Genomic DNA, 436,624 nt, shown 5'->3' with positions numbered 1-436,624 from the left:
CCGAAGCTATGAATTGAAGCCCCAGTAAACGGCGGCCGTAACTATAACGGTCCTAAGGTAGCGAAATTCCTTGTCAGGTAAATTCTGACCCGCACGAATGGCGTAACGACTTGGGCGCTGTCTCAACGAGAGATCCGGTGAAATTTTAATACCTGTGAAGATGCAGGTTACCCGCGACAAGACGGAAAGACCCCATGGAGCTTTACTGCAGCTTGATATTGGACTTTGGTACGATCTGTACAGGATAGGTGGGAGCCTTTGAAGCGTGAGCGCAAGCTTGCGTGGAGGCGCCGTTGGGATACCACCCTGATCGTATCGGAGTTCTAACCTGGTACCGTGATCCGGTATGGGGACAGTGTCAGGTGGGCAGTTTGACTGGGGCGGTCGCCTCCTAAAATGTAACGGAGGCGTTTAAAGGTTCCCTCAGAATGGTTGGAAATCATTCGCAGAGTGCAAAGGCATAAGGGAGCTTGACTGCGAGACCTACAAGTCGAGCAGGGACGAAAGTCGGACTTAGTGATCCGGTGGTACCGAATGGAAGGGCCATCGCTCAACGGATAAAAGCTACCCTGGGGATAACAGGCTTATCTCCCCCAAGAGTCCACATCGACGGGGAGGTTTGGCACCTCGATGTCGGCTCATCGCATCCTGGGGCTGAAGTAGGTCCCAAGGGTTGGGCTGTTCGCCCATTAAAGCGGTACGCGAGCTGGGTTCAGAACGTCGTGAGACAGTTCGGTCCCTATCTGTCGCGGGCGTAGGAAATTTGAGAGGAGCTGTCCTTAGTACGAGAGGACCGGGATGGACGTACCGCTGGTGTACCAGTTGTCTCGCCAGAGGCATCGCTGGGTAGCTATGTACGGAGGGGATAAGCGCTGAAAGCATCTAAGCGCGAAGCCCCCCTCAAGATGAGATTTCCCAGTATGTAAGACCCCTTGTAGACGACGAGGTTGATAGGTTCGAGGTGGAAGTGCGGCAACGTATGCAGCTGACGAATACTAATCGGTCGAGGGCTTAACCAAATTCCTAATGTTCAACTTTACGCAAGTTTCGTATCTAGTTTTTAGGGAATAAATATTCCTACTGTGGCGATCGTGGCGAAGGGGTTAACGCACCGGTTTGTGGATCCGGCATTCGTGGGTTCAAGTCCCATCGGTCGCCCTTTTCCCTACTTAATGGGGATTAGCCAAGCGGTAAGGCAACGGACTTTGACTCCGTCATGCCTAGGTTCAAATCCTAGATCCCCAGTATACTTTCTTAAGCGGTCGTGGTGGAACGGCAGACACACCATCTTGAGGGGGTGGCGCTCACAAGGCGTGAGGGTTCAAATCCCTCCGACCGCATCCCAAAGAAAAACCCTTGATAATCAAGGGTTTTTCTTTTTGTTCTCTATAAATGAAGGCGTTACTGAAAAATCATGTAGCCACTTCCTGTTGCATGACTCTACTATTTTCTAGGAAGCATAGTCGTTCCACTTTGTACAAATCATAGATGAATTGACCTTGATTGATGGATGCATACTTGTGAGGGTGTGTATCGTTGGCTAACTGGGCGTAAGGGAGTTTTTCGACTGCCTTCTTGGATCGAATATTTTGTTTTCGTATCTTCAAGAACACGGTATCTATGTTATTTTCAAGAAATAATTCTGTGAAAAAGGATTCTTTGGCTTGTTGATTATACCCCTTACCGAAAAAGGGAGACCCAATCCATGTGGCTAGGAAGCCTGTTCGATTAACAATATCATAAAGCTCAATGGTACCAATGGGTTGTCCCATTTCATTAAGGATTGTTCTGGATATACATATGTCGTTTTCTTCCTCGACGATTATTTGTTTGGTTAGGAACAAATATGCTTCATAGCATAGGCATTTATTACGAACGTAAGGGAATACAGCGGGATCCATCATGAAGTTGTACAGGGAATGGCAATCGTGTAAGTCGCGTTTTTTTAGCATTCTATCTACCACCTTGCCTCTTATGATTCGTGCAATCAGACAATTTAAGTATATAAAAGGACTTGTGGATTTAGATGAACGCTACGTTTTGTTTGTGTAAATGTATCATAGAGATTGCAAGAAAGACCCCTCATTTACGTGAAGGGTCTTTCTTTATGGAACGAGATGATCTAGCTTTTTGCGTAACAGCAGCCGCAGCGCCAGCATGAGTAACGGTAAGCCGAAAGCGATGGGGAGCGCAATTATGGGCCAGTCGTGTTCCAAGTATTCAATTGCCCGGAAATGATCTCTAACGATCCAGGTGCCGAAAGGACCAAGCAGGAGACAGACAGGTAGAATCATGCTTTTGTTGCTTTGGAGACCGAGAATTTTGGACAGGGAGACAGATGTGCCATATATACAGAACATCACTTCAAACAGAACGGAGACAGAATATAGCGCGATCATGATCATTTCATACCGCTGGAGGAAGTTTCCGATATGCGCGTTTCGTGCTAGTTTCATACAGGAAATTGTATACTGGCTTGTCACTTCTGCGGATAAGACGCCACCTTCAAGAATCGCCCAAATGATAATGAGCATGCCGCTTGCCAGAATGCTGATTACACTGATCAGTCCGCCGCGTGAAGCTGTGCCGCTCATCATCGGCATAATAAGTGCAGCGAGCATAATAGCGAGGGCCCAATCGGCATCGAAGTGTATACTGGCCGCAGCGGTATGGGGAAAGCCATGCTCCAAAAGCGGAAGCAGATTTCGAATATCGAACTCATTGGTCGAACCGACCACAATCAGTATATTTAACAGGAAGATAAAAAGCAGACCGATCAAGGCAATGCGTGCCATGACTTCTAAACCGTAATAGCAACCAACTGCTCCTACGATAAGTGAAGAGGTCGTAAACAGCCAAACAGGCGCTTCAGGTAGAAAGTAATCTTTGAGGTGATACACGAAAGTGATCATAACAGGCCCGAAGGCTGCTAAATATAAGACAAATATGAGCAGCGCTACGATTTTGCCAAACCATTTGCCGAGCAGAACTTCGCCTAGTTCGATAAAATTGAGATGCGGCGTTCTGCGGATGACCAAATAAGTGATATACATCATGAACGCGCCTTGCAGCGTGCCAAGCAGCGTAGCGACCCACATATCTTGGCCGACCGTGCGAGCGAGAACCCCCTGAGTAACGCCGATCGCCTTGGCGAAGATCAGATTAACGACCATGGCGATGAACATGCCATTTGTAATTTGGATCTTTCTCATTTGACCCCCCGTTCGGCTGCTTTCAGGACGGTAGATTGAATCGTAGCCTTGACTTCTACGCTCGTCTCCGCCTTCGAGAACGTTGCATCCCAGTCTTTTCCCAGTGTCTGCCATTCTTGCGGAAATTTATTGCGAAACACATCGCCAAACTTCAAAAAGTCAGAATGGAAGTTCTGTTGAGCTGTGTTCACAACTTTTTCGATTTGGGAAGCGACCTTCGCTTCAAGCGCTTTCTCAGCATCTTCTCGGATATCAACGATCGAAGCCTCACAATTGTTCTCGACAACATCGGACTTGACCTTCAGTTGGATACGAAACCTAGGCAGCTGATTCACATAGGAGGGCTGTACGTTGAACTGAATTTCTTTGAATTCGACGGTAACAATCTGATCTTCCTGATGAGGACAGGTGACTACTTCGGTACGGCTTTTTATTTTTTGTAAAAAATACATCAAACCCTTGGTCTCCTTTAAGGTAAGCCAACCCATCATCTTATCTTCAAGAAATGCCGCTGCGCCTGCCAACTCGACTTGCTTGATGGAGCCGTGTTCTTCGGGCTTTTTATTGGAAATGCCTCTTGGCACAAGGCTTACCTGAGCAAGTACAGGTTGTACAGTTCGGCTTAAATAAGCCTCCTCCAAATTCATCATATTGGTTGCCGGTGCTAAACCAACGATCTGAATATTGCGGAACAGCCGATCCACGGCCTCGCCAGGTACCACTTCAAGCCCAGTAATCGTGGAGATCACCTCATCAGGTGAATCCTTCGTTACAGCGACCCAAGTGTTCATCCGGAGTTCATGATTGCGTGTGAAAAAATCAATCATATCCGCAATGCCCCTCTTCGCGTAGCTCTCTTGCATCACGATTAAAAAATTGTGCGCCCAGTACACGCGCCGCGAAGTGAATTGCCCTAGGTGGCGAATCGCATCGAAGATGCTTTTGCCTTCGGCGCTGATGGAATAAATCGGCTGTCCAGTGCCACCAGAAGGTGCACCCGTTTGCCCGCGTGCATCAGCGGGTCGAATGATTTGAACGGATACTTTGACGGAGCCCGGCTCTTTACCGACATCCAAGCCGACGGCGGTCACTAGAGCTAATTCGTTAATTTGGCGCAGGCCATAGCAAGCGGTTGTGAGCAGCAGTTGAGTGAGTACCAAGAACATACAAAGGACTCTCATCATCGTTGTCACTCCTTCTGCACAGGTTTTTGCTGATCGTGCATACGCTGCGTATCCTGGGCAAAAGCGGGTCGCTCATCCATCATCCAGAGTGGCATTCTGAGCATCATATCCCGTTGGTCTTCTTGGCGGAAAGGACTGGCAGGTGCCAAGTAAGGCTCGCCAAAGGAACGGATGGAAAGCGCATGGAGCAGCAGAATAAAGAAAGTGCCGGAGAATCCAAGCAATCCGAGGGTACCTGAAGCGATCAGGAGCGGAAAGCGGAATATGCGCAGTGCCAGTGAAGACGAATAGCTTGGAATGGCAAATGACGAAATTCCCGTGATGGCGATGACGATGACCATAAAAGGGGAGGCAAGTCCTGCTTGAACGGCTGCCTGCCCGATAATCAACGAGCCTACGATACTTACGGCTTGGCCGATAGGCTTCGGCATACGCAACCCGGCTTCACGCATTAATTCGAATGCAAGCTCCATTAGAACGGCTTCAAGCAGAACGGGAAAGGGAACAACTTCTCGTCCAGAAGCAATGGTAAGGGCGAGAGCGGTTGGAATCATCTCATGGTGAAAGGAAACCAGCATCACATAAATGGATGGCAGTATTAAAGAGATCATGAATGCAATGTAACGCACAATGCGAAAAAACGTCCCCGCCCAATAACGGTTATAATAATCATCCGGCGCTTGAATGAATTGCCAGAAGAATGTCGGCACGATCAAGGCAACTGGGGTATTATCTGTAAAAATTGCCACTCTGCCTTCCAGCAAAGCTGAAGCTACTTTATCCGGACGTTCCGTACTTTGAATCGTATTAAATGGGGATAATGGCGCATCTTCAATCATTTCCTCAATATAACCACTTTCGAGGATGGCATCGATCTGTATGCGGGATAACCTTTTCTTGACCTCGTCGACAAGTCCAACTTTGACTAAATCCTGGATATAAGCGATATTGATATCCGTTTTCGTTCTAGTCCCAATGACCATGCCGTCCATGCGCAGCATAGGATCTTTGATTCTTCTGCGAACGAGAGCTGTGTTCGTGCGGATGCTTTCAGTAAAGCCGTCACGTGGACCACGGACATTGTTCTCGGATGCAGGCTCTTCAACGCTGCGATCTTTCCATCCTTTAGAACTGACCAGCAAGGTTTGTTCAACACCATCGATCAGAACGAGTGTATCGCCGCAGAGGATGCCTTCAATGCCTGTGGCCAGTGATTTGCATATTTTGATCGATGCATTGAACATTAAGCTGCTGAGAATTTCCTCTGCTGTCGCCAGCAGAGCGGGTTCTTCCACTAACTCCGCACCGGAGACGACAAGAGCCTTTAATGCTTTATCAATTATAGCTGGATCGGCAAGTCCTTCTAAGTAATAGCAGCTTCCTGGATATTCAGGATTGCCGCAGAACATGAAGTCGCGTCTCTGCACATCGACACTTTGCCCCAATATTTCCTCGATGGCTGCCGTCTTGTTCGACCAATTCAACCTAAGGGCTTCTTGTCCTACTGCCTGCAAGACGTTCACCTCTAATCTCTGCCTATAGGAATAGCCTCCAAGCCGCTGGCTACACTAACAACAAACGAAAGGAGCGGCTGTGATGGTTTTTATCATTCGGTAATTTACCAGTCTGTTCTCAACACGGAGTGGTTCATGTGGATTGTGGTATATGGTGTTATGGGCATTAACATTTTGGCACCTGTTGTCGTGTGGTACCGACTTAAAGGGAAGCAAGCGATTCAGAAATATATAGCATTAAAACGACAGGGCAAGAACAACTGAATTGTGAATCTTAACTATTTTTCCAAAAAATCATCAGAATATTACGGAAAAAGAGGGGATTGGCTGCCGACCAACAAGAGAGGTCTTCTACTTCTTCGCACTGTTGTCACTTTGGGGATTGCGGTGGTAAGATAATAGAACTAAGTGATTATTTACCAATGTAATTTGTAAGCGTTTGCAATATAGGTAACCGGGATATCCATATCCCATAGGGGGAGAGCCGAATGGCCTTAAGCCAATTGATGGATCAGCAAAAAAGGTATTATCTCACCGGTGCCACGCGAGGACTGGATTTCCGGCTTGCCCAGCTTAAGAAGCTGAAGCAAGCGATTGTCGAACGTGAATCTGACATTATTCAGGCGCTTCGCACGGATTTGAATAAGGGAGAGAAGGAAGCGTACGCGTTTGAAATCAGCATTGTGTATCAAGAAATCGCACATGTCATGAAGCATTTGAAACGTTGGATGAAGCCCAAAAAGGTGAAAACACCCATGACGCATTCTGGAAGCCGAAGCTACATCATCCCTGAGCCGCTTGGTGCGGCGCTTATCATTGCGCCTTGGAATTATCCCTTTATGCTGGCATTTGATCCGTTAGTGGGAGCGATTGCCGCTGGCAATACGGTTGTGTTAAAGCCTTCCGAGCTAGCGCCTGCAGTATCTGCTGTGATGTCCTCGATATTGCGTGCTGCCTTCGAACCGCACTTTATCGCGGTTGTGGAAGGCGGTGTGGAAGAAAGTCATGCGTTGCTGGTGCTGCCGTTTGACAAAATCTTTTTTACGGGCAGTGTCGCCGTCGGGAAAATCGTGATGGAGGCGGCAGCGAAGCATCTCACACGAGTCACATTAGAGCTTGGCGGCAAGAGCCCCTGCATCGTACACGATGATGCGCAATTGAAGCTGGCGGCGCAGCGAATCGCTTTCGGGAAGTTCTCAAACGCAGGGCAGACTTGCGTGGCTCCCGACTATCTACTCGTGCATAGGAGCGTGAAATCGAAGCTATTGGCTTACTTGCAAGAAGCAATTGTTTCGTTTTATGGCAGCAAGCCGCTGCAAAGCCCCGATTATGGCAAAATCATATCCCGCCGTCATTATGAGCGGTTGCGTCATTTTATGAAACAGGGAAAGGTTGTTATAGGTGGGCTGGCTAACGATCTCTCGCTGCAAATTGAACCAACGGTGCTTGAAGATATTACCTGGGAAATGACCGTGATGCAAGAGGAGATTTTCGGCCCTATTCTTCCTGTACTTACTTATGACAGTCTTGAGGAAGTGATCGGGTTAATTCAAGCTCGGCCGAAGCCGCTTGCTTTGTATGTTTTTTCAGAGGATAAAAAGGTGCAAGATACCCTGCTGGAGCGAATATCATTCGGCGGCGGGTGTGTCAATGATACGCTGATGCACTTCGGCTCTACACATCTGCCTGTCGGCGGTGTCGGTGAGAGCGGCATGGGCAGCTATCATGGTGAGATGAGCTTTCAGATCTTTTCGCATATGAAAAGTATCTTAAAGCAGACGACGAAGTTCGATATTCCTTTTCGCTATCCTTCTAGTCAAATTGGCTTGAAAATCATTCGCAGGTTGACTAAGCCGTAACCAATCGCTCAATTAGGAAGAGGGAGTCTCATGACGACAGGATCCTACGCGTATTATAAACAGATTTTCAAGGATGTACCGAAGCCATTTGCTTTCGTTGATTTGGATTTGTTGGATGCGAACATTAAGGCGATTGCGAAGGAAGCTGGAGGGAAAAAAGTAAGGGTGGCGAGCAAGTCGATTCGCTGTCCGGAGGTGCTTCGCCGTATTTTGGCAGGGGACGATGCCTATCAGGGGATCATGTGTTATACGGCGGAGGAAGCTGCTTTTTTAGCGCGACAGGGGTTTGATGATCTATTGCTAGGTTATCCGCAGTGGCATGCGGAGGCATTACAAGATGTGATTTCGCTGATCCGCGAAGGGAAGAGGATAACATTCATGGTCGATTGTATCGAGCATGTTGAACATATTGGGCGGCTGGCGAGGGCAGAGCAGGTGATTGTGCCCCTTTGTATCGACATTGACATGTCGACGGATTATCCTGGGTTGCACTTCGGCGTATGGCGATCTCCGTTGACACGATGGGAACAGGTTCGCCCTGTGGCTGAGCGAATTGTAGGGGATCGTTGGCTACGGCTTGAAGGTATTATGGGGTACGAGGCGCAGATTGCAGGTGTTGGCGATCAGGTACCTGGGCAGGGGCTGAAAAATGCGCTAATCCGCCGGTTGAAAAAAAGCTCCATTCGCAAAGCTGCGCAGTGGAGAGCAGAAGTGACACGTGGACTTGAAGCGATGGGGGTGCAACTGCGATTCGTCAACGCGGGCGGCACAGGAAGTATGGATAGCTCGCGGAAAGAAGCGTGTGTGACCGAGATTACAGCAGGTTCAGGCTTTTACTCCCCCGGCTTATTCGACAACTACGCGTCCTTTCGCTATAAACCTTCAGCAGGGTATGCGATAGAAGTTGTAAGGCGGCCGCAGCCGAATATCGTGACCTGTATGGGCGGCGGTTATACGGCATCAGGGCCGACTGGTATAGACAAACGGCCTAAGCCATACTTACCCGAGGGGCTGGAGCTTTTTCCTTTGGAAGGCGCAGGAGAAGTGCAAACACCGCTGCGCGTACGTGGCGATGTCCAGCTGGAGCTGGGGGATCCGGTATTTTTCCGTCATGCGAAGGCAGGAGAGCTGTGCGAGCGATTCCTTATGCTATATGCCGTTTCGCAAGGCAGCATTGTAAGTACATATCCAACGTATCGTGGTATGGGGGCGTGTTTTCTATGATGAGCAAATCAGGGACATGGACCAATTGGTCAGGTATCGTGCAGGCAACCCCTCAGACCGTGCTTTTTCCGGAGGGCGTTGAAGCAGTGGTTGATGCGGTGCGGCTATGCAGGCGCGAAGGACGCAGGCTGCGGGTTGTCGGAACGGGGCATTCATTTACACCAATTGCAGCGCCCGATGATGTGCTCATCTCATTGGACCGTATGCAAGGCTTAATTGAGGTAAATGTTGAGTCGTGTACCGCAACGGTATGGGCAGGCACGAAGCTCAAATTTCTTGGCGAACTCTTGTTCTCACATGGGCTAGCGCAGGAGAATCTTGGCGATATCGATGTTCAGTCCATCGCTGGTGCGATTAGCACGGGGACGCATGGTACGGGGCAGCAGTTCGGCAACATTGCTACGCAGGTGGTTGGATTGACGATGGTGACTGGCGCTGGGGAGGTTATCACGTGTACACATGCAACCCACCCTGATTTGTTCAAAGCGATGCAGATCTCCATTGGGGCGTTGGGTATCATCGTGCAAGTGACGCTACGTCTCCAATCTACTTATAAAATGATGTATGAAAGCAAGCGCATGCCGCTGAAACAATGTTTGCAGGAGTTACCTGATATCTCGCGGGGGCATCGGCATTTTGAATTCTATTGGTTTCCTTATGCGGATCCCTGTCAGCTGAAATTCATGAATCCCACAGATCGTGCGGTGACAAGCCGCAAGGTACGCGATTACGTAGGGGATGTCCTACTCGAAAATACAGTTTTCGGTCTACTGTCTGAACTATGCCGGAAGGTCCCGAAGCTCAGTCGGATGGTGAGTCGGATATCCGCATCGCAAGTGCCCGTGGGGAGCAAAGTGGATTACAGTCATCGCTTGTTCGCGACGCAACGGCTTGTTCGTTTTAATGAGATGGAATACAATCTCCCAGCAGAAGCGTTGCCCACTGTCATAGAAGAAATGCGTGAGAAAATGCTGAAGGGCAACTACAACGTGCATTTTCCTATTGAGTGCCGTTATGCCAAAGGGGACGATATCTGGTTAAGCCCAGCTTTCGGGAGAGATTCTTCCTACATTGCGATTCACATGTATAAGGGGATGCCGCACGAGAGCTATTTTGAGGCGATGGAAGATATTTTTTTAAAGCATGGTGGCAGGCCGCATTGGGGTAAAATGCATTCTCTTCGTTCGGCAGACTTGGCAGAAAGGTATCCCATGTGGCAAGCATTTTGCCGATCACGAGAAAAATTGGATCCGGACGGTATTATGCTGAATGGGTATCTCGATAAGATTTTCGGTGTGACGGGGTAACATGGGCAAGAAAATAGGGAGGGTTCTGGATGATGGAGACAAGTGCAAGTACACCTCGATCTCGCTGGTCAGTTGTCACTGCTTATGCCGTGTTGGCGGCGGTGACTCAACTGCTATGGGTGACATTCACGCCAATTACGACGGCGGCTTCCAGCGAGTGGCATGTTTCTGTCGATGCCGTAGGCTGGTTATCTCTTGTATTTCCACTTGTCTATGTGCTGCTGTCTATCCCATTCGGCCAGGCTGCCGATCGTTGGTTTCGTGGATCGCTGCTGATCGGCGGTGCGTTGACGGCAATCGGAGCGCTTATTCGCATACTGCCTGGCTATGAATATGCTTTGATCGGGCAGCTTGTGATCGCCATTGGACAACCGCTTGTCCTTAATAGCGTGAACAAATTAGCTGTGCTCTATGTTCGTCCAGAGCAGCGCGCGATTGCGATTGCGGCAGGCACGGCTAGTCTGTTCGTCGGTATTCTTATCTCTACCGTTACGGTTCCTTTTCTACTGACATGGCAGGGGATGTCAGCTGTCTTGTGGACACAAGGCGCGATCGGTGTGATCGCCGCAGCAGCCATGGGGCTGGCGCTAAGGCGTGCGCCAGCTTTCGAGGTCGGTACGGCTGCTGCAACGAGCAGCACGTTCGGGTTCGGCGCAATTGCGACACTCTGGTCGCAGCGATGGGTACGGCTGTTCAGCCTGCTGCTATTCGCAGGCTTCGGCATTTTCATTACGCTGGCGACATGGCTCGAAGTGCTGGCCAGCGCGATCGGTTACAATGCCCAGCAAGTGGGCATTGGCATTGGGGTAATGACCGCAGCAGGTATCATCGGCGCTGCGGTTGTCCCGCCATGGGCGCTGCGCGGGCAGCGCGCGCGCGTGGTTGTATGCTTATCACTCATCGTGAGCGTGCTTCTTCTGATTGGACTTGCCGTGGGGATGCCGCAATGGGTGTTTATTTCCTTACTGGCGCTGTGCGGCTTCCTGCTGCTTGCGGATTTGCCCGTGATGCTCTCGTTGGCGGAAGCCAAATCCGAACCGCAGTCGGTCGGCGCTGTTACAGGCTTGTTGCTGCTGTTTGGTAATTTAGGGGGCATCGTGCTCTCCTTGATTGTTCAACTCTTGCTAGGGAACAGGATTGCAGCGATCGGCGTGTTGGCAGCTGTGGCAATTCTCATTTTACCTGCAGTTAGGTGGCTGCAGACGACACCATCGATGTTGCATCGTGATAATAACAAGATGATGTAAGAGGTTCGAACGGCTGAGAGAGGGGATCGGTGACAGGGTATGAGCTTTCATGCCTTGTTGCAGTAATTGGTTGAGTAATTACACGATAACGCTGGAAAGGGTATAGTGGCTAATAAAGATAACAATCCGGGGGGCTTATGCATATCATACATCGGGATGCTGATTTTACGAATGCGATGTTGTTTGGAACTTACATAATGGTGGTAAGGGATGGGAAAATGATTGGCGGCGGACTTGTTGAGGCGTTCGATGATATCGAGGTGAAAGTAGGACGGGGGCGGTATCGACGAGGGGAGTCAATCTTTGTAATAGCTCCACCTCCGCAATGCTCCATGGGCGGGTAAGAGGTGACAGTTACATGGCCATGAAGATCTAAGAGTGATACTGAGCTCGGTTTGTCGTATATAAATTCCACTTCTAGTGGGAAGATGTTACTTTCAATAGGCGTATGTGGTCAAAAATGCAAAAAGGCACTTATTTTCGTGGAAAACAGTTGAATAGGGATGAATAAGTGCAAATAGGCAACCTTTTGGACATAAAAGGTACTTAGCAGAGGGGGAACGCCAGAAATTGTTGCACTTTCGCACGCATTTCAAATCAAGATAGTTATTTGATGAAATAGGATGCCTTTTGCATCTTTCACTATTGATCACGATACATCGCAAACCGCAAACCATACGGACTTCATCTAAGTCCATGAACTCGCAAAAAAGAGGCTCCCCGCCACATACGTGGCTATTGGGACGCCTCTTTTACTTTTGCCTGCCTATTTATTTGCGGTAACCGTCTCTATTTCTTTCACACTTTGGTAGATGATTGTGAATAGCTCTTCCAAGTTACCCTCTTCGATGCAAGAGAAAGCTACACGAAGATCAGTCTCGCCAAGCGCGATTGTGCCTACCCCATGCTGATTCAACAAATGTACGCGCAATGCTTCAGCGTCAACGGTTTTGAGCTTCAAACACATGAAATAACCGGAGTTGAAAGGGTAGTAGCCCCAAGCATCGTCGAACTTGCCACTATCCAGAATGGATTTGGTGCGGTTCGCGCGGCCCTTCATGATCTCATATTTCTCTTGCTTCTGAACATTGAATTCTGGTGAGTTCAAGGCGTGAAGCACGAAAGTTTGGGAAGGATGCGGTCCACTGGAAATGGTGGCACGGATAATTCCCATTGTTTTTTGTTCGAGTGCACTAAGAAGTGCATCGCTTTGACCTGCATACGTAATGAACCCTACACGGAAGCCCCACACGTATTCTTCTTTGGTTGCTCCGTCAATTTTGACAGCAAGCACACGTGGGTGGAGGTCAGCCAATTGACCGAATAGCGATTCGTGTAACGAGTTTTCAAAGAAAAGACCAAAGTAGGCATCGTCTGTTAGAACAACTACGTTAATGCCAGCTTCTGCTGCTTCTTGGATCGCGGCAACAATGGCCTTACCGTCTTGAGCATCAGGTGTGTAACCTGTTGGATTGTTCGGGAAGTTCAGAACGACGATTGCTTTGCCTTTGGACTTCTGAGCAAGAAGCGCTTCACGCAAGCCTTCGGAATTAAACCGCTCCTGTTCATTATAGAGCGAATAGTTCACAATCTGAGCACCGCGGCGAATCTCGAATGTGAGCTCGTAATTCTCCCAGTTTTTATCCGGAATAATGACGGCATCACCTACGTCTGCAAAGAGATCAGCAGCGATACTTAGTCCATGTGTCAAAGCATTCGTGACAATGGGATTACCGATGAGCTTGTTGCCAATGCTCGGGTTTTCTTCGAGCATTTTCTTGCGCCAAGCTGTACGCAGCTCAGGCTTGCCAGCCGGTGGAGCATATTCATATATATCTTTAGGATTATAAGTGGAGAGTGTATCTTGAATGACCTTCAGATGCATAGGTTGACCATTCTCAATGGCAATACCGATGGTAGCATTGAATTTCTTAGCTTTGGCCTTCGCTTCAGCCGATTGGCTGAGAATGCCTTCTTTCGGGAAGTAAATCGATTTACCTAATGCGGAAAGCATGTCATGTACGTGAGAATTTTCACGTTGCAGGGTCTCGTTTAACTGACTTGCCAAAGGATTCATAAGATTGGGTCATTCCTTCCAATGAGCGATTCATTTTTTCCCAGTTATTATATCACTTTCACACCTGCACGTCACTGCGGTACATAAATTATTTGTAAATCTTATAGTAAAAAAACAAGCATCGTGGAGAAACGCATTCCCGACACTTGCTCCTAGGTTATTTGTTCAAAAAAGCTTCTAGTCGTTGCTTGACCTGCGGCCACTCCTTGTCAAGGATGCTGAACATCACTGTATCTCGTACATATCCGTCGTGAAGCACGCGATGCTGTCGAAGAATACCTTCCTTTTGAGCGCCTAAACGAGTAATAGCTGCTTGGGATCGTTCATTGCGAAGATCTGTTTTGAGTTGAACCCGCAGAAGATCCAATGTTTCAAAGCAGTAGCGAAGCAATAAATACTTGCATTCTGTATTCACGCGCGTTCTCCAAACACTCGAATTGTACCAGGTGTGCCCAATCTCCACATTCCGATGAGGAATGGAAATATCGAAAAGTCGTGTACTGCCAACGATGGTATCGGCCGTTCGATCATAGACACTGAAAGGAATTCCTTGACCCGCTTCTTGTTCATTAAGAGCTTGGTATATAAATTTGTGAACTTCAGGTGGACTAAGCAAGGGCGTCATAAAAGACCAAACAGCAGGGTCGTTCGCAGCTTCAATCAGTCCGGGAATATGTGATTCATGCAAGGGCAGCAAGGTGACGCGAGTCCCTTCTAGGGTTGGCGGTAGTAGATTCATAGGTTGATTTCTCCTTACTCGTGAATGTTTTTTGATGTGATAATAGTAAGCATACTGTATGATTGGATTCATAATAAGTACCAATATGACTCAATTTATATGTACCATTTTAAAAAGAATGAGGTGGGTGTATGGCATTTTATTTGCATTTCCAAACGTACTGTACACGATATCCTAGTAAATACGCCGCGTTGTATCATGCGCTTCGCGATGAAATCGTGGGAAATAAATTGCAGCCCCATACCAAGTTGCCTTCTAGCCGAGACTTGGCTAAACAACTGGGTATTTCTCGGGGAACGGTGAATCAAGTGTACGATATGTTGATCGCTGAGGGATATTTGCAGGGGGATGTTGGCAGAGGTACATTCGTCGTGTATGCGGACGGTCATGTGATGTATAAGGCCAAGGTGGGGAAGCATATAGAATTGTCAGCTTGGGGCGTCCGCGTGAGCGAAGGTGTGGATGATGTTGGGGGACGCGGGAAAGAGCGGGAATTCGTGCGTGTTCCAAAAGAACAGGAAATTGCGTTCGTCGTAGCACGTCCGCAAATGGATCTATTCCCGCGGGAGGCATGGAACCGCGGCATGTACGAGCAGGTGCGGCAAATGACGGAGTCGCCGCACGCGGATGCTCACATCGCAGAGGGGCACTACGCGCTTCGCGAAGCGATCGCAGTGCATCTGAGGCGGATGCGCGGCATCGATGCGCCCCCGGAGCGCATCGTGATCGTCAATGGGTCGATGCAGGCGATAGCCCTGCTGACCCAACTGCTCGTAAACCCGGGCGATCCCGTGGTGCTGGAGCGCCCCGGGTATCAGGGCGCCAGCCGCGCTGTGCTGGCGGCTGGCGGGGTGCCCGTCCACGCGGCGGTGGACGAGCATGGGCTCATCCCGCAGCCGTGGAACGCGCGGCTGCTGTTCGTCACGCCCAGCCGCCAATTCCCTACGGGGGCGGTGCTGGGCCTGGAGCGCCGCCAGCAGTTGCTGCGCTGGGCGGCGGAGCAAGGCGCTGTCATCGTCGAAGACGACTATGACAGCGAGTTCAGGCACCGCGGGCGGCCGATTGAGCCGCTTAAGGTGCTGGATCAGGAGGGCCGAGTGGTCTACATCGGCACCTTCTCCAAAACGATGCTGCAGGACCTGCGCATCGGCTATGTCGTGCTGCCGGAGGCGCTGCACGATGCTTTTGTAGCCGCGAAGCGGCTATACGAGCCGCACCCCACGGGGCTGCTCGAACAGCGCTCGCTCGCCGCCTTCATGGCGAGCGGCGGCTACGAGCGACACCTGCGCCGCATGCGGCGGGTGTACGCGAGTAAGTTCCTGCTCCTGCAGGCGCTGCTGCAGGAGCATCTGTCCACCCTCTTCGAGTGGGTGGACAGCGATAGCGGGCTGCATTTGTTCGGTTGGTGGCGCGGGGACCTGCGCACCTACACCGCTTATGCAGCCGCATGCCTTTCAGTCGGCGTGACCTGGACGGACGCCGGCAATTACGCACTCCCGCCAGGCAAAGCGGGAGTCTGCTTCGGATTTGCCCATCTAACAGAAGCTGAGATCAAGCAAGGCATCACCTTGCTTTGCTCCATTTCTGTGGACTTTTGATAACATGTTCGGCACTTCTATTCCGTACATTTACCAAATCCTCTTTTGCCTACCATAAAAAGTCTCTATCACAGTGCAAGATAAGTCTTCTTGGCGATAACTTTGTTTGTCATAAGTTGTATGTTATCATCTAACATGTGTTCAATTAAATTACAAATCGTAGGAGTGATCCTTTCATGGCTGGATTAAATGGTGGGGGCACAAGTGTCATCGTGCGACTGGAAATGCATAAAGAACTCGTAAACTTTGGACGAATTGCAACGGCCATTGGTGATGCAGGCGGCGATATTGTGGCGATTGACGTCACAAGAGCTAGCAAAACGACGACTACACGCGATATTACAGTCAAAGTAAGTGATCCCGAGCATACGGAAACAATAACGAAAGCACTGCAGGTTATTCCAGGTGTCCGCATCATTAACGTGTCTGATCAGACCTTCCTGCTTCATTTGGGTGGAAAAATCGAAGTCACCCCTAAAGTACCGATCAAAAACCGGGACGATTTATCCCGCGTATATACACCAGGAGTTGCCAGGGTTTGTATGGCGATCCATGAAGACCCGAGCAAGGCTCATTCCTTAACGATCAAAAGAAATACCGTTGCTGTCGTATCAGATGGAACAGCTGTCCTAGGACTTGGGAATATTGGACCTGAAGCGGCAATGCCCGTGATGGAAGGGAAAGCAATGTTATTTAAACAAATGGCAGGCGTAGATGCGTTCCCCATTTGTTTGGATACCCAAGATACCGAAGAAATCATTCGTACAGTGAAGGCGATTGCGCCAGGATTTGGCGGCATTAACTTGGAGGATATTTCTTCCCCGCGTTGTTTCGAAATCGAAGAACGCTTAATTAATGAGCTAGATATTCCCGTCTTTCATGATGATCAGCATGGAACAGCGGTAGTTATTTTAGCTGGACTGCTGAATGCGGTTAAGTTAGTAGGTAAGCAGTTGGAGTCTTGTAAGGTTGTTATCACAGGTATCGGGGCTGCAGGTATTGCATGTACCAAAATGCTGATCTCAGCAGGCGTTACCAATGTTATTGGTGTGGATCGTCAAGGGGCTATCGTGCGAGGTGATGATTTCACGAACAAAGCGTGGGAGTGGTACGCGGCCAACACGAATCCTGGACTAGAACGTGGTACATTGTCTGATGTCATTTCAGGAGCAGATATTTTCATCGGTCTTTCAGGACCAGGTGTGCTGAAGCAAGATGATGTGAAGCGTATGGCGGTAGACCCGATTGTCTTCGCAATGGCGAACCCTACACCGGAAATCACGCCAGAAGAAGCAGAGCCTTATGTTCGCGTCATGGCAACAGGACGCTCGGATTATCCGAATCAAATTAACAATGTGCTTTGTTTTCCAGGAATATTCCGCGGCGTGTTGGATTGCCGAGCATCCAAGATCACACAAGAGATGAAGTTGGCTGCTGCTAAAGCAATTGCTGCCGTCGTGAATGAGGACGAGCTGAATGAGTACTACATTATTCCGAGCGTGTTCAATCACGCTGTGGTTGAGAAGGTTAGAGAAGCCGTTATGGAAGCAGCCTTTGAATCAGGTGTTGCGCGTCGTCGCAGCGGGCGTGAGCTAAACGAAGCTCATCATGATTAATTGAAAAAAGCAGTTCGGTACGACGCTGATCCAGCGTACCGAACTGCTTTTTATGTTTAAGCTTGTTCTTCTGTCCATTCCTTCAACTTACGATCGGTCGGAAGCAAGAAAGTAAGGATGCCTAGCAATGGGAGAAATGCACATAATTCCATGACACGGCCAGTTCCGATGGCATCACATAGGTTGCCTAATACGACACTCCCGATCCCGCCAAGGCCAAAGGCTAATCCCGTAATAAGGCCGGATACCGTACCTACTTTGCCAGGAAAAAGCATTTGTGCATACACGACGGTCACAGAGAAGCTGGATAACAGAATAACACCGATAATAACGAGCAATACGTACGCCCAACCGACGGACACATGCGGTAGTAATAAGGCGAATGGTGCTGATCCTAACATGGAAAAGAAAATGACATTACGCTTACCGAAGCGGTCCGCAATCGGTCCCCCGAAGAACGTACCTACAGCTCCAGCTGCCAAGAATAAGAAGATGAAATTTTGTGCGCGGTCAATGGAGATCCCGTACGTATCTTGCAGGAAGAAGGCGAAATAGCCGCTCATCGCCGCGCCATACCAAGAACGAACAAACACAAGGAAGATCAATACAGAGATCGCGAACATGACTTGCTTGCGCCGCTGAGGACTAACAACACGTTTGACGACGGATTTGGCCTTCACGGGTGCGTCTTGCAGAACAACTTTGTACCAGCGAGCTATGTATAATTGGACAGCGATTGCGATAGCCGCGACACCGGTAAACCAGATGGATCCGAACAATCCTAGCGGAATGAAGATCCATTTGGTCATAATGGGAGCAAGCGACTGACCCGCATTACCGCCGACTTGGAAGATCGATTGGGCAAGACCTTTGCGGTTTCCGGCAGCCATATGCGAAACGCGCGAGCCTTCTGGATGGAAGGCAGCCGAACCAAGTCCGACAAAACAGACAGACAAAAGGACGACCCAATACGAATGAGCAAATGCTAGCAGCAGCATACCGATCAAGGTCGATGTCATCCCGATTGGCAACATGTAAGGGGAAGGCTTACGATCTGTATAAAGTCCTACGACAGGCTGCATAATCGAAGCGGTAAAATTAATCGCGAATTGCACCCAGCCGACTTGCGCGTAACTGAGCCCCATTTCATCTTTCAGAATGGGGAAAATAGCTGGAATCACGGATTGAATAGAATCGTTGAGCAAATGAACAAGCCCAATAGCCAATAAAATCCGATAAACAGTAGGTTTGATATCTCCCGTGCTTTGTATGCTCTTTGAGCTATGATTAGGAGATGGTGTTGAAATGGTTGCCATGATTTCTCCTCTCAGGTTCTGATTCCCGACTAGGTGTCTACTAGGTGTCTAAGAAACGTCCGAGGTCTTCGCCCATTTTCACTTTGGAGCCCAGCTTGAGATCAGGACGTGCTTCGAACATGCCATCTTCAAATAACAGAACGACCGTAGAGCCAAACTCGAAATAGGCGAGCTCTTGTCCACGTTCAAGTGTATTTGGAAGTGGTGTTACATATTGGATGGAGCTTACATTCAGAGCGCCGACTTTGACAACAGCTACTTCGCCAGTGGCATGCTGAATGAAAGTAATCAATCGCTCGTTGCGGCTAAGTACACGTTTCATATGACGTAGCCCGAATTCGTTAACGGGATATACTTTCCCAAGGACATGTTCTTTCTCTAGAATATCCCCAGAAATTGGTGAATGGATTCGGTGATAATCAGTTGGACTCAGATACAGAACGAAATAAAAGCCATTATTGTAATTGACTGTACGTGGAGAGCGATTTAGCAGCTCGTCGATCGTGTAGTCTTGACCTTTGACATTAACAATCAGGCCTTCTTTGATATCACCGATACCAGTGATCATGGCATCAACAGGACTTACAACTCGTGTTGTGTCTTCATGAATGGGGCGCAAACCTGGCTTCAATCTCCGAGTGAAGAAATCATTCAGGGATCTATACTCCTTGATATGCTTTTCAGCATCTTCGATACGAATGCCATATGTTTGGGCAAAACGAGGGATAAAGAGTCGGCTTACTTTGGAACGAGCAAGAGCACCTGTGAGCTGTGAGACCCATTTGCGTGAAGACAACTCGGTCAGTAATCGGAAAAAAGGCTTAGACATAGATCATAAACTCCTGTTCATTCGTTGGTTAGGAAGGACTTTGGACTAAGCACAAAGTTTCCTATTAGCGGTTCTTCGCTAATCTTGCCACAGAAAGATAAAAGAATCAATTGTCTATTGTTCAATTCCTTGGGATTAGCCACGTAAGTTTTTGTATTTTCGACAGCAAATTCGTCAATGCTGTTGATGAGGTGAACGCGACAATGTCGATAATAATCGTAATTTTTGTTATTCTGATTCCACTAGTCATGTTGGCTAGCGCTTGGTTACTACAATCCTTTAAATATGTATTCACAGGGGCAGCGGTGCTATGTGCATATATATTGGGTGCAATCAGTTCTATGAATGTGTACCAGATTCTTCGTGATGACACGGTTTTCATGACGAACATTCATGTTGTTTTTACGAACAAGCTGTTTCTGTTTGCAGGTGGATATTTAGGGGCATATGGCATATATATGTTGCTTCATTGTTTTTTAAGAGAACTTCGCAGCGAGTAAACGGGCAATTCAACGAATTCCATGCAGCGTGCGTCTATTTCATATAGTAACTGTGAAAGTAAAGGCAGGTGACAACATGAAACGAAATTTATCACACATCATTTGTAGAATTGGTGCTATCGGCGGGCTAATGCTCCTTATGTCGGGTTGCGCATCACGTCATGAAGCTGGGCCAAGTGGATCTCCCTCAACGAGTACGCCTTCAGCGACTGTTTCACCAACCGTTATACCAACGGATACACCAACCCCATCACTTGTTCCAACACCTACGCCAGCTCCTGCATCAACAGTGAATTTTCCAAAGATGACGCTTGACGAGAAGCTAGGGCAAATGATTATAGCGGGAATCGATGATTACGCAATAAATGAAGAATCACGCAAATTGATTGCAACCTATCATGTAGGTGGCATTATTCTGTATAAACCGAATGTGAAAGATACGAGTCAATTAGTGAACTTAGTGAATGATTTAAAGGAGACGAATGGGGTGAACAAGCTCCCACTTTGGCTTGGTGTTGATGAAGAAGGCGGCAGAGTAACGCGTCTGCCTGATGAAATTTCCAAGACACCAACAAGTCAGACGATTGGAAAATCGGGCAAAACCGAGTTGGCTCACGCAATCGGTCAATTGTTAGGTAAAGAGTTAAATGCCTATGGGCTTAATATGGATTTTGCCCCTGATTTGGATATCAACAGTAACCCTAAGAACCCGGTAATTGGTGATCGCTCGTTTGGTGCGAATGCAGCGCTTGTAAGTAGCTTCGGAATTCCAATGATGAATGGTATACAAGAGATGAAAGTCGTACCGGTTGTGAAACATTTTCCTGGCCACGGTGATACTTCAGTAGATTCACATATTGGGTTACCTGTTGTTCAAAATGACCTCGATCGCTTGCGAAAGCTGGAGCTGATTCCTTTTGCAGATGCCATTAAGCATCAGGCGGATGCGATTATGGTGGCTCATATTTTGCTGCCAAAAATAGATACGAAATATCCGGCTTCGATGTCGAAGACGATCATGACGGATCTTCTACGCAAGGAGCTTGGCTTCAAGGGGCTCATTATGACAGATGATATGACGATGGGCGCCATTGCGGAAAATTATGAAATGGGCGAAGCCGCTGTGAAGTCTGTGCTCGCAGGTTCCAATGTCGTGATGGTCGGTCACGATCCGCAGAAAGCGATAGCGGTGATTCAAGCCTTGCGCAGTGCTGTTCAAGAGGGGCGAATCCCCATGGACACGATCGATCAGAGTGTCGAACAGGTGTATAAGCTGAAGATGAAGTATAAGCTTCAGGATCAATCAGTGTCTGTACCGGATCCGAAGCTGCTGAATGCGGAAGTTCAGAGGGTGCTTGCGCCGCTTAATGCGAAGTAAGGGAGTGGGGGCACCGGTCACGGAGTTGCAGTGATGGTGATTCAGATAGTGCCCGCGGCACAGGAGAGCGGGGGTGTACATGCAAGGGCTCATGCAACCCCCACTAACCTAGCTACTTTACTACCACTATCCCATTAACTCAGTAGGTGAACGCGGCTCACTTTGCCTCTGACAAATTAGCTACTTTATAGCCACTATCCCCTCAACTTAGAAGCGGAACGCTACTCATGCAACCCCCACTAATCTAGCTACTCTACTACTACTATCCCATCAACTAGTAGGGGAACGCGACCACTCTGCCATTGACAAATTAGCTACTCTACAGCCACTATCCCATCAGCTCAGAATGGGAACGCTACTCATGGAACCCCCACCAACCTAGCTACTCTATTACCACTATCCCATCAACTAGTAGGAGAACGCGGCTCACTCTGCCACTGACAAATTAGCTACTCTAAAGCTACTATCCCATCAACTCAGAAGCGAAACGCTGCTCATGCAACCCCCATAACCTAGCTACTCTACTACCACTATCCCATTAACTCAGAAGGTGAATGCCGCTCATCTTGCCAATTGGGCTTACGGTAGCACAACGGTGGGACAACATGGAAGGAAAACTCAAATAACTGGAAAATGTACATTTAAATTTCTGGTTTTTGTCCAATATCATAATTTAAATGGAAAATATGTAGTTAATTTATGGTTTTTCTCCGTAAATGGGGGAAATGGCGGGAAATAGCTGTAGGTTTTACAGTTATTCTTCGCAGGGAGGATTTATCAGCGAGATTAGCTGTACTTTTTACAGTTAAACGCCTCGAAAGTTAGGTGGGCTCAGCCGTCAGGCGAGATACACTTTACCGGCAAGCCCCTGTTCACGCCAGGTCCCTGTATCCCACCAAGCCCCAGCACCTATACCTCCATCATCTGCAGACATACACCCTCGATCAAGCTGTAAATATTGCTTTTTCAAATTAACTCCAAAAAGCACCATACCCCGAGTAAACTCGGAGATACGGTGCTTTTTTCGCATATTTGCTAAGCTCATCTAGCTCGCTAGCAGGGCGGCGTGCCGCCGTTAATAATAAACTTGGCATAACCCATAGGGTTGAAGTAGGTGGCTTTCCAACAATCCTGCATCTCTGCCTCGCGAAAACTGTAACGTTGATCCTTGCTGTTGCATTCAATAAATAGCGGATAGCCATCAGCCGTCATGGCAATATCGAGTCCGAGGTCTGCTAAGTTTGGCAATTCGGTGCTCAGATGTTGGGCGACGAGGATAGCGAAATTCGTCAACTGAAGACAGACAGCTTCTCGATCGAGCTGTGGATAGTGGTTAGTCAATATATCGGCTAAGGAAGCTACTTTCCCACCTTGCGCAACATTCGTGAGGAAGTGCTGACGCGACGCAATCTTCGCAACTATACCTGTTACACCCCAAGCTCCGCTTGGACCACGCTGAACGGAAATGCGAAGATCAAAGGGGCAACCATTTACCGTAGCAAGAGGCAGGCATTGTTGAATCAAATAGTTGCCTTTGATAATCCTTCGACGAAGCAGGAGGGGCAATTGCTGACGGAACCTTAAGGTACGCCAACGCCGGTTGGTCAGCTTCAGATTGATGGGATAGGTGAGTTTCCATACTTTCCCTTGCTTTTCTAATTTCATCACACCGCGTCCAATGCTGGAGTTAGTTGGTTTGATAATGAGGGAATCGTAAGAATCCATCATGACTTTCATATTTTCAACGGTAGCGGGAAATGTACAGGGAAGATGGGGACGGATTTGCTCATTTTTCATGAGGAGTGTGTGGATGCGCATCTTGCTGTAACGGTTCCAATGATTGAAGAGCGTTACGCCTTGCTCTGTCCACTTTTGCAAAATTCTAGCTGAAGCGGCGTCCAAATAGATGGCACGATTATGAATAACTTTGGGGAGATCGGCCCATTTTCTTTGGAATTGGTGGCCTTCCTGTACATAGGCATATACTTTCATCGTTTTCAAATGAACATCTTGAATTCGAAAATAACAAGGCGTTAAGCCGAAGTGTTTGCCAGCATCCTCATAAAAGCGAATGGCTTCGTATTGTGTGTTCCCTAGAGGAATACCTGCAAACAAGGAATCGTTAACTAAAATACCCACATAGGGATTACTCATTGATTTCACTCCCTCTTTCGTCGGGCCTTCACATTCGATCAATAACGAAATCACTCTTAGTCTATGGAAAAGAAACTCATGTGGTTTGTACAATTGCCGATACTTTCTTGAAAAACCAAGACAGATGCCTATGCTTTACCACTATATCCGCATATGTATAGAAGGAAGAAGTGAAATGGGGTGGAGTTTCCCCTCATTCGTCTAGGAGGATCAGAAATTGAAAACTAAACGGAAGCCCCAATCGAATGTTCTCGTTATCGTTACACCTGGTTCCTTCCCTATACCATCAGGCTCTAGCAGCTCGGTCGAGCAGGTCGTTGAGAAGACTGCAGAGCAATTAGTGGGCCGTATGCCTGTGGTCGTACTTGGACGAAAAGCTTCCTATCAACCTTGGAAGGAAATCCGTCACGGTGTAACGTATCGAAGGGTGTCGTATCAGGGGCGATCCGCGTATATTTCACATATAAGCAAACAGATCTCGCAGCTTCATCCAGGCATTATTCAAGTGGAAAATCGCCCGCTCTTTCTTCCAGTTCTTCGCAAACGCTATCCTCAAGCCATATTAAGTCTCGTTCTCCATTCGACGAATTTTATAAGTTCGCCTTATATTTCGAAGCGCGCCTTGCGATTATGTTTGTTAGCTGCGGATGTCATTATCGTGAATAGCCATTTTCTGAAACGGTTTCTGCAAAGAAAGGTACCAAGCGCAGCCCACAAAATCATCACGCACTACTTAGGTGTAGATGTCTCTGCATTTACGTCCAAGTGGACGGGGGAAGGCCTTAGAGCTCGCACAGAAATGCGCAGACAGCTGAATATTGAGCATCGTAAAATCATTTTATTTGTGGGCAGATTAATTCCCCAGAAAGGGATACACCATCTCATTGAAGCGATGAAACAGGTGATAAAACGGGAACCCAGCGCGAAGCTGGTGATCGTCGGGAGTGCTTTTTACGGCTCTGCCAAGGTAACCAAGTATGTGAAGCAATTAACCCATGCAGCTAAGGCCATACCTGGTCATGTTAGTTTCATCCCTTATGTGCAGCATCAAGAAATGCCCAAATGGGTTCAAATTGCTGACGTTTTCGTCGTACCCTCGATCTGTAATGAAGCATTCGGACTAGTCAATGTAGAGGCGATGGCAACAGGTGTTCCCGTTGTGGCTTCAAAAATCGGTGGCATTCAAGAGGTTGTGGAAGATGGAAAAACGGGCTACTTAGTAGACCCGAAGGCAATTGAATCGGAGCTTTCCGAGAGAGTCATACGGTTGCTGCAAGATGAAAGTCTGCGGCGCAAGCTTGGAGAGAATGGAATGAAACGGGTTGATGAACTATTTACGTGGCAGAAAGCTGCTGAGGTGAGGGCTTCCTTGTACAGTCAAATGTTAAAGGAAACGGCTCTTGTCTAGGTTGGAGCACAATTTTTGGGGGCTAATGTACGTATTCAGATGAGAATGAATATGTTACCTATGATAAATCTTGGGAATGGAGAGGAGTCCAATGAACAAGCGGAAGAGCAGTACTGGCCAGAAGGCGAACGTGCATAAAGTGAACTCCAATATGAATGAATTGAAGTGGCTCGATGAATCACCGACGAAGTCAGACAAAGTGGGAGATTCTTCTAAATTAATAACGAAAGTCAATGCGGTTCCTGCGGAAAAGGAAAAGGAAAAGGAAAAGGTGGAAACAGAGAAAGTCCTGCAGGTATCGAAGGTGACCGAACAGATCACACCTGATTTATTACTCACTGAACGTAAAACAGGTAAATTCGTTGACCCGGTTGTGTATACAGACGACATTGTTGATGAAGCCGTGACGTGGAGCAAGATTGCAAGCAGGGCCATTGATGAGGTGAAAATTAAACCGTTCAGCATCGGTGCCAGATCCCTCAAGGATGGCGCGATTGAGCATACAAAGCTAGCCCCAGCAAGTGTTACCCGTCCCAAAATCGCCAATCATGCCATATATGATGAGCACGTTGCTCTAAACAGTATCGTGGGTGATAAAATTCAAGAAAACTCGCTGCCAGGCAACAAGCTGTTGGATACCAGCATCACCTCAGCCAAACTGGCCGATAAGTCAGTTGATGCGACCAAACTGGCTGATGGTGCTATTTTGCCACAACATCTATCTGAACTGATTATTACGAGTGATCTCATTGATCAACAAGCGATTACATCAGATAAAATTCTTAGTGGTGCTGTACAGACGAAGCACTTGGCTAATTACATCATTGATACTGCAAAGCTTATGGACGTGTCGATCACGACAGCCAAAATTAGAGATGGTGCCGTTACAGAAGATAAGTTAAGCTCGGGCAGTATTAGTTCAGTTCATATTAAGGGAGAGAGCATTTTAACCGAGCATCTGGGCAATCAAGCAATCACGAGCAGTTTACTAGCTGATCAAGCGGTCACAGGTCCCAAGTTAGCTCCACAAGCCGTTGATACGATGCATATCGCCCAATCCGCAGTGAGAGGGCTTCATATTGAAGGAGCGGAAGTAAACAGTTATCATATCGCGGATCAGGCTGTTCGAACGAAACATATTGGAGAAGGCGCCATTGAGTCGAAACTCATCCAAGATGGAGCGATTACTGCAGCCAAATTAGGGGACAAAATCGTTGCGAGCAAACATATCACGCTGTCTGCGATTGAGTCGAATCATCTAAATGATGGCGTTATTTCGAGTGGTAAATTGCAAGATGGAGCGGTTACTACGGATAAACTTGCGCAAGGTGCCATTACCGCCAAGCATATCGGTTCACACATTATTCGTCCTGATCACTTGGAGGACAATGTGGTATCCAGCGCTAAAATCGCTCCTGGATCTGTCATTACAGATAAATTGGCAGAGGGCAGTGTCGTAAATTCGAAACTGAAAGATGAGAGTGTTACGTCCAATAAAATTGCCTATCGTACGATACATGCCGCTCACTTGCAAGATGAGATTATTTCTACAGGCCATATCGTCAAAGGGGCGGTTGGAGAGAAACAAATCGATATGCATGCCATTCATCGCAACCATATTGCGGACGAAGCCATCACAACGAGACATATTCAAGAAGAAAGCATTACGACGAGTAAGCTTGCCGAAGAAGCGGTAACGACAGCGAAGATTGCTCCGATGTCGATTGAATCACGCCATTTGCAAGACGATATTATTGATGGGGTTCATATCCGAGAAGGGTCAATTACTTCTGCGCATCTAGCACAAGGTTCCATTACGCTGGATGTGTTCGCTGATCGAAGCTTGGTGGGCAGCAAATTGCAGGAGAATTCAATCTCCACGGAAACCTTGACCGATGGTGCAGTCACGAATGAGAAACTCGCGAACGGTGCGGTAGCTACACACCATCTTCAAGTTAACTCGGTGACAACGCAAATCATTAAAGATCAGGCAATCACGAATGAGAAGCTTGAAGATGAAGTGGTGACGTCAGATAAGCTTGCTAACAGCAGTGTAAATAGTGCCAAAATTTCGAACAAAGCCGTCAATGCGGAACATATTGTTGATGGTGCGATCACAGCGTCGAAATTAGCGAATGAAAGCGTACATGGCAGCAAACTGGCACCTGCAGCAGTGGTTTCCAGACATTTGGCGGATGGTTCTGTCGTAAGTTCCAAGATTGCCTATCGTTCCATTCATAGTGAACATTTGGCAGAGAGCGCTGTTGTGGGCAACAAACTGGCGAATCAGAGCATCGATGGCACGAAAATCGTTCCTGGTGTGATTAGTGATGAACATCTGTCACCTGGTGCCGTGAATGGAACGAAGATTGCCAATGGATCTGTGAGCAACCAACATCTCGTTGCAGGTGTTATTGATAGTGAGAAGTTAGCTGTGAATTCGGTGGACAGTACTAAAATAGTGTCAGGAGCGGTAAATAACTACCATCTGGCAGATCATGCTGTATTTGGAACTAAGTTAGCACCGGGTAGCGTAGATGGAAGTAAGCTGGCAGAGGGTGCCGTGAGCAGTGAGCATCTGACAGATCAAGCTGTAGGTGCCTCGAAGCTGGCGTCAGGCAGTGTAGATAGCAGCAAAATCGTCTATGGCGCGATTCAACGCGAGCATTTATCCGACTTCATCATAGATGGAAAAAAGCTGGCTTTAGGAACTGTCACGAGCAGTCATCTTGCCGCAGGTTCGATTGATGGCTCGAAACTGCTCGATGCCAGTGTGAGTAGCTCCAAGCTGACTTCAGAAGCGATTGGAAGCGAGCATTTGCAAGATGAGGCGGTCAGTCTTGCGAAATTAGCTTCAAATAGTGTAGACAGCAGTAAACTAGCGCTTGGTGCAGTAAATGAGAGCCACCTTGCGGATGAGGCGGTATCCCAATCGAAACTGGCTGCGAATAGCATTGATGGCAGCAAAATCGTGGATGGTGCAATTGACACAACGAAACTTGCAGATGGCAGTGTGGACAGTGATAAGCTGGCTGAAGGTGCGGTGACGGATGATCATCTAGCTGAAGGCTGTGTTGACGGAACGAAGATTCAAGCGGGTACGGTTACGAATCAACATATCGCAGACGCAACGCTCACTGTGGCGAAGCTCGCAGATGCTGTTGTTCGTTCTTCTTCCAAGCAACGACATGTACTGCAACAATTCGGTCTAGAGCCGTTTAGTATGAAGATCCAGGATGAGACCATTGAACTGACCCTCCATTTCGAAGAGGAATACGCGAATACCAATTATGTACTAACAGCGATTACAAATCATCCAGCATGTTATGTCATTGTGAGTCAAAAGTCGAAGGAGAGCGCGGTGCTGTCCATTATTCGAGCTAAGTTTTCTCACGATCAACAGGGGACTGTGAACTGGATTGCTATTGGAAATACGGATTAATGGAAGACGGTAGGAAGTCTTGCAAGAGGTGAATACGAAACGGTAGCTCGCAGACAATGCGAGACTACCGTTTTTTCTTATGATTACGATATTAGTAGATAGATGACCAATTTTCAATTTAGAGGTTTTCGTCCAATTTCCGTCTATCATCATAGCATATGATAGCAGAAATGGATGTAAACACGCACCATATGGAACATACGAACGATTGTGAAGGGGGATGACTTGTGAAAGGTGTCGTACTTGCAGGAGGAACGGGAAGTCGTTTACGTCCTTTAACTCAAATCATTAATAAACATTTGCTTCCAGTTGGTGATCTGCCCATGATTCAATATGCCATTGATAAGCTATGTCAGGGAGGCGTTCAGGATATTCTGGTCATCACAGGCAAACAATCTGCCGGCTTATATGTAGACTATCTCGGAAGCGGAGATGCGTTTGGCGTTAATTTGACTTACAAGATTCAAGAGAAACCAGGAGGTATTGCCCAAGCCTTGGCTTTGGCGGAGGGTTTCGTCGAGAAGGGTGAGAAGTTCGTGGTTATCTTGGGAGATAATTTATTCCAAGATCCCCTCCAACCCATCATCGATGTTTTTAACCAGCAAGCGGAAGGCGCCATGGTCCTTCTGAAAGAGGTAGAAGACCCACGCAGATATGGTGTAGCCATCATGATGAACGAACATATTGCGGTTATCGAAGAGAAGCCGGAGCATCCGAAATCTCCTTATGCGGTGACAGGCATTTATTTATATGACTCTACTGTCTTTGACATTATTAAATCACAGTCTCCTTCGGCAAGAGGCGAGATGGAAATCACAGATGTGAATAATGTATATGCCGCATCAGGCCAACTTTCTCATATGTTGCTACAAGGATGGTGGATTGATGCGGGGACCCATGAATCGCTCTTTCAAGCCACTCTTTTAGTTCGGAAGGAGTACAGCTAATGCAGTCGTTGCTTGTAACGGGAGGTATGGGATTTATTGGAAGTAACTTTATTCATTATTGGAAGAAACATCATCCAGACGATCATGTGATCAATGTCGATTTACTCACGTACGCAGGCAATCGGGATAACACTCGGATGTTCGAGGGGCAAGTTGGCTATCAATTTGTACAAGGTGATATTGCTCACGAGACGCTAATGAAGACATGGATGCAAGGGGTTGATGTGGTCGTTCATTTTGCAGCTGAATCGCATGTGGATCGAAGTATTCATGACCCTGGCAGTTTTGTGAGAACGAATGTCGTCGGCACTCAAATCTTACTGGAAGCAGCACGACAAGCGCAGGTTAAGAAGTTTATTCATATTTCTACAGATGAAGTGTACGGTACGCTTGGGGCTGAAGGAGCCTTCAGTGAAGAGACACCCCTAGCACCGAATTCTCCGTATTCTGCCAGTAAAGCGGGCTCTGATTTGCTCGTTAGAGCTTACTATGAAACATATGGATTTCCAGCCGTGATTACACGTTGCTCTAATAATTATGGTCCCCGTCAATTTCCCGAAAAGCTAATCCCACTCTTGATTACACGCGCGCTCCGTAATGAAACAATCCCCGTCTATGGGGATGGCTTACAAGTACGAGATTGGTTGTATGTGGATGATCACTGTTCCGCGATTGAACGAGTTATTGTTGCAGGTGTTCCTGGTCAAGTGTACAACATTGGTGGTCAGAATGAGCGAACCAATTTGGAAGTTGTCGAACGTATTCTGAATCTCCTTGGCAAACCGACATCGCTCATTCAATTTGTTCCAGACCGACTAGGGCATGATCGGCGCTACGCCATTGATAGCTCAAAGATACGTCGTGAATTAGGTTGGGTGCCAGCTTACCCATTTGAGCAGGGGCTTCCTATGACGTTGGCATGGTATGTACAGGAAACCGAATGGTGTGCCCGCATTGCCGACGGTTCGTACCGTGAGGAGAAAGAAGCTGATCCAACGTGAAAATAGTGATTACGGGAGCTGGCGGGCAGTTAGGCTATGACCTGAGTCGTGTACTAAGACCTGTATATGAAATTGTTGCCTGGACGAGAATGCAATTCGATGTAAGCAATGAGCGTGAAGTTACGGAGAAGCTTCGTCTAGAACGTCCCCACGTTGTCGTGCATGCCGCTGCTTATACGAACGTGGATAAGGCGGAAGCTGATAAGGAGAAGGCTTATCAGGTGAATGCGATGGGTGCTTTGCATCTGGCGCAGGTATGTGAAGAAATCGGTGCAAAGCTCGTCTACGTCAGTACGGATTATGTGTTTGACGGGAGGAAAGGCAGCGCTTATACAGAAGCTGATGCACCTAATCCTATCAATATATATGGTGAATCCAAACTGCTAGGCGAGAAATTCGTTAGCATGACATGCAGGAAACACTACATTGTGCGTACGTCATGGCTATATGGCAGTAAAGGGACGAATTTCGTAACCAAGGTTATTGAGAAAGCACGAAGCGGCGGTCCTCTGCACATTGTCGATGATCAAATCGGCTCACCAACGTATTGCTTAGATTTAGCGTTATTCATCAGAAGCCTCATCGAAACGGATCACTATGGTTTGTATCATGCTTCGAATCAAGGGGAGTGCTCGAGATATGAGTTTGCTCAGCACATTCTACAAGAAGCTGGATTGGCACAAGTAAGCTTGCTTCCTGTCCATACGGATGCTTTTCCGCCTCTGCCTGCGGCAAGGCCGTTGTATTCATCATTCCTGCATCATGCCATCACGATGAATGGTTTGACACCACTACGGGATTGGCGGTCTGCGTTACATTTTTTCCTGAAATTGGATTACATCGAATTTGTTGACCCTGCGAAAGAGAAGAAGGTGTGAATGAACAATGTCACGAGTAGTTAGTTCGAAGGAAGGTCGGAACAAGGGACTGCAACTGGGAATTGAGCATGGAAGAAGGATGGGACGATGCCAATTTGTACTGGATACAGTCAAACCAGCTGGTATCCCGCTCCGAGAGGTGAGTGTGTTATTTATTCCACAAGGTTTCGATGCCATTGATACAGGCATTATCGAAGGCTTGCAGCAGACTGTACGCGTGGTACACACCGCGACAGCGGCAGATATGCTTCGTTTGGCTGCAGAACTGCGGCCTAACCTTGTTCTTGTGATGAATGGTCTACATGTGTTCCCGGCAGATCATGCTGCTCACATTGATGCGATTAGAATGATGGGCATTCGTACGGCCATTTGGTTCGCAGATGACCCGTACTTTACGGACTACTCGACCCCGCTTGCGCCGCATTATGATTATGTATTTACGCATGAAATGTCATGCATTTCGTTATATCAAGGCGCCGGCTGCCAGCAAGTGCATTATCTGCCGTTAGCGGCAAGCCAATCCCTGTTTAAACCGATGCAGGTGGGCCATGAATATAGAAGCGATGTTTGCTTTATTGGGGTAGGCTTTCCCAATCGTATTGCTTTGTTCAATACGATTGCACCTTACTTAGTTGGTCGCAAGGTCATACTTGCGGGACCGCTATGGAATCAATTGCAACATTTTTCACAATTTAAGAATGGCATTCATCTTCACGGGGTTCCTATGAGGGAGTCAGTGAACTATTACAATGGTGCCAAAATCGTGCTCAACATGCACCGCCTTACTTATGATGCAACCTACAATAAAAATAGCAGAAATTTGCCTGGCCTCTCGATTAATCCTAGGACTTATGAGATATCAGGATGCGGCGCTTTGCAAATTACGGATCGGCGTTCAGACTTGGCGAACTATTATACACCAGGTCATGATATCGAGACGTTCGACCACCCGAACGAGCTGATCCACAAGATCAACCACTATCTGTTGCATGAGGAAGAGCGACTGCGTATTGCAACGAATGCGTTGCGAAGAACGATTTTGGAGCATACGTATGCTGCGCGTTTAGCCAAGCTTTTGGACATTATTTTTAACTAGAAGGGAGGGAATTCGATGCAATTTCGGAATTTGGATCAAGCAAGGAAACAAGGTCATGCGGATGGTTATCAATCGGGGTATCCGAATGGGTTTCGTTTAGGCTTATGTGAAGCAATTATGCAGAAAGCTATACGTGATCGTGCACCTAGGCCTGTATGGAACGTACGGGTTCTGTATGTAACATCGGGGAAAAGCTTTCCGTATAGTCCATTGGACAGGGCCATCATTGAAGCTTTGCGTCCCCTCGTACGTGAACTCATTGTTGGGAATATGGATAATGATCCGATTCGTGTCGGAAATGCGCGAGCTAGTGTTGAAAGGTTGGCTACGGTTCATAAACCAGACCTGATGCTTGTCCTTGATGGCATGAATTTACCGCTGCATACCGTGGCTCGTCTTCGCAGCATGGGGATTCGCACGGCGGTTTGGTTAACAGATGATCCGTATTATACGGATTTCACAGCTTCCTATGCGCCACATTACGATTATATGTTCACGTTAGAAATAAACTGTGTGGGGCTGTATCGGGATATGGGGTGTGCGCAAGTCCATTATTTGCCGCTTGGGTTTCAGCCGGAGATGTTCAAACCGAAGCCAGCTCCCGTCAGCTTGCATCGGGATGTGAGTTTCATTGGTTCTGCTTATTGGAATCGCGTAGCTGTATTTGATCAAATTGCGCCGCATTTAGCAACAAAACGTTTCCTGATCTCTGGCATTTGGTGGGAACGCCTACGCAATTTTAAGATGCTGGCTCCACAGATCCAGTTAAATACGTGGATGACGCCTGAACAAACGGCCGATGCCTACAATGGCGCCAAAATTGTCATCAATATGCACAGAGCCTTCGATGATCATTCGTATAATCATAATAGTCGCCGTATTCAAGGGGCTTCACCGAATCCAAGAACTTTCGAAATTTCCGGTTGTGGTGTGATGCAATTGACAGATATCCGGAGTGACCTCGTCAATTTCTATACCCCTGACTATGATATCGTCACGTATTCTTCACCCGAAGAGCTTGTTCACAAAATTAATCATTATTTAATCCATGAGGAAGAACGTAAGCAAATAGCCTTGCGTGGACTTTACCGAACGCTGCGCGACCATACCTACACGAATCGATTAATGACCATGTTGAGTATTGTGTTCGGTCCTAGGTAATGGCAACAAGAATAAAATGAGGTGAATGAAGCGTGATTACCAAAAAGAGGCCACGGAAGTTGGCCATCGTTAGAAGGAGTCGTAAGAAACGATCGCCGGTGCTCAAAAAGTACCGAGTTATCAAGAAATATCGTCCCAAGAGCCGATTAAGGGGTAAACGAAAAGGGCGCGTGATACGACAGCTGCGCAGATTTCCAAGGCGTCGTAAAGTCATTCGCGGTGTCCGCAGATCACCAAGAAGTAGACGAGCAATGGAAGCGTATCAGCATGCTTACAATGCAGCGTATAACGAAGGCTACAGCTTAGGATTTAATCAAGGATATGCATGGGAAATGGAGCATCCACTCATATAGTTTTTGCACTCAAAGTAGAAGCGAATAGGCTGGGATTCGCAATTGGGATCCGGCCTTATCCGCTCCAATAGGAGATGCCTGTCTATATGCTAAGAATACATAAATCATACAGAGTGATTGACAAAGGTGTACAAGGGAGTCAGCCTGTTTTACGAGACTACGGCTTCTGCCCTCCCTATTTTCAAAGAAGATCATAGAATAAGTAGTAAAATACTTCGCCAAGGACTGGAGATGAGAACGCATGAGCAAAACGCGAATTCCGCGTAAAACAAAGCAAATTGTGCAACAATTTCCCCGCAAAAGCTCCAGCCATCTCTCTAATAAATCCGCTAAGGCATCTACCCATCTCTCTCAGAAACCCCTTGTGTCAGTTATCATTCCTGTTTGCAATGAGGCTAATACACTAGGAAAGGTTATTCAAGAGGCGTTTCGTGTGCATCCACGTACGGAGGTTATTGTAATCGAGAACGGCTCGACGGATGGCAGTAAACTGATTGCGAAACAAGCGGGTGCCAAAGTGGTGTCTTATGACCAGCGTTTCGGACATGATGTTGGAAGAACGGTAGGAGCAAGAGAAGCGAAAGGCGATATTTTGTTATTCGTTGATGCGGATTTCGTTATTCCAGCAGCGGAAATGAGTCCGTTGATTGAAGCGATCCAACGAGGTGTAGATGTTGCATTGAATAAATATATTGGCGCTATTGCAACTACAGATGTGCACCGAGTTGTTGTAGCCAAATATGCTTTGAATGCGATTCTAAATCGCAGTGATTTGAAAGGGACTTCGATGACCACAATTCCTCATGCGATGAGTCGGAAAGCGCTGAATGTTATTGGGGCTGAGCATCTAGCTGTGCCTCCGCTTGCTCAAGCGATAGCGATTCAGCAAGGCTTGCGTGTGCAAGCTGTCAAGTATATTCAAGTCGGAAGTCGCAATAGAGTTCGATATAGCGTGGATGAAGGGGACCCCGTTGGAGATTTAATTGTCGGTGACCATCTGGAAGCTGTGCATTGGGTTATTGGGAAAACCGACGTTCGAGCTCTTCACGAAGATAACCTGCGAATTCGAGAGATGATTGAGGTGAACAGGTGAAAGCGATCAGTAAGAAAACAGTTCGTAGACATATGGCTGTTCGCGTGCATGTGAGCAGGAAAACAGTGACTAAACCAGTGCGACGTACGCGTGTTAGGAGACGAATTCGATCCCTGACGGATATGGAGCATACTTGGAGAAAGCAAGCGTATTTAGCTGGTCGGAAGGATGCGCTAGCCCAAGCGAAAGGGAAACGCGTGTACGGCAAGAAAGCAGTTAATCCACTCTGGGTCAAGTGGCTTCAGTCACAGTCTCAGCTAACGGGTGTATCCAATTATGCAGCCGCTTCGAATGGCTATTCAGCAGGCTACTATGAAGCCGTGGGCAGACAGGCACCTAACTGGATACTTCTTCCGACACTGTCCAAAGTCGGTGCAATTGTTACCGTACGCAATGCGGAGGGGACCATTGGCAAGGTGCTTGAAGAATTGAACCGCATGCCTCTGCATGAGATTATCGTTATTGTGTACGGAAGCACGGATCGCACGCTAGAGCGGATAAGAGGGAAATCGGATGCGCTAATTATCCACTATCCAGAGCGGATCGGACCGCATGTCGGGAGAGCGATTGGTGCCAAATTGTCCAAATCAGATATCTTGCTATTCCTAGAGGGTGAGGAAGTCATTCGAGCCCAACATGTGATTCCATTCCTACAAGAGATTGAACAGGGGGCACATATCGCCCTTAATAACCGTACCCCCCATTTACCTCCGTTCGCAGAATGGGATGCTTTGACCGTGATGAAACAATTCCTCAATATTTCGTTTAATCGGCCTGATTTACAAGCGAATTCACTGACCGACGTTCCACATGCCCTCTCCCGCCATGCTTTGAACCATGTAGATTATAACGAGCTAATGGTGCCGCCTAAAGCGCTTATCCATGCGATTCTAGCTGGTTTGCATATCACTTCACAAGCGAGTATTCCCACCATGGGATGGCAGAAAGAACCTGGGCCAGAGAAGTTGCAACAAGGTATTGGCGATCATGTAGAGGCACTTGAGTGCGCGATGAGGGAAAGAGGCGAGCGGATTGATTTTCCAGACTTGATACGAAAAAGGGAGATCATTAAGGAGGAATGAGCATGCAAGTAACAAGCATTATTATTCCTACCTATAATGGTTTGGCTTTATTGAAGGCTTGTGTGGCTTCGATTCGCAAACACACCTTGGTTCCCTATGAGATTATCGTCGTAGATAATGGATCAACGGATGGCACGGTCGCCTACTGTCGCAAGATGAGGCTGAAACTAGTGTCCCACCCCCATAATCTCGGGTTCCCAGCAGCATGTAATTATGGGCTTCGCTTTGCTTCCGGGGATCTACTCATGCTGCTTAATAACGATACGATCGTCACGCCCAACTGGCTTCCTCATCTCCAAAACTGCTTGAATAGCGCTGAGGATGTCGGTATGGTCGGTCCGATGACTAATTATGCGAATGGCAAGCAGAAGATTCGAGAGCGCTTTACAACGACACAGCGGATGGCTAGGAAATATAACCGAGTGAACCCATCCTTATGGAAGCCAACCGATCGGTTGGTAGGGGTTTGTTTACTTTTTAAAAGAGAAACGTTCGAGCGGGTCGGATTGTTGGATGAGCGGTTCTCACCTGGTTATTTCGAGGATGACGACTTCTGTTATCGGGTTCGATTAGCTGGTTATCGGCTGCTCATTACAGGAGATTGTTTCATTTATCATCGCGGCAGCGTGAGTTTCAGGAAAAATGGCAATGAAGCTCGTCGCAAGCTATTAAGACGTAATCGGCGAAAATTCATGGATAAATGGGGCGTGGATCCCTATCGGTTCATTTAGGCACCGATTTACAATAGACAGCATATCGTAGAGTGAAAAAGGTTGTAGGAGGCGTAGCCGTGGAGGAGCGGGTAACGAAGATTATTTCCCATATTACGGCTTCACATAGCCAGATGGCCCACATATTAGAAGCTCATCGGCATATTTCTACGCAGATGGCGGTCGTTGCGGGAGAACTGCCGGACTCTCACCCTGATTTTGCTGGATTAGAGATGCTGCAGAAGCGGGCGTTGCAATTAACTCAGAACGTAACGGCTTATTTAAATAGTCTTGCTGACTTAGAAGAAGCTATAGCCATGCAAACAGAAATACTGATGAAAGAAATACAGGTACCTGATGAAGAATAGAGGGAACGACGTTGGATAGAACAGATCTCTATATGCAAATGTTAGATGCGACAGCCAAGCTGCAATACGAAATAAGTTTGATGTTGGAAGCTAGAGTCATTGAAGCTACGAAGTCACAAAACTGGATTTGTCAGCATATGAATGGGGCCAATTTGGAAGGGCATGACCATAAAATGAAGGTTACTGGTGAAGTTCATGAGAGTGTTATTGATCTTATTGGCGGCTTAACCAAGTTGGAAAATGCGCTTAATCACCAAATGAAGGCGTTACTTGGGAAAAATCAAATAGGATCAGCTTTAGGGGCTGCGGATGACATGGAATTTGGCCAGTTACTACCGTTTGGTGAGGATGGAAAGCTGTGAAGGAATGGAATCGAGAACAGGTGGAGCTGCATATGTTAATCTCGCTGGCTAGGAGCCAGCGAGCGTTATGCAGAATCATTGAATCTGTAGCGGATCACATAGAGGGTTCTGAACATTTAGCAGATCATGTCGCAGCGAATCTTAAGTCAATAAGTGATTATCAGCATGTCATGATGATGAAATTATCGAAGCAGCCTGCTCGTAAGCGTGTTACGAGTAAACCAGGCAAGCCGTGGATGAATAAGCATGTATAGCTGCAGGAAGCACATGCAGCCGAACTTACCCCCAGCGCACGATTAGCCCTGCGTGAGTCAAGCCCCCGCCAAACCCGTAAAGTAATAGATTGTCGCCGACTTTCACTTTGCCCTCCCTGATCCCCAAATCCAGCGCAAGTGGGATGGAAGCGGCGGAAGTATTGCCGAAGTATTCAAGGCTGTACAGCGCTTTGTCCATCGGGATACCGCTCTTCTCACAGATGGAGTCAATCATTCGCAGGTTCGCGCTATGAGGGATGAACCAATCGATGGCCTCGAGCGGCAGTCCGCTCTTCTGCAGCAACATCTCGATGCCCACGGGGACGGTGGAAACAGCGAAACGGTACACTTCGCGTCCGTTCTGGACAAGCTTCCCTTCCCCTAGCAGTGCATCGCCATTCAGCTCTGTAGCTAGACCTGTTCGGTACACATGCTTGGCGCCTGTACCATCAGATCCCATGTGATAAGCGAGGAAGGCCGGCTTAGCTTCTTCCCGTTCAACGACCACTGCACCAGCACCGTCACCGAATAGGATGCAAGTGGATCGGTCTGTGTAATCTGTGATCTTAGATAACGCGTCGCTGCCGATCACGAGCACTTTGTGATGCCCTCCGGCTGCCACGAGCGCACTCGCGGTATGAAGTGCATAGGCGAAGCCCGCGCACGTCGCATTGAGATCATAGGCTCCCGCGGCCTGGAAGCCGAAGTGGGCTTGAACTTGACACGCAACAGGCGTCGACGATAAATCTGGTGTATGCGTGGATACGATGATGAGGTCTATCCCATCAAGGGAATTTGGGTATCGGTCGAGCAAATTCTGCACAGCTGCTATACATAAATGGCTAGTGAACTCATGCGCTTCAGCAATCCGGCGCTCTCGAATACCCGTGCGTTGCACAATCCATTCATCGTTGGTATCGACCCTATGGGAAAGCTCCTCGTTGGTTAAAATGCGTTGAGGCACATACGTGCCAATGGCAGAGATTCGCGCTTGCAAGGGATACGAGGAAGGCATGTGAGACACTCCTTTGGAATAGGCTTAGAATAGATTTGGCACTAGATATTAGTATCAGGTACTAAATTTATTCTAAGCTAAGGTGAGTGCCTTGTCAATGGGAGGATTATACGATGTTCTCCTGATTGTAAAGCTCGCTCGGTAGGATCTTATGCGTCTTTTCGCTAACGATCTGCGGCAAACGTCCGAAGCGAGCCGCCAACTTGGACAACGACTGCTCGTAGAAGTAAGCGAGACCTGTGTGGATGGTGTCCTGGAAGGGTGCGATCCAGCGTTCGCGGTCAAAGCCTTCGGGGCCGAACCAGGTACCGAGCAGGGAGCCGACGCTTGCACCGAAGCTGTCTGTATCGTTGCCTTGCGCGACTTGCTTGCATATCCCATCGCCAACATTCTCAGCGAACAGGAACGTGTTGATGAGCGTACCGATTTCCTGATGGATACCGCAATGCTGGAATTCACCGTATCGCGTGTGAATCGCGTCATAAGCTTCAAGCCAATCACCAGCTTGGATAACGATATCTCGACAAGTCGAGGCCGATTCGTAGAAGCGACTTCGCTGCGGGATGAACTGCAGAGCGGTGTTAATGACCGCTAGCCGGTCCTCCAACACCTGAGCCGCGGCAATCGCAGCAGCCAAGAACATGGTTGCATATACACCCGTACGGCGGTGCGTGAAGCTCGCGTCGCGCCAAGCAAGTTCAGCCGCGAGTGCAGGATTGCCCGGACAAGCGTAGCCGTAGGCGTCGGCGCGAATCGCAGCGCCGCATAGCTCGCTGTCCGGCGTGAGCACATCTGCCCAACGCTGAAGCTCTTCAAGCGGGATTGGCGATTTGTCATGCTCCAAATAACTCAGTCCAGATCGGATGATCATGACGCGCTCTGGCCCCCAAGTCGTGCTAATTGGGAGGTGATTGAGCCATAGATTTCGCAGGTCTAGTTGCGTGAAAGATGTTCCGAACTGTTCTAGTGCGAGCATGCCCATCAGCGTGTAGTTGATGTCATCGTCGGGAGCCACGAATTGGATGCGATCACGTGCTGTTTCGAACCAGGACCAGTGGCGTCTGCCGAGCGCACGAAGCATCTCATCCGATATGTAATCGCGAAGTGGCCATTCTCCGACTTTGGAGAAGGCTTCGCGCATTTCGTACAAATTCGGATTTACTTCCAGCGGCTTCCCGAGCATGGAGCCGCACACGGAGGAGAGAAAGGCCGTCTCCACGCGGCGTGAGCTCTCCTCAACATTCACCTCACGCATTAGGCCTAGAGGTCTTGCCGGATCGCATTCCTTCCAAATCTCTTCAATGGTATCGGGCTCATAGTAGGGCCAGTCGCGCCGCAGCGGCATTTCTACGAGAGTTTGTGCAAATGAGAAATAGGCGTCATAGCTTGTGGGTAAATTCTCAAGTCTATGCAAATAGCCAGATGTGTCATGTCCTTGGGCAAATTTATTGCGAAGAATGACGGAGAGCTGCTCTTTCAGGAAAGGAAGGGACAGTAGCATAGTTGGAATCGGCCTCCATTGTTGGTTTGCTCTCAGTATAGCGAATAGCAAGAGAGGCCCGCTTCTCAAAACGCACTGAAACCTTCTCGATCTCAACTGAAAATACCACTTAATAAGTTTCGGTAGTCGGAAGGCTTCATCCCTACTCCATCTTCAAATGCCCGATAGAAGGCAGCATGACTCTGGAAACCGCTTTGCTGGCAAATTTCTGTCACGGGTAGGGACGTACGAATGAGGAGATTCTTCGCGGCATGTACACGAACAGAACGTAGATACTGGGCGAAGCCCATGCCAACCGCTTCCCGGAAGAGGGCTTGCGTACGTGAAGGACTCAGATGCAGCAAAGATGACACATCGGTTACAGTCAGTGGGTCATGGTAGTTCTGTTCTAATAACTGAATAGCCGGCCGGAGTGTGCGGTATGCGCTAAGAACATTGCTCGCTTCTAGCCGGTCTGGTGACGGATCGTAGTAACGAAGGAGGGAGGCGCAGATGTTCATCAGGTGTCCCTTGAGCATATAGTAAAATCCGGGTTCTCTGCGGCAGTATTCGTCCCACATGATCAGAAGTGCTTCTTTCATGCCCGTTGCGGATTCCGCGGAAGCGGGTATACGATTCTCGAATCCTTCTGGGCGATATAGAAATGGAAGCAGCAGTTCTTTATCGGTGTGCAGCCAGATGGAAGGCTCGAAGAATGCGAACAGAAATTGCGCCGGTTGTTCCGGATCGGATTGGGCGCGGTGCGGTTCGACCGGATTCACGACATAAATATCACCTGGCTTGATCGGATAGCTTTTATGACCAAAATGAAATATGCCTTCTCCCTTCAAGCAGCAGCCGATTTCCAGCATACTATGCCGGTGGAACGGCTCGAGTCGATAATCGGGGACGTGCATCATCATATCGATGGGGATATTCGTACGATCCACAATGGGTCCACTCCTTTCTAAATTCGCTGGGCATTTCCTATATGTTAGCCTAATCGTTTTCGAAGGTTCATGCTCATTCAGCATAACATCGATGCTTGATGCTTTGACAGAGGAAGTATGAGAAAATTGTCGAATGTACTGTGCTACGTATAGTTACACAAGGAGTGAAACCATGTCGACTCAAATAAACGATCTATTTTCCATAACATTGTTTGATGTGAAAAAAGTACAATACTACTCCCGGATTATGTTTGATATTAGTCATTCCTACCTTACTGTATCTTACATCAAAAAAGGCGAGGTTATCACAACGGACGATGGCAAAGAGTATGTAGCCAAAACCGGAGATGTGATGATTAATCGCCCAAACACACCTTTTAATGTCATTTCACAGGAAGAAGGAATTCATTATCTCTTAAGTTTGAAATTACATGTCAGGGAGGGAGTCGATTTCTTGCAAGCATTTCCTCTCGATAAAGTTATAAAAGTGAGGGATACCGCTCTGTATGAGAAAAAGTTCGATGAACTTCAAGATTTATGGGGGCAAAAAGAAGGGGATCATTACTCGGTACAGTCTGCCTTCCTTGCGCTCTTTCTGTTACATGAAATTGTGGAAAGCTCCAAAATAGGAGAAAAGCGTAAGTCTAGAGAGACGTTTGAGATTACTCGTTTCAATTATGCGCTTCATTATATTGAGAAGGGGCTGGAACGCAATATTACACGCGAGGAATTAGCAGATATTTACCATATGAATCCTATTTATTTTAGCCGTGCATTCAAACAGGTCTATGATCTAACGCCGATGCAGATGCTTCAAAAAATGCGACTCATTAAAGCCAAAAGAATGTTGGAAAATCCAGAGAACACGATTGAGCTCATTTCTCAGCAATGCGGCTTTTATGACGCATCGCATTTTAACCGTATTTTTCAGAAATCGTTCGGGATGTCCCCAAGTAATTTTCGAAAAAGTATCAAAAGTACAAAAAGTGGAATCGTGCCTACATGGTCTGAGGATAAGTTGTAGGATAACATAATAGTTAACGTGAAGGGAAGGAGGTTCTAGTGGCGGTTCTCACTGGAGCTAATTGTCAGCAAGTGTTATCTATCAATATTGTTCAAAACAAAGGGGGATATACCATTGGTACAAAAACTGAAATATGCTGCCTTACTCATTGGATCGATATGTATTGTACAAAGTATAACAGCTTGTTCGGCTTCAAATTCGGATTCTACAAGCACGGCAACGCCAGCAGCCACAGGGACATCCGGAGAAAAGGTCACTTTGCGTGTGATGGACTGGGCAGATAGCGAGAAACCGTTCCGTGAGAAATTTATCAAAGATTTTGAAGCAAAATATCCAAATATCAAAATTGAATATACGCTAATGAGCGTTGATCAATTTCAGAATACAATTACAACAGCGATTAAATCGGGAGATGCCCCGGATTTATACCCAATTCCCAACAATGTATCCTTGAGCATGGCGGTTAAAGGGGAATGGTATCAGCCATTAGATCCTTATATCGATAACGAGTTTAAGAACCAGTTCGTTGACGGTGCGTTTGTTGAAGGGGCGACCATGTTAAATGGGAAGATCTACTCCATTCCTGCACTTGCGAGTGTGCCGAGCACACTTGTGTATTATAATAAGCAGCTTTTCCGAGATGCTGGGTTAGACCCTGAGAATCCGCCGAAGACATACACGGAATTCCGCCAAGCCGCTAAGAAAATTACCGATGCCAGCAAAGGCAAAGCCTACGGAATTATCGAGGGTGGGAAACAAATCGGACGCTGGAAACTAGCGGCAATGGACTGGTCTGCATTAGGTGGCAGCGGTTTCAATCAGCAATCACCGATCAGTTTGGTTACTCATACAGCAAGTTATGATAGCAAGGCTGTCGTTGATGTCATGAATTTGTACAAAGGGATGAAAGATGACGGAAGCTTCCATCCGAAGACGATGAGCATATCCGCACCTGAGGCTCGCGCTTTATTTGGGGAAGGGCAAGCAGGTTTTATTTTACAAGGCGAATGGTCCATTGGTGTATGGAAACGCGACAACCCTAACTTGGACTTCGGTGTCATGGCGCCACCTATTCCGGATGGAGGTCAGCAAGGCTTCTTGCCAAGATCGAGTTTCAGCCCATGGATCGGAATGTCCAAAACAACGAAGCATCCTAAAGAAGCTGCCCTATATTTAAAAGAGTATTTCAGTAAAGATTACCAGGCAGTGCTAGTTAAAGCGGGAGATCGCTTCTCCATTTTAAAAGAAATAAATGAAAGTTCCTCGGAGATTCCACAGTTCAAACAGTACTATGACATTGTTCAAAAGTTTTCACGATCCGTGCCTAATCCTCAAATCAGGAACCCAGAGCTTGCAAGTGTATACGGCAATTACAAGGATGTTCAACCAGGTGTAGGGGATATTATGCAAGCTGTCGTATCCGGGGCGATCCAAGATCCTACAGCAACGCTTAAACAGTTATCCGATAATATTAATAAGTCTTTGGATACAGCGATTTCGAAGGCTAAATCGGAAGGTGCCAAGGTAGACAAAAACGATTTCATTTTCTCTAATTGGAGTTCTGACAAGAACTACACCGTACAAGATTATAAGTCAATTCAATGATAGGGAGTTCACGCAACATGAAAACCAAGTGGAGAATTGAAATGTGGTGTTGGATATTCCTAATTCCTACTGGCGTCCTTTTCGTTCTGTTTCAAGGCTGGCCCATTGCGGCCAGCTTGTATTATGCGATGCTGGATTGGTCAGGTCTAACGACAGATTCAACCTTTGTCGGACTGAACAATTTTTATGATGTGGCTAAGGATCCCTATTTCTGGAACGCATATAAAAATAGTTTTAAATTTATGTTAGGTGTAGTTCCACTGCATCTGTTGATGCCGTTAGTGCTTGCTATTATTTTGAATCGTCCCAAGTTAAGGGGAGCCAGCATCTATCGAACGTTGATTTTTTTGCCAGTAGTTACAACGACTTCGATTATCGGTATTATCATGGTTTTCATATGGGGCAGCGATGGAGCAGTCAATGATGCGCTCTTGAAAATAGGCTTGCTAGATACACCAATTAATTGGTTAGGTGATGCCAAATGGTCGATGTTTACGGTCATCATTATTTCCGTGTGGAAAAATCTAGGGATTAACATGGTCTATTGGCTTGCTGGTCTACAGAATATTCCTAAGGATATTTATGAGGCAGCTGAAGTAGATGGCGCCAGAGGGATGAAATTATTTGTTCATATAACAGTGCCTCTGTTAGTGCCCATTGGAGCTGTCATTTTATTGCTAAATGTCGTCAATTCACTGAAAGTATTTGATTTGATTAAAACAATGACCAACGGGGGCCCTTTCTTCGCCACGGATGTTGTGTCCACATATATTTATCGTTACGCTTTCTCGAGTGAAATGGGACTGCCCCAACTAGGGTATGCTTCGGCGGCGGGCCTTTTCTTCGCAGTAACAATTATCGTATTAGCCATTATCCAATCTGTGCTGACTAAACGAATAAAAGGTCGTGCAAAATCATGAAGATCTTTCGACTATCCTTATTTCACATCGTGATGACTTCTTTTTGTCTAGTTTGGATTTATCCATTCTTATGGATGGTATCAGCAGCGTTCAAAACACAGAGTGAATTTTTTGCTAATGGCCTAAAGCTGATGCCGAATAACTTTCAAATGGGGAATCTCATTCGGGCTTGGAACGAAGCGAACTTTGAACGTTATTTTCTGAATAGTGTGGTCCTTTCCGTCAGTACCATTTTAATTGTACTTGTCGCAACGGCTACTTGTGGTTATGTACTTGGCAGGTATGTATTTAGAGGGAAAAAGTTCGTATTGGGATTATTGGTCTCTAGCATGTTCGTCCCTATGGAATTCGCGATTATCCCGATCTATGACTTAATCAAAAATTTGGGACTGATGAACAATTTACTAGGTGTTATTCTTGCTGAAGCTGGCGGGGCGCATATCATTTTTATCCTGCTCTTTTCCACCTTCTTTAGTCAGATTCCTAAGGAGTTGGAAGAGGCCTCCATTATGGATGGCAGTGGGTTTATGCGGACCTTTGCGACCATTATGCTTCCTTTATCCAAACCCATCGTTGGCAGCGTGATGATTATGCAGTTCATCTGGTCATGGAATTCTTTTATGATTCCTTTGATCCTAACGTTAAGCTCGCCTAATCTCCGACCTTTGGCCGTTGGCTTATACGCATTACGAGGAGAGAACGTGGTTGACTGGACGGGCATTGCAGCAGGTGGGACGATCGCGATACTCCCGATTATTGTTATATTCCTGTTCCTTCAGCGTTACTTTGTAGATGGGATTGCTGGGGCTGTTAAAGGCTAACGATTGTATAAATAGAACGATAATTAATATCAAAAGGTAGGATACAAATCGATGAGAATACTTTATTTGGATTTAGATTCTTTGCGCCCTGATCATCTTGGTTGTTATGGTTACCATCGAGCAACTTCGCCCCATATTGATCGTATAGCAGAAGAAAGCGTTCGATTTACCAATTACTACTGTTCCGATGCACCTTGTATGCCATCTAGAACAGCGTTAATGTCAGGAAGATTCGGGATTCATACCGGTGTCGTTGGACATGGGGGAACTGCTGCCGATATGAGGCGTGAAGGAGCAGAGCGAGGTTTTGGTGACCGATTGGCCACGGAAAGCCTTCCTGGTGTATTGCGAAAATTAGGCATGAAGACGGCGTCTATCAGCACATTTGCCGAAAGACATTCCGTATGGACCTTTAATGCAGGGTTTAATGAAGTACTTAATGTTGGTGGCAAAGGTGGCGAATCGGCTGAAGAAGTGCTGCCTGTCGCTCTTAAATGGTTAGAGGATAATGCAAAGGCTGAGGATTGGTTCTTGCATTTGAATTTTTGGGACCCTCATACCCCCTATCGGGCGCCGGAAGAGTTTGGTAATCCTTTCGCTAATGAACCTATGCCTGCATGGATCACGGAAAATGTTTTTCAGAACCATATGCTCAAAGAAGGACAGCACAGTATTCAAGATATGAATAAGCTTGCCCGTTCGCATTATTATAAACATCCGAGACATGACAAGATGATAGAGGAACACAACGATTTAAGAACCCTCATCGATAATTACGATTCCGCCATTCGGTATATGGATGAGCATATTGGAAAAGTCATTCAGACCCTTGATCGACTAGGCGTTCTAGAGGATACGGCCATTATTATTAGTGCGGATCACGGTGAGAACATGGGGGAACTAGGGATTTATTCCGAACACGGTACTGCGGATCAGGGAACCTGTCGCATTCCCATGATCATCCGATGGCCCGGTGGTCTCCAAGGAACCGTCGATGAGGGGCTGCATTACCAATTAGACCTCGCGCCTACTCTGGCTAATCTGTTACAAACAGATAAACCGGAAGCATGGGATGGAGAAAGCTATGCAGACAGTATTACGCAAGGAACCGATACAGGCAGGCCGTATTTGGTCGTATCGCAGTGCGCGCATGTTTGTCAGCGGAGTGTCAGATTCGAGAAATGGCTCTATATTCGAACTTATCATGACGGGCATCATGGATTTCCGAGAGACATGCTGTTTGATTTGGAGAATGATCCATATGAACAGTACAATTTGGCTGAAGAAAGAAGAGATATATGTAAGCAAGCTATTTATTTACTTAACGAATGGCATGATGGCATGATGCTTTCCATGAAAGAAGATACAGATCCTTTGTGGACAGTAATGAAAGAGGGCGGTCCTTATCATGCCAAGGAATATAAACACTAATTTCATAACTGTAAAATAGGATGAGGTGAGGGGGACGCTGTGGCGGGATCCCCTGCCTTTTTTTCGTTTTTATTAATGAGGTAATAATTGTAAAAATAATATATTAATTGGGATTTTCATGCGGCGTTTATCATAAAAAATCAGGATATTACTGTTTGAAAATGACAAATTGTTTAATTTTTTAGAAAAAGTTAAAAATTCATAATAGGATTATTTAATAAGCATATCTAAGTTGTGCAGCTTGTGATATTCTAAATAATAAAAAAATTTCTGGAGTGAAGAGAAATGCAAGTTACTGATGTTGAAAAAGTACCATCCTTGTTTTCTAGAACCAATCCGTTTCAAGCGAAAGTATTGAAAAATATTAATTTAAATGGAGCAAGCTCCAGTAAAGAAACACGCCATATCGAACTTTCGCTAGAAGGATCAGGACTGTCCTACGTGCCCGGCGATTGTTTAGGCGTAGTTCCAGACAACGATCCGGAGTTGGTTGCTTCGATCCTTGAGGTGATGAAGTGGGATGCGGACACGGCGGTTGTCATTAATAAACAGAACGAAACGCTTCCATTGAAAGAAGCGCTTTTGAAGCATTTCGAGCTGACGTTGTTATCCAGGAAAATCGTTCAGCAAGCAGTTGAATTCTCGGATAATGAAGCGTTGAAGCAGCTTGTTGCGGATGCGGAGCAGTTGAAAGCTTATACAGATGGCCGTGACTTGCTTGACTTACTGAGTGATTTTGGACCTTGGAAAGCTTCCCCACACGAAATTGTCGCTTTATTGAGAAAAATGCCGCCACGCTTGTATTCCATTGCAAGCAGTTTTGCAGCTAATCCAGGTGAAGTTCACCTTACGATCGGTGCTGTTCGCTACATGGCACACGGCCGCCAGCGCAAAGGCGTATGTTCAGTCATGTGCGCAGAGCGTTTGAACGAAGGGGAAACGGTTCCTGTCTTTGTTCAAGTAAACAAACATTTTAACCTTCCGGAGTCCTCGGAACAAGATATTATCATGGTTGGTCCTGGTACAGGTATTGCACCGTTCCGTTCCTTTATTCAAGAGCGTGCCGTGAGCAAAGCGACAGGAAAAGCATGGCTGTTCTTCGGCGACCAGCATTCTGCGACAGATTTCTTGTATCAGGAAGAGCTGGAGCAATATCAACAGTCAGGCGCACTGACCAAAATCGATGCAGCTTTCTCTCGCGATACAGCGCAGAAAGTGTATGTTCAGAATAAAATGCAGGACAATAGCCAAGAACTATTCGCTTGGTTAGAGGGCGGCGCATACTTCTACGTATGTGGCGATAAACAAAACATGGCGAAGGATGTTCACAACACCCTGATCGACATTATTGAAAAAGAAGGCAAGTTGAGCCGCGAAGACGCTGAAGCGTACTTGGCAGGTTTGCAAGAGCAAGGACGTTACCAACGCGACGTTTATTAGAATGGAAAAAGCGAGCAAGCTGATCATCAGCTTGCTCGCTTTTTTTGGTTGTGGCTGGCTGGCGGGGAAGAGAGCGGAAATAGCGCCCGTAAAGGGCGCTAAAGCGCGGGAACGCGCGCGCGCGCTGGTGCCGGCGGTCGGCAAGATAAGGCCCCAAATGGGCCTTATCTGAGCCCGAGGCCGCAGGGCTACCAAGTTAGCGCCCGAAAAGGGCGCTAACTCTAGGGAACGCGCACGCGAGTACCGACCGACTGCGCCGCTCACCCGCTCAGTGCCCGCACTCACCCGCCCGCACTCACCCGCTCAGTGCCCGCACTCACCCGCCCCGCTCACCCGCTCACCCGCTCACCCGCTCAGTGCCCCCACTGCCACACACCCGCCACCAGCCAACATTACCTACTACCTCCAAGCCGTCTTCGTTGGCGTTTTGCTTTTCTGGCATGGAGAAGCTCGTACACCGTCGGGACCATAATCAGCGTAAAAATCGTTGCTGAAGTCAGTCCTCCGATAACAACGACCGCCAAGCCGCGGGAAACGATGCTGCCTTCTTCGGCCTTGGCAAGGACCAGCGGTACCATTGCGCATATGGTTGCTACGGCTGTCATCAAGATGGGACGCATCCGAGTAGCCGCGGCTTCCAGCAAAGACTCACGGATGGTCATGTGCTCTTCGTTTTGCTTCACACGGTCAATCAACACGATGGCATTCGTCACGACGATACCGATCAGCATCAAGAATCCGAAGATCGAGGTTACGTCGAACGACGTTTTTGTAATCATCATCCCGACGATAGCGCCAACAGCTGCGAAAGGAAGGGAAACCAAACTCGCAATCGGAGCACGGAACGATTTGAACGTAACGATCATGATAAGAAGTACGATCCCAATGGAAATACCCATGGTCATGAACAAGTCGGCAAAATCACTGGATTGCTCAGCAGATGCTCCGCCAACCATTAAAGCAACATGGGTTGGCAGCTTCAAATCCTTCGTATTTTTCGTGATCTCTGTATTGATCTTGGATAGTTTAGTTGAGTCAACAAGCGCCGTCACACGCAAAAATTGTTGGCTATTCTTATGAAGAATCGTGTTAGATTCATTTGTCTTTTCGATTTTCGCAATAGAAGTCAAAGTTGCTGGACCCGTGGCTGTCATGATTTGAATATTGGATAGGTCGGAAACGGTTGATGGATTAATCAAAGCATCGAGTACAACAGGGATTTCTTTGTTTTCCAGCTTCATCGAACCAATCGGAGTTGGGTTCATGAGGGAGCGGATCGTGCCGGCGATTTCCTCAGGTTTCGCGAGTGTAGGATCAACGGTAATCAAGTAACCTGGTTTCGTTACATTTTGATTACTCGTCACTTTCTCGACGCCTTCAATTCCTTTGATGGCCGCAATGACATCCGCTGCAGCTTGGTCTAAGCTCTTGGCGGAATCTCCCGTCAAATCAACGGTAATCGCTGAACCGCTGCTGCCATCGAAGCTACCACCGCCTGCTTGCAAATCGGCGTCCGGATATTTTGATTTTTGAGTGAGAACCGCATCGATAAAATGCTGTGTGTCCGCATCTTTCTTCATGAATACTTGGAAGGTTGCGATTGTTGGGGGCGCTACGCTACCCCATTTGGCATTATCTTCGGTATTCCCCTGTTGCAGAATGAGATGATCAAGCTCACTTTGCCCAAGCATGAATTTCTCTAATTCCATGGCTTTGTCGCGCACAGTTGAAATTGGAGTTTCTGGTGAGTAGGAAAGTGTAACACTCAACTGGCTTGCTGTGGAACTTGCAACTGCGCCTTTTGGCATGACGAAGTAAAGAGCAATCGAACCCCCAAACAGAATAAGCGAAACCAATATGGAGATGAATTTATGGTTCAAACTCCAAGATAAAATGCGTCGTAGACCTTGCGACTCTTTATGCTCTTTTAGTTTCGTTTTGCGCAGCAGCCAAGCGCTCATCAATGGTACGACGGTTAATGCTACGAGCAAGGAGGACAGCAGGGAGTAGGTTACGGTTAGGGCAAATGGAAGCAGAAATGCTTGCAATGAGCCTTTCAAAAGTCCAAGCGGCAGGAAAACGGCTACGGTTGTTAAGGTAGAAGCGGTAATCGCTCTAGCCACCTCACGCGTGGCATCCATGATTAATTCCTTGGAGAACTCCGACTTTTGGGTTCTTCTGAAAATATTTTCGATAACAACAATACTGTCATCAACGAGTCGACCAACGGCTACCGCAACCCCGCCCAGCGTCAAAATATTCAGTGTCACATCGGATTGGGACAGCAGGAACAATGTTAATCCAAGTGAAAGAGGGATTGATACAATTGTAATGAATGTGGAACGAACATTTCTAAGGAAGATAAGAATTACGATAGTTGCAAACAAGGCGCCAAGCAACACTTCTCTCATCATACTGTTCACGGAAGTAACGACAGATTCAGCTGTGGAATATATCACTTCTGCAGTCGCACCCGGGTATTTCGTCGCGATTTCTTCTGAGATTTTATCTACTTCCTTGGAGATATCAACCGCATTGGAGCTAGCGTCCTTGGTTACAACCAACGTAAGGGAATCCTTGCCGTTAATACGAGTCAGTGTATCTTTGTTTGCGGCTACTTCCACCGTTGCAACATCTTTCAATTGGACGCCTGGTGCAACTGTCAAATTATTGAGTGTTTGGAGATCGTCGAGATTGCCAACGACTTTAATAGCACTCGTTTTGCCATCGATAGGTCTTTCTCCAACACTTATAGTGACATTCTGCCCTTGAAGAACGCCCATCAGCGCTTGAGCAGGTAATTTGGCATTGGCGAGCTTCCCTTGATCAGGGTGAATTATCACCTGGGATACGGATGTTCCACCAAGTGCTACGCTAGCAAGACCTCTGATTTTCTGAAACTCTGGCAAAATTTTCTCTTGAGCCAGCTCGACATTTTGTTTTGTGATGCCATCTTGGAAGTTAAGGGATACCCAGGAGAGCGGAATCATCGAAGTATTTAATCGAATAACGAACGGCTTCGACATACCCGCAGGGAGAACAATCGTGGAGAGTGCTTCTTGCACGCTGGCTTGAGCGTCCTTCATTGGAATATCCGAATCAAATGTCAAATCAACTTTCATGAAGCCATCGGAAGACGTGGAGAAGACTTCTTTCTTTCCTGGAACGCTAGCGAGCGCTTTCTCTATGGGGGTAGTTGCGCTATCTAGCATGGATTTGGCATCGAAACCTTGGCCGACAACCGTAACACTAATTTGCGGAAAATCTGCACTTGGCAAAAATTCCATTGGCAATTTGAAATAACTACCTATTCCCGTGCCTAAAATTAATAGCACCAAGAAAATGACCGCTGCCTTGTTGCTAAAGGCCCATTTCGTAAACCATGTCACACGACTCGCTCCCTTTCATGATCTATCTCTTTACTTCCTATTTATAAGTAGAAAAATAACGCGAATATGGCTAAGAGGTGGTTCCAACTCGCTATTGAGCTGGAGGGTTTCCCTTAGGTGTAGAATTCCATCTTCTGATTGATATATGTAAATGAGGAATGGGCTAGATAGAATTTTCATGAATTGGATAAAAGATTGCCATGGAGGAAATGCTACCCTTATCGTCCATCGTGTGACGAAGATACTGAAGACGACAGGAAGTGAACGTAACGCATGTTACAAGGCAAAAAGAGGTTGATCTGGATAGTCCTCATCTGTGTGGTCTTGTTCAGTGCTTCCACAACGACTGTATTTGCGTATGGCAAAGGTGCAAAAGGCCCTGATGTCTACGCCGTTCAAGGGATGTTGAAATCTCTAGGTTACTACTCGGGTCCGATTACAGGTTATTATGGCAATCAAACACAAGCCGGGGTTAAAGCATTTCAAAGTAGATATGGTTTGCCTGTAACGGGAAATGTTGACGATCAAACCTTACAATCCATACTTTGGGCTTATGGGAATTTGAAAATTCCCAAGAAGGCGACGCCAACGCCAGTACCAACACCGGCACCGAAGCAGGAAACACCGAGTCCAACGCCTGCACCAGAGGTTCCACCTACGTCAGGCCTAACGGTAGAAGAGCAGCAAATGCTGGATCTTGTAAATAAAGAGCGAACAGCTATGGGACTTGCCGCGCTTACTGCGGACCTGGAACTTACCAAGACAGCTCGTCTAAAGAGCCAAGATATGGTAGATAACAAATATTTCTCCCATGATTCACCAACGTACGGTTCACCCTTCGATATGATGGAGAAATTCGGAATTACGTATAATGCAGCAGGGGAGAATATTGCTTGTAACCAAAGTGTGGAGGCAGCGCATGAAGCGTTAATGAACTCACCGGGGCATAAGGCGAATATCCTTAGCAAAGATTACACGCATATTGGTATCGGCATTGTAGATGGCGGACCGTGCGGTAAAATGTTTACCCAACAGTTTATTGGCAAATAGAGAGAAGGAGCTAGCGCTTATGCGCTTAGCTCCTTTGTTTCGTGTATTGCAGCGGGGCGGCCAAAGATGCGAAAATGCACTTATTTTCGGGCGGACTGCCTAATAGGGAGGTCAAAAGTGCAAGAAGGCAACCTTTTAGGCGCCTGAGGGTATAAAATGGTCCAAAGAGGTAGAAATAGTTGCCTTTTTGCACGCATTTGCTAAAAATCCGCGATTTTCCTGCAAAAGGTTGCCTTTATGCACTTTTGCGAGGGGGGGGCTAGTTCGATCCCCTGATCTCCCCGGGCTTCCACACTAAAAAAGAGGATCCTCGCCACATAGGCTTTAGGATCCTCTTTCACTTTTAAGTCGTAGATACAGGTTTAATGGCTTCGGTCCACTCCGTATACTTGCGAAGTGCAGCCCCTTGCTCTATCGCGTGCCTAGCCATATAGATACCTTCTTCAATGGAGCCTGCCTTCTGGGAAACCCACAAACGCACAGCACTGTTGAGTAGAACTATGTTTAAGTAGGGAAGTGCAGCATCTCCTCGCAAAACAGACAATGTTGTTTCGGCTTGTAGCTCAGCTGTCCATTCCACTTCTGGCACTTCAACCATAAGCTCATAAATTTCAGGGTCAACGATGAATAGCTCGCTAGCCCCATCTTGAATGAGATACGTTCGAGTTCGTTTTTCAATGCTCAGATCTTCGGAACCTTCCATGCCTTGCACCACTATACCGCGGGAAACCCCGAGCTCGATCAATAAATTCGTGACCTTCTCAAAAACAGTGCCATGAAACACGCCAACAGCCATATAAGGAGCTTCCGTGAAACGAAGCAGCTTCTCCGCCGTGTTGAACACAGTTCTCAAACCGAGTTCTTTGCGGATTTCGCGCAGATCGCCAAGTGGCGCACACCAGCTTTCGGTCGGTGTAAACAAGAAGCCTGTTCGCGCTGCAGCAGAAACCAGTGCTTCGCGTGATGCTTCAAGTGCGTTTACTCCCATTGCCGCAAGGACATCGGACAAGGTGATGCCCCATTTCGGCGGCATGCTCGGGCTGCCGTGCAGCGTAGTAGGCAATCCGCAGGCTGCGAGTACGAATGCGGTTGGTAGCGTTGCGATAAATGTGCGCGAGCGGCCATCATAGGGCCCGGCGCAATCGATACTTCCTGCCATGGGATAAGTGCTAATCCGATTACGTAATGCATGAATAAAGGCTTTGATTTCATCCGGGGATTCCATTTTAATTCGCTCAGCGACAAGAAAAGCTCCGATTTGAGCTTGTGTAGCTGCACCGGTTAGAATGAGTTCGGCTGCTTGAGCGGCTTCTTCATAAGTAAGATCTCTAGCTCCGCGTTTACCGCGGCCTACTTCTTTTAATAAGGATATCATCGTTTGCGGCCCCCTTTGTTCTGATCCTGTAGTATCTGATATACCTTGACGATGGAGGTTGCGACGTCAACCATACGTTTACGTTCATTCATCGCTTGTTTGCGGAGGAAATCATAAGCTTCAGCTTCTGAGATGCCTTTGATTTCGCATAGGATTCGCTTGGCTTGATCAACCCATTTACGTTCTTCGAGCTTGGATAGCAGTTGTTCGCGCTCCTGATGCCACTCTGTTCGTTGGAAATAATGGTTCACACCTAGTATCAACGCGCAATGAATTTCCAGTGGGCTCATCGTCGGACCAATCAAACCATCTATGCCCCCATCCATCTTACATTCATTAGAAGGAAAAGTTTGTGTATCGCACCACCAGAAGATGGGAAGACTCCGCTGCGCCAGCAAGCGTATTCGCCAATCTGTGACTTGTTCGGGACCTACGGATAATAATACAGCATCGATCTTAGGGATGATAAAGGAAATTTCTTTCATATTAGATGAAGTATAAATACGAAACCCCAAATCCTTCAAGATTTCATCAGGTAAACATTCTTTTCCTTGAGTGTCTTCCGTTCGAAGGGCAAGTGAGGGCTCAGAGGAGGTAGCTGAGCGAGTTGTCTTGAACTCGTCGATCAGAATGAATGATTGTAACATGGGAATACCTCCATCTTGAATAACGTTATCTCATGATAAGTACATGTTAGGTTTAAGGCTTATTTGGTATTATTATACGGCAATACTATAGCATATGCACCTAAAATTTGTCGATATCCTATCCATACTCTCTATAACAAAATTATTGTGTTATGTTTATTGACATACGATTAAACACGTCGTATAATCAAGTTAAGAAATCGGCACAATGATGTGCCACCTAACGAAGGCAACGGTGCCTATCCCCTTACAAATACGTAACTGGATAGGCTTTTTATGTTCACTGTAATGAAAAAACTACATCTATCATGCTGTTCACGAGGAAGTGGAAGCAGTGGCAATGAGGCCGATAAACATCCTATGATTTGATAGGGGGATGTTTGTCGGCCTTTTCTGTCAATGTATAATCAAACAAGGTAGGATAGGACAAAAAGAAGGCGAAAAGCCTCACAAAAGGAGAGGGATTGCATGGTAGATCGGAAAAGTTTTATGCAAGTGGGGCACAAGGGGTCTTTGTTCAGTTCATTCTTGTATTTTGACATGAGCTTCATGGTTTGGGTACTTCTTGGACCGCTAGCTGTTATCCTTGCCAAAGATTTCGGGTTGGATGCCGCACAGAAAGCCAATTTGGTTGCTTTACCAACATTGGGTGGGGCGGTCCTACGACTAGTACTTGGTGTACTAACGGATAAAATTGGTCCCAAACTAACTGGACAGATTGGACTTTCGCTAACTTTAGTTCCGCTGTTCTGGGGATGGCAGTTCGCGAACACGATGGGTGATATGTACTTTGTAGCTCTGATGCTTGGTATCGCAGGCGCAAGCTTTGCTGCAGCATTACCGCTCGCGAGCTCTTGGTATCCACCGCAGTATCAAGGATTAGCGATGGGGATTGCAGGGGCAGGAAACAGCGGAACGATCTTCGCTACCTTGTTTGCCAATCGTTTAGCGCAACATTATGGCGACTGGCACGTTGTTTTCGGAATTGCCATGATTCCAATCGCGATAACGCTGGTCATTTTTAGTATTTTGGCCAAGGATAGTCCCAATAAACCAGCTCCAAAAACGATTGCAGAGTACGGTAAAGTGTTGAAACAAAAGGATTCTTGGTTGTTCTGTATTTTCTATAGTGTTACTTTCGGTGGTTTTGTAGGAATGGCCTCGTATCTTACGATTTTCTTTAATACACAGTATGGGCTTTCACCTGTACGTGCTGCAGATTTTACAACACTTTGTGTCATCGGCGGCAGCTTCTTCCGTCCTGTTGGTGGATGGCTCGCAGATAAGATTGGCGGCATTCGCATGTTAATGGTGCTCTACGGAGTTGTTGGTTTGATGATGGCCGGTATCTCTACGCTTCCTGCCCTTTCATTAACAACGGTTATGCTCTTCGTTGCTATGATGGCTTTCGGGATGGGGAATGGTTCAGTATTCCAACTTGTGCCACAGCGCTTCAAATCGGAAATCGGCGTGATGACGGGGATTGTTGGAGCCGCAGGAGGTTTAGGTGGTTATTTCTTGCCCAAAATTCTTGGAAACCTGAAACTATCCACGGGTTCTTTCACACCAGGGTTCCTTATTCTTAGTGGCATTGCAATTAGCTGTATCATCATTATTGCCATTGTGCAAGGGCAATGGAAACGTACTTGGATCGGTGAAGGCGGCAAAGTAAAAGTAACGCCTTCCAATATAGACACAGTCCAAGCTTAACTTAGGCAAGGTACGCCGCTGACTCTGCTCGGTCAGCGGCACATCCGGTAAAGTTTTTGCTCATGCAGCCTGCACATCAGGCTGTATGGGCAAAGACGTTACGACTAGCGTCTTTGCAGTTCAACCCAACAATCGAGCTGCTCAAGCTCCATATCCCACCTTTGTCATTTGGGAGCCCCGCTCCTAAATGACCCTTTTCGACAACAATCTAAATCTAATTGAATGCCATAGTACATGGATGGAAGGATGATCACAATGACAGTCAAGAAAGAGAAGCTAGTCCTGGTCGGAAACGGAATGGCAGGTGTTAATGCCGTTGAGCATTTGCTCAAACTAGCACCAGATAAATATGAAGTGACGATCTTCGGCAGTGAACCGCATCCCAACTACAATCGAATTCTGTTGTCCTATGTGCTCTCCGGCGACTCCAAAGTGGAGGATATCGTCATCCACCCTTATGAATGGTATACGAACAATCATATTACGTTATATACGAATCAAACCATCACGGGAATCGACACAATGCTCCAAACCGTAACGAGCGATAAAGGCATGACGGTTTCCTATGATAAATTGATTTTGGCAACAGGCTCTAACCCATTCATGATTCCTATGCCTGGTGCAGACAAAGAAGGTGTCATGGCCTATAGAACGATCCGCGATTGTGAAATTATGATGGAGTCGGCTAAAAAGTATAAGAAAGCGATTGTCATCGGCGGTGGTTTGCTAGGCTTAGAAGCAGCGCGTGGTTTCCTCAATCTCGGTATGAAAGTCGACGTCGTTCATATCGGAGATACGATTATGGAACGGCAACTGGATCGCACCGCTTCCAAAATGCTGCAAGGGGCACTCGAAGAGCAAGGGATCAACTTCTTGCTTGAGAAGCAATCAGTCGAAATTATTGGCGGCAAACGCGTAACAGGCCTGAAATTTAAGGATGGCACGATTGCTGAAGCTGATCTAATCGTCATGGCGGTAGGTATTCGTCCAAATGTAGCCCTTGGGAAGGAATCTGGCATCGAATGCAATCCAGGAATCATCGTCAATGATTACTTGCAAACAAATGTTCCGAATGTGTACGCCGTTGGCGAATGTGCGATGCACAGAGGCATCGCGTATGGTCTAGTAGCACCGCTCTACGAGCAAGGTGCCGTACTCGCGAAGCATTTGGCCGGTGTAGAAACGGGGCCGTATGAAGGTTCTATTTTGTACACGAAGCTCAAAGTATCTGGTGTTGATGTATTCTCAGGCGGTCAATTCGTTGAGGCGGAAGGAACCAAAGCGATTCGTATTCACGATGAATTCTCCGGTGTCTATAAGAAAGTCGTGATTAAGGATAATAAAATTATCGGTGCCGTACTTTTTGGTGATACAGCTGATGGTACGCGACTTATGCAAATGATTCGGGAAGAAACAGATATTAGTGGCATGGGCAAAACGGCGATTCTAACGGATGGTTCGAGCGGCGGTGGCGGTGCGGCTTCTGGTGTAGCTGAGATGAAGGATGACGCGATTATCTGCGGTTGTAACGGTGTAACGAAAGGGACGATCTGTTCGGCCATTAAAGAGCAAGGCTTGACGACGGTCGATGAAGTGAAGAACTGTACAACAGCATCTCGTTCTTGTGGAGGGTGTAAGCCACTAGTCAGTGATCTATTAGCTTTCACGCTAGGAGCTTCCTACGATAAAAATGCTGCCAAAGAAACCATCTGTGGCTGTACAACGCACACGCGCGATGAAGTCGTTACGGCGATTCGGGAAAAAGGATTATCCCACGTGCGCGAAGTGATGAACGTCCTTGAATGGAAAAATGAAGAAGGCTGCTCCAAATGCCGCCCAGCACTGAATTATTATTTGGGCATGATTCGCCCTGAATCTTATAAAGATGACAGCACGTCCCGATTCGTCAATGAGCGTATGCATGCCAATATTCAAAAAGATGGTACGTACTCCGTTGTTCCACGGATCTATGGCGGTGTTACGAATCCGACGGAGCTTAAGCGCATTGCAGAGGTTGCTGAACAGTTCAATGTACCCACAGTGAAATTTACTGGCGGACAGCGTCTTGACTTGCTAGGTGTGAAAAAAGAAGATTTGACCGCGATGTGGGAAGCCTTGGATATGCCATCAGGGTATGCCTACGGGAAAGCGCTAAGGACCGTGAAAACATGTGTCGGCGAAACGTTCTGCCGTTTTGGTACGGGGGATGCGATGGGTGTTGGTATTGAGCTCGAGAAGCGTTTTGAACGCTTGAATACACCGGCGAAAGTGAAGCTTGCTGTATCGGGATGCCCGCGAAACTGTGCGGAATCAGGAATTAAAGATCTAGGTGTCGTATCTGTTGATGGCGGATGGGAGCTGTATGCAGGTGGCAACGGCGGTGTGAAAGTCCGCGTAGGTGATTTGATGAGCACGGTGAAAACCGAAGAAGAGATCATCGAATATACCGAGGCGTATCTGCAATACTACCGCGAAACAGGGAAATACGGCGAGCGTACGAGCGAATGGGTGCACCGTCTGGGCATTGAGCATATTCGTGAGGTTGTTGAGAACGAGGCAGAGCGTAAACAATTGTGCGAACGTATGGATTTGGCTTTATCCGTGACGCAAGATCCATGGAGGCAAGCGATTGATAGTAAGAAAATCCAACGTGATCTCTATGAAGTGGTTGAGTTGAAGTAGAAATAGAGAGATAAACAGGGAGGAGCCGAGAAGATGATTACACATAATGAGCAAATGATCTGGGTGCAAGCCGTTTCCTATGAGGATTTAGCTTTTAATACAGGGAGGACGATTCGTTATCAAGGGGAAGAGGTTGCCTTATTCAAATTGAAAAGTGGTAAACTTCAAGCGATTCAAAATCGTTGTCCACATAAAGAGGGCGTTCTAGCCGAAGGCATCGTCTGTGATGACCACGTATTCTGCCCTATGCATGATCGCAAAATCCATCTGCCTTCTGGTCTTGTGCAAGCACCAGATACAGGCTGCGTGAAAACGTACCAGACCAAAGTAGATGAGGCAGGAGATGTCTATATCGGATTTCCCAATCATAATGAGATGGCTAGTTAGCACTTATAGAACCCTATATATCTAATTATACCTATAAAGAGAGATTGATCTGCGGGGGTGGGAGCGTTGAAATCAGCATTGGTTACATTAACGGATGAACAGCCCTCCTCCCATTGTTGCTTTTGCAGTATGCAGTGTGGATTGGAGATACTACCTAGTGAGAAGACAGAAGGTTTAACGATTAAGCCGAGCGCGAAATTCCCAGTTGCAACAGGCCGTTTATGTCAAAAGGGCTTGAACGCTTTGGAGCATGTCGTTCATTCGGAACGAATTCTTGAGCCGCTTCATAGGGAGAAGGCTAGGGTAGGTCAATGGCGTCAAGTAGCTTGGGAATCGGCTTACGAGGATATTGCGCAGCGAATTCACGCGTTGCAAGCGGAACATGGGCGTGATGCGATCGGTGTCTATGGCGGCGGATCTCTAACGAACGAAGTAAGTTACTTACTGGGGAAGTTTACGCGTGTGGCGCTTAGGTCCAAATACATTGATTATAACGGTCGCTATTGCATGTCATCGGCTGCAGCTGCGAGTAATAAAGCTTTCGGTATTGATCGCGGGATGACGATGCCCCTATCGGAAATTCCGAACGCGAAGTATATCATTCTAGCGGGCACGAATATTGCCGAATGTCAGCCGACGATGATGCCTTATCTATTGGAAGCCAAGAAAAAAGGCGCCGTAATCGTAACCATTGATCCGCGTAATACCATGACCTCCAAGACGGCAGATATTCATGTGAGGATGCAACCTGGTTTCGATTCCGTGTTCATTAATGGACTCCTGCATGTCATGATTGAAGAGAATCTCGTTGATCACAAGTTCATTCAATCACGTACGTCCGGTTTCGAACAAGTGAAAGAAGCTGTCAAATCTTTTACACCAGCTCGCGTTGAGTATCTAACGGGTATCCTTGAAGCTGTAGTACGTACAATCGCTCGTGGTTTTGCTAAGGCTGAGACGGGCATCGTGCTAACAGCGAGAGGGTTGGAGCAGCAAGTGAATGGGGTTGAGAATACACTCAATTACATTAATCTAACACTGCTCACGGGTAAAATAGGGCGTTCAGGCTGCGGATATGGCGCTGTGACGGGGCAAGCCAACGGCCAAGGTGGTCGTGAGCATGGGCAGAAAGCCGACCAACTCCCAGGTTATCGCCTGATCGAAGATCCCGTTGCGCGTGAGCATGTGGCGAAGGTGTGGGGCATCGATCCGCAGGAGTTGCCGGGTAAAGGCGTCTCGGCTTACGAGCTGTTGCAGAAAATCGACGAAGGCGAGATTAAAGCCTTAATTGTGCTAGGATCGAATCCGCTCGTCTCCAGTCCGAATAATCGGATGGTCGAGCGAGCCTTGCAAAAGCTGGATTTACTCGTGGTCGTAGATATGTTCGAGACCGAAACAGCACGATATGCCCATTACTTGCTGCCTGGTTCATCCTTCGCTGAAGCAGAAGGGACCATGACCAACTTAGAGGGGCGCGTATTCCATCGGCGCAAAGCTATGGAGCTTCCGGGCAATTGCAAGCTCGATTATCACATTATCAGCGAACTGGCTGATGTACTAGGACGAGGCGCTTACTTTCAATATGCGGGTATTGAAGACGTGTTTCGTGAACTAGCCGCAGCTAGCGCGGGTGGCAAAGCAGATTATAGCGGTATCACGTACGAACGTTTGCAAAAGGAGAAAGGGATCTTCTGGCCTTGCGGGTCAGTTGATCATCCGGGAACACCGCAATTATTCCAAGATCATTTCCATCATGCGGATGGTAAAGCCCTATTGTTCGGCATACAGCCGAAAATGCCTGCGGAGCCCATAGACAGCGATTTTCCCTTCGTGCTCACTACGGGCCGTCTGGCCAACCACTATTTAAGCGGTGCGCAAACGCGCCGCACCGAAGCTCTTCATAAGAAGGCACCTGTACCTGTTGCCGAAATACATCCATCTTTGGCCAAACGAATCGGCCTAAGCGTGGAACAAAAAATCCGGATCACCAGCCGGCGTGGCTCCTTGGTCTTCCAAGTCAAGGTCACCGAGGGGATCCAGCCTCGCACCGTCTTCGTGCCTTTCCATTGGGGCGACGAGCATTCGATCAACGTGTTGACGAACGACGCCTTGGATCCAACGAGCCGGATGCCGGAGTTCAAGATTTGTGCGGTGAGGGTTGAGGGAGTGAATTGAAATAGAGCACCCTAGCTGGGAAATCCAGCTGGGGTGCTTGGTTAGATTATCTTGCCGTTGCCCCGGCTCCGGGCCTTAACAACCACGAAACCACCAAACACCAAACACCAACATCAACATCAACACCAACACCAAAAACCAAGTACAACCACCAAACACAAATACAACCACCAAACACAAATACAAACACCAAACACAAATACAAACACCAAACACCAATCACAAACCACAAATCACAAACCACAAACCACAAACCACAAACCAACACGAAAAACCAAGTACAACCACAAACCACAAACCACAAACCGCCATTCAATATCCAGCTCGGCTAACCTTAACTTGGATTCCTCTGGCAACTCGAGTCATCTCCACTAACGTCGTTTTATACTTTAACTGGATTTTATACAGTTATTTCGGCGGAATCACGCTAAATATTCCATTTAGATGGAAAATGTACAGTTAATTTATCCCATTTACCTCGATTCTACTAAAATGAGCGAATATAACTACATAAAATCCATCTAAATTTAATTTCAATGGATTTTAAGCGATTTTAGATGTACAAAATCCAGTTAATTTGCTCGTGCCTCGGTAATTGGGTAGATAATTGGCATTGTGACTGCTACATAGGTCAATGTAGTAATGGAATAGAGTAGTTGAGTAGAATCTAAAGACAAACATAAAAGCCCCCGTTCCCCTCCGAAGGAGGGTGGGTGGCTTGCATGGATCCCTTTGCTGGTGACGGAATCAGATCTTTAATTCCCCAAGCTTAATCAGTTCTACAACCGCTTGTGAACGACCCTTTACGTTCAGCTTTTGCATGACGTTCGATATATGATTCCTCACAGTCTTTTCACTTATGAAAAGCTGCTGTGCGATATCCTTTGTCGTTTTGTCCTGCACTAAGAGTTCGAATACTTCGCGTTCGCGGTTCGTAAGTAAAAATTTGTTTTTGTGGTCGCTGCCCATGGATGTGTGTCACCCCTCCTTGCTCGGGTATTGGGAATTACAAGGTTAAGGGATACAGTCAAAATTAGTTTATGAAGGGCTGCTGTCAATGGTGCGGTATCTGGAGAAAAATAGGCGGAATGTATTTTTGAGTTTCAGCGCTAGGCATGGTAAGCTGAAATAAGTGTATTTGTAACCGAAAGGGGCTGCTTCGGATGTTCAGGCGTGATTATTTGATGCGACAGATTGAACAATTGACGGTGGTGCTGCATCGGATTCTTTTTAACAAGGAACATATCCCGATTGAAGATGCGCAAAGACAGTTAGATGAAGTCAGCCGTCATTTGTTGGGTTTGAATATTCGTTCCCTCCAGTCACTATCCAGTAAGGATATTCTGGAATTGCTATCCTACCAAGGGAGCATTGATACGGCGAAGGCGTTAGTCATTAGTGATATGTTCGTGGGGCAAGGTAACCTGCTGCTTCAGCATGAAGAAGATGGGGAGGCCTATTGGGCCTATTTGAAATCGTTGGATCTACTCTTGCATGTATCGCTTTCAGATGAAGTCCAGCCAGAGGATGAGGTCAATCAGGAAATTGCCTCGCGGTTGGTACAGAGTTTGGAGCTTTTGAAGGGCTGGAGAATCCCAGAAGAGATACAGAAGCTGCTATTTTTACATTATGAGAAACAAGGTAATTATGCGAAGGTTGAAGATGTTTTGTTTCATTATATGGAGGATCATCCGGAGAAGTCAGAGATCTTGGAGCAAGGCCTTATTTTTTATGAAAAACTGCTTCGTGCCCAGGACGAGCAATTGAAGGCTGGAAATTTTACCAGGGAAGAAGCGCTAGAAGGTTTAACGATCATGAAACAGAAGCTGCTCTTATAACATTGTAATCGTAGAATTATTATTATAAAGCTGAAGGTGTTGAAAAGATGGCATGGTACCAAGAAAGTTTTGGCGATGATTATTTACTTGTGTACAAACATAGAGACATGCAAGGCGCTTACCATGAAGTGAAGAAAATGGTGGACTGGCTGGAGCTTGAGCAAGGAGCTCGACTTTTGGATCTTTGTTGTGGGATGGGGCGGCATTCGCTGGCGCTTGCGGAGTTCGGTTATACCGTTACGGGCGTGGATTTGTCGAAAGTGTTGTTACAGGAAGCTATTAAGCAGAGTGGAGAAGAGCAAGTAACTTGGATTAACGGTGATATGCGGGATGTGCCGCTCTGTGAGCCGTTTGATGCGGTTGTGAATTTGTTCACGTCTTTTGGTTATTTTGATGAAGATGAGCAGAATGAAAAAGTGCTTCATGAGATGCATCGACTGTTAAAAAAGGAAGGCCGTTTCATTATTGATTTTTTAAATCCTGTCTATGTCAAGGAGAACTTGGTTCCCCAGTCGGAACGGGAGGTAGATGATTTGACCATTCGTGAAATGAGAACGATCGAAAATGGCTGCGTGCGCAAACGGATCATGATTTCACAAGCGGGGTCACCAGATCGGCATTATTTGGAGCAAGTAAAGTTGTATGAACGTCCGGAGTTCGAGGTGATGTTGGCCAAAGCTGGATTACATATTGATCATGTATATGGTGACTATGAAGGTCAGGCGTATTCGCCGGAAGTTTCGAGTCGGATGATTTTTGTTGGACATAAGGAAGGATGACTACCGGGATATGAACGTCGTGACTGTACATACAGAAGAAATTACACAAGTGAAAGTGCCGTTGCCATTCCCTCTGCGTTGGGTGAATGCTTACCTCATTCGTGGCAGCAACGGTTACACAGTAATCGATCCGGGACTACACACGCCGGAAGCAGAAGCGCTCTGGGAGCAAGTGCTCAAGGAGCAAGGGATAGGGTATGAGCACGTGGAACAAATCGTGCTCACCCACCACCATCCCGACCACTATGGGATGGCCGGTTGGTTCCAGGAGCGCACGGGCGCCCCGGTTCTCCTATCGGAGACCGGATACGCGCAGGTGCAGCTCCTGTGGGGCCCGGAGCAGCCGATGTCTCCGCTGCTGCTCGAGCTGTTTGCCCGGCATGGCTTCCCTGAAGCCGGGCTGATTGAGATGACGAAGCACATGGTGAGCTTCGTCGATCTGGTCTCCCCGCAGCCGCAGGTCACCCTGCTGCGTGAAGGGCCTGTGCGCCTCGGCGACCGCGTCTATGAAGCCATCGAGACCCCCGGCCATGCCGCGGGGCATCTCGTCTTCTACGACGCGGAGGCGCAGGTGATGTTTTGCGGCGACCACGTCCTGCCGCAAATATCGCCGAACGTTTCCTTCCTCCCGCAGGTGGAAGAAAACCCGCTCGGCGCGTACTTGAGCAGCCTGCAGGAGATCGGCAGGCTGCCGGTGGTAATGGCTTACCCGGGGCACCGGGAGCCATGGCAGGGCTTTGGCGCGCGCGCAGAGGAGCTCGTGCGCCATCACCATGAGCGGCTCGCGCTCATGGAAGGGCAGCTAAGCGCGCCGCAGAGCGCTTATGACGTGTGCCGGGCGACGTTCGGCGACCGGCTGAGCATTCACCAGATGCGATTCGCGCTATCGGAGACGATCGCACACTTGATCCTGCTGGAGGCCGAAGGCCGCATCCAGCAGGTGGACCCGCAAGCAGATCGCGTGTACTACGTCGCGATATCGAAATAAGTAAGAGTCTGTCCTACCGCCGCCGCACAATTAGATGTAAAAACTACAGCTAATGTGCTCGAAATTGAGGTGTTTTCGTGATTAGATGGAAAAACTACAGGTAAATTCTATGAAATTTGAAAAATGGATACAATTAGAGGAATTTAACTACAAGAAATACAGTTAATCATCCGAATTCGCTCTATCCGTTTCAAATAGATGGAGAAAATCCAGTTAAATCGCGGGAATTTATTATATTATGTATGGGTCAATAACGAAGAGGCGTTTCAATAAGTCTACATAGACTTATTGAAACGCCTCTTCTAGCTTCTATCTATAACATAGATCCGCTATTATGCAATTGATTATTACATTCAACCCCCGCACAACCCTATTTCAACGGCTTGCTATACGTCGGCGTATGATTATGCGCTAACCGGCCACAAGCGGCTGCCACAATTCCACAGACCATATCGTCAATAAAGGTATTGCATTTGCCGTCAGTGTGATCACTGTCGAGTTGCTCGATAATACCGAGTTTGGCTTTATCGAGATAGCCGAAATTCGTGAGTGCAATCGTCCCATACATGAGAGGGACAGCAGTTGCGATGCTTTCATCTACGCCGAAAAGTCCTTCGTCCATCCCCACAATATGATTGTATTGCGGATTGAATTCTTTGGCCTCAACCGCTGTATCAATCTTGATGGCGAGTTGGAGGGCGTGGAAGGTTTGCTGTTTGCGAAGGACCGCAAGAATATGCTCCTCACAGAGGCTTCGCGGCATATCTGGATTGTAAGGACGCTGCAATTGATCAAGAATCTCGACCATATCATCGAGCAGCACGCCTCGAGCCTCGAGCATTTGCAGATTGCGTTTGGCGTAATCCTCCTTCACGTTATCCGAAATAATGACACTGGCGGTTGAAGCGACAATCGCGCAAATCCCCTTGGAGATGAAGGATTTAGGTCTTTTCGTCGGGAAAAAGAAACGGAATTTACAGTCGATGAAACCGAATAGTGATATCGCACCGCTCCCATATAAACCGCAAATGGACATCGCAATGGTGCGATGAACGTTATAGGCAGGGTCTTTCATGCTAGCTAGCAATTCAGCATCATGCTTCACCTTTTTTTGAAGTTCCATGAGGGTGGACATGACGTTGAACGTTTCCGTTTTACTTAATACCCCAAGCAATGTGGTTGTAATTAATTCGGTTGGAATTTTCTTAATGCCTTTTATTTCAACGAGCAATCTAGCGACCGCTTCCTCAATAACAGCTTGTGGATAGTGACTGAAAACCTCTTCTCGAAATTCATTGAAAATGAGGGTCTTTTCCTTCAAAAATGTTCTCATAGTAAGACCTCCTTGATCCTATATCACAAAGTAGTTAGTACGAATAATAGTGGCAGCGTATGACGGTTTCACGCTGGTATTTAGTATAGCATATGAGTTCGAAATGACGAAGATGGGTGTTAATTCCGTTCATCCCCAAGTTTTTTGATGAATCATAGAAAGGTGGACAAAAAGTAGTTATAAATCGGACAAAGCCCCGTATACATAATAATACGAAAAAGCATCGTACAGGCCATGCGAATAGCAGAAATCGAAGGAGGAAATAAGCAAATGAAACATCAACATTGGATTCGTTCAGCCGCTTTAGCGGGGGTGATTGTTCTACTGACCACAGGATGTTCAATTTTGGGCAGTGGAAAGAAGAGTGACATCGATGCTCCTCCTGGGGCAGGTACAGACGTAGATGCAAAGACAACTTCAGCTGCCGTTACCGTCGACATGACGGGAGATATTACGTCACAAATGACGGTGTATGTAAAAGATGCCAAGGGCTTCGTGACTCCGCTCAGTCTAGCGTTGCCGAAAACAGTCTCTGTTGCTAAGACGACATTAGAGCATATGGTGGATGGCGGACCAGAGATGAGTCAACTGCCTTCAGGGTTCCAAGCGCTTCTGCCAAAAGGGACTAAGGTTATTAGTTTGAATGTAAAATCAGACAAGAGTGCTACCGTTGATTTCTCGAAAGAGTTCCTCAATTACGATGTGAAGGATGAGCGTAAGCTCCTTGAAGCTATTACGTGGAACTTAACGAATTTCCCTACGATCGATAAAGTTCAGCTGCGTGTAGATGGCAAGGATTTGAAAGAAATGCCTAAAGGGAAAACGCCACTCGATGCACCGTTAGCGCGTACGATGGGTATCAATCTGGAGAAATCGGAAGATACCGAATTTGGCCAAGCTACGCCAGTTACGCTCTATTTCCTCAATCAAAATGATCAAAATTACAAATATTATGTCCCTGTGACTCGCTTAATTAAGAGAACGGATGATGTTGCGAAGGCTGTTGTCGAGCAATTAATTAAAGGTCCAGATCAGAAGAAGGGACTTGGGGCAGTCCTCAATGCAACAACAGAGCTCAAGAGCATTAAGCCAGGCGAAGGTTTAATCACCGTGGATTTCTCCAACAAATTGCTGGGTACAGATCAGAAAGCTTCTGCGGATGCATTACAATCCGTCATCTTGTCTTTGACAGAGAACACCACATTCAAACAAGTACAGATTAAAGTGGATGGTGCTGTGAAAATTACTTCTACAGATAATCAAAACTACAGCAAGCCTGTTCTGAGACCAACGCATATTAATCCTGCGATCAAGCTGTAATCCTATCGCTAAACTCTTGTTCCACCAGGTGAATCCAACGTTCATAAACGGAGGAATGCCTGGTGGTTTTCCTGTTTTTATCGGATTCATGGCGTTAGGATGCTTTTCCTTGATGAGTTTGTTACAATGGGGCGTAAGGCTTTATGCATGAGATGTAGCTACAGGAGGAGAAAGACATTTATGAGAATTGGTGGAAGAACGGATCAAGACCTGCGACCTATGCAAATAACCCCTCATTATATAAAACACGCAGAAGGCTCGGTCCTCATTGAGGTTGGGGATACGAAAGTCATTTGTACAGCAACAGTTGAGGAACGTGTTCCTCCGTTTATGAAAGGGCAAGGGAAAGGCTGGGTTACTGCGGAATACTCGATGCTGCCGCGGGCAACTCAAGTTCGAAATCAGCGTGAAGCGGCAAAAGGTAAACTTGGTGGACGGACGATGGAAATTCAACGTCTGATCGGTCGAGCACTACGTTCGGTTGTCAGCTTAGAAGCGCTTGGCGAAAGATCCATTACGCTGGACTGCGATGTGATCCAGGCCGATGGCGGTACACGTACAGCATCCATTACGGGTGCTTTCGTAGCGATGGCTTTTGCAATTAATAAGCTTGCTACTGATAAAAACCTAGCCAAGTTCCCCATCAACGATTTCCTCGCAGCAGTGAGTGTTGGTGTTATTGGAGAAACTCCGAAGCTGGATTTGAATTACGAAGAGGACTCCAAAGCCAAAGTGGATATGAATGTCGTGATGACGGGCCGAGGTCAATTCGTTGAAGTTCAAGGGACGGGCGAAGATGCGCCGTTTTCCCGTAAAGAGCTTGATGAGTTGTTGGCTCTGGCTGAAGCGGGAATTAACGCTATGATTGAAGTGCAATCCGGTGTGTTAGGGCCGATTGCAGATCGTATTCGAGGTGCTGGGCATGCGGCTACAAAGTAATTTTGTTGTTATTGCAACGCGTAATGAAGGTAAAGTGAAGGAGTTCGCTGAGCTTTTCGGAGCGAAAGGTTATAAGGTTCGAAGCTTAGCGGATTACTCGGATTTACCTGAAATTGTCGAGAGCGGGAAGACCTTTGCAGAGAATGCGCGCATCAAGGCACAGATCATCTCGGCGCATCTTCATGTGCCTGTATTGGCTGATGATTCAGGATTGTGTGTGAGGGCACTAGGTGGTGATCCAGGTGTATATTCAGCTCGCTACGCGGGCGAAGATGCTACGGATGCTGACAATAATGCCAGACTGCTTCAGGCTTTGCACGAGTTGGAAGATCGGATCGAGCCTAGTGCTGGGGATGGTCATCCGCCATTGCTTAGTGAGGCTTCCTTCGTTTGTGCACTCAGTTTAATTGACCCCGTGGCGAATGAAGTGATCGAAGCGGAAGATGTCTGTCAAGGTTTTATCATTCACGAGAAGCGTGGCGAAGGCGGATTTGGTTATGATCCATTATTCTACATCCCATCACTGGGCCGGACGATGGCTGAGTTGACGATGGAAGAGAAGAATGAGATGAGTCATCGGGCCAAAGCTTTACGTATGTTTTTGGATCAACTTCCTGATCAAACGAACTAACGACAGAAAGACCTGCAACCACGTGAATATGTGGGTGCAGGTCTTTTCCTTTTCGCTACAATCATCTGTAAGCTTATTTATCGGATCGAAATTTTATAAGTTCGCAGCCACAGATCCACTTGAGCTAGGTAAGCGAATAGCTGCGGCCCTGTCATTAACTGACCGAACCAAGGGAGGTTGAAATCATTGGACTCGGAGCTGGCGAGTGCGCGAATCTTTTTGACATCGATAAAAGGCAAGATGGGGGACGAAGGATCATCCAAAATTTCCAAAACCCATTTTCTCACCGCAGTTAAGTAATTCGGATTGTGGGTCTTCGGATATGGACTTTTCTTCCTTGTCAGCACATCTTCAGGCAGTACACCTCGCAAGGCTTGACGAAGTATACCTTTTTCCCGATCGCCAGACGTTTTAATTTCCCAAGGAATGTTCCACACATATTCAACCAAACGATGATCACAGAAGGGGACGCGTACCTCGAGGCCTACGGCCATACTCATGCGGTCTTTACGATCAAGCAATGTAGGCATGAAGCGGGTGATATTCAGATAGGACATTTCTCGCATCCGATTCTGCTCTTTAGTTTCTCCAGCTAAACGAGGCACCTCGCTTAAGGCTTGCTGGTATCGATTGCTGACATATTCAATAGGCTTAATCCAGTCGATGAAATCTGAGGCGAGCAGGTCGACCCGATTCGCTAACTTCAGTGACCAAGGGAACGTGTTCGCTTCCAAAGCCTCTGCATTGTGGAACCAGGGGTATCCCCCGAATATTTCGTCAGCAGCTTCGCCGGATATGGCAACCGTAGCTTCTTTCTTAATTTCTCGGCAAAATAAATAGAGAGACCCGTCAACATCGGCCATCCCCGGTGTATCGCGTGCGATCACGGCTGTCTTCAGAGATTCCACAAGCTCTGGTGTATCAAATTCAATGTAATGATGCTCTGTGCCTAAATGATCGGTCATCCTTTTGATCCAAGGTGCATCTGAGTTCGGTTGGAACAGGTTTGCTTTAAAATGTTTATCGTTATCCTTGTAGTCCACGGAGAAAGTATGCAGCGGTCCTTTCCCGCTTTCTTGGTAATGCGTCGCAGCGAGCGCTGTAAGGGCGCTAGAATCAAGTCCCCCTGAGAGGAGTGTGCAGATCGGAACATCAGAGACGAGTTGGCGCTCCGACGTATCCCGAAGCAATTGCTGTACTTGCGCGGCGGTACCTGCGATATCATCAGGATGGGGATGGCTTTCGAGCTTCCAGTACGTTCGAATGGATAACCCATTCCGATCAAAAATAGCAAATTGACCTGGCTTCAGCTCCGACATGTTGCGATAAATCCCATGTCCAGGCGTTCTAGCCGGTCCGACAGCGAATATTTCAGCAAAGCCTTCTGCGCCAACTTCTGCTTTGAAATCAGGGTGGGCTAGTATGGCTTTCGGCTCTGAGCCGAATAATAGAACACTATCCTGATGGGAATAAAAAAGAGGCTTAACGCCAAGTCTATCCCGTACGAGGGTCAGTGACTGCTCTTGGTCATTCCAAGCCGCGAAAGCAAAGATACCGTTTAGGCGGTCAATACAAGCTTTTCCCCACTCGATAAAGGCAACAAGGAGGACTTCGGTATCACACGTTGTTCGAAATTGATGGCCGCGAAGCTCGAGCTCCTTTTTTAACTCTGGGGCATTATAGAGTTCGCCATTATATACGATGGTATACGTATAGTCGCCTTGTTTACGGACCATAGGCTGAGCGCCATTCTGCGGATCCATAACACTTAGACGTCGATGTCCGAGGGCACAATGCTGTGTAATCCAGGTACCTGATGCATCAGGTCCGCGCAGTTGGAGCGTTTCCGTCATATTTTCTAGAATGGACGGGTACCCGGTCAAGTCTTTCCGCCAATCTATCCAACCCGTTATTCCGCACATAGACGTTCCTTCCTTTCTATTGAGGAGCACATAATGATAAAGGGTATGCGAATGGAAGGTATTAAATGTCTGTCCCGAACATGACAAAAGGAAGATGAGCCGTGGTTTTTGTGTTTTGTTGACAAGGCTGTTACAATCAATCCAAGTACTGCCATTATATAAACGAAGGTGATGACAATGGGAATCAAATATTCAAGAGCTCAAGTTGATTACTTAGCATCGAAAGAGCACTTTTTGCAAATTAGCGCGCAAGCGGATATTCGAATTGAGAATGCCAAACAAGATGGCGTGGAGTTGGGCCAAGCAGAAATGGAAGAAGTGATTGAGAAAGTTGGCTTGCACCGTGCTTACAATGAACTGATACAGGCTGAGAATGTATTGATCAATTGGACGCAAACGGCGATTAAATCAGAACCTGAATTTATTCAAAATCGTGCAACATTCGAATCTTTATATGAAAAAGCACAATCCGATGTTGAATTCAGAGGCGCCATAATTAATTTAGCTATGCGATTAAATACTGAGCTTGTGTGACATTCTATAAGAGTAATGCCATTCTTTATTCAGGAGGCGAGTGCTCATGGATAGTCATTTCATTAGCAAGCTGCATGAGAAGCAGAGGAAAGCCGAGAAGAATAAAAGGACACAAGGTGACGGTCATACAGGCAAGAATTTGCCTCACAAGATGCACTAACGTCGTTTGGCATGAGCAAGAGCCTGTAGGGAATCCTACAGGCTCTTTGTTGCGCTCTTAGCACATGAATTCTCACTGTAGTGATGCCGAACCGTAGGAAACGATAACCAGCATACTCAGAACGGAAACCCTCCATACTAAGATGGCGTTCATTCTATAAATAGAAGGAGTTGCTTACTATGGGCAAGAAGAAAAGTATGATGCAGAAGACGCAAAGTGCAATCGATCACTCGAAGCAATCATCTCGTGTTCAATCGAATCTGGATTCAACGGAGCCAGGGCATCACCAGCCGAACAGGCCGTCCGTGTAATAATCTATAAGCACCCTTGCTGCACTTGCAGCGGGGTGTTTTTTCATTCATACGTGGCTTGGGTTATGTATATCAGTTAAATAGAGGATGCCAAATGTTCCGTAGTCGATGCGATATGATCATAGTCTTTTTTTAATTGTTCAATAGAATGGGAGTTGATGGAAATTTGTTTCGTAATATCCTCAATGCTTTGAATCATCGAGGATACTGAAGTTGATATATTCGTTAACTGATCGGATATGTCTTCAGCGGATTGTTTGCTGGAACCTGCCATTTTCCTAATTTCATTGGCAACCACCTCGAACCCTCGTCCAAGTTCGCCGGCACGCGCAGCTTCAAGTGCAGCATTCAAGCCCAATAGATGAGATTGAGATGCAATTTCTTTGACAATCGTAGTTACGGATTGGATGCTTTTGACTTGCTTCTCGACTGTAGAAGATTCTCGGCTCATCTCTGACATATGCGTAACGATTACTTTAGAAGCTTCTAATACTTCGTCTGTATTCGCCGTAATCTTCACTACCATAGATTTCAAATCGGTCGTACTCTGCTTTATGACGGTTTCACGACTCGTAACATCTGTGGCGACCTTGATGATCGCGTCCACGACGCCTTCGTTATAAACCGGCATGTAAGTTGCTTCCAAAGTAAGTCTTTCGCCACCGCGAGCAATCCGGATAATTTTATCTTGAAAGGCCTTGCCTTTTCGCAAATCCCTCCAGAGATTCTCATAAGCTGAACTGGACGCGAATTCAGGTAAACAAAACTTGCTATGATGCAAGCCAATAATTTCTTCTACCGTATATCCCATGGCAGAAGTGAAGTGTGAGTTAGCCCATGTGACATAACCGCTTGTGTCAAACATAATCAAAGCGAGATGCCTTTGTATAGAAGATAAAATTTCTAGTTGTTGTTTCGTCGTGTCTTGCATCCGGTTCTCTCCTCTAAGTTTATAAGTAACTTAGCTAATTCTGAGTTGTTAATATGTGCTATCACATATTTTAGCCTAAAAAAGGAGAGGATTCGACAAAATTTGCGGCGGAATTACAACATATTATAAACAATTGATGTTAAAGATTATTGGAGTCTACAATCAATACAAAAAGACCGCGCAATTGCGCGGCCTTTTATATTGAAAATGACGTCCCAGGAGGGATTCGAACCCCCGACCGCACGCTTAGAAGGCGTGTGCTCTATCCAGCTGAGCTACTGAGACCTATACCACTTCTTACCGCCTGGACGTGATCCGTTTGGCGAAGCAAGAGTTAATATATCATAACGTATAATGCGAGTCAACTTCATTTTTTAATTATTTTTGCAATCCCTGAGATGATAGAGTAAACTGGCACAAGCGAGACCCACGAACAGAGGTGATCCCCTATGTCAGATCCTACTTTGGACAATGTCATCCTTTTTCCTAAAACAGAGAGGTTCTATGAAGATGAATTAACGAAGCTCTTGCAATCCGAACAGTATAAAAAAGCACTAGAGATACTTACCTATTTGCTGCAATTTCATAATGTCGATGCGAATAAATCTAGTCAATGGGAAGCTTTGCGTCATTGGCTGCTCACCATGTTTCCCGAAACGATGTTCTCGTCATCCATGATCGAAGAAGAGGACTCAGAGGAAGAATCAGACCTGTTGCGTCAATATATCTATGAGAAATCAGCTTCGGATGACGGTGCTTTTGTGAGGAAGCTTCAATCCATGCTGCAAGAAGGTTCGCTTGAAGAACAGGTAAGTGCATTGGAACAACTTGCTTTTATCGAGCAGACGGAGGTTAGTCAGTTCGTAAAGACATGGCTTTGTGAAAGACCAAGACATCCGCATCTTCAATTCAAAGCGCTGCAGACGCTTAAGCAAATGGGAGAGCACGGGTTAATTGAGTTTCCTAAGAATGGTCGAACCGTTCTCGTTGAAATCGATGAGACGCCGCTAACGGCGGAGGATTTTCCATTACGAATTCGTGATATGATTCGCAGAGTCGGGGACATTAGTGAAATAAGCCAACCTGACTTTGTTTATTTTGCAACACAGACTTGGCAGGAATTTCTAGCCTATGCTTATGGGACCTCGATTTACACTGAACTGCTAAGGGCTGAAGAAAGCGCGGTAGACGTGTGGGCCTCTGCGCTGCATGCGATTTTGCAAGACAAATTGTTCGGTACGGTGGATCGTGAAGACTTATTAGAGACGTATGGTATCGTGGATGCGATGACGTTGCAGTGGAAGCGTGCACACAATGTGCTAACCGCTTTTGTAAAGCAATTTAGCCCAGATCCAGGTTAAGAACCAGCTCTGTACAATGCTCGCTTGAAATGAAAATGTTATATGGTATAATAGAATGGTTATAATGAGCATAACGTGAAAAATATATGTCATGGTACATTTTTGGAGGGGAAGGCATAAAATGAAAGCAAGTTGGGAAAAAATAGAGAAGAACGTTGGCGTTCTTGAAGTTGAAGTTGGGGCAGAACGTGTAGCAGATGCTTTGGATAAGGCATTTAAAAAGGTATCAGCGAAAGTGAATGTTCCAGGTTTCCGTAAAGGGAAAGTGCCTCGTTCCATCTTTGAAGCTAAATTCGGTGTGGAAAGCTTGTATCAAGATGCACTCGATATCATTTTGCCAGAAGTTTACGTTGAAGCGATTGAAGAGGTTAAAATCGAGCCTGTAGATCGTCCAGAAGTAGATGTTGAGCAATTTGGTAAAGGTCAAATCTTGAAATTCAAAGCTAAAGTAACAGTTAAGCCTGAAGTAGCACTTGGTGACTACAAAGGTATCGAAGTAGAAGCGGTTAATGCTTCTGTGTCTGAAGAAGAATTGAATGAAGAGCTTGCACGTTTGCAACAACGTCATGCTGAATTGGTTGTTCTTGAAGAAGGACAAGCTGCTAACGGCGATGTCGTTATCATCGATTTCGAAGGATTCGTTGATGAAGTAGCATTCGAAGGCGGTAAAGCGGAGAAGTATTCCCTTGAGCTTGGATCCAATTCGTTCATCCCAGGCTTCGAAGAGCAACTTGTTGGACTTGGTAAGGACGAAGAGAAAGACGTTAACGTCAGTTTCCCTGAGAACTACCACTCCGAAGAGCTGAAAGGCAAAGCAGCTGTGTTTAAAGTGAAACTTCACGATATCAAACGCAAAAACCTGCCTGAGCTTGATGATGAGTTTGCTAAAGACGTTAGTGAGTTCGATACGCTTGTTGAGTACAAAGAAGAACTTCAAAAACGTTTGCAAGAGCGCAAGGAGAAAGATTCCGAAGCTGCACTTGAAACTGCAGTTGTTGAGAAAGCTGCTGCTAACGCAGATGTTGAAATTCCAGGTGCGATGGTAGAAGCTGAGCTTGATATCATGGTAAAAGAATTCGAAAGACGTCTTCGCTCCCAAGGCATGACGCTTGAGATCTACTACCAGTTCTCCGGCCAAAACGAGAGCGCATTGAAAGAACAAATGAAAGAAGATGCTGAGAAGCGTGTTCGCAACAACCTTGTTCTTGAAGCTATCGCAGCTGCAGAAAAAATCACAGTTTCTGACGAAGAAGTTGACGCAGAACTTGAGAAGTATGCACCTTCTTACCAAAAAACAACAGCTGAACTTCGTGAGCTGTTTGCTTCCAACGGATCTCTTGAAGGTCTTAGCAATGATCTAGTTATCAGAAAAACGGTTGATTTCTTGCTTCAAAATAGCAAGCATGTTTCCGCAGCCGTGTAAATAAGGTAAGTAAAGGCACGTACGCAAGCAACGTGCCTTTCTTTTACCCTAATTTACGTCTAAAAGCTTTAGTACATACGTATTACCGCTTACATAGCTGATTTCAGAAAAATGACATTGTTGCCCAATCGTGTTAAACTGTAAATGAATCTCTATACGCAATTGAGATAACATGGCGCTAGCCGCAAAAGGAGTTGGTACAATGAGTCTTATTCCTATGGTTGTAGAACAAGAGGCTCGTGGGGAGCGTTCCTACGATATCTACTCGCGTTTACTTAAGGACCGCATAATCTTCATCGGGACGGCTATTGATGACGATGTGGCTAATTTGGTCATTGCCCAGCTGCTCTTTTTATCCGCCCAGGACCCTGAAAAAGATATTCACCTATATATCAACTCACCTGGTGGGTCTGTTACGGCTGGAATGGGTATCTTCGATACCATGCAGTTTATTAAACCGGATGTATCTACGATTTGTGTAGGTATGGCCGCAAGTATGGGTTCTTTGCTGTTGACAGCGGGAGCCAAAGGTAAGCGATACGCGCTGCCAAACGCAGAAGTAATGATTCACCAACCGCTCGGCGGTGTTAGAGGTCAAGCAACGGATATCAAAATCCATGCGGATTGGATTATCAAGACCAAGCATAAACTCAACCAGATTTACGTGGAGCGAACGGGACAGCCGCTTGAAAAGATCGAAAGAGACACCGACCGAGATAACTTTATGAGCGCTGAAGAAGCGAAGGCATATGGGTTAATCGACGAGGTTATCACTCGAAACGACTTGAAATAAAGGAGTGATCCCATGTTTAAATTTAACGATGAAAAAGGCCAACTCAAATGTTCCTTTTGTGGAAAATCCCAGGACCAAGTTCGTAAACTTGTTGCCGGACCGGGGGTTTACATTTGTGATGAATGTATAGAGCTTTGTACGGAGATTGTGGAAGAAGAATTAGGGCATGAAGAAGAGCTTGATCTGAAAGATGTTCCGAAACCAAAGGAAATTCGCAATATTTTGGACCAATACGTAATTGGTCAAGAACAAGCGAAGAAATCCTTGGCTGTTGCCGTGTATAACCACTACAAACGGATCAATTCCCAGAACAAGCTTGAAGATGTTGAGCTTCAAAAAAGTAACATCGTCCTTCTAGGACCAACAGGTAGTGGTAAAACACTTCTTGCGCAAACACTTGCTAAAATCTTGAATGTGCCATTTGCGATTGCGGACGCAACTTCTTTAACAGAAGCTGGTTATGTAGGGGAAGATGTTGAGAACATCTTGCTCAAACTAATTCAAGCGGCTGACTACGATGTTGAAAAAGCAGAGCGCGGCATTATCTATATCGATGAGATTGATAAAGTTGCCCGCAAATCCGAGAATCCATCCATTACACGTGATGTTTCTGGTGAAGGTGTACAACAAGCTCTTCTCAAAATTCTTGAAGGCACAGTTGCTTCCGTACCTCCACAAGGTGGACGTAAGCATCCGCATCAAGAATTCATTCAAATCGACACGACGAATATACTCTTTATTTGTGGTGGAGCTTTCGATGGTTTAGAGCAAATTATCAAACGCAGAATCGGTAAAAAAGTGATTGGCTTTAGCACAGATGGCATGAAAGTTGATTTGAAACCAGGCGAATACCTATCGATGGTCCTTCCTGAGGATCTATTAAGATTCGGATTAATTCCGGAGTTCGTAGGCCGTTTACCGGTTATTTCAACACTAGAGCCGCTTGATGAAGCAGCGCTTGTGCGTATTCTTTCCGAGCCTAAGAATGCACTCGTGAAACAATACCAGAAGATGCTCGAGATGGATAACGTTTCGCTTGAATTTGATGCAGAAGCACTTGATGCGATTGCCAAAGAAGCGATTAAACGGAATACCGGTGCTCGTGGTCTAAGAGCCATCATTGAGAGCATTATGCTTGATGTGATGTTTGAAGTTCCTTCGAGAACGGATGTAACTTCTTGTGTCGTTTCAAAAGAAACGGTTCAGAACAAGATTACGCCTGTTTTGACAAGCAAAGAAGGCGCACAGCCGTCCGGTAAGAAGAAGGAAGAAAGTGCGTAACCTAATCTTATATAAATGAACAAACAGCCTCCAATCTGATTTCCATTTCTGGGAATTGGAGCGGAGGATGTTTGGTGTCATGGGGAGAGAAACCAAAATGTTCCATAGACGAGATACCAGAGCCGTTCGGGTAGGCGATTTAACGATCGGTGGCAGTAATGAAGTCATCATGCAAAGCATGTGTACAACCAAAACAGCTGATGTCAAAGCGACGGTTGCTGAGATTCTTCGTCTTGAAGAAGCAGGTTGTCAGCTTGTTCGTGTAACGGTTAACAATAAGGAAGCTGCTGAAGCTATCAAGGAAATTAAGAAGCAAATTCATATTCCCTTGGTATCTGATATTCATTTTGATCACCGTTTGGCACTGGCTGCGATTGAGAACGGCATTGATAAAGTCCGTATTAATCCAGGCAATATCGGTCGTCGTGAGAAAGTCGAAGCCGTCGTGAAAGCATGCAAAGAGCGCGGTATTCCGATTCGTATCGGGGTAAATGCAGGCTCCTTAGAGAATCATCTTCTTGAAAAGTATGGCTACCCAACGCCTGAAGCGATGGTAGAAAGCGCATTGTTCCACATTAACATTTTGGAAGAACTCGATTTCCATGATATCATCGTTTCTTTGAAGGCTTCTGATGTCCCTATGGCGATTGCGGCGTATTCGCAGGCTGCGAAGGCGTTTAACTATCCACTCCACCTTGGGATTACAGAGGCAGGTACGCTCTTTACAGGTGCGGTGAAAAGTGCTGCGGGTATCGGGACTTTGCTTAACATGGGTATCGGCAACACACTGCGTATTTCCTTGAGTGCTGACCCAGTTGAAGAAATTAAAGTGGCTAGAGAGCTTCTCAAAACGTTTGGGTTAATTACGAACGCCGCTACGCTGGTTTCTTGCCCGACATGTGGTCGTTTGGATATTGACTTATTCTCGATTGCTAATGAGGTTGAAGACTATATTGCCAAAATCAAAGTGCCGATCAAAGTTTCTGTATTGGGCTGCGCCGTGAACGGTCCTGGTGAAGCGAGAGAAGCGGATATTGGTATCGCAGGGGCTCGTGGTGAAGGGATGCTGTTCCGTTACGGAGAAATGATTCGTAAAGTGCCTGAGGCTGAATTGCTTGCTGAATTGAAAAAAGAAATTGATATTATTGTGGCTTCCTACGAACAAACTGGGGTCATCCCTGGGCGCAAGCAGCACTAAGTAGATTTCATATGAAAAGAAATAACAAACCGTTAAAGAACTCGATAAAGAGTCTTTAACGGTTTTTTTGCATGTCTACGCCAAGGCGCATATTTGCCTAAGAAGTGAAGCATAATGAGTAAAACTGGAAAGCATGCTCAATTGTAGTAAGACTTTCAGATGAAACATTCTAGGAGGAGAAAAGGATGAAGTTATTTCCAACGTTTGCCTTATGCCGGCAGATGGCGTTTACCCTGCTCACAGGGGCTGTCTTAATAGCGAATCCAGGGTTTACACATGCTGAGCCTAATATGATCCCCCAGCAGCCGACAGGGGCGATTACGAAGAAAGTAGCCATCGTCATTGACGATTTCGGCAATAACATGGAGGGGACAGCGGAAATGCTGAAGCTGCCCATCCCATTTACCGTAGCAGTCATGCCTTTCTTGCCTTCCACGAAACAAGATGCACAGTTAGCTCATGACCGGGGGCTTGAAGTCATTCTACACCTTCCTATGGAGCCTGTGAGAGGGAAGAAGAGCTGGCTAGGTCCAGGAGCCATCACAACAGATTTGTCCAACGAAGAAATCCATAAACGGATCGTTGCAGCGATTGACGATGTTCCTTATGCCATTGGCATTAATAACCATATGGGTTCTAAGGCGACTGCGGACGAAAGGGTCATGAAGATTCTTATCGAGATTTGCAAAGAGCGAAATTTGATACTGCTGGACAGTCGGACCACGCCGAAGAGCCTGATTGGCAAGATTGCAGATTCGCGCGGCGTGCCGCATGCAGAGAATTTGTTATTCTTCGATGATCTGTATACGTACAGTCATATTAATAAGCAAATGGTTAAGCTTAGAAAATTAATTCATGACAAGGATGAAGTGATTGCTATTGGTCACGTAGGGCCCCCAGGAAAGAAGACCGCTCATGTCATCCATGAAGCCATTCCAAGTATTCAGAAGGAAGCGACATTTGTTCCTATTTCACAAATGGTCAAATAGATTATTTCGATTGTGTCATGGTGAAATATTGATCAACGGCATGCGTAATAGCTTTGGCAAGCTTGGCTTGATGATGACTCTCATTCAGAAGCTTGCGATCTGATTTATTTGATAGAAATCCAAGTTCAACAATGACGGAAGGGCATTTTGTATACTTGAGTACATGATATTTCTTACCAAGAACAGGAAGCTCTTCCGTACCATATACTTGATTCAATGCATCTTGTAAAAGGTTAGCTAACAGAATACTGTCAGATTGATTTTGGTAGATAACGAGAGGACCTCGAGTCCCTGCATTTTTGGACCAATTGATATGAAGGCTGAGCATCATGCTCGGCTTAATCGTATTGGCAAGACCCGAGCGTTGTGCAAGATCTTTGCGATGCCTGCCGCCCCAAGACCAAGTGTTATCATCACTTAACGCATAATCCTCTGTTCGGTTAATGATGACGCGATACCCCTGTTTTACAAGTGATTTATACGTCTTCTTTGCGATAGCCAGATTCATATCTTTTTCTTCATATTTGCCAACCATGGTCCCGCTATCGATGCCACCATGTCCAACATCGAGAATGATGTCCGCGGACGGGAGAAGAGGATCGGTACGAGCAGCTGAAGCTATCTGTGAATGAGGAACGCTAAGTAATAGTGCAAGTAGGATAATCAACCTATATTTCTTCAAATCCCGCCACATCCTTTTGCAAGAATAACTACCCTTATCCTTCTTCCGCAAGGGGGCTATCATACGTGATGCAAAAGTTTGCATGGATTGGATTAACCTTCTTTTACACGGGAATAATGGAAATTAGCAGTGACAGATAGGATAGACATATAACGTAACTAATCGAAGATAACGTGTTTAAGGAGGTTCAACACATGAGTTTAAGTATCATTTTAATGGTAATTCAAGTGTTTTTTGCAGTTGTAATCGGGTTGTATTTCTGGAATTTACTGCGAAATCAACAGACGAACAAGTCTGCAGTGGATAGAGAGTCTAGGAAAGAACTGGAAAAGCTTCGCAAGTTGAGATCCATTTCGTTAACTAAACCTCTGTCTGAGAAAACGAGACCTTCTTCTGTGCAAGATATTGTTGGCCAAATCGAGGGGTTGAAAGCATTGAAAGCAGCATTATGTGGCCCGAATCCACAGCATGTGCTCATTTACGGTCCTCCAGGTGTGGGGAAAACGGCTGCAGCGCGCGTTATTTTAGAAGAAGCGAAGAAAAATCAAGAATCTCCTTTTCGGCCGGATTCCAAATTTACTGAGATAGATGCTACAACAGCTCGTTTTGACGAGCGTGGTATTGCCGACCCATTGATTGGTTCCGTTCATGATCCCATTTATCAAGGTGCAGGTGCGATGGGGGTTGCTGGGATTCCTCAGCCGAAACCTGGTGCCGTAACGAAGGCACATGGGGGAATTTTGTTCATCGACGAAATTGGTGAATTGCATGCAACCCAAATGAACAAATTATTAAAGGTGTTAGAAGATCGTAAGGTGTTCTTAGAGAGTGCCTATTACAGCTCTGAGGATGCGAATATTCCAGGGTATATACATGATATATTTCAAAATGGGCTACCGGCAGACTTCCGTTTGGTTGGAGCGACAACGCGGACACCGAGTGAGATTCCTCCAGCGATCCGTTCACGTTGTTTGGAAATTTTCTTCCGACCACTTTTGCCAGGTGAAGTTGGCGAAATTGCGAGAAAAGCGCTTGATAAAATTGGCTTCAAGAAATGTGAAGATGCGATTGAGGTTGTAACGAAATATGCAACGAATGGCCGTGAGGCCGTCAATGTGATTCAATTAGCCGCAGGTATTGCTCTGACCGATAAAAGGGATTCGATCACGGCAGCAGATATTGAGTGGGTCGTGAATTCATCCCAAATTCCCCCTAGACCAGAGCGCAAAGTGCCAACTCAGCCACAAATTGGCTTCGTTAATGGTTTGGCGGTTTATGGACCTAATTTGGGCACGCTATTAGAGATTGAAGTTTCGGCGATACCAACTGCGATTGCGGGAACAGGGAAATTCAATATTACAGGCGTTGTAGATGAGGAGGAAATGGGTGGCGGCTCCCGAACCATTCGTCGGAAAAGCATGGCTAGAGGCTCTGTTGAAAATGTGTTGACGGTGCTGCGCAAGCTAGGTTTTAATACGTCGGATTATGATTTGCATATCAATTTCCCTGGTGGTGTGCCGATTGATGGACCATCCGCAGGTATTTCAATGGCTACTGCAATCGCCTCAGCCATACATAAAATACCTGTAGATAACAAACTGGCCATGACGGGAGAGATGAGCATACATGGGAAAGTGAAGCCTGTTGGCGGGGTTGTGGCCAAAGTAGAGGCTGCATTCCAAGCAGGTGCTACTCGTGTCATTATTCCGAAGGAAAATTGGCAAGCTTTGTTTGTTGACTTGCCTGGCGTTGAAGTTGTCGCGGCGGAAACCATCGAAGAAGTACTTGCAGCGGCTCTCGGCATTGAGCTTCACGATCATGTGATGCCACTTCCTTTCTCTATGGAAAGAACGATTCCAACGACAACGTTGCCGATTCTACATGCCAATTCACAGCATACAATTGACTCTTAAGGGAGGCTTTTTGCTACCTTACATGGCGCGTTAGGCATCAATTGGTGTTTTGTTTAGAGTTTTGTTAAAATGTAAAGGGCAACGTAGGGAGAAAATTCCACATTGATGTAATAAGCGGCTACGCGTCCTCGGACGGGTGCGTTTATCCCACAATAAAGCCGATCTATCATGTGAAGCTTATTATTATTTTTTATTTCAAGGTGAGACTTTGAACCCAAGAAGTTCAAGGATCCCTATTATTGGAGGTGCAGAGGATGGGGCCTGGAAAAATGAAAGTGCGCAGATTGCCGTTATTGCCACTTAGGGGACTGCTGGTCTATCCGAGCATGGTTCTACACCTGGATGTAGGACGAGAGAAATCGGTGAAAGCACTCGAGCGGGCGATGGTAGATGATAGCATGATTCTCCTCTGCTCTCAATCAGAGATCAACATAGAAGAACCAACGAAAGAGGATATTTATCGCATCGGAACCATTGCGAAAGTGCGACAAATGCTCAAATTGCCGAATGGTACGATTCGTGTTCTAGTTGAAGGTGTTTTACGTGCTGAAATCGTAGAGTACTTAACGAATGACGAATATTACGAGGTCACTGTAAAAGAGTTGCCTGAGCAAGAAATTTCAGATCCTGAGATTGATGCTTTGATGAGAAGTGTACTCAGTCAATTCGAGCATTACATCAATCTTTCCAAGAAAGTCACGCCTGAAACATTAGCCGCGGTATCCGATATTGATGAGCCTGGCCGATTGGCAGACGTGATTTGTAGTCATTTATCGCTTAAAATTAAAGATAAACAGGATATTCTCGAGACCGTTGACGTTCGTGAACGGCTCGAGAAGATGCTTAATATTTTGAATAATGAGCGGGAAGTGCTTGAACTCGAACGCAAAATCAGTCAGCGCGTTAAGAAGCAAATGGAAAAAACGCAGAAGGAATACTATCTCCGTGAGCAGATGAAAGCCATTCAGAAAGAACTTGGTGATAAAGAAGGGCGCGCCGGCGAAGTTGATGAGCTCCGTAATCAGCTTGCGGAAGCCGAGCTTCCGGATAAAGTTCGTGAGAAGGTTGAGAAAGAAATTGATCGATTGGAGAAAATGCCTGCAACTTCTGCAGAAGGCGGCATCATTCGCAATTATATCGATTGGCTGCTAGGTCTGCCTTGGCACAAACAAACCGAGGATGATTTGGATTTAGATAAGGCAGAAGAGATACTGAACGAGGATCACTTTGGTCTTGAGAAGCCCAAAGAGCGCGTGTTGGAGTATCTAGCCGTACAGAAGTTAGTCAAGAAGCTCAAAGGGCCGATACTTTGTTTAGTTGGTCCTCCTGGGGTCGGTAAAACGTCGATTGCACGCTCCATAGCGAGATCGATGGGAAGACAGTTCATCCGCATTTCGCTAGGCGGCGTGAGAGATGAGGCTGAGATTCGCGGTCATCGTCGTACTTACGTTGGTGCCATGCCAGGACGAATCATTCAAGGCATGAAGAACGCAGGTGCGAATAACCCTGTTTTCTTATTAGATGAAATTGACAAGATGGCGATGGATTTCCGTGGAGATCCTGCCTCGGCCTTACTTGAAGTATTGGATCCGGAACAAAATAGCACTTTTAGTGATCATTTCATTGAAGTACCCTTTGATTTATCCAACGTGATGTTCGTGACTACGGCCAATGCTGTGCACAATATTCCTCGTCCTCTGTTAGATCGGATGGAGGTTCTATATATTCCAGGTTATACGGAGATTGAGAAGCTCCAAATTGCCAAGAAATATTTACTTCCTAAGCAGAAACGTGACCACGGTCTGGAAGAAGAGCAACTTGTCGTTGATGAGGCTGCTCTCATGAAGATCGTGCGTGAATATACGAGAGAAGCAGGCGTGCGTAATCTTGAACAGCAAGTTGCAGGCATGAATCGTAAAGCAGCGAAGAAAATCGTCTCGGATCCGGAAACTCCTGTTCATGTAACAGTTGATAACTTAACTGACTATTTAGGTCCTATTAAGTTTAAATACAATGTTGCTGAAGAGAAGGATCAGATCGGTGCTGTGACAGGTCTAGCTTGGACGGAAGTCGGAGGAGATACACTTGTCATCGAAGTATCTGTGCTGCCTGGTACTGGCAAATTAACCTTGACGGGTAAGCTTGGTGATGTGATGAAGGAATCTGCGCAAGCAGCATTCAGTTATACGCGTTCGCGTGCTGAAGTCTTGGGGATTGCGCCAGATTTCCATGAGAAGAATGACGTACACATTCACATCCCTGAAGGTGCTATTCCGAAGGATGGTCCATCAGCGGGGATTACAATGGCTACTGCATTGATCTCTGCTTTGACGAATATGCCGGTCTCACGCTTAGTTGCGATGACAGGCGAGGTCACTCTTCGCGGCCGCGTACTTCCAATCGGTGGCTTGAAGGAAAAGGCACTAGCGGCACATCGTGCAGGGATTCGTACGATCCTTTTACCTCAAGATAACGAAAAAGATATTATCGAAATACCAGAAAGCGTTCGTACAGAGATGACGTTCATCCCTGTCAGCCACATGGATCAAGTGCTGGAACATGCGCTGATCACAAATAAGCCGACGGCTAACGTCGGATCGACTTAGAAAGTAGTTGAACATTCATGAAAGTCAATCAAGCTGAATTTATTATCAGCGCGGTTGGACCTAGCCAATATCCAGAGGATGCCTTGCCAGAGATTGCGCTGGCAGGGCGTTCGAATGTGGGGAAATCGTCACTTATCAACTGTCTGATTTCTCGCAAAAACTTAGCTAGAACCAGTTCTCAACCGGGCAAAACACAAACGCTTAACTATTATAAAGTAAATCAGGACTTATATTTCGTCGATCTTCCTGGATACGGCTACGCGAAAGTTTCCAAAACCAAACGCGAGCAGTGGGGTAAATTTATTGAGAGCTATTTATTGAATCGTGAACCTTTGCGGCTTGTGATGCAGCTAGTTGATCTAAGACATCCGCCTTCCAAAGATGATCAGGCGATGTATGAATGGCTTCGCCATATGGATGTACCTGTGCTTGTCGTAGCGACCAAAGCGGACAAGATTCCTAAGAGCAGATGGCCGAAACATTTGAAGATTGTGCGTGAAACACTAGGGATGGATAAAGGAGTTCAACCACTCATGTTCTCATCTGAGCTAGGTCTCGGCAAAGATGAACTGTGGGGAATTCTAGAGGGAGCGATTGCTTATGGCGAGCCGGAGCCTCAAACCGAAGAAGTTCTTACTAGCTCTGTAACCGATCCGCAACCGTCCTAATCGTAGGGCGGTTTTTTGCGTATTACCCAGCATACTGTTCAAAGATAGAGGAAATCAAAAAGAAGTATACGGGAAAGTGAGGTATACTGGGGGAAATTTAACGGCATTCCAGTTTATCAAGGATTTTTCAGAATATTTGGCTGATTATCATGATTTGCAGGCAGGAATATTAAGGACTCTTGTAGTATAATAATAAGCAAGGTAATAGTTAATGGCTTGAAAACAAAGAATCGAGGGATTTTTATGGCACAAAGGTTAGCGACTGAATATGTCAAAACCTGCCTCCAGTTAACAGAAGCCGATATGTTGAAGTTTTTTCAAATGTTTGTTGACCAAGGCGTGACGCTGCAAGTCAAAGTTTTGGAGAACGGGAATCAGGAAGTTGTTTTTCAAGATGGCGAAGGTCAAGAAATCGTCCTTTCATTTGAGAAGAAATCGGGCCTATATGAATGCACAGGATCCTGCAGATTAAGTAATACCTTATTAGCTAATTTAATGCGTAAAGCAGTATCGGAATTCAAAGGCAGCGCGAAAGTCAATCGGATTTATCCAAGCTACACCATGGTTTATTATTATGAACGCGGAACCGTTGTGAAGATTGAGGAAATCAAAGGTCAACTTTTAACAATTGTCTATGAACACAAAGATACCATTGGTCTTATGCAGATGATGTTCCAGAAGAAAGAAGTTGAGCAAGAGATCGAAATGATCTACGATCAAATCAATCACCTTCTTGATATGCGAAACATGCTGCAGGCTAGGGATGAACACCAACAGATCGACATTCGCCTTAATGAACTGACACATCGTTTGTTCGTATTGGAGGCATAATCACCCATACATGCTGTATTTATGGAGACCCATTTTTGGGTCTCTCTTTGTTTTCAGGCACATGCAATGGCCTTGCGACATAATTTAGATATGGCGTCGATGTGACAGTTGGCCTTTAACAAAAAAAACTATTGCATTTCTCGTCGATAGATGTTATTTTTATTCTCGTTGAAACAATATAGGAACCAGGATTCACTCAGGACATTGAATGTTGCGAGAGATTATACCCTCGGGAAGTGAATGACGTAGGTCCTAGCGGATGAAATTTTTACACACATTTTATTCCTAGGAAGGGGGAACCGAAAGATGGAAACTGAATACTCAACTTTCGGAAGACACGTTGCTGTTGATACTTGGGGGGTAGATTTTGAACTTCTGAACAATGCAGAATGGCTGCAAGCTCAGATGGTCGAAGCTGCCGAAGTATGTGGAGCAACTGTTTTATCTGTACAATCCAAGCAATTTGAACCACAAGGAGCAACAGTGCTTGTTATGTTGTCCGAGAGTCATCTCTCCATTCATACTTATCCTGAGAGAGGTTTTGCTGCACTTGATTGTTATACATGTGGCGAGACAGTCGACCCTCAATTAGCAATCGACTTTATGGTATCCGTACTAAAACCAGAAACGTTCTATGCGAAGAAACTTGTTCGCGGAATGGGTGAACTACAAGTAGAAACTCCTGAAATAAAGCAAGCAGAGCTTGTTAAATAAAATTCTGCAAATTGATAATAACGATGACCACGGAGAAATCCGTGGTTATTTGTTTGTTCGGAGCCCCATACAATGATATTGGTGATACATGTCCAATTCAATTGGAGTGGGGGAAGAAATTTGAAACAAAAGTTAATTCGAAAAACGGTGCTGTACATCGTCGTTCTCTCCTTAATTATTTGGCCAATTTACCAACTCGTCCAGTTGTTAGGTCATCAGAAGGAAGACCACGATGCCACACATTTGCTGTTCCAAGTCTCCTTATTCCAAATGGAAATATTGAAGAGCTCCTTAGATGAAGCCTCGCAGAGTAAGAGTACCGATGATCTTGATCCAGTGAGGCGAGCGCTATACTCAGCGGAATACACGCATGAGCGGCTGATTTTGGCAGCAGGGGGGAAAGAGGAGTTGGATTCCCTTGGTTTTATGAACCAATTAACCCAATACATACAGAGGTTGCAGTTGGGTGGAGCCAGAGCTTTGAAAGCGGATGAGACAGCAACATTGAAGGAAGCACAGAAGAAATTCGGGCATATGTATGAGGTCTATGAGAAAATGATGGCTTCCAATGGCGATATTATTTCATCGCAGAATTCGGAGTTATCGAAACTAGATCGCGAATTGGCTTCCTTTTTACGAAAAAAAGGGCTGCAATAGGGGATTCTGCACTTAAGAGGTATAGAGGAGCACAGAGCTGTTAAAACTAACGATCAGAACCCAAGCATTCATAATTTATTCAAATATTTTGTCGGAATGTCTGAATTGCTGTGCTATAATGATTCTAAATAGAAGGAAAGGCAGGTGGTACCCATGCATATTATCGCAGTTGGTTTGAATTATCGGACAGCCCCGGTAGAAATTCGCGAGAAGTTTGCTTTCTCAGATCAAGATTTACCTAGGGCAATTGCGGAACTGAAAGAAACAAAAAGCATCTTGGAATGTGTCATTGTGGCCACCTGCAATCGCACCGAAATTTATGCCGTCGTGGATCGTCCTCAGCTGTGCAGTCATTACTTGACGCATTTTCTTGAGCGTTGGTTTCATGTGACGAAGGATCAGTTCCAGAAGCATTTATATAACTATGAGAATGAAAAAGCAATTGACCATTTGTTCCATGTAACAACTGGACTTGATTCGATGGTCATCGGGGAAACTCAGATTCTCGGACAAGTGAGAGATGCTTTTTTAGCGTCTCAACAATTGAAAGCAACAGGTTCTTATTTCAACACGTTGTTCAAACAAGCGATCACCCTTGCGAAGAAAGCACATTCGGAAACGGGCATTAGTAATAACCCGGTTTCCATCAGCTATGCTGCTGTAGAACTCGGTAAACGGATTTTCGGAAGCTATGTGAACAAGACGATCATGATTATTGGTGCGGGCAAGATGAGCGAGTTGACCGTGAAGCATCTGTACTCAAATGGTGCCAATAAAGTTATCGTTGTGAATCGCACGTTGGAAAGAGCTAAGGAATTAGCAGGCAAATTCAGTGGTGTGGCTTGCACACTTGAGGAAATGCCGAAATATTTACCTGAAGTTGATATTATCATTAGCTCGACAGGAGCTCCTGGATACGTTCTGACGAAGAAGGATATTCAAACGTATGTGCAAAAAAGAAAATCTCGTCCGCTCTTCATGATGGATATCGCGGTTCCTCGGGACCTAGATCCAGAGATTAGCGGCTTGCCGAATGTGTTCCTATACGATATTGATGATTTGGAGCATATTGTCGATAAACATTTGCAGGAGAGAAAGAAAGAAGCGGCTAAGATTGAAGTCATGATCACATCGGAGATTACTGCCTTTGATCAATGGACGAAGACACTTGGCGTCAGTCCGCTGATTAGTGCCCTGCAAACGAAAGCGAACCAAATTCACGAAGAAACCATGGAGAACATGCTGAATAAGCTGACGGACTTGGATGAACGTGAAATTAAAGTGATACGCAAATTAACGAAGAGTATTGTGAATCAAGTGTTGCGTGATCCGATTCTCAGAATCAAAGAAATGGCGGGAGAGCGCCATGGTGACGATGCATTAGAAATTTTCACGAAACTATTCGCATTAGAAGATACGCTTAAACAACAAGAACAGGCAGATCAAATAGCACAAGAGCTAGAGTCAGGCTTTAATAAAGCGGAAAGTAAACAAACAATGGATGAAAAGTTGTCCGTTCGTGGTTTGCAGAACGCGGATATTCTAGCCCCATCTTGATTAAAAGGCGCTAACCGCCTAGGAGAGGTGCCATGGTTACACGTAGCTGGTTGTTTGATGCGATGATTTATATGTATGCCCTGAGCCTACTGTTTTACTTTTCGGATTTCGCGAATGCGAACCGAAGTGCGAAACGGATGGGGACGGGGCTGCTTTTGTTTGTATGGGTTTTGCAAACTGCTTACTTGGCCATTAGTTTATATGGTCATTTGACAGAATGGGCTTTCGTTCGATCCGATGTTATTTTTATGTTTTCGTGGCTGATTGTCACGATATCGTTGATCATCAACCGTTTTTTCCGAATTGAATTGTTCGTGTTTTTTGTGAATGTACTTGGTTTTGCAATCCTTGCACTGAATATATTCGGGAATCCGCATGTCGTGCCGATCAAATCCGATTGGGACATTAATGATGAGCTATTATTCATTCATATTTCGCTTGCGATTGGCAGTTATGCCGCGTTTTCAATTGCTGCTATTTTTTCGGGGATGTACATATTTCTACATGCAAGGTTAAAAAGTAAAAATTTCTCTCAAGCGGTAATGAGACTGCCTTCACTTGAGAAAATTGAACACTATACGTATTTGTCGGTCATTATCGGGGGGCCACTCCTACTAATGGCATTAAGTCTTGGTGTGGTATGGGTCGTGTTGGAAGGAAATCGGAATCTGCTTTATGATCCCAAAGTCATTAATTCTTTCTTTGTCTTGGCAGCATATGCGTTTTACTTATTTCAACACAAATCCATGCGGATTTCAGGGAATAGGCTAGCGGCGTGGAATCTTGCAGCTTTCTGTATCGTCGTATTGAATTTCGTTGTTTCCAATCTTGTTTCTGATTTTCACGGGTGGATATGGAGTTAACGAGCTGGCAGTATCCGTACCCCATTATGATGAATTTAGCCAAGACCAAGTGTCTGATCATCGGCGGTGGGCCGATTGCTGAACGGAAGCTTCGCTCGTTATTGCAAGCTGGGTCCACAGTAACTATAGTCAGCCCTGATTTCACCTCGGGTATACTAGAGCTTGCGCACCAACCGAATGTGATTGTACACAGGCAATTCTATGATCCGTCACTTTGGACATTACAGGGTGAGGGATGCTTTGCATTAGTCATCGCGGCAACCAATAATGCGCAAGTGAATAAGCAGATCGCACTGGATGCGAATCGATTTGGCTGCCTCGTCAATATTGTGGATCAACCTGAGCTTAGTTCCTTTATTTTACCTTCTGTTGTGCGCAGGGGTAAGTTGGTGATTACGGTGTCAACAGGCGGAGCAAGTCCTTCAGCGGCTCGCAAAATTGCCAAGGAAATCGACAATGCTTATGGTGATGAGTATGAAATTTATTTGGATTTTCTTACCGATACGCGCCTGTTGATTCAGACTCGTGTGAAAGATAAAGCAGCTCGACAACGTTTATTTAAAGAAATGCTGGCCTGGGATCTCATGAGCTACATTCGCGAAGGGACCTTTGAAGCTTGGAAAGAGCAGTTTACTACTGCATTACATAGTACCGCTTGGATGCAATCGCAAGAGCAGGGAGAGAGTGAACTGCCTTCTTGGTCTTTCATCAGTGAGATTAGGCAGCACGTATAGGAGGCGGAGACGTATGAGAACGATTATTGTAGGGACAAGACAGAGTGCTTTGGCACTGACGCAAACAGGACAAGCTGTTGATCTCTTGAAGCAGCTTGCTTCTGAACATGGCATCGAATGTCAATTTGAAATTAAGAAAATTGTAACCAAAGGCGATCGTATTCTGGACGTTACGTTATCCAAAGTCGGAGGCAAGGGCTTGTTCGTGAAGGAAATCGAACAAGCGCTGACAGACGGCGAGATTGACATCGCCGTTCATAGCATGAAGGACATGCCTTTCGAGCTTCCGGAAGGCCTTATTGTAGGCGCGATCCCGAAGCGCGAAGATCCGCGCGATGCGCTGATCACGCGCGGGGCTGGATCGCTGGACGAGCTGCCGCAGGGCGCGCTCGTCGGCACAAGCTCGCTGCGCCGGGCTAGCCAGCTGCAGCATCACCGACCAGACCTCCGGATCGAGTCGATCCGGGGCAATATTGATTCGAGGCTGCGCAAGCTCGAAGAAGAGAACTTCGATGCGATTATGCTTGCCGCCGCCGGTCTGCACCGGATCGGCTGGCAAGATCGCATCAGCGCGTACTTGCCGCCCGAGCTATGCCTCCCTGCCGTAGGGCAGGGAGCGCTGTGCATCGAGTGCCGCGGCAACGACGCTTTCGTGCTGGACTTGCTGGGCAAGTTCCAGCATGAGCCAACGGCGCTCGCGGTGCGAGCGGAGCGGGCTTTCCTCGGCAGACTCAATGGAGGCTGCCAGGTGCCGCTCGGCGCTTACGCGAGCGTCGAGAACGGCAGCGGGGAGGACGCACCGCTGCTGACCCTCACTGGCATGGTTGGGACGCCTGATGGCGTGACCATGCTCAAGGAAACAGCTTCCGGGAGCGATCCGGAAGCGCTAGGCATGCTTGTTGCAGAGAAGCTCATCGAGCAGGGAGCCGAGAAGATTCTAGCTGAGGTGAGGGAGTGATTGCTGTGAGCAAAGGAAGAGTTTTTCTTGTTGGAGCAGGTCCAGGTGATCCTAAGCTCATCTCGGTTCGCGGGGTAGAAGCGATCCAAAGAGCTGATGTTATCGTATATGATCGATTGGCGAATCCGCGGTTATTGAAGCATCGTAGACCAGAAGCAGAACTCATCTTTGTTGGCAAACTGCCAGATAAACATATTTTAAAACAAGAAGAAATCAATCAATTGCTCGTAGACCTGGCTTTACAAGGCAAGATCGTAACACGTCTCAAAGGTGGAGATCCGAGTGTATTCGGACGCGTCGGGGAAGAAGCGGAGCTTCTAGTAGATAACGGGATAACCTATGATATTATCCCAGGAATCACTTCTTCGATTGCTGTTCCTGCTTACGCAGGTATTCCGGTTACGCATCGCGATTTCACTTCGTCCGTTGCCATTGTAACGGGCCATGAGTATCCGAATAAAACGTATTCCAGCTTGGATTGGGAACATCTGGCCAAAGCAATTGGCACGATGGTGTTCCTGATGGGCGTTGCCAATTTGGAACAAATATGCCGGGAATTGATTCGTTGCGGCAAGCCCCCAGAAATGCCCGTTGCCTTAGTTCGTTGGGGAACTTGGGCAGATCAAGCGACGATTACAGGTACGCTTGCAGATATCACAGATAAGGTCCGAGAAGCGAACTTCAAATCGCCAGCCGTCATTATCGTCGGTGAGGTTGTTAAGCTTCGTGAGAAGCTGGCATGGATGGAGAAGAAGCCGCTGTTTGGCAAGCGAGTGCTCGTCACGAGAGCTCGGAGTCAAGCGAGTGAACTAGTCGATCTGATTGATGATTTGGGTGGAGAACCTGTTGAATTCCCTGTGATTCGATTACAGCCGCCAAGTCGTCCAGAAGCACAGCAAGCCCTAGATCTAGCACTTGAAAGACTACAGGAATTTGACTGGATTGTACTAACGAGTGTGAATGGCGTTGAATTCTTTTTCCGCAGAATGCGCGAGCTGCGTATTGATGTTCGCAAAATGGGAAATGCACGAATTGCTGCCGTAGGTCCTAAGACAGCTGAAGCGCTTGCTGAGCGTGGTATCATCGCAGATGTCCTACCAGCCAAGTTCCAGGGAGAAGGCATCCTAGATGCGATTCAAGGGGATTTGAACGCTGGTCAGAAGGTGTTATTGCCGACAGCGGATTTGGCTCGTGATTATTTACCTTCCAAACTGACGGAGTTAGGTCTTGAAGTGACGGAAGTGGATGTCTACGAGAATGTGCTGACCACGGATGACGGGGACGAGATTATTCACCTTTTGCAAAATCAAAGCATTCATATTATTACTTTTACAAGCTCATCAACTGTTACAAATTTACTGGAAGCATTGAAGCAGCTCGGCACGGAAGATCCGTTATCGCTGTTGCAGGGTGTTGAGATCGCAGTAATTGGTCCCAAAACGGCAGAAACCGTCCTACAAGCTGGTCTGTCGATTACATATACGGCTAAGGAAGCAACTGTAGCTTCTTTGGTACAAAGTATGATTCAAGGAGGCGGAAATCCATCATGAGTTTTCCAATCGTTCGTAACCGCCGCTTGCGCGGTAATGCAGCTATTCGTAATCTTGTTCGTGAAAATCAAGTAACGGTCAACGATGTCGTTCAACCGATCTTTGTTACTCACGGTACAAATGTGAAGTCAGAAATTGCCTCGATGCCTGGTGTGTATCATTTCTCATTAGACCGTGTCAAAGAAGAAATCGATGAAATCACGCAATTAGGCATTCAAGCGATTCTCTTATTCGGAGTACCTGATCATAAAGATGCTACAGGCACGTCCGCATTCATGGATGATGGTATCGTGCAACAAGCAACACGCTTTATCAAAGAGATCAATCCTAACTTGTTAATTATCGCTGATACCTGTTTATGTCAATTTACGGATACAGGTCATTGCGGCGTCATTCATCATCACCCGATTACAGGGCAAGCGGATGTCGCGAATGATCCTTCTTTGGAACTACTCGTTCGCACGGCTGTCTCGCAAGCCAAAGCGGGTGCAGATATTATCGCTCCTTCCAATATGATGGATGGTTATGTGCAAGCTATTCGTACTGGACTAGATGAAGCTGGTTATGAGAACACGCCAATCATGGCTTATTCCGTTAAGTACGCATCAGCTTACTACGGTCCTTTCCGTGATGCGGCGCATTCCACACCGCAATTCGGTGACCGGAAGACGTATCAAATGGATCCTGCTAATGGCCGTGAGGCGCTTCGCGAAGCATCAAGCGACGTCATTGAGGGAGCGGACTTCCTGATGGTGAAGCCAGCGCTTGCCTATATGGACATTATCCGCATGCTGAAAGATAACTTCGATTTACCTGTTGTCGCCTATAATGTGAGCGCAGAGTATGCCATGGTGAAGGCTGCTGCGCAGCAAGGCTGGGTGAATGAAGAAGCGATTGTCATGGAAACAATGACGAGCTTCAAACGTGCTGGAGCCGACATTATCCTTACCTATTTCGCCAAAGATATCGCGCGTTACTTGCAAAAATAATGTGTTCATGAACCATTTGTCCACTGTGATCTTAAGCAGAAGGAGGGTGGTTCTTTTGTCATACTTTTGTCGCAATAGGGAAGCTTACGTTGGTTGTGAGAGGGGTATAATTAGGGCATAATGGATGAGAATAGATGGAAACAAGAGGAAGGTGCCTCGTGAGTTATAACGATAATTTTATTAAAGCATGCCGGAAAGAAAAAGTTGATACACTGCCCGTTTGGTATATGCGTCAAGCAGGTCGCTACGACCCGGACTACCGTAAGATCAAGGAGAAGTACTCCTTGCTTGAAATTTGCCAGCAACCAGAGCTTGCAGCTGAAGTAACTATGATGCCGATCAAAAAACTTGGCGTAGATGCCGCGATTTTGTACTCGGATATTATGAACCCAGTGGCTTCGCTTGGTGTTGACTTCGATATTGTGAAAGATATCGGTCCTGTCATTCATACACCGGTTCGTACGGCACAAGATGTGGAACGGCTTCGTCCAATTGATGTGGAGAAGGACTTGTCCCATATTCTTCAAACGATTCGTATTTTAGATAAAGAATTAGAAGTACCGTTGATTTCGTTCGCAGGTGCGCCATTTACGATCGCCAGCTATTTAATTGAGGGCAGACCCTCCAAGAGTTATATTCGCACGAAGCAAATGATGTATTCTGAACCAGCAGTCTGGTTTGCTTTAATGGATAAGCTCGGAGACATGGTTATTACGTATCTGCGAGCACATATTGCTAATGGGGCGAAAGCCGTTCAAGTATTCGATAGCTGGGTGGGGGCGCTCTCTCCAGCCGATTTCGACGTCTATGTACGTCCTACGATGATGCGGATTTTCAAAGAGCTATCGGACTTGAAAGAACCAAAAATTTATTTCCCAGGCGTTAGCTCAGGTGAGTTGCTCCCGTATTTGACGACGATTCAAGCAGATGTGATTGGCCTAGATTGGCGAGTGCCGATTTCCGTAGGTCGTGAAAGACTTCAGAATCGATATGCCGTACAGGGCAATCTAGATCCTTATATTTTAACAGCGCCGATGTCTGTGATTGAAGCGCAAGCGAAGGCGATTATGGATGAGGGAATGAAGCAGCCAGGATTTATTTTCAACCTAGGACATGGCTTGTTCCCGGAAGCATCGCTTGAGAAACTGAAAGAATTAACGACGTTTGTTCATTCTTACTCGCATTCCGTTTTAACCCAGCAAGCTGGAAAGAGTGGTGTTTAACATGGCTCAAAAACGCATTGGTGTCCTAGTGATGTCTTACGGTACGCCGGAAAGTTTAGATCAAGTCGAAGCGTACTATACACACATACGTCGTGGTCATCCGCCTACGCCTGAGCAATTGCATGAATTAACAACGCGTTATGAGGCTATTGTGGGTGGCTTCTTCCCGTTGCGCGAAAATACGAATAAACAAGTCAAGGGGCTCGAAGCAACGCTTCGTCAGGAGCATCCTGAGCTTGAATTTGTCTGTTATCAGGGCCTGAAGCATGCTCAGCCGTATGTTGAAGATGGTGTAGAGCAGATGGTTAAAGACGGCATCACAGAGGCCGTAGGGATTGTTCTAGCGCCTCATTATTCGACAATGAGTGTTGGCGGCTATGTGAAGAGAGCGAAGGATAAGGCGGAAGCGCTAGGCCTTAACATAACGTTCGTGCTGGATTATCACCTTCATGGGAAGCTGCTAGATGCGCTGCAAACTCGGGTAGAGAAAGCTTTGGGCAAATTTGCTGAAGCGGATCGGGATAACGTGAGGGTCATCTTTACTGCGCATAGCTTGCCAGAGAAAATTCTGGAAATGAAGGATCCGTACCCGGATCAATTGCTCGCTACTTCCAAAGCGCTCGCTGACCGGGTTGGTCTTACGAATTGGCAATTCGGTTGGCAGAGTGCAGGTCAGACCGCAATGCCTTGGTTGGGTCCAGACATTATGGATGTCATGCGTACGATTAAGCTGGAAGAAGGCGTCGATAAGATTCTCCTCTGTCCAATCGGTTTCGTTTCCGACCATTTAGAAGTTCTTTATGATATTGATATCGAAGCGCAAGCATTGGCCCAAGAGTTAGGTATTCATTTGGAACGCACAGAGTCACTCAATACCGATCCGCTATACATGGAAACATTAAGTGATGTTGTCTACAAGAAATGGCAAGAGGCAGCTGGTTCGCAATGAGTAACAACGTGCCTCATTATATGATTATTGGCGGGGGTATTACGGGGCTGAGTGCTGCCTTTTATTTGAAAAAACAGATGACGGAGCATGAAGCCGGCGGAGGTGGCCCCTTTCGTATATCTGTCGTTGAGAAATCGCCGTCATTTGGCGGGAAAATTCATACGATTGCGCGTGACGGCTTTGTGATTGAAAAGGGACCAGATTCCTTCCTAGCTCGCAAGCGTCCCATTATTGATTTGGCTTATGATTTAGGCATGGAAAATGAGCTGACCGGCACGAATCCGAAAGCGAAGAAAACGTATATCGTTCGTGGGAGAAAACTCCATAGGATGCCTCCTGGCTTGGTTCTTGGAATCCCGACGCAAATGACGCCCTTCATGAAGACAGGTCTTATCTCACCAATTGGCAAGCTGCGCGCCGCGATGGACTTGATTTTGCCTAAGAGAGAGGTAACCGAGGATGAGTCACTTGGACATTTTCTGGAGCGCCGACTGGGTAAGGAAGTGCTTGAGCGTATTGTTGAGCCGCTGCTTGCCGGGATTTACGCCGGGGATACGTTTAAGCTGAGCTTGAAATCCACCTTCCCGCAATTTCGGGCGATGGAGCAGAAGAATCGCAGTCTAATTTTTGGGATGATGGCAAGCCGGAAGAATGTGACGGAGGAAAGCGCGCATTTGCCTGCTGCTGTTCGTCATTCGGTATTTGTTACGTTCAAACGAGGGCTGCAATCGTTAGTAGAAGGTCTAGTAGATGCGTTAAGTACGGTGGATTTACGTGCGGGTGTTGGCGTTGTGTCAGTACGTCGTGTAGAAGATGGACAAACAGAAGTCCTCTTCGAGGACGGCCATCGTGAAGTCGTTCAAGGAGTCATTGTGACGACGCCCACGTATCAAGCGGCGAAGCTGCTTTCGGAACTCCCGGCGGCAAGCAAGCTAGCGAAAATTGATTATATATCAGTAGCCAATGTAATTATGGCGTTCGATCGTAAAGATATCCCATTTGAACTAGATGCCTCTGGTTTCCTTGTTCCTAAGCATGAGGGGTATACCATTACAGCCTGTACGTTAACCTCTGCCAAGTGGCTGCATGCTGCTCCAGAAGGCAAGGTGCTGCTTCGTTGTTACATTGGTCGCGCTGGCGAGCAGGAATGGCCGGCATGGTCTGATGAACAATTGATTAGTAAAGCACGTCGTGATATCGATGATCTGCTTGGGATTACGGCTGAACCTAGTTTTGTTGAAGTGACAAGATTGATGCACTCCATGCCGCAATACCCTGTAGGCCATTTAGAGGCGATCGCGGACTTCAATAAAGAATTGGCTGCAGCCATGCCGAGCGTGCTGGTCACGGGTGCAGGGTTTCATGGCGTCGGACTGCCTGATTGTATAAGACAAGGCAAAGAAGCTGCAAAGCAACTTGGTGATCTTGTTCTGACACGTACATGATCATCAATAAGCAAGTGATTGTGTGTTAACGGAGCTTGGTCAACTCCAAAGTGAATTCGCTCGGAGAGATCGTTAGGATTTTTTTCTCTTCGAGATCACGAATGACTTGCATGAGCGTGGATTTCTGTACACCAGCGAGTTGCGAAATTTCATCATAATTCAGAACAAGCTTAATGACGATTGAGGTACCTTTGCGCAAGCCATGCGAGTTCGCCATTTTGATTAAGCTTTTGATAACTCGCGTTCTTGCATCGACGAAGGTTAAATCATAGACTTGTTGATTTGTATCTCTTAACCGGTTGCTGAGTTCTTGCATGATGCCTAGGCTAATGTCAAAATGATTACGAAGCAAATCAAGGAAGCTTTGGCCTGTGATTGTGAGCAGTGTGCAATCTTCCAAGGTTTGAGCTGAGGCAGAACGCGGTTTGCCATCGATAAGCGAAAGCTCACCGAAGCTTTCTGTGCTTTTGCAGATTGTCAGTATTTTCTCCTCGCCAGAGGTACTTGTTGTGTAGATCTTCACGGAACCGCTAAGAACCATATAGAAAACCGAACCGAGCTCTTTTTCCTGAAACAGGATCGTACCTGTTTTGTAAGTACGTCTAGTACAAATTTCAATAAGGGCCTTCAATTGATTCTCGCTTAATTGGGCGAATAATGGAACTTTCTTGATTAGCTCTAGCATAGGTTGTACCGCCTTCATTTGGTAGTTATGGGTAGGATATGACCTCATTTTATCACAAGATTACGATATTGGGGGCTAAATAATGGTAAATTCGAGCAGAATCGACAAACAGTCAGCGGCTGCTTTTCAAGAAGCAAGGGGGCTGATTCCTGGTGGAGTGAACAGTCCAGTCCGTGCTTTTAAATCGGTGGGCTTAACGCCTTTGTTCATGGAGAGTGGGTCGGGCTCGCGTGTAACGGATATCGATGGGAACACTTTTATTGATTATGTTGGCTCATGGGGGCCGCTGATTGTAGGACATGCTCATCCGAAGGTACTCGAAGCTATTCAAGCGACAGCAATGAAAGGCACAAGCTTTGGTGCTCCTACATTGCTTGAAACTGAGATGGCGAAGCTTGTCATTGAACGCGTACCCTCGATTGAAATGGTTCGCATGGTTAATTCAGGGACAGAGGCTACGATGAGTGCGTTGCGACTGGCTCGTGGATTCACGAAGCGTGACAAGATCGTCAAATTCGAAGGAAGCTACCATGGGCACGCAGATGCGTTGTTGATCAAGGCAGGGTCTGGAGTTGCTACTCTTGGTTTGCCAGACAGTCCTGGTGTCCCAAGCAGCGTGGCATCCAATACAATAACGGTACCTTATAATGATTTGGATTCTGTGAAGCTTGTATTTGAAAAGTTCGGAGAAGAAATTGCCGCGCTTATCGTAGAACCCATTGCAGGCAATATGGGGGTTGTTCCTCCAGCAGATGGCTTCTTGCAAGGTCTTCGTGACATCACCAAACAATATGGTTCCTTGTTGATTTTTGATGAAGTAATGACTGGTTTCCGCGTGCACAAGAACTGTGCACAGGGGTTGTACGGTGTAACTCCAGATTTAACTTGCCTAGGTAAAGTGATCGGTGGTGGGCTTCCTGTAGGCGCCTATGGCGGCCGCTTAGACATCATGGAACAGATTGCTCCTGCAGGTCCGATTTATCAAGCGGGCACGTTATCAGGTAATCCACTTGCCATGGCAGCGGGTTTCGCGACATTGTCCTTGCTAGGCGAACCGAATGTTTACGAGGAATTAGAACGCAAATCAGCTAGACTAGAAGCGGGCTTTGCTGCCAATGCTGCCGAGTTCGGGATTGCGAGTTCGATCAATCGCGTAGGTTCGATGGTTTGTCCGTTTTTTACAGAGGTAGCTGTCACCAACTATGACACGGCCAAAACATCCGATCTTAGTCGATTTAATGCCTACTTCGGCAACTTGTTAGATCTAGGCGTTTCCGTGGCACCTTCCCAGTTTGAGGGGATGTTCGTGTCTACCGTTCACTCTGATGAAGATATTGAAACGACGATCGAGGCTCATCGTGAAGCGTTGAAACGATTATAAGAAAGGTGCAGCCCTCCGTAGGATATTCTGCGTGAGGGCTGTTCTTTATTTTATGGGATGGATGATGTCGTTAAGCTTCATATCACTCATGTTCCTCAGAAGAATAGATGGATTATCTCCCGTTAAATTTGGCGTTTTCTAATCAAATGGAGAGAAAGATGGAAAATCTACAGCTAATTACTCCTAATTTACGTGATCTGTACAGTTGAGGGATTATTAACAACATTTTTTCCAGTTATATCGATTTTTGAATGAAATTCCCCGCAAATAGCTGTAGTTTTTCCAGTTAAAACAAACTTGCTCCCGCTGAAACGCTCCGTTCCCGCCTACCGCCCGCTGCGTACTCACTCAAAAGGATTCCCCCGCAGTACAAAAAAAGTTAGCACCCGTAGAAACGGTTGCTAACTTCATTAAATAAATCGCTGCTGCTTATCCAGTTCTCTTACTAGTTAGGTTTAACTGTTGGTGCAGTAGACGTAGATGTGTTCGGTACTGTCTCTGTTCCATTCGTTGCTGGTTTCGGTGTAGCACTAGGCGCAGGAGACGGTGTTGTCGTCGTCGTTGGCTTCGTACTACCGGTGTTTGCACCACCCGTATTTGTAGTCCCACTACTTGGCGTCGGCGTAGGTGTAGGAGTTGATGTAGGGGTGCCTGTATTTGTTGGTGTAGGGTTAGGGTTTGTTGTTGTATCCGTTGGTGTTCCAGTAGATGGCTTATCCGTCGAGTTCGGTTTCGTCGAGTTAGTGCTTGAAGGTGACGATGACCCGCCAGCTTTGACGGACTCTGCTGTGTTTTCTGGTTTCGCTGATGGTGTTGGTGTTGCTTTCGGTGTTGGTGTAGGTAATTTACCTTGTGCTTTCAGTTCTGCTTGTTCTTTCAAGAATTCAGGATGAGTGGAAGCACCACCTGCATCAATCGATGTCAAGCCAGCCCAGATGTTCTTCACTTGGACTTTCTCAGGATGATCGAATACTAAGAAAGCTGAAGGTAAGCGACGCTCGCCATAACGGCTCGACGGTTTGGTAATAAGTTCATTATTATAAACCATCTCAGATGATGCTCCGCCATCTAGGAATCCAGCATTGATTACGTCGTCTTCTAAGAATAGATCCTGAACTTCTTTCAGTGTAGCGCCAACACTTGATGTTTGACGACCATCAATAACGATAAAGATAACGGTACCGTCTGCTTTTTGACCAACTGCTGTACGCGGTGCACGTCCCCATCCGCCATCGCCACTTGTAATTAGCGGTTTACCGTTCGCGATTACACGCGGGTAGAAGGAAACAGCTTCCGTGACACCGAGCTCTAATAAGGCATTAATGGTATACTTACCAATAATAAGTGTACCTTCCTTGGTAAATCCGACAATTTGTTGCGGGTTACTTCCTTCTTGGTCGGTATAAAGGATTTCACCACCGGACATAATAGCACCGATTGGGGCAAATCCGTTTCCTAGGCCGTCAGGATCATTGAAGCCGCCGCCATTGACACCGGCAACAGCACCTGTCCGTTGAACCATAGCTGTGATTCGTTCACCCTCACCTTGTTTGGACGGAACGACAACGCGGATTGAACGTGGATCATATACATACATGCGCTTACCCTTCCAGAGGGTGCCGGAAATATCTTCTACTTTAACGAGACTCTCAATAGGTCGATTGGTATTAAATTGTACTGCCTCTATATCTTGCTTCTCGATCGAGTTAACTTCCGTTAGATTCTGCATTTCAAGAACCATCTGGTCTCGGCGCTGTGCGCCTACGAAGATCCAAGCCCAATCACGATGCTGCGTTGTGATAACGGTTTTGGCCAGATACTCTCGAATGAATGTTCCCGGTGGGGTTAGAAATAGAAAGCTAGAACTTAGAAATGTACAAGCTGCAAGGATAAGTAAAGTCCGCTTCAGCCAACTATAATTTCGAAAATGATTTGCAATTGAACTACCCAAGGTAAACCTCTCCTGCTCTATTAATAAAATGGTAGAAAATGTCGAAAAAAAACAATACAAGTATAATAGTATCATATTTTTGCATGCAAATGGTAATGGTAATTGTTAAAATAAAGTGTACATAATCCCTCTTCCTTAAGGAGCTCGTTCTACTTATGAAACGTTATTACTTTTTTGATTTCCCGATCGACCTGATGGCGATTGTTTTTGTATTTCTACTCATTTTGCTAGCAATCTTCCTATCATTTCGTAAAGGTATGAAATCATGATCACTTGGTCGCGCGATGGAGAGTGGCTGGAGTTACCGCTTCCGAATGAACAGTGGAAACCATTGAAACCTGGCGCTGTGGAACAATTGGCGGCATACTTGCCTGTGCCTCGCAAATACTTCTTGCGTTTAGCCTCTCAGGGGCTTATTCGCACAGACAATCATAAGATTCGGCTAAAGGTGTTTCCTCAGGAAAAAGCTGTGTTTAAACCGGAATCTTATCAATTAGACGTTTTATTTGAAGATGAGTTCACTCTCGTTGTGAATAAACCGGCTGGTAAGTCTGTCCACCCAGCTGAAGCCTCACAAGGGGGGACGCTGGCTAATGCAGTAGCTTACTATTATGAAGCGACAGGACAGGCATGCGGCGTTCGCCATATTCATCGTCTAGATAAAGATACGACTGGCGTTGTACTTTATGCCAAAAATGAATGGGCGCATGTCCTATTAGATGAAGCCATGCGAGAGAAGCAAATTGATAGACGCTATATTGCGTTGGCTCACGGGATTTTCAAAGAGAAGGGAGGATGGATTGATGAACCGATTGGCAAGGACCGTCATGAGCCAGGGAAACGAAGGGTAACCCCCAACGGGGATCAAGCGCTTACGCATTATCGTGTTATTCAGCAAATGAAAGCCGGAGCGCTCGTGGAAGTGGAGCTGGAAACGGGCCGGACGCATCAGATCCGGGTTCATCTCAGTCATGCAGGACATCCACTAATCGGAGATACCCTATATGGGGGATCTTCGCGATCGTTTGAGCGGCAAGCCCTTCACGGCGAAAGGCTTATTTTTAATCATCCCATTACACAAAATGAGGTCGTTGTACATGCCCCTTATCCACTAGATTTCAAGACGTTGTTGGATCAAATGTCAATGAATTAAAAATGTAGTCATGCCTGGCCTTATCCACCCATATACTTAAAGAGACAATCAAGTATATTACCCAACAATTCGGAGCTGCATCATGTTTCGAATTAACGGAAGGGAGGAACATTTCGGTGTCTGAACAACAACCAGGGTTACGCTTTGATATTTATGAACGTGTGCATTTGCAGGATAATTTGGCGGCAATACAAGAATTGAATGAGGTAGAATTACTACCGCATATTCAAGTAATAACGCTGGATGATCAAGCAATCCTAAAGGGGAATCTACTGCTTACAGGTAACTATTTTAGTGAAGAAGGCGGGAGCCCTCGCACGCTTGAGCATTTGATCCCTGTCGAAATTACACTGCCCTTGAACCGAATTCATCGTGTAGAAGATATTCAGGTGGAAATTGAGAATTTTGATATCGACCTTTTATCGGCACGAAGCCTTAATGTAACTGGTGTTCTTTCCTTGCAAGGTGTAGAGATGGTTTCTGTGCCCCAAGAAAGCTGGAGGGAAGATGAAGAGGTTACATTTGTCCATCAAATTGAGTACCCACGCTCCGAGCCTATCATGCCTTATGTAGCAGAACCTGCACCAACACCAACACCAGCACCATATGTTCAAGAGCCACAGATTTCACAAGCGCCACAAGTCGAACAAGCGCCACAAGTTCAACAGGTGATTCAACCACCACCAGCGCCAACGCCAGTTCTTCCTACACCTTTGCCTACGCCAACGCCAACGTTGATCGCAGCTACACCAGAACCAACCGTTGCTGCGGCTCAACCTGAACCCATTTCGGGGGATGGCTCGATCGGTGTGGATTTTGAACAAATCGAGTTAAAAGTGACCCCACAGGGAGATAGTACCGTCGTTACGGAGGAAAAAAAGGAACTGAAAGTTGCCTTTGGCAAGAAGGCAGCGGACGCCGTGGAGGTTAACCCGTATGGCATCAAATCGCTATTATCTAAGGCAGGCACGTATCTTTCCGACAAGCGGATTGCGGAAGCTGAGGCGCAAGCGGCTCTTGAGGCGGAATCGCGGATAGATCCGGTTGAGTGGCGGCGATTATTCCTTCAGAGGGGATCGGAGTCGCAAGAATTCAGGAAGCTCAAACTATGTATCGTTCAGAAAGACGACACCTTAGAAACAATCGCGAAGCGCTATCAGCTGACAACGCGTGAGCTTCAATTGATGAATCGTCTAGGCGATGAGGATATCGTGGTGGGTCAAGTTATTTATTTGCCCAAATAAATATCTATACATAGGCAAGAGCCTTTGGCTGCGGATAGCAGCTGGGGGCTCTTTATGTTGTGGCTTTGTATAAATTCTACCGTTTCGCCCAATACTAGAAAATAATCCTTAGAAGTGGCTTCGTAATTATTGACTATATGTCGATAATTCGATATCATATAGTGTAAATCATTTTCAAACCAACATATGGAATTGCAAGGATAGGGAGTAGTAGTCGGAACGCCCTTCAGAGAGTGGAACTGCAGCGCTGAGAGGTTCCTCAGGATACATCCGATCGAAGTCGCCCTGGAGCAGTAAATGTGAGTGTAATTGTGAGAAGAATTTCTCGCAGGCATTAGCATTTTCCGGTCGCAGCCGTTATCTGTTTAAGTGTCATGTTATTTGCTATTTGGGCAAGTTGCATGAAATGAAGGTGGTACCACGGAAGCTATACCTTTCGTCCTTTTTGGGGCGAAAGGTTTTTTTGTGTTTATAACAACTAGCCAGATATGGAGGTACTATGATGACCGAAACTAAATTACAAACGGAAATGCCTACCACGTATGACCCGAAAGAAGCGGAGCGCAAGTGGTACGACTACTGGATCAAAAATGAATTCTTTAAAGCAGGCAACCGCCCTGATGCTGAAACCTACACCATCGTGATACCGCCCCCGAACGTAACGGGGATGCTGCACATTGGGCATGCACTTGATTTTACTCTGCAAGATATTCTTATTCGTACGAAGCGCATGCAAGGTTTTGACACGCTGTGGTTACCAGGTTCCGACCATGCAGGGATTGCAACGCAAACCAAAGTTGAACAAAAACTTCGTGAACAAGGACAAACGCGTTATGATCTTGGGCGCGAGAAATTCTTGGAGAAAGTATGGGAGTGGAAAGAATTATATGCGGATACGATTCGTGAGCAGTGGGCCAAAATGGGCTTCTCTCTGGATTATTCGCGTGAACGCTTCACATTGGATGAAGGACTTTCGCAAGCGGTTCGTGAAGTTTTCGTAAGTTTGTTTGAAAAAGGCCTCATCTATCGCGGCAACTATATTATTAACTGGGATCCGGCGGCACGCACGGCGCTTTCGGATATTGAAGTAGAATACAAAGAAGTACAGGGTGCACTGTACCATTTGAAATATGAAACAACAGACGGTTCAGGATCCATTGTAGTGGCTACGACACGTCCTGAAACGATGCTTGGTGATACTGCGGTTGCTGTTCATCCGAAAGATGATCGTTATAAGCATTTGATTGGTAAGTCTTTGCTGCTTCCGATTGTAAACCGTGAAATTCCGATTATTGCAGACGATTATGTTGAAAAAGAGTTCGGAAGCGGCGCGGTTAAAATTACGCCTGCACATGATCCGAACGATTTCGAAGTAGGCAAGCGTCACAATCTGCCGCAAATCCTCGTTATGGACGAAACGGGAACGATGAACGCGAATGCTGGCCCTTACCAAGGCAAAGATCGTTTCGAGTGCCGTAAGCAAATCGTTGCCGATTTGAAAGAGCAAGGTGTTCTGATCAAAATCGAAGAGCACGTTCATCAAGTTGGGCATAGCGAGCGCAGTGGCGCAGTTATTGAGCCTTATTTGTCCACACAATGGTTCGTGAAAATGCAGCCGCTGGCTGATCAAGCGATTGAAGCGCAAAAATCAGGCAATGGTGTTAATTTTGTGCCTGACCGCTTCGAGAAAACATATTTGAACTGGATTGAAAATGTGCGTGACTGGTGTATTTCCCGTCAACTATGGTGGGGGCACCGAATTCCTGCTTGGCACTGTGCGGATTGCGGTCAAGTTACCGTAACTCGTGAGGATGCGACAGTCTGTTCCCATTGTCAAAGTGCGAATCTCAACCAAGATAACGATGTTCTAGATACTTGGTTCAGCTCAGCGCTATGGCCGTTCTCCACTTTAGGGTGGCCGAATGATTCCGAAGATATGAAACGTTTCTACCCGACGAGTGTGCTCGTTACAGGTTACGATATCATTTACTTCTGGGTTGCTCGGATGATTTTCCAAGGACTTGAATTTACGGATCAAATTCCATTTAAAGATGTGCTCATGCATGGTCTTGTTCGTGATTCCGAAGGACGTAAAATGTCCAAATCGCTCGGAAACGGCGTTGATCCATTAGAAGTGATCGAGAAATACGGCGCAGATGCGATGCGTTATATGATTTCTACGAGCTCCACACCTGGTCAAGATTTACGCTTCCGTTGGGAACGGGTTGAGCAAGCTCGTAATTTTGCCAATAAGATTTGGAATGCTTCCCGATTCGCTCTAATGAATCTGGAAGGCGTTACTGCAGCAGATATCGATTTGACGGGTAAACTGGGCACTGCAGATCGTTGGATTCTACATCGTTTGAATGAAACTGTTCGTGATGTAACCCGACTAATCGACAGCTATGAATTCGGCGAAACAGGCCGTCTACTTTATAACTTCATCTGGGATGATCTCTGCGACTGGTACATTGAGTTCAGTAAACTGAGCTTGTATGGTACAGATGCAGCAGCGAAGAAACAGACACAATCGGTTCTAGCTTATGTGCTCGATCAAACGCAACGTTTGATTCATCCGTTCATGCCGTTCATTTCAGAGGAAATTTGGCAGCATCTGCCGCATGTTGGAGATACGATTACGCTCGCGGCTTGGCCGACGGAGAATGCGGCTTTCGAAGCGCCAGATGCGATTCGTGAGATGGAGCTTCTGATGGAAGCGATTCGTTCCGTTCGTAATATCCGGGCAGAAGTGAATGTGCCGATGAGCAAGAAGGTTGAGCTTCTAATCAAACCAGCAAGTGCAGAGACACAGGACATTCTTAGCCAAAATGAAGAATACCTCAAACGCTTCTGTAACACATCCTTGCTTGAAATTGACCTTGCAATGGCCGCACCTGACAAAGCAATGACGGCTATTATCACGGGTGCTGAGTTGTACTTGCCATTAGCAGGGTTGATCGATATCGCACAAGAGCTAACACGCTTGGACAAAGAATTGCAATCCTTGCACGGTGAGGTTGAGCGCATTGAGAAGAAGCTGGGTAATGAAGGCTTTGTAGCTAAAGCGCCAGCGAAAGTCATCGAAGAAGAGAAAGCCAAGCTTGCTGATTATGCAGACAAACGGGACAAAGTTATCGCGCGATTAGCGGAGTTAAAGGCTTAAGAACGTAAATTATACGATTGCCTAGGTTCGTCTACCTGGTGATTCATATAGTAAAAGAGGATGAGAACAATGGATGAAATCAAGAATACGGCGGGTGAATTCCAATCCGCACAAGAAGCCATTGATTGGATCGTTGGACGTATGGAGAAGCTCGGTATGAAGCCGGGCCTCCAGCGTATGGAACTTTTGATGGAGAAGCTAGGTCATCCTGAACGCAGGTTGAAATTTATTCATGTGGCAGGAACGAACGGTAAGGGCTCAACTTGCGCTTACCTAGCTTCCGTACTTCAAGCTTGCGGCTATGATGTAGGTACGTTTACTTCCCCTTACTTGGTGAGGTATACGAACCGTATACAAGTCAATGGCGCCGATATTGAGGACGACGTACTACTCCGTTTAGTGAATGAAATGAAGCCGATCGTGGATGAGATTGCAGCTACAGAGGTCGGTTCGCCAACGATGTTTGAGATTTCAACGGCACTGGCGATTCTATACTTTGGAAAAGTAGCTTATCCCGACTATGTCGTATGGGAAACTGGACTCGGGGGAAGGCTGGATAGCACGAATATCGTGAATCCAATTGCGACCGTAATTACGAATGTTGGTCATGATCATATGGACATTCTCGGGGATACCTTAGAGCTTGTAGCAGCTGAAAAAGCAGGAATTATTAAAGCCGGTGTTCCGATTATCACAGCAGTAGAACCTGAAGCTGTATGGCGCGTAATTGAACATACGGCGAAGGCGAAGAAAGCGACGCTCTACTCCCTTGGCGATCAATTTTCGTTGACGAATGTGACGAGTGAGCTTGACCGTCAAACCTTTCAGTTTAACGGACCATTCCGACCGATTCCGGAGTTAGCTATTACATTGAATGGGGAGCACCAATTGAAAAATGCCGCTGTCGCGGTCATGACACTTGAGGTTCTACGTCAATATTACGCAACTATCGTGGATGACGAGGATTTGCAGAAGGGTCTTTCTGGCACCAAATGGCCAGGCAGATTGGAAATGGTTTCACATGAGCCGCGCATTCTCATTGACGGCGCTCATAACCCTGAGGGGGCTGCGACGCTGGCTGCAGCACTTCAGAACGTGTATAGTTATAAGAAGCTTCATATGATGATCGGAATGCTAGCCACGAAGAATCATACAGGCTACTTAAGGCATATACTACCATTGGTGGATACGCTCATTATTACGGAAGCCAATTTTCATAAAAAAGGGGATGCGTACCTTCTCGCTGAAATTGCAAACGGTCTGCTTCGAGAGATGAATCTAGAAGTAGATGTAGTTGTAGAACGCGATTGGAAGCAAGCGCTAACCTTATTAACAAATAGAACTGAGCAGGATGATCTGGCGGTCGTATCCGGCACGCTGTATTTAATCTCTGATGTTCGTTCTTGGATAACCTATCAAACCGATTCTGAAAAAGGATGGTGAGAACAGCGTGAATCAAGCAGAACACGTACATTTTATTGGAATCGGCGGATACGGCATGAGTGCCATTGCCAAAGTCATGCTCGAGATGGGATACCGTGTCTCAGGGTCAGATATTGCTCAGCAAGAGTTAACTGAGAAATTGAAAGCCAAGGGCGCTCAAGTCTTTATCGGTCATCAGGCAACGAACGTATCTGGTGCTGATCTTGTTGTATATTCAACTGCAATAGCCAAAGATGATGTCGAATTGCAAGCTGCCGAGCAACTGAACATACCAATCATTCATCGTTCGCAAATGCTGGGAAGGCTGATGAATGAACGCAAAGGAATTGCTGTAGCAGGTGCCCACGGGAAGACAACAACTTCTTCCATGATTGCTTTGGTGATGGAGATTTGCGGCACGGATCCAACGTATATTATCGGTGGAGAAATTATGAATGTGGGCAGCAATGCCAAAGCTGGTAAAGGGGAGTATGTGGTAGCGGAGGCGGATGAGAGCGATGGAACCTTCCTGCAATATCACCCAACTCTTGCGTTAGTGAACAATATTGAAGCAGACCATTTGGAAAATTATAATGGCGATTTCGAAAACTTGAAGAAAGCTTACAAACAATTCTTGAGCCAAGTAAGACCTGGCGGCAAAGCGATTGTCTGTCAGGACGATGAATTCCTGCGTGAGATGATTCCAGAAATTCAAAGTCAAGTAATTACGTACGGGATCGAAACGGAAGCGGATTATATCGCACGTGACATCTCACTAGGTGATCGCAAGGTAACCTTTACGGTAGAGTCTAAAGGGGCATCCTTAGGCCAAATCAGCTTGTCTGTGCCTGGTAAACATAATGTGTACAATGCGCTTGCGACATTGATTACTTGCTTAGAAGCAGGACTCTCTTTCGAGAGCATTGCGGAAGCGATTCAAGAGTTTCGCGGTGCAAAGCGTAGATTCCAAGTGCTGGGTGAAGTTGAAAACATCTTGGTCATTGATGATTATGCGCATCACCCTACAGAGATTCAAGCAACGATTTCCGCGGCGAAAGCAACAAGAAAGCGTATCATCGCCGTGTTCCAGCCGCAGCGCTATACACGAACTTACTATTTGTTTGAGCAGTTTAGCCGCTCCTTCCTAGAAGCGGATGAAGTGATCATAACGGATATCTATTCACCTGCTGGCGAACAACGGATTGAAGGTGTCGACTCTGCTAAACTCGTGGAGTTGATACGGGGCAACAGCAACCCGAATGTTCAGCATATTGCCACGCGTGAAGAAGTACTGACCTATTTGATCGACCATGTTCAACCAGGCGATCTTGTACTCACGATGGGCGCAGGAGACATTTGGAAGGCAGCGGATGGGTTAGCGAAATCACTGCGCAAGAAATACGAATCACATACCTAGAGAGAAGATCGCTTGAGCCGATGGGCTGGGGGCGGTCTTTTTTTCTTAAAGGAATCATAATATGCTTCTCTCTCTCATACTCTAGTAACAGAAGATTGGGACAAGATCACATGCATTGTACCCGTTTCGGGCCATATATATGATGAGGAGTGAGAGAAGAGAATGAAAAAAGCTAGAATTACATATCGCTTCGACCCCAAGGAAGGAACAGAATCGACGCGCAGAGCAGCCAGGGTGCATGATCAAGAGGAGAATATCATTCCGCTTTATCAAGAAGAGTTTAAAGTGATAGAGCCGAAGATAGATCGCAGTACGAAGGAAGTAACACCTTATGAGCAAGGGGAAAGAGAGCAAGTAGAATCATTATTTGAACCGCATGCACTGAATACGTTTACTACTGATTTTGGAAGCTGGCATAGTCAGTTTGAATCCGAAGGAGAGCGTGTGGAACGAATCATTCGGGAAACCCAAGTATCTCGTGAGGTGCAGAATTCCCCCCTTCCACCAACGGTTACTCGACCGGAGAGAGAGCCTGAACCTACAGATCATCGAGAAGAATGGTCCAATTGGACACCTAAGGAGCCCTACCGGGACTCGGGGAATGAAGCGCGCTATGCAAAATCGTCCGGTGCGTCGTGGATTCGCATAGCTACATCGGTGGCGGGTGCAGTGGTAACGGGAATTGCATTTGGTTTCTTCGTGCTCTCAATGTTCTCTTCGGAACGAGATACAAGCACGAGTGTAGCAACGACAATTCCAAGTAAAGTTACGGTGGCATCTCCGAATACACAAGGCGTTGCCTCCACGACCAAAACACAAACGGGTACAGGCGATGTCGCGCTGCCTGCAACGACTGCAGCTGTCACTGCCGTGCAAATTCCAGCTAAATCCTATACCTTCTTGCAAAATGGGGTATTCAGTTCGGTTCAAGGCGCTCAAGCTGTACAAGACACGCTCAATAAGAAGGGGCTTGCTTCTGCGTTAGATAATTCCGATAAGCTTACTGTGTTTGTGGGCTTTGCGAAGACGAAGGACGATGCCATCATTTTGAGGCAAGGTGTGCAGGCGACGGATAAAACGATTGAGGTCTTTATGAAAAATGTGGATTTTCCAGCAGTAACGGGTATTCGTTGGTCTGGGGCAAAACCGGAGTCCTTGCCGAATTATATTGCAGAGGGCGACAAGCTTGTGACCGCAATGAGTGGTCTCACACTTATCCATTTGGCTGAGACGAAGCCGACGGCGCTTACGGATGTCTCTTTACAATCGATTCGAACTTCCCATCAGACACTAATTACGCTCGGTACAACACTGACTAACGGAGCGGGTGATGATGTTAAGCCGTTGCTGACGAAGATGTCAACTGCGCTCAATAGTGCCGTTCAATCCATGGAAGAATATAAGAAAACACCATCTCAAGCTTTGATGTGGCAAGCGCAATCCGCTTTAATGCAATACATTATTGCTCAGAAGAATCTCTTGAAGACAGTTAGCGTAGCATAAACAGAAAGAGGCAGTCCCAAAAGTCCGATTTGTAGACTTTTGAAACTGCCTCTTTTCGTTGTTGGCAGCTATTGACCCATAAATAATACGACTTCCTGTAATTTAACTGGATTTTCTCCATCTATTTTACATGGATTTAGCAAATTGGGATGATTAACTGTATTTCCTGTAGTTAAATTCCTTCAATTATATCGATTTTTCAAATTTCATTGAATTTACCTGTACATTTTCCATCTAATCACGAAAATACCTCATATTCGAGCACATTAGCTGTAGTTTTTACATCTAAATGTGATGCGGCGGTGGGACATCCTCTTTCTTTTGCTATTTCGTAAGGTATCGATCGAGCATAGCAGCAATCTCAGCCCTTGTCATGGTGCGATCAGGCTTAAAGGAAGTATCCGATATGCCATTAATGATGCCTTTATCCTTTAAGGTGAGGATGGCTGAAGCGCTCCACAAGGACTTCGGTACATCATCGAATGCGGCGGTATACGTTGGTTGTGGCGTTGGTGAAGTGGCTTGTAGAAGCTGATTGAATAAATAAGCAACTTCTCCGCGTGTAATCGCTTGATTCGGACGAATCGTACCGTCGGCATACCCTTGCAGTAAGTTTAGTTTAGCCGCTTTGGCAAACACGCCGGAAGCCCAATGGGTAGCCGATAAATCCGAATAGCCTTTCGATGGGGTAGCCCCGCAGCCGTACACATTGGCTGTTACACTGCCGGTTGTGCCACAGACAGCTGGCAGCTTGTCCAAATTAAACACGCGATCCATTAATGTGAGAAACTCTGCTCTCGTAAGCGCGCGATCTGGTTCGTAATTGTTGCCGACCCCTTCGATAATCCCTTTATTCTTCATGCGAAGAACTGATGACCTGGACCAATGTACAAGCATGTCGGTGAAAAGAGGCGGTTCATAGCTGCTGATTCCATTGGCGATGCCGATCGCCATCTTAGAGCGCATAGCACTGCTAGCAAGCAAGGCTGCATCACCTGAATTCGTGAGAAAAGCCGTTTCTACTAGAATACTCGGAATAGTTCCCATTCGGGCCACGTAGACAGCACTTGGCGTCAGCCCTAAGTCCTTGGTACCGGATTGCGCGAGTAATCCATCCTGTACACGTTGTGCCAAATCTTTACTATAGGGCGTTAACTGCGTCATTTCATTGCTTGCTGGGTAATCTTCCTGAGGGTACGCATTATCATAGTAAAGTACCATAGTTCCGTTAGCTTTGGGGCTCGAATGCGCGTTGGCATGAATGGATACGAATAAGTCAGCTTGCTGTTCATTCGTGAAGGCGACCCTTTGTGCGAGTGATAGGAAGGTGTCATTGGTACGTGTCATGACGACTTCATAACCGCGATCAAGTAGAGCTTGTCGCACCTGTAAAGTGATGTCCAGATTGACATCTGTTTCACGGAGTCCACCAACACCGATTGCGCCAGGGTCACTTCCGCCATGCCCCGGATCAAGTACGACCTTGTAAGCGAATGCATGATAAGGGAAAGAAAATGTGAGTAATAAAGTGAACAGCATAAATCTTTTGAGAAGAGTCATAGTTGAATTTACCTCCGGTAATTATCATACTAGGATTGGTCTAAGCTGTAAGCAGGTAAGAATCACCAAGGATGATTTCACGCATCAGCTGTTTATTTGACATGGAAAAAAGAGGTCAATCCTCGTATAATAGGCTTGTACTTATACGGAGAGGATGACAGGAATGAAAAAAAACACGTTTACTCTAATCATTTTTCTAATCGTCGGGTTAATTACCGGGATTATTATCGGTCAGCTGCTGGCGCCTGTTCCTGCTCTCTCATTTCTAACCAAATCAGTTGAAATTTCTTGGGAACCGAAAGCGGATCTACAAGTTGTGAAATATCAATTCGACCTTTTGGTGAAGCTAAACCTGTGCAGTATTATTGGATTAGTAGGAGCTTATCTCCTATATCGGAAACTCTAGTGAAATTGTGAACGTTATAAACGTAGGATTATTTAGGAGGTAGTGTACGTGCAAACCAAAGAGCATCAAAGACTTATTCTTGCTTCATCGTCGCCGCGGAGGCAGGAGCTTATTCAATCATTTGGATTACCCTATATTATTCGTGTAAGTGACGCGGATGAGACCGTCGAACAAAAAATAACGCCAGCGGAGCTCGTTGAGCTGCTTTCTTTACGCAAAGCGGGGACGGTCAGAGATATGTTAGAAATCCAAGAGCAGCATGGGATTATCATTGGATCCGACACGGTTGTCGTGTATAACGAGGCAATTCTAGGCAAACCGATCGATGAGCAAGACGCGTTCCGCATGCTGAAGGGTCTGCAAGGGAATACACACCAGGTGTATAGTGGTGTTGCTTGCGTTGATGCAGCGACAGGTCAAGAAGTTGTTTCGCATAGTGTAACTCATGTACATATGAAGCCCATGACGGATGAACAAATTCTACGTTATATCGCTACTGGGGAACCCAAGGACAAAGCGGGCTCATACGCGATTCAAGGCATAGGCGCGACGCTGATCAGCGGGATTGAGGGAGATTATTTCACCGTTGTGGGACTTCCACTTTCTTTGCTCAGTGATTTACTGCTGACGTTCGATATTCAAGTGCTGTAACCCATTTCCAACTCTATCCATTCTAGTCCAAAATAGGGTAATAAGATTGACTGTGCAATCTGTAACGGTTACAATGACAGTAAGCGACATGACTTCGCATTCTTCTGGGAGGTACCTGCCATGAACAGCGAATTTACAATTGCCGTCCACAGTCTTGTTCTATTAGCACACTTACCTGATCATATGGCAACTAGTGAAGAAATTGCAGCTAATGTATCAACGCATTCTGCCCGTATTCGTAAAGTTATGGGCTTTCTTCGTAAAGCAGGGTACGTGTCGACGAAAGAAGGCATCGGTGGCGGATTTATACTGAGTTGTAAGCCTGAGGAAGTCACACTCGGGGAGATTTACCGTTTGACATGTCAAGGTACTTTGAAGCCGAGTTGGTGCTCTGGTGATGAGTCCAAGCCTTGTATGATATCCTCCAAAATGGATCGACTGATGGGTAAAGTTTTCAACGATGCTGAGAAGCAGATGGAACATTACTTTGAAGGCCATACAATTGGAAGTATGCTAGAACAAATCAGGGCATTTGAATGTCCGCAATCGAATACAGAATCTCTATCCTAGAAGCCCTCGGATCTCACAATCCGGGGGTTTTATGTTGTTTTTGAGGCTTATACACCTATGCATGGGATAGCAAGAAGTAACATAACCTACAGTACGGAAGAGGGGAAAAGATGGAAAGCTCAAGTTTGATGCTGCGAGAAGTTCCGTTTGAAGAGAGACCGCGGGAACGAATGCTTCAACTGGGGGCAGGGGCATTAAGTCATGCCGAACTGCTTGCCATTTTATTAAGGACAGGTACGGTAGCGGAATCTGCCATTCATTTGGCAAGCCGGATTCTAAGTGAAAGTGGGGGGCTGCGTAGTCTTGTTGATATGAGCAAGGATCAGTTAACGCAGATCAAGGGAATTGGCGATGCCAAAGCTCTTCAAATTCTTGCGGGTATTGAGCTAGGTCGCAGACTGGCGAAGAGTTCATATGAGGAGCGGATAACGATCCGTTCGCCCAAGGATATCGCTAATTTAATGAGCGAGGATCTTCGTTACTTACAGAAAGAGCATTTTGTTTGCTTGTTCCTCAATACCAAGAATCATGTCATCGCACAAGAAACGTTATCGATGGGAAGTTTGAATGCGTCCATTGTTCACCCAAGAGAAGTTTTTCGCGCAGCGATTAAAAGAAGCAGTGCTTCCATCATTTGTGTACATAACCATCCTAGTGGAGATCCCACCCCAAGTCCGGAAGATATTAGTCTGACAAGTCGATTAGTAGAAGCTGGTGCAATAATTGGTATTGAAGTGTTGGATCATGTTATCATTGGAGATCAGAGATTTATAAGTTTGAAGGAACAAGGCTTTATGTAATATAATAGAACACGCAACAGGAAAGGAGCTCTTTGTATGTTTGGTGGTTTTACGAAAGATCTGGGGATTGATTTAGGCACCGCGAACACATTGGTTTATGTAAAAGGCAGAGGAATTATCGTTAGGGAGCCTTCCGTGGTCGCCCTTCGTACAGATACTAAAACAATTGAAGCAGTCGGTGAATCAGCCAAAAAGATGATTGGTCGTACACCTGGGAATATCCGTGCCGTGCGCCCGATGAAGGATGGCGTTATTGCCGATTTCGACACGACCGCAACGATGATTCGATACTTTATTCGGCAAGCTCAGAAGCAACGTTGGTTGTTTCCGCGCCATCCGAATGTCATGGTATGTGTACCATCCGGGATTACAGCTGTAGAAAAGCGTGCCGTTGAAGATGCAACCAAACAAGCTGGTGCAAGAGAAGCTTACACGATCGAGGAGCCATTCGCAGCTGCGATTGGAGCGGATCTTCCAGTGTGGGAACCGACGGGGAGTATGGTTGTTGATATTGGCGGAGGTACGACAGAGGTTGCTGTCATCTCACTTGGCGGTATTGTAACCAGTCGCTCCATTCGTATTGCTGGTGATGAAATGGATGAAGCCATTATTCAATATATTAAACGAACATATAACCTCATGATTGGGGAACGCACCGCAGAAACGCTCAAGATCGAAATTGGCTCTGCACTTAACACAGATAAGGCAGATTCGCTAGAAATTCGCGGTCGTGATCTCGTTAGCGGATTACCCAAAACGATTAGCGTAACGTCTGTGGAGATTACAGAATCGTTGTCTGACACGGTCAGCGCTATCGTTGATGCCGTAAAGGTCACGCTTGAGAAATGTCCACCAGAACTATCGGCAGATATTATGGATCGTGGGATTGTGCTGACTGGTGGAGGTGGATTGCTTCGGAATTTGGACCGACTATTGGCTGGAGAAACGGGGATGCCTGTTATGGTTGCCGAGAATCCGCTCGATTGTGTTGCAATTGGTACGGGACGGGCCTTAGAGAACATTCACTTATTCAAAAATAAATCAGGATCGGGTTCCAGATATAAGGGTTAATTTTCGTTAGAAGGTGCTAATTTGTTTAAATTCATGGGAAATAAACGACTTATTTTTCTTATGTCAGGTTTAGTCTGCTTTTTTATTTTGATGGGACTAACACTAGGGAATCGTGGGCCGATGACATGGCCTGAGAAATTCGTTAAAGACTCCATATCATGGACGCAAGGACTCTTGTATAAGCCCGCTGCGCAGGTAGCGGGCTTCTTCGAAGACATTAGACAACTGCGTGTCATTTATGAAGAAAACAAGACATTAAAGCTAACGCTAACACAATATGCACGAGATACGCAGCGTTTGAACGAGCTTGAATCGCAGAACAAACGACTGATGGAATCACTTGGCTTTACGGAGCGTCAGCGACAAGCTAACAACTATACATACCGAATCGCTGAGGTCGTCACCATTGATCCAGATCCGTACAACAGCACCGTAACGATTAATCTAGGTGATAAAGATGGGATCAAGGAGAACATGGCGGTTATGACTGTCGATGGCTTAGTGGGAAGAGTGAGTAAAGTGTTTGGCTTTCACTCCAACGTGCAGCTGTTATCCGAGACGAATGATACTGACAACAATTCCAAAGCAATCGCTGTCACAGTCAAAGGGAATGATTCGCAGCCTTTCGGGATGATCGAATCCTATGATCCCAAGGTTGGAGAGCTTGTAATGAATAAAGTCGAACATGCTGACGACATGAAAGTCGGCGATACGATTATAACTTCAGGTTTGGGGCAAGTATTTCCCAAAGGGATCGAAGTGGGGACGATTTCTTCGATTGGACCTGGGGAATTCGGCATTACCTATAAGGTAATGGTGAAGCCTAAAGCATCCTTTAATCGGATACGTGAAGTGTTCGTTGTTGAAGTTCCGGAAGTGAAATGAGGTGAGCAGGCAAATGAATAGACATGTGTTATGGCTCATCCTGCTCGGCTTGTTTATCCTTCAAGGCAGTTTAGTCGTATGGTTGCTGCCAGCCTCATGGCAAGCCATCGTGTATGTAACACCTCATTTACCTTTGGTATTTATTATCTTTATTGGACTTTTTCATCATCGTCATGCTGCGTTGCTATACGGGCTTCTGTTTGGGCTGTTACACGATTTCACTTACTATGGAGCGATGTTGGGCGTGTACTCTTTCAGCATGGGGCTCGTAGGCTATTTGGCTGGTCTTGTGCAGCGCAAGCAGCCCAATCTCATTTTTTACAATTTGCTTATTACCAGTTTAGGATTATTGCTTTTTGAATTTCTCAACTATGGGATCAACCGCTTATTCAAACTGATTGCCATTGATTTGAATTGGGCTCTCACCCATTACATGCTCCCAAGTGTTCTATTCAATTTACTTGCGGCCTTAATATGTTACGTTCCCATCCGCAAACTGCTTGAAGGCAAACGGCTTGCAGCATCAGCGAAGGAAGATTAATTTTCCAGGGAATAAGCAGGAGAATTTGGAACAAGGGCCGAAATGTATAGGTTGGGAGGTCGTCATGCCATTATGTCTGTAGCGAAGCACCACGTGATGATTAAAGGGGTCAAAGATGGCCTAGTATTTTTACTAAATGACGCATGCGATTGGCAAGAGTTGTTGCAAGAACTGCAGCATAAGCTCGAGAAAACGCATCAACAAATATTAACGGGTCCCATCATTCATGTGAATGTCAGACTGGGCAGCCGTGAGGCCACCGATGAGCAGAAAGAAGAGATCCGCGCTGTGATTAAGCAGAAGGGTAATCTCTTAATTCAATCCATTGAAAGCGATCCGCCTAAAGTGGAAGTTCCACCGGAACCCAAGGTGTCCATGACAACGCTAAGAGGGATGATTCGTTCAGGACAGACCCTTCATAACGAAGGAGATTTGCTTTATCTAGGTGATGTGAACCCAGGCGGAATCATTACATCTACAGGGAATATCTACATCATGGGTTCGCTTCGCGGAATGGCTCATGCAGGGTCTGATGGAGATGAGAAAGCTATCATTGCTGCGTCTCATATGCGGCCTACACAATTACGAATTGCTGGGGTCATTAGTCGTTCGCCAGATGAGTGGGGAATCGAAGAGGCTTTCATGGAATTTGCTTATGTCAAAGACGGTAAAATGGAAATCGATAAGCTGCATCAGCTTCATCGGGTTTGGCCGGATGCGCCACTTAAATAAATACTTTTAACATATAAACTGTGTCTGGGGTGAGGAATATGGGAGAGGCTATCGTTGTCACCTCAGGTAAAGGTGGCGTTGGTAAAACGACGACTTCCGCTAATCTGGGGACTGCACTTGCACTTCTTGGGAAGAAAGTATGCATGGTGGATACGGATATTGGTTTGCGTAATCTAGATGTTGTGATGGGATTGGAAAATCGAATAATCTATGATCTTGTAGACGTTGCGGAAGGTCGTTGCCGTTTGCCGCAGGCGCTGATTAAGGATAAACGTTTTGATGAGTTGTATTTATTACCTGCCGCTCAAACGAAGGACAAACATGCTGTAACGCCGGATCAGGTGCGAACCATTATTATGGAGCTCAAGAATGACTTCGAATATGTCATTATTGACTGTCCAGCGGGTATTGAGCAAGGCTTCAAGAACGCGGTTGCAGGCGCAGATAAAGCCATTGTCGTCACAACTCCAGAAAATGCTGCTGTACGTGATGCGGACCGGATTATTGGCCTTTTGGAAAATGAGAAAATAGCTTCGCCTAAGCTTGTCATTAATCGGATTCGTCCTCAAATGGTGAAAAAAGGCGAAATGCTGGATATCGATGAAATTTGCTCGGTACTTGCGATCGATTTGTTGGGTATTGTGCCCGACGATGAGCATGTGATTAAGGCGGCTAATCTAGGTGAGCCAACGGTAATGAACCCTTCATCTCGTGCCGCCATTGCCTATCGGAATATTGCAAGACGCATTGTTGGCGATACCGTGCCGCTCATGCAGCTTGAGGACAAAACTGGTTGGGTAAAACGAATGAAAAAGTTTATTGGAATAGGATGATTGTTCTGTGTTTGCCAAACTGAAAAACATTGATATTCCAATTGTAGTCATTCTGATTGCCTTCATGGTGATAAGTACAATGATGGTCTACAGTGCTTCTGTCGATCATCCGACCATTAACATCAGCATTACGAAAATTCTGATTTTATATGGAGTAGGACTTGTCGCTTTTCTAGCCTGCAGTTTATTTGATTATCGTGTACTTATACGAATTGCCCCTTACTTGTATGGGATTGGAATTGTCTCATTGGTTGCTGTCTACTTCTTTGGTAAAAAGATTCATGGTGCCCGCGGCTGGTTTGAGCTTCCGGGAGGATTAACATTCCAACCAGCAGAGCTAGTCAAGCTAATCTTGATTGTTTGTATTACAGCACTGCTTGCTAGACGCGGCGGGGATTTACTTCAGGTGAAGAATGATATCATTCCTGTTGGCTTGGCTGTTTTAATCCCTTTCGCACTTGTGCTCATACAGCCCGATTTAGGGAATGCGATTATTTTTGTCATTATTCTGATTGGCATGTTATGGATTGGAAATATCAAATACTCACAGGTGTTGATAGCGATCCTCCTCGTAGCTGGAGTTGGCTTCCTGACACTTACCTTATATAAACACTTTCATGATACTTTGTTTGACATGCTTAAAGGATTTGGTTTTAGTCATTGGATGGACCGAATTGATACGTATTTGTACCCACATGATGTATCCGAGGATGATAGTTGGCAAGTACGAAATGCAGTAAGGGCCATTGGTTCTGGTGGGCTTGAGGGAGAAGGGTACTTGCTTGGTACTTCCGTGCATAGTAATTTTATTCCTTACGCCTATTCCGATTCGATCTTTGTTGTAGTCGGTGAAGAATTCGGATTCCGTGGTTCTGCTGTTCTGCTGCTTATTTATTTCATGCTGATTTATCGAATGATTTTAATTTCGATTCAAAGTTCGAATATTGGCGGAGCTTACATTGTTGTCGGTGTCGTGTCGATGTTCGTTTTTCAAATATTCGAAAATGTGGGAATGTTAATCGGTATCATGCCTTTGACGGGGATTACGCTTCCTTTTGTAAGCTATGGAGGTACTTCCCTTCTGATCAATATGCTCTCAATAGGTCTTGTCATGAGTGTGAAGTTACACCAGGAGCGTGCGCCTGAATTATTCCAATAATTGATTATGCTAAGCCCGTGGCCCTATTGTGGTTGCGGGCTTATTTCAATACCTGTAAACCGTCCAAGAACGGTACTTTTCACATAATCTTGTCCATTTGCTCATAGGCTGTACTAATGAATGTTTATGAGGAGGGGATTCTATGGTTATAAAAGATAAAGTTAAGCAACGCCGACTAGAGCGACTTCGCCATTTGCGAGAATCGTCAGAAGTATCACAAGGAAATGGAAGCTCTCACAGATCCTCTCCGTCGCTTGATTTCCTAATACCCAATCGACAGGTAGAGGAAATGCCCTTATATGCTGATCCTGATTGGAGAAGGCGAATGGAGGACCCTGAGTTTGCTTGGAGACAGAAGCTTATGATGGATATGTCGAATGATCCAGAAAGAGGGTTGCTCACTCCACCATCCCCTCGGAGAATTGTTTTTAAGTTGCTTATTAGTGGTGCCTTATTTGCTTCTATTTACGGTATGTTTCATGTAGACAAGCCATGGGCTAATCAAGGGAAGCGCTATATAACAGCGGCACTAACGCAATCCTATGACTTTACAGCAGTGTCCGCGTGGTATGCCGATAAATTCGGAGGCGCTCCTTCCTTTATTCCTAGTTTTAACCGCGCAGGCAATGAAGCTGTAATAGTAAGTACTTCTAAGCGTACATTATTCGCTCCAGCCAAAGGAAGTGTGCTAATCAGGTACGATGGGACCCTTCATAAGGGGGTCAAACTGAACACAGCTGAGTTTGCGCCAGTGTATGCGATGGACACAGGACAAGTCATTTTTGCTGGTACGACTACGGATACGGGAGTAACCGTTATGATTCGCCATCCTGGCGGACTGGAATCACTATACGGTGGACTAAGTGAAGCTACGGTAGCCGTAGGGGATTGGATGAAGGTAGGGGAGCCGATAGGAAAGGCTTCTGCCAAAGATTCAACAAAGGGGAATCTGTACTTCTCCGTCATGAAAGAGGGCGTGACGATCAATCCGGCGGATGTGATCACATTTGATTAAATGGGCAGGAACCAAATATCGTTTCCATCCCCTTTTTACGCTAATAATGATTGGCTGTGCCATAACGGGGTATTTCCTAGAGGCAATCACACTATTCGGCATCGTATTCATACATGAACTTGGACATTTAACCGCGGCGAAAGGATTCGGCTGGAGGGTCCAAGAAGTGCAATTACTTCCCTTTGGCGGTGTCTTAATTGTTGATGAGCTTGGCAGTACGTCTACGCGTGAAGAGCTGATCGTCGCTATAGCGGGACCGCTTCAACATGTATGGATGATAGGTTTGGCGTTGATCATGCAATCATTTGATATCGGAAGTGGGAACTGGTGGGACTACTTCATTGAAGCGAACCTCATGATCGGTTTATTCAATCTGATTCCCGTGATGCCGCTCGATGGCGGGCGAATTATGCAAGGCTTGTTAGGTTATATCATGTCGTTTCATAACACAATCGTCTATTCGGTTTGGATCAGTATGATTATTAGCTTCTCGATCATTGTTATGTCGATCATTCAGCTTGTACACGGGCAGCTGCCGATCAATTTCCTCGTTATCGGTCTGTTTCTACTTATATCGAATTGGTACGCTTACCGGCAGATTCCGTATCACTTTCTGCGTTTTCTCATGGGGCGCGGCTTACGTGTAGGACAACTGCTTGGCCGAGGTACAAGAGCGCAGCCTATTGTCATTACGAAGCAGCTTACGATGGCGGAGACGCTGAAGCTTTTTATGCGGGAAAGATACCACTTAATTTATGTCGTGAATGAGGCAGGGCGCATCCAAGCTGTTCTTCCTGAACAGCAAATCGTTGGCGGTTATTTAGATGGGAAAAAACCGGGGAGTGCAGTTTCCGATCTTTTCATGTAAAATAACTGGTGAGGTGAACATGTATGAAGCAACTGATAATTCACTGCGCACCAGAGCTTACACAGGCGGCATTGCTAGAGGATGGGCGTCTCGTAGAGTATGATACGCAGTATCCGCTTGAATCTCAACGGGCAGGCAGCATCTACATGGGCCGCATCGTGAACGTACTTCCTGGCATGCAAGCGGCATTCGTCGATATTGGACTTGCGAAGAATGCCTTTCTTTATATAGACGATCTCCTTCCCGTTCATGTGGACAAGCAGCCTAAGATTAAGCCTTCCATTGCAGATATTGCCCAAGTTGGGCAAATGCTAATGGTTCAAGTGAGCAAGGACCCCCAAGGTACCAAAGGAGCACGAGTGACTACGCACGTTTCCATTCCGGGCCGTTGGATTGTTTATATGCCAGATGCTGATTATATTGCCATATCTCGCAAAATTGACCTAGAAGCAGAACGACAGCGACTGAAGCAGTTAGCAGAGGGTAATTTGATGCCTGGTGAAGGCGTTATTATCCGAACAGGTGCAATTGGTCAAAGTGAAGAAGCCATCCGAGATGATCTGCAAAATTTACGCGATGTATGGAGTAGCATTCTAGCGAAGCGCGAAGAAACGCATGCTCCCGCACAGCTGTACCAGGACTTGGATTTACTACCCAAACTAGCGCGAGATGTGATATCGGATGAAGTTCAAGAAGTGTGGATGAGCAACAACAAAGTTTTTGAAGAAATGAGAACTTTGCTGCGCAAACAGCAGCCGGGTTGGCGTGGCCGCATCGCTTTCTACGACCGTAGGACACCTATGTTCGATCATTTCGGCGTCACAGAAGAGTTGAATCAGAGCTTTCGTCGCAAAATCTGGCTTCCTAGCGGCGGGTATCTAATTATCGATCAAACCGAGGCACTGACTGTTATTGATGTCAATACGGGTCGATACACGGGTTCTGTTGACTTAGAGCAAACCGTTACAGATATTAATCGTGAAGCAGCTGTCGAGATCCCTAGGCTTCTGCGGCTTCGTAACCTAAGAGGCATCATTATTGTTGATTTTATTGATATGCATGGGGAAGACAATCGTGCGAAGGTCATGGCGAATATGACGGATGCTGTGCGCAAGGATCGTTCTAAGACGACAATTGTAGGTTGGACCAAGTTAGGATTGTTAGAAATGACGCGGAAACGCAAATAAAAGGTTTGCATATCAAAATATAACTGTGATATAATATTCGGAGTGTGTTGTTTAGGCATGCTGTAACCGCACGAAACAGGTCGAAGTACGCGAGTGGATTAGATTCCGTTCCGTCACCTGCACAAGGCGAGTCTGAGACATGAGGAGGTAAGTGAAAATGTACGCAATTATTGAAACAGGTGGTAAACAGTACAAAGTTCAAGAAGGCGATGTTCTTTACATCGAGAAATTGAACGCTGCTGAGGGTGAGGTTGTATCTTTTGATCGTGTGTTCTTGGTTTCCAAAGAGGATGGCCTAGTAGTAGGTGCTCCATTGGTTGCTGGTGCTTCCGTTTCCGCGAAAGTAGAGAAACACGGCAAAGGCGCAAAAGTCATCGTTTATAAGTACAAACCGAAAAAGAACTATCACAAAAAGCAAGGTCATCGTCAACCGTACACAAGAGTAGTAGTTGAGAAAATCCAAGCGTAAGAGACAAGCCCTATGATCTATGTGACCATAGAACGTCTTGAACCGGAATCACCTCAAATTCTTTCTTTTGTCGTGGAAGGCCATGCTGAATATGACGTACCTGGCAAGGACTTAGTCTGCGCCGCTGTATCGGCGGTAACGTTCGGTACATTTAATTCGATAGAGTCACTAACAGGAGTAGTTCCTATTCATGAGATAGAACGTGGCTTGATGGATGTTACAATTCCAGAGAGTACGCGGTCTGAACCAGAGATTTGGAATAAAATTCAAGTGATTCTTGCATCGATGGTTGTCATGTTACAAACGATTGAACTCACGTACGGTGACTATATAACGATTGAAACAATCTATCACAAAGGAGGATAACACCATGTTTTTGAAATTGGATCTCCAGTTTTTCGCTTCCAAAAAAGGGGTAGGTTCCACAAAGAACGGTCGTGACTCACACTCTAAGCGCCTTGGCGCTAAACGTGCTGACGGTCAAACTGTTACTGCGGGAAGCATTCTTTACCGTCAACGCGGTACGAAAATTCACCCAGGAACGAACGTAGGTATCGGTTCGGATGATACACTTTTCGCTTTGGTACAAGGCGTAGTGAAATTCGAGCGTTTGGGCCGCGATCGCAAAAAAGTGAGCGTATACCCAGTTGATGTAGCTCCTGTAGCTGCAGCTCTAGAAGCGTAATTAGAATCCCTGGTGAGCGAGAGTTCATCCAGGGATTTTTTCTCAATATGAAAGGGAAGAACCTCTAACCGTGATCACTCATTTCGGATGGTCCGGGGCAGGGGTTTTCTCGTTTGTTTGGTGAAGTTTTCCAGGCAGCATGATATACTGGATGAACGGTTACAAAGCGGGAGAACGGGGCGAGCGGATAATGAAGCAATTGGGCAGCGCGCAGGTCTATGTATTAGCACTTGTGCTCATAGGATTGACTGGCTTGTTGGTTACAGAACCGTGGATTATTCGGGTGGCATTTCTACTAATTATTCTCGTAAGTGGGTATACAGCTTGGAGACTACAAGTAAGTAGAATGGAAGAAAAGTGGCGTTCTACGCTAAAGCAGCAAGAGCAAGAGGAACATCTGAAGCTGATTGCCGTTGTCAATCGGCTGCGGCATGATTGGATGAATGATACCCAGATCTTATTTGGTTACATTCAAATGAAGAAGTTTGATAATTTGCGGCCATATATGGAAAAAATAAAAATGACTATGCAGCAGGAAAGCAATCTCTCCAAACTGGGAATCCCCTCTTTTATTGCTTACTTGCTTCAGTTCCGTGTGCAGTCGAAGACGTTAGAGCTGAATGTGGAAGTTGAGCAAGAAGTTAACCTTGGACAACTCCCTATTAGCCACGGATTGATTGAACGATTAGTTCGGCAAATGGTGGCCTGCATTCAGGAACATACGGCATTCGAAGAGGGGGAAAGTGGCACACTCAGCTTGGAGTTTGATGTGGGGGAAGATGGCTTACTGCTTGATTTTGTATATCAAGGCTCCTATAATCGGGAACAACTTGAGCAATCGGTTTTGGCACTTTTTTCGTCGAAGGGTTCACAGTATTTGCTTGAAAATGATGATTGGCATGAAGAAGAAGCAAGTGTCACGCTACGATTGCCGTTTCATATATAAAGTCGAGGTGTAGAAATGTTTGTTGATAAGGCGAAGATTTTTGTAAAAGGCGGTGACGGTGGCGACGGTTTAGTTGCTTTCCGTCGGGAGAAGTATGTACCGGAAGGTGGTCCGGCCGGTGGTGACGGAGGCAATGGCGGCGATGTTGTTTTCCGTGTAGACGAAGGATTACGGACATTGATGGATTTCCGTTATCAGAAGCACTTTAAAGCAGATCGCGGCGAGAAGGGCCGTAACAAATCGATGCATGGCGCCAATGCAGAGGATATGATCGTTCGTATTCCTCCGGGGACGACTATCATAGATGACGACACGCAAGAAGTGATCGCGGACTTGACGCGTCATGGGCAAGAAGTCGTCGTTGCGAAGGGTGGCCGAGGCGGAAGAGGTAACACTCGCTTCGCAACTGCACGCGTGACAGCTCCTGAGATCGCGGAGAACGGTGAAGAAGGCGTTGAACGTTGGGTTATCTTAGAAATGAAAGTCATGGCGGATGTAGGGCTTGTAGGCTTCCCAAGCGTGGGTAAATCAACCTTGCTGTCTGTCGTTTCAGCCGCGAAGCCTAAGATAGCAGCGTATCATTTCACAACGTTAACTCCAAACCTAGGTGTAGTTGATGTTGGGGATGGCAGAAGCTTCGTGATGGCCGATTTGCCAGGTCTGATCGAAGGCGCTCACGAAGGTGTAGGTTTGGGTCATGAGTTTCTACGTCACGTAGAACGGACGCGGGTTATTGTACATGTCGTGGATATGTCGGCTGCAGACGGACGTGATCCGTATGAAGATTTCATCAAAATTAATGAAGAAATCAAGCTCTATAATGCGAAGTTAGAGCAGCGTCCTCAAATCGTTGTTGCGAACAAAATGGACATGCCAGACTCGGAAGACAACTTGGCGTTGTTCAAAGAACAGCTAGCTGCTGATGGTAAAGAGTTTGAAGTTTATCCGATTTCGGCACTAACGCGCGGCGGCGTACAAGAATTGCTGTATAAGATTTCTGACATCGTGGAAAGCATCCCGAATGCCCCTGAGGTTGAGGGCGTAGCTGAGGCACAAGAGCGTAAGGTGTATCGCTTTGAGAAACGCGAAGAGAATGATTATACGATACGTCGTGATAATGATGTATTCGTTATCGAGAGTCCATCGATTGATAAATTAATTAAACGGACGAATTTTACGACTCAAGATGGCATCGCGCGTTTTGCTCGTATTTTGCGTAACATGGGCATAGATGATGAGTTGCGTAGACGGGGCGCTGTCCATGGACAGACGATCCAGATTGGTGATTTTGATTTCGAGTTCGACGAGAACAATTTGTAATAAGAGGCACTTATCCTAATGGGGTAAGTGCTTTTTTCTTTGTGTCAGATTATATGTCATAATACTTGACATAAAGTTTTAAATTGATTACCATTTTGATAATAACAATAAATTATGTAAGTAAATATAACATTAGTGTATGGAGGAAGGAGGAGTATGATGAAGAGATGGATTCAAGCGATGGGATCGAAGCAGACACGTTTGCGGAATTTAACCTATGAGGAAGCTGTAGAAGCGGCTGATGAAATGGCGAAAGGAGATTCAACAGATGCGCAATGCGCGGCGTTTTTAATGGCGCTCTGTATGAAAGGGGAAGCGGACGACGAGTTGATGGCCTTTATTGATGTCTATCGCAGCTATTCCTTGAACTATCATCCTCAACCTTACTCGCTCTATTCTATCGGACTCACGGAAGAGAGGAAGCGATTTCCGGTTACGCTGCCTGTCTCGCTGCTGCTTGCGTCAGTGGGGTTCACTCAGGTTATGCAAGGTGGTGATGCGCTTCCGTCCCGCCAAGGGACCCCACTGAAGGAGATTGTAGAAAGCTTCGGTGTTTCCTTGCAACTGTCTGTGAAGGCATGGCAAACGATGTTAGTTCATTTGCATATCGGATTTCTACCTACAGAGCAACTGTGTCCACCAATTGGACGACTGAAACAAGTGCGGGAACAATTGGGGATACGAACGGTCATCGATACGATAGAGAAAGTGTTAAATCCCTTGCTTTCGTCCAATTTAGTTATTGGCGTGCAACAGCGAAATGCCATGGAATCTCTGATTCCGATTGTGATGCGGTCGGGGTTTCAACAAGCGTATATGATCTGTGGCATTGATGGTTCGGAGGATTTGCCCCTCTATGAGAACAGTTCAATCCGGATTGTGACACCCTGGGGAGATGAGTCCCGCAGTGTGGAGCCGCAGAAATTTGGTTTCACGAGTACGCCATTACCCAATCTTGCAAAAGAAGAACAAATTGCCATGGTAAAACGTATCATTTCAGGCGAGAATGGGACCGAAGTTAAGCGTGAGCGTGATCATGTCATTTTTAATGCGGGGCTAAGATTGAAATGGTTTGATAAGGTAGACAGCTACGAAGAGGGCTTTCAGCTTGCGGAAGCTTTACTACAGCGGAAAGAAGCGCATAAAACTATGCAGCGCTGGATTGAACAGAGTCAGTATTTGAAATTGCAGGATCTTGCCGACAGCGATGATTCCTCTACGAAAATAGGTTGAAGGCCTTTCTGGAAGCTGTGAGTAGACAGCGAAAGAGGGCTTTTTTTTGTGGGGGTAGGCGAATTGGTAGATGTTACAGCTAAAACTTAATCAATGGATATGTTACCATTTACTAGTGTCATAGTGATTCGTAAGTACAAAACGCTAGGAGGCCTACAAGATTGAAAAAACAACTACTCGCTTTTGCCCTTATCCCATCATTACTATTTGGTGCTGTTACAGTCCCATTCCCTAAAGCAGCTTCGGCTGCAACTACTGGTAAAGTTATTAGCAGTGTGAGCTTTCGCCAAAGTCCAGATGAGAATTCACCGCGGATTCGCTATTTAAAAGCCGGTGAGCCTGTCTCCATTATTGAGAAAGTGAATGCCTACTGGTATAGAGTTCAAGTGACCAATGGCCAAATTGGCTATGTCTCGACGAATTCGAAATACATACAAGCAAGCGGTCAAACTACAACACCTGCAACGGGTACAGGACGTATCGTCGCAAGCGTGAGTTTCCGTACTGCTGCTAATGAGAATTCAACACGAATCCGATATCTCAAGGCAGGGGAAACCGTTCAAATCTTGCAGAAAGTAAATGCCTATTGGTACAAAGTCAAAGCATCAGATGGTCGTGAAGGATACATAAGCACAAGTCCTACTTACATATCGACATCAGGTGGTGGAAGCACATCACCAGATACGAACACAGGTGGCGGGACAACAAGTGAAAAGATTCAAAAAGTAATAGCGGCAGGAAAAAAATACTTAGGAACTCCTTATGAATATGGGTCCAGTCGTGATAACACGGCTACGTTTGATTGTTCCGATTTTGTACGTCAGGCATTCTTGGATGGAATTGGACTGAAATTACCATCCGATTCGAGAGGGCAAGGCGCGTACGTGAAGTCACTTGGACACCATGTAACGGACTGGCATAACCTCAAAGTAGGCGATCTGATGTTCTTTATGTCTTATAAAGGGACAGCGGCATCCAACTATTCAGGAATTAACAAATCTACACAAACGATTACACATGTTGCTATTTATTTAGGTAATGGTCAAATTCTCTCGACGTACTCCAAAGAAAGTGGCGGCGTGCGTATTGATTCCATCGCGAATCGGCATTGGGAGTATCGTTTCCTATACGGAGGCAGTGCACTATAAGGGTCCAATATAAAGAGCAGGCAACGAGAAATCGTTGTCTGCTCTTTTCCAAGTCAGGGGTTAGCTTAAATTTGCATCGGATCCAATAAGGGGTTCCAATGAATCGTTGGCGTGTCTGTCCCTAGTTGAATGCCGGCTGAGCCAATCCAAGGATGGGAAGTTCGGCCTACACTGAAATAATGTTCGAGTAAACAGCGGAAAATATAAGGCATCGGGCGATCGAAGACAGCTGATTTGTGAATCCAGTGCAGATCACCTTCCGAAGTAACGATACGTGGAGTCACATCCGTTGTACCGACATAGAAAAATTGCTGGCGTATTTCTTGTCCATTGAGCCGAAGCAAGACATATTGCAGATGTAAATCTTGAATCTCGTCTTGCTCGATGCCGGTTTCTTCCCAAATTTCACGAAAGCAAGCTGTTCTTGGTTGGTTGATTTCATGGGGTTCTAGATGACCGCCAATTGCCGCCCATAAGCCGGGAGAGAGCGTGCGGTTCAACGCACGTTTCATCATCAGGAGCTCGTCATGCTGGTTCCATAAAAGTGCTGTAGACATCATTCGTAATGTAATCATGGAGAGACCCCTCTCTTCGTTCGTTCCGTTTCAGCTTAGCATACAAAAGGAAGAGGCTGCAAAGGCGAATGCTTGGATGCATTTTGCCTATTGCTTCATGGGGCATGTTTCGATATAATGTCCTCTATAGGGAAACATTAGTCTTTTTGGAGAGGACGGTAGTTAGGTGCCGGAGAGCAAAGAGTTTCTTCCAACCATGAAGCACATCGGACCTGAGAGGTACTACTTAGTCCGTGAGGACATTCTTCCAGAAGGTGTTCTGAAGACAGCCCAGGCCAAAGAACTGCTTGCACGGGGTGAAGTGAAGACGATTCACGATGCTGTTGAACAAGTTGGGCTGAGCAGAAGCGCCTTCTATAAGTATAAAGATGGCATTCATCCACTTAGCAAGCTAGAGCGCGAACGAATCATTACGATTTCAATGGATTTGGAGCATAGATCCGGAATATTGTCCCGCGTACTCGCACTTATCGCTAATATGGATGGCAATGTATTGACCATCCACCAGACAATACCATTACAAGGTATGGCGAATGTCGTTATATCTTTGGAAATTTCATCGATGGGCGAGGAGATCCGGGAAATTGTGGATCGCTTAGGAGCGCAAGACGGAGTCAAGCGTGCTATGGTCATCGGCCAAGGCAGTTAAGATTAGCATACAATTCAGGAGGTAATGAAATGAAACCCATCAAGGTTGGTTTATTAGGATTAGGTACTGTAGGAACAGGTGTAGTGCGTATTGTTGAAGGTCATCAAGAAGATTTGCAACGACAAACGGGTTCTGTTATTGAAATTGCAAAAATTCTTGTACAAGATAAATCTAAGCATCGTAACATTTCTGTTGATGGGGATAAGTTGACAGAGAACGTATGGGACGTAATTGGCGATAGCGACATTGATATCGTTGTAGAGGTTATGGGTGGCGTTGAAGCAACCAAAGCCCACATTCTAACAGCACTTGGGAATGGCAAGCACGTCATTACTGCGAATAAGGATCTAATGGCCATGCATGGTGCCGAAATTTTAGCCAAAGCAGCCGAGAATAATTGCGATGTTTTTTATGAAGCGAGTGTTGCAGGCGGAATTCCGATTATTCGTGCACTTGTGGAAGGCTTCTCCTCCGATCGCATCACGAAGATCATGGGGATCGTGAACGGCACGACGAACTATATTTTGACTAAAATGAGTCAAGAAGGCGCTGCTTATGCCGATGTGTTGAAAGAAGCACAAGAGTTAGGTTATGCAGAAGCAGACCCTACTTCAGATGTTGAGGGCTTAGATGCGGCTCGCAAAATGACTATCCTATCGACGCTTGGTTTTCATGCCAATGTCGCTTTGAGCGATGTGGCAGCAAAAGGGATTTCCAAGGTAACTAAGGAAGATATCCAGTACGGTAAGAAATTAGGGTATGAAGTCAAATTACTTGGTATCGCTGAAAATCATGACGGCCATATCTCTGTCAGTGTTCAACCAACGATGGTCAAACATTCGCATCCACTAGCTTCTGTAAATGGGGTTTTCAACGCCGTTTATGTGACTGGTGAAGCCGTTGGTGAAACGATGTTCTACGGTGCGGGCGCAGGTGAGCTTCCGACAGCAACTTCCGTTGTTGCTGACTTAGTGGCTGTTGTACGCAATTTGAAATTAGGTATTAATGGACGTACGGTACAAGCTCCTTACAAAGAGAAGAAGCTTAAAACAGACGAGCAAATCGCGTCCAAAAACTTCATCTTACTTCATGTTGAAGACAAAGCAGGTGTGCTTGCGCAAATTACACAAATTTTCGCGGAGCATGAGGTTAGCTTGGAATCCGTCTTCCAACATCCGAACCAATCGAATCCGAAAGCAGAAATCATCATTATTACGCATGATGCCAATCAAGCGAGTATGAAAAATGTATTGAATCAATTCGAATCCATGGATGTTATCCATGCGATTAAGAGCGTATATCGTGTAGAAGGTTAGCAATCGGTAACGCACTCGTCCTAGGGGGAGTGCGTTAGACGTTTATTTTAAGGTGAAGAGAGGCGCAATTTCGAAATGAGCTACAAGACAGAACAAAAGGTAAGGGTGAAAGTACCGGCAAGCACAGCGAATCTAGGTCCCGGCTTTGACTCCTTGGGGATGGCCTTGAACTTATATGCTTGGATTGATATGGCGATCTCTGATCAGACAAGAATTCAATTGATCGGCGATCAGATGAGCGGAATTCCTACGGATAAATCCAATTTGATCTATAAAGTAGCTCAAATGGTATTTGATAAAGCTGGCGTTTCGCATCCAGAGCTTGAGATCTCCATGTATAGTGAAATTCCACTTACGCGCGGTCTAGGAAGCAGTGCTTCAGCGATCGTAGGAGCACTTGCAGGTGCGAATGCGCTAATTGGGAACCGATTCTCAACCTATGAACTGTTCCAGATTGCTTCGCGTCTAGAGAAGCACCCTGATAATGTGGGCGCAAGCCTATATGGTGGCATTGTCGTAGCGTTCTGGGATGAAGTGAGGGCAGAGTCCATACGGATTGAGCCTCATCAGAATTTGGAGGTGCTGGTGGCAATTCCAGCCTTCCAATTGTCGACTGAAAAGGCGAGGGGCGTTATGCCGCAGCATGTAACGATGAAGGATGCAGTATTCAATCTTAGTCACTCCTCGCTGCTTGTTGCTGCGTTAAGTACGGGCAATCTCGAGATGATTCGTCTTGCCATGAAGGACAGATTGCATCAGCCATACCGTGCGGCGCTTATCCCTGGAATGAAGACATTATTAAGCGAATGTGAAGACCATGGCGCGCTTGGTGTTGCTTTGAGCGGGGCGGGACCAACCATGTTAGCGCTGGTTGATGCACGCAGTGAGAAGAAGTCCCAGCTAGAGCAGTTCCTTCATGACACGTTGGCTAAGGAAGGTATTGATGCGCAGCTACTTTGGCTAAAGCCGAGCCAAGAGGGTGTGACGACCACGCTTCTTCGAAGCGAAGATGCGAGTCTTCTTTCTTTAGTGGAGAATGAGGTGCTGGCATGAAGCGAGTTGCCATACTTGGACCCAGCACGTTCTCGGAGGAAGCGACACGTCACTTTTTAGGTGAGAATTTCACGTATGTTTCCTATAAGCTGATCTCAGAGGTATTCAATGCAACAGCTTCTGGTGAAACTGATCTAAGTGTGATTCCCATTGAGAATACGCTAGAAGGCTCTGTACATCTCCATGTGGATTGGCTCGTTCATGAAGTTGATCTTCCCATTCGAGCAGAATTTGTGTTCCCCATCGATATGAATCTGATCGGTTACCCGAGTCCAAATACAGAAGTTGATCCAGCGAATCCATACCGTCATATTCGTAAGGTGTTGTCGCATCAAGTTGTTCCTGCACAGTGCAACCAATTCATGAAGCAATATTTGCGTGGGGCCGAGTTTGAACAAGTAAGCTCCACAGCTGAAGGAGTTCGCATTGTGTCTGAACTTCAGGATCCGACGGTTGCTGCGATTGGGACGGCGATTGCCTCCGCGAACTATGACGTACCGATGTTGCAACGCGAGATTCAAGATCATAAGGATAACATGACTCGCTTCTTGCTTGTTGGTAAAGAGGCATCGGAATTGATGCCGTCGGAAGAAATGAAGACAACGATTCTGGTGACACTGCCGGATGATTATCCTGGTGCTTTGCACCAAGTGCTATCAGCTTTTGCTTGGCGGAGAATTAATCTTTCGAAGATTGAATCGAAACCGACGAAGAAGAAACTTGGCATTTATTATTTCTATATCGATATTGTGGGTACGATGGACTCCATTCTTCTTCCTGCAGCTATTCAAGAGATCGAAGCGATTGGATGTCAGGTTCGCATTCTAGGCTGTTATCCAAGCTATCCGTTTATTGGATCTTAAGAGAAATCCCTTGCGTTTATGACGTGAGGGATTTTTTTTGTTCGAAAGGGGCAAAAGCCTAGGAACGTGCATAAACTGTACTATCATGATTGTAAATAAGCGATGCTGACGCGGCCAAGTTTCTAGCGATTGGATGAGAAACGCGAAGGAAATGCTTACAAAGTCAGTTTTCAGATGAAAACTTAAAGGAGGTAGGGTTTTGAAAATCCATATTGTCAAAAAAGGCGATACCCTGTACGAGCTCGGGAAGAAATACAACACTACGCTTGACCAGATTATTGCACTTAATCCGCAAATAGCTGATCCGAATCAGATTGATATCGGGATGAAAGTGAAAATTCCATCTGCGGCGGTCAAACCGGTTGAACCAGCTCCATCTGATTTTGTTTATAAGCATGTTGTACAACAAGGTGATAGTTTGTGGAAACTGGGGAAAGCCTGGGATGTGCCACTGCAAGCGATGATTAAAGCGAATGCACACTTAAAGAATCCAAATGTACTTATGACGGGTGACGTTGTTTACGTGCCCAAAATGCAGCATGGACATACGCATAACAACCAGCATCATACACCTCATCACCCTTCCAAACTTAGTACAGAACCGTTTGCTCCTATGCCTATAACACAACCAATGCCGCCAGCCGATGCGTACCAACAACCAATTATCCCGAGCCCACAACAACCTATCGTTGAGGCACCTCCGTTATCAACGGGTGAAACGGTTCCCGCCGCACCACAAGTCACGCAGCCGATGCCGGTTATTCCAGCTCCTGTCATGGAAGATCATGGACTTGATCAACCCTACGGGCAAGCGGTGCATCCATTCCAGCAATTTCATATTACAGCCACGGAGGTCTTTGCTTACCCTGAGCAGCAGCATGAAGCTGCGACGCTTCCGGTGTATCCTCCTTACCAAGAAGAGCCTTGTGAACAGCTTCCTACGATGGCAGCTCCAGTTACGATCGTGGATGAAGGCTGCGGGTGTGGCGGACCATCGATGAATGAGCAGCCGTGGATGAACTATCCAGCCCATTATAGCAATGTTCCTATGGGGAACCCTTGGGATCATACGCCACAGGAGATGCATGCAATGCCTGCCTTTTATCCGCCTCCGATGCCGTATGATCACCCGATGGCGCAACACTATGCGTTCCAACATGATCCCTATGGCATTCCTTATGCGGGTGGAGGTCAGCCTACTCAACACGCTCCTTATGAAGAATCCTCACTGTTGCCGCAAGTTCATACGCATGAACTGAAAAAGGTGACGGATACCGTTGCGGAGATTGACATCGACATTCGGGATAAGCAGAAGTCAGCAAAACCCAAAACAAGTAGCACACGAACAGCGCGAAAAGTTAAATTATCAGGAGCTTCAGCGTTGAGTGCGTTCTTGCAACAACAGCAACGGGGTATTGAAAGGCAGGAAGCTAGCAAACCGAACGGACCTTGGATTAATTTCTAGGAACCAAAAAAATAAGCCTCAAATCACGAATACATCGTGGTCTGAGGCTTTTTCCTATTTAACTGATTAAGCTATCATGCCTAAAGTGAAGAAGGTCATTAAACCAATAACGAAATTCATTCCCCATTTCTTCCGAAGAAGCTCACGGCCCCGGTGCAAACGAGTTTTCACAGTCGTAATCGGCAGGTTCAGACGCTCACTAATTTCTTGAAGAGAAAGTTCTTCTAGATAATATAGCGTAATAATGCCTTTATATTTGTCCCCTAATTTGTTGATGGATGCGTGCATGTGCTCTTGGATTTCGGTTTGGAGAACGGCATGTTCCGGCGATTGATCTTGACTGGCAAGCTTACTGTAGTAGCTGTAATCATCATCAAAATCATTTAGCTCCGCATCAAGGGATTGAACAGGTCTCTTTTTACGCAGCAAATCGATGGCAACATTTTTTCCGATCCGATAAATCCAGGTTGAGAAATTCTGGCTTTCATCAAAGTGGTTTAAATTCAAATAGACGCGGATAAAAGTTTCTTGCACAATATCCTCGGAATCAGGACGGTTATGCAGCATCCGAAACGCAAGCTTTTGAATTTTGTTACGATAGAGTTCGACTAACTCCACGAAAGCGTTGCGATCGCCTCGTCTGGATAATTGAATTAATTGAAGTTCTGCCACATTCATGATGTTTCCCTCCTTAGAGTTGTCGTTTGAAAAAGGTGTAAACCAATCTCTTTTGCTTATAACATATATATCGTCATTCCTGTATGCCTATGAGAGTTTTTATCCTATCTTTGACTATATCATTTCTGTGGCTACAGTCAAATTCAAATGAGCCCGAGAGCTCAATTATAACCAATTGTTACCGAAATCTTGTAAGTTTCGTGACAATTTATAGGGATCTTTGACGAAGTCAAAGTCTATCTGCTAGCTACGGGGACTTGGATTTGAATGAGAGACAGTGGTTGTATTCGTATTCGAGGTGCCTGTTCCAATCTTATGAACTTCATTCCATAAGGCTACACTTCCCCACAAGATAACGACGCCGATAATCAGGAGGGTTGTGCGTTTAATTGGTTTTCTTCCATTCATGGTTAATTCACCATCCGTCTTGATTGGTTGCATACGCTTCATTCACTTCTATGGTAAATGATGTATAGTGCTTCTTGCAAATGGAAACAATACGAAAAAACAAGAAGAAGGGGATATCGTGATTGTACATCGGTTCTTGAAGCATTTGAAGAAGAGACTACGCTGGAAGCGAAGTTGGTTGACCTTAGGAATATTCGTTCTAGTTGCTACGGTTACCTGGTCCGTATTTGGTGATCATGCACCTTACAATCCGAAAGTGGCCACTCGCGCGACCCTTGCAGGTTTGACACCAGAGATGGACGAGCGTCTTCAGGAAGCAACGAAATTGCTGCAAACCATTTCGGATCGCAGAGAAAGCTATTTGCTCAAGTCCTATGTTTGTGGCGAAGAACGAAGTCAATTGGGTTCGCATACGTCACAAGAATTACTTTCACTGCAGCAACAACACCCGAATTGGCAGTTAAGTATACAAGAGACTGGCGAGGTTGTGTTTACGGAAAATATTGAAGATTTATCTCCAGACTGCAAGGAAAAGGCAGTGTTCGGGATAGACGGCAGCAGCAATTTGTCGTTATTCAATGGAACTCCTGCAAACAATCACATTATTCGTACCTTTTTCCAACTCAATATTCAGCAGTTAGAAAGCAGTTTGCCAAGAGATACGGTGGCACAACTCCATGAAGGAATTCGAGTTACGGATATAGAGGAGTATAATAGCGTATTATCTACGTTCAGCGATTATGCCATAGAAGTTACGGAAGGTGCTATGTCGCGTCCTTAGTTCAAACAATACCATAGATAATGATCAAGAGATAGTTCCGGGGGTTCCCGAGTCTATCTCTTTTTTTCATTCTCTGCTATAATGGAAATGACTACATATGTTCGCTTTTTTAAAGATGGGAGAGAAATTTTTTGCGTATTCTAGGGATTGATCCAGGGATCGCGATCGTAGGCTTTGGCTTTATTGATAAAATCGGTAGTAAACTAGTTCCGGTACAATATGGTTCGATTCAAACGGAAGCACATACGGATCCAGGTATCCGACTGAAAGATGTCTATGACGCTACAGTACAATTGATAGAGAAATATAAACCAGATGTGATGTCCATTGAGAAACTGTTCTTTAATCGAAATGTAACCACGGCATTCACCGTAGGTCAGGCACGAGGTGTGATGATCCTAGCAGGCGTGCAGGCTGGATTGCCGATTGCTGAATATACACCGCTTCAAGTCAAGCAAGCCGTTGTAGGGTATGGAAATGCAGAGAAGAAACAAGTACAGGAAATGGTCAAGATTTTGTTGAAATTATCCCAAGTACCGAAACCAGATGATGTAGCTGATGCTCTCGCCATCGCTATTTGTCATGCTCATTCTTCATCACTTCAATCTAGGATAAATGAGGTTAGAAAAAGATGATAGATTTCTTACGAGGTAAAGTTGCACACCGTGAAAGTGAGTATGCGGTTCTCGATGTGAATGGGGTGGGCTATCGTGTGTTCTGCCCGAACCCCTATGCGCTTTCGCATAAAGAGAATGAAGACGTCACGATGTTCATCCACTATCATGTGCGGGAAGATGCGCATCTTCTGTTTGGCTTTATAACGCGCGATGAACAGTCCTTATTCCGCTTATTGCTGGATGTTAGCGGTATTGGCCCCAAAGTTGCGCTAGGTATTCTAGCAGCTGGTGGCAGACCTGAAGCAGTGATTCTAGCCATCAGCCAAGAGAATTTGGCATTTCTAACGAAGCTGCCTGGTATTGGCAAGAAAACAGCGCAGCGCATTGTCTTAGATCTGAAAGATAAACTAGGCTCTGTGAGCTTCTCTAGCCCTGAGGCTGCTGTTGCATTAAGTGTCGTTGGATCGGCACAGTTAACGGAAGGCGGACTGCCTTGGAGCGAAGCGAAGGAAGCCTTGATGACACTTGGCTATACGGAAGCGGAAGTTGATCGTGCTTGGCTGCAAGTGAAACCGAAAGCGGGACCATCGGATTCTGTAGATGTGCTGGTGAAGCTTGCTCTGCAAGTGTTATTCACCATGTGAGGAACTGAACGTGCATAGAAAGGAGGGACACCATGGACAATGAACGGATCATATCGGCTAATTTCATGATGGAAGACAATGTGGTCGAGTATAGTCTGCGTCCACGGTTTTTGGCTGAATACATCGGCCAGAAACAGGCGAAGGAGAACCTCAAGATCTATATTGAAGCTGCCAAAATGAGGAAAGAAGCTCTGGATCATGTACTTCTGTATGGACCGCCTGGACTCGGGAAGACAACGCTGTCCAACATTATCGCCAATGAACTTGGCGTGAATATTCGTACAACCTCTGGGCCAGCGATTGAGCGGCCTGGCGATCTGGCTGCCATCCTGACGAATCTGCAGGAGGGGGATGTGCTCTTCATCGATGAGATTCACCGACTCCACCGAACGGTGGAAGAGGTGCTGTACCCAGCGATGGAGGACTTTGCCCTTGATATTATTATCGGCAAGGGACCAAGCGCACGCTCTGTGCGTCTCGACTTGCCGCCGTTTACCTTGATCGGCGCCACGACACGCGTTGGGCTGCTCTCTGCGCCGCTGCGCGACCGTTTCGGAGTCGTCAGTCGGTTGGAGTTCTACACGGTCGATGAGCTGAGCTACATCGTCAGCCGGACAGCCGACATCTTGCAGGTCGGCATCGTTGGTGATGCTGCGCGCGAGATCGGCATGCGTTCACGCGGGACTCCGCGTATCGCGAATCGATTGCTGAAGCGGGTGCGTGATTTTGCCCAGGTGAGAGGCGACGGCATCATCACCATGGAGCTTGCTAAGGAGTCGCTGAGACTTCTGCAAGTGGATGATTTGGGATTAGATGAAATCGACCATAAGATGTTGCGGGCGATTATTCAGAGCTTCCAAGGGGGCCCTGTAGGGCTTGAAACCATTGCCGCTACCATCGGTGAGGAAAGCCAAACCATTGAAGATGTATACGAGCCGTATTTGCTTCAAATCGGTTTTATGCAGCGTACACCAAGAGGACGGATCGTGACGCCGCAAGCGTACCACCATCTAGGGTTACCGGTACCGGAACAGCGATAAATCATGACGCATACAGCTTACATGAATTGACGATTTGAGAAGCTTTTGCCGCTGCTGGAAGGGCGGGCAAGAGCTTTTTTTGTCTTTTTTCAACGAATAAACAAAACTTCTGTCTCTTACTAGAGTCTACATTACTAGATGATAGCGTAAGAAAGGATACGATACCTTTATGTTTGGAAGACATCAGCTAGTTAACCCCAAGCGAATTGCCATCATAACGGCAGCGGCATTAACATTTACAGCTAGTTTATATGGGGGATCTGAAGCGAATGCCGATGGCATTAAGCACTTGGATCAGATTCGTGTTGCCCTTGTTATTAATGCGGTCAAATATAAGAAGATAGAACCTCTAGTTTCGCTCACATCCCCAGGTGGATTCGAAATTGGTGTGCGTGGTTCAGCGAACACGGAACCGAAGACATGGGCTTCCATTTCGGATGCGACGATTCGGATGTCACTCGATCAATACAGTATGATGATGCTAGAAACACCAGACTACACGACAGCTAGGACCTTGAACGGTAAACTCGCAGTAATGGCTGAAGAAAGTTTCGTGTTGAGTCGTATGAAGTTGGGTAAAATGGTCTACCAAGTGTATTACGGGAATTTGCCTACGCAGGGGGAAGCCGAAAGCGCAGCAGCGGGTGCCTTAAAGGACCCGACGGTAGCGGCATTGACGAAATTAGCCCCTCCTGTGCCTAGCGGTCCCCTCCACTTGAGTGCGGGAACCTATGACTCGGAGGGGGCAGCCCAACAGCAAATCGCCGTGTACACGGGGGCTGGTATCCAAGCTGATTTGGTTTTACAGGAGAATGGGGCTGGCAACGTGGCCTACAGTGTTTGGTTAGGAAGCGAAGCAACGTCTGCCAAGCTTGAGCTCGTAAAGCAAGCTGCTTTGAAGGCTGCACCTAATGTGCCTATCCAACCTGCGAATACGAAATCCGCCTATTTGATTCGCAGATCAGATGTAACAAGCTCGGCCAGTCCAACAATTGCTGTAGCCCATTATGTGACAGCTGTAGGAGAGCAGAAAACCGTGATACATCCTAAGAAACAGGGTATCGCTGTGAAAGAACGGATGGACCGCAAATTCCGTGGCGACATGGAAGTGAGCACATATCACGATCGACTGGCGCTGGTCAATGAACTTCCTATGGATCAATATTTATATGGAGTTATCGGTGCAGAGCTTAACTCGCAATGGCCAGCAGAAGCCCTGAAGGCACAAGCTGTAGCGGCGCGTACGTATGCCATCGTTCAAGGAAACAAGTATGAGATTGCACAAGTTACGGATACAACGCTTGAACAGGCCTATTATGGTTTGGACAAAGAATTTACTGCAGGCAACCAAGCGGTTGATGCGACAAAAGACGAAGTGATTACGAATGCGCGAGGCTTGATAACACCGGTATTTGCATCTAATGCGGGTGGCATCACAGCAGATTCTACAGAGGCTTGGGGCAACTCGGTTGACTATTTGCGAAGTGTTGCTAGCCCAGATGAAGGCGCTGAGCAGGGCAAAGCGATCTGGTACCAGATTCAGCTAACAGACGGCCGAATTGGTTTTGTACATAGTATGTATGTGAAGGATAGTGGACAGAAGGATAAGGCAGGTAAAGCCATCTACGAAGCAACAGAATCAGATGTCAACGTGCGGTTAGCACCTTATGTGGATAACGTTGCGAATCCTGGCATAGCTAAACTGGCAGCCAAGGAGAAAGTCGTCGTGCTCGGCCAAGAAAGAGAATCCAATGCCTACTCATGGATCCGAGGCCCATATACCTTAAGTGAAATTAAGAGTAAGCTCGAAGCCGCTAAGATAAATATCAACGGGGAGCTAACCTCACTAGAAGTTTCCAAGAGAGGTCCTTCGGGTCGAGCGATTGAGCTGAAAGCGAACGGTGTTGTCGTCAAAGTGGACAATCCCGACGCCATCCGAGGTTTACTTGGCGGATTGCCGAGTACGCTGTTTGAAATAGAAGGAGCAGGCAGTTATACTGGTACTAGCTCATCTGCTACAAGCACTGCCAACATTGCGATTTTGAGCGGCTCTGGGGTCGTTACGAGCAGTTCATCTTCAGATAGCGTCTATGTGTTAGCCGGGAAACAAACGCAGCCAACAGCTGTGAAGACAACCGAATTAATGACGCTAAGCAGTACAGGCTTAAGCAAGCCCGCGGTGACGGGAACAACGGCATCTAGCATCCCACCTAAGGGGTCAACTGCCCTACAAGGAAATCAGATTATTTTCCGCGGAAAAGGATTTGGCCATGGTGTAGGCATGTCGCAATGGGGTGCAAAAGGTTTTGCAGAGAAGGGCTACGATTACAAAAAAATACTTCAGACGTACTTTGCTGGGGTCAACATAACGAAGGAATGAATAACTAACATGGAAGTACAAGCATTTGATTTTGAATTACCTGAATCATTGATTGCCCAGACGCCGCTGCTAGAACGCACGGCGTCTAGATTGCTTACCTTAAACAAGGAGACAGGCGAAACTGCTCATCGCACATTCGAAGATCTAATCGCTTATGTAGAAGCCGGGGACTTACTCGTGATGAACGATACACGAGTCATTCCAGCACGGCTTTTTGGCATGAAGAAAGACACCGGCGCCAAAGTGGAGATATTGCTATTAAAGCCACTAGGCGAGGATCGATGGGAAGCGCTGGTCAAACCAGGGAAACGCATGCAGCTCGGCGCTGTTGCGGTATTCGGTACGGCTACTGATGAGGGTGGCGAGCCGCTATTAACTGCTGAGGTCGTTGAAGTAGGAGATATGGGAGCTCGTATTCTGCAGTTCCGGTACACGGGTATTTTCAATGAGATCCTAGATCGATTAGGCGAGATGCCGCTTCCGCCTTACATCAAGGAGCAGCTATCCGAACGGGAACGATATCAAACGGTGTATGCCAAGCATGAAGGCTCATCTGCCGCGCCAACGGCAGGGTTGCATTTTACGGCAGAATATTTGGAAAGATTGAAGGAGAAGGGTGTCCGGCTAGCCTTCGTAACATTGCATGTAGGTCTAGGTACGTTCCGGCCTGTATCCGTAGATAAGATCGAAGATCACCAGATGCACGCTGAATTTTACATTTTGTCTGAAGAAACAGCGGCCTTAATCAATGAAACGAAATCAGCGGGGAAACGGGTTATTGCTGTCGGTACGACGTCTGCACGGACGTTGGAGACAGCAGCAGGATTGAGCCGAGAGCAATCTGGGTACCAAGAAGGTCAACCTTTGCTTATTCAGCCTTCCCAAGGCTGGACCTCGATTTTCATTTATCCAGGCTATTCATTTGGTGTTGTAGACGCGTTGTTAACGAATTTTCACCTCCCCAAGTCAACATTGCTTATGCTCATTAGTGCATTGGCTGGTAAGGCCAATATTATGCGAGCCTACGAGGAAGCTGTGAAGGAAGAGTATCGATTCTTCAGCTTCGGCGATGCCATGTTGATTTATTAAAAACATTCAATGAACCAAGAAGAGCAAGTTTAGAATAGGAAGTGGATATCATGACAGCAGCAGTAACATATGAACCGATTAAAACTTGTAAACAATCCGGCGCACGCTTAGGCCGCGTTCACACACCGCACGGCGTGATTGAAACACCAGCGTTTATGCCTGTGGGCACGCAGGCTACTGTAAAAACGATGAGTCCGGAAGAATTGAAAACGATGGACGCGCAAATTATTTTAAGCAACACCTACCATTTGTTCATTCGTCCTGGACATGAGATTGTGAAGGAAGCTGGCGGACTGCATAAGTTCATGAATTGGGATCGCCCCATCCTGACCGATAGCGGTGGCTTTCAAGTGTTTAGCTTAAGCAATATGCGTAAGATTACGGAGGAAGGCGTCACATTCAAATCGCATTTGAACGGTGATAAGTTGTTCCTATCCCCTGAGAAAGCAATGGAAATCCAGAATGCACTTGGTTCTGATATCATGATGGCTTTCGATGAATGTCCGCCGTTTCCAGCGGAGTACGAATACGTGAAGAAATCACTGGAACGGACGACGCGGTGGGCGGAGCGCTGTCTGCAAAGCCATGCTAGACCTCAGGATCAAGGCTTGTTTGCGATCATCCAAGGTGGCATGCATGAGGATCTACGTAAGCTAAGTGCGGAGCAGTTGACTTCCATGGATTTCCCGGGGTATGCTATTGGTGGACTGAGTGTAGGTGAGCCTAAGCACTTGATGTATGAAGTGTTAGATTACACGACACCACTTATGCCTGCGAATAAACCTCGTTATTTGATGGGGGTTGGTTCGCCGGACGCTTTGATTGAAGGCGCTATCCGAGGCATTGATATGTTTGATTGTGTGTTACCGACGCGGATCGCTAGAAACGGAACTTGTATGACAAGCTCAGGCCGTCTAGTTATTCGTAATGCGAAATATGCAAAGGACTTCGGGCCGCTGGATGCCAAATGTTCGTGTTACACGTGTACGAATTACAGTCGCGCTTATATTCGACATCTCATCAAAGCGGATGAAACGTTCGGTATTCGTTTGACGACAATTCATAACCTTCACTTTCTACTACAGCTTATGCGTGAAGTTAGAGAAGCCATTAAGGAAGATCGCTTACTTGATTTCCGAGATACCTTCTTTGCCGCTTACGGGCTGAATGATAATGAAAGAGGATTTTAAGAGAGGAGGATACCTATGTTTCTATTGGCAGAAGATGCTGCAAGCACAGGTGCAGTAGGGTATTTGTATACATACGGGCCGTTAGTGCTCATGTTCGTAGTTTTGTACTTCTTACTTATTCGTCCACAGCAAAAAAGACAGAAAACACGTAGTCAAATGCTCGGAGGATTGAAAAAAGGGGATAAGGTTGTTACGATTGGCGGGCTTCACGGCACGATTGTAGAAATCACAGATGACATTTGCGTACTTCGTGTAAACGATGCGACGAAAATGACTTTTGATCGCTCAGCAGTCAATGCAGTTTCACAAACACAAGCGACTAAGGAATAAACAAAAAGCGAGGTCCTATAATAGGCTCTCGCTTTTTATTTGCATATATACTTGAAATTAATATTCGTTATTCTTTACGGGGCGCTTAAGGAGTGCACGCTCACCAAGGATAAGTCGACCTTCAGCAATACGTAGACCCATTCGAGCAGCGACAACACCGAGTACAACACCAGCACACATATCGGACAACCAGTGAATACCTAGGTAGAAGATTGTGAAAATAATAAAGGCTGCTGAGCAGGGAACGAAAATTTTCCAAAACATGTTCCGGCTTTTGACAGCGATGACCGCCATTGACACGGAGATGGATGTGTGCAAACTTGGGAAACAATTGTCCAGTCCAGATAAAGGTCTGTAATCTTGCTCGAAAGTAGGGAACACATCTAAGATGAGTAGGTCTACTTTGGGGTGGAAGAACCAAACTTCATTAACTGGGAAAAAGAGATAGAACGGGATGGCTATCATATAATTGAACATCAGCGCATAACAGACGGCATAGAAAAGTTTATGATTCTTCTGATAGGTGTAAATAGCAATAGAAGTAATCATAATCGATGGGAAAATAATAACATAGAAATAACTACATACGATTGTAAGGATATCATTATGGAAAAAGTTCTGGATCGTTGCTACAAAGTCTCCTTCGATGCCGTAGATCGATTTCGTGAAATCAGCTTTGTATTGCATGCCTTTCTCAATGGCCATTTCCATCTTGTTAAACATGAGAATCATTAGCAATGCGATGAAGTGAAAAAGGAATTTACGTGAAGTAAAAATTTCATGAACTAAGGAGCTAGCTATGGTGTATGGGCTCTTTCGCGTTGCGATAATTACAAAAGCGAAAATTGTTAGTACAATATAAACTGTCGCATGCGTCATAGATTGAAAAGGGCTCAAGTTGTATCCCCCTATATATTGGAAGTTTTGTGCGGCAATAACTATGACATTATACCACATTCAACGGGGGGGAAGTGCAATCTTCACGGAAAAGACTTATTTCTGAGTATTTACACCAAGTATGCCGCCGAGCGCCCCAGATGCGAATAAAATGCCAAGCAATTGGAGGGACTGAAGATTCAACCCTGCATCGAATGCCAGAAAACCGACTAAGAAAATGAGAATGAAGTAGAAGATGCCGACCATGCCCCCGTGGTACCAGCCGCGGTTACCGGCCCGTTTGCCTGAAACCCATCCTCCAATAAATAAGGAGACTGCATGGATAATGGTTGTTAATGTGTGTAAGGAGCTTTCTTGTGTGCTGGTTAAAAGCAAAAACAAGGAGGTCACAATGGTTCCAATGGTCATCATGCTAAATGAGTAGACAAGTCCTGAAAATAAAGGCGATGTTATTCGAACCTGACTGACCGTTTTCATAGGGTTCACAGGCATCATTCCTTTCCTATATTCGAACGCTTCATTAACATCATTGTATGGCCAAGCACATAGAATTAGTACAAACTATAGATCAAGGAGTGTGAATATTTATGACTGAATTCTCTCAAGGTCCAGTATTGTGGCAAGCCATAGCTGCCCTGCTTATTTTTGCAGTTGCTTACGTTTGCATATTGATAGAAAAATGGGATCGTATGTATACCGCGCTTGGTGGGGCTAGTTTAATGTTGATATTAGGCATTGTGCCGTTCCCCAAAGCATTTACAACTTACGCGAACTGGCCAGTGTTAATCTATCTCGTGAGTCTTTTCATTATTTCTAGCATTTTTCAGAAAACAGGCATTATTACATATGTTGTAAGTGCTATTGTTCGAAAATACCGCATGCGAGCTTTGACACTTATTATTAGCCTTTCCCTGATCGCAGCGCTCATCTCTGCACTCTTGGATAGTTTAATGGCGGTCATAGTCATCGTTCCTTTCATCGTTATTGCGTCCAAAAAAATGAGGTTACTGCCAGCGCCATTTCTAATCTCAGTGTTGTTATCTGTACATATTGGCGGTGCAGCGACGATTATGGGGAATATACCTAGTCGTATGCTTGGGGCGTCAGGACACCTTACATCAGGGACCATGTTTATGAAGTTGTTTCCACTGATTTGCTTGCTGTTAGCTGTCGTTTATCTCATTATGTGGCTGATCTATCGAAAGCGTTTAGTGGCAGCAGAAGCAAATATGCGTGAGCTGCTAAGCTTACAGCCAAGCTCCTATTTATCTCCCCATAGAGAATTCGTAGTAGGAAGCAGTATTATTACGGGGCTAACCGTACTTACATTATGTCTACATGGTGTACTAGGTTGGAGTCCGGCTTACATCGCAGCTTCGGGGGCAATTGCTTTGCTTATCATGAACTACAAAGATATGAAAGAGCTAATAAAAACGAAGGATTATGGTGCCGTCTGGCATCACGTAAGAGAAACACAATGGCTCTTTTTCTTGGGACTGTTCATCATGGTCGGGGGCTTAACGTATGCGGGATTTTCAGGATTCATTGCAAATCGAGGTCTTGAGCTAAGCCAAGGGAGTATCTCATTTCTTTCCATTCTATTGCTATGGTTGAATACGTTTGGGACAGCCATGATGGATAATGTTCCTTTCATTGCTGCGATGATTCCCATTGTTGATGGGATGGACCCGCTCGTAGAGATTCCTGTACAGCCGATGTGGTGGGCGTTGATCGTTGGAAGCGGGATCGGAAGCGGTGTGACACTCATAAGTTCGATAGCTAGCTTATACGCGGCATCTTTTACCTATCAAGATGGTGTGAAGTTGAAACAAAGTGAGTATGTCGTCGTAGCTGCTCCGATCTGTTTCGTACTGCTATTGATTTCTACGTTATATTTCAAATTATTCTTGTTGTAATTGCCAACAATTGAATACGTAATATCTGCATGATGAGGTGCCTACACGGTCAGAATACCAGTGAACTCCAAGAACAAGCTAGAGCTTGAGAATCAGGGAGGAAAGCGATGGATATTCTGACCATTTTTTTGCGTACGGTGCTTATCTATTTTGTGGTATTTCTCATGCTGCGTATCATGGGGAAAAGGGAGATCGGCAAGCTGTCGCTATTCGATCTTGTCATTTCGATTATGATTGCGGAGATTGCCGTGTTTGTGCTCGAGGACGTTAAGAAGCCGCTGATGTCTGGCATTTTACCCATGGGGACGTTGGTGCTTATTCAAGTTGCCATCGCCTACATCACGTTAAAGAGTCGTACGATTCGTGTGCTTTTTGACGGGAAACCGAGTGTGCTTATCAACAAGGGAATGATTAATCGAAACGAAATGAAGAAGCATCGTTATAATTTGGATGATCTGATGCTGCAATTGAGACAAAATAAAGTTATGAACGTGGCTGACGTGGAATTTGCGATACTGGAACCTTCGGGGAAGTTAAGTGTGGTTGAGAAAGACAAAAATGACAAAGAGACAGAGACGGAAGTAACGAAATCTAAGAATGCGATACGTTACGAAGGCTTGCCGCTGCCTCTCATTATGGATGGTAAAGTACAAGACGATAATCTAGAAAAGATCGGTCAAACGAGGTTTTGGTTGAAAAATCAGCTCCAAGAAAAAGGGGCAAAGGATTTTAAAGAAATTTTCTACTGTTCGATTGATCATCGCGGACGAATGTTTCTTGATCGCAAGAGATGAATAAGCGCTGATTCAACGAATTATTTTTTTGCCCATCGTCACCAGTCGACTGATATCTTTGAGACTGATGAGTCGGAAAACCGTGATGAAAAAGATGTAAGAAACCAGCCCTAACAACAAGGAGGACAGGAACCGTATCCAAGTTGCAGACACCCAAGGTGTGTACATGATGAGATAACATACAACACCAGATAGCAGCATGGATGCGCCAATTTTCCCGAAACTACTCCCTTCCATCCGGAATTTGAGCAGCCGAACGACACTATTCCAGTGTAAAAGTGTAACTAAAACGATATTCACATTGATGGCGAACACAGCACCTTGTATGCCCATTTCAGGCTTGCTTGCCAACCAATAGATTAAGAATAACTTAACTGTTGAGCCAATTAGCGTGTTGATTAGAGCAGCTCCGGGCTTGTTCAAAGCTTGTAGGGCAGATTGCAACGGTGCTTGAAAATAAATAAATATTGCAATTGGTGCCATCATCTTCAGCATGACGCTGACTTCAGGTTGATTGTAGAGGTACTTGCAAATCGGCTCAGCGAGTACAAACATTAAGACTGAGAAAGGGGCACCTGTCACTAAAGCGAGCTTTAGCGATTGATGCAGACGCATATGGATGGTCTTAAGGTCTTTGCGGGCGGCAGCTTCACTTAATGATGGAATGAGAGAAACAGATAATGACATGGTGAGTGCACTGGGCAGGAGGATGATGGGAATAATCATACCTTGTAATGCTCCGTACTGGGCAGTTGCAAGTGATGTCGTGATGCCTGCGATCGCCAAGCTTTGGGCAATTAAAATCGACTCCAGTAAGTAAGAACCAGCTCCGATGAGTTTGCTTCCTGTGATGGGGATGGAAATGCGTAATATTCTTCGAAGATTGGTAAGACGGCCTGTCGTTTTCTTTGTCCCGATTTGAGCAAGTGGGGTCTTGGATGAATCTTTCTTATCCCATCGGAAATGAATAGCCAGGACAGCTAGTCCACCAATTTCACCTGCTAAGACGCCAATCATCGCGCCTGCTGCCGCATATTCGATGCCATAGGGAATCATCATATACGAGCATACGAGAACCATGACAATGCGAATCAACGTTTCCACAATTTGAGAGGTGGCGGTTGGGATCATATTTTGTCTGCCTTGAAAGTAACCGCGGTATACGGCAGAGACGCCAATAATGGGGATCATGGGACTCATACATAGAAAAGTGTAATAAACACGAGAGTCCGTCAGTAAATGTGACGTAATCCATGAGGCTCCTATAAGACAGATCCCTGTAAATACGAAACTAAGAGATAGGGTGATGGCTAGGGAAATGCGTAGAATGCTGCGAATTCGCGTTTCATTTTTCTCTGCCTCTGCTTCAGCGATCAGCTTGGAGATGGCAACGGGAATACCTCCGGTAATGATGGTTAAAATAACGGATAGGAATGGCCAGCCCATCTGATAAATGCCGATGCCTTCCGCCCCGATCACACGCGGTAATGTCATTCGGGGTATGAAGCCAAGTATGCGATTCAAAATGCCTGCGGCGAGCAGGATCATTGTACCTCTTATAAACGACTGCTTGGTCACTGCCATACCCTCTTCCGATAATGTCATACCTATGACTATGCGAGAGATGGCCAAGCTCATGCTAAGATTTTGTGTGATACGTACGCATTTGGCAGGAAATTCCGTTGTGGGTATCGAATTGTACATGATACAGATAAAAACGAATGCCCTAGCTATGCTTACGTAGATAGTTTTGCTCCAGCAAAACTTTTAGGAGGATCCCCCATGAGTGAACCACTACAGGATAATGGAAGTGAAGAAGAGAATCCAGGTATGTCGGATCAAGAACTAAATGAAATTATCGAAAGCTTGTGTTTAAGCAAAGTTGAAGAGTTTATTCTGCTCGGGTATGAGCACGTTACCGGCAAGGATATATGGGATTGTGTCAGCGATAAATATCGCAAAACAGGGTTGCCTTCTATCCATCAAATCGTAAATGACATTTTATCCCTCAAATCTACAGCGTTTATGAACTGGATGACGATTAGTATGTATAGAGGAGCCCAATTCTAAGAATGGGCTTATTTTTTACGTGAAACGACTTAAATTGACTCGTTTTTCAGACCTGAGTATAATAGGCATATTGAGTATTGAAGGGAGACTAGCAACAGATGCTGGATTGGAAAAGAATTTCGTTCTTTTTTCTAACGGTCGTCATTGTTCTGGGTGCAGTTGGAGTTACGAGCCCTGGATTAGTAGACCGTATTAAGCTTGGATTGGATTTAAAAGGCGGGTTTGAAATCTTGTACACCGCTGAGCCGCTAACGGCTGGACAGCCCCTAACGAAGGAAACGCTTACGGAAGCGGCCAAAAGTCTTGCGAAACGTGCCGATACCCTTGGTGTCGCTGAACCAGAGGTGTATCCAGAAGGATCAGATCGTATCCGTGTTCGTCTAGCAGGTGTTGAGAACGAAGAAGAAGTTCGTACGTTGATGTCCAAGCCTTCTGTATTAACGTTCAGAGGTCCTGATGGCACCGTGTACATGAACGGTACAGATTTCGTTGAGAACGCTGCGAAATTAAGCTACGATCCGAACACGAAGCAACCGATTGTTGAAATTAAAATGAAGAGCAGAGAGAAATTCAAGGAAGTTACAACGAAACTTACTGGAAGTACGCTCTCCATTTATTTGGATGATGATTTGCAATCGACTGCATCCGTTAATTTCCCTATCGATAGCGACTCCGCCATCATTACACAAACGAATGTTGCTGAAGCGACAAAAGTAGCGAAAATGATTAACTTAGGCGCAATGCCGCTTAAATTAACAGAGAAATACATACAACGTGTTGATGCTACATTAGGGAAAGCTTCCTTACACGAAACAGCTAGAGCAGGGTTGATTGCTTCGGTCCTAATCTTCTTGTTCATGGTGCTTTACTATCGTGTACCAGGCTTAGTAGCAGCTTTCACTTTGATCACTTATGTTTGGGTACTACTCGCGATCTTTGACTTTATGAATGCCACATTGACATTGCCAGGTATTGCTGCCTTAGTCTTAGGCGCAGGGATGGCTGTCGATGCGAACATTATCACCTACGAGCGTATTCGCGAAGAAATCCGTGCAGGCAAGAGTATTCTTTCATCCTTGAAAGCAGGGACGAAGCATTCCTTCCGTACGATTATGGATGCGAACGTAACCAATCTAATCGCAGGTATCGTGCTTTATTATGTAGGTAACGGTGCGATTCGCGGTTTCGCAGTTATTACGATGATGAGTATTATTATCTCCATCGTAACGAACGTCTTGTTCTCCAGATGGCTGCTACATCTTATTATCCGAGGTAATTTGCTGAAAAAGCCAAGTTATTTCGGTGTGAAGGAGGCAGACATCCGTGGACTCTAAGAAAAAGTACGATTTTGTAAAAAATCGCAATATCTATTTCATCATTTCGGCTGTTATTCTGATCGCAGGGTTAATCGTTATCCTAACCTCGAGCATGAATTTCGGAGTCGATTTCAAAGCAGGAACGAATATTGACCTTGTTGTCGGCAAACAGTTGGATAGCGCGAAGGTTGAAGAAATTTTACATGGTTTGAACACAAGCGGCGATGTGAAATCGAAATATGCAGATCCTACAATTGGTGGTAATAATAGTGATCGTGTGTCGATCCGTTTCGATGACGTATTAGACGATGCGACAGTGAACAAAATCCAAACCGCCTTTGCAACGGCTTATAGCGCAGAGGTGTCGAAGGAAATTAATACAGTTGATCCACAGCTTGCGAAAGAGTTATTGTTGAAAGCCGTGTATGCTGTTGCCCTTTCAAGCGTATTGATCTGTTTGTACGTGAGTATCCGATTCGAATGGCGTTTCGCCTTGGCTGCGATTATCGCAATTCTGCATGATGCGTTCATCGTTATCGCGATGTTTGCGATTTTCCGCTTCGAAGTGAACCTACCGTTCCTTGCGGCAGTATTAACCACGATTGGTTATTCCATTAATGATAAGATCGTTATCTTTGACCGGATACGTGAGAATCTGCGGTTTGCTAAATTGAAGACAGATGCAGATTTAGTTGCTCTCGTTAACGATAGTATCTGGCAAACGATGGCACGTAACATTAATACCGTTCTCGTTGTATTAATCGCTGCTGGTTGTTTGTATTTATTCGGAAGCGAGTCCATTAAGTTGTTCGCTTTGGCTAAGTTAATCGGTTTGACAAGCGGTGCCTACTCTTCCGTCTTCATTGCATGTTCCTTATGGTATTTGTTCAAAAGAAATTCGTTAACGCGTTCTAAAAAGAAAGCTGCAGCGTAATAACCATAATATCCGGCCGCGTGAACTGTTGCGCGGCCTTTGTATCCGTTCAGGGGGAATGTCCACGTGAATGAAGAGGGGCTTCGTAAGACAGAATATGCGCTTTGGTCAGCCATACTTGTACTTACTGTGTTGGCTTGTGTGATGGGGATAGTGGGCTTTGATGTACATAGTAACGCTATGATCGCAGCTGGGGCACAGTCGGCAGCTGGAATATGTATAGTGGCTGCTGCCATCGCCAGAGTTAGAACGATGCGTGCGCAGTTGGCTAGAGCATCTTTCCGGGGATTGGATCCACAAATATCTGTTGGTTCGATTTTATTGATTGTCCTGATCTTACTCATTGGGGCGGAATTAGGTGTCATAGCGGTTAAATTCTTGATTAACCATGTCAAATATGAGGCCGCCATGATGAATGTTGCCCTTCTCGTTCTAGCACTGCTTGCGAGGGAAGGGATGTTCCAATTCCTAAGAAGGCTTGGTAATCAATTGGGGACTGAGGAATTTATTGCCAATGCACGAAGACGCCGTTCCGATATATACTCTTCTTTTGTGGTCATTGTAGGTGTTCTCTCGACCATGTTGGCTCAAGTAATCGGCTTTACTGGATTTTCTTATATGGATTCAATTGCTGGACTCATCGTTGCACTCTTTATAGGTAAAATGGGATTCTCATTAGTCAGCCAAACGATACCTACACCAACTGAGAACGTACGTCACCAGGAAGAGGCAGCTGATTATGTGAATGCTGTTCAAAAGATTCATGGTGTGATTACAGTAGACGACCTGAACGCGAGAGAACATGGGCATTACGTCGTCATCGATATGACAATCAGTGTCAATCCTAGGCTTTCTGTTTGGGAAGGGCATGAGGTGTCTAAGAAGATTAAACAACAGCTGATGAAGCAATTTCATCATATCTCGCATGTCTATATCCATGTGAATCCGTACGATGCAGGTTATCCCTATAAACAAGGGGATGCGGAAGCAAGTGAGCTGCCGTCAGTTCTACACTAAATCATTGTTTTCGAAGATTACGTACCCTGAGATTTTCATCGGAAAACACCAAGGAGGAGCTATCAAGTGCTAGCACCGAAGGCAAGATGGAACATTGGAAATGCCGATGAGGCGCTTGTTGAAGAATTGGTTCGTGAGCTGCAGTTGGATCCCTTGGTAGCCCGTATTCTAGTGCTCCGAGATATTCGCAGTGTGTCTGAGGCTGAGCAATTTATGCAAGGTGGCGTCGACCATTTCCATGATCCCTATTTATTAGATGGGATGTTGCCAGCTGTGGAGCGCATTCGCAAAGCTTTGCACAATAACGAATTCATTCGTGTTTACGGCGATTACGATGCAGATGGTGTAAGCAGTACCTCTTTAATGGCGCATTTGTTAACCGGGCTAGGAGCGCATTTCGATACCTACATCCCGCATCGAATTCGAGAAGGTTATGGATTAAATCGTGCAGCGATGGACTTGGCCAAGGAACAAGGTGTTCAGTTGCTTATTACTGTGGATACGGGAATAAGTGCCGTTCAAGAAATTGCCTATTGCCAAGAAATTGGGTTGGATGTCATTGTGACGGATCATCATGAACCGCCAGAAATATTGCCCGATGCCTTGGCTGTGATCAATCCTAAGAAGCCAGGCTGTCCGTATCCCTACAAGCTCTTAGCAGGTGTTGGTGTGGCTTTTAAGCTTGCACATGCGCTGCTGGAGCGTTTCCCCGAGGAACTTCTTGAATTCGCTGCGCTTGGAACTGTGGCCGACTTGATGCCGCTCACAGGTGAGAATCGATTGCTTGTGAAAATGGGTCTCGCGCGTATGCAGGATTCTAGCTATGTTGGATTTCGTTCACTGATTGGCGTGTCCGGGATTGAACGGAAAGAGATTACTGCGGGGCACATCGGTTTCTCGCTTGCTCCGAAGATTAATGCGAGTGGTCGCTTAGAAGCAGCTGATATTGCCGTCAAGCTGCTAACGACATCGGATGAAAAAGAAGCGGAGCAAATTGCCTTCGAATTGGATATGCTGAATAAAGAGCGACAACAAATTGTTGAGGATATGGTCCAAGAAGCATTTGCGATGGCTGAGGAACAGCGAGCGAAGGGCTTGGATAAAGTCATTGTCGTAGCGAAAGAAAATTGGAATGTTGGTGTCGTTGGAATCGTGGCCTCCAAGATCGTGGAGAAATTCTATCGACCTACGCTTGTGTTAAGTATTGATCCACAGAAGGGCATGGCCAAAGGCTCTGCACGTTCGATTGCAGGCTTTGATTTGCATAAGGCGCTGACAGCTTGTAAGGATCTACTGGATCACTACGGTGGTCATCAAGCAGCAGCAGGGATGAGCTTGGAGACTGGTCATCTAGAAGTTTTCGCACTTCGATTGAATGAGCTTGCGGCAGCAACGTTGACGGAGCAGGACTACGTTCCTGTCTTGCGAGTAGATAATGCGTGCAACTTAGCTGATGTTCCAATTGCAAGCATTGAGGGGCTAGAGTTGCTGGCACCATTCGGTATGGGCAATCCATCGCCTAAGTTCATGTTTACGGACTTAGGTCTTGAAGATATTCGGACCATGGGCAAAGAAAAGCAGCATCTCAAGCTGGGGCTATCTCAAGCGAAAGATGAAGTGAGCTGTACAGTTGAAGCCGTAGGCTTCGGCAAAGGGGGGTTAGCGGCGTTAATCGCCCCCTCAGCGAAGGTGGATGTCTTGGGAGAGCTTTCCATTAATGAGTGGAATGGGGTTAGGAAGCCTCAGATTATCATGCAGGATTTGCGAATCCCACACACGCAGGTATTTGATTGGCGTGGAACGGGACAATTGCAAGGGAAGCTCGCTACACTAATGAGCAATCTCTCCGCAGGACCAGCGGCGCCTTTGCGCTCGCCAGGAATCGTGCTTTTTGATGAAGCGGATGCCGTGTTGTATCAAGGAATGGCTGCTGGAATCGGGCATCATGTGCCGTATTGGATCGTACAGGATACGGGCCAGCTAAAGCCAGCGAATGAAGCAGCGAACGGCGTGGCGTTCGACGAGTTGCAAGATGTTATTTTATACACCATGCCTCGACGACTTGATAGTTTGAAATCGGTCCTTCAGCAGGCCACTGGGATGATGAGGTGCTACCCTGTATTTGCCGAGTTAGGACAGGATAGCGGCAACACGTTGCCTTCTAGGGATATGTTCAAAATGCTGTATGGCACCTTGCAGAAGGAGAAATCACTTCAACTGCAGGATACCAGGATGATGACATCTTTCAGTAAACGTTCGGGATTATCACTTGGCATGATACATTTTATTTTATCTGTCTTTGAAGAATTAGAATTTGTCGTAAAACATGATAATATGGTTACATTAAGTGCCACACCTGCCAAAAGAGATTTAACAACATCACGGTTGTACCAGCATCGATTGCATCGTCAAGAAGTTGAAGCCATTGTTATGTATTCTTCAGCGAAAGAGCTGGAGCAATGGATCGCTGATAACATAAAATAAACAGAGTTTATATTGGAGGAAATCATATGAATTTCAAAGATTATATTCGCGTTATCCCGGATTTTCCGCAGCCAGGCATTCGATTCAAAGATATTACAACACTGCTGCAGAATGGGCCTGTGTACAAAGAAGCCATCGAGCAAATGAAACAACTCATTAAAGACAAAGAAATTGACGTCATTGCAGGCCCGGAAGCGCGCGGATTCGTTATTGGTGCCCCTCTGGCAACAGCACTCGGCGTGGGTTTTATTCCTATTCGCAAAAGCGGTAAACTGCCTGGCGAAACGATTGAAGCGGATTATGCGCTTGAGTATGGCAAAGACAAGTTAGCTATGCACAAGGATGCCATTAAACCTGGACAGAAAGTGCTAATTGCAGATGACTTGCTTGCAACAGGCGGAACGATTCAAACGTCCGTTGATTTGATCAAACAGCTTGGTGGAGAAATCGTCGGCGCTGCTTTCTTAATCGAGCTTACGTATTTGGATGGCCGCAGTAAATTCGAAGGTTTTGATGTTGTTTCACTCGTTCAATACTAAAACAGGGTTAGAGAATCGAATGTTTTTTATTCGATTCTCTTTTTCATAGCCATTCTATGGCGTGAATGTGGCAGGATCACGGCAGTTATGATGCTTTTTGTCGAAGCCTGTACGTGAATAGTTGACGAGGGGCCTGACTTGCAGGCATAATGAATAAAAATCGACTAAAGGAATGGGTAGATGCATGGGTATAGAGCAGCTGCTGGAAAAGGCCGCCACCTATCTGAAAGAGAATGATTTGCAGAGGATTCGGGAGGCCTATGAATTCGCGGATGAAGCCCATCATGGCCAAGTGCGCAAATCAGGTGAGCCCTATATTCTGCATCCACTCGCTGTTGCAGATATATTGGTGAATATGCAGATGGATGTCACTTCGGTGATTGCTGCGCTTCTGCATGATGTGGTTGAAGACACAACAGTTTCACTCGAAACTGTTCTAGATAAATTTGGCAAAACTTGTGCAATGCTCGTTGATGGTTTGACGAAGCTGGAGCGCATTAAGTTCAAATCCAAAGAAGAACAACAGAATGAGAATTACCGCAAAATGTTCGTTGCGATGGCGCAAGATATTCGGGTTATTCTGATTAAGCTAGCGGATCGCCTGCATAATATGCGGACCCTCAAATATCAATCGGAAGAAAGCCAGCGCCGCATCGCGGAAGAAACGCTGGAGATTTTCTGCCCAATTGCGCATCGACTTGGTATTTCTACGATCAAATGGGAGATGGAGGACATTGCCCTCCGTTATTTGAATCCGCAGCAATACTACCGGATTGTGAATCTCATGCAGAAGAAACGGACCGAGCGCGAGCAATATATTGAAGATGTTATTCACAGCATCAAAGAGAAATTGGATGAGATGGGGATTCAAGGGGATATTTCGGGTAGACCCAAACATCTCTACAGCATTTACAAGAAAATGAGCTCCCGCGGCAAGCAATTTAACGAGATCTACGATCTTATGGCCTTGCGCGTCATTGTTGACGGGATCAAAGATTGCTATGCTTCTTTGGGTATCATCCATACGCTATGGAAACCGATGCCTGGCCGCTTCAAGGATTATATTGCAATGCCGAAGCCGAATATGTATCAATCCTTGCACACGACCGTTATCGGGCCGAAGGGCGAGCCGCTGGAGGTTCAGATTCGGACGTGGGAAATGCATCGCACCTCCGAATTCGGGATCGCTGCGCATTGGGCGTACAAGGAAGGCGGCACTGTTGTCCCATCAGGTACTTTCGAGGATAAGATGAGTTGGTTCCGCGAGATTCTTGAGCTTCAGCATGAAACGAACGATGCGTCCGAGTTCATGGAATCCATGAAGATGGATTTCTTCTCTGATCTTGTTTTCGTATTTACGCCAAAAGGGGAAGTCATCGAGCTTCCTGCAGGCGCGGTTCCGTTGGATTTTGCCTACCGGATTCATACAGAAATCGGCAACCGTACCATTGGAGCCAAAGTCAATTCGCGGATCGTTCCGCTCGATCATAAGCTCAAAACTGGCGATATTATTGAAATCTTAACATCTAAGCATTCCTATGGGCCAAGTCAAGATTGGGTCAAGATCGCGCAATCCTCTCACGCACGCAGTAAAATTAAGCAATGGTTTAAGAAAGAGAAGCGTGAAGAGAACGTTGAAAAAGGTAAGGATATGATTGAGCGCGAGCTTAAACGCTTAGCCATCGATCCTCCAACCTTAATGAGCGATGATAAGATGCTGGAAGCAGCGAAAAAGTTTAATTTTAGCGATATTGAAGACATGCTCTCGGCGGTTGGTTTTGGCGGCATTACGGCTGCCCAAATATGTACCAAGTTAACAGAGAAGATGCGCAAGGAAGCGGAAGAAGCTCAGCTTATTAAACTGAGTAGCGAAGTGAAAGAGGTCAAAGCCCCTGCTTCTTCGGAACGTAAAAGCCGTCCTACGAATGGCGTTCGCGTTAAAGGTGTAGACAACTTGCTAGTTCGATTTGCGCGATGCTGTAATCCAGTACCTGGTGATTTCATTATTGGCTATATTACGCGTGGACGCGGTGTTTCTGTCCATCGATCGGATTGCACGAACATTCCGACGAGTATGGGCGAGGAAGAACGGGTTATTGAAGTGGATTGGGCAGAAACAGTTGAATCCAATTTCAATGTTGAAATTGAGATCACCGGCCACGATCGCCGCGGCTTCTTAAACGAAGTGCTGCAAGCTGTTTCCGAAAGTAAGACGATGATTTCAGCGGTATCTGGCCGCTCCGATAAGAATAAAATGGCAACGATTCATATGACCATTTTGATTAAAAATATTGATCATCTGCAGTCGGTTGTAGAGAAAATAAAACGTGTCAAAGATATATACTCCGTTCAACGGATTATGCAGACCTAGCTAGATTAAGGGGATTTCGGAACGATGAGAGTAGTTGTTCAACGTTGTAAACATGCGGAAGTAACCGTCAATGAGCAAACTGTCGGTCGTATTGGGCAGGGGCTTATGCTGTTGGTTGGTATCACCCATGAAGATACCGAACACGATGCGAAGTATCTCGCAGATAAAGTGGCCGGGCTTCGTATTTTTGAAGATGAAGGGGGTAAAATGAATTTGTCTGTCCTCGAGACAGGCGGAGCCATTTTATCTGTGTCTCAATTTACACTGTATGGGGATTGTCGTAAAGGCAAGCGCCCGAATTTCATGTCAGCTGCAAGACCTGAACAAGCGGAACCGTTGTACCAGGAGTTCAACAGATTGCTCAGAGAGCAGGGATTGCAAGTTGAAACAGGAGCATTCGGTGAAATGATGGATGTTTCCTTGACGAATTGGGGACCTGTTACCTTAATGATCGATAGTAAATAAGTTGTTTGGGTGAAGGGTTCGGATAGGCAGCTTAGACGCTGGTTATACTATACATGTATAAACTAGCGGTTAGGAGCCTACAGATGCGCCAATCCATCAAAGAAAAGATGATAACTGCCCCGATACAGCAACTGTTCCATACCTCCATGGCGGAGCGAATGAGTCAGGCTAATGCTTTTGCGGATGTAGAAATCAGTGCAGAATTCACTTCAAATCAAGAAAAAATGAAAAGCATTCCTAAGAAATCGTTCCGGTAATGCATAAAACCACGTCTGTGCTGTTCGTCAGCCTTGCGTGGTTTTATTTGTATCCGAGGCAGAATTTCTCTCCTCCATCAAATTGTGGTAAACTAGCCTATGGAATTATTGTAAGACATGCAGGAGATAAGGTGGGTGCTTAAAGTCGTAATGGCAAATTCGAATCGCAACAAATCGACATCCAGAGGTTGGCTATGGTTAATGGTAGTATTGATTGTACTTACGTTGGTTGCAGCAACAGCCGCGATGTATTTTCAATATAATCACCACAAGAACGCCAAAGGACACAGTGATCAGCAACAAGCTCTTGAAGAGGTAAAATCGGTTAAGAAGGCCAAAGAGGTCTATGATGTCATTGTCATTGGTACGGATCCAGAAGGTGTAGCCGCTGCGGTTTCATCAGCACGGAATGGATTAAGTACATTGCTTATTGATGGCCGAGATCGTGAAATTCTAGGTGGATTGATGACGCTCGGTTGGATCAACTCGCTGGATAACAATTATTCCACGAACAAAACCTTGTTGGGCAAGGATGACGTATGGAACAAAGGGTATTTCTCGGAATGGTATGCCAAAACAGAAGGTGATTCTTTCGATGTCAATACAGCGGCTAATGCCTTCTACGAAGCCGTAAAGAACGAGAAGAATATTGATGTCCTGATGAAAACGAAGAAGATTGAACCGGTGCTGACGGCCAATAAAAATGCGGTTCAAGGTGCAACAATCACACTAGAAAATGGCAGCACTCAGGTTGTCAAAGCCCTATCCGTCATCGATGCGACTCAAGATGGTGATTTCGCAGCTGCTGCGGGTGTTCCTTTTACAATGGGGCATGAGGATATTGGGGATCCTAAGTCCAAAATGGCTGTCACTTTAGCATTTCGTTTGAAGAATGTTACGCCTGAAGTCTGGAAGTTGATGGCCAACCGATTGAATGGCGATGACAATTCTGGTACGGGTGTTACGGATGTGAGTGTATTTGGATATAGTGAAATGAGTAATTATCCCGCACTTAACAAAGAAAGAGCCAAGATGAGAGGCCTCAATATGGGGAGGCAAAATAACAATACGGTGCTTATTAATGCCTTGCAGATTTTTGGCGTAGATACCTTCGATCCGAAGTCGGTGCAAGAGGCATTTGATATCGGGAAAAAAGAACTGCCGAATATCGTAGCTTATATGCAGAAAACGTTCCCGGAATTCTCATCAGTTGAGCTCGATGGTTCCGCACCAGAGCTTTATGTGAGAGAGACCAGACATATGCAGGGTGAATACCGATTGACGATCGTCGATGTATGTACGAATGCGGATCAATGGGATCGCATCGGTTTCGGATCGTACCCCGTCGATATCCAACGTATTTCCCCTACCGACTCAGGTAATGTCGTCTGTAAGCCGAAACAATACGCGATTCCTTTCCGCAGCATCGTGCCACAGAAGATCGATGGTTTACTTGTTGTAGGCAGAGCGGCAAGTTATGACACACTTCCACATGGAAGTGCGCGTGTGATGCCGACCGGTATGGCAGAAGGGGAGGCAGCTGGTGCGGCAGTGAGCTTGGCGAAAGCGGAGAACATGACGTTCCGTCAAATTTCAGCATCCAAAGACATGATCGCTAAGTTGCAGGCTCAGCTGAATAAGCAAGGTATGGAAATTCAGCCGATGACCATTAAACCTCAGCCTTTTATGGAGCATAAGTCATTCGAAGGCTTGAAATCAGCCATGATGCTTGGATTGGCATCAGGTGCTTATGATAATAACTTCCGATTAGATGACGTGGCCAATCCGAAGCGAATGGTTAATTTGGTTGGTAGTGCTAGGAAGATGAAACCAGGTGCTTTTGCGGGGGATGTCAACCAAGCCATTGTTAAAGTAGAGAATGCGGACAAGGTTCCGTTGACGCTTGAGCAAGCTAGCTACACGTTTACGCAAGCATTAGGTATTCAAGCTACAGCGGCTGAAGCGCAAGCGAAGCTCGTAGAGGGGAAATTGCTAACTGCCGCAACGATCAATGGTATTGCGGATAAGCAAAAATTGACCAATGGGGACACGTACATGATGATTCGTGACGTTAAAATTGGTTTGACAGGGAAGCCGTAGCATACATCAATAAAGAGCCTTATTGCCGCAGGAGATGTGGCTGTAAGGCTCTTTGTTTGTAAGAGGCTGTGGAAAAATGTGTGAATGCGATTACATTTCTTAGTCTTCGTCAGCAGCTTCTTCGTCCGCTTCTGCTTCAGCGGATTCCTCTGCTTCTTCCTCATCGGCAGCCTCTGGCTCCTCGTCAGCGGATTCCTCACTTTCAGCTTCTTCTGATTCCTCAGCGTCTACTTCTTCCTCATCCGACGCTTCTTCTTCAGCCTCTTCAGCTTCTTCTGCTTCAGGATCCGACTCTTCAATGGCCTCTTCGTCGGCTGCTTCTTCGTCAGCAGTTACTTCGTCAGCAATTTCGGCTTCGGATTCTTCCGAGAAAAGCACCACGAGATCTTGACGTTCCTCTTGAAACTCGTTTTGTAGTGTCATTGTTACAGCCTCCAGAAGTTATATTCAAGGCCATCTGCCTTGTTGTACATGTATATGTGAAATTAGGATGAATATACGAATGAAACGAAATGAAAATACTTGAAAGTAAACGCGATTCTGGTGTCATCAAATTGTAATATTAGCTTCATGTTCCATTAATCTTGGGGGGATATACTAATAGTCGACCCCCTTTAAAATATAAACTTTTGAAAGCCTGCTGCCCCGTGCTGCAGGCTATTTTCTTTGTATGACGTAAGTCGATGAAATCGACTTACGGGATCTGCGAGGCGCCGGCCTCCCGCCGAAAGCCATTTTTTCGACTTTTTATAAATGAATCCGCGGCCCTGCGGCTATTGTATACAAAAAACCGCCACAGCCTAAGCTGGACGGTTTGGAAATTCATTTATTGTAGCAGCGCATCTATGGAATAGTCACCAGCGCCGATTAATGCAACGCCAAGTGCAATGACAAGTAAAGCTAGATTATATTCATACCCATTCGAGGTTACCCAGTAACCGTTTTTGCCATGTACTTTAATAATCGCCATAATCATTGTAATAATAATAAGAGCTGCGCCAACTTCTGTCCATAAACCAGCGGCGAAGAGCAATCCGCCTCCTAATTCTACTAAACCAGCTAAGACCGCCATCGTGACACCAGGTTTGATACCGATGGAATCGAAGAACCCGCCTGTACCTTTAGGTCCGTAACCGCCGAACCAACCAAACAATTTCTGTGTACCATGTGCCGCCATCGTCAAACCAATCACCAAACGAATAATAAGAAGTCCTAACGCCATACTAACATCTCCTCTTTAAATATATTTTGTTTAACAACTTACTTTATGTTAGTATATTATTACGAAGCACTTACTTTTGTCAAGCGACTATGTTAAAATAGTTCATACAGAAGTGTTTGATGCCGTTTATCGGCAAGAACTCGAAGGAGATGATTAAGATGGAAAATGATCAACTATGTCCCAAATTCGAGCACGCATTCGAACTTCTGGGAAAACGTTGGACAGGACTTATCGTGAATGTGTTGCTATCTGGACCTAAGCGGTTCAAAGATATCTCCGTATTGATCCCAAGTATGAGTGATCGCATGCTATCGGAACGATTCAAGGAGCTCGAAGCTGCAGATATTATTATTCGACATGTTTATCCAGAAACACCGGTTCGTATTGAATATGAATTAACATCCAAAGGGAAGGGACTTCAACCCGTCATGGACGAAGTACAGAAATGGGCGGATTCCTTTAACTAAATATAGGTGGAGAACGTAAGTAAGGATGGTTATCTCTTGACTTTGCTCTTACCAATGTTTACAATAGCCATAATGTAATCTCATAAGAATGTGATCCATTGAAGGGACACAGTAATTCGCCCCCACATGTACAGAGAAGGAAGCCTAGGCTGCAAGCTTCCCATGATGAGTGAATGAACAGACCTCCCTGAGGACCAACTGGGAACAGCCATGAGTTCGTGTGCTAAGTAGTAGTTGTGCGAATAGCGGGCGTTAACCGCAAAGAGCAAGTTGTGTTTGTTTGCGCAAGCAAGCAACATCGCTGTGCTGAATGTGGGTGGTACCACGGGTGAATTTGTTAATCAGATCTCTCGTCCCTGACGTCAAGTCGGGGATGGGGGATTTTTTGCTTTTAGAAATGTACGTATGTAGAGAAAAAGGGAGGTTACCAAGATGAGTATTCAGAAGCCAAAGGGTACACAAGATCTGCTTCCAGGTGAGGTGGAGAAGTGGCAGTACCTGGAGAGCAAAGCGAGAGACTTGTGTCAACGTTTTAATTACAAAGAAATCCGTTCACCTATTTTCGAGAGTACAGAGCTTTTCTCGCGCGGAGTTGGAGAGACGACAGATATCGTAGAGAAAGAAATGTACACATTTCTAGATAAAGGCGACCGGAGCATGACGCTTCGACCGGAAGGTACGGCGGGTGTTGTTAGAGCTTATGTAGAAAATAAACTGTATGGCATTCCTGATCTGACAAAACTGTTCTACGTGGGACCGATGTTCCGCTATGAGCAACCGCAAGCGGGAAGATACCGCCAGTTCCATCAGTTCGGTATTGAAGCTTTCGGATCGGTGGATCCAAGTATAGATGCTGAAGTCATTGCGCTTGGTTACACGTTCTATAAAGAGATTGGGCTCAAAGAAGTAACCGTGGAAGTGAATTCCGTGGGAACACCAGCAGTTAGGACGGTTTACCGCGAGCAGCTGCAAGCTTTCTTTGCCCCAGTGAAGGATCAGCTATGTAAGGATTGTCAGTCGCGTTATGACCGCAACCCTATGCGTATTCTCGATTGCAAAATCGATCAAAAGCATGGTGTAGGAGCACCTGACATTCTTGAGTTCCTAGATGAAGAATGCAGCACACACTTCGCACAGGTTCAAGAGCACTTAACAGCGATGGAGATCCCATTCCGAATTAACCCACGCCTTGTACGTGGACTTGATTACTACACGCACACGGCTTTTGAGTATAAAGCTGCTGGGATAGGCGCGATTGACACGATAGGTGGAGGCGGACGCTATAATGGTCTCGTTGAACAGATCGGTGGACATGGTACAGATCAACCGGGAGTTGGTTTGGGACTTGGTCTTGAGCGTATTCTGTTAGTCCTGCAAGCGCAAGGCGTTGAAATTCCGAAACCTGAGCCGCTTGATGTGTACTTAATTGGACTTGGTGAAGCCGCGGAGAAAGAAGTTACGAAGCTTCTGCACCAGCTCAGGGTTCAAGGTTTAAAAGCAGAGAAGGATTATCAGGGCCGCAAGATGAAGGCGCAAATGAAGTCTGCCGATCGCTTCCAAGCTACTTATGTCGCGATTCTTGGTGATGATGAGTTAGCACGCGGCGAAATTACGCTGAAGAAGATGGAAACAGGAAATCAAATCACGGTAAGTTTAGTGGATCTGGCCTCACAAGCTGCAAAGACACTATTCGAATAGATAGCAACATCATTCATAAAACTTCGAGGAGGCAACAACAATTATGATGCTCAAAACACATCATTGCGGGCAGCTAACGAAAGCCCATGTAGGTGAAACAGTAATACTTAACGGGTGGGTGCAGGTAAGACGCGACTTTGGCGGACTTCTTTTCATCGACCTGCGCGATCGCAGTGGCTTAATTCAAACGGTATTTAACCCGGATTTCTCTGGCGACGCATTGAAGATAGCGGACCGTGCGCGTAACGAGTATGTGCTTGCTGTAAAAGGGAAAGTCGTTGAACGTGACGCTGAAACAGTTAACAAAAACATTCCAACAGGTGAAATCGAAGTTCAAGTTACAGAAATCGAAATCATGAACGCAGCGAAAACACCTCCTTTCTTCATCGAAGATGGCGTGGAAGTGGATGAAGCTGTTCGTTTGAAATATCGTTACCTAGACCTGCGTCGTCCGGAAATGCAACGTACGTTGATGCTGCGTTCCAAAGCGTCCAACATCTTCCGCAATTTCTTGGATTCCCAAGGTTTTATCGATGTAGAAACACCGATCTTGACGAAAAGTACACCAGAAGGCGCACGTGACTACTTGGTACCAAGCCGCGTGCATCCAGGCGAGTTTTTCGCGCTTCCGCAATCTCCACAAATCTTCAAACAACTGTTGATGGTTAGTGGTCTTGAGCGTTACTACCAAATCGCTCGTTGCTTCCGCGACGAAGATCTTCGTGCTGACCGTCAGCCTGAGTTCACACAAGTCGACATCGAGACTTCATTCCTATCGCAAGATCAACTTCTTGAGATTCTTGAAGAGCTTGTAGTGAAATTGATGCAAGAAACAGCGAATGTTGAAATTGCTCGTCCATTCCAACGTATCACGCATGCTGAAGCGATGGCGAAATACGGTTCAGATAAGCCAGATCTTCGTTTCGGTCTTGAGCTTCAGGATGTTTCCGATATCGTTTCTACTTCTGGTGTTCAAGTGTTCGCGAGCGTAGTTAACGGCGGAGGCCAAGTGAAAGCGCTGAACGCCAAAGGCTGCGGTACTTGGAGCCGTAAAGAAATTGACGATCTTCTTCCATTTGCAGCACGTTATGGCGCGAAAGGTCTTGCTTGGATTCAAGTGAAAGACGGCGAATTCAAAGGGCCAATCGTGAAATTCTTCAACCAGGATGAAATCGCAGCGTTGACAGAGCGTCTGGGTGCAGAAGAGGGAGATCTACTTCTATTCTCAGCGGATAAAAAGAAAGTCGTTGCTGATGTACTTGGTAATCTTCGTCTGAAAATCGGTCGTCAACTTGGTCTGATCGATGACTCCGTATTCAAATATGCATGGGTTGTAGACTTCCCACTTCTTGGGTACGACGAAGATGCGAAACGTTATGTAGCAGAACATCATCCGTTCACTCGTCCGAACGAAGACGATATTCATTTCTTCGACACAGATCCAGGTCAAATTCGTGCGCAAGCCTACGATCTAGTCTTGAACGGTTACGAAGTAGGCGGCGGATCCATGCGGATTTACCAACGTGATGTACAAGAGAAAATGTTCGCAGCACTCGGATTCTCCAAAGAAGAAGCTTACGAGCAATTCGGCTTCTTGTTGGAAGCATTTGAATACGGAACGCCTCCACACGGTGGTTTCGCTTTCGGATTTGACCGTTTGGTGATGTTGATCACGGGCCGTACCAACCTAAGAGAAACGATTGCATTCCCGAAAACAGCTAACGCAACAGACTTGTTGATGGATGCTCCAGGAACTGTTGACGATAAACAACTAGAACAACTATCGATTCGCTTAGCGCTTAAGCAGCCTGCTGCGAAAGCCTAAGAACTTTGAAGAGGAAGTGTTCCCATGCTTCATCAATTTTCGCGAACTGAATTAGCGATTGGACCTGAGGGTCTAGGAATTTTGAAGAATAGTACAGTTGTTGTACTCGGTATCGGCGGTGTCGGTGGCATTGCGGCGGAAGCTTTGGCGCGCTCAGGCGTGGGACGTTTGATCCTTATTGACAAGGATGTCGTCGATATTACGAACGTCAACCGACAGATCCATGCGCTTACGACGACAGTTGGTCAGCCGAAGGCTGATCTAATGCGAGACCGTATTCTTTTAATAAACCCGGAGTGCGATGTCATCTCCCTCCGGATGTTCTATACAGAGGAAACGTATGAGCAAGTATTCGCGTATCCGATCGATTATGTGTTGGATGCGAGTGATACAATTGAGTACAAAATTCATTTGATCAAACAATGTCTCGAACGTAAAATCCCAATGATTTCTTGCATGGGTGCAGCGAATAAAATGGATCCAACGCAATTTAAAATTGCGGATATTTCCAAAACAAGTATGGACCCGATCGCACGTGTCATTCGCCAGAGATTACGTAAAGAGGGCGTTAAGAAGGGCGTTAAGGTCGTTTTCTCGATGGAAGAACCAATGAAGCCGCGAGAAGACGTGACTGAGCAAATCGTGCCTGCGGATGCGCCTGATAGACGTAAAGCGAAACAACCGCCTGCGAGTAATTCTTTTGTACCTCCTGTAGCGGGACTTATCATGGTGAGTGCGGCTGTGAAGGATCTGCTTGAGATTGGTGCGAAGAAAAAATCATAGCGTTAAGGGATGCCCACGAGAGTGGGTGTCCTTTTTTTTACGCTTTTACATATATCGATTTAATATATATTGACTCGATATATGTATTCTGATAAATTGGGAATTGTAAGGAGATGCATTTCATCTGAGTGGAGGATTTACAACATGAATAGTCAAGATGTGATTTTGGGTTTACTCATGCACCACAGCTTATCCGGCTATGACATCAAGCATAAGATGGAGACGATTCTATCCTATTTTAATTACGCAAGCTTTGGCACGATTTATCCGACACTTAGCAAGATGGAGAAGGATGGCTTGATTACCAAGGAAAGCGTCATTCAAGAAGGCAGACCGAATAAGAATCTTTATTCCATCACAGAGGAGGGACAGCTCCAATTTAAGACGTATATGTATAGTCCAATCGAAGACAATGAGTTCAAATCAGATGCGATGACACGGTTGTTTTTTGGCGAGTTTGTAGAGGCGGCTATTATGGTTGGCGTGTTAGAAGAGTACCTCATTCGAACGAAAGTAAATATGGAGCGTTTACGCAAGCTGTACGTGGATTGTCAGCCAGATATGTCGCCTACACAGGAAATTTGCATTCAGATTGGTATAAACAATTCAGAAAGCCAAATCCTTACCCTGACAGAAGGAATAGCACGATTGAAAAATGTAAAATAGAAGTGAGGTAGATTTCGACATGGCGAATAGGAAAACAGGTTTGATTATTTTGGCAATGGCGCTTGGACTTCTCATGTCTGCACTCGATAACACTGTGACATCAGCGGCGATTTCACACATCATTAGCGATATTAATGGTTTTGATAAAATAAGCTGGGTATTCACCGCCTATATGCTTGCTTCTACAAGCACGATGCTTGTATTCGGAAAGTTGTCGGATATGTTCGGACGAAAATTGTTTTATATGATTGGGATTTCAATTTTCCTTATTGGGTCGGCACTGTGCGGTATGGCTCAGGATATGACTCAACTGATTGTATTCCGTGCCATTCAAGGTATCGGATCTGGGGCGATTTTCCCGATTTCATTTACGATCATCTATACGATATTTGCTGACCCGAAGCAGGCGGCGAAGTTGTCAGGCGTATTTGCAGGGATATTTGGACTTTCTTCGGTTGCAGGACCGCAAATCGGTACGCTTTTGGCTGAATCATGGGGCTGGCGATGGTGTTTCTACGTGAATCTGCCATTGGGAGTATTGTCATTCCTCGTCTTATTTTTTGCGCTAAAAGAATCACGTTCCGATCGTCGTCCCAAAATCGATTATTTGGGTACACTGTTTCTCATTGTCACGACCGTTTCACTGATGCTCGCGCTTGAATTCGGTGGTAAAGATTACGCTTGGGGCTCTTGGCAAATCATAGGCTTGCTAGCCGTAGCGGTTGTCGTTGGTTACTTCTTTATTGGCGTGGAGCGCCGAGCGCATGAACCGATTCTTCCGCTCCCCCTATTCAAAAACCGGATGGTCTTAGCGACAGTCTTAGCTTGTCTATGTCAAGGTGCGATTATGTTTTCGGCGATTGCTTATTTGCCTATTTTCTCAACAGCAGTACTGGGCAATGCGAATTCCAATAGCCTGCTGACGCCTATGATGTTTTCCTTAATGGTTGGTGCAGTTGGTTTTGGGTTCCTGCAGCGCTACTTCAGCTTCCGTGCTGTGTTCGCTTTCAGTATGACAGCGGGGATTGTTGTTAGTTACCTACTAAGCGTAGTCAGTCATGATGCCAGTAAATTCTATATGATCTTGCTTATGGTCATTCTTGGGGTTGGTGCGATCGGACCGTTAATGAGTGTGGCTCAAAATGCTGTTGCTCAAAGTGTTGACCGCAAATACATTGGTGTCAGCTCCTCCATCGTTGGGTTCTGGCGTAATATCGGTGGTGTACTAGGTGCGTCGATCATGGCGACTATTGTGAACAATAACTATAGCAGCCTCATTCAGGAAGGTGCTGCCGCACATCAAATGCCGCTTGATAAACTGGCTACGTTGGGGAACCCCGAGCAATTGATCCGTGCAGGTTCAGCGCTGCCACCAGATACAATGAACTTCCTGCGCGATTCACTAGGAACTGCGATCAATCATGGTTTTATCCTTAGTATTGCCTTTGGCGTTGTCGGGTTAGGCGCAGCATTTATTGCGGGACCACTGCGTTTTGCAGCACCGGCACCTCGTCAGGACGCTCAACAGGAGCCTGTTGTTTCTCATTAAATGATGTCTCCTCCATGCGTGGTCTCCGCGCGTTGGAGGAGTTTTTTTATTTGGATAGACATGACATGCCTTTCTATGCAAGGTATAATGGACAGACCCACTTTTATAACAAGTAAAGGAAAACTTATCATGGATTTGTTTACATATGCGTCATCACAAGACCCTGCAGGCAAGCTGCTCGCGGACCGGATGCGGCCTACGACATTGGATGAATACATCGGACAAGAGCAAATTGTTGGCAAAGGCAAGCTCTTACGTCGGGCGATTGAGGCGGATCAAGTGACGTCGATTCTCCTTTATGGACCTCCAGGGACAGGGAAGACGACGCTCGCGAACATTATTGCGAATCGGACCCAAGGCGAATTTATGAAGCTTAATGCGGTTGATGCTTCGGTGAAGGACGTCCGTGAAATCATTGAATTGGCCAAAAGCACCAAAGCGATGTACGGTCGTAAAACGACGTTGTTTCTGGACGAAGTCCATCGCTTCAATACCTCGCGGCAGGATGCACTGCTTCCTGCGGTAGAGCAGGGCATCCTCATCTTCATCGGGGCGACCACCGAAAACCCGTTTCACCATGTGAACGGGGCCCTCTTGTCGCGCTCGACGCTGTTTCAGCTAGAGCCGCTCACGGCGGAGCATGCGCTCATCGCCATGCGAAGAGCGATCGCCGATCCCGTGAAGGGGCTCGGCTTCATGCGCCTCCACGTGGACGAGGAGGCGCTTCTCCACATCGCGCAGATGGCCAATGGGGACATCCGCAGATCCCTGAACGCGCTGGAGCTCGCAGCGCTGACGACCTCACCTGAACCGGATGGTACGGTTCATATCACGCGCGAGGTGGCGGAGGAGTCGATCCGCCGCCCCATCGTGAAAGCGGACGAGTCGACGCAGTATGACGTCTTGTCCGCCTTTCACAAGAGCGTGCGCGGGTCTAGCGACGCCGCGCTGTTCTGGTTCCTCTATGCCGTCGAGAAGCTCGGCATGGATCCTATGACCTTCCTGCGGCGTCTCATCGTCGCTTGCAGCGAAGACATCGGGCTCGCCAATCCGCAGGCGATGGTTCAGTCTGTCACGGCGATGGACGCCTACCATAAGATCGGCTGGCCGGAATCGAAGTACATCATTTCCCAGGCAATTTTATTCGCTGTGGAAAGTCCGAAGTCCAACTCGATCCCGATCGCCATCATGCGTGCACAGGAGTTGATGGAGCGGGTGAAGTCAGCGGAAGTTCCGTTGCACCTCCGCGATACACACTACAAAGGTGCAGAGAAGCTCGGTCATAAAGGCTACATGTATCCGCATAATTACCCTGGGCATTTTGTGCGTCAGCAGTACTTGCCTGATGAGATTCAGCATGAAGTGATTTTTGCCGCAAGCAATCAAGGCACAGAAGAGAAAATGAAGCAAAATCAACACAAAAGAAGAGGGACGCCTACAGATTCATAGAATCCGTTAGAGTCCCTCTATTTTCTTGCTCCATCAAAATGGTAAACACCTTTTCTGTAACGGGATCATACCGAATGGACACCATAAGTGGGAATTCGGTGCCATTTTTTTTGACCCAGAAGCGGAACTGCTGTTGGACAACACCAGGTGCCACGGTGGACTTTCCGATATACCTATAATCCAGCAACGTATACACCTTTCCAGCTTCTTGAAAAGCAAGCCGGCTCCACTTGGCATAAGAGGGGTCATGAATAGGCGCTCTTACGGTATGACCACTGTTTCTTTGTTGTGTGGTGCCCACTGCCAGTACAGGTAAAGATTCAACCCAGCTCAAGCCAAACATGAGTAAAATAGCTATGATTTTGCTCAGTATCGCTCACACCTTTCGTTAGTAGCGTGTGCGAGAGGGAGAGCAGACATACGCCATCATGAACGGTAAATAACAGCAAAAACATCGTCTTCTAACAAATTACTAGGAAAGTTCGATGCGGTGTTTGCGACATGCTGGAGAGAGCATTATTGACCACTGTATGGATGGAGCGTGTTGTATGTTGTTGGTGACGGGGTGTGATGTGTCTGATTGTTTGAGTAGAGGGGGACGTGGAATTGCGGACGTTGTATGTTATGGATGACGATTCGTGTGATGCGCTATATAGTTTGATTACTGGAGGGTCGTGATTGGGAGCACATAGAGTTACTTGGAGTTGCTTAAGTTACCTATCGGCTATCGATTAGATGTATTTTCTACAGGTAATTCTTGAGAAAATTCCTTGAAAAATAGAATAACTGGATTTTCTACAGGTAATTCTGAGCTTTTGAGCCCATATTGTGAAATAAGTCCTAATTAACTACATATTTTCCATCTAAATCCATTTTTCGAATGAAATTCTTCAAAATAGCTGTACTTTTTCCAGTTAAACAAAACTTCCTGCGAAAAATCTCACCCGCCCAACAATCACCGCGCCAACAATCCAATCTCACCAGCCCCACCCCCGCCACCAGGCTACACAATAATCAAACCTAACAAAAAAGAAGCACCGAAGTGCTTCTCCACATTACAGCTTAAAAATCTTCCCCAAATACTTACCAGCAGCCTCGCTGTACTTCTCCTGCAGCAGCGTGCGCAGCTGAGCTTTGGCTTCAGGTGTTGGCAGGGTGTTCGGTGCTATGCCATGCAGCTCCATCCAATGCGAAGCCGTCATATAACAGGTGCTGTTCCAGCCGTTTTTCGTACCATTGGCGTTCAGCCGCTCACTAATCCCAGCGATCACGATATCGGTTTTACTCTGCAAGTCGATGAGAGCACGGTCGAACTCGGCCTTCGATTCTTTCGATTTCAAATCGGTTGCAGCGCGCAGCGCCTTTACGTCGATCCCCTCACTAGCCTCAATGGCGTGATACACATCGACAGCCGCTTTGGACAACTCGCCATCCGAATAACGCTCGTCTACCGTATAGGGATCTTCCAGTAAGTTTTTGATCAACGGAAATAGATCGGAAGAGATTAATAAGGGCTTCTTAGCAAAAAATCGGCCATAAGCTGCAAGACCGTCACCCGGCAGGCGATCGCGCCATAGCCAAGGATCTGTTTCGAGCCCAGTATGCCATTGTTCAGGGACTGTTAAGGACTCAAGAGAAGGATGCCCTGGCATAAACGAAGAGAGGGGAAGAATACCGATCTCTTTAACAAGCCTTTTTACATCTTCATACGTATCAGCTTTTAACGTTACCTCTTTCATAGCCATACACATTCTCCTCCACACAAGTCTATTCCACTAATTTCTTGCCCTTTTGTTTGCCTTGCTCTAATCTCTACTCTTTGCACTATTAACACCAAGCTCACTTATGAACCTTATCAATCACACCGCCGCCTAAACAGATATCCCCATTATAAAAGACGACAGATTGGCCAGGTGTGACTGCTTTTTGCGGCTTATCGAAGACAACTTCGCAGGTACCATCGGATTGCAAAGTAAGTACGACTCCTTGATCCGCTTGGCGATAACGGAATTTCGCTGTACATGTGAAAGCACCCTCAGGTTTCTTAGTAGAAATCCAGTTCACATCCGTTGCCGTAAGACCCTTAGAGTAAAGTCCAGGATGCCCCTCACCTTGCACAACGAGCAACTCATTGGTCTCCAATTTCTTGTCCACAACGAACCATGGCTCACCAGAGCCGGATCCGCCAATCCCGAGGCCCTGTCTTTGGCCTAACGTGTAATACATTAACCCATCATGACGCCCTTTGATCTCACCGTTACGAACATCAACCATATTGCCTGGGCGAGCAGGGAGGTATTGGCTGAGGAACGTTTTGAAGTCGCGCTCGCCAATGAAGCAAATACCCGTGCTATCTTTCTTCTTCGCCGTTGCTAGTCCAGCCCCTTCAGCGATTTCGCGTACTTTGGATTTCGGCAAGTGACCGATCGGGAACATGGCTTTGGCAAGTTGACTTTGATTAAGGACGTTAAGGAAATAAGTTTGATCCTTGTTCGAATCATTCCCGCGCATCAACACGAACTCGCCGTCTTGCTCCTTCACTTGCGCGTAATGTCCAGTGGCGATATAGTCGCCGCCAAGATCGAGAACCTTTTGCAACAATTCCCCAAACTTGATTTCACGGTTGCACATGACGTCTGGATTTGGCGTGCGGCCCTTGGTATACTCGTCCAAAAAGTAGGCAAAAACTTTGTCGTAATACTGCTTCTCAAAATTTACTGTATAGAAAGGAATGTCGAGCTGGTCACAGACCCGTCTGACATCCTCTGCATCTTCTTCTGCCGTACAATGACCAAATTCGTCAGTATCGTCCCAGTTTTTCATGAAAATGCCAATGACTTCATAACCTTGCTCTTTGAGCAGCAGCGCGGCAACCGAAGAATCGACACCTCCGGACATCCCTAAGATGACACGTTTTTTTGTTTCCATCGCGTAAACCTCTTTTCCATCTGGCATGACTTTGGTGGTGCTGTTCATTTTGAACACTACTATTATACATGCCAATTGCTCAAATTTAAAATATTTCATGAGAATGTCATTGTTTTTCCCCCACATTACTAGGGTTTTGTGATAACATAGATACGATATACGGATGTTTTGGAATGTTTTTGCGAAAAATGGAAACGCTGTTTACCTAGATAGGGACGACCCTGGTGTTAAAGCGTGGGTAGCAGATTTGGTAAGCATCTCAAGTTTTAGCGATATATACAGATTCCTTGATGGCATAACATGTTGAATGAGGTGTTAATTTTGAAAATTTCCACTAAAGGTCGTTATGGATTAACGATCATGATGGAATTAGCCAACCGAGTGGGTGAAGGACCGACTTCACTGAAAAGCATTGCTGAGAGACATCAGCTTTCTGAACATTATCTTGAGCAACTTGTAGCTCCTTTGCGGAATGCGGGTTTAGTCAAAAGTATACGTGGAGCATACGGTGGTTATATTCTTTCTAAATCTGCCGAGCAGGTAACTGCAGGTGAAGTTATTCGCGTACTAGAAGGGCCAATATCCCCTGTAGATTTTACAGAAGAAGATGATCCAGCCAAACGGGACTTGTGGATTCGGATTCGTGATAGCATTGCAGATGTGCTGGATTCCACTACGTTGGCGAACCTGATTTCTTTTGAGGATAAAGGTAAAAACGATAATTACATGTTTTACATTTAAGGTGACACATGGAGCCAATTTATCTTGATCATGCTGCAACAACGCCTGTACACGCCGATGTATGGGATGCGATGTTGCCTTTCTATACAACAAATTATGGTAATCCTTCTAGCACTCACAGTTTTGGTCGTGCAGCAAGAACTGCGTTGAATCGCTTCCGTGATGGGATGGCGAACTCCTTAGGTTGCATGCCAAGTGAGCTTATCTTTACAAGCGGCGGAACAGAAAGTAATAACATGGCCATATTTGGGATCATGCATGGGGATCAAGCAGGCAGAAAGCATATCGTAACGAGTGCGATTGAGCATCATGCCGTGCTTCATCCCTGTGAACGATTAGAAAACCTAGGCTTTGAAGTTACATACGTGCCGGTAGGTTCAGATGGACTTATTCAAGTAGAAGATGTGGAAGCAGCTATTCGTCCCGACACAGCTCTCATCTCTATGATGTATGTGAATAATGAAGTGGGAACTATTCAACCTATTGAGCAAATAGGTCGTCTAGCTCACAGCAATGGCATTACCTTTCATGTCGATGCGGTGCAAGCTTTAGGGAAGATTGCCTTGAATCTTGCAGAACTGCCGGTCGATCTCGTGAGCCTGTCTGCCCACAAAATTTATGGCCCCAAAGGCGCAGGTGCCCTCTACGTTTCAAAGCATACGAAGCTGCTTCCTCACGTATTCGGTGGTTCACAAGAACGCAAGCGCAGGGCCGGGACTGAGAATATTCCCGCGATCGCTGGCTTTGCTAAAGCAGTTGAAACCATTCTTCCGCTCCAAGAACACAACTACACACAGGCAAGTGAGCTTCGCGAACTGATGATTTCCGTCTTAGAACAGCAATTGGGCTGTGAAGGATTTACAATTAACGGGCATCGAGCATGGCATGTTCCGCACATCCTTAACATTTCTTTTCCTGGTGTTTCAACAGAAACACTTTTAATGAACCTTGATTTAGCAGGGGTAGCTGCTGCAAGCGGCTCCGCATGCACGTCTGGCTCACTGGAAGTCTCACATGTCTTGCAAGCCATGAATCTTCCAGAAAATGTAACTCACTCCGCTGTACGATTTAGCTTTGGAATGGGGAATTCTAAAGAACAAATCGAAACGGCCGCCCATAAAGTTGCAACCATTATCCAGCGGTTGCGTAATAAGTAGTACTGGGTGGTTCTAGGAGGCGTCACTTTTGCGCAGAGCGCATGATTTAATTGGACTTCCCGTTGTAACCGTTGAGTCGGGTAAGCAAGTTGGCGAAGTGAAAGATTTATTGATTGACCCAACGTGGAACATAAGCGGCATTATACTCGAAGCGAAGACATGGTTCTCGTCCTTACGATACATTTCATGGGAAGGGATCGTGTCTACCGGAGAGGATGCTATAACCATACCGAACGATAGTGTCATTTGCGAATTTGGGCAGAAGAATGAGTGCCATGCTTTCCTTGAGGGAAGCGACAAGATTAAGGGACTCCCGGTCTTAACTGTGGGAGGGCACGAATTAGGCATGGTAGAAGATGTTTATTTAGACCAGAATTGGGGTAAACAAATAGTAGGTTATGAATTGTCCGAAGGGTTTATTTCTGATTTAAAAGAAGGGCGAAAGTGGCTTCCCATGCCAGAATCGGCAACGATGGGGGAAGATGCGATCATCGTGCCTGGACATTGCGCTCAGGAAGTAGAAGAACTCTTCATATCCAAAGAAGAATAGGGTGAGCATGATGCGTTGTCCAAACTGTAACTCCAAAGATATTGGAAAGATCGGTTCCCATCAATTTTACTGTTGGGGTTGTTTCATCGAATTAAGTGTAAACGGAGATAAGATGTCCGTGTATCAAGTTGAGGAAGATGGTACGCTAAGTTCTCTGGATGATTTGTTTTTTGAGGAAGAAGTTTCTCATATCCACGAGCACGTGAACTAAAGTTAACTATGAAGCGTTATTGATTAGGCGAGGAATCGCTTGACCAATAACGCTTTTTTTGTTGTTTGGTGCCAAGTCAGGATTAATTTGGTGGGCTAGTACACATACTGTATGAACGTCACGTCGAATTCAAATGACAGAGGTGGAGGCAGTATGGAACGATTTTGGAGTAATAAATGGTTTGTTGGAATGATATATGCCTTACTAATCTTAGTCGGGCTGTATTTGCTTGTGCTGATTAAACCGATCCTGTTTCACTTGTTTACATTCATCAAAGCCATCGTGATGCCGTTTTTCATAGCGATAATCATCTCGTATATATTAAATCCTGTCGTCACGATCTTGAATAAACGCAAAGTGCCGAGAACAATCGCCGTACTGTTGATCTATAGTGTATTTATCACATCCGTGACGGTCATTATTATGAATATGACGCCGATGTTTGTGGAGCAGGCCGCGGAATTAAATGAACATATGCCGCAAATGGCGATGAAGGCACAGTCCCTTGTAGATGGCTTTAATCAGAATCAACTGCTGCCGGATAGTGTTCGAAATGGATTCAATCATTCGATTGGGAAGCTGGAGTCGAAGATATCCATGGCGGTCGCGAATTACATGAATCAAATTGGATCAACCATCAATATGCTCTTTATTGCTTTCATCGTGCCATTTCTGGCGTTCTATATCTTGAAGGATTTCCAGATTATCGAGAAGACTGCGCTAGCGGTTGTACCCATCAAGCATCGCAAAAAAACCGTCTCACTGCTCATGGACATTGATTCGGCGCTCGGTAATTATATACGAGGGCAGCTCCTCGTGTGCTTGATTATCGGTGTGCTCGCTTATATAGGCTATTGGCTGATCGGCATGCCGTACCCGCTATTGCTTGCTAGTGTTGTTGCGATCTTTAATATCATTCCGTATATGGGGCCTTTCTTTGGCGCGGCACCGGCTGTTATTATGGCTTCGACCGTCTCATTGAAAATGGTGCTGTTCGTTGCACTTGTCAATTTGACGGTGCAAATTCTCGAGGGAAATGTGATTTCACCACAAGTTGTAGGCAAAACGCTGCATATGCATCCGCTGTTTATCATTTTCGCGTTACTTGTTGGTGGAGAAGTAGCGGGGGTAGTGGGATTGATCTTGGCGGTACCCTTCTTCGCAGTATTGAAAGTCATCATCCAACATGTCTTCATTCACTTCGTTCATAAGCCAACAGTCTAGGTTTATTTCACTGGGAAAGGCAGAAGACGCACAAAACCCCTTGAGCCATGACTTGCGGGATCATGGTTCAAAGGGTTTTGCACGAGGGTTGAGGAGTTAGAAAAGGTTGTGGCCCATACGTAAACCAAGAAATGGACTACGGAATAAGTGAGTAATAAGCAAGCTGTAAATTTCCATTCGATAATGAAAATCATTATCAATAAACTCAGTATACTTCTATTGAGAATCATTGTCAATGGGGTGTTAGCTATTAATTTAATCACAATGAAATGACTACTTCAGATGTTTGTCTTTATCATCTCCTTGGCCATCTTCTTCCTCTTTCTGTTCCTTCTGTTCTTGAAATTCCACATGTGATTGCCCCGTAATGTAATCAAATGGATTGTAGCGGCTATCTGGAATTTGCTTCCTTATAATTGTTTTCGCCATAATGTAAATGATTAAGACGAAGATGGGGAAAATGAGTCCGAGCAAAGTAAGTGTCGACATGTCCATGAGAAGCACCTCCATATGACTATATTCTACCTTATAATGCCCTCATATTGACAGGCAACCCCCAGAAAGTTATAATTTGCCTTATCTATATGTGAAAAAAGCGTTGATGAAACTTAGTAAGCCATAGCTCATCGTCAGAGAAGAGGTTCCGCTTGGCAGCGATAGCTGCGAAGATCGGCTGGAAGAACCTTTCGGTGCTAGGATGGCCCAAAGCTCGTTTCGGAGTGTGGATGAACTCCACCGGTTGGATCCGTTACAAATCCGCACAAGGAGATTGGATTCACTCTATGCCGCAGGCACAGGAGCACGAAGCCAATAACCAGGGTGGTACCGCGATGATTCGTCCCTGTTAACAGCAGGGGCGTTTTTTGTTTTTTCTTAACTTATCCAATAAATGGAGGCTCACAGAGATGAAAGCAAGTGAAATTCGTTCGAAATGGTTGAAATTTTTCGCAAGTAAAGGGCATAAGGTTGAGCCGAGCTCCTCATTAGTACCGCATAACGACCCATCCCTTTTGTGGATTAACGCAGGGATTGCACCTTTGAAGCCTTACCTAGATGGGCGTGAAATCCCAGAGAACCCAAGGATTACGAATGCTCAGAAATGTATCCGTACCAATGATATTGAGAATGTAGGTAAAACGCGTCGTCACCATACTTTCTTTGAAATGTTAGGGAATTTCTCAATCGGAGATTATTTCAAGCAAGAAGTTATTCCTTGGGCGTGGGAGTTCCTAACAGATCCGCAATGGATCGGGTTTGATCCGAATCGGATCTCGGTAACGGTTCACGAAGATGATGAGGAAGCTTTCGACATCTGGAACAAGCAAATAGGCATTCCTGAGGAACGTATCTATAAGCTCAAAGAAGATAATTTCTGGGATATTGGTGAAGGTCCATGCGGCCCTTGTACGGAGATTTTCTACGATCGCGGCGATAAATATGGTGACCTGTCGGATCCGGAATGCTGGCCAGGCGGGGAAAATGAGCGCTTCCTAGAAGTGTGGAACTTGGTATTCACACAGTTCAATCATAATTCCGATGGCAGCTATACACCGCTTCCTAACAAGAATATTGATACAGGCGCAGGCTTGGAGCGTTTCGCTTCCATTCTGCAAGATGTTGATTCTAACTTTGATACCGACCTGTTCTTGCCGATTATTGAGAAAACGTGTGAGCTAACAGGTGTAGCCTACCACGTGAATGAAGAGCATGATGTAGCGCTTAAAGTCATCGCGGATCATATCCGTACCGTAGCTTTCTCCGTTGGAGATGGCGTTCTTCCTTCTAATGAAGGTCGTGGCTATATCATCCGTCGTTTGCTGCGTCGGGCAGTGCGCTATGGGAAAGTCCTTGGCTTGGATAAGCCATTCTTATTCAAGTTAGTGCCAACAGTTGGCGATATTATGGGTGTTTACTATCCAGAGGTTGTAGATAAGCGTGAGTTCATCGAAAAGGTAATCCGCACCGAAGAGGAGCGTTTCCATGAGACGTTGAGCGACGGGTTGATCATTCTTGCCGAGATGGTTCAGAAAACACAGCAAGCTGGCACGAACCAAATTAGCGGGCCTGATGCATTTAAACTGTATGATACGTATGGTTTCCCATTTGATTTGACAGAGGACTTTGCGTCGGAGAAGGGGTTAACGGTTGATCGTGCAGGTTTTGATGCTTCTATGAAGGAACAGCGTGATCGCGCCCGTGCAGCGAGCAACAAAGAAGGCGGAATGAAGGTTCAAGGTGGACCACTGTCCGAACTAACGATTAAAAGCGAATTTGTTGGATATAATGAGTTGGTAGTAAGTAGCAATATTGAAGCCATTGTGCATGAGAATGAACTCGTGGAGCTGGTTGGTGTTGGTGAGACTTGCCAGGTCGTTCTAGATCGTACGCCTTTCTATGCAGAGAGCGGTGGTCAAGTTGGCGATAAAGGTACGATTCGCAATGATCAAGTGGTCTTGCAGGTTATTGACGTCATGAAAGCGCCGCATGGCCAACATGTACACAAAGTTATTGTTGAGTCTGGCGTACTTCGTAAAGGTGACGCTGTACAAGCGATTGTTGCTTCTGCTCCTCGGACAGATATTATCAAGAACCATACTGCAACACATTTGCTGCACAAAGCGTTAAAGGAAGTATTAGGCACGCATGTCAATCAAGCAGGTTCCTTGGTAGAGCCGGATCGCCTACGTTTTGACTTCTCTCATTTTGGTTCCATTACTAGTGAAGAGCTGCAAGATGTAGAACAACGTGTAAATCAACAAATTTGGAATAGTACGAACGTGGACATTTCCCTCAAAGCGATTGCGGAAGCGAAAGCTATGGGCGCAATGGCGCTGTTCGGCGAGAAGTATGGCGATATCGTTCGTGTTGTACAAGTTGGTGACTACTCTTTGGAGCTTTGTGGAGGTTGTCACGTTCAAAATACAGGTCAGATTGGCTTGTTTAAAATTGTAAGTGAATCAGGTATTGGTTCAGGCGTACGCCGGATTGAAGCGGTATCTGGCCGTAGTGCTTATGAATATTTAGATGGGCAATTACAACTGTTGAAGGAAGCAGCCGGCTTACTGAAATCGAACATCACGGATGTGCCTAAACGTGTAGATGCAACTTTGCAGCAATTGAAAGAGCTGGGGCGCGAGAATGAGTCACTGCGCGGTAAGCTAGGTCGTATTGAGGCAGGTTCGCTTACGGATCAAGTGAAACAAGTAGCTGGTGTTTCCGTTCTAGCTGCGCAAGTCAATGCGGCTGATATGGATTCGCTTCGCAACATCGTTGATGAGATGAAGGGCAAGTTAGGTTCGGCTGTAATCGTTCTAGGAGCTGCTGCTGAAGATAAAGTCAACTTGGTTGCGGCGGTAACGCCTGATCTCGTTTCTAAAGGTTATCACGCGGGTAAAATTATTAAAGAAGTCGCTGTGGCAGTTGGCGGCAGTGGTGGCGGTCGTCCAGACATGGCACAAGCAGGCGGTAAGGATGCATCCAAATTGCAAGCAGCATTAGCTAGCGTAGAGGAGCTACTTTCACAATTTGCATAATTATTTTTTGAATGGACAGGAATTTTTAAAACCATAGAGAATATATCACATGTATAACGCAAGTTTTTTCAATTATTTTACAAAGGTCACAAGGAAGTGGGGTGCTCCTGATGAGTTCCATGGACAAAACGATGAAGTTCAATGTGAAGGCGGAAGAGATCGAAACTTCGCCGAAGGATGTATTGCTGGCGGTGTATGATGCTCTTCAGGAAAAAGGGTATAATCCGATTAACCAGATTGTTGGTTACTTGCTTTCGGGGGATCCTGCCTACATTCCGCGTCACAATAATGCGAGAAGCCTCATTCGTAAACGGGAACGGGATGAACTGATTGAAGAATTAGTTCGTGCTTATCTGGGTCAACACAAATAGTAGAAAAGAGAAACAACATGAGATGGATGGGCTTGGATTATGGGGATAAAACCATTGGCGTCGCATTAAGCGATGAGCTTGGATGGACAGCCCAAGGGCTTGAAGTGATTCGCCGTAATAAGCCGGGAGAAGACATTGAACGGCTTATCCAGATTGTAAATGAATATGGCGTATCGCAAGTGGTTGTCGGGTTACCCAAGAACATGAATAATACGATTGGGCCTCGCGGCGAGATTGCAATTGCTTTTTCAGAAGAATTAAAACAAAAGATTAGTGTACCAGTACACCTATGGGATGAGCGATTAACAACCGTAGCCGCGACACGAACGCTTCTTGAAGCGGATGTAAGCCGGAAGAAACGGAAGCAAGTCATTGATAAGATGGCTGCACAGCTTATTTTACAAGGGTACATGGATGCCAATATGAAGAGGTGAATGAACGTGTCCAAAGAAGAATTGCGTGAAGAAGAACCAGAAATCATTTACATCCCGGACGATGAAGGCAACGAAGAAGAGTTCGAGGTTATCATGAAATTCGAAGTGGACGGTTCAGATAAGAAATATATGATGGTTGTGCCAACAGACGGCGGAGATGAAGAATCCGACGAAGTGTATGCATTCCGTTACGAAGAAGACGATGATGGCGAGGATTTGAAACTATTCACCATCGACGACGAAGAAGAGTGGAACATTGTGGAAGAAACGTTCAACACCTTAATGGCGGAGTTCGATGAGGAAGAAGAAGCATGAGTTCGACAACACCTTCTGATGTATTGCGCAAAACTTACGGGGATGATATCCTGTTGTCTGACGACCAAAGTGAGTCAACGGTTTATCAACTTCTGAAAGAATTCGTCTATGAGAACCAAACGTATGCTGTTATGCAATCGGAAGCGTTGAAGAAGGAAGATGAAGTTGCCCTTTTTCGTGTCGTTTCAGGTGCGGATGGTGAATATGAATTAGTTACCATTGACGATGACGATGAGTGGGAAACGGTTTCGGAGTTATACGATGAAATGGTTTTCCCTGAGCAGAATGACTTTTAAGAAGTAGATAACCGAGCGGATGATATCCGCTCGGTTTTGTTGTGCATATGGTTAATGCTAGTTAGGGAAGCTACAGCCAAAGACTTGATGAGGGACATTCTAGGAGGAATCGAACCGTTGTGAATATGGATGATCAGCTAGAAGAATTACAAAAGCCTAAGCGCAAAGTGCTGAAATGGGTATTGCTTAGCTTTGGTATCGTTGTTTTACTTGTTCTCGGCACAGCCGCCGGCATTGGCTTGTTTATTGCAAGTGCGCTGCAGCCTGTTGACGCATCTGACCAAGAGGTCCGAGTATCGATCCCGCAAGGGGCAAGTTCAATTAAGATCGCAGATGAACTAGAAACGAAGGGACTCATTAAGAATTCTTCCATTTTCACGTACTATTTAAAGTTTAAAAAGCAGGGTTCCAAATTCCAAGCTGGGGAATACACGATGAAGCCTGGCATGACATTTGAAGCGATGATTGATAAACTCAACAAAGGGGATGTCGTGAAGGAAGAAATGATCCGCATCACGATTCCTGAAGGTTATACCATCGAACAAATTGCGACCAAAGTGAGTGAACAGAGTACTTGGAAGAAAGAGACGTTCCTGGGGCTAGTCGATGACCCTGCCGGCTTTCCGAATGAGTCAACAGCATCTATTCCAGATACGAAAAATATTAGACACCGACTCGAGGGATATATTTTTCCTGAAACGTACGAATTTAAGAAAGGTTCTACCGAAAAGGAATTCGTTGAACGTTCATTGGAGCAACTAGAGAAGATGCTTGCTACGCTTCCGCCAGATTGGAAGGACAAGTTGAAGGCTCGCAATCTCTCCATCCATCAGATGCTTACAATTGCTTCGTTAATTGAGCGCGAGGTTGTTGTGGATACTGAGCGTGCTACGGTTTCTGGAGTCATTGTGAACCGCTTGAAAATGAATATGCCGCTACAGATCGATGCAACGGTTCAGTATTTATTCGAGAAGTCGAAGGATCGTTTGTTGGAAAAGGATCTTCAGATCCAAAGTCCATATAATACGTATTTGAATACAGGATTGCCGCCTGGTCCGATTGCAAGCCCAAGCCTAGCTTCAATCAAAGCGGCGATTTATCCAGAAGAAACGAAATATCTCTTCTATGTGACGAAGAAGGATGGAACCATGGGTCATTTGTTTGCGGAAACCTTTGATGAGCACAAGAAGAATATTGCCAATAGTAAAAAGGCTACGAATTAAGTTGACAGAAGGTAGGTAAGCACGTGAATAAACCAGAATTAGTCATCAGCTGCAGTTCAATTGCTGATTTGAAACAAATGATACGCGCAGGTGCGGACGCTGTAATTATAGGAGAAGATCGCTATGGGCTTCGTTTGCCAGGCGAAGTAAAGCTGAATGAGATCGGGGAATCCGTCACATGGGCTCACGAACGGAATGCGAAAGTATATGTCGCAGTTAACAATATCCTGGATAACCAAACACTCGATGGTTTACAAGAGTACTTAGCGGCTCTTCAAGCTTATGGCGTTGATGCTATCATTTTCGGAGATCCAGCAGTCGTCATGACGGTTCGTCAATTACCAGAGCCATTACCTCTTCATTGGAATGCGGAAATGACCTCGACGAATTATGCTACAGCGAATTATTGGGGCAGGCAAGGCGCCGTTCGTGTAGTTCTCGCGAGAGAGTTGAACATGGAACAGGTGCTTGATTTTAAAGCTAAGTCAGAGATTGCTGTTGAAGTTCAAGTGCATGGGATTACGAATATTTATCATTCCAAGCGTGAGCTAGTCAAAAATTATATGGCACATCAAGGGACGAAGACGGAAGAGGACCGTTCCAAAGGACGAGGACTATTCCTTATTGAACATGAAAGACGTGACCAACGGTATCCTGTATATGAGGATTGCAATGGTACGCACATTATGAGTTCTGAGGACTTCTGTATGTTGGAAAATTTGCCGGAGCTTATCGATGGTCATGTCGATAGTTTGAAAATTGAAGGCTTGCTCAAATCATCGCAGTATAATGAAACGGTCGTGAAAAGCTATCGCGCTGCAATTGATGCTTACGTTGCGAACCCTGAAGGCTACGAATTTCAGCAAGAATGGTTGGATGCGATTGTGGAGCTTCAGGATCCAGAGCGTGAGCTTAGTTTCGGATTTTTCTATAAAGAACAGGTATATTGATCAAAGAAAGAAGGTGCTCTCCTAGATGACTACAGCCGTAGAAGCACGAGCCAGAGGTAAGCGTGTAAGATTAGATAAGCCAGAGCTTCTAGCTCCAGCAGGTAATTTGGAAAAGTTGAAATTTGCGATCCATTATGGCGCAGATGCTGTATATATCGGTGGACAGAAGTATGGTTTGCGTTCGAACGCGGATAATTTCTCCAAAGAGGAAATGCGTGAAGGCGTCGAATTTGCGAAGCAATACGGGGCGAAAGTATTCGTGGCAACGAATATCTACGCACATAATGAGGATATTGAAGGCTTAGATGAGTACTTACGTGGACTACAGGAGGTCGGTATTTCGGCTATTATCGCCGCAGATCCGATCATTATGGAAACGTGTCGCCGCGTTGCACCTGAGCTAGAAGTTCATGTTAGTACGCAGCAGTCCGTAATGAACTGGCAAACCGTACAGTTCTGGAAAGATCAAGGCATCGAGCGTGTCGTATTGGCGCGTGAGGTCAGCATGCAGGAAATTGATGAAATTAAAGCGCATGTCGATGTCGAAATTGAAGCTTTTATTCATGGTGCCATGTGCAGTTCATATTCGGGGCGTTGTGTGTTGTCGAATCACTTTACGGATCGCGATTCGAACCGCGGTGGCTGCTCGCAATCATGCCGCTGGAAGTATGATCTATTCACCAAGGATCAACCGCTGGATGAACCACTAGCAACGGATTTCCCTATGTTTGCTGAGGATGATGATGCTTTCACGATGGGATCCAAGGATTTAAGCATGATTGATTATATCGCGGACATGATTGAATCGGGTGTGGATAGCTTCAAGATCGAAGGCAGAATGAAGAGCATACATTATGTGGCAACAGTCGTGAATGCTTATCGCCAGGCGATCGATGCGTATTTCGAAGATCCCGAGCATTTCAAGCTCAATCCGGTTTGGCAGGATGAGATTCATAAAGCGGCGAATCGACCTTTGAACGATGGATTCTTTTATGAGGCGCCAGGTCATGAAGACCACATTTTTGAACCGGAAGATAAGGTTGTTGGTTTTGATTTCGTTGGTTTAGTTATGGACTATAACGCAGATACAGGCGTTGCTCTGATCCAGCAAAGAAATCATTTCAAGCCAGGTCAAGAGATTGAGTTCTTCGGCCCTGAAGGGACGCATTTTAAACAAACGGTTGGAATGATCCAAGATGAAGCGGGTCAAGAATTAAATGCTGCTCGACATCCGCTGCAATTGGTGCAGATAAAGACTGTATTACCTGTAAAAAAATGGGATATGATGCGTAAAAAAACAGGAAAATAGTACCATGGAAGCTTTCTCCAGTCTGAGTTATAGTGGAGAAAGCTTTTTTTATTCTTTGTATCGTTTTATAGAGGATAATGGAAATGAATGTCGAAATTTAGGTATAACGACGCATGTAAACCTTTTCATTGAGTAGGCATTCAAAGAAGGTTAATTAGAAACTAATGGTGGTGAACGAAATGACAAAAAAACTCCAAGGTATCCGCTCTATTGTAAACAAAGTAGTTCAAGCAACAGGTCAAGTTCGAAGGGGTCGAAACGTTGACACTGCAGGTGGTGGATCTTCTTCACCGAATGGTACATACGCTTTCAAAGGTCCAGGCAGCATTAAGCTCGAAAACCCTGTGAAATCTGTGGGTATGAAGTTATTTTTGATGTTTTTTATTAGTATTTTGTTTTTCGTTCTTGTTGTAGGGATGATTTCGTATTCCGTCTCCAAAAGTGTTATTAAGAATAAAGTGTCCGAATCCAGTTTACAAACGGTCACGCAAGCAGGTCAGAAATTAGATTTCCTGTATCAGACTTTTGATGATGTATCGTTACAAATTATGCTCAATAAGGAATTACAAGATTTACTTGATAAGGTTCCCAAATTAGAAGCATCTTCTTATGAAGCACTGGATGTTACACGTCAATTAACTGAGAAATTAAACGTCGTCACCTTCTCTAATAAATCAATTAAAACACTTCATTTATACCGTCCAGATGGGAAGTTGATTGTGATCACGGGTGCTGGCGGTGCTCCAACGGCTGAGAATTCAGCTTCGACAGACTGGTTTAAAGCAACTGTAGAAAATGCAGGTAAAGTCACATGGTTGGATAGTCAAACCAAAGGATATTCCAGCAGCTCCAACAACACATTTGCGATCAGCCGTCTGATGCGTAATACGTTAACGAATTCGTCAACTGCTGTACTCGTTCTAGAACTCGGTACAGAAATTTTAACGAAAGAGCTTAGCGGCATGTCATTAGGGGATGACAGTAATGTCATTATTACGAATGCAGCGAACAAGAACATCGCAGCTAAAGACATGACAACGATTGGCAAAGAATCATCCGTTCAACTCACGAAAGAGCAGCTTGTAGAGGAACATGGTTCCTTTATCACGAAAGATGATCACTTGGTTGCTTACTATAAGTCAGCCGTATCAGGCTGGAACTTGGTTGGTGACATCCCCGTTAGTGCGTTGGTGAAAGATGCGAAGAAGATTTACAACTATACGCTCCTAATTGCCTTACTTGCAGCGATTGCAGCGGTTATCATCGGTATCATTGTAGCTAGAATGATTGGCAGCCCACTCATTAATCTTCGTAACTTGATGCAGCAAGGTGCCAAAGGTAAACTGACTGTTCGTGCCAATTACAAGTCCAAGGATGAGATTGGCCAATTAGGTGCAAGCTTTGACGTTATGATGCAGCAAATCACGACATTGGTACAACAAACAAGTACTTCTGCACAAGCCGTATTTGAAACTGCGCAAGAATTGACGAACTCCTCCAAAGTAACGGCAACAGCGGCAAGAGAAATTGCTGTGGCGACGGATGAAATTTCGAATGGCGCAGGCGGTTTAGCAACGGAGTCTGAGAAAGGCAACGAGCTAACACACCATATTGGTATTCAAATGAAGCAAGTAATTGAAGCCAATCTTGAAATGGGAACTGCGGCAGCGGATGTACAAACGTCCAGTGAACTTGGAACGAAGTATATGTCAGAGTTGATTGCCAAAACGAACCTAACGGAAGAAATGATCCGTTCCATGGTTGATAAAGTGGATAAACTGAAAGAAAGCACACGTTCGATCCGTAAAATTTTGGATCTCTTGAATAACATTTCGAAGCAAACGAATATCTTATCTTTAAATGCTACAATTGAAGCGGCACGTGCAGGTACAGCAGGCAAAGGCTTCATGGTCGTTGCGGATGAAATTCGTAAACTTGCTGATCAGTCCAAACAATCGATCGATGTTGTTGGGCAAATTACTGAAACAATTCAAGGTGAAATCGATGAAACGGTTAAAGTTCTTTCAACAGCAACCCCAATCTTCCAAGAGCAGATCATGGCTGTTAAAGAAGCAGATACGATTTTCAAACAAGTAACGAATCACATGGGCGGCTTTATTGTTCAATTGAGCACGGTTAGTGATTCCATTTCTACACTGGAACAATCACAAGTGGTACTGTCTGATGCGATGACGAATGTCAGTGCAGTTGCTGAGGAATCGTTGGCCACTTCCGAGGAAGTTGCTTCCTTAAGTTCTGAACAACTGAGCATTAGTGATGGTTTGGTGAAATTGTCAGACAAGCTGGATCAACTGTCGCAATCATTGACCGATACTTTATCCAAATTCGAAGTATAAGAGCAAGAAGATGAGTCCACTCTCCAATAGGAGGGTGGATTTTTCTTGTTTTTACGTGGTAGATCCGGTTTGCCTAGAAGTCAGAATGCCGATACTGGGAGTATTAAGGTCATTTTGAACCATACCAAAGGGGATCGTACTATGCGTGAGAATCAATTATCATCGATGGAGAAGAGACGTATGTTTTTGATGCTCTTTTTGATTCTGCTTATATTTGCATGCCTATTCGGCAAGTTGTTCTGGATCCAAATCGCGGCAACGGAAAGCTATTCATCGCGAGGGATCAATTTGGTGAAAAACTCGGTGATACAAAGGCAACGCGCACTTGTCTTAGAGAGTGGAAGAGGCGAGATACTGGATCGCCATTTACAGCCAATGACTGGTAAAATTATGAAAGCGTTAGTCGCCTTCCCGATCAACAATGAATTTGCAATGAATGGGGGCGAAGTGAGCCAATTAGCGCGTGTTTTGAAAACGAATAAGGAAAGCTGGCTTGTATTTGCACATAATTTGAAAGAGCCGCAAGTATGGGGAACGCAAGATGGGGGGAAGGCCGTCTCCTTAAGTTCTCAACAGGTGAAAGAAATAGATGCGTTAGGACTCGCTAGTATTAAGGTAGTAGAAATGGAAGATCGTTATCCTACGGGGATGACTGCTCGTCAGTTAGTTGGTTTTATCGGTCAAAATCCAGATCGCGTGATGCAGATTTACGGTTCTGATTTGGAAAAAGGGCGAGTTGCCCTAACTTCCAAAATTGGTGGAGCCGGCCTTGAGAAGTCTTTCGATTCGTGGCTGCGCGGTGTGGGTGAAACTTCAATCTCATATTTCACAGATGCGGGGAAGAGGCCTCTTGCGGGTTTGGATGCACGGATGATCGCTCCGGATAACTCGTACTACCCTGTGAAGCTGATAACAACGTTAGACAGCGACGTACAGCAGCAAATTGAAGCTCTCATGGACAAGCTGCATATTCGTGAGGGAGCGGCCGTTGTACAGGAAGCATCAGATGGCGATGTGATCGCCATGGCGAGCAGGCCGAATTATAATCCATTACAAGTGGACCTAGCCAGTAATAATTGGAGTAATTATGCAATCAAGGCAACGGCGCCTGGTTCGATTTTCAAAACCATTGTAGCCGCGGCAGCGTTGGATGAGAAGGTTGTGAAGCCTACGGAAACGTTCAACTGTGAAGGTGCGCTTGGGAAGTATGGTTTTACTTGCTGGAGGAGGGATGGGCATGGCCCTTTAACCCTAGAAGAAGGATTCGCCCAGTCGTGTAATATCGTGTTTGCGAACGTGATGCAGCGTCTAACGGCCGCTCAACTAGAGACATATGCCAATAAACTAGGCGTGCTTAATGAGGTAGGCTGGACAGGGAAGACGGATATGAGAGATGTTTTTGAACAATTTGACTCGGAGGAGAAAGGGCAATTATTTGCTGCGCATACCCCAGAGACGGATGAGGGGGTTCTGATGCAAACAGCGATTGGTCAAAGGGATGTTAGAATGACGCCACTACAGGCATCGAATATGGTTGTGACTTTGTTGAATGATGGCAAGGGCTTCACCCCTCGGGTTGTGCAAGAAATCCAGTATCAAACGGGGCGTAAGATGGAGGCATTTCCTGTGAAAAGCTTGAATTCTGACGCTGGCAAAATTTCAGCGACAACGAGCCGCACGTTGCTCAATTGGATGCGGGAAGTCGTCACAGAAGGAACAGGGCAAAGTCTGCAAGGTGCGAAGTGGAAGTTGGCAGGGAAGTCAGGGACAGCACAGATTCAAAATGGCAAGCAAGAAAAGGTGAATCAATGGTTCATTGGCTATGGTCCTGTGGAGACGCCACAATATGCCGTATCTGTCGTAATCAAAAATACAGACCCAACCGAAAGTAATAAGGCAATTCCTTTATTTAAGGGGATCATGGACATTTTGGCGAGTCAAGGGTTGTCAAACAGCAAATAACAGGTATGATGGATGTTAGGTCCATTTGGCTATCCATGCTGATGACACATACTACACTCAGGAGATCTAACTTTATGCTTACCCAATTGCCTTCAACTTTACGAGTACTTGATCGTTCAAATAACATGGAATCCCAATCGATTTTATATGCTTTTGCTCTAGAAGAGCTCTTATGCCGTGCAATAGGGCAAGGAACATCCCCTCTCTTACATATTTGGCGGCACCCACGCGCTTTCGTTATGGGATTAAGAGACAGCAGATTGTCAGGCGCCGCTCAGGCAGATGAATGGCTGCGAAGTCAAGGTTATGATACCGCCGTACGCAATTCAGGTGGAGCGGCAGTCCCATTAGATCGGGGAGTCGTCAATCTATCTTTGCTGCTCCCGAAGGGTTCAGGAGATATGGAGCACCGTAAAGATTTTGAGGGGATGGTCGGCTTAATTCGAGATGTGATGGCTTCCATTACAGATCAAATTGACCAAGGGGAAATTATCGGTTCCTTTTGCCCGGGAGAATTCGATCTGAGCATTGGTGGGCGTAAATTCTGCGGGATAGCTCAGCGTAGGCAGCAGCTTGCCATTTCGGTACAAGCTTTCCTAATCGTCGAAGGCCGCGGCGAGGAGAAGGCTGCATTAGCCCGTGGATTTTATGAGAGGGCTGCAATCTCGGCTACCAAGCAAGATTACCCAACGGTTGTACAGGAAAGCATGTCGAGTTTAGCGGAGTGCTTGCAGCTGCCGTTAACAGCGGAGATGTTCGTAGAGCAGCTACGACAGGTGATGAGCACCGCAGGGATCCAGTTTACCCAAGCCGAAGAAATCACGGGGTATCCCACTGAATCCCAAGTGCATGAGATGATTGCTTTAATGAAAGATCGTTATGGACTTTCAACCTAGAAAGTAATGCAACGCCGCTGGCATCTCGACTTGCCAGAAGCCCCATATATGCTTGCCAGGTTTCTCTATATAGTGAAGCGTGGCATTTTTGTCTTGCAGAAATGTGTGCGTCAGTCTGTTTTCTCGGACGAAATCGAAAGTGCCGCGTTCCGTTGTAACGTCGGTTTCATCTGTGCCAATCAACATGTACATCTCTAACCAAGATAAGTCGTCCTCTTGTTTGATTCTTTCGCGTGTTATGTCGAAAAATGCGCCTGACAAGGATATAACTCGGCAAAAAAGGCTAGGATAATCTAAGGCGAGATGCAAGGAAACTGTCCCACCAAGAGAATCTCCTGCAAGAATGCGTTCTGATCTCTCCGTACGGACGGGATAACGACTTTCTACATAAGGGAGAAGCTCCTCTGCGAAGAATTGACAGTAAGCATCATGGCGCTCTCCTTCCGGTGCATATTCGGATGTCCGGTTAGCGTTATTCACATCGACTCCGACAACAATGGCAGGTTCTAGATCCTCATCGAGGATTAATCGTGTAAGGGTTGTAGCAATTCTGCCGAAATTAAAGAACTGTTCACCATCTTGACAGTAAATAACAGGATAAGAGAGCAGTTCGTTATAACCAGGGGGGAGATAGATCCGCAGGGGGCGATTTTCTCCGAGCAGGTTCGAGGTGACTTCATCTTTGACAATAGTACGCTTATACAAACGGGAGTCGTCTGACATCGTTTATCTCCTTCTCATTTGGGGTAGGTGTATTATAGCAGTTGTTGTTTCCTTCTAAACTGTATTATATATTTTGTTAAACTGTACTATTCACTAACGGTAAAAAAGGTGAGATACCCCGCCACTACTGGTGTACAATTCACCAAAACAGGATTATAATAATACTATAACAGAAGTTCAGATAGTAGGCACCAAAATCATATAAGAGGTGAAATGGTATGAGTAAGCCACTTGTCAGCCAAGCAAATTATGAAGTGACCACAGAAAAGGTTGAGCCATTGCAGGTTCTTGCTCCAGACGGCACAGTCGTAAATCCCGACAAAATGCCGAAGCTTAGCGATGAACAATTGAAAGAATTAATGAGAAGAATGGTATTTACACGAGTTTGGGATGAAAGAGCAGTTAATCTAGGTCGTCAAGGCCGTCTTGGTTTCTATGCACCGGTTTCTGGTCAAGAAGCATCCATGATCGGTAGTGAATTTGCCCTAAATAAAGACGATTTCATCTGCCCGGGTTACCGCGATATGCCGCAATTGGTATGGCACGGTCTTCCGCTGTATCAAGCATTCTTGTATTCCCGCGGTCATCAACATGGCGGACAAATTCCGCAAGATGTTCACGTACTTATGCCGCAAATTATTATCGGCGCACAAATTCTTCACGCAACAGGCGTAGCGATGGCGTTCAAGAAGCGCAACCAACCGCGTGTAGCAATCACTTATACAGGTGACGGCGGAAGTTCTGAAGGTGATTTCTACGAAGGCATGAACTTTGCAGGCGCATTTAAATTGCCTGTCATTTACTTTGTACAAAACAATGGTTACGCGATTACAACACCATATTCGAAACAAACAGGAGCTCTTTCTGTTGCACATAAATCCGTTGCTGCGGGTATCAAAGGCGTGCAAGTAGACGGCATGGACGTTCTAGCTGTTGTTCAAGCTGTTACAGAAGCTGCTGAAAGAGGACGCAGAGGCGAAGGCGCTACGTTAATCGAAGCATTGACATACCGTTTCCGTCCACATTCCTTGGCCGATGATACTACGAAATATCGTACCAAAGACGAAGAGTCCGATTGGGAACCAAGAGATCCGCTTACACGTATGCGTTTGTTCTTGACGAAGAAAGGTCTTTGGAGCGAAGAAGAAGAAGCTCAAGTGAAGGAAGAAGCGAAAGCTACTGTTGCTGAGCACATCAAGAAAGCGGAAGAAACAGAGAAAATGACAGTCGCTGGTTTGATCGACTCCATGTTCGAAGTTACGCCTTCCCATTTGGAAGAACAAAAAGAATTGTATAAATAAATAGAGTAAACGTTCGAAACAAGTTTTAACTTTAGGAGGCACAGAGTAGTCATGGCACAAATGACAATGATTCAAGCGATAAAAGACGCGATGCGCGTAGAATTAGAAAGAGATCCTAATGTTATTTTGTTCGGTGAAGACGTTGGTAATGTTGGTGGCGTGTTCCGTGCAACAGAAGGTTTACAAAAAGAATTCGGCGAAGAGCGTGTATTCGATACGCCGCTTGCTGAGTCCGCAATCGGTGGACTTGCGGTTGGTTTAGGCGTTCAAGGCTTCCGCCCAATCGCTGAAATTCAATTCGTTGGATTCATTTACGAAGCACTTGACCAAATTTGCGTGCAAGCTGCTCGTATGCGTTACCGTTCCGGCGGTCGTTATAACTCTCCAATCGTATTCCGTACGCCTTTTGGCGGCGGGGTGAAAGCAGCTGAGCTTCATACAGACGCACTTGAAGGTCTTCTTGTTCAAACACCAGGGATCAAAGTTGTTGTTCCTTCCAATCCTTACGATGCCAAAGGTCTTCTAATTGCAGCGATTCGTGATAATGACCCTGTTTTCTTCATGGAGCATTTGAACTTATACCGTGCATTCCGCGGCGAAGTACCAGAAGGCGAATATACAGTTGAGCTTGGCAAAGCGAATGTTGTTAAAGAAGGTTCTGATGTTACAATCATTACTTACGGCGCTATGGTTCACACTTCCATGAAAGCTGCTGAAGAAATCGAAAAAACAGAAGGCGTGAAAGTCGAAGTTATCGACCTTCGTACACTTCTTCCATTGGATATAGATACCATTGTAGCTTCGATTAAGAAAACGAACCGTGCGATCATCGTGCAAGAAGCACAAAAAACTTCTGGTGTAGCCGCTGAGGTTATTGCTCAAATTAATGAAAAAGCGATTCTACATTTGGAAGCACCAGTTCTACGTATTTCTCCGCCAGATACGGTGTATCCATTTGCACAAATCGAAGATGCTTGGTTGCCAAGTCCAGCAAGTGTTATTGCCGGAATTAAGAAAGTTCTTGAATTTTAATTCACCTAGTCGAAGGTAACAGGAGGTCATACACGTGGCATTGTTTGAATACAAGTTCCCAGAGCTTGGTGAAGGCATACATGAAGGCGAGATCGTGAAAATGTTAGTTAAAGCGGGTGATACCGTAACTGACGAAACGATTCTGATGGAAGTACAGAACGATAAAGCAGTCGTTGAAGTTCCTTGTCCAGTTGAAGGCAAGATCGTCAGCGTTGCTGTCAAAGATGGACAAGTTTGTACAATCGGAGAGCTTGTGATGACGATTGAAGTGACTGGCGAGATGCCTGCGGCTTCGATGCATCACGGTTCAAGCCACGCGGCACCAGCCGTGGCGGTTGCAACTCCACCTGCTGCTGCGCCAGCAGCAGTAGCGGCACCTGCAGCAGCGCCATCAGTGGCGGCTGCACCAGCACCTACCGCGCCTACAGGCAGCGCGGGCCGCGAAGTGCTTGCGACGCCTAGCGTGCGCAAGTTCGCAAGAGAGAAAGGCATCACACTCGCAGAGGTGACGCCTACAGGGAAGCACGGCCGCGTAACACGCGAGGACGTGCTGGGCTTCACAGGAGCTGGCTCTGCAGCAGCTCCGGCAGCAACAGAAGCGGCGTCGGCAGCTTCTGAATCAGCAGCACCTGCTGTAGCAGCGCAGGTTGTTACTGCTGGCGATCGCGTCGAAGAACGGATTCCGTTCAAAGGCATCCGCAAAATCATCGCGAACGCGATGGTGAAATCCGTGTACACGGCTCCGCACGTGACATTGATGGATGAGATCGACGTATCGGCACTAGTCGCTCTTCGTACGCGTACGAAGCCACTAGCTGAGAAAAAAGGCGTGAAACTGACGTACCTTCCTTTCATCGTGAAAGCATTGGTAGCAGCTTGCCGTCAATTCCCGGTCATGAACGCAATGATCGACGAAGAGAAGCAAGAAATCGTCTACAAAAAATACTACAACATCGGGATTGCAACAGATACAGACAACGGCTTGCTCGTTCCTGTTATCCATGATGCTGATCGTAAAAACGTATGGTCCGTCGCAGCAGCGATCAAAGATTTGGCTGTTCGCGGTCGCGAAGGTAAATTGTCTCCGAACGAGATGAAGGGCGGCACGATTTCCATCACGAACATCGGTTCTGTTGGCGGCATGTTCTTCACACCGGTTATCAACTTCCCAGAAGTTGCGATTCTAGGTGCAGGTCGTATCACGGAGAAGCCAGTTGTGAAAAACGGTGAAATCGCGGTTGGACACGTTATGGCGCTTTCCTTGAGTTTCGATCACCGTATCGTTGACGGAGCGACAGCACAAAGCTTCTTGAACTACATCAAACAGCTTCTGGCTGATCCAGAGCTTCTCGTCTTGGAGGTGTAACATCATGGTTGTAGGAGATGCTTCTTTAGATATAGATTTGTTGGTTATCGGTGCGGGTCCTGGCGGTTACGTGGCTGCGATTCGCGCAGCACAGCTTGGTCAAAGTGTTCTTATTGTTGATAAGGATGCTTGGGGCGGCGTGTGTTTGAACCGTGGATGTATCCCATCCAAAGCTTTGATTTCTGCAGCGCACACTTATGAGCACGCACAGCATGCTGACAGCATCGGGATCTCCGTAGAGAACGTGAAAGTGGACTTTGCGAAGGTACAAGCTTGGAAGAACAGCATCGTTGCCAAACAAACTGGCGGCGTAAGCGGTTTGCTTAAAGGCAACAAGATCCAAACGTTCCAAGGTGAAGCGATGTTCATCAATGAGCACGAAGCACGTGTGTTTAATGATGCAGAAGCGCCGCGTTACCGTTTCAAGAACTGCATTATCGCAACAGGCTCCCGTCCGATCGAGTTGAAAGCTTTCCCTTATGGCGGAAGAATCATCTCCTCGACAGAAGCATTGAACTTGCCTGAAATTCCGAAAAGCATGATCGTTATCGGCGGTGGCTATATCGGAATCGAGCTTGGTCAAACGTATGCGAAATTCGGTACGAAAGTGACTGTGTTGGAAGGCTCCGATCATGTGCTTCCAGGCTTTGAGAAAGAATTGACGAAGCTGGTTGCTAAGAGTCTAGATAAAGTTGGCGTAGAGGTTCATACGGAAGCGTTGGCGCAATCTTGTACGAAAACAGACAACGATGTTACGGTTACTTTCACAGTGAAAGGTGAAGAGAAACAAGTTACGGCTGATTACGTTCTAGTAACAGTTGGTCGTCGTCCGAACACGGATGGTGAGCTTGGTCTCGACCTCATTAACTTGAAAATGACGGATCGCGGTTTGATCGAAGTCGATAACCAAGGTCGCACAAGCATTCCTCATATTTTTGCAATCGGTGATGTGGTCCCTGGTCTATCCTTGGCACACAAAGCTTCCTATGAGGCAAAAGTGGCGGCTGAAGCGATTGCAGGTCAAGCAAGCATCGTTGATTACAAAGCAATGCCTGCTGTCGTGTTCTCCGATCCGGAGATTGCTGGCGTAGGTCTAAGCGAAACAGAAGCGAAAGCACAAGGAATTAATGTTACCATTGGTAAATTCCCTTATGCAGCTAACGGACGTGCTAACTCTTTGAACGCAGCGCAAGGCTTCGTGAAGCTTGTCGGCGACAAAGAAACAGGCCAGTTGCTTGGTGGACAAATCGTAGGACCAGAAGCTTCCAACTTGATCGGTGAGCTTGCGCTAGCGGTTGAGATGGGCGCTAATCTAGAAGATATCGCACTTACGATTCATGCACATCCAACATTGACAGAAATGATTATGGATGCTGCTGAAGGTGCATTAGGACATCCAATTCATCAACTTGGTAAGTAAGTTATAGGTGTTTCCACGGTTATTTCTATACCTTTAGATAAAAGTCCCGAGAGTCTGGCTGAAAAGCCACTCTACGGGACTATTTTGTTTTTACTAAAACTTGAATTGACGCCCTGAATCGGCTGCTTATATAATTTGTAGATGGATTCCTGATAGCCAAAATGTAAGGAGCGTTGAAGATGCATACACCAAAACCGATTATCATTGGTCACCGCGGAGCAGCGGGCGAAGCTCCAGAGAATACACTAGCTTCATTCGAATTAGCCCTAGAGCAAGGCGCACAAGCGATCGAACTGGATGTACATATCACGAAAGATGGCGAAATCGTCGTTTGCCATGATGGAACATTGAATCGTACAACGAATGGTTCAGGACTTATTTGTCAACAACAATGGGCAGATATCCAAAAGTTAGATGCTGGAGCTTGGTTTTCGGACAAGTTTGCAGGGGAGCGCATTCCTCTGCTAAGCGAGATATTTGAACTGGTGCCGAAAGGGACACTTATCAATGTGGAAGTGAAACATGCCTACGAAGGACGTATGGAGAGTGCACTTCTGGCATTTTTGCGAGAGATAGATCGGTACGAAGATGTCGTTGTTTCTTCTTTTGACCATAAAGTGATTCAGCGCTTAAAGCGGGCCGAACCCGCGTTGAAGGTAGGCTTGCTGTATGCAGCCAATCTTATTGACCATGCGGCGTATGCCAAATTGCTCGAGGTTGAAGTCTATTCCTTGCATCCACATCATCACTCTTTTGAAGGAGCGGATATCGCTTTGGCCACCGCAGATGGGCTAGCTGTCTATCCCTACACAGTAAACGAACTTTCAGACTACCAACGGATGATGGATGCAGGTGTCACGGGTATTATTACAGATTTTCCTGGCAGGTTGAAAGCCTATTTAAATTCGAATTCATAGTTCGATTACATAACCAAGAATAAATAGACCAAGGCATACACATGCCGAGGTCTTATTTCTTTTTTCCGCATACAATGAACTATTGACAGACTCGAATGAGATACCAATAGGGGGAATTTCCATGTTGAAATGGATGTTCGTTACGCTAGTAAGGCTTTTACTTCCGTGCTTGCGTCTGTTTGTGTTGCTTGCTTTTAAAGTGAGAGTGACCGGCATGGAGAAACTCAATCTATCGGGAAAGACAGTCCTTATTCCGAACCACGTATCGTTATTAGATGCTGTCGTGCTGGCACTACTTTTACCTACAGATGTAGCATTCGTAGTGAATACGAACATTGCGAAGCGGTTTGCGTGGGTACTCCATTTCAGGAGGCATATTACGGTAGATACTTCGAATCCTTATGCCGTTCGTACGATGTTAAAAACGATTCAAAGCGGCATACCTCTCGTCATTTTTCCAGAAGGAAGAATTACGACGACAGGTGGCATGATGAAAATATATAGCGGAATCGGGTATCTTGCCCTTCGTTCACAAGCCCATATTGTGCCAATTTCTATTGAGGGTTTGGAATATTCGAAGCTATCCTATTTGCGGGGGAAAATAAAACAACGCTGGTTCCCGCGAGTGAACATTGCGTTTGGTGAGGCTTTTCAAGTTCCGCCAGGCGATCAGCGATTGGCGAGAAAAGTCCAAAAGGAGCAAGCGACAGAGGCGATCCGTGCTAAGCTGTTGTGTCATTTGCTGGATAGTCGGTTGCAGCCCGAGGTTAATTTATTCAATGAACTGCTGGCAGCGGCTCAGAGGCACGGACAATCAAGGGTCATTTGCGAAGATGTGGTGAGTCATTCGGCATTGACGTATCGGAAGCTACAGTTGAGCAGCTATACACTGGCAGTACGTTTGGAGAAGCTTTTGGCTGGACAAAAGCGGGTTGGGTTGTTGCTGCCGAATACCGCGGGGCATGTGGTGACATTGTTTGCGCTGTTCCGATTAGGCGTTACGCCGGCTATCTTGAATTATTCGGCTGGCAAGCAGGTAATGCTGGATGCGTGTGAGACCGCTGAAGTTCGGATCGTGCTGACATCTCGCGTGTTTATCGAGAAGGCGGGGCTATCGGATTTTATCCAGAGCGCTAGTGATTTATTCACGGTTATTTATTTGGAGGATGTGAAGGAAGCGCTAACTTTGCAAGATAAGGTGCATGGTTTGCTTCATTTTGTGCAGCGGAAGAAAGGGCCAGTTGGTGTTGGGCAGAATGAAGCTGTACTATTCACTTCAGGCAGCGAGAGTAAACCGAAAGGTGTCGTTCTAACTCATCGTAATATTAGCGCGAATATTCAACAAGCAAGACTTGTTATTGCATTTAATTCTTCGGATTGTGTGCTTGGCAGTATGCCGATGTTTCACTCTTTCGGTCTGACCGCGGGGACGATGCTGCCGATTCTCTCGGGGATGAAGCTGGTGTTATATCCCAATCCCTTGCATTACAAAGTTATTCCAGAGCTCGTTTATGATCGGAATATTACGATATTATTTGGTACGTCCACGTTTCTAGGAGCTTACGCGAGAACGGCGCATCCTTATGATTTTGCCCATTCCTTACGCTATGTTGTGGCTGGTGCAGAAAGGCTGAAGGAGGAAGTGCGTCAACTTTGGCAGGACAAATTCGGGATTCGCATTCTGGAGGGCTATGGAACGACGGAGACGACGCCGGTTATTTCACTGAACACACCGATGCATGCGAAGAAAGGGTCTGTCGGTCAATTGCTGCCAGGTATCGAAGCTGTCGTAGAAGCGGTGGATGGGATTCCTTCAGGTGGGCATTTGCTCGTGAGAGGTTCGAACGTGATGAAGGGGTATTTGATTCATAGTCGAGGGTTCGTACCTGCTGCGGAGTGGTATGCTACCGGGGATATTGTGACATTGGATGAGCAAGGATACTTGTTCATTCAAGCGCGTTTGCAGTCTTTTGCTAAAATTGGTGGCGAAAAAGTATCGCTTCTCATGGTGGAGGAGCTTGTATCTAGGTGTTTGGCGGCACCTGCGGTGTGCGCTGCAGTTCATGTGCCTGATCGGCGAAAAGGTGAGCGAATCATTGCCTATCACACGAGTAAAGTGAGTCCGCTTGAAGCGCTTCGCGAGTTGATGAAGCAGGAGGGGCAACCGGCGATTTATATGCCTTCCGAATTTCGTTATATGGAGAAGCTGCCGCTACTTGGGAGTGGGAAGGTTGATTATGTGACGATGAAACAATGGGCATTGATGAGCGATGGTGGAAGTAAACCCACAGCTTAGGCTGTGGGTTTTGCGCGGATGACGGTAATGGCGGCGGGGATGAGTTCGATTTGAAGGGGCGTGGAGCCTGCGAACTCTCCATCTGCTTGCACAAGCAATGGCTGCTCTGTTTGAATCGAAATCGATTTTCCCTTATAAAAAGATACGGCAGGGTGCTGGGTGTGTTTGCCTTGATACACGGTGAAAAGAACGGGCAGGAGGCGAAAGCGGCTATGGCTCTGAATAACGACAACATCAGCCATACCATCTGTTGGACTAGCTGTGGGGCAGATTTGAATAGCGCCTCCATAGAAAGGAATATTCGCTACGGCTGCCAGCCACATGTTCGGTAATTTCGTTAGCACGCCATCTACTTCTAGCCATGCGGTGGAAGGTTGATATGTTGCGAACACACGAAGTATTGAAATGAAATAGGATAGCTTGCCTAGCCCTAGACGGTTGAGGAGCTTTTTGTAGCTGGCTTCATTCGTGATCTTGGCAACCATCCCATCAAAGCCTGCACCAATGCTATTCACCGCAACTTGTTGAATCTGACTGGCGTGAAGAAGGTCAATTTGCAAGGTATCGGCGGCATGTAGGGCAATGTGTAGTGCTTCAAGTGGATGATTGGGGATGCCGTACGCTTTGGCAAAATCATTCCCTGTTCCTGCTGGAATCACGGCTAGAGCGCAGACTGGGGAGGTGTCGTTGCTATTCTGGTGCTTCTGATGCTGCCAGACTCCGCCTGCTACTTCATGAACGGTGCCATCTCCACCAATGATGATGATGCGTTGTACATGATGAGTTTGAATCAGTGTGATGGCGAGTTGCGTTGCTTCACCAGCCTGGGTTGTTAATTTGGCTAGATAAGCGATGTGATTCTCTTGGAGATAAGTCTGGACTTCTCCCCAGATGTGAGATCCTCTGCCATTACCTGAAAGCGGGTTCACAATGATTCCGATGGTTTCCATGTTTATTTGCCCCTTATCGTTTCGTTGAGGTGGTAGTATTTGGCAGGTGAAATGCTTGTTGTAGTAAGGTTTATACGAATTTTTCTTTACATAAGGGAGTCTGTTTTGTAAAATAAACCATGGGTAAATTAATTTTCACTTGTGTTAGATTTAGTGCCATAAGAAAGATTGATTGTTGATTTGATGTACACTCGGGGGGAGAATGGGTAACTTTGAAATCCAAAACAAATTTGAACAGCATGCAAAGCACAGGAAAGCTCAACGTCAACCTGTCCATCCTTCGTAATCTGAAACTTCGTTTTAAATTGCTGTTGATGAATGCGATTGCCATTTTATTTTTATTAATTGTAGGGATTACGGGCTATCATTATATGGACAAGATGTCTAGTAACTCTACTAGAATGTACGAGGAAAGTCTGCTATCTGTCAAATGGATTAATCAACTTCAAACAAATTTGAAAGAAACCCAATCTAATTTGCTAGAGATGATGCTCTCCACGGATGTTAAGTATAAGGCTAAGCTCAAAGCCAAGTTGGATGTGAACGCAAGTACGAATAAAGAATTAGTTGCGAAAATCGCAGGTGTTGCGCTAAATGAGGAAGAAATTGGTGCATTCACAAGCTTCGAGGAAATGAATCTGAAGTATCGTGATGTTGTTACGAAAACAATTGATCAAGCGACGCAAAATAATCAAGTTGCTTATCAGGTATACAATAATGAAGTATCTCCGCAAGGTGATAAAACGGTAGAAGCATTGGTAAAGCTCGTAGGACTTAAAGAATCCGCGGCTGAACAATTCCAGAAATCCAGTAGCTCGGATTCCGCAACATCGCATTGGGTCATTATACTGACGATACTTATTGCGGTTATTGTGATGACTTTGGGCGCATTGACGCTCGATATGATCATTTCTACACCGATTCGCAAACTGCAAGAAAATATGGAAAAGGCAGCCGGTGGAGACCTGTCCGTTAAAGGGGACTACCCTTATGAGGATGAGGTAGGTAAAGTAACGAATTCTTTTAATGTGATGACAAGTAGCTTGCGTGGGCTTGTTATGCAAATTTCAGATAATGCGCTTACGCTTTCAGCGAGTTCGGAAGAGCTTCTTGCCAGCTCAGAACAAAGCTCTCTAGCCGCAAGACAGGTTGCTTCTTCTAGTCAGCAGCTGTCGGAAGATTTTGAGAAGCAATTTGTTGGTGTGACGCAAGCGAATGAGGCGGTTGGCCTTATGTTGAGGAGCACGAAGCAGATTGATGAGTCGGCGCAAGTGGTTGCTGGGCTTGTAAATCAAGCGACGCAGGCCGCTCAGCATGGTAAGCAATCGGTCGCTTCGATCGCGGGCCAGATGTCTGAGATTTCAGACGCGGTTCGTGAGGTTAATGGCGTTATTGAAGCATTGGGTAAAAATGCACACAAAATTGGTGAAATCGTTAATGTGATTAACGAGATTTCGACGCAGACGAATCTGCTTTCGCTGAATGCAGCGATTGAAGCAGCACGTGCTGGGGAAGCTGGACGCGGCTTCGCTGTCGTTGCTGGTGAAGTGCGTAAACTTGCGGAGCAATCGTCCACGTCAGCGCGAAATATTACGAATCTGGTGTCGACGATCCAGCGGCAGATCAATCATGCTGTTAGCTCCATGCATGCAGGAGCAGGGAAAGTGCAAGAGGGCTTGACGATTTCGGAGGAAGCGCAGGAATCGTTCGTACATATCGAGACTTCCGTCGAGAAGGTGAATACGAAAGTGGAAGATGTGAACCGGAACATCCACCAGCTTGTCGATGCGAACTTGCGCATCGAGCAGGTGATGCGCATTGTGAGCGGCGTGTCGGAGACGGGAATCTCCGTCAGCCAGGAGACATCCGCTGCGAGTCAGCAGCAAATGTCGACGACGGAGGAAATCGAGAATTCCGCGAAGTCGTTGGCTGGACTCGCGGAAGAATTGCAAATTTCGCTGCAGAAATTTAAGGTGTAGAGGATGACCCGCGGGCGAGTGCCGCGGGTTTTCTTGTTTGGCGCGGCGGTGGTGGACGCGTCCAAGGTATACGCTGCAGTTAGTGATGAAAAACATCACTAACGGAGGTGGAACGGGACGCGTCCAAGATATACGCTGCAGTTAGTGATGAAAAACATCACTAACGGAGGTGAAACGGGGTGAGTCCAAGGTATGCGCTGCAGTTAGTGATGAAAAACATCACTAACGGAGGTGAAACGGGGCGAGTCAGTGTAATCTCTCCGAACTAACCCATCATTTGCTGAAGTATTTCAGCTGTTGGGCGGTAGTATCTGATCCGTTGAGTCCCTTTTCCTACGGGTTCAAGCATGTTTTTCGCATGCATGACCTTGAGTAGTTGGCGTGCTTTTTGAGCTTCGATAGCTAATACCTGACATACATCATGAGTTGTCAGGAGTTTCTTGCTGTTTAACGCAAAACGCAAAATTTCTTTCTCCACGTAGCTCATGGATTTGACTGGAACGTCGTTCATACCCAGATAGCGGCCCATAAACTGTTGTAGGATTTGTTGGCACATGCGGGGGCGATCTTTGATATCCTCGTAGGAGAAGCGGAGGATTCGCCAGCCATCGATGATGAGGTGGTTCTGACGAATGAGGTGATCCGAGAATTGGGAGCGGCTAATTTGTGAGGCGTGTGTGGTGAAACCGTCGATTTCGATGGCAAGTTTGAGTGTATGTTTGATAAAAGCAAAATCAAGGAATCGCGTTCCATCGCGAAAGTCTTTCACTTCATATTCAGGATGAAGATCGTTGAAATGATGAAAAGCAGGCCACCAAACATGCAAAAGAAATAGTTTCTCAGCATGACTGTGACCCTCCAATAGTCTGCGAAGAGAGTCACCTTTTCGAGTAGATGCGTGGTACGCAATATAGATGCTATGTGCAACTTCAAATTCAATTTTCATATGGATGCCTCCTTAAAATAAACAAAGCCGCTTCTCTCGATCAGCCCTGGCTGAAAGTAGAAAAGCGGCGTATGCTTTACGACCAACTATTTCTATATTGTAGCACACACGCGCTGTATATCACCATCGTATTGACAAACTTGTACTACCGTTATATAATACTGGAGTTGATTGAAATGAAACCATATAAACACTTCATATTTAGCCTCATTTACCCCACACGAACGATTAGCGAGTAGAAAGTAACCCCCTCTCCTTGTTTATTTTTCTCCCAATGCGCAGTCCATCAGCTCATTTATGGTAAACCCGAGGCAACGTAAGTGTTTCGGCAGTAAGTGTTTGTAACGCAATTCGCACTGGCGCGGTCATTGGAGCCGCAAGGATGGAAGAGAGGTAGGGCTTTCATTGTTTTGATATTCCAACACATGAATTACGCAATTTCATAGAGATCAATTGAAGTTAAATAAATCGTTTTCGTGCTGATTAGGTGCGGGAACGATTTTTTGTGTTGATTTCGGCTGGTGAATCATAGGTACTTCATTTACAATAAAAGCAAATCAACCAACGGTCTGAAAAGTGTATGTATGGTGTGCGAGTTATGAATGGTATAAACTTCTGAATCTACATAGAAAGAAGGTTCCTCCCTTGACAGAACAAATATTTGAACTTAAGGCTACATGGACAGGCGGTCTGGATGGGAAGGGCGAGCTCCAAGCAGATGGCTTTCAGACATCGATTTCTGTACCAAGTAAATTTGATGGTCCCGGTGTGGGAACGAATCCAGAAGAAATGCTGCTTGGTGCTGCGGCAACCTGTTACATCATCACACTGGGCACGCTGCTAGCAAGAGAAGGCATTGTATCGCTAGAGCTCGAATCCCAAATTTATGTGCAGAACCGTCCAACGATGAAAGTCAATGCGATTGTCCATCGTCCTCATATTTGTGTACCGCCACATACGACCGAAGCTCAACTGGATAAAATAAGCAAAGCCGCATTCCGTGCGGAACAAACTTGCATGATTAGCAAAGCCTTGCGAGGCCAAGTACATATAAGTGTCGAGCCTGAGATTCGAATCTGGGATGTGTAAGTAACTTAACTGAGAAGGAGCGCAGTGCAGCGATGAATCTGAATAAGAAGGTTTTTATCGGTTTTTTGCTATTCATCATCATTCCCTTATTCGTCCTAGGGTCTGCGGTGTATACGGTTTCTCAGCAGCTAATTGAGAAGAAATATGGGGATTTAACGGAAGTCACGCTGCAAGCGATTTCCCGTAATATTTACTACATGTTCAAGGAAGCGAACTATTTCTCCGATTTCTGGATGGTCAAAGACAGCATTCAAGGCATCTATCGTACGATTGACGCGGCGAAACCGAACGAGGATCCGCTTTCCTCGTATGATCTGAACACATTCGATACGCTGCTCCGCGGCTCGATTCTTACCTATTCGCCTATTCAATCTGTCGTTATTTACAACAATAGCGGTAAATCTTTTAGCGCTGGGCGAACGAGCGGAAGTTCGATTCCATGGCCAACGATTCAGCAAAGCATGGCCTTCCAGCACATTCAGGAACTCAATGGCAGTCCACTCTGGATTGGACCCTCGGAGTTCAAGGAGTTCGGGTCAGGCCGCGGCGAATTCTATCAAGCGCGCATGGTGAAAGATTTTTGGACGATGGATAATCTAGGTTATATGCTGTTGAAATTTAAATTTAATGAGCTGGACCTCATATTCAAATCTTTCAATACGAGCGAGCAAAACTCCAAAAGGTATCTGTTGATCAACAAAACCGGACTTATTTTCTACGATAATAAACAAAGCTTAGAAGGGGCTAATGTCCTGCAACTGACGCAAGGGAAATTGGATCTAGGATACAACAATTACAGTTTCAAGGCAGATTTCCAAAATGAAAAAAGCCTCATATCTCTCTATCATTTGAATATTAATGGGATGGGCGTTCAGGACTGGAGCGTCGTGTCGATCACGTCATGGAAATATGTCGCTGGTGAAATCGAGACGATTATGAAGCTGGTTGCAGGCATTACGTTCGTATGTTTGTTCTTTGCCCTGGTGTATAACCTCGTCTTCGTCAGACGTATTATTCAACTGATTCTCCGCATGCTCTCCTCGATGAAAAAGGTGGAGCGTGGAGATCTGACTACCCGCATGGAAGTGAGTGGCAAGGATGAAACCACAGCATTAGCAAGAGGTTTTAACTCTTTGGTTGTCAGGGTCGAGGATCTGCTCGAAGAGGTGAAGCGTCAGCAGGACCGCAAGAACAAGGCCGAGCTTATGCTGCTGCAAGCGCAGATTAAGCCTCATTTTCTTTTTAATACACTGGAGTCGATCAATGTCCTAGCCATCCAGAACCAAGGGAAGAAAGTCAGTCAGATGGTGATTCGTCTTGGGAATTTGCTGAGAATAGGGATGGAAAACCGGGAAGAAATTTCGTTGAAGCAGGAGCTGGAGCATCTGCGCAGCTATTTGGAAATTCAGGAGTTCCGCTTCGAGGATCAATTCCAATACACCATAGAAGCGCCGCCAGAGCTGCATAATGAGCAAATATTAAAGTTAACGCTTCAACCACTCGTCGAGAACAGCTTACAGCATGGCTTTGAACCGATTGATTATATGGGATTGATTTCGGTGAAGGTCATGGATGAATGGGATCGCATCGGGCTATATGTGACGGATAACGGTGTTGGTATTAGTAACGACAAGCTAGCGAAATTCCACTATAAAACCGAGCTGGAGACGCCATTTCATGAAATTCTGGAATCGAATGAAGAGCGAAGAGGCCTTGGTGTAAGTAATGTTGCGGATCGTGTTCGAATTCAATATGGTGAGCACTATGGGATGTTTATTTGTTCCCAAGAGGGTCAAGGTACGACGATGAAAGTGATTATTCCGAAAAGGAAGAGGGATGAAGAGTGAGGTTAAAAGCGATTTTGGCAGATGATGAGCCTAATATTCTACGTAATTTGCAGGCGGTCATTCCTTGGGAAGAGCTCGAGATTGATATTGTAGGCACAGCCAAGAATGGGCTTGAAGCCTTGGAACTGTGCATCGGGCATATTCCTGACATCGTGATGAGTGATATTCGAATGCCGCAAATGGACGGAATTACGTTTATCCATAAGCTCCGAGAAATCAACGAGAACTGCACGGTGCTGATGGTGACGGGATATCAGGATTTCGACTATGTGCGCTCGCTCCTGCGCGTTGGCGTTAGTGATTATATATTAAAGCCGATTAATTATGAAGAGCTTGAGAGTTCGATTCGTAAGCTTGCTGGCGAAATTCGCGCGAAGAAACAGAACCATCAGGAAGAACTCTTGAAGTGGGAAAAGATCAGAAGCTTGGCTTACGAGAAGATTTTGCAGGATATTATGATGGACTATACGGATATTACGGCGAGTACACAGCTTCCGATTGATCAAGGGGATTTGGAGACGCTGCGCTATATGTTTGCCATTATTGATGTGGATAATTATTCACAGAAATCCATGCTATGGACCGAGCAAGAACGTAAGCTGTGGAATTTCGCTGTGCGGAATGTGCTGCAGGACTCCTTGGCAGACGAGATATCCAACCACACCGTGCTTCAGATGCGAGAAGGGGAATGGTCACTGCTCATGGCGTGGGAGGGGGCAGAACCTGCTGCCATTGGTACACAACTATGTGAGCTAGCCGCTAAATTGCAACGCAATGTTAGTCAATCTGTGAAACTAGGGATTAGCGTGGGTTATTACCCAGGGCCAGTAGGCCTGCAACAGCTAGCGGATACATATCGAAAGCTGCAGAGATTCATGCAGTTGAATCTAGATAAGCAGCAATCCGTGCTGCCATATAGAGAGGCCAAAGAATCTTCGGACGCAAATAGTTCACTTTGGCTTTTGGTAGAGGAAATTGTGACAGGCATGAAGCAGTTGAATCGTTCAAAGACCGAGGATGCGCTGGATCGTCTTAAGTTATTGCTGGAAGGTTTGTCGGAGGGATCATTCGCTCGGGCTTATCAGATGCTGCACTATTTGATCCTGCATGTGCTGCGAGAATTGCGTGAAATGAATGCCCTCGATAGTCAGGAAGAAGAAGAGATCTGGCGTGAGCTAGATAAAAGTGAAAGTATCCCGCATTTGCTGCAGGTTATGGTACAACTTGTATCAAACGGGCTCGAAGGTACGAATAAGAAAAAAAATAGTGAGCTTCTTATGGCTGCCGCCAAGGATTATATCCGAACGCATTATTCAACGGATTTTGGCATCGAGGATATAGCCAGCTCCTTAGGGATTAGTTCGAGCTATTTCAGTTTGTTATTTAAACAACACTTTGGGGAAACCTTTGTGGAGCATGTCACGAAGCATCGGATGGAGCAGGCGAAATCCTTGTTGCTTCATAGCGATAAAAGCATTACGGATATAGGAAAATGCGTAGGCTATATTGAAAGGCGCTATTTTACTAAGGTATTTCAGAAGTTCACTGGTGAAATTCCTTCGGAGTATCGTGATAAGCGAAAGGAAGGGAACTAGAGGAATTTGCCCCTAGATTAGGAATTTATCTGTCTTTAGTACGTACAGGGGTTCAATTATACTTAGATGGTAAGCTTAAAGGAGAACTAAGTGGATGAGAAAACGAACACTGATTTGGAGCTCAGGTGCGATAGCTCTCACGTTCATGTTGTCGGCATGCAGTATATTTTCGGATAAATCAGATCCCGGGCGAGATGCGTCTAATGGAAAAGGTGTCCAGAATGCGCCAATCTTGCTGACCATCCGGCATACACAGGTAAAGGATACGCAGAAGAAACGACTGGTCATGCTGCAGGAAGTAGTCAAAGCGACTGAAGCCAAGGTGCCCGGATTGACGATTACGTTGGATGGCGTGGAGGATAAGGTGAATCGCTTCGAGAAGCTGCGAGCAGAAATGGCTGCTGGTAATCCACCGGAGGTATTCGACTTGTTCGGAGGCACGGATACGAAAGATTATGTGAAGGCGAATCGGCTGCTGGACCTCACCCCTATCCTGCAAGAGCTCGGGTTAACAGATAAGTTCTATAGCTTCGAAGAGTTCACGGTGAATGGCCGAATCTATGGGATCCCGATGGCCGGCTACGTGGAGGGCCTGTACTATAACAAAAAGATTTTGGCCCAAAAGGGAATCAAGCTGCCCGAAACTTGGGAAGAGCTTGTAGCCGCAGCGGCGAAGCTGAAGGCTGCCAAAATCACCCCTTTTGCCATGGCCGCGAAAGACTCCTGGGTTATTAATATGATGATTAATACGATGTGGGTGCGCACGGCAGGTACGGATTCCATCGAGGGCTTTCTGAACGGGAGCCAGCATTGGACGGACCCAGAGGTATTGAAAGCTTTTGAACAGTATCGAACCCTCATTCAGAAAGACTATTTCCAAGAAGGCAGCCTAGCGCTTGCCTATGCCGAACAGCAGAATACATTCAGCAGCGGGAACGCCGCTTTCATGTTTGATGGCAGCTGGGCGAACACGCCGCTTCTCGATCCTGAGAAATCCGTCATTGCCCGTGATGTCGGCTTCATGAACTTTCCTGCCATGGGCGGGCCAGGTGACGGGTATATCAATGGAGGATGGTCTAACGCCTATGGCTTTTCCAAAAAAGTAACCCCCGAACAATTGCTGGCGATCAAAGAATTCATTAAGCAAATGTATACGGAATCGATGCAGAAGCGGCAGCTCGTTGAAGAAGGAATGCCACCGGCGATGAAGCTTCAGGATACGAGTCAAGTAAACCCCCTGATTACGGAAATCTTGCATGTGTTTGCGAATAGTAAAGGATCTTTCCCAGCCTTCGATTCTCGTATTCAAACGAAAGTGCGCGAGAAGCTTGAGCGCGGGATGCAGGAGCTGCTTGGCGGAAGAACAGATCCAGCTTCGCTGATGAACGAATTACAGAAGCAGCAAGAGGCTTCGAATAAAGAAGAAACCCATGCCAAATAGTAGTAGGATGACATATGAACCGAATGGGAAGACATGCATGGGCCTATACGGTCTTTACTTTGCCGACGTTGCTCATATTTGCGATATTTTTCATCTATCCCATGCTGATGTCGCTGCGGTACGGTTTTACAACGTGGAACGGCATCTCCCCAGCAACATATAATGGGCTGGACAATTTCGTTGCTGCTTTTCAAGATCCGTATTTCTGGATTGCTGTGCGAAATAATATGTACTTTATTAGCTTCGCTATGGGGATTCAAATTCCGATAATCCTAGGTATCGCGCTCCTAGTGAGTAAACTAAAGCGTTGGATCGCGATGTACAAATCGTTGATTTTCCTGCCAACCATTCTATCGACTGCGGTCGTTGGTGTGCTATGGGAATTTATTTATCATCCACAAGCGGGGCTGCTAAACCAAGTCTTAGATGCTATAGGTTTAACCAGATGGCAGCATGCTTGGTTGGCAGATGGAGCGACAGCGATGCTCGCTATTTTGATCACCAATGCTTGGCAATGGATGGGGTTCTATGTGGTGCTCGTGGTATCAGCCATCTACGCTATTCCGAAGCATCTCGTGGAAGCTGCCCAAATGGACGGTGCAGGCAGTCTGAGACAAGCCTGGTTTGTTATTCTGCCACTGCTAAGACCGGTCATTGTGGTTATGATGCTCTTATCCATTACTGGCGGCATGAAAGCCATGGACATTGTGGTTGTCATGACGGGCGGGAATCCGTATGGAAGTACGGAAGTGATGGCTTCGTATATGATCAAAAAAGCCTATCGGATCGGTGAGTATGGCTACGCGAACAGTATCGCGGTACTGATCCTCCTTTTTACAGCAATCTTGACGTCCACCTTCGGCTGGTTCACTAGTAAACAGGAGGAGGTGCGATTATGAGAGGAAGCCTCCTGCGACGTGTTATCCCACATACCGTGTTATTTATTTACATAGGGTTCATTCTATTCCCACTGGGTTGGACACTGAATTCATCCTTCAAGACCAACAAAGAAATCATCACAGCCCCCTGGTCCTTTCCAACTGAGCTCTTATTAACGAATTATTGGAATGCTTGGACGGGGGCGCGTGTGGGTCATTATTTTATGAATAGTGTGATCAATTCGACGGTTTCAGCTATTGTTTCACTAGCGCTAGGGACTGCGACCGCTTACGCGTTGACTCGGATGTCTTTTCCAAAGCTAAGTCTTGTTCTGAAAAGGATTCTAATTCTGGCCCTTCTGGTGCCTGCGGCTTCGTTGCTTGTCCCTTTGTATATGCTGCTTAGGAGCTTGCATCTGTATAACACATCCTTCGCTTTGATTTTGCCTTATGTGACATTGGGGCTGCCTTGGACCGTATTCATGGTAAGCAGCTTCCTGACCTCGATACCGAATGAACTGGAAGAAGCGGGTATCATGGATGGACTCTCCATCTACGGATTGTTATGTCGGATCATCGTTCCCATCTCACTGCCTTCCCTGTTTAGTGTGTTCATGTTGAACTTTCTCACAAGTTGGAACGAATTCATCATGGCTAATTTATTTCTGACCAAAGAAAAGCTGAGGACGCTACCTGTAAGTATGGTGGCCTTCTATGACCAATTGAATATGAACTATGGTTCGCTATGCGCGGCGATTATGATCAGCATCATTCCGGTGGTTGTGATGTATCTTCTGCTTCAGAGACGTATCATCGAAAATATCAAAGCCTAAATAATCCCTCAAGGAGCGTGTGCTTACATGTCATCAGCAGGAAACTCGAACAACAAGCCACTCACGTTACGTCAAAAGGTAGGACAACTATTCGCTTGTGGGTTTGATGCACTGGAACCGAATCCTCACATTACGCGATTGATCGAGGAGTACGGCATTGGCGGCGTTATTTATTTCCGTCGGAATGTGAAGGATGCCCACCAACTTGCTCAGTTGTCTGCCGATTTGCAAGCTATTTCGTTAAGAAGCGGTGGCCAACCGTTGTTTATCTCTGTAGATCAAGAAGGCGGAATGGTTTCACGCGTGGAAAAAGGGGCGACGTTGCTGCCGGGGAATATGGCATTAGGGGCTGCTTTTGCACCTTCTGGCGTCTACGCCAGCGCGAAAGTGATGGGCAAAGAACTTCGTCAAATGGGCGTGAACATGAACTTAGCCCCTTGCTTGGATATTAATAATAACCCGCTTAATCCGGTTATTGGGGTTCGTTCTTATGGTGAAACAGCTGCGATTGTCTCTGATATGGGTACCCACGCGGTCAAAGGCCTGCAAGACATGGGCGTAATCGCGACCGTGAAGCATTTCCCTGGTCATGGGGATACCACAGCGGATTCGCATCATGATTTACCTGTGGTTCCGCATAGCATGGAGCGATTGATGGAACTGGAGCTGGCTCCGTTCATCAAAGCGATTGAAGGCGGCGTTGATGCGATTATGTCAGCACATGTGGTCTTTGAAGCTCTAGAAGACAGTAGTGTACCCTCGACGCTATCCCATAAAATACTGACGGAATTGTTGCGCGGTCAGCTAGGTTTCAAGGGGCTGATTGTAACAGATTGCTTAGAGATGAAGGCGATCTCCGAGGGGGTTGGCGTAGCGGAAGGGGCCGTTCGTGCACTCGAAGCGGGTGCGGATATTTTGCTAGTCAGCCATGAGTTGGAGCGTCAAATCGCAGCGATGGAAGCGGTTGTAGCTGCAGTGGAAAGCGGGCGTGTTTCGGAAGCACGCATTGATGAGTCTATACTGCGCATTATGACGTACAAATACAAGCGTGATATTCGTTTTGATACAGGAACGCAAGTTCCGGATGGGCCCATCTCGACACCTGAGCATCAGGCGCTGGCGAAAGAACTGAGTCGTAAAAGCATAACGAAGGTCAAGGACGAAGTCGATAATAACCTTCAAATGAATGATAAAACGCTGGTGATCTGGACCGAAGTCCAATCAGGGACGGAAATCGATGAGGTTGTTGATCGAGAGGGAACGCTGGGGGGCATATTGTCTGAGATGACCGGGGAGCCAGTCCGTGAAGTTTACATAGGGCTTCAACCGAGCGATGCGGATATAGCTGCGATGATTAAGATATGTGAAAGCGTAAAGCAAGTCGTGATCGTGACGTATAATGCGACGTTCTCGGCAGGTCAAACGGCATTGGTTAAAGCGTTAGCCAAACTGGATGGACTGCATCTGATTGTAGCAGCAGGACGTAATCCGTATGATTTGCTTCAATTTCCTGAAGTGAAAACGTATTATGCTTGTTATGAGAATCGTCCCCTGGCGATGGCTTCACTAGCCAATGTGTTGCTTGGTCGTGAAGCTGCTGTCGGGCGGTTACCTGTAACGCTATCCGAGCAATATCCGATTGGTTGGAGACAGGACTAGGGGAAAATAACTATATAGAATTTATCACTAGCAACTTATATTATCTCCTAGTAGAATCAGAAAGGCTTGTGAAACTTTTCCTTACCTATTACGTAGGAACAATGCGCATTTTTCGGGCATTTCACTAGCGATCTAATTTCAAAGGGGTGTTTTTTCCAAATGAGCCAAGCAAGCGCTCAATCTGAGCCAACGATGCGATCCTTCTTTAGCAATCGATTCGTTCAAACGATTATGCTTTCAGGCATTTTGCTTCAAATCGGTATCTGGATACGTAACTTTGCGATTCTGCTCTATGTGACGGACATGACGAATAATGATCCATACTCGCTTTCTTTAATCTCCGTAGCGGAGTTTGCGCCGATATTTATCTTCTCCTTCATTGGCGGGGCATTCGCTGATCGTTGGAGGCCGAAGCTGACGATGGTGTGGTGTGATTTACTTAGCGCGGCGTCTGTTTTTGTTATTTTGATCACCTTGTATATGGGGTCTTGGAAAGCGATCTTCTTTGCTACGTTGGTATCCTCGATTCTCTCGCAATTCTCCCAACCGTCTAACATGAAGCTCTTCAAGGTACATGTCCCTGCCTCACAAATGCAACTAGGCATGTCGATGTTTCAATCGATGATGGCGATTTTCATGATATTGGGACCTATGCTTGGCTCTTTCATCTATTATCGTTTCGGCATCGAAACAGCCGTAGCGATCATGGGAGCATGTTTCTTGTTATCAGCTCTTGTTCTTACGTTCCTGCCTAAGGATCTTAGAGAAGATTCCTCAGAGCCGCGCACTACGCATATCTTCACGGAAATGGGTCAAGGCTTCCGTTATGTGTTGAGGAATCGTATGTTGGTTATCCTCGGTGGGTGTTTTGCCGTTGCGGGTCTAGCGCTTGGTTTGATCAGTCCACTTGGTATTTTCCTAGTTACGGAGCACTTGGGACTCGAGAAGTCGAACTTACAGTGGTTCATGGTGGCGAACGGTGCTGCGATGATAGTAGGCGGAGGCGTAACGATGGCCTTTGCTAAGAAAATATCCCCACAAGCGATGCTCACGGTCGGTATGGCGGTTAGCGCAGTTACGTTTGCGATGATCGGTATGACGCATTTGGTGTGGTTGGCACTTCTGATGCAGTTTATCTCAGGTCTTGTGATGCCAGCTATTCAGATCGGAATTAGTACGTTAATTCTTGGGAATACCGAAGAATCTTTCGTTGGGCGCGTGAATGGTATCCTAACACCGCTCTTCATGGGATCCATGGTCATTACGATGAGTCTGGCGGGTTCGATTAAAGCGTCATTCTCCCTTGAATCCATCTATATAACATCCGCGTTACTGTTTGTTATCGGTGTCATGATTATGGTGCCGTCTTTGAAAATGAAGTCAGCCCCAATTCCACAGCCGAGCAGTGAACTGAAATCATAGTCCAACAAAAAGCGATATCTCTAGGCCAGGTGGCCAGCGATATCGCTTTTCACATTTTAAAGAAACGGTGTTCCTGATTCCTTAAAAGCCAGCTTCATTTCAGGCGTAATGGAGGAGTCGCTTATGATACCGATGGCTTCCTGTACCTCGCCAATCACAAACAAGGAGCTCCGGCTAAACTTGGAATGATCGGCCACGAGATACGTTTCCATGGATTGCTTCATCATCCGGCGATTCGTCTCGGCTTCAAGCTCATTGTAGATCATGATGCCGCGGGAGAGGGAAATTCCATCGCAGCCCAAGAACGTTTTGCGGATGCTAAGATTCTCGAGTGTCGCATTAGCCAGCGGTCCGGATAGTTCAAAGGTTTGTGTGCGAATCACACCACCCGTTAAAATCAGCTGCAAGCTAGGCGTGCCGATGAGTTCGTAGGCAATATTCACGGCATTCGTAATGACGGTCAAATTTTTGAATTGGTTTAATTTTTTGGCGATGAAGGTCGTTGTTGTACCACCCGTCAGCCCGATAATATCGCCATCTTCGATGTAACGAAGGGCTTTGTCGGCGATCTCTTTCTTTTCATCTGTGTAAAGGTCCATTTTATTAAAGAAGGGGACTTCCACTTTCAAGCTTTCAAGTACGGCCCCGCCAAAGGTGCGGATGCAGCGTTTCTCTCCTTCGAGAATTTCTAAATCTCGTCGTGCTGTTGCTTCAGAGACATTGAATTGCTTCACAATATCTGTCAAAGCGATGGAGCCTTTATCTTTAATCGCAAGCATAATGGCATCTCGGCGAACATCGGTCTTTCCCATGGTGTACCCCCTAAAGCTCCCGATCTGGGAAGCTTGCTACTTCTTTTTATTTTATCATGGTCAATGATACTCGTCCATCTAGGGATGCTTATATCGACCGTTTTTATGTATGTTTTTGCTTGAAGTGTGCAATTTCGAAAAAATCTTGAAGGGCATCAAACCGAACTAAATCTAGGTTCGTTACCTTAAGAGGAAAAGCATTCCAACAGTAATGAGATTGCTTCATCCCATCGAAGGAGGCGTATAGCCAGAATGAGAAATTTTAAAAAAGTAGTACTTTCAGTTTTTGTGCTCTTAGGCGTTGTCTTAGGTTTGACGGCTTTGACAGCTCTTGCAGCAGAGCAAGTGCAAGTCAAATCGGAAACCGATATTGCTGGTGATCTCGGCATTCTGCAAGGTGAGGGAAGCGGGCTCACGCCTGAATATTTGGGGAAATCAACAACGAGATATCAAGCAGCCATTATGTATCTTCGTCTAAAAGGGCTGGAAGCGGAGGCGCTGGCTTATCGTGGTACGGATAATTTCAAAGATGCGAGCCTTGTGTACAAGGAAGGGCAGGCCGTACTTGGTTATTTGAAAGCGCATCCTGAGCTCGGTTGGCAAGGAACAGGCGGCGATCTATTCGATCCAACAGCTGGTATTACAGCGCAGGCGTATTACAAGGTATTGCTCGAAGCCCTAGGTTACAAACAAGGTGTGGATTTCGAGTTTGCTCAAGCGATTGATTTTGCAGGGAAGAAGGGTTTATCTAAAATCGCAAGCGTCCAACATGTCGTGAACATGAACATAGCAACTGCAACGATCGAAGGCTTGCACGGGACGTTGAAGGATGGCGGCAAAACGTTAGCAACCTTTTTATCAGAAAAAGGGATCGTTGCTGCGGATAAGCTAAGCGTGCTGAGCCATACATCTCTGCAATTGAAGCAAAACGAGGCATTAGGGAGCTACCTGAGTGATTCCAAAGGCATGACGCTTTATTACTTCACGAAGGATTTCGCAGATGTGAATTCTTGTGGGGATGCTTGTTTGGCGAAATGGCCGATTTATTACAGTGATACGTTGATTGTGCCTGCTGGTTTTAGCGCTGCTGATTTTGGCGCATTTGTACGTGCAGACGGCAAGAAGCAGCTGACATTCAAAGGTTGGCCGCTATACTATTTCGCAGGTGATTTGGCTGCAGGCGATGTGTTAGGTGATGCGGTAGGCAAGGTTTGGTATGTCATTAAGCCTTCGGCGGGAATCGCTTTGGGGACCAAAGCGGATCTCGGTAACTTTTTGACGGATACGAAGGGCATGACGCTGTATTATTACGATAAAGATACGAAGGGCGTAAGCAATTGTGCTGGAAAATGTTTGGAAAAATGGCCGTTGTTCTATGCCGATCATGTGGCTGCACCAACGGGAGTGAACTCGGCTGATTTCGGAACAATCGTGCGTGCTGACGGAAAGAAACAAACGACGTATAAAGGTTTCCCATTGTATTACTGGGTAGATGATAAGAAGATGGGCGATACGTTGGGGCAAAATGTAGGAGATGTCTGGTTTGTCGTCGATCCCGTGAAATTCAGCGGTACGAAGGCGGTTAACAGTTCGGTGAAAACGAGCAAATCCGATGAACTCGGCACGTATCTCGTTGATCGTAATGGCATGGCCCTCTATCTATTCACGAAGGATAAAGGAGATGTCAATTCATGCGTGGGTCAATGTTTGGTCAATTGGCCGATCTACTATGATGAACATTTGACCGTGTCGAGTGATTTGAACGAGAGTGATTTTGGCGTGTTCACGCGTAACGATGGCAAGATGCAGAATACGTACAAAGGCTGGCCGTTATATTACTGGATTAAGGATACGAACCCTGGCGAGACAACGGGGCAAAATGTGGGGAAAGTATGGTTCGTGCTAGATCCCGTTCAAACGGAAAGCAGATAAACGTGAAGAATTGAAGATGAGAAATGATATTGCACTTCAACTGACTGCTTCGGCAGAAAGGTTGGAGTGTTTTGTCCATTGTAGCCAAAAATATGATATGGTTGATAGAGTGAATTTGTCTTCTATTTCGACTCGGGGAGTGCACGTTATGCGAAATCGAACAGATGGGGAGCTCATGAAGCTGGTTATGGCCAAAGAGCATCCTGCCTTAGAAGAGCTCTACGATCGTTATGCCAAGCTCGTGTATTCGTTTGCCATGAAATCTATGAAGAATGAGCAGGAAGCCAGGGAAATCGTGCAATTGGTATTTATGCGGCTCTGGACTACCGAAACAGGCTATGATGCCAGTAAAGGCGGATTCGTCAACTGGATGATTACAGTCACCCGTAATATTACGATTGATTATGTCCGCAAGAATCGTAAACAGAACCAAATTGTTCGATTCGAGCCTAGGGAGTGGGAGCAATCACTCGTATCCGGGGAACCAGATCCAGAGTCGGTGGTGTCCAGCAAATGGGTGGTCGAGCAGATTCAAGAAGCGTATGTGCACTTATCTACGAATCAAATTGAATTGATAGAGATGATGTATTGGGAAGGCTACTCGCTAAGCGAAATTGCTTCCAAAAAGAATGAACCGGTAGGAACTGTGAAAAGCAGGCTTCATCAATGTTTAAAAATACTTCGCAAACATCTGACAGCAGTGAGGGGGGGATGACACATGAAAGAGCAGCAACCTGTTGACTGCAGCTATCTGATCAATTATTTAACAGGCGAATGCACGGAATGGGAGCGCGCGGCTTTCGAACGGCATCTGCGCACTTGTGTCTCTTGCCGTGAAGAACTGCCTGACTTACAGGCGGTCTGGCAATCACTCCCTTACCAAATGGAAGAAGTGGAAGTACCGCCCGATTTGAAGGGGCAAGTGATGGAGGCCATTCGTCGAGAGGAGATTCATAAAGAACCGACCTATAAAGAGCAGATTCATAAAGACCCGATCTATAAAGCGGAGATTGTCAAAAACGAGACACGTACAAATGCAACACCTAAGCGGCGTTCCTATGTATGGTTGTATGGTGCGACTGCCGTAGTGATGCTTGGTATCGTGGTAGGTGCTGTATGGAACTCTGATGTTTTTCACACCAAGGAAACAGCAAGTGAAATGAGTGAGCCTTCCAAGGTTGTGAATACCTTCAATTTGAAATCAGCGGATACGTCCATGCCCACAGCCTCGGGAACAGCCTGGGTCGTGCAGTACGGCGATGTTCATAAAGTTGTCGTGAACTTGTCGGGTCTGAATGAAACGAGTGGGGATTGGACCTATCAGGTATGGTTGAATCATAACGGGAAGAAATACAACTGCGGAACACTGCGTGTGGATAACCAAGGGGTAGGCGTACTTTCTTATGATGTGCATGCCAAAAGTTTGAATATCGATTCCATCGGCGTTACGTTGGAACCGGATCCTAATGGCAGCCAGCCACGAGGGAAGAAAGTTTTGGGGTCGGTTTAAGCAGAGAAGAAAAGCGGGCATTCCTCTTCGGTTCAAGAGGGGATGCCCGCTTTTTGGTGCGCTTGCCAGCGCAGGACGGAGCGGCCGTCGAATAACTGGATTTTCTACAGCTAATTCACCTGAAATACCGTGATTTCGTGAAATAACTGGATTTCCTCCCGTTATTTAATAGGGAAATCGGCAAACGGGTAATTTAGAGCAAAAATAGATGTAGGAAATCCATCAAAACGCCTATTAAGCTAGTTTTCCTCGAAAATAGATGTAGAAAATCCAGTTAATCTCCCTCCTAGAGCTAACGAGACCATTTCTTATTTCATAGCTGCCAGCCAAACCGCTAAGGCTTCGACTTCGTCCGCTTTCAAGGTATCTTTGAAAGGGGGCATCTCGACCTTACCGTTCATAATTTGCGCGGTAATTTGTTCTTTCGTCCTACGGGCACCGACCTTCGTCAGATTCGGTCCGTAATCCCCTTTGAGGCCTGCGCCATGGCAGGACAGGCAGTTGCTTTTGTACAGCTGCTGGGCTTTCTCGCTGGAATCAGCGGCACTTACTGTTGCCTGCGGCTTGGCAGTAGGCGAAGGTGAAGGTGTTGCCGCTGGAGCAGGCGTAGGCGTAGGCGCAGGTGTCGCGACAGCTGGTGTTGCTGTAGCTACTGGCGAAGGCGTGGCAGGTGTCACCGAAGCTTGAGGCTTCGGCGCTTCGCTGGCTGAAGCCGTTGGGCCCACCGACGCCGCAGGTGTTGCGGTCGCCACTGGAGTCGGCGTAGCTGGAGCTACTGTCGCTGAGGGCGCCGGTGTTGGTGAGCTCGCGACAGTTACAGCCGTAGGGGATGGTGAGCTGACGGCGGGTTCAACTTCTTGTTTGCTGCATCCTGTAGCAGCGAGAATGACGATCATGAAGATGCTTGCATACATCCATTTGTTCAAAGCGTCCAACTCCTTCATAGTTACTCTAATAAAGGTAACGAAGGAGAGGGGAAAACGGTTTTTCATTGTGAGGGAAGTTGAGAAAAATTACTCTTCCTTTGTTTCGTTCACACCATTCAATTGTTCAGCATAGGCTCGCATCAGATCGTAATCGTGATTAAACTCAAGCTCAGTTACGTGTGCAGACTCTTGTTCCTGAGGTAAATTGGTCTCATCGTTCACACTGCCCACCCCTTTCTTAGTAGGGATTAGGATTTCCTATATCTGACTTGATATCCATTTATTGACATGAGGCGCTTTGACTCTTTATCAATGAATGCAGTGCGATCGGCAATTATTCCTCTTCATATATCATTTTAACGCTCATGCCACCATCGATTGTCAAGTTCTGACCTGTAAGGAATCCTGCCTTTTCGCTAGCCAAATAAAGACATGCCTCGGCAATATCTGCTGGTCTGCCTACTCGGCCTACGGGGTGCTGGTTGCGGTCCGCTTCCGAATGTGAATAGCTGCCATCGTCCCTTACTTCAATCCATCCTGGAGATATCGCGTTGACGCGAATGCCGTATCCCCCTAAACTAATGGCCATCGCATGGGTTAGCGCAGAGATCCCACCTTTGGAAGCTGAGTAAGCCTCGGTATTAGGTTCCGACATGACGGCTCGGGTCGACGAGATATTAATGATGGCACCGCCGCGCGCTTGCGCTTTCATAATGCGGGCTGCAGCTTGCGAGCAGTGAAAAGTACCTCCCAAGTTGACGGAAATAACCCGCATAAATTGATCAGAACGAAGGTCCAACACATCCGTATTATGCATGATTCCTGCATTATTCACTAGGACATCAATGCTACCCAACACTTGAGAAGTATGTTCGAGCCATTGCTCGACTTCCTCTGTGCGAGAGACATCCACTTGCATAAAGAGTGCATCGTTTGTAAAGGGACGTAGGAGTTCAAGGGTCTCCAGACCTTTGTCCTGATGAATATCCGCGATAGAAATGCCGTAACCTTCTTGGGCAAAAGAAAGAGCAATGGTTCGTCCAATACCTTGCCCTCCGCCCGTAATGACTGCGATTTTGCGCATAGGAATCACCTCTAACACTATTTTCCAACCAGTGTAACACACTTGCTGTTCAAATCAGAAAAGCTATTCGAGCTTAGGATCATCTTCACCACCATATAGTCTAAACGTAGACGGTGACATCCCTGTCATGGATTTGAAATGCCGACTGAAGTAATGAATTGACGTATAGCCTAGCTGAGTAGCAACAACTTCTACTTTTTCTTCTTTTAGCAGCAGTTTTTTAGCCAATTGTATGCGTTTATGTATCATATAAGGCTTCGGAGAGAGGCCCATGACCTCCTTAAATAACTGGGAAAAATAGATATGATGGTAACCACAGCTCTCGGCTAATTCTGTAACACTCCATGCGCGTTCAGGGTGCTCCACGATCATCTGCAGGGCATTGCGAATCATGCTTCGTTTGGAGTTGTGTGTGGTTGATACATCTAATTCACGACGTATGATGTCAGATAAAACTTGTATGAGTAGGCCTCTTAATACGAACGAGTAGCCATATTCCTCTTCTTTGTATTCCTGGACAATCTGCTGAAGCTTTCGTTCACCCTCTATGAATCTGAAATGAACAGGGATGGCGACGCTGCCATAACCATCAACTTCAACTATATCGCTGTGCGTGCGATCAAATGGGGGGCTCTCGTTGAGGTTTATTATCTTAGGTCCTGGATGAATAGGCACAGGAGACAGTCGATGCCAATCAAAGTGCAGAGAGATAAAAGTAGCTGATTTATCCGCATGAACAGTAAGCTTGTGCGGTGTGTCTGCTCCGAGATAAACGCATTCACCTGGAAGTATCGCGTATTGGTCAGAGCCGATAAACAAATCCATGCGTCCAGAGACAACATATACAAGCTGATAATCCGGAATGGTTCGAGGCCCGTAAACGATACGTGCTGGAACGTTCTGTATGTTCGCATAATTCACTGCAGGAAGTAATAAGGCCATCGGCCCGAGCGAGCGACAATGTTCCATTCGTGGCGTTCTCCTTATTGATTTTGATAGTTAAATAGTTCGCTGCCTCTGGTTAAAAACCTTTGAAAAGTGCAACGAATTCTACCCTTTCCTGCAACGACTTTAAGAGGGTGGCCTGTTAGACTTACACCTGTAAGGAGCATTAACGGCTAGCAACACATTGTGGATGGGGGATATAGCATGCTGACAGTAGAACAAGTGGAGGCTTATGAACGTGATGGGTTTGTAAAAGGTGATGTCGTGCTAAACGACGAGGAGGTTGAGCGATTGCGCCATGAGCTGGATCTCGTATTGGAAGGGGGAACAGCGAAGAAGCCAGTGCTAAGTCGCAATTTAGTAGATAAAAGTGAATATGGAATGAGCATGGAAGCGAATGAATCCATCGTTCAAATTGTTAACATTTGGATGGCTAGCGATCTTTATTTGCAGCATGCAGCGAATCGCACTTTATGTGAAGATGTTGCACAACTCGCGGGTACAGACACTTTACGCATTTGGCATGATCAAATTCAGTATAAGCCGCCTGTCACAGGTGGACCAACGAAGTGGCATCAAGATCATCCCTTATGGCCGATTATTAAACCTGCGGATCTGATTAGCGCCTGGGTAGCGTTGGATGATGCAGTTATTGAGAACGGTTGTATGTGGATGGTGCCTGGTTCTCATAGATGGGGAGATCATCAAAGGCACTTGCTTCATGGCCAAGACCATATGCCGCAGCATAAGCGTCCTGAATTGCTGCCCCAAGGTGTGGAGATCAAACCAGTCCCCTTCGAGATTAAGAAAGGCCAAGTAGGCTACCATCACTGTATGACCTGGCACGGTTCTTTGCCTAACTACTCCCAGATGAAACGGCGTGCGATTGCGGTTCATTATATGCCGGGAAACATTCGTTATGAGCCTGTCGGCAACCATCCTATGAGTAAACATATCCATGTTCAGCCTGGTGAACTTTTGACTGGAGCTGATTTCCCAGTTGTTTATAGTAAATAGTTGTGATTAGTGGGATGAAGGATAAGGAATGTAAAAAAGTTGCGGAATTATGTTCCGCAACTTTTTCATTTGCCATATCGACCTCATCTACCACATCAACCATTGCTAGGTTTCTCAATGTGACTAACGAGGCTTAATGCCGCAAGCGTTACACCGTAGCGCCAGTCAAATCAAGCCAAGCAAGTTCTTGCGGCGACAGAACAAGCTCTGCTCCGTCGCGGCAGGAGACCATTTCGGCCTCGGTGCGAGGTCCGATCAGCGCGCACGCAGGAAGCGGCTGACTTATGACATAGGCGAGCGCGATCTGGATGGCGCTCACGCCTTTTTCTTGTGCGAGCTGCTGCGCACGCTGCAACCGCGTCCAGTTCTCGTCGCTGTAGAATACGCGAACGAGATCAGCGTTATCGCGGATTTCTGGCGAGAACCGGCCAGTGAAGAAACCGCGCGCTTGCGAAGACCAAGACAGCAGTGGGAACTGCTGCTCTTCGTACCAGCGCAAGGCCTCGTTATCTACGGACACGCAGCCAGCCCAGAACGGCTCATTCGGTTTAGCGAGACTAAGGTTAGGCGAGCTGAAGCTAAAGCCAACAAGGCCATGCTTCGCGGCATACTCATTTGCTTCTTGCAAACGCTGGTGCGTCCAGTTGGATCCGCCGAAAGCACGAATGCGGCCAGCTTCCAAATGTTCATTCAATGCTTCAACAATGACGCCAACAGGTGTTGCCGGGTCATCTCGGTGTAAACCGTACAAATCGATGTAGTCGGTACGCATCCGATCTAAACTTGTCTGCAAGTCCTGACGAATAGCTTCCGGATTCACGCGAGGGCCGTTGCTATCATGATGAGCACCTTTGGTGAATATCACCATCTCGTCCCTTTTGCCCGTTTCTTCTAACCAAATACCAATGGCTTGTTCGCTTTGCCCACCACAATAAACATGAGCAGTATCAATCGTGTTTCCACCAATAGCCAAATAATGATGGAGGATTTCGCTGACTTCATGCGGGTTGTCTAATCGGAAAAAGTCAGATCCCATCACCAATTTGGATACGGGTTTATCTAATCCTTTTATTTGAATATGCTTCATAGTTAATCCCCAGCCTCTCGTTATGAATGATTACAGCTGAACGCGCGCGCGTTCTGTTGCGGATTGCAAGCAAGCGTCGATGACTTTCAAATTCAGAATCGCATCACGCGCAGGGAAGCGTTGCGGTTTCTCACCCCAAGCCGCATAGGCCATATCGTCAACTTGCAGAGCGTATTGGTTAAGGTAAGGAACTTTTTCTTCCCGTTGCTCGTTGCCAACAAAAACTTGGAAATGACCGGATTCCTCAGTTGGTGTAACAAATGCCGATGGGATCACGATCCGTCCTTTGGAACCTAGAATCTCAAGTGTATTCCGGAACGATGCCCACATCCCACAATCGAATGTGAGGGCTACATTGCCACTGAATTCAACAAGTCCGGACATCATCATATCGACGTTATCATGTTCTGGTGAGAAGAAAGCATGCGTGGTAACAGCCTCTGGTTCACGTTCTAGCAGGAATCTAGCAGCACTTAGCGGGTAACAGCCCACGTCATAGACCGAGCCGCCGCCCCATTCTCGGACGAAACGAACATTTTTGCTATCATTTGGATTACTGAATGTAAATGTCCCGTGAATACCCCGAATATCTCCGATTTCGCCCGATAGCATGATTTCCTTCACACGCTCGTAGCGTGGGTGATGGCGGTACATGAAAGCTTCAGCGAACAGTACGCCAGCTTCTTCACTAACGGTAACCATTTCTTCAACTTCAGCTGCTGTCAGTGCAGCCGGCTTCTCGCAGAGGACATGCTTTCCTGCTTGCGCTGCGCGAATCGTCCACTCTTTATGCAAATGGTTCGGAAGCGGGATGTAGATCGCATCAATATTCGGATCCGCAATCAATTCTTCATAGCTGCCATAGGCTGTCGGAATATTGAGCTTAGCGGCTACTTCTTGTGATTTTTCCAAATTGCGACTTGCGATTGCGCTTACAACACCTGTTTGCGATTGCTGAATCCCCGGGATACAGGCACGGATTGCAATACCCGCACAGCCCAGAATTCCCCAACGTAGTTTAGTCATATTCGTAGTTCTCCTTTTTCATAGCGGAATGTGTAACGTTATATTGCTATTATAAATTGAGTTATTTAAAATGAATATAACAATATATTGAATCAACTATCGTAATATTGTCATTAGGGATGGAGGTCGTTCGATGCGCCGACATGTTATGTTACCTAAATTACAGCAATCTATGTATTTCTTATTCCCTGAATCCGTTGGCTGGTATAACGAAGAGCCCCATCACGACGTTGAACGGCCAGAGGGTTTATGGTCAACGTATAGTTTGCATTTTGTCATCGCGGGCAAAGGGTATGTGGAGATTGAGGGCCAACTGCACACCTTGCAAAAGGGGGATGCCTTCTTATTTCCGCCCTATCAAGAGCAGCGTTATTATAGTTCGAAAGATGATCCATGGGATGTTCGTTGGGTACATTTCTATGGGGATCAGATCAAGGAGTTCCTATTGGAGAAGGGATTTCTACGCAATCTATGGACGTTAAAAAGAAGCGCTGAGCTTGAGAAAGCATTCAATGAACTGCTCCTAGAAGCGGAAGCACATCAAATACTTCGACCGACGCATCTAAGCACGCTGATGTATATGATTTTGTGCGAATTCATGAGCTATGCCTCACCTTTAACGGTCAATCGAGGGACGGAATCCGTAGATCGGATTCTAGCCTTGCTTCCAGAGATGCAGCGAAGAGCCTGCGAGCCGTTTAATCTGGAGGAGTGGGCGGAGCAGACGGGGGTCAGTACGTATTATTTTTGCAAAATATTTCGAAAAGCCACATCGATGACACCGCTGTCGTTCATCACACTTTGCCGAATCCAATTCGCTAAGCAACGGTTAATTGAGAAAGAAAATTGGCCGATCAAGGATATCGCAAGTGTTGCGGGTTATACGTCTGCCAGCTATTTCAATCAGCGTTTTCACGAACATGAAGGCATGACACCGAGCGAGTTTCGCAGTCTGTATATGAAAGGCCCCTTATAGTTAAGGAGGGGGTTGGACGCGCGTTGAGTTAGTTGGTACTAGAGAAAGTTAGTACTTTTGGAAGTCAGGCTTGAACGGTACCCTTAGTCTATCAAGGCGATAAGGGGGCTGCGTAGATGTATAGTCAAGCCGGTAAGAAATCTTTTCAAACCAATCGGGTATTGCATATGATCTTGGCGGTGTGGCTTGCTGTGTGGGGATGGTTGGCGATTGCGCCGCATAGTCGTGGGGATTGGGTGCTAGAAAATCTGTTGACATGGGCAGCATTGCTTGGATTTATCGCGACGTATAGGGTCTTTGCATTTTCAAATCTAACATATGGCTTATTGGCAAGTTTCCTGTTGTTGCATAGCGTAGGGGCACACTTTTCATATAACGGGACATGGTTGGATCCCTGGTTGCGCAGTCTATTCGGGTCTGAGCGGGATCACTTCGATCGGCTTGTTCATTTCAGTTTCGGATTGTTGTGCGCCTATCCCATCTATGAAGGTTTAAGATGCCTGACAACACTTGGAAGAAGATGGATTTATGTGATGACGTGTGTTATCGTTTTGGCTATGGGCGCGTTCTATGAGCTTATCGAAATGTGGGTTGCCATGATCGTAGCACCTGAGCTCGGCACGTTATTCGTTGGTGCGCAAGGCGACCCGTGGGATGCACAGCATGATATGGAGCTTGCCCTATATGGAGCGATTATTGCGATGTGTGTGACGGCTTTTGGCAAGCGAAGGCATGTGGAAGATAACTGATAGGGGAAAATGGGAGGTAGGATGGGTAATGGTAAACACAATGGCACAGGCATATGTGTATGTTGGTTCATATACGGATGATCAGCATCCGGTGGGCATTTCTTTATATAGTTTTAATAGGCAAAATGGTGAGTTGACGCTGGTTGAAACGTATAGCGATTTGCCGAATGCCTCGTTTCTAGCGGTGAACAAGGATAAAACCGTCTTGTACGCTGTAAGTGAAACGGATTCATACGAAGGACGATTTGGAGGCTCTGCAGCAGCCTATGCGATTGAAGCGGGTACGGGGAGGTTGAGCAAAATCAACCAACAGCCTGCAGATGGCTCTGCCCCTTGCTACATTAGCTTGGACGCGACAGGCCGCAAGGTGTATGTTGCGAATTACCTAAGCGGCGATGTAACGGTGTTTCCCGTTGAGGCTGGCGGCGGTTTGGGTGAGCATACGCAACTGATCAAGCATGAAGGCGAGCTTGGACCGCAAGCGGATCGCCAAGAGGCGCCGCATGCGCACTCGATTGTCCTGTCTCCGGACAATCGGTTTGCTGTGTCGGCCGATCTCGGCCTTGATCGGCTGGTCGTTAGCCGCATTGATGCGGAGAGCGGCGACCTGCTGCCGCATGGCGGAGCGGGAGTCAAGCCGGGCGCGGGCCCGCGCCATGTGGTGTTTAACGCGGACAGTACGTACGTGTACGCGATCAATGAGCTGGACAACACGGTCACCGTGTTGTCTTATGAGGCGGACGCGGGCCGCATGGCCGCGGTCCAAAGCTTGTTGACACTGCCGGAGGACTTCGGCGGTGTCAGCTATTGCGCGGACATCCACCTCGCAGAGGATGGCCGCTTCTTGTACGCATCGAATCGCGGACACGACAGTGTCGCGGTTTATGCGGTCGACCGAGACAGCGGCACGCTGTCGGTCGTGGGTTGGCAGTCGACGCGGGGCCAATGGCCGCGGAACTTCGCGCTGTCGCCGCAGGATGAATTCCTGCTTGCGGCGAACCAGAACTCCAACAGCATCGTTGTCTTCCGCAGGGATGCGGAGACAGGGATGCTGCAAGAAACAGAGCGAACCGTAGCGGTATCGCGACCGGTTTGCGTGCAATTTCTCTAAAAGCGCTGAACGCGCAGCGTTAGGCGAAAGAAGGGGCAAGTTTCGACTTGCCCCTTCTTTTTGTTGGCTGTGCGCTGTAACGATGAAAAACGCGCTTACAGCAGAAGAAAAAGCCCGCCACCGCTGAGCGAGTCGCTGTAACGTTGAAAAACACGCTTACAGTAGAAAAGAGAGTCTCGCTCCAACTTACTGATGAAAATCATCGCTAAGCCAGCCAAATCCCCGCCCTCCGCCAGCCACGCTCCAACTTAGTGATGAAAAACATCACTAAGCAAGCCAAATCCCCGCCCTCCGCCAGCTACGCTCCAACTTAGTGATGAAAAACATCACTAAGCAAGCCAAATCCCCGCCCTCCGCCAGCCACGCTCCAACTTAGTGATGAAAATCATCACTAAGCAAGCGAAATCGCCGCCCTCATCAGCCACGCTCCAAGTTAGTGATGAAAATCATCACTAAGCAAGCCAAATCGCTCGCCAGCTGTCATCGTCCCCCGCCACACTCCGCCGGACAAATATATCCGCCAAAAATTAGTTGCGGATGCAACGTTTTCGGCGTACACTGAATTAGTGGCAAGTGCAACGATTCGGCGGTAAGAGTGTTATCAGGTTTAGTTAGTGTAATCCGTTTATCAAATATTAGCTAAGTCGTAGCCAGTTTAACAGTTTAGTTAATTTGAAGTTAGTTAATTTGAGGTTGAGGTCAGTTAAGTAGCATTTAGTTAAGTAGAAGTCAGTTAAATAGTTAGTTAAGAGGTAGTTAAGGAGTAGTTATATAGATAGTTAAGGAGTAGTTACTTAAGTAATAATTAGTTTTATTATAGCCATACATTCAGAACAAGGAGGGGCTGTTGCGATGATTGAAACGAGGAATTCGATTCCGAGGTGGGTCTCGTTGATTTACCGGTACGGGCAGATGTATATCGGTGACCACTTGAAGCAGTTCGAGATCGGTAGAGGTCAGCATATTTTCCTCAATGCGTTATACAAAGAGGATGGCTTGACGCAAGAGGAATTGTCGGACTATTTGAAAATCGATAAAGGCACGACGGCGAAAGCGCTGAAAAAGCTAGAAGAGCAAGGTTACATCACCCGTACGGTCAGCCAAAAAGATAAACGGTGCTACGAGGTTTTATTGACAGACAAAGCACGTGGAATTAAAGAAGATGTGCGCAAAGTACTCACGGATTGGCGTGAGCGTTTAACATTCGGCATGTCGGAGGAAGAGAAGGGGATGGCCCTTACGATTTTGGAGAAAATGGGTCACAATGCCGCTCACTTCGCACAAGATGAGGTAGAAGAATGAATATGAGGGCTGCGGGGGCTGTGTTCATTGATCGCCATTTCCATGCGTTGACACACAAGAATTATCGCTATATGTGGTTAGGACAATGTGTATCACTAATTGGAACATGGATGCAAAACATCGGGCAATCCTGGCTTGTTCTCACGCTGACGGGATCGTCGCTTAAACTGGGGATTGTTGCTGCGTGCCAGTTTCTGCCTATTCTATTGTTTTCGCTGTTTGCCGGCATTATCGTGGATAAATTTCCTAAGAAGAATATCCTTATCGCGACTCAAACAGTATCGATGATCCTTGCATTCGCTCTGGCCACTTTGGTACTGACGGATACGGTTCGGTATGAATATATCCTGGTCTTAGCCTTGCTACTTGGCTTAAATAATACGCTGGATATGCCTACAAGGCAGGCTTTTAATGTGGAAATCGTGGGTAAAGAAGATCTGATGAATGCGATTGCTCTTAACTCAACGACGTTTAATATGGCGAGGATTGTAGGTCCTTCGATTGGCGCAGTCATGATGGCTTGGTTAGGCGCAGGGTGGTGCTTTCTACTCAACGGGATCAGCTTTATAGCTGTGCTTTATGGTCTCATTCATATTGAGGCAGCGCCTTACGTACGTAAGTTGAGAGCGAAGGAAGGGATTCTGAAGGAAATTAAGGATGGTATCATTTATATTGCCAAGGATCCGATTCTCTCGCCAACTGTTATGCTAGTAACCGTTATTGGTACCCTCGCTTTTAACTTTAATATTCTCATTCCTGTGTTTACCAAAAATGTCCTGCACATGGGAGAGACGACTTATGGTACGTTGATGTCTTGTTTGGGCGTAGGTTCACTTGCAGGGGCTCTGACAATGTCGTTTCGCAGTAAGCGCGGGCCGAAGCTGAAGTTGAGTATGGCAGCGAGCTGCATGGTTGCCGTATGTTTAATTCTTAATGGACTGAGCGGTTCCGTTTGGGTTTGTGGCACGCTTCTTGCGTGTACGGGATTTTTTAATATTTTATTCGCAACCAATAGTAACTCGGCGCTTCAAATGTATGCGAAGGATGAGTATCGTGCGCGTGTCATGAGTGTGTATTCCCTTGTATTTGCGGGTTCTACGCCAATTGGCAGTCTGTTCTCGGGGTTCATAGCGGATCGATTTGGGGCAAATGGTGCATTCGTTACTTGTGGCGTTCTAACGGGATTGCTGTGCTTGTTCATTACTTGGAAGTATAAATCGTCACTAGTCATGCAGTCTTTGAAGGAGCAGGAAGTGGCATAAAAAGAGTGGATTTAACCTTTTATATGATAAAGTTTCTATCATTTGGGTTGTCAATTAACTAGGGATTCGCTACAATATGAGATAAGTTCATGTGTGAGGAGGGATCTTGTGCTGGGAATATTGAAGAAGTGGATGCAGAAACCAATGCAGGAACCGAAGCACACGGTGGATTATAAAACGATGGAAATCGACGTTGTCATTAAATGTTTTGTTTCGGATAAGGAAAAGCCGTTTCGAGTTATCTTTAAGGTAGAGAAACAAGGTTCTTTCTTTTCGAAAGATATTTTTGTGAAAAATGTGGATTCGAAAACATCCTATGAGCTCATTCATAACTTTTCCACGCTTGGCATGAACAATGAAGAGTTGAACAAGTATGAAAGCACGGATTATGCTGAATACAGTTTTGCTACGTTGGAAGAAGCCAAAAAAGTGAAAGATACAACCGTCGATTACATACGCTTTCTGATCCGTGAGCATCAGCAAGAGGCACTAAGCAAAATTTCATAATGCGGTAAGGCAAGAAAGGAGCTAGCGATGCATTCGCTTGGCTCCTTTTTTGGCACTGCACTTATATTCGGTTGGGCTTAGGCTTCAGCCTTTTGTTGCATAACAATTTCTTTCAGTCGGTGCTGGCGAAGTTTGGTAATTGTCGTGTACTTGGAATCGGATCCTCTCACTTCGAAGTATACTTTGCCGTCCCCAATATGTTGAATTTTACGAGTGTTCACATAACAATCGGTGTTTACTTTAAAAAAACTGCTATTTGAGGTCATTTTTTGGATCTCTTCTGTAGTAAGGCGTTTCTTAATATGGTAGTTCTTCCCATGAAAGGAGACTAGGCCATGTTCACCAACGCGGAAATACATGATGTCCTTTTCTAATATAAAGTCCTCATAGGTATTCTTTACTTCGAGCGCTACACTCATTTTATCTGCCCCCTTCTTAAAATGATAACGCTTACATAACGTGAGACGGTTTTATCTTACCATAATATGCGGGGCATGGGAAGGCTTTTTTCATGGAGAAAAACCAACATAATTCTCTTCAGGGAGTAGAAAATGTTGGTTTTTCACTGATTATGACGAACGAACAATTATTTCCTCGGAAATAACTTACAGTGGAATGTTACGAGCAACCCATACACCAGCGGCACCTGCTTGTGCTAAGCCACGGGTAATACCTGCGCCGTCACCGCCACAGAAGAGACCTTTGATTTCTGTCTCAAAGTTCTCACTCAATTTAGGACGAGCCGAGTAAAATTTCGCTTCAACTCCGTAAAAAAGCGTATGCTCGGAGGCGATACCTGGGGTCACCTTTTCGAGTGCGTGGATCATTTCGATTAAGCTTTTCATTGTATTGTAGGGAAGAACTAAACCTAAATCACCTGGAACTGCTTCAGAAAGTGTTGGTTCTAAGAAGCCTTCGCGAATCCGCTCTGCTGTAGATCTTCGTCCACGCATAATATCTCCGAACTTCTGAACGATGACGCCGCCGCTAGATAAGTCATTTGCATGCTTACATATTTCTCTAGCATATTCATTCGGTTTGTCGAATGGCTCTGTAAATTTATGAGAAACAAGTAACGCAAAATTCGTGTTGCTCGACCCAAGTGCAGGATCCTTATAAGAATGTCCATTAGCGGCCATGATGCCGCTATGATTCTCAACAACAACATGTCCTGATGGATTGCTGCAGAAAGTCCTAACGCGAGTTCCAACCGAAGTGTTGTACACAAATTTACCTTCATATAAATGTTCGTTAATTTCTCGCATGACGACATCCGAGGTTTCTACACGTACACCAACATCGACTTGATTGTTGGACATTTTGAGACGGCGCTTCTTGAGGACTTGCGTTAACCAAGCCGAACCGTCACGACCTGGAGCGAGCATAACATAGTTGCTTAGAAGCTCCGTTCCATCTTTTAAACGTATGCCTTGAATGATATGTTTATCTTCTTTTTTCACTGTGATGATATCTTCGACTTCTGTTTTGAACTGCATATCAACGCGTGTTTTCAAATATTCATAGATGGATTTAAGAATCATAAGGTTTTGCTCTGTACCCAGATGACGAACCTGAGCGCGAAGCAGTTTCAAGCCAGCAGCATAGGAGCGTTGCTCAATATCCTTCACAGCTTCTGTAGTTGGATCGGTAATGTTTTCTGTAGCACCGTGCTGAAGATTGATACCATCTACATATCGGATCAGTTCCATGACTTTACTAGGGGCCAAATAATCAGTCATCCAGCCACCGAATTCCGTTGTGATATTGAATTTACCATCGCTGTAGGCTCCAGCACCTCCGAAACCGGAGGTAATGGAACACGCCGGCAGACACCCGGAGAAGTCCTTTTTACCAGCGGGCGGAGGGCAAAGTTTGATTTTATTCTCAAGAATTGGACAACTGCGCTTGTAAATATCGTGGCCTTTGTCAACGAGTAGAATGTTCGCGTTAGGGTGAAGCAATGTCATCTCATAACAAGCAAAAATACCTGCAGGTCCTGCACCAACAACGATAAAATCATAAGCTTTCATAGCAGAATTCTCCTCTGGAACAGTCATTTTGGACGCAAAAAAACCTAGCCACACGGGTATGCGAAAAAGAGCACCCGTCGTAGCTAGGAAGTTATGGCTTCCTCTAGAGACCCCCAAGCCAATTCTTGAGGATATACGAACGATTCATAGTTATGTGGCTGATTGTCATTGCCTTGACTATCATAATACGAACATTATTCGTTGTCAATTAATAAATGTTCGTGAAATTTCGTGAAAATTGTAGGAGGAAAAATAGATGTATGTCTTATGGCTTTACATTGAGCATTCGAACAATGGCGGCAACGGCCTCTGCTCTAGTAGCCAACATAGATGAGGCAAAGTTATTTCCTAGGGTACCGCCGAGTAGATTGTTTTTGCTAGAAATGACGGCCGCTGGTTTAGCCCAATCTGGAATGTCGGCATCATCAGCATAACCTGTTGGAATTCCCGCTATTAGAGGGAGACCCAGTGCTTTTACGACCATGGAAATCATTTCAGCATGGGTAATGTTGGCTGTCGGTCGGAATGTGCCATCGGGATATCCGCTGACGAGGCCAAGCTGAACGGCTTGTTTGACAGAATGTACTGCCCAATCTTCTACCAAGTTCGTATCAGTGAAAGTGAGAGGTACACCAACTAAATTGGGCTTCAGCCCATTCATTAACATAACCGTAAATTCAGAACGCGTGATGCTAGCATTCGGTTTAAAAGAAAAATCTGGATAGCCGCTCGCGATTTTACGTTCGTAGGCTATGCTAATCTCAGGAGTTGCCCAATGTCCTTTCGTGTCAGTAAAGGGACTTGTATCTGCAGTTGTAGTCGTTGTAGAGCCTGTTCCTTCTGTAACAGTGACTTTGCTCTGCGCAGATAAGCCATCTCCCGAAGTAGCAGTAATGGTTACTGTTCCAGGGATGATTGCACTGACTTGCCCGTTGGCGTCCACGGCTGCAATGTTTGGATTACTGCTCTTCCAAGTTATCATGTGATTGGATGCGTAACTGGGTGTAATCGCGGCGCTGAGTGAGACCCGTTCTCCTTCTTGAAGATGGAGTGTGGTTTGACTCATTGTTAGAGATGTTACAGGTACTTTGAGCGCATACATGTACAAAACAAACAGGTCTAATAAGCCCTGAGACTTAATTTCGTCCGGTTCAGCAAATATAGTGGATACTTCATAGAGGGTCCCATCATGTCCTATGAATAAAGGCATAATCTCATTAGTGGCAATTTTGTATTGCCATTGAATGGTACCAGCAGGGCTAAGGGCATATATGGCTTTATTTGCTGACGAGTTGGTATAAATAAGACCATTAGGCCCGACAACTGGCGGGGTCATCGTACCGCCTGCATCGAATTGCCATTTTAGAACGCCACTTGGTCGTAATGCGTTGAGTTTTCCATCCTGCGATCCGAAATAAACAGTTCCGTCGTGGCCGACAGATGGCGAGTATAGGATACTGCCTTGATTAAATTCCCATTCTTTTGTTCCATTAGGTGAAACGGCATAAAGGTTATGATCATCAGATCCGACATAAATGGCCCCATCTAACCCAATCGTAGGTGCTGATGTTGCTAAACCGCCTACTGGAAATGTCCATTTCTTCGTCCCATTTGGCTTGATCGCATAAAGGGATTTCGTGCCCATTGTTGCATAGATGGTGCTATCAAGACCAAGAGCCAGCTTCGCCTGGGCTTTAACCTCCATATCGAGCCACCAGATTTCCGTGCCATCCACAGAATTTAGAGCATGTAGAATGCCATCTTTCGATGCGACATAAATCGTGCCGTCCGTTCCAAAAATTGGAGATGACGCCACTTGATCACCTGTTGTAAATGACCATTTTAATGTTCCGTCTGATCGAAATGCCATCAACTTGCCTGGGCTGCCTGCTCGGCCAGTACCGACATAAATGTTGCCTTCTCTATCGATAGCAGGCGATGTCAGGATTTGTTCATCGACAGCAATCCGCCACTTTTTCGTCCCGTCAGGGAAATGTGCTGCAATTCCGTTTCCAGCTAGAATGTTAAATGAGAAGTAAATGGTATTATCGGCCGCGACGGTAGGAGTGCCAATATACGAAATTGCGATTGTTGGAGCTTTCCATTTTAATTGTACGAAGCTAGAATTCTGGAAAATGGTGAGGTCCTTCATGTTTGGATTTAGGTTTGGAATCGGCGAAATCGTCTGCACAGGATCTAGCGCGATTTGAGCTGTAACAGGTAAGGCAGTCGACGTGACACTCATGAGTACTACGAGTAAGCAACCTATGAAACGTACATTTTTCAACTGAACACTCTCCCTTTATTTTACAGATATTATGTTGATTATTTCATGAGGGAAGAGATTATTCAATATAAAATCCGCACACCCGAGGGGCTGGATTGCTAGAAATTTGCAGTGAGATTTACCTAAACGCTATGGAATAACAATAATTGATACATTTATTGTAGTTTTTATGTATACAGCACTTCATCCGTTGAACCATATAATAAAAGAAACAGGGGAAAGAGGTGATAGAACAACAGCTGACAGAAGGGAGAGATGTTTTGTCTTTTTTTTTTTTTTTTGAAAACGCTTTCTGAAGTATGTGCTCATGCTGCCATTGAAAATGATTAAAAAGATGTTCAAAAGTAATTCGACAGAAAAAGGAGCGTAGATGATGTTGACAAAGAACATGAAAAAAAGGGCTTCATTCGTCTTTTCTGTAATTCTTATAACTGTGGTTGGGCTGATTGTTGCTGGAATCGTCAGTCAGACGGAGGTTGAGGCTGCTGGTACGACTTATTATGTTGCCACTACAGGTAATAACACGTATCCAGGTACATCGAGCCAGCCCTTTGCTACCATTCAAAAGGGAATTGACATGGCGGGAGCTGCTGGTCCGGGCTCTACTGTTATTGTAAGGGGAGGGACGTACAATATAACATCACCGATCACGATGGCGACTTCTGGTACAAGTGGCAACCCGATCACGCTCATGGCATACCCAGGGGAAACACCGGTCATTTCCGGTCAGAATACGTACCCGAATCACCCTCTTAGTCTTGAAACAATGACTTATATGGGGCCGCCTGTTACTAATGATGGAGTGACATATAATACGGGGCAGCAGTTCACTTTTTCCTGGAATGCTTTGTTGAGAATTACGGCAAATTATATCGACATTGACGGACTTGAAATAAAGGAGTCTTATGGTGAGGGGATTTATGCTGGCAGTTCAAGCAGCCCCGGATATCAACATATTAACATCACAAATAGTAAGATTCATGACAACCGCAATTTGGCTGTGTTAGTAGAAAATGTTGATAATTTTACCCTGGATGGCAATGAATTGTGGGAAAATGCCAATTATGGGCGTTTCAGCAGGTTATCAAGCCAAATGGATTGGCCTTTAATTCTCATGATCAAGAATAGCTCCAATGGCACAATCAAGAACAGCAAAGTATATAACAATTGGGGGGAGGGCATTGGTTTCTGGAATGATACCCATGATGTAGTGTTAGAGGATAGCGCTATCTATGATAATTATGCACTGGGGGTCTATGTAGACAAGGCTAGTTATATCACCATCCAGCGCAATATGATCTATAATACGGGGAATCCGATTTATTTGAGAGGTACCGGCTCTTCGATGGGGATTGCCATAGCGGATGAGCCTTATCTCAGTTATCCAGCAGGACATAACAGGAAAATTATAAACAATTTTCTGAAAGGGAACGGCCAAAATTTTGCTTACTGGAATACGGGATTAGCCACAGGTACCTCATTGAATAACGATCTTATTGCTGGCAATACGTTTATTGATGCAACAAATACGAATATATCGATTACCGGTGGTGCCAATCATGTCAACACAAGGATAGAAAATAATATTTTCAAATCAAGTTCGGGTACCTTACAAAATGTAGATCAGAAATCAGGATTGGTCTTCTCCAATAACTGTTGGTCCAGCGCTGTCACCGGAGTTGCCTCGAAAGGGAATGATGTTATTGGGGATCCTCTGCTTGTCGGCGGCACATTCGGACCTGACTATTTCAAGCTACAGACCCATTCTCCATGTATTGCTAAGGGCAAGAATAATGTAACGGATGTTTCAGAAGATTTTTATAAAAACGCAAGGAACAATCCGCCAAGCATAGGAGGATATGAGCATCCTACAATTCTAATCGATAACAGTGATTCGACTAAAGTGACGAAGACAGGAACCTGGACGGCAAGTTCTTTTAGCCCCCAAAAATATGGCACTGACTATCTGCATGACGGCAATGCAGGGAAAGGCTCAATGAGCGTGACGTTCACGCCTGCTATTGTCACTTCAAATACATATGATGTGTATATGTGGTGGAATGCCGATACGAACAGAGCCAATAACGTACCGGTCACGGTAAACCATGCTGGCGGAACAACCAGTACGACAGTTAATCAGCAGGCAAACGGGGGACAGTGGAACTTCATAGGAAGTTACACCTTCCATGCAGGAACCTCGGGGAATGTTGTTATTAGCAATTCGTCAACATCGGGATTCGTAATTGCGGATGCTGTTAAATTTGTTGCACATTAAATAAAGAGAGGGTGAATGAGCGAAAGCTGATTCACCCTTTTTGTCTCCTCGTATTGAATTGGAAATATAATGCTGCAGAAGAACAAGAATTGGTACATTTATTGAAAGGTTTGTGTATACCGAAGTGGTTTTATCAGGTGATAAAATAAGTGAAGAATACGCCTGCCTAACGGCAATAGGCGAGTATTGAAACCATTTGACAGGGCTGTTTGAAAGCGATTTCAGTCTAATTCACAGGGTTGATTTGATTATAGCTAACAGCAGCAATTTAGTTTTATGGAGAGGGGTGATTGATTTTCGAGGCGTTAGAAACGATGAACCGATCCTAAGGGGAATTTGAATAAGGAGGCTGTATAAATGAGCAAGTCTATATTGAAAGTCATTTCAGGGTTCATGATCTTTATATTCGCTGTAAATGCGGTGTTATTCAGCGGTGCCACGCCTGCAAAGGCAGAGGTGACGCCACGTGTAAGCGTGTATTACGTTGATGCTACGCTTGGAAATGACGCTAATGATGGTTTGAAAACGGAAACGCCGTGGCGGTCATTGGACCGGGTGAATAGTCAAATTCTGGCCCCTGGTGATAAGGTGCTGTTCAAAAGAGGAGAGACTTGGTTGGGCTCGGCTTTAAAACCTTCAAGCTCTGGTACGAGTTCAAATCATATCGTTTTTGACGCATACGGTGCTTCTTCACTTCCAAAACCGAAAATTTCTGGTGCAAATCCAGTAACGGTATGGCTGGGGCCGAATGCAAATGGCGAATATTATACGACGCTGCCGGGGTCAGCTGCTTCCCCAACGATACTTTTAGAAAATGGCAGACGATTAAAGGGTAAAATGCAGGACTCCCTCCTACCAGGCCCTGTGAAAGGAACTCTCGTTAACGGATCATGGGCGTTAGATGTAGCAAATCATTACATTTACTATAAACCGTCAAAGGGGATACCTAGCCAGAATGTAACGGAAATTGTGTCAGGACCAGCAAGAGCATTTGATTCCAATTCCCAGAGTTATGTGGAGGTAAACAACCTTGAATTAACTGGAGGCATGGAGGAAGTAACCTACATCGCCCCTGGCAGTACGAATGTGATTGTAAAAGGTAACGATATCCATGCCGCAGATGGTGCGGGTGTTAGGGTAAACGGATCCTCGGCGATCACGATAAGTTACAACAATGTATACGATATGAATTCAAGAGGCATCTGGATTGAAAGCGGTTCCATTGGAGGTACTGTATCGTATAACAAAGTAAGTGCCATCGGGAAGTTAAGCTCGGATGATGGGGAACTTACAGGAATTGAGGTTGGAGGGACCAATACCCTTTCAAAGCCTTCAATGAATACCGTTGATTACAATACAGTGACCGACATCGGCAGGGACTTCTATAAAGGGAAGAACGGAACCAACGCCAGAGGAAGTATGAAGAGCACGGGAATTGTGGTTAATTCCTCTAATTCAAACATCATCAGATATAATAAACTGTCCAGTATTTGGCGGACGGGTATACAGCTCAAGACTGATTATGGCGATGCTGCTTCCAATCAGATCCATGAGAATTTAATTTTTGATACGGGGAAAATGTATACGCTTGATGCAGGAAGCCATGGTATTCTGCTGGAGAACTCGAACGGCAGTATCAGCGGCTCGAAAATCATGAATAATACGATCGCCAATTCCAAATTTACTAGCAGTGCGGGGAAAGAAGCTGCCCTTGGACTCAAGGTAGTTGGTGGTGTCACGGTAGATAACTTACAGGTGAAAAATAATATCCTTGCATTGAATTCGGCAGATTATGCAGTTGCCATCGATCTAGACAGTGGGTCTGCACTTACCAACTACGTGTCAGATTACAATCTTATGTACCAAACTTCGGGTAATGCGATCTATTGGAAGCAAAATGGAGCTTCCCACGTCTATGATTTCGGGCATATTGTGGGTAATGCTGCAGGGTATTATTCTTTTGACAAGTCGCAAGAAAGCCATTCTATCGCCAGTGATCCCCAATTTGTTTCGGTGGAGAAATCGGATTTTCATTTGCTTGCCACGTCCCCAGCTGTGAATGCAGGGATCGATGCCGGTTTGAATAAAGATTTGGATAGTCTTCCCGTACCGAATAACGGTGGATTTGACATGGGGAGCTACGAAAGCGCGTGGAGCAAGGTTGATACGACGGCAGCCATTGTACCCGGAAGTGCGCTTGACCTATCGGGGATGAATAATGGCCCAGCAGGACAATACGGGTTTATCCAAATGGATGCAGAGGGAGATCTGCATTTTGAAGGGAAGCCTGAAGAAACCGTTCGTTTCTTCGGACCCAATGTCAATTGGAACATGTCGTTTCCAACACCTGCTGAAGCCGTAATTATTGCGGACAGACTGGCTGGGATGGGATATAACATTGTAAGAATCCATGGCCAGGATTCCATGGAAACGTGGGCACCGGGTATGTTTAAGACACCAACTTCAGGGGCGGTTGAGCTTGATTTGGAGAAGGTTAAACTGCTTGACAATTTTATTTTTGAATTGAAGAAGAGAGGCATTTATTTACAGCTTGACGTTTTCCATTTGTATGATTTCAAAAACGTGCCTGGGCTCGGCAACTATGCGGAAGGACAGAGCTCCAAGTATCTTCTTCCGTTTTTTCCGCAAGCTTATGATATGTGGAAGCAGGCAGTCGACTTGTGGTTATCCCATGTGAATGAAAAAACGGGACTGGCGCTTAAGGACGATCCTGCTGTGATTGGCATAAGCCCATGGAATGAGCAGCTTTTGACGAACCTAGTTCCTTCCAAACCGGATTTTAAAAAGTTCTTACTGGATGACTTCAATGCCTTCCTGCTATCGAAGGGCCAATTGCCTATAGCCAGTTATCCGGCATCCTTTTGGAATACCTTCGGACCGATCAAGGGCTATATGATGGACTATTATACGGGTAAAACATTAGCAGTCTACAACAATATGAAGGACCATCTCAAAAATACGCTCGGCGTGAAGGCTGTTATCGGCGGTATGAATCATATTATGAATCCGATGGTGGATTATTGGAGAAGCGAGGCGTCTGATATTCAAGAGACGCATCTGTACTATCAGCCGTTATTTAGCGGGTACCAATACGATCCGTCGTCAATGAGGAGATTAAGTAAAGCATTTGACGTAATTGATGGCAGTTTTGAAAACTACTATCCAGCATTATCTTTGAAACAGCTATATGCCAAGCCTCTCTTTCTAACAGAGTATCAGGACAACTATCCGATGAAGGGCAGAGATGAAACGGATATCTTCACTGGAGCCGTCGGCGCCTATCAGGGCTGGGACATGCTGAACAGGTTTGACTTTGGATATAACCCTGCACATGCTATCGACAATCTTGGGATAGGGGAATTAGGGAGTTTCGAGATCCTCGGTGATCCTCTGCAAATCATGTCTGAATATGCAGGAACACTGTTATTCCGAAATGGCTTCATTGAAAAAGCAGATCCACGATTTATATTTGTAAGAGATAAAACATATAGCACCACGGATGAGAAGGGCGCACAGCCGCAAATTGGGCTTGAAAACCTCTATTATGTCTCTCATTTATATAATACGCAGACGGTTTATGCCGACAAACCAGGAGAACCGCTTACCATCTATAAGGTGACCCCTGATCTGACGCCAGCTCAAATTGCCAGTGGGAATATGCCAGCGCAAAATAAACTGAATATCACTTCCACGATGACGTTGAAAGAAGCGGCTCAGGTTTTCATCGGCTCGCTTGGAAACGAAGATACGGATATTAAAAATAGGCAGCTTGCCTATTTAGAGCAGAACAAACTAATTTCCGATACCGGTGAGCTGATCTTCGACATCGGGACAGATGTATATACCGTGAATACACCTTATTTGGTGGCAGCAGCGGGAACGCTCAATGATCACAATTACACGTTTGATAAAGCGTCAGCCTCCTTCCAAGGCAGCGTGGACAAAGGCACGTTTATGGCATCATCGCTTGAAAGTAAACGATTAGATCAGAGCAGTAGAATTCTAATAACGCATACGACTGACGCGGCAAGTACGGGGGAAAGCCTTACCCAATTAACGAATGGTGAAGTCCTATTCAGCAAAGGGAGCAGACCCACATTAACCAAATTTGGTACAGCCCAGTTCGGTATGACAACAACGCTGGATCCTACGCAATTCAAGGCTTACAAGCTGGCGACGAACGGAGCAAGACTGGAAGAAATTCCTGTCCAGGTGAACGGTCAGCATATTTCTATTAACCTAGATACGGCGAAAGGGTTTGCTTTTGAACTTGTTGCGTATCCGATTGATCTTCCCATTGTTGTACCTCCAACAACGCCACCTCCAGTTGTTCCGCCTGCACCTGTGAAGCCGGCAATGGAGATCATTGTCGATAATGGAAATGCGGAATTCACGGGAACCTGGAGCACAGCTTCGATCAATGCCAACAAATATGGCGCGGATTATGCCATTGTGGCCGGAGGCGGAGCAGGTGCCAATAAGATGAGATGGAGGCCGAATATTCAGGCATCCGGCGAATATGAGGCATACTACTGGCTGCCTGATGGCAATAGCAGTATGGCCAAGAACGTTGCGTTTACGGTTAATAATGGCTTGGCGAGTAAAGCCATAACAGTGGACGAGAGTAAACCTGGCGGACAGTGGGTTTCGCTTGGCACGTATGCATTTACGCGCGGCACCACAGGGTATGTTGAAATTTCTGACAACGTGACAGGCAACATCGTTGGTGACGCTGTCAAATTCGTCATGCGAAGCATGATCATGGATGATAGTGATGCGGTAGCCACTGGGAAATGGACGCAATCCAGCTTTAACCCCAAATATTACTCGACTGGTTATGTGAATGCCACGAACGGAGCAGGCGTCAATAAATTAACCTGGAGGCCGTATATCCCGGTGAGCGGCAATTACGACGTCTATTATTGGCTCCCTGACGGCAGCAGCAACAGAGCGAATGCTGCACCGTTTACCATTAATTATAGTGGTGACAACCAAGTATTTTATGTGGATCAAACTGTACCTGGGGGCAAGTGGGTAGAATTCGGCAGCTTCTTCTTTGATGAAGGGACGAGCGGCTATGTGGAACTGAATGATAATGCCAGCGGTTATGTGATCGGCGACGCGATTAAATTTGCTCTTCCTAACAGCACACCGCCAGTGATACCAGAGATACCGACGACGCCATCTGTCACCGAACCCGTGGAAATTATCGTGGACAATGTGAATGCGGTATCTACGGGAACAGGAACATGGAATCTTGGAACAGCCCAACCTAACAAATACGGAGCTAACTATAGCACCATTTCGGGGGATGGCACTGGCACACATAAATTCAAATGGACACCAACAATTACTACGGAGGGCGATTATGAAGTGTATTACTGGCTTCCAGATGGCACCAGCAATCGTCCGAGTGCAGCCCAATTTACGGTTTTCTATAGTGGAGGCAGCAAGCTGTACACAGTTGATCAAAGGGTTGTTCCAGGAGGCAACTGGATCTTGCTTGGCAAGCATCACCTCGTTCCGGGTACTTCAGGGTATGTGGAATTAACCGATAAAGCAAGCTATGGGAATATCATTGCCGATGCGATTCGATTTTATTTGCCGGCAACCCCGCAAGTAGATATGCAGCCGCCTACATGGACGGGAGGAGGCCATGTAACTGTCAGCAATGCTACCTACAATAGCGCTACTTTGAACTGGTTGCCTGCGACCGATCTTGTTGGTGTAACCAATTATAAAATCTATCAAGATGGGGCTTTGCTGCAAACCGTTGGAGGCAATGTATATCAGCTTGATGTAACAGGCCTTTCAGCGAATACTTCCTACAAATTTAAGGTTACAGCTGGAGACGCAGCTGGCAATTGGTCAACGGAGAGCTTGACAACAACAACGAAGTTGAATGTGAGTGCAGCGAATTCGTTGTATACCTCTTTTGACAATAAAGCCAAGATGATGGAAGCAGGGGAAGAAACAACAGTAAGTTTGATGTCATCGGCAGCTGTATGGGGCGGGAATTTCAGCATCTCCTACGATAATAACTTGCTTGACGTTGGGACAGCTGACATTATGCTGAGCAGTCAGTTGGCTAATCTTGGCGTAACAGCGTCGGTCTATACCAACGTTTATAGTTCGAGCGGTGTTATTTCCATTCAATTTCACTTGAATGAACAGATCAACCCGCAGCCTGGCATCTCCGTCGAACTCCTGAAGATTAAATTTAAAGGAAAACATGCAGCAGGCAAGGTGCCATTTAAAGTTCGTAAGGAAAGTTTGATATCGAATAAAGACGGCAGCTTTACGTTCGCTCAAAATGATTATCAAGACAACATGATAGTGGCCAATTCCAATATTGACGGCGTTGCTATGATGAACGAACAAGCTTATGAAAAGGTGCTAAACTATATCGCCAATCATTCGAGACTGACTAGCAGCGATAACAATTTTGACCCAAGACTGGACATGAACATGGACGGCAAGATCGACATCGTGGATATGGTCTATGTGTATAAAAAGCTTAACCTGCTGAGAAGTCATCCGTAACCAAAAGGGGAGAGAGCACGATGCGGAATGTACGAACGATACTTCTGTCGGTACTATGTTTATTCGTTGTGGCATCTGCGATGGATACACATAAAGCCCATGCTTTGAGTAGTAGTACAATCGTAGCAACGACAGACCAAACAAGCTATTACGTAGGCGATACCATAAAAGTCATCATCAAGGGAGAGAATATTATCGACTTGAATGGCGTTGGATTTACACTGAATTATGATCCAAGCCAGTTAAGTTTACAGGGAGATGGTCTTGTGCTATCTCCCTCGTACGAAACTTTTGGCGGGGCGTTTATAGATACAATCAATGGCAGTCTGACCTTTGACATATTAAATAAGACTCCTGTTCAAAGTACCATAACCGAAGCGATGGGTCAGATCCATTTTAAAGCACTGAAGAGCGGAACAGGGATGATACAACTACGTGGCATTACAGCTGTAAACGGTAATTTGGAGCAGATTCAGTCTAGTAGTCAGATGCAGACTGCATTTAGTATCGGCGTACGAATACCGGTGATTGATCCGACGTATCCTTCACCGTCGAGTCCAACTTCAAGCACACCATCAACAACGCCTAAACCATCGACAACTCAGATTATTCTAGAAAATGATTTGCCTGCTGCCGTTAAGGGGAAGATAACCATCCAAATGGAAGAAGGTAAGAATACGGTCTTGCTGCCAAGCCGTCTTACTGACCTGATTGGAGAAAACAGCCTTCACATTGTGCAGAAAGATTTTACAATTGAAATTCCCAAGGAAGCGCTCAAACATATGCAGGGAGCTCTTGCTGGCAAACAAGTTGACGGTGCGCAACTTAGCTTCTCGGCAATCATTGCCACTCCGGATGAAATTGCTAAATTTGTTCAAGGAGCAACAAACGGTTCTACCCGTGTTGTTACGGCAAGTCAAGTGTATGATTTTAGCTTACATGTTGTAACAACAGATGGAACTCGTATACCTATCACAACGTTTAAGGAGCCGTTGGTGCTTTCATTTCAAGTGAATTCGAATGCGGACACTCATCTGTTAGGCATGTATTATATTGCGCCTGACGGAACGATTCAACATATGGGTGGCACTTGGGTAAATGGTAGTATGACCGCTAAACTCACCCATTTCAGTCCATATGCCGTGCTGGTTTACGACAAAACATTCTCAGATGTTACTTCCTCCTTATGGGCTAGCCGTGTAATTAAGGAAATGGCAGCCAAACATATTATTGAAGGTGTCACAGATACGGAGTTCAACCCTGGGGGTAATGTGACACGGGCGCAATTTGCAGCTATGCTTGCACGAGCTTTAGGTTTGAAGGCGGTTGGAAGTGCCCACTTTAAGGATGTAAATCCGGGTGATTGGCATGCACAGGTGATCGCAGCCGTTAGTGAAGCGGGTATCGTACTTGGACGCAGTTCAGATACATTTGCACCCGACGATGCCATCACGCGTGAAGAAATGGCCGTTATGGTCGTTCGCGCTTATGAACATGTGAAGGGTGAACAAGTTACGTTGTCAAACACCGACTCGTTTAGTGATCAAGCTCAAGTTCACGAGTGGGCGCAGAACGCAGTGCGTGCTACACAACAAGTTGGTTTGATTCAAGGGCGCAGCAGCAATCAATTCGCGCCGCAAGAGCTGATGACGCGTGCGGAAAGCGCGCAAGTGATTTCGAATCTATTGTCTGGTATGCAAAAATGATCTCGTTATTGCACCGACCGTAGGCAGGTTCTATAATTAAAGAATAACCATTGTAGTGAGAAAGCCCCAAAATCTTTTGGGGCTTTCTCCAATTAACACGCTGAATGGAGACCCTTACATGGACGATCAGGTTTTAAGCGTACTTATTGTGGATGATGAAATTCTCATTCGCCAAGAACTACAAATGTTTGACTGGGAATCTCGCGGATCCGTACTTGTAGGCGAAGCTAGCAATGGTGAAGAGGCGCTCGCCTTCTGCAGAAAGTATGTACCCGATGTGATCATAACGGACATTACGATGCCAGTTATGAATGGGCTGGCCTTAATTCGAACCTTGAAGAACGAATTCCCTCAGATTCAGGTTGTTATCCTTAGCTGCCACAGTGACTTCGAGTACGCAAGAGAAGCTTTAAAGTTAGGGGCTATTGGTTATGTTGTCAAAGTCATGATGGATGACAGCGAATTAGAACAAGCACTTGTCGAGGCAAGAAGGTCGATTGAAAAAGAAAAATCGTACAGTACCAAGAAAAAAGAAGAAAACAGGTGGAACCAATCCAAGCTGCTCGGACAACTGCTGAATCTCAATCCCCATGATTCCACGACGCTCCTATATAAAGGCTTAGCGGATAATGGGCTTCCGCTTGCTTTTCCTCTCCAAATCGTACGGTTTTATGTGAATGCTAATCATGGTGATTGGCTATTTGTTGACCGTGAGGTTCGGCACGTATTGGGGAGCTATGACCATGATTTTGCCTGGGTGCCGGTAGATATTGGAGAGCATTTTGCATACTTTGGTCTACCAAGTAAGGATAGCATTTCCATCATGAAAACGATTGAAGCGGTCATTTCTGATATGCATCACAGACTGAAAACGATACACTTGCATAAGCCTGAATGTATCCATATCTATGCATCCATTAGTGATAATGTGGAAAATCCTGAGCAATTTAATCAATCATTCCAAGAAATGAACTTGTGGAAGAATGATTATTTTTACAACAGCAGCAACCGTGTGTTCCTGGGGAAACCAGAAGGTACACAGGCCATTGAATCAAAGGCCCTTGCAGTGATTGAGGAGAAGATGAAAAAGGTGATCTGGAATCAGGCGGGATTATCGACTTTTATAAAAGGAGATTTTCTCAATTGGGCGAGGGAACATCGCATTTTACCGAATGAGCTCAAAAAATTGGTTCATAAATGGCACGTCATATGGAATGAAGAGCTTGGTGATTCGAATGATGATGTTATATTGTCTCAGCACACCTACCAGACGGTAACCCTTCATGAAATGATTGCAGCGTTAATTCATGATATCCACATCAATTTTGGTAAAGAAAATAGGTATCGGCCGGAGATTCGCCTTGTCATGAAGATCATACGAGAGAAGATCAGTCAGCCGCTCAGTCTATCCTCTGTAGCTGAAGAAGTCGGCTTCAGTTCCCCTTATCTAAGTCGTTTATTTAGCGAAGAGGTCGGTGAAACATTTAATGATTATGTGACTCGGCTTCGCATGGAAAAAGCAGCATTTCTCCTGAAAAATATGAATCTAAAAGTATATGAAGTAGCTGAACAGGTTGGGATTCCAAGCTATAGATATTTCTCTATCGTCTTCCGCAACTGGATGGGGGTTACGCCATTGGAGTTTAAAAAGGGATGAGACAAATGCTGAACAAGAAGTATTTTGTGAAAAGTTACAGAAACTATGGCATAGCAACCAAACAGTTTTTATTGCTTTTTGTGCTGACGGTCACGATATTTATGATGATTTCTTGGAACAACATTGGGATATCGAAGAAAAGCTTTGAAACCAAGATGATGGAAGATTCGAAGTTAATGATTATGCGGACAAATACCTTTTTGGATATGTATTTAGAAAACATTACGAATATCTTACTGCTTATTTCGGCACAGAAAGAATTGTTTGAAAATGGTATCAGCACAGAGGGACAAAATGTGCTACTGCATTACGGAGAAACAAATAGTCAACTTATTAAGACGCTGTATGTTGTGCGAGCAGACGGACAGGTTTTTAGCAGCAAGCAAGTCCTGTATGATATCTACGGAAATCGAATGCTGCCCAAATTAAATGAGATGGGAAGTCAGGGCGTTAACGGATTGAAGTGGAGTGAACCGTACGAAACAGCATTATCGGATCGAACAGTGGCCTTCGTTTTTCCCGTCAGGAGTAAGGCTAACAAGTATTTAGGGGCGGCGATAGCTGAGATTAGCCTAGAGTATTTGAATCAGAAAATCATTCCCATGGTTTCAAGCCGTGGTCAGACGATTACATTGGGCTCTTTAGCGAACGAGCCTATCGTTTATGATCCTCAGAGCGATCTGCTGCCGTATGAAAAGGGGATTTTTCCACCCAAGATTCAAGGTGATTTTATTACGACTCTCGAACAGATGAGCGATGGTATCAACAGAATGGAATTTGGCGCACAGAGCTTTATCGTTGCGAATTCGAAAGGAAATAATTTAGGCTGGCGAGCATCTTTTATTATGAATGAAAACATTTTGAACATAAACGTTTCTAAGCTGTATCACAATTTTGAAGTGACGGCTATGCTCTGGGTTATCGTGTTCTTGTTTGGATCTTTTCTGATCTCCTATTATTTTACAAATCCAATTCGCAAGCTTGTTCTTAAAATGAATGCGGTTACGAAATACGGGAGATTATCCCATATTGAAATGAATCGTGAAGATGAAATCGGGCAGCTTGCCAGGAGCTATAACTCCATGATGGATCGGATTCATATTCTAATTTATGAGATGAAAGAAGTTGAAGTGCAGAAAAAAGAATATGAGCTAAAGATGCTGCAAAGCCAGATTGGCCCACACTTTTTGTATAATACATTAGCTGGGATCGGAAGTTTGGCTAAACAGGGGCGGAATACGGAAGTCCGGGATACGATTCGCTCACTTGTTAATCTGTTGTCGTACAGCTTTGACAAAAAGTATGAGTATATTGCGCTTGAGGAAGAAATCGCTGCTTTGAACAGCTATATGAATATTCAAAAAATCCGCTATGGCGATACCTTTACTTGTCATTTTGAGATCAGCCCGGATATCATGACATGCAAAGTTCTCAAGCTGACCCTGCAGCCTATCGTGGAAAATGCGATATTTCATGGTCTGCTCTCGAAGAAAGGCACCGGCAGAATTGAGATACGAGGGCGAAGGGTCAATAATACAGTGCGATTGTATGTGTGTGATAACGGTATCGGTATGGAGAAAGAGCAGTACAGTAAGCTGTTGATCTCTAGCAGAGACAGGAAGCTGCAGGACAGGTTTAACAGTATTGGCATCATCAATGTGCATGAACGGATTCAAATCTACTTTGGCAAACCATATGGCCTGCATATTGTAAGCCGCCCGAATAGGGGGACGATCATTCGAATCGATGTGCCTATTATGGAAGATGATCATGAGGAAGAAAAGTCTGCAATACGCAGGATATAAAGGGAACGTCAGCGCATTTTATGCCTGGCGGTCTTTCCGTTTGATCAAGACAAAATCTAGAACATAATTGAAGGTTTTGTGTATATCTGTGTGTATGGCAGGGGCGATATAATAGGTATAGAAATTGAATGAAAGCGGTTTATTAGAAGGTCAGAGGCTCGAAAGTAGTTATATGGAGGGAACGGGAGATGCAGAAAGACTTAGCGATAAAACGATCTAATGAGGTGGAACGGAAACTTGTAGGCAAACAATTCTTGGTCAAAATATGGAAGTATAGAGCTTTATATGCCATGCTTTTCCCTGGTATTCTTTATTACTTGATATTTAAGTATTTGCCCATGTTTGGGATTATCGTGGCATTCAAAGATTACAACATTACGAAAGGTATTCTGAGTAGTCCTTGGGCAGATCCCTGGTATAAGTATTTTGAGGTTTTTGTAAGTTCACCCTATTTTTCACAACTATTGACGAATACGATTGTAATTAGTTTTTATAAACTCATATTTGGCATGATTCCACCGATTATTTTGGCCATAGTTCTGAACGAATGTAGGGTCTCGTGGTTTAAAAGAATCATACAAACTTTGAGTTATATGCCGCACTTTCTATCGTGGGTCATTATTTATGGGATTCTAATCGCATTGTTATCGCAGGATAGCGGACTTTTCAATCGGTGGATTGTTGAAGCCGGCGGCAAAGCCATTCCATTTCTGACATCGGAAAGTTGGTTTAGAAGCATTCTGGTTAGCTCGGACATATGGCAAAACATGGGGTGGGGGGCGATCATTTATTTGGCCGCAATCGCAGGGATCGATCCCTCCCTATATGAAGCAGCAACGATGGACGGGTGCAAACGGATTCGCCTCATTTGGCATGTGACGCTTCCTAATTTACGCTCGATCATCACGATCCTTTTAATCTTAAGACTCGGGAGTATTATGGATGCAGGATTTGAACAAATCTATGTCCTGTACAACAGTTATGTGTATTCCGTAGGAGATATTATTGATACATGGGTGTTCCGTACTGGTCTTGAACAGTTGAATTTTAGTTTGGCCGCAGCTGTTGGTTTATTTAAATCTATTATTGGCTGTATGTTGGTCTTGCTTTCTAATCGAATCGCTAAAAGATGGGGTGAAGGTATATGGTAAGGGGGAAAGGGGATCGGATTTTTGACGGGTTTATTTTTACTTTTCTGATAGCGGTCGGCATTGCTGCTTTATTCCCGTTATTGTATGTGTTTTCGGTTTCACTCACCCCTTTCTCTGAGTTATTGAAAAATGGCGGGTTTGTCATTATACCGAAATCAATTACTTTCGGAGCTTATAAAGAACTATTCGCGATGCCACGTATACCGGATGCGTTTCAAGTAACACTTTTTATTACCTTCGTAGGCACGATTGTTAATATGATACTAACGATACTGCTGGCTTATCCATTAAGTAGAAAAAAGCTTCCTGGTCGTAGTTTCTTCTTGTTAATGATTGTGTTCACTATGCTGTTTAGCGGAGGGATCATTCCGTCCTACTTGACTGTTAAATATTTGGGGCTGCTGAATAGCGTATGGGCTATGATCATCCCAGGAGCGATCTGGAGTTTTAATGTATTGATCGTAAAAAGCTTTATCGAAAGCTTGCCAGAGGAGCTTATTGAGTCCGCTAATATAGATGGAGCTAAAGAGTTACGGATTCTAATGCAAATTATCGTCCCATTGTCCATGCCTGTCATCATGACCGTGAGCCTCTTTTATATGGTCGGACATTGGAATGAATTTTTCCAGGCGATATTGTATGTGACATCGATTAAGCTTCAACCGCTACAGATCGTTGTCAGATCCATCCTTTTGCAGTCCAATCAGGCTTTTGAGAATCCGGAGGCTACATTGCCTTCCGCTACGCTTCAGATGGCGGTGGTCATATTTGCAAGTGCACCGATGATTATCGTGTACCCATTTATTCAGAAATATTTTACAAAAGGCATGATGCTTGGAGCGATTAAGGGTTGATATTTTGACAAGGTATTGGGTTGTTCGTTACCGATACTTGTCAAATTCAATAAATAAGAAAAAATAGAAGGGTTGATTACTATGAAGAAATTAAGGAGCTTAACAACGTTTCTAGCTATGTCGATTCCAGTTGCTGTCATCATGGCCGGCTGCTCTAATGGCGCAGAAACCAACCAAACAGCTGCAACCAATGCACCAGCAGCAAGCAAAGCGCCAGCAGCGCCAGTCAAAATTGAATGGATGCAAGTAGGATGGGGCACGAATGTGCCTTCTAGTGATGACTTTGTTAAGACGGAATTGGATAAAAAATTAGGAACAAACCTTATTTTAACCTCTCCAGCTACAAATGAAGATTATCAGAATCAATTGAATGTGCGTTTGGCTGGCGGGACGGCACCAGATGTGTATCAAATTTTGAACAGAGACAGCTTGCTGAAAAGCATTGCTACGGATAGTTTGATAGATCTAACCCCCTACTTGAAAACCAAGTTGAAACCATTTGCTGACTTTGTTGGCGAAGAGACACTGAATAACGATAAGGTAGACGGAAAGTTATACACCATTACGAAGAAACCTGGTGTTGGTTCCAACAGTTATTGGCTCCGCAAAGATTGGCTGGATAATTTAAACTTGAAAGCACCTGTTACGTTGGATGATTTGTATGCGGTTGCGAAAGCCTTTACAAATGATGACCCGGATAAAAATGGTAAGAAGGATACCTATGCGATTACAGGAGCAGGATTTGATGCTTTCTCTGTTATTTATGGCGCATTTGGTGTTGGCGCTCCAACTGCGAACAACAGTTTGCCGGAAATTTATATTAAAGATAATAAAATGGTAAGTTCCCTTTATGATCCTAATATGAAAAACGCGCTAGCTTTCATTAAGAAAATGATTGATGAAGGACTTGTAGACCCTGAATTGCTTGCGTCCACGGGGCAGCAACATGTTCAGAAGGCCATTCAAGGTAAGGCTGGAATGGGTAACTTCTCATGGACAGACCTAGCGAAGGATGCACCTGCGAAACAAATTAAAGAGGTCAATCCTAAGGCAGAGTGGATGCAGATTGCACCTCCCAAAGGGCCAGGTGGCCAGTATGATGTTTCAACAGGAAAAGGAACGTCTTTTACATTGTTTGGAATTCCGAAAGCCTTAGAGAAGGATACGGCTAAATTAGATAAAATTTTTGAATATGTGAATTATATATCCACCAAAGAGGGCAATCGTCTGGTTAGTTATGGTGTGGAAGGCCGGCATTATACGTTAAATGGCGAGAAAGTAGTTCCTACAGATCTATTAGCTAAAGAAGGAGCTTATACGTGGCTCTACCAAGTGACTGGTCGTCCTGAAGCGGAATACTTGCAAACGAAATTTCCAACGCAAGCCCCATTAATTGACTTTGTGCAAAAGCAGCCGAGAATGACAGCGTACAATGGTCTACTAAACCCGCCAGCGGACTTTATGACTGCGGATGCCACGCGATTTATTAAAGAAGAATTGTCCAAGTTTATTTACGGTAAAACTTCGTTGGACAAATATGATGAATTCTTGAAGAATTTGGAAACGAAATTCAAATATAATCTGTATTTGGATGGGGCACAAAAACGCTTAAAAGAACTTGGTTATATAAACTAATCCAACGATTGCCAAACGGAGGGAAGAACCTTGTTTCTTCTCTCCGTACTCGTTCATTGTATACAGAAATTGGAGAGTGGAGAGAGTGACAGTTAAAAAACAGGAGCAATATGATGTAGTTGTCTGCGGCGGTGGTTTGGCTGGTTTTTGTGCAGCTGTATCGGCAGCTAGGCACGGAGCTCAAACTTGCATTATTCAGGACCGTCCTGTATTTGGTGGCAACAGTTCCTCGGAGGTGTGCGTGACACCGCATGGAGCGGCTGCTTTTCATGCTTATGCGCGAGAAACCGGCATCATTTCGGAACTGCTCATTGAAGAGCGTGCGCGCAACCACGCACCTATTCTCGAGAACGGCTGGACGAATAGCGTGTGGGATATGACGATGTATGATATGGCGATGAGTACGCCGAATTTGTCGTTTCACTTAAATACGTCTATCGTCTCCGTAGAGAAAAGTAGTGACCGTACCATCAGCGCAATTGTGGCACGAGTTGCGAATGCAGAAACGGAAATTACGATTGAAGGCAAAATTTTCGTTGATTGTACGGGCGACGGCATTGTTGCCGATCAGGCTGGCTGCGAATGGCGGTGGGGTTCTGAGGGCTTTGAAGAATTTAACGAACCACATGCTCCGCTCAAGGCAAGCAAGGATACAATGGGTAATTCCATTCATTTCAGGGCCAAGGATATGGGACGTCCAGTTCCGTTTCAAGCGCCTGAATGGGCGGTTAAGCATGAAGATCCAGATTACTTTTACAAGCAGGGAAGGCCTTTTCAAAGTTTGCATGGTGGATACTGGTGGATCGAGATCGGTGTTCCGTGGAATACCATCTACGATTCTGAGGATATTCGACACGAATTGACACGCCATGTCCTTGGCATTTGGGACTGGATTAAAAATAAGGATCCAGAAATGAAAGATAAAGCAGCCAATTTTGCACTGGACTGGATCGGACAGGTGCCAGGTAAGAGGGAGAGCCGCCGTATAATGGGGCAATATTTCATGACGGAGCACGATCCGGCCAACAAAACAGTATTTCCAGATGAGATCGCCTTCGGTGGTTGGTTCATTGACTTGCATACACCAGGAGGGTTACTTGCTCCGACAGCAGAACCCGCGAGTGCAGAGGGATACTCGGAAACGAGTGAATATGCGATTAAAAGCTATTGCGGGCCGTATGGTATTCCACTTCGGATCATGATTGCGAAGGATATCGATAACCTGATGATGGCTGGGCGCAACGTAAGTGTGACGCATGCCGCGTTGGGGACTGTCCGTGTCATGTCGACGACGGCACTGATGGGTCAGGCTGTTGGTATAGCCGCTGTGACTTCGTTGAGAGAGGGGATTCCGTTATCGGAGATTCCGACACGCGGCATCAAGGAGGTACAACAAATACTGCTTCGAGACGGGTGTTTCTTGCCGAACGTCTGTAATGAGGATCCACAGGACTTGGCGCGCCTGGCTGCAGTTACGTCAAGCAGCGAGGCCAAATTAGTTGGCGTCGGGCCGGAAAGCCTTGGAGTGTCCGGTCTGAAAGAGCGGAGTAAACTACCAAATGCTAGAAGGGCAGAACCGTTAAATCACCGCAGAGGACAGCTTATTGCGATTGGTGAGGAGGGAGTGGATACTGTCTTCATTTGCCTTAGTAATTCGACTGACCAGATACAGTTGGTGGAAGCAGCCATTCATCCAGTAGATCATATATGGGACTACCGGGTTGAGACGGGAACACCGCTAGCGAAAACCGTCTTGCAAGTACCTCCAGGCGTAGACCAATGGATCGAATGGCCAGTTCAGCTCGATCATGACGCAGGTTGGATTACAGGAAAGTATGTCCGTCTGGATTTGATGGCGAATCCGAATGTGCATTGGTATACAGCTGGTACATTCGAACCCGGACATGTCTCTTCTTTTGAGATGGGCAAAGGTAAGATGCGCAGATACGGCGGCACGCTCAGTTTTCGTGTCGAACCTGCCCAATCTTGCTATGGCCCGATGAATGTAATTAATGGGGTTACTCGACCGAGCAAATACACGAACCTATGGAGATCCGATCCCCAATTGCCAAATGCGCAGTGGATACAGTTAAGTTGGCCGGAGGAGCAGACGATTAGATGCGTTGAATTGACGTTCCCCGGTCATTTGTTGCACGAGTATCACGTGTATGAGCCTTTCTACAGGGATCCCCAATGCCCGAGAGACTATAGCATCAATGCCTGGGTAGACGGGGAATGGGTCGAACTGGAACGGATTCAGGACAATTATCAAAGGCATCGCAAACACCAGTTGCATTCACAGGTAAGAACCGCTCAGTTAAGAATTGTCATTCACGCGACGAACGGCGACCCTAGCGCCGCTATTTATGAGATTAGATGTTATGAAAGGGTTTTTGTTTGATAAGGACCTGAAAACGGATACTGGTCGTATTAATTATTTTGAATTATGTGTCCAGTTTACTATAAAACAGGGAGCAGATCACAGCCGTGTGATATGCTCCCTGTTTTTAGTTTTTTACTTTAGCTTGGTCACGCCTGAATTGGGTAGGAGGCACACCAAGGTGCTTTTTAAATGCTTTAGAAAAACTAAATATATCAGGATAACCAACAGAGTTTGCTATTTCCGTTAGCGAGAAGTCTGTGTTGGTTAAGAGATGTTTAGCCTCATTCATTTTCAAATCTTGCATGTATTGTATAGGTGACAACCCATAAACCTTGCTGAACTGTTTCGTGAAATGCGTCCGTTCCACGCCGACATAGGCCGAAACTCGCTCGACTGTAATTCCTTCAGCATAGTGAATTTGAATATAGTCAAGACCTTGCTGCAACCAGGAAAGTGAACGGTTTTCCTGCTTAGTAGGGGATTTATAAGAATTAGAGAGTTTATTGAAAATCTGATAAAAATGCGCTAACCGTGCCAAATCATTCGCTTGTCGGTCACTTTCTCTAACCAGATTCAGGAATTCTAACATGAGTTTTTTTACTTCTTCAGTAAGTCCGCCATTTCGATAGGGAGTTTGGGGACTTAACCCAATGCGCTCTAGAAGATGAAGGGCTTGCTTGCCGTCAAAAGCAACGAACAATTTCTGAAGCAGATGATTTTCATCTGTGAAGTAATCGTGCGTTACTCCTGGCAGAAGGCAAAATATATCATTTTTACTGAGCGAATAAGTGACATTATTTTGTGTGAAAGTCCCTGTGCCCTCAAGCACAAATAACAAATAATAATAGGGAGATGTACGTGGACCGATATGGTAATTGGGCTTGGCGATATTATATCCGAGTCGAATCGGCCAGATGTTGCCTGTTTTTTCAAAATTAGAAGGAGTGAAAAAGTGGATTTCTAAGAACTCATGATAGTCTTCACGCATATCTTTCATCAAAGGAAACAACTCATTTTCACATCCTTTTTTCTTTTTATAGTAATAGGGAATGCGAGTAATGACAATTACTAAATTAATAACCCACAAATTGATAAATGTAAAACAACACGAAATGACATTGACCCTAGTCAGCAACCGCTGTTATGATACTAATACATTCTATTCCTACCTTTTTTGTTGGATATAGGCCAATCTACCGGATAACTGGAGAAGGCAATGAGCGCTCATTGCACGTACATAATCGAAGTGGACATTACTCACACAGCAGTATACACAAACAATTTAAGTCGACAGGAGAGCCTGAGATGACAAAACAATATAATGAAGTTGAATTTGGTTGGTTCCTGCCAACCTCAGGTGATGGCAAGTATGTAGGCGTTGCGCCTGAAAGAGAAGCAACGCTGGACTATTTGATTCAGGTTGCACAATCAGCCGAGAAATCGGGATTTGAATTTGTTCTCATTCCAACTGGCGGAGCCTGCTTGGATGCTTGGGTCGTAGGATCCGCCATCATGAGTCACACGAAGACATTACGACCGCTAGTTGCGGTTCGACCGGGACTCGTAGCTCCGGTTTTGGCTGCACGAATGGGAGCAGCATTAGACGTTCTGTCTGGGGGCCGTGCGATGATCAACGTGGTGACCGGCAGCTCTGTTCAAGACTTGGAAGAATTAGGCGATCCGCTAGCTCATGCTCATGATGAGCGATACGAACGAGCAAGAGAATATGTGGAGGTCATGCAGCAGGCATGGATGGAAACGGACGTGTTGTCAGCCTCCGAGTTTGCGGACACAACTCGTCCTGTATCTGGCAAAGAGCAAAAGCTTTACCAAGGGAAGTATTATCAGTTCAATCGACCTGTAAGCTCCCCGCTTCCCGTGCAGAAACCGCATCCGCCTTTTTATTTAGGAGGAAGTTCACCCGTTGCCAAAAGGCTGGCAGTGGAATGCGCGGACACCTACCTGATGTGGGGAGAACCCCACGATTGGATTCGTGAGCAGATTGTTGAAATCGAAAACGTACGTGCCGATTATCGCGAAGAAACAGGGATAGACAGACCACTTCGGTATGGGCTGCGTGCACAAGTTCTAGTGCGGGATACCGAAGAAGAAGCGTGGGCTGCCGCATGGGAATGCATTTCTAAGGTATCGCCAGAGGCGATTGAGCAAGCGCAGCGAGCATTTGTCAAAACAGATGCAACCAACCAGCAGCGTCAGAACGAACTACGAGAGCTCTCTAAGGAACAGCAATTTATTGTAGGTCCGAATTTATGGACAGGGTTATCCCTAGTTCGATCAGGCGGCGCGATTCTTATTGTTGGAACGGCTGATCAAGTCGCGGATCGACTGGTTGAATATGCAGACCTAGGCATTTCCTCCTTTATTCTGTCAGGGTATCCACATTTAGAAGAGGCAGAAACTTTCGGTCAAGGGGCACTTCCGCTTTTCAGAAGTAAATGGGAGCAAAAGCTTGCATCTCAAAGCGAACAATCCACTACATCATCTTAATTATTTAGGAGGTCTTTATTCATGCATAAATCGAAATTAAAATATAGTTTTCTCATCGCTTCACTATCTATCGTTTCTTTCTTGACTGCGTGCAGCACATCTTCCACTACAGGATCTAGCCCGGCGCCATCAGCTGCTGCTGCAAGCACGGCTGCGGCAACAACATCCGCAAAACCAGTAACGTTGAGTTTCCTGCACTGGCGCGGGGAAGATGTGAACTCTCTTAATGGCATTATTGCAAAATTTCAAGCTGAGAATCCGAATATCAAAGTGGAAATGCAGACGATGCCCTCAGAACAATATCAATCTACTGCTCAAGCGAAACTAGCGGACGGATCTGTCGGTGATGTGTTCACATCGTTCCCAGGTGCACAGTTTGAAGCCTTGGCGAAAGCAGGCATTTTCTCTGATTTATCCAGCGAGAAATTTCTTGGTAATTTTAATGACACGCTCATTCAGGTAGGGAAAAAGGATGGCAAACAAGTAGCTGTTCCTTATCAGCTCGTTTACAATGATCCCATTTACAATGTGAAACTATTTCAAAAATATAATCTAACCCCACCCAAAGACTGGGCTGGATTCCTAGCACTTTGCGAAACATTGAAAAAGAACGGCATCATCCCGATCGCATTTGCTGGAGCAGATATTGGACCAGGTCAATTTATGAACACCATGGTGATGAACAATCAACCGAGTACAGATATTTTCACGAAAGTTGAAGCGGGTCAAGCGAAATTGACAGATGAGTTCTGGGTGAAGACATTGACACAGTTTAAAGAATTAAATGACAAAGGTTATCTGCAGCCAGATGCCTTAGGCACAAAGGATGCAGCTGCAGGCGCTTTATTTATTCAAGAAAAAGCAGCCATTCTAGCGAGCGGCTCCTATCAACTGGCACAAAATAAAAAGCAAAATCCAAATCTAGAGCAAAAGCTCCTGGCTCCTATTACTGTTGGAGCTGATCAAGCGAAATTCGAAGGTGTTCATACAAGTACGTTCATGTTAGCCGTGAACAGTAAGTCGAAGCATCCTGCGGAAGCGAAGAAATTGATTGAATTTTTGAGTAAAAAAGAGATCGCAGCGACCTATGCCAATGAGACTGGTCAGAACGTAACGGTCAAAGATGTCCAATACACGACACCTGAATTGCAAGTGGCCACAGAATGGTCGACGAAGAAAACGGTGTTCCAACCGCGTTTTAGCATCACCAATGCCGATAATCAAAAAGCTGTTACGAACTCCATTCAAGCTGTGCTAAGCGGTAAATCACCTCAGGATGCAGCGAAAGAAGCGCAAGCGATTATCGATCAGCATCTCGTGAAGTAAGATGAGCCATAATCGATCTGTCTTATGGTTATTCCTGCTACCAGGTACACTACTTTATCTGGCTTTGTTCGTGGTACCAACACTTTACGGATTGTTTTATTCCTTCACTGATTGGGACGGCATCTCGCCGTCCTATCAGCTTGTTGGTCTAAACAATTACGCCAAAACCTTACATAGTATCGTATTTCAAAAAGCGTTATGGAATAACACGAAGTTTATGCTTGCGGTTGTTATCGCTCAAACGGTAATATCCCTCGCGTTAGCACTGTTATTAGTCCGAAATACGAAGATTCACGTATTCCTGCGAGCGCTTTACTTTTTCCCAACGATTCTATCCTCAGTTGCCGTAGGTTTAATCTGGTCGTTTATGTATGATCCTTCATTGGGACTAATTAATACCTTATTGAAGGAAGCAGGACTTGGCGCTTTCAGTCAGAACTGGACGGGCGGGGTGAAAATTGCGCTCTTTTCTATTGCAGGCGTGCAGGTTTGGGCCCATGCAGGGCAAATGATGATCGTGTTTATAGCGGGGCTGCATGCCATTCCAGAAGAACTGTATGAAGCTGCTAGGATGGATGGAGGCAATAAAATTCAGGTGTTCCGTAAGGTAACTTGGCCGCTTTTGGCACCTTCAGCGACAATTGTAGTGGCCTATACCACGATTCAATCGTTCAAAGCGTTTGACCTCATCTTTACGATGACAGACGGCGGCCCCAATTATGCTACTGAAATATTGACTACTTATATTTATCACACCGCTTTTGCGAACTACTCATTCGGTATGGCTTCTGCGGGCTCTGTTTTATTTCTGATCTTGTTATCTGTCTTAACGATTCTGCAGTTTAAAGCGCTGCGAGCGGATCGCGTTACCTACTAAGCCAAATGAGGTACATGGAAATATGGGAATGAAATGGTTCGGTCGACTGATCTTACTGCTTTACGCAGTGTTGATCACAGCACCTATATATTTTGTGGTCGTCTCTTCCTTCAAAACGACACAGCGCTTCTTCGCCTCGCCGCTCGGCCTTCCGAAGCCCTTCACATTCGGAAACTATGGGGCAATTTTCAAAGGGCAAATGATGTGGAAATACTTCTTCAATAGCGTGGAAGTGACCCTGGGTACTGTGGTCCTTGTTCTTGTGTTAGGCAGCTTGATTTCTTACGCGTTATTACGCTTTGGCGGGGTCACTGCCTCAATCATCTTCGGCTTGTTTATTGCTGGACTTATTGTGCCTTCACAAGTGAACATGCTGCCCATTTATTCTTTAACACACAAGCTAGGATGGTCCGATCATTTGTATGGATTAGTGCTCGTCTCTGTGGCGATGCTCATGCCTCTGACCGTATTCATGATTAAGGGCTTTATGCAGGTACTGAATAAAGAAATTTTGGAAGCAGGCAGCATAGATGGAGCAAGTGAATGGCAACTATACTCACGCATCGCTTTGCCGTTGTCTGCCCCTTCTTTAGCGGCTACGGCTACGTTTCTGTTCGTCATGGTGTGGAATGATTTGTTAATCCCAATGTTGCTTCTCAATAGTAAATCCAAATTAACACTTCCCCTGGCCATGCTGCAATTCCGGGGTGAATATGTGACGGATTATCCTATGCTGCTTGTAGGAGTTGTCATTACAGCCATTCCGATGGTGGTGATGTTCCTTTTCTTACAGCGATATTTCGTTGCTGGTGTTATGGCAGGGTCTTTGAAGGGGTAACGGCGGGCATGATCTGTGAGGAGGAGAGAAAGGTATGAAAAAGATTTTTGCCATTTTTTTGATGCTGACAATTATTATAGGATCATCAGTTCTCACATCTCCTAAACAAGTGTCAGCTGCTAATGATGATGCTAGCAAGTATGTTGAGTTAAAAGGGGATTGGAACTTTAAGCTCTACAGGACCTATAATAGAATGTTTCAGAATTTCCTGAATGACACGGTAAGAGTTACATGGGAAGATAGTGAGTTGGCGAAACAACCATCATCGGATACCTGGCATTCATGGGAAAAAGTAGCGATACCAAGTGACGATATATCAACTGGTGGATTATTGCCTTTAAAACGCATTGACGCTACTAATTTCTTTCCCAGTTGGTCAGAAGCTTGGATGGTAAGAAACTTTGATTTGCCAACTGACTTCACGGTTAATGATAATGTTACGTTACTGTTAGGTATCATCGACGACCTTGATGTTGTTTATATCAACGGACAACTCGTTCAATCTAGCGGGTTTATTGATGGTACTGGAAAGAAAACAAATCCATCCGAATTAGGTGGATTTGATTATAAGAATGCTGACGTAACGAAGCAAGTAAAGTTTGAGAAATCGTATTGGGAAGTACAAAGGGAATATACAATTCCAGCAAGTTTACTAAAGCAGGGACAAACTAATGAAATTGCAATCCGTGTATATAATAACAACAGTTACGGCGGTTTCTACTCTGGAAAACCAATCGTCATAGCCGGAAACGATTTGGCCGTACGTGCAGTTAAAGGTTTACCGACTGCAAAGGTTACTTCACCTGAAGTGGATGCTACAATTGAAAAACAGATTCAATCACTCCAGACAAACAATATCAATCAATATGTGGAAACAATAGCCGATAATTATTCAAATAATGGCGACAATAAACAAGCAAAACTAGCTGAAATCCAGTCTTACTTTGATAAGTACACGGACATCGTTATAACTGATACTAATGTAGGTTATTTTCGAGATATTTACAATAATATTTGGTATTCAGCCAAACGTACAATGCAAGGTACCAACAAAGCTACTAATAAGCCGGAAACCATCTTAAACAATGCAGCAATAGAAGTAAGTTATGCAATTATAAATGGTGTAGCACTCGAATTTGGTAACTGGAGCAGAAGTTACTCTACTTCATACGATTCTAAGTTATTTAATAAGAAATTAACGTATAGTATCTATCTTCCTGAAGGTTACTGGCAGAATACAGAAAGAAAGTATCCTATAGTTTATTTACTGCATGGAATTAATTCTAGCAGCAGTTCATTCTTGAATGTAGACCATATTGGAGCATTTATGGATGAGGAAATTGCTAGCGGCGATATAACGAAGATGATCGTTGTTATGCCGGACAGCGGTAAAAATGCTTTCTATAAAGATACTACACTTAATCCAAATGCTATTGATACTACAGGACCATGGGCAACGCAGTTAACTGACGAATTAAGAAATGTAGTTGAAGCTAAATACAGAACGATTAATGATGCAAGTTTTAGAGGAATAACGGGTATATCCATGGGTGGTTACGGTGCTATGACACTTGGCACAACACATCCAGAGTTGTACTCATCCGTTGCCAGCCATATGGGTTTCTTACCTACGGATGCACTAAATTCATTAAAGACTTTAACAAAAGAACAACTTGATCTTTATGACTTCTATGTCGATTGCGGATTGCAGGATACGATGGTTGATTATCATGGTACAATTGCTATCCACGATTATCTAGATTCGATGCAGATTCCAAACGGCTTTGACATCAGAAATGGCGGACATAACAGCGCGTTCTATATGAGTGGTATGCCTGCTTCAATGAAAATGCACAGCGACCATTTTATACAAAATGGTTTATATGATGCAGAACATGGTGCAAACATTTTCCAAGGGGCGCCAACTGGCTTACTTAGCGTAGCGGAAGCGACGTATCAAGGTAACGATGGGAAAATTACGGCAAATAACGGAATTTCGGTTACAGGACTTGTTTATAAACATTCGGAAGCGACTACGTATAGTTCAGTAACTAGTTTTCCAATCTCGGATTTAGCGCCGGGTACGTACACATTCAAATATGAAGCCCAATTAGGGCTCGAGGAGAGTGCTACGACGTCGGTTATTGTAGCAGGATACAGTGAATTGCTGCCTCCGTCCCATCTAACAGCAGTCGATACGTCTTTACTGAACACAGACGGCAAAATCCAGGGATGGAAAGACGGAGAGGAATACCATGAAGGCTATATCATCGAATACAAATTGAAGCCTAGCAGCGGTGCGTATCTGCAATTGCCAGAAGCCGCTTCCTCGATCGACAATTTGGTTCCAGGCGTTTACAGCGTCAGATATGCGGTTTATGGCCAGTTGGGTGCAAGTCAACCCATTGAAATCAAGGTCAAAGGACAGCAAACTAAGCCGATTGGGCTTACTGCAACTGCACCTATGTTCGAAAATGGGTCGAATGGTACGATTATAGGAACAGTAGTGGGCTTGGAGTTCAAGAAAGCAGGAGATACGAGCTATATAGACGCTACGTATCCGACGATAACGGGTTTAACGGCAGGTGAGTATCAGATTCGTTACAAAGCGAAAGAGCTTTTCCATGAGAGTGATGCAACCGTAGTCGTCGTACCTGCATATGTGGCCCCGTCTTCTTACGATCCGGCGCCAACGCCAACTACGACTTCGAATCCCCCGATCACTCCGGTCGACACGGGTGTTGTGAAGTCGCCAGTTACTGGGAACGCGGATAAGGTGACCGTTATTGTTCCATCCAAGACCGATCCGATAACCGGCGATACTCTGGCAACCGTAGGTAAGGATACGGTTACAAGTCTCGTAGATAGTGCCAAGAGATCGGAGACGGAAGGAAAGTCTGCCGTCGTCGAATTGAAGGTTGAATCGACCGAGCAAACGAAGACAGCTCAGCTGTCGATTCCAAGATCTTCGTTTAACGAGGTAGCGACTGGAACGAACGCAGAAGTAAAAGTCGATTACGGTAATGTTGGAGTTGTTACCTTCGATGCTAAAGCGATCGATACGATTAACGCAGCAACCGCGACTGGTGATATCAACATCGTCATCTCGAAGACGGAGCTGACTGCTGATCAGAAGGAATTGCTAGGCGATCGTCCTGTATACGATTTCTCCGTATTCGCAGGCGATAGCAAAGTGTCATCTTTCGGTGGAGGTATCGTTCACATTAGTCTTCCTTATGTTCTTAGAGCAGGAGAATCACCTGAATCGGTTATTGTGTATTATATCAGCGACCAAGGCGTGCTATCGACAATTCGAGGGCAATTTAACGCGACAACGGGAACAGTCGATTTCACGACGACCCACTTCTCCGAATATGTCATAGGTTATAACAAGGTTTCGTTCACAGATGTACAGGATTCAGCCTGGTACAATCAAGCGGTTAGTTACCTTGCGGCCCGAAACATTACAGGTGGTACGGACGACACCCGCTTTAGCCCGAGTCAAGCAGTAACCAGAGGGCAATTCATCGTCCTTCTCTTGAAAGCCTACGGCATCGATGCTTTAACGAGCGGCGGCACGGCAAACTTCATCGACGCAGGAAACACGTACTATACAGGCTACTTGGCAGCTGCCAAGAATCTCGGCATAGCGACTGGAACTGGTAATAACCAATTCTCACCAGATCAAGTCATTACGCGTCAAGATCTGTTCACGCTTCTATATCGCTCGCTTGAGAAGTTGGGAGAGCTTCCTGAAGGTAAAACAGGAGCTTCTGTAACAGACTTTAACGATGCTGGAGAAATAACTGATTACGCACGTACAGCTTTCCGCACATTCGTGGAGAGTGGTATCATCGTGGGAAGCAATAACCAGCTCGATCCGCAAGGCGAAGCGACGAGAGCGCAAGTCGCGCAAGTTCTATATAGCCTGTTATCCAAATAAGGAAAAATCGGGAAATGTAATCTTAAACGGCATGGGAAAAATCCCTGTGCCGTTTGTTTTTTTGTAAGTAAGTAAATGGATCGAAAGATGACTTCTTCATCTAAGTTAGAAGGTACAGGCACTTCTAGGCACACACCCACATACACTAATAGTAATCTGCAAAGCGGAGCTTCAGAGTCAGCTACGATCCGCAAACACTCAGGGGGTGCTGGAATGCCAGGATTTTTTAGTGCGATCGCCATCTTAATCAAGCAGCTCACATTGCTTGTATCTTATGTCAAGAATAACGCGTTTCCACAACCACTTACCGAGGCAGAAGAAGAATTACATCTTAGACAAATGGCAGAAGGCAATGATCACTCTAGGAATAAGTTGATTGAACACAATTTGAGATTGGTTGCCCATATCGTGAAAAAATTCGATAATACGGGGGAAGATTTGGAGGATTTAATTAGTATAGGCACTATTGGACTCATCAAAGCAATCGAATCCTTCTCCCCGAACAAAGGAACGAAACTGGCCACATTCGCAGCACGTTGTATCGAGAACGAGATCTTAATGCATCTGCGTTCCTTAAAGAAAACACGGAAAGACGTATCCTTGCATGATCCGATCGGAACGGACAAAGAGGGGAATGAGATTACGTTAATCGATATCCTCGGCAGCGAAGCGGATGATGTAGTGGATGCGGTGCAGCTGAAGATTGAGAAGTCGAAGATCTATCGCAATCTGGAGATATTGGACGACCGGGAGAAAGAAGTCGTAGTCGGTAGGTTTGGGTTGGAGCTCGGTGGCGAGGAGCGGACGCAGCGGGAGATCGCGAAGGAGCTAGGGATTTCGCGTTCGTATGTGTCCCGGATTGAGAAGCGGGCGTTGATGAAGCTTTATCATGAGTTTTATAAGGCGAAGCGGTAAGATGGTCGCGTCATGACCACCATTTTAACACGTTTTGAATAAGTCGCATTCTTCATTGCTAGGGATCTTGGGATCGCAAAATGGAGGCGAACAGTATGAGCTTAATTCAGATTGAGCGTGTCTGTAAGCAATATGTGATGGGCGGAGAAACGATTCGCGCGTTGGATGATGTATTTTTGGAAATTGAGCAAGGGGAGTTTGTCGCGATCATGGGGCCGTCAGGCTCGGGGAAGTCGACACTGATGAACATCATCGGGTGTTTGGATGTGTCGGACACTGGAACGTATGTTCTTGACGGCAAGGCGATTAATCAGATGAAGGATTGGCAGTTAGCGGAGATTCGGAATCGGAAGATTGGGTTCGTTTTTCAAAACTTTCACCTGCTTTCTCGATTGAGTGCCTATGAAAATGTGGAATTGCCGTTGATTTATCGGGGGATGAAGCGGAAAGAACGAGAGCCACTTGTATTGAAAGCTTTGGAAGCCGTGGATTTGGTGGATCGCAGGAAGCATCTGCCTTCGGAATTATCTGGCGGGCAGCAACAGCGGGTGGCGATTGCGCGAACGTTGGCGGGTGATCCAACGATCATTTTGGCGGATGAGCCTACGGGAGCGTTAGATTCGAAGACAGGTATTGAGATTATGGATATATTCACGAAACTGAATGATCAGGGTAGGACAATTATTGTGATTACGCATGATAATGCGGTAGCGCAGCAGGCGAAGCGGGTTGTGCGGTTTCGGGATGGGCGGTTGTTATAGTATGTTTAAAATAAATGGGTTAAGACCAGAACTCCAAGGGATATATGTGGGGTTCTTTTTTTATGCTGGAAAAACTGGCATTATTCTTTTTGCTCTTTAGTAAGAGAAGCCTTATATATTTGAAATAAGGAAATGATGACTTCGTTCGAACAAGTAATCTTTTGTGAACTTTCACTTTTTATATTTCTAGGGAGTTCATTGAATGTATATTAATGCATACAAAGTTAATAACCTAAATTATTTCTAAAATGAATTCTGCAACAATAAAAACGGAGAACCGCAGGTTTGCAGGCTCCGTTTTCTAATATTAGACATCTCCGGTTTTGTTGGCTTCGACAAACCAAGTGTTGACATGGTAAAGCCCTTTGTAAACCAACCAGTCGTATGGGAGATGGATTTTAAATCATTGATAGCCGAAAGAGTACGCTTATACGATAGAATTCATATTGAACGGAATCTGAAATTCCACAGTTGTTCCCCGATCAGACACCTTGGAGAAATGCATCAGGACCGAGTCGCCGTAGGAAAGTACTAGTCGTTGGTAAAAATTGGATACACCGGTGTGCTGATGAAAATAAGGATCATCGCTGTCAAACTCTCCACGAGTCAGCTTGTTGACTTTCTCCAAGTCAGTGTCCATTATGGAGGTACCTGTGTTTTCAATACGGAAGAAAAGCCAGGCGTCCTGCCTATGAATACGAACGGTTAGAGTAAAATCGTCCGCCTTCATTGCAGGAGTCCATCCATATTTAAGGGCATTCTCGATAAACGGTTGGATCACGAGCTTCATGACCGGCACATCCATCAACTCTGGACTGACCTCCCACTTGCACGTAACCTCAATACCATTTCGGTAGCGGTGAATTCTTAAAAAATGGGTAACAAACGCGATTTCTTCGCGCACTGTGGACCAGCCATGATCACTCCTTGCGTTATATCTCATCATTCGTGATACACTCTGGACCAAGTCGCGAACCGCTTCGCCATTCAGCTTCATGGCCAAGGATTCAATCGTTTCCAAGGTGTTAAACAGAAAATGTGGATTGATCTGCGCTTGGAGCAGCAACAGTTGTTTCTCTTTTTCCTTCACCTTGGATTCGTACAATTGATGTTCAACTCGTCGTAACCCGGAAATCAATGGGAATGAGATGAAACAAGCAGCTATGATGCTTAGGAAGGCAATGAGCAGGGTCCATATCCTGGATTCCTTAACCCCCTGCGTTATAGCATCGAATGGGGTCAACAGCACGATTTGCCAGCCTTTTGGAATAATTTCTTGGGCAATTGCCTCGTAGTGTTCCCCTTCCGATTCGAATAGAAGCTCTTCGCCTGGAATTTGCTTTTTTTTAAGAGCAAGATCGAGAGCTTCATGAAGTTCTCTAGAAAGAGGCTGTTTGGATATGACGTTAGAGCTAGCAGGGTGATATAATAGGATTTGACCGTCGTCAGCTTTGAAGGTTCCCTTCATAAGAGCTCGGAAATGCTCGGATTTTATGTCGACGATTAGCCACGCGTCAATTTCTCCACTGATCAAGTAAGTGACCGGCCTTATAAGCGAGATGCTTTCCTGCGGGTTTCCTAATGTATAAAGTGTAAGGTGCAGCTGGCTTAGCACGGATTTGTTAACGGATGCTACTTTGTTAAAAAGCGGATCTGAAGCAAAGTCATAATCATAATTCATACTTTTCTGATTGGAATTATAAAGTATTTTGCCTTCCTTGTCATAATAAGTGATGCCCTCAATTTCTTGATGGGATTGAAGCAAGGGGTCCAACTTGGGTCGAAATGTAAGGATGCTACCAGCTTGACTGACGATGTCGTCTTTAGGAATCTTGATGTATTTCTGAAAGCTCGAATCAATAAGTAGTGGATCTAGTGCTTGGTTAATTTCTTGAACCGATTGCGAGAACTCTCTGGCGGCATAGCTGGCGAACTGAGAAGATACTGCCGATGAATGAAGCAGGCTGGAGCGAACCATCTGATAGTGCCAGCTTAGACTGGCGAGTAGGACGGGTACAATCGTGATAATAAGCACAATCACTAAAATTTTGTATTTGAGTGAAAGCGGCATGGCTCGGAGTGAGCTGCGCACAAAGCATTCTCCTTCCGGAGGCGTATTTGTATTTTGACGTCAGATACTTTTGTTATTTTACACTAAAAATAGTGGGTGGGGTGAGATCATATGAAAATATGCGTAGCAGATGATGAGAAGGAAGTTCGGCACAGCATCGTTTTGAAATTAATGGAATCACATCCCTATGCGAACGTCTTTGATGTAGGCTACGGATTTGAGGCGTTGGAGCAAATTAAGCTTATACGTCCCGAGCTCGTCTTTCTTGATATCCGAATGCCTGAATTGGATGGCCTTGATATGTTGGAGAAGGTAATGGACGCTCTGCCCAAGACCAAAGTCGTCATGTTGACAGGCTACAGTCACTTTGAGTATGCGAAGAAAGCGGTACATTTTGGTGCTTCCGATTATTTGCTTAAACCTGCCGATATCGATGAATTAAAGCAGATCGTACATACGACCTATGATCGATTGACCGAACGCTTGGGAATGGAGTTGAGCGGGGCGTTGCAAGGTGTAGCGGCGAAGGAAACGAAAATTCAACGTATATACTATAGGAACGTTTCTCATTGGTTTGACGATCGCGTGCTGAAGTCACTTATATTCGAAAACGGATCGGTTCATGGCGAAACTGATTCTAACGCGATATGTGGATTTGAATACCAAGGGCAGAGACTCCAGATTGTGGCAGCGGAGCCCGCTTACATTGGGGGAGGCTTTCGAGATTCTGGTGAGCTGACCCGTATATGGCCAGCGGCGTGGAAAGCATGGGAAACGAAATGTTTTTTTGGAAACGGAGCTGTTCATAGTGGACGCTACAAGCAGAGTGCGGACTCGGCAGGCGGATTTAAGCTGAGTATTGTTCGAGCAGTGAAGACAGCGGACCGGGAGAAGTTGGGTGAAGATCTGTCTACATGGATCCAGGAGCTGCTACGACTGCATGCCGATGTGGTCCGGGAGGAATGCGCGAAACTCGTTTCTCTATTGGATTCGGACTTAAGCGAAGGACAAACCTTTAGCATATTGGAACATGGGCCAAAGGAGATTTGGCTGCGAGAGGTTGAGCGCTATCAAAGCTGGCAGGAGCTGAAGACCTGGTTGCAGGAGTGGCTGATGAAGCGTGTTGAACAACTGCATCCTCCCACTGTTCTTAAAGGTTCCAGCGATTGGTTTGAAAAAGCACTGAGTCTTCTGGAACTGCGTACCGACATGGACATCACCTTGGAATCGCTGGCTGCAGAGGTCGGTGTGCATCCAGTCACGCTTAGTCGAATGTTCAAGCAGCAAACTGGGCTAAACTTTGTCAGATACCTGACGCGGAAGAGGATGGAAAAGGCGAAGCGGTTGCTGATATCCGGCGAGATGTCGATTGCGAAACTTGCCGAAAGCTTAGGCTATCAGGATCATCGATATTTTGCCTTGTTATTTAAAAACGAGTGGGGAATGACGCCGGGAGATTATCGGAAACAATATGGATCGAGCATCGGAGAAAAATAAATGGCTAAAAAATTCACCTAGAGGCTAAATTTTTCTCGCTGTTAATAGCCTTCAAATACCGTAATATTTAGTTACATTAAAACCTAGTAAACCAATGTGTTTTTAATGGATGTCTACCGGAAGACCGGCGATGCGAAAATTTCTTGTCGGAGGGGTTAGGATTTATGAAAAGAAAAGGGTTAACTAGTTTAGCATTGCTGCTGGCTACAGGGATTGTCATCAGCGGCTGCTCGGATAATGGATCGAGTGGAGCCGAGCAGAAGATAGAAGCTGAAACCAAGGAGCAGGTTACAATCAAGTTTTGGCACCGCTGGCCAGAGTCACAGCAAGCGTTAGAGCAGGCGATCAAAGAATTCTCGGCAAAATACCCTAATATTAAGGTGGAGCTGCCCGCAATCGCGTCCTCTCAATATGGTGCCCAGCTGCAGGCCGCTGTCGCAAGCAACGACTTACCGGATATTTTTGCCAACACCAATGCAGTTCCTGTAGATCAATTGAACCGTCTTGGTCTCATTCGTGATATTGACGATGTAGTACAAGGTAACAAGGATAAATTTTACGAAGGAACCTGGACCGAGGGCTTTACAACGTTGAGTGGAAAAGTGTATGCGTTACCTCATTTCACGCCGCGCCGTTACGCTCACGTACTCTATTATAACAAAAATGTGTTGAAAAACGCAGGCTTATCGGAAAATGACGTGCCCAAGAGTTGGGACGATCTCGTTGCAGTCGGGGCCAAAATTAAACAGAGCAGCAGCGATGTATATCCATTAATTCTGGGCGTAAAAACGGATTGGCTGGCAAGCGGTTATTTGGGCCAGATGGCCTCGGCCATTAAATCAGAGGTCGTGCCCAACGACGGTTTTAATCTGAAAACAGGACAGTATGAATTCGATTCTCCAGGGTATGTGGAGAGCATCGAGTTTATTAAAAAACTTCAGGACGATAAGCTGCTTCATCCAAACAGTCTGGTGATCGATTATAGGGAAGCATCTAGTTTATTTGCAGGAGGCAAGGCGGCTTTCGTCATCGACGGCACATTTTTGTCCTCAGAGCTTCAGCAAAATAACAAGTTTAACGAATTTGGCGTTGCGCCATTGCCGACGAAGGACGGTAAGCCTCAATATTATGCGTTCCAGGGGGAAACGAAAGCGACACTGCATGTAAGCAAAAATACGAAGCACTATGAGGAAGTCAAGCTGTTCCTGCAGTTCTACATGGATCGTTACTATACCAAACAGCTGGAACTTGGCATCGAGGGGTCACCGATTATCGACCAGAATAAAACAGTGAAGATCGAGAATCCTCAATTCGTTGAAGCCCAGAAAATTCAGGATAAAACGTTTATACTTTCGCCTCATCCGTATACACGCAACCGTGCAGCGGTTCAAGTGAATACGGAACTGAATGGGAAAAAGCCGAAGGAAACGGTCGGTAAAATTTTGGAGGGGTATTTAGCAGGTCAAGTCAAGGATGTGAAAGCCCAGCTTTCGCAGTTGACATCAGGTTATAACAAAGCGTTGCAGGAATCGATAGACAAAGTAAACAAGTCCGGGACATCCGTGCAGCTGACGGATTATCAATTCCCTAACTGGGTCCCTCAGCAACCTTATTCGACAGATAAGTATAACGATTTGAAAAAATAAGCTCGTGCGACAAGAAACAGGGCAGTGGAGGACCTATACCTGAAACTGCCTGAGTTTTGCAGTGAGCCGCAGCCCAGAAGGAGGAACATCCTTGAGACGCACTGCTTCCATCATTCGATGGCCGGCTTCCCGCCGGACGCGAATTCGTTACTTGTGGGCTTACGCCTTGATTGGACCGCAAGTTCTGTTTTTCCTCGCATTTACCGTATATCCTATCGTGATGAGCTACGTGTATTCCTTTTACGAATGGAGTGGATTCGGTCCCCTCGAAAATTTTATTGTGTGGGATAATTTTATTAAGCTAGTCCATGAACATGCGTTTTGGAATGCTTTTCGCAATAGTCTTATCTATATGACTGCTAAGACCTTAATTCTAATGCCGACTTCGCTCATGCTCGCTCTCATTTTGAACCAAGCGCTTTTTAAAGGAAAGGTATTTTACCGAACGGTGTATTTCTTACCAGTTGTAACAACCACATCGACAGTGGGTATCGTCATGAAATTCATTTTCGGGAACGAAAATGCGTTGGTCAACGAGGCACTGATGGGGTTGGGTGTTCTTTCTAATCCGATTCCGTGGCTCGGTCAGGCCGATACCGCAATGCTCGTACTAATCCTAATCGGTTCGTGGAAATTTTTCGGCATGGTGCTGGTGTATTGGCTGGCTGGCCTTCAATCACTGCCGAAAGACGTTTACGAAGCGGCAAAAACGGATGGAGCGAATACACTGCAAACGCTGCGGTACATTACGCTTCCGCTGCTGACACCGGTAGCTGCTGTGATTCTTTTGCTGACGGTGGTCAACAGCATGCACGTATTCGATTTAGTCAAAACCTTAACGGGCGGAGGCCCCTTCTACGCAACCGAGACGGTGGATCTGTACATTTATAATTTCGCCTTCAGCACAAGCGGTTTCCCTCAGATTGGGTATGCGTCGGCGGCGGGTATTGTCTTTGGTGTTGCTATCTTTATATTAACTGCACTTCTTGGTCTCCTTGCGAAGTTGCTGCAGCGGGCAGGAGGCAGAGGATGATGATAAGAAAAAAAAGTCATCTAGCGGATGGATTGTTTCATATCCTGCTGACAGTTTTCGGTATCATCTGGATTTATCCTTTTATTTGGATGATCTTTTCTTCTCTGAAAACGAATCAGGAGTACATCACTTCGGGTTTGAAGCTCCTTCCTGAATCCTTGCAGTGGACGAACTATGTGCGCGCTTGGAAAGTAGGCCACTTTTCGGACTATTTCATAAACTCGGTGATCGTGACGGTATCGACGGTCGTTATCGTTACATTGCTGTGCATATTGACTGGCTACGCGCTTGGACGTGTTCAGTTCCCGGGGAGAAAGCTGCTCGTAATTGTTTTCAGCGCTACGATGTTTATACCGAAGGGATACACGATTATCCCGGTTTATTTGATTGTGAAACAGCTGGGACTCCTTAATACGATGCCCGGTGTCATTTTAGCGGAATCCTCCGGTGCTCATGTGTTGTTCATCCTGCTGTTCATGGCTTATTTCCATGGCTTGCCCAAGGAGCTGGAGGAGTCCGCGGAGATGGACGGGAGTGGTTATCTCCGGATCTTTTGGCAGATCATGCTTCCTCTATCAAAGCCGATTATCGCGACCACGGTCATTATGCAGTTCATTTGGACATGGAATTCGTTTTTTGTTCCGCTGATCTTTACACTGAATAAACCTGAGCTGCGTACGCTTGCGGTCGGCATGTTTTCATTTGCCGGCGAGCATACGATAGACTGGTCTGGTATGGCGGCGGGCGCAACCATATCGCTGTTGCCCGTTATTCTCGTATTTATTGCATTCCAAAAATATTTCATTGAAGGTATTTCAGGTTCGGTTAAAGGATAACCATTTAAGCTAAGAAGGAGGCTGATCTTAATGGAGAAAAAACCGCATATCGTTATTTTCAATCCTGATCAATGGAGGGGGGATGTTCTCGGACATGTCGGAAATGAGGCGGCAGTAACGCCGGTGCTCGACCGACTGGTTGAAACTGAGGCCGTTTCGTTCAGCAGTGCTTTTTGTCAAAATCCGGTGTGTACGCCGAGCCGATGCTCGTTTATGAGCGGCTGGTATCCACATGTACGAGGTCATCGCACGATGTTCCATATGATGCAACCGGATGAGCCTGTTCTTCTCCGCACGTTAAAGGAGCAGGGCTACGCCGTATGGTGGGGCGGCAAGAACGACTTAGTTCCTGCGGAGAATGGCTATGACGCTTACTGTGACACCAAATACAAACCGGACAAACAACCAAGACCAGAGACAAACCTGCACGGATATGATCAGTGGAGGGGTGAGCCCGATGGAGACAATTATTACTCCTTCTACGCGGGGAAGCTTGAAAAAGACCCGGCTGAGGAGGCTTATTATGACAACGATTGGGCGAATGTGTTAGGAGCTATCGAGTTTATCAAGAACGCTCCCGAGGACCAGCCGATTTGCCTCTACTTGCCCTTGCTTTACCCACATCCGCCTTACGGTGTAGAGGAGCCTTGGTTTAGCTTAATTGATAGGGAGAAGTTGCCGTCAAGAATTCCGGCCCCTGACAATTGGGAAGGCAAGCCAAGTCTGCTAAAGGGGATTTACGAAAGGCAAAATCTGCAGACATGGACAGAGGAACGCTGGGACGAGCTACGGGCAACCTATTACGGTATGTGCGCCAGGGTGGATCATCAGTTCGGATTGCTTCTCGATGCCTTGAAAGAAGCTGGCATTTATGATGATACAGCGGTGTTCTTTTTCTCCGATCACGGCGACTTTACGGGAGACTACGGGCTAGTGGAGAAAACTCAAAATACGTTCGAGGATACGTTAACCCGGGTACCCTTTGTCATTAAGCCGCCGAAACACATTCCCATTGTACCGAGAGTCAGCGATGCTTTGGTGGAGTTGATCGATTTCCCCGCTACGGTTGAAGCGTTGCTTCATTTGAAGCCGGAGCACACCCATTTCGGAAACTCGCTTCTACCGCTTCTGGCGGGGGAAACGGATGAGCATCGCGATGCCGTCTTCTGTGAGGGCGGCAGAATCCATGGCGAAACTCATTGCATGGAGAGGGACAGTGTCGCCCAAACGACGTCAAACGGTTTATATTGGCCACGCGTAGGCTTACAGCAGAGTGAAGAAGCGGAGCATACGAAGGCCGTTATGTGCCGCACCAAAACACATAAGTATGTGAGGCGCTTATATGAGTCGGATGAGCTTTACGATCTGCAAAGCGATCCTGGTGAAACAGTTAACGTGATAGAGGATCCTACGTTAGCCGGCGTGCTCGCTGAACTAAAGGACCGATTGCTCACATTTTATCAGGAAACGGCGGATGTGGTCCCGCATAAGACCAATCAACGCTTTTAGCAGGCCGTTTTGTAAGAGCCTATACAAATTGAAGATGAAGGGCACCATGAGTTTAGTAATGCACAATTGAATGAATGATGATAGTTTAATTCCAAAGGGCTGCTAAAGAAGCAGCTCTTTATTTTTTATAATTATAGTTGGCTACAATTACCTTGCTTCGTGTTCACAACCTCAAAAAATTCGACAACACCGGCGAGGATCTCGAGGATTTAATTAGTATAGGCACAATTGGACTCATCAAAGCAATCGAATCCTTCTCCCCGAATAAAGGAACGAAACTGGCCACATTCGCAGCACGTTGTATCGAGAACGAGATCTTAATGCATCTGCGTTCCTTGAAGAAAACACGGAAAGACGTATCCTTGCATGATCCAATCGGAACGGACAAAGAGGGGAACGAGATTACGTTAATCGATATCCTCGGCAGTGAAGCGGATGATGTAGTGGATGCGGTGCAGCTGAAGATTGAGAAGTCGAAGATCTATCGCAATCTGGAGATTTTGGATGACCGTGAGAAGGAAGTCGTCATCGGAAGGTTTGGGTTGGAGCTTGGTGGCGAGGAGCGGACGCAGCGGGAGATCGCGAAGGAGCTAGGTATTTCGCGGTCGTATGTGTCGCGGATTGAGAAGCGGGCTTTAATGAAGCTTTATCATGAGTTTTATAAGGCGAAGCGGTAAAAGAATTGATTATAAAAGCATTGAATTCATTGTAATGGAATCGCAATCTTCATTTATTTGGCATCAAATAATGGAGGCGAAGACAATGACAGCCTTAATTCAAATTAAGCAGGTGAGTAAATTTTACTATATGGGCAGCGAAATGATTTGCGCGTTAGATGACATCACGTTAGACATCGCGCAAGGCGAATTTGTCGCTATTATGGGGCCATCAGGCTCTGGAAAGTCCACGCTGATGAATATCATCGGCTGTTTGGACGTTTCGGATGAAGGCTTATATGTGCTCGACGGGAAGCAGATTCATTCGCTTAAGGATTCACAGCTGGCGGAGATTCGGAATCGGAAAATCGGATTTGACTTTCAGAATTTTAACCTATTGCCGAGATTAAATGCTTATGAGAACGTGGAATTGCCGTTGATTTATCGGGGCTTGTCGAGGCAACAGCGAGAGCCGCTGATACTACAAGCATTGGAATCGGTTGATCTGTTGGATCGCCGGAAGCATTTTCCATCGGAGTTGTCAGGTGGGCAACAGCAACGAGTTGCGATTGCGCGCACATTGGCTGGCGATCCTCCTATCCTATTGGCGGATGAGCCGACCGGAGCTTTGGATTCAAAGACTGGCACGGAGATCATGGATATTTTCAGGCGGCTGAATGATCAGGGACGGACAATTATTGTGATTACACATGACCGGCAGGTAGCGGAGCAGGCGAAGCGGGTTGTAAGGTTTCGGGATGAGCGGTTGGTGCATTAATTGGTTTAATGAATTGTGATAGAACATATATGCAACAGATTAGGGCTATACGAGACTATTTGATTAATCAAGTTAAATGAAAGGGGTTGTGTCAGGTTTTGGTTAAATAACTTAACCACCTTGTGAATATCCATCGAAAAAACCTTTTATCACACTTATTGGCGATTTTGACCTAGGGTGATTCAGCTGCCTCAGCCGGGGGGACCTCAAACAGTTCTAGTGTCTTTGTCAATAGCAATGAGTTTTCGGCAGAAAACATCACGATTCGCAATACCGCTGGGGCAAACAGCAGGGCAGGCAGTATATATAGAGGGAACCGTCGATTGTGTTTTCGGAGCAGCAACAGCAGTTTTCAATCCGGAGCTATTAATACACAATCTGTTGTAGCTGGAAGCGATGGATGGGATCCGATACATTAGAATCCGGAGTTAAGATCAGGAAGTGTTGGACAGTTTGCTGCAGTGGTCCACATCGCAACGTAGAACTTGTCGTGTATTTAAACCTGAATAAAAATATAGATCAGCCCTCATCTCGAAAACAAGTTGGGGGCTGTTTGACGATTGCGTTTACAGCAAGTAGATAATTGAAGATATCGGAGTTCAATAAAATTAGGAAGATTACTGATATCCAAAGAAAATACTTTTTGATAACGCTAGAAAAAGAGCGAAGTAAACGAATGCATTTGCACAACAAAAAAATGATTATTTAAATTTAGTCTATAACGAGGAGGGGGATCTACCAATATGACCATTTAAGTCTCATGTCTAAGCTTCATCTTTAAGTCTCGTACTCATTTTCAACGTTTAAAGCGCTTATACGGTACTCATTGCGATATTCAGTGGGTGAGATGCCTTCGACATTTTTAAAAGAGCGGATAAACGAGTTACGATTGTTGAATCCAATGGAAGCCCAGATATCTTGGATAAAGAGATCGGAATGCGCTAGCAGATCCTTGGCTTTATGGATGCGCAGCTCTTGCAGATATTGCTGAAACGGCATGCCGAGTTCCTTTTTGAGCAGCCGGGACATGTATTTAGGAGAGGTATTATATTTATCTGCTAATAGCTCCAGGTTAATATCTTCATGGTAGTGCTCGTCGATGAAAGGCTTGAAGGCAGTGGTTTCTAAGTTGATCTTGCCCTCTTGGATGATTTGAATGATTTTCTCAAAATAGGTCGAGATAAACTCAGTCATTCCATCAACGGATGCGGTTTCCTCCGACAATACCATGCGGATATAGGCCCGGTAGGTTGCTTCGGGAAGTGTCTTGTCTTTATATTTCAATACTTGCGTTCCTATGTTATAAAAATGCATATATAACTCTTTGATCATCACATCTGAGATGCCGAGCGCAATGTTTTTCTGAATGACGGAATGGAGAAATTCAAAAAAATCTGTCTGTTTGATCGACAACAATAAATTAAATAACTTTTTCTCATCACTGCTGCTAAGAAGATAATGGATGGATTCTTGGTCCTTCTCGCTGTACAGATGGATGCGCTTGTTATCGAATGAGGATAATCGCCACAACGACTTCATCGCTTCCTGATAGGACTGCTGCATACCGATGTAGCCTTCATGGATTTCACCCATGCCCACAAAAAAGTCATTAAAATTCTCATCATGTTGAAATAAACGAAGAACTTCCTCGAAATACGTTGTATATAGGTCCAGCTTCGCATCGGCGGAAAGGTTGATTAAAAGACAAAATACATTGGCTTCGATTTCAAGAAAATAGCTGGGATATTCCGTTGGTACAAGCTCTTTCCAAGCATTAACCATTTTTTGATGCAGGGTGTTTTGTTCAAGCTTCGTATAGTTCACGTAAAATAATTTGGAGAATTTAACTTGGATTAAGCCTATTGCATAATAATCGTGCTCCAAAGAGAGATCGCTTTTGTTGAAAAATGCATTGAGACTGCGATCATCTGGGACACGGTTGAATTTAAGCATCCGCATAAACCATTGCTCAATCGCTAAAGGAAATGCAGAGGAAAGCTTATGATTCAAAGTGTCCATGTTATTCAAAATCCGGTGAATTTCCGTATCCAGCAGCTTATACTCATTGACGGGAGGGGGTGAAGCGGGTGAAAACTTCCCAATCAAGGAACGAATAGGCGCGTATAGATTTTTACTAAACACGATGGAAAGCAGAATGGAAAGAACAAGCGTTACCAAAGACATGAGTATGCCCCAGTTCCTCACATTCTTCATGCTATTAAGGATATCTTCTTCTGGTACAAAAGCGATCATATCCATATTTTTAAAGTAAAAATCATTATGCATCTGAATGGCCAGCATGTTCCGGTTATGGATTTTGAATTTCAGTGTTGGAGAAGTTTGTGACAGGACTTGGTTTATTCCTTTAGTAAGCTCGGGATCCAGCTTGTCGCTGAAATCGGTAGATGCAAGGAGCTGCTTATTCTCGTCAACTACAAAGAGCCTGCTGTTTGGGGTTAGCTTATAATTGTTTAACAATTTTTGGAGGGGCTCGATATTTAAATTAATGACATACAGATCATTCGATCTGTACTCGGCAATGGCTGTTTGTACAATTGGAATAATAAAGGCATCGCCATTGGTTCTCTTGGAGCGTGAGGGCGGAAGAATTTGGAATAGGTTAAGTTTCCCGTCATAGGCTCGCCAATAGGGCTCCGGATACTTGTCCAAAGGGGCAATCGATTTGAAAAAAGAAGCTGCTGGGTATGTCCCTTGATCACTAACAATCAGGCTATCCTTTCTTTTGTAGATAAACACGCTGTCCACAAAATCGTTCATCGAATTAATCCGGTTTAATGAGCGAATGCTTTGCGATACAATAGCATATTTGGCAATACTGTCGACGTTATAGTCCGAAGAAAATAGTTCGACAATATTGGCGTCCAACGAAAGTAAAAAATTAGATTGATAAATACCATTAAACACATTATTGAGAGATGAAGCCACATTGGAAAGAGATTTATTGTAGTTGTGTTCAAGCGCTGTTTCAAAATATTGCAGATTCACGCGATTCGTAATTAAATTAACAGTCTGAATCAATAAAGAGATAACTAGAAAGAAAAAAAAGAAACGATAGAGCAAGCTGCGGAAGCCACCGTTCTTGAAATTCCGTATCTTCGCTAGCATAGCAGAATCCCCCCCTTCAGACGCTATGTTAACAAATTATATTTTTATGTTCATCTTGTGTCAAGTGTATGTAAGATAAAGTTCCATTAAAGTAGAAAAATGATACAAGTTAAAGAAATGTCCTACGGGGAAAGCTTAGAAATAGGCGATTTTTATTGCGTTTACTCCAGATTGTACGTTTCGGAGCGGAATGGAATGTGATTATATTAAGTTTAGGAACCAACCCAAACAAGGAAAGCTGGAAGGAGGGGGAAAAATGAGAAATGATGTAATGAATTCTAACATCGAGAAGCGTGTTGTTTTGAATAAAAAGAAAGGAGCGTATCGGGGGCGTTCGTATTTTAAAAGAAATAAGCATTACTATATTTTGCTTCTTCTGCCGATTGCTTATTTTATTGTTTTTCGTTATGGACCGATTATCGGAAACGTGTTGGCATTTCGCAAGTTTGTTCCGGGTGGTTCCATGTATGGCGTTAAATGGGTGGGTTTTACTTATTTCAAGTTGTTTCTACATGATATTAATTTTTGGGTAGCTTTTAAAAACACATTGCTTTTAAGCATATATCATTTGGTCTTAACATTTCCCATCCCTATTATATTTGCCTTATTGGTCAATGAAATCAAAGCGGGCAAAATCAGAAATGTGATTCAAACCATCTCTTATTTTCCGAATTTTGTATCCACGGTTGTTGTTATCGGGTTGATGAAGGAACTGCTTTCACCTACAAACGGGCTCATCAATAAACTTTTGAGCGGTCTGGGCGTGCAACCGATCTTTTTTATGAACGAGCCTGGATGGTTCAGGACGTTGTATATCACATCGGATGTATGGCAGTTTATGGGGTGGAATGCGATTATTTTTGTAGCAGCCTTAACAGCGGTTGATTCTCAATTGTACGAAGCTGCAGAAATAGACGGCGCAGGGCGATTGAAGCAGATTATTCATGTGACGATCCCGCAAATCATGCCTACGATTTCTGTTGTGTTCATTCTGTCATTAGGCCAATTGCTGAGCTTGGGATTCGAGAAGGTTTTGCTTATGTATACCCCAAGCAATTCGCAAACCAGTGATATCATCGATACTTTCGTGTTTCGCATGGGTATTCAAAGTCACAATTACAGCTACGCCACAGCAGTCGGGCTGTTTGGAGGACTTATTGGGCTTATATTGGTTGTTTCTTCCAACTATTTGTCCAGAAAGCTGTCGGGATATTCTTTATATTGAGTACAGAGGTGAGCATGCGTGTCTTATAGAAGAACAGTTAGCTACAAAATATTCATGTGCATCAATGCTCTTCTCATGCTTCTGGTGGTCGGATCGATTCTGCTGCCTTTTCTGCATCTTCTTGCGGTATCCTTAAGCGATTCGGCCGCTATTTTGGGCGGGCATGTCACTCTTGTTCCAAGCGGATGGAATGTGGGGTCGTACCAAAGGATTTTTCAGAACCCCAGCATTTTTATCGGCTTTAAGAATGGCATCATTCAAACGGTTGTCGGCACAGCTATTGGTGTTTTTATGCTGACCATATGTGCTTATCCCTTATCCAAGCCTATAAAAGGGAGAAAAATATTAATATTGTTCATCATGTTTACAATGTTTTTCAGCGGAGGATTAATACCTACATATATGCTTGTCAAATCTTTGGGGATGATTGATACCATATGGGCTCTGGTGATACCATTCTGTATTATGCCTTATTATTTAATGATTATGATTACATTTTTTCAGGGTATTCCCGAAAGTCTTGAGGAATCTGCGATGATTGACGGCTTAAACCCCATGCAGATTTTGTATTACATTATACTGCCGCTTTCCAAGGCTATTATCACTACCATGAGTCTATTTCTAGCGGTTTATTATTGGAACAATTGGTTTAATGCGATGATTTATTTGAACAGTTCAAACAACTACCCGATCATGATGATCGTTCGCAACATCGTAGCTGGTGCTGACATAGCTTCCAACAATTCCGGAGTAACGGACAGTACAACTTCCGCTTCGCTCAAAGCAGCTGCCATCATGGCTACAACGCTGCCAATTATGTTGATATTTCCATTTGTACAAAAGTATTTTGCCAAAGGTGTTATGTTAGGTGCGGTTAAAGGATAATTCGAGGAGGAATGAGTATGTATAAACCATTTGCCATTAAAAAAACCAGAAAGTCTACGTTAATTGCCACCGCTCTAATGGTCGCAGCGGTTTCATTAGCAGCTTGCACTAAAACGGATTCTGCTACAAGTTCGGATTCTCCTGTCGCCACACAACAAGCGGATACAAACGGCAAGACTGTGAAATTAAGCATGCTATATGATGATAACCCGTCCTATCCCTTCAATAAGGATTGGAAGGTTTTGAAGGAACTGCAGGATAAAACCAATGTTAGCCTTGATGTTCAGGCAGTTCCAGACTCCGATTTTCAGAATAAAGTGAAAATTGTACTTAGCTCAGGAACAATACCCGATATGGTCACGAGCGTGGAGCAGTCGACTTTAATGGAATTTGCAGAAAGCGGTGTTTTACTGCCCATTAGCGATTACTTGGATAAATTGCCGCACTTGAAGCAAAAAATTGAGCAATACAAAATAGCTGACGAGCTTGATAACTGGAAGTCCTCGGACGGGAAGTTATATGTTCTCCCTTTCATGAACGAGGCAGCACTTTATAACAGAGCTCCTATGATAAGAACAGATTTACTCAAGAAATATGGGCTGCAAACACCTACCAATATGGAAGAGTTGTATAACGTTCTGAAAATAATGAAGGAAAAAGACACGACAGGATTTCCGTTTGTTAACACGGTGGCCGACTCCCTGCTCTCAATTGCCGGAGCCTCATGGGGAATTGATCCGAGCTATAACGGATTTATCTACAACGCCGGTAGCAAAAAATATGAATATGCCTATACGAGCGATAACTACAAGAAGTATGTAACTTATTTGCACCGCTTGGTAAGCGAAGGACTTGCTGATCCGGAAATTTTCACTTCCAGCCTGGATCAATGGAAGCAGAAGCTGGCAAGCGGCAAAAGTGTATTTACTTATTATTGGATTAGTGAACTGGGACAAATTAATGCAGATGGTAAAAAGAATGTTAGCCCGGATTTCGAGCTGGCGCCTTTAGCGCCGATTGCCGGACCAGGCGGTACAAAAGCAGCTTACTCCAACCGCATCTACCATGGTACCGTGATTCCGGCCAGTGCGGCGAAGAAGCCCTATTTTGAACAACTATTGAAGTTTGTGGATTTTTTATACAGTGATGAAGGAAACGGTATGGCCACCTGGGGGTTTGATGGACAGACATTTATGACGAAGGATGGGAAGAAAGATTTCACTGACACTGTAAAAAAAGCGCCTAGCATTCAAAAGTCTTTATGGGAAATTGGAGCTTCCAACAATAACTACACGTTGCTGTTCCCGTACGATTGGTTTATTAAAGTGCTGAATAATAAGGAAGTAGGCACATTAACGGAGGAAGCAGTTAAGAAAGGCTGGTTCCCTGCAATTGTCAAGGTTCCCAAGCTCAACGCGGATAAGAAGGAAGAAGAGAATTTCGCGCTTACAGGAGTTAACGATTACTTCGCCAAAATGCAAGAGCAATTTGTATACGGAAAAGCATCCATTGATAAAGAATGGGACAACTATGTGAAAGAGATGAATACCAAGGGAGTAGACAAGCTACTCAAGATTTATAATGATTCTCTAACGAAATGAGGTGCTCCCATTGAAACTTGGCATTGATATGCATCATGGCTTTCTGCAACAGCCCCTGTCTGTTGAAAAGGCATTGGAAAAAGCTAAATTCGAAGGATATGAAGGCGTTTATTATAAGTCTCCCTTAAACATCTCCGAGAACCTGGATGCTGGAGCGCTGAAAGCTGCAAGCGAATGCGCCAAGGATTTGGGGCTATATATCGATTTGGGCATTGGCCGCGTAAATCCGTTTAATACGAATGAAACACAAGAAGTGTGGCTGCTTGGTGGAGGAGATTATCGTTTGGCTATGGAAAAAATGATTGCCGCTTCGGCCAGTATGGGGGTTAAAGAGCTGATCGGGGTGACGGCCGGGTGGAAAGGTGGATATTCAGGCTACCATGTATATGACCGTTTTCGGACTGATGTCACTTGGGAAGAACAGCTGAGAGCGACGGCATCATTCTTGAAGCGTTTGGCCCCTGCGTTAAGAGATTCGGGTACGCGCATTAATCTGGAAACGCATGAAGAAATCACCTCTTTTGAAATACTCAGACTTATTGAAGAGGTTGGCGAGGATGTGCTGGGTGTAGCTCTGGATACAGCTAATGTAGTGGCGCGCGGTGAAGATCCATTGCAAGTTGCCAAGCGGGCCGCACCCTACATTCATCAAATGCATGCCAAAGATTGCATTCTGTACTTTTCTAAGAATGGATTGATTCGTCAGGTAAAACCAGCTGGCCAAGGAATCGTAGATTTTGCTGCGATCTTCAAGGAAATAGCGCCTTTTGAACCTGATTTGCATATCCAGATAGAAGACCATAAAGGGTTGATGCATTGTGACCTGTTTCTGGAAGAATGGCGCAACAGCCATCCCGATTTAAACATGGCGGATGTTACAACGCTTATCAAGTTGGCTCGCCAGTGCGAGGAACGTATCGTCACAGGAGAAATTATGGCTCCTGCAGAATATGAGCTGCCTTTATATGAACAGCAAAGAGACGAACGCCTGGATTATGCTCGAACTCATCTAAAAGCGATGCTGAGTGCTGCGCTTTACGCATGATGAATTGGATGCAATCCAATTCAATTAAACCATTTAATCACAAAGGAGGAGTGACAACTATGATGCAAGAACAACAACCCATTCGAGTTATCGTTATTGGGGCACATCCGGATGAGCCGGATATTTATGCAGGGGGTACGGCAGCTTTATTCGCAGCCCAGGGTCATAAGGTTAAGTTTTTATCACTAACCGATGGATGTTGCGGTCATTATGAGCAAGAAGCTTCGGAACTGGTCAAGAGACGTACAATGGAAGCCAGGGAAGCAGCCAAACGGTTGGGAATCGAGGAATATGAAGTGCTTCTGGATACACATGATGGAGAATTGCTACCTGATCTTCAGACAAGAAAAGAAGTCATTAGGCAAATTAGGGCGTGGCAGGCTGATGTGGTTATTGCTTTTCATCCAGAAGGAGGAAGCCATTCGGACAATCGTTATGCCGGTAAGGTAGTAAGTGATGCCGCACCATTTGTTGCCCAGCTGCCCAATGCAGTTCCAGAAATGCCAACTCTGAGTAAATCGCCATTATTTCTTCTTATGCCCGACTATTCCATGAAAGCACACTATTCGGCAGATATTGTTATAGACATTACAGCGACTTTGGATAAAAAACTTTTGGCTTGTGATGCGCATGCCTCACAATTTTATGAATTTACACCATGGTGTATAGGTACGCTCGATAAAGTTCCAACCGATTGGGAAGGGAAGCGACAATTTTTATTACAAGGCTGGGCACCCTTCTTCGATGTATCAGAAGAAATGCTGCCAAGCTTGAAAAAATGGTATGGGCCGGACCGAGCCTCACAAATCCGTTATGCCGAGCCTTTTGAAATCGCTAGCTACAGCCGCAAGCCAGATGAAGCAGAAATTTACAGGTTATTTCCTATGCTGGCTCAAGCCTAAATGAACATTCTGAAGGAGGGTTTGAATGGAACAGAAACAGTCTATTCGAGTACTTGTGATCGGAGCTCATCCGGATGAAGCTGATATGTATGCCGGAGGTACTGCTGCCTTATTTGCAGAGCGGGGAGACAAGGTTAAATTCCTTTCGTTAACGAATGGCGAATGCGGACATTATCTGGAGCGAGGTCAACAGGTAGCTGAAAGGAGAAAAAAGGAAGCAAAAGAAGCGGCTTTGTGTTTGGGTATCGAAGAGTATGAAGTGTTGGACACGCCTGACGGAACATTGGAGCCAAATATAACTTTCAGAAATGTAGTAATTAGGCAGCTTCGTCATTGGCAGCCGGATATTGTTATCACCTTTCATCCGGAGGGGGGAATCAGCCCTGATAATCGATACACAGGCAAACTGGTAAGCGATGCTCTGCCATATGCAGGTGTAGCGGGTTATTTACCGGAAGTGCCCTGTTTAAAAAACAGGCCTTTAGTTCTATTGATGCCCGATTTAACTATGATTAACGATTACATCCCGGACATTGCCATTAATGTAGGAACTACCATCGAGAAGAAATTGTTAGCTTGTGATGCACATGCGACGATGTTTTATGAATCGATTCCATGGTCCAAAGGGATTCTGGACAAAGTGCCTGTAAAGTGGGAGGATAAGCGGCAATACTTGTTGGATGGCTGGTCTACGTTTCATGTTTCTCCAAGGATGATGCCGGGGTTGAAGAAATGGTATGGGGATGAAAAAGCGGAAAATATCCGTTATGCCGAGCCCTTTGAAATCGCTCGATATGGCAGTCAACCAACCTTGGAGAAATTGAGAGAGCTGCTGCCATTTGGTGAGTCAGAATAAGTGAAACTGGATACGGAGGTAATCTTGTGCCGAATATAGCATTCCTTAGTTGTTGGAATCCTTATCATGCCAGAAGCTTTGCGCGTGAATTGGCAGATTTTCCAGAGGTGCGTATAGTTGCGCTTTGGGATGACGATCCCGTACGCGGGAAAGCTTTTGCCGAAGAGTTTGGAACTGTGTTCGAGCAGAATTTGCCAGAGCTTTTGTCAGATTCTAGTCTTGATGGCGTCATTATCGATAGCTCGCCGGAGCAAGCTGCTTCTCTGATTGATCAAGTCGCGCGAGCCGGTAAACATATTTTGGTGGATCAGGTGCTGGCGTTGACATTAAAAGAAGCAAATATGCTATCTTCCATTATCCTGACTTCTGGTATCCACTTCGTTATTGACATGTCGTTGAAGCATTGGCCAGTGAATCTTGGAGCCAAGCGAATCGCTGAATCCGGAGTTATAGGAGATATAACAAGCATTAGAATCCGCAATGCCCATAACCTTGCAGGCGAAGGAGCGCTGCCTTCCCAGTTCTATGAATCATCTTTGGGTGTATTTACGGACTTGGGCGCTCACACTCTCTATCTCATGCTCTGGATATTGGGAAAGCCGGCTGCTGTAATGGCCATGACTTCCCATTATAAAGGCAGAGTACCTGAAGATAATGCAGTCGCCATTTTCGAATTTGACAACGGAGCCATCGCAATCTGCGATACCAGCCACGTAGCGGAACAATCCCCTTTCTCCATTGAGCTTTATGGATCCCGAGGAAGCTATTTAGGCGGAGGTGCAACGGGTGAGCATCGAAAGCTTATGCAATCATCTATTACCACCGTTCGCGTTTTTACCGCTAATCACCATGATGCCCTGCCGCTTCCGGAGGCATCCGAGTCCTCGCTGTCGTTATGGATAAAAGCAATTCAAGGCGGAAGTGCGCTTCCTAACGGCATAAACGAAGCAGTGGAACTGTCTGAAATCCTTGAAGCGCTGTATTGGTCGGCGCAGAGCGGTAGAAGAGTTTCACTGAACGAGCTGAACCGTGAATAAACTATAGTACAGGCTTAAAACAAAAAAAGACTGATTTAATGATCTGGAATTGAGGTCTATAAGTTCATACCATGAGGATGGATTGGGGATAGGGTATGGGAGAGCCATATGATTTAGTAATCAAAAACGGCAGTGTGGTTATGAAAGACGATATCCGTAGACTGGATATTGGCATTCGAAATGGGGTTATTGTAAGGATTGGCAGCAGATTAGAAGAAGAAACAAAGCATGAATTAGATGTCGAGGGCAATGTTGTTATGGCAGGTATGATTGATGTACATGTGCATCTTAATGAGCCTGGATTAGTAGATTGGGAAGGTTTTATAACAGGTTCAGCGGCGTTAGCGTCAGGTGGATGCACAACCTATTTTGATATGCCGCTTAACAGTATACCGCCAACGGTTACTCTAGATGCGATGAATCGCAAACTTGCAGCTGGACATAGCCAATCTTATATTGATTATGCACTATGGGGTGGATTGGTTCCTAATCATCTGGATGATCTGGAAGAATTAGTTGCAGCCGGAGTCATCGGATTCAAGGCTTTTATGTCATCGCCTGGCGATTCAAGCGAGAATGCTTTTCGTGAGGTGGACGATCTTACGCTTTATGAAGGCATGAAGCGGATAGCGAAGCTGAATAAAGTATTGGCTCTCCATGCAGAGAGCGAGTCGATCGTTTCGAGTTTAGCAAAAACAGCTCAAATCAATGGGCGTTTCACTCCGACAGATTATACAGCATCGCGACCGATTATTGCGGAGCTGGAGGCGGTAAGTCGCGCTATATTTTATGCGGAGCAGACGGGCTGTCCCTTGCATTTTGTTCATATCAGCTGTGAAGCATCCGTTCAAATGATTACGAAAGCGAAACGTCAGGGATTAGATATCACGCTAGAGACTTGTCCGCATTATTTAATATTTACGGATGAAGATCTCGAAACTCAAGGTACTATTGCTAAATGTGCACCACCGTTACGCAGCAGCTTGGAGCGAGAACGAATGTGGGGGGCGTTAAAGCAAGGTTTAATCGATATAATTGCATCGGATCATTCGCCATGTCCTACTTCTATGAAAATATCAGACAATATCTTTGAAGCATGGGGAGGTATTGCCGGAGCTCAGAGCTCTTTAGAATCTATGCTGGATGAAGGTCATGTGAAACGTGGCATTCCTTTAACGGAACTAAGCCGGATGTTGTCATTAGCTCCTGCACAGCGGTTTGGGCTTCATCCCCGCAAAGGGGAAATTCGAGTTGGGGCAGATGCGGATCTGGTTATAGTAAATTTGAATAAAGGATATACTCTGGACTCAAATCAATTATTGCAGAAGCATAAGCATAGTCCCTATCTAGGTAAATATTTTTCTTGTAAAATCACATCGACTCTCAACAGAGGAATTATTGTTTACGATGAAATCAAAGGGATGAATGAAAGCAAACAAGGCATCTGGTTGCGCTAAAAGGGGATTATCTTATGAAGTGAAATGTAAGTTATGCTCTGCAAATCACTGAGCTACTTTGAGGGCGTGCACCCAATCCCTGCACAACAGAATTAAAGACTAAAAATACAGTCATGAGGTGAGGAGTGTTAACGATGACGAATAGCGAAGTGGGTAGAAGAATTTCGATCCTTCAATCCAAGCTTGCAAAAGACGGCATAAGCGCCTTGGTTGCGTTTGCGAACGGAGCGGGAGAAAGCGCTGGTACAGTAAGGTACTTGACGGGTTGGATGCCGCAGTATTCTATCGCGTTTCTTGTCGTGCCGGTTGCCGGAACACCTGTATTGATCTCGAACGACAAAAACAGAGCACGTGCTTTTCAGATGCGCTTCGGCGGAGAGGGGCAGATCATCAGAGCAGCCAGTCTTACGGAGTCGCTGCAGGAAGTCCTTATGACTACGGCTCCTCTAGGGACAGCGATTGCGCTGACGGGAGAATTCGATTTTACTTCGAATCAAGCCGCCGAGTTTCTTCCTCTCTTTACTCCTTATGAGCTCGTGGATGGCACTCGGATTGTTAACAAGCAGCGCTTGGAGCGTACGCCGTTTGAGGTCGAGAAACATCTGAAAGCGACTGAAATGGCAGACAAGCTCGTGGCTCATGCGATGAATATCGCTTCGGTCAAAGGAATCACCGGGGCGGATATTATGGCAGAGGTGGAGTACCTTGGACGCCGTTTAGGCGCAGATTCGGCCGGGTGCTGGCTAGCTATCGGAGAACGTCCCGCCGAGACGTATTTCGAGTTGTTCGAACTTACGCAATCATTCACTCCTGATTCGCGTCTACAGATCGGGGCTACCGTGTGCCTTGATGGGTATTTTTCTCAAGTGCTCCGCATCGGTACATTTAAAGAGCCATCGAACCAGCTCACAGAGACAATTGACGCTATTATTGCCATGCAGGACGCTGCGCTTGCAAAAATGGTGCCTGGCACTCCGATCCATCACATAAGCGATGTCCTGGAGTCCATGATTGACGACCACTGCCCATACACGCGCAGGACTGACCCTTTCCGCTTCCAAGCTTGTCATGCGATGAGCAATAGCTACGTTGATCCTGGGATTGCGCCGTTTCTTAACGCCAATCGGGATAAATCACTAGACTCGGAATCGCCGGTTGTGATCGAAAATCAAATCTATGAAGTGCACCCTAATTTCACTATGCCTGAACTTGGTCACGTATGTTCGGGTGATGTGGCGGTAGTAGGGAGCAACGGGGCGAAATGGATTTCGAAGTTCCCACGGGGGATATACCGGCTCTCCTAAGGAAAGGACATAGTGAAAGGTAGTGCAGAGCGATGCGTATTGGGATCGACGGCAGAAAGATCATAGGACTGGATGAGTTTTGATATTATTTTGTAATTTTTTGGGATTGTAGAGTTGTACTAAGAAGAGCTAGGGCTGGTGCCTTGGCTCTTTATTGCTGTTATAATTCTAAAAAAAGAAGTCATATTAAGACCTTTAATTTAGAGGGGGAAGACCTTTACTTTAATTGTAAGCGCAATCCAAGTAGATGCTGAAGATTGAGAAGTCGAAGATATATAAGAATTTAGAGATATTGGATGATAGGGAGAAGGAAGTTGTGGTCGAAAGGTTTGGACTTGAATTAGGCGGCGAAGAGCGGAATGTGGAATTGCCATTGATCTATCGCGGATTATATAAGGAAACAGCGAGAGCTGCTTGTACTCCAGGCGCTAGAAGCGGTGGATTTGCTCGACCGAAGGAATCACTTTCCTTCGGAGCTGTCTGGCGGAAAACAACATTGTGGATCGCAAGATTGCCGATTCATGAAGAAAATCACAAAAACAAATCGTTAATTCTTACAAAGCATGAGAGATATTTCGGGAAATCGGCATATTTCTAAGTGATGTACGCTTTATAATTAGTCAATATAGATAAAAAGGCGAACGATTTGCTTGATTAATTCAGTAATCCTATGTATTATTAAGATAGATTTGAAAGCATAAAAGTCAATAATCGTTCTTGAAGGTGATTTCAATGTCCCAATCAGATTCTAATGAGTACAAGAAGAAGCTGTGTCACCTATATAACGAAATTTCTAAAGAATTGTTCGGCTTTGGAACCACTTTACTGAAGGTATCGTTGGATCAGAACATCATTACTTTTCATGCAAAGCATCGTCGTTCCCCCCGTTCTACCGCGCTTGAAGGCGAGGCGCCGACTTTGAAACACGAAGTGGATTTCTATATGTCTTCGATATATAAGAAAAGAATCCGTGAGAAGTTGGAACAAGAGATGGGATTATCGATGGATGCGGTATTAAGAGATTATGATCCGCCAACGCAATGGGCAATTACGAACATCATTCTTAAACAAACCGAATAGCTTAGACCACGGTGTTTCACTTTTGATCTATCTTAAGTGGAAACCGCATGTATATCCGTAGATGTCTCTTTACATTGTTTACGATGAAAAGTGCTCTTGATTAGAAGATTTCTTCTATCAAGGGCACTTTTTTGTTTATTATTGCTTTTGCGCATAGATATTATGAAGTCGAGGGTAGCATACTAGTAAAAATTGACAAGGGTTTGACGCTTCAAAATATAGATATACAAACTTGGGAGGTTATTCACGATGAAAAAAAGAATGCTTCATAGCCTTATTTCGCTGTCCGTGGTGGGACTAGCTCTTACAGGATGCGGCGCAGCTCCGTCCAAAGATCAGGGGACTGCAAACACAAATCCAGCTTCAACGGCACCGTCGGCAACAGCCAAAGGAGCGCCTACCGAATTAGTCATTTCGACATGGGGCTTCTCGGATGACTTCTTCAAGAAAGAAGTATATGCGCCATTTGAGAAAGAGCACAACGTCAAGATCGTACTGGAGATTGGCAACAACTCGGAGCGTCTGAACAAAGTGAAGCAAGGCAGCAGTTCCAAAGTGGATCTTATCTATTTATCCGATTACTATGCACAGCAAGGTATTGAAGCTGGACTCTTTGAAAAGATCGATCGCACCCGTATTCCGAATCTGAAAGACATCTACGATTTGGCTAAGGCTCCGCTTGGTGAAGACTATGGTCCTGCCTATACGATTGGTCGGTTGGGAATCGCCTATAATCCGAAGGCGACAAGTAAAGAAATCAAGTCGTGGAGCGACTTATGGAGTCCTGAGCTTGCGAAGAAACTGACATTGCCAAGCATCACGTCGACAACAGGTCCAATGATCCTTGATGCGGCATCGGTCGTTGCAGGCAACACAACGTTCAATGCGGATCAAGCATTCGCCAAGGTGAAAGAACTAAATAAAGGCGTCGTCAAATACTACGGCCAAACTTCCGAATTCGTGAACATGTTCGCGCAAGGGGAAATTGCCGCTGGGCCAATCATGGAAATGTATGTGAAGGATCTGAAAACGGCTGTACCGGAAACGAAGTTTGTTTCCCCGACTGAAGGGGCATACGCTGTCATGAATACGGTTAACGTGATCAAAGGAAGTAAAAATAAGCAGTTGGCTGAAGATTTTATCAACTGGCATTTGAGCAAAGAAGTCCAAGAAAAATCAGCAAAGTCCAAAATCGATTCACCAGTGAATACGACACTTCAGCTCTCGGCTGATGAAGCGCAAGGTATTACTTATGGAACAGAAGTCGTAAGCAAGCTTCGCAAATTGGACATGAAATTCGTGAATCAAAACCTTAAAGGTTGGATTGACCGCTGGAATAAAGAAGTCACGCAATAGTTGAAATTGAACAAGGGTATATGATTGTGAATATACCCTTGTCTGTATGAAATGGAAGGGGGTTTATCATGAAGAAGGTCATCCTTGATGTGGATACAGGCGTAGACGACGCGCTGGGCATTTTGCTGGCTGTTGGCAGCGGGGAAATGGACGTGCTTGGTATCACTACGGTGAACGGCAACGTGTCACTTGACCAAGCGACCCTGAATACCTGCAAAGTCTTGCAGCTGCTGGGAATGGAGCAGCAGATACCAGTCATTAAAGGGGCGAATAAGCCTCTGCTGCGCACGACTTATTTTGAACATCGCGTTCACGGCAAGGACGGACTTGGCGGAGCTTTAAGCGATATGCAGGTTCACATGTGCGCGGCTGAGGGACATGCAGTCGATTTCATCATTGAGCAAGTGAAGCAGCACATAGGTGAAGTCACGCTTATTATGACCGCGCCGCTGACGAATCTGGCCATGGCTGTTATGAAATATCCGGACTTGGTTCATCAGGTCAGCGAAGTAGTTGTAATGGGCGGCGTTGTCCAAGGTTTCGGGAATGTGACGCCGACAGCGGAGTATAACATGTACGTCGATCCGGAAGCAGCGAAGATCGTGCTGCATGCGGGATTCCCGGCCATAACGCTCGTAGGCTTGGATGTGACCCGGAAGGCGCTGCTGACAGAAGAACATATCCGCTCGCTCGGAGATACGCCGATTGGCCGCTATGTCAAGGAAAGTACAGCAGATTACATGCAACGTTATCAAGAGCGCAACGGTGTACGGGCTTGCGCCCTGCACGACCCGCTCGCAGTCGGGGTGGCGCTGAATAAAGAACTGGTGACCACTCGCCATTATTACGTAGATGTAGAAACCCGTAGTGAGCTGTGCGACGGGCAAACGGTCTGTGATTTCCAAAGCCGATTGGCTAAGCCTGCTAATGTCCATGTGTGTATGGAAGTGTCCGCCGAAGCATTTTTAGACCAATTTATCCGCGCATTGCGCGCCTAGCGAACCCAGGAACAGGAGTAAAGCTACATGAAAAAAACGTATTTATATTTACTATTGCTGCCGGGATTACTGTTCCTGACGGTTTTCATGGTGGTTCCGATCCTTCTTACGATAGGTTCAACCTTTTTCAATAAAGGCAGCTTCACATTAGCCGGTTACTGGAGTTTCTTCAAGGACCCCTACTTTCTGAAAATTTTATGGACGACCCTGCGCGTTAGTGTGGTCACAACCCTGATATGCATCGTAGTGGGCTTTCCTGTTGCCTATTTCATCTCCAAGCAAAGCCCAAGGCAGAAGGCGATTCTGCTTGCCTTAGCGATTTTTCCGCTGCTCACCAGTTCTGTTGTCAGGTCGTTCAGTTGGATGATTATTTTGGGCAAAAAGGGGCTGCTGAATAACGCGCTGATCGCTATTGGCTTGATCAAGGAGCCGCTCGATATCTTGTACACGCCTGCTGCGATGATGATCGGTCTGGTCCATTTATTCCTGCCGCTCATTATTATTACCTTGGTCGGTGTTCTTGAGAATATAGATCCGGATCTGCTGAAAGCGGCGGAAAGCTTGGGAGCGGGTCGCTTCAAAGCTTTCGTCAAAGTCATCGTGCCGCTTAGCGTACCCGGATTAATCATAGGAAGTATTCTAGTCTTCGTGGGCAGTCTGACGGCCTATACGACACCGGCTTTGCTCGGAGGCAAGCAGCGGGTTATCTCCACATTCCTATATCAAAACGCGATTACGCTGAATGATTGGTATCTCGCCTCCGTTATTGCGGTAATTATGATTGTGATTACTTTTGTGGTCATCGCGCTGATGAACAAACTGGCTGTTAAATTAAATCCGAAGGGGTAGAAATATGCGGGAGAAGAACCGAGGGCTGGCCGTATTTACGCTTCTTGTCTATCTATTTTTGCTCGGGCCGCTCGTCATCATTGCATTTGCATCTTTTGAGCCAGGGAGTATCTTGAAATTCCCGCCGACAGGCTTCTCATTAAAATGGTACCGTAACATCCTGGACGTCAAGATGTTCATGTCGACGTTCAGCACTTCCATCATCGTATCGCTGCTGGGTAATTTATTTGCGCTGCTGCTGGGAATTCCTGCCGCTTACGCATTAAGCCGATTTACGTTCAAAGGGAAGGAAGCGCTCAATGCGATCTTCATTTCCCCTGTGCTAATTCCTGGTATTGTGCTTGGTTTTACGATGCTCAAGTACCTGATCGTGGTATACCATCTACCGATATATGCGGCGCTGCTGGTTGGACATACAGTCATCATGCTGCCTTTTATCATTCGAGTAATTGCTTCAAGCTTATCGAATTTCGATTTTGCGATTGAAGAAGCCGCGTTAAGCTTAGGGAGCAGCCACTTGAAGACGTTCTTTAAAGTCGTACTGCCAAATATCAAATCCGGGATTATTGCGGCAATTTTGATTGCATTCTTGGAATCTTTTAATAATGTGGACATTTCAGTCTTTATGACGGGGCCTGGGGTCAGTACACTGCCTATCCAGATGCTGACTTATGTGGAGAATCATTTTGATCCGACAATTGCTGCTATTTCTGTACTGCTGATGCTGTTCACAGCTGTACTTATGTTCATCATTGAACGGTTGATGGGTTTATCCTATTTCACCAAACGATAACGGAGGCTTGTATTCATGGCATTGCTATCACTGGAAAAAATTTCGGTTGCCTATGACCAGCACTATATTCTGCAGGATTTTAACCTAAGTGTTGAAAAAGGAAGCTTGATCTCGCTGCTTGGTCCTAGCGGATGCGGGAAAACGACGACCTTGCGCCTTATCGCAGGATTCATCGAGGCGAAATCAGGCACTTTCTCTTTGAATGGAAAAGATTATACGCGTGTTCCTGTGAATAAACGCAATTTTGGCTTCGTTTTCCAGAGCTATGCGTTATTCCCGCATTTGTCGATTTACGATAATGTGGCTTTCGGCCTGCGCTTGCGCAAAGTGAGTGGGGCAGAGCTGGATCGCCGCGTGCGTCACATTCTCGATGTCGTCAGCTTATCCGGCTTCGAGAAGCGTTACCCTAAAGAGCTGTCGGGCGGTCAAAGACAGCGCGTCGCGATTGCGCGGGCACTCGTCATAGAGCCGGAACTGCTGCTCTTCGACGAGCCGCTGAGCAACTTGGATGCGAATCTGCGCGTTAACATGCGGGTGGAGATCCGCCGTATCCAGCAGGAGCTGGGCATTACGACGGTATATGTATCGCATGATCAGGAAGAGTGCTTCTCAATCTCCGATAAAGTAGCGATCATGAATAAAGGGATTATCGAGCAGCTAGGTGCCCCGGCGACGATATTCAAATATCCGAAGACGGAGTTCGTGGCGCGGTTTATCGGGTTTACGAATTTTATCACCTTCGAGTCACGATTTGATAGCAGTGAAGAGATTGCCCTCAAGGTGAACGATTATGTGTTCGCTGTAACCAAGCATGCGAGTAAAGGCGAACAGCAAGGCAAGCAAGGAGCTATTCGTCCGGACGATGTCGTGATGGGAACCCTGGATGAGCTGGAGGCAGGGGCCAATCGCGTGAGCGGCCGCGTCAAGGTTAGCACGTTCCTCGGGCGAAGCTATCAGTATGTGATTGAAACGGAAATAGGTTCCTTCACCGTGAATAAAGAGATGGAGCTTCCTTACGCAAATGGGCAAGAGGTTCGGCTTCATTTTCCAGGTGAGAAATTAGTAATCGTTGAGTAGTGGACTTGGAGGTGAAGACAGATGCGCATTGATGTACTGATTGAAAATGTTCATATTTATAACAGTTATTTTAAAACATTTATCCATGGCAATGCAGCCATACTGGACGGTAAATTTTTATATATTGGCCAAAGAGGATCGGAAAGTTTCGAAGCCGCGGAACGTTTGGACGGAAACGGCCGTTACATGATTCCAGGTCTTATCGATATCCATTTGCATATTGAAAGCACGATGGTGACACCGGAGACGTTCTCCTACGGACTCATTCGTAATGGGGTCACAACCATTGTGCCCGAACCTCACGAGATTGCCAACGTCTTCGGACTGGATGGAGTCAAGCAGTTTATGAAAGCAAGTCAGGATACTGTCGCGGACATGTTCTATGCGATCCCGAGCTCGGTTCCAGCGACATCGATGGAAACGACAGGAGGAGAGATTCATATCGCCGATTTGGACGAGCTGTTACGTACGGAACGGATCATCTGTCTGGGTGAAATCATGAATTTCGTTGATGTTATTACAGACCCCGATTGCAAAACAAATCAAATCATCAACCATGTCCGTGCCAACTATCCGCATCTCATTATTGAAGGGCATGTGCCTAAGCTGTTGGATTTGGACCTGCACAGGATGATTTACAGCGGGGTCGATTCGGATCATACGCATCAGTCGATTGAGGGCATGGAAGCCCGGATCGCTGCGGGCATGTTCATCGAAATTCAAGAGAAATCAATGACGGATGAGGTTATGGCTTATTTAATCCAGCATGATGTATCCGAGCATTACTGCTTTGTTACCGATGATGTGATGGCTGACTCCTTCCAGCGCCGCGGGCACTTGAATCATATTGTGCGCAAAGCAATCGGCATGGGTATGAAGCCCGAGCAGGCCATTTATGCCAGCACACTCTCTCCAGCCAAGCGGATGCGGATGTATGACCGCGGGGTAATCGCCCCTGGCAAGATAGGCGATTTCCTGCTGCTTTCCAATCTAGAACAGCTAACGATTGAGCAGGTTTTCAAGGCGGGGCGTAAAGTTTACGATGTGGAAGAGGCTTATACGCCAATCATCAAGCCTCCGGCTTTCCCAGCGCATTATTATCAAAGCGTACAGATGGCGCCTTTAAAGGAAGCGGATTTTGAAGTCAGTATAGAAGAAGCTGACGCTGTTTATATGTGCCGCAAGATGATGGTGAAGGATGGTTCTACATTCACAGAAGAACAGCACGCTCAGGTTGAAGTTCAGCAAGGGAAGCTGCTATGGCAGGAAAGCGGCAGCGCGCTCATTGCTACGTTCGAACGCTACGGGAAGAATGGCAATCGCGCCTACGGGTTGATTGGCGGCGATACGATCAAGCGGGGAGCCATCGCGACGACGTACTCCCACGACAATCATAACTTGCTGGTTGTCGGGCTTAATCCCACTGACATGATGCTCGCTGCCAACGAAGTGATTAACAATCAAGGCGGCTTCAGCGTGGTGGAAGACGGCAAAGTGATCGCGAACCTGAGGCTGCCAGTGGGCGGCATCTTAACGGAAGAGCCGCTGGAGCAGGTAGCCATGGAAGTTGAACAGCTCCGCAAAGCTATGGAATCGCTGGGCTACAAGCATTATAATCCCATCATGTCCATCAGTACGCACTCGCTACCGGTAAGTCCGGCTTTGAAAATTACGGACTTCGGTTTAATCGATGTGAATCAGGGCAAGGTAGTCCCACTTATTATTCAATAGCGCAAATGATCAAGGAAAATAAAAATCGTTAGTGGATGTTTACTTTTGTGAACATTCACTTTTTTAATTTCTACGGGGTTATTTAATTAGTATTGAATTTATATCGTGTGGTAATGTCTTCTAGTCGATGATTGCAACGGATTTTTCTTATCTTCATTTCCCTACTCAGATATCCCCAAAAAGTTAGAGACTCCTATAAGTTGCAAGAAATTCGACAACACAGTAATCCATGAGAAATCGATGCCCGCAAAGCCGTTTTTCCCAGCCCGTGCGCCCAGCGCCCGGGCTTTTATCATGAAAAGAATAGGAGCGCAAAAATTGTGTAGCCCTCAAAGCATGAGAAGCGGGGAACCTCAAAAAGTGAGACTTTCTATATAAAACTACGGTTGGTATGGTGGGTTCAAGCCGAATCACAACAGGCTAACAACAGAAAGGAAGGTGACCATACATGATTTCACAACCAATCGTCAAAGCCGGAATCAGTGGAAGCGCTGAAGGGAAAGCTTCACGAAGATCGTTATGGAAGGATCTGAAGCGCAGGCCGTTTCTGTATTTGCTGCTTGTCCCCGTTATCGCTTACTTCATTGTATTTAAGTACTTCCCCTTATACGGGGAAATCATTGCATTTAAGGAGTTTCGGCTAGCTGACGGCATTTGGGGCAGCAAATGGGTGGGATTGGAGCAGTTCAATCGGTTGCTGCACAGCAGTGATTTGTTCAAGATTGTTCGCAACACGCTCCTATTAAATCTATACGGACTGTGCATTGGCTTCCCAGTGCCGATCGTGCTCGCCATCATGCTTAACGAGGTGCGAGTGGAGTGGTATAAGCGAGTTGTGCAGAATCTCCTGTATTTACCTCATTTTTTATCGTGGATTATTCTTGGTACGATCGTCATCGGATTACTTTCCCCTGGCAGTGGTTTTATCAATTATATCCTGAAGGCGTTCGGGATTGAGCCGATCTATTTCATGGGAAACACCTTTTGGTGGCCCCTTGTCTATGTGTTTTCCGGCATATGGCGGGATGCAGGTTTCAGTACCATTCTTTATTTGGCGGCCATGTCGAGTATAGATCCGCATCTGTATGAAGCAGCACGTATAGACGGCGGCGGCAAGTTGCGACAAATATGGCATGTGACGCTTCCTGGCATCCGAAGTACAATTGCACTCATGCTTGTTCTGCAAATGGGCCGTATGTTCGACGTTGGCTTCGAGCACGTCTGGGTGCTGACTAATCCAATGGTGACCAGCGTTTCCGACGTAATGAGTACGTACATTTACAGACTCGGCCTCATCAACCTGCAATATAGCTACACAACCGCGATTGGATTGGTTCAATCCCTCGTCGGCTTGGTACTCGTGCTATCGGTGAACCGCATCATTCGGTCGATGGGAGAGCGTGCGTTATGGTAGTAAAGGATGCGGCTAGTGGCAAATTCAATTATCGAAAGGAGGGGCTGCGGATGGCCGTTTGGAGAGAGCGCGTGCCCCGCTTAATACTCTATCTCTTCTTAGCAATATGCACGTTCTCGACATTATTTCCGTTTCTGAATGTACTGGCTGTTTCCCTTAGCTCGGGCGAAGCCATACGTGCCGGTAATGTTTCGATATGGCCACGACAGTTTACATGGGATGCCTATCGCAATTTGATCGATGACGGGCAGTTATTCGTAGCGATGAAAAACACGGTAGTGATGACCGTTGTCGGCACCACGCTGAACATGCTGGTTACGATCATGGCAGCTTATCCGTTGTCCAAAATGGATTTGCGCGGACGAGGAGCAGTCCTTGGCATGATAATTTTTACAATGCTTTTCAGTGGAGGGCTAATCCCTCAGTTTCTACTCATCAAAAGCTTGGGACTAATGAATACGTATTGGTCGCTTTGGCTGCCAGGCCTTCTCAGTACGTACAATTTCTTCGTCCTCAAAACCTTCTTCGAAGGTTTGCCGAGTGAGCTTGAAGAGTCGGCATCCATCGATGGGGCGAAGGACTGGGTCGTGCTTGTGCGTATCGTTCTTCCGCTGGCACTTCCTGTTATCGCAGCATTGACTCTTTTCTACGCGGTGGGATGGTGGAATGCTTATTACAACGTACTTATCTTTATTAAAAGCTCAACGGAAATGTCTCTGATGGTGAAGCTCTATCAGATGATTGACAACCTCGATCCAGCGCTATTGATCGGGGACTCGACAGACGAGAACAATGCGCTGCCGCCGGAAGGTGTGCGTGCGGGAGCCGCTATGCTGGCTTCGCTGCCGATTCTGATCATTTATCCGTTTCTGCAAAAATATTTTGTGAAAGGCGTTTTAATGGGCTCTGTTAAAGGCTAGCTTGTTTAACGTCAAACGTCAGTTATTGGTTCCGTTCATAATGGCGCTAGCGCCTTGTGATATAATTATTCCATGTGGGAGGTCATCGTATGAAGAGAACAAAAAGATGGGTGTTAGGTTCAACGATTTTGGCAATGACGCTGGGAGCGGCTTTAACCGGCTGTGCGAAAACCGAGGAAGGAGCGAGCGGCAGTCCAGCACCGTCAGCATCAGGTAAGGTGGAAGACAAATACGATAAGTTGCCGAAGGCTGTTAGTGTTACGATGTATGACCGCGGTGCCGTAGCAGCAGAAGAGGGCTCCTACGAACAGAATCGCTGGACCAAGTGGATTCAGGAACAATCGGGCGTCCAGGTCAAATATGTGCCGGTTCCCCGCAACCAGGCGCAGGATAAGCTGAATACGCTGATTGCTTCCGGCGAAGCACCGGATCTGATCTGGGATTTTGACCGTAATTATATCGGTACGCTCGTCACACAAGGCGTCATTCAGCCTATTGATGATTACATAGAGAAATACAGCACGGTACTAAAGAAATATATTAACGAGAATCCCGATTTGAAGCCGTTGATGACGTTCGATGGCAAAATATACGGGATAACGACAAAACGGCCGCTGAACAACTTGGCTAACGCTGGCATGTGGATTAGGCAGGATTGGCTGGACAAGGTTGGCATGAAGGCTCCAACTACAGAGGAAGAGTTTTTTGCAGTGACGAAAGCCTTCAAGGAGAAAGGTTTATCCGGGAATACGAACGCACCTGTCGTTTCCATGTATGTTTGGCCTAATGTGATCTCCGGCCTGTATGCGACGCATAGCACGCAATGGTATCTCGAAGGGGGCAAAATGACCAATGCCAGATTCGTGGATCGCAACGTTGGAGCTATTTCATTCGAAAGAAAGCTGTATGAGAATGGGTATATCGATAAGGAGTACTTGACGGATAAGAACAGTCAGAAGATGATGACGGACTGGGCGCAAGGCAAGTCGGGCATCTTGATCGGCACTGTTGGCAACGGTATTGACAGCTACATGAAGGATCTGATGAAGAACGTTCCCGATGCGAATCCGGTCCCGCTGGCTGCTTTTTCAACAAAGTACGGGAAATTTGGCGTATACCAGGAAACTGATGCTAATATTTTCGTAGCTTTCAATAAGGATATGAAAAATCCGAAAGCAGCGATTCAATATCTCGACTGGTTGCTCGATAAAGGCTGGTACGCACTGAAAAACGGTGTGGAGAACACGCATTACAAATTGGTAAGCGGCGTCCCTCAGGTGATAGACGCGGACAAATTTAAGAAAGAAGTCGCCTACGCAAGTGAGTATGCGATTGTAAAAGACGATGCCAAGACGTTCAAGCCGGAGGATTTGATTATAAAAGCCGCTCAGGATCCGCTTTCGCAGCGTTGGGCGAAATTGAATGTTCAAGCAATTACTACAGCGCTTAGCGTGCCGTTCCGACGTGATATGCCTTATGTGCCGAGTCTGCCGGAAATCAATAATGTGTTTGCGAGCATTGGGCCTAAGCTGGATGAGATCCGCACGAGAGCAATCATCAAAGGTGACATTACGCCAGAGCAGGCGCTTGATATGATGCGTAAAGAGTACAAGAGCGCTGGCGGAGACAAGACAGATCAAGGCGCGCAAGAATGGTACGAAAAGAATAAAAAGAATTTCAAATAACTTGATGTGGGAATAAATGGGGCTTTTAAAGTCCCGTTATTTCCCCGTTTATCGATAATTAAAGGGGGCAGAGACATGTTCTGGCGACAAAAGAGAAGCCGTTCGAAGCGGGCAATGTCGATGATTTTGCTATTTTTGAGCCTATGCATTGTTTCGACAGCAGGCCTGTCATATTTCATCACGACCGATCATCTTCAGGCAGAAGTCGAGCAAACGAACATGTCGCTGCTCCACGAGGTAAACGGTAAACTGCTGTTGGTGCTGAAGGCGATCGACTCGGAGGCGATGCAATTTTTGCGCAGCCGTGATATGAGGACGTTTATGGAGGACGATGCTGCTGACCAGCAGGACACGATCAATATCAACAACCGAATCGGCGATATGCTGCTGAGCAATGACACCATTTTTTCAATAGATCTGTATTCCTATGCGAAGAAGCGTTGGTCGCAAACGAACCCGTTTCAGACGCCGGAGCCAGGCCCCGATTATCAATGGATTAGTGCGTTCGAACGTTACAAAGGCTTTTATCAGTGGATAGGCACACGAAAGCTGTCCATCGATGAGTCTGGTAAGATTCGGCACAACGTCATGACGCTTATTCGCTCCTATCCGCTTACACATGGGGAAGGTTACAGGAAAGGAGCGGTTGCTTTCAATGTCGATGAGCGTTCCATTTATAATTTGATTAAAAATGCGATTGATCCTTCTCTCGGCTATTTATTTCTGGCTGATGCGGAAGGAACGATTCTCAGTCATGCAGATAAATCGTTGATCGGCACGCAAACAGGAGAATTGCTTGGGTCGAAACAAATGAACGAGCGGGATGAAGGGCAGTTCCGTTCGAAAATAAACGGGATCAACAGAACCATTTTTTATATGAAGAGTCCGTATACGGGCTGGGAAATCATAAGTGTCGTGTCCGATTCTGAGCTCAGCAAGCCTCTGGTCCAGGTGCGAAATACCTTGTTTGGAATTTCGGTCATTCTTCTGCTTCTAGCAAGCGGCATGGCGGTGATATTAAACAGCTGGATGTTCCGGCCGGTGAATCGGGTCCTCTCGAATGTGACGAAACAACTTCAAGCGTATGGCGGATATGAAAGAAAAAGTGTGCATATGGCAGACGACGAATTCAGCAGCATCGAAGTATCCTTATCGTACATTTTGGCAGACAGCAATCGCATGTACAGGCAAATGAGGGAAACACAACCGGTTATCAAATGGCGACTTGTGATGGATGCGCTGATCGGCGCGCGCAAAAATCCGGGCGAGCTGTTGCCTAGTCTTGCAGCGATCGGATTTCCGCTGCATGCGATGCAATATATCGTGATGGCAGCCGAGTTCGATGGAAAATCGGGGATTGCGACTCCGCAGGATCTTCATTTATATAGCTACGCGCTCTGCAATGTGGCGGAGGAGATCATCAACACCGAGTACCGAGGGATCGCCATTGAAGCGCGGGATGGCATGGTCGTTATCGTGCTCAGCTTTGACGATGGGGACGGGGAAGCGAATCTACTGCGTGCGCTGGCGGTTGCTGAGTTGATCAAGAGCTATGTGGAAGAACAATTCAAACAGACGATTTCAATTGGACTAGGCCGCATGACGCAAGATTTGGGCGCGCTTCAGCATTCGTATCACGACGCGATGTCGGCACTGTCGTACAAAATGATTCTCGGCGGCAACACGATTATCTCCAGCGAAGATATTCGCGAGCCCGCGAGCGGGGAGTTTATGCGCTTGCTTGGCATGGCGGATGGGATCGTTGACTCGCTGCGGCTGACAGATAGCGAGAAGATGACGAAGCAGACGGACCGTTGGTTCGGTGAGATGGCTGGCAGCGGCGCTGCCCCGGATATGATTCGGCAGCTTGTTGTGCATTTTATGATGAAGGCAGCCAAAGCCGTAGGCGAGATCGATCCGGCACTGCTCGAGGAGGCGCCTTCACATCGGCTATTCGATCTGCTGAGTCAGTACGAAAGTATCCATGAGTTGTCGGAATACGTCATCGAGCAGCTTGGCCAATATGCAGAGCTAATTGAGGAGAGACGAAGCAATCGAGAGCGAAACGACGTTGTCGAGCGCATGACCGCTTTTATTGACGCGCACTATATGCACAGCGATTTATCATTGAATTATTTGGCAAGCGAATTCAAGCTGAGCGCGTCGCATGTTAGTCGTATTTTCAAGGAGCAAACGGAAAGGAATTTCATCGATTATCTAATGGATATTCGTATGAGGAAGGCAAAGGAACTGCTAGTTGGTACCGATATGTTGATCCGTGATGTATCGGGGGCGGTTGGCTACTCGAACGTCAACAGCTTCGTACGGATTTTCAAGAAAAGTACTGGCTTTATCCCGGGTGAATATCGGGAGCGGGAGCAAGCGTCCCTAAGAGAAGCCGATGGTGCTGATGATACCGACGAAGCTGACGAAGCCGAATAAGAATGCAACAGGAGGTATGGACGATGCTGACGCGTACATCGTTTACAGATACAAAAACAGGGCTGCCGATCCTAGTGATTGGTTCCGATAAAGGCGATACGGGACATCATTATTATACGGCGATGTCGTGGTTGTCGAACAGCCGCCATGTGATCGTACACACGGAAATGGACCGGGAGACGTGGATAGGTAACATCGTGCGTTTCGATACGGAAACGGGTGATGTGCAGTTGCTGGAGGAAAGCCTGAAATGGGGACGCGGGGTCGTTTCGTGTGATGATATCTTGTATCTATTCGACAAGAATGAGTTGTATGCAATTGATGCGTGGACAGGGGAACGGCGTACGATTTGCAAGCTGGAAGAGCATTGCGCGTTCTATGGGCCCCTATCGATTACGAATGATGGCAAGGTGCTTGGCGTCTACTGGAAGGAGCAGCTTCGTCCATCCGAGGATGCTGCATCTCGGGAGGCAGATTGGGTGATCGGCACTGTCCATGCGGCGAGCGGGGAGGTGCGCGAAGTAGCCCGTCCGCGTTTTGACGAGCCTTATCCGGTGGCGAATCATGCCATGATCAATCCTGTTGATCCGAATCAAGTGTTCTTTTCCCATGAGGGCGCTACGGAGCAAATTCCGGATCGGCTCTGGGCGGTCGATACTCGAACCGGAGGTATGCGCAACCTTTTTTCACAGAAGAAAGAGGAGAGCGGATTGCCAGTCGAATATGTTGGGCACGAAATGTGGGCGTTCGACGGCAGTGGCCTGTACTTCGTGAAGTATCCGCATAGTCCGGATAAACCGACAGGTGTATATTTCGTGGATCAACGGGGCGAGCGGCACGAGTTCATTAACGGAGATTACAGATATTGGCATGTCGGCATCAGTCCTGACGGTCGATATGCGGTTGCGGATACGCAGGAACCCGGTATTTCCAAAATCGTTCTCATCAACATGACTACGAAACAGTCAGAGCTGCTCTGCGAGCTTCCTTGCCGTGGGATGCATCCTGGACACCCGCATCCATCGTTTAGTCCGGACAGCTGTAAGGTCACCTTTACATTTTCGGATGAGCATGATCGGCTCCATGTCGGGATTATGGATATTGGCGACCGATTGTAGCTAGGTGAGGATTCGCGAGTGGCGGTTACGTTAAAGCGCAAGGATATCCTGCATGATCAAGCATCATGCAGGATTGGGGATGGAATAAGCAAGCAAAGTTTGGCAGCCATGTTGGCCTTTTAATGAAAACGCTTTCAAATTAGTGAACCAATATTTGAGAACGAATACAACATTACTTGCGTTTGAATTCAGATCAGGAAAAGGGAGTGAACGTGATGTTCGTGAAAAAGTGGATGATCCGTTTGATGCTTGTTTTACTTTTGTCAGTTAGCATTCTTGGGGAGGTGGCGCCCTGGGCTTTTGCTGCCCAGCTACAGGCCGGTGTAACTTTGAGTTCGCCCCCAATTTACAGCGGTATAACCAAGGCTTGGCCCGGCGATGCGGACAAAGATCCGACTCACGCCGCGACAGCCATAAACGGCACGGCGTGCTGGGCGACGTCACAAAATCCGCTTAACCCCTACGTCTACGTTGATGTCGCGAGCTCCGCGAAACCTGCGGGCGCAACGTACGCGATTGTGTCCGTTGATTACTTTGACGCAGTGGCGACGACCATGGCCATCGAGTATGACGGCCAGAACAACGCATACCAGGCCACCCCGTGGATGCCCATGAGTGGCAGTCAGACCTGGAAGAACCAGATCTTTGAGCTGGGCGGAATCAAGTTCGCCAACGGCACAAACGGCGCAGATTTCCGCCTGCGCGTTCATAGTCTGGGCGGCGTCATGCCGGCAATCTGTTTCGCACGAGTCCGGGTGACCTTTGCAACGACTCCAGCGCTGTCATTGATGAACCCGAGCCTGCTCTTCACAACCAATTCCGCAAACTTGGATTTCGGCACGGTGGGTGATTCAGTTTCCTATGATATTTCAGATGATCAGGGTGTGAGTCTTCGTGCGGGATCTGTTCCCGTAGGCACCAACGGACATGCTCCGCTATCCGTGATGGATCTCGGGCCGGGGTTCTACAACCTCACTTTCTCCAGCGTGATTGATGACCAAACGGTAACGCGCTCCACAACGTTTGGCATTGTGACCCCGACGCCAGCGGGCGCCTTGAGTCCAGACTCCTTTTTCGGAATCGACTCACATTTTGGTCACTACAAATCCCTCGAAGATGGACTCATGAACGCATTGGCGACAATCGGTTACGGCCACATTCGAAGCGACATTAACTGGTCGCTAATTGAAAAGCAGCCTGGCGTTTACAATTGGGCTGGGTATGCCTTTGAAGCTAAGTCACAACAGTCTCTTGACCTTGGCATGACTCCCCAGGGGGTCGTAGCATACAACAACGCAAATTATGACAACGGGAAAACACCGAGCTCCACGGCTGGTCTGGCTGCATTTGGTCAGTTTGGGAAAGCTGCCGCCGAGCACTATAAGGGCAAGGTCAGCGATTTCAACATCTACAATGAGTTCAACGGCACCGGCTTCAACAACGGCGCTTGCGGTATTACTGCAGCCTGCTATGTGCAGATGCTTCAGGCCATGTATGGGCCGATTCACGAAGGAAACCCAGACGCGAACGTCATAGGCCCCATTACATCCACCATTGATGATAACTGGAATAGTGCCTTTTTCGCGGCCGGCGGTATCAACTACATGGATACATTCTCGACGAATGTCTACGGCTATGCTCTGGAGGGGGCAAACACCCCGCCCGAGCGCACACTGTTAGTATCGAAGCTCCCTGCGTTGGTGCAGCAGGTGAAGCAGGCGGCTGGAAATCGGCACGTCCCCGTGTGGATTACGGAGAACGGTTGGCCGACGTATGCCGCCGCCTCCACGGAACCCCAGCAAGCAGACGACCTGGTGCGTGCTCAGGTGCTAGCGAAGGCAGCTGGCGTGGACGTCTTCAACTGGTACTCGGCTATGGATGACGGTACTGATCCCAATAATAGGGAACATCACTTTGGGTTGTTCAGGCAGCCCGTCGATGGCGTACTTGGCGTAGCTCCGAAACCGGGAGCTGTCGCAAACGCCGTGCTCATCCGCGCGGTGACCGGAAAGACCTTTGGTGCTCGCGATGACCTCGGCTCCGTCACCGCCTACTCGTATCCGTACACGGGAGGAGGTTCGACGACTCGGGTGATGTGGTCCACAGGCTCCGAGAACATTGCTTTGCATACTACCCAACCTCTTATCATCACTGATCAGTATGGGGCAACGCAGACGGTGAATCCGACAGACGGCACGGTCGTTCTGACGCTCAACGGCAGCCCGATCTACGTTACGGGCAACGTTGACAGCTTGGGCGTGACGCAGTCTGTGATCACGATGAAAGTCGCCGACCAGTCAATCAAAGGAGATACGGTCACTGTTACGGTGACTGCAGACCGATCGAACCCCGATATGGACCTACCCAATGAGTTGACAATCGCTGCGAACGGGGCGCAGCCTGTCAGCCTTCTCACTTCACCGGGTAAGGTAACAAGCGCCACCATCAGCGTTCCTGCAAGCACGCTCCTAGGCCCGCGGACTGTGTCCGTAGACGTGACGAGGGGCGACGACACGTACCAGCCGAGTCTTGTTGCTGGATTGAGGGCAACGACAAATGTCGTCAAGCCGTTCGAGATCAGCGTTCAGCCGACTATCACATCGGATGCGACGTCCCGAAGTTACTTTCTCGACATCGCGCTGAAGAACAATCGAGCCAGCGACTTCACGCCGACCAAAGTTGCCTACCAAGTAGGGTCGGCATCAGGGAATGTGTCGGATATGGCGAATGTCCCTGCAAGTGGAACCGTGTCGATACGCGTCCCGCTCTCCGACATTCCATTGTTCGACTCCCTGAGTTATAACGTGGCCGTCGACAGCACCAGCGATTCGGATGTTTCATCGGGCTCGATTTCCTACGCTCCCATCGAACCCGCGAACCACCAAACCTTGCCTGCAATGGACCTAGCGACGCAAGCGACATGGGTATCGATTTTAGGGACGCGCAGTAGTAACAGTGACCTAAGTGGTCAGCTGCATATCAACTATAACAACGATGCGCTTGTGATCGACGCCACGATCACAGACGACAAACACTTCGGTGCGCGCACACCAAACACGATGTGGCAGACCGATTCCATCCAGTTCAGCATCTACGACCGAGTGCCGGGGCAGACTGGTGGCCAGCGCGTTGAATTCGGTGCAGCACTTCTCGACAGCGGACCGTCGGTTTACACCTTCGCAGCGCCGACTGGCCAGCAGGCGGGACCAACCCCTGGCGCCCAAGCGAATATCACGCAAAGTGGCAGCATCATGCACTATGTCATCTCTGTGCCGTGGGTCTCGCTTGGATTTAGCGGGCCACCGACGCAGACTATCGGAATGTCGTTCCTGGTGAATGACGATGATAAGGGCTCCACGGGCGATTCCCGCGATGGTTTTTTGCAGTGGGGATCAGGAGTCGGTACAACGCCGAAAGACCCTTCACTGTTTCGCGATGTCCAACTAGTAAATGTGCTGCCAGCGCCAATGATGCCTCAGTCTACTTTGGCAGGTTTACAGCAGGTGAACGCAGGCCAAACCTTTGATGTAACGATGGGAGTGACTGGCGTTACGCAAGGTGTATACCAGCAAGTGTATGCGCAAGATTTCATGCTTCATTATGATTCGGCGAATTTGCAACTTGTTTCGGTTACTTCATTGAAAGATGGTTTTCAAGTTATCGATCAAAAGGAGGCCGTGCCAGGGCATGTCCGGATTTTGGTTGCCAGTGTTGCCGCGAACCAAGGGGTACAGGCTCAAGGCGACTTGTTGACAATCAAATTTGTGGCGAAACCTGTCAATCAGGCAACCACTACGACAATCTCTGTAGGTAATGTCATTATTGCCAATGGACAGGGGAGTGAACTGCAAGTAGGCGGAGCCTCTCGCGAGATACAAATAAGTATTCCTAGTATACCTATTGATAAGTCGCTGTTGAATGCGTTGATCACAAGTGCACAGGCCAAATACAATACTGCAGTGGAAGGCAATGGGGACGGGCTGTATGCGATTGGCTCCAAAGCGCAATTGCAGTCTGCAATCGATGCAGCCACTGCGACAGCAAACAATCCGAATGCCGCACAGCAGCAGGTAGATAGTGCGAAAGCCGGATTGGAAGCTGCCATTCATGTGTTTAACACGAAGAGAATAACGGCAGATGTCAATGGAGATGGAAATATTTCTATTGGAGATTTGGCTATTGTTGCAGGGGTTTATGGCAAGCAGCAAGGTCAAGCGGGCTGGAATGAGAAAGCGGATGTCAATCATGACGGTAAGGTTGATATTGAAGACCTAGCAATCGTAGCCAGAACGATCTTACAATAAAAAACCACGCATATTGTTTACTGGAGCGGATTCTTACTCGCATTAGCGAAGATAGGAGTGTGGAGGGAGGGCTGTATACGCTCTCCCTCCAATTATTCAGAAATATGTACCGAAAGGGCGAACTCCATCGATGGTGAAAAAACTGCTCGAATTCAGTCTGACGTTACTTTTGACTATGCTATTACTTCCTCAAATCGTTATACATGCAAACTCCGAACCAACCGTTTTACTTTCCATCACGAACCAAAGTATTTCTGAAGGAAATGACTTCCAAGTGACGGTAAATGGCAAACAATTAAGTGATATGTACGCGTATGAGGTCAATTTAACCTTTGATACCAGCCATTTGAAGTTTGTAAAGAGTGTTAGCGAAAGTAAAGGCTATACGGTTAATCCGATTGTAAACGGGAATAAGATTCAAATCGCACATACGCAAATAGGCAATAAATCAGGAGAGTCAGGGGATGTAACACTAGTTACATTGACATTTCATGCGGTTAATCAGGGGGCGGCCGATATTGAACTGGATAGTGTGAAACTAATGAATTCGCAATTAGTGCCTAATATTGTTTCGATTAAAGGCATGGTATCGGTTCTTGTAAAGGCATCGGGTAACAGCGGAAAACCTGTAGTGGATGTATTCAATAGAGATATTGTCAATGTAGTAAACTTAGTTCATGCTATCGAGTCCAAAATAACGGAAGCCAACAAATCTGTTGCCAAGATTGAACTGGCTGACATTAAAGGGCACTGGGCTGAAAAGACCATCGATATGTTCGTGAAACTGCACGTTATCGATGGGTATGAAAATGGAACTTTCCAACCGGATGGCAAAATTACACGCGCCGAATTTGCAATGATGATCTCGCGCGTATTCGATATCAGTGGCGACACGAATCATTTACTTGTTCTGAACGATATTGACAACCATTGGGCTAAAAGCGCTATTGAGAAACTTGCTAGCGCAGGGGTGATTGCCGGTTACGGAGACGGAACCTTCAAGCCTGACATAACAATTAGCCGAGAAGAAATGGTCATTATTTTGTCCCGAATCATCAACTTGAGTAATGCGAACAAGGATACTTCCAAGGGCAACTTTGCCGATATGGCAAGTGCAAGCTCCTATGCAATGAATCCAATCAAAGATGCAGCAGAGGCAGGCATCATCAGCGGGAAGAATGACGGGATATTCGATCCGCAAGGAAACTCCACTCGCGCAGAGGCACTTACAATCATTCTGAATGCATTGAACCTTGATACTCAAATGAAAACGCTTTTGGACAGCTTGAATTAATCCAAGCCAATTTCGGAAAAAATTCTTTTTATGTTCTTTTGGCATAGATGAAAAAAGGTAGATGCTGCTAGAACGCAGTAACTACCTTTTTTATTGTGATTGTTGGAATTCTATTGCAAGCTTTGCACATCTGCTGCACTTAATGGATAATTGTATATTCTTACCTCGTCAATCAGGCCGTTCATCGTATTTGCGGAGTTAACGCCTACAGTCAAAGGAAATGCATTAGATATATTCCCACCCGTAAGTGTAGTATTCTGGCCGACCAAAACAGAATCGACGTATAGCTTTAGCCCCAAAACCCTATCGGCAACAGCTACAACATGGTGCCACTGCCCATCTGCAAAGGTTGCTGTCGATTGGACCGCATCACTGGTACTACCATAATCCAACAGAAACTTAATCGTATTATTTGTTTCAAATCGTAACCAATATGCGGCATTTGAATCTCCTTTATTCAATATATATTTGATTGTACCCGGGACGCTCGTCTTCACCCATGCGGAAACGGAGAAGTTCCCTGTGCTACCGAAATCGAAATCATTGCTGAAGGGATCTCCCAAAGATACATAATCACCATTTCCGTCAAAGCTTAAAGCACCGCCAAACATACCGCTCGCACTCCGAACAGCATTTGTAATTGTTCCATGATAACCATTGTAGGTAGAATCCAGCACCGTACTTCCTGTGGTCTCATCAAACTTCCAATATCCGCTCAACCCGTATAAATGTCCCACTTCCGATGCATTCAAAGCATAGTTGTATAGTCTCACTTCATCAATGAAACCATTCATTGTGCTTGTAGAATTGCTTCCAATGGTTAATGGAAGGGAGTTGGAGATGGTCCCGCTTGTAGGGCTGGTATCTTGCCCAACTAATATCCCGTCGACGTATAGTTTAAGTCCCGCTGATCGGTCAGCGACACCAACAACATGATGCCATAGCCCATCTGTATAGGTGGCTGTCGATTGAGCGGCGTCAAAGGTGCTGCCATAGTCGAGTAGGAATTTAATGGTATTGTTCGCTTCGAATCGTAACCAGTATGAAGCGTTCGTTTCTCCTTTATTTAAAATATATTTGGTTGTACCCGTTATGCTGGTTTTCACCCAAGCGGAGACCGAGAAGTTTTGTGTGGTTCCGAAATCAAACGCACCGCTGGAAGGATTGCCTAAGTTTACATAATCGCCGCTGCCGTCAAAGTATAAAGCTCTTCCAAATTTACCGTTCGTGTCACGCGTCGCGTTCACAATGGTTCCGGGATTAAGGCCGCCAGCGGAATCCACAACTGTCGTTCCTGAGGTTTCATCTAAGCTCCAAGTACCGATGTTAGATTTATTCCACCAAATTCTCGAAACAATGGCTCGATTAGGAACGAGGGAGTTCCATTCGTTGCTTGTTACAATGCTCAAATCAGGTGTAACCGCAGTGGTTCCGAAATTGCCCAATTGCGCCCGGTTGTCCGTTATCGACATCACGATTTGCTCTGTGTCTTTCTTGACGCGAAGCGTGACCGGATCGACTTCAGCCATCCATAAGGGAGCCCGATATCTGAGGATATCCGTGTTAGAAGCGTCCTGTCGTGTATAGACCAAGTATAGTGCATTCGGTTGTGTCACCCAATGCATCTGCGTATTCATACTTCCGGTTACAGCCGTTCCGTCCTCCCATTGCAAACTCACTGCGGACTGCCAGGTTAAACCATCGCTGCTTTTGGCCAATCTGTTCTGGATATCATCGCGAATGGTCATAAAATATTCGTTATTGTACTTGGTAAGGGAGGTTTCAATACCGGAACGGTTCCCGTTGCCTCCTGAATTGGGTACTGATGTACCTTGGCTGATGTAGGAAAGCGCAGTCCCGTTAAATGATGCTTTAACAACCGCTACATTGCCCGTTCCGTCCAATAAATTAATAGGCCAGAGCATGTCTCCGGTACCATCGTCTACTTCATAAGGATAAACACTGCCGGTATGGCCGAATCCATTAGGCCAGTCGAATAAATACCAATCGCTGCTCCAAGTTGAAGTGGCGGGATCGTATATCGCATAAGCGGGGTAGTTATGTTTCTTGGTAAAAGTAGGACTGTATGATTGTGCCATGCCGAACAGGATGATCTTTCCTGTTTTTTTGTGATACACGGGGACGGGATCAATTAGCATACCTTGGTAACCATCCGGCAGTGTCTTCCATTGAAATTGAGGAATGATTGTCAGCGATGACCAAGTCTCACCTAAATCCATGCTGGATGTATAAGCGATATCATAAAAGACATCCGATAAATTGGTAGGGCTTTCATTTTTATCTTTGGAAACGGTACACATAATTTGGGGACTTGCACCGCCAGGAATGGTCGCGCATCGCATGTGCGTCCACCAAAAGTTATTGGAACCATCATTTTGATAAGCTACCTTTTCATCAAGCATGTAAGAAGATGGTGAAGACGCATGAGCAACAGATGAATTACTAAGTATGAAGTACCCAAGTGTCAGGGTAAAGATGAAAGTGAAACAGAGGCTAAAAAGAAGTGTTTTTTGATTTTCTTTCATAATAAAGTTTCCTCCTAACATATCAATTGCCATGAATCATAGTTTATTTGAAGCGCATTCATAAATAGATACTAGCTACCGTATCCCCTCCATTATTATTTAGATTCCTCTAAGCGCGGTCGCTCATCTTCGAAAGTCCTCAATAGAGGTTTCTCTCATATTATCACTAGGAACACTATGCGATAACGGGATGAAATTTAGATTTGGTGGATTTATTCAAGCACTATTAGGCTGATTAAACATCCGACCATCCGATGGAAGAAAGTGTCTCCAAATCAGTGAAAATTGTACTATAAACCTCTAAGGATTGTGTTACGGCGTTCACGTGCTTCCTCTATATAATAAATAGCGGAGTAAACGAGTTATTGGGTGAAATTGAACATCGAGGGGGTATAAATGGAATGAAAATCACAGCTGTTAAATGCATCCTTGTCAGCGCTCCGTACGCCAATATAGGGGATGCGGAGCGGGAAATATGTCTGAAAACAGGGTACCGTCCAACGGCCTTTCTGAAAGTGGAAACCGATGAAGGCATCTATGGTTTGGGTGAAACCTACGCGGGCACTTATGCACCTGAAGCAGTCAGAGGAATAGCTGAACAAATGGAGCACGATCTTATCGGGCAAAACCCCATGTCCGTTCTTGAGATGTCCGATCGAATGAGGGTCGCTAATTATTACCTAGGTCGAATGGGGCTAACGCAATGCGTGATTGGCGGCATCGAAATGGCACTTTGGGATCTAAAAGGCAAGGCACTTGGCGTTCCAGTGTACGAATTACTTGGTGGCAAGGTGCATAATGAAATTAAGGCTTATGCGAGCGGTGGTAATAATAAGCCGATTGACGAGCTTAAACAAGAAATGCGTGACTATGTGACGCAAGGCTTCCGGGCGGTGAAAATTCGTATAAACCTGCTGCCGGATATCGACGCGATTGAAGAGAAGGTAGCCGTGTGCCGTGAAGCACTTGGCCCGGATATCGGACTGGCTGTCGATGCCGCGCAAGGCTTAGCGAAGTACCCATGGTCCGTCAAACAGGCAATTGAGATCGCAAAACGCATTGAGAAATACAACCTCCTTTGGATCGAAGAACCCGCAGAGGTAACTAACTATGAAGGATTTGCGGAAATTCGCCGGCACGTCAACATCCCGGTTGCAGGAGGCGAGACGGTTACAAGTCTTGTAGAAGCTGAATCGTATTTGAAAGCGAATTCGCTCGACCTGTTCCAACCTGATGCTGCTGTTATCGGGGGATTGAGCGTGTTCCGCCAAGTAGCGCAAATGTGCGAACGTAAGTCCATTCCGATCGCCGTTCATGCATGGTGCGGAGGAGTTGGCATCATGGGGAATTTCCACGCTGCGTTCGCTTCTAGGAACTGCACGATTCTGGAGCTTTCCAATGTACCGAATCCTCTGCGTGAGGAAATGATGGTTGAACCCTTGAAAATGGTGAACGGATGTATACAGGTTCCGTCAATCCCTGGATTGGGCGTACATTGGCCCGAAGGACTGGAAGAGAAATACCCATACATGCCAGGTTCTGTATATAGGGTTCCGCTGACGGTTTCCTAATAGGAAGGTGGGAGAAATAAACCATGAAACCTCATGTCTTGATTGCAGTTAATGGTTTTACGGAACAACACATGGAACGTATCCGGCAGGCTTTGTCCGGTTGGGCGTCAATGGAACGAATAGACGAAGAAACTTCTGAGTCTGTTTTCCGTGAGAAGATAAGCAGGTCTCATATTGTGGTTGGTTGGCCCAAAGCGGAATGGCTTGCAGGAAGCCCGGTTCGGCTTGTCCAATTAGGAAGCGTTGGTTATGACGCTTTCTTGGGCAACACACATCAAGACAATCCCTCTTTTACACTTTGTAATGCTAGCGGTGTCATGTCAGTTGCTGTAGCAGAGCATTTAATTGCTATGATGTTCGCATTGACGCGCCGTATTTCGCATCACATACGCGATATGAGTAAGCATAACTGGAGTCGTCAATCAGAATATGAAGAGGTGTATGGCAGTACGGCATGCATCGTCGGAGTGGGCGGCATCGGCACAGAAATCGCGCGACGTCTGCGCCTATTAGGCGTTCGTACCATTGGGGTACGTCGTGAAATCGAGGAATCACATCCTTACATGGATGAAATATACCCAAGCTCCCGAATGAAGGAAGCTGTAGCGAAAGCTGATCATGTGATCCTGATCTTGCCCGGCAACGCACAGACCGAGAAATTGTTTGATTATAAAATGTTCGCTTCTATGAAGAATGGGGCCTATTTCTATAATCTGGCTCGCGGAAGTATCGTCGATGAAAATGTCCTGCATGCGGCATTGATTAGCGGTAGGCTGAAGGGCGCGGGGCTTGATGTCTTCGAGGTAGAACCGCTTCCAAAGGAAAGTCCGTTATGGGAAATGGATAATGTGATCATTACACCTCATTCGGGAGGACGGTCGATCAAAGAATTCGATCGTTTCTGTCACTTGCTTTTGAACAATCTGATGAACTATCGTGAGGGGAAACCATTTCTAAATCAAGTGAATGTATAAAAAATGACTACATGACCATTTACGAGGTGAAATGACATGATGAATACAATAAAATACGCGACAATTGCGAAATCCGCTAGAAATAACCCAAGGAATGATACGGCTTCCATCGCTGAGTTGGAGGATGGCACATTGTTAGCCGTTTGGCACAAGTATGACGGTTCTTTTGGAAGCGATTTCGATTTATGCCGGATTTATGCCAAAACTTCTACGGACGGCGGAATGACCTGGAAACGCGAGCGGATGCTGATCGATGTCAATCCGGAAGATCATAATGTGCAGGCCCCTGGTCTGTGTCTTCTTCCCAATGGAACGTTAATTCTCCATTGCTTAAGAGGTCATCAGGGGGGATCCAGCTCGACTATGGAAACCTATGTCTCGAAGGATGGAGGCGAAACCTGGGAATTTCTTGCGCACATTTGGGAACGTACAAAAGGTCAGTGGCTGCAAGGCGGTGCGAACCATATCAACCTATTGTCCAGCGGTCGATTGTTACTTCCATTCCACTTCGGCACAGGCCATCAAGGTGGTCAACACAATGAGATAGGATGCTACTTTAGCGATGATGACGGATTTACATGGACGCGTGCAGCTGGTACCGTAGATTTGCCTATGCGTGGCGCCATGGAATCCTCCGTTGCTGAAATGAGCGACGGACGTCTTCTCATGTCCATCAGGTCTCAATTGGGCGCGGTGTTTATGTGTACTTCAATGGACGGCGGCAACACGTGGAGCTTACCACAAACAAGCGGTTTGAAATCGCCGGAATCATGCACTTGTTTACGACGAGTTCCCGGCACCGATGTACTCCTTCTGTTATGGAACGATAGTCACTACGAACCCGGCAAGCATCATTTCGGACGGCGTACACCTTTAAGCGCAGCAGTTTCTACAGATAGTGGGGAATCATGGAAAAGAGTGGGGAATATTGCGGAGGGACCGAATGAATATACCAATCTGAATTGTATGTTCACAAAATCCGGTAAAGCCATCATTACTTATATGCAGGTTGAGGATCCGGCATTCGAAACGCCGGAATTAGATCCACCGTTTAAACGGACTGGAATCGATTTAATGGCGGCAGTGTTAGACACCACAATAATGGTTTAGGCAAGGCAACTACCGTCTATAGACGGTAGTTGTTTTTTCAATCTTATCAAGGTAACATCTAATTATAAGGAGAAACAATCTTCTCTATTTGTAAGCGCTTATAACAGGGGGGGAGGGATCCGATGTACAAAGTATTGATTGCTGATGATGAGGAGTTTATTCGCGAAAGGGTAATCAATAACATGCCATGGGCTGAGATTGGATTTGAAGTGGCAGGGTGTGCTTCAGATGGAGAATTAGCTCTGCAAATGGTACGCGAATGTCATCCGGATGTCATTTTGACGGATATTTTAATGCCGAATATGACGGGATTAGAACTTGCACAGTGCGTGAAAAGTGAATTTCCACACATCAAGGTTGCACTTATGAGTGCGTATGATGATTTTCAATATGCGAAAGAGGCGATACGTTTTGGGGTGAAAGGTTACCTGCTTAAGCCAATTATTCGCGATGAATTCATCGAGTTGTTCCGAGATGTCGCTAGTAATTTAAAGAACGAAGCTGGGCAACCCGTTAATTCCGTTAAACATATGGTCGTAAAGACGAATGGAGATCGCAATTCGTATGTTGCTGTTGCGAAGCAATATATTACTGAAAACTATCCAGAACGAATCAAGCTTGAAGACGTTTCGGAACGGCTGCACGTCAATCCGAACTATTTCAGCACATTATTCAAGCGGGAAACGGGAAAGAATTTTATTGATTATCTGAACGAGGTTAGAATCAACGAGTCCATGAAATTATTGTTGCATACCGATTACAAAGTTTTTGAAATTTCGATGAGTGTCGGTTATGGCAATTTTTCGTATTTCAATAAAATATTCAAACGCATAAGCGGTGTTACGCCGCAAACCTATAGAGAATCTGGTGGATCGGTCTTCCAGTCCAAGGAAGGCGTGTAATGAAGCGAAAAGAGATAAAGCTGAATCGTTTTTTGTTGCTTTTCTCGCTTTCGATTGTCTCGCTAATGCTCATCATTATCGGCTATGTGCTCTATGTGAAAACCGTCCGTTACATTGATGAGAAAACCGATATGATGCAAGCCATGAAATTGAATCAAACAACCGCGGATGTGCGCAAACAATTCGAAGATATTTACCAAACCATAGATAGTTTGCGGAATAACACCATATTAATCCAATCGTTGGACAAATTAGAGCGACAAGATGCAACCTCGTATGAAAAGGTGAGTCTGTCGCAAAATGTAGAGTCCTCCCTATTTAATTTGAATAAAGGAAATGAGTTCATCAGTGGCATCACGGTTTGGACAAGGGGTGGCCAGTACAGTTCGAATGCCAAGTATTCCTCTTATTATTTTGAAGGCAATCAATTGTCACTTTCCAACCGGGACAATCAGATCAGGTTCGTCTCTATAAACCAGACGTATCAAGCATTTGGCTTAAACTCCTTGGAAATCAAAGATGACGCGCTGCAAAATCTACTGGATGCATGGAATAAATCGAGTTACTTTATGTGTCCTCTTAAAGGTCCAGAAGGTTCACTCGGAATACTTACGATCAATTTAAATGCAGGTGCGTTCAATCGTATTATTCCATACGGTGAATCTCTGGCCGTCTTAGATGCAATGGACCAAGTATTATTTAAGGGGAGCGCAGTTACGCCAGAAATCAATGAACTGCTGAAAAGTACGGAGAATACGCAGCAAATGGACGGAATTCCACTCTTGGGGAAACGTTATTTTTTTCGGGATATCGGATTTCATGATATCCGCATCGCTTTGGCTGAAAACGAATCTGGGTTTCATAAAAGGCAGCTTCTTACGCTTGGGGGATATTCGCTCATCATACTAGGCGGCAGCGCATTGCTTACTTTTTTTCTATCGCATTTAATTGGCCGTAAAATCTTGTTCCCCTTGCACAGCCTGATTAGTTGGATAGGCAGGCAGCGCAGCTTGGAGGAACGATGGGAACCTGTAGAAGATGGACGGAATCGATATAATAGGTTCACGATGAGGGACCGATTTTTTGTCTATTTTTTAATTACGATACTACTTCCTATCTGTCTTTTCGTTACGGTTTTTTATGTACAATCATCAAAAATTATTACGCAGGAATTGGAAGAAACCTTTTATACGCTGTTTGATAAGACAGCTCATAGGGTCGAGTTATTTGCCGATCAAAAAGAGTCTGCCATGACCCGCTTGGCTTACGATGCGTTTGTTGTAACCTACGTAGATCAACCGAGCAATAACCTGCAACAGCATATGGATCAACTCATTTATGATAGTTTTTTGCCAATTCTCAGTGAGGATACCATTGGCATCTATTCGATAAATAATCAATTGATCTACAGCAATCGGTATAAGCATGCGACTCAAATTGATCCAGCTTTTTTCGAACAAATGCGTAATAGCCGTAAACCTATTCTTTACTGGCTTCCACCGACGGATACGGCCTCCTCTACGGTAAGTTTAAGTATAGGCATCGTAGATATTAATCGCTATTCAAGCCCAATTGCCTATATGAAAACGGATATAAACGGTGTATTCTTCACCAATCTGTATGCCGATCTGAACGGGAACGGGAGTGAAGCGTTTATCATTGATGAAAATGGACGTATAATCTCCCATCCGGATACGGGAAGAATTGGGCAGAAAGCCGACATTCCGTTTCAATTGAATCAATCGGAGGGGACCCTATTCCGCACGGATAACGCCATATATTTTTCCAAGAAAATCGCTTCTTTACCCTGGTATGTGATTACAAGGTACGATGCATCGGCAATTAGGGATCAAGTGATACGTCTCTTTTTCGATGATATTTATTTGCTGGTCATTCTTTTTTTATTGATTCTCCTATTTTCCTATTTGATGTCACAGTATTTAGTGCAGCCGTTAGCTTCCATTCAAAACCGTTATCTGAGCATTGATCTTGATCGTGTTAATCAATTAACTCTCCATAGAAGTTTTGCGATTGATGAAGTTGAACAGCTAAGAATTTCCTTTAACCACATGCTGGAGAGGATTCATAGGTTGGTACAGGATACATTGGATGCGAATCAGGAAAAGCTAACCCTTGAATTTGAGAAAAGGGAACTGCACATGGAGGCGCTGCAGGCACAAATTAATCCCCATTTCCTTTACAATACACTTGAAAATATCATGTATATGATCGAAAAGGGAGAGCGCCATTTAGCTGTAGATATGATTGGACTATTGAGTCGTCTGTTTCGATATGCCATGGGGAAAGACAGCCCATTGACCACGCTTAGAGAAGAGATCGTTTACTGCCAGTCCTATTCGAAGATCATGAGCTACCGCTATAAGGATAGGATTTATATTGAATGGCATATGGACGAATCGCTGAACGATAGTGTCGTTAATAAGATGATCCTACAGCCCATTATTGAGAATTCAATAAGACATACGCTTAAGATGAATAACAGCGAGATTAGGATTAGGGTCAGCTGTATGAAAAAGGAAAATCATATCGAAGTGGTCGTCAAGGATAACGGGCCCGGCATAGAACAAAATAAGCTAGATGAAATTCGTCTTCGTTTGGAGAATAGAGAACGGGGAAATGTAGGATTATATAATGTGAATAGTAGAATTAAGCTCCATTTTGGTGATGCGTACGGCTTGTCGATTCATAATGCTGGTGTTGGAACGACTGTGACAATCCGGCTTCCGTACCAGAGCGTCAACTCGATGGAAGCGTCCTCAAATGTATGAGATTCGTATTATAAACCCCTGATGATTGTGTTACAGATCTCAGGGGCTTCTTATTTATAATGAAGAGGTAAGGCAAGCGATAAGAGTAGGGGGATGGATATGAATAGTAAAACTGTAAGCGTAGCCTCACTAAGCTTGGCAGTGGTCTTGATGGCTACGGGATGCTCGGGGGGAAAAACAACGGAACCGAACGTTACCAGTGCATCAGACAAGCCTGCCGAAACCACAAAAACGCTGGAAATCAGTTGGGTTGGCCAAGGGGCAAGAGGTAAGATTGAAGACAACAACCAGGTTCAGCAAATGATTGAAAAGAAATTCAATGTGAAATTGAAGAATCGAAAACTGGACGTAAACAACAAGGAACAAAAAAATCTGATGGTAGCTTCGGGAGAGTTGCCTGATATCGCCTTCATGGATGCACCGGATAAACTATATTCGGATGCTGTCACTCGGAGCATATCCAAGGATATGATCATGAAATACGCACCTAATTACGCAAAAGTGTTAAGCGATCAGCCGACAGGGTGGAAAGTGAATCAGGTCCCAGGCAAGAATGGCGAATATTATGCCCTTACGGGTTATAAACAAGATTGGGATAATCTCACATGGGGTCAAGTTTATCGTTTGGATTGGATGGAAAAACTCGGATTTAAACCTAAAGGGGAAATCGTACCCGTAGGTACTTCCGGTGGTGCCGAAAGAATTTTCTTCTCAAAGCAAGCGTTTACACTCGATGAAGAGCAGAAAATGTTCGAAGCGTTTGCCAATAATGATCCTGACGGGAACGGTAAAAAAGATACGTATGGTTTGCTTCTGAACAATAGCGATGCATCTTGGGCTTTAAATACGGAAGCTGGGGCGTTTGGCTTTGGTTGGGATTATAATCTGGAGGAAAATGGGAAAGTGGTTGGTTATGCGATCAGCCAAAACTATAAAGAGTTTCTGACATATATGGCTTCTCTAAATAAAAAGGGGTATATCGATCCGGAATTCACCACATTAAACCGTGCTAAAAGCTGGGAAAAGTTTGCTGCCGGGAAATACGGCGCTGCGCAGGTGCAGGTTCAAGCGGCAGGCATGGTGCCCTTTACGTTCAATCGCCCGCCTGGAAATCTCGTTTTGAAGGATCCCAATGCAAGATTTCTTTTTACCCCGCCGCCAATCGGTTCTAAAGGTCAACAGGGCTCGGCCGCATATACGCCTGTAGATGGATTTGGCTATGCAATGGTCATCAAAAAGGATGTCTCGGATGAAAAGTTAGCTCGTATTCTCCAGATCTTTGACTATATTAATTTGGACAAAGATGGGCTCATGCTCTCAGCGTTCGGTGAAGAAGGAAAAGATTATTCGTGGGAAGCTGAGCCCTATAAGTCAGCTGTCATTCCTAAACAGGCAGCGGAAGCTGATCGTGAAAAAGATGGTATAGGTTACTACAGTTTGCCGATCCAGTTAGGGAATGTCAATGCGTACTATAGTAATGCTGCCGTTTCCAAATTGACAGATCTGTATTTTGGTGCCGAAGCAGGCAGGAAAATTGCTTATCGTCCCTTCAAGTGGGATTATTTCAATCAAACGAAATACAATGAGTTGAATACCAAATACGCTGCAAAATTAAAAACAATAACGGATGAATTCTTGTTTAAGTCCATTACAGGAGAGCTGAATGTCGATTCTGCTTGGGATGCTTACGTGAAAAATTGGCGCAGCAGTGGTGGAGATGAACTTCTATCCGAACTGGAAAAAGCGCCTAAGGTCGCCGATCTCCGTAAGAAGTAATTCTAAATAGAGATAAACAGATAAGCTAGGAGCATGGGAGATTTGTCATTGACAAATCTCCCCACTTTTTAGAAAGGCGGAGGAAGCATGGCTATCTCAGTTGAGGCATCACACATTAAATCGCAATCTACCCGAGCACTCAAGTGGAAAAAAGTAAAAAAAATGAAAATGTTGTACGTTCTATTGCTTCTGCCTGTTATACATCTTGCTATCTTTCATTATGCGCCGATGTATGGTGTGATCATTGCTTTTAAGGATTTTAAAGCCGGGCTTGGCATTTGGGATAGCCCTTGGAATAATTTTGAACACTTTAAGAATATGTTTCATGATTTCGTATTTATAAGAGCACTACGCAATACGATCATTATCAGCATACTGCGATTGGTGGTTGGCTTTACATTCCCGATCATCTTTGCCCTGCTTATCAACGAAATCATGCACAAGACATTTAAGAGAACCGTACAAAGCATTTCGTATTTACCGCACTTTATGTCCTGGGTCATTATTGCCAGCATGGTTGTTGAGGTCTTGTCCCCGCAGCGGGGAGTTGTCAATTATATCATTTCGTTATTTGGCGGAAATCCGATCAACTTTCTATCTAGTAAAGCTTATTTTGTCCCACTTCTGCTTATTTCCGATGCCTGGAAGGAAGTAGGCTGGGCATCGATACTCTATTTGGCCTCGATATCCTCGATTTCACCGGAAATCTATGAAGCGGCAGAATCAGACGGTGCTAACCGTTTTCACAAGATGATTTATATTACATTGCCTTCGCTTATACCGGTAATTACAATTTTATTTTTACTTCGTTTAGGTCATATACTATCTGGCGGGTTTGATCAAATCCTTAATTTGTATAGCCCGTTAGTCTATGAAGTTGGGGATATTATTGATACCTATGTGTACCGCGCTGGTCTCGTCGAATTTAGATTAGATTATTCTGCAGCAGTCGGATTGTTCAAAAACCTGGTGGGGGTTGTTCTACTCGTCACGGTGAATCAGATAGTGCGCAAATTCAACGACTATGGGGTGTGGTGAAAATGAGGCAAATGCAGCAAAGAGCAGGCGGAATCGGCGTCAGACTTCAACCCGGTTGGTGGTTTGTTGGTTTAAACAGCATGTTTATGGTTATTTTTTCATTGGTAATTCTCTATCCATTCTGGCAGGTGGTGGTGTTATCCTTCTCAGACGGAAGAGAAGCAACTACACTCGGTTTCCACTTTTGGCCGAGTACCTGGTCCTTTGAAGCCTATCGGTTTCTGCTCTCTTCTGGGGAGATCGTTCGGCCCTACATGAACTCGATTTTACGTACCGCCTTAGGGACTGTACTGGAGGTTTTATTTACCATCCTGGCCGCCTATCCGCTTGCCAAGAAAGAACTTCCATTTCGCGGGGGGATTACCACTTATTTCATCATCCCGATGTTTTTCAGTGGAGGGTTAATTCCGACTTATCTGATCATTCGCAGTTTGGGACTGCTCGACAATTTTCTAGTTCTCATTATTCCCGGGGCTGTAGCCATATTCAGCATCATCATTATGCGGAACTATTTTATGTCACTGGATACAGCTATTGAGGAATCCGCTGTTATCGACGGTGCCGGTTATTTGACACTCTTGTTTAGAATTATTTTGCCGGTGTCGACGCCTGTACTGGCAACTATAGCACTTTGGGCTGCCGTTGAGCATTGGAATGCATGGTTTGATGCTATGATTTATATTCGCAACCGCAATTTGACGGTTATCCAAGTGATTATGCGTGAAATGTTGGCATCTGTAAGCGAACAAAGCAATGATTTGATGTTCAATAATAATGCGCAGCAAGCGCAGCTTGCGATGAGCAATGTTCGCTCTGGGATTGCGCTGCTTTCGATAGGGCCAATCATATTGATATATCCATGGATGCAAAAATATTTCATTAAGGGAGCAATGATAGGTTCCGTAAAAGGTTGAATATGGAGGGATTGTATGCGTATTCGTTTCGATCTATTTCCTGGTGGAAGGTGTAAAGCTCTGACGCTAAGTTACGATGACGGACGGGAATTTGACCGGAGAATGGTGAGTATTTTAAATGAATTCGACATCCGGGGGACGTTTCACTTAAATTCCGGACTCTTGGGGAAACCAGGTTATTTGGAGCGTTCGGAGGTGAAAGAATTATTTAGCGGGCATGAGGTGTCAGCTCATACGGTCAGCCATCCATTTCTGAGTTTGTCTCCAAAGGAAAGAATTGTCGATGAGATCTTGCAAGATCGCAAAGAGTTGGAGCATCTTGCAGAATATCCCGTCAAGGGGTTGTCATACCCTCACGGCGCTTGGAACAAGGAGGTTGTGTCGCTGCTTCCTGCACTGGGAGTGGAATATGCTCGAACCACAAATAATCATGGAGGCTTTGAAATACCAGACGATTTATTGTTGTGGTCCCCTACTTGCCATCATCGCGATATGCTGGAATTCGGTCAAAAGTTTATTGATGATCGACCTCGTCATCCTCGCATGTCACTGCTATATGTATGGGGGCACAGCTATGAATTTAATAACAATCAAAACTGGGAGCAGCTTGAGCGATTTGGCGAATTGATCGGTCGCCATCCTGATATTTGGTATGCGACGAATATTGAAATCGTGCTGTATATGAAAGCATTGCGCCAATTGCGGTTTGCCGTTTCAGGAGAGTGGGTTCATAATCCTTCCGCCATGTCCATATGGTTGAGTTTGGAAGGACAAGCTATTGAAATAGAGCCTGGAGAAACTAAAAAACTGGTCGTGTGAAATAAAGAATGCAATGAAAATGGTTGATATAGAAATGTTAAAACGAGTGTTAAAGGTTACAACCTTTTTAACACTCGTTATTGTATAGAAATTATCCTTTAACACTTCCGGCGGTTAAACCTTCAATGAGAAATTTCTGAATGATAGCAAAGATCAGAATTATTGGAAGGATGATAATCACACCACTGGCTAGAATACCTCCCCAATTGGTCGAGCCCATGCTCTCCATCACCTCGGCGATACCGACCTGGACCGTTTTTGCAGAAAGGGAGTTTGTTAAAATAAGCGAGTATTGGTAATCGTTCCAACCAAGAATAAAGGAGTAGAGGCTAATGGCGACTAACCCGGGCAAAGCAAGGGGAATCACAACAACAAACAATGTTTTTAGTTTCGAGGCACCATCCATGTAGGCCGCTTCTTCCAAATCGATCGGGATTGTTTTGAAAAAACCGCTCATGATCCAAACGCCAACAGGAATTGTCATTGTACAGTAAATCATCACAAGAATGGTTTTGGTATTCAAAAGCGACATCGAGGATGCAAACTTATACCATGGAATCATAATCATCGGTCCCTGAATCATCTGAGCTAATACGAGCAGTACGAATATGAATTGGATCCCTGGAACTTTATATCTAGCTAAACCATAACCGCTTATACAAGCTATTAAACCCGTTATCAGTGCGGTAATCGCGCATGTGATCAGAGAGTTGGACAACAGTTTTCCGAGCTGGATCCCTTTTTTCCCGAGAGCCCATGTATAACTATCCAAAGTAAAAGGTGATATCCACCATGTCGGTTTAGAGGCAAATATGGCTTCATCGCTCTTGAATGAAGTATCCAAAAGCCAGAGAAAAGGTACCAAGGTAAAAACTAATAATAGAAACAAAATCGTGTATTTCCATATTCTCATCAAGTAAGTTTCTCTCATGTTCTCGCCCCTTAGCTATTATCTTTACCAAACAATTTGGCATAAACAAATACCATAATTAACACAATCAGCATCGAAATAGTTCCAATAGCAGCGCCTTTACCTAAATCCAAATAAACGAATGCATGGGTGTATAAATAGGTCGGCAAGATACTGGTTGTATAACCAGGTCCACCATTGGTCAAAGCCCAGATCATTTCGAACTTCGTCCAAGAAGCGATGAGTGAAACCATACCGGTGACATACATGATTGGTTTTAACGAAGGCAGTGTGACATAAAGAAATCTCTGCCAATTGGTCGCTCCGTCAATTTCTGCTGCTTCCTTCATCTCACTGGAAATTCCCTGCAGTGCGGATAGCAGCATTAAAGTAACATAGGGGAACCCTTTCCAAGTGGAAGTAAGCAGCAATGATGGCCACACCCAAAAATCGTTCCCAAGCCAAACGATGTTGTCTTGAAGCAGATGCAGCAGCTTTAAATAGTAATTGAGCAACCCATATTGTCCGTCATAAATCCATTTCCAAATGATGCCGATCACAACAACTGGAGAAACCCATGGAACCATAACTAATCCACGCCAAAGGCCCCTGAGGCGAAGCTTCTGATTTAGGATAAGTGCAGCTGGAACGGCTATAAGAAATTGGAGCAATGTTGAACCAATAACCCAAACAAGGCTATTTCTAAGAATAAACCAGAAATGATCATCATCCATAATCAACTCTTTATAGTTGTTCAAGCCCGTAAATTGCGTGCCAGCGCCATGAAGCAGTGAGTATTTGAAGAAGCTGAGACGGATGGTGTCGAACAAAGGATAAAATTGAAACAAGGCCACATATAATACGACTGGCGCAAGCAGCAAATAGCCGAAAGCATACCGTTTGATAAGGGAACGGAGATGTTTATTTCTTAACGCAATAGAAGAAGCAGGTTGTTTGATTGGCGTGTCCATATGTGAACTACCTCCTTAATAAGAGTAAAAAAACGGGGAACAGCGACTTTAACTTCCTGTCGGTTCCCCGATGCATGCTTACAAACGTTATTTGAACTTATCTTTTATTTTATTGATCCCATCTTTGATAGCCGTATACGTTTCTTCCGTACTCGTTTTTCCCGTGAGAAGCTTCGTCATATTATCTTGCACAAGCGTCTCTATCTCGGGTTGACCTACGATGGTAGCCATGGGTACACCATTGTTGACAAGAATTTGATTAAAGTCTTGTAAAATTCGCTTGTGACCATCAATGGCTTTTGGGTAAACTTTTTCAGCCTTCTTAACGATCTCATCCAAATTTGCAGTTTTCATAGCGGTGACGTTTACTACAGCAGCTTCTGACGTATTGAACTCGGAAGAGGACCACTCTTCGATTAGCTTCCATGCAACATCTTTATTTTTGCTGCCTTTGAACATGCCAACTCCAACGCTCGATACCGGTGCTTGTGCCTTGTCCCCGGAAGGCCCTTTCGGATAAGGAATCGCTCTGGTTACCTTAATGATGTCCGGATTGATGCTGTACACATTAGCAGAAAAGTAGGTTCCTGCAGCAACCATGCCCACTTCTCCGTTGCTAAACGATCGCCACATTTCCGGATAGCCCCAAGTGAAATGTGCTTTAGGCTCATAAGCTTCTAGTTTTTTAAAGTGATCCAGTGTCTCGATATATTTTTTCTTTGATGCTTCCGATGTATCACTGAGCAGAAGCCCATTGCTATATGCGGCGGTGAAAGGAACTCTGAAAGCAAACCGTGCTACACCCATAGGATATCCAAAGCCGTACTTATCGCCTTTGGTCATGAGTTGTGCTGCTTTCTCCACGTTTTCCCATGTTTTTAATTCTTCAACTTTCATGCCGGCTTCGTTCAGCATTTGTTCATTTACCATGAGGGTAAAGGAGTTGGCAAGATTCGGAACGGAATAGATTTTATCTCCTCTGGACGCATATTCCAGTGTGCCTGGTAGAAAATCATCTTTCTTCAATGCTGCGCCTTTTTTATTCAAATAAGGAGAAATATCCTCCAACCCGTCCAACTGCACAAGGCTGGTGACGTCTTGGGTCATCGTCATATCCGGATAATCGGCGGATGATAGCATAATGGGTAATTTCTTCTCCATATCCTGCCAGGATAAAAACATGTACTCAATATTGACGTTAGGATACTTTTCTTTCATTTTTGTTTTAAATTGATCGGCTAACTCTTTTTCTGCCTCTGATGTCCCCGGATAGACGAAACGTATATCCGCTTTCACGGTTTTCCAATCGATTTCTTTCGTTGATACTGCCGGCGTTGTGTTCGATGCACTCTTTTCCTCTTTGTTAGAACTACAGCCTGTCAACGCTGCACTTGCCAGTACTACGAGGCTGATTAGGATCGTTGCAGGCTTTTTTAACTGTTTCATGTTTACCCCTCCTTGATGATTTGGATACAAATTTATCGTAAATGTTCTCGGATTTTAATACAATGTGACGATTTTAAGGATTAGTGGACTTATTCAAGTAAGTGAGGAAAGGCTATACCTTAGACGTTTGCAAAGCTTTATAATGCTAGTAATTAACATAAGTGAGGAGAAAACAGGATGCTTCAATTCAAAACATTGCAAACCAAAATGCTTGTTTCCTTCATTTTGCTCGTGCTAATTCCCGTCATTGGCCTTGGCAGCTTTTCATACTACATAGCAACTCGTTTTTTGGAAAAACAGACAATGCAGAATCAAGTGCAAATCATCGGGCTTATTGCCGACAACATTAAACATATGCTGGATGATGCCACTGACCTTTCTTCCTTTATTGTGGGGAACGAAACCATTCAATTGCTGTTAAGCCAAACTTCTCCTTCTTATATCGGAGATCCACAAAAGACAATTTTCAATTATTTATCCAATTTAAAACAAGCTAAAAAGTATATATCATTTATTGTTTTGTATGGAGAAAATGATTTTATGTTTAAGGATTTTTCGGAATTTTTCAGGCAGGTGGTACCCTATGAAGAATTTAAAGAATCACCATTATATATGGCTACGGCAGCGCGTAACGGCCAGTCTCACTTGGATTATTCGGGCTCTTCCCTGTTTATATACGCACATAATTACAATGATATCGTACTAGGCAGACGTATTTTAAGCTTGTATGATGCAGACAAAAAGTTGGGCATGTTTTTTCTTGGAATTAATCGGGATGCCATAAGAGATGCCATCCAAGACGTGCAGATCAGTCGGACGACCAATCTGCTTCTCTTCGACGACAATTATCGACTTGTTGCAAGTAAGTTGGATGATAATGAAATGAGCAAGCATTTTAAAGATAATGTGAGCGGAATTAAAAACCTGCTTCAGCCCAATCAAACCTGGATCTATGAAATTGGAAATAAAAAATATTTAGCTGCGAACACATCTATTGAGTTATATCGATGGCATATTGTGAGCCTTACTCCGATGGAAGACATCCAAAAGCAATATGGCATTGTGCTCAGCAGCACGATCATATTGTCGTTCTCTCTCCTTCTAGTTGCGATTGTGATGTCTATATTGCTTTCCAAAGGCATTACACTGCCAATTAAGCAATTGCTTCGGTCTATGAACAATTTTAAACGAGGGGACTTTAATCAAAAGGTTCCTGTGGAGTCGAAAGATGAAATCGGGCTGCTCACGCAAAAGTATAATGAAATGGTCGCCCAATTGAATGAGCTAATTCAGAAAGTTTATATCAGTCAAACGAATCAGAAAATGATTGAATTGAAAACACTTCAAGCACAGATTGAGCCACATTTCCTGTACAATACGTTGGATTACATTTTCTTTAGTTCAAAAATAAATGGAGATAACCAAACGGCTAAAGTCGTTCAATCGTTGAGTGAATTGTTTCGGCTTTCGCTGAATAAGGGTGAAGATTACTACAAAATAGAAAATGAAATGAATCAAATCAAAGCCTATATCAATATTCAACATGCACGTTTCCCTAGTCGATTCACTCCCATTTTTCATATCGATTCCACCATTGGCCATTTTATTACGTTGAAGCTTCTTCTCCAACCTATTGTGGAAAATGCCATCCTACACGCGTTCGAACCGCCAACGGATCGCCAAGGAGTTCTAATAATTCGTTCTTATGTTCAAGAAAGTGATATTGTTTGGATCGTTCAAGACAATGGTAATGGAATGAATCCGGATCAAGTGGAACAACTGTTATACATACCAGTACGAAGTAAAGGCGGTTATGGCTTGCGAAATGTGAACGAACGGTTGCAGATGATGTTTGGTCCTGAATATGCCCTGCAAATCAACAGTATTCCTGATATCGGCACCACTGTGATTGTAAGAATTCCAATCATCGAAAATGAAACACAATGGGGGAAACTATATGAAAGTCATGGTCATTGATGATGAAGCGATTGTTATCAAAGGATTGAGCATGTTAATTCCATGGGAGGAATACGGCTTCGAATGGCTTCCGCCGGCTGAAAATGGGAGGAAGGCTTTGGAGCAAATGGCATGCATAATGCCCCATTTGATTATAGTGGATTGTCAGATGCCAATCATGGGGGGCGTGGAATTGCTTACAGAAATTCGCAATCGGAAATGGTCAATGAAATCCATTATTCTCAGCGGCCACGATGAATTTGACTATGTCAGACAAGCACTTCAGCTTGGAGCTTCGGATTACCTTCTTAAGCCGCCGGACACGGAAATGATGTTAGAAGTGCTCATAAAAATAAAAAAAGAATGGGAGGAAGAAAACCAACGCAACCACCAACTACAGGAAAATATGCCTCTAATCCGTGATAGGTTTTTAAGAAGCTTACTGGAAGGAGCTCGACTTAACGAGAAGTTGTTTAGGGAGAAGACTGCCCACCTGAAGGTTCCATTGACCGTGGAGCCTTTCCGAATAGTCCTGCTGCAAATCGAGCAGGATCCCGAAACCCTCAGAATTTATAATTATGAAGATCAACAACTGATGAATTTCGCTATCCAGAATATTACTGAGGAAACGTTGCAACGATGGGAAAATAAATGCATCTTTCTGAAGAAATCCGGACAGTTTGTGATGATTATTAATATGTCATTTACGATGGAGGAACTTCGCCGTGACCTGCAGCATTTGGTGATAAATATTAAGCAAACATTAAAATACTTTGTTACCGTTGGGAGCTCAGCCCATAATGAACAATTGGTTCTCGAAGGGAAGATGGCCTATGAACAGGCTCAAATGGCCTTGGAGTATAAATATTACACTGGACCGAACGAAGTCATTTTTATTGATGACTTAGACTGGGAAATATCAAAGAGCAAGAGAAAGAACGATGGACGGGAGTCTTTAATAACTGAAGCGTCTACAACTGAAGAAATATCAACTGCTTATGAACGGCTGCGAATGGCACTTAAGATAGGCAATCTTCAGGAATTAGAGGATTGGATGCACTCATTTTTCAATGAACTGCAAGAGAAGGAGATTACAATTCCATTAACGAAAACGGAGAGTCTGCAAGCCATGATATATGGCGCCAGCGTTATTTCCGAATTGCATCCCAAGATGCAATTGGATCATCTATTGACGGCAGAGCAAATTCAATACGTTGTAGCCGCTGCTACCTTGCAGGAACTTAGTCACATCTGCAAAACGTTTCTTCGTCATTTGCTCAAGTTAACCGTTGATTTGCGAAAATCCGGCAAGAATAACGTTGTGGAAGCTGCTAAAACGATGTTAGAAACCAAATATGCAAGCAACCTTTCTTTGGATACCATTGCCAAGGAAGTTTTTGTGTCGCCAGTCTATCTAAGCTTTTTGTTTAAACAGGTCGAAGGCATAAATTTAACTGACTATGTAACCCAGGTTAGGATGGATAAAGCTAAGGAACTGCTGCTCGGCTCTAATCTCAAAACCTATGAAATCGCCAATCAAGTGGGGTACCAAGACGAAAAATATTTTAGTCGGCTTTTCAAGAAGAAGATCGGGATGACTCCTACTGAATTCCGTCAATAAGACTAGCGATATAATGCGAGTAATTGTAATAGAGAGGGGTAGTCTATGAGATTCAGCATTTCAGGAAAGGTCATGTTTGTTTACAGTTTGGTTTTCATAACGATAATTCTTTTATCTTTTTGGCTGTCTTATGCGGGTACCGTAGGACGATTGGAGCAGGATCTGAAGAACACTCATGTTGCTTTGTTGAAGCAAATTGATGATAAAATCGAGATCGTGTTCCGTCAAACAGAGAAAGATTTGCTTAATATGTCGCAGGAGTTAGAGTATGTATATTTTATGTATGACAGTTATGATGATGCAGCTCAGAAATATGCGAATTTTTTTGGATTATCAAACAAACTGAAAACGGTAGTGCACACGAATGAGCTGTTTGCTTCCATATTCCTTTATTCAGAGGTAAGCGGCGATATTCTGACTGATAAAACGTATATGAAGAGAAGTGGCTCGGAAGACAGCTGGTTGGCTGCTTATATCAAGATGAAAGGGCATTCAAAATGGCTGAGTACTCATAAAGTATGGGATGGCGAAAAAGAACAGGATGTTGTCACGCTGATTCGTTCCTATCCATCGATCAGCAGCCCTGAATATCGAAAGGGACTTGTTGCCATCAATATTAGTGAAGATGTTCTTTATCGGATGATCAAGGATGTGTATGAAGAAGACCAGGGCGGACATACCTTCATTATTGATGATCACGCAAACATAGTGACTCATGACGATGCAACGCAATTATATAAGAACTTGGCACACATTCCCTATATTCAACAGATTCTAAGCCATAACGGGAGCGGACATTTCACAGTGAAAATGGAGGGGATTGAGCAATCGATATTTTATACGGCTTCTACATATACCGGGTGGCGAGTTGTCAGCGTTATTCCCAAATCTAACGTATATCAGCCTTTGGAGTCTACACGGAGCTTAATGATTGCGTTTGCCGTCGGAATGGTTCTTTTAGCTCTAACTGTTCTTTTTTACGTAAACCGTCGGACCTTTAAGCCCTTGGATCGATTAGCCGGGAAAATGTCAGGAGCGTTCAAGCCAGTCCATCCTGAAAATGAGCCGATGAGTAGTGCAATGGGGCTGGGTTACCTAGAAACGGTATTCGACCAAATGTTTGTAGACCGTGAACAACTAGAGAAGCAGGTCCGGGACTCCAAGCCAGTATTGAAATGGAGAATCATCTTGGACATGCTATCCGGCTATAGAACGGAGTATGCATCCGTGCGCCATCACCTTGAATTTACTGGAATCCGCTTATTTTCTGAATGGTTTGTTGTGTGTACAGCCGAGATCGGTAAGGAGGGCGGCGTCAGCCCGAAGGATGAAACCTTGTATACCTATGCGTTATGCAACGTTGCGGAAGAGTTGATGAATATGGAAAATTCGGGGGTTGCTGTTGATTTAGGAGCGGGTTTCGCTGCCATCGTTTTTAGCTTTGCAGAAGGAGATATGGAACAAAATCATCTGCGTGCATTGGCCATCCTCGAGTTGGTTTTGGATGTCATGAAGAGGCAATTCGGGCTTCAGGTGACCATTGGTGTAGGAAGATGCTATCAAGATATGAAGGATATCCCCCTATCGCACGAAGAGTCGCAAAAAGCCCTGCAATACAAAATGGTCATCGGCAGTCATTCGGTCATATCTATAGAAGATTTGCTAGGGCATGAGAATCAGGACTATTACCGCATGATAAAGATGACGGATCGAATTGTAGAAGCATTAAAGCAGACAGAAAACGAGAAATTAGAGGGATATATAACGGAATTGTTTCAAGAAGCGGTAAACGGCAGCTTATCTCCCGATTTGATAAGGCAGCTCTCCTACGATTTGATTATGAAATCATTGCAGGTCGTTGCTTCGATCGGCATAAATACGGAGGAATCTCTTGAAGAGATGGGTAATCTCCACCAACGGATTCATCAATGCGACAATTGGCAGGATACGCAGCAGATCGTCAAAACAGTACTTGAAGGATTAGCGGGTAAAATTGAAGGGAAACGCAGTCAACGGGGAAGGAATAAGACAATTGACAGGTTGTTGCCTTACATTCATGAACATTATCGTGAGAGTGAATTTTCCCTCGAGTTGCTATCCGAAAAATTTCAATTAAATCCGTCATATGTAAGCAAGCTATTCAAAGAATATACGGAGAAAAACTTTATTGATTATTTGATTGAGATCCGGATCAATGCTTCTAAGGAGCTGCTTGTTGTTAAGAATCGCAAGATTAACGAGATCGCAGAATGGGTTGGGTATACAAATACACGCAGCTACCTTCGGGCTTTCAAAAAATATACGGGCATGACGCCAACCGAATATCGGGAGTGGGTGCTCGAATGTAAAGCAAATTCTGCGTCGGAGTAAGCTTAACGAAGCAAAAACCCAAGATAAAGGTACCACCCTAAAGAAATGTAACCAGGCCATATACAAAAAAGGGAACATACCTCATAACACGTCTATTTCATTCTCTTGTCACCTTTCCTACAATCAAACTGTAACCGAACGAAAGGTTTGGCAAAAAGACTTAACGAGAGGGTGAAACGATATGAAGGCTAGACTCCCGGCAACAGAATTGCGGACCGGGAAGCAAAGGGTTGAAGCGAGAACGTTTAGGCAGTCGATTTGGAGAAGAATGATGCAGGATAAACATTTGTATATGATGCTCCTGCCCGTGATCAGCTTTTATCTGCTGTTCAAATTCGCTCCAATGATCGGAGAAATCATTGCTTTTAAGAATTATAGGTTCGCAGACGGTGTATTCGGAAGCCAGTGGGTTGGATTTAAGCATTTTCAAATGATTTTTGCCAGCCCTGACTTTTGGCGGATATTACGAAACACACTCGTACTTAACTTGTATAGTCTCGTTTTTGGATTCCCAATCCCGGTTGTCCTTGCTCTTCTGCTCAATGAAGTCCGTAGGAAATGGTACAAAAGTATTGTACAGAATATGTTATACGTACCCCATTTCATGTCATGGGCAGTGCTGGGCGGAATTGTGGTTGCCGTTTTGTCACCGAGCACGGGAGTTGTAAATATGGTCTTCAAGAAAATATCCGGTGGGGAATCCATTTATTTCATGGCCGATTCTTTCTGGTGGCCGCTTATCTATACGTTATCGAGCACTTGGAGGGAAGCAGGGTGGGGAACGATTCTGTATATGGCAGCAATGGCTTCGATTGATCCGCAGCTTTATGATGCAGCGAAGATGGATGGTGCCAACAAGCTTCGTCAAATATGGCACATTACATTACCCGGTGTTCGCAGTACGATTGCCATTCTGCTTATTCTTAGAATGGGTCAAATGATGGATGTGGGATTGGAACAAACGCTCGTTCTACAAAATAATTCGGTACTTGATGTTGCGGATGTCATTAGCACCTATGTGTATAGGGTAGGTTTGCAGAATATGAGTTACAGCTATACAACCGCGATCGGACTGTTTCAATCGGCCATCGGCCTGATCCTAATCGTTGGCGTTAACCGGATGATTCGAATGACCGGGGAACGGGGGCTATGGTAAGCAATGAGTATAACGAGCAAAGGGATTCTAACTCGATTGGCAAGTATAAGTATGTACCTCATTCTCGGCTTAATCTCATTAATGACCCTGTTTCCGTTCTGGTACGAAATTGTGGCATCCTTCAGCAGCAGCAGGGCGATCAATTCCGGGGAAGTTTTCTTATGGCCGATCGAGTTTAATATAGTCGCCTATGAACGTTTGTTTGACGATGGTCAATTATTCGTAGCCATGCGCAACACGGTTATTGTCACGATAGTCGGAACGGTGCTTAATATGAGCATGACGATTCTGGCAGCCTATCCGCTTTCTAGACGGCGACTTCTTGGTCGAAACGCGCTGCTAATGATGATCACAATTACGATGTTGTTTGTCGCCGGCATTATTCCCAATTTTATCCTCATCAAAATGTTGGGGTTAATGAACTCCTATTGGGCAGTCTGGCTGCCTGGATTGATCAGTACCTACAACATGTTTGTGATGAAAACATTCATGGAAGGGCTGCCGGAAGAAATTGAAGAGTCCGCAGCGATGGATGGCGCTGGTGATTGGCGAATATTAATGCAGATTTTTATCCCGCTCTGCAAGCCTATTTTGGCTGCATTATCTTTGTTCTATGCGGTTAATTGGTGGAACAGCTACTTTAACGTGATGCTCTATATCACAAAGTCGACCAAATTGACTGTTATGGTGAAGCTGTATCAGATGGTTAACAAGGTGGACGAGAATTTATTAAACAATATTGGTGGAAATGATGCCGTGGAACAAATTTTGCTTACTCCGGAAGCGATTAAAGCAGCAGCTGTTGTTATTGCCGTGTTGCCGATTCTGTGCGTATATCCTTTTCTCCAGAAATATTTTGTCAAAGGCGTTTTGATCGGATCTGTCAAAGGTTGATATCCAGAGCAAAGTTGCTCTTGATATAAATATTATACATGTAAGGGGATGAAAGAATGAGCAAGTTGAAACAAGCGGGCAAAGCTATTCTCGCTGTAACCATGTCTTTAACAATGCTTGCCGCATGCAGTTCCAAGGATATTTCTTCGGTACAGTCTTCAGTTTCACCCGGCTCTACTACCGTTCCAAGTACGGGACCTAAGAAAGAAATCAGCGTATCGATGTTTGATCGCGGTGCAGTTCCTACGGAGGAAGGTACTTATGAAAACAACCGATGGACAAAGTGGATCAATGAGAAATCTCCTGTAAATGTTAGATGGGTTCCCGTTACCCGTAGCCAGGCGCAGCCCAAATTGAATGCCCTGATCGCTTCTGGTGAAGCACCTGATCTGATTTGGGAATATGACCGAAATTACATCAGCCAGTTGGCCAATCAAGGCGTAATTCAGCCGATCGGCGATTATATCAACAAATACAGCACGACGTATAAAGCATATCTGGAGAAACACCCGGAGCTTAAGCCTTATCTGAATGTCAACGGTCAAACGTACGCGGTCTCCTTCGCGCGAGATACGGTCGCCAATCATGGCATGTGGATTCGTCAGGACTGGCTGGATAAGCTAGGTTTAAAGACTCCGACTACGGCAGAGGAATTTCTCGATGTTGCTCGCAAATTTAGAGACGGTGATCCAGACGGCAACGGCAAAGCGGACACTGTACCGATTTCTTTAAGTGGTAGCGGTGTCGGTATTATGCGCGCTTTATTTTTCACCCAGGAAAATCAGTGGTATGTGGAAGGCGGCAAGCTGGAATACGGCAGGCTCCTTGACCGTTATGCGGATTCGCTTGCATTCCAGAAGCAGCTCTTTGACGAAGGGCTTATCGACAAAGAATATATTACAGACACTAATTTTCAACGATCAAGCCAGTTGTTGACGACCGGTAAAGCAGGCATATATTTGGGCCAATGGGGTGCAGGGAGTATGGATAACGCTTATCGCGATTTGCTGAAAAATGTGCCGGATGCGAAATTGACTCCACTTGAATCGGTCAGTACCAAGTATGGCAAGGACGGCTTGTATCAGGAAGCGCCACCGAGCGTATTTACGGTATTTAACAGCAAGATGAAGGAAGACCAGATCAAATCTGCCATTCAATTTATCGACTGGATGCTGAAGGATGGATGGGTACCTCTGAAGTATGGGGAGGAGAACGTACATTATAAAACAGTTGATGGCGTTCGGCAGACCATCAATCAGGATAAATTTGTTAAGGAAGTCAGTTATGCTGGCGAATACGCGCTCATGATCGATTCGATGATGACACCTAAATTAATCGTAGACATGGCGGCGAAAGATGAGATATCTCAGAACTATGCCAAGTTGAAGGCGAAATCGCTCGAATTGACGATGAAGAATACATACCGGAGGGATATACCATACAGCCCAGATATTCCTGAACTAACCCAGTTGATCTCTACGTTCTCACCGATCGCTGTTCAGATTGAAACGAAAGTGGTTACCGGTGGGAAGTCCATAACAGCCCAGGATGGACTGAACGACCTCCGCAAAGAATGGAAGCGTCTCGGCGGAGATAACGTAGATAAACAGGTCCAGGATTGGTATCAGAAGAACAAGAACAATTTTAAATAACAATCCGTACCGAAAATGGCAAGTACTTTTTCCGGATGTCCATCATGTCCGGGGAAAGCGCTTGGCAACTATTTAAAAATAACGATATGAGGTGAGTAAATGATAAAAAAGATGCAATTGAAAATAACGAGTATGGTTTTAGCTTTTTCAATGACAGCTGCTTTGCTCCAAGGTTTTGTTGCTCCGCTTGTTCCTTATGCAAAAGATAAAATGTCTGCTTTAGCTGAGGTATCTAATCCGGTTATCTCACAATTAAATCCCATCGAAGACACCTATGTCAGAAATGGGGGGAATGCGAATACGAACTTTGGATCCTCTACAACACTTGGTGTAAAGAGTTTTGATACAGATATCAATATAAACCGACAAGCTTTCATGAAATATGATTTAAGCTCTTTTGCAGGTGAGATCGGATCGGCCAAGTTAAAGATATATGCCATTGATACTGAGAATTCAACGATCGGTGTTCAATTGTTTGGTATGGAAGACGACGCATGGAAAGGAAACACTGTAACCTGGAATACCAAGCCGATTCCCGAACATTATATATCCAATATTAATGTCGGAAAAACAGCGAGCTGGTACGAAATCGATGTGACGGCATTTGTGAAAAAGCAAAAGGCGTTGGATCAAACGGTAAGTTTCGCGTTTTTGGAGCAAGCGGCAAAAGGCCATGCTGTGAGCATCAACAGCGTGGAGAATACGGAGAACCGTCCGTATCTGGAGATTTCCGCTGATCGAGTTAATGCAAGCGCTCCCAATTGGCCGTCTGGGGGATCCGTCAACATTTTGAATGTAAGTGCAACAGGCCTGCAATTGAACTGGTCGGCGGCCACAGACGCTGCAGGTGTGGCCAGCTATACCATTTATCAAAACGGAAATGTCATCGGGACGGTTGGCGGATCGGCTACTTCGTACACGGTGACAGGTTTGCAGGTCGGACAGAAGGTTACGTTCAAGGTAGAAGCCGGTAATGCACTGAATCAATGGAGTAACGACGGGCCCTATGTGACCGTAACGTTGCCCAACCCGAAACAGACGGTTATTCTGCCACTCGAAGACTCCTATGTCCGGGGCGGAGGGAACGCGAATGATAACTATGGAACAGCTGCGTTGTTAGGCGTGAAGAATTTTGATGCAGACGCCAATTTAAACCGGCAAACGTATATGAAATATGATTTGAATTATTTTGCCAGCGAGATCGGGTCAGCTAAATTAAAGTTCTATGCCATTGATACCGAGAATTCGACAATTGGTGTTCAAGTATTTGGTATGGAGGACGATTCATGGAAAGCAAACACGGTAACTTGGAATACGAAGCCAGCTATCGATACTTACATCGCCAATATCGATGTAGGCAAAACAGTGGGCTGGTATGAAGTCGATGTGACTGCTTTTGTGAAAAGGCAAAAGGCGTTGGATCAGACGGTCAGTTTCGCATTTATGGAGCAAGCTGCACAAGGTCATGCCGTGCAAATTAACAGCATGGAAAACACGGTGAACCGGCCGTATCTGGAACTCTCCACAGATCGAGTAAATGCAAGCGCTCCCAATTGGCCGTCCGGAGGAAGCCTCACCGTTTCGAATCCCAATGAAACGGGCTTGCAATTAAACTGGTCGGCTGCGGCTGACCCTGTAGGCGTAACTGGTTATAAAATCTATCAAAACGGAATCCTCCTGGGGACGGTTGCCGGTACTACAAGCTCTTATACGGTTACGGGGCTGCAAATCGATCAAAAGTACACGTTTAAGGTTGAGGCCGTGAACGGTTTGAATCAATGGAGCACGGATGGCCCTTTTATTACAACGATGTTGCCATCCACGAAACTGGTACAGCTTCGTCCGGGCAATGTGTTTATGGATCTTGAGGCTATCCAATTTAAGGTAATATCTACAAGACCAAGCGTAACGTGGGCAGTCTATGACTATCAAGGAGCTGCGGTTTCCGAAGGGATCAGTCCGGTTGTTCAGGGCGAGGCCATTTTGACGGTTCCTTTTACAACGTTTGGTTATTTCATTCTACAAATTAAGGTCCAATCGAACATCAGCGATCCCGTTTCCATCAAAACTCCATTTGCCGTGCTTTCTCCCTTAGATCAATCGGAGCATGAGAATTCTCCGTTCGGGATGGCTACCCATCTGCACCGTATCCCGCCAGCAGATGCGGCTAATATGATAGACATGATGAAATATGCCGGTATCGATATGGTTCGGGACGGCAGAGAATGGAACAGTATTGAAAGGCAAAAGGGTTCATACACCTTTTCACCTTCTCCCGATGATTACATGGCGAAGTTGAATGATGATCATTTTAATTTCACGTTTGTTTCCGGATTCAACAACCCGTTTTACGATAACAATAGCACCCCCTATACCGATGAGGGCCGTGAAGGATTCGCCAATTATGTGAAAGCATATGCCGATCGTTACGAAGGTCAGTTGGATGCCGTCGAGGTTTTCAACGAATTCAACGGAAGCTTTGGGGACAGAGGAAACGGTCCGGCCGATTCGAAACCGGAAAACTATTTTCCATTGCTGAAAAAAACGTATGAAACAGTCAAGGCTGCGCATCCTGACATGCCTGTCGTGGGCATGGTCATGGCTATCGACTTGAATTGGATGGAAAAAGTATTCCAGCTTGGGGGCATGCAATATTTGGATGTGATTTCCGTTCATCCTTATGTATATCCGGGTGAGCCGGAGCGTTTGGAAAGTCAAATAAAAGGCTTACAGGACTTGATTCGGACCTACAATAATGGGCAGTTGAAACCAATCTGGATCTCCGAGACAGGCTGGCCGACGCAACTGGACAGTCGCGGAGTGGATGAGCAGAAGCAGGCGGACTACCTGATTCGTGGTTACGTCGTTTCAATCGCGAACGGCATTGATAAAATCATGTGGTACGATTTTATGAACGATGGTGTTCAGCTCAATTATAACGAAGATAATTTCGGCATCATCCGTAATCCGAATGATAAACTGGGCGCTTACACGCCTAAGCCTGCCTACGCGGCTTATGCGACCATGACAAGAGCACTTGGCGGCGCACAGTTCGTAAGTAAAGATTCGACGGATACTGACATCCGAAGTTACGTTTTTGAAAAGAACGGTGAACAAATAAGAGCTTTGTGGTCCGTAGGTTCGTCGGTCCCGGCTGTTATTCATACCACCAATTCGATCCAAATAACGGATATTATGGGAAATACAGAAACCTACGTCCCTTATAATGGGAACGTGTATGTGACATTAAACGATGAGCCGTTTTTTATAAAAGGGCATATTTCCGGAGTCGAAAAGGATTCCACGTTCTCCCTGCATGGAGATCCCGCTCGGGTCGGTGATCCGATCAACTTAACATTGGAAACCGATAATCAAACATCTGCACCGTATTCATTTAACTTGAAGGTTGAAGGCGAATCATATCCGGTATTTGCCGAGGGTGGTCATAAGGTTACCCAAATGCTGACCGTCTCGAACTTGAATGAACCCGGAATCCGATTGGTTAAGGGTTACTTGATGAAAGGAAATGACAAGATCGGCTTGATCAGGAGTGCGGTTTCAGCTCTTCAATCCTATGAAGTCAAGGTTCGTCCCATTTTTGCCGACGTAGACACGATGACCAAATCTCTTCAAATTCAGATTAGCAACCATTCTGCCACTAAAGGATTGAAAGTAAAAAAAGTCGAATGGAAGTTCGGTACGCAATCGGGAACGAAGGATTTGCATGCGGTGGTTCAGTCCAGTTCCGCAGATGTATTTGATATTCCGCTTACCGGTTACGGTGTAGGGGTAACCAATGCGCTTAAAGTCACGGTCTACTTTGATGAATTCGATCCGTTCACTTATGAAGGAACGGCTGAATTCAACCCCATTATGCAAGGGACGGTAAACGTTGGCGGAGGGCTCGATCCAGAAACGGCAGCCGCTTCCTCCACAATCGACCTGTCCAAGGGTACGGTCAAGATGACAGGTTATCAAGGCGCAAGTGATTTGAGCGGGAAATTTTGGCTTAACTTCGATTCGAATCGTCTGTATATCACAGCCAGGGTCAAGGATAACACCATGACTGCACCCTTTACCGGAGCGGATATTTATAAAAATGACAGCTTTCAATTCGCAATTTCGAACGGACTCCCGGGAGAGAGTCTCAGTTGGTATGAATACGGGATTTCCCAAACACCAAACGGTCCGCAAATTTATCGCTGGATAACACCTCCGGGAGTAAGTAAAGGGTTGGTGACAAATGGCGATCTTGACGTGACGAGAGATGAAATTCAGCACGAAACGATTTACGAGTTGGCGCTTCCTTGGTCGGAATTAACGCCGATTAAAGCTGAAAGGAACGGGGTCATCAGCTTCTCTTTATTGGTTAATGACAATGATGGTAATGGTAGGAAAGGTTGGATCGAATGGGGGGGCGGGATCGGCGACGGCAAATTGTCCAATAAATTTCGTTCCATGCAGTGGGTCGTAACAGATAATACCCCGCCAACTACTTTTGCTGCGCTTGTTGGAACGAAGCATAATGATTGGTATGTATCTGATGTCAAAGTTAACCTGAGCGCCACGGATGATCGATCCGGTGTGACAGAGTCCGTGTATAGTTTGAATGGCGGTGCTACATGGCAGCCATACACGCGGGAACTTAACTTTGCTGAGGATGGAGCACACACGTTGTTATATCGCTCAACCGATGGTGTAGGAAATGTAGAGCAAGCCAAGTCGGTTACATTCAAGGTTGATCAGACTTCCCCGGTCGTGCAGATTTCCGGCGTTGGCACGTTTACTGTCGATCAGAATGTTAAGATAACATGTTCGGCCTCGGATAGCGTATCGGGCATTGTTTACAGCAATTGTAACGGGCTGCTGGTTGATAGTCCTGCCTATAAGCTGGGGGTGGGCACACATCAGGTATCGGCCACTGCTGAGGATGCGGCAGGCCACATTACAACCGAAACATCCAACTACACGATTCAAGTGACAAAGGATAGCCTAAAGATATTAACTGAGCGCTTCGTAACCGGAGCAGGATCGAATGGAGTGATCAATTCGCTTGTCAAAAAGTTGGAACATTCGCAGTTTGGCGCTTATGTGAACGAGATATCGGCACAAAAAGGAAAACGTATTCCGAACGAGTTGGCAGATATCCTAATTGAACTTGCCTACGCGCTAGAATGATGGCCTGCCCCGGTTAGGAAGCAATTCTGCCCGGGGCTTTCCTTATACATGGCGATCCAAACTTTATTTCCAAATTGAATGGAGGGATTTTATATGTTTCTGAGGAAGATGGGGATTTTCTTGATGATTTGTCTTGTAGGCATCATCGGTTTACCGCTTAACCAAGCCAACGCCATCGATTCCGACTATTTTGGGGTGAATGACCCCTTGCAACGCTACACGACCGATTACACAACGGAAATCAATCAAATCGCCGATTCCCAAATTCAGTGGATCCGGATTTCCCCGGAATGGGGCAGGATTGAAACAGCCAAAGGCGTATATGACACGGCCTACTTGAATCATTTGGATAATATGGTCAATCAATTGACTACAAAGGGCGTCCATATTGTCTGGATCTTATGTTATACCGCACCTTGGGCTTCCTCCATGCCAGGGCTTCCTTCACCGGATATAGCCAGATATAAACCGGCCAATTGGGCGGATTGGGAAAGCTATGTGAATTTTATTACCACGAGGTATCAAGGGAAGATCAACTATTGGGAGGTTTGGAACGAGCAGGATTCGTTAGGATTCTGGAAGAGCAGTATCGACGATTACAACATCCTTCTGCAGAAAGCTTATAACGGTGTCAAAGCGACAGACTCATCCAATACCGTATTAATGGGGGGATTGGCTCTATCAAGTTATGGTCTCGGAACATGGTTCGATACGTTGATGAGCAAGGGGGCAGGTAACTATTTTGACATTATTAATTACCATGCATACGGTTCATCACCGCTTCTGGTCAGCAAATATAACGGGATGATGGACATCGTAAATAAGTACAGTGCGACCTTGGGAAGCAAGCCCGTCTGGATAACGGAAACCGGTTATTCTTCGATGGGAACTAATGAATACCAAAAAGCTGATTACGTGGATCAAGTGTACGTGATGAATAAACGATGGCCTAATGTCGCCAAAGTATTTTGGTACAATTATAGAGACACAGACACGAGCAATGTTAAAGAGGACAATTTCGGTCTGGTCGCTAAAAATTTATCACCGTTTAAGGCTTTGTACCATTTCCAAGCGTTGAACGGTGCCGAAAGCTTCTTCGGCTCGCAAGTGGAAAGTGCGCTCACGTTATTTATGAACACGTCTCCGGCAGACAGCGGAGTAACGAGCTATGGATCTTATATCCAGATTTCCCCCAGTAAATACGCCTATTTTCGGTTGAACGATCAATGGCTCTATGACACGAACGAGGGGCTCGATACTACGGCAGCGATAGAAGTAACATATCTGGACAGCGGGTCCGGTTCATGGCAGCTTCAATATGATGGTCAAGGGGGAGCCTATACAACAATGGCTAAAGTATATATAGGCAATACAGGCCAATGGAAAACCCAAACGTATACCCTCAACGACATTAAATTGGCCAATAGGCAAAATAGTTTTTCCGATTTTCGTATTTATGCGGATAACAATGGGATAAAATCCTTTAGCAGGGTAAAGGTGAAGAAACAAAGCAACCACGCGAAAGTCATATTGAAAAATGTCAACAACTACACGTTGATGGAACTATTTCAATCGAGCGATCCAACCAAAGAATCATATACGACGGTGGAGACAATCGGCGGTGTGGAGGCGCGCAAAATATCGGGCGACAACAAATATTTCTATTTTCAGGTATCCGACGGATTCGCTCGAACAGGAGATACACAGTTGACGATCAAGATTTCGTATTATGATTCCGGAACCGACAACATATTGATTCAGTACAATGCGCTAACCGCTGTGTACAAACCATTGCAAATTGTTAAAACAGGAACCAATACGTGGAAGGAAGCTGCGTTTACGTTATCTGACGCGAATTTTAGAAACTTGCAGAATAATGCCAGCGATTTTCGGATCGGCAATTATTATGACGGAAGTGTTGAGTACATTCGGTCGGTGGAAGTAATAAAGTAATTTAGCGCTCTCGCCCTTGCTGCTCCCGGTAATCGCGCGGCGACATTCCCTTCGTGCGATGAAAGCAGCGGGAGAACGTGGGATAGGAAGAGAAACCGGATTCGTAGGCGATCTGTGAGATCGGCACATCCGAGGAAATGAGCAGACTGCAAGCGTGTCGGATCCTAAGCTCATGAAGGAAATCGATGAAATGGATGCCGAATTCGCTTCCGAACTGCGTGCTGAGTTGTGTCGGATGTATATGAAACTGCTCGGACAATGATGTCAGCGATAACGGTTCAAGATAATGGTCGTAAACGTACTGGACAATAGGCCAGATGCTCTTGGAATTTTTTTGGTGTTGCTTTTCAATTCGATTTCCGTCTGGCTTGTCGCTGCCCCGAACGAACAGTGCCAATGCTTCGAGAAGCAAGGCTCGCAGCATGATCGGCTTCCAGGCTTTCGACGATTCGTATTCCCGGTACAACCGTTCCCATAGCAGCAGCCCTTCTTCGAAATCGTGGCCCTCCAATCGGATATGCGTTGATCGGGTATTGTCGTTGCCAATTAGAAGCTCGTACACGCCCCAGGCTGATTCCGGGCCCGCAGTAAGCAGTTTCATATCGAAGTTACAAATATACATCTGCAACGTCTCGCCCGGGGTGGCATCATATTCGTGAATTTGGTAAGGCAGCAGAAGAACGACTGTGCCGGGCTGTAAGCTATGCTCGGTACCGTTGATGCGTTCCTTGCCTGTCCCTTCAAGCACGAATGATAATTCTATAAAGTCGTGGCGATGGGACGGGACCGAGGTGTACTTCTTTTTTTTCATATAAAAAGGAAAGTCTGTTTCGACTTTCGGGTATTCGAACAAGTACTGCGGGTACATGGCATCCTTGCCTCCCTTCCGTTCTAACTTCATTATAATTGAGTCGGTTTCATAAAGAAATGAGAACTTTAATAAAAAAATGAGAAACGCGTCGCCGTGGCTGGCGCTACAATACAATCATTACGATTCACAACAAGCGCTATGGCGCCAAGGGAGGAAGAATGAGTATGACCATTAACAATGAAACTATAATCAATGAAAAACGATCTGCCTTTCGCGGTATTTTTACGGCGCTGCTGACACCGATGCATGAGGATGGCGCAATCGATTTTGAATCTTTGGCAAATCTAGTGGAGCATCAAATTGGTCAGGGCATTCATGGATTTTATGTGGGGGGAAGCACTGGAGAAGGATTTATTTTGACTAGCGGTGAGCGGGAACAAATATTGGAGACGGTGGTTAGGACTGCTGCTGGGCGGGTTACAATTATTGCGCACGTCGGCTGCATCAGTACGCTAGAATCAATCAGACTTGCTAAGCATGCGGAAGAGCAAGGCGTCGACGCAGTATCGGCTGTCGTTCCGTTCTACTACAAGGTGACGATGAAAGAAATCCGCGAGCATTACGAGGCCATTATGGCTGCGGTCCCGCTGCCGATGATCGTCTACCATTTTCCCGGAGCGACAGGGGTCAGCCTTTCCATGGACTTCTACGAGCAAATGAGCCGCAATCCGCAATGCATCGGAGTGAAATTCACGTCGCTGAATTTGTTTGAGATGCAGCAGATTCGGGCAAGATGCGGCAGTGAGTTCCTGATTTTCAATGGACATGACGAGATCTACTCGGGAGGCGCTTATGCAGGGGCGGACGGTGCTATCGGTAGTACGTTCAACATGATGCCCAGCTTGTTCGCACAGATGTATAAGCTGATTGCGGCAGAAGAGCGGCCTCATATGCCAACGCTGCAGGCAATGCAATCCGAGGCCAACGAGGTGATCGCGCATATGATTCAATTCGATGTCATCCCCTATGAGAAATATATGCTTTACTTGCAGGGAGTTATCTCATCGTGGGCCGTCCGCCAGCCGCTTAAACGGTTTACAGTGAAAGAATGTGAACAAATCAGAGTATTCTACGTAGAAAGTAACGTGCTGTGTCGTCACCGGAGCAATTCGAGGATCGGACATTAGGAGGAGTTTGCGATGATTATCGATACGATCCGACATAGGCAGGATCACCAATTTCAATACGGTGAGGCCGTATGTCGTGCACTCGAATACGTCATAAATTTGAACACGGCCGATATGCGTTCTACGGTTGAATTTGAAGGGAAGAACATGTACGTTATGAAGCAGAAGCCGATGACAAAGCTGTTTGAGGAACAGCTTGCCGAGGCACATGCCTGTTATGCCGACATCCATCTCGTGTTGGAAGGGGAAGAGTGGCAAGGCTTCGCCTCTACATCCGATCTGAACCAAGCGGTTGAAGACAAACTGGAGCAGAGCGACTACATCCTGTTCGAACATGTTGAGAACGAAGGACATATCCGGCTTTTACCAGGCGACTTCACCGTCTATTGGCCGGGAGAAATTCACCGCCCGAATTGTCATCCGGCAGGGAGCGTGCATCTGGTCAAGCTTGTTGTTAAGATTCACCGCGATTTGCTTTAAAGCTGGCGACATTCTAAATCTTGGAGGTGATCACCGCAAGAATTTACAAGAATTGAAATTATCATATAGCAATGAAAGTTTAAATGCTTCCGCCTTGCTAAAGGTGACCCATCTTGGTTTTGATGAGACTTAAATACGCAAGAATCAGCCCGATAGGCCATTCTGAGCTATCGGGTTATTTATTTTTACGTTGCTTCGTGTACACAACCTCAAAAAATTCGACAATACAGGCGAAGATTTGGAGGATTTGATCTCTATTGGGTCGATTGGTTTGATCAAAGCAATCGAATCATTCTCTCCAAACAAAGGGACGAAACTGGCGACTTTTGCGACGCGTTGTATTGAGAACGAGATTCTGATGCATCTTCGTTTTTTGAAGAAAACGCGGAAAGACGTGTCATTGCATGATCCCATCGGAACGGATAAAGAGGGGAACGAGATTACTTTGATTGACATCCTCGGCAGTGAGGCGGACGATGTGGTGGATGCGGTGCAGTTAAAGATTGAGAAGTCGAAGATATATCGCAATCTGGAGATTTTGGACGAACGTGAGAAGGAAGTCGTAGTCGGAAGGTTTGGGTTGGAGCTTGGTGGTGAGGAGCGGACGCAGAGGGAGATCGCGAAGGAGCTGGGGATTTCGCGTTCGTACGTGTCGCGGATTGAGAAGCGGGCTTTAATGAAGCTTTATCATGAGTTTTATAAGGCGAAGCGGTAAGACGGTCGCGTCATGACCACCATTTTAACACGTTTTGAATAAGTCGCATTCTTCATTGCTAGGGATCTTGGGATCGCAAAATGGAGGCGAAGGATATGAGCTTTAATTTGCTTCCCCGATTGAGTGCTTATGAGAATGTGGAATTGCCGTTGATTTATCGGGGGATGAAGCGGAAAGAACGAGAGCCACTTGTATTAAAAGCTCTGGAAGCCGTGGATTTGGTGGATTGCAGGAAGCATCTGCCTTCGGAATTATCTGGCGGGCAGCAACAGCGCGTTGCGATTGCCAGGACGCTCGCGGGAGATCCGGCGATCATTTTGGCTGATGAGCCTACGGGAGCGTTAGATTCAAAAACGGGGATAGAGATTATGGATATTTTCACGAGGCTGAATGATCAGGAGCGAACGATCATATTGATCACACATGGTCATCAGATTGCGCAGCAGGCGAAGCGGGTTTTAAGGTTTCGGGATGGGCGGTTGTTGGAGAGTGTTTAGGATAAGATGGTGAAGACTGGGACTCCAAGTGATATATGTGGGGTTCTATTTTTTATGTTGGAAAAACTGGTGTTATTCTTTCACTATTCGGTGAGAGAGGACTCATATACTGGTGAGAAGGAAATGATGACTTCGTTCGAACAAGAAATCTTCATTTGTGACAGTCGGCTTAGAAATACCTAGATGAATTAGAGAGTGGGTTGATAACCAGCTTAGTATAAGGTCAAAATTGGAAATATGGGTTCTAGTGCAAGGAGTTAAATTGTTCGCAGTAACCCTGCCATGGGCGGTTGTAGAAAAATAGTTAGTATGTGTAAGACCGGAACTCCAGAGAAAATAGAGATTCTGGTCTATTTTATTTTCAAAATCTAAACTGACCTATAGGCGGGCCAGCGCTTTTTTGTATTTGCCGGGACTGCTGCCGTACATCGATTTAAAAAATCGGATGAACGGATATGTATGATATGATCATAGCCGATCTGATTCGCGATTTCCCCCATCGTCAAATCCGTCTCCATGTAATCGAACACCGGTTGAAAAAGTTGGAGATTCAGCATATCCATAAGGAGTTTCTGCAAGCCGCTCAGCTTGTTAAGACGGGTGATTCGATTTTTCTGGATGGGGGTTCAACAACACTGCAGGTAGCCAGATATTTGAAGCCAGAAATGAATATTACCGTTGTTACAAATGCCCTGAATATTGCCGCGGAGCTTCAAGGAAAGCAAATATCCACGATTGTAGTTGGAGATGGATCACACAAAGTATGGCATGAGGGATTTGGGGATTTGTTTCGTTCGCATCATTGAATACTGTAGATAAGCCTCTGTAGAAATCGCAGTAAGCTGCTAAACGACTGTTGTCAAACGTAACATTTTCTTGATGTATGCTACTGCAGAAAGGACAGAGGAATGATTGCACTCGATCTGCCCTTTTTTTGTCATATTCATGACTTCTATTCCAAAATTGTTTTGGTATGTGGCACAGTTTAAGAGAATGTATCAGCTAACGCTTGAGGGGATTCTAGACCTAACCAGAATAAACTCATTTCTGCGCTTAATTCATCCGCTGAAATAGTATGAAATAGTTCACGTAGAAAATAATTGTTCTGCATAAGGGATCCTTCGATATTTAATGCATACAAAGATTGTTTGTCCCTAATCGACGTGTTTATTTTCTCTTTGACGGAAAGGAACGGCGAATTCAAACAGAAAGAAGCTTGTACATCGTCATCAAGTGAAATCTTGATAAATGCTTCTGCCAGCTGCATATCGCTGCAATCTTTAGGAATCATTAATGCGCTAGCTTGCAATAGAGTGGCCTTTACTTCTCCAAATGGGAGTGGAACTATTTGGGGTTCGAATCCAATGTTTTTATCTTTCCAAGTTGACATTTCTAGAGTTGTCGTCAGAACCATCGCTGATTTTCCACTGACAAATGGGTTTTTCGGTCCTGGCATCTCCGTATAAACGGTAGCAATCCGTTTGCGAAAAAATAAGTCCTGAATGAGTAAAAGTGATTTTTGGATGATATCTTTTTGGGCGGCCTTTTCTAATGTATTTAAGCCATTCTGTAAGGCAAATACGGGCCATCGTGTTAAATAAGGGAAGATGGAAAATCCATATTGGACAATAACGCCATCTTCCGATTTAGTCAATCTCTCGGCAGCGTCGATGAAGTCTGCTAATTTCCAATTTTCATTAGGCGGTTGTACGCCATTTAATTCGAACATGACAGGATTATACACTAAAAAAACGGGCGTAAAGGTAACCGGGGCTGCTTTGATCTCATCGTTAAGGCGGTAGTAATTTAAGATTTTGGGATAAATTGTTTCAGTATAATCGGTTAGAACAGGTGATAGATCCATAAAAGCGTCCATTGTTTCTGCTTCTGTAAATTGCAGGTCGGACGAAAGTATGATATCAGCATTTAAGCCGATATCGCAGCTTTGACGGAAGGATTCCCAAAAATTATCCCTTGGTAAATGGACGATCTTTACATCCACATTCGGATACTTTTGTTGAAAGGCTTTAATAATTTGTGGCAGACCATAGTCAACGAAGTAAGCGGGAGCTGGCGAAGCAATGCGCAAAGTCTTCCGTTTGGACGGCTCAATAACCAAATCTAGTGGAACCATTGTACCCAGTCCGACCTTTTTCGTGATGAGCATTTCTTTTTGCAATAAATCCAACGCTTTTCTGACCGAATTTCGGCTTAATTTATAATATTTACATAAGTCACTTTCAGGAAGCAAATATTCTCCTGGTTTAATAAAGCCGGAAATAATTTGTCCCTTCAATGTATTGTAAAGTGTCGTATATAGAAAATCATTTTCTCGGCGCATAAAAAGACTCCATTCCTCTCTGAACTAGCAATAGTTTAAATATATAACTATTCTATCCATACAGTAAATATTTGTATTTGGTTTTCAAAATTATTATTGACAACGCATTATATCCCACCTAATATTATGGTATAGGTAAGGTACATATACCTTTTATTTTATCACAATTATCCCATTCTGCATAGGGAGGTGTGGTGAGATGAAGTAAGAAAACGGTTGAGATTTGGAAGTGCCAAAACTATTTTGGAGGGGAAAAATCAATGCGTAAATTATCAGGGGTCTTATCGGTTGTTTTATTATTAAGTATGTTTTTATCTGCATGCAGTAAGGAGAAAGAGGTTGTAAGCGCACCCTCAAAAGAAGTTCCTATCAAATTATGGATTTATCCAATGATGAATGGGAAAAACGGGGATGGGAACGGAAATCCAGACGATTGGGCCAAAGAGTATGCGCGTCAATTCAAAGAAAAACATCCGAATGTGAATGTTTCTGTAGAACTGCTTGATTGGGCAGGAGGAACAGAGAAAATTGATGTTTCCATAGCGGCTGGGTCACCACCGGATCTTGTCTATACGATTAATAATTTCGGCGGGGTAACGAAGTATGGGAAAATGGGAGTATTGGAGCCTATTGATCCTTATCTTGGTCAAGCGGATTGGGATGATTATTCGGAAGCGGTAAAAGGTGCCATGAAGTACAAAGATAAAACGTATTTGTGGCCGTGGTTGAAATTGGTGTCAGGTATCGCTATTAATATGGATCTATTTAAGGAAAGAAATGCTGTGGATTTACTCCCGCTCAATCGTCCTCTTCGAGATTGGACATTTGAAGAGTTCACGAAAGCAGCTCAAGCTACGACATTCAGCAGAAGTAACGGAAGCAAGCCTGATGTATATGGCACTGGGGTGTGGGCAAAGGATGCGCCATATTATATGTACTTCAACGGTGTGGCCAATGGAGGCAATGTCATTAACAGCACTTTTGACAAAACGGTGATGACAGACCCCAAATTTGTGGAAGGTGTGCAATTTAGTGTCGACCTGGCTAATAAGTTCAAAGTATCGCCACCCGGAGCGGCAGGACTTACTGTAACGAATGTGAATGATATGTTCCTAAATCAACAAGTTGCGATGTATCCGAGTTTCTCCAATATTACGGATCAAGTAAAGAAAGCACCGAAGCCGTTTGAGGTTGCCTTTGTCGCTCCTCCCCATGGTCCTGATCAAGAGACAACCGCGTGGAACAATGTAGGTGGATTTATCGCTTTTAAACAGAAAGATGAAGAGAAGAAAAAGCTCGTCATGGAATTTGCCAAGTTCATTACGAACACAGAGAACTCCAAAATCCTCAAATCTATTGCTGTATTTCCAGCACGAAACTCAACGGGTAATTTATATGGTGATGATCCGGTAATGAGTTATTTTGATAAACTATCGAAATATGGTAATTCTTTATTCTCCAGAGCGTTTGGTATGGCACCTGTTGCCGACTGGGAAATCGAATTTCAAGCCATGTTGACGGGTGCAAGACCTGTTAAAGATGGATTGGGCAATATTGACAAAACCATTCAAAAAGAATTGAAATAGGAAGTAGATATGGCAATTGGAGCGGGGAAACTTCGATAGTCAGCCGAACCGCTTCAATCTTTGCCAGTTAGGAGAAGCAAAATGTCTCGTTTACGCACTTATATTCCTGCTTATTTGTTTTTGCTGCCATCGTGCTTGTTGTTCTTTTGCTTCATGTTTCTACCAATATTTAAAGGGGTACAATTAAGCTTTCAAAAATGGACGGTTGCTGGATATGAGTGGGTAGGATTAGCCAATTATCAGAAAGTATTCGAAGACCCTTCATTCTGGAAATCTCTCTATATTACTGGCGTCTATGCGTTAGTTACCGTCATATTGGGGCTAATAATATCTTTACTCGCTGCTTTTTTGATCGATCCATTATCTAGCAAGGCACAGGGATTTTTCAAAGCAGCTTTTTATTTACCAAGTGTTGCGCCGATCGTGATTGTTTCCATTTTATGGGGATGGCTGTACAACCCATCTTTTGGACTATTCAATTATCTATTAGCTAAATTTCATATGGGGCCTGTACTTTGGCTTGGCGATCCTAACATTGCGCTTATTTCAATCATGATCATGACACTTGCTGTTGGTCAAGGGCCGAATATATTAATATTGGCAGCTTCACTTGGTGGAGTTCCGAAGGATTATCAAGAAGCTGCGCGAATAGATGGCGCGAATCTTTTACAGGAAATTGTTTATATCAAAATTCCGATGCTAAAGCCCACTTTAACGTATTTGGTCGTTGTGAATACCGTAGGTTCGTTTCAGGTGTTTGCTCCTATTTATCTCATGACTTCCGGTGGACCTAACGGATCGACGAAAACAATCGGATTTCAAATTTATGAAAATGCGTTTAAAAAATTCGATTTTGGTGTGGCTTCCGCTCAGGCTGTTGTTTTGCTGATCCTCGTCATGATAATCGCAGTCATCCAGTTTCGCTCAATGTCGAGCGATCTAGAGTATTAGGAGGAGAAGCTATGCGAAAAATTAATCTGCCGAGTATGGCGAGTGTTATCCTCTTAACCTTATGGGCGTTGCTCCTATTATTTCCTTTTTACTGGATGTTTCTAAATGCGTTCAAACCAACAACCTCTGTGATTCAAACACCTCCAGACTTATCTTGGGTCAACTTGAACATTGGAAATTTCAAAAAGCTCACTTTGGATTCAATAAGCTGGATTTGGACCTTTAATAGTTTTCTGGTTGCGATCAGCGGGATGTTAGGCAATGTGATTCTATGTTCGATGGCGGGATATGCTTTCGCTAAAAAGAAGTTCCCTGGAAAAAGGCTGATTTTTTGGTTTATTATTAGCATTATGATGACGTCAACACAAGTAATTATGGTTCCACTATTTATGTTGATTCGGGATATGGGTTTATTAAATACCTATTTGGGTTTAATTCTACCTATTTTGGTATCACCTTTTGCTGTTTTTCTTACAAAGCAATTCATGCAAACCATTCCTAGCGAACTTATTGCTTCTGCAAAGATGGACGGCTGTTCGGAATGGCGCATTTTCTACAGTATTATTCTTCCCATTTCGAAGCCTGTGTTGGCTATTGTGGCTATTTTTGGTTTCATTACACAATGGAATGATTTCCTCTGGCCGCTTTTGGCAACGGAGTCACGCGATATGAGGACTTTACAGGTTGGTCTTGCATCCATGCAATTGCAAAATGTAGATTATGGGTTGGTTCTCGCTGGTTCCGTATGGACAATGATTCCTGTTATTGTTTTGTTTGTTTCGTTTCAACGCTTTTTTGTCAGAGGCATTACGATTGGTGCAGTAAAAGGCTAAAGGGGCAAGAAGGGGGCAGTTCATATGATCATTACCGTTCCGACGAACTATTATAAACAGTTCGATGCTGATTTTACGATGGAAGTTCCAGGAGAAGGATATGGTGGTTGGAAGAAAACTGATCTGGAACTGAATACAGAACGAACGGCACTTGTCGTCTTACATGCCTGGGATGTTGGCACACAGGAGCAATTTCCTGGCTGGCATCGAGCAGTAGAGTATTTTCCTAGGGCGGATGACATTTGTTCGAGTATTTTACCAGAGCTAATGGGTGTATGCAGAAATAACGGAATTACGGTATTCCATGTCATTGAACCGATTGGCTCGTATTATCAAGATTATCCAGGTTATCACAGAGCAGTAGAGCTCGCTGGCGCAGTGAGCCTGCCTCTTGAACAGATCGAGAAAGACGAAATATTGCTTAAATTGGAAAAGTTTAAATCAGAAGAAGCTTTTCCAGGGAAGCACAATTTGGAGGATATCGAACGAGGTTTCGGAAGACTAGATATTCCTAAGGCTGTAAGACCAGAAGGAAATGAAGGGGTCGCCGCTACATCTGATCAGCTATTTGCTTTATGTAAGGAAAAGGGAATTAATCATTTGATTTATGCGGGGTTTGCTCTCAATGCATGCATTATGCTAAATCCAGGCGGAATGATTGATATGAGGCGAAGGGGAATATTCTGTTCTGCAGTTTCACAAGCTGTAACAGCGGTGGAGAATAAAGAAACGGCATCTCGGCAATTAGCAAAGGAGCTATCTCTTTGGCAGGTTGCGCTCTTTTTTGGATTTACATACGATGTTGATGATTTGGTTCATGCGATTCAAAATAAGAAAGATTGCTGAATCGCATGGAAAGGAGAAGTTGAAATTGATCGATGCCCACATCCATCTGTCGGGTTCTGATTTGCATCCGGCTACCTTAGCTGAAGGTGAACGTCTAGGAATTCGTCTCTTTATCGGAAGCTGTCTTGGTGAATTTAACTTGCAGCCTTCTTTTGATGAAGTTTATAAAGCAAACAATGATATGGCTGCGGTCATTCGGCGTCATTTGAATCGGGTTTCCGGTTATTGTTACGTTAATCCACGACATGGCGAACAGGCAATTTCTGATTTTCGACTTCGAATTGAAGAAGACTCCATGATTGGAATGAAGCTCTGGGTATCTACTTACTGTAATGATCCTTTGGTATTTCCTTTCGTCGAACAGGCGATTGCCTATCGAGTTCCTATTTTAATTCATACTTGGCGTAAAACGGTTAGTCAACTGCCGTACGAGTCAACAGCTTTTCATATTGCAGATTTGGCGGAACGCTACCCTGAAGCCATAATTATTATGGCACATATGGGGGGGCAGGTTGAAAGCGCAATGAATACAATTGCCCCTTACACGAACGTGAGGGTAGACACATCAGGCACACCAATTGGAGCATCAGAAGTTGCTATTGCAGTAGAACGACTCGGAGCAAATCGTGTGATTTTTGGCTCTGATCTTCCGATAGCTTGTTTAGCGAGCAATATCGGAAAAGTTGTTGGAGCTGGGTTAACCTCAGAACAGCTAGAGCTTGTAATGGGTGGTAATATGGAACGAATTCTGGCAGAGGGGATCAGATAGTGCAAACTACAGACATTACGCAATATAAACATGCACTGCCGAGTCTTACAAAACTATTTGCGAAGTTTACGGAACAAAAGGCTATCGATATGACTGCATTTCTGGGTCAATGGCCTACCCGTTATCAGTCTAATGCCTCGCCAGCGGATCTAGCTGTTATGATGGACCATTTGGATTTGGCCGGTGTCTGTGTTAGTCATATTGCTTCCATTCATGGTCATGATACAAGATCGGGAAATGAGGCGTTATTCAGAGAATGCGCAGCAGATAATCGTCTTTGGCCGTTTGCGATCCTCAATCCAACAGAACCTGGATGGAAGGAAGAATTGGTATGGGTCGCCAGTAGTGGTGCACATGGTGTTCGTTTGTTGCCAGGGTTTCATCATTATGATCTGGACAATCCGGAAGCAAGGGAGCTTGTTCAGGCTGTTCGCCTAGCAGGACTTCCCCTGCAAGTATGCTTACGATTACAGGACGAAAGGTTGCAGCACTTACGCTATCAAGTGGAGTCTGTTCCGATTCATATGGTTGCAAATCTAGCGATAGACCTTGATGGTCACCCCTTGCTTATAAGTGGAGTACGTGAATATGAGTGGGATGAAATTTGGATGCAATTGCCCGCTGGGCTACAACGAGAGCATATCTTTTTTGACCTTTGGTATTGCAAAAGCCCATTAGCTGTAATCGCATCCCTATGCCAACGCGGTGGGGCGAGTTCGTTTGTATATGGTTCTTGTGCTCCGTTGCATATACCTGAAGCGACCGTATTACAATTGGCCGTCGCCGAAATTTCTGAAGAGGAACGTTATGCCTTAAGTCGTGGTAATGCTTTGCGTTTTCTCGGCTTGTCGAAACTAATAAAAACTGCTGAGGAATAGGGAGGTAGCCTGGTGAAAGCAGCAAAAAGCGAAAACGGAAATGTCGCGATTGTCGATATTTTACTACCTGAGCTTTCAGATACATCCATTCTGGTACAGACGGAATATTCAGCGCTCAGTTCTGGAACCGAGCTTATGGTTATCCAACAAAAGCTCAATACTTTTCTAGGGTACAGTGCAACTGGAATAGTTCTTGAGGTAGGTTCCGGTATTAAACATATAAAGATTGGCCAACGAATAGCAAGTTATGGTGTACCGTCTCATGCTGAGTATTTTATGGCAAACAAGCACCACGTTTCTATCGTTCCAGAGCATGTCGACCCTCAGGAAGCAGCCTTCGCAGGTATTGCGACAATTGCGATCCAGGCTTTGCGACAAGCAGATTTGCATTTTGGCGAGTCAGTTGTCGTATTAGGGCTCGGTTTGTTGGGGCAGATGGTTGCGCAAATTGCCCAGGCAGCAGCCTATCATGTCATTGGTGTAGATCTGATGGAAGAACGTTGTGTTGTTGCTGAACATATGGGCATACATGTTGTTTGTCGTTCCAACGATGAAGTAAAGGAATCTATAGATCAACTAACCGATGGCAAGGGAGTAGACTGTGTCATTATTTGTGCAAACTCCAAAACCCATCGGCTCATTGATCAGGGGTTGGCGTGGATTCGAGATCGAGGAAAAATTGTCATTCTGGGAGATACAGATACGGAGTTTGACCGCAATGCCATGTTTTATAAAGAAGCACAGATTACAATTTCAAGAGCTGGTGGACCGGGACGTTATGATGAGTCTTATGAGAAACAAGGTCATGATTATCCTTACGGCTACGTTCGCTGGACGATGAATCGCAATTTAGGCGAATTTATTCGGTTGCTTTCTGAACATAAATTGAATCTGAAGCCACTGATTACTGGGATTTATAAACTGGAAGAGATCGAAAATGTATATGCAGCCACGCAAAACTCTCCCCAATTCTCGATGGGAAATTTGATTGCATTCTAAATCCAAGAAACCGAAAAAAATGAAAAACTGGACAAAGGTAGGGATGACGTTGAAGGTGCTTGCAATTGGTTGCCACCCGGATGATATTGAAATTAGTTGTGCAGGTACGTTAGCCAAATATAAGAAACTGGGGCATGACGTTATCTTATGTCATGTTGCTAACGGCAACAAAGGGCATTTGATCATTCCAACCGAAGATTTAAGGGATATTAGGAAGAATGAAGCGATATCTTCCGGCAAGGTTATAGATGCAGAAGTAATCAGTCTGGATATGCCTGATCTTGAAATTTACGGGGATGATAAAAGAGCTAGGGATACAGTAGTGGACGTCATTCGCTATGTAAAACCGGATATCATCATTACGCATTATCCAGATGATTATATGCCTGACCATGTTGCCGTAAGTAAGCTCGTCTTCGATGCGAGTTTCTCGGCATCAGTCCCTTATTATAAGACTAGTCATGAGGCTCATACGCTTAACACACCAATTTACTATATGGATACCTTAGCAGGCATACGCTTCAACCCTGAAGATTACGTGGATATTACCGAGACGATGGAATTAAAGCTGCAGATGCTGAATCAACATCAAAGTCAAATGAAATGGTTGCTAGAGCACGATAACATTGACCTCAGCGAGTTTGTTACGGCGGGATCCCGGTTCCGAGGACTGCAGTGTGGAGTCAAATATGCAGAAGGATTTATTCCTTGCCGCGTATGGGGCAAGGTGAGGACAGGTCATTTATTACCTTAATGCAAATGGTAAATTACAATGATATTAGATTTGGAGAGGTGCTAGTTATATGGATTTTTTAACGACAGTTAAAGGTTCGCTAATGGAAGGTTTTTTCCCTCATGGATGGGATTTACGTAAAATCGATGAATGCTGCGATGTGGCACCGGAGACAATTACAGATCGACAGTCGTTCTGGCATAACGAATTTAGGCCAGTGGTTTGTAACGATGTAACAGAATTCGATATGATGATGGGTCATGAAATTGCCATGGAAATTCGTAGAAGCAAGGAAATGGGGCAGAAGCTGGCGATTATTTTGCCGGTTGGACCGATGGGCATGTATAGATGGGCGGTATATTTCCTGCAGGAATGGAACGTGGATGCTCGTCATGTATATGGTTTTAATATGGACGAGTGGAGTGATCGAGATGGGAACACGTTAGCGTCGACAGATCCCGGTTCTTTCCAATATGCCATGGAGCAAGCATTTTATGGTCCGTTGGGTCCATTGACGGTTCCGGTTTCTCAGCGTAATTTTGCTACGAAAGAGAATCTTCCAACCTATCTGGATAAAATTACGGCTTTAAAAGGTGAGGGAGCGAGACTTATCGTTGTTTTTGGAATTGGCCGGATGTGCCACATCGCCTTTTGGGAGCCGCATTTTGCAGCCGAATATGAATCTGAGGATCTCTGGCGGAAGGCGACGCATCGACTCGGGGCTAAACTGCATCCGTTGACCATTGAGCAGAACGCGATTACAAGCTTCAAGAGTAGAACAACACTAGTTCCCTGTTATGCCAATACAATTGGTCCTGGATTATTCCTTTTAGCGGATCAAATTATTGGAGGCTGCGACGGAATATTCGGAAGAGGCATGCAATGGCAAGGTATGTCGTTATGGACGACCTTGAGGTACGGTCCTGATCCATGGATTCCTTCGACTTATATGCCGACATTGCCTGGAAAATTATTTTTTATGAAAGATTTGGCTGGTCCGTTAGTTGCAGAATGCAATTAATCAAGGGCCGGAACATCGCGATCACAGGATTGACGTTGATTAATAGGTATAGGTCTGGCACATATTCCATCACTTACTTCGTTGTCTTATGACACAACCTATGTAAAATTATAATGGATAATGGAGGCGTTGAACATGATCAAGTCTACTTGGGTTGCGAGTTTGGTATTATCTTTTTTCATGCTTTCATCCTGCTTTACTCATTTCCTTCCCTCGGCTCACGCGCTTAGCTATGATGTCACAACGAAAGCTTCGTTCGATGCGTTTGATAGTACCATTAACGGCGGGAATGGCGTTATTAAGCCAAACGATGTAGGAACGAGCGATTTGGCTTGGGCGGAAGGACCCATCCTTGCTTCTTACATATCGATGTTTAAGCAATATGGGGATACGGCCTATTTAAACAAGTTCATCGCTCAAGCGGATCAAGTGTTGAGTCTACGGGATACGGTTCGCGGGAAAAGCGACTATCGCGGACTTTCGGAGCCTACATGGCCGGCTGCGACGCGTTTTACCTCTGGCTCTGCCACGCTGCTGGACGTTAACGGCGTTCCCACATTGGAAGTCAGAAGCTCTCTTCTCTTCGATTCTTCAGAGAATGAAGTGAAAATCTCGCCTGGAACCAATCCGAATACGTTCAAGTTGGAAGCGTATACGCGAGTCTCCTCGATCGCCGCAGGAGGACTGCATTCCGCAGCCTTAAATTCGACCGGAAGAGTATGGAATTCAGGTAATAACTATTATGGACAATTGGCATTCGGTACGGCTAACCAAAGCCAACCTTTTCCCGCAGACGGTGTTATAGATTACTATAATGTACTCGATGTTGCCAAAACCGTTTCAGCTGGGGAATTTCACAGCTTAGCTTTGAAAACGAACGGAACCGTTCTGAGCTGGGGATATAACGCCTATGGTCAATTAGGGGATGGTTCGACAAGTAATCGTTCAAGCGCGGTAACTGTGAGTGGCTTATCGAATGTGACCCAAATCGCTGCCGGATATTATCACAATCTGGCTCTTAAATCGGATGGGACCGTTTGGAGCTGGGGGTATAACAACAGTGGCCAACTTGGAGATAATTCGCTAGTTAACCGAGCAACTCCTGTACAAATAGACTCATTATCGGGCGTCATAGCCATCGCAGCGGGAGGTTACCACAGCCTCGCCTTGAAATCTGACGGAACCGTGTGGGCCTGGGGGTCTAATCCATTTGGACAATTGGGCGACGGCACGACTACCAACCGTTTGGTGCCCGTACAAGTGAATGTCCTGTCGAATATTATGAGCTTATCCGGTGGATTAGGACACAGCTTGGCAGTGAAAAACGATGGTACGGTCTGGAGCTGGGGATTGAATGCAAATGGCCAATTAGGTAACGGAACAACAAGCTCAGCGAGTTCGCCGGTTCAAGTCAGCTCGCTGAGCGGTGTGGTTCAAGCTTCTGCTGGTGGATTTCACAGCCTGGCTCTGAAATCTGACAAGACGGTATGGTCTTGGGGGGCAAATGATGTAGGTCAGCTTGGCGATGGCACGACTACCCAGCGATTGACCCGGGTTCAAGTCACTGGATTGACCGCGAATACCATTGCTGCAGGGAAGGAGCATAACATGGCGATCACCTACGATTACCGAGCAGCGGCATGGGGGAAGAACGATTATGGGCAGCTAGGTAACAATAGCACAATCAATGTGGGTTATCCCGTCACCTTTGCCAATATGGAACGTTCGGATACCTTTGATAATCTTACGATGGATCCAGCCAGCCCGAACTATGCGGTGAAGAGAGTAAGGGCCGGTGCTCACTGTTCGTTCGACGGCCTGACGAACGGCATATCTGTAAAGGATCTTGCTTCCTCTTCTCCTCTTGCGAGCCGAAATCCTGTGAATGACTTGAAGAGCTTTGTACCGCTCCGCATGAGCTTCCCGGTCCATACTGGTTTGATAACTTACCCGATGGCCACGTTTGCGCGAGTTGTTTATGAAACGCCAACACTCAACGGAAATGTGATGTATAAAGCTGCCGCAGATCGATACTTTCAGGCTGCATGGGACGCTGCTTCCTCACATGATTACCAATGGGTGGAGAATGCGGCTAACGAAGGCTGGTACATCTATCCTAAGGGTGCCCCGATGTTTGTTGACGGTTCGGAAAACCAGTTTAATCATTATCTCAGCTTAGGTAAAACGTATGTGGAATTGTCGCAAATTCCAGGCCCGCACCAAGTGGAGGCTTTGAATAAAGCGACAAGGATGGCGAACAGGTATAAGAACGATTTGACCTGGGATGATGTGAAGGACGCATATGTGTGGACGTATTACCCTAAACAAAGCGCAACTTATTTGGGCTGGGATGAACGAACAAGTACGACAATCAATCATGAAAACAACGCTTGTTGGACGGCAGATCATGATATTAACAAAATTCCGTATGCCGCGATAGAATTAGATTTTGCAGTGGCAGCCTACGATAACGGCATTGTATTCAATGAAAAAGATATGCAGCGATTTGTCCATACGTTCACGCGAAACGTACTGACTTACGACGGAAGCGGTATGCCGAAGCTGAATTTTGCGGTTGATGGTTCTGGCGGGATCGCTCCACCGACTCAGGAAGTATTTGCTACGCAATGGATGAAGACCGCTCCTTGGGACGACACGATTTTTCAAATGACCCGGAAGCTTTACTCTTCGCACACAACTGTCGTCTCTCTTGCGCATTTGGCGCATTTTAACGAGTTTGCTCGCATAGCTGCAACCAAAGGATCCATATGGACATGGGGAAATAACGTCTATGGACAGCTTGGTGATGGAACAACGACTCAGCGGTCTTCGGCAAGTGGACTTCCTTTGCAGGGGACGATGCAAATTTCTTCCGGTGAATACCATACAATTGGATTGAACGCGAACGGCACGGTATCCGCTTGGGGCTATAACGCATACGGTCAATTGGGAGACGGAACGACGGTTAATCGCTCGGTGCCCGTTCTCGTAAATGCGATGACGGATATTATATCGGTGAAATCCGGTCATTATCACAGTTTGGCACTCAAATCGGACGGAACGGTCTGGAGCTGGGGCTTTAATAATAGCGGACAGCTTGGAGACGGGACGACGGTTAACCACAGCAATCCCGTTCAGGTCGCCGGCTTAAGCAATGTCGTGGCCATTGCGGCAGGCGGATATCATAGCCTAGCGTTGAAATCGGACGGTACGTTATGGTCGTGGGGTTCGAACACCGCCGGTCAGCTGGGAGATGGCACAACGACTAATCGCTTAACGCCCGTACAAGTGATGAGCATGTCCGATATTACAGCCATCGATGCGAGCGTGGGACACAGTATGGCTTTGAAAAAGGACGGAACGGTTTGGACATGGGGATATAACAATAGTGGACAACTGGGCGACGGCACCACAACCAATCGCAGCATTCCGGTTCAAGCAGCAGGTCTCAATAAGGTTACGGCTATTACCGCAGGTGGCTATCATAGCGTAGCTTTGAAGACAAACGGAACGGTGTTTACATGGGGTGCCAACGACAAAGGTCAACTAGGGGATGGGACGAATATCGGCCGGACTTCGCCTGTTCAAGTGTCGAATCTGACCGATGTGAAGACGATCGGAGCAGGGCTCTATCATAGTGCGGCGGCCAAATACAACGGCGGTTCTTTGTGGGCATGGGGTGATAACAGTTTCGGGCAATTGGGAGATGGAACGACGGTCAATCGCAATGCGCCTGTTCAGACAGCCGGCATAAATGGGATTATGCGCGTTGAAGGCGGGGCTTATTCGACATCCGCATTCCAATTTGCGAGATAGACGTTTTGACTTTTATACGGAAAGCAAAGAGGCGGATAACCCTCCAACCTGTTAATGCGGGTTGGAGGGTTTACATTGGGAAGTAGTTACACTAACAGGATATAAGAAAATATACGTTTACGAGCTAAGGATGAACGATAGATGAACTTAGAAAGAGCTGCCACATGGCAGCTCTTTGTTCCATTTTAGTGGGATTTACGTTGCTTCGTGTCCATAATCTCAAAAATTCGACAACACCGGCGAGGATTGCTGGAACGTATGTTCTGGACGGTAAGGCGATTAATCAAATGAATGATTCGCAGCTGGCGGAGATTCGGAATCGCAAGATCGGGTTTGTTTTTAAAGTTTTAACTTGCTTCCACTATTAAGTGCATACAAGAATGTAGAATTGCCCTTGATTTATCGGGGATTGTCGAGGAAAGTAAGAGAGCCGCTTGTTATGCAGGCGTTGCAAGGTCAATTATTTTAACCGGCGGAATTACCGGAGCACACCAGCTATTTGAAGGCGATCTTGTCTCTGCAAAATGAGAGGGCCTTGGTTCGATAGGTTTTACCGTTAAAGCTTAAATGGTTTGAATCAATAGGCTCAAAACATGTCATACGGTTTCTGTGCTATTAGGGTCCGTCTATATATAAACAAGATATCGAGAATATGGCGCAGGGATACTGCGTCTTTTTATTACTCTTAAATATGACGTATTATATATAGGAATACCTCTATATGCGTATAAATAATATGTCTTATATTATTCATTAATTTATATATTGTGTCATAATTAAAATAATGTTATGTTTATGACACACTAAATAATGGAATGGGGGAGCCAGAGATGAGAATTGAAATAAGTGGTACAGGTAGAATCGAGAGGGTTTGCATTCGCAAAGCCTTCACAGAAAAGCAGCAGGATTATGTGGTGCATGTTATCAATTCAACTAAAGCAAGGTTGGGGAGTGGGTAAAGAACTTGAGGAAGTCATTCCTCATATGACCTCCAACATACAAGGAGTATCTCTTCGTGTGCCGACCAAGGACGTTTCTCTTTTGGATCTTCAAGTAGTGGTCGGTCGTCAAGTAAACGTGGATGAAGTCAAGCATGCGATCAGGCAGGCGAATGCTGGGCACATAGAAACATTTGTTGGCTACAATGAATTACCGCTTGTTTCAGTAGATTATATTGGAAATGAGAAATCCGCGATTATCAACGGTCTCAGTATTATGACGCAGGATGACCAAATCAAGCTGCTTGCCTGGTATGACAATGAATGGGGCTATGCCAACCGAGTTATCGATTTAGTATCCTATATTTCTCGCGCAGAAAGGATACAACTAAAGGGGGAAACGATATGTCTAACACAAACCATGTAGAATTGGCAGCTATTCACAGATTTGATTTGGGTATCATTTTATGTAAATCATGTAATGAAGTGATTGCTACGCTACCAACGGATGGATATAAAAAATTCTATGCCGTGTGTAAGAGCATGGCGTGTATTGAAAAAAATAGGGAGGTCAACCAATGATAACTAAGAAACAAGTGCTGCTGTTCCAAGAGGGAGACGCTTCAATGAAAACACTACTAGGAGGAAAAGGGGCTAATCTAGCAGAGATGACTCGTGCTGGCCTTCCCGTCCCTCCGGGATTTACGATTACAACAGAGGCTTGTTTAACTTTTTTTAAAGAAGGTAATCGGGTCTCAGATGAATTACTTGAACAGATTTCAGCAGCGCTTAAAGAGCTAGAGAAGCAAAAGGGACAATTGTTCGGAGATGCTATAAATCCCCTGTTGGTTTCTGTTCGATCGGGTTCAGTAAGTTCGATGCCAGGCATGATGGATACCATTTTGAACCTTGGACTAAATGACATCACCGTACAAGGCTTGGCAGTTCTTACAAACAATGAAAAATTTGCTTACGATTGCTACCGCCGCTTAATGCAGATGTTTGGAAACGTGGTTCTGGGCATTGAATCCTATTATTTCGAACAGTTATTGCATCGCTTGAAAGAGAATGAAGGCGCTGAGCAAGATCAAGAAATTTCGTCTGTCGGTTGGAAACTTTTAATTGAGGATTACAAGAAGTGTATTCTGACAAAAACGGGCAGAGCTTTTCCACAATATGTTTATGAGCAATTGAGTATGGCGATAGAGGCTGTGTTCAAGTCATGGAACAACCCACGGGCTCAAATTTACCGTGAAATAAATCGGATTCCAGATGATCAAGGGACAGCAGTCAATATTCAAAGTATGGTTTTTGGTAATATGGGAGGGAATTGTGGCACAGGCGTTGTTTTTACAAGAAATCCATCTACGGGTGAGAATACTTTCTTCGGTGAATATCTCATTAATGCACAGGGTGAAGACGTAGTAGCAGGTATAAGAACACCACTTGCGATTGCTTCTTTGCAAAACGAGATGCCAGAGATTTACGAGCAATTGTTTGAGGCTTCGAAGCAACTTGAGAGGCATTACAGAGATATGCAGGATATTGAATTTACGGTAGAAAATAATAAGCTTTACCTGCTGCAAACACGTAATGGGAAGAGAAATGCTCAAGCTGCGTTAAAAATTGCCGTCGATTTGGTCAATGAAGGTTTATTGTTAAAGCAGGAAGCCATAGGACGCATTGAGGTATCCCATCTTGATCAACTTTTGCACAGAGGTATTGATGAAGAGGCAATCAAGGATGTGTTGGCAAAAGGACTTCCGGCTTCGCCGGGTGCAGCGGTTGGACAACTTGTATTTGATGCAAATACTGCGGCAGAGTGGAACCGTGCAGGTAAGACAGTTATTCTGGCAAGAAATGAAACGACGCCTGAAGATATCCATGGTGTGATAGCCTCTGAAGGCATTCTCACAAGCCGTGGAGGGATGACAAGCCATGCAGCTGTAGTGGCAAGAGGAATGGGGAAGCCATGCGTATGCGGCTGCGAAGAAGTCCGAATTATGCTTGATGATAAGCGAATGACGGTTGGAGATATGATCGTGGAAGAAGGCGATTGGATTACACTCGATGGTGCAACAGGACGTGTCATTCTTGGTGTTATGCCTTTACGAGAAGCCAGAATGACGGATGAGCTTCTCATTATGCTTAGCTGGGCGGATGAGATTCGAACTCTGCAAGTCTACGCCAATGCAGATAATCCGGAAGACGCCAAAATCGCCAGAAAACTAGGTGCTCAGGGGATCGGGTTATGTCGAACAGAGCATATGTTTTTCTCTCCAACTCGTTTGCCTGTCGTGCAACAAATGATCTTAGCGCATACTAAAGAAAAACGATTGCAAGCGCTTGCGCAGTTGCTTCCCATGCAGCAATCCGATTTTGAAGGCATGTTCGAAGAAATGGACGGTCTTCCGGTAACGATAAGATTGTTAGATCCGCCATTGCATGAGTTTTTGCCAAACCTTGATGAGCTGCAAAAAAGACATATGCAGTTGACCTATGAGTTAGATGGTGCAGATTCGGAAAGAGAAGATACGGCTGATCTTCTGCGTAAAGTACAAGCGCTCCACGAGACAAATCCTATGCTAGGACAGCGGGGATGCAGATTAGGCATCGTTTTTCCAGAGATTTATGATATGCAGATTGAGGCTATTTTCCGTGCGGCTTCTAGGTGTATCAACAAAGGTGTTCGAGTCCTTCCTGAAATTATGATTCCCTTAGTTGGTCATGCGAATGAGCTTAAAATATTAAGTGAGCTCGTTGATTTCGTTGCAGAACAGGTATTAGGGAATGACAAACTTAGAGATTGCCCTTATAAGGTAGGAACGATGATTGAGGTGCCGCGTGCAGCGCTAACTGCGAGTCAAATTGTGGATTATGCGGATTTTTTCTCTTTTGGCACAAATGATTTGACGCAGATGACATATGGCTACAGCCGTGATGATGCGGAAGGGAAATTTCTAACCCATTATGTCGATCAAAAATTGCTTCCACATAACCCCTTTCAAGTACTAGATACAGAAGGTGTCGGACAATTAATTGAATTAGCCGTGAACAGAGGGCGTTTTATTAAGCCTTCTCTAAAAACAGGATTATGCGGTGAGCATGGCGGAGATAAAGAATCAATTTCTTTTTGCCATTTGATCGGATTAGACTATGTGAGTTGTTCTCCTTTCCGAATTCCTTTGGCACGCATAGCTGCAGCACAAGCATTCCTTCTACATGGTAATCCTAGTGTATTACAAAGGAGCGCGCTCCGATCACTGGAGAAAGTCTTGCTAAGTTGATCGGAATCTCTCGTCCAACGATTCGTTCCGATCTTGCATTCCTTGTGATGCTCGGATATTTGGACGCAAAGCCAAAGGTGGGTTATTTTCTCGGTAGACATTAGAAAATGGGGAAGTTGCGTACAAGAAGCTTGATGAGATCTTCGTTTGAAAAAGCTACGGTGAATGAAGCCGTAGTTACCTTATTCATGGAAAATGTTGGAATATTAATGATTATGAGTGATAAACAGGCGTTAGTGGTATTGTTTCGAGAAAAGATTTGTTAAAAGTAACACTAGGTAATGCGGGTGCTCCTACAATGCCTATTAGTCTTGTGATGTCCAGACATCCGAACATTGCGACAGTAGTTTAAATGATCATGTCCTGGATGCAGCTCGATCAAGCTACGAATTAGGAGGTAGGCAAGGATGGAGGAGAAAGTTCAAACGATATTCATTTGTTCGAATTCGATTGGGGAAACTGCGAATACTGTCGTCCAAGCGACAATTCGTCAGTTTAATACTAGTCAGGTTTATGTAAAACGGTTGGATCTATGCGTTGGATGAAGACATTCGAAATATGATGTAGTGATTACAGAGCGGTCATTTTTTAATCCTAACAAAAAAACTGAGATTTTATAAGTACAGAGGGCGATCCCGGTATTGACTTGATTGAATCTTACTTTTCAAATTCATTAGCCAAGGTATTTAATGTTCAGCCACATTCGCGGCCCATATTTACGAGGCTGAATGATCAGGGTAGAACGATTATTGTGATTACGCATGATCAACAGATTGCACAGCAGGCGAAGCGGGTTGTGAGGTTTTGGGATGGGCGGTTGTTGGAGAGTGTTTATTTGATAAAATGAGGTCGGGACTCCATGGGAATATGGAGTTCTGTAAATATGCAACTCGCACTGTAAGCACTGCAGATATCGCCTGAATGATAGGTGAGGTCTGCAGTTTTTAATTTTTATTGGCTAATGATTCGTTTAGTTAAGTAAGGAATATTTCAACTTTTTTATACAAATAGCTAAATGGTTTTGTAATGAATATATACGGATAATTCTCAAACACGTTACGATAATTTCGTGTTAAGAAGCTTAGCTGTTGTTACTATCGAAGGGATTACGTCTAATGAGTTTATTAAAGAAAGGATAGTGTTCAATCATGTTGGATGTGAAGGCTTTCGGAGCGGTCGGGGATCGCTCTAAACTGGAAAGCGCATCGTTTCAGGCAGCAATTGATGAATGTCATCAAATGGGCGGAGGGACAGTTACGGTTCCCGCTGGAAACTATACGATTGGAAGTATCGAGCTGAAGAGCGGGGTACTGCTTCATTTGGAAATAGGGGCTACGCTGTGGGCTTCAACGCATCGTGCCGATTACCGAGATGACTGGTCAGGTGTGGACGAGAGCAGGATTTTGATTAAGGCAACGAATGCCGAGTTGTTCGGTATTACAGGGAAAGGAACGATTCGGGGGTTCGGCACAGAAAAGTTCGGTTCCTGGTGGGGGGTACCGAAGCATCCTGAACTACGGGTATGCACCATGCACTTTGATAATTGCCGCTCGGTCACGTTAGAAGATATTTGTATCCGAGACAGCTCGTTTTGGACCGTTCATTTGAAGCATTGCGATACCGTTCATATTAACCGAATTTCTATTCACAATTATCGTTATCACTTGAATACGGATGGTATCGTGCCAGATGGCTGTCGGAATGTATTTATTAGGGATTGTCACCTATCAACTGGGGATGATTGCATTCCAATTAAGAGCACGGAAGATCGAGCTTGCGGGCAAATTTTTGTGACGAATTGCATCTTGGAGTCCCCGAATACAGCTATTAAGTTTGGAACAGAGATTTATGGATCGATTAGCGATGTCTATATTAGTCACTGCACCATTCATTCCGCAATTGGTATCGGTATCTTCGTCAAAGACGGAGGAACCGTAGAGAGAGCCCACATGAGTGGGATCACTATCATATCGGCAGATCTGTACGATATCAAGCCGGTTGTGCCCGTGTTCGTTGATATCGAAAAACGGCATGCCGACTCCAAGATAGGCAGTGTGCGAGATATCGTCTTCCGCGATTTATTCATTAGCACGCAAAGCTCAGTTGTTGTGCAAGGAGCACCGGACAGCCTAATTGACAACATATCGTTTCAACAAATCACAATGCGCATCACTGGTTATACGCCTTTTGGCAATCGCTACAAACCTGTCACGGGCAGGCGGACGCTTAAAGAGCAGCGCGATACTGAATTCATGATAAAGCCCGCATATATGACGATTGCATATGGAAAGAACGTACGACTTGATCATATACAAGTTTTCAATGGCATAGAAGAGGCAGAACACAAACGCCATGACCTATGCCTCGCGTATTCGACGAATGTTACCTACAATTACACATCAGTAGAAGCGGGAGGTAATGAGAAATGGATCGGATAAAGGATGAGGTGTTGAAAGCAGAGCGTCTAACCAAGGAAGATGGTCATTATTTTTTCGGTTATTATGACACACCTGCATGGAGCGGGAACGATCGGTATCATCTCTGCCATAAAGTATCGTTCTGTGATCGACTCCCGCGTGCGGAAGATCGAGCCAAACTTGGTTACATTGATTTACAAAATAAAAGCTTCACCGTCATCGGAGAAACAACAGCATGGAACTTCCAACAAGGGAGCATGCTGCAATGGCATCCCGCGTACCCGCAAGATACCGTTATTTATAATCAGTGGAATGGCAGTGCTTATAAAGGTGTCGTGCTGAATTTGTCAACGGGCAAGTCATACCCATTGGAAAGACCAGTTGCCAATGTTGATCCGACTGGCCGGTATGCCGTCAGCATCAATTTCCCCCGTATGTACGATTTCCGTCCGGGATATGGCTATGCTGGTGAATCGGACCTTTTCGCGAACGCACTTCATCCGTACGATGATGGTATTTATGTGATCGATTTGTTGTCAGGAAGTAGTCGGCTGACGATTTCTTTGCAGCGGATATGGGAATTTACGAAAGCGTATTTTCAAGGTGAAGATAGAAAAATATTAATCAACCACATCACCTTCAACACTGACGGCTCCCGCCTTGTCATGCTGGTACGCTGTTTTCCGGATAAAAATAAGTTGTGGAAAACAGCAGTCGTCACGATGAATATAGACGGTTCTGATATATTCCTGCTTGCCGACTACGGATATGCCTCCCATTACCATTGGCGGGATCGCGAGAGTTTGGTCATTCATGCTGGTGAGATGGAAACGAATCCTGAGGGTGAGCAGCTATATGTGTGGAAAGACAAGAAGCGCGAGGTACAGACGATTGATAAGTCTTTTTTTCTAAAGGATGGACATTGCAGCTACTCCCCGGATCGGCGATACATGCTCTATGACAGTTATCCAGATAGCGATTCCTATCGACATTTGTATATGTATAACTTAAAAACCAAAAAGGGTATGAAACTCGCCTCGTATTATTCGCTGCCTGAGCTGGAAGGTGATATCCGCTGCGATTTACATCCCCGGTGGAATCGAGAAGGCACGTTGATCTCATTCGATTCAACGCATGAAGGACAGCGACACGTTTATCAGATGGATTTAACTTCAATCCTAACGAATGATAATTGGGCTAACTAATGATAATTGAAGTAGAAGAAGCGTTGTCTGGCATGTAGTTCAGCAAAGAGGATATACGGATAATCGCGAATCCGATTATAGTGAGCTTGCTAGCGTCTAATCATTTGACAAGGTGGTGTTATTGGCAGTGCGCATGGAATTAGGTAAGCATCGATGGCTGTATCTGATGATGATCCCTGGTGTTTTATATTTCATAATTTTTCGGTATTTACCTATGCTTGGGAACGTTATTGCTTTTCAAGATTATCAGCCGTTTATCGGATTTACGGGTAGTAATTGGGTTGGATTCAAGCATTTCCACAGGCTGTTTACAGAAGATACATTTCTTATATTACTCCGAAATACCTTAATGTTGTTTGTATATGGATTTGTTTTTGCATTTCCAGTTCCGATTATTCTCGCGCTTATGTTAAATGAAGTTCGAAAGCAGGTTTATAAGCGATTTATTCAGACGGTTATTTATTTACCACATTTTCTTTCTTGGGTCGTTGTAGTTTCGTTGTCCTACCTCATGCTGACGACCGAAGGTGGAATCGTTAATAATCTATTGGTATCAATTGGCGGCAATAAAATTAACTTTATGCTCGACGCTGCTTGGTTCCGTCCCTTATATGCGATTCAGTCCATCTGGCATGATGCAGGCTGGGGTACGATTATTTATCTAGCCGCGATAGCTGGTGTAGACACGAGTCTTTACGAGGCGGCAGAGATTGACGGGGCGAGCAGACTACGTCAAATTTGGCATATTACATTGCCAGGAATACGCAATGTCGTTGTCATTCTGCTAATCCTTAAAGTAGGGGATATCATGGATCTTAGCTTCGATCATGTGTTTCTAATGTCAAATTCGATGAATCGAGGCGTTGCGGATGTATTCGATACTTACGTCTATAATGTCGGGATTCTCGGTGGTCAATTCAGCTACAGCTCCGCAGTCGGTCTATTCAAATCGGTAGCGGGTTTAATTATGGTATATCTCGCAAACCGATTGGCCAAAAAGTTCGGAGAAGAGGGTATATGGTAATGGAACAGACGAAACCGACAACGACAGGAAACGTATCTTTGCCACTCAGCGTGTCCAACAAGCGATCGGGAATTGTGTTATTCGATTGGATCAATTATTTTCTGTTACTTCTATATGCTCTGATTTGTTTTATTCCGATTTTGCATGTCTTCGCAACATCCATCGCGGATTCTTCGCAGCTGGCAGCACATCCATTTCTGCTAATCCCGACGAAGTTCAGTTTGGACGGATTTCGGTTTATATTTTCGTCGAACACGTTGCCACGAAGTCTACTGAATACGATTTTCATTACCGTGCTGGGGACCGCGCTGAATGTCATTGTGACTTCGTTGATCGCTTATCCGCTATCGAGAAAATATTTGAAAGGCCGAAATCCCGTTATGCTAATGATCGTGTTTACGATGCTGTTCACTGGCGGGCTGATTCCTAACTTCTTGCTGGTGAAATCGATGGGGTTATTGAATTCATATTGGGCGTTATGGCTCACTGGACTTGTTAGTCCGTTCATTCTAATCGTACTGAAAAGTTTCTTTCAGGCACTCCCGGATGAATTGGAAGAATCGGCGAAAATCGATGGCGCGAGCGACCCCTTGATCCTGTTTCGTATTATTTTGCCCTTGTCCCTGCCGGCCATTGCCACGATTTCACTTTTCTATGCTGTCGGTCATTGGAACACGTTTCTATCTGCGATTCTGTATATGAATGACCAGTCTAAATGGCCGATTCAGGTTCTGCTCCGACAGATCGTGACAGTCAGTACTGCCGGGATAGGTGACGACGAATTCGCTTATATACCGCCTTCAAATATCGTTCGTTCGGCTGTCATCGTTGTGGCGACGCTTCCAATCCTACTCGTATATCCGTTTCTACAGAAGTACTTTACCAAGGGCGTTCTACTAGGTTCGGTTAAAGGATGATATTGCATGCTCTTCGGGAGTGCAGTTCGTCATCATTTAATATATAATTTTAATAGAAAGAGGGTATTGGCAGAAATGAAAACGGTTACTTTACAAAAAAAGAGAGCTATCGTCGTTCTAGTACTAAGCACTGCACTACTAGCGGCATGCAGCGAAGGAACAAAGAGCGGGGTTACCTCGACAGCAACCCCAGCATCCTCGGCAACTGCGACATCTAACGCCAAACCAGCTGAAGCGGTGAATATTTCTATGATGGCGATGTACACCTCGCCTAATGCACCAGCAGCCGATAGTGATGTCATGAAGAAACTCATGGAAGTTACGAACTCAAAGTTGAACATCAACTGGGTGCCGAACGCGGCATACAACGACAAGTTGACTGCCTCTCTCGCAGCAGGAGATTTGCCTACGATTGTTGTGGCCGATCTCAATCTACCGGCCGTTACAAATGCCGTTGATGCCGGTGTATTCTGGGATTTAACACCCTATCTAAAAGATTACCCTAATTTGAAGCGGCTTGATGCTGGTGTCCTGAACAATGCTTCCTACAAAGGAAAAACATACGGCATTTACCGTGGTCGAGATAAAGCGAGAAGTACAATCTTTATTCGCAAGGACTGGTTAGACAATATGGGGCTGAAAGTTCCGTCAACGCCGCAAGAGCTGTTGAATACAGCGGTTGCTTTTGGAACCGGTGATCCAGACAAGAACGGGAAGAATGATACGACCGGATGGGTGATGGATAATGGCGGTTCGGATTTCAAAGCGTTGCTTACTTGGCTAGGCGGACCGAACGAATGGACGGAAGACGGCGGTAAGTTAGTTCCGGCAGTGCTGACGCCACAGTATACAGACGCCCTTAATGCCATGAAGAAGTTGTATGATGAGCATGGCGTCAACCAGGACTTCTTACTGGTCGATTCCAACAAAAAGAACGAAATTTTCTATGGCGGTAAAGCGGGTATTTATTATCAGGTGTCTGATTCCACTCGGGAGAAGTCAGTTCAGAAAAATGATCCGAAGGCACAAGTGATGATGATAAACCAATTTACAGGTCCGGCTGGTATCAAAACACGAGGTGAAAGTGGATTCAACTTGATGATGATGGTTTCAAAGAAAAACGTAAAGACAGAGGAACAGTTGCGTCAAGTATTGGGATTCATTGACAAACTGGGCAGTAAGGAAGCACAACTCCTGCTAAACTATGGCATTGAGGGAGTCCACTATACGTTGGACGGCGGAAAAGTCGTGTGGAAAGATCAAGATGGCTTCACCAAGTCGACAGGCGCGGGTCCAGGCATCTATAACTTGAGTATATTAACTGATTTGATGCCGCAATTAAAATCGGACGATCCGCAAGTCGCTAGATCGACAGAAGTCCGCAGGGAAAATGAGAAGTTTGCTGTGTTCAATCCTGCAGCACCTTATAAATCGGCCACTTATACGACACTTGGCAAGACGTTGGATCAAACTGTCAACGATGCGCAAAGCAAATTTATCCTAGGCGAACTTGACGCAGCAGGATGGAAAAAAGCGGTTGAGCAATGGAAGAGCAACGGAGGTACCAAGTACATTGAAGAAATAAACGCCGCTTATCAGGCGGTTAAGAAATAGCAATTAACTAACTAGCTAACAATGCCTGGGCTTTCTTTTGTACCGTTTACAGGAGGTAGCCCCAGTCGTCTTATCGGAGGAGTAGCGATGAAGTCTTCAATTGGATCTGGAAGAAAGCGCATGAACATTGGGGTATCTCGATACTTTACCAAGCTGCTGGCGATCAGTATATTGCTGGGTGCCATTCCGGTTATTACGCTGGGGTTACTTTCCTATGTCATTTCCTCTAATTCGATTAAAGAGAAAGTGATCCGTGGCAACGATTTGATATTGGCTCAGATTCATCTGCGAACGGAAAGGGAATTAAGTCTGGTCGATAAAATGATGAATCAATTGATGTACTCCACGCTAGTCGCCCAGACGCTTAACAAAGCGGTTACCCAACACGACTTTCAAGCTGTGGGGCAAATTCAGCAGGAAATTTCTTTTATGCAATCTTATGAACTTGGTATATCCGATGTCGTGCTTGTCAATCTTCAAAAGAATTGGCTGATCAGCAGTGGTGGCCGTTTTAACAGTTTTACTTATTATTCGGATCAATCACTTTTCTCACACTATACGGATGCCGGCCAGCAATTTAATCGGTATTACCTATCCGACAAAACAGTTACGGTCGTTGAAAGGCTGCCACTGCATTCTGCGAATCCAATTGCCTTGTTACTCGTCGACATTTCGCTGGATGATCTTGATGCCATCCTTGCCAAAAATAAAGAGTTCGGCGAAATGTTCATTATGGACGAGGAACGAAAATTTGTAGCTGGAACGAGCTCAGATACGCATTTGCAAAGTGCACTCGACGCAGTTGTAGCGCAAACAACCGATCTTGAAAATGATAAGGCAATTACGGTTGACCTTAACGGCAAGCCGTCCGTGATTATTCCCTACCGTTCGAGCTACAACAGTTGGTTGTATTTATCGGTTATTTCATTAGATGACATTTCAATGGACTCAAGGGAAATTGGCCGGTACACGGTTTATATTTGCACGGGAATATTAATTCTCACTTTTCTTGTGTCGCTCTACAGCTCTCGGGTTATTTATTCGCCTATAAAAAGATGGTATGGCGTGCTCCGCGATTTAGTGTCGGGCTCGGACAAAGGAAACGAGATCGACATTATCAGCGGGAAGTTGAAGTCGCTGCTTCACTTGCGGCAACAAATGAGCGATCAGTTGAAGCAGTTTTTCGCGACCAAGCTCCTACTGGGCGAATGGCGCCGGAATGAAATTGAAGAGATGATGAAGAGTTACAATTACCCTACCAACTTGAAGCAATATATGGTGCTTGTATCGGAAATTGATACGCTTGAAGGGACCAGCTACACGGAGCAAGATCGCTATCTGTTAATGTTTGCAATTAGCAATATTGCAGGTGAGATTGTTCCAGCCCGTGAGCGCTTCGAAACGGTTGTCATTAACCATTCGCAAGTGTTGATTATGGGCAGTGAGGCCGACGACGCTCAGGAGGCTCGACTTCTGGCTTTTGAACGGGCGATGGACATTCAGCAAAAGGTGAGAGAGTTTTTGCGCTTGCCGTTAAGCATCGGAGTAAGTAGGGTGCATACAGACTTAAAGGAAATACCTAAGGCTTATTTGGAAGGGGTTGAGGCCCTCAAATACCGAATTCGCTATGAGCAAGAATCGCTTCTTTTTTTTGACGAAGTTCAGCCTAACCGAGAGCTGCCCCCCATTTTTCCAATGCAGATGGAGAATGACTTGATTGATTCGATTAAACTAGGCAATGAGGAAGAGATTCGGCATAAGCTTAGCGTATTTCTTCAGGAAATTTACAAGAATGCGGCTAACCATCGAGATTACCAAATCTTTGTGGCGAGACTTCTAACCGATCTACTGCGTCTTCATCAGGAGATAGGAGGCGTCATGCCCTACGACGGAACGGTATCGTTATTTGAAAAATTGTTCGAAATTAAGACGATTCCGGAAATCGAAGGTTGGTTTATGCAGATGTTGATTGCGCCATTAGTCAAGTTGATTGGCGAGCAAAAAGACAAGGCGCATCATCGCATCTCTAAAGAAGTCTGTGCAATGATTAACAACGAGGCTGAAACCAATCTGACCTTGGAACTATGCGCAGAACGCTTAAACTATCACCCTGTATATGTCAGCCGAGTGTTTCGACAGGAAATGGGCATTAATTTCGGCGAGTATATGGCTAACGTTCGTCTTGGCATCGCAAAAAGATGGCTGCGTGAAACAGATATGACGATTAATGAAATCGCGCAGAAGCTGCATTTTAGCAATTCTGGCAATTTTATTCGCTCATTTAAAAGTTCAGAGAGCATCACACCTGGCAAATATCGAGAACAAAGGAAACAGTAAGGTTACCGCCGGAGGAGGTGGTTTCTAAATGTAAATTGGGCAATTGCAAAGGAGGGATCGCGCCTGGATAAATTGTTCGTTGTAGGAGACAGCATATCCATCGATTATGGTGTCTACTTGGAGACAATACTGGAAGGCGGAATGATTTACGATCGTAAGAAGGATCGGGATTCCATTAACGAAAACCAAGATCTCCCCGAGGCGATGAGAGGAGCAAACGGTGGGGACAGCGGAATGGTACTTCAATATTTATCCTTTCTCGTAGCGAATCGCTTGTTTGATCATGATATTTTGCTGCTGAATTGCGGGCTGCACGATGTGAAACGTAATGTGTCGACGGGCGAGCTGCAAATTCCATTAGAGTTGTACGAAGCGAACTTACAGGCGATTCTACAACTCATGCAGCCGCTTCCTGTTCGGATAGTTTGGGTGAGGACCACGCCTGTCGATGATGCCATCCACGAGGAGCGGATGAAGAAGTTTGTACGATTGAATCGCGACGTCATTCACTATAATGAAGTTGCCGATCGAATCATGGAGGCTGCTGGCATCCAATCCATAGATTTGTACAGATTTACGCAAAAATTAGGCGATGGCAAGACGTTGTTCAACGACCATGTCCATTACGTCCCACAGATCCGAATGCAGCAAGCAGCGTTCATTGCCAGCTACTTGCACAACATAAGATAACGAAGCTCATAACGCACAAAACGCACTAGTTTGTTAGGATCCACCACAAAGGAGGAACTACTGAATGAGTAATGTGTTGAAAAGTCGATTATGCAAGCTCATCATGTTTTGCTTGGTATTGGGGTATATCCCGTTAGGAATGGCGAAGCCTGCCTCCGCCTTCGGGAATGGAAATCTATTGAATGGTGGGTTCGAGAGTGCGACAGGTTCAGGCATTCTCGTCTTCAACGGCTGGAAGATCGATTCGACAGGATCGAAGGCTACGAACGGCACTCCGGCGGGCTCGACCTATGCCCATTCAGGTAACAATGCCTTGAAGGTATCGGCAGGTTCGGGCAGCCAAAAGACACCGGCACAGCAATTTGTGTCCGTCATTCCCGGTCAGACCTACAACCTTTCATTTTACTTGAATGTAACGGCTTGTACGAACGCGGCATCCTCGACGGGAATGGTCGTCCGGTTTTATGACAAAGCGGGGCCAGATAACTTCTCCACGACCGGATCCACGACAGTCGGTTCGGATGTCATCGTTGGCTCGGTTACGGGGACGACGACTTCTGGATACACATTGTATCAAAACAACTTCACTGTGCCCGCAAATGCGAAATATATGCGGATCTATGTGTTCTCCAGCAGCGCAGTCAGCGGCAGCATGACCGCTTATGTCGATGATGTCAGCCTCGTGCAAACCGGCGGCACGGCACCGAGCTCCGTGACAGGCGTCACTTTGAATAAGACGTCGACGTCCATCGAGAAGGCGGGTACCGAGACACTTATCGCCACTGTAGCTCCTTCCGGAGCACCGCAGGCCGTCGTCTGGAGCAGCAGCAATTCTTCCGTCGCTACTGTCGATGCCAACACAGGTCTAGTCACAGCGGTGAATACCGGAACTGCGACCATCTCGGCCACATCTACGACAACCACACCACCGAGTACAACTCCTACGATAAATACTGCATCCGCTCAAGTGACGGTAACGGCTGGCATGCCTACGCCGGTTTACGGGTTGACACTGACGCCTTCTTTTAACTCCATTAGTGCTTATATTGCAGGCGGGCGGGATGATCTGATCCGTCATCTGTACTATAAGAAGACAACAGACACAGTATGGAAAAATGCACTGGATCCCATTTATATTCCAGGCAAGGAGATTTTCTCAGGCAGTATTGTGAGGTTGGATGAGAATACGACCTACGATGTCAAGTCCGATATATACTACGGAAGCACACTCATCAAATCGGAGACGGGAACGGTCCAAACTTGGACATCTAACCCCGTGATCGCTCAGACGATTTCGCTATCCAGTTTGTACACGAGTGGCGGGTTGGTCATTAACGGGCTGACCGGAACGAACAATGGTTGGATCAAAATTGTTAACGATACGGGCCTCACCATCGATGCTGGTACGCTAACTCAGAATGCCGTCACGATTACGAATACGGTCTATACGATCCTGGATGGCTTCATTGTCAAAGGCGGCAGCAAGAATGGTGTCTACCTGAACAGCACGGATCACGACGTCCGGATTACAAATGCGGATATTTCCGGCTGGGGGCGTACAGCGGTCGATGCCGTGCATACAGCTGCACAATTGGCCTATATCAATAAAAGCGATGTAGGTTATGGCACACCAATCGATGCGCAAGGAGATATGCTGGAAGGTGATGCTGGCTTCCGGATCGAGGATGCGAAGAACATCGTTGTAGAACGCAGCTATGTGCATGAGCCGAGAGGCTATGCGAACCCATGGGGAGGTATCACCTCGGATGGGCAAGTGTATAGCAATTCTCACCCGCAAGGACCCGAGGCGATGTACCTTCGAAGTGCAGGCGGTATGGTGGTCAGGTATAACGACTTCATTGGCACGGATGAGTACCATCGATTCAATGACGTGATCAGCGGCTATTATAACAATGCAGAGAGCGGCGGCTTCTATAAGGATGCTGACATCTATGGGAATTTCTTCGGATACGCGAATGATGATAGTGTAGAATTCGATGGCGGACAGTCCAATATCCGAGTGTTCGACAATCGTTTCGAAATGAGCTATTCCGGCACCAGCTTCGCTCCGAACATGGTCGGTCCGAGCTATGCATTTAATAATGTATTTTATAATCTGAACGATTATCGAAGAACAGGCACGGGGTCGGTAGTCAAATTAGGCGGCAACAGCAGTACCGTGTATAAAGGTGAGACCTGGTTTTTTAACAATACCATCTATGCAGTGCCCAAAGCGATTACTGGCAGCAGTACGCCGAAGAACTGGTATGGCGGTACCCGAAATAATCTCATTGTCGTGATGAGGGATCTCACTAAGGGCTCATCTAATTATTACAACATTGAGGATAATAGTCCATCCGTCAATCCCGGTACGAATTTTGATTATGATGCGTTGGGACGTACGACGGATGCTGATGGATCCGGGGATATTTATGCAAATCCAGGAGCCGAGGCACATGGCTTGTTCAAGATCGGCAAGATGACGAATCCGGATGCGGGTGTTTTTACACCGACGATTTCTGGCATCGATACGGCAAGGGAAGTAAACGTTGTGGATCAGGGAACAATCATAGATAACTTTTCGAATACGTTTTCTGGTACTGCTCCTGATATTGGCGCTTTTGAACAAGGGTCGAGCAGCTTGTTCCCGAAACGGCCGATCCCGTTCCAGTCAGATAAATATTTGGTTAGCATTCCAGAAACGAGCAACTCAGCTACGTTCACGATTTCGACAGGTACACTCAGTGGATCTGGCAGTTATACGATTCGACGTAATGTGGAAGAAGATTGGTATTCGGTTACACCCTCCACGGGAACCTTCGGAAGTAACGCTTCAGTAACGTTTACAGTTAATGTGGACCGCACCAAAGCTTCATTTAACCGGGCTGTCGAATACTCGACCTTATTCGTGCGGTTAGCCAATGGGTATTCGGTGCCGATTACGGTTAAAGCAGATAATACGGCTGTTGCAGTGCCGGTTGGGCAAACGATTCAGCTCGACTCCACAAAGCCGTTCCCGAACACATCCAATTTGAATGCCGATTGGAAATCCAGCAGTACGGCAGCTTCGATTACATCATCGTCGGTTATCGACGTATCATCCGTTAACGTCGCTGGTGTATATGCTGGTACAGCAACTCTTACGGCGAATAGCTCGGATAATGGCGTCAACCAAGCTGAGTACAAAGTACGTGTGCCGGCGATGCTCGGTGACCTGCAGGTGAATGGGCAGGCTGTCGCGGGGTTCGCACCGGGTACGTATAACTACAATATCGTACTGCCGACTGGTTCTGGCGTGCCGACGCTATCGGCGGCTTCACTGGATGCCAGCTCAGCATCGCCTTCTACAGTGGCGTATAACTTACCAGCGAGTCTGCCGGGCACGGCTGTCGTTATGGTGACGTCTTCTGATGGAACGACGAGCAATGCGTATACGATTCAGCTTACAGTATCGCCCGGCGCAACATCCGCTGTAGGATACTGGAAGCTTGATGAGACTTCAGGGACGGTCGCATCGGATTCCTCGGGCAATCATTTGAACGGAACCTTGATTAACGGACCCGTATGGACAGCGGGCAAGTTTGGAAACAGTCTAGATTTTGATGGAGCGAACGATGAAGTGGATCTGGGAACTCCCACTGAATTGCAAATTACGGGTGCCATGTCTCTTGCCTCCTGGGTCTATGTCGACAGCTTCACGAGCAGTGGCCGAATCATCTCAAAGGAGAACGGAAACAATTCTAGGTCATGGAGCCTGTATACGAATTCCGGAGGCAATGGCGTATTCCAGATCGCAACGGGTGCAACTTCTTCCATTACCGTGTTGACAGCAAGTACGTTACCGGTTGGCCAATGGGTCCATCTGGCGGCTGTATTTGAGCCGGGCACTGCACTAAGGATCTACGTCAACGGTGTATTAAGCAACTCCAATCTCAGCTCGATTCCGTCGATGCAATATAACAACAACCAACATGTGTTTATAGGAAGACGGCCGGATTTTTCGAATGCTTTTAACGGCAAGATTGACGAAGTATATGTCTATAACAACGCATTGACGAGTTCGGATATTGCAGGTTTAGCGGGTAACTAGGAGATATAACCGTAAACTACGCCGACTTCCAGCTTCTAATTGGCAGTCGGCGTATCCGTATCTTTTTCTTAGCATGGAACCTATCGTTTAGGTGGAAGAAGGAGAAAAAATGAAACAATATTTTGAATTAGAAGCTAGCATGACATATAAGATGGCAGATCAGAACACAGACGCCATCCTTGAAACAATAGCAGGCTCATATATAGCGAATAATCCTCCGCATTCGTTTGTATTCAGATGCTATAGCAGGCTTTCAATCCCACAGTTACAGGATGGCAGATTTGATTTTAATATGCATGAAAAACATCCCGGTGCTGCTAATGGTCAATATGCCTTCGCACTTGGCATGCTATGGAGTGACAACGTCAGGTCTGTTGAAACAGCAATCAATTGTTATGGTCCGACGAAGCTGCTACTGAATGGCAAGCTGTTTTATAAATCGGGGGTATCTGAAGAGGTTAATGTAGATACGCGCAAAATTGTTGAAGTAAAGTTGCAAGAAGGCTGGAATGCGTTTCTGCTTATTTTTCAAAAGGTAGCTTCCGGTTTCGGCTGCATATTCGGTTCAAACCGCAGCCATTCGACGCCTTTAGATTTTATGAACCCGTTCCAAAATCGATACGACTGTGGCGGTTGGTTGTATTCGGAGCTGCAAGATGATGAACGGTTCGGAGAAACCAACTTCCCCAACGTGAAAGGATCCGAAACGGACTCCCCTGTCCTGTGGTTTCCTTCTCAGGCGCGAACGGCTGATCAGCAGTCGCTGATGAACTGTGCAAGAATTTACGGTGTCCAGCCGAATAAGGTGGCATATGCTTGGGCGAAAGGGAACTCCGTTCTCCCCGGACGGAATCGGTTCGCTTTGAAGGGATGGTCAGCCGGCCAGCTTCGCATCTGGGTTAACAGCGAACTCGTCTCGATGTCCGAGAAGGAAGGGCCATTTGAGTGTGAGGTTAATCTCGTATACGGGGTACACAATTGGTTAGTTGAGTCTGCGTGTGGGAAGGAAGACTGGGGTTTTTCACTGGAAGTGACAGCTGGAGATGAGGGGTATTCGTTTGGTCAGCCACACCCTGTAAAAGGCACCGATGAATGTTGGTTTTATCTAGGGCCGATGGAGCGCATTGCAGGTATCGTCCCAGAACAGCTGCAAACGATGTACAGCTTGTTTGAAGTGGATGATGCCGCAAAAGAATCTGGCAATTATACGTACTGGCGAATAGATAAGCCTGGAGTTTGGATCAGACCTTACCTACAAAATGCCCGTTATGCAAGATGGAATTATCCAATTGGTGTGACACTGTATGGTCTACTCCTGACCGGTAGAAAACTCACACGACCTGATATTGTAAGATACGCACAACAACATCTAAAAACGTGTACGACGATGTACAGCTACGCGGTGTGGGACCGTAAGCAGTATGGGTATCCAGCTATAAACACGAAACTAGTAGATATGAAGATGCTGGACGATTGTGGCTCGATCGGTAGTGCCATGCTGGAGGCAAATAGAGAGGCGCAGGATGACGATTTTGTCAGGCTGGCGTATGTCATTGCCGAATATATGGCAAGCACGCAAGAACGGCAGGATGACGGTGCATTTTATCGTGATTCCAAGGGTTATTACATGGAAAATACGTTATGGGCAGACGATTTGTACATGAGCACCCCATTCCTGATCCGGTACTATAAGCTGACAGGTGAACGTAGATGGCTTGATGATGCTGCGAGACAGTTCTTGCTTTATAAGAAATACTTGTATCTTCCCGATAAAAAACTGATGTCTCATGTCTATGATTTCAAGTTTCATATGGCTAATGGGATCTCTTGGGGACGCGGAAACGGTTGGGTTATTTTTTCTTTGTCGGAGCTGCTAGAGACTATGCCTGAGGACCACAGGGATAGAGGAGAGCTGCTTGCCTTCTTCAGAGATTTCTCTGAAGGATTACTTGGTCGACAAGGGAAGGCAGGCTTGTGGCACCAAGTATTAACAGATGAGGGATCGTTCGAGGAAACGTCCTGTACTTCCATGTTTGTTTATGCCCTTGCTAGAGGGGTACGCTTCGGCTGGCTGGAAAATACCAGGCTATATGCAGCGGCTGTACGCAAAGCGTGGAATGGATTAATTAAACATGCCTTTGAAGGCAATGGATCTGTCCATGGTGTATGCTGCGGATCCAAATATTCCTTCTCCCCTGATTATTACAAATATGAGCTTAAGGCGGTTACGAATGATCCGCATGGCATTGGCATCGTCCTGCTTGCCGGAATTGAGGCCGACAACATGAACCGGATGTTATCAACTTTGCATACTGCGGAATAAATGACGAGGAGTGGACATGATGAAAGGCGATGTAAATTACTCAACAATCACCAGAAAACAAGATGAATTGACGGGTGTCGAAGTCATTCAGCTCACCGACAATTCCGGAGATACGTATCATCCTTATTTCACCAAAACATTGATTGATTCTGACAATAATTACATTCTTCTGGCGTCTAATCGTTCCGGTTCGATGCAATTATACACACTGAGGTTTAAAGATGGACAAATGGTGCAAATCACCGATCGAGAGGGGGTTATTCCTTTCAGTTCCGTACTCGATGCCTGGAATCATATTGTCTATTATTTTGCAGACCGCACGCTGATGCGGGTTCGCCTTGATAATCTGGAGACGGAAGAGCTCATGCAAATTCCAATTGGCTTCAAGCCCAGTGATCTATCTATTGATAACTCAGGGAAATTTCTATCTTTTTCGTATGTGGAACATATGGAACTTTGTACGGAAACAGGTGGCACCTATTCAACGCATAGGGAAAAACACTTCCGTAGGCCAACGAGTGTAATTATTCGTTATGACATCGAAAGAAGAGCTCCCTATGTGGTGTGGGGAGAAGGTCAATATATTTCTCATGTGAATATAAGCCCGGTCGATCCAAATATTATTTTGTATTGCCATGAAGGACCGTGGCTACAGGTTCAGCGAATGTGGACGGCGCGGATCGACCATGACAAAGTGTATCCGCTTGTGGATCAGAAGGTGGGTTTGGAACGGATCGGGCATGAATTTTTTACTGCCAGCGGAAGGGTTGGCGCACAGTATTCATCTAGGGAGCGGGTCGGAGATGAATTTTTGTTACATGGCGATATTTTTATAAACACAGATGGTTCGAATGAGAGAAGATTTTATTACCCTTATACTCGACCTTCCCATGTACAGATGAACTACCAGGAAACGATGGGTGTCGGTGATCGTGCACACATTCGCGAAGTGATGAAGGATAGTGGGAACTATATGTCCTTATTAAAATACGAAGGGGGTTCAATCGAAGTCGGCCTTCTTTGTGCTCACGGTACTTCATGGGGCAGCCAGATGTCTCATCCGCATCCCATCTTTACCCGTGATGATCAGTATATCTTGTTCTCTTCTGATAGAGGTGGAAAATCCAATGTTTATATGGCTAGGGCAGATTGGGACAAAACGGTGAAGAGTGATAAGCTGATAGAAAGTTAGAAATCATTACGAAGCAGTGCCGGACCACGCCGGATTAAATAAAAGCATTATAGTAGATAAGTGATATCGTTAGCTTTTTTGCACATTCCTAATGAAGTCCGCGTAAACCGCGGGTTTTTTTTATGAGATCAAGTTCTTGTCCGTTTGCTATTCCTATTAACTTAACTGAGAGTCTGGCTCGAACGCAGCATCTCGAAATTTCGGTTAACTCATTAAAGAAGTCAGAATAAGGAGGATCATCATGGAAACAGCTTTGAGACCGTATCCCACTCTATGTAAATATATCTACTCCGGGCAAAATAGTTCTTTCGTTTACTATGATGACGAAGGAGACAATTACAATTATGAAAGTTTTTTTTGCTCAAATTACTATGGTGTGGGATGAGGAACTAGAAGACTTGTAAGATTCCCCTATAACCCATCAATGTTCCTACAAAATTCCTTCTGGCCGTATGATTGTCTCTGTACGAAAGAGTCGTGAAAAACTACAATGGACTGAGAAATGATATCGCTTACATGACGCTGTTAAGTTCGGAATGGAAGGGGGTGATTTGAACAAAACTCCTACTGTCGTGCTAACCAGAACAGTTTATAAATTGCCAATCCAAGGAGGTTTTATGAAAGTGAGAAGGAGAGCATTCGTTTGGCTTATGACTTTGGTAATGATCTTATCCATGATACCATATGCAGGATCGGTAGAAGCGGCTGCCAGTGCGCCAAGTGCAACGATTTATGTTGCTACAAATGGCAATGATAACACAGGTGACGGAACACAAGCGAAGCCGTATAAATCGATTGCTAAGGCAAAAACAGTAGTAAGGACACTGCCTAAGACTGGTGGTGATATCGTCGTTCAAATTGCCGATGGCTTTTATCCGCTTGATGAAACTCTCGTTTTTGACAAGAATGATTCCGGAAGTGCAAGCAGCACGATTCGCTATGAGGCGGCGCCGGGGGCAAAGCCGGTAATCAGCGCCGGCGAAATGCTGCAAAAAGGCGTATGGACAGAAGCGGTTGGCCTTACTCAGACAGGCGGATTAAAGGCGTATAAAACAACCCTTAACCGCAGCGATAAGCTGCGCGCACTCTATGTAAACGATAAGGGCGCCACCATGACGAAGAGCTCGGAAATAGCTTCGGCCAACAGAACCGTCACGGGCACTCCCACTGCCAGCTTTACCGCTGCCAATAACCCTTGGGCGTGGCAGAATGGCACCAACATCCGGGCGGGTATCGTATTCGACGCCAGCGTAGGTCTGACGACAGCAACGAAAAACCCCCAAAACATCGAAGCCGAAAGCACGGGCGGCTCCACCGCCAGATGGGCGAGACCTTTTATCACTTTCGCGTCGATCGAAGAGGCGCCGGCAGCCAGCAGCAAGCCCGGCGGTATCATGTTCCGGTTCCAGATGCCGTATGGGTTCATTTCACAGTCTTTGGGTAATAACACGCAATACAATCCGGGTAACAATCAAGTAATCCGCAACGCGTTCGAGTTCTTCAACAAACGCGGAAATTTCTATTTCGACCAGGCGGAAAGCACGCTTTATTACATCCCGCTTGCAGGCGAGGATATTAATACCGCCGACGTGGTGGTTCCAAGGCTCGAGACGGTCCTCGACATAAGAGGGATCCCTGTCGGAGATCGGTTGAACCCTGTTGCGGGCTCCGATGATGGGCGTGTCAAAAACATAACCTTCAACGGGCTGAAGTTTGCCCATACCGACTATAAACTGACTGAACTGACGGGTACATATACATGGAGCGACGGATCCGGTCCGGTAACGACCAGTTCCCGAGGCTATGCATCTGTTCAGGGCTCTATTGTGAACAAAGTTTACTTCCCCAGCAGCATCAATTGGCATGAGACTTTCTACCGAGGGTATGACATACCGCCGGCAGCGGTAATGATCAACGCGGCGAGGAACATCAAGGTGCTGAACGGCGAGATTGGGCTTACCGGATTTAATGGCATCCATGTAGAAAACGATGCCAAGGATATCGAAATCTCAGGCAATTATATCGTAGATACGCTCGCTTCAGGCATTGTAATCGGACATCCGCAGCATATCTACGAAAACGATGTGGCGGTTTCGCATGAATCCAGTGTTTCGCTCTCTGGCACGCCAATAAGGAACTGGGCTGGCGTTGGTAAGGAGAAATTTGCGGCGGGTACGGAAGCAGTGCCGGAGAATATTTATATTACAAATAACTTTTTGTTCAGGACCTGTTACGGATTCCCGGGCGCCAACGCACTGGCTTCTTTCTACACAACGAATATGCAAGTACTGCACAACTACATCTATGACACCACTTACGGCGCCATGAGCATCGGCTGGGGTTGGGACGAGTATGATGGCTTCGGCTTTACCTCCCAAGGTACCAACAAGACTGGCGGCCCGTACCAAGGTACGCATGAAACGAGTCTCGCGAGATCCCCAGTAATTTCCACGACCTCTAGGAATAACAAAATAAACTATAACCGGGTAGAAGAAATTTGCACAGTTGTTAACGACTCCGGAGCCATTTATTCACTGGGCCGGCAGGGGGACCCAGGTAATTTGCCGGGTGGAGGGACATGGGACACCGTCAATAATCTGACAAACAACCCTGTCACTGACAAGAGTAGTAACTGGCATTCTGACAATTGGACGAATTTCACTGAGATGAACTACAACTTCCTTGACCCGAATCCAACTGGCAAACCCACGACCTCCAATAACTGGACGAACGGGTTCCATCCGGATGAAGGCAGCACGTTCATTAAGATGATAGGCAACGTCGTGCAGTCCAAGCTTTCGCATGCTGTCGGACAGAGCCGTCTTTATGAGTTTAACAACTGGAAGCGCAAAAGCGATATGATTGCCGTCGATGGTTATGTGGATGGGAATAACGACCAGAACGGCGGTCCTAGGATTATTTACAACAATTACAAAAGCGAAGCACGCATTTGGCCGGTTAAGGGCAACGAAATCGTTTTGAATGCGGGTCTTGCTAACGAATACACGCATATGATTCCGAGGAGCCTCATTGCCGATACCGAGTTTGAGTTGGCTTCCAATGTCATCATGGGTAAAGGTGAAAAGCTGAACCGCAGGGGTCTGCTCCAAGCGCAAGACACCGTTTGGATCGCGCCAGCGAACACAACTGTCTTTAATGAAGGCACTAAGATGACTAAAGCTGCAGGTGACGTAAAGTCAATCAACGCTCCGTCTTCCGCAGGTGAATACAAACTGTATATCAAATATGGAGACGGCAGAGCAACGGCCACTTCCAAATATACGGTATATGTTGATGCGAGCGGTTCAGCAACTAATGTGGAAAATGGGAAGAGCTATGAAGTTTCAGCAGTAAGGCCGCTTAAACTGACTTTGAGTACGGATTACACTTTTACGCTTAACGGCAAGCCTGTGACGAATGGGTACGAAATCCGCACTGCAGGAAGCTGGACTTTGGTAGGCAGCACTTCGACGCCTGCCATAACCTTCAACTTCACCACCACAGTATCGGAGGCGAATAGGCTGCTCCCGGCTGACGTGTCAGTCGCCCCCGGCGGGAAAGTCAGGTTTGCGTACGATATGGACGACGCTACTAAACAGATATGGATTTCTTCATCGAGCGACGGAAATTTCATTGAAAGCGACAAAGAAACAATGGCCTCCGGCAGCATGATAGAAATAACCGCGCCAAAGTTGGTCGGTCCATACATTATTTATGTACGTTCGAAAGAAGGCAATGTTCTCAGCCAGTCGCACGCTCGTGTCGTGGTGCGCGATATGACGCCTGCCGATATTCCTAGAGATGGTCTTGACTTATGGCTCAAGGCTGATGAAGGCGTGGAAAAAGACGGAAGCGGCAACGTAACTGGATGGACCAATATGGGCAGCGTTCCAGCGAAGCTTGTCCCAGCGAACGTCCCCGGCAGCGGCGGTGATAATCTTGGAACACCTACCGGCAATCCTACGCTAAAGAACGATGGATACGACTATGTAGATTTTGCAGCGATGTCAAGGCCGTTAAAATCCGCAGGCTTTAAGAATTATAACGGCAGTACGCAGATGACGATATATGCGCTGGCTAGACCAACAACCACAGCCAACAACTCTAGCGATCAAAGTGGTCTTGTTTATTTCGGATTAAACGAAGCTTACCAAACGTGGGCGGCCAACAGTGGTTGGAGCGGTATTAATCTGGGTGTAGGAACAAACCGAGTTAACATCCGCTTTGGTAATACGGATGGCAGCGTATCGGGTGGCGGGCAACAAATTACAACAACAGCGACTGACGGTCTTGCCAGCGTTCGGGCGCAGCTAAACGGAACCAATAGAGCTGTTTATGTTAATAACAATGTCATCGGCACTGGAACTAACGCTAAGGCACTGTTAGGAAACAGCTCGGATCTGGGCGTAGGTTACACGATGGCGGCTGCAACCCCTTACCGCTTCCTGGGCAGGGTCTCGATACTAACCTGTATGTTCTGGTGCGTGTAAAATCCCCTGAGCTGAACAACAGCAGCAGCAATGCGCATGAGCATGACTCCGTCGAGATCTTTGTGGATGAGAACAATAGCAAACAAACCTCCTACGGCACAGGCATGGGACAATACCGTATTAATTATCTGAATGCGAAAACCTTCAATCCAGGCAGTATCAGCGCGGGATTTGAGTCTTTTGCCAAAGTCGTGGATGGCGGTTATTACATTGAAACGAAGATCCCTTTTAAAGCTACCCTGCCAACGGTTGATCGGGTAATTGGATTTGATTTGCAGATCAATGACGCGAAAGCAACGGGTGGCCGCCAGGACGTTATCATGTGGCACGACGTGACCGGACAGTCCTATGCTAACGGTTCACAGTGGGGTATCGTTACCCTTGTCGGCAAGCCGCCGGTAGTTTCCGGAGCAGCCGGAGCGACATCCATCACGACGAAAGCCGGCACGCTGCAAATGTTAGCGGGAGTGCCAGTCGTATGGTCGGTTACCGCAGTAGACGGTTCGGAGACAAATGCAGCGATCATCAGCGAGACGGGATTGCTGTCGGCCAAAAAGAATGGCGTCGTGAAAGTAACGGCGAAAGCCAACGGGTCCAGTTTGAGCAGCAGCGCGCTGATCACCATCAGCGGTCAAGAAGGTGCGTTGCTGAGCGGAGCGGCTTCCATCTTATCCGGGCAACCATTTAAATTGAACTTTGGCTTGAACAATGTGACCTCTAACGTTTATGCAATCGATCTGACTGTTCATTACGACCCTGCGAAGGTGGAATACGTGTCAGGCATCTCACTAGTAAACGGCTTCTCGATTGTGCTTGACCATGAAGGCACTTCGGGCGGCGGTGAGGCGAACATCCGATTCCTTGCTGCAAGCGTAGGCCAGGCCATTTCCAATACAGACAATCTGCTGGAACTGAGCTTCAAGGCCAAAGACGTTGGGGCGACTGTCGAGGTTAACGCCATCACGGTCGATCATGTCATCATCTCGGACGGCGTCACTGAAACGCAGGTAAGCTCGGCTAGCCATAATGTGAAGATCGAGCGTATTAGCAAAACGGCTCTGAGCGCAGCAATTGCCTTAGCCCAAAGCAGCTTGAGCGGCGCGATAGAAGGTTCGCTCCTTGGACAATATGCACCAGGTTCCATAGCGCTGCTGCAAAGCAAACTGGCAGCCGCCAACATCGCGCTGGCCGATCCGGCCATGTCCCAGGCAAGCATTCAAGAAGCGGCAACTCAATTGGAAGTAGCGACATCCGTATTCAACGGATCGTTAAAAACATTGTCCGGATCAAGCGTAATGACGATCGGGGATTTGGCGGTCATTGGAAGACACTACGGGCAAAGCAACGCGGACATCAATTGGACGTTGTACAAGGCACTAGGTATTACTACGCCGCGTCCAATTGGCATACAGGATCTGGCGTCGGTCGCTTACCGCATTCTAGGAATCTCGCAATAATCGAACCAGGTTCATAATGTAACGATAGGCTATACGGTCGGGAGGAGGCGATTTCGTGTCTTCCTCCCCCATCTATTTGGAGAGGAAGTTGACGAATGAGACAAACCAAGAGGGTGACAGCGCTGTTGCCTAATTTCCACCGATCGGGAGACGCTTACGGTCACTACGCCGTGCTGAGAAAGATTCGAATCGTCTGCTTACGTCTTTTACTAGCCGGCTCGTTTCTGTTAAGCGTGTTTTCCTTGGCGACTGTGGTCGTTCACGCCGCTCCGACGTACACGCTTTCCGTTTCGAACAATCAGCCGATCACCGGCCGTGAAGTCAGAGTCCAAGTGGTCGGTCAAGGCCTATCCGACGTGTATGCGACAGAACTTCAAGCGACGTTCAGCACCGATCATTTACGATTCATAAGCGCATCCAGCGGCCGATTCGGTTATGCCGTTGCGCCTGCGGTGAACGGCAGCCAAGTTGCATTGGCGTTTACGAAAGTCGGACCAATATCCGGAGAGACAGGGACAGTCGTACTGGCGGAAATGGTTTTTGAGGCGACGTCATTGGGAAGCGGAACGGTCGAGCTGAAAAAGATAAAAATCGTGGACAGTACAATGAACGTCGTCGATTTCGACGCGAACGCGATGGCTATCTTAAGTGTGGTCGCACCTTCGAACAATTCGGGCCAGGGCAATTCGGGGCAGACTTCCTCTGCCTCGACCCCCGAACCGGAAGGCGCGGTTAAGGTGCATAAAGACACAGGCGGCAAGGTAGAGAATAACGGGGCGGCAGTTAACTTGCCGGCAGGAGCACTAGGAAGTGATATTTATGTGAGCATTAAAAAGTTGAGCGACACCTCACAGCTGAAGCCGGATCCGAATTTGAAGCTGGCTGGAGATGTGTATGAGATTATTAAGGATGTAGCAGGACCGTTCCACAAACCAGTCACGATCACCCTTCCGTTCAACACCAGCCTGCTGGATGATGAGCATGAGGTGGCACTGTACTGGTACAACGAAGAAACCGGCAAATGGATCAAATTGGACGATATTAAGGTCGACCTCGTGAAGGGCACCGTTTCTGGCAGTGTGACGCACTTCACCAAGTTTGCCGTATTGGCGACAAGGAAGTCCGCATCTGTCCAACTTCCGACCTTGACCGATATTAAAGGACATTGGGCGGAAGCAGATATCCTAGAACTTGTAAAATCAGGAGTGATAGAGGGCTATCAAGACGGCACATTCCAGCCTCATGCAACGGTAACAAGATCCGAGTTCGTAGCCATGCTCGTCAGAGCGTTTCACCTAACGGCAACCGGCGGAACGGGATTCTCCGATACCGGCAGCCATTGGGCGAAGGATGCCATTGCAATAGCATCCGCACTGGGTATCGTAGACGGTTATGAAGACGGGACATTCGTTCCCAATGACAACATCACCCGGGAACAAATGGCCGTAATTCTTGCACGTGTTGCACAGTTGACTGCGGCTAGCGGCAGTCTGAATTATAAGGACAGCAGCGACGTCTCCGCCTGGGCCCAAGGACCGATAGCGGCTTTGACCGCCAAGGGCGTGCTGAACGGCTACGAAGACGGTACGCTGAAACCGAAGGCTTTTAGCACTCGTGCAGAAGCGGCGGTTATCGTCATTAGGATTTTGAAGGGACAATAAAATCCATGGACAATATGAATGTGACGGCAGTGCCTATCGAGTATTCGAGGTCAGTTATGGAGGAGCTTCGGGGGACGGTACAGGAAGTTTCCTATAAGGTAGGTAACTATATTAATTTTTCTCGACTGCTTGTAACAGATCGGAATATCGATAGGAGTGAAGCAGGGAGGGAAACGGTTGCAGGAGATAGCATAATGAAGAAATGCAACGTTTACTTACCTGCTGGTTATAACCCAAATGACAATTCTGTCAGATACAATGTATTGTATTTGCTTCATGGCGTAGGCGGGGATCAATATGAGTGGCTAAGCAGCAATGGTAAAGTGGACGGACGATTTATCATCTGCAATCTATTTGACAATCTCATTGCAAACGGTGATATCGATCCGTTGATCGTCGTATTTCCAAACGGAAGAAGCACACATGACTGGACAGACACATCCTTTAATTCCGAAGGAACCAATATGCTCGGATTCTATTACTTTGATTATGAGCTGAGATACGATCTAATTCCATTTATAGAATCGAATTACAAAACCTCCGCAGATATTACAGTTACCTCCTATGAGGGAATCCTATATAACCGCACCCACAGAGCGATCGCTGGGCTTTCAATGGGGGGAATGCAGACCTTGAATCTGATCCTCGGCGGTTACCGGCATGATTCGACGCGAATCACGGGCACCGATAGTCCCTGGAACAACGGGTTGGATAAGACTGTGCTAGCGCCAGGTTTGATAGATCTTTTCGCTTATGTCGTTGCAAATGCTCCTACGTCGAGTGATGGTAAAACGCTTGGACTCAGTCTTGCATCTTGCACACATAATCTTCATTTGCTATATACCACTTGCGGCGATGCAGATGGAGTAGCGAATGGCAGTTATATAAAATCTATAGATGGGCTTATACATCAATCGGGGAATAATCTTAATCATTTTTATCAAATTCTGATTAAGGATGGTTTTCATGATTTCCATGTTTGGAATAATGGTGCTTACAATTTTAGTAGATTGATATTTAATAATTGTGATGATCATGTAAGGTCCCGTGTAGTGAGCAAAACACTATAACATTTTTGGAGAGATTTAATAGCACCAAGCGATTATGGGGCCATCGGGCTCCGGTAAGTCTACCCTGATGAAGATCATCGGATGTTTGGACGCTTCGGATGAAGGGGTCTATAACCTTGAGGGAAATCAGATTCACGCCATGAAGGATTCACAGTATGCGGAGATAAGGAATCGTAAAATAGGGTTTGTTTCCAAAGCTTCAATCTGTTGCCGAGATTAAGTGCTTATGAGAATGTGGAGCTTCCACTGATCTATCGCGGAACGGGAGCGCTGGATTCGAAGACGGGCGCTGAGATTATGGATATTTTCAAGCGATTGAATGAACAGGGCATGACAATTATTGTGATTACCCACGATCGGCAGGTTGCTGAGCAGGCGAAGCGGGTTGTGCTGTTTAGGGATGGGCGGTTGATTTATTAAGGTGGACGAAAAAGTGGCTAAGTCAGGATGAACATCCTACTCAGCCACTTTTATTATTAATATTATCATGACAGCATAATCAAATAGTGAATCGCGAATTTATTTGATCAATATTAGCCAGAATTTGTTAATGAGGTTAAGAATTATCAGGTCTATAGTGGAGACGAAAGAATCGTTATCCCAAGATATCGTATTAATTATTGTGAGGAGGCCTATCAAGATGTGGAAATATGCAATTGAAGATGCAATGCGCATTACTAAAAAATATGGAACAGTTTGGGAGTCAGTTTCCCCATGTTAGTAATAACACTAGCAGGAAATATGAATTGAATGATAATGATGAATGGACGAACGGCTTCTGGTCAGGGATATTGTGGCTCTGCTATGAATACTCAAGAGATGGAGCTTTTCGCGAATGAGTAGACGATTTCTCATTCGAGGTGATGATTCTTCGTACCACACATTCTATAGATCAGCATACAGGTGATTCGGACCGCGGAGGAACAGGACAAGGATACCAAGACGGATCCACATGGACACGAGGGCAAGCCTGGGGGATCTATGGATTTGCGCTTGCTTATCGTTACCTAAAGCGGCCGGAGCTTTTGGAAACTGCTAAGCGGCTAGCGTTATATTTTACAGCGAGGTTACCAGAGGACAGCGTTGTCTACTGGGATTTCAATGTTCCTCAGGTTTCGGAAACCAAAAGGGATAGTTCCACTTCTGCCATTGCTGCGGCTGGTATGCTTGAAATTGTCTCCCTTCTGCAAGACGACGATCCAGTTCGTGAACTTTTACTGAATACCGTTCATGAATCAATGAGATCGCTGATAGATAACTACGCCGCAATTGGTGAAAGTAACCCGCAGGGATTGCTGAACAGAGGATCATTTGCCGTGAGAAGCGGTGTATTACCAGATGACTATGTCATTTGGGGGGATTATTTCTATTTGGAGACTCTGCTCCGACTGGAAAAAGGCATCCCTGGCTACTGGTATGAGCGATAATAGTTTCGACCCGGAAAAACACAAAATCATTAGTATGGCGAGTTGTACGACAAATGCATTGGCTCCAGTAATCAAAATCGTAAGAGAAAACTTCGGGATCAAATACGGTCTATTCTCGACAGTCCATTCCTATACAAACACGCAATCTCTTACGGATCAGCCTATGAAGGATCGCAGGGATTCTTGGGCAGCTGCGGAGAATATCATTCCTTCTTCATCTGGAGCCGCAAGGGCACTTAAATTTATATGGGAAGATTTACAGATTACAGGTAAGGCATATCGAATTCCTACTCGTACTGGAAGCATTGCTGAATTAAACCTTGTTACAGAAAAACCTTGTACAGTACAACAAGTAAATGATATTTTCCGTAGTAGCGCCACAGATGGCCAGTTAAAGGGAGTCTTGGATGTTTTAGAAGGTGAATGGGCATCCTCCCGTATCGTAGGTGATTCCCATTCGTCCATCATTGACCTTCCTCTGACACAAGTACAGGGAGGACTCCTTTCCGTCGCAACATGGTACGATAACGAATGGGGTTACGCTTCGCGTTTAGCTGAAGTAGCGGCTTTTTTAGTAGATAAGTGATAATGCTAGTATTAATAAATATGTTTAAATTTAGGGCTATCGAACATTACACCGATAGTCCTTTACCTTATTTTTAAGTAAACATGGTAGTAAAAGCGAACATTCTTCATTGCCAGGGATCTTGGGATCACAAAATGGAGGTGAACATGTATGATATGTGATGGGCGGGGAAACGATTAGCGTGTTGGATGTTGTGTCCCTGGAGATTGATTAAGGAGAATTTGTCGGCAGCTGGCTGAGATTCGGAATCGGAAGATCGGATTTGTTTTTCAGAGCTTTAATCTACTATCTCGATTGGAGTGCCTATGGAAATGTGGAATTGCCTTTGATTTATCGGGGGATGAAGCGGAAAGAACGAGAGCCACTTGTATTGAAAGCTTTGGAAGCTGTGGATCTGGTGGATCGCAGGAAGCATCTGCCTTCGGAATTGTCCGGCGGGCAACAGCAGCGGGTTGTGAGGTTTAGGTATGGGCAGTTGTTGGAGGGGATTTAGTTAAAGGGGCAGGTCAAATTGAAAATGTGTCTGCCCCTATTATACGTTCAACTTCTGATGTCAGATTCTACGGTTTAGGGAAATACCCACGATCGACTGCATGTTCGACTAATGCAGCCACCAACACTTTCAAGTTTGGCAAGGAAGTCAGGGAACCAGCATTCTGAATGGTACTCTCACAGCTATAAAGGTACGGTGAGGTCCGAACCCCGTCGCCTTCCAATAATGGAATAGCTAATTGAACGGCTTCCTTACTGATGTTGTTGCCTTCGGTGATGACCCACCTTTCGAACTCTTTTTGCGGTAATAGGTCAATCGCATATCCAAGTTCTCTCAGCACGCCAATGAAAGCATCATAATGTTCTTGAATCGGATTGCAAATGTGGTAGATTTCACCGAAAGTTCGCTGCTTCATTAAGGAAACCATAAAGCTGCTTGCAAAGTCTATGGGGGAGATATCCAAATAGGCGTCTACAATGGGCGCTTTCCCTAGAAGCAGGAACGCCTTGATCATTCGGTAGAAATAGTTTTCATGCATATTTTGTTGGAAGCGACCAGATACACTGTGGCAGGACAAATTGCCAGCTCGGTATATCGAACATGGTAACCCAGCCATAATGGCATTCATAACGCTTTTTTCTGCTAAAAGCTTACTGTTCGTGTAAACATTTTCCAGTTGAAAGCTATAAAAATCCTGAGAACTTTGTGAAACGGTTTCCCAATGCCCGGATGCGGCCATATCTTCGGGTATACCTAATGTGGAAATGAAGTGGAAGGAAACAGTCGGTCTATCGTGTACCAATCTTAATAAGTTTTGAGTGCCAATCACATTGGTTGCATGAAAATCATTCATATTGCCAAAATGTCTTACATCCGCACCAGCATGGATAATTGATGTGATACTAGTAGAAACATACTTACGGTCTTCGGCCGCCAAGCCTAAGTCAGCATTTGCCAAATCACCCTCGAGTACGAAAATCCTATTCGTATACTTGGCAAAAAATGTTTGACCCCAATAGGCGTCAAAAATTTCCCAAACCCGAGCTATCCCGTTATGACCTAATTTGGGGCGAACAAGCAAGTGGAGATTAGCATCAGTGGTCGTCAACAGCTCATATATCAAATGTGAACCCAAATATCCGGTTGCGCCAGTTAGCAAAATGTCCGAACCTAAACCGTCTTGACCATGAAACTGCACCTTCGGAAGTATGGGCAGCTCACTAAGTAGCTTGTACTCTGTGAAAGGCGTTTCTTCAATTTCATCAGCGTCACGGGATAAGATAGATATGTAGGCAGCCAAATCTTTTACGGTTGGATGTTCATACAAATCATTCATCCGCAAGCTGAGGTAATCCTGTTTTAGAGAGGATAAAACAGCCATAACACCTAGCGAGTCTCCGCCAATATCGAAGAAACTTTCGTTGCGACCAACTCGCGAAAGTCCTAGCGTTTTAGCCCAAACCGATGCAATGCCAAGCTCTAATTCACCAGTGGGCTCTTCATATGGCGTATTCGTCTCTGCGAGATCGATATTATCCATGGCGAGTAGCTTTTTCCTGTCTACTTTGCCTGTTGGCGAGAGCGGTATTTCCAGTAGGCTATAAAAAAAACTAGGAATCATATAATAGGGGACGTACGATTTTAAATGTGCACGCAGCTCAGTGCTAGTTACAGCAGATTTGGTAGAGTAAAAGCAAGAAAGATGCTTAACTGTATTATTCTCTTGAATAGCGACTACGGCTGCATCAAGAACGGAAGGATGCTTGGACAAAGCGTTCTCAATTTCACCAATTTCAATGCGGAAGCCACGCAGTTTTAATTGCCCGTCTTTACGGTATTGAAATTCAAGATTGCCATCGGATAGCACTTTAACGATATCGCCGGATTTATAAACTTTGGCGTTAGGAGCGCTGCTGAACGGGTTAGCGATGAAAACTTCGTTCGTTTTATCAGGGAGATTCAGATATCCTTTGGCGAGGGCGAAAGTTTCAATGTAAAGCTCTCCTTCTTCCCCGACTTCGGCCAGCGTCCCGTCAGCTTTAACTACATAAATTTTGTAATTACCAATTGGGGAACCGATAGGGACAGTTATGGAATCACTGTTCCAATATTCAGTTATCTTGAAGGTCGTTGTAACGACTGTGCACTCTGTTGGCCCATAAGCGTTAAAAATGACGGTATCCATACCAAACTTGTCTTGAAACTTGCGTACATGGTCGGAGAGCAGTGCTTCTCCGCCTACGGTAATATTTCTTACAGTCTGCCACATGGATTTCGAATTGGGAATTGTTGTTTCTGTTAGGCGGTTGAATACAGAAGTGGGAATACAACCAATGATAGTTACTTTTTTGCTTTCAAGAAGTGACAAAAAAAGATCAGGAGTTAGTTGCTCATCTTTAGTTAAAATAGCAAGCGTTGCACCGTTCAGTAAGCAGTTGAACGTGTCTAAAATTGAGGCGTCAAAACTAAATGTTGAAAATTGAGTGAGCACGTCTACGCTCGAAATCTCCAATTTGTTAGCAAACGTATTTGAAAGATTTACAACGCCTCTGTGAGCAATCAGCGTACCTTTTGGATTGCCTGTGGAACCGGAGGTATAAATCACATAAGCCAAATCATCCGGCGTGATGTTCGCATCCTCGAAGCTGGTTTCGCCATTCGCAAAACAGTTTTCAATCGAAATCGGGGTGTCGATACCTAAAGCAAGACATAACTCTGCAGCGGTTTCAGTATGGCTCTTCTTGATGATCAATTGTTTGCAACTAGCGTTCTGTACGATGTACCGATTGCGTTCAATCGGATGCTCCGGGTCAATAGGTACATAGATACCGCCCATACGCAATACGCCAAGAATGGAGATAACGGTTTCGGGACTGCGCTCCATATAAATACCAACAAAATCGCCTTTACGGCAGCCGGCATTGGTCAATTCGTTGGCAATTTGCGAGCTTTTTGTGAACAAATCAGCGTAACGAATGTCAATGTCACCATGGGAGATTGCAACTTTATTTGCATACCTTGTTGCGACGTGCCGAAAGATGGAGGATATCGTTTCTGTTGCTGGGTAGGCTTCGTCCGTATGGTTGATTTCACTGTAAATGGACGGTTTTTCTTTGACGAGATTCAGCATGGTCACTCTCCTCTATATGTGAACGATTATATTGGAACGGATTACAGGGCGTTAACCGCCATGTAATCCGGAATTCCTATTCGTTTATTCACTTCATCTCTATATCAAACTTGCCTACCATATCACTTAATTCCACTGCAACCGTTGAGAGATTGCTGGCGAAAGTTGAAATGCTTTGTAAGGATGATTCCTGCGTCAGAACCGACTCCATAATTTTGTTAGTACTGTGCGCTGTTTTTCTTGATATTCCTCCCAATTCTCCCATCATGGCAGTCACTTGCTCTGTACTTGCAGACATTTCTTGGGTAGCGGATGAAATATCGATAACTTGATTCGACACGACCTGCGATGCATCCAAAATATTAGTAAAGGATTCTCCAGTGTTTTTGGCAATCTCCAATCCTTTTAGGGTCTCATTGGTACCTTGTGCTACGAATGTAGCTGTGTTGTGCGTCTCTGATTGAATGTCGGCAACAAGCGTTTCAATCTGACTTGTCGAATTTTTTGATTGATCAGCAAGCTTACGAACCTCAGCAGCTACAACTGCGAACCCTCTGCCATGTTCGCCTGCCCGAGCAGCTTCAATACTTGCGTTCAATGCAAGTAGATTGGTTTGAGCAGTTAAGTCCTTAATGAGGTTGAGAATACTACCAATCTCTTCTGATTTCGATTCAAGGAGCTTGATTGTATCTGCGGTAGAAATCGAGTTCGTATTGATGCGTCCCATTTGATCCGAGATCGTTTGAGCAGCCATATTGCCTTCTTCGGACAGATTTTTCATAGCATGAGAAGCAGTGGCAACTTCGGTCGCGTTTTGAGCAATGACTTGCAAAGAAGCTGCAATTTCTTCAACGGATCGTCCGCATTCTTCTGTAGAATTTTTTTGCTGGTCAACATGCGTATTCATATCTCTAATTTCTGTTGTGATCAGCTCAATACTGTGACGATTGTCTTCCGTAATGCTGAACAGTTCGTTGGAAGCGTCGGATACATTTGAAGCTGTTTGTTTAATACTTAATAATATTCCGCGAATGTTAGAAAGCATCATATTGAATTTCTGATTTAATTCGCCGAAACCGCCGTTTTCCTCCAAGGTGAAATTGAATTTCCCGTTAGAAGCTTGTTCGATGCCTCGCATTAATTGGTTGATCGGCATAAGTGTTCTTCTTGCCACCCAATATTGCGCCCCGCCACAAATCACCAAGGCGATTAAGAGTAATATGATCGAACGCAGGAGGAACGATTTTTGAGCATCGGGAATTACTTTAGCGTCTACATCCACGCCAAAGTAAGCTGCAACATTGCCACTATCGTCAATAATTGGATAAAGAACGCTGACCCATGTGCCGTAATCATCTTTATAGTATGAAGTGAAGGTCTCGGTTTTGGTTTTCAACATGCTTTTTAAACCGTTGGCGATCTCTTTCGGTTGCTCATACATATCTCCGATGTTCAAACCTGCTTCTTTAAAAGCTGTAACAACGTGACTCGGGAACGAAATCAACGATGTTTTATTCCCATCTGCTAACTCAACCCCAAATATGTAAGCTTGCGCTACATTGGCATTAAAGGCAGTGTAACTATCAAATTGCTTGGTTAATCGTTGCTGTTCGCTTGCTTCATAGCTTTTATCGCTTAGTGCACCCTTGACGTCTTTATAGGTAATGCCTTGTGACCACACGGATGTCATATTATGGGTCTGCTCTCTCAACGTATCTGTTAAAATTCGATTCTGAAAATAAGCGCTGATGGAAATAAGCACTACCCCGATGACTAGCAAATTTAACATCGAGAATAAAAGGTTTTTGCCGAAATAGTTCTTGGTCTTCAATTTAATTACACTCCTTAGATGCTATTTGTTTTGATGTAAAACGCTATAATCTGTGAATATCCCCCATTTTTCGACATTTTTTGAAACTCAGTAGGGATAGAGGCAGAAAAAAAGCCTATCCCAAAATGTTCGGGATAGGCTTACTATCACAAACTGGCGGTTTGGCAGCCATAGCTTCGAAGCTTTAGGCCCATAACTTTGCGCCCTTACCTTTCGATAAGTTTGCCCTTTACAGTTACTACTTACAAAATATTACTATTACAAATTATGACTATTATAAGTTAACAATACATTTCTGTAAATACTATTTGTATATATGTATTGTAAACAAGTGTCAAATATGCGACTTTCAGGCCATACTTAAGTATCGTAATATCGCTGGTGACTTAGGTATATTGCATCAGTCTGCTCCTAAATATAAAAGTGTTAGTGTGTGGCTGCTATCAATCCAGTAGGGATCTATCTGGCGACTCGACTCTGAGAATAACAGAAACAGCACCACAATCCCTAAGGTTGTGATGCTGTTTTTGTTGATTACTTATTTTGAATGGATGCTAAACTTGCGCCTTTGGCAAAAAATCGCATGATGCTTTTTTCAACCGCTGGATCCAATATCAATGGAGGCGCTTGGTGCGATTTAATTCGTGCATCAAGCACAACATTATCGCAACCCCAATGTTTATTTTCATAGAAACTGTTCACGCCATATATATCATGGGAAGGATTGGAACGTGTGAACGTAGCCCATACGAAATTGTTAATGGACTCGGCCATAAAATGGCTGTCATCACATACGATAATCAATGGACAAGATGGGAGTGACCCCCTTGCTCCAATAGCTTCGCATAAATCTTTCATTTCAACCTGTGTCTCATCGTAATTTTTAAATTCGGAAAGCTGAATCGCGACGATTCCTGGCATCACCAAATGCGCATGATGGACCCCTGATATTTCATTGAAGATGCCGGGAACTTCTAAGCACAAATCCCTTTTTGTATCACCGACTGCTGCGAATACAACCTTGCTGCCGCTATTTAGACCTGTACCGGAGTAATCTAATGTATCGATAGTGGTATTGGTATGAAAATGAAGGTCCCGATGAAGGTCTATTCGAGCCATTATGTAAGTTAAGAATTGCTCGATATTGTGAGCATCCAAAGGCTGATTCTCTTCAGCTGTGATGAATAAGTATTTGGCTAAGCTAACTTGTCCCGTTCCTAGAATTCGATTAGCTATCGTAAGTAACTCTGCTGGCTGCTTGACTTGTTGATAAGGTGTGTACCGTTCGCTACCAATTGCAAAGAGCAGAGGGTGGACGCCCGCAGCATCTACGGCATGAACTTCTTTGACACCTGGAATTTCTTGCTTAATTGCATCGCCTGTGAGTTCATGAATGAGTGCTCCGAACGATGTATCCTCTTGAGGTGGCCTGCCCACAACAGTAAATGGGAAGATTGAATTCTTCTTGGCATATACCTTGTGAACTCTCATTAGAGGAAAAGGATGTGTAAGGCTGTAGTAGCCCAAATGATCGCCGAAGGGGCCTTCGGGCTTGGTTTCACCAGGATATATTTCCCCTGTGATAACAAAATCAGCATCATGACTAATACAATAGCCATCAACATAGCTATAGCGGAAGCGGCGCCCTGAGAGCAAGCCTGCAAATGTAATCTCACTCATGCCTTCCGGCAAGGGCATTACGGCAGACAATGTGTGCGCTGGCGGCCCACCAATGAAACAGCTTACTTTTAAAGGGGCCCCTTGCTTTGTAGCTTTTGCCTGATGGACACCGATGCCGCGATGAATCTGATAATGCAAGCCGATCTCTTTATTTAATTCATATTCGTTCCCGCTTAGTTGAATCCGATACATCCCGAGATTAGAATTCATAATTCCTGGTTTCTCAGGATCTTCGGAATATACTTGGGGCAGGGTGACGAATGCACCGCCATCCTCTGGCCAGTGTTTGATGAGTGGAAGGTCCATAATGCTGATTTCCTCAAAATCAGCTGGAAGACCACTGGTTATTTTTATCGGCAAAGCTTTCCAAGCAGCAAGTCCCGTCCCGATATGTTTGAGTGGGCTTTTCAGTGCCTTCAGGGGATCGTTTCGTAAAGAAATTACGTTTTTCACGCTATCCCAAGTATCTCGAAATATATATTTGCTGCGCTCTACTGTACCAAAAAGGTTGGATACCGCCCGGAACTTAGACCCTTTAACATTCTCGAATAATAAGGCTGGGCCACCAGCTTCATAAACTTTCAAATGTATGGCTGCCATCTCAAGTTCAGGATCCACTTCTTCATGAATACGAACCAAATGTCCATTCTTTTCTAAATCGGCTAAGCATTGCTCTAAATTTGGATAGATCATTATTTTGCTCCAATCAAATAGCTATTCCCCTAAAAGGTTTATGTATAATGTCATTCTACAACAAATGCCAAGAATTAAAAAATAGATTCAAAAAGAAGAACTTTCAAGCCTGAATTGTCCAGGCGTAATGTTCTCGAATTTTTTAAATACTTTGAAAAAATGCCGTGGGTTTTCGTAACCAACTTGCTCTGCGATCGTGTTGATCGGCCATTCCGGATTCTCTTGCATCATTTGTTTTGCTTTGGCAAGTCGAAAGGTATGCAAGTAGTGAAGGAAGGTCAGTCCCATCTCTTTCCGGAACAACATGCTGATGTAATTAGGGTGCATTTGCACATGAGCGGCGACCGCATCGAGCGATAAATCCTGCTTGTAATTTTGTTCCACGAAAACGACGATTTTATCAATGGTATGTAAGTTGGGCTGGTGGTGATTGGTCGTTCGCGTATATTGAATAAGTTGTACGATAATCTCGGAGATCTGAGAGTCTGTATGTAAAATGCTATGCGATACGAATACATTCGTTGCCGTATGTGCACCCCAGATGGTTTCGGGCGTTAGGCCAACCCGTTGCAAATAAACGCCAATACAGATAAGAAACTGCTTGCGCAGCTTGCTATTGCCTTCGGTATTGCCTGGGAAATGAGGCAGTATGGAAAGCACGTCCCTTTCAATCTGTTCGCTGGTAAGCTGATTGTCAATCGATTGTTCAATGTATTGGACAAGATGATCTAAGCGATGATGGTCATGTTCTGATGCCGGTTGATAGAACGTTAATAGGCTGGAGGAAAAGTAGCGATTAAATAGCATCGCAGCAATGGCCTCAACATACAGATCGTGCATGCGTTCGATATCTTTCTTCTGTACACTAACGCCAACGGAATAATCGTTGACTTGCTTCCCATTGATACCGAACATGGCGTCACATGCAAGCTGCAACTCTTCCTCTGTCGGTATCGATTCGCAATTTGCCAACAGAATGGTTTGCCGCAAGAAGCGAGAATGAAAAATATACATTTTATGGAAAATATTTATTTGTTGAGTATCCATGACAGTGAGACTTTCTGCTGTTACAAGCGGTACATGCTCGTTTGCTTGGACTACGATCAACATCGTAAATGGAGCTGGAAACAGGTTGTGCAGCTGTTCAGGCTTTAGCGGCAAGTCATCCAACTGTGTATTGAATAGGATATGTTCTTTGAGTAGTTGTACATCATGCGCGATGATTCGCTGCTGTTCCTCCTCAATGGTTTTACCTATTTGATCAAGCAGGTTAATGAGTTCGTCCTTATTAATCGGCTTCAATAAATAGTCGATGACGTGACAGCGCAGCGCTTGTCTGGCATAAGCAAAATCGTCATAACCGGTTAGAATAACGAATCGGTTGCACAGATGCAGAGCTTGTATTTCCTTAATCAGTGTGAGTCCGTCCATTTCAGGCATATGAATGTCCGTAAGGATTAAATCAGGCTGAAAAGCGGCTAACTTCTGCATGGCATCAATGCCATCCGCAGCGCCAACGATTTCGGTAAACGGTGTTCGTGCCTTCTCGATCATACGGATAATCCCATTTAAGATGATGGGTTCATCATCGACTACCATCAGCTTCATGGTGTTGCCCCCTTAGCTAACTTGAGTATACAGGCGGTCCCTTCATGCAGCTTACTCTCTAGTTGAATTCCGGATCGTTCGCCAAAAAACATTTTTACACGTTCGTTTACATTCATAATACCGAGACCTCCGCCACTTTTCTGCAAACGTTGGACATCCATGGTACCGTTTAATACACCTTGGAGAAGTACAAGCCGTTCTGCCTCAATGCCAATACCCGTATCAACAACGCCAATATACATAAACGCGGTATCTTCCCAAATCCGGATGGAAAGCGAGCCTTGTTTTCGTACATTTGCAATCCCGTGAACAATACTATTCTCAATAATCGGTTGCAGCATATAGTGAGGACATTGGAAATGTTCGATAGCCGCGTCAATCTCATACGTTACTTTCAGGCGATCAGCTAATCTAATTTGCTGGATTTTGATATAGTCTCTAACATTTTCCACTTCTTCTCGCAGCGAAGTCTCGTTCTTCGTTCCAGATAGGCTATAACGGAATAGTTTGCCTAACGTATAGGACATCTCAGCTGCTTCGGGGTCATCGTTGGCTTCAGCAATCATGCGGATCGATTCAAGTGTATTGTAAAGAAAGTGAGGCTTGATTTGCGCTTGCATCATGAGATAGGCTGATTCTTTTCGCAGCATTTCCGAACGATGGACGGTATTAACCAACTCATCCATGCGCCTGATCATCGCATTATAAGAGGAAGTTAAATGTCCGACTTCGTCTTTATTAATTTCTCCGCGATAGAGCGGGAAATGATTCTCGTCAACTTGCCGCATATGCTTGGAAAGCTTCAGAATGCGCTTCGTAATCGAACTGGCGATCAGATAATAGATGCCGGATAGTAATAATAAAAGGAGGGAGACGATGAATACGAGAATATACTTGTTTTTTTTGATCCCAATAAAGACGTTGTCTACTTGCTCCATCATCACGAACTGCAGCTTAAGGTTATCCGAATAAAAGGATTCAATCAGCAACTTATTTCCATTAACGGAATGATAGGCGTATTTGGTATGAGGTTGAAAGGCTTGAGCAAGTAAGGACTTCTCGGATTCTTTGGACAAGGGGATTTTCTGAATATGAGAAATGACCTGATTATCCTGATCAAGCACATAGAAATTGCTTCTGTTATTTAAATTAAGCGATTCCAATAAGGGTTTTATGAAATTAGAGGTTACTTTGATATCCAGAAGACCGATGTCCTGCTCAAAGTTACGATTTCCAATTTTGTGAAAATAATGAAGATTGATGTCTGGATCGGTGCCATTGGTAAATGTTATCCATTTCCCAACACCTAACGGAAGTCTCTTAATGCTTTCGTCCAGCTTGAACTCGTCCATCTTGGCCATTTCTGGTCTGAAAACCATCCCATTCTGCTGCTCCATATAGATGGTCATCCCGTCAATCATGCGATTCGATGACAAAATATATGAAAACAAAGGTCTGATATAGGTCAAAAAATTGGAGACCTGATCAAAATCGCTCCGATAGTTCCCACTTAAATAGGCAATCGTGTTCGAATTGTTTTGAAATAGCTGATAGGCAGATTCGATTTGTACCGTACTTACATTGACGTTATTCAGGACTTGATTCACAATTTTTTGTCTGCCTTGCGCATATTCTTCGAGGAAACTGTTGTAGTTTTGGTTATAAAGAAATAGGCCGAATGAAATAATCGGAATGAAGATGATGAAGATGTAGCCTATGGCCATTTTTTTCACAATCGATAAGTTCTGATAGCTGAAAGCAGGCCTCGATTTCACGGATCACACCACCTTATAAACGGACAGTACCCCCTTAAAAATGATCACTATAATTGTGAGCCGCACTCCGTTATGATTGGAAATGTAAGCGCTTAATACAAACGGATAGTCAATGCACCGAGGGGGAGTACCATGAGTATAGCACTTAAAATGGTAAAGAAAAACTGGCAACTCTATCTGATTATTTTGCCATCACTTGTTTACTTACTCATTTTTAAATACATACCGATGGTTGGCGTACAAATCGCTTTCAAAAACTTTATGGTCACGAAAGGAATATGGGGAAGCGATTGGATCGGTTTCAAACATTTTGTGGATTTCTTCCATCTGCCTATTTTTTGGAGAGTGATCAAAAATACCGCACTCCTCAGTCTTTACTCACTTCTAGTCGGCTTCCCGGCACCGATCATTCTTGCGCTTGCATTGAATGAACTGAGGAACGGAATCTTCAAAAGGACCGTACAGTTAGTCACCTTCGCGCCTTATTTCATATCTACGGTTATTATGGTTTCGATTATTATGCTCTTCCTTTCTCCTCAGCTAGGCTTCGTTCATCTATTAGCGGATAAGTTTGGATTTCCAGCGGAAAACATCATGTCCAAGCCAGCTTACTTCAAAACGGTTTATGTTCTTTCCGATGTATGGCAATTTACAGGATATGCCTCGGTTATTTACATTGCCGCACTGGCAGGGGTAGACCCGCACTTGTATGAAGCTGCAAAAGTAGACGGTGCGTCACGGTTTCAACGAATGATCAATATTGACTTACCAAGCATAATGCCGACGGCGGTCATCTTACTCATTCTGAATGCGGGTCAAATCATGAACGTTGGATTCGAGAAGGTGTACCTGATGCAAAATGCGATTAATGTCGGGGCGTCCGAGGTCATCTCTACGTATGTTTACAAAATGGGCTTGGTCGGAGCGAACTTCAGTTTCTCGGCAGCTGTTGGACTTTTTAATTCAATTGTCAATTTATTACTGCTCATTGTAGTCAATTATGTGGCAAGGAAAAATTCGGAGACAAGCTTGTGGTAGGAGGTAAATGAAATGGTGAATTCCGAGCAAACCGTGCTGCTCAAAGCGAGAAAGGCACCTACACGCATACTTGAAAATAGTGTCGATAGAATGTATTTGTTCTTTGTCTATGTGTTTCTGGTTATTTGCTTAATTATTGTGGCTTATCCGCTCATTTATATCGTTAGTTCATCATTCAGCTCCTCGTCAGCTGTTATCTCGGGCAAGGTGTGGTTGTTCCCAGTTGAACCTACCCTTCGAGGGTACAAAGCTGTATTTCAGAATCCGCAAATCTTGACAGGGTACGGGAATTCGTTGTTCTATCTCTTCTTCGGGACGCTGCTTAGCGTGACGTTGACGATAACTGCGGCTTACCCGCTATCGCGCAAAAACTTTTATGGACGCAATGTGATCACTGCGCTGTTTATTTTTACGATGCTGTTCAACGGGGGGTTAATTCCCTATTATCTGGCTGTCAAAGGAATGGGGTTGCTCGACACCAGATGGGCAATGATTATTCCAGGAGCCATTTCGGTGTGGCAAGTCATTCTTGCAAGAACGTTCTTCCAAACTTCAATCCCTTCGGAATTAACGGAAGCGGCTCATTTGGATGGATGCAGTGATTTTAAATTTCTGCTCCGCATTGTAATTCCTTTGTCTAAACCGATCATTGCCGTTCTCGTGCTTATGTATGCGATAGGTTATTGGAACTCCTATTTTGAAGCGTTGATTTTCTTGAAATCGGCTAACTTATATCCGTTGCAGCTGATTCTACGAAATATTCTGATCTTAAACTCCATTGATCCAACGATGGTCAAGGATGTCAAAGAGCTTGCGGATCGGCAAGGGTTAAAAGAACTTCTTAAGTATTCACTGATTGTCGTGGCGAGTGCACCTGTTCTTATGTTATATCCGTTTGTACAGAAACATTTTGTGAAAGGACTTTTGATCGGCTCTTTGAAAGGTTAAATCTAGTTACACTTTGAGAGGAGGGATGCCAGGAAGCTTGGTAAAGTTGTGTACTTATATGGAATTTGATTAGCTATGAAAAACAAGGAGGGTTTACGCATGGTAAATAAAAGAACCAGAAAGACTTGGTTATCAGCGGTCCTGATTTTATTCATAACTTTGGCTGTAGTGGGCTGCACGTCCAATGATGATGATCCACAAGGCAGTGCAAGTCCAACAGGTGCAGCTAGCTCCGATGGCGGAAAAGACGTGAATGCAACTGGCTTTCCGATTGCCAAAAACAAAATTACGATGAGTGCTTTCGCGCCGCAATCTGCGAATATTGCTGATCTGAATACGAATTGGTTTACCAAATATTTGGAAGGTAAGACGAATATTCATTTGAACTGGCAGCTAGTGCCTGGAGAAACAGCGGCGTTGAATGAGAAAAAGCAGTTGCTGCTAGCAAGCGGCGACTATCCGGATATTTTTATGCAAGGTAATTTAACGAAAGAGGAGCAGCTGTTGTACGGTCAACAAGGCGTCCTACTCCCGTTAAATAAGTTGATTGATCAATACGCGCCGAATATTAAGAAAGCGTTCACAGACATTCCGTACTTGCAGAAGGCGATCACAGCGCCGGACGGAAACATTTATGCCATACCTTCCGTGAATGAGTGCTATCACTGCCAATTCTCTGCCAAAATGTGGGTAAATACGAAATGGCTGCAAAAGCTGGGTCTTAGCGCACCGAAGACAACCGACGATTTCTATAACATGTTAAAAGCGTTTAAGGAAAAGGATCCGAATGGGAATGGTAAAGCAGACGAGATTGCGTTCACGGGCTCACCAACGGGTTGGCATACGGATATTGAAACATTCGTCATGAATTCGTTCGTGTATTTCAATGCGGACAACAATTATTTCATGATGAACGGCGGCAAGCTCGCAACGTCGGTTGATCAACCAGGCTTCAAAAAAGGTCTGCAATTCTTAAACAAACTGTATGCGGAAGGTTTGATAGATAAGGAAGCCTTTACTCAGAAATCAGATGCGCTTTCCCAAAAAGGGAATAGCCCTAATGTAGCGATAGCGGGTGCGATTCCTGCAGGCTGGTTCGGCGAGTTCACAGATGCCTCTCCAACGGCAACGCGCCACAAAGACTATGATCCAATTGCGCCGCTTAAAGGTCCAGATGGCGAGTCGTTTGCAGCTCACTATATTGGCATTGGGAACTCCGTGTTTGCTGTGACGAATAAAAATAAAAATCCGGAAGCTGCCATTCGGCTAGCCGATTATCTGTACTCGGATGAGGGCACGACGCTGTCCAACTTCGGGGAAGAAGGCCGCAACTGGGTGAAAGCGGATGCGAATGATAAGAACACACGCGGTACCGCTGCTAAATTCAAAGTGAAAGAAACGACGTATGGCGTAGGTCAAGTGCAGAACGATCATTGGAATCAAATGGGACCAGGACTTCGTTCATCTGAATATCGCGAAACGGCCTATGCAGCAAGCCAAGACATCTATACGATGGATGGATTGGAAACCCGTCTGTACAAGGCTACCAAAGAATTGTATGAGGGACACCAACCGAAAGATGAGTTCCCTACGGATATTTTCTTAACGAACGATCAGGCCAATCAAGTGAAGCAATTGAAGCCGATTATTACGGATTACGTGAAACAGTCTATGCTGCAGTTCATCATGGGAGCCAAAAGCATTGACAAAGATTGGGACTCGTATGTGAAAGGTCTTAAAGATTCCGGCATGGATCAATTCATCAAAATCTATCAGGATGCTTACGATAAAGTGTATAAAAAATGATGGTTAAGTAACGATTCACGAAAAGGGAGGGAAAACATGAACAAGCGTTGGGAGCGAACAGAGTGGTTCCGGGAAGCACGGTATGGCATGTTTATTCACTGGGGATTGTATGCAATCCCCGCTCGGGGGGAGTGGGTCCGAAGCGTCGAGAAACTGAGTAATGAAGAGTATGAACCCTACTTCCGAGAGTTTCGAGCAGACCGGTATGACCCACGGGCATGGGCCAAGGCAGCGAAGGCGGCGGGTCAACAGTATGCGGTTCTCACAACAAAGCATCATGATGGCTTCTGTTTATTTGACAGCGAGTTTACGGACTACAAAGCGACCAACACGCCTGCGCAGCGGGATTTGATCAAGGACTATGTAGAAGCCTTTCGCGATGAAGGTTTGAAGGTCGGCTTTTATTATTCACTGATTGATTGGCATCATGAGGATTATCCAGCCTATGGAGATCGCATTCATCCGATGAGAGACAATGAAGCTTACAAAGATCGTTCCATTCAATTCGAGCGTTATGCGGATTATTTGCATGCACAAGTGAAGGAGTTGCTTACAAATTACGGCAAAATAGATATCATGTGGTTCGATTTCTCCTACGATGATATGACAGGCGAGAAGTGGCGAGGGGCAGAGCTTGTTACCATGATTCGCTCCTTGCAACCAGACATTCTTATTGATAACCGACTTGGCGGAGATATTAAGAAGTCTGAACCGGAAGTGTATGCCGGCGACTTTTATTCTCCAGAGCAAATCGTTCCTCCTGGCGGCATTGTAGACGAGGATGGACAGAACGTACCTTGGGAGGCTTGTATTACGCTCAACGACAATTGGGGCTATCATGCAAAGGATTTTGCCTATAAATCACCCAAACAGGTCGTTCGAGCTTTAGTCGAATGCATCAGCAAGAATGGCAATATGCTTCTCAATGTCGGACCAGATGCTCGAGGAGAAATTCCAGTTGCGTCCATTCAGATTTTATCCTCGGTTGGTGAATGGATGAGGCGTAACGGCGAAAGCATCTATGGATGTGGAGCGTCCTCGCTTCCTAAGCCCGAATGGGGACGTTATACGCAAAATGGGAATATGATCTATGCCCACGTATTTGATCGCGGCATTGGACCGATTTATTTCCAAGGACTTAAGGGGAAAATCAAGAAGGCAAGACTCCTCGCAGACGGCTCGGAACTGAAGGTTTCCACACCATGGATGGCGGAGCATTACTCGGATATCGAAAGTGGCGCCTTCATACATTTGACGGGTGCGGAACTACCAGATGATAGGGATACTGTCATCGCGCTTGAAATCGAATAAGAGGCGGAGGGGAATCAACGTTGAAAATTGGTCTTAGCACATATAGCCTACTGAGTGCCTTGAAAGCAGGGGAAATGACAGTCCTTGACGTCATTCAATGGATTGCCGATCATGGCGGCGAGCATATGGAAATCGTCCCCTATGGGTTCACACTGGTTGATCAACCTGAGCTAGCAGCCGCAGTCCGCTTGAAGGCGGAGGAAGCTGGCATCGAACTATCCAATTATTCGATGCCGGCCAACTTCGTTCAGGAGACGGAAGAGGCTTTCGAAGCGGAGATAGCGCGAGTTCAGCTCCATGTTGATTTGGTGAATAGGCTAGGCATGACACATATGCGGCATGATGTGACTGCGTTTACTTTGCCGTCTGACAAGATGACGATTCAATGGTTCGAAGCGAATTTGCACGCTATGGTGAGGGGAAGTCGCCTCATTGCCGATTATGCAGCGCAGTACGGGATCACGACAACGATAGAAAACCACGGATTTAGCGTACAGGCTAGTGATCGTGTGCAGCGCGTGCTAACGGAAGTCGATCGGCCTAACTTCAAGACGACGCTGGATATCGGCAATTTTATGTGCGTGGATGAGCATCCGCTTATCGGGGTGCGTAAGAATTTGCCCTATGCGTCACTGATCCATGTGAAGGATTTTTATTTCAGACCGTACGATGAGCACCCTGGCGAAGGTGAATGGTTTACAACAGCGAATGGGAACTATTTAAGAGGTGCAATCGTGGGTCAAGGCGATATCGACATGCGTCGAATTATGAAGCTCATTAAGGATTCGGGCTACGATGGTTATCTTACCATTGAATTTGAAGGCATGGAGGAGTGCAGATCTGCCTCGAAGATTGCGATGAACAATGCAAGACGATTGTGGCATGAGGCGTAGCGAGGATCATTAATAAGTTGGCCTTACGATACTATCGTAAGGCTTTTGACTTTTATTCATGAAGGGGGAGACAGCTGTTGACATTTATCTCAAATTGTATTATCTTTAAATTAAGATATTGTTAGTGATATCTGCAACCGACTTCAAGGAGGTAAACAGGATGATTCCAATTTTGAACCGAATTAATGAACTGAGCAGAATTGAGCGTAGCGTAGGTCTATCTGATATCGAAAAAGGGGAACAGGCAGCACTTCGGACGCAGTATTTACAAATTTTGCGAGGGCAAGTGTTCTCGACACTGTTGAGCGTATCTGTTAGGGATACGTTAGGGAACGATGTAACACCTCAAAAGCTTATTGACAAAAAAATAGCGAATGCTCAATAATTTTTGATTTATATCTTAATATTAAGATTATTAAAATTGAGATAATTTAAGCGTTTGGTGCTGCTAGATTCATACTTGCGGCCCGCTATACAACACATCATTCAGGAGGTTTATTAATGTCTAAACGAATAGGGATTATAGTAGGAAGTTTGAGGGAAAACTCGTTTAATCAAATGATAGCCAATACCATTCCAGAACTGATAGATTCTGCTCAATACGAACTCATATCGATTGCTAATCTTCCCTTGTATAACGCGGATTTGGATCTTGGAGATGGACCAGATACCGTTAGGCAATTTCGCGAGGCGATTCAGAAGACGGATGGTATTCTCATCATTAGCCCAGAGTATAATTCAGGAATACCGGGCGTGTTGAAAAATGCACTGGACTGGGCTTCGACACCAACCAAAACAGCCGTCCTCATTCATAAGCCTGCAGGTGTGATCGGCGCAACACCTGGCGCAAAAGGGACGATTCTATCACAGCAGCAAATCAGGCAAACGTTAGATGCCACCCTGTCCTATGTGATGCCAGCGCAAAAATTGTATATTTCTCAAATCACGGATAAAATTGATCTAACTACTCACAGGCTTACAGATGCAACGACTCGCAAATATGTACAGCGTTATGTGCAAACATTTTTGCAATGGATTGATCAGGTAAATCTGCTGAAAGAGTAGGGAATATAACAAAATTTAATTATATGGAGGCTATTATGGGTAAAATCGCGGTTTTTGGATTTGGACGTATTGGAAGACAGCTTCTTCGGGCGGCGTTACAACAAAATTTGTTTACTCCATTTTCTATCTCGGATATTAAAGACGAAGCAACGCTTGCAGCGCTTTTTGAAGTGGATACCAATTACAAACGTTGGCATGAGAAAGTATCTGCGCAAGAAGGAGCAATCGTCATCGGCGACCGGGAGATTCGGTATTTGAATTCTGCTGGCGAATTGCCGAATTGGGGCGAGTTGGGCGTTGAATTGGTCATAGATTGTACCGGACGAGCTGTTACGAGATCTGTAGCTGAACTGCATTTGGAGCGTGGCGCCAAAAGGGTGCTTGTCAGCGGTCCAAGCAAAACTTTAGAAGATTGCGACGCCGTATTGCTTAAAGGAATCAACTTAGACAGCTTCGATCCGGAAAAGCATAAAATCATTAGCATGGCGAGTTGTACGACCAATGCACTTGCACCGGTTGTCAAATTAGTCAAAGAGAACTTTGGCATTCAATATGGATTATTCTCCACGGTACACTCGTATACAAACACGCAATCGTTAACGGACCAGCCGATGAAGGATCGCAGAGATTCTTGGGCTGCCGCCGAGAACATCATTCCGTCGTCCTCAGGTGCAGCCAAAGCTCTGAAATTCATTTGGAATGATCTTCAGATCACTGGCAAAGCTTACAGGATTCCTACCCGTACAGGAAGCATCGCGGAACTTAATTTGATAACAGAGAAGCGGTGCACGGTTCAAGATATTAACGATATGTTTCGAGAAGCTGCAAGAGCAGGAGAATTAAAAGGCGTTCTTGATGTTCTAGAAGGGGAATGGGCCTCGTCGCGTATTGTAGCTGATCCGCATTCTTCGATTATCGACTTGCCATTAACCCAAGTTCAAGGTGAACTATTGTCTGTCGCTACCTGGTATGACAACGAATGGGGATATGCCTCTCGGTTAGCTGAGGTAGCCGCTTATCTTGTTGCCAAATCATAAGCTGGACGATGGATATCGAACTGGGAACTATAGCTGAATAAACATCAGGAAAAGGCTGCCGACAGCGATGATCGGTAGCCTTTTCAAGTTATGAAGTCAAGACTGACAAAAGTTATATCAAACGTTCGATGATTGTTTAAGCCAGTGAGATAATCAGTAGTTGCTTCTTTACTCAGTTTGAGGGTTTGTGCTTTCGTACTAACTAGAAAATCAATTAAGTAGGCTGTAATGACCCCCCTGTTAGTTAAGGTGAAAATATAGATAATCGTTGGCTGTAGGGCTGCATTTCCCATGTTTAAAAAGAAAACTTCCAAATCTTAATTCTGAACATGAATTCGAAAGAATGGTGGGGACCCAAATGATAGCGGTTCCATTATAATAAGCTACATAGACCGGTGAACATAAAGGAGGAGAGTAAAATGAAAACACCGTTCATTCGCGATTTAATCAGTTACAGAACCATGCTGTTTATGCTGGTCCCTTCCTTATTGTTTGTGGCGTTATTCCAATACGTGCCGATGTTTGGCTTGGTGCTCGCATTCAAACATTATTCATACGGTAAAGGAATTCTGGGAAGCGATTGGAGCGGACTTGATAATTTTAAGTTCTTTTTTATTTCTGGAGATGCCTGGAGAGTGACGCGCAATACCGTGCTTTATAATGTGTTCTTTATCTTCATTAATTTGGTGCTGCAGGTAGGAATCGCAATCTTACTTTCAGAAGTTCGCAGCAAATGGTTTAAGAAAGTTAGCCAATCTGTCATGTTCCTTCCGTACTTCATTTCCTGGGTGGTAGTAGGCTCAATCGCTTACAATTTGTTGAATTTTGAACATGGTACAATCAACACCATATTCCGTAATTTCGGTATGGATCCTGTCAACTTCTACAGTACAACCGGCATATGGCCATACCTTCTCGTATTCTTCTCAACATGGAAAGCTGTTGGTTACGGTGTTGTCTTCTATTTAGCCGCAATTATGAGTATTGATCAGGAGATGTATGAGGCGGCTGAGACCGATGGGGCCAATGTGTTCCAGAAGATATGGCATATCACGATTCCGTGTTTGAAACCGACGATGATCATTCTGACGCTCTTGTCGGTGGGGCACATTTTCCGAGGCGATTTCGGACTTTTCTTTAACATGATCGGTAATAACGGACTCTTGTTTGGTAATACGGACGTCATTGATACGTATGTATACCGATCTTTGGTACAAAACAATGAAATTGGGATGTCAGCGGCTATTGGGCTTTTCCAATCCATTCTTTGTTTTATCACTATTCTCCTCGTTAACGGAGTCGTTCGCAAAGCGGATAAAGACTCGGCTTTGTTCTAAATCCGGAAAGGAGTCTGCACCTGAATGAAATCGGCAGCCAATACCCGAACAGAAATCGCGGTCTTAACGAAGACAACACCCCCGAAGATCCAGATGGACCAATTCGTCCTGAATGTTATCGCTTATGGTTGGGTATCATTCGTAGCACTACTCTGTATCTTACCCTTTTTACTAATCTTAAGTGGATCTGTCACAGATGAAAGAGAAATTATATTGGAAGGTTATAAACTAATTCCTTCTAGTTTGTCCTTCGAGGCTTATCGGTTTATCTTCACGGTTCCTCAAGAGATTCTTCGTGCGTATGCACTAACAACATCCTTGACGATTATTGGTACAACGATTTCGTTATTTCTTGTATCCATGAGCAGCTATGTGCTGCAACGAACTGATTTTAAATGGAGAAATACATTTTCATTCTTCTACTATTTCACTACCTTATTTAGCGGAGGCCTAGTTCCTCTCTATATCCTGGTCGTCAATTACTTGAAATTAAACGATACGTACCTAGTATTGTTGTTGCTTCCATTAATTAACGTGTTCTATATTTTGGTTATGAAAAGTTTTATGAGGAGCATTCCAGCAGCCATTACGGAATCAGCCAAGATAGATGGTGCAGGAGATTTTACGATCTTCATCAGGCTTATCTTGCCTCTATGCAAGCCTGCGCTTGCTACCATTGGATTGTTTGTAGCACTTGGATATTGGAATGATTGGTTCCACTCTTTACTTTTCATTAATAATCACAAGCTCTACACGCTTCAATATTACTTATATCGCGTTATTGGCAGTGTAGATGCGCTCAAAATCGTTGCGGAGAAAAGCGGAATGAATGTACCGGATTTACCAGGCGAAGGTCTTAAAATGGCTCTGACTATTGTAGTTACGGGGCCGATCGTACTGCTTTATCCATTTATTCAACGCTATTTTGTCAAAGGGCTTACCATTGGTGCAGTAAAAGGATAATCCCGGAACACGCCGGTTTATCATAGCATGAGATTTCATAGGGGGGTAGAGCATGAAAGGAATGATGACAATGAAAAGTAACTACAAAAAAGTTTGGAAGGGCATCGTGCCGGCCCTCATGCTGAGCATGTTTGTAAGTGCCTGTGGTGGAGATACTGGCGGTCAAACATCGCCGAACGTGTCCGCAAAGCCATCTGAAAGCGCATCAGCAACGAAAATAGATACTTCAACACCGGTTAAGCTGAAAATGGTTTTGGTGGGTACGAAACCGCCAGATACGGATGAAGTCTACGCGGAAGTCAATAAAATCCTTAAGCAAAAAATCAATGCCGAATTAGAGCTCAGGTATCTAGATTTCAATGAATACAATCAGAAATATCCGCTATTATTTGCTGCTAACGAGGATTTTGACATGATCTTTACCGGAGATTGGGCATTCTACAATGCAACAGCTCGTAAAGACGGCTTCCTTCAATTAACCGAAGATATGCTTAAGAAATATGCGCCAAATACGTGGGAAAAACAAGATAAGGTTGGCTGGGATCAAGCCAAGATTAATGGCAAGATCTATATGGTGCCGAATGATACTTTCGAAAGTAGTTTTAATATAGGTTTGATCCGTGGGGACTTGAGAGAGAAATATAAACTGCCGGAAGTGAAAACACAAGCTGATTTGGCCAACTTCTTGACTACAATTGCTAAGAATGAGAAGGGCATGCTTGGCTTCAGCGGTCCTCCTGCCAAATTAAGTTCTACTGGGATTCCTGTATTTTTCTCTGATATGGAAATGCGCCTCGTTCATGGTAGTGTTACTTTGGTTTATGACTTGAAAAACCCAAATCCGAAGCTTACAAACTATTTGGAAAACCCGAAAACGCTTGAAAAATATAAGATGTTTTATGACATGGCTCAAGCAGGTGTTTGGACGAAGGATGCAATTGTGTCTAAGACGGATTGGAGAAAAGCATTTAAAGAAGGAAAAACGGCAGCTGATTTTGGTAATATATCAACGATGGCTGCCTCCATGGATAGCATTCTAAAAACGAATCCAGAGTGGAAGCCTGAATTAGTTGACGTTAATCCAACGGCGAAACAGTACCAAACGCAACTGACTAGTAATGGAATTGGGATTCATGCAACATCGAAGAATGCGGAGCGAGCTTTGATGGCCCTGGATCTCCTCCGGTACGACAAGGATTTATTTAATTTAACTTTCTATGGGATTAAAGGAAAGCATTGGGAACCAGTAGGCGATAAGAAGTTCAAAACGCTAGCCGCAACTGCCGGTTATCCGCCTGAGGGTGCTAGTCCTTGGGGATGGAGAACACCACTTTCCTTACAAATGGAAGGAGTAGTCGGTGATTTGATTACGGCTACTTACAGCAGATGGAAAGCAACGAATATTGTCCACAGCCCGCTTGAAACGTTTATACTGGATGATTCCAAGATTAAGAATGAGCTGGCGGCACTTGATAATGTCCAACAGACCTATTTGCTGCCGATCGTTCATGGTTTGATCAAAGCGGAAGTTGGCATTCCTCAGGTGCTCGAGAAGCAGAAGCAAGCTGGCATTGAAAAGGTTCAAGCAGAGTTCCAAGCGCAGTTAGATGCGTATATCGCAAGTAAAAAATAAAGAGTGTGGTGGGGCTGCTATGTTGTATTTCACAGAAACGGCAGCTCCACTTCTTTGCCTTGAAAATAAAGCGGTTACAATCTTGGTGTTGAGAGGCAAATTTAATAAGCTCTAGGGGGAAAATGAAATTGGAATCGTTTTGGAAGAGCAGATTATTGGAAATAGAGGAAGCCATGTTGACGGTTCGTAAGGGGAAAGTAAGTGTACTTACATCATCAGCAGGTCAAAGAGACATTTATATGGTGGAATACGGAGTGAAAGAAGATTTCGGTCGGCGAGCGAATTATAATTCTGCTTGCGGTGCTAAGGACCCTGCACATTACGCGAATAAGCCTGAGGACAGCAAGCCGGTTCTTCTCATTATTGGCGGTATCCATGGCGGGGAGTTGGAGGGGATTGTTGCCGTGATGAACCTCATTCAACTGCTCGAAACAGGGGAGGATTACCGGGGGCAAGGGCATGATTATATATTTGAAAATGCCCATCGATTCAGATTGCTTCTTATTCCTTGTATGAATCCGGATGGCAGGGCCCGATTACCAATCGATACGTTGATCGATGTACCTTTCGACAAGACTGTTTACTACATGCAAGGTACCTGGAAAGATGGTTCGTTGTGCAAATGGCCGGACTGCAAGGCTGTGCATCCCATTAAGGAAGCTTCCGATTTCTTAGGCAGCTACTTTAACGATGATGGTGTTAATATCATGCACGATAACTTCTTTGTTCCGATGGCGCGCGAGACTAGTTCTTTGCTTGGATTAGTAGACAGAGAAGCTCCTGATTTTACGGTATTACTGCATGGGGGATCCAACTATGAAAATCATCTCTTGCCAACTTCGTATGTACCACTTGGCATTATGCAAAGGCAGCAGGCGTTCAACGAACAGATTGCAGGCGCCTTTTTGAAGCAAAATCTTCCCTATTCGAAATTGAATCTGATTCTAACTGATGAGGGGACTTATCCTTATCGGGCGTTTAATTTGACGTCGGCGATTCACCATGTATGCGGCGGAATAAGTTTCACATTTGAGTCCAATATGGGGCTGGATGCTCCTGGTATTAAATTAACAGAGGATGAAATTCTGGACAGTCATTTCGTATTATTCGAGGAAATGTTTAGATATACATCAATTTAGTACGACTAGTTTGAACAATAGGAGGCGTAAAATTTGAGAAACCGTATGTGGCAACGCAAAATTTCTGCAACGATTGTATTTGTGATGGGGTTCAGCCTGATTCTAAACTTGTTCACCTTTCAATTCGCTAGTGCGGCTAGCAGTTCAGTTCTAGGGCCCGAGTTAGTTGTGAACCCTGGTTTCGAACAGGCGACAGGTGGCGTGCCTGTAAGTTGGACACCAGCCGTAAATACGGGACTTTCCTACGAATGGGTCACCGACCCCGTCGTGGAAGGGGCCAGAAGTATGAAGGTCACGGACACAACGTCTAGTGCAGCGGCAGTTATGGAAAGCCAAAGGATTCCTTACTCACCTGGGACTACCTACCAGGCTAGTGTCAAAGTAAAAGTCGAAGTTGGGCAAGCTGTGATGCAGGTCCGATATTTTGATGCTAGTAATGCAAGTACAACTAAAGTATCAGAATATAAATCGGTATCTGCAGGCTGGCAGACAGTGGAGCTTAGTGACACACCGCCTTCTGGCACGGTAAGTTTGCTTATTCGTCTGGTTATTCCGAGCACCGTCGCTAACGGCACCGTTTATTTCGACGATGTATCTCTTAAGACCAATGAGCTGCTCCCTAACTCGAGTTTTGAGGCTACCTCTAGTTCGAGGCCAACGGGATGGACAGCGATCGACCATGGACTTACTTCCAGTATCGTGTCGGTTAATACTGCGACTTATGCTGCTCATGGATTCAGGTCTGTGCATATGATAGACAACTCTACAACTGACGCATATAGTGTAAAAAGCCAGGCTATTCCAGTCTTAGCTGACAAGGAGTATAAGGCAACTGTTAAAGCTAATGTATTAGCTGGCAACGCGAATTTAATTCTACACTTCATTGGATCTTCAGGCCAGCAATTTGTGGAAGCGCAATCATCACTCATTGGCAGCTATGAAACTTTGAGCCTATCAGCTGTACCACCCGTTGGTACGACGGATATACAGGTGGAATTGTCTACACCAGGTATCACTACTGCCGATATTTATTTCGACGCGGCTTCACTTACAGCAACCGATTCAACTACTGGACCAACCCCAACTCCAACTCTTACACCAACACCTACTCCCCCGCCTGCAGGCGCTTTAACGTGGCCAATCGGGGAGGATCCGGGAGTTTCTAGGAAATTTCAACCTATTAATCATCTTGTAACGACCCAGAATCCGCCAGATTTCGCATGGCCCTTCATTCCGGGTGCTGATTCTTACGAGTTACAAGTTTCAGGAGACAGCTCCTTTCATACTATTGCTTATCAGAAAAATGGTATTACTACCAACTTCTATAATTTCTCGCATACGTTTGCAGGCGGACAGTCCTACTTCTGGAGAGTCAGGTTTCATAAACCGGCAGGGTGGTCGGCTTGGAGCGAAGTATTACAATTCCGCATTGATGCGGATAACGTTCCGTTCCCGGTGCCTTCAACATCAGATATGTTTCATGCCGTATCGACCGAACATCCACGTATTCTCACTACGCCTGCTACACTGGACACATTTCGTGCAAGAAAAGACGGCGACGGCAAGAAAACATTTGATACCGTTAAGAGCCGGGTAAAGGCTGCGGTGGAGGCTGAAGCCCAGTCCCCGTTGGTACTGCCGGGTGAACCCGTGACTAAAAATCCAAAAGTTCTCGATCAAGTAACCGCAATAACAAATCCCTTATTGGACGCAGCTTTTATTTACTTAATCACTCAGGACCCCAAATACGGCCAATATGCAAAAAGACGATTACTACATATCTCTTCGTGGAGTTTGGATGAGAGCAGCCTAACCGCTTATAAAAATGACGATCAGGCTCACCGGGAGATCGCATTAACAGGCGCGATGGCTTATGACTGGCTTTATGATTTCCTTAGCCCGACTGAGCGGGAAACTGTATTAACGATGGTGCATCATCGCTCCACAACGATTGCAAACGATGTCCTGTACGATAGCAAACCAATTTCCGGTACACCTTATGATTCACACGGTTGGACTGTATTTGGCTTCCTGGGCATGATTGCTACTGCCTTGATGCACGACGACATTAATGTGAATGGGAAAAACGTTATGCAGGACGCACAGAATTGGTTCAATCTAATTGTCCCGGCCTATATTAATCTATCGCCTCCATGGGGCGGCGAGGACGGCGGTTGGGGTAATGGAGAAGGCTACTGGCAATGGTCTACGATGAGTAACAAACAGTTCGTCGATACACTCTATATTGCGACCGGCTTTAATCTTTATAAGAAGGCATACTTCCGCAACGAAGCCTGGTACCCGATGTATATGCTGCCTCCCGGACAGAAAACCGGAGCATTCGGTGACCAAGCCGACCTGATCTCCCGCAACTATGTTGCAGCAGGTATAACACGCGAAGCGCAAATGCAGCAAAATGAGGTGATGCAGTGGTACTCGCAGCGAGACCCATATGATTATGCCAACTTCATCACTTACTTATATGAGGACAGCAGCTTGGCGGCTCGCCCTCCGGTAGAGATGCCGACAGCCAAGTATTTCGAGAACATCGGAACGGTCGCGATGCATTCCAATTTACTTGATCCGAAGCGAGTTTCGTTCTTTTTCAAATCCAGTCCTTTCGGAAGCTTCAATCATAGCCACGCGGATCAGAACGGCATCATGATCAAAGCCTTCGGGGAGGATCTCACGGTTGACGGCGGTTTCTATGATGATTTCAACAGCGAGCATTTCCAGAAATATGCCAAGCAGACTTTTGCCCACAATGCGATAACCTATGATAACAAAAAAGGCCAGCCAATATTCGAGATGAAAGCAACGGGTCAAATTACGGGCTTCGCTACAAATAAAGATTTCGATGCTGCGGTAGGTGACGCCACTACGGCATACAATACCGGAGATAAAATCGGCCTTGATTTGGCTCAGCGAAGCGTAATTTATGTGAAGCCAGGCGCTTTTGTCGTCGTTGATAATCTGAATGCGCGCGAGCCGGGAGGCTCCAGCTTCGAATATTGGCTCCATGCCGAAAACAGCCTAACCTTAGACGAAGCGAACAGCAGCGCGACGATTATCAAAAACAAGGCTGCTTTAGAAGTAAATCTTTACTATCCGGGGTTAACGAAGATCGACGTAACCAACAAGTTCTTGGATTACGAAGGTGTTGAATATTTGCCTGGCGGATCAACTTATGGAGGGAAAAGAAGGTTGCATGGCGGATTTAAAACGCCAAAAACGGAGGAAGCGACGATCGTTTCCACCTACGTGCCTTACCAAGTGGGCTCGGAGCCTCAGGATATCGTTACGGAGGATCATGGTACGTATCGGAAACTGCATTTTACAGATGGAACGAATGTTTATGTTCGTACAGCACAAAGCGGTGTTGTAGATACCGGCGATATTCAATTTGAAGGCATCGCAGCTACTGTCAAGGGTGATTCAATTCTTTTGGTCGGCGGTACACAACTAGTGAAGAATGGGATTACGCGCATTGCTAGTACAAACCCGGCAACTATCGCTCTTTCAGGCGACGAGTTATCGATTACAGGAACCCAAGATTCGCAGGTCAGCTTGCATAAATCTAATGTTACGACAGTCATCGATGAAGAGTACCGGAGCTTGCCGAAGGGCGGCAGCGTAACGGAAGCTGTGTATACGCGTGGTGTTCATTGGGATACGGCTGACAATACATTGACATTGAATGTCGAGCCTGGTCAGCATCACCTCCTGTTAAGCAACATTCCGGCACCTGCACCACAAGCTCAGGTTTCCTATCCTGTTGAAATTAATGGTGTAGCATCATCAGTAACTTTGTCCACTTATGGCGATGGACACGGTGCTACTGCAGCTTGGGGAGGCATCACGAATTCGGCCGGTCTTTATGAGGTTCTTGAAGCACCGCCGGGCCTGATTTTTGAGGGGTTGGGTCCAGTTAAGCCTCTCACTTTCATTGGGAAGAATGCGAAATTCTTTATACCTAACGTGACCGGAACGATGAAACTGCGCAGCGTTTCGCCTGGTGGGGTGACGCCAACTGAAGCTACTGAGAATTATGATTTCCTCAAGGATGAATTAACGGTGTTCGCGGAAGCCGAGAGCTTTATCGATACCAACGACGGCAATTTCAACGTGTACTCTTCGCGGCCTTGGTTGTCGGGTGGAAAAGGAGTCAGCCAATGGAATGCTTTAGGACAAAATATTACATGGAAATTAAACGTTCCCGAAGCTGGCAATTATGACCTTGTTTTCAAATACGTTGCATGGGAGCTTGCTGACACGCTTCCAACCCGTCTCATTAAACTAGGGAACCAGTATTACACGGCGGAAGCAGAAAGAACGGTTGATCAAGGTACTAAACCGGAGTACTGGAAAGCGATGACCGTCCATACCGGTACAACGCTTCCCGCTGGTGAAGTTGAACTTAAGATGTGGAGAGTCAGCGGAGCGATGAATCTGGACTGGGTGGGCTTGGTCAAAGTCGAAGCTCCTGCTGTGCCAACGGTCAAATTGACGGCTAGCACATCTACAGTCAGTACAGGGCAGTCGCTTGATCTTCAATTAGCTTTAGACAAGACAGAACCTGCGGCTGGGATCGATCTAACCGTAACTTATGATCCAACGAAGTTCACTTACAATAATTATGAGAAAGATTACACACAGCAAGCCGTCATCGTAACGAACAACGAGTCAGAGGGCAAGCTGCGCATCTTGGCAGCACGCACGGGAACAGGTGCAATTCCAGCAAGCGGGCCGTTCTTAACCTTGAAGTTCGATGTTAAATCAGATGCTACCGCAGGTAATGCCAGTTTCACTACATCTGCGGGAACGGCTTCCTCAGAGGCAGGGGGCATTACAGTGCTAGCCGGGAGCTCGATAGATGTGAGCATTTCGAATAAAGCAGCACTAGGAGCTTTGGTCACGCAAGCGGAATCGACCCGTGATCAGGCTGCTGAAGGTACGATTATCGGGACCTTCTTCAGCTCGACGCTGTCTGGATTGAAAGCAGCCTTGACAGCTGTGATTGATGCAGCCAAGTCGGTCTTAAATGAGTCTGACGCAACTCAATCGCAAATCCAGGCTGCACAGACGAATCTGGCAGCGGCAATTGCGGAGTTCGAAGCACACCGGATTACGGCTGCAACAGGCGATACGAATAACGACCAGCAGTTTAATATTGTCGATTTCGCCAATATTGCGAAACATTATGGAAAGGATGCAACAAGCCCAGACTGGGCCCTTGCACAATTGACAGACATCAACGGCGACGGTGCCGTTGATATGGAGGATCTTGCCTTCATTGCAAGCCGAATCGCCGGGTAAAGACGAAACAAACTTATGGCGATGCGCCCCCTTGTTGATGCAAGGGGGTGTTAAGTCCTTTTCTCAAATTCTAAGAAGTATACGTTATTAGATTTAGCAAGGGGGAGCCAAATGATAAAGCACATGTTTCGAACTGGTGTGTTCCTACTATACATCACGTGTTTATTTGGGTTGATCAACGGATCGTCAGTGGCATTCGCAGATGAGGTGCCAACATCGTTTGATATCCGGACAACAACGCCAACTATCAAAGAGAAAAATGCTTTCGCTATTACCATAGTAGGATCAAATCTCAATGCATTGTATGCATATGACTTGACGATCGATATTCCCGCCGGCGTGACATTATTGCGTGCGGAGGATAATCTGTCTGGGGGAACATCCGTTTTTGTCCAAAATGGAAATACGCTTAGGTATGGATCGACGAAGTCAGGTCAAGCCCCTGGGGAAAGTGGTACCAGAACATTAACCACACTTACCTTCCAAGCAGGGGCTCCTGGAATCGTTGACTTCAAGCTAGTGAAGGTCAAGAGCTTGATAAATCTTGAAACAGGATTGCATGCCACGGTTCATGAGGTGCCCAAAAAGCTCAGCATTCAAATTACTTCAGACACCAGGGAGAACAACGGAAACGGAAACGGAAACGGAAACGGTAATGGTAATGGTAATGGTAATATGAAAGCTCATCGCGATATCACAGAAGAGGACGGAAACGGTCAAGTGGCATCGGGGCAGGTCCTTGTTGATGCAGACGGTCCAGTACGAGTATCGATGGGGCTGCTTCAAAAGTGGGCAGTGCAAAATTCGTCTGGAGCTGTAGTGCTTAAAGTAGGGAATATTACTTACTCTGTACCGTTTAGCGAAATGACTTCAGGTGCTTGGCGTGACCAATTAGGTGATCAAGCGGATAAAGCTGTGATTACAATTATCGTAACAGAGGCAAATAGGGAGCAGGGGGATAAAGTTGAGCGCGCAGCAACTAAGATCGGAACGAAATTGTTGATGAAACCGATCGATTTTGAAATGATTGCCGAAACACCATCTGGAGAAAAAGTAACTGTAACGAAATTCACGCGGTATGTGCCACGTTCCTTTCAGCTTGATGTTGAAGTTGAATCTAATCATACGATAGGTGTTTATATGGATGAAGCGACAGGTGAGCTGCTCCCGGTTCCAACAGTGTTTCGTAGCATTAACGGTAAAACGGTAGCGGAGCTTTTCAGGAAAGGAAACAGTATTTATTCCTTAATTCGCCTAGATAAGCATTTCGCTGATCTTGAAGGCCATTGGAGCGAATCCTTGGTAGAGTCGATGGCGAATAAGCTCATCGTTAATGGCTTATCGGATCAGATTTTTGGACCAGACAAACCGGTTACTCGGGCTGAGTTCGCATCGATGTTAGTACGTGCTCTTTCCTTGGATCGTAATGCCGGCAATACTTCCTTTGCTGACATAAATGGGCAGTGGTACGACGCATTAGTCCAATCGGCAGCGGATGCCGGATTGGTTAGCGGCTATCCGGATAAGACCTTCCGACCTGAGGCAACGCTTAACAGGCAGGAATTAGCGGTAATACTGCAACGTGCGGTTCAATTCACTGGTCAACCATGGGCAACTCCCGAAGTCAGTGGGAGTGTACGACCATTTGTCGATTTCAACGAGGCTGCACCTTGGGCACAGCAGGCCATTGCCCAAGCTGCGGCAGCGGGGTTAATAGAAGGTGACGAACAGAACACGTTCCGACCAGAGGCGCAAACAACAAGAGGGGAAGCTGCTGCTGTTCTGAAACGACTTTTGACTTTTGCTGGCATGTACAGTGGTTAATTCAATAGCAAATTCGTTGAGGAGGTGGTGTCAATAGGTTGTAACATCAGCAAGAATTGAGTCGTAGGAGGTAATCGATTTTATTCAAGCAGTTATCCATGTTTAAAAAGAGTGACAAGTAGTAAGTAAATAGGTATTGAGGAGGTTTACGATGAACGATGTATCGAAGGGTTCTTTGTCTAAGCTTTTCCTTTTTGCAGCACTTATTATTAGCTCTGTACTTATCTCCATACTGATAACCCCTAACGTAACGTTTGCTACAGGCACGACCTACTATTTTTCCACATCTGGAAGCGATTCCAACAACGGTTTATCTGCAGGCGCTCCTAAGCAAAATATTTCAACGGCCCTTACCTTGATGAATGCAGGAAATACAATCCTATTCAAGAGAGGTGATGCTTGGTACAACGCATCTCTTAACTTGACTAACAAAGCAGGAACATCAGCTGATCCTATCACGATAGGTGCTTATGGGACTGGACCAAAGCCAGTGATTGCAGGTATGTATAAGCTGGATACGGGCTGGACGAATGTACCGGGGACGAATCGTTGGCAAAAGAGTATTAATGGAAGTACTAGTCTAGATGCGTATCGGGTATTTGTGAATGGCGTTCCTAAACAAAAAGTTACAAGCGCGAACGATGTCGATCAATTACATGAATGGGCAGTTGCTGGTGGAATTGTATACTTGTATACAGGTTCGTCCACGGTTGCCCCCACGAATGTAGAGGTCATCGCCTATAATTTGTCGTCGGTTGTTGTTATGGAGAACACAGAGCATGTCACGATGAAGGATATTGATTTCCGTGGAGGCTCCTATGGGAGAGTCATTTGGGTCAAAGCGCCAAGTTCGCATCTAACCTTTGACAATCTAATCGTCCAAAGAGCTGTTCAAGGTGGCATACAAATCGGGAATTTAGGAACTAACCCAGACGACACTTCGAATGTTTCTCACATTACGATAACGAATTCCTTGATTGACAAAGTCTGGCTGCCCGAAGAGAACGATACGGTAGTGACCACAGGGGATGGATTATTCATCCATCATGCCGTTGACGGTGTAGTCATTCGTGGTAATAAAATATTGAATTGGGGACATTCCGGTATATCGCTTACAAACTACAAGAATAACCTGTCTGGCGTCAAGCATGTAATCGTGGAGCAGAATGATATTTCTGCAGGTACTTCCGGATACATGCATGGTCTTGACATGGACGGCTACAGCGGAAAGACCACGAATAATATCATTCGCCGCAACTATATTCACGATTACACAACAACAAACCATGTTCTTGGCAGCAGCAACAGGATATATGGCAATATCATTACGGGTGCTACAGGAACAGTTCTACCCAAACATTCCTTCCAACCCTGGGGATTAGATATGTATCCTTGGCAAGCTATTTCGGGTGATAACGACACTTGGATGGAAGCCAAGGATAGTTGGATTATTAATAATACGATTGCTGAGACGGATCAGTATGCTATTTACCTTGGAGATAATCCTGACAGTCCGAGCGCCAACAAGGTGGAAAATAATGTTATTGCCAATAACATGATGTATGAGTACGGTCTCAGCCCTCAAGGGCAGGTTGGCCTGAACGTACATCCGCAAGTAACGGGTACAGCCTTCGTTCGCAATAACAATTTCTGGGATCCTGTCGTTCAAACCGGCGATACCAATGGAAAAGTGGCTCGATACAAGAATTACACGGGTTCCCCACCAAACTTTAGCTTAAATTATGACGCTGCGCAATTGAACAGCGTCTGCTCATCGAGCTGCAGTGGTAATGTTCAGATGAATCCGTTATTCGTAGATCCTGCTAATCGGGACTATCGGCTTCAATCCAGTTCTAGTGCTACTATGAAAACAGGAGCCCTGAGCTATCATTCGGATATGGACAGAGGATATAGCGACTTTTTTGGTACGCCATTTGCAATAAGCGGCGGAAGTATAGGGGCGATTCAATACCCCGGAATCAGTAGAACGAACCTATCCGCAGGAATAGCTCCTACCTTTAGTAGTAGTGCATCGGATCCTCCCCCTTCCAAATTAACAAATGGTAATACAGCATCTACGGATTATGTGACTGTCGGGAATCCTGACCAATTGGTGTATGCTCAAATGGATCTTGGTGCGCTGAAAGACATTAGTCAAGTAAAGATGTGGCACTTTTATACAGATGGCCGCACGTATAAAGATGTGGTCGTTCAGCTGTCGCGAACGTCTGATTTCAGCAGTTATGTAACAACGGTGTTCAATAATGATAAGGATAACAGTTCAGGTCAAGGGTATGGATCAGATGATGAATATGCTGAGTCGGTTAACGGCAAGACGCTTACTTTTGCACCAGTTACAGCTAGATACGCTCGTTTCTGGTTAAAAGGCAATTCTGTAAATACCAACAGTAATTTTGTCGAGCTGCAGGTATTTGGAACTGACCCGATCGCTAAGTTAGTTTCTCAATATAGGGACATTACTTATAGTGCTGCTGGTGTAAATGATGCATTTCCATCCAAATTATCAAATGGGAATTTATCCACAAGTGATTTGGTAGATGTGGGGACTGGCGCGGTTCATGCAGTAATGGATCTTGGATCCAACGTCACCTTGAACCAAATCTCGATGTGGCACTATTTCAGTGACAGTCGGACATATCACGATGTGATTGTTCAGATCTCGAATGATGCGGATTTCAGCAGCTATACGAATGTATTCAATAATGATACGAATAACTCGGCAGGCCAAGGAATAGGGACCGATGCCGAATATACGGAGACGAGCGCTGGCAAGACGATTACGTTTGGTCCCCTATCAGGCCGGTACGTAAGGTTCTGGCTCAATGGTAATACCGTAAATACGTCTAATTATATGGTTGAGCTTGAGGTTTATGGGTATTAATTAATATCATCGATGCACCTGTAAGGAACCTTGATAGCGTAATAAGATCGCTACTTCACTTGTGTCTTTTCGCAGCAAGTGGAGAGCGATCTTTTTGGCTTCATGCTTAATATTTATAAGGAATCCGAATCCATAATTAACGGGATATGCACCTCAACAATCATCCCATCTCCAGGTGAACTGAAGAATTGCAATCCGAAGGCTTCCCCATAGTACAATTTAATCCTTTCCTGTACGTTACGAATCCCGTAACCGCTGCCGTTCGGATTGTTTATCTTACTGCCTGATTGGAGTACTTCCAGCTGTGCTCCGTCCATACCAACCCCATCGTCAACGACAGACAGAATGATCTGATCAGCTTGGCGTTCGCAAGTTACCGTAATGATCCCCTCTCGATTCTCACTCTTCAATATGCCATGTAGAATGGCATTCTCGATGATGGGCTGAAGCGTTAGTTTCGGAATGAGTCCTTGTAGAAATTCCTCATCGACCCCCATAATAAATTCGATTCTTTGTTCAAAGCGAATATTTTGAATTTGGACATAATAGTCGACCAGCTTCAGTTCGTGTTCAATTGTAATAATGTCCTGTCCATTGCTCAGAGTAAGTTTGTAGTATCCAGCTAAAGAATGCACAAGAGCGGGGATTTGGTCGTTCATCCCGAATTGAGCCATCCAATTGATCTGATCTAGCGTATTGTATAAGAAGTGAGGATTGATCTGGGATTGAAGGGCCTTCAATTCCGATTTAATTGCCTTTACTTCAACATCCTTTAACAAAGCTAGTTGTTTCGACATGTAGTTATAGCTTTGGATGAGCTCTCCGATCTCATCCTCACCTGACGGCTTTACGATAGGTTCTAGGAATCCAGCCTCCATTGCTTTCATCTTTTGACTCAAATGTGTAATCCGCCTAGTCATATGAAGGGAAATATATTGTGCAAGCCCGATGGCTAGCAGTGCGACAACGAGCAAGCTGGCAAGAAGCTCTTTCTGAAGGCGTGTACTTCTTGACACGATCTCCTGAGAGGGAATAACAGTAACCATGGTCAGGTCTGTTTGCGGTATGGGCAGCTGGAGGAATTCAAGCTCTCTGCCGTTTATGATCTGCTTATAACTGCCGCTTGTATGCTGTGTGAGTATAGGTGCAGAGCCATCAGCGAGAAAATATTGCTTCATGAGCAGTTCATCCGAAGCAATTAGAATGAGGCCATCGCTGCTCTGTAAGTAAGTTAAACTATTCTTCACGGTGTTGGCACGCGAAACGATTTCTTTCAGATTCCGTTCGTCCATATCCAATCTTAGAACACCAATCGTATCATTATAATGATTGGGATGGCGAATGAGGCGGATAAGGGAGATAACCGGACGGACATCACTAGCTAGGGTTGGATAATCATGCGAAGAAAACCACATGAGCTTTACTCTGGCATTGACCAAGTTCTTATACCATGTCGATTTTTGAACATCATCCAGGCGCAACATGTTGACGCCCTCATCGGCGAATAGAAATCCTTTTGGCAGATAGAGCCGGACTTCGCTTATATCGGTACTGTCACGGAAGGAAGTGATGAATTGCCTCAGGATGTTTCCATCTTGTAATTGATCATGGATATTGTAATCGTTTACGTTACGCGTTAGGATACGGGTCATATTCTGCTCGTCCAAGGCAATGATATCTGAAACATCGGTCATCCGTTTTAATTTATAGGAAAGAAAGGAATGCGTTTGGTTAAAGCTTTGATTGAGCGAGAAATTGACCATTTCTTGTATAATGCCCGTTACTTTACCAGAGGCATAGAACTGGAGGTAGAGAATAGGAAGCAGAATGAGCAATAGATAGGAGAGCAACAGTTTTTGCTTTAATCTTAGTTTAAGGAGAATGCGATTGAAGGAATTAAACATCAGCGATCCTCTTCCTGAATTCTGAAGGTTGCAGGCCGGTTACTTTTTTAAATATTTTGCTAAAATATTCCCCGTCCCCATACCCTACCTGTAACGCTATATCAAATAACTTGAGATCCTTATTGGCCAACAGTTCTTTGGCCCGGTCAATCCGATATTCCGATAGGAAATGTTTGATAGTCACACCAGTGCCTTCCTTATAGACAAAACACAAGTGAGGGATGGTTACTCCGACATACTCGCTGATTTCGGCCAGTGAAAGCTGGCGATTCTGGTAGTTTCGCTCGATATATTGCGTCACATGACGAATAATTGAGTTGCCCTTTCGCGTTTCCAAATGATCAAAAAGAACATCGAGTTCATCACTCAACAATTGATTTAAGACGTCTAATGTCTGACAAGCATACAAACGCTCCACGTATTTACCTACTGCCGCCTCCTGCCTGAACGAAGGAATACCGCTTTCTTTGCCAACTTGTTGTACAGTTTGATAGAGTTGCAAATAGATTCCTTTGGTATAAGTGACAGATGTATCAGGATACTTACATATCTCTTTCATCAAATTCGCAAGCCAATTTTTTGCCTGATAGGCATCATCTTGTTGAAGTGCAAGGGCAAAGGTCGTAATACGCTTATCCTCAAAAAAGAAAGCATCGGTGTGAGAATGATTAGTAGACTCCCATAAGATGGCGTTCGGTGGCTGATAAAAGCCCCTTTGAAGATTCGTCAACGCTGAGATGTAGGAAGCATATAGCTGATCCAACCCATGGACTTGCTGGCCAATTCCTAAATGAAAGCCAGGAACTTTGGGTAACCGAAGGGATAATTGATGGATCCATTGTTGAAGTGAATCGTCCAACGGTATCGTTAGCTCGGAACGGGAGATTAAATGGATGACGACATGATGGTTATCTTTTAACATACATAAGCAATCTAACGCTGCCATCTGAGCGGCATCCTCGAGTTCTTGTTGAAGGAGATCCCCCTGTTCAATAGCATGATGCCATTTGAGAACGGAGCTCACACAGGGATTGTTGTGTGGAAACTGAGAACCGATTAAAGGAAACAACCGCGCAAGCTTATCGGATTGATACACAGGAGAACACAATAGAGCGGCTATTTCCCGTTTAATAAGAGGCATACTTTCTTCCT

The 436,624-nt window shown here is 45.6% G+C and carries 343 protein-coding genes, 4 tRNA genes, 1 rRNA gene, 4 pseudogenes, 2 riboswitches and 1 other annotated feature (1 of these 355 only partly in view); of the genes and pseudogenes, 286 read left to right on the top strand and 66 right to left on the bottom strand.

The window, feature by feature from the left end:
• The 4 genes from AC58PV_RS03670 to AC58PV_RS03655 form a co-directional block, all read left to right on the top strand.
• A 23S ribosomal RNA gene (locus AC58PV_RS03670) occupies positions 1-1,019 on the top strand; the annotation flags it as partial.
• Between the two features lie 66 nt (positions 1,020-1,085).
• A tRNA-His gene (locus AC58PV_RS03665) sits at positions 1,086-1,158 on the top strand.
• A 15-nt stretch (positions 1,159-1,173) separates the two neighbouring features.
• A tRNA-Gln gene (locus AC58PV_RS03660) sits at positions 1,174-1,245 on the top strand.
• Positions 1,246-1,258: 13 nt separating this feature from the next.
• Positions 1,259-1,340: transfer RNA gene (locus AC58PV_RS03655), tRNA-Leu, on the top strand.
• Between the two features lie 72 nt (positions 1,341-1,412).
• Here the strand turns inward: AC58PV_RS03655 and AC58PV_RS03650 are convergent.
• The 4 genes from AC58PV_RS03650 to AC58PV_RS03635 form a co-directional block, all read right to left on the bottom strand.
• The gene (locus AC58PV_RS03650) at positions 1,413-1,952 is read right to left on the bottom strand and encodes a GNAT family N-acetyltransferase (RefSeq protein WP_497430917.1); all 540 of its coding nucleotides are present in this window, start codon (positions 1,950-1,952) and stop codon (positions 1,413-1,415) included.
• A 153-nt stretch (positions 1,953-2,105) separates the two neighbouring features.
• Positions 2,106-3,212: a GerAB/ArcD/ProY family transporter gene (locus AC58PV_RS03645; protein WP_497430916.1), complete on the bottom strand. Its 1,107-nt coding sequence runs from the start codon at positions 3,210-3,212 to the stop codon at positions 2,106-2,108.
• Positions 3,209-4,396, bottom strand: coding sequence for a Ger(x)C family spore germination protein (locus AC58PV_RS03640; protein ID WP_497430915.1), 1,188 nt, complete (start codon positions 4,394-4,396; stop codon positions 3,209-3,211). Before AC58PV_RS03640 ends, AC58PV_RS03645 begins: the two co-directional genes overlap by 4 nt.
• A 5-nt stretch (positions 4,397-4,401) precedes the next feature.
• The gene (locus AC58PV_RS03635) at positions 4,402-5,910 is read right to left on the bottom strand and encodes a spore germination protein (RefSeq protein WP_497430914.1); all 1,509 of its coding nucleotides are present in this window, start codon (positions 5,908-5,910) and stop codon (positions 4,402-4,404) included.
• A 135-nt stretch (positions 5,911-6,045) separates the two neighbouring features.
• On the opposite strand from AC58PV_RS03635, the gene AC58PV_RS03630 reads away from it, so the two are divergent.
• From AC58PV_RS03630 to AC58PV_RS03605, 6 genes are all read left to right on the top strand, one after another.
• On the top strand, positions 6,046-6,174 hold the full coding sequence (locus tag AC58PV_RS03630) for a hypothetical protein (RefSeq protein ID WP_497430913.1): 129 nt from the start codon (positions 6,046-6,048) through the stop codon (positions 6,172-6,174).
• A 224-nt stretch (positions 6,175-6,398) separates the two neighbouring features.
• Positions 6,399-7,769, top strand: a complete 1,371-nt coding sequence (locus AC58PV_RS03625; protein ID WP_497430912.1) for an aldehyde dehydrogenase — start codon at positions 6,399-6,401, stop codon at positions 7,767-7,769.
• Between the two features lie 30 nt (positions 7,770-7,799).
• The gene (locus AC58PV_RS03620; protein ID WP_497430911.1) at positions 7,800-8,993 is read left to right on the top strand and encodes an amino acid deaminase/aldolase; all 1,194 of its coding nucleotides are present in this window, start codon (positions 7,800-7,802) and stop codon (positions 8,991-8,993) included.
• Positions 8,990-10,300: a D-arabinono-1,4-lactone oxidase gene (locus AC58PV_RS03615; protein WP_497430910.1), complete on the top strand. Its 1,311-nt coding sequence runs from the start codon at positions 8,990-8,992 to the stop codon at positions 10,298-10,300. The genes AC58PV_RS03620 and AC58PV_RS03615 overlap by 4 nt, the downstream gene beginning before the upstream one ends.
• Before the next feature lie 29 nt (positions 10,301-10,329).
• On the top strand, positions 10,330-11,547 hold the full coding sequence (locus AC58PV_RS03610; RefSeq protein ID WP_497430909.1) for an MFS transporter: 1,218 nt from the start codon (positions 10,330-10,332) through the stop codon (positions 11,545-11,547).
• Positions 11,548-11,684: 137 nt separating this feature from the next.
• On the top strand, positions 11,685-11,891 hold the full coding sequence (locus AC58PV_RS03605) for a hypothetical protein (protein ID WP_497430908.1): 207 nt from the start codon (positions 11,685-11,687) through the stop codon (positions 11,889-11,891).
• 422 nt (positions 11,892-12,313) lie between these two features.
• On the opposite strand, the gene AC58PV_RS03600 is transcribed toward AC58PV_RS03605, so the two are convergent.
• Positions 12,314-13,624: an aminotransferase class I/II-fold pyridoxal phosphate-dependent enzyme gene (locus AC58PV_RS03600; protein WP_497430907.1), complete on the bottom strand. Its 1,311-nt coding sequence runs from the start codon at positions 13,622-13,624 to the stop codon at positions 12,314-12,316.
• Positions 13,625-13,781: 157 nt separating this feature from the next.
• Positions 13,782-14,363, bottom strand: a complete 582-nt coding sequence (locus AC58PV_RS03595) for a GNAT family N-acetyltransferase (protein WP_497430906.1) — start codon at positions 14,361-14,363, stop codon at positions 13,782-13,784.
• Positions 14,364-14,494: 131 nt separating this feature from the next.
• Between AC58PV_RS03595 and pdxR the strand changes: the two genes are divergently transcribed.
• Together pdxR and AC58PV_RS03585 are read left to right on the top strand one after the other, a co-directional pair.
• Entirely contained in the window at positions 14,495-15,961 is a 1,467-nt protein-coding gene (gene pdxR / locus AC58PV_RS03590) for a MocR-like pyridoxine biosynthesis transcription factor PdxR (protein WP_497430905.1), read from the top strand.
• A 176-nt stretch (positions 15,962-16,137) separates the two neighbouring features.
• The gene (locus AC58PV_RS03585) at positions 16,138-17,577 is read left to right on the top strand and encodes an NAD-dependent malic enzyme (protein WP_497430904.1); all 1,440 of its coding nucleotides are present in this window, start codon (positions 16,138-16,140) and stop codon (positions 17,575-17,577) included.
• A 56-nt stretch (positions 17,578-17,633) separates the two neighbouring features.
• On the opposite strand, the gene AC58PV_RS03580 is transcribed toward AC58PV_RS03585, so the two are convergent.
• Both AC58PV_RS03580 and asd read right to left on the bottom strand, forming a co-directional pair.
• On the bottom strand, positions 17,634-18,893 hold the full coding sequence (locus AC58PV_RS03580) for an MFS transporter (protein WP_497430903.1): 1,260 nt from the start codon (positions 18,891-18,893) through the stop codon (positions 17,634-17,636).
• Between the two features lie 40 nt (positions 18,894-18,933).
• The gene (gene asd / locus AC58PV_RS03575; protein WP_497430902.1) at positions 18,934-19,722 is read right to left on the bottom strand and encodes an archaetidylserine decarboxylase; all 789 of its coding nucleotides are present in this window, start codon (positions 19,720-19,722) and stop codon (positions 18,934-18,936) included.
• Between the two features lie 203 nt (positions 19,723-19,925).
• Between asd and AC58PV_RS03570 the strand changes: the two genes are divergently transcribed.
• Complete coding sequence (locus AC58PV_RS03570; RefSeq protein ID WP_497430901.1) at positions 19,926-20,222, top strand: transposase; 297 nt, start codon at positions 19,926-19,928, stop codon at positions 20,220-20,222.
• Between the two features lie 76 nt (positions 20,223-20,298).
• Positions 20,299-21,600, top strand: a complete 1,302-nt coding sequence (nagZ, locus tag AC58PV_RS03565) for a beta-N-acetylhexosaminidase (RefSeq protein ID WP_497430900.1) — start codon at positions 20,299-20,301, stop codon at positions 21,598-21,600.
• An 838-nt stretch (positions 21,601-22,438) separates the two neighbouring features.
• Here nagZ (AC58PV_RS03565) and AC58PV_RS03560 read toward each other — a convergent pair.
• Both AC58PV_RS03560 and AC58PV_RS03555 read right to left on the bottom strand, forming a co-directional pair.
• A complete protein-coding gene (locus AC58PV_RS03560) occupies positions 22,439-22,630 on the bottom strand; it encodes a hypothetical protein (protein WP_497430899.1) in 192 nt (63 codons plus the stop codon).
• 23 nt (positions 22,631-22,653) lie between these two features.
• Positions 22,654-23,754: a YheC/YheD family endospore coat-associated protein gene (locus tag AC58PV_RS03555; protein WP_497430898.1), complete on the bottom strand. Its 1,101-nt coding sequence runs from the start codon at positions 23,752-23,754 to the stop codon at positions 22,654-22,656.
• Between the two features lie 217 nt (positions 23,755-23,971).
• Here AC58PV_RS03555 and AC58PV_RS03550 point away from each other — a divergent pair, with 217 nt between their 5' ends.
• The 14 genes from AC58PV_RS03550 (at position 23,972) to AC58PV_RS03485 (ending at position 37,909) form a co-directional block, all read left to right on the top strand.
• Positions 23,972-25,162, top strand: coding sequence for a glycosyltransferase family 4 protein (locus tag AC58PV_RS03550; RefSeq protein ID WP_497430897.1), 1,191 nt, complete (start codon positions 23,972-23,974; stop codon positions 25,160-25,162).
• A gap of 91 nt (positions 25,163-25,253) precedes the next feature.
• Positions 25,254-28,604, top strand: a complete 3,351-nt coding sequence (locus AC58PV_RS03545) for a WIAG-tail domain (protein WP_497430896.1) — start codon at positions 25,254-25,256, stop codon at positions 28,602-28,604.
• A gap of 227 nt (positions 28,605-28,831) precedes the next feature.
• Complete coding sequence (locus AC58PV_RS03540; protein WP_497430895.1) at positions 28,832-29,551, top strand: sugar phosphate nucleotidyltransferase; 720 nt, start codon at positions 28,832-28,834, stop codon at positions 29,549-29,551.
• Entirely contained in the window at positions 29,551-30,552 is a 1,002-nt protein-coding gene (gene rfbB / locus AC58PV_RS03535) for a dTDP-glucose 4,6-dehydratase (protein ID WP_497430894.1), read from the top strand. Before AC58PV_RS03540 ends, rfbB begins: the two co-directional genes overlap by 1 nt.
• Positions 30,549-31,430, top strand: coding sequence for a dTDP-4-dehydrorhamnose reductase (rfbD, locus tag AC58PV_RS03530; RefSeq protein ID WP_497430893.1), 882 nt, complete (start codon positions 30,549-30,551; stop codon positions 31,428-31,430). Before rfbB ends, rfbD begins: the two co-directional genes overlap by 4 nt.
• A 7-nt stretch (positions 31,431-31,437) precedes the next feature.
• Positions 31,438-32,526, top strand: coding sequence for a CgeB family protein (locus AC58PV_RS03525; RefSeq protein WP_497430892.1), 1,089 nt, complete (start codon positions 31,438-31,440; stop codon positions 32,524-32,526).
• Positions 32,527-32,541: 15 nt separating this feature from the next.
• On the top strand, positions 32,542-33,687 hold the full coding sequence (locus AC58PV_RS03520) for a CgeB family protein (protein ID WP_497430891.1): 1,146 nt from the start codon (positions 32,542-32,544) through the stop codon (positions 33,685-33,687).
• A 32-nt stretch (positions 33,688-33,719) separates the two neighbouring features.
• Positions 33,720-34,040, top strand: coding sequence for a hypothetical protein (locus AC58PV_RS03515; protein WP_497430890.1), 321 nt, complete (start codon positions 33,720-33,722; stop codon positions 34,038-34,040).
• Between the two features lie 241 nt (positions 34,041-34,281).
• Entirely contained in the window at positions 34,282-35,133 is an 852-nt protein-coding gene (locus tag AC58PV_RS03510) for a glycosyltransferase family 2 protein (RefSeq protein WP_497430889.1), read from the top strand.
• Positions 35,130-36,215: a glycosyltransferase family 2 protein gene (locus tag AC58PV_RS03505; RefSeq protein WP_497430888.1), complete on the top strand. Its 1,086-nt coding sequence runs from the start codon at positions 35,130-35,132 to the stop codon at positions 36,213-36,215. The genes AC58PV_RS03510 and AC58PV_RS03505 overlap by 4 nt, the downstream gene beginning before the upstream one ends.
• A 2-nt stretch (positions 36,216-36,217) precedes the next feature.
• The gene (locus AC58PV_RS03500) at positions 36,218-36,946 is read left to right on the top strand and encodes a glycosyltransferase family 2 protein (protein WP_497430887.1); all 729 of its coding nucleotides are present in this window, start codon (positions 36,218-36,220) and stop codon (positions 36,944-36,946) included.
• Between the two features lie 59 nt (positions 36,947-37,005).
• Complete coding sequence (locus tag AC58PV_RS03495) at positions 37,006-37,293, top strand: nucleoside-diphosphate sugar epimerase (RefSeq protein WP_497430886.1); 288 nt, start codon at positions 37,006-37,008, stop codon at positions 37,291-37,293.
• A gap of 11 nt (positions 37,294-37,304) precedes the next feature.
• Positions 37,305-37,655 (top strand): alpha-helical endospore appendage domain-containing protein, encoded by a 351-nt coding sequence (locus AC58PV_RS03490; protein WP_497430885.1) that lies wholly within the window; start codon positions 37,305-37,307, stop codon positions 37,653-37,655.
• Positions 37,652-37,909, top strand: coding sequence for a hypothetical protein (locus AC58PV_RS03485; protein ID WP_497430884.1), 258 nt, complete (start codon positions 37,652-37,654; stop codon positions 37,907-37,909). Before AC58PV_RS03490 ends, AC58PV_RS03485 begins: the two co-directional genes overlap by 4 nt.
• A 25-nt stretch (positions 37,910-37,934) precedes the next feature.
• Here the strand turns inward: AC58PV_RS03485 and AC58PV_RS03480 are convergent, their stop codons facing one another.
• From AC58PV_RS03480 to AC58PV_RS03470, 3 genes are all read right to left on the bottom strand, one after another.
• On the bottom strand, positions 37,935-38,924 hold the full coding sequence (locus AC58PV_RS03480; RefSeq protein WP_497430883.1) for a ketoacyl-ACP synthase III: 990 nt from the start codon (positions 38,922-38,924) through the stop codon (positions 37,935-37,937).
• Positions 38,925-39,030: 106 nt separating this feature from the next.
• Entirely contained in the window at positions 39,031-40,425 is a 1,395-nt protein-coding gene (locus AC58PV_RS03475) for an ADP-ribosylglycohydrolase family protein (protein ID WP_497430882.1), read from the bottom strand.
• A gap of 92 nt (positions 40,426-40,517) precedes the next feature.
• Positions 40,518-41,354, bottom strand: coding sequence for a helix-turn-helix domain-containing protein (locus tag AC58PV_RS03470; protein ID WP_497430881.1), 837 nt, complete (start codon positions 41,352-41,354; stop codon positions 40,518-40,520).
• A 172-nt stretch (positions 41,355-41,526) separates the two neighbouring features.
• On the opposite strand from AC58PV_RS03470, the gene AC58PV_RS03465 reads away from it, so the two are divergent.
• The 6 genes from AC58PV_RS03465 (at position 41,527) to AC58PV_RS03440 (ending at position 48,595) form a co-directional block, all read left to right on the top strand.
• Positions 41,527-42,378, top strand: coding sequence for a helix-turn-helix domain-containing protein (locus AC58PV_RS03465; protein WP_497430880.1), 852 nt, complete (start codon positions 41,527-41,529; stop codon positions 42,376-42,378).
• Positions 42,379-42,492: 114 nt separating this feature from the next.
• Entirely contained in the window at positions 42,493-43,983 is a 1,491-nt protein-coding gene (locus AC58PV_RS03460; RefSeq protein ID WP_497430879.1) for an ABC transporter substrate-binding protein, read from the top strand.
• A gap of 17 nt (positions 43,984-44,000) precedes the next feature.
• Positions 44,001-44,903 (top strand): carbohydrate ABC transporter permease, encoded by a 903-nt coding sequence (locus AC58PV_RS03455; RefSeq protein WP_497430878.1) that lies wholly within the window; start codon positions 44,001-44,003, stop codon positions 44,901-44,903.
• Complete coding sequence (locus tag AC58PV_RS03450; RefSeq protein WP_497430877.1) at positions 44,900-45,724, top strand: carbohydrate ABC transporter permease; 825 nt, start codon at positions 44,900-44,902, stop codon at positions 45,722-45,724. The genes AC58PV_RS03455 and AC58PV_RS03450 overlap by 4 nt, the downstream gene beginning before the upstream one ends.
• A gap of 51 nt (positions 45,725-45,775) precedes the next feature.
• Entirely contained in the window at positions 45,776-47,155 is a 1,380-nt protein-coding gene (locus AC58PV_RS03445) for a sulfatase family protein (protein ID WP_497430876.1), read from the top strand.
• 285 nt (positions 47,156-47,440) lie between these two features.
• Positions 47,441-48,595 (top strand): sulfite reductase subunit alpha, encoded by a 1,155-nt coding sequence (locus AC58PV_RS03440; protein WP_497430875.1) that lies wholly within the window; start codon positions 47,441-47,443, stop codon positions 48,593-48,595.
• 392 nt (positions 48,596-48,987) lie between these two features.
• On the opposite strand, the gene AC58PV_RS03435 is transcribed toward AC58PV_RS03440, so the two are convergent.
• On the bottom strand, positions 48,988-51,984 hold the full coding sequence (locus tag AC58PV_RS03435) for an efflux RND transporter permease subunit (RefSeq protein ID WP_497430874.1): 2,997 nt from the start codon (positions 51,982-51,984) through the stop codon (positions 48,988-48,990).
• A gap of 273 nt (positions 51,985-52,257) precedes the next feature.
• Between AC58PV_RS03435 and AC58PV_RS03430 the strand changes: the two genes are divergently transcribed.
• The gene (locus AC58PV_RS03430) at positions 52,258-53,034 is read left to right on the top strand and encodes a peptidoglycan-binding protein (protein WP_497430873.1); all 777 of its coding nucleotides are present in this window, start codon (positions 52,258-52,260) and stop codon (positions 53,032-53,034) included.
• A gap of 343 nt (positions 53,035-53,377) precedes the next feature.
• Here the strand turns inward: AC58PV_RS03430 and AC58PV_RS03425 are convergent, their stop codons facing one another.
• Both AC58PV_RS03425 and AC58PV_RS03420 read right to left on the bottom strand, forming a co-directional pair.
• Positions 53,378-54,409: an anthranilate phosphoribosyltransferase gene (locus AC58PV_RS03425; RefSeq protein ID WP_497430872.1), complete on the bottom strand. Its 1,032-nt coding sequence runs from the start codon at positions 54,407-54,409 to the stop codon at positions 53,378-53,380.
• Entirely contained in the window at positions 54,406-55,056 is a 651-nt protein-coding gene (locus AC58PV_RS03420) for an ANTAR domain-containing response regulator (protein ID WP_497430871.1), read from the bottom strand. The genes AC58PV_RS03425 and AC58PV_RS03420 overlap by 4 nt, the downstream gene beginning before the upstream one ends.
• A gap of 468 nt (positions 55,057-55,524) precedes the next feature.
• Between AC58PV_RS03420 and AC58PV_RS03415 the strand changes: the two genes are divergently transcribed.
• The 4 genes from AC58PV_RS03415 (at position 55,525) to AC58PV_RS03400 (ending at position 62,010) form a co-directional block, all read left to right on the top strand.
• A complete protein-coding gene (locus tag AC58PV_RS03415) occupies positions 55,525-56,766 on the top strand; it encodes a nitrate/nitrite transporter (RefSeq protein WP_497430870.1) in 1,242 nt (413 codons plus the stop codon).
• 255 nt (positions 56,767-57,021) lie between these two features.
• Positions 57,022-59,448 (top strand): nitrite reductase large subunit NirB, encoded by a 2,427-nt coding sequence (nirB, locus tag AC58PV_RS03410; RefSeq protein WP_497430869.1) that lies wholly within the window; start codon positions 57,022-57,024, stop codon positions 59,446-59,448.
• 33 nt (positions 59,449-59,481) lie between these two features.
• Positions 59,482-59,835, top strand: coding sequence for a nitrite reductase small subunit NirD (nirD, locus tag AC58PV_RS03405; RefSeq protein ID WP_497430868.1), 354 nt, complete (start codon positions 59,482-59,484; stop codon positions 59,833-59,835).
• Positions 59,836-59,901: 66 nt separating this feature from the next.
• Positions 59,902-62,010, top strand: a complete 2,109-nt coding sequence (locus tag AC58PV_RS03400) for a molybdopterin oxidoreductase family protein (RefSeq protein ID WP_497430867.1) — start codon at positions 59,902-59,904, stop codon at positions 62,008-62,010.
• Between the two features lie 747 nt (positions 62,011-62,757).
• Here the strand turns inward: AC58PV_RS03400 and AC58PV_RS03395 are convergent.
• A complete protein-coding gene (locus tag AC58PV_RS03395; protein ID WP_028556998.1) occupies positions 62,758-62,979 on the bottom strand; it encodes a helix-turn-helix domain-containing protein in 222 nt (73 codons plus the stop codon).
• 194 nt (positions 62,980-63,173) lie between these two features.
• Here AC58PV_RS03395 and AC58PV_RS03390 point away from each other — a divergent pair, with 194 nt between their 5' ends.
• Genes AC58PV_RS03390 through AC58PV_RS03380 form a run of 3 tightly spaced genes read left to right on the top strand, consistent with a single transcriptional unit; the run spans position 63,174 to position 65,615 of the window.
• Positions 63,174-63,848 carry a DUF6483 family protein gene (locus tag AC58PV_RS03390; protein WP_497430866.1) on the top strand — a complete coding sequence of 225 codons (675 nt, stop codon included), beginning with the start codon at positions 63,174-63,176 and terminating at the stop codon, positions 63,846-63,848.
• Positions 63,849-63,895: 47 nt separating this feature from the next.
• Positions 63,896-64,627 (top strand): class I SAM-dependent methyltransferase, encoded by a 732-nt coding sequence (locus AC58PV_RS03385; protein ID WP_497430865.1) that lies wholly within the window; start codon positions 63,896-63,898, stop codon positions 64,625-64,627.
• 10 nt (positions 64,628-64,637) lie between these two features.
• Positions 64,638-65,615, top strand: a complete 978-nt coding sequence (locus AC58PV_RS03380) for an MBL fold metallo-hydrolase (RefSeq protein WP_497430864.1) — start codon at positions 64,638-64,640, stop codon at positions 65,613-65,615.
• A gap of 370 nt (positions 65,616-65,985) precedes the next feature.
• Here the strand turns inward: AC58PV_RS03380 and AC58PV_RS03375 are convergent, their stop codons facing one another.
• The gene (locus AC58PV_RS03375; protein WP_497430863.1) at positions 65,986-66,948 is read right to left on the bottom strand and encodes a phosphatidylglycerophosphatase A family protein; all 963 of its coding nucleotides are present in this window, start codon (positions 66,946-66,948) and stop codon (positions 65,986-65,988) included.
• A gap of 270 nt (positions 66,949-67,218) precedes the next feature.
• On the opposite strand from AC58PV_RS03375, the gene AC58PV_RS03370 reads away from it, so the two are divergent.
• The 3 genes from AC58PV_RS03370 (at position 67,219) to AC58PV_RS03360 (ending at position 69,838) form a co-directional block, all read left to right on the top strand.
• Entirely contained in the window at positions 67,219-68,268 is a 1,050-nt protein-coding gene (locus tag AC58PV_RS03370) for a GerMN domain-containing protein (protein ID WP_497430862.1), read from the top strand.
• Positions 68,269-68,448: 180 nt separating this feature from the next.
• Positions 68,449-69,207, top strand: a complete 759-nt coding sequence (gene rph, locus AC58PV_RS03365; protein WP_497430861.1) for a ribonuclease PH — start codon at positions 68,449-68,451, stop codon at positions 69,205-69,207.
• A complete protein-coding gene (locus AC58PV_RS03360; protein WP_497430860.1) occupies positions 69,191-69,838 on the top strand; it encodes an XTP/dITP diphosphatase in 648 nt (215 codons plus the stop codon). Before rph ends, AC58PV_RS03360 begins: the two co-directional genes overlap by 17 nt.
• Before the next feature lie 77 nt (positions 69,839-69,915).
• Here the strand turns inward: AC58PV_RS03360 and asnB are convergent, their stop codons facing one another.
• On the bottom strand, positions 69,916-71,760 hold the full coding sequence (gene asnB / locus AC58PV_RS03355; RefSeq protein ID WP_497430859.1) for an asparagine synthase (glutamine-hydrolyzing): 1,845 nt from the start codon (positions 71,758-71,760) through the stop codon (positions 69,916-69,918).
• Positions 71,761-71,937: 177 nt separating this feature from the next.
• Between asnB and AC58PV_RS03350 the strand changes: the two genes are divergently transcribed.
• The 3 genes from AC58PV_RS03350 (at position 71,938) to AC58PV_RS03340 (ending at position 72,765) form a co-directional block, all read left to right on the top strand.
• A complete protein-coding gene (locus AC58PV_RS03350) occupies positions 71,938-72,294 on the top strand; it encodes a hypothetical protein (protein WP_497430858.1) in 357 nt (118 codons plus the stop codon).
• A gap of 46 nt (positions 72,295-72,340) precedes the next feature.
• Positions 72,341-72,454 carry a DUF4023 family protein gene (locus tag AC58PV_RS03345; RefSeq protein ID WP_082595252.1) on the top strand — a complete coding sequence of 38 codons (114 nt, stop codon included), beginning with the start codon at positions 72,341-72,343 and terminating at the stop codon, positions 72,452-72,454.
• 179 nt (positions 72,455-72,633) lie between these two features.
• Entirely contained in the window at positions 72,634-72,765 is a 132-nt protein-coding gene (locus AC58PV_RS03340) for a hypothetical protein (RefSeq protein ID WP_497430857.1), read from the top strand.
• A gap of 76 nt (positions 72,766-72,841) precedes the next feature.
• Here AC58PV_RS03340 and AC58PV_RS03335 read toward each other — a convergent pair whose 3' ends face one another.
• Complete coding sequence (locus AC58PV_RS03335; protein WP_497430856.1) at positions 72,842-73,696, bottom strand: methyl-accepting chemotaxis protein; 855 nt, start codon at positions 73,694-73,696, stop codon at positions 72,842-72,844.
• Positions 73,697-73,907: 211 nt separating this feature from the next.
• Positions 73,908-73,981, bottom strand: a tRNA-Arg gene (locus AC58PV_RS03330).
• Between the two features lie 164 nt (positions 73,982-74,145).
• Between AC58PV_RS03330 and AC58PV_RS03325 the strand changes: the two genes are divergently transcribed.
• The 6 genes from AC58PV_RS03325 (at position 74,146) to AC58PV_RS03300 (ending at position 80,741) form a co-directional block, all read left to right on the top strand.
• Complete coding sequence (locus tag AC58PV_RS03325) at positions 74,146-75,057, top strand: hypothetical protein (RefSeq protein WP_497430855.1); 912 nt, start codon at positions 74,146-74,148, stop codon at positions 75,055-75,057.
• A gap of 121 nt (positions 75,058-75,178) precedes the next feature.
• A complete protein-coding gene (gene tig, locus AC58PV_RS03320; RefSeq protein ID WP_497430854.1) occupies positions 75,179-76,480 on the top strand; it encodes a trigger factor in 1,302 nt (433 codons plus the stop codon).
• A gap of 202 nt (positions 76,481-76,682) precedes the next feature.
• Positions 76,683-77,273, top strand: a complete 591-nt coding sequence (gene clpP, locus AC58PV_RS03315; protein WP_497430853.1) for an ATP-dependent Clp endopeptidase proteolytic subunit ClpP — start codon at positions 76,683-76,685, stop codon at positions 77,271-77,273.
• Between the two features lie 12 nt (positions 77,274-77,285).
• Positions 77,286-78,554: an ATP-dependent protease ATP-binding subunit ClpX gene (gene clpX, locus AC58PV_RS03310; protein WP_497430852.1), complete on the top strand. Its 1,269-nt coding sequence runs from the start codon at positions 77,286-77,288 to the stop codon at positions 78,552-78,554.
• 97 nt (positions 78,555-78,651) lie between these two features.
• Positions 78,652-79,752: a flavodoxin-dependent (E)-4-hydroxy-3-methylbut-2-enyl-diphosphate synthase gene (gene ispG / locus AC58PV_RS03305; protein WP_056610296.1), complete on the top strand. Its 1,101-nt coding sequence runs from the start codon at positions 78,652-78,654 to the stop codon at positions 79,750-79,752.
• Between the two features lie 185 nt (positions 79,753-79,937).
• Positions 79,938-80,741: a divergent polysaccharide deacetylase family protein gene (locus tag AC58PV_RS03300; RefSeq protein ID WP_497430851.1), complete on the top strand. Its 804-nt coding sequence runs from the start codon at positions 79,938-79,940 to the stop codon at positions 80,739-80,741.
• Position 80,742: 1 nt separating this feature from the next.
• On the opposite strand, the gene AC58PV_RS03295 is transcribed toward AC58PV_RS03300, so the two are convergent.
• Positions 80,743-81,423 (bottom strand): N-acetylmuramoyl-L-alanine amidase family protein, encoded by a 681-nt coding sequence (locus AC58PV_RS03295; RefSeq protein ID WP_497430850.1) that lies wholly within the window; start codon positions 81,421-81,423, stop codon positions 80,743-80,745.
• 194 nt (positions 81,424-81,617) lie between these two features.
• On the opposite strand from AC58PV_RS03295, the gene lonB reads away from it, so the two are divergent.
• The 15 genes from lonB (at position 81,618) to hemG (ending at position 99,080) form a co-directional block, all read left to right on the top strand.
• The gene (lonB, locus tag AC58PV_RS03290) at positions 81,618-83,336 is read left to right on the top strand and encodes an ATP-dependent protease LonB (RefSeq protein ID WP_497430849.1); all 1,719 of its coding nucleotides are present in this window, start codon (positions 81,618-81,620) and stop codon (positions 83,334-83,336) included.
• A gap of 254 nt (positions 83,337-83,590) precedes the next feature.
• A complete protein-coding gene (gene lon / locus AC58PV_RS03285; protein ID WP_497430848.1) occupies positions 83,591-85,942 on the top strand; it encodes an endopeptidase La in 2,352 nt (783 codons plus the stop codon).
• A 17-nt stretch (positions 85,943-85,959) separates the two neighbouring features.
• A complete protein-coding gene (gene yihA, locus AC58PV_RS03280) occupies positions 85,960-86,610 on the top strand; it encodes a ribosome biogenesis GTP-binding protein YihA/YsxC (RefSeq protein ID WP_497430847.1) in 651 nt (216 codons plus the stop codon).
• Between the two features lie 243 nt (positions 86,611-86,853).
• Positions 86,854-87,441 carry a non-ribosomal peptide synthetase module gene (locus AC58PV_RS03275; protein WP_497430846.1) on the top strand — a complete coding sequence of 196 codons (588 nt, stop codon included), beginning with the start codon at positions 86,854-86,856 and terminating at the stop codon, positions 87,439-87,441.
• A gap of 306 nt (positions 87,442-87,747) precedes the next feature.
• A complete protein-coding gene (gene speD / locus AC58PV_RS03270) occupies positions 87,748-88,155 on the top strand; it encodes an adenosylmethionine decarboxylase (protein WP_056610310.1) in 408 nt (135 codons plus the stop codon).
• A gap of 120 nt (positions 88,156-88,275) precedes the next feature.
• Positions 88,276-88,812, top strand: a complete 537-nt coding sequence (locus tag AC58PV_RS03265; protein WP_497430845.1) for a hypothetical protein — start codon at positions 88,276-88,278, stop codon at positions 88,810-88,812.
• Positions 88,813-88,965: 153 nt separating this feature from the next.
• On the top strand, positions 88,966-90,369 hold the full coding sequence (gene hemA, locus AC58PV_RS03260; protein WP_497430844.1) for a glutamyl-tRNA reductase: 1,404 nt from the start codon (positions 88,966-88,968) through the stop codon (positions 90,367-90,369).
• A 32-nt stretch (positions 90,370-90,401) separates the two neighbouring features.
• A complete protein-coding gene (locus tag AC58PV_RS03255; RefSeq protein ID WP_497430843.1) occupies positions 90,402-91,232 on the top strand; it encodes a cytochrome C assembly family protein in 831 nt (276 codons plus the stop codon).
• A complete protein-coding gene (locus tag AC58PV_RS03250) occupies positions 91,223-91,966 on the top strand; it encodes a precorrin-2 dehydrogenase/sirohydrochlorin ferrochelatase family protein (protein ID WP_497430842.1) in 744 nt (247 codons plus the stop codon). Before AC58PV_RS03255 ends, AC58PV_RS03250 begins: the two co-directional genes overlap by 10 nt.
• Before the next feature lie 13 nt (positions 91,967-91,979).
• On the top strand, positions 91,980-92,924 hold the full coding sequence (hemC, locus tag AC58PV_RS03245) for a hydroxymethylbilane synthase (protein WP_497430841.1): 945 nt from the start codon (positions 91,980-91,982) through the stop codon (positions 92,922-92,924).
• Between the two features lie 5 nt (positions 92,925-92,929).
• Positions 92,930-94,474 carry a uroporphyrinogen-III C-methyltransferase gene (gene cobA, locus AC58PV_RS03240; RefSeq protein WP_497430840.1) on the top strand — a complete coding sequence of 515 codons (1,545 nt, stop codon included), beginning with the start codon at positions 92,930-92,932 and terminating at the stop codon, positions 94,472-94,474.
• Positions 94,471-95,463: a porphobilinogen synthase gene (hemB, locus tag AC58PV_RS03235; protein ID WP_497430839.1), complete on the top strand. Its 993-nt coding sequence runs from the start codon at positions 94,471-94,473 to the stop codon at positions 95,461-95,463. The genes cobA and hemB overlap by 4 nt, the downstream gene beginning before the upstream one ends.
• A 158-nt stretch (positions 95,464-95,621) precedes the next feature.
• Positions 95,622-96,686 (top strand): uroporphyrinogen decarboxylase, encoded by a 1,065-nt coding sequence (hemE, locus tag AC58PV_RS03230; protein ID WP_497430838.1) that lies wholly within the window; start codon positions 95,622-95,624, stop codon positions 96,684-96,686.
• Between the two features lies 1 nt (position 96,687).
• Positions 96,688-97,635: a ferrochelatase gene (gene hemH / locus AC58PV_RS03225; RefSeq protein ID WP_497430837.1), complete on the top strand. Its 948-nt coding sequence runs from the start codon at positions 96,688-96,690 to the stop codon at positions 97,633-97,635.
• Positions 97,632-99,080, top strand: coding sequence for a protoporphyrinogen oxidase (hemG, locus tag AC58PV_RS03220; protein ID WP_497430836.1), 1,449 nt, complete (start codon positions 97,632-97,634; stop codon positions 99,078-99,080). Before hemH ends, hemG begins: the two co-directional genes overlap by 4 nt.
• Before the next feature lie 25 nt (positions 99,081-99,105).
• On the opposite strand, the gene AC58PV_RS03215 is transcribed toward hemG, so the two are convergent.
• Complete coding sequence (locus tag AC58PV_RS03215) at positions 99,106-99,765, bottom strand: Crp/Fnr family transcriptional regulator (RefSeq protein WP_497430835.1); 660 nt, start codon at positions 99,763-99,765, stop codon at positions 99,106-99,108.
• 82 nt (positions 99,766-99,847) lie between these two features.
• Here AC58PV_RS03215 and hemL point away from each other — a divergent pair, with 82 nt between their 5' ends.
• Positions 99,848-101,146, top strand: a complete 1,299-nt coding sequence (gene hemL, locus AC58PV_RS03210; protein ID WP_497430834.1) for a glutamate-1-semialdehyde 2,1-aminomutase — start codon at positions 99,848-99,850, stop codon at positions 101,144-101,146.
• A gap of 445 nt (positions 101,147-101,591) precedes the next feature.
• Here the strand turns inward: hemL and AC58PV_RS03205 are convergent, their stop codons facing one another.
• Positions 101,592-103,097, bottom strand: coding sequence for a phosphodiester glycosidase family protein (locus AC58PV_RS03205; RefSeq protein ID WP_497430833.1), 1,506 nt, complete (start codon positions 103,095-103,097; stop codon positions 101,592-101,594).
• 265 nt (positions 103,098-103,362) lie between these two features.
• On the opposite strand from AC58PV_RS03205, the gene AC58PV_RS03200 reads away from it, so the two are divergent.
• The 6 genes from AC58PV_RS03200 to AC58PV_RS03175 all read left to right on the top strand — a co-directional run bounded on the left by AC58PV_RS03200 (position 103,363) and on the right by AC58PV_RS03175 (position 112,999).
• On the top strand, positions 103,363-104,250 hold the full coding sequence (locus AC58PV_RS03200) for an RluA family pseudouridine synthase (protein ID WP_497430832.1): 888 nt from the start codon (positions 103,363-103,365) through the stop codon (positions 104,248-104,250).
• A gap of 116 nt (positions 104,251-104,366) precedes the next feature.
• Positions 104,367-105,494: a LysM peptidoglycan-binding domain-containing protein gene (locus AC58PV_RS03195; RefSeq protein ID WP_497430831.1), complete on the top strand. Its 1,128-nt coding sequence runs from the start codon at positions 104,367-104,369 to the stop codon at positions 105,492-105,494.
• A 188-nt stretch (positions 105,495-105,682) separates the two neighbouring features.
• Positions 105,683-105,941: a binding site (T-box leader), on the top strand.
• 52 nt (positions 105,942-105,993) lie between these two features.
• Positions 105,994-108,657, top strand: a complete 2,664-nt coding sequence (locus tag AC58PV_RS03190; RefSeq protein ID WP_497430830.1) for a valine--tRNA ligase — start codon at positions 105,994-105,996, stop codon at positions 108,655-108,657.
• 69 nt (positions 108,658-108,726) lie between these two features.
• Positions 108,727-110,100: a bifunctional folylpolyglutamate synthase/dihydrofolate synthase gene (locus AC58PV_RS03185; protein ID WP_497430829.1), complete on the top strand. Its 1,374-nt coding sequence runs from the start codon at positions 108,727-108,729 to the stop codon at positions 110,098-110,100.
• 7 nt (positions 110,101-110,107) lie between these two features.
• Positions 110,108-111,496 carry a UDP-N-acetylmuramate--L-alanine ligase gene (gene murC, locus AC58PV_RS03180; RefSeq protein ID WP_497430828.1) on the top strand — a complete coding sequence of 463 codons (1,389 nt, stop codon included), beginning with the start codon at positions 110,108-110,110 and terminating at the stop codon, positions 111,494-111,496.
• A gap of 162 nt (positions 111,497-111,658) precedes the next feature.
• On the top strand, positions 111,659-112,999 hold the full coding sequence (locus AC58PV_RS03175; RefSeq protein WP_497430827.1) for a hypothetical protein: 1,341 nt from the start codon (positions 111,659-111,661) through the stop codon (positions 112,997-112,999).
• 324 nt (positions 113,000-113,323) lie between these two features.
• On the opposite strand, the gene AC58PV_RS03170 is transcribed toward AC58PV_RS03175, so the two are convergent.
• Positions 113,324-114,559 (bottom strand): N-acetylmuramoyl-L-alanine amidase, encoded by a 1,236-nt coding sequence (locus AC58PV_RS03170; protein WP_497430826.1) that lies wholly within the window; start codon positions 114,557-114,559, stop codon positions 113,324-113,326.
• Between the two features lie 163 nt (positions 114,560-114,722).
• On the opposite strand from AC58PV_RS03170, the gene AC58PV_RS03165 reads away from it, so the two are divergent.
• The 20 genes from AC58PV_RS03165 to AC58PV_RS03070 all read left to right on the top strand — a co-directional run bounded on the left by AC58PV_RS03165 (position 114,723) and on the right by AC58PV_RS03070 (position 131,078).
• Positions 114,723-114,965, top strand: a complete 243-nt coding sequence (locus AC58PV_RS03165; protein ID WP_068665461.1) for a DUF4321 domain-containing protein — start codon at positions 114,723-114,725, stop codon at positions 114,963-114,965.
• 48 nt (positions 114,966-115,013) lie between these two features.
• On the top strand, positions 115,014-115,616 hold the full coding sequence (locus tag AC58PV_RS03160) for a Maf family protein (protein ID WP_497430825.1): 603 nt from the start codon (positions 115,014-115,016) through the stop codon (positions 115,614-115,616).
• Between the two features lie 120 nt (positions 115,617-115,736).
• On the top strand, positions 115,737-116,186 hold the full coding sequence (locus AC58PV_RS03155; protein ID WP_497430824.1) for an RrF2 family transcriptional regulator: 450 nt from the start codon (positions 115,737-115,739) through the stop codon (positions 116,184-116,186).
• A gap of 110 nt (positions 116,187-116,296) precedes the next feature.
• Entirely contained in the window at positions 116,297-116,986 is a 690-nt protein-coding gene (gene radC, locus AC58PV_RS03150; protein ID WP_497430823.1) for a RadC family protein, read from the top strand.
• Between the two features lie 36 nt (positions 116,987-117,022).
• On the top strand, positions 117,023-118,057 hold the full coding sequence (locus AC58PV_RS03145; protein ID WP_497430822.1) for a rod shape-determining protein: 1,035 nt from the start codon (positions 117,023-117,025) through the stop codon (positions 118,055-118,057).
• Positions 118,058-118,078: 21 nt separating this feature from the next.
• A complete protein-coding gene (gene mreC / locus AC58PV_RS03140) occupies positions 118,079-118,942 on the top strand; it encodes a rod shape-determining protein MreC (protein WP_239696731.1) in 864 nt (287 codons plus the stop codon).
• 13 nt (positions 118,943-118,955) lie between these two features.
• On the top strand, positions 118,956-119,483 hold the full coding sequence (gene mreD, locus AC58PV_RS03135; protein ID WP_068665470.1) for a rod shape-determining protein MreD: 528 nt from the start codon (positions 118,956-118,958) through the stop codon (positions 119,481-119,483).
• Positions 119,484-119,555: 72 nt separating this feature from the next.
• Complete coding sequence (gene minC, locus AC58PV_RS03130; protein ID WP_497430821.1) at positions 119,556-120,215, top strand: septum site-determining protein MinC; 660 nt, start codon at positions 119,556-119,558, stop codon at positions 120,213-120,215.
• 38 nt (positions 120,216-120,253) lie between these two features.
• A complete protein-coding gene (gene minD, locus AC58PV_RS03125) occupies positions 120,254-121,048 on the top strand; it encodes a septum site-determining protein MinD (protein WP_497430820.1) in 795 nt (264 codons plus the stop codon).
• A gap of 7 nt (positions 121,049-121,055) precedes the next feature.
• Entirely contained in the window at positions 121,056-122,207 is a 1,152-nt protein-coding gene (locus tag AC58PV_RS03120; RefSeq protein ID WP_497430819.1) for an FtsW/RodA/SpoVE family cell cycle protein, read from the top strand.
• A gap of 142 nt (positions 122,208-122,349) precedes the next feature.
• Positions 122,350-123,222, top strand: a complete 873-nt coding sequence (locus AC58PV_RS03115; RefSeq protein ID WP_497430818.1) for a peptidoglycan DD-metalloendopeptidase family protein — start codon at positions 122,350-122,352, stop codon at positions 123,220-123,222.
• Positions 123,215-124,090: a M50 family metallopeptidase gene (locus AC58PV_RS03110; RefSeq protein WP_497430817.1), complete on the top strand. Its 876-nt coding sequence runs from the start codon at positions 123,215-123,217 to the stop codon at positions 124,088-124,090. Before AC58PV_RS03115 ends, AC58PV_RS03110 begins: the two co-directional genes overlap by 8 nt.
• A gap of 23 nt (positions 124,091-124,113) precedes the next feature.
• Positions 124,114-125,277: an Rne/Rng family ribonuclease gene (locus AC58PV_RS03105; RefSeq protein WP_497430816.1), complete on the top strand. Its 1,164-nt coding sequence runs from the start codon at positions 124,114-124,116 to the stop codon at positions 125,275-125,277.
• A 157-nt stretch (positions 125,278-125,434) separates the two neighbouring features.
• On the top strand, positions 125,435-125,746 hold the full coding sequence (gene rplU / locus AC58PV_RS03100) for a 50S ribosomal protein L21 (RefSeq protein WP_028555793.1): 312 nt from the start codon (positions 125,435-125,437) through the stop codon (positions 125,744-125,746).
• Positions 125,747-125,758: 12 nt separating this feature from the next.
• Complete coding sequence (locus AC58PV_RS03095) at positions 125,759-126,112, top strand: ribosomal-processing cysteine protease Prp (protein ID WP_497430815.1); 354 nt, start codon at positions 125,759-125,761, stop codon at positions 126,110-126,112.
• Between the two features lie 4 nt (positions 126,113-126,116).
• Positions 126,117-126,431, top strand: a complete 315-nt coding sequence (gene rpmA / locus AC58PV_RS03090) for a 50S ribosomal protein L27 (RefSeq protein ID WP_497430814.1) — start codon at positions 126,117-126,119, stop codon at positions 126,429-126,431.
• 139 nt (positions 126,432-126,570) lie between these two features.
• Positions 126,571-127,377 (top strand): Spo0B domain-containing protein, encoded by an 807-nt coding sequence (locus AC58PV_RS03085; RefSeq protein WP_497430813.1) that lies wholly within the window; start codon positions 126,571-126,573, stop codon positions 127,375-127,377.
• Between the two features lie 15 nt (positions 127,378-127,392).
• Positions 127,393-128,697 carry a GTPase ObgE gene (gene obgE / locus AC58PV_RS03080; protein ID WP_497430812.1) on the top strand — a complete coding sequence of 435 codons (1,305 nt, stop codon included), beginning with the start codon at positions 127,393-127,395 and terminating at the stop codon, positions 128,695-128,697.
• Positions 128,698-128,853: 156 nt separating this feature from the next.
• Entirely contained in the window at positions 128,854-129,930 is a 1,077-nt protein-coding gene (locus tag AC58PV_RS03075; RefSeq protein ID WP_497430811.1) for an anthranilate phosphoribosyltransferase, read from the top strand.
• Between the two features lie 161 nt (positions 129,931-130,091).
• Positions 130,092-131,078 carry a C40 family peptidase gene (locus tag AC58PV_RS03070; RefSeq protein ID WP_497430810.1) on the top strand — a complete coding sequence of 329 codons (987 nt, stop codon included), beginning with the start codon at positions 130,092-130,094 and terminating at the stop codon, positions 131,076-131,078.
• Between the two features lie 65 nt (positions 131,079-131,143).
• Here the strand turns inward: AC58PV_RS03070 and AC58PV_RS03065 are convergent, their stop codons facing one another.
• The gene (locus tag AC58PV_RS03065; protein WP_497430809.1) at positions 131,144-131,653 is read right to left on the bottom strand and encodes an NUDIX domain-containing protein; all 510 of its coding nucleotides are present in this window, start codon (positions 131,651-131,653) and stop codon (positions 131,144-131,146) included.
• A 196-nt stretch (positions 131,654-131,849) separates the two neighbouring features.
• Between AC58PV_RS03065 and AC58PV_RS03060 the strand changes: the two genes are divergently transcribed.
• The 5 genes from AC58PV_RS03060 to AC58PV_RS03040 all read left to right on the top strand — a co-directional run bounded on the left by AC58PV_RS03060 (position 131,850) and on the right by AC58PV_RS03040 (position 136,999).
• Complete coding sequence (locus tag AC58PV_RS03060) at positions 131,850-132,302, top strand: ACT domain-containing protein (protein ID WP_497430937.1); 453 nt, start codon at positions 131,850-131,852, stop codon at positions 132,300-132,302.
• A 29-nt stretch (positions 132,303-132,331) separates the two neighbouring features.
• On the top strand, positions 132,332-133,618 hold the full coding sequence (locus AC58PV_RS03055; protein WP_497430808.1) for a homoserine dehydrogenase: 1,287 nt from the start codon (positions 132,332-132,334) through the stop codon (positions 133,616-133,618).
• A gap of 75 nt (positions 133,619-133,693) precedes the next feature.
• The gene (gene thrB / locus AC58PV_RS03050) at positions 133,694-134,671 is read left to right on the top strand and encodes a homoserine kinase (protein WP_497430807.1); all 978 of its coding nucleotides are present in this window, start codon (positions 133,694-133,696) and stop codon (positions 134,669-134,671) included.
• Positions 134,668-135,534 (top strand): prephenate dehydratase, encoded by an 867-nt coding sequence (gene pheA, locus AC58PV_RS03045; RefSeq protein ID WP_497430806.1) that lies wholly within the window; start codon positions 134,668-134,670, stop codon positions 135,532-135,534. The genes thrB and pheA overlap by 4 nt, the downstream gene beginning before the upstream one ends.
• 199 nt (positions 135,535-135,733) lie before the next feature.
• Positions 135,734-136,999 carry a LysM peptidoglycan-binding domain-containing protein gene (locus tag AC58PV_RS03040; protein WP_497430805.1) on the top strand — a complete coding sequence of 422 codons (1,266 nt, stop codon included), beginning with the start codon at positions 135,734-135,736 and terminating at the stop codon, positions 136,997-136,999.
• A gap of 66 nt (positions 137,000-137,065) precedes the next feature.
• Here the strand turns inward: AC58PV_RS03040 and sigW are convergent, their stop codons facing one another.
• Both sigW and AC58PV_RS03030 read right to left on the bottom strand, forming a co-directional pair.
• Complete coding sequence (sigW, locus tag AC58PV_RS03035; RefSeq protein ID WP_497430804.1) at positions 137,066-137,677, bottom strand: RNA polymerase sigma factor SigW; 612 nt, start codon at positions 137,675-137,677, stop codon at positions 137,066-137,068.
• Between the two features lie 243 nt (positions 137,678-137,920).
• Positions 137,921-138,118, bottom strand: coding sequence for a hypothetical protein (locus tag AC58PV_RS03030; protein WP_497430803.1), 198 nt, complete (start codon positions 138,116-138,118; stop codon positions 137,921-137,923).
• Between the two features lie 85 nt (positions 138,119-138,203).
• On the opposite strand from AC58PV_RS03030, the gene AC58PV_RS03025 reads away from it, so the two are divergent.
• The 8 genes from AC58PV_RS03025 (at position 138,204) to yajC (ending at position 146,156) form a co-directional block, all read left to right on the top strand.
• Positions 138,204-138,866 carry a BofC C-terminal domain-containing protein gene (locus AC58PV_RS03025; protein WP_497430802.1) on the top strand — a complete coding sequence of 221 codons (663 nt, stop codon included), beginning with the start codon at positions 138,204-138,206 and terminating at the stop codon, positions 138,864-138,866.
• 131 nt (positions 138,867-138,997) lie between these two features.
• A complete protein-coding gene (ruvC, locus tag AC58PV_RS03020; RefSeq protein ID WP_068665504.1) occupies positions 138,998-139,501 on the top strand; it encodes a crossover junction endodeoxyribonuclease RuvC in 504 nt (167 codons plus the stop codon).
• A complete protein-coding gene (ruvA, locus tag AC58PV_RS03015; RefSeq protein ID WP_497430801.1) occupies positions 139,498-140,127 on the top strand; it encodes a Holliday junction branch migration protein RuvA in 630 nt (209 codons plus the stop codon). Before ruvC ends, ruvA begins: the two co-directional genes overlap by 4 nt.
• A gap of 32 nt (positions 140,128-140,159) precedes the next feature.
• Positions 140,160-141,167, top strand: a complete 1,008-nt coding sequence (gene ruvB, locus AC58PV_RS03010; RefSeq protein ID WP_068665508.1) for a Holliday junction branch migration DNA helicase RuvB — start codon at positions 140,160-140,162, stop codon at positions 141,165-141,167.
• A gap of 169 nt (positions 141,168-141,336) precedes the next feature.
• Positions 141,337-143,547 carry a SpoIID/LytB domain-containing protein gene (locus AC58PV_RS03005; RefSeq protein WP_497430800.1) on the top strand — a complete coding sequence of 737 codons (2,211 nt, stop codon included), beginning with the start codon at positions 141,337-141,339 and terminating at the stop codon, positions 143,545-143,547.
• A 9-nt stretch (positions 143,548-143,556) separates the two neighbouring features.
• Positions 143,557-144,636: a tRNA preQ1(34) S-adenosylmethionine ribosyltransferase-isomerase QueA gene (gene queA / locus AC58PV_RS03000; protein ID WP_497430799.1), complete on the top strand. Its 1,080-nt coding sequence runs from the start codon at positions 143,557-143,559 to the stop codon at positions 144,634-144,636.
• A gap of 50 nt (positions 144,637-144,686) precedes the next feature.
• Positions 144,687-145,826, top strand: a complete 1,140-nt coding sequence (gene tgt / locus AC58PV_RS02995) for a tRNA guanosine(34) transglycosylase Tgt (RefSeq protein WP_497430798.1) — start codon at positions 144,687-144,689, stop codon at positions 145,824-145,826.
• 15 nt (positions 145,827-145,841) lie between these two features.
• Positions 145,842-146,156, top strand: coding sequence for a preprotein translocase subunit YajC (gene yajC / locus AC58PV_RS02990; protein ID WP_057311649.1), 315 nt, complete (start codon positions 145,842-145,844; stop codon positions 146,154-146,156).
• Positions 146,157-146,213: 57 nt separating this feature from the next.
• Here the strand turns inward: yajC and AC58PV_RS02985 are convergent, their stop codons facing one another.
• Together AC58PV_RS02985 and AC58PV_RS02980 are read right to left on the bottom strand one after the other, a co-directional pair.
• Positions 146,214-147,053, bottom strand: a complete 840-nt coding sequence (locus tag AC58PV_RS02985; RefSeq protein ID WP_497430797.1) for a phosphatase PAP2 family protein — start codon at positions 147,051-147,053, stop codon at positions 146,214-146,216.
• Between the two features lie 96 nt (positions 147,054-147,149).
• Positions 147,150-147,530 carry a TIGR04086 family membrane protein gene (locus AC58PV_RS02980; protein ID WP_441990030.1) on the bottom strand — a complete coding sequence of 127 codons (381 nt, stop codon included), beginning with the start codon at positions 147,528-147,530 and terminating at the stop codon, positions 147,150-147,152.
• 110 nt (positions 147,531-147,640) lie between these two features.
• Here AC58PV_RS02980 and AC58PV_RS02975 point away from each other — a divergent pair, with 110 nt between their 5' ends.
• Positions 147,641-148,969, top strand: a complete 1,329-nt coding sequence (locus AC58PV_RS02975; protein ID WP_497430796.1) for an ArsB/NhaD family transporter — start codon at positions 147,641-147,643, stop codon at positions 148,967-148,969.
• A 107-nt stretch (positions 148,970-149,076) separates the two neighbouring features.
• Positions 149,077-149,763 carry a DUF421 domain-containing protein gene (locus AC58PV_RS02970; RefSeq protein WP_497430795.1) on the top strand — a complete coding sequence of 229 codons (687 nt, stop codon included), beginning with the start codon at positions 149,077-149,079 and terminating at the stop codon, positions 149,761-149,763.
• A gap of 12 nt (positions 149,764-149,775) precedes the next feature.
• Here the strand turns inward: AC58PV_RS02970 and spoVB are convergent, their stop codons facing one another.
• The gene (gene spoVB, locus AC58PV_RS02965) at positions 149,776-151,341 is read right to left on the bottom strand and encodes a stage V sporulation protein B (RefSeq protein ID WP_497430794.1); all 1,566 of its coding nucleotides are present in this window, start codon (positions 151,339-151,341) and stop codon (positions 149,776-149,778) included.
• Between the two features lie 204 nt (positions 151,342-151,545).
• Between spoVB and AC58PV_RS02960 the strand changes: the two genes are divergently transcribed.
• From AC58PV_RS02960 to AC58PV_RS02915, 10 genes are all read left to right on the top strand, one after another.
• Positions 151,546-151,833, top strand: coding sequence for a post-transcriptional regulator (locus AC58PV_RS02960; protein WP_497430793.1), 288 nt, complete (start codon positions 151,546-151,548; stop codon positions 151,831-151,833).
• 101 nt (positions 151,834-151,934) lie between these two features.
• The gene (secD, locus tag AC58PV_RS02955; protein WP_497430936.1) at positions 151,935-153,167 is read left to right on the top strand and encodes a protein translocase subunit SecD; all 1,233 of its coding nucleotides are present in this window, start codon (positions 151,935-151,937) and stop codon (positions 153,165-153,167) included.
• Complete coding sequence (secF, locus tag AC58PV_RS02950; protein WP_497430792.1) at positions 153,157-154,083, top strand: protein translocase subunit SecF; 927 nt, start codon at positions 153,157-153,159, stop codon at positions 154,081-154,083. Before secD ends, secF begins: the two co-directional genes overlap by 11 nt.
• Positions 154,084-154,149: 66 nt before the next feature.
• Positions 154,150-155,100, top strand: coding sequence for a cation diffusion facilitator family transporter (locus AC58PV_RS02945; RefSeq protein WP_497430791.1), 951 nt, complete (start codon positions 154,150-154,152; stop codon positions 155,098-155,100).
• Positions 155,101-155,166: 66 nt separating this feature from the next.
• The gene (gene recJ / locus AC58PV_RS02940; protein ID WP_497430790.1) at positions 155,167-157,584 is read left to right on the top strand and encodes a single-stranded-DNA-specific exonuclease RecJ; all 2,418 of its coding nucleotides are present in this window, start codon (positions 155,167-155,169) and stop codon (positions 157,582-157,584) included.
• A gap of 26 nt (positions 157,585-157,610) precedes the next feature.
• Entirely contained in the window at positions 157,611-158,123 is a 513-nt protein-coding gene (locus tag AC58PV_RS02935; protein WP_497430789.1) for an adenine phosphoribosyltransferase, read from the top strand.
• A gap of 184 nt (positions 158,124-158,307) precedes the next feature.
• Positions 158,308-160,494, top strand: a complete 2,187-nt coding sequence (locus AC58PV_RS02930; protein ID WP_497430788.1) for a RelA/SpoT family protein — start codon at positions 158,308-158,310, stop codon at positions 160,492-160,494.
• A gap of 24 nt (positions 160,495-160,518) precedes the next feature.
• Positions 160,519-160,959 (top strand): D-aminoacyl-tRNA deacylase, encoded by a 441-nt coding sequence (gene dtd / locus AC58PV_RS02925; protein ID WP_497430787.1) that lies wholly within the window; start codon positions 160,519-160,521, stop codon positions 160,957-160,959.
• 83 nt (positions 160,960-161,042) lie between these two features.
• The gene (locus tag AC58PV_RS02920) at positions 161,043-161,216 is read left to right on the top strand and encodes a hypothetical protein (RefSeq protein ID WP_497430786.1); all 174 of its coding nucleotides are present in this window, start codon (positions 161,043-161,045) and stop codon (positions 161,214-161,216) included.
• Positions 161,217-161,351: 135 nt separating this feature from the next.
• Positions 161,352-163,316: an FAD-dependent oxidoreductase gene (locus AC58PV_RS02915; RefSeq protein ID WP_497430785.1), complete on the top strand. Its 1,965-nt coding sequence runs from the start codon at positions 161,352-161,354 to the stop codon at positions 163,314-163,316.
• 99 nt (positions 163,317-163,415) lie between these two features.
• Here AC58PV_RS02915 and AC58PV_RS02910 read toward each other — a convergent pair whose 3' ends face one another.
• Complete coding sequence (locus AC58PV_RS02910) at positions 163,416-163,739, bottom strand: hypothetical protein (protein ID WP_497430784.1); 324 nt, start codon at positions 163,737-163,739, stop codon at positions 163,416-163,418.
• Positions 163,740-164,142: 403 nt separating this feature from the next.
• Positions 164,143-164,538: a DoxX family protein gene (locus AC58PV_RS02905; RefSeq protein WP_497430783.1), complete on the bottom strand. Its 396-nt coding sequence runs from the start codon at positions 164,536-164,538 to the stop codon at positions 164,143-164,145.
• A gap of 158 nt (positions 164,539-164,696) precedes the next feature.
• On the opposite strand from AC58PV_RS02905, the gene AC58PV_RS02900 reads away from it, so the two are divergent.
• The 7 genes from AC58PV_RS02900 to AC58PV_RS02870 all read left to right on the top strand — a co-directional run bounded on the left by AC58PV_RS02900 (position 164,697) and on the right by AC58PV_RS02870 (position 172,975).
• The gene (locus tag AC58PV_RS02900; RefSeq protein ID WP_497430782.1) at positions 164,697-165,005 is read left to right on the top strand and encodes a winged helix-turn-helix transcriptional regulator; all 309 of its coding nucleotides are present in this window, start codon (positions 164,697-164,699) and stop codon (positions 165,003-165,005) included.
• A gap of 432 nt (positions 165,006-165,437) precedes the next feature.
• A complete protein-coding gene (gene hisS, locus AC58PV_RS02895) occupies positions 165,438-166,703 on the top strand; it encodes a histidine--tRNA ligase (protein WP_497430781.1) in 1,266 nt (421 codons plus the stop codon).
• A gap of 43 nt (positions 166,704-166,746) precedes the next feature.
• Positions 166,747-168,528 (top strand): aspartate--tRNA ligase, encoded by a 1,782-nt coding sequence (aspS, locus tag AC58PV_RS02890; protein ID WP_497430780.1) that lies wholly within the window; start codon positions 166,747-166,749, stop codon positions 168,526-168,528.
• Positions 168,529-168,552: 24 nt separating this feature from the next.
• The gene (locus AC58PV_RS02885; RefSeq protein ID WP_497430779.1) at positions 168,553-169,311 is read left to right on the top strand and encodes a tRNA threonylcarbamoyladenosine dehydratase; all 759 of its coding nucleotides are present in this window, start codon (positions 168,553-168,555) and stop codon (positions 169,309-169,311) included.
• Between the two features lie 144 nt (positions 169,312-169,455).
• Entirely contained in the window at positions 169,456-169,977 is a 522-nt protein-coding gene (locus AC58PV_RS02880; protein WP_497430778.1) for a PadR family transcriptional regulator, read from the top strand.
• Positions 169,978-169,996: 19 nt separating this feature from the next.
• On the top strand, positions 169,997-171,526 hold the full coding sequence (locus tag AC58PV_RS02875; protein WP_497430777.1) for an MFS transporter: 1,530 nt from the start codon (positions 169,997-169,999) through the stop codon (positions 171,524-171,526).
• 129 nt (positions 171,527-171,655) lie between these two features.
• Complete coding sequence (locus tag AC58PV_RS02870; protein WP_497430776.1) at positions 171,656-172,975, top strand: replication-associated recombination protein A; 1,320 nt, start codon at positions 171,656-171,658, stop codon at positions 172,973-172,975.
• On the opposite strand, the gene AC58PV_RS02865 is transcribed toward AC58PV_RS02870, so the two are convergent.
• The 3 genes from AC58PV_RS02865 to mnmA all read right to left on the bottom strand — a co-directional run bounded on the left by AC58PV_RS02865 (position 172,962) and on the right by mnmA (position 175,903).
• Positions 172,962-173,318, bottom strand: a complete 357-nt coding sequence (locus AC58PV_RS02865) for a DUF3889 domain-containing protein (protein ID WP_497430775.1) — start codon at positions 173,316-173,318, stop codon at positions 172,962-172,964. The two genes, AC58PV_RS02870 and AC58PV_RS02865, sit on opposite strands and share 14 nt — an antisense overlap.
• Positions 173,319-174,030: 712 nt before the next feature.
• On the bottom strand, positions 174,031-174,720 hold the full coding sequence (locus AC58PV_RS02860; protein ID WP_497430774.1) for an AlkZ-related protein: 690 nt from the start codon (positions 174,718-174,720) through the stop codon (positions 174,031-174,033).
• 94 nt (positions 174,721-174,814) lie between these two features.
• On the bottom strand, positions 174,815-175,903 hold the full coding sequence (gene mnmA / locus AC58PV_RS02855) for a tRNA 2-thiouridine(34) synthase MnmA (RefSeq protein WP_497430773.1): 1,089 nt from the start codon (positions 175,901-175,903) through the stop codon (positions 174,815-174,817).
• Between the two features lie 321 nt (positions 175,904-176,224).
• On the opposite strand from mnmA, the gene cymR reads away from it, so the two are divergent.
• From cymR to AC58PV_RS02830, 5 genes are all read left to right on the top strand, one after another.
• A complete protein-coding gene (gene cymR, locus AC58PV_RS02850; protein WP_056610615.1) occupies positions 176,225-176,644 on the top strand; it encodes a cysteine metabolism transcriptional regulator CymR in 420 nt (139 codons plus the stop codon).
• 8 nt (positions 176,645-176,652) lie between these two features.
• Positions 176,653-177,801 carry a cysteine desulfurase family protein gene (locus AC58PV_RS02845; RefSeq protein ID WP_497430772.1) on the top strand — a complete coding sequence of 383 codons (1,149 nt, stop codon included), beginning with the start codon at positions 176,653-176,655 and terminating at the stop codon, positions 177,799-177,801.
• A 28-nt stretch (positions 177,802-177,829) separates the two neighbouring features.
• Positions 177,830-178,351 carry a PRC-barrel domain-containing protein gene (locus AC58PV_RS02840; protein ID WP_497430771.1) on the top strand — a complete coding sequence of 174 codons (522 nt, stop codon included), beginning with the start codon at positions 177,830-177,832 and terminating at the stop codon, positions 178,349-178,351.
• A gap of 7 nt (positions 178,352-178,358) precedes the next feature.
• The gene (locus tag AC58PV_RS02835; RefSeq protein WP_028555750.1) at positions 178,359-178,562 is read left to right on the top strand and encodes a YrzR-like zinc ribbon domain; all 204 of its coding nucleotides are present in this window, start codon (positions 178,359-178,361) and stop codon (positions 178,560-178,562) included.
• Between the two features lie 153 nt (positions 178,563-178,715).
• Positions 178,716-179,786: an AI-2E family transporter gene (locus AC58PV_RS02830; RefSeq protein ID WP_497430770.1), complete on the top strand. Its 1,071-nt coding sequence runs from the start codon at positions 178,716-178,718 to the stop codon at positions 179,784-179,786.
• A gap of 273 nt (positions 179,787-180,059) precedes the next feature.
• Here AC58PV_RS02830 and AC58PV_RS02825 read toward each other — a convergent pair whose 3' ends face one another.
• Entirely contained in the window at positions 180,060-180,281 is a 222-nt protein-coding gene (locus AC58PV_RS02825; RefSeq protein WP_497430769.1) for a DUF3951 domain-containing protein, read from the bottom strand.
• 410 nt (positions 180,282-180,691) lie between these two features.
• Between AC58PV_RS02825 and alaS the strand changes: the two genes are divergently transcribed.
• The 11 genes from alaS to AC58PV_RS02770 all read left to right on the top strand — a co-directional run bounded on the left by alaS (position 180,692) and on the right by AC58PV_RS02770 (position 193,432).
• A complete protein-coding gene (alaS, locus tag AC58PV_RS02820; protein ID WP_497430768.1) occupies positions 180,692-183,319 on the top strand; it encodes an alanine--tRNA ligase in 2,628 nt (875 codons plus the stop codon).
• Between the two features lie 110 nt (positions 183,320-183,429).
• The gene (locus AC58PV_RS02815; protein WP_028555746.1) at positions 183,430-183,690 is read left to right on the top strand and encodes an IreB family regulatory phosphoprotein; all 261 of its coding nucleotides are present in this window, start codon (positions 183,430-183,432) and stop codon (positions 183,688-183,690) included.
• Between the two features lie 17 nt (positions 183,691-183,707).
• Positions 183,708-184,124: a Holliday junction resolvase RuvX gene (ruvX, locus tag AC58PV_RS02810; protein ID WP_497430767.1), complete on the top strand. Its 417-nt coding sequence runs from the start codon at positions 183,708-183,710 to the stop codon at positions 184,122-184,124.
• Between the two features lie 6 nt (positions 184,125-184,130).
• Entirely contained in the window at positions 184,131-184,439 is a 309-nt protein-coding gene (locus AC58PV_RS02805) for a DUF1292 domain-containing protein (protein WP_056610485.1), read from the top strand.
• A complete protein-coding gene (locus AC58PV_RS02800) occupies positions 184,436-184,735 on the top strand; it encodes a DUF1292 domain-containing protein (RefSeq protein WP_068665578.1) in 300 nt (99 codons plus the stop codon). Before AC58PV_RS02805 ends, AC58PV_RS02800 begins: the two co-directional genes overlap by 4 nt.
• Before the next feature lie 125 nt (positions 184,736-184,860).
• Positions 184,861-185,958: an endolytic transglycosylase MltG gene (gene mltG, locus AC58PV_RS02795; RefSeq protein ID WP_497430935.1), complete on the top strand. Its 1,098-nt coding sequence runs from the start codon at positions 184,861-184,863 to the stop codon at positions 185,956-185,958.
• 23 nt (positions 185,959-185,981) lie between these two features.
• Positions 185,982-186,908: a peptidase U32 family protein gene (locus AC58PV_RS02790; protein WP_497430766.1), complete on the top strand. Its 927-nt coding sequence runs from the start codon at positions 185,982-185,984 to the stop codon at positions 186,906-186,908.
• 25 nt (positions 186,909-186,933) lie between these two features.
• Positions 186,934-188,217: a peptidase U32 family protein gene (locus tag AC58PV_RS02785; RefSeq protein ID WP_497430765.1), complete on the top strand. Its 1,284-nt coding sequence runs from the start codon at positions 186,934-186,936 to the stop codon at positions 188,215-188,217.
• A gap of 179 nt (positions 188,218-188,396) precedes the next feature.
• Positions 188,397-190,574, top strand: a complete 2,178-nt coding sequence (locus tag AC58PV_RS02780; protein ID WP_497430764.1) for a methyl-accepting chemotaxis protein — start codon at positions 188,397-188,399, stop codon at positions 190,572-190,574.
• Positions 190,575-190,619: 45 nt separating this feature from the next.
• Positions 190,620-192,536, top strand: a complete 1,917-nt coding sequence (locus AC58PV_RS02775) for a peptidoglycan D,D-transpeptidase FtsI family protein (protein ID WP_497430763.1) — start codon at positions 190,620-190,622, stop codon at positions 192,534-192,536.
• A gap of 74 nt (positions 192,537-192,610) precedes the next feature.
• Entirely contained in the window at positions 192,611-193,432 is an 822-nt protein-coding gene (locus tag AC58PV_RS02770; RefSeq protein ID WP_497430762.1) for a lipoate--protein ligase family protein, read from the top strand.
• On the opposite strand, the gene AC58PV_RS02765 is transcribed toward AC58PV_RS02770, so the two are convergent.
• Positions 193,424-194,155 carry an alpha/beta hydrolase gene (locus AC58PV_RS02765; RefSeq protein ID WP_497430761.1) on the bottom strand — a complete coding sequence of 244 codons (732 nt, stop codon included), beginning with the start codon at positions 194,153-194,155 and terminating at the stop codon, positions 193,424-193,426. The genes AC58PV_RS02770 and AC58PV_RS02765 overlap by 9 nt on opposite strands.
• Positions 194,156-194,373: 218 nt before the next feature.
• On the opposite strand from AC58PV_RS02765, the gene pdhA reads away from it, so the two are divergent.
• From pdhA to AC58PV_RS02735, 6 genes are all read left to right on the top strand, one after another.
• Positions 194,374-195,456, top strand: coding sequence for a pyruvate dehydrogenase (acetyl-transferring) E1 component subunit alpha (gene pdhA, locus AC58PV_RS02760; protein WP_497430760.1), 1,083 nt, complete (start codon positions 194,374-194,376; stop codon positions 195,454-195,456).
• Between the two features lie 51 nt (positions 195,457-195,507).
• Positions 195,508-196,488 carry an alpha-ketoacid dehydrogenase subunit beta gene (locus tag AC58PV_RS02755; RefSeq protein ID WP_056610497.1) on the top strand — a complete coding sequence of 327 codons (981 nt, stop codon included), beginning with the start codon at positions 195,508-195,510 and terminating at the stop codon, positions 196,486-196,488.
• A gap of 34 nt (positions 196,489-196,522) precedes the next feature.
• Complete coding sequence (locus AC58PV_RS02750) at positions 196,523-197,854, top strand: dihydrolipoamide acetyltransferase family protein (RefSeq protein WP_497430759.1); 1,332 nt, start codon at positions 196,523-196,525, stop codon at positions 197,852-197,854.
• Positions 197,855-197,858: 4 nt separating this feature from the next.
• Complete coding sequence (lpdA, locus tag AC58PV_RS02745; RefSeq protein ID WP_497430758.1) at positions 197,859-199,274, top strand: dihydrolipoyl dehydrogenase; 1,416 nt, start codon at positions 197,859-197,861, stop codon at positions 199,272-199,274.
• Positions 199,275-199,453: 179 nt separating this feature from the next.
• Positions 199,454-200,191 carry a glycerophosphodiester phosphodiesterase gene (locus AC58PV_RS02740; RefSeq protein ID WP_497430757.1) on the top strand — a complete coding sequence of 246 codons (738 nt, stop codon included), beginning with the start codon at positions 199,454-199,456 and terminating at the stop codon, positions 200,189-200,191.
• Between the two features lie 121 nt (positions 200,192-200,312).
• The gene (locus AC58PV_RS02735; protein ID WP_497430756.1) at positions 200,313-202,487 is read left to right on the top strand and encodes an AMP-binding protein; all 2,175 of its coding nucleotides are present in this window, start codon (positions 200,313-200,315) and stop codon (positions 202,485-202,487) included.
• Here AC58PV_RS02735 and AC58PV_RS02730 read toward each other — a convergent pair.
• Positions 202,484-203,437 (bottom strand): diacylglycerol/lipid kinase family protein, encoded by a 954-nt coding sequence (locus AC58PV_RS02730; RefSeq protein WP_497430755.1) that lies wholly within the window; start codon positions 203,435-203,437, stop codon positions 202,484-202,486. The two genes, AC58PV_RS02735 and AC58PV_RS02730, sit on opposite strands and share 4 nt — an antisense overlap.
• Before the next feature lie 212 nt (positions 203,438-203,649).
• On the opposite strand from AC58PV_RS02730, the gene AC58PV_RS02725 reads away from it, so the two are divergent.
• Positions 203,650-205,416 carry a methyl-accepting chemotaxis protein gene (locus AC58PV_RS02725; protein WP_497430754.1) on the top strand — a complete coding sequence of 589 codons (1,767 nt, stop codon included), beginning with the start codon at positions 203,650-203,652 and terminating at the stop codon, positions 205,414-205,416.
• 265 nt (positions 205,417-205,681) lie between these two features.
• Here the strand turns inward: AC58PV_RS02725 and AC58PV_RS02720 are convergent, their stop codons facing one another.
• Positions 205,682-206,362 carry an endonuclease domain-containing protein gene (locus AC58PV_RS02720; protein ID WP_497430753.1) on the bottom strand — a complete coding sequence of 227 codons (681 nt, stop codon included), beginning with the start codon at positions 206,360-206,362 and terminating at the stop codon, positions 205,682-205,684.
• Positions 206,363-207,007: 645 nt separating this feature from the next.
• On the opposite strand from AC58PV_RS02720, the gene AC58PV_RS02715 reads away from it, so the two are divergent.
• The 8 genes from AC58PV_RS02715 to AC58PV_RS02680 all read left to right on the top strand — a co-directional run bounded on the left by AC58PV_RS02715 (position 207,008) and on the right by AC58PV_RS02680 (position 217,126).
• A complete protein-coding gene (locus tag AC58PV_RS02715; RefSeq protein WP_497430752.1) occupies positions 207,008-207,451 on the top strand; it encodes an OsmC family protein in 444 nt (147 codons plus the stop codon).
• A gap of 32 nt (positions 207,452-207,483) precedes the next feature.
• Positions 207,484-209,298, top strand: a complete 1,815-nt coding sequence (locus AC58PV_RS02710) for a sensor histidine kinase (RefSeq protein ID WP_497430751.1) — start codon at positions 207,484-207,486, stop codon at positions 209,296-209,298.
• On the top strand, positions 209,295-210,893 hold the full coding sequence (locus tag AC58PV_RS02705) for a response regulator transcription factor (RefSeq protein WP_497430750.1): 1,599 nt from the start codon (positions 209,295-209,297) through the stop codon (positions 210,891-210,893). The genes AC58PV_RS02710 and AC58PV_RS02705 overlap by 4 nt, the downstream gene beginning before the upstream one ends.
• A 94-nt stretch (positions 210,894-210,987) precedes the next feature.
• On the top strand, positions 210,988-212,334 hold the full coding sequence (locus AC58PV_RS02700; protein WP_497430749.1) for an extracellular solute-binding protein: 1,347 nt from the start codon (positions 210,988-210,990) through the stop codon (positions 212,332-212,334).
• Between the two features lie 23 nt (positions 212,335-212,357).
• Complete coding sequence (locus tag AC58PV_RS02695; RefSeq protein ID WP_497430748.1) at positions 212,358-213,233, top strand: carbohydrate ABC transporter permease; 876 nt, start codon at positions 212,358-212,360, stop codon at positions 213,231-213,233.
• Positions 213,230-214,045: a carbohydrate ABC transporter permease gene (locus AC58PV_RS02690; protein WP_497430747.1), complete on the top strand. Its 816-nt coding sequence runs from the start codon at positions 213,230-213,232 to the stop codon at positions 214,043-214,045. The genes AC58PV_RS02695 and AC58PV_RS02690 overlap by 4 nt, the downstream gene beginning before the upstream one ends.
• A 27-nt stretch (positions 214,046-214,072) precedes the next feature.
• The gene (gene nagZ, locus AC58PV_RS02685; RefSeq protein ID WP_497430746.1) at positions 214,073-215,704 is read left to right on the top strand and encodes a beta-N-acetylhexosaminidase; all 1,632 of its coding nucleotides are present in this window, start codon (positions 214,073-214,075) and stop codon (positions 215,702-215,704) included.
• 159 nt (positions 215,705-215,863) lie between these two features.
• The gene (locus AC58PV_RS02680) at positions 215,864-217,126 is read left to right on the top strand and encodes an MFS transporter (RefSeq protein WP_497430745.1); all 1,263 of its coding nucleotides are present in this window, start codon (positions 215,864-215,866) and stop codon (positions 217,124-217,126) included.
• Between the two features lie 56 nt (positions 217,127-217,182).
• Here the strand turns inward: AC58PV_RS02680 and AC58PV_RS02675 are convergent, their stop codons facing one another.
• The gene (locus tag AC58PV_RS02675) at positions 217,183-217,938 is read right to left on the bottom strand and encodes a DeoR/GlpR family DNA-binding transcription regulator (RefSeq protein ID WP_497430744.1); all 756 of its coding nucleotides are present in this window, start codon (positions 217,936-217,938) and stop codon (positions 217,183-217,185) included.
• A 252-nt stretch (positions 217,939-218,190) separates the two neighbouring features.
• On the opposite strand from AC58PV_RS02675, the gene AC58PV_RS02670 reads away from it, so the two are divergent.
• The 3 genes from AC58PV_RS02670 to AC58PV_RS02660 all read left to right on the top strand — a co-directional run bounded on the left by AC58PV_RS02670 (position 218,191) and on the right by AC58PV_RS02660 (position 221,380).
• Complete coding sequence (locus AC58PV_RS02670) at positions 218,191-219,870, top strand: hypothetical protein (protein ID WP_497430743.1); 1,680 nt, start codon at positions 218,191-218,193, stop codon at positions 219,868-219,870.
• Positions 219,871-220,018: 148 nt separating this feature from the next.
• Positions 220,019-220,585 (top strand): sigma-70 family RNA polymerase sigma factor, encoded by a 567-nt coding sequence (locus AC58PV_RS02665; RefSeq protein WP_497430742.1) that lies wholly within the window; start codon positions 220,019-220,021, stop codon positions 220,583-220,585.
• 3 nt (positions 220,586-220,588) lie between these two features.
• Entirely contained in the window at positions 220,589-221,380 is a 792-nt protein-coding gene (locus AC58PV_RS02660; RefSeq protein ID WP_497430741.1) for an anti-sigma factor domain-containing protein, read from the top strand.
• A gap of 308 nt (positions 221,381-221,688) precedes the next feature.
• Here the strand turns inward: AC58PV_RS02660 and AC58PV_RS02655 are convergent, their stop codons facing one another.
• From AC58PV_RS02655 to AC58PV_RS02640, 4 genes are all read right to left on the bottom strand, one after another.
• Positions 221,689-222,306 carry a c-type cytochrome gene (locus tag AC58PV_RS02655; RefSeq protein WP_497430740.1) on the bottom strand — a complete coding sequence of 206 codons (618 nt, stop codon included), beginning with the start codon at positions 222,304-222,306 and terminating at the stop codon, positions 221,689-221,691.
• 87 nt (positions 222,307-222,393) lie between these two features.
• A complete protein-coding gene (locus AC58PV_RS02650; protein WP_497430739.1) occupies positions 222,394-222,528 on the bottom strand; it encodes a hypothetical protein in 135 nt (44 codons plus the stop codon).
• A 112-nt stretch (positions 222,529-222,640) separates the two neighbouring features.
• Entirely contained in the window at positions 222,641-223,390 is a 750-nt protein-coding gene (locus AC58PV_RS02645; RefSeq protein WP_497430738.1) for a glucose 1-dehydrogenase, read from the bottom strand.
• A 63-nt stretch (positions 223,391-223,453) separates the two neighbouring features.
• The gene (locus AC58PV_RS02640) at positions 223,454-224,359 is read right to left on the bottom strand and encodes a helix-turn-helix transcriptional regulator (RefSeq protein ID WP_497430737.1); all 906 of its coding nucleotides are present in this window, start codon (positions 224,357-224,359) and stop codon (positions 223,454-223,456) included.
• A gap of 180 nt (positions 224,360-224,539) precedes the next feature.
• Between AC58PV_RS02640 and AC58PV_RS02635 the strand changes: the two genes are divergently transcribed.
• Positions 224,540-225,352: a phytanoyl-CoA dioxygenase family protein gene (locus tag AC58PV_RS02635; protein ID WP_497430736.1), complete on the top strand. Its 813-nt coding sequence runs from the start codon at positions 224,540-224,542 to the stop codon at positions 225,350-225,352.
• Between the two features lie 148 nt (positions 225,353-225,500).
• On the opposite strand, the gene AC58PV_RS02630 is transcribed toward AC58PV_RS02635, so the two are convergent.
• Both AC58PV_RS02630 and AC58PV_RS02625 read right to left on the bottom strand, forming a co-directional pair.
• Positions 225,501-226,439 (bottom strand): aldo/keto reductase, encoded by a 939-nt coding sequence (locus AC58PV_RS02630; protein WP_497430735.1) that lies wholly within the window; start codon positions 226,437-226,439, stop codon positions 225,501-225,503.
• Positions 226,440-226,469: 30 nt separating this feature from the next.
• Positions 226,470-227,465, bottom strand: coding sequence for a Gfo/Idh/MocA family protein (locus AC58PV_RS02625; RefSeq protein WP_497430734.1), 996 nt, complete (start codon positions 227,463-227,465; stop codon positions 226,470-226,472).
• 133 nt (positions 227,466-227,598) lie between these two features.
• On the opposite strand from AC58PV_RS02625, the gene AC58PV_RS02620 reads away from it, so the two are divergent.
• The 6 genes from AC58PV_RS02620 to AC58PV_RS02595 all read left to right on the top strand — a co-directional run bounded on the left by AC58PV_RS02620 (position 227,599) and on the right by AC58PV_RS02595 (position 233,372).
• A complete protein-coding gene (locus AC58PV_RS02620) occupies positions 227,599-228,441 on the top strand; it encodes a helix-turn-helix transcriptional regulator (RefSeq protein WP_497430733.1) in 843 nt (280 codons plus the stop codon).
• 116 nt (positions 228,442-228,557) lie between these two features.
• Complete coding sequence (locus AC58PV_RS02615) at positions 228,558-229,190, top strand: DUF2238 domain-containing protein (RefSeq protein ID WP_497430732.1); 633 nt, start codon at positions 228,558-228,560, stop codon at positions 229,188-229,190.
• A gap of 28 nt (positions 229,191-229,218) precedes the next feature.
• On the top strand, positions 229,219-230,301 hold the full coding sequence (locus AC58PV_RS02610; protein WP_497430731.1) for a lactonase family protein: 1,083 nt from the start codon (positions 229,219-229,221) through the stop codon (positions 230,299-230,301).
• Positions 230,302-231,153: 852 nt separating this feature from the next.
• Entirely contained in the window at positions 231,154-231,603 is a 450-nt protein-coding gene (locus AC58PV_RS02605) for a MarR family winged helix-turn-helix transcriptional regulator (protein ID WP_497430730.1), read from the top strand.
• The gene (locus AC58PV_RS02600) at positions 231,600-232,865 is read left to right on the top strand and encodes an MFS transporter (RefSeq protein ID WP_497430729.1); all 1,266 of its coding nucleotides are present in this window, start codon (positions 231,600-231,602) and stop codon (positions 232,863-232,865) included. The genes AC58PV_RS02605 and AC58PV_RS02600 overlap by 4 nt, the downstream gene beginning before the upstream one ends.
• A 108-nt stretch (positions 232,866-232,973) precedes the next feature.
• Positions 232,974-233,372, top strand: a complete 399-nt coding sequence (locus AC58PV_RS02595) for a hypothetical protein (protein ID WP_497430728.1) — start codon at positions 232,974-232,976, stop codon at positions 233,370-233,372.
• Between the two features lie 77 nt (positions 233,373-233,449).
• On the opposite strand, the gene AC58PV_RS02590 is transcribed toward AC58PV_RS02595, so the two are convergent.
• The 3 genes from AC58PV_RS02590 to AC58PV_RS02580 form a co-directional block, all read right to left on the bottom strand.
• Positions 233,450-233,791 (bottom strand): LytTR family transcriptional regulator DNA-binding domain-containing protein, encoded by a 342-nt coding sequence (locus tag AC58PV_RS02590; RefSeq protein WP_497430727.1) that lies wholly within the window; start codon positions 233,789-233,791, stop codon positions 233,450-233,452.
• A 186-nt stretch (positions 233,792-233,977) separates the two neighbouring features.
• On the bottom strand, positions 233,978-235,402 hold the full coding sequence (locus AC58PV_RS02585) for an NAD(P)/FAD-dependent oxidoreductase (RefSeq protein WP_497430726.1): 1,425 nt from the start codon (positions 235,400-235,402) through the stop codon (positions 233,978-233,980).
• 60 nt (positions 235,403-235,462) lie between these two features.
• A riboswitch (purine riboswitch) is annotated at positions 235,463-235,561 on the bottom strand.
• A gap of 106 nt (positions 235,562-235,667) precedes the next feature.
• Positions 235,668-237,689, bottom strand: a complete 2,022-nt coding sequence (locus AC58PV_RS02580; protein ID WP_497430725.1) for an S-layer homology domain-containing protein — start codon at positions 237,687-237,689, stop codon at positions 235,668-235,670.
• 370 nt (positions 237,690-238,059) lie between these two features.
• Here AC58PV_RS02580 and AC58PV_RS02575 point away from each other — a divergent pair, with 370 nt between their 5' ends.
• The 9 genes from AC58PV_RS02575 to AC58PV_RS02535 all read left to right on the top strand — a co-directional run bounded on the left by AC58PV_RS02575 (position 238,060) and on the right by AC58PV_RS02535 (position 257,737).
• Positions 238,060-239,964 carry a golvesin C-terminal-like domain-containing protein gene (locus tag AC58PV_RS02575; RefSeq protein ID WP_497430724.1) on the top strand — a complete coding sequence of 635 codons (1,905 nt, stop codon included), beginning with the start codon at positions 238,060-238,062 and terminating at the stop codon, positions 239,962-239,964.
• A gap of 357 nt (positions 239,965-240,321) precedes the next feature.
• Complete coding sequence (locus AC58PV_RS02570) at positions 240,322-246,528, top strand: golvesin C-terminal-like domain-containing protein (protein WP_497430723.1); 6,207 nt, start codon at positions 240,322-240,324, stop codon at positions 246,526-246,528.
• 20 nt (positions 246,529-246,548) lie between these two features.
• A complete protein-coding gene (locus AC58PV_RS02565) occupies positions 246,549-248,234 on the top strand; it encodes an S-layer homology domain-containing protein (RefSeq protein WP_497430722.1) in 1,686 nt (561 codons plus the stop codon).
• A 118-nt stretch (positions 248,235-248,352) separates the two neighbouring features.
• The gene (locus AC58PV_RS02560) at positions 248,353-249,891 is read left to right on the top strand and encodes a response regulator transcription factor (protein WP_497430721.1); all 1,539 of its coding nucleotides are present in this window, start codon (positions 248,353-248,355) and stop codon (positions 249,889-249,891) included.
• Positions 249,888-251,696 carry a sensor histidine kinase gene (locus AC58PV_RS02555; protein ID WP_497430720.1) on the top strand — a complete coding sequence of 603 codons (1,809 nt, stop codon included), beginning with the start codon at positions 249,888-249,890 and terminating at the stop codon, positions 251,694-251,696. Before AC58PV_RS02560 ends, AC58PV_RS02555 begins: the two co-directional genes overlap by 4 nt.
• Positions 251,697-251,884: 188 nt before the next feature.
• Positions 251,885-252,847, top strand: coding sequence for an ABC transporter permease (locus tag AC58PV_RS02550; RefSeq protein WP_497430719.1), 963 nt, complete (start codon positions 251,885-251,887; stop codon positions 252,845-252,847).
• Complete coding sequence (locus AC58PV_RS02545; RefSeq protein WP_497430718.1) at positions 252,841-253,701, top strand: carbohydrate ABC transporter permease; 861 nt, start codon at positions 252,841-252,843, stop codon at positions 253,699-253,701. Before AC58PV_RS02550 ends, AC58PV_RS02545 begins: the two co-directional genes overlap by 7 nt.
• Before the next feature lie 81 nt (positions 253,702-253,782).
• Positions 253,783-255,336 (top strand): type 2 periplasmic-binding domain-containing protein, encoded by a 1,554-nt coding sequence (locus tag AC58PV_RS02540; RefSeq protein WP_497430717.1) that lies wholly within the window; start codon positions 253,783-253,785, stop codon positions 255,334-255,336.
• A gap of 85 nt (positions 255,337-255,421) precedes the next feature.
• Positions 255,422-257,737: an FAD-dependent oxidoreductase gene (locus AC58PV_RS02535; RefSeq protein WP_497430716.1), complete on the top strand. Its 2,316-nt coding sequence runs from the start codon at positions 255,422-255,424 to the stop codon at positions 257,735-257,737.
• 106 nt (positions 257,738-257,843) lie between these two features.
• On the opposite strand, the gene AC58PV_RS02530 is transcribed toward AC58PV_RS02535, so the two are convergent.
• Entirely contained in the window at positions 257,844-258,716 is an 873-nt protein-coding gene (locus AC58PV_RS02530; protein WP_497430934.1) for an AraC family transcriptional regulator, read from the bottom strand.
• 308 nt (positions 258,717-259,024) lie between these two features.
• Here AC58PV_RS02530 and AC58PV_RS02525 point away from each other — a divergent pair, with 308 nt between their 5' ends.
• The 7 genes from AC58PV_RS02525 (at position 259,025) to AC58PV_RS02495 (ending at position 268,887) form a co-directional block, all read left to right on the top strand.
• A complete protein-coding gene (locus AC58PV_RS02525; protein ID WP_497430715.1) occupies positions 259,025-260,227 on the top strand; it encodes an LLM class flavin-dependent oxidoreductase in 1,203 nt (400 codons plus the stop codon).
• Between the two features lie 21 nt (positions 260,228-260,248).
• Entirely contained in the window at positions 260,249-261,553 is a 1,305-nt protein-coding gene (locus AC58PV_RS02520) for an ABC transporter substrate-binding protein (RefSeq protein WP_497430714.1), read from the top strand.
• A gap of 1 nt (position 261,554) precedes the next feature.
• Positions 261,555-262,430 (top strand): carbohydrate ABC transporter permease, encoded by an 876-nt coding sequence (locus AC58PV_RS02515; RefSeq protein WP_497430713.1) that lies wholly within the window; start codon positions 261,555-261,557, stop codon positions 262,428-262,430.
• Between the two features lie 22 nt (positions 262,431-262,452).
• The gene (locus AC58PV_RS02510; protein ID WP_497430712.1) at positions 262,453-263,268 is read left to right on the top strand and encodes a carbohydrate ABC transporter permease; all 816 of its coding nucleotides are present in this window, start codon (positions 262,453-262,455) and stop codon (positions 263,266-263,268) included.
• A 34-nt stretch (positions 263,269-263,302) separates the two neighbouring features.
• Positions 263,303-267,211 carry an alpha/beta hydrolase-fold protein gene (locus AC58PV_RS02505; RefSeq protein WP_497430711.1) on the top strand — a complete coding sequence of 1,303 codons (3,909 nt, stop codon included), beginning with the start codon at positions 263,303-263,305 and terminating at the stop codon, positions 267,209-267,211.
• 213 nt (positions 267,212-267,424) lie between these two features.
• A complete protein-coding gene (sigK, locus tag AC58PV_RS02500; protein WP_497430710.1) occupies positions 267,425-268,126 on the top strand; it encodes an RNA polymerase sporulation sigma factor SigK in 702 nt (233 codons plus the stop codon).
• Between the two features lie 95 nt (positions 268,127-268,221).
• The gene (locus AC58PV_RS02495) at positions 268,222-268,887 is read left to right on the top strand and encodes an ABC transporter ATP-binding protein (protein WP_497430709.1); all 666 of its coding nucleotides are present in this window, start codon (positions 268,222-268,224) and stop codon (positions 268,885-268,887) included.
• A gap of 427 nt (positions 268,888-269,314) precedes the next feature.
• Here the strand turns inward: AC58PV_RS02495 and AC58PV_RS02490 are convergent, their stop codons facing one another.
• Positions 269,315-270,979 carry a sensor histidine kinase gene (locus AC58PV_RS02490; RefSeq protein WP_497430708.1) on the bottom strand — a complete coding sequence of 555 codons (1,665 nt, stop codon included), beginning with the start codon at positions 270,977-270,979 and terminating at the stop codon, positions 269,315-269,317.
• A gap of 90 nt (positions 270,980-271,069) precedes the next feature.
• Here AC58PV_RS02490 and AC58PV_RS02485 point away from each other — a divergent pair, with 90 nt between their 5' ends.
• The 7 genes from AC58PV_RS02485 to AC58PV_RS02455 all read left to right on the top strand — a co-directional run bounded on the left by AC58PV_RS02485 (position 271,070) and on the right by AC58PV_RS02455 (position 278,913).
• Positions 271,070-272,455, top strand: a complete 1,386-nt coding sequence (locus tag AC58PV_RS02485) for a response regulator transcription factor (protein WP_497430707.1) — start codon at positions 271,070-271,072, stop codon at positions 272,453-272,455.
• Between the two features lie 164 nt (positions 272,456-272,619).
• Entirely contained in the window at positions 272,620-274,101 is a 1,482-nt protein-coding gene (locus tag AC58PV_RS02480; RefSeq protein ID WP_497430706.1) for an ABC transporter substrate-binding protein, read from the top strand.
• Between the two features lie 91 nt (positions 274,102-274,192).
• Entirely contained in the window at positions 274,193-275,134 is a 942-nt protein-coding gene (locus AC58PV_RS02475) for a carbohydrate ABC transporter permease (RefSeq protein WP_497430705.1), read from the top strand.
• Positions 275,131-275,970 (top strand): carbohydrate ABC transporter permease, encoded by an 840-nt coding sequence (locus tag AC58PV_RS02470; protein ID WP_497430704.1) that lies wholly within the window; start codon positions 275,131-275,133, stop codon positions 275,968-275,970. The genes AC58PV_RS02475 and AC58PV_RS02470 overlap by 4 nt, the downstream gene beginning before the upstream one ends.
• A 30-nt stretch (positions 275,971-276,000) precedes the next feature.
• The gene (locus AC58PV_RS02465) at positions 276,001-277,479 is read left to right on the top strand and encodes a sulfatase family protein (RefSeq protein ID WP_497430703.1); all 1,479 of its coding nucleotides are present in this window, start codon (positions 276,001-276,003) and stop codon (positions 277,477-277,479) included.
• Positions 277,480-277,616: 137 nt separating this feature from the next.
• On the top strand, positions 277,617-278,156 hold the full coding sequence (gene sigK, locus AC58PV_RS02460; protein WP_497430702.1) for an RNA polymerase sporulation sigma factor SigK: 540 nt from the start codon (positions 277,617-277,619) through the stop codon (positions 278,154-278,156).
• A gap of 85 nt (positions 278,157-278,241) precedes the next feature.
• Positions 278,242-278,913, top strand: a complete 672-nt coding sequence (locus AC58PV_RS02455) for an ABC transporter ATP-binding protein (protein WP_497430701.1) — start codon at positions 278,242-278,244, stop codon at positions 278,911-278,913.
• Between the two features lie 777 nt (positions 278,914-279,690).
• Here AC58PV_RS02455 and AC58PV_RS02450 read toward each other — a convergent pair.
• Positions 279,691-282,039 (bottom strand): helix-turn-helix domain-containing protein, encoded by a 2,349-nt coding sequence (locus AC58PV_RS02450; protein WP_497430700.1) that lies wholly within the window; start codon positions 282,037-282,039, stop codon positions 279,691-279,693.
• Positions 282,040-282,295: 256 nt separating this feature from the next.
• Here AC58PV_RS02450 and AC58PV_RS02445 point away from each other — a divergent pair, with 256 nt between their 5' ends.
• The 24 genes and pseudogenes from AC58PV_RS02445 (at position 282,296) to AC58PV_RS02330 (ending at position 313,412) form a co-directional block, all read left to right on the top strand.
• Positions 282,296-283,264, top strand: coding sequence for an ABC transporter permease (locus AC58PV_RS02445; RefSeq protein ID WP_497430699.1), 969 nt, complete (start codon positions 282,296-282,298; stop codon positions 283,262-283,264).
• An 18-nt stretch (positions 283,265-283,282) separates the two neighbouring features.
• Positions 283,283-284,149, top strand: a complete 867-nt coding sequence (locus AC58PV_RS02440; protein ID WP_497430698.1) for a carbohydrate ABC transporter permease — start codon at positions 283,283-283,285, stop codon at positions 284,147-284,149.
• Positions 284,150-284,166: 17 nt separating this feature from the next.
• Positions 284,167-285,750 (top strand): extracellular solute-binding protein, encoded by a 1,584-nt coding sequence (locus AC58PV_RS02435; protein WP_497430697.1) that lies wholly within the window; start codon positions 284,167-284,169, stop codon positions 285,748-285,750.
• 10 nt (positions 285,751-285,760) lie between these two features.
• Positions 285,761-286,795 (top strand): sugar phosphate isomerase/epimerase family protein, encoded by a 1,035-nt coding sequence (locus tag AC58PV_RS02430; protein ID WP_497430696.1) that lies wholly within the window; start codon positions 285,761-285,763, stop codon positions 286,793-286,795.
• Positions 286,796-286,854: 59 nt separating this feature from the next.
• Positions 286,855-287,697, top strand: coding sequence for a PIG-L deacetylase family protein (locus tag AC58PV_RS02425; RefSeq protein ID WP_497430695.1), 843 nt, complete (start codon positions 286,855-286,857; stop codon positions 287,695-287,697).
• Between the two features lie 25 nt (positions 287,698-287,722).
• Positions 287,723-288,553: a PIG-L deacetylase family protein gene (locus AC58PV_RS02420; RefSeq protein WP_497430694.1), complete on the top strand. Its 831-nt coding sequence runs from the start codon at positions 287,723-287,725 to the stop codon at positions 288,551-288,553.
• Between the two features lie 26 nt (positions 288,554-288,579).
• The gene (locus tag AC58PV_RS02415) at positions 288,580-289,590 is read left to right on the top strand and encodes a Gfo/Idh/MocA family protein (RefSeq protein WP_497430693.1); all 1,011 of its coding nucleotides are present in this window, start codon (positions 288,580-288,582) and stop codon (positions 289,588-289,590) included.
• Between the two features lie 95 nt (positions 289,591-289,685).
• Positions 289,686-291,047: an allantoinase gene (locus AC58PV_RS02410; protein ID WP_497430692.1), complete on the top strand. Its 1,362-nt coding sequence runs from the start codon at positions 289,686-289,688 to the stop codon at positions 291,045-291,047.
• Between the two features lie 134 nt (positions 291,048-291,181).
• Positions 291,182-292,351, top strand: coding sequence for a M24 family metallopeptidase (locus tag AC58PV_RS02405; RefSeq protein WP_497430691.1), 1,170 nt, complete (start codon positions 291,182-291,184; stop codon positions 292,349-292,351).
• Positions 292,352-292,601: 250 nt separating this feature from the next.
• A pseudogene (locus AC58PV_RS02400) lies at positions 292,602-292,709 on the top strand (RNA polymerase subunit sigma-70); the annotation flags it as partial.
• A gap of 374 nt (positions 292,710-293,083) precedes the next feature.
• Complete coding sequence (locus AC58PV_RS02395) at positions 293,084-293,431, top strand: hypothetical protein (protein ID WP_056619026.1); 348 nt, start codon at positions 293,084-293,086, stop codon at positions 293,429-293,431.
• Positions 293,432-293,680: 249 nt separating this feature from the next.
• Positions 293,681-294,787 (top strand): ABC transporter substrate-binding protein, encoded by a 1,107-nt coding sequence (locus tag AC58PV_RS02390; RefSeq protein ID WP_497430690.1) that lies wholly within the window; start codon positions 293,681-293,683, stop codon positions 294,785-294,787.
• Positions 294,788-294,855: 68 nt separating this feature from the next.
• Positions 294,856-295,785 (top strand): nucleoside hydrolase, encoded by a 930-nt coding sequence (locus tag AC58PV_RS02385; RefSeq protein ID WP_497430689.1) that lies wholly within the window; start codon positions 294,856-294,858, stop codon positions 295,783-295,785.
• 27 nt (positions 295,786-295,812) lie between these two features.
• Positions 295,813-296,634, top strand: a complete 822-nt coding sequence (locus AC58PV_RS02380) for an ABC transporter permease (protein ID WP_310226216.1) — start codon at positions 295,813-295,815, stop codon at positions 296,632-296,634.
• A 4-nt stretch (positions 296,635-296,638) separates the two neighbouring features.
• A complete protein-coding gene (locus AC58PV_RS02375; protein WP_056619038.1) occupies positions 296,639-297,427 on the top strand; it encodes an ABC transporter permease in 789 nt (262 codons plus the stop codon).
• Positions 297,428-297,442: 15 nt separating this feature from the next.
• Entirely contained in the window at positions 297,443-298,504 is a 1,062-nt protein-coding gene (locus AC58PV_RS02370; protein WP_497430688.1) for an ABC transporter ATP-binding protein, read from the top strand.
• Between the two features lie 21 nt (positions 298,505-298,525).
• Positions 298,526-300,235 (top strand): adenine deaminase C-terminal domain-containing protein, encoded by a 1,710-nt coding sequence (locus AC58PV_RS02365; RefSeq protein ID WP_497430687.1) that lies wholly within the window; start codon positions 298,526-298,528, stop codon positions 300,233-300,235.
• A 448-nt stretch (positions 300,236-300,683) separates the two neighbouring features.
• Positions 300,684-301,649, top strand: a complete 966-nt coding sequence (locus tag AC58PV_RS02360) for an ABC transporter permease (protein WP_497430686.1) — start codon at positions 300,684-300,686, stop codon at positions 301,647-301,649.
• Positions 301,643-302,569, top strand: a complete 927-nt coding sequence (locus tag AC58PV_RS02355; protein WP_497430685.1) for a carbohydrate ABC transporter permease — start codon at positions 301,643-301,645, stop codon at positions 302,567-302,569. Before AC58PV_RS02360 ends, AC58PV_RS02355 begins: the two co-directional genes overlap by 7 nt.
• Positions 302,570-302,658: 89 nt before the next feature.
• Positions 302,659-304,254, top strand: a complete 1,596-nt coding sequence (locus AC58PV_RS02350) for an extracellular solute-binding protein (protein WP_056619048.1) — start codon at positions 302,659-302,661, stop codon at positions 304,252-304,254.
• A 75-nt stretch (positions 304,255-304,329) separates the two neighbouring features.
• Entirely contained in the window at positions 304,330-306,696 is a 2,367-nt protein-coding gene (locus AC58PV_RS02345) for a helix-turn-helix domain-containing protein (RefSeq protein ID WP_497430684.1), read from the top strand.
• 23 nt (positions 306,697-306,719) lie between these two features.
• Complete coding sequence (locus AC58PV_RS02340; RefSeq protein WP_497430683.1) at positions 306,720-307,814, top strand: hypothetical protein; 1,095 nt, start codon at positions 306,720-306,722, stop codon at positions 307,812-307,814.
• Between the two features lie 611 nt (positions 307,815-308,425).
• Positions 308,426-312,118, top strand: a complete 3,693-nt coding sequence (locus AC58PV_RS02335) for a cohesin domain-containing protein (protein WP_497430682.1) — start codon at positions 308,426-308,428, stop codon at positions 312,116-312,118.
• A 130-nt stretch (positions 312,119-312,248) separates the two neighbouring features.
• Positions 312,249-313,412 (top strand): S-layer homology domain-containing protein, encoded by a 1,164-nt coding sequence (locus AC58PV_RS02330; protein ID WP_497430681.1) that lies wholly within the window; start codon positions 312,249-312,251, stop codon positions 313,410-313,412.
• Positions 313,413-313,522: 110 nt separating this feature from the next.
• Here AC58PV_RS02330 and AC58PV_RS02325 read toward each other — a convergent pair whose 3' ends face one another.
• On the bottom strand, positions 313,523-315,958 hold the full coding sequence (locus tag AC58PV_RS02325) for a sialidase family protein (protein WP_497430680.1): 2,436 nt from the start codon (positions 315,956-315,958) through the stop codon (positions 313,523-313,525).
• Between the two features lie 401 nt (positions 315,959-316,359).
• Here AC58PV_RS02325 and AC58PV_RS02320 point away from each other — a divergent pair, with 401 nt between their 5' ends.
• From AC58PV_RS02320 to AC58PV_RS02280, 9 genes are all read left to right on the top strand, one after another.
• A complete protein-coding gene (locus AC58PV_RS02320; protein WP_497430679.1) occupies positions 316,360-317,529 on the top strand; it encodes a mandelate racemase/muconate lactonizing enzyme family protein in 1,170 nt (389 codons plus the stop codon).
• 23 nt (positions 317,530-317,552) lie between these two features.
• Positions 317,553-318,503 carry a D-2-hydroxyacid dehydrogenase gene (locus AC58PV_RS02315; RefSeq protein WP_497430678.1) on the top strand — a complete coding sequence of 317 codons (951 nt, stop codon included), beginning with the start codon at positions 317,553-317,555 and terminating at the stop codon, positions 318,501-318,503.
• A 36-nt stretch (positions 318,504-318,539) separates the two neighbouring features.
• Positions 318,540-319,613, top strand: a complete 1,074-nt coding sequence (locus tag AC58PV_RS02310) for a sialidase family protein (protein ID WP_497430677.1) — start codon at positions 318,540-318,542, stop codon at positions 319,611-319,613.
• Positions 319,614-319,735: 122 nt separating this feature from the next.
• Positions 319,736-320,515: a response regulator transcription factor gene (locus AC58PV_RS02305; protein ID WP_497430676.1), complete on the top strand. Its 780-nt coding sequence runs from the start codon at positions 319,736-319,738 to the stop codon at positions 320,513-320,515.
• On the top strand, positions 320,515-323,304 hold the full coding sequence (locus AC58PV_RS02300; protein WP_497430675.1) for a sensor histidine kinase: 2,790 nt from the start codon (positions 320,515-320,517) through the stop codon (positions 323,302-323,304). The genes AC58PV_RS02305 and AC58PV_RS02300 overlap by 1 nt, the downstream gene beginning before the upstream one ends.
• A 99-nt stretch (positions 323,305-323,403) precedes the next feature.
• On the top strand, positions 323,404-325,080 hold the full coding sequence (locus AC58PV_RS02295; protein WP_497430674.1) for a type 2 periplasmic-binding domain-containing protein: 1,677 nt from the start codon (positions 323,404-323,406) through the stop codon (positions 325,078-325,080).
• 87 nt (positions 325,081-325,167) lie between these two features.
• Complete coding sequence (locus AC58PV_RS02290; protein WP_497430673.1) at positions 325,168-326,118, top strand: ABC transporter permease; 951 nt, start codon at positions 325,168-325,170, stop codon at positions 326,116-326,118.
• Between the two features lie 2 nt (positions 326,119-326,120).
• Complete coding sequence (locus tag AC58PV_RS02285; protein WP_497430672.1) at positions 326,121-327,032, top strand: carbohydrate ABC transporter permease; 912 nt, start codon at positions 326,121-326,123, stop codon at positions 327,030-327,032.
• 15 nt (positions 327,033-327,047) lie between these two features.
• Positions 327,048-327,851, top strand: a complete 804-nt coding sequence (locus AC58PV_RS02280) for a polysaccharide deacetylase family protein (RefSeq protein WP_497430671.1) — start codon at positions 327,048-327,050, stop codon at positions 327,849-327,851.
• A gap of 91 nt (positions 327,852-327,942) precedes the next feature.
• Here AC58PV_RS02280 and AC58PV_RS02275 read toward each other — a convergent pair whose 3' ends face one another.
• The 3 genes from AC58PV_RS02275 to AC58PV_RS02265 form a co-directional block, all read right to left on the bottom strand.
• Positions 327,943-328,782, bottom strand: a complete 840-nt coding sequence (locus AC58PV_RS02275) for a carbohydrate ABC transporter permease (protein ID WP_497430670.1) — start codon at positions 328,780-328,782, stop codon at positions 327,943-327,945.
• 11 nt (positions 328,783-328,793) lie between these two features.
• Complete coding sequence (locus AC58PV_RS02270; RefSeq protein ID WP_497430669.1) at positions 328,794-329,732, bottom strand: carbohydrate ABC transporter permease; 939 nt, start codon at positions 329,730-329,732, stop codon at positions 328,794-328,796.
• Positions 329,733-329,819: 87 nt separating this feature from the next.
• A complete protein-coding gene (locus AC58PV_RS02265) occupies positions 329,820-331,178 on the bottom strand; it encodes an ABC transporter substrate-binding protein (RefSeq protein WP_497430668.1) in 1,359 nt (452 codons plus the stop codon).
• Positions 331,179-331,355: 177 nt separating this feature from the next.
• On the opposite strand from AC58PV_RS02265, the gene AC58PV_RS02260 reads away from it, so the two are divergent.
• The 8 genes from AC58PV_RS02260 to AC58PV_RS02225 all read left to right on the top strand — a co-directional run bounded on the left by AC58PV_RS02260 (position 331,356) and on the right by AC58PV_RS02225 (position 347,958).
• Positions 331,356-333,155, top strand: a complete 1,800-nt coding sequence (locus AC58PV_RS02260; protein ID WP_497430667.1) for a sensor histidine kinase — start codon at positions 331,356-331,358, stop codon at positions 333,153-333,155.
• Positions 333,136-334,755, top strand: a complete 1,620-nt coding sequence (locus tag AC58PV_RS02255; protein WP_497430666.1) for a response regulator — start codon at positions 333,136-333,138, stop codon at positions 334,753-334,755. The genes AC58PV_RS02260 and AC58PV_RS02255 overlap by 20 nt, the downstream gene beginning before the upstream one ends.
• 45 nt (positions 334,756-334,800) lie before the next feature.
• Positions 334,801-337,125, top strand: coding sequence for a helix-turn-helix domain-containing protein (locus tag AC58PV_RS02250; protein ID WP_497430665.1), 2,325 nt, complete (start codon positions 334,801-334,803; stop codon positions 337,123-337,125).
• A 181-nt stretch (positions 337,126-337,306) separates the two neighbouring features.
• A complete protein-coding gene (locus tag AC58PV_RS02245; protein WP_497430664.1) occupies positions 337,307-338,281 on the top strand; it encodes an ABC transporter permease in 975 nt (324 codons plus the stop codon).
• A gap of 3 nt (positions 338,282-338,284) precedes the next feature.
• Positions 338,285-339,175: a carbohydrate ABC transporter permease gene (locus AC58PV_RS02240; RefSeq protein WP_497430663.1), complete on the top strand. Its 891-nt coding sequence runs from the start codon at positions 338,285-338,287 to the stop codon at positions 339,173-339,175.
• Positions 339,176-339,231: 56 nt separating this feature from the next.
• The gene (locus AC58PV_RS02235; RefSeq protein ID WP_497430662.1) at positions 339,232-340,827 is read left to right on the top strand and encodes an extracellular solute-binding protein; all 1,596 of its coding nucleotides are present in this window, start codon (positions 339,232-339,234) and stop codon (positions 340,825-340,827) included.
• A gap of 99 nt (positions 340,828-340,926) precedes the next feature.
• The gene (locus AC58PV_RS02230; RefSeq protein ID WP_497430661.1) at positions 340,927-346,005 is read left to right on the top strand and encodes a CBM96 family carbohydrate-binding protein; all 5,079 of its coding nucleotides are present in this window, start codon (positions 340,927-340,929) and stop codon (positions 346,003-346,005) included.
• A gap of 93 nt (positions 346,006-346,098) precedes the next feature.
• Positions 346,099-347,958 carry a hypothetical protein gene (locus AC58PV_RS02225; RefSeq protein ID WP_497430660.1) on the top strand — a complete coding sequence of 620 codons (1,860 nt, stop codon included), beginning with the start codon at positions 346,099-346,101 and terminating at the stop codon, positions 347,956-347,958.
• A 1-nt stretch (position 347,959) separates the two neighbouring features.
• Here the strand turns inward: AC58PV_RS02225 and AC58PV_RS02220 are convergent, their stop codons facing one another.
• On the bottom strand, positions 347,960-348,826 hold the full coding sequence (locus tag AC58PV_RS02220) for an AraC family transcriptional regulator (RefSeq protein WP_497430659.1): 867 nt from the start codon (positions 348,824-348,826) through the stop codon (positions 347,960-347,962).
• A 167-nt stretch (positions 348,827-348,993) separates the two neighbouring features.
• Here AC58PV_RS02220 and AC58PV_RS02215 point away from each other — a divergent pair, with 167 nt between their 5' ends.
• The 5 genes from AC58PV_RS02215 (at position 348,994) to AC58PV_RS02195 (ending at position 352,454) form a co-directional block, all read left to right on the top strand.
• Positions 348,994-349,956 carry an N-acetylneuraminate lyase gene (locus AC58PV_RS02215; RefSeq protein WP_497430658.1) on the top strand — a complete coding sequence of 321 codons (963 nt, stop codon included), beginning with the start codon at positions 348,994-348,996 and terminating at the stop codon, positions 349,954-349,956.
• 12 nt (positions 349,957-349,968) lie between these two features.
• Positions 349,969-350,436 carry a NanQ anomerase/TabA/YiaL family protein gene (locus tag AC58PV_RS02210; RefSeq protein ID WP_238170022.1) on the top strand — a complete coding sequence of 156 codons (468 nt, stop codon included), beginning with the start codon at positions 349,969-349,971 and terminating at the stop codon, positions 350,434-350,436.
• Positions 350,437-350,605: 169 nt separating this feature from the next.
• Positions 350,606-351,151, top strand: a complete 546-nt coding sequence (sigK, locus tag AC58PV_RS02205; RefSeq protein WP_497430933.1) for an RNA polymerase sporulation sigma factor SigK — start codon at positions 350,606-350,608, stop codon at positions 351,149-351,151.
• Between the two features lie 95 nt (positions 351,152-351,246).
• Positions 351,247-351,648, top strand: a complete 402-nt coding sequence (locus tag AC58PV_RS02200) for an ABC transporter ATP-binding protein (protein ID WP_497430657.1) — start codon at positions 351,247-351,249, stop codon at positions 351,646-351,648.
• Positions 351,649-352,103: 455 nt separating this feature from the next.
• Positions 352,104-352,454 (top strand): hypothetical protein, encoded by a 351-nt coding sequence (locus tag AC58PV_RS02195; protein WP_497430656.1) that lies wholly within the window; start codon positions 352,104-352,106, stop codon positions 352,452-352,454.
• A 179-nt stretch (positions 352,455-352,633) separates the two neighbouring features.
• Here AC58PV_RS02195 and AC58PV_RS02190 read toward each other — a convergent pair whose 3' ends face one another.
• Entirely contained in the window at positions 352,634-353,989 is a 1,356-nt protein-coding gene (locus tag AC58PV_RS02190) for an extracellular solute-binding protein (RefSeq protein WP_497430655.1), read from the bottom strand.
• Positions 353,990-354,249: 260 nt separating this feature from the next.
• Here AC58PV_RS02190 and AC58PV_RS02185 point away from each other — a divergent pair, with 260 nt between their 5' ends.
• From AC58PV_RS02185 to AC58PV_RS02025, 33 genes and pseudogenes are all read left to right on the top strand, one after another.
• Positions 354,250-355,575 (top strand): ABC transporter substrate-binding protein, encoded by a 1,326-nt coding sequence (locus AC58PV_RS02185; protein WP_497430654.1) that lies wholly within the window; start codon positions 354,250-354,252, stop codon positions 355,573-355,575.
• 81 nt (positions 355,576-355,656) lie between these two features.
• Entirely contained in the window at positions 355,657-356,526 is an 870-nt protein-coding gene (locus AC58PV_RS02180) for a carbohydrate ABC transporter permease (RefSeq protein WP_497430653.1), read from the top strand.
• An 11-nt stretch (positions 356,527-356,537) separates the two neighbouring features.
• Complete coding sequence (locus AC58PV_RS02175) at positions 356,538-357,359, top strand: carbohydrate ABC transporter permease (RefSeq protein ID WP_497430652.1); 822 nt, start codon at positions 356,538-356,540, stop codon at positions 357,357-357,359.
• A 24-nt stretch (positions 357,360-357,383) separates the two neighbouring features.
• Positions 357,384-358,205 carry a hypothetical protein gene (locus AC58PV_RS02170; RefSeq protein WP_497430651.1) on the top strand — a complete coding sequence of 274 codons (822 nt, stop codon included), beginning with the start codon at positions 357,384-357,386 and terminating at the stop codon, positions 358,203-358,205.
• Complete coding sequence (locus AC58PV_RS02165; RefSeq protein ID WP_497430650.1) at positions 358,159-358,974, top strand: amidohydrolase family protein; 816 nt, start codon at positions 358,159-358,161, stop codon at positions 358,972-358,974. Before AC58PV_RS02170 ends, AC58PV_RS02165 begins: the two co-directional genes overlap by 47 nt.
• The gene (locus AC58PV_RS02160; protein ID WP_497430649.1) at positions 358,974-359,852 is read left to right on the top strand and encodes an amidohydrolase family protein; all 879 of its coding nucleotides are present in this window, start codon (positions 358,974-358,976) and stop codon (positions 359,850-359,852) included. The genes AC58PV_RS02165 and AC58PV_RS02160 overlap by 1 nt, the downstream gene beginning before the upstream one ends.
• A 12-nt stretch (positions 359,853-359,864) precedes the next feature.
• Positions 359,865-360,851 (top strand): zinc-dependent alcohol dehydrogenase, encoded by a 987-nt coding sequence (locus AC58PV_RS02155; RefSeq protein WP_497430648.1) that lies wholly within the window; start codon positions 359,865-359,867, stop codon positions 360,849-360,851.
• Positions 360,852-360,870: 19 nt separating this feature from the next.
• The gene (locus AC58PV_RS02150) at positions 360,871-361,605 is read left to right on the top strand and encodes a PIG-L deacetylase family protein (protein WP_171629110.1); all 735 of its coding nucleotides are present in this window, start codon (positions 360,871-360,873) and stop codon (positions 361,603-361,605) included.
• Positions 361,606-361,654: 49 nt separating this feature from the next.
• On the top strand, positions 361,655-362,605 hold the full coding sequence (locus AC58PV_RS02145) for a sugar phosphate isomerase family (protein WP_497430647.1): 951 nt from the start codon (positions 361,655-361,657) through the stop codon (positions 362,603-362,605).
• Positions 362,606-362,740: 135 nt separating this feature from the next.
• Complete coding sequence (locus tag AC58PV_RS02140) at positions 362,741-366,421, top strand: RCC1 domain-containing protein (RefSeq protein WP_497430646.1); 3,681 nt, start codon at positions 362,741-362,743, stop codon at positions 366,419-366,421.
• 164 nt (positions 366,422-366,585) lie between these two features.
• Positions 366,586-366,789 carry a hypothetical protein gene (locus AC58PV_RS02135; RefSeq protein ID WP_497430645.1) on the top strand — a complete coding sequence of 68 codons (204 nt, stop codon included), beginning with the start codon at positions 366,586-366,588 and terminating at the stop codon, positions 366,787-366,789.
• A 550-nt stretch (positions 366,790-367,339) separates the two neighbouring features.
• Positions 367,340-367,786, top strand: coding sequence for a hypothetical protein (locus tag AC58PV_RS02130; RefSeq protein WP_497430644.1), 447 nt, complete (start codon positions 367,340-367,342; stop codon positions 367,784-367,786).
• Positions 367,787-367,937: 151 nt separating this feature from the next.
• Entirely contained in the window at positions 367,938-370,646 is a 2,709-nt protein-coding gene (gene ppdK / locus AC58PV_RS02125; RefSeq protein WP_497430643.1) for a pyruvate, phosphate dikinase, read from the top strand.
• Complete coding sequence (locus AC58PV_RS02120) at positions 370,643-370,750, top strand: hypothetical protein (RefSeq protein ID WP_497430642.1); 108 nt, start codon at positions 370,643-370,645, stop codon at positions 370,748-370,750. Before ppdK ends, AC58PV_RS02120 begins: the two co-directional genes overlap by 4 nt.
• Positions 370,751-371,053: 303 nt before the next feature.
• Positions 371,054-371,191 (top strand): kinase/pyrophosphorylase, encoded by a 138-nt coding sequence (locus AC58PV_RS02115; RefSeq protein ID WP_497430641.1) that lies wholly within the window; start codon positions 371,054-371,056, stop codon positions 371,189-371,191.
• A gap of 603 nt (positions 371,192-371,794) precedes the next feature.
• Complete coding sequence (locus AC58PV_RS02110) at positions 371,795-373,084, top strand: glycoside hydrolase family 28 protein (RefSeq protein WP_497430640.1); 1,290 nt, start codon at positions 371,795-371,797, stop codon at positions 373,082-373,084.
• On the top strand, positions 373,072-374,268 hold the full coding sequence (locus tag AC58PV_RS02105) for a TolB-like translocation protein (protein WP_497430639.1): 1,197 nt from the start codon (positions 373,072-373,074) through the stop codon (positions 374,266-374,268). The genes AC58PV_RS02110 and AC58PV_RS02105 overlap by 13 nt, the downstream gene beginning before the upstream one ends.
• Positions 374,269-374,401: 133 nt before the next feature.
• Positions 374,402-375,292, top strand: coding sequence for an ABC transporter permease (locus tag AC58PV_RS02100; protein WP_497430932.1), 891 nt, complete (start codon positions 374,402-374,404; stop codon positions 375,290-375,292).
• Complete coding sequence (locus tag AC58PV_RS02095) at positions 375,292-376,209, top strand: carbohydrate ABC transporter permease (RefSeq protein ID WP_497430638.1); 918 nt, start codon at positions 375,292-375,294, stop codon at positions 376,207-376,209. The genes AC58PV_RS02100 and AC58PV_RS02095 overlap by 1 nt, the downstream gene beginning before the upstream one ends.
• Positions 376,210-376,284: 75 nt before the next feature.
• The gene (locus AC58PV_RS02090; RefSeq protein WP_497430637.1) at positions 376,285-377,823 is read left to right on the top strand and encodes an extracellular solute-binding protein; all 1,539 of its coding nucleotides are present in this window, start codon (positions 376,285-376,287) and stop codon (positions 377,821-377,823) included.
• A gap of 87 nt (positions 377,824-377,910) precedes the next feature.
• Positions 377,911-380,160: a helix-turn-helix domain-containing protein gene (locus AC58PV_RS02085; RefSeq protein WP_497430636.1), complete on the top strand. Its 2,250-nt coding sequence runs from the start codon at positions 377,911-377,913 to the stop codon at positions 380,158-380,160.
• Positions 380,161-380,232: 72 nt separating this feature from the next.
• Entirely contained in the window at positions 380,233-380,850 is a 618-nt protein-coding gene (locus AC58PV_RS02080) for an SGNH/GDSL hydrolase family protein (protein ID WP_497430635.1), read from the top strand.
• A gap of 64 nt (positions 380,851-380,914) precedes the next feature.
• Positions 380,915-384,940: a LamG-like jellyroll fold domain-containing protein gene (locus tag AC58PV_RS02075; protein WP_497430634.1), complete on the top strand. Its 4,026-nt coding sequence runs from the start codon at positions 380,915-380,917 to the stop codon at positions 384,938-384,940.
• A gap of 109 nt (positions 384,941-385,049) precedes the next feature.
• A complete protein-coding gene (locus tag AC58PV_RS02070; protein ID WP_497430633.1) occupies positions 385,050-387,263 on the top strand; it encodes a glycoside hydrolase family 88/105 protein in 2,214 nt (737 codons plus the stop codon).
• A gap of 16 nt (positions 387,264-387,279) precedes the next feature.
• Complete coding sequence (locus AC58PV_RS02065) at positions 387,280-388,455, top strand: oligogalacturonate lyase family protein (RefSeq protein ID WP_497430632.1); 1,176 nt, start codon at positions 387,280-387,282, stop codon at positions 388,453-388,455.
• 617 nt (positions 388,456-389,072) lie between these two features.
• The gene (locus AC58PV_RS02060) at positions 389,073-392,945 is read left to right on the top strand and encodes a cohesin domain-containing protein (RefSeq protein WP_497430631.1); all 3,873 of its coding nucleotides are present in this window, start codon (positions 389,073-389,075) and stop codon (positions 392,943-392,945) included.
• A complete protein-coding gene (locus AC58PV_RS02055) occupies positions 392,936-394,402 on the top strand; it encodes a sugar-binding protein (RefSeq protein WP_497430630.1) in 1,467 nt (488 codons plus the stop codon). The genes AC58PV_RS02060 and AC58PV_RS02055 overlap by 10 nt, the downstream gene beginning before the upstream one ends.
• A 95-nt stretch (positions 394,403-394,497) precedes the next feature.
• Positions 394,498-396,063 carry an S-layer homology domain-containing protein gene (locus AC58PV_RS02050; protein ID WP_497430629.1) on the top strand — a complete coding sequence of 522 codons (1,566 nt, stop codon included), beginning with the start codon at positions 394,498-394,500 and terminating at the stop codon, positions 396,061-396,063.
• Between the two features lie 5 nt (positions 396,064-396,068).
• Positions 396,069-397,133, top strand: a complete 1,065-nt coding sequence (locus AC58PV_RS02045) for an alpha/beta hydrolase (protein ID WP_497430628.1) — start codon at positions 396,069-396,071, stop codon at positions 397,131-397,133.
• A 28-nt stretch (positions 397,134-397,161) separates the two neighbouring features.
• A pseudogene (locus AC58PV_RS02040) lies at positions 397,162-397,553 on the top strand (ABC transporter ATP-binding protein); the annotation flags it as partial.
• Between the two features lie 220 nt (positions 397,554-397,773).
• Positions 397,774-398,560 (top strand): annotated as a pseudogene (locus AC58PV_RS02035) (glycoside hydrolase family protein).
• A complete protein-coding gene (locus AC58PV_RS02030; protein WP_497430627.1) occupies positions 398,550-399,146 on the top strand; it encodes a hypothetical protein in 597 nt (198 codons plus the stop codon). The pseudogene AC58PV_RS02035 and the gene AC58PV_RS02030 overlap by 11 nt, the downstream one beginning before the upstream one ends.
• 228 nt (positions 399,147-399,374) lie before the next feature.
• A pseudogene (locus AC58PV_RS02025) lies at positions 399,375-399,600 on the top strand (ATP-binding cassette domain-containing protein); the annotation flags it as partial.
• A gap of 106 nt (positions 399,601-399,706) precedes the next feature.
• On the opposite strand, the gene AC58PV_RS02020 reads toward AC58PV_RS02025, so the two are convergent.
• The 5 genes from AC58PV_RS02020 to AC58PV_RS02000 all read right to left on the bottom strand — a co-directional run bounded on the left by AC58PV_RS02020 (position 399,707) and on the right by AC58PV_RS02000 (position 410,356).
• Positions 399,707-402,769 carry an amino acid adenylation domain-containing protein gene (locus tag AC58PV_RS02020; RefSeq protein WP_497430626.1) on the bottom strand — a complete coding sequence of 1,021 codons (3,063 nt, stop codon included), beginning with the start codon at positions 402,767-402,769 and terminating at the stop codon, positions 399,707-399,709.
• Between the two features lie 88 nt (positions 402,770-402,857).
• Complete coding sequence (locus AC58PV_RS02015; RefSeq protein ID WP_497430625.1) at positions 402,858-404,600, bottom strand: methyl-accepting chemotaxis protein; 1,743 nt, start codon at positions 404,598-404,600, stop codon at positions 402,858-402,860.
• Between the two features lie 152 nt (positions 404,601-404,752).
• A riboswitch (cyclic di-GMP riboswitch) is annotated at positions 404,753-404,837 on the bottom strand.
• 297 nt (positions 404,838-405,134) lie between these two features.
• Positions 405,135-406,973, bottom strand: a complete 1,839-nt coding sequence (locus tag AC58PV_RS02010) for a UbiD family decarboxylase (protein ID WP_497430624.1) — start codon at positions 406,971-406,973, stop codon at positions 405,135-405,137.
• A gap of 87 nt (positions 406,974-407,060) precedes the next feature.
• Entirely contained in the window at positions 407,061-408,581 is a 1,521-nt protein-coding gene (locus tag AC58PV_RS02005) for a response regulator (RefSeq protein WP_497430623.1), read from the bottom strand.
• Positions 408,578-410,356, bottom strand: a complete 1,779-nt coding sequence (locus AC58PV_RS02000; RefSeq protein ID WP_497430622.1) for a sensor histidine kinase — start codon at positions 410,354-410,356, stop codon at positions 408,578-408,580. Before AC58PV_RS02000 ends, AC58PV_RS02005 begins: the two co-directional genes overlap by 4 nt.
• A 132-nt stretch (positions 410,357-410,488) precedes the next feature.
• On the opposite strand from AC58PV_RS02000, the gene AC58PV_RS01995 reads away from it, so the two are divergent.
• The 15 genes from AC58PV_RS01995 (at position 410,489) to AC58PV_RS01925 (ending at position 433,568) form a co-directional block, all read left to right on the top strand.
• Positions 410,489-411,394 carry an ABC transporter permease gene (locus AC58PV_RS01995; RefSeq protein WP_497430621.1) on the top strand — a complete coding sequence of 302 codons (906 nt, stop codon included), beginning with the start codon at positions 410,489-410,491 and terminating at the stop codon, positions 411,392-411,394.
• Between the two features lie 12 nt (positions 411,395-411,406).
• Positions 411,407-412,342, top strand: a complete 936-nt coding sequence (locus tag AC58PV_RS01990; protein WP_497430620.1) for a carbohydrate ABC transporter permease — start codon at positions 411,407-411,409, stop codon at positions 412,340-412,342.
• 99 nt (positions 412,343-412,441) lie between these two features.
• A complete protein-coding gene (locus AC58PV_RS01985) occupies positions 412,442-414,148 on the top strand; it encodes an ABC transporter substrate-binding protein (RefSeq protein WP_497430619.1) in 1,707 nt (568 codons plus the stop codon).
• A 36-nt stretch (positions 414,149-414,184) separates the two neighbouring features.
• Complete coding sequence (locus tag AC58PV_RS01980) at positions 414,185-415,459, top strand: alpha-L-fucosidase (protein WP_497430618.1); 1,275 nt, start codon at positions 414,185-414,187, stop codon at positions 415,457-415,459.
• Positions 415,460-415,479: 20 nt separating this feature from the next.
• Positions 415,480-416,352: a sugar phosphate isomerase/epimerase family protein gene (locus AC58PV_RS01975; protein WP_497430617.1), complete on the top strand. Its 873-nt coding sequence runs from the start codon at positions 415,480-415,482 to the stop codon at positions 416,350-416,352.
• Positions 416,353-416,512: 160 nt separating this feature from the next.
• A complete protein-coding gene (locus AC58PV_RS01970; protein ID WP_497430616.1) occupies positions 416,513-416,737 on the top strand; it encodes a DUF896 domain-containing protein in 225 nt (74 codons plus the stop codon).
• Between the two features lie 116 nt (positions 416,738-416,853).
• Positions 416,854-417,417: an NADPH-dependent FMN reductase gene (locus AC58PV_RS01965; RefSeq protein WP_497430615.1), complete on the top strand. Its 564-nt coding sequence runs from the start codon at positions 416,854-416,856 to the stop codon at positions 417,415-417,417.
• A gap of 35 nt (positions 417,418-417,452) precedes the next feature.
• Positions 417,453-418,454, top strand: a complete 1,002-nt coding sequence (locus AC58PV_RS01960; RefSeq protein ID WP_497430614.1) for a type I glyceraldehyde-3-phosphate dehydrogenase — start codon at positions 417,453-417,455, stop codon at positions 418,452-418,454.
• Positions 418,455-418,873: 419 nt separating this feature from the next.
• On the top strand, positions 418,874-419,791 hold the full coding sequence (locus AC58PV_RS01955) for an ABC transporter permease (RefSeq protein WP_436235046.1): 918 nt from the start codon (positions 418,874-418,876) through the stop codon (positions 419,789-419,791).
• A gap of 24 nt (positions 419,792-419,815) precedes the next feature.
• Complete coding sequence (locus AC58PV_RS01950; RefSeq protein ID WP_497430613.1) at positions 419,816-420,754, top strand: carbohydrate ABC transporter permease; 939 nt, start codon at positions 419,816-419,818, stop codon at positions 420,752-420,754.
• Between the two features lie 52 nt (positions 420,755-420,806).
• Positions 420,807-422,387, top strand: coding sequence for an ABC transporter substrate-binding protein (locus tag AC58PV_RS01945; RefSeq protein WP_497430612.1), 1,581 nt, complete (start codon positions 420,807-420,809; stop codon positions 422,385-422,387).
• 128 nt (positions 422,388-422,515) lie between these two features.
• Positions 422,516-423,526, top strand: a complete 1,011-nt coding sequence (locus AC58PV_RS01940; RefSeq protein ID WP_497430611.1) for a M14 family zinc carboxypeptidase — start codon at positions 422,516-422,518, stop codon at positions 423,524-423,526.
• Between the two features lie 33 nt (positions 423,527-423,559).
• Entirely contained in the window at positions 423,560-428,842 is a 5,283-nt protein-coding gene (locus tag AC58PV_RS01935) for a DUF4962 domain-containing protein (protein ID WP_497430610.1), read from the top strand.
• Between the two features lie 111 nt (positions 428,843-428,953).
• The gene (locus AC58PV_RS01930) at positions 428,954-430,666 is read left to right on the top strand and encodes an S-layer homology domain-containing protein (protein WP_497430609.1); all 1,713 of its coding nucleotides are present in this window, start codon (positions 428,954-428,956) and stop codon (positions 430,664-430,666) included.
• A gap of 151 nt (positions 430,667-430,817) precedes the next feature.
• The gene (locus AC58PV_RS01925) at positions 430,818-433,568 is read left to right on the top strand and encodes a right-handed parallel beta-helix repeat-containing protein (protein ID WP_497430608.1); all 2,751 of its coding nucleotides are present in this window, start codon (positions 430,818-430,820) and stop codon (positions 433,566-433,568) included.
• A 113-nt stretch (positions 433,569-433,681) separates the two neighbouring features.
• On the opposite strand, the gene AC58PV_RS01920 is transcribed toward AC58PV_RS01925, so the two are convergent.
• Both AC58PV_RS01920 and AC58PV_RS01915 read right to left on the bottom strand, forming a co-directional pair.
• Positions 433,682-435,472 (bottom strand): sensor histidine kinase, encoded by a 1,791-nt coding sequence (locus AC58PV_RS01920; RefSeq protein WP_497430607.1) that lies wholly within the window; start codon positions 435,470-435,472, stop codon positions 433,682-433,684.
• A protein-coding gene (locus tag AC58PV_RS01915; RefSeq protein ID WP_497430606.1) for a response regulator crosses the window boundary here: on the bottom strand, positions 435,465-436,624 show its 3' portion. Its footprint extends 394 nt past the window's final position; the window shows 1,160 of its 1,554 coding nt (coding positions 395-1,554); its start codon lies beyond the right edge, outside the window; it ends in the stop codon at positions 435,465-435,467. Before AC58PV_RS01915 ends, AC58PV_RS01920 begins: the two co-directional genes overlap by 8 nt.

The organism is Paenibacillus sp. J22FR83 (assembly GCF_059691955.1).
Note: the sequence above shows the minus strand (reverse complement) of the source record. Positions and strands in the feature narration are given on the sequence as shown.

Coding starts and splice junctions, on each gene's coding strand:
- AC58PV_RS03650 (WP_497430917.1), bottom strand. CDS start 1,952: ATGCTAAAAAAACGCGACTTACACGATTGCCATTCCCTGTACAACTTC.
- AC58PV_RS03645 (WP_497430916.1), bottom strand. CDS start 3,212: ATGAGAAAGATCCAAATTACAAATGGCATGTTCATCGCCATGGTCGTT.
- AC58PV_RS03640 (WP_497430915.1), bottom strand. CDS start 4,396: ATGATGAGAGTCCTTTGTATGTTCTTGGTACTCACTCAACTGCTGCTC.
- AC58PV_RS03630 (WP_497430913.1), top strand. CDS start 6,046: ATGTGGATTGTGGTATATGGTGTTATGGGCATTAACATTTTGGCACCT.
- AC58PV_RS03625 (WP_497430912.1), top strand. CDS start 6,399: ATGGCCTTAAGCCAATTGATGGATCAGCAAAAAAGGTATTATCTCACC.
- AC58PV_RS03620 (WP_497430911.1), top strand. CDS start 7,800: ATGACGACAGGATCCTACGCGTATTATAAACAGATTTTCAAGGATGTA.
- AC58PV_RS03615 (WP_497430910.1), top strand. CDS start 8,990: ATGATGAGCAAATCAGGGACATGGACCAATTGGTCAGGTATCGTGCAG.
- AC58PV_RS03610 (WP_497430909.1), top strand. CDS start 10,330: ATGATGGAGACAAGTGCAAGTACACCTCGATCTCGCTGGTCAGTTGTC.
- AC58PV_RS03605 (WP_497430908.1), top strand. CDS start 11,685: ATGCATATCATACATCGGGATGCTGATTTTACGAATGCGATGTTGTTT.
- AC58PV_RS03600 (WP_497430907.1), bottom strand. CDS start 13,624: ATGAATCCTTTGGCAAGTCAGTTAAACGAGACCCTGCAACGTGAAAAT.
- AC58PV_RS03595 (WP_497430906.1), bottom strand. CDS start 14,363: ATGAATCTACTACCGCCAACCCTAGAAGGGACTCGCGTCACCTTGCTG.
- pdxR (WP_497430905.1), top strand. CDS start 14,495: ATGGCATTTTATTTGCATTTCCAAACGTACTGTACACGATATCCTAGT.
- AC58PV_RS03585 (WP_497430904.1), top strand. CDS start 16,138: ATGGCTGGATTAAATGGTGGGGGCACAAGTGTCATCGTGCGACTGGAA.
- AC58PV_RS03580 (WP_497430903.1), bottom strand. CDS start 18,893: ATGGCAACCATTTCAACACCATCTCCTAATCATAGCTCAAAGAGCATA.
- asd (WP_497430902.1), bottom strand. CDS start 19,722: ATGTCTAAGCCTTTTTTCCGATTACTGACCGAGTTGTCTTCACGCAAA.
- AC58PV_RS03570 (WP_497430901.1), top strand. CDS start 19,926: ATGTCGATAATAATCGTAATTTTTGTTATTCTGATTCCACTAGTCATG.
- nagZ (WP_497430900.1), top strand. CDS start 20,299: ATGAAACGAAATTTATCACACATCATTTGTAGAATTGGTGCTATCGGC.
- AC58PV_RS03560 (WP_497430899.1), bottom strand. CDS start 22,630: ATGCGAAAAAAGCACCGTATCTCCGAGTTTACTCGGGGTATGGTGCTT.
- AC58PV_RS03555 (WP_497430898.1), bottom strand. CDS start 23,754: ATGAGTAATCCCTATGTGGGTATTTTAGTTAACGATTCCTTGTTTGCA.
- AC58PV_RS03545 (WP_497430896.1), top strand. CDS start 25,254: ATGAACAAGCGGAAGAGCAGTACTGGCCAGAAGGCGAACGTGCATAAA.
- rfbB (WP_497430894.1), top strand. CDS start 29,551: ATGCAGTCGTTGCTTGTAACGGGAGGTATGGGATTTATTGGAAGTAAC.
- AC58PV_RS03525 (WP_497430892.1), top strand. CDS start 31,438: ATGTCACGAGTAGTTAGTTCGAAGGAAGGTCGGAACAAGGGACTGCAA.
- AC58PV_RS03520 (WP_497430891.1), top strand. CDS start 32,542: ATGCAATTTCGGAATTTGGATCAAGCAAGGAAACAAGGTCATGCGGAT.
- AC58PV_RS03510 (WP_497430889.1), top strand. CDS start 34,282: ATGAGCAAAACGCGAATTCCGCGTAAAACAAAGCAAATTGTGCAACAA.
- AC58PV_RS03500 (WP_497430887.1), top strand. CDS start 36,218: ATGCAAGTAACAAGCATTATTATTCCTACCTATAATGGTTTGGCTTTA.
- AC58PV_RS03480 (WP_497430883.1), bottom strand. CDS start 38,924: ATGCCTTCCTCGTATCCCTTGCAAGCGCGAATCTCTGCCATTGGCACG.
- AC58PV_RS03475 (WP_497430882.1), bottom strand. CDS start 40,425: ATGCTACTGTCCCTTCCTTTCCTGAAAGAGCAGCTCTCCGTCATTCTT.
- AC58PV_RS03465 (WP_497430880.1), top strand. CDS start 41,527: ATGTCGACTCAAATAAACGATCTATTTTCCATAACATTGTTTGATGTG.
- AC58PV_RS03455 (WP_497430878.1), top strand. CDS start 44,001: ATGAAAACCAAGTGGAGAATTGAAATGTGGTGTTGGATATTCCTAATT.
- AC58PV_RS03450 (WP_497430877.1), top strand. CDS start 44,900: ATGAAGATCTTTCGACTATCCTTATTTCACATCGTGATGACTTCTTTT.
- AC58PV_RS03445 (WP_497430876.1), top strand. CDS start 45,776: ATGAGAATACTTTATTTGGATTTAGATTCTTTGCGCCCTGATCATCTT.
- AC58PV_RS03440 (WP_497430875.1), top strand. CDS start 47,441: ATGCAAGTTACTGATGTTGAAAAAGTACCATCCTTGTTTTCTAGAACC.
- AC58PV_RS03430 (WP_497430873.1), top strand. CDS start 52,258: ATGTTACAAGGCAAAAAGAGGTTGATCTGGATAGTCCTCATCTGTGTG.
- AC58PV_RS03425 (WP_497430872.1), bottom strand. CDS start 54,409: ATGATATCCTTATTAAAAGAAGTAGGCCGCGGTAAACGCGGAGCTAGA.
- AC58PV_RS03420 (WP_497430871.1), bottom strand. CDS start 55,056: ATGTTACAATCATTCATTCTGATCGACGAGTTCAAGACAACTCGCTCA.
- AC58PV_RS03415 (WP_497430870.1), top strand. CDS start 55,525: ATGGTAGATCGGAAAAGTTTTATGCAAGTGGGGCACAAGGGGTCTTTG.
- nirB (WP_497430869.1), top strand. CDS start 57,022: ATGACAGTCAAGAAAGAGAAGCTAGTCCTGGTCGGAAACGGAATGGCA.
- nirD (WP_497430868.1), top strand. CDS start 59,482: ATGATTACACATAATGAGCAAATGATCTGGGTGCAAGCCGTTTCCTAT.
- AC58PV_RS03395 (WP_028556998.1), bottom strand. CDS start 62,979: ATGGGCAGCGACCACAAAAACAAATTTTTACTTACGAACCGCGAACGC.
- AC58PV_RS03390 (WP_497430866.1), top strand. CDS start 63,174: ATGTTCAGGCGTGATTATTTGATGCGACAGATTGAACAATTGACGGTG.
- AC58PV_RS03385 (WP_497430865.1), top strand. CDS start 63,896: ATGGCATGGTACCAAGAAAGTTTTGGCGATGATTATTTACTTGTGTAC.
- AC58PV_RS03380 (WP_497430864.1), top strand. CDS start 64,638: ATGAACGTCGTGACTGTACATACAGAAGAAATTACACAAGTGAAAGTG.
- AC58PV_RS03375 (WP_497430863.1), bottom strand. CDS start 66,948: ATGAGAACATTTTTGAAGGAAAAGACCCTCATTTTCAATGAATTTCGA.
- AC58PV_RS03370 (WP_497430862.1), top strand. CDS start 67,219: ATGAAACATCAACATTGGATTCGTTCAGCCGCTTTAGCGGGGGTGATT.
- rph (WP_497430861.1), top strand. CDS start 68,449: ATGAGAATTGGTGGAAGAACGGATCAAGACCTGCGACCTATGCAAATA.
- AC58PV_RS03360 (WP_497430860.1), top strand. CDS start 69,191: ATGCGGCTACAAAGTAATTTTGTTGTTATTGCAACGCGTAATGAAGGT.
- asnB (WP_497430859.1), bottom strand. CDS start 71,760: ATGTGCGGAATAACGGGTTGGATAGATTGGCGGAAAGACTTGACCGGG.
- AC58PV_RS03350 (WP_497430858.1), top strand. CDS start 71,938: ATGGGAATCAAATATTCAAGAGCTCAAGTTGATTACTTAGCATCGAAA.
- AC58PV_RS03345 (WP_082595252.1), top strand. CDS start 72,341: ATGGATAGTCATTTCATTAGCAAGCTGCATGAGAAGCAGAGGAAAGCC.
- AC58PV_RS03340 (WP_497430857.1), top strand. CDS start 72,634: ATGGGCAAGAAGAAAAGTATGATGCAGAAGACGCAAAGTGCAATCGAT.
- AC58PV_RS03335 (WP_497430856.1), bottom strand. CDS start 73,696: ATGCAAGACACGACGAAACAACAACTAGAAATTTTATCTTCTATACAA.
- AC58PV_RS03325 (WP_497430855.1), top strand. CDS start 74,146: ATGTCAGATCCTACTTTGGACAATGTCATCCTTTTTCCTAAAACAGAG.
- tig (WP_497430854.1), top strand. CDS start 75,179: ATGAAAGCAAGTTGGGAAAAAATAGAGAAGAACGTTGGCGTTCTTGAA.
- clpP (WP_497430853.1), top strand. CDS start 76,683: ATGAGTCTTATTCCTATGGTTGTAGAACAAGAGGCTCGTGGGGAGCGT.
- clpX (WP_497430852.1), top strand. CDS start 77,286: ATGTTTAAATTTAACGATGAAAAAGGCCAACTCAAATGTTCCTTTTGT.
- ispG (WP_056610296.1), top strand. CDS start 78,652: ATGTTCCATAGACGAGATACCAGAGCCGTTCGGGTAGGCGATTTAACG.
- AC58PV_RS03300 (WP_497430851.1), top strand. CDS start 79,938: ATGAAGTTATTTCCAACGTTTGCCTTATGCCGGCAGATGGCGTTTACC.
- lonB (WP_497430849.1), top strand. CDS start 81,618: ATGAGTTTAAGTATCATTTTAATGGTAATTCAAGTGTTTTTTGCAGTT.
- lon (WP_497430848.1), top strand. CDS start 83,591: ATGGGGCCTGGAAAAATGAAAGTGCGCAGATTGCCGTTATTGCCACTT.
- yihA (WP_497430847.1), top strand. CDS start 85,960: ATGAAAGTCAATCAAGCTGAATTTATTATCAGCGCGGTTGGACCTAGC.
- AC58PV_RS03275 (WP_497430846.1), top strand. CDS start 86,854: ATGGCACAAAGGTTAGCGACTGAATATGTCAAAACCTGCCTCCAGTTA.
- speD (WP_056610310.1), top strand. CDS start 87,748: ATGGAAACTGAATACTCAACTTTCGGAAGACACGTTGCTGTTGATACT.
- hemA (WP_497430844.1), top strand. CDS start 88,966: ATGCATATTATCGCAGTTGGTTTGAATTATCGGACAGCCCCGGTAGAA.
- AC58PV_RS03255 (WP_497430843.1), top strand. CDS start 90,402: ATGGTTACACGTAGCTGGTTGTTTGATGCGATGATTTATATGTATGCC.
- AC58PV_RS03250 (WP_497430842.1), top strand. CDS start 91,223: ATGGAGTTAACGAGCTGGCAGTATCCGTACCCCATTATGATGAATTTA.
- hemC (WP_497430841.1), top strand. CDS start 91,980: ATGAGAACGATTATTGTAGGGACAAGACAGAGTGCTTTGGCACTGACG.
- hemB (WP_497430839.1), top strand. CDS start 94,471: ATGAGTTTTCCAATCGTTCGTAACCGCCGCTTGCGCGGTAATGCAGCT.
- hemH (WP_497430837.1), top strand. CDS start 96,688: ATGGCTCAAAAACGCATTGGTGTCCTAGTGATGTCTTACGGTACGCCG.
- hemG (WP_497430836.1), top strand. CDS start 97,632: ATGAGTAACAACGTGCCTCATTATATGATTATTGGCGGGGGTATTACG.
- AC58PV_RS03215 (WP_497430835.1), bottom strand. CDS start 99,765: ATGCTAGAGCTAATCAAGAAAGTTCCATTATTCGCCCAATTAAGCGAG.
- hemL (WP_497430834.1), top strand. CDS start 99,848: ATGGTAAATTCGAGCAGAATCGACAAACAGTCAGCGGCTGCTTTTCAA.
- AC58PV_RS03200 (WP_497430832.1), top strand. CDS start 103,363: ATGATCACTTGGTCGCGCGATGGAGAGTGGCTGGAGTTACCGCTTCCG.
- AC58PV_RS03190 (WP_497430830.1), top strand. CDS start 105,994: ATGATGACCGAAACTAAATTACAAACGGAAATGCCTACCACGTATGAC.
- AC58PV_RS03185 (WP_497430829.1), top strand. CDS start 108,727: ATGGATGAAATCAAGAATACGGCGGGTGAATTCCAATCCGCACAAGAA.
- AC58PV_RS03175 (WP_497430827.1), top strand. CDS start 111,659: ATGAAAAAAGCTAGAATTACATATCGCTTCGACCCCAAGGAAGGAACA.
- AC58PV_RS03170 (WP_497430826.1), bottom strand. CDS start 114,559: ATGACTCTTCTCAAAAGATTTATGCTGTTCACTTTATTACTCACATTT.
- AC58PV_RS03165 (WP_068665461.1), top strand. CDS start 114,723: ATGAAAAAAAACACGTTTACTCTAATCATTTTTCTAATCGTCGGGTTA.
- AC58PV_RS03155 (WP_497430824.1), top strand. CDS start 115,737: ATGAACAGCGAATTTACAATTGCCGTCCACAGTCTTGTTCTATTAGCA.
- radC (WP_497430823.1), top strand. CDS start 116,297: ATGGAAAGCTCAAGTTTGATGCTGCGAGAAGTTCCGTTTGAAGAGAGA.
- AC58PV_RS03145 (WP_497430822.1), top strand. CDS start 117,023: ATGTTTGGTGGTTTTACGAAAGATCTGGGGATTGATTTAGGCACCGCG.
- mreD (WP_068665470.1), top strand. CDS start 118,956: ATGAATAGACATGTGTTATGGCTCATCCTGCTCGGCTTGTTTATCCTT.
- minC (WP_497430821.1), top strand. CDS start 119,556: ATGTCTGTAGCGAAGCACCACGTGATGATTAAAGGGGTCAAAGATGGC.
- minD (WP_497430820.1), top strand. CDS start 120,254: ATGGGAGAGGCTATCGTTGTCACCTCAGGTAAAGGTGGCGTTGGTAAA.
- AC58PV_RS03115 (WP_497430818.1), top strand. CDS start 122,350: ATGGTTATAAAAGATAAAGTTAAGCAACGCCGACTAGAGCGACTTCGC.
- AC58PV_RS03105 (WP_497430816.1), top strand. CDS start 124,114: ATGAAGCAACTGATAATTCACTGCGCACCAGAGCTTACACAGGCGGCA.
- rplU (WP_028555793.1), top strand. CDS start 125,435: ATGTACGCAATTATTGAAACAGGTGGTAAACAGTACAAAGTTCAAGAA.
- AC58PV_RS03095 (WP_497430815.1), top strand. CDS start 125,759: ATGATCTATGTGACCATAGAACGTCTTGAACCGGAATCACCTCAAATT.
- rpmA (WP_497430814.1), top strand. CDS start 126,117: ATGTTTTTGAAATTGGATCTCCAGTTTTTCGCTTCCAAAAAAGGGGTA.
- AC58PV_RS03085 (WP_497430813.1), top strand. CDS start 126,571: ATGATATACTGGATGAACGGTTACAAAGCGGGAGAACGGGGCGAGCGG.
- obgE (WP_497430812.1), top strand. CDS start 127,393: ATGTTTGTTGATAAGGCGAAGATTTTTGTAAAAGGCGGTGACGGTGGC.
- AC58PV_RS03075 (WP_497430811.1), top strand. CDS start 128,854: ATGATGAAGAGATGGATTCAAGCGATGGGATCGAAGCAGACACGTTTG.
- AC58PV_RS03065 (WP_497430809.1), bottom strand. CDS start 131,653: ATGATTACATTACGAATGATGTCTACAGCACTTTTATGGAACCAGCAT.
- AC58PV_RS03060 (WP_497430937.1), top strand. CDS start 131,850: ATGAAGCACATCGGACCTGAGAGGTACTACTTAGTCCGTGAGGACATT.
- AC58PV_RS03055 (WP_497430808.1), top strand. CDS start 132,332: ATGAAACCCATCAAGGTTGGTTTATTAGGATTAGGTACTGTAGGAACA.
- thrB (WP_497430807.1), top strand. CDS start 133,694: ATGAGCTACAAGACAGAACAAAAGGTAAGGGTGAAAGTACCGGCAAGC.
- pheA (WP_497430806.1), top strand. CDS start 134,668: ATGAAGCGAGTTGCCATACTTGGACCCAGCACGTTCTCGGAGGAAGCG.
- sigW (WP_497430804.1), bottom strand. CDS start 137,677: ATGAATGTGGCAGAACTTCAATTAATTCAATTATCCAGACGAGGCGAT.
- AC58PV_RS03030 (WP_497430803.1), bottom strand. CDS start 138,118: ATGCAACCAATCAAGACGGATGGTGAATTAACCATGAATGGAAGAAAA.
- ruvA (WP_497430801.1), top strand. CDS start 139,498: ATGATAGATTTCTTACGAGGTAAAGTTGCACACCGTGAAAGTGAGTAT.
- ruvB (WP_068665508.1), top strand. CDS start 140,160: ATGGACAATGAACGGATCATATCGGCTAATTTCATGATGGAAGACAAT.
- AC58PV_RS03005 (WP_497430800.1), top strand. CDS start 141,337: ATGTTTGGAAGACATCAGCTAGTTAACCCCAAGCGAATTGCCATCATA.
- queA (WP_497430799.1), top strand. CDS start 143,557: ATGGAAGTACAAGCATTTGATTTTGAATTACCTGAATCATTGATTGCC.
- tgt (WP_497430798.1), top strand. CDS start 144,687: ATGACAGCAGCAGTAACATATGAACCGATTAAAACTTGTAAACAATCC.
- yajC (WP_057311649.1), top strand. CDS start 145,842: ATGTTTCTATTGGCAGAAGATGCTGCAAGCACAGGTGCAGTAGGGTAT.
- AC58PV_RS02980 (WP_441990030.1), bottom strand. CDS start 147,530: ATGAAAACGGTCAGTCAGGTTCGAATAACATCGCCTTTATTTTCAGGA.
- AC58PV_RS02975 (WP_497430796.1), top strand. CDS start 147,641: ATGACTGAATTCTCTCAAGGTCCAGTATTGTGGCAAGCCATAGCTGCC.
- AC58PV_RS02970 (WP_497430795.1), top strand. CDS start 149,077: ATGGATATTCTGACCATTTTTTTGCGTACGGTGCTTATCTATTTTGTG.
- AC58PV_RS02960 (WP_497430793.1), top strand. CDS start 151,546: ATGAGTGAACCACTACAGGATAATGGAAGTGAAGAAGAGAATCCAGGT.
- AC58PV_RS02935 (WP_497430789.1), top strand. CDS start 157,611: ATGAATTTCAAAGATTATATTCGCGTTATCCCGGATTTTCCGCAGCCA.
- AC58PV_RS02930 (WP_497430788.1), top strand. CDS start 158,308: ATGGGTATAGAGCAGCTGCTGGAAAAGGCCGCCACCTATCTGAAAGAG.
- dtd (WP_497430787.1), top strand. CDS start 160,519: ATGAGAGTAGTTGTTCAACGTTGTAAACATGCGGAAGTAACCGTCAAT.
- AC58PV_RS02920 (WP_497430786.1), top strand. CDS start 161,043: ATGCGCCAATCCATCAAAGAAAAGATGATAACTGCCCCGATACAGCAA.
- AC58PV_RS02910 (WP_497430784.1), bottom strand. CDS start 163,739: ATGACACTACAAAACGAGTTTCAAGAGGAACGTCAAGATCTCGTGGTG.
- AC58PV_RS02905 (WP_497430783.1), bottom strand. CDS start 164,538: ATGGCGTTAGGACTTCTTATTATTCGTTTGGTGATTGGTTTGACGATG.
- AC58PV_RS02900 (WP_497430782.1), top strand. CDS start 164,697: ATGGAAAATGATCAACTATGTCCCAAATTCGAGCACGCATTCGAACTT.
- hisS (WP_497430781.1), top strand. CDS start 165,438: ATGAGTATTCAGAAGCCAAAGGGTACACAAGATCTGCTTCCAGGTGAG.
- aspS (WP_497430780.1), top strand. CDS start 166,747: ATGATGCTCAAAACACATCATTGCGGGCAGCTAACGAAAGCCCATGTA.
- AC58PV_RS02885 (WP_497430779.1), top strand. CDS start 168,553: ATGCTTCATCAATTTTCGCGAACTGAATTAGCGATTGGACCTGAGGGT.
- AC58PV_RS02880 (WP_497430778.1), top strand. CDS start 169,456: ATGAATAGTCAAGATGTGATTTTGGGTTTACTCATGCACCACAGCTTA.
- AC58PV_RS02875 (WP_497430777.1), top strand. CDS start 169,997: ATGGCGAATAGGAAAACAGGTTTGATTATTTTGGCAATGGCGCTTGGA.
- AC58PV_RS02870 (WP_497430776.1), top strand. CDS start 171,656: ATGGATTTGTTTACATATGCGTCATCACAAGACCCTGCAGGCAAGCTG.
- AC58PV_RS02865 (WP_497430775.1), bottom strand. CDS start 173,318: ATGTTTGGCTTGAGCTGGGTTGAATCTTTACCTGTACTGGCAGTGGGC.
- AC58PV_RS02860 (WP_497430774.1), bottom strand. CDS start 174,720: ATGGCTATGAAAGAGGTAACGTTAAAAGCTGATACGTATGAAGATGTA.
- mnmA (WP_497430773.1), bottom strand. CDS start 175,903: ATGGAAACAAAAAAACGTGTCATCTTAGGGATGTCCGGAGGTGTCGAT.
- AC58PV_RS02845 (WP_497430772.1), top strand. CDS start 176,653: ATGGAGCCAATTTATCTTGATCATGCTGCAACAACGCCTGTACACGCC.
- AC58PV_RS02835 (WP_028555750.1), top strand. CDS start 178,359: ATGATGCGTTGTCCAAACTGTAACTCCAAAGATATTGGAAAGATCGGT.
- AC58PV_RS02830 (WP_497430770.1), top strand. CDS start 178,716: ATGGAACGATTTTGGAGTAATAAATGGTTTGTTGGAATGATATATGCC.
- AC58PV_RS02825 (WP_497430769.1), bottom strand. CDS start 180,281: ATGGACATGTCGACACTTACTTTGCTCGGACTCATTTTCCCCATCTTC.
- alaS (WP_497430768.1), top strand. CDS start 180,692: ATGAAAGCAAGTGAAATTCGTTCGAAATGGTTGAAATTTTTCGCAAGT.
- AC58PV_RS02815 (WP_028555746.1), top strand. CDS start 183,430: ATGAGTTCCATGGACAAAACGATGAAGTTCAATGTGAAGGCGGAAGAG.
- ruvX (WP_497430767.1), top strand. CDS start 183,708: ATGAGATGGATGGGCTTGGATTATGGGGATAAAACCATTGGCGTCGCA.
- AC58PV_RS02800 (WP_068665578.1), top strand. CDS start 184,436: ATGAGTTCGACAACACCTTCTGATGTATTGCGCAAAACTTACGGGGAT.
- mltG (WP_497430935.1), top strand. CDS start 184,861: ATGGATGATCAGCTAGAAGAATTACAAAAGCCTAAGCGCAAAGTGCTG.
- AC58PV_RS02785 (WP_497430765.1), top strand. CDS start 186,934: ATGACTACAGCCGTAGAAGCACGAGCCAGAGGTAAGCGTGTAAGATTA.
- AC58PV_RS02780 (WP_497430764.1), top strand. CDS start 188,397: ATGACAAAAAAACTCCAAGGTATCCGCTCTATTGTAAACAAAGTAGTT.
- AC58PV_RS02770 (WP_497430762.1), top strand. CDS start 192,611: ATGCTTACCCAATTGCCTTCAACTTTACGAGTACTTGATCGTTCAAAT.
- AC58PV_RS02765 (WP_497430761.1), bottom strand. CDS start 194,155: ATGTCAGACGACTCCCGTTTGTATAAGCGTACTATTGTCAAAGATGAA.
- pdhA (WP_497430760.1), top strand. CDS start 194,374: ATGAGTAAGCCACTTGTCAGCCAAGCAAATTATGAAGTGACCACAGAA.
- AC58PV_RS02755 (WP_056610497.1), top strand. CDS start 195,508: ATGGCACAAATGACAATGATTCAAGCGATAAAAGACGCGATGCGCGTA.
- lpdA (WP_497430758.1), top strand. CDS start 197,859: ATGGTTGTAGGAGATGCTTCTTTAGATATAGATTTGTTGGTTATCGGT.
- AC58PV_RS02740 (WP_497430757.1), top strand. CDS start 199,454: ATGCATACACCAAAACCGATTATCATTGGTCACCGCGGAGCAGCGGGC.
- AC58PV_RS02735 (WP_497430756.1), top strand. CDS start 200,313: ATGTTGAAATGGATGTTCGTTACGCTAGTAAGGCTTTTACTTCCGTGC.
- AC58PV_RS02730 (WP_497430755.1), bottom strand. CDS start 203,437: ATGGAAACCATCGGAATCATTGTGAACCCGCTTTCAGGTAATGGCAGA.
- AC58PV_RS02720 (WP_497430753.1), bottom strand. CDS start 206,362: ATGAAAATTGAATTTGAAGTTGCACATAGCATCTATATTGCGTACCAC.
- AC58PV_RS02710 (WP_497430751.1), top strand. CDS start 207,484: ATGAATCTGAATAAGAAGGTTTTTATCGGTTTTTTGCTATTCATCATC.
- AC58PV_RS02700 (WP_497430749.1), top strand. CDS start 210,988: ATGAGAAAACGAACACTGATTTGGAGCTCAGGTGCGATAGCTCTCACG.
- AC58PV_RS02695 (WP_497430748.1), top strand. CDS start 212,358: ATGGGAAGACATGCATGGGCCTATACGGTCTTTACTTTGCCGACGTTG.
- AC58PV_RS02690 (WP_497430747.1), top strand. CDS start 213,230: ATGAGAGGAAGCCTCCTGCGACGTGTTATCCCACATACCGTGTTATTT.
- nagZ (WP_497430746.1), top strand. CDS start 214,073: ATGTCATCAGCAGGAAACTCGAACAACAAGCCACTCACGTTACGTCAA.
- AC58PV_RS02680 (WP_497430745.1), top strand. CDS start 215,864: ATGAGCCAAGCAAGCGCTCAATCTGAGCCAACGATGCGATCCTTCTTT.
- AC58PV_RS02675 (WP_497430744.1), bottom strand. CDS start 217,938: ATGGGAAAGACCGATGTTCGCCGAGATGCCATTATGCTTGCGATTAAA.
- AC58PV_RS02670 (WP_497430743.1), top strand. CDS start 218,191: ATGAGAAATTTTAAAAAAGTAGTACTTTCAGTTTTTGTGCTCTTAGGC.
- AC58PV_RS02665 (WP_497430742.1), top strand. CDS start 220,019: ATGCGAAATCGAACAGATGGGGAGCTCATGAAGCTGGTTATGGCCAAA.
- AC58PV_RS02660 (WP_497430741.1), top strand. CDS start 220,589: ATGAAAGAGCAGCAACCTGTTGACTGCAGCTATCTGATCAATTATTTA.
- AC58PV_RS02645 (WP_497430738.1), bottom strand. CDS start 223,390: ATGCGCAAAATCGCAGTCATTACGGGCGGAGGGCAAGGTATTGGACGA.
- AC58PV_RS02640 (WP_497430737.1), bottom strand. CDS start 224,359: ATGGAACATTGTCGCTCGCTCGGGCCGATGGCCTTATTACTTCCTGCA.
- AC58PV_RS02635 (WP_497430736.1), top strand. CDS start 224,540: ATGCTGACAGTAGAACAAGTGGAGGCTTATGAACGTGATGGGTTTGTA.
- AC58PV_RS02630 (WP_497430735.1), bottom strand. CDS start 226,439: ATGAAGCATATTCAAATAAAAGGATTAGATAAACCCGTATCCAAATTG.
- AC58PV_RS02625 (WP_497430734.1), bottom strand. CDS start 227,465: ATGACTAAACTACGTTGGGGAATTCTGGGCTGTGCGGGTATTGCAATC.
- AC58PV_RS02620 (WP_497430733.1), top strand. CDS start 227,599: ATGCGCCGACATGTTATGTTACCTAAATTACAGCAATCTATGTATTTC.
- AC58PV_RS02615 (WP_497430732.1), top strand. CDS start 228,558: ATGTATAGTCAAGCCGGTAAGAAATCTTTTCAAACCAATCGGGTATTG.
- AC58PV_RS02610 (WP_497430731.1), top strand. CDS start 229,219: ATGGTAAACACAATGGCACAGGCATATGTGTATGTTGGTTCATATACG.
- AC58PV_RS02605 (WP_497430730.1), top strand. CDS start 231,154: ATGATTGAAACGAGGAATTCGATTCCGAGGTGGGTCTCGTTGATTTAC.
- AC58PV_RS02600 (WP_497430729.1), top strand. CDS start 231,600: ATGAATATGAGGGCTGCGGGGGCTGTGTTCATTGATCGCCATTTCCAT.
- AC58PV_RS02590 (WP_497430727.1), bottom strand. CDS start 233,791: ATGAGTGTAGCGCTCGAAGTAAAGAATACCTATGAGGACTTTATATTA.
- AC58PV_RS02585 (WP_497430726.1), bottom strand. CDS start 235,402: ATGAAAGCTTATGATTTTATCGTTGTTGGTGCAGGACCTGCAGGTATT.
- AC58PV_RS02575 (WP_497430724.1), top strand. CDS start 238,060: ATGATGTTGACAAAGAACATGAAAAAAAGGGCTTCATTCGTCTTTTCT.
- AC58PV_RS02570 (WP_497430723.1), top strand. CDS start 240,322: ATGAGCAAGTCTATATTGAAAGTCATTTCAGGGTTCATGATCTTTATA.
- AC58PV_RS02565 (WP_497430722.1), top strand. CDS start 246,549: ATGCGGAATGTACGAACGATACTTCTGTCGGTACTATGTTTATTCGTT.
- AC58PV_RS02560 (WP_497430721.1), top strand. CDS start 248,353: ATGGACGATCAGGTTTTAAGCGTACTTATTGTGGATGATGAAATTCTC.
- AC58PV_RS02555 (WP_497430720.1), top strand. CDS start 249,888: ATGAGACAAATGCTGAACAAGAAGTATTTTGTGAAAAGTTACAGAAAC.
- AC58PV_RS02550 (WP_497430719.1), top strand. CDS start 251,885: ATGCAGAAAGACTTAGCGATAAAACGATCTAATGAGGTGGAACGGAAA.
- AC58PV_RS02545 (WP_497430718.1), top strand. CDS start 252,841: ATGGTAAGGGGGAAAGGGGATCGGATTTTTGACGGGTTTATTTTTACT.
- AC58PV_RS02540 (WP_497430717.1), top strand. CDS start 253,783: ATGAAGAAATTAAGGAGCTTAACAACGTTTCTAGCTATGTCGATTCCA.
- AC58PV_RS02530 (WP_497430934.1), bottom strand. CDS start 258,716: ATGAAAGATATGCGTGAAGACTATCATGAGTTCTTAGAAATCCACTTT.
- AC58PV_RS02525 (WP_497430715.1), top strand. CDS start 259,025: ATGACAAAACAATATAATGAAGTTGAATTTGGTTGGTTCCTGCCAACC.
- AC58PV_RS02520 (WP_497430714.1), top strand. CDS start 260,249: ATGCATAAATCGAAATTAAAATATAGTTTTCTCATCGCTTCACTATCT.
- AC58PV_RS02515 (WP_497430713.1), top strand. CDS start 261,555: ATGAGCCATAATCGATCTGTCTTATGGTTATTCCTGCTACCAGGTACA.
- AC58PV_RS02510 (WP_497430712.1), top strand. CDS start 262,453: ATGGGAATGAAATGGTTCGGTCGACTGATCTTACTGCTTTACGCAGTG.
- AC58PV_RS02505 (WP_497430711.1), top strand. CDS start 263,303: ATGAAAAAGATTTTTGCCATTTTTTTGATGCTGACAATTATTATAGGA.
- sigK (WP_497430710.1), top strand. CDS start 267,425: ATGCCAGGATTTTTTAGTGCGATCGCCATCTTAATCAAGCAGCTCACA.
- AC58PV_RS02495 (WP_497430709.1), top strand. CDS start 268,222: ATGAGCTTAATTCAGATTGAGCGTGTCTGTAAGCAATATGTGATGGGC.
- AC58PV_RS02485 (WP_497430707.1), top strand. CDS start 271,070: ATGAAAATATGCGTAGCAGATGATGAGAAGGAAGTTCGGCACAGCATC.
- AC58PV_RS02480 (WP_497430706.1), top strand. CDS start 272,620: ATGAAAAGAAAAGGGTTAACTAGTTTAGCATTGCTGCTGGCTACAGGG.
- AC58PV_RS02470 (WP_497430704.1), top strand. CDS start 275,131: ATGATGATAAGAAAAAAAAGTCATCTAGCGGATGGATTGTTTCATATC.
- AC58PV_RS02465 (WP_497430703.1), top strand. CDS start 276,001: ATGGAGAAAAAACCGCATATCGTTATTTTCAATCCTGATCAATGGAGG.
- AC58PV_RS02455 (WP_497430701.1), top strand. CDS start 278,242: ATGACAGCCTTAATTCAAATTAAGCAGGTGAGTAAATTTTACTATATG.
- AC58PV_RS02450 (WP_497430700.1), bottom strand. CDS start 282,039: ATGCTAGCGAAGATACGGAATTTCAAGAACGGTGGCTTCCGCAGCTTG.
- AC58PV_RS02445 (WP_497430699.1), top strand. CDS start 282,296: ATGAGAAATGATGTAATGAATTCTAACATCGAGAAGCGTGTTGTTTTG.
- AC58PV_RS02435 (WP_497430697.1), top strand. CDS start 284,167: ATGTATAAACCATTTGCCATTAAAAAAACCAGAAAGTCTACGTTAATT.
- AC58PV_RS02425 (WP_497430695.1), top strand. CDS start 286,855: ATGATGCAAGAACAACAACCCATTCGAGTTATCGTTATTGGGGCACAT.
- AC58PV_RS02420 (WP_497430694.1), top strand. CDS start 287,723: ATGGAACAGAAACAGTCTATTCGAGTACTTGTGATCGGAGCTCATCCG.
- AC58PV_RS02410 (WP_497430692.1), top strand. CDS start 289,686: ATGGGAGAGCCATATGATTTAGTAATCAAAAACGGCAGTGTGGTTATG.
- AC58PV_RS02405 (WP_497430691.1), top strand. CDS start 291,182: ATGACGAATAGCGAAGTGGGTAGAAGAATTTCGATCCTTCAATCCAAG.
- AC58PV_RS02395 (WP_056619026.1), top strand. CDS start 293,084: ATGTCCCAATCAGATTCTAATGAGTACAAGAAGAAGCTGTGTCACCTA.
- AC58PV_RS02390 (WP_497430690.1), top strand. CDS start 293,681: ATGAAAAAAAGAATGCTTCATAGCCTTATTTCGCTGTCCGTGGTGGGA.
- AC58PV_RS02385 (WP_497430689.1), top strand. CDS start 294,856: ATGAAGAAGGTCATCCTTGATGTGGATACAGGCGTAGACGACGCGCTG.
- AC58PV_RS02380 (WP_310226216.1), top strand. CDS start 295,813: ATGAAAAAAACGTATTTATATTTACTATTGCTGCCGGGATTACTGTTC.
- AC58PV_RS02375 (WP_056619038.1), top strand. CDS start 296,639: ATGCGGGAGAAGAACCGAGGGCTGGCCGTATTTACGCTTCTTGTCTAT.
- AC58PV_RS02370 (WP_497430688.1), top strand. CDS start 297,443: ATGGCATTGCTATCACTGGAAAAAATTTCGGTTGCCTATGACCAGCAC.
- AC58PV_RS02365 (WP_497430687.1), top strand. CDS start 298,526: ATGCGCATTGATGTACTGATTGAAAATGTTCATATTTATAACAGTTAT.
- AC58PV_RS02360 (WP_497430686.1), top strand. CDS start 300,684: ATGATTTCACAACCAATCGTCAAAGCCGGAATCAGTGGAAGCGCTGAA.
- AC58PV_RS02355 (WP_497430685.1), top strand. CDS start 301,643: ATGGTAGTAAAGGATGCGGCTAGTGGCAAATTCAATTATCGAAAGGAG.
- AC58PV_RS02350 (WP_056619048.1), top strand. CDS start 302,659: ATGAAGAGAACAAAAAGATGGGTGTTAGGTTCAACGATTTTGGCAATG.
- AC58PV_RS02345 (WP_497430684.1), top strand. CDS start 304,330: ATGTTCTGGCGACAAAAGAGAAGCCGTTCGAAGCGGGCAATGTCGATG.
- AC58PV_RS02340 (WP_497430683.1), top strand. CDS start 306,720: ATGCTGACGCGTACATCGTTTACAGATACAAAAACAGGGCTGCCGATC.
- AC58PV_RS02335 (WP_497430682.1), top strand. CDS start 308,426: ATGAGTGGCAGTCAGACCTGGAAGAACCAGATCTTTGAGCTGGGCGGA.
- AC58PV_RS02330 (WP_497430681.1), top strand. CDS start 312,249: ATGGTGAAAAAACTGCTCGAATTCAGTCTGACGTTACTTTTGACTATG.
- AC58PV_RS02325 (WP_497430680.1), bottom strand. CDS start 315,958: ATGAAAGAAAATCAAAAAACACTTCTTTTTAGCCTCTGTTTCACTTTC.
- AC58PV_RS02320 (WP_497430679.1), top strand. CDS start 316,360: ATGAAAATCACAGCTGTTAAATGCATCCTTGTCAGCGCTCCGTACGCC.
- AC58PV_RS02315 (WP_497430678.1), top strand. CDS start 317,553: ATGAAACCTCATGTCTTGATTGCAGTTAATGGTTTTACGGAACAACAC.
- AC58PV_RS02310 (WP_497430677.1), top strand. CDS start 318,540: ATGATGAATACAATAAAATACGCGACAATTGCGAAATCCGCTAGAAAT.
- AC58PV_RS02305 (WP_497430676.1), top strand. CDS start 319,736: ATGTACAAAGTATTGATTGCTGATGATGAGGAGTTTATTCGCGAAAGG.
- AC58PV_RS02300 (WP_497430675.1), top strand. CDS start 320,515: ATGAAGCGAAAAGAGATAAAGCTGAATCGTTTTTTGTTGCTTTTCTCG.
- AC58PV_RS02295 (WP_497430674.1), top strand. CDS start 323,404: ATGAATAGTAAAACTGTAAGCGTAGCCTCACTAAGCTTGGCAGTGGTC.
- AC58PV_RS02290 (WP_497430673.1), top strand. CDS start 325,168: ATGGCTATCTCAGTTGAGGCATCACACATTAAATCGCAATCTACCCGA.
- AC58PV_RS02285 (WP_497430672.1), top strand. CDS start 326,121: ATGAGGCAAATGCAGCAAAGAGCAGGCGGAATCGGCGTCAGACTTCAA.
- AC58PV_RS02280 (WP_497430671.1), top strand. CDS start 327,048: ATGCGTATTCGTTTCGATCTATTTCCTGGTGGAAGGTGTAAAGCTCTG.
- AC58PV_RS02275 (WP_497430670.1), bottom strand. CDS start 328,782: ATGAGAGAAACTTACTTGATGAGAATATGGAAATACACGATTTTGTTT.
- AC58PV_RS02270 (WP_497430669.1), bottom strand. CDS start 329,732: ATGGACACGCCAATCAAACAACCTGCTTCTTCTATTGCGTTAAGAAAT.
- AC58PV_RS02265 (WP_497430668.1), bottom strand. CDS start 331,178: ATGAAACAGTTAAAAAAGCCTGCAACGATCCTAATCAGCCTCGTAGTA.
- AC58PV_RS02260 (WP_497430667.1), top strand. CDS start 331,356: ATGCTTCAATTCAAAACATTGCAAACCAAAATGCTTGTTTCCTTCATT.
- AC58PV_RS02255 (WP_497430666.1), top strand. CDS start 333,136: ATGAAAGTCATGGTCATTGATGATGAAGCGATTGTTATCAAAGGATTG.
- AC58PV_RS02250 (WP_497430665.1), top strand. CDS start 334,801: ATGAGATTCAGCATTTCAGGAAAGGTCATGTTTGTTTACAGTTTGGTT.
- AC58PV_RS02245 (WP_497430664.1), top strand. CDS start 337,307: ATGAAGGCTAGACTCCCGGCAACAGAATTGCGGACCGGGAAGCAAAGG.
- AC58PV_RS02240 (WP_497430663.1), top strand. CDS start 338,285: ATGAGTATAACGAGCAAAGGGATTCTAACTCGATTGGCAAGTATAAGT.
- AC58PV_RS02235 (WP_497430662.1), top strand. CDS start 339,232: ATGAGCAAGTTGAAACAAGCGGGCAAAGCTATTCTCGCTGTAACCATG.
- AC58PV_RS02230 (WP_497430661.1), top strand. CDS start 340,927: ATGATAAAAAAGATGCAATTGAAAATAACGAGTATGGTTTTAGCTTTT.
- AC58PV_RS02225 (WP_497430660.1), top strand. CDS start 346,099: ATGTTTCTGAGGAAGATGGGGATTTTCTTGATGATTTGTCTTGTAGGC.
- AC58PV_RS02220 (WP_497430659.1), bottom strand. CDS start 348,826: ATGTACCCGCAGTACTTGTTCGAATACCCGAAAGTCGAAACAGACTTT.
- AC58PV_RS02215 (WP_497430658.1), top strand. CDS start 348,994: ATGACCATTAACAATGAAACTATAATCAATGAAAAACGATCTGCCTTT.
- AC58PV_RS02210 (WP_238170022.1), top strand. CDS start 349,969: ATGATTATCGATACGATCCGACATAGGCAGGATCACCAATTTCAATAC.
- AC58PV_RS02200 (WP_497430657.1), top strand. CDS start 351,247: ATGAGCTTTAATTTGCTTCCCCGATTGAGTGCTTATGAGAATGTGGAA.
- AC58PV_RS02195 (WP_497430656.1), top strand. CDS start 352,104: ATGTATGATATGATCATAGCCGATCTGATTCGCGATTTCCCCCATCGT.
- AC58PV_RS02190 (WP_497430655.1), bottom strand. CDS start 353,989: ATGCGCCGAGAAAATGATTTTCTATATACGACACTTTACAATACATTG.
- AC58PV_RS02185 (WP_497430654.1), top strand. CDS start 354,250: ATGCGTAAATTATCAGGGGTCTTATCGGTTGTTTTATTATTAAGTATG.
- AC58PV_RS02180 (WP_497430653.1), top strand. CDS start 355,657: ATGTCTCGTTTACGCACTTATATTCCTGCTTATTTGTTTTTGCTGCCA.
- AC58PV_RS02175 (WP_497430652.1), top strand. CDS start 356,538: ATGCGAAAAATTAATCTGCCGAGTATGGCGAGTGTTATCCTCTTAACC.
- AC58PV_RS02170 (WP_497430651.1), top strand. CDS start 357,384: ATGATCATTACCGTTCCGACGAACTATTATAAACAGTTCGATGCTGAT.
- AC58PV_RS02165 (WP_497430650.1), top strand. CDS start 358,159: ATGTTGATGATTTGGTTCATGCGATTCAAAATAAGAAAGATTGCTGAA.
- AC58PV_RS02150 (WP_171629110.1), top strand. CDS start 360,871: ATGAAAAACTGGACAAAGGTAGGGATGACGTTGAAGGTGCTTGCAATT.
- AC58PV_RS02145 (WP_497430647.1), top strand. CDS start 361,655: ATGGATTTTTTAACGACAGTTAAAGGTTCGCTAATGGAAGGTTTTTTC.
- AC58PV_RS02140 (WP_497430646.1), top strand. CDS start 362,741: ATGATCAAGTCTACTTGGGTTGCGAGTTTGGTATTATCTTTTTTCATG.
- AC58PV_RS02135 (WP_497430645.1), top strand. CDS start 366,586: ATGGCAGCTCTTTGTTCCATTTTAGTGGGATTTACGTTGCTTCGTGTC.
- AC58PV_RS02130 (WP_497430644.1), top strand. CDS start 367,340: ATGTTATCAATTCAACTAAAGCAAGGTTGGGGAGTGGGTAAAGAACTT.
- ppdK (WP_497430643.1), top strand. CDS start 367,938: ATGATAACTAAGAAACAAGTGCTGCTGTTCCAAGAGGGAGACGCTTCA.
- AC58PV_RS02115 (WP_497430641.1), top strand. CDS start 371,054: ATGGAGGAGAAAGTTCAAACGATATTCATTTGTTCGAATTCGATTGGG.
- AC58PV_RS02110 (WP_497430640.1), top strand. CDS start 371,795: ATGTTGGATGTGAAGGCTTTCGGAGCGGTCGGGGATCGCTCTAAACTG.
- AC58PV_RS02105 (WP_497430639.1), top strand. CDS start 373,072: ATGGATCGGATAAAGGATGAGGTGTTGAAAGCAGAGCGTCTAACCAAG.
- AC58PV_RS02100 (WP_497430932.1), top strand. CDS start 374,402: ATGGAATTAGGTAAGCATCGATGGCTGTATCTGATGATGATCCCTGGT.
- AC58PV_RS02095 (WP_497430638.1), top strand. CDS start 375,292: ATGGAACAGACGAAACCGACAACGACAGGAAACGTATCTTTGCCACTC.
- AC58PV_RS02090 (WP_497430637.1), top strand. CDS start 376,285: ATGAAAACGGTTACTTTACAAAAAAAGAGAGCTATCGTCGTTCTAGTA.
- AC58PV_RS02085 (WP_497430636.1), top strand. CDS start 377,911: ATGAAGTCTTCAATTGGATCTGGAAGAAAGCGCATGAACATTGGGGTA.
- AC58PV_RS02075 (WP_497430634.1), top strand. CDS start 380,915: ATGAGTAATGTGTTGAAAAGTCGATTATGCAAGCTCATCATGTTTTGC.
- AC58PV_RS02070 (WP_497430633.1), top strand. CDS start 385,050: ATGAAACAATATTTTGAATTAGAAGCTAGCATGACATATAAGATGGCA.
- AC58PV_RS02065 (WP_497430632.1), top strand. CDS start 387,280: ATGATGAAAGGCGATGTAAATTACTCAACAATCACCAGAAAACAAGAT.
- AC58PV_RS02060 (WP_497430631.1), top strand. CDS start 389,073: ATGAAAGTGAGAAGGAGAGCATTCGTTTGGCTTATGACTTTGGTAATG.
- AC58PV_RS02050 (WP_497430629.1), top strand. CDS start 394,498: ATGAGACAAACCAAGAGGGTGACAGCGCTGTTGCCTAATTTCCACCGA.
- AC58PV_RS02045 (WP_497430628.1), top strand. CDS start 396,069: ATGGACAATATGAATGTGACGGCAGTGCCTATCGAGTATTCGAGGTCA.
- AC58PV_RS02030 (WP_497430627.1), top strand. CDS start 398,550: ATGAGCGATAATAGTTTCGACCCGGAAAAACACAAAATCATTAGTATG.
- AC58PV_RS02020 (WP_497430626.1), bottom strand. CDS start 402,769: ATGCTGAATCTCGTCAAAGAAAAACCGTCCATTTACAGTGAAATCAAC.
- AC58PV_RS02010 (WP_497430624.1), bottom strand. CDS start 406,973: ATGATCTATCCAAATTTAGAGCAATGCTTAGCCGATTTAGAAAAGAAT.
- AC58PV_RS02005 (WP_497430623.1), bottom strand. CDS start 408,581: ATGAAGCTGATGGTAGTCGATGATGAACCCATCATCTTAAATGGGATT.
- AC58PV_RS01995 (WP_497430621.1), top strand. CDS start 410,489: ATGAGTATAGCACTTAAAATGGTAAAGAAAAACTGGCAACTCTATCTG.
- AC58PV_RS01990 (WP_497430620.1), top strand. CDS start 411,407: ATGGTGAATTCCGAGCAAACCGTGCTGCTCAAAGCGAGAAAGGCACCT.
- AC58PV_RS01985 (WP_497430619.1), top strand. CDS start 412,442: ATGGTAAATAAAAGAACCAGAAAGACTTGGTTATCAGCGGTCCTGATT.
- AC58PV_RS01980 (WP_497430618.1), top strand. CDS start 414,185: ATGAACAAGCGTTGGGAGCGAACAGAGTGGTTCCGGGAAGCACGGTAT.
- AC58PV_RS01970 (WP_497430616.1), top strand. CDS start 416,513: ATGATTCCAATTTTGAACCGAATTAATGAACTGAGCAGAATTGAGCGT.
- AC58PV_RS01965 (WP_497430615.1), top strand. CDS start 416,854: ATGTCTAAACGAATAGGGATTATAGTAGGAAGTTTGAGGGAAAACTCG.
- AC58PV_RS01960 (WP_497430614.1), top strand. CDS start 417,453: ATGGGTAAAATCGCGGTTTTTGGATTTGGACGTATTGGAAGACAGCTT.
- AC58PV_RS01955 (WP_436235046.1), top strand. CDS start 418,874: ATGAAAACACCGTTCATTCGCGATTTAATCAGTTACAGAACCATGCTG.
- AC58PV_RS01950 (WP_497430613.1), top strand. CDS start 419,816: ATGAAATCGGCAGCCAATACCCGAACAGAAATCGCGGTCTTAACGAAG.
- AC58PV_RS01945 (WP_497430612.1), top strand. CDS start 420,807: ATGAAAGGAATGATGACAATGAAAAGTAACTACAAAAAAGTTTGGAAG.
- AC58PV_RS01930 (WP_497430609.1), top strand. CDS start 428,954: ATGATAAAGCACATGTTTCGAACTGGTGTGTTCCTACTATACATCACG.
- AC58PV_RS01925 (WP_497430608.1), top strand. CDS start 430,818: ATGAACGATGTATCGAAGGGTTCTTTGTCTAAGCTTTTCCTTTTTGCA.
- AC58PV_RS01920 (WP_497430607.1), bottom strand. CDS start 435,472: ATGTTTAATTCCTTCAATCGCATTCTCCTTAAACTAAGATTAAAGCAA.